Consider the following 460,089-nt stretch of genomic DNA (forward strand, 5'->3'; position numbering starts at 1 on the left):
GATCGAGTCGGCCGACAGGGCGGCGTTGTCCGCGCCATCCCGCTCCTTCTGCCCCGCATACAGCGCCTCGATCTCGGCCAGGCGGGCCTCCAACTCGTAGATCGGGGCCTCGAACGGGAGGCGATACTCATTCGGGCTGGACATGACAGGCCACCGGATCCTTGGGTTCGTTTCGCTGGGTCGATCGAGGCGGGGCGGGGGGCTAGAATCCGTCGCGACTGGCGGGATCGGGGACCGGATCCGTCTGGAAGATGCGGATCTTCGCGAATCGGGCGAGGAACTCGTGGAGGCTCTGGGGGCGGTCCGCCGGCTTCTTGCGGATCATCTCCAGGACCAGGTCGGAGAATTCCTTGGTCACATCCTTGTTGTAGGACGTCGGGGGGTTGGGGGTCTCGCGGATGTGCTTGTTGAGCAGCTCGTTCTCGGAGTTCGCCCGGAACGGCTGCCGGCCGCAGGCGAACTCGTAGCAAGTAATCCCGAAGCTGTAAATATCGGCGGTGGGGGCGGGGGACTCGCAACGAATCTGCTCGGGCGACATGTAGCTCTTGGTCCCCTGGCGCGGGACCTTCATCCCGAGGATCTTGCCGATCCCCGAGATCGGCCGCCGGCTCAGGGTATAGTCGATGACCCGGACCTCGCCCGACTTGTTGGCCATCAGATTCTCGGGCTTCACGTCCCGGTGGATCCACCCCTTGTCGTGCATGTAGGCCAGGCCGCGGGCCGCCTGGGTGATGATCCGGTGCAGGCTCGTCTTGACGATCGGGAAATCCTTCGGCTTGTGCATCGCCAGGCGGAGCTGGAAGCCGGGGAAGTAATCCATCACGAAGTACGGCTGCTCGGGGTCCTTGACGTACTGGTGGACCCGGATCAGGTTCGGGTGCTGGAGTTCCATCCCGAGCTTGGCCTCGAACGCGAACGCCCTGCGTTCGGCCGCGTCCACCCCGCGCGAGGCGAGCAGCTGCTTGACCGCGTAGCGGCGCCCGGTCGGCTCGTGGAGGACCTCCATCACGATCGACGTGGCGCCCGGATAGATCGTGCGGACGAACTTGTACTCGCCGATCCGATCGTCGCTGGTCGCATGCGTCGCCAAGGTCGCACTCCCGGTTGCGAGTCCAAATCCTGGGTCCGGTCGCCGGGGTCGCGGCACGGAGGCGGACGGTCGCGGCCCTCCCCGGGCCAAGCCATCCCGGTCCATGCCCCCGGCGGGCCCCCCCACCCTACCAGATCTCGGCCGGGCGGGGCAACTTAGAGCCCCTCCGCCGCCCGTCCGGTCCCGAATCCTCTCCTTACGGCGCGGCCGCCCCGTCGTGACGGGCCGCGCGTGGCGATCCGGGCCCGGCGGGGGTAGCATCTCCTCATTGGTGTGTCGCGAGCGTTCCGGTCGGAGAGGGACCCGATTCATGATGGCGATGCGAGAAGACCGATTGCGGCGGCCGGGCCTTGGGCCCGCGATCGCGCTGGGGATGTTCGTCCTGGGCCTGTGGGGGGGCATCACGCCCGCGTCCCTCGGGGCCGAGTCCCAGGTCTACAAGACCCGCGACGGAAAGGCGTTGAAGCTCGCCATCACCAAGCCCGACGGGTGGAAGCCGACGGACCGCCGGCCGGCGATCGTCTTCTTCCACGGGGGCGGCTGGGTCGGCGGCAAGCCCTCGCAGTTCGACGAGCAATCGCGCCACCTCGCGGGCCGGGGGATGGTGTGCATCCAGGTCGAGTACCGGCTCCTGGGCCGGGCCGGCAAGGAGCCGCCCCTGGCCTGCGTCCAGGACGCCAAGTCGGCGATGCGCTGGGTGCGCGGCCATGCCGGGGAACTGGGCATCGACCCGGACCGGATCGCGGCCGGCGGGGGGTCGGCGGGGGGCCACCTGGCGGCCTTCGTGGGCATGGTCGAGGGGTCGGACGACCCGGGCGACGACCTGGCCATCTCGCCCCGGGCGAACGCCTTGCTCCTGTGGAACCCCGTCTTCGACAACGGCCCGGACGGCGGCTGGGGGACGGAGCGGGTCGGCGACCGCGTCCGGGAATTCTCGCCCGCCCACAACGTCTCCGGCGACGACCCGCCCGCCATCGTCTTCCTCGGGACCAGGGACCACCTCATCCCGGTTCGGGTCGTCGAACGCTTCGAGGCCGCCATGAAGAAGGCTGGGGTGAGATGCGAGACCGTCTACGCCGAGGGGCAGGGGCACGGCTTCTTCAACAGGGAGCCCTGGAAGTCCCGGACGCTGGAGTCGGCCGATCGATTCCTCGCGTCGCTCGGCTGGCTCGAACCGCCCGCGCCGGGCGCGTCGATCGAGTCAACCCGTTGAGACAGGGAGGGTTCGAGGATCCGGGTCGCGCAAGATGCGCCGGCGTGTCGACCTGGACATCTGGTCCCGGCCGAGTATAATCGGCGCCGCGCCTATCGGTGAGATCGGCATCGCTTGGCATCACCAGGATGGTGCGGATCGAGATTCCTCGCGCGGGAGGCGGGCCGAAGATGGCGAATTCCCTGAAGGACGAGCTGGCATCGCTGAAGATCGACCGCCGGGGCGGCGGCGATTTCGGGCCCAGGCTACCGCGCGAGCGGCCGGCCCGGAAAGCGAGGCGGCCCAGGGGCGGCGGGATCGGGATGACGCTGCTCTCGCTCATGTTGTGGGTGGTCCCCCTGGGGATGCTCGCCGCGGGCGGGACGATCGCCTATCGCCAGTACCAGTCGATCCGCTCCAAGCCCGAGGTCAGCGTCGCGATGGTCCAGGCGATGACCTCGGGCGAGGCCGAGAAGCTGCTCAGCGCCAAGGGCTACCTCAAGTCGCGCAACCAGGCCCAGGTCGGCGCCCGGATCCCCGGCCGGCTCCAGGAGCTGTTCGCCGAGGAGGGGACCAAGGTCAAGCGCGGCCAGACCCTGGCGATCCTGGAGCACAACGACCTCGACGCCTCGCTGGAATCCAAGAAGGCGATGGCCCTGCGGGCCAAGGCCGATGTGGAAGAGGCCCGGTCCGACCTAGAGCTGCGCAAGCTCAAGGCCGAGCGGGCCCGGCGGCTCCAGGAGCGCAACATGTCGGTGTCGGTCGAGGAGATGCAGCAGGCCACCACGTCGGTCGGGATGGGCGAGGCCCACCTGGCATCGCTGGAGGCGTCCTACAAGCTCCAGCTCTCCCAGGTCCGCGAGGCCGAGGAGGCGCTGATCAACATGACCATCCGCGCCCCGTTCGACGGCACGGTGGTCGAGAAGCCGGCCGAGATCGGCGAGATGATCACCGGCGGCGGGATGGGCTCGGGCGTCTCGATCGGCCGGTCGGCGGTGCTGACCATCGCCAACCTGGACGTGATGGACGTGGAGACCGACGTCGCCGAGAACCTCCTGTCGCGGATCGCCATCGGCCAGCCGGCCGAGATCTCCGTGGCGGCCGTGCCGAACAAGCATTATCGCGGCCGGCTCCGCCAGATCATCCCGATCAGCGACCGCGCCCGGGGCACCGTCAAGGTCAAGGTGGAGATCCTCGACGTCGACGATCGGCTGTTCCCCGAGTTGGTCGCCACCGTCCACTTCCTGCCGGACAAGTCCCACCAGGGGCCCGACGTGGGCAAGAGCCACCTGTTCGTCAACAAGGCGGCCCTGTTCGACGAGGACGGCCACTCCCACGTCTGGTCCGTGGACGGCAAGAATACGCTCCACAAGACCCGGGTCGAGGTGGCCGTGACCAACGACGACCTGGCCCGCGTCGAGACCGGGCTGAAGGCCGGCGACATGGTCGTGCTGGCCCCGGGCAAGACCCTCCGCGAAGGCGAGACGGTGAAGCTCGCCGACTGACCGCGGCGCCGGCCCTCGGGCACGCCGCGACCCCCTAGACACTCCGGGAGCTACGGAATGGCCGAGGTCCACTCGATCGCCCTGAAGGGCGTGAACAAGGAATATCGCCGCGATGCGTTCCGCATCCCGGTGCTGGTCGACCTGGACCTCGACGTCGAGGAGGGGGAATTCCTGGCGCTGATGGGCCCGTCGGGCTCGGGCAAGACCACCCTCCTGAACCTGATCGCCGGGCTCGACCGGCCGACCTCGGGCTCGGTGGTCGTCCACGGCCATGAGCTGGCCGACCTCGGCGAATCCCAGCTCACCCGGTGGCGGGCCGACAACGTCGGGTTCGTCTTCCAGATGTACAACCTGATCCCGGTCATGTCGGCGTTCGAGAACGTCGAGCTGCCCCTGCTGCTCACCAACCTGTCCCGCCGCCGACGCCGCGAGAACGTGATGACGGCCCTGCGGATCGTCGGGCTCGAAGGCCGCGAGGACCACTACCCCCGCCAACTCTCCGGCGGGCAGGAGCAGAGGGTCTCGATCGCGCGGGCCATCGTCACCGACCCCTACCTGATCGTCGCCGACGAGCCGACCGGCGACCTGGACCGCACCAGCGCCGACGAGATCTTGCAGCTGCTCTCGCTGCTCAACCGCGAGTTCGGCAAGACCATCGTCATGGTCACGCACGACCCCCAGGCCGCCCGGAGCGCAACCCGGCTGCTCCACCTGGACAAGGGCCAGCTGGTCGGCGACGTGGCCCAGCCGAGGATGGGGGCGGCCTCATGAAGTTCCTGGGCATGGTCCTCCGCAACGTCCGCCGCAACCCGATCCGCACCTTCCTGACCGTGGGCTCGCTCACGATCAGCCTGTTCCTGTCGATGATCCTGATCTCGTTCTCGACCATGGGGGCGGAGTCGGCCCAGTCGGCCCGGGGGTTCAACCGGATCGCCGTGCTGAGTTCTCAGGGGTTCACCTCCCCCGTGCCGATCGCCCTGCGGCGCGAGGTCGACGCGATGCCCGAGGTGGTGGCGACCACCCCGTTCTCGTGGTACGGCGGCAAGTACAACGAGGAGCCGATGCCGTTCGCCATGTTCGGCGTCGACCCCGCGACCTTCTTCGAAGCCTTCGACGAGTTCACGATCCCCGCCGATCAGCTCGCCGCCTGGAAGGTGGACAAGGCCGGGTCGATCATCGGCCGGAAGCTGGCGGAGAGCCGCAATCTCAAGGTCGGGGACCCGCTCCCGCTCAAGGACGGCGTCTACCCGATCAACCTGAACACGACCATCCGGGGGATCTACGACGGGCCGAGCAATCGCGACCTCCGGACCTGCTACTTCCACTGGGAGTACCTCGACGAAGGGCTGCGCAACAACGGCAACGCCGGGATGTCGGGCAACGCCGGGATGCTGTTCGCCCGCTGCAAGGACGCCGGGCAGATGGCGGCGGTCTGCCGCCGGATCGACGCCTCGACGCTCAGCAGCAACAACCCCACCAAGTCGCAGAGCGAAGAAGCATTCGCCAACATGTTCAACGAGATGGCCGGCGACTTCAAATGGATCATCATCGCCATCGGCCTGGCGGTGGGGATCTCCCTGCTCTGCGTGGCCGGCAACGCGATGGCCATGGCCCTCCGCGAGCGGACCACCGAGGTCGCCGTGCTCAAGGCGATCGGCTTCCAGAAGCCTTTGGTGATCGGCCTGATCCTGGCCGAGGCGGTGTCGATCGCCGCGCTGGGCGGGCTGTTCGGGGCGATCGGCTGCAAGCTGCTCTGCGACGTCGTGGACCTGTCCGAATATTCGGGCGGGTTCCTGCCGTTCTTCTACGTCCCGTGGTCGACGGCGCTGATCGGCATGGGCGCCTCGCTGTTCATCGGGCTGGCCAGCGGCCTGGTGCCCGCCATCCGGGCGGCCCAGCTCTCGGTGGTCAATGGCCTGAGAAAGGTGGTCTGACCCCATGGTCCCGATCAAGTACAACGTCCGCAACCTCCGCGCCCGCTGGGTCAACACGAGCCTGACCGTGCTGGGCACGGCGATGATCGTCTGGTCGTCGTGCGCCCTGTTCAGCCTGGTGGAGGGGCTCCAGCACAGCCTCAACGTGTCGGGCGACCCGCTCGACCTGATCGTGCTCCGCAAGGGGGCGGACTCGGAGACCTCCAGCGGATTCGACTCCGACAAGGCCGACAAGATCCCCAACCTCCCCGGGATCGCCCGCGATGATTCCGGCAAGCCCCTGGCGGCCTCGGAACTCGTCAACATCCCGATCGCGGAGCGGGTCGATGGGGGCCGCACCAACCTGATCATCCGGGGCGTCGAACCCGCCTCGCGCAAGCTCCGGCCCGATTTCACGATCGTCCAGGGACGCGACTTCGAGCCGGGCAAGGGGGAGTGCATCGTCAGCCGGAGCCTGTCCCGCCGGTTCAAGGGGGCCGGGCTGGGCGGGACGCTCAAGGTGGGCGAGCGCGAGTCCTACCGCGTGGTCGGCCTGTTCACGGCCGGCGGCAGCGCCGCGGAGAGCGAGGTCTGGGTCGATCGGACGGACCTGGGGCAGAACATCCGCCGCGAGGGGAGCGTCTCCTCGGCCCAGCTCCGGGGGGCGACCGCCGCCGACCGCGACCAGCTCCGCAAGACTCTCCAGGACGACCCCCAGTTCAAGCTGGCGGCCGTATCCGAGGCCGATTTCTACGCCAAGCAGTCGGCGACGGCCACGTTCTACAAGGTGGCCGGGGTGATCATCGCCCTCTTCCTGGGCATCGGTGCGATGTTCTCGGCCGCCAACGTGATGTACGCCGCCGTCGCGTCCCGGACCCGCGAGATCGGCACCATGCGGGCCCTGGGCTTCTCGCGACGGGCGATCCTGGCCTCGTTTTTGGGCGAATCGGTCCTGCTCTGCACCCTGGGCGGGATCGTCGGGCTGCTGGCCACCCTTCCGCTGTCCGCCTTGACGTTCGGGACGAATAACTTCGACACATTCGCCGAGGTGAGCGTCCGGTTCCGGATCGGTCCGCTGGTGGTCGGCGTCGCCCTGCTGATGACCCTGGCCATGGGCTTGCTGGGCGGCCTGTTCCCGGCCGTGCGGGCCGTCCGTATGGACGTGATCTCGGCCCTCCGGGAACTCTAGGCTCCCGGCCCCACCCCCGATCCGGGAGGCCGACCTCGCCGCGGCGGACCTGCCGCGGCGAAGAATCCCCGATCGGCGTGCCGTCGAGCCCACCCCGGCCGAAGGCCATCGGAACCGGTTCCATCGGGCAGGGCGACGATCCTGTGCTCCGACGGGTCCAGACGCGGCCCGCGCCCCGATCTCCCCGCGATCGGAGCACGGTCGTGGATCGACGATCGCCTCGGCAGGCCGGGCGGCCCTCCGGGGATGACCCCACCGGCGAGGCGGCACGCGGATTGCGAGGAACCGATCGTCGAATGTCGATCAACGAACGCCGGGACCGATCCGACCATGTCGAACCTCCGCGTCCTGCTCGCCGACGATCATATCGTGGTGCGCGAGGGGCTCCGGGCCCTGATCGAAGCCCAGCCGGATATCGATGTCATCGGCGAGGCCGGCGATGGCCATGAAGCCTGGAAGTTGTCGATGGACCTCGGGCCCGACGTGGTCGTGATGGACATCTCGATGCCAGAGATGGGCGGGGCGGCGGCCACCCGCCTGATCCGCCGCGACTGCCCGGAGACCCGGGTCCTGGCCCTGACCGTGCATGAAGTCCTGGGATACATCAGGCAGATGCTCGAGGCCGGCGCCTCCGGCTACGTCCTGAAGCGAGCCGCAACCGACGAGCTGGTCCGGGCCATCCGGTCGGTGGCCTCCGGCGAACGCTACATCGACCCCCGGTTGGCCGACCAGCTCCAAAGTGACGGGGCCGGCCGGGAGAATGTCGGCCATCCCGACCCCGTGGTGCTCACCGAGCGCGAGGCCGAGATCGCGCGGCTTCTGTCCCGGGGCCACATCAATCGCGAGATCGCCGACGCGCTGCAGCTGAGCATCAAGACGGTCGAGGTCTACAAGGCCCGCACCCTCGCGAAGCTCGGCCTCCGCAGCCGCGCCGACCTGGTCCGGTACGCGATGGACCGGGGGTGGCTCCACGAGTCGTGAGCCGCCCCCGGGGGCCGACGGTCAGACCGGCGCGGGGTTCCGCTCGGAGAAGCTGACCCGCTGGTGCCAGTAGGGATAGGCGGGCGTGGTGGCGCTGGCGGCGTCGAGCCGGGCAACCTGATCGGCGGTCAATTCCCAGCCGACCGCGCCGAGATTCTGCCTGAGCTGCTCCTCGTTGCGGGCCCCGACGATCACGTTGGCCACGCTGGGCCGGCGGAGCACCCAGTTGAGCGCGACCTGCGGCACCGTCTTGCCCACCTCCCCGGCGACCTCATCCAGGGCGTCGACGACCCGATAGAGATGCTCGTCGGCGACCTGCGGCCCCTTCTCGTTGGAGAGCTTGCCGTGGAGCCGGCTGGTCTCGGGCAGCGGCTGGCCGCGGCGGATCTTGCCCGTCAGCCGGCCCCAGCCCAGGGGGCTCCACACGACCGCCCCGACCTTCTGGTCGAGCGCCAGCGGCATCAGCTCCCACTCGTAGTCGCGGCCGATCAGCGAATAGTACGCCTGATGGGCGACGTAGCGGGCCAGGCCGTACTTCTCCGAGACGGCCAGCGACTTCATCAGGTGCCAGCCCGAGAAGTTGGAGCAGCCGATGTAGCGGATCTTGCCGGCCCGGACCAGGTCGTCGAGCGTGGCCAGCGCCTCCTCCACGGGCGTCGCCGCGTCGAACGCGTGGAGCTGATAAAGGTCGATGTAGTCCGTGCCCAGCCGCCGGAGGCTGGCCTCGACCGCGGCGGTCAGGTGGGCCCGCGACGAGCCGACATCGTTGGGGCCGGTGCCGTTGCGGAACGTCCCCTTGGTGGAGACGATCACCCGGTCGCGCCGGCCCTTGATGGCCTGGCCCAAAATTTCCTCGGCGGCCCCCTGCGAATAGACGTCGGCCGAGTCGAACATCGTGAGGCCGGCGTCCAGGCAGATGTCGACCAGCCGCGTGGCCTCGGCGACGTCGGTCGCCCCCCACGCCTTGAACAACTCCCCGCCTCCCCCGAACGTCCCGGTGCCCAGGCTGAGCACCGGCACCTTGAACCCCGAGGCCCCGAGCTGGCGATAATCCACGGCGATGCACTCCATAAGGATCGGGTCGGATGCTATGATCTGCGATCGAAACCGTTCGCAGGACCGATCATTCGACGTTCGGCGAACATTCTAGGGGGGGCCGGCCCCCGGGCAACTCCGCCGCCCCGAGGTTCGACGGATCGCCACGGCCGTGGCCCTCGGCCCGCCCGGGATGATCGACCATCTCCGGGCGAGGGCGCCGCCGCTTCGCCCCTTCCCGACCCGGAACAAGGCCGATGAAATCATGAGCATCGCATTCGTGTCCGCCTACCTCAACGACCACCTCTCCGGGGCGGTGGCCGCGTTGGAACTCCTGGATCGCCTCGAGACGGCGCACGCCGGCGCCCCGATCGCGACCCTGGCCGCCGGCCTGCGCGAGGACATCGCGGCCGACCGCGGCGTGCTGGAATCCCTGATGGGGCGGCTGGGCATCGCGCAGGCCCCGACGAGCAAGGCGACGGCCTGGCTCGCGGAGCAGGCCGCCCAGCTCAAGCTCTGGCTGGACGACCCATCCGGGGGCGGGCTCCGCCTCCTGGAAACGTTCGAGGCCCTGTCCCTCGGCATCGAGGGGAAGCGGCTGATGTGGCGGTCGCTCAAGGCCGCCGCCGCCGACCGGGTCGAATTCCGCGACCTCGACTTCGCCACCCTGGAGCGCCGGGCCGTCGAGCAGAGGGCCGGCGTCGAAGCCTTCCGCCTGGGCGCCGCCAAGGGTGCGCTCGGCGGTGCCACCCCGCCCACGACCGCCCCCTGAGCCCCGGCCCCGCACCGTCCCCGGCCATCGGCGAGATCCGGAATCCCTGGCATTCGTCAAGCATCGGCATTCCCTTTGCTCATGCCATCCAGGCAGAACCGAGGCCTCCCCGACCGGTTGGCGGGGGGATGCCGATCCGAACCCGACGAGGCGATGACCATGGCCGATTCCATCAAGGACAAGCTCCAGGACGCCGGCAACAAGATCTCCGAGGCGGCCACCAGGGTCGGCCACGCCGTCGGCGAGAAGGTGGAGGAGACCGCCGACTGGGCCAAGGAGACCGCCCACAAGGCCGGGAACCGGATCGAGGAGATGGCCCAGAAGGTCGAGCACTCGACCGGGGCGTCGCTCGGCTCCAGCACCGGGGCCACCGGCTCCACGGCCGACATCAAGGAGCATCAGGACGTCTATGCCTCCTGCGGCACCAAGGTCGGCCGGGTCGACCACGTCGAAGGGTCGAACATCCGCCTGACCCGGGGCGACAGCCCGGACGGCATGCACCACCTGATCCCCCTCTCCTGGGTGGCCAAGGTCCACGATCATATTCATCTGAACAAGGATCACGTCGAGGTCCAGAGCCAGTGGACGCCGGCCTGATCACCGATCCACGCCGGATCGCCGGGCGCCTCGCGGTTCGCCCGGCCCGGCCGCCCGCCCGTCGGGCCCATCCGTCCCGTCGAGGACGACCACCGATCACGCTATTCCCCCGTCAGCCTCGCGTCCCCTCGCATCCCGGGGCCGGCGCGACCGCAGTTCCATGATCTTGGGCGGCCCTCATGACCACGCTCTTCGAACGCTTCCGCTCGATCCTCTACCGGAATCAGCCGGGGGAGCGTTATCGGATCCTGATCGCCGAGGACCATGTCGACCTCTCGAACATCATCGCGATGCTGCTCGAGCACTGCGGCTTCGACGTGAAGCAGGCCCACGACGGCCGCATCGTCCTGGGCCTGGCCAGGGCATTCCGGCCCCATTTCATCCTGCTGGACGTCAAGCTCCCCGGACTCAACGGATACGAGGTCGCCGAGCAGATCCGGGGGGATGAGACCTTCGCCCACACGATCATCATCGGGGTCTCGGCCTACAGCCCCGTCCCCCGCCCGGGCCTCCCCCTCAAGGCCCACTTCGATCATTATCTGACCAAGCCATTCGACCTGGAAACCTTGCTGGGCGTCCTCAACCCCACGTCAGGGCCGTCATCCGGGGTCGCCCGAGGGTAGCCCCCGGGCGGCCCCCCGTTGCAAGACGCCATCGTAGAGTTCCAGCATCAAAGGCAGCGTCCGGTCGAGCGAATATCGCCCGGCGATGAGTTCGACGCCGGCTTCGCCGAGATGCCGGTAGGACGAGGGATCCTCCAGGACCTGGAGAGCCCGGCGGGCGAGCCCGTCCGCGTCGTGGAAATCGGCGAGGATCCCGGTCCGATCCGGATGGATGAGTTCCCGGACGGGAGCGGTGTCCGACGCGAGGACGGTGGCGCCGCACGCCAGGGCGTTGAAGAGCGACCAGGACAGGACGAATGGCACGGTCAGATAGATGTGAAGGTCGCCCAGCGAGATGATCTCGGCGAGTTCGTTCGGCGGCACGCGTCCGGTGAAGATGAACCTGGACAGGTCATAATCGTCGCTCGCCAGCACATGCTCCCGGAAGCTCTGCTCCTTGATGCGCTTGAGGTCGCCGCCGTAGGCAACGCGGTCCTCCCCGACGACGAGGAAGACGACATCCGGACGAGCCTGATAGATCTTCTTCGCCACCTTCATGAAGACGTCGAATCCCCGCATCGACTCGAACCCGCGCGAGACGTAGGTGACGATGCGCGTCCCCGGCTCGATCCGGCGGCCCCCGACTTCCCGAGCCAGGCCCTCGCGGCGACGCCAGATGGAGGTGTCGATCCCATCAAAGATCGTGCGGACCTTCTCGCGGAAGGCCTCGGGCAGGAGGCTCCGCTGCCACCGGGTCGGGGAATAGCCCGCGTCGCAATTCTCCAGGTCGAGGAGGATCATCGCATTGCGAGCATACGACCGGAGCCGATCCTTCTCCTCCGGGGGATGCTCCGGGCGGAAGTCGAGATCGCTCCCACTGGGCCGGTAGAAGTACTCGAAGTAATTGATGATGGGACAGTCAAACAATTCGCGAAGGAACAAGGTCGACCCGAATCCGCTGTGCCCGACGATCAGGTCGGGCGACCGATCCAGCGTCTTGCACGCCTCGTAGACCCCGTGGGCATGGGCCACGGCATTCTCGAAGGTCCGGGTGCAATAATGGTTGGTCGCCTTGGCCCCCCCCATCGGCTCGTAATGGACCCGGCGCACCCCGCCCCCCTCGCCCGCCGGCTGGTGCGTCACGAACGTGCAGGTATCTCCCCGGTGCCGCGCCAGATAGGACGCGATGTGGCCGAACTGGGCGGGGAAATTCTGATGGACGAAGAGGATGTGCATGGACTTTTCCGCGGGGCCACCGGGATGATGGGGCCAATCTACCAGCCGCCAGATACGTTTGCGAGCAGGCCGATCCGTTGCAAGGATCGGCCTGCTCGCGAAAATCCTCCAGGGATCGCCCCCGATCGACACTAACGCGTCGATCGGGGTCTAAGATTGATCAGGAGAACAGGTTGCCGGTGCTCTTGTCCCGCTTGCGGTCCTGGCCCGGGATGAAGTCGACGAGATACGGGGAGACCGCATCGGGATCGGTGGTCGACTCGAACCGGAACTCATCGGACCCGGCACCACCGGTCGTGAAGTCGGTCCCGGTCCCGCCATCCAGGGTGTCGTTACCAGCGGCACCGTTCAGGGTGTCGTTGCCATCGTTACCCTCGAGGAGGTCGTTGCCGCCATTGCCGAGGATCGAATCGTTGCCCAACCCGCCGAACAAGGAGTCGTTGCCGGCCCCGCCGCGGATGATGTCGTTGCCGGCCCCGCCATCCAGATAGGCGACCGTCGCGTTGGTATCGTTGTTGACCCTCAGGAGATCGTTGCCGTCATCGCCGAAGATCCGGTCGTTGCCGTTCCCCGCGAAGATCGTATCGTTGCCGCCGCCACCGTTGATCGTATCATCACCGGTTTCTGCGTCGATATCGTTGTAGGTTTCGTTGGAAAGGTCGGAATTGTCCCCGAAGGTGAGGATGTCGTTGCCGGCGAGGCCGCTGAGTTTGTCCACACCCTGCTGCCCAAGCAGGGTGTCATTCCCATCGGCCCCCGTGAGCGTGTCGTTCCCGGTCCCGCCCTCGATGCGGTAGACGAACCCGTTGGTGAGGCCCGACAGGGTATCATCCCCCCCCATCCCAAGGATGGTGTCGTTGCCGTTGCCGCCGAAGATGATGTTGTTCCCGTCGTTGCCGATCAGGGTGTCGTCTCCTGGATCGGAGTCGGCGAAGAGGTTTTCCGACTCGGTCTGCCCGGCATCGCCAAGGATGACGATATCGTTCCCAAGCCCGCCGGTGAGGCTATCGAACCCGGCATTACCGTTGATCGAATCATTGCCGGCCCCGCCGACGATCGTGTCGTTGCCGTCACCACCGCTGAGGGTGTCGTTGAAGCCCCCGCCGGTGATGCTATCGTTGCCGCCCTGGCCATCGACGATGAAGACGAAGGCATCGCCGGGGTTTGGGCCGTCGACCACCGTGATGACGTCGTTGCCGCCGCCGCCCAGGATGCTGTCGTTGCCGCCGCCGCCGATGATCGTATCATTGCCACCGCCGCCGATCAGGGTGTCATTCCCCGGATCCGTGCCGGCGTTGAGGACTTCGTCATCGGTATCGCCGACGTCGCCGAGGATTTCGAGGTCATTCCCCAGGCCGCCGACCAGGGTATCGACCCCCGCGTTGCCTTCGAGGGTGTCGTTGCCATCGCCGCCGACCAGCGAATCATTGCCGGCGTTGCCCTGGATGGAGTCGTTTCCGGTCCCGCCATCAAGGACGTCGTTGCCCAGGCCGCCGGTGATCGTGTCGACCCCGGACTGGCCGGAGATCGAATCATTGTCCCCGTCGCCGGAGAGCAGGTCGTTGCCCCCGCCACCGAAGATGGTGTCGTTGCCGGCGCCGCCGGAGACCGTGTCGTTGTCGTTCTCGGAGTCGAGGCCGGCGGTGATCGAATCGTTGCCGAGTCCGCCGAGGATGGAATCCGCACCGCCGCCGCCGGTCACGACGTCGTCGCCGTCGCCGGCATCGATGGTGTCGTTGCCCAGGCCGCCGACGATCGTATCGTTGCCCAGGCCAGCGAGGATCGAATCGTTGCCGTCACCGCCATCGATGCTGTCGTCACCCATGCCGTCGATGACCGAATCATCGCCCAAGCCGCCGACGATCGTATCGTTGCCCGAGCCGCCAACGATCGTATCGTTGCCGTCCCCGGCATTGACCGAGTCGTTGTCGGCGCCAGCGCTGATGAAGTCGTTGCCCAGGCCGCCGGTGATCGTATCGTTGCCCGCGCTGCCGAGCAGCGAGTCGTTTCCATCGCCACCGGCGATGTTGTCCGCGCCGTCTCCGCCGTCGATCGTGTCGTTGTCCTGGCCGCCGCTCAGCGAATCGTCGCCCAGGCCGCCGACGATCGAATCGGTGCCGACCCCGCCGTCGATGGTGTCGTTGTCGTCGCCCCCGTTAATGGTATCATTGCCGGACTGGCCGAGGATCGAATCGGTCCCCGCCCCGCCGTCGATGGAATCGTTGCCACCGCCGCCGGTGATGGAATCATTACCGAGCCCGCCGCTGATCGTATCGCCCGAGTCGGTCCCGTCATCCAGCCCGCCGACGATCGTGTCGTTGCCGAGGCCGCCCACGATGCTGTCGGCGTTGGCACCGCCGAAGATCGAATCGTTCCCCTCGCCGCCGATGAGGGTGTCATTCCCGGCGCCGCCGTCGAGGGTTACGGCGAAGGCCCGGGTCCCGGCGAAGAGCGAAGCATCGATGTCGTCGTTGCCGCCGTTGCCGTTGACGGTCACGGAGGTGACGGTCGGGTCGGAGCCCAGGAACACATCATTGATGTAGTACCGGCCGCCCGTCTTGTACACCAGGGCCCGGTCGGCGGCCGCCCCCAAGGTGACATTCACATTCGGGCCGCCAGGATTCGCGACCGACGGCGGGTCCTGGGCGAACGGCGCGAAGTAGTTGACGAAGCCGGTCGCACCGTCGGTATCGATGTCATGATTGATCAGGCCTTCCACCTCGATCAACCGCGACGTCCCGGTGAACGTATTGCCCTGGGCCGACACGTCGAAGGCACGCCCGCGAGGCCCGCCGATCCCATCGACGTTGGTGTTGCGGATCGCGAGGGCACCGGCCGGGACCGTGAAGGTATTGCCGCCAGTGCTGATGCCGAAGAGGGTCACGTCGCTGGTCGGGAAGGCCGCCGATCCAATCTGCCCGGCATCGACCAGGGCGCCGTCGGTCACCTCGAGGGCAACATCGGTATTGCCGATCAGGGTGTTGCCCTGCAGGAAAGCGGTCGCGGAGATGACGCTGACCCCGACGGTCGGATACAGGCCGGCGACGGTCGTCGAATTGTCGATCGTGTTGCCCGTGATCTTGGCACGGCTGGTGTCACCCGGCTGGAAGCCGACGACGATCCCGGTCGTGGCCCTCGTGATCACGTTGTCGGTGATCGTGACGACCGATTGGGCCCCGCCGTTGTTGTAGGAGAGGACGAAAATGCCGGCCGACGAGGAAAGATCGTCGGCGACGGCGGTCGTGTCGGAGATGTTGTTCCTGGAGATCGTGACCGTCGACCCGCCGCTCACCTGGAAGCCGTAGTCGATCCCCTGGACATTACCCTTGCCAACATAGGTGTTGCTGTCGATGAGCCCGGTCGCGCCATTCGCGCTGAATTCGACGCCAATCCGACCGACGTTCTGGAACCGCGAGTTCGTCACGGAGACGTTGCCGGTCCCCGAGCGGACCTCGACCGTCCGGCCTTCATTGGGACCGTATCTCAGGTTCTGGAACAGGGTGTTATCGATGACGCCCGAGCCGTTCTGCTGGATCGTCTGGAGGACCTGGCGACCGGTGCCGTCGAAGGTGACATTCGAGACGTTGAACGTCTGGGCGGGGAGGACGCGAATGAATCCGCCGTTGGAGCTGCGGTCGCCACCGGTGTCGGTCGTGGGCCGGATGACGACGTCGGTGCGGAGGGCCGCCTGGCCGATGATCGAGAACGTCTTGGCGATCTGGATCGGATCTTCCAGGTAGGTCCCGGCGTGGACCTTCGCCGTATTGGAGACCGGCGTGATCCCGTTTGCCTCGGCGATGCTGTAGGCCTCGTTGATCCGCGTGATCGACCCGACCTGGGGGCTATCGTCGTCGACGTTCAGGACGGCGAAACTGCCCTGGAAGCCGTTCGCGGGATCGTTACCCACGTCGGTCGCGACGTCGAGCCAGGGGGTGTAGTCGACCTTGCCCGCGGTCACGCGGGCAGCCACCCCCGCCGGGGTGTTGGTGCCATAATAGTTGCCCGAAGCATTCACGACCCCCGCATAGCCGGCGGCGACGCTGATCGCTGAAGCGGTCCCGGAAAGGTTGTTGTTGAAGATCGGGCCGACCGTGCTCCCGGCGAGGACGCTGATCCCGGCGGACGAGGAATTGCTGATGAAGTTCTCGCGGGCCGACGTCAGGGTGCCGCCGTCGACCAGGACCCCGGTGTTGAGGTTGAAGCTCGCCGCGCTTTCAGTATTGCCGAACTGATTGCGGAAGAGTGTCGCGGACGCGCCCACGCCGATGCGCACGCCCACCCCGGCGGCACCATTGTCCGGCCCCACGAACGCCGACGTCTCGATGTTGGCCAGGCCGCCGGATCCGGGCGAGGCGCCGGTCGTGATCAGGATGCCGGTGTCATTATTGATGAAGTTGCTGTTGATCACCTGGACCGGCAGGAGGCCGGAATCCGCGTATCCCGAGGTTAGGTCGAGGCCGATATGGGCCCGGGTCGACGTGTTATTGTCGAACGTGACGACCCCAACACCCCGGGACAAGGTCGTGGTCCGGTAGGCCGTCTGGCGGTTGTTGGCGGGGAGTGCGGAAGCGTCGGAATTCGTGTAACGATTGTTGCTGATCCTGATCTGACTGCCGTGGGCGCTGCCGTTCTCCCAGATGCCGACGATGGAGGCGGCATCGGGCGCCTGCGCGCCGGTCACGGTGATGGTATTCTGATCGATCAGCAATCCGTTGTAGGCCAAGCCCGTCCCGTAGCTGTCGGACTGGATGCCGACCATCGAAGAACGATTCGTGCCGTTGCTGGCCCCCGAACCGTCCAAGATGATGGTGTTGCCGCCGTTGGCCCCGCCGATGGTCTGATTGGCGCCGAAGGAGAAATAGATCCCGATATTCTGGAAGACATCGGCCGGGGCCACCGAAGCATTGAGGTCGGCGGGGACCCGGATTATGTTCGCAGCGATGGTCGTGTTGTCGAATGCGGCCGGGGTCTGGACCGCACGGAATGCGCCCATGCCGATGGCGAGGTCGAAGTTGTCGATCTCGAGGTTGCTGATCGTCCAGCCGGAGTTCGTCGCGGCGGGCCCGGTCGTCAAGGCGCCGGGTTCGAAGGCGAGGAAGCCTTCGAGGTCCACGGTGGCCACATCGCCGGGGCCCACGATCGTCGCACCGCCTGCCGCGCTACCGCCCAGCAACGGCGAAGTGAATGTCACGTTGTTCAAATTGGGCGGGATCAGGATGTGATAATCATCGAGATCGCCCGCCACGCCGTTGTTGCCGCGGGACCAACTGCTCCGGGCGTTGGGTTCGCTCCAGTCGAACCGGCCGCTCAGGAGGACGGTGTCGCCGGAGGCCACCTCGCCATTGGAGGTCAATCCATCGAACAGGCTGGCAATCCGGGTGTAGTCGTTGTCGGTTGCCGTCGGGGCTAGCGTCGGAGTTACTTCGAACAACGATGCCAGCAGGCGCCGGCCTTCCAGGAGTTCGATGATCGGCATCCGCCGGCTGGCGAACCGGCTCTTGATCCGGGTGGCGGACTCGCCGGTCAGGTATCCCATCGGGCGACGCTTGCGAAAGAAACGGAACGGCATGGGTGCTATCCTCATGAAGGTGGAGAGAGCCACCAGGGCCGATGGGCGCCCCGTCAGCCCGAGATGGTAGGGGGGAAGATCTCTCGAAGCCGCGAGCAGGCCAGCCTGGTCTCGATCGAAGATCGGGACGGGTTGCGCCGGCACGGATCGTGAGTCCGACCAAGGCCTTGAGCTAAATGACATTCACTTCAATGTGAACTCGGTCAGGCAATCATCGCCGTCCCGACGCTCGGACTCGGACCGCTGGAGGAGGGGGAGTCGTCCCCCTGGGGAGGGTTGACCGACATGATGACCGTCCTTGGCGAGGACCTAGCACTTCACGATTCGCGAGGATTTCACCGATCCGCCGGTCGGAACCAATCGAAACTCTCGCGGCCGGATGGATTCCTGGGTTGGTGAGCGATCATCGAGCCTTCGAGACGCATCCGGGACACCCCGAAGGCTCGTGGGAAAGTTTCATACAGGCGGGTTTCAGTCGCCTTTGCGATGCTGCCTGATGCCGAATCCGGCGAGGCCAATCGCGCCCACGGCCACCATAACGATGCTGGAAGGTTCGGGCACGACGGCCTGCGCCCCCTGGAAGCTGATCTGCATGGTGTAGGCGGCCGAATTGCTGGGCTGCGGGTTGTTGTTGACGTAGGTGGAGACGCCGACCGGGACGCTGGTGAGCGAGGAACCGCCGGGAGATCCGTCCGGCCGGAACAGTGTCGTGAACTGGGCGTTGGCAAGGGCCGTCGGGTTGTTGCCGCCGCTGGAAACGGCGATGTAGTAGGTCCCGGGCGAGGTGAGGGTGTAGGTCCCGATGAATGCATCCAGGCCGACCTGCGAGCCGGGGTCAGCCGGGTTGGAGTCTTCGCCGAAAGCCAGCAGGGTGCCCACCGAATTGAACAACGCCAGGTTCGTATCGAAAGTGAAGGGATTGTTGTCGATGTCGATCAGCAGCTGACCCGCCGTCGTCGCCACGAACGAGTAGAAATCGACGTCGCCCGAGCCGCCGCGACCGGTGATCGTCGCCGTGGCGTAGCCGGGAGGATTGAAGACGTTCGCGGGCGTCGGCAGGGTGAAGGCATCGGCCGAGATCGCCTGGGCGGTGGCCAGGGTGTTGTTCGTGCTGGCCCCGTTGGCCTCGTTCTCGACGACGAACGCCGCCCGGGCCGGGAGGCTCAGCACCAGGGGGAGGGCCAGGCCAGACAGCGCCACGAGCAGGGATTTGCGGGCGGGAACCATGCAGTATCTCCGTCTCTTAGATGTCGAATCGGGATGCCAGGACCCCGGCAAGTCGCATCACATGTTCTACTGTGATAGCTCGGGATCCATTTCGATTGAGGTTGCACTATAGGGAAGGTAATAGTTGAATGTCAACGAATGTACCGGCAGGCGTTTCCAAAATTCAACTTCATTCTTAGATAGGTTAGATTCGTCTATTTTGGCATTGAATCAGCATGATCAATGCCGCCAAAATCTTCGTCCGATGCCCCCATAACGATTTAGATAAGCTCACCAGTACGAACACCGAACCGTCGGCACCGTGGGCCAAAATCAGTCTCCCTCCGCCGGACTCATCACCTTCCGACTCACGGCCGCGATCACATATGGGGATGGGCCTTGAAATCATGAGCCCGAGATTGGGGCGGCTTCCGGGCTTGCCTAAAATCGGCGCGACCGGCACAATCGCGAGACTTACAAGCCAGTCCGCCCGGTTTGAGTTCGGCCGGGGCGGATTGGGGCCGGATGCCCCTCGCCGGCAGGATCCCCGACGATCATCTCCGCCAGAGGATTGCATGGTTGGCATCGGAATCGTTGGCATCGGGTTCATGGGGTGGATCCACTACCTGGCCGCCGAGAAGCTCTCGGGCGGCAAGGTGGTGGCCGTTTGCAGCCGCGACCCCAAGAAAAGGGCGGGGGATTGGACCGGCATCCAGGGGAACTTCGGCCCCAAGGGGACGCAGGTCGACCTGTCCGGCCGGGCCGCATACGCCGATCTGGACGAGCTGCTCCGGGACCCGAACGTGGGGCTGGTCGACCTCTGCCTGCCCAACGACCAGCACGCCGACCAGGCGATCCGGTCGCTGGAGGCGGGCAAGCACGTCCTGGTGGAGAAGCCCATCGCCCTGACGGCGAAGGATGCCGACGCCATGCTGGCGGCGGCCCGGGCCAACGGGAAGATGCTGATGGTGGGGCATGTCCTCCCCTTCTTCCCGGAATTCGCCTATGCCCGCGATGCGGTGGCCTCGGGGCGGTTCGGCAAGCTCCGGGCGGCCCACCTGACGCGCGTGATCGCCCGGCCCGACTGGTCGAGCGGGATCGCCGACGCGGACCGGAGCGGCGGGCCGGCGATCGACCTCCACATCCACGACACCCATTACATCGGGCTGCTCTGCGGCGTCCCCCGGGCCGTCCAGTCGCGGGGCGTCGAGGAGGGCGGGGCGATGGCCTACCTCTCGACCCAGTACCTCTACGACGACCCGAACCTGGCCGTGTCGGCGGTGTCCGGCGCCCTGAGCCAGCCGGGCCGGTCGTTCTCGCACGGCTTCGAGATCTACCTGGAGCGGGCGACGCTGGCCTACGGGTTCGCGAGCATGGGCGGGGAAGGGCACCTGGCGACGCCGCTGTCGGTGATGCACGCCGACGGGAGCGTCGAGCGGCCGGAACTGCCGGGCTCGGGCGATCCGATCGACGCCTTCGTGGCCGAGCTGGGGGTGGCCGTCGAGGCGGTGGCCACCGGCGTCCCCGCGCCGGCGCTGGCGGGCGACCTGGCCAGCCGGGCGCTGGCGATCTGCCATGCCGAGGTCGAGAGCGCCCGCACCGGGCGGGCGGTGAACATCTCCTGAAGCTTTCCTTCAAGAAAGCGGATGGACCGGGCCGATGGTAACGATTGGTGGGCAGGATGCCCGCCGGAACCGGCCGACTCAAGGAGGAGCGGGCATGTCGATGATCACTTCGGAGTTGGTCCACCCGACTGCCGTGATCGATCCCCGGGCGGATTTGCCGGACGATGTCCGGGTCGGCCCTTATGCGATCATCGAGGGGGATGTCACGGTCGGCCCCGGCACGGTCATCGAGGCCCACGCGTGCCTCAGCGGGCCCATGACGATGGGCCGCGACAATGTCGTCGGACACGGCGCGGTGCTGGGCAAGGGCCCGCAGCACAAGGGATATCGCGGCGAGCCCACGGCGCTCCGGATCGGCGACGGCAACGCGTTCCGCGAGCACGTCACGATCCACCGGGGCACCGTCGTCGGCGGGGGCGTCACCCGGGTCGGCCACCGGAACCTGTTCATGGTCGGCAGCCATGTCGGCCACGACGGGATCGTCGGCAACGATTGTACCCTGGTCAATGGCGCCCTGGTCGCCGGGCACGTCGAACTCCAGGATGGGTGCATCCTGTCGGGGCATTGTGCCATCCAGCAAAAAGTCCGCGTCGGCCGCCTGGCGATGCTCGGCGGGCTGGGCTCGGTCACCAAGGACATCCCCCCGTTCGTCCTCCAGCAGGGGTACAACTGCGTCTCGGGCCTGAACCTGGTGGGCCTCCGCCGCGCGGGGATCTCGAACGACTCGATCTCGGCCCTCCGGACCGCCTTCCGCATCCTCTACAAGGAGGGGCGGACCCAGACCGGGGCCCTCGCGCAGATCGAGGCCGATCTCGGCGAGGTCCCCGAGGTCGCCGAGTTCATCGCCTTCGTCCGCACCAGCAAGCTGGGCATCAGCCCGGCCCGCGACCCCGGACGCACCCGCCAGACCGCCTGACCGCGCCGGGCCTGGCGCGCCGGTTGCTGATTAGGCAGAGGAAGCACCGATCCCGCCGCGGAATCGGCCCATCCGCTCGCACCGTTGGAACAGCGCCATGATCGGAATCCGACACGCCGCGATGGCCCTGGGCCTCGCGGCCTGGTTCGCCACCCTCGGCCTCGCGGCCGCGCCCGCCCCCGAGGATGTCGTCCCCAAGCTGGCCGGGACCTGGACCTGGAAGTGGAAGGACGCCGCGGGCGAGACCCACAAGCACACGCTCGAACTCGAAGGCGAGAACGACAAGCTCACCGGGCGCGAGCGCTTCGACGACAAGCCCGCCGTCAAGGTGGAGAACCTCAAGCTCGACGGCAAGAACCTGAGCTTCGCCAGCACCCACGGCAAGCGTCGATCCGAGTACAAGGGAAAGCTCGGCGACTCCGACACGATCAACGGCACGGTCTCGGTGTCGATCGAGGGCCAGGCGAGCGAGTTCGGCTGGACGGCCACCCGAGAGGCGGGCAAGGGGAAGTAGCCCCGGCCCACCCCGCCCGTTCAGGCGCCCGGGGCGTCCCACGAAGCCCACTCGTCCACCGGCGGGTGCGGCTTCTTCTTTCCGGCCGTCGCGGGCTGGTCGGCGACCGCCGTCCCCGCGGCCGCCCGGGCCATCTGTTCGCGGATGCGGAGGTACTCCTCCTCGTGCATCAGGCCGGCGTAGTAGGCCTGTTCCAGGGGCCCGTAGACTTCCTTGGGGGTGGTCGGGGTCGAATCCTCCTCCACCTCGCGCCTCAGCCGCATCGAGATGAAGAGGGTGATCGCGAAGCAGGCGACCAGCAGGAACAGGGTCAGATAGAGCGGGTTGAAGGCGGAATTTGACACGGCTCTGACTCCCTGGGGTGCGGCGGTCCGGGCGGTCCGGTCGATTCCTCGCCCGCCCCGCATCGATATTGTCCGGTTCATTCGCCGGGAAGTCCACGGGGATCGCCGGCGCATCGGCCCCGAGACCCGGCCGTGTCGCCCGCGGCGACGCCGATCGGAGCGCGGAGACGGCCGAACCGGAAGGTTCGCTATCTTTCGCCCCAGGGATCCGCTATCTTCCCCTACGCCTTCCCCGGCCGCCTGCGGCATCGGGGGCGGCCGACGACTCACTCATTCGTCGCCTTGCACATCCGGGCGCGGACGAGGATCGTCGCAAGGTCGCGTGCGTCCCCTCTCATCCCCCCCGAGAACGCGCCCATCATGCAAGCGACCCCGTCGGACACGTCGGATCGCCCGCCGGGGCGGGCCGACCAGGACCAACGTCCGGACCTCGGCGACCGCACTCCCGGAGGTCGGATCGGCGGCCTGGTCCCCCCGCTGATCCTCCTCGCGGCGATGGCGTTCTCCGTGATCGCCTCGCGGACGCGCTGGCTCTTCGGTCGCCCACTGTGGCTGGACGAGTTCCACAGCTTGGTCGTGGCCGGCGACCCCAGCCTGGCGCATGCCCTGTCCGCGTTGCGGCGCGGGGCCGACTTCAATCCTCCGGGCCTGTTCCTGCTCCTCAGGGCGTATTCGGCCGCGACCGGGCCGCTCACCGAGGCCTCGTTGCGGGCGTTCGCCTTCGCGGCGGCCTATCTCGGTCTGGTGGGCGTCTATGCCTTGCTCCGAGCATCATTCCGGCCGCCGGTCGCCCTGGCCGGGGCGTTGGCGACCTGGGCCCACCCCCTGCTGATCCATCAGGCCTTCGAAGGGCGGTTCTACGCCCCGTGGTTCGCCGCCCTCGCCTGGCTCGCCTACGCGCTGAATCGGCTCGAACCGGGGCGGAGTCGACCCGGGACGATCGCGGGTATCGCGGCGCTCTCGGCGTTCATCTGCTCGGTGCACTACTTCGGGATCATCTCGCTCGGGCTGCTGGCGGCCTCCTACCTCGCCCTCACGCCCGGATGGCCCGGGCGGATGCGGCAGGCCTGCCTGGGCCTGGCCGCCGGGCCGATGACGCTCGCCATCCTGGTGCCGATCTTCTACGTCGGGCAGCGGTCGGCGATCAGCGTGCCGACCTGGATCACGCCGCCGGATCTCGCCCAGGCCCGCGTGTTCCTGAACGGGGTCTTCCCGGCGGCCCCCTTCGCCGTGGCCGGCGCCGTGGCGGCGACCGCGGCGATGCTCCGGCGCAGGTCGCCCGGCGGGGCCCGGTCGGAGATCGACGAGTCCTCGCTCGCCCCGCTCCTCGGCGTGATGGGGCTGGCCCTGATGCCGGCGGCGATCCTGGCCATCTCCTATCTGCTCCAGCCCTCGGCCATCGACCGGTACGCGGTCGCCTCGGTCCTGTGCGTCGGCCCGGTCGTCGCCACGCTCCTGGAACGATCCGGGCGCGGGGCGGTGGTCCTGGCCTGCGTCGGCTTCCTCGGGCTGGCCACCATCCAGGTCCGGACGGAGGCCCAGGGCGCCTCGTATGCCGACTCGAACGATGCCCTCCGGGCGATCGCGGCCATCCGGGCGGATGGCCCCGGGAGCCGGCCCGTCCTGACCGACCGCAGGGGCCTGGCCTACCAGTTCTGGCGCCATGCCCCGGAGCAGCGGGGCCAGGTCCGTTTGATCGACCTGTCGGGCGAGTATCAGGGCACGGAGTTCAACTTCCACCGCCTGGAGCGCGACGTGGCGGCGCGTCTGGCCCAGCTTTACGACGTCCCCGGAGTCACGACCCTGGCCGAGGGCTCGCGCGCCGAGGTCCTCTACCTGCTCGCCCAGCGGGCGGAGGCCGACCGCCTCGCCGCCCGGTTCCCGGGCCATCGCCGCGAGGACCTGCACGTCGGCCGCGTGGTCGCCATGAAGTTGACCGCCCTCCCCGGCGCCGGTCGGTGATGCGAACGTCCGGCGCCGGGATCGCTTAGGGCTTCGGGGGGGCGGCCGCCGACGCCGGTTCGAGGAACGGCGTGGCCGGCGAGAGCGCATCGGGGATCAGGCATTCGGCCCGCTGGCCGCGGCGGCTCAGGTCGGAGATCCGCGCCTCGATCACCGCCTTGAACTCGTCGAGCGTGAGCGGTGCCTTGCGGTTGAGGCGACGGCCGGGGAAGTCGAGGATCCCCCGGGCGAAGAGGCCCAGGCGATCGACGTCCTGCCGCCCGCTCGGCCCGTCGGTCGAGGCGACGAAGGCGATGACCCCGCGGTTCCTCCAGAGGTCCCGGATCCAGTCCTCCTGGGCATCGCCCCACGGGCCGGGGGACGTTTTGTGCGCCCCGTCCAGCAGCAGGACGACCCGGCAGCCCGCCTCCGCCAGCCGCCCCAGCGGCTCGGCCATCGTCTCGGAGGGGACGGTCTCCTTCAGGCTCCTGGCATCCCCCCCGGCGCCGAGCAGTGCGGTCGACTGGTCGAAAGAGAGCAGGTGGGATTCGATCGCGACGATCAGGGTGTCCCCCGGGCCGTACTGGCCCTTCGATGCGGCCTCGTCCAGGTCGCCGAGCGCCCGGGCCAGGTTCTCGGCCGTCGCCTCCTTGCCGGCGAGGACCGTCGCGGCGGAATCGGCATACTTCGTCCTACCGGCCCTGCCGGCCGCGAAGAAGTCGGCCAGTTCCGCGGCGTCCCGCTCGGCGTAGGGGATCGCCATTTGGGGGTCGGCGAATCCCTCGACCCCCACGGCGAGGATGTCGAGCCGGGGTTGCCGCTCCTTCGTCCCGGGAAGGGCCGTCGACGCCAGGTCCAGCGAGGCGGAATGCTCGCGCCCCCGGTCGTCGGTCGCCAGGACCAGGATCCGGTTCGGCCCGGGCCGGAGCGGTACGACCGCCTCACGCTGCACGGCGACCCGGCTGGGCGGGTTGATCGCGAAGGTCCGGCCCGCCTCGCTGGCCCCGTTCACGGAGATCCGGATCGACCGGATCGCCGCCGCCCCCCCCGGGGTGGCCGATGCCCGCACCGGCACGGTGGCCTGGGCCGTCGCCGCCCCCCCGGGCGTCGGGGCCAGGATGCGGACCCGGGGCAGGGGGTTCGCCTCCACGAACGCCGACGGTTCCGCCGGCGTCTGCGGCCGGGCCCGGTCCAGGGCCGCGAGGGCCCTGCCCAGGTCGGCCGTGGCCACCAGCTCGGCCAGCAACTCCGGACGGCGGAACTCCTTCTCGTAGCGATCGATCGGGAAGTATTCCGATTCTCCCGGCGCCTCCGGGGTGCCGTGGTTCAGATGCCAGCCGAGATGGCGATGGTCGCCGGCCAGCGAGGTGTCATAGAACCCCCGGGGCGTCCAGAACACCCACTGGCCCCCGGGCGTCGCGAACAGGTTGATGAGCGGCTGATCGCGCCGGGTCGTCCCGATGGGGAACTCCTGGCCCCGGACGTGGAATGCGATCGTGACATTGGGCGCGACCCGATCGGGATCGACCTGTTGCAGGAATTCCCCCGGCGGGTAGCGTCGCGAGCCCTGATAGAAGGCATCGATGATGTCCCCTTCCTTCAGGCCGACCCCTTCGGCAAATCCCCGGGGCGTCACCGACTCGGCGCGGGCCGTGCCGTCGGGCAGGAGTCGGAATCTCGCCCCCAGGGGCGGGAGCGTATCGCAGCCGGCCAGGGGCCAGAGCCGGACGGTCTGGTCCATGGAGCCGGTGGCGAGCCACCGCCCGTCGGGGGACGGGGCCAGGGCGTAGGTCGGCCCGACATGCCCGACGTAGAGGCGCGTCCGATTGCCGGTCTCCGGCTCGAAGAAAGCGACCCCCGCCTCGCAGGCGACGGCGACCATCCGCCTGGGATGCCCCTCCTTCGGGTTGCCCGGGATGAAGCTATACGACCACCAGCGGCGATCGAAGCCGCGATCGAGGCTCAGGGTCGACACCCGGAGGCCCGCCGGGTCGAAGACGCCCAGCGCGTACGGGTTGTCCGGGCGGACGGTCCAGCCCCCGTCGGTGCGGATCGCCCGCCGGGCCGGGGGGGCCGGCAGCGGGGTGAATCGCCGAGCCCTGAGGTCGAACCCGTCGTAGACCCCCGCGCCCCCCGGGTCGTCGACCCGCTGCCGCGTGAATCCGACCACGGTCCCCTCCTCGTTGAAGCCCACGTCCCAGATGCTGCTCCCCTCGCCCTGGAGGGTGATCCTCGGCCCTCCCCCCCCGTCGATGTCGAACAGGCGGATCGGCTGGGCATCCCCCCCGGAGATGGCCGCCGTCTTGCTGTCCGGCGAGAACGCCAGGGCATAGGCCAGGTTGTCGGCCACCGCCAGCCGGCGCACCACCCGGCCATCGGGCATGGATCGCAGCTCGATGTCGCACTCGTTCGAGGGACGCCCGGCCTCGTTGGCGAGCAATCGGACGCATGAGGTCAGGAGATGCCGGCCATCGGGGCTGCAGGCGATCCCCTCGATCGCACCTTGCTGGTCGCGGATGATCGGCAGGATCCTCTCCTCGGTCAGGCTCGGCAGGGTGTACCGCTTCAACAAACCGTTCTCGTGGCCGACGAAGACGAAGTGTCCATCGGGGCTGACGGCCGCGCTGTTGACCGTCCGGCCCGACTCCGCCTCGTTCGCGAACCGGGTCCTGACCGTGCCCCGGGCGATGGGCGCCGTCGGCCTGGCCACCTCCCAGACGAGGGGGACGCCATCGTCGCCCCCGCTGACGAGGTGGCGGCCATCGGGGGTGAACGCGACCACGTTGACCGGCCCGGCGTGCCCCAGCAGCACCGCCCGCGGGCGCATCGCGGCCAGGTCCCAGAGGATGACCTTCGAATCCGCGGAGGCCGACGCCAGCATCGCCCCGTCGGGCGAGAACGCCAGGCTCGAAATGGCCTCGACATGGGCGTTGGCGACGTCGATCCGGGGGTCCGGCCTCGGGAGTTGCGCGACGAGGTCCCCCGTCTCATGCCCGGGCCGGCCGGGGTATCGATAGATCAGGATGTTGCTGCCATCGGCATTCGCCCCACGGCCGGCTACCGCCAGCAACCGGCCCCCCGCGGGGTCGGCGGCCGGGGACAGGGCCAGGGCATAGATCCGCCCCTTGTCGCCCCGATGGATCGGCGGCCGGAGCGTCTGCACCAGTTCCGCGGCCCCCGACTGCACATTCCAGACGTTGATCGCCTTGTCGAATCCCCCCGAGAAGAGCCGGCTCCCGTCGGGTGAGAACAGGAGGGACCTGACCGGGGCGGAGTGGCCCCTCGGGTTGATCACGAGGATCGGGGCTTCGAACCGGAACGCCCTGGCATCCTGCCCCGACGCCGGGGCGGTCGGCCGGATCAGGACGAGGGCCAACAGGGTGGCGACGCGGCAAATGCCTCGGAGCGTCGCCCGACGCGGTCGGCAGGGGCGAGGCCCCGGGATGAGCGCCACCCCGTCGAGCCCGGCACGGCAAACATTCGGATCCCGGGGGCCTGTTCCCGCCGACGCCGGCATCGGCGGGAGTTGCGACTCGACGTCACGATTCACGGCCATCCTCCTGCGTCTGGTGGGTGGGCAACTTGACCATGACATCAAGCCCAGAATCGATTTGGACGATAATCGGGGCAGTGAGGATACGAGGTCAATTGCGACTCATGCGAATCTCGTCGTTCATGAAGGCCGATCGCCTCGTTTTCCATCCATCCCCCGGGCAGGATCGCCCGGGTGTCGATACCAGGAGGGTAAGATGGGGAAACGGTTGCTACAAGGATGCAGATTCGCCGCTGTGCTCGCACTTGGGGCCTGCACTTCAAACCTTGCCCATGCGGATTCGACGTATCCGTCCCGGGCAAGTTACGCACTGGGCGAGCCGTTTGGGACGGCCCCCTCGAAGCAAATGGTCGCGCCGGGCGGGGGCGCCCATCCCCTCCAGCCCGACCCGTCCGGCCCGATCGGCACGCCGATTCCCCCGGACGTCTCGGGGGACCCTTCCGGCCTCCCGCCGATGCCCCCTCCCTCGGAGGCGGCCCCGGGGACGATGCCGGGCCCGGCGCCCGGGACCGCCCCGGATGCCCTGCCGGGGGGCGATCCGGGGGCGGCGGCCCCGGACTACGGCAATCCGGCCGAGGCGCCCTACGCCCCGCCCGGGGCTTCTCCGTTCGCGTTCGATGGGGCCGGTGACGCCGGCGCGATCTCGGGGCAGGGCGGCATCCAGAGGGCGGCGGCCGCCCCCAAGTTCATGATCGGCGACCAGGGTCCGTACTTCGCACGCCAGGCCATCCGGTTCCCGTCGATCCCGAGCCCGAACCCGCCCGTGCGGCCGGGCGGCGGCAATTTCGGCCAGCGGTCCGTCGCCGGGATCGTGCCCGCGGTGCGCGGGTTCAAGATCGCCGACAACCAGTCGCCCCGCCCGGTCGACCGCATCTTCGGCACGTTCAACTTCTACGACAACGTCAACAAGAGGCTCAACGACCGGCTGAACTCGCCGATCGAGCGGCAGCAGGTCTACCGCCAGTTGTACGGGTTCGAGAAGACGTTCGCCGAGGGGCAGGGGTCGTTCGGCCTCCGGATGCCCATCAACACCCTGGTCTCGGACAGCAGGACCGCCCGGCTCAACCGCACGACGACTGCGGCGGGGAACCTGGGCGTCTTCGCCAAGTATGTCCTCTACTCCGACGACTCGGGCAACCTGATCTCGGCCGGCCTCAGCGTCGACACCCCGACCGGGCCGGCCGCGTTCGCCGGCTTCCCCGTCACCGGGCGGCTGAAGAACCCCGTCGAGATCCAGCCCTACCTCGGCTACATCTTCCAGCGGGGCAAGGCCTTCGTCCAGGGCTTCGGCGCCGTCGCCGTGCCCACCGACGCGGCCCTGCCCACGATGCTGTTCGTGGACGTCGCCCTCGGCTACAACCTGTACCAGGCCGAGGAGGAGGGCTCGCTGATCTCGTCGTTCACGCCGGTGGTCGAGGCCCACCTGAACACCCCGTTCAACCATCGGGGCTACAGCGACAAGGACATCTACGGCATCCCCGACGTCCTGAACATGACTTTCGGCGCCAATATCGGCATCCTGGACCGGGGCATCCTGACGCTGGGCTACGCCCGCCCGGTGACCGGCCCCCTGCCGTTCGACGGCGAGTTCATCCTCCAGGGCAACATCTTCTTCGGCCGGAGCCGGAGCCAGGCCGCCCGCGGCGGGAGCATCTACAACCCCATCCTCGGGAACTGATCCCCGGGGCTTCGCGATCACAGACGAGGGCCGGCCGGGATGCGTCCCGGCCGGCCCTCGTGTGCTGTCGGGTCAAGGAGTCGGGTCAGCGGGTGCCGCGGGCCGGGCCTTTGGGATGGGCCTGGGACACCTTGACCTTGTGGGCCTTCGCGCGGGCCGCCAGGCTCGCCGCCTGCCGGTGCCTGGCCTGCCTGGCCTTCCGTTGCTGGGCGGCCGACGCCTGGCGAGCCCCCTTCTTGCCCTTGCCGGTCGCCTTGTTGACGTTCTGGGCGGTCGCGACCGACCCGGGGGACGCGGCGGGTGCCACGCCCGGTCCGTCGACGACCCCCGTCTGCCCGGAGTTGTTGGCGATGGTGTTGCTCGCCCCCCCGGTGTTGTTGAAGATGCCGACCGGGAAGCTGTCGCCGTTGGGCAGGGTCGGGGCGTTGTTGGCGTCGAGGCCGATCCGGTTGCTGGCGATCACGTTGCCGACCGAGGTGGCCCCGAACAGCTGAATCCCGGTCGAGAGGTTGCCGGAGATCAGGTTGTTGATGACCCGATTGTTCGGGGAGTTGGCGATGTTGACCCCGTCCGCGCCGTTGGGGATGGCGGCCAGGCCGTCGAAGTCGGTCCCGATGTAGTTGTTCTGGACCAGGTTGTTGGACGAACCCTGCCCGATCGGCCGATCGCCGGCGGTCTCGCGGGCGAGGTAGACCCCGATCTGACGGTGGCCCGAGATCACGTTGCGGTTGGCCGGATCCGGGGAGCCGATCACGTTGCCGCCGGAGTCGTTCGCCAGCACGCCGATCACCGAAGGCGAGCCGCCCGCGAGCGCCCTCCCCGCCGCGGTCGTGCCGATCCGGTTCCGGTCGATCGTCGTCCCGCTCGACCGGTAGAGGTAGACGCCGACGCCGGAATTGTCGTCCGTACCGTTGCCGGTGATGACGTTGTCCCGGATCGTCGTCCCGCTCGCCCCGGCGCCGACGAACACCCCGATCAGGGTATTGCCCAGGTCGCCGTTGCCGTCCCGGTCGACCCCGATGTAGTTGCCCAGGATCGCGTTGTTCCGGGAGCCGACGCCGTCGATGTTGACGCCCGCCCCCTCGCCGTTGGTGCCGTTGCCCGAGAGGATGTTGCGGGCCGACGGATCGGCCCCGCCGATGGTGATCGACGAGCTGTCGTTGATCTGGATGCCGTCCAGCACGTTGCCGATGGCGTTCCGGCCGGTGCGATCGGTGCCGATGTAGTTGCCGACGATCAGGTTGGGGCCGGAGACATCGATCTTGATGCCGCTGCCGCCGTTGCCCGAGATGATGTTCCGATCGGCGGGGCTCGTCCCCCCGACCGTGACGCCGCTCGTGGCATGGAGCCGGATCCCCTGGCCCCCGTTGCCCCGGCGATTCGTGCCGTCGCGATCCACGCCGATCCGGTTCCCGGCGATCACCACGCCGCCATCCGAGCCGTTGCCGCCGGCCTCGCCAGCGACCAGGATGGCCGAGCCCACGAGGTTGTTGATCACCAGCCCGCGGATCGACGTCCCGCCCGACAGGGTCCGGTTGATCGTGAAGGCGTCGAACACCGGGGCGTCGTCCGGGGCCGTGATCACGACGCCGGGCAAGGCGTCGTCGCCATCGGCCAGGGTGTTCGCCCGGGCGCCCGGCTGGCTGAAGCCGTCGATCGCGATCGGGGAGATGATGATGGGCAGGAACGTATTCAGCCGGATCGTCGGATCGGCGAGCCGGAAGTTGATCGTGTCCGGGCCGGGGGACTGGTTCGCGCGGTTGATCGCATCCCGGAGGGTCGTCTTCGAGACGATCACGGAGTAGGTTTGCGGGTTGAGTTCATTCGCGGCGGCCTGATCGGACGTCCGGAACTCGGTGATGAGATCCGGCGCCCCGTCGTTGAGATCGCCGACCGCGATGGATGCGGGGACCGAGTTGGCCGGACGCGTGCCGGGGAGCGTATACGCGGGCTGATTGCCGGCGGCCGGCAAGATCACCACCGACCCGTCGAAGTCGAGGGACACCAGATCGCCGAGGCCGTCGGCGTCGAAATCGCCGGCATTCAGCGCATTCGTGAGGCGGCCGAACGAGGCCGTCCGCTCCCGGGTCGGCGGGAATTGCCCGTTGCCGGGGTTGCGATAGATGGCGGCGACGGTCGTGGAGATCGTCGAGCCCGTGTTGTAGGAGATCGCGAGGTCCAGGGCGTCCGGGCTCCCGGAGGCCTCGAAGCGGCCCAGGGCGACGCCCGAAATCGAGCTCGGCAGCCCCAATTGCCCATCGGGCGACGAGAACGTCGTCGGGCTCCCAAGCTGGACCGAACTGCCCTGCGCCGATGCCGGGTAGACGCCGACGATGTCATAATCGTAGGCATCATCGACGCCCGAATCTTTCAGGATCGCCAGGTCATCCCGCCCGTCTCCATTCACATCCCCGGCCGATAACGAACGGATCTGACCGAAGTTCTCCAGGAAGCCCAGGCTCGGGATGGAGGCCGGGAAGGCCGGGGGCTGGCCCGGGAGGAACGGCGGGATCGTCCCCGGGTTGACGAGGAGCCTCAGCGTCCCGACCTTCGAGGTCGGCGTCGTGAAGGGGTCGAAGGTGGGGTCGGGGATGACGCTGTTCAGGCCCACCGCGATGTCGGCCTTGCCATCGCCGTTGAAATCCCCGGCGGTCGACACCGTCGTGTACTGGGCTCCGGGAGCCGGCGTGATCGCCTCGTAATACACGAGGGAGGCCCTCGGCGAGGCCTGCGAGGTCAGGGCCTCCGACACCGGCCCGAACAGGACGTAAGTCTCGAGGCGGGGCCCCAGGATGTTCAGCAGCGGGCTGGGGTCCGTGTTGTAGATCGACACCGCGATGTCGCCGATCCCGTCGCCGTCGAAATCGCCGATCGCGACCGAGGAATTGAACGCCCGGCTCGAATCGGGCTTGAAGAGCAGTTCGCGAAGCACCTCGCCGACGGGCACCGTCACCTGGGCGTCGAATCGGTCCTGGGGGCTGGCGAAATCGTTCGCATTCGAGTTGACCGTGAACGTCGCCAGCAAGATCCGGCTCTCGACCGACTCAACCCGCGGTTCGGCGGCCCGGCGACGACGGCGTGATCCGAGATTCGACGTGATCGCGCGACGCAGGGACATGGGCAGCTCCCGTGGATGGGGGTCGGCCGCGACCGGCCGCTCGGGGATCGGACCTCGGCCATCGAGGGCCGCCGGTGCATATCTAACAGGTTCGACCCTGTGGATCTTTCCGCTGGCAACGCGGGCGAACCGGAGAATTGAGGCAGTTTAGGATAAAATAACACGGTGCAAAAGGTTTGCAAGAGTTCCCGCGGTCCCAATTCACCGGGATGAAACTCTCGGCACCGGAAATGCGCAGCGATCCGCACGACCGTCGGGTCGGGCGGCGGCGAGGGGCCGGGGCGGGGTTCGTCGGGCGGATCAGGGGGCGATCGGCGGGACGAGTTCGAAGTCGAGATTCTCGCCGAAGATCTGCGGATCCTGCGTCCTCTGGGTCACTTCGAAGAGGGCCGCCACCCGCTGCCGGGCGGCTTCGAACCAGGATCCGACCAGGGTCCCTCCCCGTTCGCCCAGCTTGACGGGCGCGAACCTCTCGGTCAGGACGGGGCGATCATCCAGGGCATTGATGCTGGCCAGGAGGCCGTAGGTCAGGAGGCTGGACTTGATCTGGTCGGCCTCGTAGGCCTTGTCGTCGCCCGACACGGCCGCGATGATCACCCCGCCCCATCCGTGCCGGGACCGTTCCAGGGGCCCGCGTCGGGCGGCGTTGGAGGCGGCCCCGGCGTAGCAGGTGTCCAGGATCAGCAGGACGTTCTTCGCCCGCGCCTTGCCCAGGCGCTCCAGCAGGTCCTCGGCCGGGATGCCGTTGGCCTTGATTTCCTTCCTGAGGTCGTCCGTGCCCAGCGCGCCCTGGCCGGCCCGGGTCACATCGTGCGGGACGTAGTAGTACCGGTCGGTCTCCTCGTCGCGGAACCCGTGCCCGGACAGGAAGACGACGAGCGTATCCTGCGGCTCGGTCCGGTTGGCGGTCGCCGCCAGGCGGGCCAGGATCCTCGCGCGCGTCGCCCCGTTGTTGACCAGGGCGGGGTCGGCGTGCACCTCCTGATAGGCCGAATTCTTGCGCCGGGCGGCGAACACCTTCTGGAAGTTGGCGGCGTTGGCGGACGAGAACTTCAGGTCCAGGTCGTCGTAGGCATAGTCGGCGACGCCGACCGTCATCACATAGAGCTGGGCCTGTCGGAGCTTGGGCTGGTCGTAGGACAGGAGCACGGGCACGGGCTCCGCCTCCCATCCGCGATCGTCGCCGGAGGCCGAGACCCAGAAGGGGTTCTCCCCCTCCTTGAGGAAGGCCGCGAACAGGGCCTTCCGCGACCCGCCGGGGATCTCGTCCACCTTCGCCGGGCTGATCCGCTTGTCGCGCCTCCCGGGCGGGCCTTCGAAGAGGACGATCTCCCCGATCCCGCCCCCCTGGTCGGTCACTTCGACCTCGACCTCGGCGCGGTTGAACGGGTTCACCCCGCTCTTCCTGGTGGAGACGACCCGGACCAGGGGGGGTCGGCGATTGGACAGCCCGGCCAGGGGGGCCCGGGCCCGGGGCCGGTCGCCGCGGAAGATCTCGGCCAGCAGCTCGAAATGGATGAAGCGGCCGAACAGACGCTCGGCGGTCACGGAGTCCACGGCCCCGCCCACGCGGCACGTGATGCGGCGCCGGCCCGCCTCGCTGCCGTCGAACAGCCCATCCGGGGCGAAGGCGACCCAGTCGCGGGCGACCGGCATCGACGACAGGGCGCAGAGCGGCCGGAATTCGCCCGGCCCGACGTCCCAGAGCCGGATCGTGGCGTCGTCCGAGGCGCTGGCCAGGAGCGAACCGTTGGGGTGGACGGCCAGGGCGTTGATCCGCTCGGCGTGGCCATCCCGCCCATCCCATCGGATCCGCCGGGGCTCGGCGTTGAGTTCCCAGATCCCGAGCCGGGAGTCGCGGTCCGATCCGGCGAACAGGCGTTTCCCGTCGGCGGCGAAGGCCAGGGCGTTGATCGCGCCGTCCATCGCGTCGACCCGCGCGGGCTGCGCCGCCCCGGGCGGTCGGAGGAGGACCACGCCGCCGGTCGTCCCGATCGCGATCCGGCCGCCGTCGCGGGGGTCGATCGCCGCCGCCGAGATCGGTTCCGGGGCCGTGATGGCCGGGCCGTCCGGGGCGAGGGCTCCCCGGGCGTCGACCTTCCAGAGCCGCGCCGAGCGATCCCGGCCGGCGGTCAGCAGCCGCTTCGCGTCGGCCGAGAAGGCGACCGCCGTGACGGCCCGCCGGTGGGCATCGCGATCGACGAAGGCGACTTGCCCGGCCGCCGCGTCCCAGACCGCGACCATGCCGTTGGCCCCCCCCGCCGCGAGCCATCGGCCGTCGGGCGAGACGGCCAGGGGGCCGAGCTTCTCTCGCGAGAGGATCGCCCCGCGCGGGTCGGTCGGGCGGGGGAAGGCCAGGGAGATGGGCATCCCCGTCCCGGCCGTGCGGGCGGAGAGGTCGCCGGTCCGGTACTCGCTCAGCACGACGCCCCGCCCCGAGGGGAGGAACGCGCCGGCCGACCACCGGCCCGGCAGCGGGGCCCGGGCCGATCCGTCGGAGAGGTCCCAGATCTGGGCGACGCCCTCGCGATTGATCTGGAGCATCATCCGGACGTCGGGCGACAGCCTCAGGGCCGCGACCTGCCCCCGATCGGCCGCGATCGGGGCCAGCGCCAGGCCGCCGGTCGCGGCGTCGACGAGCCGCAGCGCCCCTTCGAAGTCCCCGATCGCCAGGCGGGCCCCGTCGGGCGAGAAGGCCAGGGCGGTCGGGGCGACCCGGTCGGCCAGCCCGTCGATCGGGATCGAGCGGGGCGGGTCCCCCTCCGGGAGTTCCCACAGCAGCGCCGTCCCGCCCGCGATGGCGGCCAGTCGTCGCGAGTCGGCCGAGACGGCCAGCCGCGTCGCCCCCCCCGGCGCGGGCAGGTCCACGGCGGCCCGGCCCGGCAGGACCAGGCGGATCCTCTCGCCGGAGCACGCGGCGAGCCGGCCATCGGGCAGGAAGAGCATCGCCCCGGGCCGGTTCTCCAGATGATCTTCACCGATCGTCCGGCCGGCCGGGACCGAGACGATGCGCACCGCCCCGGCCTCGTCGGCCATCGCCAGTTCCGCCCCGTCGCCGGACAGGGCGAGCCGCGCCAGGGGCTCGCCGGCCTTGATGGTCCCCCCCGTCGGGCGGCCATCCGCCCCCACCAGGGTCACCGTCCCGTCGGCCCCGCCCAGGGCCAGGGCGACGGGCCCGGCCCGGTCGGCGAGGGCCATGTGCTGGAAGGTCCCCCCCGGCACCAGTTCCGACCAGGTCTCTTCCCGACGCGCCCCGTCCCAGTTCCAGGCGTGGCCCGCCGCGTCCAGGGCGATCAGGCGCTGCGAGTCGGGGAGGAAGCCCAGTTCGACGACCCCTCGGTCGGAGGCGAGTTCGCCGACGATCCGGCGGAAGGCCCGATCCCAGACGCGGACCTTGCCGTCGAGGTCGGCGCTGGCCAGCAGCGTCTGGTCGGGGCTGATGGCGATCCGGGTGATGGCGATCGTGTGGTGGGCCAGCGAGGTCAGCAGCGTCCCGTCCCCGGCCGACCGGATCTGGACCACCGAATCCTCCGACCCGCTGGCGACCTGGGCCCCGTCGGCCGAGAAGGCGATCGAGGCGACCCCCCGGGCATGACCCCGCTGGAGGAGCCACTCGGGCGAGCGGCCCTGCCGAGGGCCGACCCTCGAGGCCCAGAGGGTCAGGTCGGGGGGGATCGTACCCCGGATCCGGAACCCGGAGCGGAGCCGGGCGGGGTCCGTCCCCAGCAGGTGGAGCGCCCCGCCCACCCCCCGGGGCCGATCCGCCTCGCCCAGCGCCGCGAGGAAGGCGTCGGCGAACCCGCCGGCCCGCGCCGACGCCCTCCAGTCCGGGGCCAGGCAGGCGGAGATCACCGGCCGGGATACGCCCCCGGCCCCGCCGTTCGGGCCCAGGACCAGCGCATCGAGCCACCCGCCGAGAGCGGCCTCGGAGGGGGACTCCCGGGATGGGGCGACATCGAGCACGACCAGGACGTTGTTGTCAGCCCGCAAGGTCCGATCGTGGAGCAGGGCCTCGATGGTCGCCGAGGGGGCCCAGCCGGCCCCCGTCTGGCCGCCATCGGCGATCTCGACCGCCACGCCGGCCGGGGAGGACTCGTCGGCCGCGACGATCCGGCTGGCCACATACAGGAGGACGGCGTCCCCGGTCCGGACCCGCTCCTTGAGCCATCCGGTCATGGCCCGGTCCAGGTTCTCCCTCGTCGCCCGGAGGGTGGCCGGCTGCCCCGGGCCGACCGGCGTCGGCGCGCGGGGGTCGTCGGTGAGCAGCAGGACGTTCTTGGCGTCCCACTTGCCCGCCCGGCAGAGCCACGCGCCGACCCTCCGGGCGGCCTCGGCTCCACTCGGCCCGACGGTCGTCCCCGGCCGGCCGTCGACGCCGACGACCACGGCCCAGAGGTTCGGCCGGCCGTTCGGCTGCCCCTGCGCGGGGCAGGTCGTCGGGGACAACGCCAGGACGGCCCAGGCGAGGAGGGGCGACGCCCACGACCGGAGGGGAAGGGAAGCCATGGGCCTGCCGACCTCGGGGGTTGTCGAACGTGGTCCGCGTGGGGAAGGGGCGGCCCCGCGCGTTTCGGTCGCGCGGGGCCGGTGACCGGCCCGATGGCCCGTCACCCCCGGGCGAACAGCGAGGCGACCGGCCGCCCCTCGGCGTTGTCGGTGGCGTAGAACGGGCGCTTCTCGACGTCGAAGCCGATCGCGGGCGAGATCCCCATCGCGGTGAAGATCGTGGCGTGGAGATCCTTGATCGAGACCGGATCCTTGACCGTGATCAAGGGACGCTCGGGCGCGGTCTCGCCGTGGAGGTGGCCCTTCTTGATCCCGCCGCCGAACATCAGCACCGAGCCCGAGCCGGTGAAGTGGCGGTGGAGGCCATACTGCTTCATCTCCACGAACTTGCCGCCCTTGACCCGGGCCTGATCCTTGGCGGTGCTGCCCGGGATCCCCTCGACCATCATGTCGCGGCTGAACTCGCTGGCCAGGACGACCAGCGTGCGGTCCAGCAGGCCGCGTTCTTCGAGGTCGAGGATCAGGCGGGCGATCGGCCGGTCGATCTGGGCCTTCATCTCGGCGGCGGTGGTGTGGCCGTTCTCGTGGGTGTCCCAGCTCACGAACGGGACGTACTCGGTCGTGACCTCGATGTACCGGGCCCCGGCCTCGGTCAGCCGCCGGGCGAGCAGGCAGCCCTGGCCGAAGCGGCCGGTGTTGTAGGCGTCGAAGCTTTCCTTGGGCTCCAGGCTCAGGTCGAAGGCGTCGCGGTCCTTGGAGTTGAGCAGGCGATGGGCGTTCTCCATCGACCGGACCATCGACTCCTGGTGGTAGTCGCTGGCCAGGTCGCCCAGAGGGCTTTGCTTGAGCAACCGCTTGTAGGCCTGCTCGCGCGCGGCGAACCGGCCGGCGTTCATCCCCTTCGGGGGCCGGACGGCGGCGACGGCGTCGAGCGGGAAGGGGAGGTTGAACGGGCCGTACTCGCTGCCGAAGAACCCGGCGGTGGTGAAGGCCTTCAGTTCCTCCGACTCGCCGTGCCCTTCCAGCCTCTGGCCGATGTTCACGAACGCCGGGATGGCCGGGTTCCTCGGCCCCTTCACCCTGGCCACCCACGAGCCGATGTGGGGGGCGGCCACCGTCTGCGGCGGGATGTAGCCGGTGTGCCAGTGGTACTGGTGCCGCGAGTGGAGGATGTTGCCGAGGTCGGCCACGACGTGCGACCGGATCACCGTGCCGCGATCCAGGACCTTGGCGACGTTCTCCAGGCCCTGCGAGATCTTGATGTGGTCGACGGCCGTGTCGATGCTCGGGAAGGTGCAGAGGACATCGCCCGGCTCGCCGCCCACCTCGTAGGGGGTGTATCGCTTGGGGTCGAACGTCTCCGGGGAGGCCATGCCCCCGGCCATCCAGAGGACGATCACCGTGTCGGCCGTGGCCTCCGGGTGCTTGACCGCATCGCGGCCGTCCGATCCCAGGATACGGCGGGGCTCGCCCGAGGCCAGGGCCGCCAGGGTGGCCGCCCCCGTGGCGCGGAGGAATTCGCGGCGCGATCGAGACTCTTCGCTCACCATCGGGACGCCTCCGTCAGCGGATCAACTGGAATTCGGGGAGCATGAACACGGCCCACAGGAGGTCGGCCAGCCCGTCGGCCGAGGCCGGGTCGCCGATCATCTCGCGGGCGATGGCGGCCTCGTCGGCGGTCGGCGACCGGCCCAGGGCCCGGGAATAGACCGCCTCGGCCAGGGCGGAGGCGTCGGCCCCCGGCTTCTCGGCCAGGAGGCGGTCCGCCCCCTTCGCGGCGATCTCGGTGAGCGTCTGGCCGTTGGACAGGTCCAGGGCCTGGAGCGTCGTCAGGACCTCGCCCCGGGTCGTCACCACCTGCTCGCGATTGGGGCGGCCCAGCGACCGCATGAGCGGGTCGCAGAGGACCAGCGAGGCGCGGACGAAGCGATGGGCGGCGGCCTCGGCCTCGGCGGCCGGCTTGATCGGGGCCGCGAGCTTCTTGGGGGCCTCGCCCGTGATCATCCAGACGGCATCCATGAAGTCCTCGGCCGTCATCCGCTTCACCTCGGGGCCGCGGTAGACGTAGCCCTCGCCGTGATCCTCGTCGGGCCAGGCGGCCGACCGGGACTGATACGCCTTCGAGGTTGCGACGTGCTCGATCAGCGCCTTCAGGTCGTAGCCATGCCCGGCCAGGAAGCCGGCCAGGTGGTCCAGCAGCGGCTCGCTCCAGGGCTCGTTGGCCATCACGTCCACGGGCTCGATGATCCCCCGGCCCATCAGCCGGCGCCAGATCCGGTTGCTGATCGTGCGGGGGAAGCGGCCGTTGTCCGGGTGGGTGAGCAGGCCGGCCAGTTGCTTGAGCCGCTCGTCGCGGGGCAGCTTGGCGTCGATCGATCCGAGTTCGGGCCAGAGGAATTTCGGCGTGGCGAACCGGCCGGTCGGGATGTCGCAGCGGGCGATCTCCAGCGGGGCCGAGGCCGTGATGGCGGCCAGCCCGTAGGCATCTTCCAGGGTCCAGCGATCGATGAAGCTGTCGTGGCACGACGCGCACTTCATGTTCACGCCCAGGAACACCTGCGCCACGTTCTGGGAGAACTGGACCTCGGTGACCTGGCTGGCATTCACCCGGCCGCGCCACTTGATCCCGTTGATGAACCCCTCCGACTCCGGGGTCGGGCTGATGAGGTCGCGGACGAAGGCGTCGTAGGGCTTGTTGTCGTAGAGGGCCTGGTAGAGCCACTGGGAGATCTGCTTGCGGCCCCCGTCGATGTAGCCCGTCCCTTTGTAGTCGTTGCGGAGCAGGTCGTTCCAGAACGAGAGCCAGTTGTCGGCGTAGGCCCGGTCATCGCCCAGGACGCGGCGGATCAGGCGATCCCGCTTCCCCGGGTCGGCGTCGGCGAGGAACGCGGCCAGTTCCTCGGGCGGGGGCAGGAGCCCCGTCACGTCGAGGAACAGCCGGCGGGCGAACGCGGCGTCGTCCAGCGGGGCGGGGGTCGGGACCTTCCTCGCGGCCTGGTAGGCGTCGATGATCCGGTCGATGGGGTGGTCGCGGCCGTCGCGGGCCGGGGGGAGTTCGACGGCTTGCAGCTTCGTCGGCGCGACGTAGCCGCGGCTCTTGAAGGTGAAGCCCGGCTCCCAGGTCGCCCCCTGGTCGATCCAGGTCGACAGCCGCAAGACCTCCTCGGGGGTCAGCGGCTTCTCCTTGCCGGTGGGCGGGGGCATGCGGAACTCGGGGTCGTCCGAGGTCAGCCGCTCGATCAGCTCGCTCTCGGATGCCTTGCCGACCACGACGGATTCGGACTTGAGCATCGACTCGCGGGTATCGAGCGAGAAGGCCCCCTTGTACCGGCCGTCGGCGTGGCAGTTGGTGCACCGGGCCTTGAGCAGCGGGGCGACGTCATGGGCGAAGTCGACCTGGGCCTTCTGCGGCGCCGGCTCCTGGCCGAGGGCGGCCCCGGAGGCCGCCCACATCGTCAGGATGGCCGCCCAACCCAACCTCTCGAAGATCATCGATGGCACTCCGCACTCCTTGGGGCGACCCGGGCGTCTGATCTCGCGGGCGGGGGACGCGGGGGCGCCGACGGATCGGCCCTCCCGCGTCTCGGCTCGGATCGGATTCGAAGACAGGCAAGAATCCCATTAGACCCGGGACCGACGATCCCCTTCAACCCCGTGCAGCCGGCGGAGTCGGATTGCCGGGCCGGGCGGGCGGATCGACGGCCTCGGATGGCGATGGGGCGCGGATTTCGGTACGCTGAGGCCCGTTCCGCCCGCGACCATCTCGGATACGCCCACCCATCTCGGCCGGGCCGATCCGGGATCCCGCGCGGGTCGGCCGTTCCCGCCCGAGAGTCGATCGAGGATATCCAGCATGGCCAGGCCCCGCGTCTACTTTGACATCAGCATCGACGGCAAGCCCTCGGGCCGGATCACCATGGAGTTGTTCGACGACGTGGCCCCCAAGACCGCCGAGAACTTCCGCGCCCTCTGCTCGCACGAGAAGGGGTTCGGCTACAAGGGCTCGTCGTTCCACCGCGTGATCCCCCAGTTCATGCTCCAGGGGGGCGACTTCACCAACCACAACGGCACCGGCGGCAAGTCGATCTACGGCAACAAGTTCCCGGACGAGAACTTCCAGCTGAAGCACGACCGGCCGTTCCTGCTGTCGATGGCCAACGCCGGCCCGAACACCAACGGGTCGCAGTTCTTCATCACCACCGTGGTGACCAACTGGCTGGACGGCAAGCACGTCGTCTTCGGCGAGGTGACCGACGGCACCGACCTGGTCAAGCAGATCGAGGCCCTCGGCTCCGGCAGCGGCAAGCCGCGCGCGAAGATCGAGATCGCCGATTGCGGCGTCCTCTGACCTGAAATCGGGCGGCCCGACCCCCGGCCTGGGGATCGGGCCGGCCCCCCGATCATTCGGGATACAGGGCCGTGGACAGGTAGCGTTCGCCGAGGTCGGGCAGGACCACGACGATCAGCTTGCCGGCGTTCTCGGGGCGTCGGGCCACCTGGATGGCGCCGGTGGCGGCGGCACCGCAGGAGATGCCGACCAGCATGCCCTCTTCCTTGGCGAGGCGGCGGGCCATCTCGAACGATTCCTCATCCTTCACCTGGATGATCTCGTCGATGATCTCCGGGTTCATGACGTCGGGGATGAACCCGGCGCCGATGCCCTGGATCTTGTGCGGGCCGGGCTTGAGCGGTTGGTTGTTGTGCCTCTGGGTGAGGACCGGCGAATTGGTCGGCTCGATCGCCACCACCTTCAGGCCGGGCTTGCGGGCCTTGAGCACCTCGCCGCAGCCGGTGATCGTCCCCCCGGTGCCGACGCCGCAGACCAGGATGTCGACGCGACCTTCCGTGTCGTTCCAGATCTCCTCGGCCGTGGTCGCCCGGTGGATCTCGGGGTTGGCCGGGTTCTTGAACTGCTGCGGCATGAAGGCGTTGGGGTTGCCGCCGACGATCTCCTCGGCCTTGCGCACGGCGCCGGGCATCCCCTCGGTGGCCGGGGTCAGGACGATCTCGGCCCCGAACGCCTTGAGCAGCCGGCGCCGTTCCAGGCTCATGCTCTCGGGCATCGTGACCATCAGCTTGTAGCCGCGGGCGGCGCAGGTGAAGGCCAGGGCGATCCCGGTGTTGCCGCTGGTCGGCTCGACGATGATGGTGTCGGGGTTGATCTTGCCGGCGGCCTCGGCCGCGTCGATCATCGCCACGCCGATCCGGTCCTTGACCGACCACAGCGGGTTGAAGTTCTCCAGCTTGGCGACGACCTCGGCCGGGCAGCCCGCCGTGACGCGTCGCAGGCGGATCAACGGCGTGTTGCCGATCGTCTGGGTGATGTCGTCGTAGATCCGACCCCGCGTCCGCTCGGCAGTTGCCATCGTGCTCGTCTCCCGGGCCGAGGGCCGTCGCCCAAGCATCCCGACTCGATAGTTTGAGATCACAAACCCGCGGCGAGCCGATCGCGATGGGACGGCTCGCCGGACCCGGATCGATCATATCGGATCGAACCGGGCTGGTCCAAGGCGATTTGCCCGGCGGCCCGGCCTCAGCCCCGGTCGCGGATCGTCAGGACGGGGCAGGGGGATTCGCGGACGATCCTTTCGGCGACCGAGCCGAGCAGGGCGTGGCGGATGCCGGTGCGGCCGTGGGTGGCGATCACCACGAGGTCGATGGCGTGGGCGGCGGCGTACTCGACGATCCCCTCCACCCCGGCGCCCCAGTGGACCGCCGTGACGACCGAGGGGGGCTCGCCCCAGGCGGGGTCGAGGATCACCCCGAGCGCCTCGCGGGCCCGGACCTCGGACTGGGCGAAGAACTCCGGCGGCATCGCCGGCGCGAGCATCGGGTCGGGGGTGACCGGCACCACATCGGGGAGGATGTGGAGCAGGTGAAGCGCCGACCCCAGCCGCACGGCCAGCTCGCACGCATAGCGCACGGCGACGGCGGCATGGGGGCTGAAGTCGGTCGGGGCCAGGATCGTCCGGATCGCGAGCATCATGCCCCCCGCTCGGGAAGGACGGGGGTCATTCCCCGCTGCGGACCATCTTGTGGAAGCGGTCGAGCAGGTCTTTCGTGATCGGCCCGGGCTTGCCGTCGCCGATCGGGCGGGCGTCGCACTCGACCACGGGGATCACCTCGGCGGCGGTCCCGGTCAGGAAGCACTCGTCGGCGGTGTAGATGTCGTGGCGGTCCATGGTCCGCTCGACGACCTTGAGCCCGGCCTTCTTGCCCAGCTCGATCACCGCGTCGCGGGTGATCCCCTCCAGGATGCCGGCGTCGATCGACGGCGTGTGGAGTTCGCCCCGGCGGACGATGAAGATGTTGTCGCCGGTGCACTCGGCGACCTCGCCCTTGTGGTTGAGCATCAAGGCTTCGAGGCAGCCGGCGTTGGTCCCCTCGATCTTGGCGAGGATCGAGTTCAGGTAGTTCAGCGACTTGACCCGGGGGTTGAGCGCCGCCGGGTGGTTGCGCATCGTGCCGGCGGTGATGATCTTGAGCCCGTGCTCGTACAGCTCGGCCGGGTAGAGGCTGATTGAGTCGGCGATGATGATGATTTGGGGGTCGGTCGTCTTGCGCGGGTCCAGGCCCAGCGAGCCGGCGCCCCGGGTCACGACGAGGCGGACGTAGGCATCGACCAGCTTGTTGACCGCGAGGGTCTCGTTGACCGCATCGGCCATGGCCGCCCGGGAGATGGGGATCTCCAGGTGGATCGCCTTGGCCGAGTCGTACAGGCGGTCGACGTGGTCCTTGAGCCGGAACACGCGGCCGGCGTAGGAGCGGATCCCCTCGAAGACGCCGTCGCCGTAGAGCAGGCCGTGATCGTAGACGCTGATCTTGGCGTCGGCCTTGTCGAAGAACTTGCCGCCGATATAAACCTTGAGGCTCATCCGAGGGGGGCTCCTGGCCGCGTCCCGGTCGGGCCGGCGCCTCATCCTCGGGGCGACGACCTCCGATCGGAACGCGGCGACGCGTTGGCCCCCGCCGGACGGTTCAAGCCAGGGCGGGGGCCCACTCTTCGACGCGACCCTCGGCAAGCCGGACGACCCGATCGGCCTGCTGGGCGATGTGCCCGTCGTGAGTGACCATCATCATAGTGAGATGGCGCTCACGGTTCAAGTCGCGCAACAGCTCCAGGACGCCCTGCCCGGTGGCGGCGTCGAGGTTGCCCGTCGGCTCGTCGGCCAGCAGCACTTCGGGCCCGCCGACCAGCGCCCGGGCGATCGCGGTGCGCTGCATCTCGCCGCCGGAAAGCTCGGCCGGGCGGTGGTCGAGCCGGTGCCCGAGGCCGACCCGCTCCAGCAGGGCGGTGGCGTCCTTGCGGATCCCGGACCGCTTCGACAGGTAGGAGCGGAAGCCGAGCCGGATCATGTGCGGCAGCATCACGTTCTCCAGCGCCGTCAGCTCCGGGAGGAGGTGATAGAACTGGAAGATGAAGCCGAAGGTCTGGTTGCGGAGGAGGTCGCGCCCCTTCTCCGGGCCGTCGTCGATCCTCTTGCCGTCCAGCAGGACCGAGCCGGCGTCGGGGGTGTCCAAAAGCCCGAGCAGGTGGAGCAGGGTGCTCTTGCCCGAGCCGCTGGAGCCGATCACCGCGACGAGTTCGCCGCGCTCCACTTCGAGGTCGACGCCGTGCAGCACCGGCACGGCGAACCGGCCCTTGCGATAGGCTTTGACCAGGCCGACCGCTTCCAGATGATTCTTCGCCATCGCGGAAACCCTCCGTGTTCGTGCGGGGAACGGGAGAAACGCGGCCGGGGATCCGACCCGGCCGCGTCGGACGCCTGGGTTCACTCGAACCGGAGGGCCTGCACCGGGCGGAGCTTCGCGGCCCTCTGGGCGGGCCACACGCTGGCGACGATCGAGATCATCAGCGCCCCGCCGACGATCCAGGCCACGGTGTGGGGCTCGATCCGGGTCGGGATCTCGGAGAAGTAGTAGATCGAGTCATCGAACACCCTACGCCCGGTCACCACGCTCAACCCTTTCTCGATCGGATTGATGTAGCGGACGAACAGCAGGCCGCCGATCATCCCCACGCCGCTGCCCACCAGCCCCAGAGACAGGCCGTAGCCGAGGAAGATCCCCCGCACGCCCGACGTGGAGGCGCCCAGCGCCTTGAGCACGCCGATGTCGCGGGTCTTCTCCACCACGATCATCGAGAAGATCGCCAGGATGCCGAACCCGGCCACGGCGATGATGAAGAACAGGAGGATGTTGAGGATGCTCTGCTCGACGGCCACCGCCGCCAGCAACGGCCCCTGCTTCTGCTCCCAGGTCGAGACCTTGAAGTACATCGGCCGGAGGTCTTCCATGGCCGACTGGAGGTTCGAGGCCAGCACGTCGATGTCCACGCCCTTGCGGACCTTGAGCTGGATCTGGTTCACGGCCCCCTGGCCCTCGCCGTCGCCCAGCAGGCGGAGCATCTGGAGCCGCTTCAGGGGGACGTAGACGTGGGTCGAGTCGTACTCGCTCATCCCGCTCTTGAAGTAGCCCGCCACGGTGAAGGTGTCGGACCCCGGCTCGGGCGACCGCCCGGCCTTGGGGTAATAGAGGTGGACCTTGGTGCCCGGCGGGGCGACGCACAGGTCCTTCCCCTTGTAGTGCATGTGGCCGAGCGAGAAGCCGATGATCGTACCGAAGTCGGGCACGTCGGCATCGATCTGGGCCATGAGGGCGTCCTTGAATGGGCCGTCCTCCTCCTCCTTCAGCAGCTCGCCGGCCGGGTTGTTGAGCCGGACCTTCTCGGTGACGTGGAACGACGGCGGGATCTGCTTGCCCTGCTCGTCGAACAGGAACTCGGCGAAGTCGCCGGTTTTGGCCCGTTCCTCGGGCTCGACGCCCATGATCTGGACCTGGCGGGTGATCGCGTTGCCGTTGACGGTCCACTTCAGGAGGCCGAAGGTCTCCATGGTCGCGGCCATCGCCTCGACGTCCTCGCCCGCCACCTTGCGGATCCGGGCCATGACCTCCTGGGCGTTGCGGAAGCCGTCGAGGTCGTAGGACTCGACGATCACGTCGGCCAGGACCCCGTGCAGGCGGGTCCGCATCTTCTCGGAGAACCCGGCCATGACCGAGTTGACCACGATCATCGTGGCCACGCCCAGCATCACGCTGATGATGCTGGCCAGGGCGATGTAGCGGGTCCGGAGATACCGCCAGCACAGCAGATACTTGTACATGCGAGGATCTCCATCCGTGGAGGGTTCGCGGGCAGGTGGTTCGGTCAGGATTCGGGGCGGAGCAAGGGGAACAGGATCACGTCGCGGATGCTCACCTTGTCCAGCAGCAGCATGCAGAGCCGGTCGATGCCGACGCCCAGGCCTCCGGCCGGGGGCATCGCGTGCTTCAGGGCCCGGACGAAGTCGTCGTCCATCTTGGCCATCGAGTCCTCGTCCTTCTGCCCGGCGAGCTGGCCGCGGAACAGCTCGTCCTGGAGCATCGGGTCGTTCAGTTCGGTGTAGGCGTTGGCCAGCTCGATGCCGTGGACGAACAGCTCGAACCGCTCGGCGACGGCCGGGTCGGACGCCTTCCGCTTGGTCAGCGGGCAGACGGCCGCCGGGTAGTCGATCACGAAGACCGGCCCGTCCAGGCGATCCTCCACGACCTCCTCGAACACCTCGCTCAGGACCACGCTCGGGTCCTTGCCCGCCGTGGCCAGGCCCAGCGACTCCGCCTTGGCGCGGAGGGCGTCGAAGTCCGCCGGGTCGACCCCGGCATGCTCGTGGACGAGTTCGGCATACGTCCGGCGCGGCCAGGGCGGGGTGAAGTCGATCGTGTGCTCGCCCCAGGTCCGCTGGTAATTGCCGTCGATGGCCTCGATGGCGCCGACGATCAGGGCCTCGGTCAGGTCCATCATGGCGTGATAGTCGCCATAGGCCTGATAGGCTTCCAGCATCGTGAATTCGGGGTTGTGCTTGGGGCTGATCCCCTCGTTGCGGTAGACCCGGCCGATCTCGAAGACCCGCTCCATCCCGCCCACCAGCAGCCGCTTGAGGTACAGCTCCGGCGCGATGCGCATGAAGAGGTCGAGGTCGAGCGTGTTGTGGTGGGTGACGAACGGCTTGGCCGCCGCCCCGCCGGCGATCGCCTGCATGGTCGGCGTCTCGACCTCGACGAACCCGCGCCCGGCCAGGACCGCGCGGAAGGCCGCGACGATCTTGGACCGGTTCAGGAACGCCTGCAAGCTCTCGGGGTTATACGCCAGGTCGACGTAGCGCTGGCGGGACCTTTTCTCGATGTCGGTCAGCCCGTGCCACTTCTCGGGCGGGGGCAGGAGGCTCTTGCCCAGGAAGGTCAGCCCGGCGGCGAACACGGTCAGCTCGCCGGTCTTGGTCAGGCCGAGCCCGCCATCGACGCCGATCAGGTCGCCCAGGTCGAACTCCGAGGCCAGCGCCCAGGCCGCCTCGCCCACCTGGTTCTTGCCGATCATGACCTGGATGGTGCCGGTCCAGTCGCGGACCTGGAGGAAGTTGACCTTCCCCTGGCCGCGCTTGAGCACGATCCGCCCGGCGATCCGGACCCGGGGCCGATCGGCGTCGGTCGCCTCCCCCTCGGGCAGGGGGATCGCCCGGACGTCGGCCACCGCCTGATGGTCGTCGAACCGCTGCCCCCAGGGGTCGAGGCCCAGGGCCTCGATCTTGCGGAGCTTCTCGACCCGGACCGCTTCCAGCTGATCGTGCGTTTCTTCCGACATCACCGGGCCTTGCGATTCGTCGTCTCATCGGGAAGGGAACTTGAGCCGAATTGTAAGGAAACCGCCCGCCCGGTCAATCGCAACCCGTTTCTCCGATCGCACGGAGCCATCACCTGATCGACCACAAGACCGACGCTTCCAGGTCAGGCCGCCGCCCAGGTCACCCGGCGTTGGATCGATCACTTCCCCTTCTCACCGGATTTCAGGTCAATCCGCAGGGATTCGAAGAAACCCGACACGAGCGGCCCGACCTCGGCTTCCGACCCGGCAGGATACTCCACCATGAGGGAGAAAAGTCGGTCCGAGCAATTGATGACTCGCGTGTAGATGCCTTGCTTCGGCCCGACGGCCTGGAATTCGACGGCCGGATGGCCCTGGTGTTGGAAGTACCGTTCTCCGGAGAGCTTCGCTTCGCCTTTCGCTCGGATCCCATCGGGGAGCGACTTGAGTGGAGAGTTTGCCTTGCCTTTCTTGGTTTCGATTTCCATGACGGTGAACTTGTAACCTTCGGAACTCGTTGAATTGATCAGATAGCTCCGGGCGGTCGGATCCGCCGGCAACTGGATCGTCCCGTCATTGAAGGGGAACGGCATGCTGACGCGGAAATGACCCTCGGTCGACTTGGCCTCATACCAACCATCATTCCCAGGTTCGCCCGCCCCGAGCCGATGCATTTTGAGGGCCGGTGTTCGATCCGCGGATTTCGCCGATTGATCGCCCGCGACACCCGCTCGCTGCGCCGAGTTGGCGATGGGCACCTGGCCGACCAGGAAAATGTGGGCCGCGGATATCGCCAGGCCAAGCCGCTTTTTGAACTGCATGGGATCACCTTGCGTCGCCGACGACCTCACCCGGAACAATGACGATATCATGGTGATCCCATGGCACGAAACTGATGATTGGGACGGCGACCCGATCCTGATCCGGGCGTCACGGGGAGTTGGGGAAAGGATCGGAACGATGCCGCCGGTCCACCCCAAGCAGGCGAGAGGTTTGATCTTGCTTCCCGCCGAAGCCCTCAGGATCATTTGAAGTCACGGCGATCGCGATCGATTGATGCCATGACCACGCAAAGAACCGGCGATCCTCCCGACCCGAATCCTATCGAGACTCAGGCGCTCGACCGTCCCAACTGCCCGCGTCACAGGCCCTGAGCGGCAGGCGCGAGTCGGACCTCGCCCGTGCCCCGAAACATGAGAGAGCCTGCAGAAAATCTCCGACTCTCAGGAGCCACGACATGACCATCAGTTTTGATATCCCCCAAGACATCGAGCAGCAACTCCGGGTCCCTGACACCGAGCGGAGCGGCAAGGCCCGCGAGGCGTTCCTCGTCGAACTGTATCGCGAACATGAGATTTCGCACCGTCAGCTCGGGGAGGCCCTGGGGCTTGATCGGTACGCGACGGATGGCCTGCTCAAGAGGTACGGCGTTGGGCTCGATGTCAGCGTCTCGGAGATCAAGGCCCAGGTCGGCATCCTCCGCGACGCCAGGCCCCGATGATCGTCGTCTCCGACACGACGCCGCTCAACTATCTCATCCTCATCGGAGAGCAAGAGGTGCTCGCCCGTCTCTTCGGACAGGTGATCATCCCCCCCGCCGTTCTCGAGGAGATGCGAAGGGAGAAAGCCCCCGAACCCGTTCGCGCTTGGGCGAAGAATCTTCCAGACTGGGTCACGGTCCGGGCCCCCGTGCAGATCCTCCCGGGCCTGACGGCAAAACTCCACGAAGGGGAGATCCATGCCATCTCGCTCGCCGCGGAGCTGAATGCCGCCACGGGGCCGCGCCTCGACTGGATCCTCATCGACGATTGGGATGCTCGCAAGGCGGCCAGGGCGCTGAAGTTCCCCCTGCTCGGGACGATCAACATCCTCGAAGAAGCGGCGGTTCGCGGCTTCCTGGACATCCAGGAGGCGGCGACCAGGCTTAGATCGACGAACTATCGGGCCACCGCCGACCAGTATCAGGCGGCCATCGATAACGTGCAATCGCGGCGGGCCGAGCAAGAACAGGCCACCGAAATGCGTCCATGATGCCCCTCGAATCCGGGTGAAAGTGTCCGGCCCTCTCCGGCGCGGGGTTTGCTGAGGCTCCTCGACTCCAACGAGAACATCAGCAAGAACCACCGCGACCGAGAGCCATCCCATGCCCAGGCCATTGAATGAGCAGACGATCGTATTGACCGGGGCCTCCTCGGGGTTCGGCCGCGAGGCGGCCCTGATCTTCGGACGCAGGGGGGCCAACGTGGTGCTGGCCGCCCGCGACGAGGGGGCGCTCGGCGAGGTCGCCCGCGAGATCGAGGTCCACGGCGGGTCCGCCCTCGTCGTGCCGACCGACGTGGCCGACTGGGAGCAGGTCCAGGCCCTGGCGCGGGCCGCCGACGACAAGTTCGGGCGGATCGATACCTGGATCAACGACGCCGGCGTCGGCATCGCCGGGCTGATCGCCGACGTCGACGTGGCGGACTTCCAGAGGCTGGTCCAGGTCAACCTGATGGGGACGATCCACGGCGTGAAGGCCGCGCTCCCCTACATGAGGAAGGTCGGCGGCGGGGCGTTCATCAACATCGGGTCGGTGGCCGGGGTGCGGACCTTCCCGCTCCAGACCGTCTACAGTGCCACCAAGCACGGCGTGAAGTCGTTCACCGAAGGGCTCCGGCTCGAACTGAGGCGGGAGCCGGGCGAGTACCACGTCACCTACATCGCCCCGGCCGCGATCAACACGCCGTTCTTCTCCGACGCCCGGGCCAGGCTGGGCGGGGTGCAGGTGGCGGCGCCCGCTCCGGTGTACGAGCCCCACGTCGTCGCCGAGTCGATCGTCTTCGCCGCCGAGAACCCCCGGCGCGACATCTTCGTGGGCGGCGGCGGCAAGCTGTTCGACGTGATCCAGCGGGTCAGCCCCGGCTTCGCGGACTGGCTGATCACCCGCAACGACATGATCTACAAGGAGCAGATCTCCGACAAGCTCGCGAAGCCCGACAACCTCTACGAGCCCCCGCCCCGCCCCCGCGCCATCGAGGGCGAATACCACGAGAAGGCCTATTCCACCAGCCTCTATACCAAGGTGTTCGAGTGGAACCCCGTGCTCAAGCCGATCGCCCTCGGCGTGGCGGCGCTGGGCGTGGCCGCCCTGATCCGGAACTCCGCTCGGCCGAAGCCGGGCCCGGCGGAGCGTGCCCGGCAGAAGGTCGAGGACTGGTCCTGAGCCCGGGCAATCCGGGTCAGCCGATCTGGTATTCCTTGATCTTGCGGTACAGGGTCCGCTCGCCAATGCCGAGCAGGCGGGCCGCCTCCTCGCGATTGCCCGAGGTGAGCTTCAGGGTCTCGCCGATATAATAGGCTTCCACCTCGTCGAGCGGGCGGCCGACGAGGTTGGGGCCCGAGGCCGCCGCGGTCGAGGCGACGGCCCCGGCCGCATCGGGCTGGGCGATCAGGTCTTCGGTCAGGTCGTCGACGTCGAGGACGCCGTCGAAGTCGACCACGACCATGCTCTCGATCGCGTTTTTCAGTTCGCGGACGTTGCCCGGCCAGGGATAGGCCATCAGGGCCTTGCGGGCGGCCGGGGTGATCGACGTGACCGTCTTGCCGTGCGACGCGGCGAACTGCTTGAGGAACGAGTCGATCAGGAGCGTGATGTCCTCGCGCCGGGCCCGCAACGGCGGGAGGTTGACGCTGACGACCTTGAGGCGATGGTACAGGTCCTGGCGGAACGACCCCGAGGCGATCGCCTCCTTGAGGTCGCGGTTGGTCGCCGAGATCATCCGGACGTTGACCTTGATCGGGTCGTTGGTGCCGACCCGGACGATCTCCCCGGTCTCCAGCACCCGGAGCAGCTTGACCTGGGTGGAGATCGGGATCTCGCCGATCTCGTCCATGAACAGGGTGCCGCCGTTGGCGTGCTCGAACCAGCCCTTGCGCTCGCGGTCGGCCCCGGTGAAAGCCCCCTTGATGTGGCCGAACAGCTCGCTTTCCAGGATGTTCTCGCTGAGCGCCGCGCAGTTCAGGGCGACGAACGGCTTGGTCCGACGCGGGCTGTTGGCGTGCAGCGCCTTGGCCACCAGCTCCTTGCCGGTGCCGCTCTCGCCGGTGATCAGCACGGTGGCCGAGGTCGGGGCGATCTGCCGGAGCCGGCCGATCACCGCGTGCATCAAGGGGGAGTTTCCGATCATCCCCTCGAAGCCGAACCGCTCGTTGAGCTGGCGGCGGAGGTCGAGGTTCGACCGGGCCAGCCGCTGGGCCTGCGAGACCTTGTCGGCGACGGTGCGCAGCTCGCCGATGTCGAGCGGCTTGGTCAGGTAATGGGAGGCCCCGGCCTGCATGGCGGCGACGGCCGCCTTGATCGTGCTGTGCCCGGTCAGGATCACCACCTCGGCGTCGGGCAGCTCGCGCCGGGCCTCGGCCAGGATCTCCATCCCGCCAACCTCGTCCATCACGAGGTCGGTCAGGATGATGTCGAAGTCCTGCTCCTGGATCTGCTTGAGCCCCTGGCGCCCGCTCCCGGCGACGACGCAGTCGTACCCGACGCGTTCCAGGCTCTCCGCCACCGCCTCGGCGTGGCCTTCGTCGTCGTCGACCACCAGGACTCGGATCTGAGGGTCCATCGAGGCCCCATGTGAAGGGATTGCCGGCATCGTGTTCGAGAGGGCCTCCGGGTCGGATCGGTCAGGACAGGGGGAGCCGCACCGTGAACCGCGAGCCCTGGCCGGGCTCGCTCTCGGTGGACAGGGTCCCGCCGTGGGCCTCGACGATCTTGCGGGTGGTGGGCAGGCCCAATCCGCTGCCGCCGGGCCGGGTCGAGTAGAAGGCGTCGAAGATCCGCGCGGCGACCTCCGGCGTCATCCCGACGCCGGTGTCGGTCACGTCCAGCACGGCGAAGTCGCCGTCGCGATGCGTCTGGAGCATCAACTCGCCGCCGTCGGGCATGGCGTGCTGGGCGTTGCGGATCAGGTTCCAGAGCGCCTGCTTGAACAGGCCGACGTCGAGCGGCACGCGCGGGAGCCCGGGCTCGTACTGGGTCCGCATCACCACCCCCTGGGCCAGGGCCTGGGGCTCGGAGAAGTCGCGAAGGTCATCCACCACCGCGTTCAGGTCGGCGGGCTCGGTCTGGAGGTCCTGGACCTTGGCGAACCGGAGGAAGTCGTCAACGATGTCCTGGAGCCGCTCGGTCTCGCGGCGGACCCGCTCCAGCTTCTGGAGCACCCGCCGGTCGCGTGCGGTCTCGGCCCCTCGGAAGTCCTCGACCAGCAGGTCCAGGTTGAGCCCCATCGTCGACAGCGGGTTGCGGATCTCGTGCGCCAGGCCGCCGGCGAGCTGGGCGATCTCCGCATACTGCTCGCGGAGCCGGCGATGGATGGCCGCATCGTCGGGCCGTTCGAGGGTCGCGACGGATCCGGCGGGGGTTTTGCCGACGTCAGGATCGGCCATGAACGAGTCCTCCGAGGCGGGTGTCGGAGCGGGGCGAGCCCGTGCATGAACTCGGGGGCGAATCCCCGGCCGCCCCGCCGTCCGTCATCAAGACGGACGGGGAGGGCGGCCGGGATCGCCGAATCCGCAACGATCAGTCGCGGCGCGGGCCGCGATCGCCGTAGCCACCGCCGCCGCCGGGTCCGCGACGCGGGGGCGGGCCGCCGGGGCCGCGATCGCGATCCCCGAATCCGCCACCGCCGCCGCCCGGGGCGCCGGCCGGGCGGGTGTTGCCGGCGTTGGGGTCGACCTCGCCGCGCTCGGCCAGGGCGGCCTTGCGCGACAGCTTGACGCGATCCTGGTCATCGACGGCGATCGCCTTGACCAGCATCGTGTCGCCGACGCGGCAGATGTCGGTCACGGTCCCGACATAGCCGTCGGACAGCTCGCTGATGTGGACCAAGCCGTCCTTGCCCGGGAGGATCTCGACGAATGCGCCGAAGTCCTTGATCGAGGTGACGCGGCCTTCGTAGATCCGGCCGACCTGGACGCCTTCGGTCATCGCCTGGATCTTGTCGCGGGCGGCCTCGGCCCCCTCGGCGGTGGGGCTGGCCAGGGTGACCACGCCGCTGTCCTCGATGTCAATCTTGGCGCCGGTCTCGTCCTGGAGGCGACGGATCGTCTTGCCGCCGGGGCCGATCAGCAGGCCGATCTTCTCGGGGTTGATCTGGATCTGGATCAGCCGCGGGGCGTTCTCGCTGATCTCCTCGCGGGGCCGCTTGATCGACCGGAGCATGGCCCGGAGGATTTCCAAACGGGCCTCGCGGGCCTGGTCGAGCGTCTCGCGGACGATCGGCCCGGTGATCCCGAGGTTCTTGAGGTCGAGCTGGATGCCCGTCACCCCGCGCTGGGTGCCGGCGACCTTGAAGTCCATGTCGCCGAAGTGGTCCTCGTCGCCGATGATGTCGGTGAGCAGGACGTGGCGGCCGGAGGCTTCATCCTGGACCAGTCCGATCGAGATCCCGCCGACCGGGTCGCTGATCGGCACGCCGGCGTCCATCAGGCTGAGGGTCGCCCCGCAGACCGACGCCATCGAGCTGGACCCGTTGGATTCGAGGATGTCGCTGATCACCCGGATCGTGTAGGGGAACGCCTTGCCTTCCGGCAGGACCGGGGCGACCGAACGCTCGGCCAGGGCGCCGTGCCCGATCTCGCGACGTCCGGGGCCGCGAATCGGCCGGACCTCGCCGACGGCGAACGACGGCATGTTGTAGTCCAGCATGAACTTCTTGCTGTACTCCTCCATGATCCCGTCGACCCGCTGCTCGTCGGCCCCGGTGCCCAGCACCGTGGTGACCAGCGCCTGGGTCTCGCCGCGCTGGAAGACGGCCGAGCCGTGGGCGCGGGGCAGGAGCGAGACTTCGCAGGAGATCGGCCGGAGGTCGCGCGGGCCGCGGCCGTCGGAGCGGTGGCCGTCCAGGATCAGCTCGCGGACGACCTTCTCCTCGACGGCGTGGTACGCCCCCTTGACCTGCATCGGGGTGACCAGGCCGGAGCCGTCGGCGGGGCAGTACTCGGTGATGATCCGCTTGAGCAGGTCCTTGACCGCGTTGTTGCGATCCTGCTTGCCGTGGATCTGCTTGAGCTGGCGGAGTTCGCCGCCGAACCGCTGGTACAGGTGGTCGCGGAGCGGGTCCTGGGGCAGGCCGACCGGCTCGTAGCGGGGCAGGCCCAGGGCCTCGACCAGCTCGTGCTGGAGGGCGATGACCTCCTGGTTGAGCCGGTGGGCCTCCATGATGGCCTCGTACATCTCGGCTTCGGGCAGCTCGCGGCCGAACCCCTCGATCATCACGATCGCGTGTTCGGTGGAGGCGACCACCAGGTCGAGGTCGCTCTTGGCCATCTCCGAGGCGGTGGGCAGGACGACGAAGTTGTCGCCGATGCGGCCCAGGCGGATGCCGCCGATCGGGCCGAGGAACGGGACCTGGGCCAGGATCAGCGACGCCGAGGCCCCGATGATCGACAGGACGTCGGAGTCATTCTCGCGGTCGGCCGAGATCGGCCCGGCCTGGATCTGGACCTCGTCGCGGAAGCTCTCGGGGAAGAGCGGGCGGATCGGGCGGTCGATCAGGCGGGACGTCAAGATTTCCTTGGTCGTCGGCCGGCCTTCGCGCTTGATGAACCCGCCGGGGAACTTGCCGGCCGCGTAGACCTTCTCGCGGTAATCGACGGTCAGCGGGAAGAAGTCGAGCCCCTCGCGGCCGGGGCCGGAGACGGAGGCGACCAGGGTCATCGTGTCGCCCACGCGGACCACCACGGCGCCGCTGGCTTGCTTGGCGAGTCGACCGGACTCGAGCGAGATGGTCTTGCCACCGATCGTTCGTTCGACGGTGGCGGGCCGACGCGTCGCGGATGACGAGCTAGACATTCAGGGATCCTACCTCGGCCGGTGGGAGCTAGGGCCGTCGCAAGTGATGCACGAGATGGGGAGGAGAGGGGCGAGGACGGTCCCGGCGCGGGACGAGGACCGGGCAATCGCGGCGTCCGGATCGATCCCGGCCCGCCCACCGAACAATCCCGCGCGCGAGAAAAGGGCGGTCGCCCCGCAGGACGCCGCCCAACCGGCCCGGATTACTTGCGGATGCCCAGGCGACCAATCACATCAAGGTAGCTCTTGCGGTCGTGGAGCCGGAGATACTTCAGCAGGCTCGACCGCTTCGACACCATCATCAGCAGCCCTCTCCGGCTGGCGTGATCCTTGGCGTGCTCCTTGAAATGGCTGGTCAGGTCGGTGATCCGGGCGGTCAGCAAGGCAATCTGCACCTCGGGCGAACCCGTGTCCTGACCGCCGCGGCCGAACGAGCCCATGATCTCCTGCTTCTTCTCCTTCGTGATCGCCATCGCAAGCCCCACTACCACCGGCCTCATTTTCGAGGGCCGTTTTTTTGAAATCCTTACGCTGGAAGGCATCCACCCTACGCGATCCCGCACCCGAATGCAATCCCCCGGTCCCGAAAGATCGCGCGGGCCGCGCCGGAGCCGGAGGCCCCGGCGGGGACGCATCGGGGATTTCTCTGGCACCGTCGGCCGGTCCCCGCTTTAATCGGCGACACGTCCCACCGACATATTCTTCATTTCTAGCCGGGTCGATCCCCGGCGTCTTCGCGTCCGGGCGACTCCGCCACGGCCGCGGGAAGGGCCCCAACATGGACAGGAAGCGTCGAGGTTTCACGCTCATCGAGCTACTGGTCGTCATCGCCATCATCGCCGTCCTGATCGCGCTGCTCCTCCCGGCCGTGCAGGCCGCACGCGAGGCGGCCCGCCGCAGCCAGTGCGTCAACAACCTCAAGCAGATGGGCCTGGCGATCCAGAACTACAACGACACCTACGGCTGCCTGCCGCCGTCGGGCAACGCCGCCATCTACAACGTCGCCACCGCCAACGCCAACAACTTCGGGATGAAGGTCCGCATGCTCCCGTTCATGGAGCAGGCCAGCCTGTTCAACACCTTCAACCAGTCGCTGCCCTACAACCTCGTCTGGAACGGCACCGCCTCGTCGACCACGGTCAATACCTTCATCTGCCCGTCCGACGTGGTGTCGGTGAGCCGGACGATGACGAATTATCCGGGGTTCAACTTCGGCGACTGCAACTACGGCAACAACATCGGCACCAGCCTGTCGTTCAACGGCGGGCAGTTGGACGGCCCGTCCTACCTCATGGGCTCGACGGCCACCGGGGGCGTCACCTACGGGTCCAACAACGGGGGCACGATCACCCTGGCGTCGATCACCGACGGCACGTCGAACACCGCGATGCACAGCGAGTGGCAGAAGGGCCGGGGCAACGCCAACGGCGACGGCCTCTGGCAGGTCTATCAGGTCAGCGGCAACCTGACCAATACGACCCCGGCCCCGCCGGCCGGCGCCGTCGGCTGGCAGGCGATCCTCAGCCCGACCGCCTCGCTGTGCCAGGCCAGCACCGCCCGCAATTGGCCTACCAAGGGCTATTCCTGGGCCGACGGCGGGTGCGGCGTGGGGGGCGGCTACAGCCACATCCAGCCACCCAACAAGAAGGCCTGCGTCTACGCCAACGAGAATCAGGGCTATCCGGCGAACGTTATCTGGTCGGTCGGCACCCTGATCGGCGCCAGCTCGAACCATCCCGGGGGCGTCAACGTGGGGATGCTCGACGGGTCGGTCAAGTTCGTCAAGGACACGGTGAACCACGGCACCTGGGCGGCCCTGGCCACCAAATCCGGCGGCGAGATTATCAGCTCGGACTCGTTCTGATCGGGCGGGCGGGCCGCGCTCACCGGGAGCCCCGGAGGGACGCCTCCCGGAGGGCGTGGCCGATCGCCCGCGCGGCCTTCTCGGCGTCGGCGTCGGCCCCGTCGATCAGGGTGGGCGGGCCGAGCCGGGTGCCATCGGGCATCCAGGCGGCGACCTGCCCCCGATAGGCCAGGATCATCGCCACCAGCCGCTCGTCCGCGTCGAACAGGGCGATCTGGCCGAAGCGATCGAGGACCGCCGTCAGGTTCGACCGGGCGCAGGCGACGAACCGGCCTCCGATCCGATCCAGGGCCCGGGGCAACGTCATGATCTTCGATGCGGGCACGGTGAGCGGGCCCGCATCGAGCGCGCCGGAGGGCCTCGGCGGCGGATCGGCCTGCGCCCAACCCGGCAAGGCCCAGGAGACCAGCCGGCCGGCCGACCAGGACACGATGGTGGCCCGGCGCCCGACCCGGAGGGCCATCCCCATCGGGCCCAGGGTCAAAGTGAGGCCGGGGTGGGACTTCGCCTGGGGCACCACGAAGGCCGGCTGGCCGGCGCCGACCGTGGGCAGGACCATGAGCCGGGGCCCCTGGATGAGCCGGGCGGCGATCATCGACCCGTCGGCGGATAGGGCGAACCGAGTGCAGCTCGCATGGGGCGAGAACTCGCGGAGTGCCGTCCCCGCAGGGCCCTGGAAGGCCAGGAGCCCGGGGGGCCCATTCGACCGGATGGCCCGGATCACCAGGATGTCGCCCCGGAGCTGGGCCTCCAGGATCAGGCCGCCCTGCAATGAGGGTTGCCCCTGATCCATCGGGGTGAACTCGGACCAGGGCGGGCTGACCCCGTCGAGCTGGATCGAGCCCGATTTCGGCTCCAGGGAGATCGACGCGCCCGCCTTCAGGGTGTCCCCCGAGGCCCGAATCGTCAGGCGATGGGGCGGGCTGGGATAGGCCGACGCGACCCGGATCACCATCGGCCTCGCCGCGCCCCGCCGGTCGCCGCCCGCAGGGCCCGCGCGGTGCACCAGGCCGGTGGATAGTTCGACGGCGATCGTCTCGGTCGGGGTGCGGGCGACGACCGCATGCAGCCGGCGGAGGTAGAACCATTCCCGGGCGGCGTCCGCGGTCGCCGCCAGGTGATAGGACCGGACGGTTCGCGTAGCGTAGTCGTAGTGGACGCCCGCGAGCGAGGCCGACGCGGTCAGGCCGCCCGCGAAGAAGCCATTGGCCACGCCCACCACGTTGGTCACGTCGGCCATCGGCGCCCCCCCGGCCAGGCCCCGGGGCAGGGTCTCGGCGGCCGAGCCGTCCAGGCTCCAGGCGTGCAGCATCCCGCCCAGGCCGGTCAGGGCGAGCCGATGGGCGTCGTGATCGAAGGCGAAGTCCACCGCGCCGCGCTGGTCGTCCAGCCCCATCCGGAATGGGAAGGGGACCGGCTCGATGTCGCCGCTCCAGGCCCTCGGGTCGCCCCGGCGGGGTCCGGCCGGGGCCGGGTCGGGCCGGGGATCGACCCGGAACGCGGCGATCGGGACCTTCGCGCCGTGCCGCCACTCGGCCAGCTCGACCCGCCCCGGCTCGTCGGCGGAGACCGTGAACAGGCGGGTGCCGGGGCCGGCCCGGCGCGACGCGGCGGCGAAGTCGGGGGCGGCCAGGCTCCGGGGGTGGCTCAGCACCACCACGTCGCCCGGCGTCCCGGCCCCGAAGCCCCGCGCCTCCAGCACCGCCTCCAGGGCCGGGGCGGGGTCGGCCGATAGGTCGCTCGCCTCCCAGAACGAGGCCAGGGCGTCGGAGTCGTCGGCGGCCGGGTCGAGCAGGCGGCCGTCGGTGCTGGTGCCGCCGATCCGCCAGGGCCGTCCCTTCCGGTCGGCGTTCCGGCCCAACGCGATGGCCGCCGCCGCCAGGACCAGCCGGACGCGGCCCCAGCATCGGACCCCCTGGTCGAGCAGGATCGTCAGGTCCTCGCCGATCGGCTCGTGCGGCTCCTCGCGGCGGAAGTACAGCAGCTCGTTCTCGGCGAACCGGCGGACGAACTCGTCGGGGTCGACGGCCAGCTGGCCGGGCAGGATCCGGTCGATCGATCCCCGATTGCCGATGTCGGCATATCCGCCCGTCGGCAGGCCGTGATCGGTCCGCCGCCGGGGCGGCAACGCCAGGGCGCCGACCATCTGGGAGACCATGGGGGCGGCCCCGGCCAGCCTTTCGCGGGCCTCCAGGGTCTCCAGCAGCCCGGCCACGGCCGGAGGCTTGCGGGCGATGATCTCCCGGGCGATCTCCGGGCCGGCGTCGCCCGGAGGGGCGGTGCCGTGGCGGAACCAGTGGTCGACTTCTTCGGGCGGGAGCTTGCCGAGTTCCGAGAAGAAGAAGGCCTCGAAAACCACCCCCGACATAGACGGGGTCTCGACCTCGTCTGCGAGCGGCGAGGTCGTGTTGCGGTGCACCGCCATCGCCGCCCGCAACGAGCCGTCGCCGAGGCGGACGATGATCTCGCGCGGGTCGGGCGGATCGACGGTGATCGGCAGCCCTCGACAGATCCGAGCGCAGAGCGCCCCCCCGTTTCGGGCCCGGCGTCCGGCCTCGCGATACTTGCGGGTCCATTCAGCGAAAGGGGCCAGATGCTCTTCGATTTCTCTTGGGGTGTATGGCTCGTCCGGGAACCACTTATTGGATTTCCCCATCACCGAGACCCGCCTCTGCACGTTCCGCCCGTCCAGCAAGAGCATGAGGTTGACGATGTGGGCGAAGTGGATCAGGGGCCCCACCGACGCATAGCCTTCCAGGAACAGGGCCACCTCGTTGGCGAAGCAAAGCGTCGTGCCGTCGCCGTACTCAATTGCGTCGCCGTTAGCCGACCAGCGCGGGTCGAAGGCACAATTGCCGGCATAAGCATACCCGGCCGGGATCCGCAGATACGCCTCGACCCGATTCATGACGCCCCGCCCTCCGGGGCCGATGCCAACGCCAGGCGGATGCCGGCCCGGGTCAGCGGCCGAAATGCGGCGCGGGGGATCCGCTCGACGGTCGCGTCCGGGCCGATCAGGGCTAGTTCGTCGTCGGCGACCTCCAGCGCCAGGCGGAGCCAGGCCTCGGGCCAGCCGGGCCGGGGGGCGAACCCGAGCGGGACCAGGAGGTCCCGGCCCCAGAACCGCTCGGCCCCCTCGATCGGCGGCAGCGACGCCCCCAGCAGCAACGCGGTCGCCCCGGAACGGGCCCCCCGGGCCGACTCGATCTCGGCGGAGGGGGCGGTGTCGGCCCACCGGGCGAGGTCGGCCACACGGCAGCGGAGGGCCGAGGTCGGCCGGGGCCGGTGGTCGCGGGCCAGGGCCAGCCGCGCCGGGGGGGGCAGGTCGGCCGGGGCCGGCTCGGGCACCACCGGCTCGGGGGTGAGGGCGCGGGGCAGGGGGATCGCCCCGTCGAGCGAGTCCGGGGCGTCGAAGCAGGGCAGGGGCGACCCCGGGGGGAACCAATGGCCGTCCTGCTCGATGAACAGGGCCACGCCGGGGAGGGGCAGGAGGCACCGCAGCACCCGGGCGTTGCCGGCCCGCCAGGCGACCCAGGTCACGTCGCCGTCGGCCAGGACCATGACGCCGGGCTCCCTCCGCAAGGACGCCAGCGTGCCCAGGGCCGAGGTCGGCAGGCGGGCCAGGCTCGCTTGTTCCGCCGGGTGGTTCAACGAAGGCGGGACCCGAGGGGACGGTGGGGTGCATCGCGCCCGATGCGTGGATGTTACTGTAGCGATTCCCCGCCGTCCCCGGCAATCGCGGACCATCGGGCAAAGAAAACGGCCCGAGGATCGTCAACACCTATGCGGAACCGGCGTGGCGGGTCGCACGTCCAAGGGGTTGGTCCTCGGGACGGATGTCGGAGGCGAGCGAATCGAAGGAGGGTCGGCCATGAATCCGCGAAGGCTCGGGATGTGCGGGCGAGTCGGGCTGTGGGTCGCGCTGGTCGCGGCCGGCCCGGCGTGGGGGCAGGGGTTCGTGGTCGACCGGGTGATCCGGCCGACGCCGACGCCGTCGAGGCAGGCGTATGAGATCCGGGAGGTGGACGTCGACGCGAAGGTCGTGGACCAGGTGGCCGAGGTCCGGGTGGCCCAGGTCTTCCACAACCCGGGCTCGGCGACGATCGAGGCCGAGTACCTGTTCCCGCTCCCCGACGGCGCGGCGGTCCAGAACCTCGTCCTGATGGTGGACGGTCAGGAAATGCCCGGCAAGGTGATGGGTAAAGACGAGGCCCGGCGGATCTACGAGGAGATCGTCCGGACCAAACGCGACCCGGCCTTGCTCGAATACGTCGGCCGCGGCCTGTTCCGAGCCAGCGTGTTCCCGATCCCCCCGGGGGCCGACCGCAAGGTCACGCTCCGCTACACCCAGCTTTGCCGCCGCGACCGCGACGTGATCGAGTTCCTGTACCCCCTGTCGACCCAGAAGCATACGTCCAAGCCGGTCGGCAAGCTGACCCTGTCGGTCAACCTCAGCGGCCGGGACGCGATCAAGTCGATCTACTGCCCGAGCGACGACGTGACCGTGACGAGGCCGGGGGAGACCGAGGCCCGGGTCACGATGGAGCGTCGCAACATCATCCCGTCCGGCGATTTCCGGCTGGTCGCCACCCTGGCCGAGGGGGCCTTCGGCGCCACCGTCCTGAGCGTCAAGCCGACCGAGGGGGAGGACGGCTACTTCCTCCTGCTGGCCAGCCCCCGGGTCAAGTTCGAGGACAGCAAGCCGCTGCCCAAGACGGTGGTCTTCGTCCTGGACCGCTCCGGGTCGATGGCCGGCAAGAAGATCGAGCAGGCCCGCAATGCCCTCCGGTTCGTCCTCAACAACCTCCGCGACGACGACACGTTCAACATCATCGCCTACGACGACCGGGTCGAGGCGTTCAAGCCGGAGTTGCAACGCTTCTCGCCCCGGACCCGCGAGGAGGCCGAGCGGTTCGTCGACAACATCCGCGAGGGGGGCAGCACCGACATCGACGACGCCCTCAAGGCGGCCATGGCCCAGATCCCCGACGACTCGCGGCCCAACTACGTGATCTTCCTGACCGACGGCCTGCCCACGGCCGGGCAGACCGCCGAGCTGAAGATCGCCGACAACGCCCGGCAGGCCAACAAGGCCCACGCCCGGGTGTTCGCCTTCGGCGTCGGGTTCGACGTCAACGCCCGGCTGCTCGACCGGCTGGGCGCCGACAACGGCGGGACCAGCGAGTACGTCCGGCCCGACGAGGACATCGAGTCCCACGTGGCGGCGTTCTACGGCAAGATGACCCGGCCGGCCCTGTCCGGGCTCTCGATCGAGATGGCCGGCACCGACGTCAACCGCACCTACCCCCGCGACCTGCCCGACCTGTTCGAAGGCGGTCAGCTGGCCTGGGTCGGCCGATACGCGAAGGCGGGCAAGGTCACGGTCCGCCTGGCGGGCAAGGTGGGCGGCGAGCGCCGGTCGTTCGAGTTCCCCGCCGAGCTGGCCCCCGTCGGATCGAGCGCGGGCCGAGACTACGTGGAGACCCTGTGGGCCGTCCGCCGGGTGGGGGCGATCATCGACCAGATCGACCTCCAGGGGCCCAACAAGGAGCTGACCGACGAGCTGGTCGCCCTCAGCACCAGGTACGGCCTGCTCACCCCCTACACGTCGTTCCTGGCCGATGACCGGGTGTCGCTCCACGCCGATGCCGACAATCGCATGCGGGCGACCGAGAACCTCGGCGCCCTCCGCGAGGTCGCGGGCGTCTCGGGCACGTCGCAGCGGGGCATGAAGCAGCTCTACAAGAACGCCGACCGCTATGGCGCGTATGGGATGGGCGGCATGGGCGGGGGGATGGGCATGGGCATGGGCCCGGCCCCCGCCGCGAGCCAGCCCGCGATGGCCCAGGGCAGAGTGACGATGCAATACGGGACGCTGCCAGGCACCCAGGGACAGCAGGGCCAGCAGGGACAGCAGGGACAGGGATCAGGGCAACAAGGCCAGAGTCAGCAGGGCCAGTCGAATCAACCATCGGGCCGATACATGCACGATACGGTCCTGTATGCCAGGCCAGCTCAGGGCGGGAATGCACCCGTGCGATCGGAGCTTGATGCCGCCGATCCCGCCATGAAAGTCCGGCGGGTCGGGTCCAAGACCTTCTTCCGCAAGGACAACCGCTGGGTCGACGCCGAGGTCCGGCCCGAGGACGAGGCGAAGGCCATCCGGATCGAGCAGTTCAGCGAGCCGTTCTTCGCGCTGGCCCGGGACCAGGGGCCGGAGCGGAACCAGTACCTGAGCTTCGACGAGGCCGTGACCGTCCGGCTCGACGACAAGGTCTATCGCATCGACCCGCCGGCCTCGCGCTGAGCCATCGCCAGCGACGATCCGGGGCCCGGGCCCGGATCGCTCGCGGGCAGGCGGACGACGAACCGGGTCCCCTCGGCCACCGTGCTGGTGGCCTCGATGGTGCCGCCCAAGGCGGTGACGATCCGGCGGGCCACGGAGAGGCCGAGGCCAACCCCTTCCGACCCCAGACGCCGGGCGTGGGGGGATCGGTAGAACGGCTCGAAGATCGCGGCGGCCTCGATCCGCGAGAGGCCCAGCCCGCGATCCTGGACGGTGAAGGACACCGCGTCCGGCTCGCGGGCCCAGGACACCGTGACCGGAGTGCCGGGCTGGCTGTACTTGAGGGCGTTGTCGACCAGGTTATTCAGGACCTGGGAGAGCAGGGGGGGCGACGCGTGGAGGTACGCCGGGCCCGCCCCGGGCCGGATGTCGAGGTCGGCGGCCCGGGGGTGGCCGGACCAGGCCCGAAGCTGGTCGGGGATCCAGCCCGAGAGGTCGAGGGGTTGCCCGCCGGGCGGGACGGCCTCGGCCTCGGCGCGGGCCAGGAACAGGAGCGACTCGATGATCTGGCGGAGCCGGGTCGCTTCCAGGTGGACCCGGTCCAGGGTCTCCTCATATTCCTCGATGGGTCGGGGCCGGCGGCGGACCACCTCGATCAGGCTCAGGAGGCCGGCCAGCGGGGTGCGCAGCTGGTGGGACGCGTCGCCGGCGAAGCGTCGCTGGCGCTCCAGGGCCTCGTGGCGCCGGGCGAGCAGCGCGTTGAAGGCGTGGGCCAGCTCCTCCAACTCGTCGCGGGTGCCGGGGTTGGGCAGCTCGGCCATGTCGTGCTCGGACATGCCCCGCGCCGCGTCGGCCATCCGGAGCATCGGCACGAGCGCCCGCCGGGCCATGCGGCGGGCGAATGCGGCGCACAGGCCCCAGAGCACCGCCGACACCCCGGCCGCGGCGAAGGCCAGGCGGCGGAGGCTGGCCTCGACCGGCCCGGGGGACAGCCCGACGGTGAGGATCAGTTCGCCGTATTCGACGTCGTCGTCGGGGCCGTCGTCCTCGTCGTGCCCCTTGCCCAGCCGCAGCAGTTCGGCCAGGCGGAGGTGGCGGCGGCCGAGGCGCCAGCCGGGGAGATCGGCCAGCACGGTGGCGTCGCCGGGCCGCTCGGGCAGGAGGCCGTCGGGGATCGGCGGCGGGAACTCGCCGGGCCGGATGTTGGGGGAACGGTCGATGATCTTCCCCCGGGCGTCCTGCACGACCCAGCGGGTGTGGTCCTCGCCGGGGTCCATGCCCAGCGTCAGCCGGCGTTCGAGCGGCTCCCACTCCAGGCCGTCCGTCTCGACGTCGACCGACGCTTCCAGGGTGTCCAGGGCCTTCTCCAGGTGGACGTCGAGCTGCTGCGTCAGGTAGGAGCGGCCCAGCAGGTAGAGGCTCGCCGAGAACCCGACCAGCACCGCGGCCAGGACCGCGAGGAAGAACAGGGACATCCGGCGGGCCAGGGTCATGGGGCCTCCCCGGCGGGGCCGAGGAGGTAGCCCCGGCCCCGCATCGTCTGGATCACCCGGGCCCCCCGGGCTTCCAGCTTCCGCCTCAGCTCGAAGATGTGGACGTCCAGCGTGTTGGACAGCCCGTCATAGCGCTCGTCCCACACCTGCTCATAGATCCGGGTCCGCGACAGGACCTCGCCGGGGTGGCGGAGGAACAGGATCAGGAGGGCGTACTCCTTGGGGGTCAGGTCCAGGGCCTGCCCGGACCGCTCGACCCTCTGCGTGGCCAGGTCGGCGGTGATGTCCCCGACGGCCAGGGTCGTGCCGGCGCGGCCCTCCCCCCGGCGGAGCCGGGCGCGGACCCGGGCCAGCAGCTCCTCGAAGGCGAACGGCTTGCAGAGGTAGTCGTCGGCGCCGCCGTCGAGGCCCCGGACCCGGTCGGAGACGTCGTCCCGGGCGGTGAGGAAGAGCACCGGCGTGTCGCGGTCGCGCTGGCGGAAGCGGCGGAGCAGCGACAGCCCATCCTGGCCGGGCAGCCACCAGTCCAGGAGGACGAGGTCCCAGCCCCCGGCCTGCAATGATGCCCACGCCGACTCCCCGTCGGCGGCGTGCTCGACGACGAACCCTTCCTCGCGGAGCCCGCGCACCACGGACGAGGCGATCAGCGCGTCGTCCTCGACCATCAGGATGCGTATCCCCATCGCTGGCCCCCGCCGTTGCCGCGGTCGATCGACGCCCCGGGCCCATTGTACCGCCCATCGCCCGCCGCGCATCAGGCCCACCGGGGCCCGGCCGGGCGGCCGCCCCGGTGGGGAGAGGGCGTCGGGCTGGCCTCGGCCGCGCGGGCCGGCCCGCGGTCGGCGGGCCCCCCGGCCGGCTCGCGGAGGGCGGCCTCGGAGAACATGGCGGCGAGCCATTCCAGAGTCCGGCCGACCACCTCGCCCGCCAGCAGGCCGAGGAGCACGGCGCGGCAGGCGGGCTGGACCAGGAGGATCAGGGCGGTTGCATCCATGGGAATTCCCCTTTCGATTCTCGGGTGATGACGCCCGGCGGCGTCGTATCCTCGACCGACAGGGGCAGTCTAGGGACCGGAGATTAAACGGCCGTTATGCCTGGATTAGTTCGACTTAATGTTGAGGGGACCGCCCCGTCCTTACTTAAGCGCCGGGCACCCCGCCGGGGGGTGGCCCGGGGGGGCGTAGTGCCCGGGCCGATCGCCGGGGGGGCCGGCGAACGCGCCGGGCCATCGGGGGCCGCCCGGCGCGGGGCGGGGGAAATCCGCGAATCCCTGCTTGACCCTTTCGGCGGTCCGGGGTAAGACACCGCCTCGTCTTCATCCCGGTGCTCGCGACCGGCCCACCTCGAACCGCACCTCGATTGCTCCGGCCTCGTCCTGACCGGGAAGGAAGCCGCCGCGCCCCGTCCGAGGGCCGGCTCAACGAACGCATTGGTTTCACGTCTCCGCCCCGGGGACTCGCAAGAAGACCGTCGCCAGGGAAGTCGGCGGTCGTGCCCGGAGTCGGCGAAAAGGAGGTCGCGTTGGGAAGGCTCAGAACGCTCACGATCCTCTTGACCCTCGGCGCGTGGGGAGCGACCACGGATGGTGCCCCCGCCGATGCCGTCAATCCATCAACCGGCGCCCCCACCCGCGCCCCGCTCCAGCTGCCGGCGGGCGACTACCTGAAGGCGGCCAACCGCCTGCTCAGCACGGGCCAGAATGACCTGGCCGCCCGCTACCTGAAGGTCGCCAACGACTACCGAGACCAGCTGTCTCCCGCCGATCAGGCCCAGCTCGATGCCCTGAACGCCAAGCGGAACCCCGCCCCCGCCGACCCGGCCGTGATGCCGGCCTCGGCCACGGCCGCCGCCCCGGCCGCCCCCGCCTCGTCCGCCGGTCGGCCTCGCGGCACGATCGACACGAAGCAGGAGGCCCGGTGGAAGCTCCAGGGCGCCCGCGAGCAGCTGCGGCTGGGCAACTATGACGAGGCCTCGCGCATCGTCGCCCAGGTCCGCACGATGGACGTCAAGTGGGGCCTCTTCGACGAGACGCCCGACAAGATGGACGAGGCCATCGCCAAGGCCCGCCCCAAGACGGCCACCACCGCGGCGACCGCCGGCGGGCCCCGCGATCGCCGCACCGCCCAGGCGAAGCTGAAGGAGGCCAAGGAGCTGCTCGAGAAGAGCCAGTTCGAGCAGGCCGAGGCCATCGCCCTGGAGGTCGAGAGCTGGAACCTGAGCTACAGCATGTGGGACGAGAAGCCCTCCAAGGTGGCCGCCCAGGCCCGGGCCCTCCGTCGCCGCGACATGACCCGCTCGATGCCCCTGAAGGCCCAGCCGAGCCAGGGGATCTATGACGTGCTGGTCGGCGAATCCCGCCACCTGCTCGCCTCCGGCCAGTTCGACGAGGCCGAGGCCAAGGCCCGCCAGGCCCTGCGGATGAACGTCGTCCCCACGGCCACGACCGACCGGGCCGAGGCCGTCCTGAACGACATCTCCGTCGCCCGCGGCCGGTCCGTCGCCGCCGCCGGCGCCCCGGTCGCCGAGCTGGCCAGCGTGGCCGCCGAGCGGGCCGCCAACGACCTGCTCGCCAAGGGGGAGCGTGACAAGGCCGCCGCGAAGTTCGTCGAGGCCGAGCAGCTCCGGACCCGCGAGATGGCCCAGCCGCCCGCCGTGGCCTCCGCCGCCGCGGTCGATCCCGCCGTCCGCCGGGTCGACAACGCCCCGCTGACCCTGGAGATGCCCGCCCCGGCCGTCGCCGCCGAGCCCGCCCCTGCCCTGGAGCCCGCCCCTGCCCTGGAGCCCGGCCCCGCCGCGTTGCCCGAGCTGGCCGCCGAGCCCGCCGCCCTCCCTGCCCCGGAGCCCCTCGCCGCCCCGGCCGAGGCCCCGAGCATCAACCTCGATCCCTCCGCGACGGCCCCGGCCGGCAACAAGGGTGAGGAGCTGATGAGCCAGGCCAAGGCCCTCTTCGGCCAGGGCAACTACCCGGCCGCCCGCGAGCTGGCCGAGCAGGCCAAGTCCGGCGGCTTCGGCGTCGAGCCCGCCGCCGACGAGATGCTCGCCCAGATCGCCCTGTCCGAGCAGGGCGGGGCCCTGGCCGCCTACGAGGCCGCCCTGGACGCCGTCCGCCAGAACGACATCCCCAAGGCCCGCCAGCTGCTGACCGAGGTCGCCGCCTCCGGCGCCGCCCTCGACGAGGCGATGATGCAGAAGGTCCAGGACCTGCTGCTGAAGCTGCCCCAGGACAACGCCGCCGGCAAGGCCACGGCCTCCGACGTGCCGACCTCCGACGCCGAGACGCTCCGGGCCCAGAAGCTGAACGCCGAGGTCAGCACCCGGGTCGCCGAGGCCCGCCGCCTGATGGAGACCGACCCCGACGCGGCCATCAAGCTCCTGGAGACGACCCTGGCCTCGGTCAAGGTCGCCGAGATGCCCCAGACCATCGCCCGCACCATGACGCGGCGGCTGGAGGTGGCCATCGAGCTGGCCAAGAAGGACAAGGTCTCCTTCGACATCAAGATGCAGGACAAGAACGCCCGGGCCGAGGTCGAGGCCAAGAAGCTCCGCATCCTGGAGGCCGACAAGGCCAAGAAGGCGGCCGTCGCCGACCTGATGGCCAAGGCCACCGAGGCCCAGGCCCAGGCCCAGTGGGCCAAGGCCGAGGAGCTGTCCAAGCGGGCCATGGAGATCGACCCCGAGAACCTGGCCGCCGTCATGCTCTCCTACAAGGCGAACATGCAGCGGCACTACGAGCAGTACACCCGCGACAAGAAGGCCAAGGAAGACGGGGCGCTGACGGCCCTCCAGGACGTCGACGCGGCGATGATCATCGACCCGACCGTCACGGCCAACGGGATCGGCTACCCGAAGGACTTCCGCGAGCTGAGCGAGCGTCGCCGCAAGGCCGCGCTGAGCCGGGAGTACAAGAAGGACCCCAAGGTCCTGGCCATCGAGAAGAAGCTCAACGAGCCGATCACGGTCAACCTGACCGACGCCACCCTGACCGAGGCGGTCACGTTCATCCAGAACTACACCGGCCTGAACGTCACGCTGGACCCGAAGGCCCTGAACGATGAGGGGCTCAGCCGCGACTCCAAGGTCTCGCTGTCGCTCAACAGCGTGAAGCTGAAGACGGTCCTGAAGTACATGCTCCAGCCGCTCGGCCTGACCTACAAGGTCGACGAAGAAGTGCTCCTGATCACCAGCCCGCTGACGATGCGGGAGCACACCTACGCCTGGACCTACCCGGTGGCCGACCTCGTCGTCTCGCCGGACAAGGCCATGGCCAGCGCCAACGCCGCCAACAAGATGCCGACCAGCGACCTGGTCAACCCCGGCACCACCTCGGCCAACGGCGGGGCCGCCCTGTCGAGCCCCGGCACGCCGACCACGACGATCTCCCGGACCGTCACGGTCGCCGACATGATGCCCCTGGTCCAGCTCATCACCACGACGATCGCCCCCGGGTCGTGGCGGGTGACCGACGTCAACGGCGGGGCCGACGGCTCCTACGGCATGGGCGGTGCCTTCGGCGGCGACGAGGGCGAGGTGGCCCAGCCCGGGTCGATCACCCCGTTCATGCTCAGCATCAGCCTGATCATCCGCCACACCGCCGAGGTCCACGAGGAGATCGCCGAACTGCTCAAGCAGCTCCGCCGGCTCCAGGACCTGCAGGTCTCCATCGAGGTCCGGTTCATCACCGTGAGCGACGACTTCTTCGAGGAGATCGGCGTCGACTTCGACTTCAACATCCAGTCCGACGTGCTCGGGCCCAAGTCCACCTTCGCGGCCCAGAACCCCAACGCGGCCCTGTTCCCGACCAATAGCCTGGGCGGCAGTGCCGGCTTCGGCACCGGCGGCAACACCGGCGGCACCACCGGCGGCACCACCGGCGGCGGCACCACCGGCACCGGCGGCGGCATCGGCGGCAACACCACCACGGGCGGCGGCGGCGGCCTGGGCGGCGGCTCGGGCGGCTTCGCGGGCGGCGGCGGCGGCGTCGGCGGGGCCGGCATCGGCACCGGCGGCGGCGGCACCACCGGCGGCGGCGGCGCCACCACGGTCCCCCCGTACCTGGTCAACCCGTTCCTGGACCACTCGCTCGGCAATCGCCAGCCGCTCGTCGTCGGCACCGGGGCCGGCGGCATCAAGAACTTCACCCCCGACCTGGGCATCCCCTTCCTGCAGGGCGGCGGTGCGGTGACCCAGCAGATCCAGACGTTCAACGCCATCCCCACCGCGGGGGCGACCTTCGGGATCTCGTTCCTCAGCGACCTGGAGATGTACCTGTTCCTGACGGCCGCCCAGGGCGACGCCCGGAACAACATCGTGCAGGCCCCGAAGATCACCACCTTCAACGGGTCCAGCGCCACGATCAGCAACAATGACCTCCGCTACTATGTCGCCCAGACGATCCCGATCGTCGGGCCCAACTCGGTCGCCCTCCAGCCGATCGTCGGCACCCTGCCCGACGGCGTGACCCTGAGCGTGACCCCGGTGGTCTCTTCCGACCGCCGCTACGTCCGCCTCTCGCTCGCCCCGTTCTTCCAGGCGGTCACCGCCCTCACCACCTTCGCCGGCGGGCAGGGTGCGGTCGGCGGCTCCGGCCTCGGCGGCCAGGGCACCTCGGTCCAGGGGAGCATCCAGCTGCCCGAGACCACCACCACCACCCTGAGCACCACCGTCACCGTCCCCGACGGCGGCACGGTCCTCCTGGGCGGCGTCAAGCGGATGCGTGAGCAGCGGCTCGAGTACGGCGTCCCGGTCCTCGCCAAGACGCCCATGATCAACCGCCTGTTCCGCAACATCGGCATCGGTCGCCGGACCGACAGCCTGATGCTCATGGTCACCCCGAGGATCATCATCCTCGAGGAGGAAGAAGAGCGGATCGGCGTCCGGGCGATCAACCCGAACCCCTGATCCCGCCGGGCCGCAAGCCGGCCCAACCCCGACAACTTCCCCACGCGACCGGCCGCCGGAGGACCCAACCTCCGGCGGCCATTTTGCATTTCCCGCCCGGCATGATTACCCTGGAGGCCACCCAACCCGACCCCCACCCGGAGACCCAGGCCATGCCCGCCGCCCTCGCCCTGTTGGCCGCACTCCTGCTGGCCGGGGCCCCGGCGCAGGGCCGCGACGAGCCGGCCCCCCCGGCGGACTCCTTCCGCCCCGACCCCGCCTGGAAGCCGCTGGGCAACGCCATCTGGTTCGACCCCGCCGCCAAGAAGCTGATCCTCCGCGCCCGGGTGTCGCTCACCGAGGGGCCGCTCGAACACCTGCTCTGCCGCAAGGGGACCAAGGAGCACGAGGCGATCCTCAGCACCGAGGCCCCGCCCCGCACGATCCACGCCGGCCTCCTGCTGACCGGGGCCACCCCCGACCACCCCGTCCGGTTCGACCCCAAATACGAGCCCCCCGCCGGCACCCCGCTGGCCATCGAGCTGGAGTGGGAGGACGGCGGCAAGGCCCATCGCATCGACGCCCGCGAGTGGATCAAGGACCAGGCCAACGGCAAGGGCCTGGACCGGGACTGGGTCTTCGCCGGCAGCGAGCTGTTCCAGGACCCGCAGACCAAGGCGATGCTCTACGCCGCCGACGACGGCGACCTGATCACCGTGGCCAACTTCCCGTCGTCGATCATCGACCTGCCGTTCCGCAGCTCGGCCAACGACGCGGACCGCGCCTTCGTCGCGTTCACCGAGCGCATCCCGCCCCGGGGGACCCCCGTCACCATGACCTTCCGCCCCCGCGCCGCGGCCAAGGCCGCCACCCCCAAGCCCGCCGCCCCCAAGCCCGCCCCGGCCCGGTGATCGCGGCCGTTCGGGCCGCGATGTGGCCCCGTGTTTCCATGCCAATCGCCCAAAATTGACTTTGTTGCGTCGGATAGGTAGGATTGGCCGTGACGCCCTCCTCGCAGCGGAGATTGTCGGTCATGGCCTCCGAGACAACGTCCATCGTCGATTGGGTCGAAGCCAACCGCCAGCTGGCGGGCGCCACGCCGCAGGAGATCCTGCGGTGGGCGGCGGAGACGTTCGGTTCGCGGCTGACGATGGCCACGGCGTTCGGGCCCGAAGGGTGTGTGATCCTCCACATGCTGTCCGAGATCGACCCGGGCGTCCGCGTGTTCAACCTGGACACCGGCTACCAGTTCGCCGAGACCCTGGAGCTGCGCGACCGGATCGCCGGCCGCTACGGCATCGAGGTCGAGTTGGTCCGCCCCGAGGAATCGGTCGAGGTCTACGAGCTGAACAACGGCGGCCCGGTCTACGCGACCGATCCCGACCGCTGCTGCCGGGACCGCAAGCTGGTCCCGCTCCGCCGCGCCGTGCAGGGCTACGACGCCTGGATCTCGGCGATCCGCGCCGACCAGTCGGCGCACCGGGCCAAGGCCAGCGTGGTGGGCTGGGACGCCAAGTTCGACCTGGTGAAGATCAACCCGCTGCTGGCCTGGACCAAGCGAGACGTGTGGGCCTTCATCGTGGCCAACGACGTGCCGTACAACCCGATGCACGACCACGGGTACCCGTCGATCGGGTGCTGGCCGTGCACCCGGGCAGTGGGACAGGGGGCCGACGAAAGGGCCGGCCGCTGGGCGGGCCAGGCGAAGACCGAATGCGGCCTGCACTCGCTCGACAGCAGCCAGCTATGAAGATCTCCGCCAAGGCCGAATATGCCTGTTTGGCCATCCTGGCGCTGGCCCAGCCCCGGCCCGACGGGGCCCCGGTCCGGATCCGCGAGATCGCCGACGCCAACGCGATCCCGGAGCGATACCTCGTCCAGATCCTCCTCCAGCTGAAGGGGGCCGGGCTGGTCCACAGCACCCGGGGGGCCTCCGGCGGCTATCGCCTGGCCCGCCCCCCGGAGTCGATCTCGCTCCGCGAGGTCCTCTCCGCCATCGACGGCCCCAACGAGGTCGCGCGCGAGTCGTCCGGCCCGGCCGGCCGGGTGCTCGCCGCCGTCTGGCAGCTGGTCAGCGACGCCGAAAGGGCCGTGCTGGAGAAGACCTCGATCGCCGAGCTGTCGCAGCGGACCGCGCCCCGCGAGTGGACCATCTGAGGAGTTCGAGCCATTCCCGCGACGACCCCACCGGGCCCGGACGGGCTCATCCCCCCGTACGGCGGCACCCTGGTCGACCTCCTCGTCGACGACGCCCGCGCCTCCGAGATGAAGGCTCGGTCCCAGGGCCTCGCAAGCCTGACGCTCGACGAAGCCGCCCTGTGCGACCTGGAGTTGCTGGCCGTCGGCGCCTTCTCCCCGCTCCGGGGGTTCATGGGCGAGGCCGACTACCGCCGCGTCGTCGCCGAGTCGCGGCTGGCCGACGGCACCTTCTGGCCCGTGCCGATCGCCCTGCCGGTGGACCCCGGCGCCGGGGCCGAGGTCGGCAAGCCCCTGGCCCTGCGCGACGTGTACGGCAACCTGCTCGCCTTCCTCCACGTCGAGGAGATCTACCCGGCCGAAACGTCGGGCGACGCCCCGGCGAAGCATCATGCGGCCGGCCGCCTGGAGGTGATCCGGACCCCGCCGCACTACGACTTCGTCGAGCTGCGCCGCACGCCCGGGGAACTCCGCGAGCACCTCGCCGGCCTGGGCTGGACCCGGGTTGTCGCCTTCCACGCCCGCGACCCGATCCGCCGGGTCGACGAAAGGTCGATCCGGGAAGCGATCGCGCAGGTCGGCGGTGGGCTGCTGATCCACGCGGTCGTCGGCGTGCCCCGCCCCGGCGACGCCGACCACTACACCCGCGTCCGCTGCCATCGCGCCCTGGTCGAGGCCGCCGACGAGCCCGCCCCGACGGTCCTGAGCCTCCTGCCGTCGGGCCCGCCGAAGGGGGTCCCGGGCGAGTCCCTGCTGCACGCGATCATCGCCCGCAACTTCGGCTGCACCCACCTGATCGTCGGCCCCGAGATCCCGGGCAACCCGAAGGCCCACCAGCCCGAGATCGGCGTGGGCCTGTACGCCCCGGCGAGCGAGATCACCGCGGGGTCCGAAACGGCCGACCTGTCCGACCGGCAGGTCCTGGACGACTACCTGGCCCGGGGCATCCCGCTGCCGGAGTGGTACATCCACCCGGCGGTCGCCGCGATCCTGGCGGAGGCCCACCCGCCCCGGCATCGCCAGGGGCTGACCATCTGGTTCACCGGGCTGTCGGGGTCGGGCAAGAGCACCGTGGCCCACGGCCTGATCGAGCGTTTGGCCGAGCATGGCCGCAACGTCTCGTTCCTGGACGGCGACGAGATCCGGACCCACCTGTCGCGCGGCCTCTCCTTCAGCAAGGAAGACCGCGACGCCAACATCAACCGCGTAGGCTACGTCGCCGGCCTGATCAACCAGCACGGCGGGACCACCATCTGCTCGGTGATCAGCCCCTATCGCGGCCCTCGGGAGAACGCCCGCAAGGCCTCCCGGGGGAACTTCGTCGAGGTGTTCTGCGACACCCCGATCGACGTCTGCGAACGGCGCGACGTGAAGGGCCTCTATGCCCGGGCCCGCAACGCCGTGGCCGAGGGGAAGGGGCTGGGCTTCACCGGGGTGGACGACCCGTACGAGGCGCCGATCGCCCCCGAGGTCACGCTCGACACCAGCCGGATGGGCGTCCGCGAGTGCGCCGACGCGATCATCGCCCGGCTGATCGAACTCGGCTACCTCCGGCCCCCGGGCCACGCCGCCGGCTGACGGGCGGGCCCGGGCCGCCGTCGGCTCACTTGACCTCTTTGATCTTCACGTCCTTGAACCGGACTTCCATCGGCTTGCCGACGTGGACCTGGAAGGCGATGATCCCGGTCTTGTCGAATTTGGGGTCGATCCGGTCGATGACCTTGGTGCCGTTCAGGTGGATCACGACGTGGTCGCCGGTCGCCTCAATCACGAAGTCATTCCAGTCCCCTTCGTGGACGAGCTTGGCGGCCAGCTCCTTGGGGTACTGCTCCAGGATGCCGCGGCGGCGCTCCTCATAGAGCAGGCCCCAGTAGCCGGCGGCCGCGTCGGCCTGGGGGCCGGCCACCACGCCGTCGGGCTTGCGCTCGCTGCGGAACTGGATGCCCGAGTTGCCGCCCAGCAGCTTGACCTTGGCCTTCAGGACGAAATCGCCGTAGGTCTTCTCGGAGGCCAGGAACTCGTTCTTCTTGAGGTCGCCCTTGGTCCGGCCGACGATCTCGCCGTCCTCGACCGTGAACAGTTCCTTGTTGTCCGGGGTGACCCAGCCGGACAGGTCCTTGCCGTTGAACAGGGCGACGAACCCGGCCTCGTCGTCGCCGAGCAGGGCCGGGGCGGGGGCCAGGGTCGCGAGCCCGAGGGCCAGAAGGAACAGGGTGCGTCGGTTCATCTCGATGCGATCCTCTCGGGGCGGCGTTGCGTCGGTCTTGGGGGAGAGCTTCCGCCGCGATTGTGCCCGGGGCGTCCGGGCCGGTCAATCGGCCGGGCGGGCCGATCGCCGTCATCTGGCCAACCGGGTCGGGGGGCGGTTAGAATCGCAGGCCGCGTGGGCCGGGCGCGAGCCACGGAAAGGACGCCCCGGCCGGCCGACGAGGAAGCCCGCCCCCATGCCGTTTACGGACGATCTCCGCCGGTTCGGCCCCGAGGCCGCCGCGCCCCCGGCGTCGCGCGACGAGGCCCTCGCCTACTGCGCCCGACTTGCCAAAGAGCACTACGAGAACTTCAGCGTCGTCACCTGGCTCACCCCCCGGCCCCTGCGGCCGGCGTTCCGGTCGATCTACGCCTTCTGCCGCTGGTCCGACGACCTCGGCGACGAGGTCGGCGACCCGGCCCGGTCCCGCGAACTCCTGGCCTGGTGGCGGGGCGAGCTTCGGGCCATGTACGACGGGCACGCCACCCACCCGGTGATGGTCGCCCTCCGGGAGACGGTGGACGAGTTCGCCATCCCCCCCGGGCCGTTCGAGGCGCTGATCTCGGCGTTCGAGCAGGACCAGGACGTGGTGGACTATACGACATATTCTCAGCTTGTCGACTATTGTACCCGTTCGGCCGACCCGGTGGGGCATCTGGTCCTGTACCTGGGCCGGGCCTTCGACGGGGAGAACGCCCGGCTGTCGGACCTGACCTGCACCGGGCTCCAGCTGGCGAACTTCTGGCAGGACGTGGCCCGGGACCGGAAGATCGGCCGGACGTACCTGCCTCGCGAGGATCGCGAGCGGTTCGGCGTGGCCGATGCGGACCTGGACGCGCCCCGGGCGACCCCGGAATTCACGAACCTCCTCCGGTTCGAGGTCGACCGCGCCCGGGCCATGCTCCGGGAAGGGCGGGCGTTGATCGGCCGGCTCCCGGGTCCCCTGCGGTTCAGCGTCGACCTGTTCAACCGCGGCGGGCTGGCGATCCTCGACCGGATCGAGCGGCAGGGATATGACGTCCTGGCCCGGAGGCCCGAGGTGGGCAAGCTCGCCAAGGTCGGACTGCTGGCGAGGGCCTGGCTGGCCCCGCCCCGGCGCGAACCCTCCGCCCCGATGCCGACCCCGGCCGGGCGGGCGTCATGAGCCCGGCGCTGTGGGCGAGCTACGACTTCTGCCGCCGGCTGTCGCGCCGGGAGGCCCGCAACTTCTACGGGAGCTTCCTGCTCCTGCCCGCCGATCGCCGCCGGGCGATGTGCGCCCTGTATGCCTTCCTCCGCCGCACCGACGACCTGGCCGACGCCCCGGGCCTGGTGGCCGACCGGGCCGCGTCCTTGATCGCATGGCGGGCCGGCCTGATCGATGCGCTGGCGGGCGGACGCCCCGCCGACGGATGGCCCGGCTGGCCGGCGCTGGCCGACAGCGTGCGGGCCTACGGCATCCCGGCCCGGCACCTGGAGGCGGTGATCGACGGGGTGGAGATGGACCTGGAGCCCCGCCCGTTCGCCACGTTCGCGGACCTCCAGGCGTACTGCGACCGGGTGGCGTCGGCGGTCGGCCTCTGCTGCCTGCACATCTGGGGATTCCGCCCCGACGGCGACCGAGCCGAGAGGCTGGCCGAGGCGTGCGGCCGGGCCCTCCAGCTGACCAACATCCTCCGCGACGTCCGCGAGGACGCCAGGAACGGCCGGATCTACCTGCCCGAGGACGAGCGCGAGCGGTTCGGCGTGTCGGCCGACGAGCTGGCCGGCGAGGCGGTCTCCCCGCCGGCCCGCGCCCTGTTCGCCTTCCAGGCCGAGCGGGCCGAGGGCTTCTACCGCCAGGCCGAGCCCCTGGTCGACCTGGTCGCCCCGGTCGGCCGGCCGGTGCTGCTGGCGATCACCGGGGTCTACCGGGCCTTGCTCGCGGAGATCGTCCGCCGCGACTTCGACGTCCTGGCCGGCCGGGTCTCGATCCCGGGCCGGCGCAAGCTGGGCATCATGGTCGGGTCTTTGGCGGGCCGCTTCATCCGCCCCCGCGCCCGTCACGTGGAGGTCCCCGCCGCCTCGACGCCGATCGGGGAGCCGACCCGATGCGGGTGAACCCGGAGGCCCCCCGGGTCGCGATCGTCGGGGGCGGGCTCGCCGGCCTGGCGACCGCCGTGGCCCTGGCCGACCGGGGGATGCGGATCACGGTCCTGGAGAGCCGCCCCCGCCTGGGCGGCCGCGCCAGCTCGTTCCCCGACCCGGCCACCGGGGAACTCGTGGACAACTGCCAGCACGTCAGCATGACCTGCTGCACCAACCTGGCCGACTTCTGCCGGCGGGTCGGCACCGGGGACCAGTTCCTCCGCGTCCCCCGCATCCGGTTCCTGGACGACGCCGGGACCCTCTCCGACCTGGAGGGGGGCCGCCTCCCCGCGCCGTTCCACCTGAGCGGGAGCTTCCTCCGGGCGAAGTACCTGACCTTCGGCGAGCGTCTGCGGGTGGCCTACGGGCTGGCCCGGCTCAAGTCGACCCGGGGGGACCGGCCCGGCGAGCCGTTCGCCGACTGGCTCCGCCGCCACGGCCAGACCGACCGGACCATCGACCGCTACTGGGGCACGGTCCTGGTCTCGGCGCTCAACGAGCGGCTCGACCGGATGGACGTGGGGCACGCCCGAAAAGTCTTCTTCGATGGGTTCCTCCGCAACCGCGACGGCTACACGATGGAGGTCCCGGCCGTCCCGCTCGGCGACCTCTACGGCGCCCGCCTGGAGCGCTGGCTGGCCGAGAACGGCGTGGCCGTGCGGATGGGCACCGGCGTCCGCGCGGTCGAGGCCGGCCCGGACGGCGCCGCGGCCGGAGTCCGGCTCCGCTCGGGGGAGTTGGTCGAGGCCGACGCGGTGGTGGTCGCCGCCCCGTTCGACCGCGTGGCCAACCTGATCCCGGCCCCGCTGGGGGACCGGATCCCGGCCATCGCCGACCTGGCCAGGCTCGAAGCCTCGCCGATCACGGGTGTTCATCTTTGGTTCGACCGAAAGGTCTGCCCGTTCGACCACGTGGCGGTGGTCGGGCACCTGGTCCAGTGGGTCTTCGACCATTCGGCGCTCCAGGGGCGTGCGGCCGGCGAGGATGGGACAGGGCAGTACCTTCAGGTGGTCATCAGCGCCGCGTATGACCTCCTGCCGCTGGACAAGACGGCGATCCGCGACGCCGTGCTGGCCGACCTGGCGACGATGTGGCCGGCCGTCCGCGAGGCGACGCTGGCCCGCTGGTGGGTGGTCACCGAGCACGGGGCGACCTTCGCCGTCCGGCCGGGGGTGGACGCGCTCCGGCCTCCCCAGCGCACCCCGGTCCCGGGCCTCTACCTGGCCGGCGACTGGACCCGCACCGGCTGGCCCGCCACGATGGAAGGGGCCGTGCGCTCCGGCTACCTCGCCGCCGAGGCCCTGCTCGCCGATCGGGGGACGCCCGCCGCGCTGGTCCGCCCCGACCTGCCCGCCGGCCGGCTGTCACGGTGGCTGCTGGGCCAGCCGATGGCGCACGCCGGCCCCGGCTGATCCCCCGGCCGGTCGTCCGGGGGCCGGTCATTGGCTGCTCTGAAAATCGAACGGGCCACTACTGTCATCACGCAACCCGTTGGGGTGGCTGTGGTTGGCTTGCCAACCACGGCGCCGGCGATCTTGCGACGCGGCCGACCCGGATCAGCACCGGAAATCCTGAATCCCTGGCGCCGTGGTTGGCAAGCCAACCACAGCCACCCGGACGGGCATTGGGTTCGTTTGGGCCGGCGTAGTAGGGGCGGGCAGGTTCGTCTCGACCGGGGCATGGATGGGCGGAGCCGGGGCGGAGGCCCGGGGTCGGGGCAGGGCCGGCACGGCTTTCGGGGCAGGGGCGGGAGGCGGCTCGGCGGCGCGTTGCTCGACCTGGTGGAACTCGCGGAGGGCGCGGAACAGGGTCCGCTCGGCGGCGGCCTCGTACCGGCGGGCCAGTTGCCCCTCCGGGGAGGGGTCGAACAGGGCGCGGTCGCCCGCCTCGGCCCGGTCGGCCGCCTCGCCCTCGTCATCCACCAGCACGCGAAGCTCGCGCAGGGCCTGGACCTCGTCGTCGATCAGCGCAGCCAGCTGCTCGCGGGCCCACCGCTTGCGGGCGTTGCGGGTCAGGCCGGCCCCCTGGTCGGCGGTCAGGCCCGAGAAGTCGCCCCGGATGGCCCGCAGGATCGGGTCGAACGGGGTCGGCGGGTGCATGCCGGCGTGGCGGCCGAGCAGGTGGTCCACGTGCCGGTCGTCGTGATCGTTCCAGACGAGCTTGCCGGGTCGGGCCAGCTTGCCCCGGAGGACGTTCCACGCCTCGATCAGCCCGTCGATCCCCTCGGGGGTCTCCATCAGGCGGGCGACGGCGCGGTCGGGGTCGAGTTCCAGGATGGCGGCGTGTTCGTTGACCTCGGCGCGGCGGGCGGTGTCCCGGTGCTTCTGGGCATCGCGGACGCGCCGGGCGGTGGCCGCCGCCGCGTTGCGTTCGCAGGCGTCGAGCCGGTTGGACATGACGGCGATCCGCCGGACCAGGATCCGGCCCATCTCGCCGGAGGGCTTCAACTCGGCCTCCAGCCGTGCGGCCAGGGCGTCGACCTCGGCGACCTGGCCTTCGGGGACGACGACCCCATCGCCGGCCAGGCCGTGCTTGAGGGCGTTCCGGCGGGATTTCTGCTTGCCTTCGGCCGACCTGGGCCCGGTGCTCAGGGCCGCGTTGCGTCGGTTGGCTTCGAGTCGGGCGGGGCTGCAGGTCATGGGGTGGGTTCCAGGTCGGTCCGGTCGAGCGGGACGCGGTGCTGTCACCCGAATAGATTCTGGATTTTCCGGCCCCAAGAACTGACTATTTCCCCGGATCGTCCATTTCTCTCCGATTTTCCATCGCCCCGGCGCCGGCGCGGGATCGTCCGGGCCGGCGCCGGGGCGTGGGCCCGATCAGAAGGCGATCCCCTTGCGGCGGACCGTGAGGTTGAGGTCGCCCCCGGCCAGCCCATCGCGGTTGCCATCGATGAGCCGCCCCAGCACGTCCCGGAGGCCCCGTCCCTGCGCCCCGTACACCCTCAGTTGCGCCACCCCGGCCAGCTTCAGGGGCCGGGCCAGCTCCAGGGTCACGGTCCGGGTCGCGGCGTCGTAGGCGACCCGCCGGATCCGGTAGGTCCTGGCATTCCGGGCGTCGAACGAGCCCTTCCGGCCGGCCGTCGCCAGGCGGTAGTTGGCCACATCGACGGCCGAGGCCGGGTCGAGATCCTCGCCGAACGAGACGGCGAGCGAGGTGATCGCCTTCTTTCGATTCGTCACCAGCCGGGCCGCCTGCGCCGCCGCGGCCGGGGGCTCGGGCGGGGCCGGGGGGGGTTGCGGGAACGGGTCCACCACGATCGATCGGGGCGTGATCGCGAGCGTGGCGGAGGCCGTGCCGATGTAGTTGGGATCGACGATGGTCGCGGTGACGGTGTAGATCCCCACCTCGACCGGGTCGGCGACCGGCACCCCGTCCCGGGTGTAGGAGAGGGCGACCGCGAGGCCCGGCGGCGTCGTCTCGACGATCGGCGTTCGGTCCGGGGTGCCCACCTCGAATTCCAGGCGGGACAGGAGGATCGACGCGGCCGCCGGGGCGGTCGCGACGGTGGCCGAGGCCGGGATGGCCGCCTCGTAGCCGGCGTCCCCGGCCTGGGTGGCGGTCAGGACCACCGGGGCGGTGCCGCTGGTGGGGGTCACGTCATAGGACCCGTCGCCGATCGGCACCACCAGGGCATTGGTCGCCGCCAGGGTGACGGGCAGGCCGGCATCGCTGGCCGGGCGGACGCGGAAGGTCGAGCCGAAGGCGGAGGCGGCCGGCACCCCGCCCAGGCTCAACGCCTGGGTCCCCCGCCGGATCGCGAGCGTCTTGGACGCATCCGCGGCCGCGAACAGGTTGGCATCGCCGGCGAAGCGGTAGGTGATCGGCAGGGGATTCGACGTCGCGGGGAGCCCGCGCACGTCGATCGTGGCGGAGAAGGTCCCGTCGGGCCGGACCGTCGCCTGCCCGGTCGCCGACCCGATCGCGACGCCGACCCGGCCGCCGGCCGCGCCCGGCAGCCGGCCGGAGACATCCACGGTCGCCCGGCGCCGGTCGATGGCCTGCGACGGCGACAGGTCCTGGAAGGAGGCCGGCCCCTTCACCACGGTCAGCATCCCCTCGCCGTAGCTCGGGGCGAAGCGGCCCGTGCCCGGGAAGTAGGCCCCGACCGTGTACGAGCCGGCCCCGAGGCCCTCGGGCCAGGGCATCGTCGCCTGGGCGATACCGCTGACGATCGGCACCTTGAATGCGGGGGCGACCGCCACCCCGTCCCGGATCAGCAGGAAGGTCACCTCCTCCACGGAAACCCCGCGCACCGCCCCGACATAGGCGAGGAGCGGGATCCCCGGCCCGCCGGGGTTGTAGGCGGAGGAGGCCGCCGGGACCGCGATCGTGGTCTCATCCCGGACGAAGTCGGGATTGATCGTGGTCAGCGTCCCCGGGCGGATGCGACCCGGGGTGAGGAGGCTCGTCTCCGGGAACTCGACGTGGATCGTCTTCGCGCCGGGGACCGAATCGATGAGGACGTTGTAGGTCGCGACCATCCGTCCCTGGGAGAATCTGCCGATGGACCTCCAGGGCATGCGGCCATCGGCATCCGAGACCGAGATGATGACCTCGCCATGGTCCACGATCCCCGACTCGCTGGTGACCGTGGCGGTGATGGTGACCGCCCCGCTATCCCGGCTGATCGTGGCCGTGACGTCGTCCAGCGCGATGTCGACGACCGGGCGGAGGACGTCGACGATCCGGGAGGCGTATCCTGTCTTGTAGTTCGCGGAAGATTCGTATCGGGCCTGGATCTCGACGCCCGGTTGAAACGGGGGCGGGATGTCGATATCGGCCGTGGCCACCCCGTCGCGGACCGGCACGATGACGTCGCGGAACTGCGTGCTCAACCCGCTGTAGAACGTCACGTAGCCTTCATTGACGGCCCCCGAAGGGCCGGAAACCACGGCCCGGACCCGGCGCGTCGAGACCGCGGCGATCGGCGAGATCGGTTCGATCGGGTCCAGCGCCATCGTCACCTCGGCACGCTGGACCACGAGGTTCCCGACCGCACGCGACGGGGTGAAGACCAGGTCGGGCGTCCCGCTATACGCGATGTAGATGGGATAAGACCTCGCGGCGAGCCCGGCGGGGATGGTTAACGTGGCCGTCGCCGTGCCATCGACGACCTCCGCCGTCGCCGGCGAGCCGAACAGTTTCGGGCCATCGGCGATCTGGAACGAGACGGTCCCGCCCTGGACGACGCTCCCGGTGCTGCGCACTCCCGCCGTGACCGCGATGCTCTGCGCGGCCGGATCGTAGGCGGCGTAGAACACGTCCCGGGCGAAAACGATCGCCTGGCGTTCGCCCACGACCAGTTCGGAGTCGTCCGCGACCGAAGGCGTGCTGGCCCAGGATGGCCCCGGGTCCGTCCCGCTGAAGGCCGCGGAGATCGTGTACCGGCCCACGGCCAGCCCGGCCGGGAGCGGATAGGCTACGCTCACCCCCCCGTTGTGGACCGTCCCGGCCACCGGGGCGCCGATCACGGTCGATCCATCGCGGACCGTGAACGTGACCGTCCCGCCCATCTGGCCGTAGAGCTTCCCCGTCGAGTCGGTGATCGTCGCCCGGATGACGGCGGACTGCGGGGCGTCGCTGTAGGCCGCATAGGCCGAATCGAGGATCGTCCGCGTCTCGATGGCCGGGGCGTCCGCCCGGAGCACGGCCCCCCCGCCCGCGCCGGGGGAGGCCTCCCCGATCAGCGCCGAGAGGACGAGCCGGGCTTCCAGCGGCTCGATGCCCCGGAGGGGGTGCCTGCGGCGGCGGGCCGAACCGGATCGATGAGGATGGGGCATGGTGCGTCGTCTTGGGGGGGAGAGGGGAATGCCGGGGGCCGTCATGGCCGCGCCGTCACAACGAGTGTGCATCCACGCTCATATGAAAGCAATCTCGAATCGGGCAGGAAACCCGACATGTTGCGAATTACCTCATGGACCTCGGCGGGAGGGTGGGCCCGGCCCGTCGTCGCCGCGGGCCGGGGCGCGGATCGGGGGTTGGCACGTCGCCGGGGATCGTGATAAATTGAGGGGTCAATGGGGTTGGGCCGGGATGGGCCGATGACGCCCCGGCCGGGAACAACCCCCGCATCAAAACCTTTCGCCCAACGGGGCTGGGTCGGTCGCGCTGTCGTGACGCACCCGCCATCGGTCCGAGGAGACGCGATCATGGTCGGTCCGTTCCATCGCCCTGCCATGATGCTGGCCCTGGGCTTGCTCGCCTCGGCCGGCGTCATCGATCGGGGTGCTTCGGCTCAGGCTCCGGCGACGGGGGAATCGCGCCCCGCGCCGCCCGATTATGCCCTGCCCGGCGAGGAGACCCCGAAGCCGTTCGTCCCGGCCCAACCCCGGACCGTGGCCGAGCAGAAGCGGGTCGAGGCGCTCCGCTTCTACGCCGAGGCCCGGGCCCTGGAAGACCGCCGGCAATTCTCCGACGCCATCAAGGTGCTGGACAAGGCGGCCGAGGCGGACCCCGAGTCCGTGCCGATCCTCCGCCGCCTGGCGCGGCTGAACTTCGCGCTGGGGCGGGACGAGGCGGCGGTCGGGTTCGCCAAAAGGGCCATCGCCGCCGAGCCGTCCGACGATGCGACCCTGGGCCTCCTGATCGCCCACTACAAGAACGACCTCGCCGCCGCCGAGGAGGTGCTCAAGGGGGTGGCCGCCAACCCCAAGCTCGACAAGGACTCCGCCGGGGCCCTGCTGGTCGAGTTCGAGCTGGGCAAGATCCGGGCGGCGACCGGCCGCTTCGACGAGGCGTCCGCCGCGTTCGCCCGCCTGCTGGATGCGCTGGACGAGGCCCCCGGGGTCCGGTTCAGCCCGGCCGAGCGGCGGAAGATCCTGGGCACCGACGAGGGGCAGACCTACCTGGAGTTCGGCAAGGTCTTCCTCGCCGCCAAGAAGCCCGACCTGGCGATCCGCGCCTTCCGCCGGGGCCTGGTCTACGCCCCCGACGACGCGGTGCTGATCCTCCTGCTGGCCAAGACCTACCAGGAGGCGGGGCAGGGGGACGAGGCCCTCGCCTTCATCGAGAAGTTCCTCAAGCGCCAGCCGCGCGGCCGGGAGTCGTATGACCTGTTCATCGACATCCTGGTGATGCTGAAGCGCGAGGCCGAGATCCTCCCGCAGCTGGAGAAGTTCGCCGCCGCCGACCCCAAGAACATCCCGCTCCGCTACCTGCTGGCGGAGCGCTACCGCCTGGCCGGCCGCAACGAGAAGGCCGACGCGGTCTACCGGACCATCCTGGCGGAGCAGCAGGACACCCAGAAGTTCGCCGCCCTGTTCCCGGTCCTGGTCCAGGAGAAGAAGACCGAGGACCTGCTCCGGCTGCTGGTCTCGGCGGTGGCCCGGCTCCGCAGGATCGAGGCGCTGCAGCCCAGCCTGGAGGCCCTGATCGCCGACGCCGAGTACACCGACAAGGTGATCGATACCGGCATCGCCATGATCTCGTCCCGGCCCCCGACCCTGGAGCCCCGCGAGGGCTGGGGCGTGCTGGCCACCCTGGCCATGATGGCCAAGCGGACCGACAAGATGATCGCGCTCCAGCGCTGGCAGGTCGAGCGGGCCCCGAACCCCCAGTCCTATCGCGAGCTGGTCACCACCCTGTTCGAGGCGGCCAAGTACCCCGAGGCGGCCGAGGCCCTGACCGAAATGCTCGGGAAGTTCCCCGAGGAGCGGAACGGGCAGAACCTGATCTACCTGGCCCAGATCCAGGTGCTCGGCGGCAAGGGGGAGGAGGCCCTGCCGGCGATCCGCGAGGCCCTGCGCCGCGAGGCCAACGACCCCGAGATCATGCGCAACGGGGCGCTTTTGCTGAACATGGCCGGACAGCCCGAGGAGGCCATCGACCTGATCCGCTCGGCCCTGCGGAACGAGCCGGCCAGCCCCGACCTCAACGAGTCGCTGGGCCGGATCCTCACCCGGATCGGCCGCAACGACGAGGCGATCGCCTTCTACAAGGAACTGCTGGAGAAGTACCCCAACAGCGACGAGATCGGCCGCATCGCCCACTCCGGGCTGTCGATCGTCTACACCAACCTCGGCGACATGGCCAAGGGGGAGGCGGAGCTGGAACTCCTGTTCGCCCGCGACCCCGACGACCCCGGCCTGAACAACGACCTCGGCTACCTCTACGCCGACCAGGGCAAGAACCTGGAGAAGGCCGAGGCGATGATCCGCAAGGCGATCGCCGAGGAGCCCGAGAACAGCGCCTACCTCGACAGCCTGGGCTGGGTCCTGTTCAAGCGCGGCAAGTACGCCGAGGCCAAGGACCCGCTGGAGAAGGCCGCCGCCATGCCCCGGGGCGAGGACGCCACGATCCAGGACCACCTGGGCGACGTCTACTTCCAGCTCCACGACAACGACAAGGCCCGGTCCGCCTGGGAACGCGCCCAGACGCTCGCCAGCCAGTCCAAGCCCCCGGACAAGCGGCTCCCGGAGATCGTCAAGAAGCTCCAGTCGCTCCGGCAGATCGAGGCGACGCCACGGCCGACCCCGGGCGAGACCCCCTGAGCGGCCCGGCGAGCGACCCCCGAATCCACGAACCGACCCGAGACAGGATGAATCATGGCTGGGCATTCCCATTCGGCGAACATCGCTCATCGGAAAGGGGCCGTCGACGCCAAGCGCGGCAAGCTCTTCAGCAAGCTGTGCCGCGCCATCTTCGTGGCCGCCAAGAGCGGCGGGGCCGACCCCGCCGCCAACCTGAAGCTCCGCTACGCGATCGACAAGGCCCGCTCCTATAGCTGCCCCAAGGACAACATCGAGCGCGCCATCAAGAAGGGGACCGGCGAGCTGGGGGCCGAGAGCTACGAGGAGGTGATCTACGAGGGCTACGGCCCCGGCGGCGTGGCCGTCCTGTGCGAGGTCCTGACCGACAACCGCAACCGGACCGCCGGCGAACTCCGCAAGGCGTTCGAGGTCTGCGGCGGCAACCTCGGGTCGAGCGGGTGCGTCAGCTACCTGTTCGAGTACAAGGGCCTGTTCGTCATCCCGAGCCGGACGATCGCCGAGGACCGCCTGATGGAGGTCGCCCTGGAGGCCGGCGCCGACGACGTGAAGCTCGCGGGGGACTACTACGAGGTCACCTGCGACGCCAAGCTGTTCGAGCCCGTCCGCGCCGCGCTGGAGGCCAACAAGGTCTCCGTGGAGACCGCCGAGGCCAGCTACCTGCCCAACACCTCGGTGGCCCTGGACGCCGAGGTCGGCAAGCGGATGCTCCGGCTCCGCGACATCCTCGACGAGAACGAGGACGTCCAGAACGCGTTCGACAACGCCGAGATCCCCGAGGAACTCGTCGATGCCTGACCGGCCCCTGGGGCCGAGCCCCCGGTTCGAGGCCGCGCTCCGCCTGGCCGCCGCCGCGCACCTGGGGCAGTCCCGGCGCGGCGCCGACGTCCCCTATATCGAGCACCCGTACGCGGTCGCCCTGATCCTCGACCGCGCCGGGTTCGACGAGGACGTGGCGATCGCCGGCCTGCTGCACGACGCCGTGGAGGACACAGCGACCACCCTCGACGCGATCCGCGACCGCTTCGGCGACCGGGTCGCGTCGATCGTCGCGGCCTGCTCCGAGGAGAAGCTCGACGCCTCCGGGGTCAAGCGCCCCTGGGCCGACCGCAAGCGCGACCACCTGGCCGCCGCCGCCTCGGCCCCGGCCGAGGCCCGCGCGGTGATCCTGGCCGACAAGCTCCACAACCTCCTCTGCATCCTGGTCGACCTCCGCGACGGCCGCCCGGTCTGGGACGGCTTCAACGCCGACCGCGCCAGCGTGCTGGCCTACCAGCGGGCCATGATCGACGCCTGCCACGCCGACACCCCCCGCCTGGCCGCCCTGGCCACCGAGTGCCGGACCCTCTACGAGCAGGTCGCGGCCTTCGTGGCCTGATCGATGCGGGCCAGTCCGCCGAAGCCACGGCCACCCACAGGGTGATTCCCATGAAGGACGATCTCCCGGGCGAATGGACCCTGGACGGCTACGCCTTCGTCGAATCGGGGGACCCGATCGATCCGCCCGGCCCTGCAGAAATCGCAAGTTGGCTGCTCGGGGTGACCGGGGTCGGGCAGCCCAGGCTGGAGGCACGCACAGGGCTCGAATTGACGATCCGGCTCGACGGGAGCTATGCCGAGCGGGTCGCGGGCGGCGGGGATCTCATGCTCTGGTACGATAGCGAGGGCGTCCAGACGGCCTCGCCTGGGCCGTCCGAGGGGATCGCCCAAGAGATAGCCGGCACCGCCGCGGTCTCACTGCACCCCCGCGGCGCATTGCCTCCGAGGCCCGATCGTTCGGGGGGCCTCCGCGACGTGCTCCGCTACGATGATGGCGATACGCAGGTCAGCGACATCCTCCAGGTCGCCGGCGGATCGCTCGGCCGGGTCATCTCCGTCGTGACGGACGGGCTCTACCTGAATCGGGTCGTGACGCGCTACCGTCGTCGATCGGGCCCATGAGCCGGGGCGGCCGGGTGCCGGAACCTGTACGAGCAGGTCGCGGCCTTCGTGGACTCACCGAAACGGTGTCTCGCGGCCACCCACGCCATCCACTCGGGAATGTAGGCGTTTTCCCATCTTCATGGGTGGCAGGGGTTTCGGCGCAGCCGACCCCGGCGCTCGAACACCGCCGCTGCCCCGGCCGAGTCGTAGACCGGGATCGGATTCGCCGAAACCCCTACCAAACAGAGGGTTGCGCACACCGACACCGAACCCGAAAAGTTCTCGCGAAAAAGTTGTCCCCGATGGGTTGCCCGGGCGGGGGGTCGTGCCTATAGTGATCCTGTCGGACGGAGAACACACACTCTGCCTGACATCGGGTCGCACAGAACGTGGTGCGACGGGCTAGTGCCCTCCCCCGCCTATGAGGCTGGACTCGGGCGGGGCTGGGAAGGCTTAGCGATAAGGAGGTGATTACGTGTGTAGTGACAACCAGAGGCGGCTCGCCTAAGGGCGGCTGACGGGTTGCCCGTCGGGCAGCCGCATACCGACGATCTTAATGGGTCGCGGAGCCCAGGTCCGACGAACTCGGGCCTGGGCGTTTCTCATTCTCATCAAGCCTTGTCTTCCTTCCTGGATTTCTTTTCACGCATGGCCACCGTCTTCCTGTTTACCGAGTATCGTGGCTGGGCTTGGGTGTTTACCCGGCCCAACTCGTTCGGTCACAGGGTGAGACGCGGATCTTGAAACGTCCGTGAAACTCGTGAAGCTCATCGAGAGCCCCGTGACCTGATCAGGTCCCGGGGCTTTTTTCGTTTCCCACCCGCCCCGTTTTCGCCCCTGACCCCGGAGGTACCGTCGCCGTGATCGTCGTGATGAAGCCCAACGCCACCAAGGATCAGGTCGAGCACATGGTCGAGCACATCCGCACCCTCGGGATGTCGCCCCAGGTCCTCGTCGGCACCCAGCGCACCGTGATCGCCGCGATCGGCGAGGAGCGGCAGGGCCTGACCGAACTCCTGGAGCCCGGCGAGGGGGTGGAGAAGGTCGTGCCGATCCTCGCCCCCTACAAGCGGGCGTCCTCGGAGCTGACCAGCGAACGGACCGTGGTCAAGGCCCTCGGCCTGGAGATCGGCGGGACCAAGATCGGCGTGATCGCCGGCCCGTGCTCGGTCGAGGACGAGGCCCAGCTCGTCGGCCTGGCGTTGAACCTTCGTGACAAGGGGGCCACCGGCCTCCGCGGCGGCGCCTTCAAGCCGCGCACCAGCCCGTACAGCTTCCAGGGCCACAAGGAAGACGGCCTCAAGATGCTGGCCGCCGCCCGCGACGCCTCCGGCCTGGCGATCGTCACCGAGGTCATGGCCCCGGAACACGTCCCGCTGGTGGCCAAGTACGCCGACGTGCTCCAGATCGGCGCCCGCAACATGCAGAACTACCAGCTCCTCCAGGCCATCGGCGACAGCGGCAAGCCGGCCCTCTTGAAGCGGGGCATGGCGGCCACGATCGACGAATTCCTGCTGGCCGCCGAGTACATCCTGGACCGGGGCAACCCCCACGTGATCCTCTGCGAGCGGGGCATCCGCACCTACGAAGAGCACACCCGGTTCACCCTGCCGTTGGCGACCGTCCCCTACCTCCAGGCCAAGAGCCACCTGCCGGTGGTGGTCGACCCGTCGCACGGCACCGGCAAGGCCAGCCTGGTCCTGCCCATGGCCCGCGCCTCGGTGGCCGCCGGCGCCGACGGCCTGATCGTCGAGGTCCACGACGACCCCGAGCACGCCCTCTCCGACGGCTCCCAGACCATCACCCCGGCCGCCTTCGCCGAGATGATGCACCAGTGCCGCCGCGTCGCCGAGGCCGTCGACCGCACGGTCTGATCCGAGTCGCTCGACCCCAGGCCGGTCATCGTCGGGTGGGCACCGCCCACCCGACGAGACTTCGCGACGAGGGGATCGATTCGTTCGACGCGTTGATCGCCGGGTTGCGGCGATGAATGATCCCGGCCGAAGATGAACACAGCCCCGGCACGATGCCTGGTCTGGCTGAACCGGCCTGCCCGCGGGGATGTTCGATCGCCTGACCGAAAATCAGCAAACGTAGGCTGGGTCTGGACCCAGCACCCGGCGGGCTCAGCTCCTGAGTCGACCCCTCCGATCCTGGTCCGGCGCGGGCAAGTCCGAAACGGCCTCGATCTTCAGAGGGCATTTCCCGGTGTGGGTGCGGGGGATCGGTTCCCGCGTCGCAGTCGCAGCAGGGAAGCGGTCGCGAGTGCCATGACCCCGGCGCCGAAGATGCCCCAGGCTCGGCTCCTCCCGGCTGCGTATTCGGAGATCCGGGAGCGGGGCACGTCGACGAACCATTCCTCCGGGCCGCTCCTGGATGCGATCGCTTCGCGCCGGCGCGGGAAGTCGTCGAAGAAATGCGCATCGTCGATCGAGGCCCCGGCCGCGATCTTCGCCGCCTCGAACGCCTGGTACGCTTCCTGGAAACCCTGGCCATACGCCAGTTCGGCGTCGAACTGCGGCTTGAAGCCCGCCACGGTGCGCGGCTCGGCCGCGAACGTCGTCTCGATCTCGGCCTGCCTCCTTCGGCCATGGTCTCGCAGGAAAGCCTGGGTTTCCGGGTCGGCGGCATAGCGATCGGCGAGCCGGATCGCCCGCTCGTAGGCTGCCCAGGCGATGTGACGCTGACCCACGCGGAGCATCGTCTCGCCCAGGGCCAGGGCGAAGTGGGGGTTCGCCCCGCCTCCCTGCCGCCACATGCCGATGATCCCGAGCATCGGCTCGTCGAACGGGGCCCGGGCCCTGTGGGACGGCACCGGGACGTCCTCCCAACCGGTTTCGGCCCCGACCTTGGTGATGTGCCGACGGATCGGCCCGACCTTCGGCCACAGGGAAGGATCGTCGAGGCGGGCGCCGGGGGCGAAGAACGCCGGGACCTCGTCTTCGGCCTGCCCCCGAGCGAATTCCGGGTCGAAGGGCCGCCCGTAACCCGTCTCCACCCAGTTCGCCTCGCGATTCAGGATCTCCGCAAGCCCGAGGTCGAGGCGGTTGCCCAGGCAGTCGAAGGTCTTCAAGAGCGTCGGGCGCTCCATCGCGGCGAGCAGGAACTCGGCGATCGCGGCCTGCCAGCGCTCGCGGCCGAAGTGGGCCCCGGGGTTGACCTCCACCGACTGGCGGATGAAGTCGACGCCCTCCCGGAATCCCTCCCGGGCCGACTCATCGCTGGCCGCGGCCTTTTTGAAGTTGCCGTGGATCAGGAACGTGCCGAGGTTCGCGTCGGTGGTGTACAGTTCGCGGCCGGAGAGCCCCCTCGCCCGCTGGTGGGCCAGCTTGTCCCGCATCACGACGACAGCCTCGTCCGATCGGCCGAGACGATCGAGCGTCACCCCGAGGTCGTCCGCCAGCGCATCGCCCTCGGGGTCACCGTCCGGGAGGGCCCGGATCTTCTCCCGGATGACCCGCTCACGCTCGCGGTAGTGGGCGAGGCCGTGCCGGGCGAACCTTTCGTGGATCACGTCCTGGGCCATGGCGAACCGGAACGAGATCCCGCCCGGGTCTTTCGGGACGTGGTGCGGCATGGGCGATCGCCGGACCAGGAACGGATAGTTCGACGGTATCGGCACGACATTGCCGACCGCCCCGGCCACCCAGCCGACGCACCAGCCGACCATTGCCGCGACCGCCGTCAGGGCCACTCGCCGGGCGATGTGCACGGGTCAAACCCTCGACCGGGCCCGATTCGTGGCCACGGAGAAGGCCCCGATCAGCATGACGGCCCCACCCCCGATCAGGACCTTGGAATCGACGGGATTTTTCCGGGCGGGTTGGTCGCTGACCGAGGACGTCGGGACAGTGGCATACTGTGAGCGGAATTCCCGCTCGTGCCCCTCGAATTCGCGGTCGTTGAGGCAGGCCGAGGCCGAACCGCCGAGGCCGATCAGGGCGACCAGGGGCATGAGAGCATGAAGACGCGTCATCGGAGGGCTCCGGAACACGGGTCCGCGTTGGCCACCACCCGATCGTCCCACATTTGTCATGGGCCGTCAATCATCGAGCGGGTGCCGGTCCCGGGCCGGGGAGATCCCATCGCCGGAGGTCACGCCGGGGCGGGGCCGGCCAGCCCGCGCAGGCGTTCGACGGTCTGGTCGAAGGTCAGGCTGCCCGCGTCGCGGATCTCGTCGCCGAGGTCGCGCCACAGCCAGAGAATCCGGGGTTCCGGGCCGACGTTGCCGTCCAGGATCGCGATCCCGCCGAAGTGCTCCTCGGCCCCGAGGTGGATGAGCCTGGCGGGGTCGCCGAACTCCAACAACGACTCATCTTCCCGGGGACGCTCCCACGGGCCCTCGACCATCGGGATCATCTCGGCCAGCGAGGCGATCCGCAGGCGGGTGCCCCGCACGTAGCCGCCGTCCTGGATCGGGAAGGCGTGGCGCAAGGTCGACGGGAGCGTGACGCCCCGCGTCCGCTCCCAGGCTTCGATCTCCTCCAGGCTCGGGCCGGGACGGGCCGGGGAGATCGTCTTGCGGGTGTGGGCGACGAACGCGTCCGCGAACAGCGGATTGCCGGCATCGCGGTAGGACGCGCCGATCCGGAGCAAGTAAGCTTCGGTCTCCTCAGGGGTCATCCCCGGGATGCGCCCCGGCTCGACCCAGAAGGCTTCATCGTCGACCTCCCTCCGGAGCCGAATCGATCGGATCCCGGCGGCCCTCAGTCCTGGTCGGGATCGCCGGATTCGCCCATCAACTCGGCGCTGAAGGCGGCGAGGGCTTCGAGCTGCCGGCTGACCTCGGCGTCGCAGACGCCGGCCCGGATCAGGCCGACCGGCTCATCGGCCGCGTCGTGGCCGACTTCCCAATCGACGCCATGATCGCGCGAGAGCTGGGAGAGGATGTCCAGGTTGGTCAGGAGCGTCCCCGCGGGGAGGCCGGGCTCGGCAGGCTCGCCGTCGCCCGGGTCGAAGACGACCTTGCTCCCGCCCTGGAGGTGGAACGCGTCGGAGAGTTCATCCTCGGAGTCGCGATAGAACGCGACCGGCTCGCATCGCCCCCAGTCGCGGCCCTCGACGGCGCGATGGGCATCCCGGACGATGGCGTCGGCCTCCGCCCGGGAGACCGGCCGCGCCGTGCGGTAGTTGATGCAGAAGCCCATCTCAGGCCTTGCCGGCGTGGCCGGCGACGCGGATCAGGCCGCGGGCGCGGTCGATGGCGCGGGCGCGCTGGGTTTGTTCGAGCTCGGTCGTGCCGTGGAGGGCGGTGGCCTCGGCCAGCTCGCGCTGGGCGGCGGCGACGTCGATCGAGGCGGCGGGGATGGCGCGGTTGGTGAGGATCGTCACCACGTCGTCGCGGACCTGGGCGAACCCGCCGTCGACGAAGTAGCGCTTGGTGGAGCCGAGGGCGCGGGTCCGCAGCTCGCCGTAGCCCAGGCGGCCGATCAGCGGGGAGCGGCCCGGCAGGATCCCGACCTCGCCGTCGAACAGGGGGATGGCGACGAACTCGACCGCCTCGTCGAACAGGGTGCGTTCCGGCGTGACCACCACGCACTGGATGCGGTCGCCGGACTTCTTGCTCTCGGGGGCGTGGGCGGACGTGCCGAAATCCGCGTCCACGGTGCTGGCGGTGGCCATGAGGGCGAGACCTTAAATCGGGTGTTCCAGGCGATTCGATTCGTTCGGGGGGACGCCCCCCGCCCGCGCCGAGGGGTCGGCGCGGGGCGGGGTCATCCGGTTCAGCGGGCCATCTTCTTGGCCTGTTCCTCGGCCTGGTCGACCGAGCCGACGTAGAGGAACGCACCTTCGGGGAGGTGGTCCCACTTGCCGTCGCAGATTTCCTTGAACGAGCGGATCGTGTCGGGCAGGGTCGTGTACTGGCCTTCCTTGTTGGTGAAGACCTCGGCCACGAAGAACGGCTGCGACATGAACCGCTCGATGCGGCGGGCGCGGTGGACGATGAGCTTGTCCTCTTCGGACAGCTCATCGACGCCGAGGATGGCGATGATGTCCTTGAGTTCCTTGTACCGCTGGAGGATCGTCTGGACGCGGCGGGCGACGTCGTAGTGCTCCTGGCCCACGTACTGCGGGTCGAGGATTCGGGACGACGAGCCGAGCGGGTCGACGGCGGGGAAGATCCCCTTCTCGGCGATCGACCGCTGGAGCACGATGAACGCGTCGAGGAAGCCGAAGGTGGTGGCCGGGGCCGGGTCGGTCAGGTCGTCCGCCGGGACGTACACGGCCTGCACCGAGGTGATGGCGCCCTGGTTGGTCGAGGTGATCCGCTCCTGCAGGCCGCCCATCTCGGTGGCCAGCGTGGGCTGGTAGCCGGCGTTGGACGGCATGCGGCCCAGCAGCGCGGACACTTCCGAGCCGGCCTGGCTGAACCGGAAGATGTTGTCGATGAACAGCAGGGTGTCGGCCCCGGTCGAGTCGCGGAACCACTCGGCGTTGGTCAGCGCCGACAGGGCGACGCGGAGGCGGGCGCCGGGCGGCTCGTTCATCTGGCCGAAGAACATCACCGTGGAGTCGATGACGCTCTTGCCGGTCGAGCCGATCTTGGTGTCCTGCATTTCCAGCCAGAGGTCGTTCCCCTCGCGGGTCCGCTCCCCGACGCCGGCGAACACCGAAAAGCCGCTGTGCACCTTGGCGATGCGGGCGATCAGCTCGGTCAAGATCACGGTCTTGCCCAGCCCGGCGCCGCCGAACAGGCCGATCTTGCCGCCGCGGACGAACGGGGTCAGCAGGTCGACGACCTTGATGCCGGTCTCGAAGACCTCGGTCTTCGGCGACAGGTTATCGAAGGGGGGCGGGTCGCGGTGGATCGGCCAGTGCTCGCTGGCGGGGACGGGGCCCCGGCCGTCGATCGGCTGGCCGAGGAGGTTGAACACCCGGCCCAGGGTCTCCTTGCCGACCGGCACGCTGACCGGGGCGCCGGTGTCGACCACCGCCATCCCGCGGACCAGGCCGTCGGTGGAGCCCAGGGCGACGCAGCGGACGCGGTTGCCGCCGAGGTGCTGCTGGACCTCGCCGGTCAGGTGGATCGAGACGCCCTTTTCTTCGGCGTCGATGGTGATGGCGTTGAAGATCTCGGGCAGGTGACCTTCTTCGAACTCGGCGTCGAACGTCGAGCCGATCACCTGGGCGATATGTCCCGTCGCGGTCGCGGTGGCCATGGACTCGGAACTCCGAAAAGGATCAGGCGCCGGGAGGTTGGGCCGGCCGGACGTCGTGTAGGGGTCTTATTTCAGGGCGGCGGCGGCGCCGATGATCTCGGCCAGCTCGCCGGTGATCTGGGCCTGCCGGGCGCGGTTGTAGAGCATCGTGAGCGACTTCACCATCTCGTCGGCGTTGTCGGTCGCCCCCCGCATCGCCACCATCCGCGCGATCTGCTCGCTCACGGCGGCGTCGAGGAAGCACTTGAACAGCCGGATCTTGAAGGAGACCGGGACGATCTCTTCCAGGATGCTCCGGGCATCGGGCAGGAACTCGTAGGGCACGCGGGCATGGCCGGGCTTGCCGTCGGCCCCCTTGGCCGGCGGCTTCGCGGCGGGCTCCGGCACGGCGGCCGCCTGCGTGGACAGCACGGTCATCGGCAGGAGGGTCTCGACCACGGCCTCTTGCCGCGCCGAGTTGATGAACCGGGTGTAGGCCACGTCGACCCGGTCGATCTCCTTGCGGAGGAACATCCCGATCAGGTTATCGGCCAGGACCTCGACTTCCTCGAACTGCGGCCGGTCCTCGAACTGGAGGTACGACGCGTCGATCGGGAGCTTGCGGAACCGGCAGAAGGCGAGCCCGCGCTTGCCGGCGACTTCCAGGCGGAAGTTGATGTTCTGCGAGGCGTAGTCCTGCAAGGTCCGGTTGGCGACCCGGATCACGTTGCCGTTGTAGCCGCCGGCCAGGCCGCGGTTGCTGGTCAGCATCAGCAGGGCCGATTTCTGGACCGGCTCGCGGACTTCCAGCAGCGGGTGCGACACGTCCTTGGCGGTCTGGCCGAGGTCGGCCACCAGCTCGGCGATCTTGCGCGTGTAGGCTTCCGCCTGGGTGGCGCGGTCCAGCGCCTTCTTGAATCGCGCGGTGGCGATCAGTTCCATCGTCCGCGTGATCTTGCGGATGTTCTGCACCGACTTGCGGCGCTTGACAATCGCTCGGGCCTTGGCCATCGGTGGATTCTCGCTCTCGTCTCGCCGTCAGGAGGGGCGGTCGCCGGGGCCGAGGCCGGCGCGGTGCCGGCCTTCGGCCCCTCTGGCGGGGCGGTGTCGCGGCGGGTCAGGCCGACGCGCCGGCCAGGGCCGCGGTCGTGGCCGGGGCGGGCGAACGATACTGCGACTGGAACTCGCCCAGGGCCGCCTTCAGGCCGGACACCACGGCGTCGGACAGCTTGCGTTCCTTGACCAGGAGGTCGCGGACGTCCTTCTTGCGCTCCCGCATGAAGGCGAGGAACTGCTCCTCCCAGCGGGAGACCTCCTTGACCGGGACGTTGTCCAGGTAGCCTTCCGAGCCGGCGTAGATGCTGAGCACCTCGTCGATCACGTCGAGCGGGCGGTACTGGGGCTGCTTGAGCAGCTCCACCATCCGGTAGCCGCGGTCGAGCTGGAGCTGGGTCGCCTTGTCCAGCTCGGTGCCGAGCTGGGCGAAGGCTTCCAGCTCGCGGAAGGCCGCGAGGTCGAGGCGGAGGCCGCCGGCCACCTTCTTCATCGCGGGGATCTGGGCCTTGCCGCCCACCCGCGAGACGGAGATGCCGACGTCGACCGCCGGGCGGACGCCGGCGAAGAACAGGTCGGGCTGGAGGTAGATCTGGCCGTCGGTGATCGAGATCACGTTGGTCGGGATGTACGCCGACACCTCGCCTTCGAGCGTCTCGATCAGGGGCAGGGCGGTCATCGACCCGCCCGAGGTGGCGGTCTTGACGAACTTGTGCCCGGTCGGGTAGTCCGCCTTCAGCGCCGCCTTGACCTCGTGGAGGCCGGGCTCGCCGATGTAGACCTTGCCGTTGACGGCCGACTGCTCGTTGACGGTCGCCTCGTCGGCCCCTTCGGGGACGATCACGTACTTGTTGGCGAGCTTGGCCGACCGCTCCAGGAGGCGGGAGTGGGCGTAGAACACGTCGCCCGGGTAGGCCTCGCGGCCCGGCGGGCGGCGGAGCAACAGCGACAGCTCGCGGTAGGCGACCGCCTGCTTGGACAGGTCGTCGTACACGCAGAGGGTGGCCTTGCCCTGGCCGTACATGAAGTACTCGGCCATGGCGCACCCGGCGTAGGGGGCCAGGTACTGGAGCGGGGCGGGGTCGCTGGCGCCGGCGGCGACGACGATGGTGTAGTCCATCGCGCCGTTCTTGCGGAGGACCTCGACCAGGCTGGCCGTGGTCGACTCCTTCTGGGCCACGGCGACGTAGACGCAGATGACGCCCGTCCCCTTCTGGCTCAGGATGGCGTCGATGGCGATGGCGGTCTTGCCGGTCTTGCGGTCGCCGATGATCAGCTGGCGCTGGCCGCGGCCGATCGGCGTCATGGCGTCGATCGCCTTGATGCCGGTCTGCATCGGCTCATCGACCGGCTGGCGGTCGGCGATGCCGGGGGCGGGCGACTCGACCAGGCGGGTCTCGCTGGTGAGGATCGGCCCCTTGTTGTCGATCGGCTGGCCGATGGCGTTGACCACGCGGCCGATCATCCCCTCGCCGACCGGGACGCGGAGCAGCTCGCCGGTGGCGGTGACGGACTGGCCCTCGCGGATCTCGGTGTATTCGCCGAGGATGATGACGCCGACCGAGGTTTCTTCGAGGTTGAAGGCGAGGCCCTTGACCCCGTTCTCGAACAACACCATCTCGCCGGTCATCACGCCGGAGAGGCCGTGGACCCGGGCGATGCCGTCGCCGACCTCGAGGACGCGGCCGACTTCGGTCTTGGTGACCGTGGACTGGAACTGCTCGATCTCGCGCTGGATGACCGAGGTGATCTCATCGGCTTGGAATTTCATGGCTCTTTCTTTCGATGAGCCGGTCGCGGAGCCGCCCCAGGCGGTTGCGGACCGAGGCGTCATAGACGTCGTCGCCGACCTGGACGACCAGGCCACCGATCAGGGACGGGTCGACTTCCAGCGTGAGGACGGGCGTCGCCTGGATCAGGGCGGCCAGGCGGTCGCGGACGGCGGCCTGCTGCCCCTCGTCGAGCGGCACCGCCGAGCGGACGGTCACCGGCTTGCGGCCCTGGCGGCGGTCCCAGATGACGCGGGCCTGGCGGACCACCTCGGGGAGGATCGCCAGCCGGCCGTGCCGGTTCATGACGCGGAGGAAGCGGGTGACCGTGGGCATCGCCTTCCCCTCGAAGGCGTCGACCAGGATCCGGTCTTTCTCTTGGGTCGGGGTGGCGGGGGAGGCCAGGATGGCCGCGAACCGGGGGTTGGCCGCCAGCACGTCCCGGCAGATCGACTCCAGCTCTTCGAGCGCGGCGTCGGTCTCGCCGGCCTGTCCGCCGACGTTCAGCAGGGCGTCGGCATAGTTGCGCGACACCTCGGCCGTGTGGTAGTCGAAGACCGTGGCCGGCATGAACTCGGCGGACGATTCCGGCGACTGGGGTCCGGCGGTCATGCCCGGTGCCCCCCGTAGCCATTCCCGTCGCCGTTGGCGGGCAGCTCGCTCAGGGCGACCTCGACCAGGCGGCGCTGGTCATCGGCGTTCAGCTCGCGCGACAGGACGCGGCCGGCCACCGAGACGGCCAGGTCGGCGGTCTTGCCATAGATCTCAGCGAGGGCCTGCTCCTTGGCGCCGGAGATCTCGCGTTCGGCGCGGGCCCGGTTCGCCTCGGCGGCGGCCTGGGCCTCGCGGAGGATTGCCTCGGCGGACGCCTTGGCCTCGCGGCGGGCCTCCTCGATCAGGGCGCGGGCCTGGTCGCCGGCCTGGGCGAGGTGCTTGCGGGTCTCGGCGGCCAGGGCCTCGGCCTCGTTGCGGGCCTTCTCGCTGTCGAGCAGGACGTGTTCGAGGTGGGCCTCGCGCTCGTGCAGGGCGTGGAGCAGGGGCTTCCAGGCGAACTTGGCCAGCACCGCCATCAGCAGGCCGAAGACGATCAGCGTGTAGATCGCCAGCGACGGCTGGGGCTCCATGATGTTCGGGGTGCCGTGGGACGCGGCACCGTCATGGGCGGCGGCGTCCGCGTGGGCGCCGGCGGTGGCGGCGGCATGTGTATCGGTGGCGGCGGCGGACGTCGGGGCCGGCGTCTGGGCGGAGGCCGGCCGGGCGGTCGGGCCGAAGCCGATCGCCAGCGCCAGCAGGGCGAGGGCCGGGATCGAGTTCCGGAGCATGGAAGGAGGACCTCGCGAACCGAAGGATTCGGGGTGGATCGGGCGACGGGCCCGGCCGGGGGCGGCGGGGCGACGCCCGATCCGCCCCGCGTCCGGCCTGCGACATCAGCTGCCGGGGACGATGAAGCCGAGGACGATCAGGGCGAAGAACGTGACGCCCTCGATCAGGGCCGCCGAGATGATCATGGCCGTCTGGATGTTCGCCGCGATCTCGGGCTGGCGGGCCATCGCCTCGACCGCCGAGGCCGTCAGCCGGCCGATGCCCGCGGCGGCGCCGAAGATCACCAGGCCGATGCCGATGGCGTTCAGCTTGAACAGGGTGCCGGCCGTCGTGGCGGCGGGGGCGGCGGCCTCCTGGGCGAACACCGACGCGTCGAGGGCGAAGAAGACGGCGGCGATCAGGGCGGCGAACTTCACGAGTTTCATCTGAAGCCTCAACTCCTAATGGGATCAGTCTGGACGGGGGGAGAGGGCGGGGTCGCGCGGGGGGCGACCACGCCGGGAGGCCGACGCCTCGGGAGAGGACGGCGGCCCGGCCTCGCGGGAGGCCGGGCCGGCATCAGTGCGGGTGCACCGCCGTGCCGATGAACAACGCGGACAGGAAGGTGAAAATGTAGGCCTGGAGGAAGGCCACGAACAATTCGAGGAGGCTCAGGGCGACCACCCCGGCCACGCTCGCCGGCATCACCGCGTACCATGCCACGCCCTGCACCTGGATGATGAAGCCCAGGATCACCGCCAGCACGATGTGCCCGGCCAGCATGTTGGCGAACAATCGCACCGACAGGACGATGTGGCGGATGAACAGGCCGGCGATCTCGATCAGGAACATCAGCCCCCAGAGCGGGGCCTTCATGACCTTGGGCACGTCCAGGGAGGGGACCAGCCCGGTCCAGAAGTGGCCGGGGCCCATCTTCTTCATCCCGGCGCCCACCACCACGAAGAACGTCATCAGGGCGAGCACCGCCGTGACGTTGATGTTGCCGGTGGCCGACGCCCCGCCGGGGATCATCCCCAGCAGGTTGCTGAACAGGACGAACAGGAAGACCGTCCAGAGATAGGGGAGGAAGGCGTCGGCGTCGTGCCCGCCGATGGCCGGCCGGGCCACGCCGTCGCGGATGAACAGTAGGATCGCCTCGAAGGCGTTCAGGAACGCCCCCTTGGTCACCGGCCGGCGGGCCACGTGGCGGGCCAGCGGGACGACGATCAGGATGATCAGCGCCGCCGCCACGAGTTCCATCACCATGAACCGGGTGACCTGGATGTCGGCGAAGCCCAGGGGGATCCTCGGCAGGTGGAACTCGCCCACCATCGGGATGTCCAGGGTGTTGTGATCGACGACGTGTTCGAGCGGGCTGTGTGATTCTGCTGCCATGACGTCCCACGATTCCGTGATGCCGAAGCACGCGGGGCCCACCGCCCGCCATACTCGATCCGCGCCCCGTCAGCGGCCCGGGGGAGGGACGCGGGCGATCTTCACCAGGTGGATCATCCCCACGCCGAAGCCGAGGACCATCCCGAGCAGGAGCAGCGCCGGGCCCGTCCCCAGCTGGCGATCCGCGACATGGCCCGCCACCGGCGGGAGCGAGAACTCGAGCCCCAGGGTCGTGATCCGGGAGGCCCAGTCGATCCCCACGGAGAGGGGAGAGCGGCGATGGTCCTGGTGCACGGGGGACTCCGGCCCTCGCTCGCGAACGTCTTGCCGATTGCGGACGTTCCTCGGGGCGAGCGAGAAGGTCATTTAAACCCGGCCCGCCCCACCTGTCAATCACCCAGGGGAGAAGTTCGAGAATTTTTTCACAATGTCCCGCGCGCGATCGTTAAATCCGCCCCCCAGGCGGGTTCCGGCCTCCGACTCCGCTCCGCCATCGGGGGCACGGCCGGGCCTCCGATGTGACGCCCCGGCGCGAGAAATCCACGACGGGTCCACCGACACCCATTGACATCAAATGTGGGATTTGGTAATCAGTAAGCACCTGCTCCTTGTGCCATAGAATTGCGTTTGTGCCAAGTGGGGACCAGGCATGCCATTGCATCCATGCCCCGAAGCAAATCATCGTCCGGGCGGCCGGGAATCGTGACCCACGATTTCCTGTGCCGCCCGTCGTCGTTTTGGGGCTTTGCGATCCGGTGACAGGCTCCGACTTGGTCCCGCCGTCGAATCCATCCGGATGACAGGGAGTCCCCCGGATCGGCCCACTCACGGATGAACCTCGCGTTCCTTAGTCCCGTCCGGTGGGCCCTTCGCCCCACCATCCCGGGCGGTGACGGAGTGGCCCCGCATGACCATCGATACGCTCAAGGACTGCAACAAGAAAGTTCTCGCGAGGATGGCCAAGGAACAAGGCATCGTCGGCTGGCATGCCATGCGGAAAGACCAGTTGATCCGCGCGTTGGCCCAGCCCGCCGGTGCCCCCAAGAAGGATGGGGCCAAAGCCGCCCCGGAGAAGGTCGCGGCGATCGCCCCGGCCCGTCGCCCCGCACCGATCCCGACTCCTGCAAGGATCGTGCCGGTCGCCCCGCCCCGGGCCCTGGAACATGCCTGCGTCAAGGACCGGATCATCGTGATGGTCCGCGACCCGTACTGGCTCCATGCCCACTGGGAGCTGAGCCGCTCCACCCTGGCGCGGGCCCAGGCCGCGCTGGGCCAGGAATGGCACACCGCCCGGCCGGTCCTGCGGCTGATGGACGTCTCCAGCGAGGACACCACCGCGGCGTCGGAGCGGGCGATCCGCGACATCGACATCCACGGCGGGGTCAACAACTGGTACGTCGACGTCACCTCGCCCCCCCGTTCGTTCCGCATTGATATTGGCTACCTGTCGAAGCGGGGCAAGTTCTTCATCCTGGCCCGGTCCAACGTCGTGAGCACCCCCAAGGCGGGCGTCGCTGACATGATGGACGAGAACTGGTCGAGCGTCCAGGACCAGTTCCATAAAATCTTCATGCAGTCGGGCGGGGCGCAGGGCGCGGCCACCTCGGTCGACCTCCGCGAGATGATGGAAGAACGGCTCCGCCGCCCGATGCACGGCCTGTCGCTCCAGAGCCTCGGCACCGGCGCCCTGCACGGCCTGTCCAACGGCTTCCACTTCGAGATCGACGCCGAGCTGATCGTCTACGGCGCCACCGAGCCCAACGCCAAGGTCACGCTCCAGGGCGAGCCGGTCCAGCTCCGCCCCGACGGCACCTTCACCGTCCGGTTCAGCCTGCCCGATTCCCGCCAGATCATCCCGGCCGTGGCCGCCAGCCCCGACGGCGTCGAGGAACGGACCATCGTCCTGGCCGTCGAACGCAACACCAAAGAGCTTGAGCCGATGATCCACGACGGCAACGAGCTTTGATTTAACCGAATCCTCCCTCTCATGTTTCGCGGCGAAACGCCGCGCGGCCTTCGCCCGTACCCGGGGCGAGGACCGCGCGGCGTCTCCGTTTGGCGGGTCGCCATCGCTCGACCCGCGAAGATCCTGACGGACCGCTCTGACCGGCCAGGGATTCCAGGAATGAATCGCTACTTCCCCGATTTCGACGTGGAGAGGTTCTGGGAGCCGTCCGACTATGCCGTGAGTGACTATCTGGGCAGGCCACCGACCGACGAGGTGGTTGCCGCCGTCGAGCGAGAGCTCGGCTACAGGTTGCCTGCCTCCTACGTCGAGTTGATGCGGTTCCAGAATGGGGGCATCCCCAGGAGAACCAACCACCGGACCAGGGAGCGGACCTCCTGGGCGGAGGATCATATCGCGATCTCCGGCATCTACTCGATCGGCGGCGAGAAGCGCTATTCCCTCTGCGGCCCGGCCGGGAGCAAGTTTTGGGTCGATCATTGGGGGTATCCGGCCATCGGCGTCTATTTCGCCGATTGCCCGTCGGCCGGACATGACATGGTCTGCCTGGACTATCGGGAATGCGGGCCGGCCGGGGAGCCACGGGTCGTCCACATCGACCAGGAGTGGGACTACAAGATTGTGCCCGTCGCGGAGACCTTCGATGCTTTCATCCGCGGCCTGGAGGACGACTCGGCGTTCGGGTGAATCGAGGAATTGGCCATGATCCTACGAATCCGTGAAGCCAAAGCCTGCGGGCCGCACTCGTTGAAGCTGACCTTCAGCGACGGGGTTAGCAAACGGATCGATGTCGGCCCCTTGCTTGACGGTCGGATGTCCGAACCGCTTCGCGATCCGGCCTTCTTTGCACAGGCCGCGCTGGACCCGGTTTGCGGGACGGTCGTCTGGCCCAATGGTGCGGATTTCGCTCCGGAGGCACTCTATCATTTGGAAACCGAAGGACCATATCATTGGGAGGGGATGAGGAGGGATGAACCTGATGCCTGAACCGATTCACACTACAATTCATGAGCCCATGATGCTGCCAGCACCGTCGATCACGTTGCAGGTGACCCCGGAGATGATGGCGACGCTCCAGCAGATGTCACGCGAGTCGAAGCAGCCGCTCGACGTCCTGTTCACTCGGGCGATCGGCCTCTATCAGGCGGCACTCCGTGCGTCTGCCGACGGGAAGTACATCGGCTATGCCGCATCGCCCGACGTCCTGGACGTCGAGTTTACCGGCCTCGACGCTTCCGGGACCCGGTAGGCATGGCGGCATAGAAATTCGACATCGGTGGCCTGCTTCCCGAGGGTTCCAAGGTTGAGGCCATCAGCATCAAGGCCCCCGAAGACCTGGAAGATAAGGCCGCTCGACTCCGCAAAGAGTTCTGGTCATTCCTCGTCAAAGAGCTGGCCGCCTATGCGGTCGCCTTCCTTTTCCTGGTCGTGATCGGTGGCTATTGCTGTTATGTGGTCGTTCGACATGGGGTCGTCTCGCCCGAGGCGCGGGTGGTCTTCCCGCTGATCACCACGCTCTTCGGCGGAGTGGTGGGTATGATTGTCGGCAAGGCTGGCAAGTAGACAATGCGACGCGACCAGGGGTGACGATCGATGAGCAAGGATATCGCCCCGATCCTCCAGGGTTGGGACCACGATCCCGACGAGATCCAGGTGCGGATCATCGCGGGGGACGATGGGCGGGACAAGATCCAGATGAGGCTGGACCTGGGGGTGATCCAGCTCGAACTGGCCGGGAGGCCGGACGGGCTGACGCCTCACGGGAAGGAGTCGTTGCTGGACTGGCACGAGGCCCGCGCCGCCGAGGAGCCGGGCTATCGGATCGAGTCGAGCGACTGCGAGGGGCTGATGCGCGAGGGGGTGCAGTACTACCAGCGCTACCTGGCCTCGTTCCACCTCCACCGCTTCGACCTCGTGGTCCGGGACACGACCCGGAACCTCCGCTTGTTCGCCTTCGTGGTCAAGCACGCCGAGAACCGGCACGACTGGATCCAGTTCGACCGGTTCCGCCCCTACGTCACGATGATGCGGGCCCGGGCCCTGGCCATGCAGGCGCTCGACCGGGAGAAGCACGGTGAGGCCCTCCAGGCGTTCGACGACGGGATCGCCGCGATCCGCGACTTCCTCCGCGAATACGACCAGGAAGAAGAGAGCATCCACAGCCCCGAGTTGAACGTCCTGGTCCGGCTCCGCCGCGAGGTCGAGACGACCCGCCCGGTCGGCCCGGAGGAGCGGCTGGAACAGCAGATGAAGCTGGCCATCTCGCTGGAAGACTTCGAGGAGGCCGCCCGCCTGCGCGACCAGCTGGCGCGGCTCAAGGGGCCCGGGCTGGGCGAGTCGGCCGACTGAACAATTGCACCAATCCATCGGATTGGCCTTGTGGACGGATGGGGGCGAAGCTACCATCAAACCTGTCCGGCTTCGGTCGGTCCGGTTGTCTGCCATGTTCGACACGGGGTGTACTTTTGGCGAACCAATGAGTACCCGAGGGGGGCCGATTCAAGACCGTTCGGCTTGTCCGTCCTGGTCCAAGGCACCCACTTAAACTGCGGGTTCTCAAAAGCACCTCAACGGCATTGCGGTGGATGACTGCCCGGCCCGCACCCGCTTCCTCGCGAAGTGGTTGCGGGCCGTCTTCGTTCCCGGGGGCGTGGTTCACGTGGCATCGATCAAGCGTGAGAAGGCCGAGCTTCGCCGTCGGGTGACCGCCGCGGTCCTGGCGATGGACCCGGCCGAGCGGAAGGCCCAGGAGCAAGGGCTCGCCGATCGGCTCGTCCAACTGCCGGGGATCGCCGGGGCCCGGTCCGTACTGATCTACGCGGGGGTGTTCGGCGACGAGATCGACACCCGGCGGTTCCCGAGGTCGCTGCTGTCGCTGGGCAAGACGGCGGTCTACCCGACCGTCGACCGCGAGGCCCGGCGGCTCCGGCTGTTCGCGGTCGAGGACGAGGGGCGCGACCTCGTCACCAGCCCCTACGGCATCCCCGAGCCCCGCGCCGGGTGCCGCGAGGTCGAGCCGGCCGAGGTCGACTGGGTGCTGGTGCCGGGGGTGGCCTTCGACGATCGCGGGTTCCGGCTGGGGCGGGGAGGGGGGTACTACGACCGCCTGCTGCCTTTGCTGAGGCCCGAGGTCCCCCGCTGGGCCCTGATCCTCACGCCCCAGCGGGTCGACCGCGTCCCGACCGAGCCCCACGACCAGGCGCTCGACGGGATCGCGGACTGGCAACGGACGGTCGCGGCCGCCCGCGCCGGGGTTACTTGATCTCGACCTTCGGCGGATGGGCGTAGCCCTGGAAGGCGCGGCCGAGTTCGGCCGGATCGGTCGCCCCCTTGTGGAGGACGACGCGGTAGCCGAACACGATCGATTCGCCGGGGTTGAGCCGGAACTCGCCCGACTCCTTCTTGCCGAAGTCGTGCCATCCGAATGGGTTGGCGGCGAACAGGCCGTAGTCGCGGACGTGCCAGGTGGTCGGGGCGCGGAAGCTGTCGGGATGGTTCAGGATGGCGATCCCGAAGGTCTCCCCGCCGATCGGACCGGTGTAGTCGACCCACGACGCCGGCTTGCCCCAGGCGGCCTTGTCGGTCAGCCCCTCGGAGGTGACGATCTTGCCCCCCTTCTTGGCGGTCACGTCCATGCTGGTCGCCACCCGGAGGGCAAACGTCCCCTCCTTGGTGTCGCCGAACGTGGCCGGGGCCGGGGCCTTCAGGACCACGTCGAAGTCGAAGACCCGCGCCCCCTTGGTCGCATAGATGCGGACGGTCCGCTCGTCGGTGAGGATGAGCTTGCCGCCGGAGTCGGCCCAGTCGTCGGTCGTCCGGAGCACGCCGAGGGCGGGTCCCTGGACGAGGTCGGCCCGCGACGTCTCCCGGATCGTGCCGTGGTTGGGCAGGATGCTCCAGAAGTCGACGCCGTTGACGTTGCCGTGGGCGTACCACAAAGACTCGTGGTGCGGGTGGTCGGTGGTCTCGCCCGGGACCTTGTCCATCGGGTAGGATCGCGTCATCTTCACGCCGCCCGGCCCGAGCAGCGGGTAGAGGTAGGGCTTGGACCCGCCGTCCGGGACGTACTCGGTGAGCGGCTCGCCCGCGGCGGCGATCTTGACCCGCCGGCCCTCCGGGGTGAGCGTCACGCCCCGATGGCCATTCTCGGCGGGGACGGGGGTCAGGTCGTAGGTTTGTTTGGCCCCGGCGTCGAGGCGGTCCAGGATGAACCCGAGGTGGCGTTTCCCGTCCTGCTCGAAGACCTGGGCGGGGAGCGGCGACCCGCCCGCGCCGGGCGCGGCGAGTTGGTAGGGGCCGACCGGGAGTTCTTTGGACAGGGGGACGATGACCGGGGTCTCGCCCAGGGCGTCGGTGCCCTGGACCTCGACCTTCGTCTGGGACCGGGCGGCCGGGCCCGCCGCGAGCAGCCCGAAGCCGACCAGCAGGGCCCATCGCGCCGACATCCAGGAACGGGAGAATTTCCGCATGGTGGAACTCCGGGGGGTGGCCAGATCATGAGCGAGGACGACTTCGGCGTGCCCATCCCCGGCGCGATCCTGCCGGAAGACCGCTGGGCCCGCACGGCCATCAAGCGGATGCCGCCGCCGGGCCCTCTGGACTGGGCGGCGATCTTCGGGCGCGAGGCGCCGGTCGTCCTGGAACTGGGCTGCGGCAATGGACGGTATACGCTCCAGAGCGCCCTGTCGAGGCCCGAGGTCGACCACTTCGGCAGCGACATCCTGCCGGTGGTGATCCGCTATGCGACCCGTCGCGCCAACCAGCGAGGGCTGCACAACGTCCGGTTCGCGGTCAAGGACGCCCAGACGCTGATGCGGTCCTACGTCCCGCCCGGCTCGGCGGCGGAGGTCCACCTGTATCACCCCCAGCCCTACCACGATCGCCGGTTCGCCCACCTCCGGCTGGTCACGCCCCGGTTCCTGGCCGACGTCCATCGCGGATTGCAGCCCGGCGGCCGGTTCTTCGTGCAGACCGACAACCCGGACTACTGGGACTACATCGGCCGCCTCGCCTCGGTGTTCTTCGCCTTCGAAGAACGCGGCGAGCCCTGGCCCGACGCCCCCGAAGGGCGGTCGCGCCGCGAGATCCTGGCCCGGAGCCGCGGCCTGCGGATCTTCCGGGGCTCGGGCGTCCGCCGCGACGACCTCGCCCCGGCCGACGCCCTCCGGATCGCCGAGTCCCTGCCTCTGCCCACCTTCCGCAGCCGCGGCCCGTGGTGCGACCTCGACGCGCTGGAGTGACGCGACCGGCCCGGCCTACTCGCGGGGGCGCGGGCCGGGCTCGTCGTCGTCGGGGAGGTCGCGGAGCCAGGCGTCGATGTCCGGGGGAGGCTCGGGCCGGGGGTCGTCCAGGAGGGACGGCCGGGGGCGTTTCGGGACGATGTGGCGGCGGGCGGCGAAGAAGGCCCGCAGGCCGATGTAGATCACCGCCATGCCGATTACCACGTAGACGACGTTGACGCCCGAGAGGCCGTAGCGGTCGGCCGACGATCGGCTCGCCGACGGGGCGGGGGCGTCCCACCGGATCCGGCCGACCAGCAAAGGCGCGGCACGGAGCGAGTCGCCGGCCATGTAGCGGAGGAGCTTGAGGAAGTAGCCGTCGAAACTGACCCGGAGGTGGACGTCGGGGCCGATCGGGAAGCCTTTGGGCGGCTCCTCGAAGATCACCACGTAGGGGAAACGGCGGTTCTCGTCGGAGTAGAGCCAGGCCTCGTACAGCCGGCCGCCGGGGGCCAGCTCGGTGTTGGCCTCGTAGGTGAGGACGCGGAGCACCGTCCCTTCCAGGTGGACCGGCACGCCGCGATAGCGCTCGGGGCGCTCCAGGAGGTGGGTGAACAGGACGTCGCGGCGGGCCGATCTGGCCAGGGCGGCGGGGGTGGCCTCGCGGGCGCGGCGGAGGAGGATCTGGTACGCCGGGTTGTCCCGGGGCTGCATCGGCATCTTGTCGACCAGCGCCTCGAACTCGATCCCGCCGTCCGGGACGATCGGCGTCAGCGACGACGCGGTAAGCGGGGGGCGCGGGGCGGGCGCGTCGGTCCCGGGCCGGGCCGACAGGAGGATCACCGGCCAGCCGACCACCACGATCGCGGCGAGCAGGAGCATGGTCCTCAGCTCGGAGCCGCGGAACATCCCCTTCGCCGGCTCACGCTTGCGGGTCACTGCGGGGCCCCCGGGTCGTCGCCCGCCCCCAGCTCGGCGAAGCTGATCTTGGTCAGCGGCTTGGGTTCGAGCGAGTTGAAGACGTTGATCACCTTCATCAGCTCGGCATACTTGAGCCGGGGGTCGACGCGGATCAAGGCCTGGTCGAACGGCAGGGTCGGGTCGTTGACGATCGCCTGGAGTTCCGTCTTGAGCTTGGCGAGGTCGTCGATGTCGTTCTCGCCCAGGACGATCCGGCCGAGCGTGCCGCCGTCGCCGGCGTGGAGGATGGTGGGCAGGGTCCGCAGGGCGGCGGGGACGTCGTTGCTGGGCGAGGTGTCGACGCTGGCCTGCGCCTCCATCTTCGTGGCCGGCTGGGCGGGCAGCAGGTTCATGGAGAACTGCCCCTCGGTCGGCGCCGGCCGGTAGGTCAGCACGAAGAAGGTGAGGAGCTGGAACGCCATGTCGAGCATGGGAGTGATCGGGATCTCGGGCTCGATGCTCCGCATCTTTCTCAAGGCACCACCCCCCAGGATCTCGTGCGTTCGGTCCGGCCCCGGCCCGGGATCGGGCCGCATCGCTCAGGGGCTGTTCATCGCCTTGAGGTCGAACTTCTGGAAGCCGTTGACCTGGCAGGTCGTGATCAGGCTGTACCAGGCGGAGAACGGGGTGTCGCGATCGGCGCGGATCACGACCCGCGTCGGCAGACCGTCGCCGGGTTCCGCCTTGGCCTTCAGGGTCTTCAGGTTGGCCCGGGCGATCTGGGCCTCGAACTTGATCTTCTGGACGGCCTTGTCCTGGTCCAGGGCCTCGCCGTTGAACAGGAGCTTGCCGTCCTTGTCGATGTTCAGGATCAGCCGCTCGTCCGCGGCCCGGGCCGCGTCGTCCTGGGGGCGGGCCGAGCCGGCGACCGGCAGCTTGATCCGTGCATCGTAGTTGTCGTTGCCGAAGTTGATCACCAGCATGAAGAAGGTGATGAGCTGGAACACCACGTCGAGCAGCGGCGTCAGGTCCGGCTCGCCCGACATTTCCTTGCCTGTGGCCGCCATCGATGCTCCCCTCCGAATTGCAACAGGCGCCGCGATGGCTTCGGGTGCGATCGTCCCGGGCGGGCCCGATCAGGCCGGGGTGGTCGCCTTGCTGGACTTGGCGGCGGCGAGCAGCGCGGCGATCGTCCGGTCGGCCACCTTCACGCTTTCCATCGTCAGGATGGCGATCCGGTTGCGGAAGAAGGCGAAGAAGAAGATCGCCGGCACGGCCAAAGACACCCCCTCCAGGGTGATGAACAGGGCCGACGAGATCCCCTCGGCCACCTTGTGGGGCTGGGGCTGCGACCCGGCGGCGTTGGCGATCTCGCGGAAGCTGTCGATCATGCCGGCGATCGTGCCGACCAGCCCGATCATGGGGCCCAGGGTGCCGATGATGGCCAGGTAGCTGATCTTGGCCTCCATCCCGGTGACCACCTCGTCCTGGGTGTCGTGCATCGCCTCCTTGGCCTCGGCGCGGCCGTTGGGCAGGGCGGCCACCCCGCTGCGGACCAGGCGGGCCAGGAACGAATCGTTATCCCGGCAGGCGTCGTAGGCCTCCTGGAACTTCCTTTCCTTGATCGCCGTCTCCAGCTTCTCGACCAGGGCGGGGGGGACCGCCTCGGTCACGCGCAGCTCCATGAAGAGCTTGATGACCAGGGCCGTGAAGTAGATCGACAGGAGGAGCAGGAAGGCGCCGATGATCCCGGAGGCCTCGATCGCCCAGCGGAGCAGAGACCGTTCGGTGCGGGGGGGCGCATCGGCCGAGGCGGCCGGCTCGGCGGGGGCGGCCGCGGGGTCGGCGGCCGGCTCGGCGGGGGCCTCGGCGGCCGGCGCCGGGTCGGCGGCCTTCTTCTCGTCCTGGCCGAACACCGACGGCGTCGGTGCCCAGGCCAGGCAGGCCAGGCATCCCGCGACGAACAGGGCCAGCGACCACGCCCGGCCGGGCGGGCGGGACGATTCCAGCGCGAGACTTGTCATCGACGACTCTCCCGAGGCGGGGCCCCTCCCGGCGCGATGCGGGGACGGCCACGCCCGAACCGGCACGATCGGTCCGCGGGCGAACCCGGTGGCTCCCGCGGCCCCCGCTCGCGTCGCGAGGCGAATATTGGCCCAGATGACTTCAATATCAGCCCGCCAGACGGGTCCTGTCAACTCCCCGGGCCGACTTTTCCCGCCCTATTTCAAAGCCCCCGGCCCCCCCCTCGACCCGGGGCGACGCACGCCGACTTCGCCACGCCGGCCGGGCCCGGTGCGGGCCCTCGAAAATGCCATCATCAATTGAGGCTGGGATCGGCGGGGATCGTCCCCAGCCCGAGGAAATCGGAAAGCTTCTGCGCGTTGACCCGCTTCACGGTGGCGTTCCAGAGGTCATCGGTCCCCGCCCAGAAGATCGTCTCCAGGGTGGCGGGCAGGGTGAGCCAGGAGTCGAGGTCGAACTCCCCTTCGAGCTGGCCCGGCCCCCAGCCGGCGTAGTTGGCCACGACCAGGGACGGGTCGGGCCGGCCGAAGATCGCCTCGCGGACCTTGGACGCCTCCACGGAATTGAAGACCCCCGCGATGATCTCGCGGTCGGCCAGGGACTCATCCTGGTGGATCACCATCAACGGACCCGGCACCGGCCCCCCCAGGAGCAGCGTCTTATCCCAGTCCAGGGCCTCGTCGAACACCTCCTCGGCGATCTCGGCGACGGTGGTCTCGGTCGGCCGATTCAGGACGATCCCGGCCGCCCCGTCCTCATTGTGCTCGAGCATCAGGATGACCGAGCGGGTGAAGAACGGGGCGTTCAAGCCGGGCGTTGCGATCAGCAGCTGGCCTTTGAGCGTTCGCATCACGGATGGGCCTCTAACCCCGGGTCTCGAACCCTCCCTCGGGGGGCTTCGCACCTGCACGCCGTTGCAAGGGCCGGGCCATGGGCGACATTTCTCGCGAAACGCCATCCGCCCGAACGGGTTCGGCCGATCCGCGGGGGGAAATCCGGGAAATCTTTCGAATCCGCGCGCGCCGACCGGGCGATGAAACGTTGTCCCTTGTGCCCGCGGACGATCGTCGTGCGGTCCGGTCGTGGCGGCGACGTGCCGACCGAGCGGCCCGATGCCGGGTCGGCCTAACCCCTTGACAGACGAGAGGCACACGATCGGACGCGGGCGGCGCACCGACTGCCCGCCTTCAGCCGCCTCCCCGCCAGAGTCCCTCGCGATTTCCCCCGCCTCGCCCGCCCGGCCATCGACGTTGATGCGCAGGGCAACTCTCCCCCCCCATTGCTTCCCCGAGGTTCGTTCGTCATGGGTCGATTCGTTGGGAAGATGTTGATCGGTGGCCGTCTGCTCGACGAGATGATCGGCGGGACGATCCGCCATGCCTCCCCGGACTCCGGCCGGGCCTCCGGCCAGGTGGCGCTGCCGCACGCGATCGAGCAGCTGGCCCGGTCGGCGAAGGGGCCGATCCACCTGATCACCGAAGGCGGGCCGATGTTCCGGGTCGACCTGGGCCGCTCCCAGGTGGTCGGCGAGCTCTACGTCCTGTTCGACTTCGTCGGCACGGTGGCCGATTCCCACCACCTGCCGATCTTCTCGATCCTGGCCTATCCCGACCTGCGGGCCGAGGCGGCGGGGGAGCCGGACGCGGGCCCGGCCGACGACGACGCCGACGAGCCGGTCGTCCTTGCGTTCACGCCGGCCGAGCGGACTCGCCGCCGCGCCGGCTCGGAGTAGGGTCGGCCGGATCGGATCGCCCGGGGGTCAGACGCCCCGGGCGTCGGGGCCCCAGATCTGCTTGTGGAGCTGGACCTGGAGCCGGAGCGGCAGCCCGCTCTCCAGGACCCACGCGGCCAGCTCCGCCGGCGTCACCCGCCCGAACACGCCGCCGACCAGCAGCTGCACCCGGCCGGCGAGCCGGTGGGCCCGGATGTGCGCCGCCGACCAGTCGAAGTCGGCGCGATCGGCGACCACATACTTGACCTCGTCGGTCGGCTTGAGGCTCGCGAGGTTGCGGTCGAGGTTCGTCCGGGCCTCGCCCGACCCCGGCGTCTTCACGTCCAGGATCACCACCACGCGCGGGTCCACCGGGCCGATGTCGATCGACCCGCTGGTCTCCAGCAGGACGGCCCGCCCGGCGTCGGCCAGCGCGGCCATCAATGGCAGGACTTCGGGCTGGAGCAGGGGCTCGCCGCCGGTGACCTCGACCACCGCGTCGCCGGTCGCCAGCGCCCGCGCCACGACCTCGCCGACCGGGATCTCCTCGCCGTGGTGGAAGGCGTGGCGGGTGTCGCAGTAGGTGCAGCGGAGGTGGCACGCGGTCAGCCGGATGAAGGTGCAGGGCAGGCCGGCGTAGGTGCTCTCCCCCTGGATGCTCCGGTAGATCTCGTGGACCAGCAGCGTGCCCGGCGTCCGCCCTTCCAGCGACCGGAGCCGGCGCCGGACGACATCGGCCGAGGTGTTGGCGATGGCGGGGAATTCGACCAGGTCCGATGCGGCGGGGGGGTGATCCATCAAAGCCTGCGTGGTGTCGCTGGGGCGAGGTCGGCCCGAGGCCGGGAAGACTTCGATTCTATCCGCCCCCAACCGCCGACGCCTAGCCACGTTCAGGCCGCAACCTCCGGGTGGAGCTTCCGCCAGCGGCGTTTTTGGGCGGCGAAGTAGAGGACGGGCAAAAACACGTCGATCACCTCGTCGGCCACCAGCAGCCCGCCCAGGACCGGGGCGGCCATCGGGCGGATCACCTCGGCCCCCACGCCCGAGGCCCAGAGCATCGGCGCGATCGAGACGATCGCCGCCCCCTCGGTCAGCAGCTTGGGGCGGAGCCGGTGCACGGCCCCTTCCAGGATGGCCTGCCGCAGCTCGGCGATCGAGCCGATCCCCTCCAGCCCGCCGCGCTCCTCGATCGCCTCGCGGAGATAGACCAGCATCACGACGCCGGTCTCCACGGCCATGCCGAAGCAGGCGATGTACCCAACCTGGACCGCCACGCTGAACCGGAACCCGAACAGCCACTGGAAGATCGCCCCGCCCGCCAGCGCGCCCAGCACGCTGGTCATCAGCAACCCGGCGTCGACCCAGCTCTTGTGGGTCAGGTAGAGGATCAGCAGGATCGTGGCGATCACCGCCGGGAAGACCACGCGGAGCGTCTTCTGGGCCCGGGCCTGGTGCTCGAACGTCCCGGCCCACTCGACGTACATGCCGGGCGGAAGCTTGACGCGGTCGCGGACGACCTCGCGGGCCTCCTCGACGAACCCGACCTCGTCGCGGCCCCGGACGTTGAGCTGGACCGACGCCCGGAGCAGGCCGTTCTCGCTCTTGATCATCGACGGCCCCTCGACGACCCGGATGTCGGCCACCTCGGCCAATGGGACCTGGACGGGAGCTGCGGCCCCCGGCTTCGGAGCGGTCGGGGCGCCGCCCATGCCGCCGGGGGCCGGGGCCATGCCCGATCCGCCGCCGCCCATCGTGCCGCCGCCGGTCACCAGGATCCGCTTGAGGGCCTCCACGTCGTCGCGGTAGGCGCGGGCGTAGCGGACCCGGACGGGGTAGCGCTCGCGGCCCTCGACGGTGGTGGTCAGGGTCCGGCCGCCCATCGCGACCTCGACCACGTCCTGCACGTCGCCGACGTTGACCCCGACCCGCGCCGCCTTCGCCCGGTCGATCCGGATCTCGACGTAGCCCTTGCCCGTGACCTGATCCGGGAAGACGTCGGCGGCCCCCCGGACGCCCCGGAGGACGGCGGCGATCTCCTGGGCGACCTTCTGGATCTGCCCGAGGTCCGGGCCGAACACGTTGGCGGCCACCGGCAGGCGGACGCCCGTGGCCAGCATCTCCACCCGGTTGGCGATCGGCTGGGTGAAGCTGTTCCCCCAACCGGGGACCTTGAGCGCCCCGTCCATCTCCTCGATCAGTTCGTTCTTGGTCTTCTGCCAGAGCAGGAGCGACTTCGCCAGAGGCCCTTCCAACCCCTCGCGGAGCGACGCCATCTCCTCGGGCGACGGGCGGCGGTCCAGGAGCTTCTTGCGCGGGGCGAGCTGGAGAAGCTCGTCGATCGCCGCATACGGGGCGTCCTTGACCGCGAGGTCGAATACCTCCCAGTTCATCGCCTTGATCTTCGCCGCGAGCCGGCGGTGGTGCTCGTCGGCCAGGTGGGCGGCGATCCGGTCGATGAGCGTGGACGACGGCAGGCCGAGCAGGTCGCCGGCGGCATCCAAGGCCCGTTCGCCGGGTCCGGGCTTCGGCGCCAGCAGGGCCGGCCCCTCGCGGAGCACGCCCGACGCGACCAGGCTCCGCGATGCCTCGCGGACCAGCGCCGCCACGTCGTCGGGCAGGACGGCGGTCGCGAACCGATCGGCATAGGTCGCGGACAGGGAACCGGCCAGCGCGGACCTTTCGGGCTCGGTCGCCGGCCGGAGGATCGAGCCCGGCTCGACCCGGCCCAGGAACGCGTCGATCGCCTCGGCCACCAGCGCCCGGCCCAGCTCGGGGCGGAAGCGGATCAGCCGGGCGTTGGCGCCCTCGCGCAGGGAACGGTCGATCCGGGTGGCCACGCCCATGGCCGCCTCGTCCTTCAGGGCGGTCCGGTCGTCGGCCGTCCCCGCCGCGCGGAGCAATCCCTTCCGGCCCATGTCATCGAGCGCCCGGCCGACCAGGGTCGACACGTCGTCGAACCGCATCTGCCTTTTGGGCCAGAGGGTGCGATCGCGGAGGTTGATGACCGTCTCGATCATGTCCAGCGGGGCGGGGTCGGTGGCGGTGTCGGCGCGCCCGGCCTTGCCCACGACCTGCCAGACCTCCGGGAACCCGCGCAGGACCCCGTCGCGATAACGGAGGTCGTCGCCCACCTGCGCCACCGACGCCCGGGGCACGGTGGTCGGCATGTCCATGAGCGTCTGCTCGTCGAGGTCGGGCATGAACTCCCGGCCCATCTTCGTCGACGCGACGTATCCCAGGCCGACGATCACCGCGAACAGCCAGCAGACCAGCCCGGTCCGGTCCATCAGCCACGACAGCATCGGCTTGAAGATCGCGATCATCGACCGGACCAGCCAGTTGTCCTCCTCGGACTTGATCCTTCCCTTGAGGAAGATCGGGATCAGGGCCGGGACCAGCGTGATCGACAGCAGGGCCACCCCCAGCAGGGCGAACGTCTTGGTGAACGCCAACGGGTGGAACAGCTTCCCCTCGCGCCCGGAGAGGGCGAACACCGGCAGGAACGAGACGATCGTGATCATCACCGAGAAGAAGATCGGCCGCCCCACGGTCCGGCACGCCGGGATCACCAGCTCGGTGATGTCCCCCCGGATCGGCTCGCGGCCGAAGTGGCGGGTCAGGTGGTGCGAGGCGTTCTCCGCCATCACCACCGCCTGGTCGATCAGGATCCCCACGCTGATCGAGATCCCCGCCAGGCTCATGATGTTCGACGACATCCCCAGCAGGCGCATCAGGAGGAAGCTGAACAGGATCGCCAGGGGCAGGGTGGCCGCCACCACGAAGGCGTTGCCCAGGTGGCCCATGACCAGCAGGATCGCCAGCGTGCAGACGATCAACTCCTCCTGGACCGTCCCGCCCACCGTCTCCAGCGCCTTGTGGATCAGGGGGGTCCGGTCATAGAACGGGACGATCCGGACCCCCTGGGCGTTGAGGCCGTCCTGGAGCGTGGCGATCTTCGCCTTGATCCGCCGGGTCACCTCCAGGGGGTTCTCGCCGACCCGCATCAGGACCACGCCGCCCACCGCCTCCTTGCCGTCCTTCTCCAGGACGCTGCGGCGGAACCCCTGGCCGATCTGCACCGTGGCCAGCTGGCCGACCGTGATCGGCGTGCCGTCGCGGGTGGTGACGACGGTCTCCTCGATGTCGCGGACGCCCCGGATCCAGCCGACCGAGCGGATCAGGTACTCGGCGTTCCCCTGGTGGATCACCCGGCCGCCGACCGCCGCGTTGGACCGCGACACCGCCGCGTCCAGCTCCCCCAGGCCGATCCCGTAGGCGCGGAGCTTGTTGGGGTCGACGTCGATCTGGTACTCCCGCGCCGCCCCGCCCACGCCGGCGACCTCGGCCACGCCGGGCACGCTCGCCAGCTGGTAGCGGACGTACCAGTCCTGGAGCGACCGCAGTTCGGCCAGGTCCTTGCCGTCCCCCTCGATCGTGTACCAGAAGATCTGCCCCAGCGCCGTGGCGTCCGGGGCCATGTAGGGGGTCACGCCGTCCGGCAGGAACGTCGTGGCGATCGCCAGCTTCTCCTGGACCCGTTGGCGGGCGAAGTAGTAGTCGGTCCGATCCTCGAAGATGATCGCGATCATCGAGAAGTTGAACTCGCTCGACGACCGCACCGTCTTCACCCCGGCCAAGCCTTGCAGGCTGACCGAGAGGGGGTAGGTCACCTGGTCCTCGATCTCCTGGGGGCTGCGGCCCATCCAGTCGGTGAAGACGATGACCTGGTTCTCCGACAGGTCCGGGATGGCGTCGACCGGCATCGTGACCATCGCGCGGGCCCCGGCCACCCCGAGCGCCAGGGCGGCCAGGATCACCAGGTAGCGGTTGCGGATCGACCACTCGATGATGGCGCCGATCACCGGTTCACCCGCCCCGAAGTCGCCTCGGCCGCCACCCTCGGGGCGGGGCGATGGTGTTGATGGTCATCGGCCGGCGCGGCCGGCGTTGGGTTCGTTTCGGGCGACCGATCGGCCGGCGTTGGGTTCGTTTCGGGCCGGGTCGACGGGTCGAGCCGGCTCTCGGCGTCGACCAGGAACGCCCCGGCGGCCACCACCGTCTCGCCCGGTTGCAGCCCTTCCAGGACCGGGAACCGGTCGCCGGAGCGCGGGCCGAGCACGACCTTCCGCCCCTCGTAGACGCCGGGCTCGGCCTCGACGTAGACCATCCGCAGGGTCCCGGTGTCGATCACGGCGGACTCGGGCACGCTCAGGACGCCGTCTCGCGGAGGGGGTGCGAGCCGGGCGAGGAACTTGGCGGGCTTCGCCTTGATCTGGGGCGGGCACGACCCGCAGCAGGTCCAGATCGTCCGGCCTTCCACCTCCGTGGGGATCGGCTTGCCCATCGACCCGAGCGCGGCGTTGGTGACCGGGCAGATCTTCTGCGAGGCCACGGTCATCGCCTCCGGCCCGTCGCCGCCCGCCTTCGCGATCCGGCCCCGGAACATCGGCGTCTCGGCGATCGGGGTCCGGAGCGTGACCGTGGCGAAGAAGCCGGGCAGCAGGCGGTGGTCGGCGTTGTCGAGATCATAGCGGACCTCGACGGTCCGCGTGGCGGGGTCGAGGTGCGGCTGGATGAACGCCACTTTCCCGGCGAACACCGACCCCGGATAGGCCGGCACCGTCGCCTCGACCGCCTGCCCGACCCGGACCAGCCCGACCTGATCCTCATAGACCCGGGCCTTGACCCACACGGTCGACAGGTCGGCGACCTCGAACAGCGATTGCCCCTCGCTGACGTACTGCCCCTCGACCACGTCCTTGCGGACCACGTGGCCGCCGATCGGCGCCAGGATCGGCAGGGTGAAGTCGGCCTTGCCGTCGCGGACGATCGCCCGGATCTGCTCGGCGGTCACGCCCATCAGGCCCAGCTTGTCGGCCGCGAGCTTCTCCAGGTCATTCCCCTCGCCGAGCAGCGACCGAGCGGCCGGCGCCTTGGCCCGCTGGTGGGCGAGCAGGAGTTCCCGGACGCCCTGGTACAGCTCGGCCCCGTAGAGTTCGGCCATCGGCGCGCCGGCCGCGACCTCGACCCCGGTGAAGTCGACGTGCAGCTTCTCGACCCGCGCCATGCCCCGGACCTTGGAGGCGATCTGCCGGACCTTCCGCTCGTCGTACTCGACCGTGCCCACGGTGCTGAACGTCTCGGTGATCGGCTCGTAGGCGACCTCGGCGGTGCGGATGCCCGCCTGGTGGATCCGGTGCGGGGCCAGCTGGACCCGCGCCAGGACCCCCGCGGCGAGCGGGGCCTTCTCCCCCTTCTGCCGTTTCGCCAGAGGCATCCCGCACGCCGGGCAGCTCCCCGGCTCGTCGCGGATCACGGCCGGGTGCATGGGGCAGAAGTATTCGATCCCGGACACGGCCGCGACGGCGCCCGTCGCCTTCGGCCGCATCCACTTGTCGTAGCGGTTCGCCAGCGTGTCCCAGTAGGCGAAGCCCAACCCGGTCGCCCCCATCAGGACGATGAACCGGAGCCGAAGCTCGACCACCTTGATCACCATCCGCGCCCGCGCCCACCGCGATCCCGCCCCTTCGGTCGCCATGTCCCACCCCCTCGACGCCCATCGCTGGACGCCCCAGGAACCCCGGACCAATCGTCGTGAATCGACACGCCAACGTCGGGGTGCGGGCTCAGATCAGCAGGCGAACCAGGCGGAGATAGAGCGGCAAGCCCTTGCGAGCGAACAGGATCGGCAAAGCGCCGCCCGCATCGAACTCGGGCGGGACCGATGCGAATTCCGGCACGAGCCGGGACGCCGATTCGGCCCGTTCATCGAGCGAGATCGACGCCGACCGCGGATCGGCGGGCGCCCGCTCGGGCGACTCGCACCGGCACGACGGCACCCTGACGCCATCGACGTGCGTCGGGGCGGCGACCGTTTCCACGCCCGGCCGGGCCGCCGGCTTGCAGCAGCACTCGGCGACCGGGCGGCGATCCCGGCAGCATCCGGGCTTCTGGGACGCAGACGCCTCGCCCGCCGCACCCAACACCATCGCCACCGTCGCCAGCAAGGCGAACCGCAGCAGGTGCCAGGGTCGAGGCGAGGAGGACGGCACGGTCACGACTCCGGGGCGATGATGTTACGGCCTGTTGAAGTATATCAAGATCCCCGATCCCGACAAGTTTGACCGACATCGTCGCGCCTCCGCGTTGCAAGGCCGCCCCGGCCGCCGGGCGGCGTTGGGCGTTCTTTACTATCGAAAAAATCGGCCGCGGCAAACCGGGTTTCTATCGAATCGGGACGATCGCGACGGCTGGGCCGGTTTTGCCCGGCGAGGGGGCCCGAACCGCCCGGGTTGGCTGCCCGGAAAGTGGCACCGCTCCGATATTCGTGGATGGAAGGCCCGGGGAGATCGGGCCGTCGTGTCCATTCCGCAGGAGGCGTGACGATGGATTGGCGTTGGCCACGCCCCCTGGGGGCGGCGGTGGTGCTCGGCCTGGCGGCGGGCTGTTCGCAGGCGGATCGCCGGCCGGTGATCGATCAGGCGATCCGGCCGACGGCGTACCACTCGGCCGAGCGGCCGAAGCCCCGCGCCGAGCCCGAGGCGGTCCGCGTCCCGTCCGATCCGGCGACCCCGGCCGACCTGGCGGGGCCGCAGCCGGTGGATGCCTTCATCCGCCGGGCGCTGGTCGAGAACCAGACCGTGCAGGCGGCGCGGTACAACGTGCTGGCGATGCAGAGCCGGATCCCGCAGGTCACGTCGCTCGACGACCCCACGGTGTCGAACACGATCTACCCGATCCCGGGGGCGGCGCCGCAGTATTCGCTGATGGGCTACAACCCGTACAACCTCATGATCGCCCAGCAGTTCCCCTGGTTCGGCACGCTCCGGCTCCGGGGCGAGGCCGCCGCCAAGGATGCCGAGGTGGCGCTGGCCGAGCTGGCCGCGGCGCAGCTCGACGCGGTCGCGGCCGTGAAACGGGCCTACTATGACCTCTACTTCAACGCCCGCGCCGAGGCGATCCTCGGCGAGAATCGCAAGCTGGCCGTCGACTTCATCGCGATCGCCAGGGAACGGTATCGCACCGGCGGCACCGGCCAGCAGGATGTGCTCCGCGCCGAGGTGGTGGTGGACGACCTCGACCGCGAACTGATCCGGGTCAGGCAAGGGGCGACCTCGGCCCGCGCCGACCTGGCGCAGCAGGTCCACGCCGACCCCGAGGCCGACCTCCAGACCCTGCCCGAACTGCCGACGGCGGGCGTCCCGGCCGAGGTCGACCGCCTCTACCGCCTGGCCCTGGCCAGCCGCCCCGAATTGAAGGGGCGGCTTTCGGCCATCGCCCGCGACAACCGGGCCGTGGAGCTGGCGCGGAAGCGGTACAAGCCTGACGTGACCCTGGGCTTCTCCTACATGGACATGGAGAAGACCAACGCCGAGATGCCCCGCACCGCCAGCGGCGTGCCCAACCTGGGGATGTTCGTCGGCTTCAACCTGCCGGTCTACCGCAAGAAGCTGGCCGCCGGGGTGTGCGAGGCCCAGGCCCGCGCCTCGGCCGATGCCCACCTCTACGGCGCCGAGCGCGACGCCGCCTATCGCGAGATCAAGGACCTGATGGCCCAGGCCCGATCCCAGCGCGACATCCTCGCCCTGTTCCAGTCCAGCATCCTGCCCAAGAGCACCCAGGCCCTGGAGGCCGCCACCGGCGACTACCAGGCCGGCACGGTCGACTACGTCACGCTCCTGTCCGCGTGGCGCGAGGTGCTCCAGATCCAGCTCCAGGCGGCTCAGGTCGAGTCCGAACTCGGCAAGATCATGGCCTCCCTGGAACGCGCCGTGGGCTGCCAGCTCAACGAAAACCCGATCGCCCCGCCGCCCCCGGTCCCGGCACCCGCACCCGCACCATCTCCGCCCCCGGCCAGTGCCCCGGGTCCGTTCCGCCCCGGGGACCGCTGAACATTGCCACCGACCAGGGTGGAATCACGATTGGTCGACGCTTCTCGTCTTTCAAGATTGCGGTGATGCCGATCGCTCGAGATGAGGTCGACCGAGGCGTCCGGGTGGCTGTGGTTGGCTTGCCAACCACAGGGCCGACGAGCCGGGGCGGCCGCGCCGCATCCGGGACGCGGGGTCGGCCCGATCGGTGGCCGAACTCGTCGAGCCATGTCACAGGCACCGTGGTTGGCTTGCTGTGCGATGCAGGGACATGGGTGGCGCCGGGCGCAGGGACATGGGTGGCGCGCCCGGCCGATCGAAGTTTACACCATCGTCTATGCCGTCACGCCGGGCTTCAGCTGCTCCGCGGCGATGACCCGGGCCCGGTGGGTCCCGTAGTACACCTCCACCTGGTGCCCCTGGTCGGCCACCCTCACCCGCTCCCCGGACAGCCCCACGCCCACCTTGATCCGGGCGCGACGCCAGCGGATCGACCCGTCCTGGCCCACCACCCGCACCTCCGCGTCGGCCGGGTAGGTGATCTCGGGCACCGCGTCGGGCCGGCGACGCGGGCTGGGCGCCCAGCGGGTCGCCGGCGGCTCATCCCCCAGCGCCTCGTGCGGCCGGACCGAGTTGTACACCGGCCGCCACGCCTCCAGGTCGGCCCGGAAGTGCTCCGACTCATCGCGCCTGACCTTGGGCCAGACCTCGCGTTCCAGGGTGCCGTGGAACCGCTCGACCTTGCCCTGGGTCTGCGGGTGGTAGGCCCGCCCGTGCAGCGGCCGGATCCCCAGGCGGATCAGCCAGGCGTCGAAGCCCGACAGCCCCACCCCGGTGTTGCGGGCCGAGAAGGCGTTGTCGCAGAGGATCGCCTCGGGCATCCCGACCTCCCCGTACAACCCCCACAGGACCGCCTGGGTGGTGGCATAAGTCATGTCGGCGCAGGGCCTCAGGGCGAGCAGGTAGCGGCTGTGGTCGTCGATGATCGAGAGCGTGACGACCCGGGCGCGGCCGACCTCCAGCGGCCCCTTGAAGTCGAGCTGCCAGAGCTGGTTGGGCCCGGACCTCTCGAACCGCTGGGGGGCCGGGGTGGGCGGCGGGGCGGCGACGGGCGCGGCGACGCGGCCGTGGCGGCGGAGGATCGCGGCGATGGTGCGGATCGGCGGGGCCTGGTGCCCCTGGGCCTTGAGATGGGCGTGGAGCTTGCGGGGCCCCCATCCGAAGCGGTCGCGGGCCTCCAGGACCAACTGCTCCCGCTCGGCGGCGGTGCGGGCGGGGCTGGAGGCCGGGCGTCGCGGGCGGTCGGCCAGGGGGCGGTCGGGCTCGGCGTCGTGGCGGGCCAGCCACTTGAAGGCGGTCTTGCGGCTGACGCCGTAGCGGCGGGCGGCCTCGGCGACGGCGAGCCCGGCGATGCGGACGGCATGGACCAATGCGATGCGCTGCTCGGTCACGGGATCGACTTTCCAGGGCATCTCGGGCCTCCTTTCGAGGCCCGATTCTCCCCTCCAGGCGCCACCCATGTCCCTGCACTCACCGTAACCCATGTCCCTGCATTGAACAGCAAGCCAACCACAGCCACCCGACGGGATGAAATCAGGGTGGTTTCATGGCGTCAGGGGGCGGCGGTGACTGCTCAGGGACCAGGCGCCGCTCATCGGTCGCGGACCTCGCGGACGGATGACGAACTGTCGGGATGGACCCGGTCGGCCAGTTGGGCGCGGATGCGGTCGGCGTGCTGACGCGCAGCCCCCGCGTCGGAGGCGCGGGCGGTGGCCTCCAGGATCAGCCGGATCTCGGCCTGGAGCGAACGGCCGGACGCCTCGGCCCGGCGTTTGAGGACATCGTGGGAGGCGGCGTCCAGGTCGCGGATCAGGACATCGGGCATGGCTCTGCCTCTCCATCCACCCGGTCGGGACAGGGGAATTGCCATCGGATATCACGATGATAGCCCGCGACGGCGCGAGGGCAATTGCCCGGATGGGCCGCCCCAGCGAGTCGACTCACTGCATCCCGGGCCCGCCCATCGACCGGCCGGGCAGGGCGGGGGGCATGCGGAACGGCCAGCCCAGCCCCGGCCCGCGTGTGCCTCGGAGGGGTTGCGTCGCCCCCGTCATCGGCATCCCGACCGGGGTGCCCATCCCCATCCCTCCCGCGATCGGCAACGCCCGGCGCGGCGACCGGGACGCGGCGCCCATGCCCGATCCGCCCGCCATGCCCGGCGATGAAGCCCCGCCGATCGCGGTGTCCGGGCCTCCGCGGGGGATCGGCACCGCCGGCCGCATCGGGGCGACCGGGGGAGCGTAGGCGCCGCCGCCTCCCGCGTAAGGGGCGTAGGCCGAACCCCGCCCCGCGTAATAGGACGAAATCGCCGGGCCGCCGTAGCCGCCCAGGGACCGGCCTCCCCCCATCGAGCCCATCTGCCCGGAGGCCGGGGCCCAGGGGATCAGCAGCCCCAGGGCCATCGCCGCCACGCCTCGCCTTCCGATGCCGATCGTCATGGGATGCCGGCCCCCGTCCCCGCCTTCGCCCGCCGCCACCCGGCCAGGATCGGCCTCCGGCCGGCGATCGGGCCAGGATTTCCCCGGACGCGGCCGAGGAGCGTCCGCCTGGCCGTCTCGGGCATCCGCCCCAGGCAGCGGTCGAAGGTCCCGGCCGCCAGGGCGAACAGCCCCCAGGCCACGGCGAACTTGAACGCCGCGATCACGCCCATCGCGATCCATTCCCCGTTCCCCATGGGACGGGAGCCGTACCGCGTCAGTTCGGTCAATGGCATGATCGAGCCGAAGATCGGGCTGATCGAGACCAGGCGATCCATCAGCCAGTCATCCCATTGCATCAGGATGTCGTACGGCAACCTCTGGTAGTCGATGAGCAGCGACTGGAGAAATCCGATCAGGATCATCCAGATGATCCCGAAGAAGAAGAAGGCGATCACGCCCACGGCCATGGCCCGGCCCAGGCGGGGGATCCAGGTGGCCAGGGCCAGGCCCAGGCTCACGATCGCGGCGCCCGAGGCCAGGAAGTCCGCCCCGGTCAGGGCCACGGCCGCCGCCCGCTCGCCGACCGTCAGGGGCACGAACTTCAACGTGCGGCCGGGCCCCACCGGCACAGCCACGGACCTCGTCTCCATGGTGGCGGCGAACAGCCCGGCGGCGAAGATCGGCAGGATGGCCAGGACCAGGACCCGGCGATACAGGCCCCACCACTTCGCCGCCAGGATCGACCGCGAGGCCAGGGGCGTGGCCATCAGGACGTCCAGGCTCCCGCGCACCCGCTCCTCGGCCAGCGACGCCGGCGCGGCGACGCTCAGCATCAGGAAGCCGAACGCGGCCTGGATCGCGATCGGGATGAGGAAGGTTTCCTCATCCACCGAGTTCAGGCCATCGGCGACGATCGCGTAGAAGCTCAGGCCGACCATCCCCCAGTTGAGGAGGGCCAGCCCGGCCCAGATCCGCCGTTCCCACCGCGACGGCCGGTTGCGGTGCCACTCGCGCCACAGGACCGGCCCGGCGTCCAGGCTCGGGCCGGTCAGCGAGGGGAACAGGATCGAACCCAGGGACCGCCGTGCCGGCCTGGCGGCCTTCTTCGCCGGCCGCAACAACGCCGAGCGGCGGAGCCCCCGCATCGTCAGCCCCAAAAGCATCGCCGAGAGCAGCAGCAAGGCCCCGCAAAACCCGGCCACCGTGCCGGCCGTCCCCAGGGTGCGGTCATGGTACGGGGCGAATGCGATCACGAACGGGTTGGCGGCCTGGAACCAGAGGGGAGGGCCGGGGATGCCGGCACCGGACGCGAAGCCCTGGATGATCCCCTGGGCGATCCACCAGATCGGCAGGGCCATGAGCCAGGCGACCTCGACCGCGTAGACCGCCATCAGGACCTCGCGGGGCCTCTCGGCGCGGACCGAGGCGGCCATCGCCAGGGAGACGCCGAAGACGGCCATCGCCGCCGTCTCCGCGAACAGGGCGAACAGGGCGGGGAAGTCGAGCCCGCCCATCAGGCCGCCGAGGGCCGACACCGGCGCCGCGGCCAGCAGGACGGCCAGCACCGGCAGGAGCCGGGCGCCGAGCTTGCCCAGGACGATCTCCCGGTCGGACAGGTCGGTGACCATCATGTGGGCCAGGGTCCCGCGGGCCCGGTCGCCGCAGATCGACCCCGCCGCCGCGGCCGGGGCCGCCAGCAGGACCAGCGAAACCTGGACGATCGCCAGGGTGGAGAAGACCCCCTCGGAGATGCTCGCCAGGTCGCGGATGGTCAGTTCCCCCCGGGGTCCCCCCGCATCCAGCCAGGCCAGGGCCATCCCCGCCAGCAGGGACAGGACGAACGCCGACCGCGTGGCATAGACCTGCCAGCGGCGGGCCTCCAGGATCGTTTCATGGACGAAGACCGGACCCGGACCCCAGGCACTCGCCATCGTCGCCTCCCTCGGTTCGGACCTCGCATCGGTCGCGGGGCCCGATCATACACCGGGGGTCGATGGCAGGGCGCCGTTGTTCCCCGGACTTCCGGCCGACCCGGCCGGGCGGATGAACGACTCGGCATGCTCGCGGAGGAGGCGGGCGGCGAGCGGGCCGTCCCCGGCCTCCAGGGCGTCGGCGATGGCGTCGTGGCTATGGGCGACCTTCAGGAGGTCGTGGTCCTCGCGCGAGACGGTGAGCCGGATCCTCGCTTCGAAGCCGAGCGAGTCCCAGGCCCGGAGCAGGACGGAGTTGCCCGCCGCCTTCACGATCGAGCGGTGGAAGTCGAGGTTGTGCCGGGAGTAGGCCTCGCGATCCCCGGCCCGGGCCGCCGCGTGGATGCCCTCCAGGGCCTGGCGCATGGGGCCGGGTTCGGCGGAGAGCCGGGCCGCCGCCGGGATCGCCGCCGTCGCCTCCAGGACGCCCCGGACCCGGTACGCCTCGTCGGTCTCCCGGCCGCAGACCTCGCGGACGTAGGTTCCGCGATAGGGGCGGCACTCCACCATCCGCATCATCTCCAGCTCGCGCAGGGCCTCGCGCACCGGCGCCTGGCTGGTCGCGAATTCCGCCGCGATCCGCAGCTCCACCAGCCGCGTGCCCGGCACGATCGCCCCCGAGAGGATCCGCTCGGCGAGCACGCGCCGGATGCGATCGCTCATGCAGTCCCGTTCCATCCCGCCTCCGGCAACGCAGCCGACCCGCCGCCGGTCGATGCGATCTCGGTCGCAAAAGGCACGAAGCTTCGGTCATGGCCCACGCCGGCCATTTCCGATGATTGTCCAATCGTAGGGGAATCGCCAAATCCCCCGGACGGATTTCCGATCGATCATTCGAAGTTGCGAACTTATCTTCTAATCTTCCCGCGAGGCGGAGTCCATGCCCCAGTCCCCGATCCCCGACGGGATGCACGCGGTGACGCCCTATTTAATCGTCCCCCGGGCCGCCGCCCTGATCGCGTTCCTGGCCGAGGCCTTCGGCGCCGTCGAGGCCTTCCGGGTCGAGCGCCCGGACGGGCTCATCCGGCACGCATCGCTGAAGTTGGCCGACTCCACGATCGAGCTGGCCGACGCCAGCGACGCCTACCCGGCCATGCCGTGCGCCCTGCACCTCTACGTCGCCGACGCCGACGCCACCTTCCGCGCCGCCCTGGCCGCCGGCGCCACCGCGACCCAGGAGCCGTACGACGCCTTCTATGGCGATCGCGAGGCCGGCATCATCGACCCGTCCGGCAACCATTGGTTCATCGCCACCCGACAGGAAACCCTCTCCGAGGCGGAGATGGCCGCGCGGGTCGATGCCATGCTGAAGCAGGGACGGCCGGGGGGCTGAGCCGGGGCCTTCCACCGGATGCCGGCCGGGGCGAGGGGCGGGCCTCGGCCGGGGCCCTGCGCAAGGGAAAACCCCGGGGCTGCCGGGGTTTTCGCCCGCTCGCGAGGATCGACCAGGCCCTGTTACTTGGAGTCGGCCTTGGACGATTTCTTCTCGTTCTTCATGACGAACATGAGCTGCTTTTCCTTGGTCTTGAACTCGGTCGGCGTCTCGCCGCCGGGCAGGGCATAGATCAGCTTGACGGTGTCGCCGTCCTTCTCGATCAGCCCCTTGGCCACGGTCTCATCCCCCTTGCCGGTGGTGTAGGGGGTGATCTTGCTCTTCATGACGATCGTCCAGGGCTTCTTGCTGGAGTCGATCTTGTAGGTCTGGGCGTAGACTTCCTTCTTCTCTTTGTCGAGGACCACGATGGCGTCCTCGGCGAATCGGACGGTCGTCCCCTCGATCCGCTCGGCGGGCTCCTTCTCGCCGAACTTCTCGCCGGCCACGATCGTGTAGCCGCCGATCAGCTCGGCCGGGGCGTGGCTGTCGTTCTTGACCACCACCTTCTTCTCGTCGTCCGCGAAGGCCGCCGAGCCGAGCGTCAGCAGGGTGGCGAGGCCCAGAGTCCAGGTCGTCCGCGTCATGGTCGTGCTCTCCCGGGCGGAAGGGGCCGCATGGGTTGCGGCCGACGTGCATCATGAGGCAAGTCTGATGCCATCATCCGTCCGTGCCCACGCCCGGCCGGTCGGCCCGGTTCAGGGCCTCGACGCGGGCCGCGTCGTGGAGGGCCTTGATCTCGGCGTCGCTCAGGGCTCGATCGAACACGGCGAGGCCGCCGAACCGCCCCTTGGTCGCCTCCTTGAGCATCGAGCCGACCGCGTGGCGGGCCCCTACGGTGAAGTCGGACCCGCCCCGAGGCTTGACGGTTGCATGCCGGGCGGGGTCGTAGCGGAAGATCCCCCGGCCGTGGAAGTACGGATTCATGCCCCGGTCGCCGCCGCCGGGGCCTTCGGCGGTGAAGTAGCGGTCGGTACGCTTATCCCTGGCCGGGTCGAGCGGGCGGGGCTCCAGCACGCCGTCGATGTAGGCCCGGATGAACCGGCCATCGTAGGTGAACGCCAGCGTGCACCAGCGTCCCTCGGGGACCTCGGCGCGGGTCGCGGCGTAGTCGGCGCACCAGGGGAGGGGGGAGCCGTCGGCGCGGCGGGTCACGCCCCCTTCGCTGGAGATGTGCGGGGTCAGTTGCCGGGGGCCGCCGTAGGTCGGCATGTTCATCAGCAGGGCATACTGACGCGTGCCCGAGTCGTCGTTCGCCCCTTGCCCCTCGGTCCACATCCCGGCGATGGTCCGGCTCTGCTTGAGGTCCACCACCCGCACCGCCGCGAACATCGACACCTGGGCCTCCGGCCCCGAGATGTCGAGGTCGCCGGCCTCGGCGTAGGGGATGCGGAAGTAGTGCTTGCCGTCCAGCTCGGCCGCGAGCCCGGAGAACGGCCCGCCCTCGACCCGGGGGATCGGCCCGCCGACCTCGACGAGCGGGTGCGCCTCCTTCGTGCCGGACGAGACGCGGGGCTGCCCGGCCTCCTCGCCGAACGCCCAGAACGCCACCAGCCCGGGGGTCCGCTCGACCACCCGGCGGTCGCCGACCGGCTCGGCCCCGGGGCAGGTCCCGAGCCATGCGACGATCAGGGCCGAGGGGACGGCGATGGCTCTTCCGAATCGCGTTCGCATCGATGGATCCTCGATCGGCCCGGCGGTTCGCCGCGAAATTTCCGCGTCCCCATTCGACACGAACCGTGCGGTTTTGCGTAGAGATCACCGGAAGCAACGCGACACGGGGACGTGGACAAGATCGACGGGATCAACATGGCCCGATGGGCCAAGGTCGGACTGCGATGCGACGTTTCCTGCTGGCGGGCGCGGTGATGTTCGGGGCGATCGGCGGCATCGGGGCCCCGGCCCAGGCGCAGTACGGACGGCCGCCCGGCTCCTATCCCGCCCCCTCGTGGAATCATGGCGGGGGCTACGGAGGCGGCTGGAACCACGGCGGCAAGCCTCATGGCGGGGGATACGGCGGCGGGTATCACGGCGGCGGGTATGGCGGGGGATACGGCGGATATCATGGCGGGTCGCAATACGTCGGCCACGGCGGGTATGTGTACAACCGCCCCGGCGACGGCCGGCCCCCGGTCTACAACCGGCCCGGAGACGGGCTTCCGCCGCTGCCGGCCCAGCGACTGCCCAACGGCCAGTACCTCGTCAATCAGCCCGGCGATGGACTCCCCCCGTTCGTGGTCGGACGCCCCCGATATTGAGCCTTGACGGCCAGGACCCCGGCACGCAGCGGGCGGCGGGCCGGGGCCGAGGTTGCCGACCCGGGCGGGATCCTGGTAAGACGGACCCATGAGCGACCCCGCCCCCGACAAGCCCGCCCGCCGCCCGCGCTATCGCGGCCCGAACCCCCGGCAGTTCCGCGAGAAGTACAAGGAACTCCGCCCGGACGCCCACGCCGACGACGTGGCCAGGGTGGTGGCGCGGGGCCAGACGCCCGCCGGCACCCACCGGCCGATCATGGTCGCGGAGATCCTCGCCGGGCTCGCCCCCCGGCCCGGCGAGGTCGCCGTGGACTGCACCCTGGGCCACGCCGGGCACGCCCTGGCGCTGCTCGAAGCCGTGATGCCGGGCGGCAAGCTCCTGGGGATCGACGCCGACCCGATCGAGCTGCCCCGGGCCGAGGCCCGGCTCCGCGCCTCCGGCGTGCCCGACGGGGCGGTCGTCGTCGCCCGGATGAACTACGCCGGCCTGGCGCGGTTCGTCGCGGCCGAGGCCCCCGGCGGGGCCGACGTGATCCTGGCCGACCTCGGCCTCTCGTCGATGCAGATCGACGACCCGGCCCGGGGCTTCACCTTCAAGGCCGACGGCCCGCTCGACATGCGGATGAACCCGGAGAAGGGGGCCTCGGCCGCCGCCCTCCTGTCCCGGCTCGACACCCCCGGCCTCGCCCGGATCCTGTCCGAGAACGCCGACGAGCCCCGCGCCTCCGCGATCGCCTCGGCCATCCTCGCCGCCCGACCGCTGACCACCACCCGCGCCCTGGCCGGCGCCGTCCGGTCTGCCTTCTCCAGGGCGGATGGCCGGCCCGGCGGCCCGGCCGACGACGCCGTGCGCCGGGCCTTCCAGGCGATCCGGATCGCCGTCAACGACGAGTTCGCCGGCCTGGAGACGCTCCTCCGCGTCCTCCCCTCGTGCCTCAAGCCGGGCGGCCGCGTGGCGATCCTCTCGTTCCACTCGGGCGAGGATCGCCGGGTCAAGGCGGCGTTCAAGGAGGGGCTGCAATCCGGCGCCTACGCCTCAATCTCGAAGGAGTTCCTCACGGCTTCGCCTGAGGAGCGCCGGTCCAACCCCCGCTCCTCCTCGGCCAAGCTGCGGTTCGCGACCCGCAGCGGCCTCGGATCCTAGGATCGATCCTGGAAGAACGTGATCTGGTAATCCAGGTCATCGCTCAAGTCTTCATCCTCGGGGAACCAGACGACGACCGCACGGCCGGGAAATTCGGCCCGCAATTTGGTCCCCCACATGGATTGAAGGACCTTGCCCAGGTGCATGATTTGGGCACGAGAGGGGGGGGACTGATCGAAGATGTCCAGGATATGCCGATGATTGATGACGGATTCGACCCGCGTCCGATCCCCGTTCGACGATTCCATGCAGTGTTGATAATTGTCCGGATCGAAGCCATCGGCCAGGAACAGGCAGCCATCGTGCTCGACGAAATCCGGCCAGAATAGCTGAGAGTATGCGATGGCCTGGCCCGCGGTGCCGGCCCACTGGATCCAGTCGAGCGCGGTGTGATCCGGCTCCCAGGTGACGGCTTCGGCCTCCGGGACCAGTTCAAGCAACCGATCCCGATCCCATTGCGCCATGTCGGCCTCCCTCGCTTTTGCCCGGAGTCAAAGGCCCTTGCGGGCCTCGGCGAGGTCGTTGCGGAGTTGTTCGAGGACCTCGGGGTGGTCCTTGGCGACGTTGGTCCGCTCGCCGGGGTCGGCGTCGAGGTCGTAGAGCTGGGGAGCGGGGTCGTTGCCGGTTTCGGTGTTGGTGTTCGCGGTGATCTTGGGGCCATTGCCGGCCGGGATGAACTTCCACTTGCCGCGCCGGACGGACAGGGCATTGCCCTGCTCGATGAGGGTGTCGCGGCCCTTGGGGTCTTCGCCGAGGAGGGCGGGCAGGACGTTGTGGCCGTCGGGGGCGGTGGGGACGGGGTCGGTCTGGCCGACCAAGGCGGCGAAGGACGGGAGGAAATCGATCTGGCAGACCAGGGCATCCGAGACGCCCGGCTTGACCCGGCCCGGCCAGCGGACGATGAACGGGACCCGGGTGCCCCCCTCGAACTTGCTGTACTTGCCGCCGCGATAGGGGCCGGCCGGGCGGTGGTCGCCCAGCTTGGCCACCGCGTCGTCGCGATAGCCGTCGTCGACGACCGGGCCGTTGTCGCTGGTGAACAGGACCAGGGTGTTGTCCGCGAGGCCGTTCTGGTCGAGGGCCTTGAGCACCTCGCCCACTGACCAGTCGAACTCGACGATCGCATCGCCGCGCGGGCCCATCCCACTCTTGCCCGCGAACCGGGGGTGCGGGACCCGGGGGACGTGGACGTCGTGGGTGGCGAAGTAGAGGAAGAACGGCTTCGCCTTGTTCCGGCCGATGAACCCGACCGCCTCGCGGGTGAAGGTGTCGGCCATCTCGGCGTCGGTCCACAGGGCCGACTTGCCCCCCTTCATGTAGCCGATCCGGCTGACCCCGTCGACGATCGCCATGTCGTGCCCGTGGCTGGGGTGGACGCGCAGCAGTTCGGGGTTGGCCTTGCCGGTCGGCTCGCCGGGGATCGGCTTGCCGTACCGGACCTCGATCGGGTCGGCCGGGTCGAGGCCGACGACGCGGCGATCCTTGACGTAGACGCAGGGGACGCGGTCCCCGGTCGCCGCCATGATGAAGCTCTCGTCGAAGCCGACTTCCAGAGGGCCCGGCTTGATCTCGCCGTTCCAGTCGAGCGTGCCGTCGCCCAGCCCCAGGTGCCACTTGCCCACGACGCCGGTGCGGTAGCCGGCCTGGCGCATCACGCCGGCCAGGGTCTTGCGGCCGGGCTCGATGATCAGGCTGGCGTCGCCGGGCAGGATGCCGGTGTTGGGCTTGCGCCAGGGGTACTCCCCGGTCAGCAGGGCGTAGCGGGAGGGGGTGCAGGTGGCCGACGAGGCGTGGGCGTCGGTGAACCGGAGGCCCTGGGCGGCCAGGCGGTCGATGTTCGGGGTCAGGCCGGGCCGGGCCCCCTGGCAACCGATGTCGCCGAAGCCCAGGTCGTCCGCATAGATGATGACGACATTGGGCGTGGCCGCCGGGGCCTCGCAGGCGAGCATCCCCAGCCACCACGCCACCGCCGCGACGCCGAACGATCGAGACATCCGATCACGCTCCGGAACGGACCACCGTCACGCCCCGGGGCGACCTCAGCGCTTCACCAGGCAGACGCGCTGCATGTCCCGCAAGTTCAGGTGGATCCAGGCCTTGTTGAGTTTCAACCGGCGGGCCATCGCGATCAACCCGCGTTGGATGGCCGGCACCTTGGTCATCACGCCGAGGTTATACGCCAGCCGGTCGATGGTCAATGAGCGGCCGACGTAGTCGAGGCGGACCAGGTCGAATCCGGCCTTGGTGTAGGCCTTGCGGAGGCTGTCGGTGGTGAAGAAGTAGATGTGCCCGTCGCAGCTCACGCTCCGCTCGCGGCGGCCGAGGAGCTTGAAGTTGGGGGTGTCGTAGCGGGGCGTCTCCATCACCAGGTGGCCGCCCGGCTTGAGGATCCGGTGGATCTCCGAGAGCGTGCCGACCGGGTCGGGCAGGTGCTCGATCACGTGGAGCATGACCACGACGTCGGCGGACTCGTCGGGGAGGTCGGCCGCCTCCAGGGTGGTCGGGATGGTCGGCAGGCCCAGCCTCTGGGTGGCGACCCGGCAGCCGTCGCGGTCGGGGTCGACGCCCAGGACGTCCCAGCCGTCCTCCTTGAACGCCTGGAGCAGGAACCCCATGCTGCTGCCCAGCTCCACGAACTTCCCGCGATTGGGGTGGAGTTCGTTGAGCAGTTTCCGGCTCCGGGTGAAGTCGCGGATCTGGAGCTGTTCCTTCTCGAAACGCTGCGGCACCTGGGCGGTCAGGTCCCAGTTGAGGTCCTCGGGGCCCGTCTCCAGGCGGACCTGATCGACGTTGACGCGGGGGCTGGCGTACATCAGGCCGCAGTGGTTGCAGCGGACGATGCCGTTGATCTGGGCGACGCCCGGCTCGAACACGACCGTGGCGTCGTCGGCGCCGCAGACGTTGCAGGGGACGTTGCCGGTGAGGGTACTCTTGGCGGGATTCATGTCCGTGGAGATCGTCGTCATGGGTGTGGGGGTCCCGTCCTGATGGTCCGGCGAATCGCCGCGCCTCGCGGGCGGCGCCTGTTTCGAGTCTTCGCGACGATCCCGCCGGCCGGGGCCCGCCCTGCCGGCTCATCCGGGGGATCGGGGCGGGGGCCGGGCGCGGCCGCGGCCGCCTCAGACCGGCAGGCTTTCCTCGGCCGGCTGCATCTGGATCTGGGTCACCATCGGCCGGCCCTGGTTCTTGAGCAGGTTCAGGCCCATCTTGACCTTGTCGCCGATCGTCTTCTGCGACAGGCAGGTGTAGAGGCACAGCTTGTCGCAGGCGATGGTCTCCTTGCGGATCTTCTGCGCCTTCTCGCCGTACCAGATGTCCCGGGCCGACGTGTCCTTGATGTTGCCGATCGAGGGGTAGAAGAAGCAGACCTCGACGTCGCCGTTGGTGCGGATGAAGAAGTCGCGCATCCCGACGCGGCAGGGCATCACCTCGGGCGGGGCGCTCTCCTCGCGGAAGTGGGGGACCAGCAGCGAGATCACCAGCTCCGAGTTCATGATCGGCTCGCCGGCCCGCTTCAGGCGGATCATCTCGTCGGCGACCTTCTGCAGCTCGTCGTGCTCATCCTTCTCGACCCACAGCTCGTCGTAGGTCTCCGGCGTCCAGCGGTCCAGCGGCTGGAAGTTCAGCAGGCTGGCGCCGACCTTCTTGGTCCACTCGACCATCTCGGGCAGGTACTTGTAGTTGTTCTTGCCGACCGTGCTCTTGATGATGATCGGGAAGTCCAGCCCCTTCTTGTCGCGCTCCTCGCGGAGGTACTGGATGCCGTCGCTCAGCTTCTTGAACAGGCCCGGCCAGCCGCGGACGTAGTCGTGGACCTCGGCGTACGGGGCGTCCACCGACACGCACACGTTGAACGGTTGGGCCTCCACCAGGCGGGCGGCGTTCTTGCGGTTCAGGGCCGACCCGTTGGTCGTCACGCCGCTGTGGATGCCGTTCTTGTGGCAGAACATCATCAGGTCGAGGAAGCCCGGCTTGATCATCGGCTCGCCGCCGCTGAAGCTGATCGAGAACGTGCCGACGAAATCCTTGATGCTCAGCAGCGCGTTCTGCCACTGCTCGATCGTCATCTCGTCCTTGTACTTCGGCAGCCTCCAGTACTCGCAATAGCGGCACTTGACGTTGCAGCGCTCGTTCACCAGCCCGTAGAAGGTCACCGGCTTGGTGATGTCCGTGCCGCCCTTCAGGTACAGCTCCTCGGCGAAGTGGCTATAGGTATGCTTCAAGGCCAGCCGCGCCAGGGTCGAGACTTTCATATCGCGAAGCTCCAAGGTCGAGAGGGATGATCGAGGGTGCGATGGAACAGGAGAACATATCTATAATACTATGCGGCAATCCCGGTCAAGGAGACGCGGGAGGGGGCCGGGCCGTCCCAGGTCGCTCGGTTCGGGCGCATCGAAGGGGCCTGCTCCTGGGATCAGACTAGGTTACGGGAGCCGCCTTCGGTCGTGACGATCCCGCAATTACGCCGCCGGATGGGGGAAGGCGGATGGGGCGGGGCCCGCCGAGAAGATGGCGGGGGAGAGCCGGTTGGGCCGGGATCGCCCGGGGGGAACCGGGGCGAGGGCGCCGCGACGGGTCGTGTCCCGCGGGGAAGCGGGCGGGATGGGGCTCATGGATGGGGCAGATCGGGCCAAGTTCGAGGGGCTCCGCCCTGGGGTTCGCATCGAAACGGAACAGGGCCGGAACATCTTTGCCTATTCTTTATGTCTTCATTCCGTTCATCGCGGCCGGCCCGCCCGTACTAGTGGACTGCAAATTCCCGCGTTTTGCAAGGGGTGATCCCGAGGAGTCGGCGGTTTTGGGCCGGCCCCCCGGGTCGAAATCCCGCCGGGATGTTGAGAAATTCAAACAGCGGGGAGACACTCCCCCGGGCTCACTGGGCGGCCGATCCCCGGGCCGCGGCCAGCCGGGTCCAGCCGTAGCGGAACAGGTTTCGGGCGTCGGCGTATCGGGCGTCGGTGGTCGGCGCCCCCAGGATCACGACGATCAGGTGGCCGTCGCCCCGATGGCCGGAGGCGACCAGGCAGTTGCCGGCGGCGGTGGTGGTGCCGGTCTTCACGCCGTCGTAGCCCTCGGTGCCCAGCAGGCGATTGGTGTTGGTCCAGACCACGTTGCGCGTCTTGCCGTCGGCCGAGGTCGGGGCATAGCCGTGCTTCGGGGTGTTGACCACCCGGGCGAAGATCGGGTTGCGCAGGCCGACGCTGGCCAGCTTCGCCAGGTCGCGGGCGCTGGCGTGGTGGTCGGCGACCGGGAGCCCGTGGGGGTTGCCGAAGTGGGTCTCCTTCATCCCCAGCTCGGCGGCGACCCGGTTCATCTCCGCGACGAAGCGGGGCACGGGGTTGGCCTCATCGGGGGCGGATTCCGGCGGGGCGCACCGGGCCCCGAAGTGCTCGGCGAAGGCGGTGGCGGCGTCGTTGCCCGACGGGAGCATCAGTCCGTAGAGCAGCTCGCCCACCGGAAGCTTCTCCCCGGCCTTGATCCCCGAGGTCGAGCCCGGGGTCCGGTCGGCCCGCTCGGAGAAGGTGACGATCTCGTCGAGCACCTTGGAGTCCTTCTCGGCGAACCGGGCGACGATCAGGGCGGTCATCATCTTGGTGGTGCTGGCCATCTCCACCGGCTTGTCGGCGGCGCCGCCCCAGAGCAGCTCGCCGGTCTTGCCGTCGCAGATCGCCCAGGTCGGGGCCAGCACGGCGGGCGGCCCGTCCAGGGGCTCGGCCGGCTTGCGAGGGATGACCTCGGCGTTGACCACCTCCGGGGGGGGCAGGGTGGGCTCGGCTTCCGGCGGGGGCGGCGGCCCGAGCGCCTTGCGGGTCGCGGCGTCGGCCACGCCGGTCGGCGGCAGCCCCCTGGACCTCTGGAACCGGATCACCGCGTTCTTGGTCCCCTCGCCGAAGTCGCCGTCGACGTCGATCCTGGTCGCGCCGGGCTGGGCGTTCAGGGACCGCTGGAGCTTCTCGACTTCATCGCCGTCGTCGCCCGGCTTGAGGGCGGGGGGCGGCTGCTGCGCACGGGCCACGGCCGGCGAGCCGAGGGCGAGCAGGGCGGCGAGGAAGAACCGGGATCGGGCGGCGGAAGATGGGGCGGGTCGAGTCATGCGATTCACTCGGAGGGAAGGAGGCGGGGCTTCGGGCCGCGACGGTCGGGGCGGCCCGGCCCGCGGGGACGGATGGCGGGAAACGCGGGGTTTCCTCCCCCGTTTTACGCGATCGGGGCCGCGGTGGGAATCATCCGGCAGCGGGCGCCCCCCGGCGAATCGGGGCGGGCCATTGCTTCCGGCATCGGCACCGCTACATTCGACGTTCCCAACCCCTCTCCCTCCCGCAAGGACATCCCGATGAGTCGCGGCGCGAGAATCCTGCTCGGCGTTTTCTTCGTGTTCTGCGCGGTCTGCTTCCTGGCCATCGCCGCGGCGATCGGCCCGATGATGATCCCCTTCGCCCTGTTCTGCGGCGTGGCGGCCGTCGCCTGCCTCTCGCCGGGCAGCCATCCGGTCACCATCCGCATCCTCGGGGCGACGGTCTTCCTCCTCTGCCTGCTCTACCTGGGCAGCACCCTCCGCAAGCCGATGGCGCGGGCCGAGCACCGGCCCAACAGCAAGGTCCCGGCGATCGTGTACGGCCTGGCCTGCTTCGTGACCATCGGCCTCCCGGCCGGCTATGCCGCCGCCACCGGCCGATACCCCGGCTGGGGCCGGGGGGCGGAGGCCTTCGGCGCGAAGAAGAAGCGGAAGAAGAAACGGCCGGCGGGCGGCGTCGCCAGCACCTCCCCGGCCTATCCGCGCCGGCCGTGACGCCGGGGCAGGCCCGGAGGGATCACGCGAGTTCTTCGATGGCCCGACTCCGACCCGGCGGGCCGGAGTCGGGCCTCGCTCGCGCGGGGCGTGTCGACCGATCGGTGACGCGGTCAATCCGGCCCGAGAATCATTTCTGTGCGTCAGGAGGCGTGGCTGGAGCGGGGGTGGCCATCGTGGGCGGGGTCGGAAGATCGAGGACATTAGACAACCGCACGTACTTCGAGCCATCCGGTGAATCGATGTTCTCGACGCCCACGGTCAGCCGGTCCTCGGGGCCGACGCTGAACATGGGCACCGCCGGATTGTTCGGGATGTCCAAATCGTAGCGAGTGCCGGCAGCGGCCTCCTCCGTGCTGAACCACCGCACGTAGTAGGAGTTTCCGTTCCGACGGGTCATCAGGAAGTATCCGCCGGATGGGGCGGTCCCCGTCGGTCGCGGCTTACCGTTGGGCTTGATCTCGACGACGGGCCGCCCGTTCGGCAACGGATCTCGCAGGGAAATGTCGAAGACGATGTCGGCCGGCTGCGGGGGGGCTGCGGGCGGCCGGCAGCCGGTTGCGAGGACGGCGAGTGTCAGGATGAATCCTCGGGAGATTGTCGTGCTCAAAGGCCACCTGTGGGGGGGAAAAAGAGAGAACATCGGTCGAGAGGGCCGACCGCGGCGCATGGGCCCGTGATCCAATCAGAGCAGCCCGGTGGTCTCGGGCAATCCCCTCAGGAGGTTGTAGTTCTGGACCGCCACGCCGGACGCCCCTTTGACCAGATTGTCCAGGCAGGCGAGGATCACGACCCGACCGCGCACGACCTTGACGCAGATGTCGCAGAAGTTGGAGAAGGCGGAGTCCTTCACGCTCGGCGGCTGGTCGACCACGCGGACGAACGGGCTGTCGGCGTAGAACGAGCGATAGAGTGCGACGAGGTCGGCCTCGGTGACGGCCACTTTCGGCTTGGCATGGATCGTGGCGTGGATGCCGCGGTCGATGGGGGCGAGGTGGGGGGTGAAGATGACCTCCACCGGGTCGCGGCCGTCGCGGGCATGGCCGACGTCGGAGAGGACCTGGTCGATCTCCGGCGTGTGGCGATGGCGGCCGACGTTGTAGGCGGTGATGTTCTCGTTGGCCTCCGGGAAGTGGAGGTTGGCCTTGGGCACGCGCCCGGCCCCGGAGATCCCGCTGTAGGCGTCGATGATGATGCCCGACCGCTCGACCTTGTCCTCGGCGATCAAGGGGGCCAGGGCCAGGATGCTGGTCGAGGTGTAGCAGCCGGGGTTGGCCACCAAGTTGGTGGACGGGATCACGTTGCGGTACAGCTCGGGCAGGCCGTAGACGGCGGCGTCCATCCCCTCGGCGTCGGTGTGGTCGTGGCCGTACCACTCCTTGTAGACGGCGGCGTCCTTGAGCCGGTAGTCGGCGCTCAGGTCGATGACCCGGACGCCGTTGCGGATCAGGGCCGGCGTGACCGCCAGGCTGGCGGTGTGGGGCAGGGCGAGGAACGCCACCGAGGCCGCCTCGGCCACCCGGTCGGCGTCGAACGGCTCGCAGGCCAGGTCGATCCTCCCGTTCAGGCTGGGATGCAGCGCCGCGACCCGGGGGGCCTCGTCCGACCGCGAGGTGGCCACGGTGATCCTGGCATCCGGGTGGCCGAGCAGGATCCGGATCAGCTCGCGCGACGCATACCCCGACGCACCCACGATCGCAACGCCCGTCTTCACGCCGACCCTCCCACCGCCGGCCCGGGAGATGTCCTCCCCGACCGGGCGAAAACCACGACCCAGCCCAGCCACGCGATCGCCGAGATCAGCAACCCCGCCCGCGCGGCCCTTCCATCATACCGGAGACGCAGCGTCGTCCACCCCGGTTCGCCCGCAGAGGCGACCCATATCCACCCCCCAGGGGCCCGAGATACCGAGGCCGGCCGCTCCCCCGACGGGCCGACCCAGGTCGCTTCCCACTCGGGATCGAAGGTCCGGGCGATCAGGACCGGGCCCGGCGCCCCGTCCAGGTCGACCTCGAACCGCTCGGGCGATTCGGCCCGCGAGGGCAGGGGAGACCCGCCGGAAACCCGTTCGGCCAGCGTCGCCCCCGACAGATCCCCATCTTTGGCCTCGGCCCGGAGCCGCCAGGCCCGCGCCGGCCGGTCGAGCGGGACGTCGATCGCGAACGCCTCCGCATGCGCCGATCGGGCCAGGTCGACCCCGTACAACCAGCCGGCCAGGGCCGGGTCGCGGATCGTCTCGGCGCGGGCGGGGTCGGCCCAGGCGTCGGGCGGGTTGCCCTGCTCGAACGGGCCGAGGACGCGGACCCCGATGCCGGCGGCCCGCAATGCCTCGGGCGACTTGCCGCTCCCGGCCTGAGCCAGGAGGGCGTCGGGCCGGGGCAGGTCGAGCGTCCGATACGACCGGGCCGGGGCTACGCCGACCGCCTGGAACAGGTTCTGGGCCGGGTCCAGCGACAACGTCCCGCGCGGCTCCTTCGCCAGCCGGGCCAGGACCGGGCTCTGCTCGGCCAGCCGCCGGATCGGCCCCAGGTCGAACGGCCGTTGCCGGGACAGCCAGGCCGACTCCGCCCCGGCCAGCACGATGAGCGTCAAGGCCAGGGGACGCGGGCGGCCGGAGACGGCGGCGGCCACCACCAGCAGGGCCCCCAGCAGGACGGCCGTCCCGGCCAGTTCCTGCCGGTAGATCGCCCAGCGCTCCCCCTTCCAGGTCGGCGGCCGTTCCGGCGGGGGGAGGATGCCCTGCCGGGCCAGCGCGGACAGCACCCGGGCATCGGCCTGGGGCCGGTAAGCCTCGGCCACCAGCGCGGTGAAGCCGGGCGTCGCGGGCTCGCCGGCCCAGGGGAGCCGTCCCAGGGCGGCTTCGAACCCGCGGGCCAGCCGTGGGTCGGCCCCGGGCTTCGCGGCGATCAGGGCCAGTTCGAACACCAGCACCACCGCGACGATCAGCCCCGACGACCCCAGCGCGAACCGCGCCAGCGATCGGCCCGGACGGATCCAGCCGGGCAGGGCATCGAACCCCCGGCCCGCCAGCAACGCCAGCGCCAGGGCCGAGGCCAGCCCCCATCGCGCGGGGGCGCGGAAGAACGAGAACCCAGGCAGGCGGATCAGGGCGGAGAACCCGGGGACGTAGGGCCCGAGGCTCAGCACCGTGGTGGCGACGGCCACGACCAGCAACGCCCGCACGGCCGCATCCCCGCGCCAGCCCAGGCGGATCGCCCCGAAGGCCAGGAACAGGGGGATCAGGCCGATCGACGCCAGGTGCTCTTCGGGAGAAGCGTGGAACGGGTCCCAGGCCAAAGGCCTCCAGAGCGGCGATTGATGGAACAGCCCCGGGGCCACGTAGGTGACCAGGTGCAGCGGGCTGGCGGCGAACCCGGACAGGTACTCGAAGCCGCGATCCCCGCCCGAGAGCCTCGCCAGTTGATACGTCGGACCGAGCTGGCACGCCGCCAGCGGCAGCATCGCCGCCAGGGCCAGGAGGACGCCGACGGCGGCCCGACGCTCCCGCCGCAAGGAGGCCAACCCCAGGAGGACCACGCCGACCTCGGTGGTGAACGCCAGCTGGAAGTGCCCCGGCAAGACCTGGACCGCGAGCACCGCCGCCAGCAGGCACGGGGCGCGGCGCGATCGGCCCTCGCCGCGGATCGAGGCCCAGGCCAGGCCCCAGGCCCAGGGCATCCAGCTCCCGGTCGTGTAACCCCACTGGTGGGGCAGGTGGATCAGGAAGAAGCCGCAGGTCGCCCAGGCGAACCCGGAGAGGGCCGCCCCGGCGGTCGATGTGCCGAACCGCCGGGCGGCCCAGGCCGTCCCCATGGCGCCCCAGAGCGTGTGCAGGACCAGGCTGGCGACGTAGGCGTATTCGGTCGGTAACAGGCCATACAGGAGGAGGTGGGGCGGGTAGTAGACCCCCATCTGGCTCTCGGCCAGACCCGGGAAGCCGTAGCCCCACAGGTCATTCCAGAGCGGCCAGCGCCCCAACCGGATCGCGTCGCGGAGGGACGCCATCAGCCCCATCGAGAACTGGGTGGCATCGCCGCCGACCACCATCCGGCCCCCGAAGCCGATCGGCCAGAGCCAGGCGGCGACCCCGGCCAGCATGGCCAGGATCGGCGTGATCCGACGAAGCCGGCCGACTCCCCCAGGTCTCGTCACCGCGACTTCCCCTTTTCGACCACGATCGCCCGATCCTGAAGAGAATTCCTACAAATGGGGCTTCGCGGCCATCATGGCGACCGGGGCCCTCCGCCATCGCGGGGCGTCGGCCAGAATTTTGAAAGCAAGGTGATGTCGATGCTTGCGGCGAGAGGTGGCGGGTTCATCCGGAGTCCGAAGCTCTTTGGCACTCGGGATGCTTATCCCTACTCGCATCGGCCGCCACGGTCGGCCAAGCCCGTCCCTCACTCAGGGAGGAGTGGAACATGTTAGTGCTGAGCCGGAAGCAGGGTCAACGGTTCCAGGTGGGCACCGACATCCGCGTGACGATCGTGAAGATCGACCGCAACTCGATCCGGATCGGGATCGAGGCCCCGGACGACGTGACGATCCGCCGCGAGGAGATCGCCGTCCTCCCGTTCGACCCGCCCGTCCCGTCCGAGGCCGAGGCCGTCGCGACGGCCTGACCCCCCGGGCCCGGCCCATCAAGGCTGGGCGGGATAGGCGGGCCAGTCGAGCGCCTCGCGGATCCGCAGGCAGACGGCGAGCACCGCGCCCAGGTCATCGAGCCGGAGCGCGTTGGGGCCGTCGGACAACGCCTTGTCGGGGTCCGGGTGGACCTCCAGGAACAGGGCATCGCACCCGGCCGCCACGGCCGCCCTGGACAGGTAAGGAACCATCTCCCGCTCGCCGCCCGTGGCCGTGCCGCCCGCGCCGGCGGAGGGCAACTGCACCGAGTGGGTCGCGTCGAACACCACCGGCGCCCCGGTCGCCTGCATCTGAGGGATGGCGCGGAAGTCGTTGACCAGCCGGCCATAGCCGAACGTGGTCCCGCGCTCGGTCAGCATCACCCCGGCTGCGCCGTCGCCGGTCACCTTGGCCACCACGTTGGTCATGTCCCACGGGGCCATGAACTGCCCCTTCTTCACGTTGAGCGGACGGCCCGTCGCGGCGGCGGCCTCCAGCAGGTCGGTCTGGCGCGCCAGGAATGCCGGGATCTGGAGCAGGTCGACCACCTCGGCGATCGGCTTCGCCTGGTGCGACTCGTGGACGTCGGTGGTCACCGGCAGCCCGGTCTCGGCCTTGATCCGCTCGAAGACCCGCAGCCCTTCCTCCAGCCCCGGGCCTCGGAAGCTGCTCTTGCTGGTGCGGTTGGCCTTGTCGAACGAGGCCTTGAAGATCAGGGGGATGTCGAGATCGCCGCAGATTGTGACGAGCCGATCGGCGATCACCCTGGTCAGGTCGTTCGGCTCCATCACGCACGGGCCGCAGATCAGGGCCAGGGGGCGGCCTCGGCCGATCGTGACCGGGCCGACGGAGACGGGGTTCGCGGGGGGCATCGGGACTCCTTTCCGGGACGAGACTTCGGCCGGCCATCCGGACCGGCCCCAGGCTACGGGCCGCCGGCCCCGGCGTCAACCGGGGCCGGGGCGGCCCGCCGGGGCTCAGGCTTGGAACCGCCAGGCCGCGACCTTCGGCGTGAACCAGGGATTGCCGACACGGACGACCGGGGGCAGCGAGCCGGCCTGATCCGTGAGCGGGAGCAGGATCGCATCCTTCCCGGAGATCGCGACGGCCGCCGCCGGGGCGGGGGCGACGGCCACCGCGTCGACCAGCGCCGTGTTGTCCCCCCCACGGCTGTTCAGCCCCTGGAAGGTGATCGTGTGCGAACCGGCACCCACCGTGAACGTCGCCGTCCGGTACGCCTGGAACGACGACGACGACGGCGCGAACACCCCCACCTCCACCCCGTCCACCAGCACCCGGAAGTCCTGGTCGCCCGCGTACGACCGCTTCGCCGCCGCGAACGAGATCGTGTAGCTGCCCGCCGCCCAACCGGCCACCGACTGGCTCATCGAGCCGCCGTTCTGCAGGAACGCGAACTGCGAGCCGTCGGGCGTCGGCGAGCCCGCCGCGATCCCCGAGCCGTTGCGGGCCACCCCGCCGCCGTTGGCGAAGCCCCACGCCGAGCCCGCCGGGCCGTAGGCGTAGCCCGGGCCGCCCAGGGACGCCTGCTCGAAGCCGCCGTCTCCCAACGCCGGCGCCCCCGACGACGGCGGGGCCGCCGAGGCGACGGCCACCGCGTCGACCAACGCCGTGTTGTCCCCACCCCGGCTGTTCAGCCCCTGGAAGGTGATCGTGTGCGAACCGGCACCCACCGTGAACGTCGCCGTCCGGTACGCCTGGAACGACGACGACGACGGCGCGAACACCCCCACCTCCACCCCGTCCACCAGCACCCGGAAGTCCTGGTCGCCCGCGTACGACCGCTTCGCCGCCGCGAACGAGATCGTGTAGCTGCCCGCCGCCCAACCGGCCACCGACTGGCTCATCGAGCCGCCGTTCTGCAGGAACGCGAACTGCGAGCCGTCGGGCGTCGGCGAGCCCGCCGAGATGCCCGAGCCGTTGCGGGCCACCCCCCCGCCGTTGGCGAAGCCCCACGCCGAGCCCGCCGGGCCGTAGGCGTAGCCTGGGCCGCCCAGGGACGCCTGCTCGAAGCCGCCGTCTCCCAACGCCGGCGCCCCCGACGACGGCGGGGCCGCCGAGGCGACGGCCACCGCGTCGACCAACGCCGTGTTGTCCCCACCCCGGCTGTTCAGCCCCTGGAAGGTGATCGTGTGCGAACCGGCACCCACCGTGAACGTCGCCGTCCGGTACGCCTGGAACGACGACGACGACGGCGCGAACACCCCCACCTCCACCCCGTCCACCAGCACCCGGAAGTCCTGGTCGCCCGCGTACGACCGCTTCGCCGCCGCGAACGAGATCGTGTAGCTGCCCGCCGCCCAACCGGCCACCGACTGGCTCATCGAGCCGCCGTTCTGCAGGAACGCGAACTGCGAGCCGTCGGGCGTCGGCGAGCCCGCCGAGATGCCCGAGCCGTTGCGGGCCACCCCCCCGCCGTTGGCGAAGCCCCACGCCGAGCCCGCCGGGCCGTAGGCGTAGCCCGGGCCGCCCAGGGACGCCTGCTCGAAGCCGCCGTCGCCCAACGCCGGCGCCCCGGGCGTGGGGATCGGGGTGCCGGACAGCCCGGCGATGACCAGGTTCGCCTTCGGCGACCCGAGGCCGGTCACGACGTCATACCCGACCTTGGCCGACCCGGCCCCGTTACTCCCGGTGGTGATGTCGTGGAAGCTGCTGCGCGGGAGCTGGTAGAGCATCGGCAGCGTCTGCGACGGCCCGTCGAGCGAGGCGAGGCCATTCAGGGCGCGGCCCTGGTTGGCGATGGCGATCAGCGAGGACCAGATCGGTGCGGAGACGCTGGTGCCGCCCACCGAGGACCAGGGGTTGACCGTGCCGTTGTTGAACGAGTCGTACACCGCGACCCCGGTGGCGGGGTCGGCGACCAGCGAGACGTCCGGGCTCTGCCGGAAGGCCCCGGCGACGTCCGCATTCTGATAGCTCGGCTTCGTCGAATACTGGCTGGTGCCACCGCCGCTGCCCGACCAGCCCGTCTCGCCCAGATAGTTGTTGCTCGCGTCCACGGTGAGCCGCGTCCCGCCGATGCCGAGCACGCGATTCGACGAGGCCGGGTAGCTGATCACGCCGTAGTCGCCCGAGGACGCGACGAAGGTGACGCCCGCGTGGCCGGCCGGCGTGACGAACTTGGCGTCGCCGAACGTGCCGGTCTGCCCGGACCATTCGCCCGAGCCGAAGCTCATGGAGATCACCGAGACCCCGGGCTGGCCGGCCATGTATTGCGCCGTGTCGAACAGGTCCACCACCGAGGCGGAATGGGCCGACGCCAGGATGATGTTGGCGGCCGGGGCCATGGCGTGGGCCCACTGGACGTCGAGCGCGATCTCCAGGGCCCAGTCGCTCGGCGCCGTGGGGGGCGGGGTGCCGTCCACGACCTGCTTGTAGATCGTGAACGAAGGCGGGGCGGGCAGGCCGAAGGCCCGATTGAATTGATCGAGGTCGTTGACGATGTTGGGATTGTCGTAGGCGTTCAGGATCACGATCGTCTGGCCGGCCCCGTCGCCGACGATGCCGCCGGCCAGGTACGCCTGATCGAACCCGTAGGCCTTGGAGATCTGGTCCGGCCGGAACCCCTGCGGGGAGGCCGAGCCCATCGGGCTGACCAGCGTGGTCCCCGACCCGTCGGCCATCGTCGTGGCGCTGGGGGTCGCATACGGGGTCGCGACCTCCGGGCGGGGTGTCGAACCGACCGAGAACTCGACCACGGAGGTCGGGAACGGGGCCCCGACGATCGCCCGGGCCTCGGGCAAGGCCCCCCCGGCCACCGACAGCATCACCCGGTCGTCGAGATGGTCGAAGGCCGGCCGGGCCCGGCGGCGACGCTGAACCTGGACGGCCGGACGGGGGGCCCGCGTGAGGCTGAACATGGGGACGCTCCGGGTGCGATGCTCGGGAAGGGGGACGCAGATCCCGACGATCCGCGCGCAGGGCACCGGCCGGGGCCGGACGAGCCCTGGCGAAACGGTCCCGACCGTCGGACAGCCAACCTAACTCATCGAGGCGAGGGCAGAAGGCGACGGGGAGGAGAGATGGCCCGGCGGGAAGGGTCTTGCCGGGCCGCACCATGATAGTGACGCCGCTCATCCCAGATCAATAAAAGATGCTGCGCGAATCGGCCGAATGCAACAAATCGCGGTGACACCCGCCCCCGCGGGGGCGTCTCCCCGGGCCGCCCGGAGAGCCCCGGCCGGTCGAGGACCGGGCCGCCGACGGGGCCGGGCGGGCGGCGCACGCACGCCGAGCGCGTTGACAGGCCGTTCGGCCGCCCCCTATAATTCGTGCTTTGGCCGCCCGGCCGGCCCCACCCTGTCGTCGGGCCGACGGATCGAGGCGGCCTCCGCGGCGCGTCCCACGCATCGCACAGTCAGCCAGGAGAGCGAACGAATGGCGGTTCGAGTCGGGATCAATGGGTTCGGGCGGATCGGTCGTCTGGTGTTCCGCGTCATGGCGGCCCAGCCGCAAGCCTTCGAGATCGTCGCGATCAACGACCTTTCGGACGCCAAGCACCTGGCCCTGCTCCTGAAGTATGACAGCGTCCACGGCCGCTTCGACGGCACCGTCGAGGTGGGCGAAGGCGGCCTGGTCGTCAACGGCCGGCCGATCAAGATCACCCAGGAGCGGGACCCGGCCAACCTCCCGTGGAAGGCGCTGAACTGCCAGGTCGCCCTGGAGTCGACCGGGTTCTTCACCAACAAGGCGTCGCTCCAGAAGCACATCGACGCCGGCGCCGAGCGGGTGATCCTGAGCGCCCCGGCCAAGGATAAGCTGGACGCCACGATCGTGCTGGGCGTCAACGACGAGACGCTCAAGTCGTCCGACCGCATCATCTCCAACGCCTCGTGCACCACCAACTGCCTGGCCCCCCTGGCCAAGGTGCTGCACGAGCAGTTCGGGATCGAGAAGGGGCTGATGACGACCTGCCACGCCTACACCAACGACCAGCGCGTGGCCGACCAGATCCACTCGGACCCGTACCGGGCCCGCGCCGCGGCGATCAACATCATCCCGTCGTCGACCGGGGCGGCCAAGGCGGTCGGCGAGGTCATCCCCGACCTCAACGGCAAGCTCACCGGCTACGCCCTCCGCGTCCCCGTGCCCGACGGGAGCATCGTCGACCTGACGTCGATCCTGAAGCGCGACGTCACCAAGGACGAGATCAACGCCGCCGTCAAGGCCGCCGCCGACGGACCGCTCAAGGGCATCCTGGAATACGCCACCGACCCGCTGGTCTCCAGCGACATCATCGGCAACCCGCACTCCAGCATCTTCATGGCCGACTGGACCACCGTCATCGGCGGCAACATGGTCAAGACGATCTCCTGGTACGACAACGAGTGGGGCTACTCCTGCCGCACCGCCGAGCTGATCAGCAAGGTCGCCGTGCTGGGCTGAGACTGGCCGAGGGATTCGCGACGGGGGGGCCGGGCCGATCGGCGGCGGCCCCCCGGTCGCATGGTTCGAACGACGCTTAGCTAAAGGGTTCTCTCCTTGCCCAAGCAGACGATTCGCGACCTGGACCTGGACGGCAAGAGGGTGCTGGTCCGGGTGGACTTCAACGTCCCCCAGACCAAAGAGGGGGCGGTCTCCGACGATCGCCGGATCCGCGCCGCGCTGCCGACCCTGAAGTACGCCCTGGATCACGGCGCCTCGCTGGTCTTGGTCAGCCACCTGGGCCGGCCCACCGGCGACCCCGCCCAGGACGCCCCGTTCCGGCTCGACCGCGTCGCCGAACGCCTCGGCGAGCTGCTCGGCAAGCCGGTGAAGAAGGTCAACGACACCGTCGGCCCCGAGGCCCAGGCCGCCGCCAAGGCCCTGAAGCCGGGCGACGTGCTGGTGGTCGAGAACGTCCGGTTCAACAAGGGCGAGAAGAAGGGCGACCCCGCCTTCGCCAAGGAACTGGCCGGCCTGGCCGACCTCTACGTCAACGACGCGTTCGGCACCTGCCACCGCGACGAGGCGTCCATGGTCGCCGTGCCCGAGCAGTTCCCCGAGTCGGGACGCGGGATCGGCTTCCTGGTCGAGAAGGAATTGCAGATCCTCGACCAGCTGCTGGGCCAGCCCAAGGAGCCGATGATCGCGGTCATGGGCGGGGCCAAGGTGTCCGACAAGATCGGCGTGATCGAGAACCTCCTGCCCAAGATCCAGAACCTGCTGGTCGGCGGGGCGATGACCTACACCTTCCTCAAGGCCCAGGGCCATGCCACCGGCAAGAGCCGCGTGGAGGCCGACAAGCTCGACGAGGCGAAGAAGCTCCTCGACCTGGCCGGGTCGAAGCTGGTGCTGCCGCTCGACCACCTGGTCACCGAGTCGCTGGACCCGACCTCGCCCACCCAGGTCGTCGAGGGTTCCGACATCCCCGACGGCTGGATCGGCATCGACATCGGCCCGAAGACGATCGCCGCCTACGGCAAGATGATCCGCGAGGCCGGCACGGTGATCTGGAACGGGCCGATGGGCAAGTTCGAGGACGAGCCGTTCCGCAAGGGGACCGTGGGCGTGGCCGAGGCCTTCGCGGCCTCCCCGGCCGTGACCGTGGTCGGCGGCGGCGAGACCGCCGAGGCCGTCGAGCAGTTCGGCTTCGCCGACAAGGTCTCGCACGTCTCCACCGGCGGCGGCGCCTTCCTGGAGTGCCTGGAAGGGAAATCGTTCAACTCCCTCCGCGTGATTCCCGATCGTTAAGGGGAACGGGGCCGACGCCGGATGTCCGGCCGGCCCCGCCTTCCGCCTCGACTCCACCCCTCGCAACCCGAAAGCGAATCGACGGATGGGAGACGACCCGAAGTCTCCGGCGCCCCGCCAATCCCGGCTTGCCGCCTGGGATGCGTTGCCCCGGCCGTTCGTGACGCCCTCGATGCTCAGCTGCGATTTCTCGCGGCCGGGCGAGGAGCTTGACGCCCTCCGCGACGCGGGGGTCGCGGCGGTCCACCTCGACGTGATGGACGGCCACTTCGTCCCCAACCTCACCTTCGGGGCGCCGGTCATCGCCGACTGGCGGAAGCGGACCGACTTCACGTTCGACGTCCACCTGATGATGACCGACCCCGGACGCTACCTCGACGACTTCGTCAAGGCCGGCTCCGACATCATCATCGTCCAGATCGAGGCGGTGCCCGAGCCCTCGGAGTTGCTCCGCCGGATCCGCGAGGCGGGCTGCCGGGCATCGCTGGCCCTGAACCCCCCGACCCCGCTCTCGGCCATCGAGCCGTTCCTGGACGAGCTCGATGCCGTCCTGGTCATGAGCGTGATGCCGGGCTTCGGCGGCCAGAAGTTCGACCCGAGCGTGCTGGGGAAGGTTCGCGCCCTCCGGGCCGCCCGGCCCGACCTGTGGATCTCGATCGACGGCGGGATCAAGCCGGACACGGCGGTCGAGGCCGTGGCGGCCGGGGTCTCGCAGATGGTCGCCGGGTCGGGCGTGTTCCGCAGTGATGGCAACTACGCGGCGGCCCTGGCCGAGTTGGCCGAGGGGATCCGCCTCGGGAGCGAGCGAGGCCGAGCCCCGAGCCCCCCGGCCGGGCCGCGGTCACACGAATGACCCAGGTCGTCCTGATCCGCCCCGGCGCCACGGTTTACGACGAGCAGAATCGGGTCCAGGGCGTCCTCGACGTCCCCCTGAGCGATCGCGGCTGGGCCGAGGTCGCCCGTCTCGCCGAGATGCTCGCCGAGCCGCTGGCCGGCATCGACCTCGCCGCCCTGTATTGCGGGCCGAGCGAGAACGCCGTCCGCACCGCCGAGGCGATCGGCCGGGCCCTGGGCCTGCGCCCCCGCCGCGTCGAGGAGCTGCGCAACCTTGACCAGGGGCTCTGGCAGGGGCTGCAGGTCGAGGAGATCAAGCGGCGGCACCTCCGGGTCTTCCGCCAGTGGATCGACGACCCCTGCACGGTCTGCCCGCCCCATGGCGAGCCGGTCGACGGGGCCCGCGAGCGGGTCCGCTCGGCGCTCAAGCCCCTGATCAAGCGGCACCGCGACGAGGCGATCGGCCTGGTCGCCTGCGAGCCGATCGCCCAGTTCATCGCCTGCGACCTCCGCCGCAATCCCCGGGTCCAGCTCGCCGAACACGTCCCCACCGGGCAGTACGAGCGAATCGAGGTCGGCCCCGAATGGGGACGCAACGGCGATGGCGGCTGAACACCCTGTCCATATTGGTTGACCGTTCGGAACGAAGGTAGGACGCCGCATGCGGGACGTCGGCGAAGGAGCAACCTCGACCATGGCCGTGAAACGCGGAGGCACCCCGAACGCCTGGCACGGGCATTTCGAGCCCAAACGGGTCCCCGAAGGCGTCTGGATGAAGTGCGACGGCTGCGGCACGACGCTGTTCCGCAAGCAGGTGGTCGAGAATCAGAACGTCTGCCCGGAGTGCGACCACCACTTCCAGATCACCGTGGTCGAGCGGATCAAGCAGGTCCTGGACGCCGACACCTTCGAGGAGTGGTTCGCCGACCTCCGGCCGGGCGACCCCCTGGGCTTCAACGACCGCCGGCCCTATCCCGACCGGGTCAAGGCCGAGCAAGAGCGCACCGGGCTGAATGAGGCGGCCGTGGTCGGCCAGGGGTTCATCAAGGGGATCCGGGTCGTCTTCTGCGGCACCGACAGCGGCTTCATCATGGGGAGCATGGGCTCGGTGGTCGGCGAGAAGCTGACCCGGGCCATCGAGGAGGCGACCCGCCAGAAGCTCCCCCTGATCATCATCTCCGGCTCCGGCGGCGGCGCCCGGATGCACGAGGGGATTTTCTCGCTGATGCAGATGGCCAAGGTGTCGGCCGCGCTGGCCCGGCACGCCGAATCCGGCGGGCTCCACATCAGCGTGATGACCCACCCGACCATGGGCGGCGTGGCCGCCAGCTTCGCGTCCCTGGGCGACATCATCCTGGCCGAGCCCAGGGCCCTGATCGGCTTCGCCGGCCCCAAGGTCATCGCCCAGACGGTGCGGGTCCAGCTGCCCGACGGGTTCCAGACCAGCGAGTTCCTGCTCAAGCACGGGTTCCTGGACCGGATCGTCCACCGCCACGACCTGCGCGGGCTGCTCGCCCAGCTGATCGACTACGTCGCGTCCTGATGCGGACGGGGGATGACGCCGGCCCCGCGAGGCCGGCACACCCCGATCACGGCGACGCGATCACCAGATCGCCGTTGCGCTCCTCCCACCCTTTCCAGAGGGCCGCGGCCTCCGGGTGGTGGGACCGGAGCCACCGGGTCGCCTCGTCGAGCTTGGCGATCCGGGCGTCCCCATCGGACCGGGCCGCGGCATCCAGCAGGGCGGCGAGCCCGCGGGTCGGGGTGTCGGCCTTCGCCGCTTCGGCCAGGGCCTTCGCCGCCGGGGCATCGCCGGCCCCCATGACCGCGCGGGTGTAGGTCGCCCACAGGGCGATCGCCGGATCGGTATGCTCCCGGAGCTGGTCGAGCGGCTCCCAGGCGATCCGATACCCCTCGCCCGCCCCGTAGGCCATCGGCCGGGCCATCAGCAGGCGGAGCCAGTCGGGCCATCCCTCGCTCTTGGCGACCATGAGCGCGTAGGCCCGGGGATCGGTGCGGATCGCCTCGCTGGTCAGCCCCTCGGCAATCACGTAGCGGGCCAGCGTGGGCAGATCCTTGTGGAGGGCCAGGTCGGACCGGATCCGATCGTTCATGCTCGGGTCGTGGGCCAGGCTCCACGCCGCGAGGGTCCGCTCGGCCTCGGGCCGATTGGGATCGCTCAGGACGTAGATCGCCACCCACAGGCCCCTGGTCGTGTAGAGGCCATAGGCGAACCCGGCGACCAGCAGGAGCGAGATCACCAGCCCGGCGATCCCCAGGTAGTACAACCCGCCGTACTTCTGCGCCATCGTCTTGCGGGGCGGGTCGGGCGTGATGATCGGCAGCGAAGGGAAGGACTTCGGAGGCTCGACGATCGGCAGCTTCGGGAAATCGGGCATCGCGCAAGCTCTCCCAGTTCGGGACGGATCCTCCCTACAAATTACCCGATATCCGCGCGCCAGGTCATCCCCGACGGGCGCCGATCCTGGGCAACATCGGGCGATCGATGCTTGCGAGACTCAATCTCATTTGGTTAGACTCCTCAAATCATGGTCAGGACTGCACCCCCACGATCCTCCCGAACACGACCGACCCCGCCACCATTCCTCGCGATCATCATCCAAGGACCTCCGACCATGGGCCGAGCCCCCGAGAAGCCGTCGCGTCGCGGTTTCACCCTGATCGAGTTGCTGGTCGTCATCGCGATCATCGCGGTGCTGATCGCCCTGCTGCTGCCCGCCGTGCAGGCGGCACGCGAGGCCGCCCGCCGATCGCAGTGCACCAACAACCTGAAGCAGATCGGCATCGCCATGCATAACTATGCCGATGCCATGGGAGGGTTCCCGCCGACGGCGTTCGCGGTGACCCGGTCCGGGGGCATGGAGCAGTTCGGCGGCTGGGCCCTCCAGATCCTGGGCTACATGGAGCAGCGGAACGCCTACAACGCTTACAACTTTGACTTCGGGTTCCACTTGCCCCTGAACCAGACGGCGGTCCGCACCGTCATCTCGTCGTACATCTGCCCGTCGTCCCCCCGCCCGCCCGACCCGGTCTTCGGGGTCGTCAAGTTCTCGGGCACCAGCGGCACCCCGGACATGAACCTGGCGGCGGCCCGGGCCGACTACTTCACCGCGAGGTCGTTCGCCTCCCCATGGCTCCCGACGGCGGTCGAGAGCCCCGGCGCCCTGACCGCCGCCGCCCACACGCCGTTCCGCGACATCACCGACGGCCTGTCCAACACGATGCTGACCTACGAGTGCGCGGGGAAGCCCGACTACTACGTCCGGGGCCGCTACATCCACGGCTTCCCCACGCCGACATCGACCCAGTCCGCCGACCGGTGGTGGAGCCACGGCGCCTGGGCTGGCTTCCTGAACATGCGGATCATCAGCTTCTACGGCGGGCAGGACGAGCCGGACGGCCCCTGCGTGATCAACTGCCACAACGGCTGGAACGGCGTTTATTCGTTCCACCCCGGCGGGGTCAACATGCTGGCCTGCGACGGCTCGGTGCGGTTCGTCAAGGAGTCGACGTCCAAGTCGGTCATCCGGTCGTTCGTGTCGCGGGCCGGCGGCGAAGTCCTCAGCGCCGACGCGCTCTGATGCGGGGGTTGGCCGTGCTTCGCTCCCATCTAGTCGGGCTGATGACCCTCCTCCTCGTCGCTGGCTGCGGCGGAGGGGGGCCGGCCGTCCCGCTGCATCCCGCCTCCGGCACGGTCGAGGTCGATGGCAAGCCCGCCGCCGGGGTCATGGTCCGGCTCCACCCGGCCGACGCCCTCGACGACATCGACCGGCCCCAGCCGTTCGCCACGACGGGCGAGGATGGGTCCTTCCGGCTGGGGACGTTCGAGAAGGAAGACGGGGCGCCGGCGGGCTCGTACAAGGTCACCCTGTTCCTGCCCGACCGGCCGCTCGCCGGCCCCGGGACGCCGATCGACCTGCTGGGCGACCGCTACACCCACCCGGCGCGGTCCGGCCTCGACGCGACGATCGTTGAAGGCCCGAATCAGATCCCGCCGTTCCAGGTCCTGAAGGTTCCCAGGCCCCGCCGGGCGCCTCAGCCGCCGAGTTCCAACGGCATCGATTGAGATCCCGCCCAGCCCGACCGGGGACCGCGTCGCGATGAAGCTGCTCGGCATCAAGTCGACCTACAAGATCCACGCCTGGACCGGCCTGATCGGCGGGCTGCTGCTGCTGATCGTCACGGCCAGCGGCTCGGTGGCGGTGTTCAAGGGGGAGATCGACCGCTGGGCCAATCCGGGCCTGCTGACGGTCACGCCTTCGGGCCCGCGACTCCCCTGGGACCGCGTCCTGGAGTCGCTCCGCAAAGCCTGCCCCGACGCGCGGGTGCTGTCGCTCACCCTCCCGAGGTCGCCCGACCAGGCGGCCGGCTTCGACCTGAGGCGCAAGGCCCCGGCGCCCCCCCAGGTCTTCGTCGATCCGTACACGGGCGAGATGCTCGGCGGGCGCCGGCCCCGGGGGACGCTCGCCGACTACGTCCGCCAGTTCCACGTCCGGCTCCTGATCGAGGGGTGGGGTCGGATCTTCGTCGGCGTCCTGGGCCTGGCGCTGCTGGCGTCCACCGTGACAGGCTTCATCATCTATGCCCCGATGAACAAGAAGTCCTGGATCCCCCGCGTCCGCCGCGGCCGGGGCACGCGGTTCCTCCTGGCCGACCTCCACAAGGTGGTGGGGATGGCCGCCCTGGCCTTCAACTTGGTGTTCGCGGCCACCGGGGCGGTGCTCGGCCTGGAAGTCCTTTACGTGCGGATCTATCCGCCGGCCCGCGTCAACTCGAACCCCAACGCCAACACCAACACCAACGCGGCCCGGGCGGACGCGGGCAAGTCGGCGGGCGTCTCGATCGATGATGGGCTCCGGGCGGCCGAGCAGAGCCTGCCGGGGACCACGGCGTTGCGGGTCGTCTTGCAGCCCCGCGACCGCCTCCGGGTCTACCTGGAGCACCCGATCACGGACCTCATCAAGGAGGGCGTCAGCTTCGCCGTCTACGACGGCCCGAGCCGCAGGATCGTCGAGGTCCACGACGGCACGAAGGCCGGGTTCTGGGCGCGGGCGTATTACGCCTGCGAGCCGCTCCACTTCGGCCAGTTCGGCGGTCTCCTGGTCAAAGTCATCTATGGCCTGGCCGGGCTGACGGCCGGCTTCCTGTCGGTGACCGGCTACGTCATCTATGCCATTCGCCGGCGAGGCCGGAGCCGATCGGCCAGACCCGACCGGGATCGCCGCCTCGCGGTGACGGCGGGTTGATCGGTCGACCCACCCCCACCCACGCCGAGGAACCGGCCATGAGCCCGACGCCCGCTCGCATCACCGGGATGATCTTCGCGCTGGCCTTGCTCCTGGCCGGATCGACCGGAATGGCCGGAGATCCGCCGGGCCGGGCCCAACTGGTGGACTACCTGGCCGCGCACCATCAGGCCCCCGAAGCCTACATCATCGGCCAGTTCCGCGACCATGACCTCGTCTTCCTCGGCGAGGCGCACGTCCTCAAGGAATCGCTCGATTTCGTCCAGGGGCTGATCCCGCACCTGTACCGGGCCGGGATCACCCACCTCGGATACGAGTTCGCCCACCACGCCGACCAGGCCGACATCGATCGTTTGATCACGGCGGACGCCTACGACGAGGCCCTGGCCCGCCGTATCCTCCTCCGCTTCAACCCCCTCTGGGGTTATCGCGAGTACGTGGACGTGTTCAAGGCAGCCTGGCAGGTCAACCACGACCGCGCGGCCGGCGCGCCCGCTTTCCGGGTGGTGGCCCTGAATTCCGACTTCGACTGGAGCCGGCTGCCGCCCGGCATGGACCCCGATTCCACGGAGGCCAAGAACCTGATCTTCGGCGGAGGCCGCCACTACCACGACGTGGTCAACGAGAAGTGGGCCGACGTCATCGCCCGCGAGTTCATCACCCCGGGCAAGAAGGCGCTGATCCATTGCGGCTGGGGCCATTCCTCGACGAAGTTCCAGCGCGACCGGAGTCCCAATCTCGCCCACTTCCGCAGCGCGGGGAACCTGGTCTACAACGTGATCGGCGACCGGGCCGTGGAGATCCTGCTCCACCAGCCCCCGGGCTATGCGAAGGATCACGGCCCGTTCCTCGACGCGATCCATGAGGCCGTCTCCGCCCTGCCGCCCGACCTCCAACGCGGCGGCTTCGACACCCGGGGCACGCCGTTCGGCGACCTGCCCGCCTCCTCCAGGGGATATTACCGGGGCAAGGCCGCGGGTTTCTCGATGGCCGACGTCCACGACGGCTACGTCTACCTGGGGCCGCCGGACCGCTTCACGCCGGTCGGCGTCATCGCGGATTTCGTCACCCCGGACAACCTCGACGACGCCAACCGGCAGTTGCGGGTCGAGAAGGGGAAGGCCTACACCCCCGACGAGATCAACGCCATGATCCCGGGCACGCTGAAACGCCGGTTCGATTCCCAGATGCGCCGCTGACGCGACGACGCTCAGTCGAACAGGTCCGCCACCGCGCAGGAGAAGCCGGGGAGGATCTCCGGCGATTCGAGCCTGTCGCCCGCGGCGATGGCCCAGGCCCGCCCATCGGGCAGATGCGCGATGACCTCGCGGGATCGGGGATAGACCACCCAAACCAGGCGTGTCCCGGCCGCGAGGAAATCGCGGACTTTCGCCCGGACGTCCTCGGCGGTCTCGGAGGGGGAAACGACCTCGACGGCGAGGTCGGGGGCGATCTCCCAGAAGCCTTCGGGGATCCCCCGGGCCGGGATGCGATCGGCACGCACGTAGGAGACGTCCGGGCCCCGGACGGTGTCCGGGTCGCGGGCCAGGATGTATCCCGCCTCGACCCCGACGTAGCCCGCCCCTCCTGGCTTCGCCCAGATCCGCAGCAGGGTCGCCAGCGCGACCGCGATGGCCCCGTGAAGCCCGCCCGGCGGCATCGTTTCCCGGACCTCCCCACCGATCAACTCGCGGCGCAGGCCGGTGTCCGGCAGGTGCCACAGGTCGTCGGCGGATAAAAGCTTCGTCGTCGCGGTGCTCATGAATGCCTCCTCGGCCTGGCCCCGATCATACCCTCGGGCCGGTCGGCCGGACAGATTGCCCGGGGCAGGGGATGCGCGACGGCGGATTCGGGTAGGATGGTGGGCCAACGGGCCGCGAGGCCCGCGACCCATCGCCCAGGCCCGCCGGATCGATCCCGAAGATGAAGCTCAAGCGCCAGCCCGAGGACTTTCGCGTCGAGGAACTGCCCCTGGTGTCCGCCGGGGATCGCGGGCGGTTCGGCTTCTATCGCCTGAGCAAGCGCGGGATCGGCACGCTAGAGGCGATCGAGGCGATCCGGAGGCGGTGGAACCTGTCGGGCCGGCAGATCGACTACGGCGGGCTCAAGGACAAGCACGCGGTCACGATCCAGTACCTGACCATCTTCGAAGGGCCCGACCAGGGCCTGCGGGAAACCTCGTTCGACCTGGAGCCTCTGGGGCGGCTGACGCACCCGTACGGCCCGAATGGGTTCCGGGGGAATCGGTTCACGGTGGTCCTCCGCGACCTGTCGGCCGAGGCCGTCGCGAAGGCCCGGGCGGCGGTCGCGCAGTTGCCCACCGACGGACTGCCCAACTACTTCGACGACCAGCGGTTCGGCTCGGTCGGCTTCGATGGCGGGTTCATCGGCCACGCCTGGCTGATCGGCGACCACGAGAAGGCGCTCCGGCTGGCGATCGCCGAGCCCAACGCCTCGGACCGGCCCGACGCGAAGGAGGAGAAGGCGATCCTCCGCGAGACCTGGGGCAACTGGGCCGAGGCCAAGGGCCGGCTCCCCCGGTCGCACGCGCGGAGCCTGGTGACCTACCTGGTGGACCACCCCACCGACTTCCGGGGCGCGTTCGCCCGGCTCCGCCGCGAGCTGCGGTCGCTCTACTTCTCGGCCTTCCAGAGCCACCTCTGGAACCGCCAGCTCGCCCGCCTGATCGAGCGCGAGACCCGCCCCGAGCAAAGGGCGATGATCGACTTCAAGGTCGGCCCGATGCCGATCCATCGCGGACTCGAACCCGCCCAGGCGGCCCTCCTGTCCGCCACCTCGCTGCCGCTCCCGGCCTCGCGAACCCCCTTGCCGCCCGAGGGCCCGGCCCGCGACGTGGCGATCGAGGTCGCCGGGGAGTTCGGCCTGGCCTGGGAAGACCTCCGGGTCAAGCACCTCAAGGACGTGTTCTTCTCCAAGGGCACCCGTCCCGCCCTGTTCTTCGCCAGCAATTTCGCCAGCGACGTCACCGCCGACGAACTCTACCCCGGCCGCCAGAAGCTGTCCCTGAGTTTCGAGTTGCCCAAGGGGGCCTACGCCACCCTGGTCGTCAAGCGAGTGACCGACGCGGCGTGACGGACCGACCACGATCAACGATCAACCATGTAGGCTGGGTCAAGACCCAGCTTCATTCCGCGTCGCGGAACTCATCCCCGAACCAGGCGTCGTCGCCTCCCCAGGTACTCGGATACTCGCCGAGACGGATGTAGCGATGGAACGATGACCAGGGCCAATCGATCACGCGGCCGACCAGGCCATGCTTCACGGGATTGATGTGGATGTAGTCGACGCACCGCTTCAGGTCCAACTCGTCCCGACAGGTGTGCTCGTAGAACCGACGTTGCCAGACCCCGCGTTCGTGCTTCCGGCTTCGACTCGGACTGACCCAGCCCGCGTCGCACTCCGACTCAAGCCAGAGCCGCGTGAATCGGGCCTTGATCAGACGCCACCTCGTCGAATAATCCGTGTCGCGCTCCGGCAACTCCCAGACGGTGTGGAGGTGGTCAGCCAGGAGGACGATGGCGATGATCTGAAAGGGATGATCGGCCCGCACGGCCTGGAATGCGGCGCGGAGTGCCGCTCGTCCGAGATCGGTCGTGAGGATCGCCCGCCGATCCTGGGTCACGACCGTGAAGAAGAAGACTCGACCGAACCTTGATCGAAGGTAACGACGCATGGATCGATGCCCATTGGGTGCTGGGTCCAGACCCAGCCTACGATACTGAACCATTCAGGGTTTGATCCAACGCCGACCGCTGGCGATCGCCGAGCCGGCCGGGGAAGATGGGAGGGCCGGGGAGCGACGACCACGCGGAGAACGCATCGACCATGATTCGCCGATTGTTCCTGATCGCAGGGGCCGTGATCTTCGGGATGGAAGGCCCGACGATGGGGGCGGACGTCCCCAGCCCGGAGGCGCACCTGGGGTATCGGCCGGGGGCCGACTTCCACCTGGCGCCTTGGCCGGCCGTGGCCGACTATTTCCGCAAGGTCGACGCCGCGTCCGACCGCGTGGCGGTGCGCGAGCTGGGGAAGACGACCGAGGGGCGGCCGTACCTGGTCGCCGCCGTCTCCAGCGAGGCGACGATCCGCGACCTGGATCGGTATCAGAAGTTCCAGAAGATGCTGGCCGACCCGGCCTCGGCCGAGCCGGGCGCGGGGGACGCCGACGCGATCAAGGCCAGCAAGCCGGTCGTGCTGATCACCTGCTCGATCCATTCGAGCGAGACGGCGTCGACCCTGACGGCGATGGAACTGCTCCACGAGCTGGCCTCCAAGGATGACCCGGCGACCCGGGAGATCCTGGAGAACGCCATCCTCCTGCTGGTCCCCTCGGCCAACCCCGACGGCGTGGACAAGGTGGCCTCCTGGTACGAGCGGACCAAGGGGAAGCCCTGGGAAGGGGAGGGGATGCCCTGGCTCTACCACGCCTATGCCGGGCACGACACCAACCGCGACTGGTTCATGCTCAACCTCCAGGAGACGCGGCTCCTGACCAATCTGCTCTACAAGGAGTGGTTCCCGACGCTGGCCTATGACGTCCACCAGATGGGCGGCAAGGGGGCCCGCATGTTCGTCCCGCCGTTCTTCGACCCGGTCAACCCGAACCTCGACCCCCGGGTCAGCCAGGGGATCTTCCTGATCGGATCGCACATGGCGGCCGACCTCGCGATCGCGGGCAAGAAGGGGGTATTGACCAATGCCATGTATGACAACTGGTGGAACGGCGGCAACCGGACCACGCCCCAGAGGCACAACATCGTCGCCGTGCTGACCGAGTCCGCCAGCGTCAAGATGGCCACGCCGGTGTTCCTGGAGAAGGACCAGCTGCGGGGCGCGACGCGCGGGTTCAGCAGCCACGACCCCGCCGTGAACTTCATCGACCCCTGGCCGGGCGGCTGGTGGCGGCTGCGCGACATCGTGGATTATCAGCTGATCTGCGCCCGGTCGATCCTGACCCTGGCGGGCCGCTATCGCGAGCAGTTCCAGGCCAATTACATCGACATGGGCCGGGCCTCGATCCGCAAGGGGCGCGACGAGCCGCCCTATGCCTGGGTCGTCCCGGCCGACCAGCACGACCCGGGGACGGCCGCGAAGATGGTTGAGATCCTCCTCGCCTCCGGGATCAAGGTCCGGCGGGCCCCGGCGGACTTCGCCGTCGATGGGGCCTCGTACCCGGCCGGGAGTTGGGTCATGCCGGCCGACCAGCCCTACCGGGCCCAGCTCAAGGACCTGATGGAGCGCCAGGTTTATCCCAACCGGCTCGGGCCCGACGGCAAGGCCGAGCCGCCCTACGACGTGGCCGGCTGGACGCTGCCGCTCCAGATGGGCGTGAAGGCGGTGGCCCTCGGCGGCAAGGTCGAGGGCCTGGACCGGTTCGAGGCGGTCGATCGGGCCGAGCCCCCGGCCGGCTCGATCTCCGGGGCGAAGCCCGCCGAATTCTACTCGATCCGCAACCAGTCCAACGATGACTTCCGGGTGGTCAACGCCCTGCTCGACTCCGGGGTCGAGATCCGGGCCCTGGCCTCGACCGGCCGGTCGGGCAGCGACGAGTTGCCGGCCGGCACCCTGGTCTTCGACGCCGGGGAGAAGGCCGATGCGGCCCTGGAAAAGGCCCTGCCCAAGGCCTCGACCCGGGTGGTGGGCCGCAAGGGTTTCGCCCGCGGCTCGAAGCCGGATCGGGCGATCCGCAAGGCGAGGCTGGCCCTGTACCAGCCCTGGGTGCCGAGCATGGACGAGGGCTGGACCCGGCTGACCCTGGAGCGATTCGACTTCGCCTACACGACGGTCCACGACGCCGACCTGCGGGCGGGCAAGCTCCGCGACCGGTTCGACACGATCCTCCTCCCGTCGACCTCGGCCAAGACGATCCGATCCGGCTACGACCCCGACCAGACCGAGCCGGCCTATGTCGGCGGCCTGGGGGCGGAAGGCTCCGCGGCGCTCCGGGCGTTCGTCCAGGACGGGGGGACGCTGGCCTGCCTGGAAAACTCGTGCGCCTACGCGATCGAGGAGTTCGGCCTGCCCGTGACCAACGTCCTCAAGGGGCTGTCGTCCTCCGCGTTCTACGCGCCCGGGTCGATCCTCCGCTGCGAGGTGGACGACGAGTCGCAGCCGATCGTCCAGGGCATGCCCGGCGAGTTCTCCGCCTACTTCGACCACTCGCTGGCCTTCGACCTGACCGACAAGTCCCGGGGGACCGTCCTGGCCCGCTACGCCCGGGCGAACCCGCTCGAGAGCGGCTGGTTGCTCGGCCCCGAGAAGCTCCAGGGCAAGGCGGCGCTGGTTTCGATGCCCGTGGGGCAGGGCCGGGTCGTCCTGTTCGGCTTCCCCCCGCAGCATCGCGGCCAGCCCCACGGGACGTTCCGCCTGCTGTTCAACGCCCTGTACCTGGCCGACGCGCCGCCCAAATCCTGAGGCGACGGGTCAGGACACTCGGATCTGTGCGAATCTTGACCCGGCGCGGGTTTTGCTTAAAACACACCCGATGTCACGTCCGGATACGCCGCCACGACCAGGAGCCGCACCATGTCTTACGCCACCTCCGACCCGGCCGTCGCCCCGCACGAGCACGGCGAAGGCGAGATCACCAAGGCGATCGAGCGCTACACCAGCCAGGTCCCCTCGGGCACCTACCTGAGCCTGGCCATGGGCTCGCTCGGCCTTTCGCTGGGCCTGCGCCTGCTCGGCCAGAAGCACGCGGCCAACTTCGTCGGCCAGTGGGTCCCGACGATCCTGATCCTCGGGCTGTACAACAAGCTCGTGAAGATCGAAGGCTCCGAGTAATCTCGGGCCCGCCATGAGCGAGACAAAAAACGAGCCGGGGCGGACCAGATGGTCCGCCCCGGCTCGTTGCATTTTCGTCGCGATCGGGCCCGGGTCGGCTCAGCGACGGCCTGGGGTGGTCGGATTCCGCGAGGTGTCGAGCATCTCCATCGCGTCGAACGGGTCGCGGGTGTTGTCGTTCTCGTAGGCCTTGAGCAGGTCCAGGAACGGCGTGTCCTTGGGCAGCTCGACCTGCGACTGCTGGCAGGCCCGGGCATACCGCTTCACGATCAACCCGGTATCCTTCTTGTTCAGGTCGTCATTGCGGTAGTTCGGGTGCCGGTCGAGCAGCTCTTTCCAGAGGTCGAGCCCTTCCTTGAACTTGGCGACGGCCACCGGGAAGTCGGCCGCCTTGTAGGCCTTGGTGCCCTCGTAGAACAGGCGGCGGGCGGCCGTCCCGTTCGGCTCCATCTCGGCCTTGCAGCGGTCCGTCCAGTAGGGATAGTTCATCTGGTCGGCCCAGCGGTTGGTCCAGTACCGCTGGTTCGGGGTCAGCTTGGCGAGCCGCTCGGGATGGATCTCGTCGTCGATGAAGACGTCCTCCCGGGTCGGCACGCCGTCGACCATGACCTCGTTGAAGGTCTTGTAATTGTACCTGCCGAACTTGACCCACTCGTTCAGGGCCCGCTGCCACTCGTTCTGGGCGCGGGGGCCGAAGGTGGCCTCGATCCCCTTGATGCTCTCCTTCTCCAGGCCGGCGGCGTAGCGGGTCTGGGCGTGGGCGGGCATCGACCGGAACGCGAGGTCGCCGGTGCGCCCCTTGCGCTGGGTGGGGGCGTCGACGTAGTCGACGTTGGCCTCGAAGTTGGAGGCCTGGCGTTCCCCCTCGCCGCTGTCGACCAGGTTGACCGAGCGGATGAACCAGTCGCGGCCGAGCTGGAAGTTGTCGTTGTAGATGTTCTTGGCTTCCAGCGGGCTCCGCTTGAAGCCCTCGTCGGTGTCGTCGCGGAACAGGCGTCGGAGGATGATCGCCTCGTCGGCGAAGCCGATCTTGTGATAGTAGTACCAGGCGGTGTCCCAGATCAGGTCCGGGGACTTCTGGTTCTTCTTCACGCCGTCCTCGACGAATTGGATCCCGCGCTTGATCCACTCGTACTTGTCTTCGGGGGCGTCCCACTCGACCGAGACGTTGTAGGTCAGGTTCCAGCTCTGGAAGGTCCAGATCGCCAGGAAGTGGGGCTGGAGCTTGGTGATCATGTCCACCGTGACCTTCAGCCGGTCCCACTCCTGGACCTTCTGGAACTCGATGGCCCGCGTCCAGAGGACGTTGGCCGCCATGCCCCGGAAGCCGCCCAGCAGGAACAGCTTCAGGACGAAGCTGCCGGTGTCGACCTCGCCGATGGTCGCCTCGCCGAGGTCCTTCTCGGTCGCCTCCTTCTTGAGGTAGACCTTGTACTGATACATGCCGCCGAACAGGAGGAGGATGCCGACGGCGTAGACGATCTTGCGTTGCAGGTTCGTGAGGTAACTCATGCCGCCACCTCTCGGTTCTTGAGGATGAAGTATCCGGCGATGGAGAACGGGATCGCGTAGGCCAGGGCGACCTGGGTGTTCTGGAGGATCAGCGGCCAGCCGACCGCGTACCCCTCGGCCACGGTGTTGCTGACGTCCAGCGCCGCCAGGTTGGGGATCAGGTAGACCATCCGGGCCATGACCGGCATGACCAGCGAGTCGAGCGTCTTGCAGACGATCACCGCCGGGGTGGCCGCCATCTCGTTGACCTGGTTGTCGTGCGAGATCAGGCGGATCAACGACTCGAATGGCCCGCCGCCGATGACCGACTGGAGGAAAAAGTCGCGGAGGATCGAGAACGCGGCGTGCCCGGCGACGAAGAAGGCGATCGTCATCAGCAGCGCCACCGGCCAGCTGAGGAACGTCCCGGCGAACACGCCGATGGCCGTCAGCACCATCGCCTGGAGCCAGATGCCGAACAGGCCCCGCATGAAGTTCTGGCCGAAGTTGCCCGAGTCGGCCAGGATGTAGAAGTCGCTCTCGGCCATGCCCAGGTACTGGGTCGGGCTGACGCAGCGGACCTTGCAGGTGAGCGAGCCCAGCGACCCGACCAGGTACGACGACGGGAGGAGCAGGCTGTTGGTGTAGTACTCCCGGATCGGGATGATCTCGCCGAACGGGGGCTGATTGGTCCGGGGGTTGGTCACCTCCAGCTCGGCGAACACCGGCTCGCCGACCCGGCCCTTGGTGGTCCGGTAGATCGTGAAGGTCATCTCCAGCCGGATCGGCGCCGAGTGGAGCGCGGCGAGGTCGCGCCGGGCCTGGTCGGCCTCATCCTTCTTGCCCGCCTTGTCGGCGGCGGCGGCCTTGGCTTCGAACTCGGCCGACCGGGCCTGGAGCGCCTGCGACTCCTTGCGGAGCGCGTCGACCTGGGCCTGGAGCTTGGTCGATTCCGAGGCGAAGCGGGCCGAATCGGCGGCGGAGACCCCGGGCTGGGCGGCCTCGCGCCTCATGGCCTCCAGGCCATATTCGAGGACCGATGCCTGGTTCTCGATCGCCTCGATCGTCCCGGGCTGGAGCAGCGATTCGACCGGGATGCGGCGGTCGAGCATGATCTTGGGGTCGAGCGGGTCGGGGACCACGCCATACTGCCAGATCGCGGTGGCCGGCGTGGCCCCCTCGACGTGGCTGCGGTACTCCAGCTCCTGGCCGACGTCGATCCCCTTGATCTGGGGCGTCCCCTTGGAGTCGATGAAGGTGAGCGAGCCCTTGACCGGCACCCGCGCCGACATCCGCGCCTTGAGCTGCTCGGCCTGGTCGAGCAGGAACCGGGCCCGTTCCGGGTCGGTCTTCTGGACGGCGATCGCCTGGTCCTGGATCGAGCGGATCGTGCCGTTGACGTTGCGATACAGGTAGATCAGCGAGATGGCGCCGAAGACGAGCACCAGGGCCGTCACGATGGTCATGTAGCCGAGGATCCGGCCCCAGATCAGCTCGATGCGGCGGACCGGCTTGGAGACGATCGTGTAGATCGTCTGCATCTGGATGTCCTGCGGCAGGCTCAGCGGCGCCAGCACCGTGACCATGACCGTCAGCAGGAGCATGCACAGCAGCGACAGGGTGCCGACGAACAGCCGCCCCATCTCCGCCGGTCGCTGCTGGCTGATCGGCAGGAACCAGTGGGCGAACGCCAGGATCACGGCGAACGTGACGATCACCACATAGGGCGCCCACATCCTCCGCATCGATTCGAGGATGCTGTGCTTGGCGATCGCGTACAGGCGGCGGAACCGGATGGCGAACAGCTCGGGCGCCAGGGTCCAGAGGACCTTCATCAGGACGACGAAGCCCATGTAGGTCGCGCCCAGGCGGCCGCCCTCGCGGAGGATCGCCGAGAACGGCACCGGGCCCAGCGTGTCCAGGCCCTTCTCACGCGCGACGGACGAGGCCAGCAGGCAGTAGGCCACGCCGAGGCCGAGGCCGATGGCCAGGTGCATGCCCGCCAGGACCAGGACGTCGGACCGGGTGCCGATCTTGCGGATCGACGTCCAGAGGGCCCGCTCGGTCCAGACCAGGATCACCAGCCCGCAGAGCAGGCTGATCGCGGTGGTCAGGGGCACCCCTCCCATGAGGATCGGCGTCTTGAACCCCCGGGTCGACTCCAGCACGTTGAGCACCAGCGGCAGGATGCTGGCGACCAGGGCCACCAGGGCCGCGATGTCGAGCCAGTCGCCCCGCGTCTTCTCGCGCTGGCGGAACGCCGAGGCGACCCACGACAGCAGCCAGGCGATCAGGGCGAAGATGCTGACCACCTTGGCCCAGGTGAGCAGGCTCCCCAGCAGGCCGAGCTTCGACAGGCCCGGCTCGCCCAGCAGGTACAACCATTGCAGGGACGGGACGAACCGGGGCGAGATCCCCGGCATCGGGGTCTGCGCCCAGATGAGATCAGGCAGGCACGGGAACATCGGATGAGGGCTCCTCGAACGCCGGCGCGGGCCACGATCGCCGTACCGGGAGGGCGGATAGGATCGATCGAAAATGATGGGGATGAGGCGGCATCGGCAGGGCGGTATTCCGACGGACCGAGGGCGGGACGTCGAGGTCGGCCCGGAGCGTGATCGACCGTCGACGTCGGCCGCGGATCAGGGCTTGGTGGCGCCGGGGGTGCCGGCGAATTCGGGCTCGACCAGCTTGTCGCCGACGCGGCGACGGCCGGGATGGAGGTCGCTCTCGCGGACGATCCGGAGGAACAGCTCTTCCAGGGTCGTGGTCGGGTGATCCACGGCGACCAGCTCCCCCTTGTGGCGGGCGATCACCTCGCGGATCTCGGCCAGGGCCGCCTCGGACAGGTCGCGGGTCTTGATCTGGGTCACGTCCTGGACGCTGAGCAGGTCGGAGACGGCGCCCATCTCCTTCAGCTCGCCGCGGTGGAGGATCGCGATCCGGTCGCAGATGTCCTGCATGTCCGCCAGCAGGTGGCCGGACAGCACGACCGTCTTGCCCTGGGCCTTGAGGTCGCGGATCAGCTCCTTGATCTCGGCCGTGCCGATCGGGTCCAGGCCCGAGGTCGGCTCGTCGAGCAGGATCAGCTCGGGGTTGTTGATCAGCGCCTGGGCCAGGCCGATGCGGCGCTGCATGCCCTTGGAATATTCGCGGAGCTGGCGATGCTTGGCGGCGTTCAGGCCGACCATGTCGATCAGGCGGCCGACCCGCTTGGTCCGCTCCGCCTTGGAGATCTTGAACAGGCGGCCGTAGAAGTGGAGGGTTTCCTCGGCGTTGAGGAATTTATACAGGTACGACTCTTCGGGCAGGTAGCCGATCCGCTCGTTCTTGGCGACGTTGGTGGTCGGCTCGCCGAAGATGAAGGCATCCCCCTCGGTGGGGAACAGCAGGCCGAGCAGCAGCTTGATCGTCGTGGTCTTGCCCGAGCCGTTGGGCCCGAGCACCCCGAAGATCTCGCCGCGATGGACCTTGAGGTCGAGCGCCTTGAGGGCCTGGACCTTGGGCCGGCCCCAGAAGTCGCGGTAGACCTTGGTGAGGTTCCGAGTCTCGATGATGACTTCGCGGCTCATCTGGAATGCGCCTTGTGTCGTCGTGGTAGGAGGGGAGTCGGCGCGACAAGCTCCAACTCAAGATCGCGAACGAGACGAATCGACGATGCCCCGCCTCGGGCCGGCGCGGCCCCCGGATGCCGGGATGATGGAAAGAAGAAGACGAGGCGAAAAACCGCGAAGATTCCGGCCGAGGCCGGAGGGATGCACCGGGAATGCGGGCATTCGCATGCTACGACCGCGAACATCCGAAGGTTCGAAACCGTTTCATCGGTCAGGCGGATCATCGTCGTCCCGGGGAGGTGGCCGAAACCCCCACCCCGTCCCGCAAGGCGACCATCGTAGCTATCAACGGGCAACCTTGGCAAGCAGGGCAAGCGACTTTCCGCCCCCCGGCGTGGCCTCCGAGCGGCCCGCGAGAGGGGGGGTCGCCCCGGCCGCATCGGCGGGGCCGGGGCGAAGCTTGCGGCATCAGCCCGGGCTCACGGGCGCAGGCCGGTCGTGCCGGGATTGACCGGGGTCGCCTCGACCCGGCCGTTGAACGCGGGCACCTGGGTCCGCATGGTGTTGTTGAGCGTCTCCTGGTAGGGCTGGTAGGGGGTCGCCGCCGACACCATCGGGGGGCCGCTGGCCGGGTGCGGGCCGCCGCATCCCGTGTAGGGGATGAAGCGCTGGCCCCGCGTCAGGTAGGGGTTGTAATAGGAAGGCAGGAACATCTGCGTGGGCGGCTGGGCGAAATAGCGGGGGAAGTAGTAATCCGGGTTGCGCCCGCTGGCGATCGGCAGGGCGGTCCCGTAATCCACCCAGCCGTAGCCGTCCGGGTTGCCGTTGGCGAAGCCCCAACCGAGCCCGGGGCCCGGCGGGAGGGTGTTCTCGGGGTACGTCGAGCGGAACAGGCCGCCCCCGGTGGAACTGATTGCGATCATCAGGGCGATTGAACCGAGCGCGGATGCCATCGGTGAGGGCCTCGCTCCGGGGAATGTCGACAGTCGAACGTCCGTCCTCCAGTCTAGCCGCGCGGATCGGTGCCCGGCGGCATTCGGCGGCCGAATCCCTTCCGACCGCGCGGCCGAGCGGGTAAAATCGGACCATCGCGGCCGTGCCGGGGTCGTCGTCCTCCGAAGAATTCGCCGTCCCACCCCAGGCCGCCGGGCGGGGCCCCTATGATCGTCCTCATCGACAACTATGACTCGTTCACCTACAACCTGGTCCAGCGGCTCGGCGAGATCGACCCGAGCCTGGAGGTGCTGGTCGTCCGCAACGACGAGATCAGCCCCGACGAGATCGAGGCCAAGGGCCCCTCGCGCCTGATCGTCTCGCCCGGCCCCTGCACGCCCCGAGAGGCCGGCATCTCCAACGCCGTGATCGAGCGGTTCGCCCCGCGCATCCCGGTGCTCGGCGTCTGCCTGGGGCACCAGTGCATCGGCCACACCTTCGGGGCCGAGGTCGTCCGCGCCGACCGGATCATGCACGGCAAGACCTCGATGATCTTCCACGACGGCCAGGGCGTCTACAAAGGGCTGAGCAACCCGTTCCAGGCGACCCGCTACCACAGCCTGGTCATCAAGCCCGGGACCTTGCCCGAATCGCTCCGCGTGGTGGCCCGGACCGACCAGGACGAGATCATGGGCGTCCGCCACGCGACGTATCAACTGGAGGGGGTCCAGTACCACCCCGAGAGCTTCCTGACCCTGGAAGGGACGCAGTTGCTCAAGAACTTCGTCACCTCATGACGCCCCAGGCGGGGCCGATCCCGGTGGCCGAGGCCCTGTCGCTGGTGTTGGCCCGCGCGGCGGTGCTCCCCCCCCAGCCGGCGGCGCTCGACCGGGCCCTCGGGCTGATCCTGGCGGAAGACATCCGGGCCGACCTCGACCTCCCGCCGTTCCGCAAGGCGCTGGTCGACGGGTTCGCCTTCCGCACGGCCGACGCCGAAGGCCCCGGCGAGCACACCCTCCGCGTCGGCGAGACGATCCTGGCCGGGCAGACGCCGTCCCGCCCCCTCGAACCCGGCGAGGCCTTCGGCATCATGACCGGCGCCCCTCTGCCCGACGGGGCCGACGCCGTGGCGATGGTCGAGCGGGTCCGCGTCCTCCCCGACGGTTCGATCGTCCTGCCCGGCCCCCTGGCCCCCGGCGCCAACTGGATGGAGCGGGGCCAGGAGATGAAGGCGGGGGACATCGTGATCGCGGCCGGGTCCCGCCTCGGCCCGGCCCGCCTGGGCGTGCTGGCGTCGGTCGGCCGGGCGACGGTCCTCGCCCGGCCCCGCCCGGTGGTGTCGGTCCTCTCGACCGGCGACGAACTGGTGCCGGCCGACAGGCAACCCGGCCCCGGCCAGATCCGCGACTCGAACTCCCCGACCCTGCGGGCCCTGGCCCGGGGCTGGGGCGCCTCGGTCCGGGCCAACCCGATCGCCCCGGACGACCCGGACGGCCTCCGCCGCTCGATCGGGGAGGCCCTGCGGTGGACGGCCACCGACCCGGACGATCCGGGCGACGCCGACGTGCTCCTGATCTCCGGCGGCGTCTCGGCCGGGCAGAAGGACCTGGTCCCGAGCACCCTGGCCGCCCTCGGGGTCGAGCCGGTGTTCCACCACGTCCGCGTCAAGCCGGGCAAGCCGCTCTGGTTCGGCGTCGGACCGGCCCGGGGGGATCGGCCCGGGACGCTGGTCTTCGGCCTGCCCGGCAATCCGGCGAGCGGGGTCGTCAACTTCCTCCTGTTCGTCCGGCCGGCCCTGGACGCCCTGTCGGGCCGGTCGCCCGATCGTCCCTACGAGACGACCGGCCGGCTGGCGGCCCCGTTCCGCCACCGGGGCGACCGGCCGACCTACCATCCCGCCACGATCGACGGCGACCGGATCGCCCCGCTCGCCTGGGCCGGGTCGGCCGACCTCCGATCGATCGGCCTCGCCGACGGTTTCGCCGCATTCCCTTCCGGCGACCGCTCTTATGAGGAAGGGGACGCGGTCGGGTTCCTCCGCTTCTGAAGGTCCGCCCCGGCCGGGATCTCGGCCCCGACCCGCCGGGCCCAGTCCAGCCAGGCCTGCGTCATCGCCGCGACGCGGTCGGGATGCTGGGCCGCGAGGTTCCTCGTTTCGGTGGCATCCTCGGAGACGTGGTACAGCTCCCAGGCTCGCCCTTTCCCCCGCTGGGCCACCAGCTTCCAGTCGCCGTCGATGACCGCCCGGCCCCCTTCGTGTTCGAAGTAGAGGGCCCGATCGCCGTCGAGCTTGCCTCCCCGGAACGTCGCCGAAAGGCTCTTGCCCTCCAAAGGCCTGATCGGGTGGCCGGCGTACTCGGGCGGATAGGAGACGCCCGAAACGTCCAGGCACGTCGGCATCAGGTCGACGACGTGGCCGAGCTGGCCGGTAGTCGAGCCCGGGGCGGCGGAGACGCCGGCCGGCCAGCGGACGATCATCGGGGTGCGGCAGCCGCCGTCGAAGGCCTCGACCTTCCAGAACCGGAACGGGGTATTGGCCGCGTTGGCCCAGTAGGACCCGATGTAGCCCCAGGTCGTCTCGGACCCCGGCTCGAACCGCCCGGCGTACCGGATCGGCCGCCCTTCGCGGGTCTGGGACGACCGATCGAAGCCAACCCGCATGTACCGCTCGGGGGAAGCGCCGTTGTCGGCCAGGACCATCAGCAAGGTGTTGTCGAGCCGGCCCGTCTCCCGGAGGGCGTCCACGATCTGGCCGATCCCCTGATCGACGCGGTCGACCATCGCGGCGTGGACCGCCATCAGGGCCGACTCGTGGGCCCGGCCGGCGTCGTCGAGCTGGTCCCAATCCGGGCCGTTGCCCATGAGCGGGGGCAGGGGGGCCTTGGCCGGGTCGACCAGCCCGAGCGCGACCTGCCGGCGGTAGCGTTCCTCGCGGAGCGCGTGCCACCCTTTGTCGTACCGGCCGCGATAGCGGGCGATGTCCTCGGGCCGGGCGTGGAGCGGCCAGTGGGGGGCGTTGTGGGCCACATAGAGGAAGAACGGGCGATTTTGGGCCGCCATCGCCCGGATCGACTCGACCGACTTCGCCGTGATGGCATCGGTCATGTAGAAGTCGTCGGGCACGTCGCGGACAGGCGTGACGCCGTCGACCAGCGAGAATGGGTCGAAGTGGTCGATCACCCCCCAGATCGAGCCGTAGTGGCGATCGAACCCGCGGTTGATGGGATAGGTGGCCGGGTCGGCGAACGGGCGGTCGAAGTCGGCCTGATGGTTGAGCCAGGCGAGGTGCTCGGGGCCGTCGTCCTTGCCCCCGGCGGGCCGGGTTTCGGAGAGGTGCCACTTGCCGGCCATCGCGGTCTGGTAGCCGCCGGCCCGGAGCAGCTCGGCGATCGTGGCGCCGTCGCGCGACAGGTCGCGGCCGTTGCGGGCCAGGCCGACCTGGTGGGGATACAGGCCGGTGAGCATCGCCGCCCGGGTGGGGCAGCAGCGGGACGCGTTGTAGAACCGGGAGAAGCGGACCCCCTCGGCAGCGATCCGGTCGACGTTGGGCGTGCGGATCTCGCCGCCATAGCAGCCGAAATCGCTGTAGCCCAGGTCGTCGAGCATGATCACGACGATGTCGGGCCGGCCCCCGGCGGGCGGTTCGGCCCGGGCGGCGCCCGCCCCGAGCGTGGCCGCGGCGAGCAGGAGGGCGAGGCGCCTCGGCAAGGCCCGCGTCTTCATGGTGGGGACTCCGGCGGTGGTTCGGGCGGGGCGACGTCGCGACGACCCGGCATTGTAAAGGAGCCGGCCGGAAAGAGAATCGGCGGAGTCGGCATAGGCCGCCCCGACGCCGTCCGGTAGGATTCAGGCGGGTCGAGGGCGGGGTGCGGACAATGTTCCGGTCCGATCGACGAATCCACTCCCCTGCGGTCGGGTCGCATCGCGGGCCGGGAATCGAGCGCGAATTCCATGATGATGAGCCAACTGGTCTCGGCGAACGACCCGGACGGATCCCGGCCGACGCCCCCGCAGTCGGCCCGGTCGGGGATGCACCCGGCCAAGCTCGCCGTCGGGGCCGCCGTCCTGCTCTGGGCCTCGTTCCCCCCCGCCGAATGGAACTGGCTGGCCTGGTTCGCCCTGGCCCCGCTGTTCCTGCTGGTCGGGTCGGATCGCCCGGCCCGGCCGCTCTACCTCGGCAGTTGGCTGGGCGGGTTCGCCTTCTGGCTCCTGGCCGTCCACTGGGTCTGGTGGACCGACCCATCGGCCTGGCTGGGCTGGATCGTGATGGCGGGGGTGCTGTCGCTCTGGTGGCCGGGGTTCCTGTTCCTGGCCCGGTACGGCACCCGGAAGCTCGACCTCCCGCTGATGATCGCGGCGCCGGTGGCCTGGGTCGCGCTGGAACAGCTCCGCGCGCACATCCTGGGCGGGTTCCCCTGGTATTACCTGGCCCATGGCCAGTACCGGATGCTCTACCTGACGCAGATCGCCGACTTCTCCGGCGCCCTGGGGCTGAGCTTCGTGATGGCGGTGGTCAACGCCTTCTGGGTCGACCTGCTGACCCGGCCGTTGTTCCGCGCCGGGGCGTCGGGCGGATCGGCCTGGTCGCGGATGACCCGCGACTTCCGGGTCCGGTCGGCGGTGGTCCTGGTGATGGTGGCGGGGACGGTCGGCTACGGGGCGTTCCGGGTCCACACGGCCCGGTTTCGCGAGGGGCCGAGGCTGGGGATGCTCCAGTCGAGCGAGGTCCAGCGGTACAACTCCCACGAGACCAAGGACCGGCCGACCCTGCTGGCCCTGTACGAAAGCCTGATGCTCCGCGCCACCCGCGCCAACCCGGCCCCGGATCTCCTGGTCTGGCCCGAGACGGCCTATCCTTACAGCTATGCCGACATCGACCCGAAGCTCGACCCCAAGGCCCTGGAAACGCAGGTCAAGGAGATCGATCCGGACTTCATCGGCGACGACTGGCGGAAGATCGAGCGGAGGACCAAGGACCTGTTCGCCCGCTGGATGGCCAACCCCGGCATCCCGATGATGGTCGGCTCGTCGACCTACCACTTCCGGCCGGAGGGGTACGAGCGGTACAACTCGGCGGTTCTGCTCCAGCCGGGCGGCCTGGCGCCCCAGTTCTACCACAAGATCCGCCTGGTGCCCTTCGGCGAGTACGTCCCGCTGGTCGACGTCTTCCCCTGGCTGATGGCACTGACCCCGTATCGCGGCCAGAAGGTCCACTTCCTCGGCTCGGGGAAGGACCCCGCCTGGTTCCGGTTCGGCAGGCTCAAGATGGCCGCCGCCATCTGCTTCGAGGACACCCTGCCGGCGATCGTCCGCCGCTTCTTCTCCGAGGTCACCGACGGCCACGAGCCCGACATCCTGGTCAATCTCTCCAACGACGGGTGGTTCCACCAGACGTCGGAGCACGAGATGCACCTGGCCATCAGCGTCTTCCGGTGCATCGAGAACCGCGTCCCGCTGGCCCGCGCGGTCAACACCGGGATCTCGGCGGTCGTCGACGGCAACGGCCGGATCGTGGCCTCCCTGGGCAAGCTCAAGGAAGGCGTGCTGATCGCGTCGGTCCCGCTGGATGACCGGGTCGCCCTGTATTCGCGGTGGGGAGACTGGGTGGGCCTGTCCTGCCTGGCCGCCACCATCGGGATGATCCCCCTGGGTTACGCCCGGCCCCGCCTGCGCCGCGCCCGGGCCTGATGGGTGCCGCAGAGGCGCGATGTTTTCCATGTTCTCCATCCCTCCAGGCTTGTCCAGGGCCCGACCGTGGTGTAAGTTTACGGCGATGTCAGGCGAAGGCATGGCCATGATCCGGTCGTGGGGTCTCCACGCCAGGGGGCTGGGTGGCTTGCCTGGACGCCTCTCCCGAAGCTATCCTGGTATGGACGTCACGGCGCGGCGTTCGCCGCCGACCGTAGTCAAGCCACTTCACCCGGACCCGCACGGCCCGAACCACTCCCTTCCTCCCGACCCGTGACGTCGTCGGGGGACGCGATGCCGGACCGTCTTACTTTGATTGGTGGGATGGGACCATGACGTTCGTCGGCAAGATTCTCGTCATCCTGATCATGGCGTTCTCGCTCGTCTTCCTGGGCGTGTCGATCGTGACGTTCACGACCGCCGTCAACTGGAAGGCCGAGACCGATAAGCAAAAGCAGGCCGTCCAGAAGCTCCAGACCCAGCTGGCGAGCGCCAAGGAGCAGGCCAAGGACGCCGACACCAAGCTGCAGGTCGCCACCAAGGAGCACACCGACGCGGTGGCCGCCAAGGAGGCCCGGATCGCCGACCTCGATCGCCAGATCAAGGCCGCCTCCGAGGAGACCCTCCGGGCCCAGACCGCCCTGGAGACCGCCCAGACCAACGCCAAGAAGGCGCTGGATGACGCGGCGGCCCGCAAGTCCCAGATCGACGTCCTCAACGCGACGATCGCCAAGGCCCAGGAGCAGGCCAACGCGTTCAGCGCCCAGAACATCGAGCTCACCGACCAGATCCGCATCCTGGAGCGCGAGAAGGCCACCGCCGAGCAGAATGCCGCCGACCTCCGCAACGTCAACGCGAAATTGACCGCCTACGTCGTCAAGACCGGCGGCTCGCCGGATCGGCTGCCCCAGATCGACGGATCGACCGTCCTGACCCACCACGTCGAGGGGAAAGTCTCCGCCCTGGATCGCACCAAGAAGTCGATGGAACTTTCGATCGGCTCCGACGACGGTCTCGCCCCCGGGCAAGAGCTGTTCGTCTTCCGCGTCCAACCCCGGGCCGAATACATCGGCAAGGTGAAGATCGTCTCGGTCCTGCCCGACAAGGCCGTCGCCGAGCTCATCGGCCGCACGGTCGCCGGCAAGCAGATCCTGGAGGGTGACATTGTCTCGTCCACGTTCAACGCGCACTAGTTCGCCCGCTCGCGGCGCCGCCCGCGGTGGCCGCCCCGGCGTCTTCGTCACCACCCCCAAGAGCGACGTCTACGTCGCGATGCTCGGCATCTCGCTCGGGGCCATGGTGCTCGCCTCGCTCCTGCTGACCTTGATCCTCAACAACTACGAGTTCAAGGTCAGCGTCTGAGGCCATCCGAACAGTAAGTGGAAGAATTTCCACTGAACACTTGTCACCACCCCTCTGATCCGTTACAATCCAACCATCTGCCCGACTGATGGCCTTCGAGCCACGCGGGCGGGTGGCTTCGCACTCAGGTGCGAGGGATTGTGTCGCGGACGGAGGGGTGGCTTCGTTTTTTCGCGAGCCGCGCCCCTGGCCTCCGAGTCTTCGCCATCGATTGCTCGAACACCGAGGGGATGCGATCATGACTCAGTTTCCCGATCTCTTCGCGGCGCTGGCCGCCCCGTTCGAGGCCCAGGAAGTCCGCGCCCGGTCGCAGGCCGGCCGCCAGCTCCACTACATCACCGCCCGGACCGCGATGAACCGGCTGGACACGGTGCTCGGGCCGGAGAACTGGTGGGATGAGTACACCCCCGGCGAGAACTCGGTGCTGTGCAAGCTGACGATCCGCCTGCCGGACGGGACCACCCTGACCAAGGCCGACGCCGGCGGCTATGCCGGGATGCCCGACCAGGGCGACGACGACAAGAGCGGCTTCTCGGACGCGTTCAAGCGGGCCGCCGTGAAGATGGGCGTGGGCCGCTACCTCTACCGCGACGGCGTCCCCGCCTTCGTCCGCGAGCGTGAGCCGGCCGTGGCCGCCCCGGTCGCCGTCGAGGTCGCCGCCTCGGCTCCGTCCCCGGCCCCCGCGCCGGCCCAGGCCCAGGAGCCGGCCCCGCTGCGGTCGGCCGGCCACGGCAACACCCCCCGCACCGGCCGGGCCCTGTTCGCCTGGACCAAGGAGCAGGAGCAGCGGCACGAGGTCGGCCTGCTCCGCTACCTGAACGGCTGGGCCAAGCTCCAGGAATTCCCCGGCCGGATGGTCGACTGGGACGCCGACCAGGTCCAGCAGGCCCACGGCGAGGCGCTCCGCAAGCTCCAGGCCGTGTCCTCCGGCCATACCGAGGCGTACGAAGAAGCCCTGGCGAACTGAGGATGGGCGGCACGGTCCGGCCTTTCCGACGAGCCCATCCCGGACGCGGGGTGGGCTCGTTTCGCGCGCGAAGTCCGGGGCGGTGAGGATTTGCGGGGGGGCCGAATCGGGTATGATGGCCCGAGATTGGACCCGGCGCCGGGCCGGGATCGCCGCTCCTCCCTGGAGTCCCCGATGCCCGAACTCCGCAAAGACCCGATCGTGGGCCGCTGGGTCATCATCGCCATCGAGCGGGCCAAACGCCCGCACGACTTCCGCCACCAGGATCAGTCGTTCGCCGAGGCCGGCTCGTGCCCGTTCTGCGAGGGGAACGAGGACAAGACCCCGCCCGAGATCCTGGCCCGCCGCGAGCGGGGTTCCGGGCCCGGAGGCCCCGGCTGGCGGGTCCGGGTCGTCCCCAACAAGTATCCCGCCCTGATGGTCGAAGGCTCGCTCAACAAGAGGGGCGAGGGGATCTATGACCGGATGACCGGCATCGGCGCCCACGAGGTCATCATCGAGAGCCCGGAGCACAAGGTCAGCCTGACCGAGCTGCCCCAGGAGACCATCATCGAGGTCTTCGAGGTCTACCGCGACCGCCTGGTCGACCTCCGCAAGGACCCGCGCCTGGTCCACGGCATCATCTTCAAGAACGTAGGGCCGGCCGCCGGCGCCAGCCTGGAGCACACCCACAGCCAGCTCATCGTCACCCCCACCGTCCCCATCACCGTCCAAGAAGAGATCAACGGCGGGCTGGAGTTCTTCCGGTACCGGGGCCGATGCATCTATTGCGACATGGTGCAGCAGGAGCAGTCCACCAAGTCGCGGGTGGTGCTGGAGACCGAGCACTTCACCGCCTTCTGCCCGTATGCCAGCCGGTTCCCGTTCGAAACCTGGATCGTCCCCAACCTCCACGCCAGCCATTATGAGACCATCGCCGGCCCGGACATCGCGGACGTGGGCCGGACCCTGGACACGGTGCTCAAGAAGCTGGAAAAAGCATTGGACAGCCCCCCCTATAACTACATCATCCACACGGCCCCCTTCGACCAGCCCGAGCTGGCGCATTATCATTGGCATATCGAGATCATCCCCCGGCTGACCCGGGTGGCCGGATTCGAGTGGGGCTCCGGCTTCTACATCAACCCGGTCCCCCCCGAAGACGCCGCCCGCTTCCTCCGCGAAGCCTGATCCTCCCGTCCGCATCCCGCCTCCCGACCGACCCGAGGGTCTCTCCATGCCCGGCGTCCGACTGATCCTGGCCTTGCACAACCACCAGCCGGTCGGCAACTTCGACGGCGTGTTCGCCGCGGCGTACCGGGAGAGCTACCTCCCGTTCCTGGAGGTCATGGAGGATTACCCCGGCCTCCCGTTCGTGCTCCACACCTCCGGGCCGCTCCTGGAGTGGCTGGTCGAGCACCAGCCCGGCTACATCAAGCGGATGAAGGCCCTGGTCGATTCCGGCCGGGTGGAGATCCTGGGCGGCGGGTTCTTCGAGCCGATCCTGACGATGATCCCCCACCGCGACCGGGTCGGGCAGATCCGCGCGTTCGGCGACTACCTGGAAGAGGTCTTCGGCGTCCGCCCGCGCGGGATGTGGATCGCCGAAAGGGTCTGGGAGCAGCACCTCGTCTCGGCCCTGGCCGAGGCGGGCATCGAATACACGGTGCTGGACGACTTCCACTTCCAGAGGGCCGGGGTCGACGAGTCCGAGATGCGCGGGTTCTTCCTGACCGAGGAAGACGGCCACCTGCTCAAGGTCTTCCCGATCTCCGAGAGGCTCCGCTACCTGATCCCGTTCAGCGAGCCCCATGCCTGCTACGAGCACCTCCGCCGGATCGCCGCCGAGCGGCCCGATTCCGTGGTCGTCTTCGCCGACGACGGCGAGAAGTTCGGCGTCTGGCCGGAGACCCACCAGCACGTCTACAGCAACGGCTGGCTGCGCCGGTTCTGCGACATGATCGCCGGCAACCGCGACTGGCTGGAACCGACCACCTTCGCCCAGGCGGTGGAGACCACCCTGCCCATGGGCAAGGTCTACCTGCCCGACTCGTCCTACCGCGAGATGACCGAGTGGGTCCTGCCGGCCCTCCGGCAATCCGCCCACCAGGACGCGGTGAAGCGGGCCACCGATCACCCCTCGGCCGAGCAGGTCCTCCCGTTCCTCCGGGCCGGCGGGTTCTGGCGGAACTTCAAGGCCAAGTATGCCGAGAGCGACGAGATGTACGCCCGGATGCTCGGCCTATCGGCCCGCCTCGAACAGCTGACGAAGCAGGGGGAGGCCGACCCGGACTTCCTCGACGTGGCCCGCCAGGAGCTGTATCGCGGCCAGTGCAACTGCACCTACTGGCACGGGGCGTTCGGCGGCCTGTATCTGCCCCACCTCCGCAACGCGATCTATCGCCACCTGATCGCCGCCCACAACGCGCTCGATGAGGCCGAGGGGAAGGCCGGGCCCCGCGTCTCGCTGGACGTGGCCGACTTCAACCTCGACGCCCGCCAGGAGGTCCGCCTGGAGAACGACCGCCTGGTCGCCTTCGTCCGCCCGGCGCAGGGAGGGCACATCTACGAGCTGGACGTCCGCCAGGCCACGACCAACGTCCTGGCCACCCTGGAGCGCCGGCCCGAGGTCTACCACGGCACGATCGCCGCCGCCGCCACCGCCGCCACCGACGACTACGACGGCCCGCCCAGCATCCTCAAGAAGGTGGTCCTGAAGCAGGAAGGCCTCGACCGGCTCCTGGTCTACGATCGCCAGCCCCGCAAGGCCCTGGTGGACCACGTCTACCCGCTCGACGTCACGCTGGACGACCTCGTCGCCTGCCGCGACGTCGAGCGCGGGGACTTCGCCGCCGGCACCCACTCGGCCCGGGTCCACCGCTCGGCCGATCAGGTCTCCGTGGTCATGGAGCGGCCGGGCCGCGCCGACGGGCACCCGATCCGGATCCGCAAGACGCTGGCGCTCAAGGCCGGCGAATCGGCGATCGACGTCCACTACGCCCTGGAAGACCTCCCCGAAGGGGTGCCGATCCGCTTCGCCGTGGAGATCAACCTGGCGGCGATGGCCGGCCACGCCCACGACCGCTACTACTCCGACCCGTCCGGCCAGCGGCTGGGAATGCTCGACGCCCGGCTCGACCTCGCGGACCAGGACGGCGTGGCGCTAACCGACGAGTGGCTCGACATCGACGTCGGCCTCAACTGGTCGAAGCCGGGCGGCCTGTGGTGCTTCCCGATCGAGACGGTCAGCCAGAGCGAGTCGGGGTTCGAGGGGGTCTACCAGAGCTCGGCGGTCATCCCCCACTGGGTGGTCACGGCCGACGCCGACCGCCGCTGGGAGGTCCGGATCCGCTGGACCCTGGACACGCCCCGGGTCGTGGCCTTAGCTTCGGGGGCCTCGGCCTCGGGCCGTGACCAATCCATCTCCCAGGGAGCAGCATCATGATTTCGGCGACTCGTGGCCTCTCGGCCCTGCTGGGCCTGCTCGTCATCGCGTCCTTCGCCGGCGGGACCGCGTCCGCCGCCGCCCCCAAGGTCGGCGACAAGGCCCCCGACTTCACGCTCCAGGGCTCCGACGGCAAGACCTATACCCTGGCCGACTTCAAGGGCAAGCAGGCCGTCGTCATCAACTGGTTCCCCAAGGCGTTCACCAACGGCTGCACCGCCCAGTGCAAGTCGCTCAAGGCCAACAGCGACAAGCTCAAGCCGCTGGGCGTCGCCTATTTCACCGCCAGCGTCGATCAGCCCGAGGAGAACGCCAAGTTCGCCAAGTCGCTCGACCTCGACTACCCGATCCTCAGCGATCCCGACAAGGCGACCGCCACCGCCTACGGCGTGCTCGGCCCCCGGAACGTCGCCCAGCGATGGACCTTCTACATCGACAAGGACGGCGTGATCAAGGCGATCGACAAGCAGATCAAGACCGTCAACGCGGGCGAAGACGTCGCCGCCAAGGTCAAGGAACTCGGCCTCGCCGGCTGATCCTTCCCCTCGGCCCGGGCGGGCGCCCCTCGCCCGGGCCTCAGGCCCTCCGCTGGAGGTCGGCCCACCGGCCCTTCAGCTCGCCGAGGATTCGCCAGAACAGCTGGCTGTGCATCCGCCCCGGCACCCGGCCGCATTCGCGGGCGTGGAAGGTGTCCGGCTCGGTGTATTCGAGGTGGTGGGCCACTTCGTGGAGGAAGGTGTCGAACAGCTCCTCCAGCGGCCTCCGGCCGGTCGCCCGGTCGTGGGAATAGACGCGGACCAGCCGCCTCGCCTTGTAATACCCGCCCAGGACCCGGTGGGTCGGCCGGGTGTTGATGTCCACCGTGAAGGCGACCTGGCAGGACAGGATCCGGCCGAGGCGGCCGAGGAATAGGGGCCCGAGCGCCGAGATCGGCGGCTCGAACGGGCGGAACGCCGGCCCGGGCGCGGCCGGGATCGCGGCCGGCGCGTCCTCCACGACCAGCCGTCCCCCGACCCGTCGAGCCTGCTCGGACACGACGGCGAGGTCGAACGACCGGGGGTCGATGAGCTGCCGGCCCCCGTTGGCATGGACCAGCCAGATACGCTCGGCCATGAAAGCAATCCCGTCCCGGCCCCGAACTCGCGGGCGGCGTCGCTCGCCGCCCCGACCGTCCTATCATACCTCCATCGGCGATCCGCGGTCGCGGCCGGAATCGGGCCGGGCGGGAACCGGGATTCAGGTCGCGAACCGCCCCAGCACCGGCCGGTCGGTCGAGGCGCCGAGCAGGACGATCTGGGTGGTCAGGTTCGATGACCTCTGGATCCGGAAGCTCCCGGCGCCCGGCCGGAACACGGCGAAGTCCGCCTTGCCGTCGCCGTCGTAGTCGCCCGGCACCGGGATGTCGCCGATCGCCCCCCAGGGCTGGGCCACGCCGCCTCCCCCCGAAAGGAGGGCGTAGAACGCCCCGTTCGAGGGCCGGAACACCGCGAAATCCAGTCGGCCGTCGCCGTCGTAGTCGGCCGGCGCGGCGATGTCCCCGGCGATGCCCCACTGCTGCATGACCCCGCCGCCGTCGCTCGACCGGATCACGAAGAAGGTCGCGTTGCCGGGCCGGAACACCGCGAAGTCCGCCTTGCCGTCGCCGTCGAAATCGCCCGACACCGGGCGGTCGCCGTTGATGCCCCACGACTGGGCCAGGCCCCCGCCCGCCGAGAGCAGGGCGTAGAACGTCCCGTTCGAGGGGCGGAACACGGCGAAGTCCGCCTTGCCGTCGCCGTCGTAGTCGCCCGGCGCGGCGATGTCCCCGGCGATGCCCCACTGCTGCATGACGCCTCCGCCATCCCTCGACCGGATCACGAAGAAGGTCGCATTGCCGGGGCGGAACACGGCGAAGTCCGCCTTGCCGTCGCCGTCGAAATCGCCCGGCACGGGGATGTCGCCGCCGATGCCCCACGACTGGACCTGGGTGCCCCCCGCCCCCGACCGGGCGACGTAGAAGGTCCCGTTGCCGGGGCGATACACGGCCGGATCGGAGAGCCCGTCGCCGTCGAAGTCGCCCGCCGGGGCGCGGATGGTCAGGAGGAACGCCGGGCCGATCGCCCCCGCGTTGCCGGCGACGTCGGTCGCCCGGACCCGGACGGTATAAGTCCCGTAGGGCAGGGCGGCCGGCGGCGTGATCAGGTAGGACCCATTGGTCGCGGCGATCGCCGAGGCCACGACCGAGCCGTCGGCGTTGACCCAGGAGATCAGGGCATTGGCCTCGGCCGTCCCGGTGATCCGGGTGGCGCGGATGGCCGTGACGCCGTCCCCGGCCACGCCCGTGTCGTCGGCGGCCAGCAGCGACGGGGCGGCCGGCGCGGCCGGCGCCGTGCCGTCGATCGTCACCGACGTGGCCGACCCCGCCACCCCCGCGATCCCATCGGCGGTGACCTCGATGGCCGTGTACGCGTAGATCCCATCGGCGACCGGGCCGGGGTCGGCCACCGGCCCCGACCCGACCCGCGATGCGACCACCACGCCCCCCCGAAGCAGCCGGATCGTGTTCCCGGGGGCCGACGCCACCACGTCGAACCGGGGCGACCGGGCCGAGGTGATCCGGTCGGTCGAACTCCGGCCGGTGTCGCTGCCCGCCTGAAGCGTGGGGGCGGCCGGCGCCGGGGGCGGCGTGCCCTCCGCCCGGAGCCGGGCCATGAAGATCGATCGGACCCCGACCGCCGGCGCGGTGATCGGCCCGAACGCCGTCTGGCCCGCATACGACCCGGCGATCGACGCGAATCCCGAGGCGTCTACCGCCACGCCCATCGCCACGGTCGAGCCCGACTGCCCGGCCCGCAGGGCATAGGCATAGGACCCGTCCGGGTTGTAGCCGGCCACGAAGGCGTCGGCATAGCCCACGCTCGCCAGCGATGCGACGCCCGGGCCGGGGTCGAAGTCGACCACCCCCTGGAACGTCCCGGCCACGTGGATCCGGCCGGACGCGGCCACCGCGATCCCCAGGCCCTTCGAGGCCGAGGCGCCGGCCCCCGCCAGGCCCCGCGCCCAGACTTCGGCGCCGTTCGGGCCATACTTGGCCACGAAGATGTCGGAGGCCCCGCCCGCCGTCAGGACGCCAGGGTTCGCCGCGGTCCCGAAGTTGACCGACGTCGAGAACGTCCCGGTCACGTACAGGTTCCCGGCCGCATCGCCGGCCAGGGCCGTCGCCTGATCGTTGTCGGGCCCGCCGATCCCCCGGGCCCAGAGGAGTTGCCCGGACGGGGACAGCTTCCAGAGCGCCGCGTCGAACGAACCGTTGGAAGTCACCGAGGCGACGCCGACGCCGGGATCGAAGTCCACCGTGCCCGCGACGATGCCGGCCGCCGCGACGTTGCCCGACCCGTCCACGGCCAGCCCGTGGGCCTCGGCGTTCGACGCCCCCGCCCCCCGGGTGGCGACGGCCCACAGGGCCTGCCCGTTCGCGTCGAACCGGGCGACGAAGGCGTCGGACAGCGCGTCCGAGGTCAGCGTGGTCGCCCCGACCGTCAGCCGTTCCTGGAACGATCCGGCCGCATAAACGCCCCCCGACCCGTCCGGGGCGACGGCGTGGGCGTTGGCCACGTCGCCGGCCGCGCCGACCAGCCCGCGGGCCCAGAGGAGGTTACCCGAGGCGTCCAGCTTGAGGACGAAGGCGTCGGACCGACCCGGGCTGGCCAGCGTCACGACGTTCGGCCCCGGGTCGAAGTCCACCGTGCCCGCGAACGTCCCCGACACCAGCAGGTTCCCCGACCCGTCCACGGCCAGCGCCGAGCCCTGGGCGGTGGACGAGGTTGTGATCCCGTTGGCCGTGGTCGATTGCCCGGGGAAGGTCCGCACCCAGGACAACGACCCCGCCGGGGTGTACCGGGCCACGAACAGGTCGCGGGCGCCACCGGCCGTCGACAGGGCGGATCGGGCGTCGGGATCGAAGCCCGCCGAGACGGCGTAGGAACCCGTGACCAGGACGTGGCCCGCCGCGTCGTTGGCGACGGCGTTGGCCCGGATGTCCGAGAACTGGCCCGCGGACCCGACGCCGAGGGCCATGCCGAAATCCACGCCCGCCGGCACCGCCCGCCGTTCCAGGGATTCGATCCCCGGCCTCGACCCGATCCGCCGCGTCCGACGCCCGTTCGCTCGCCACATCCCTGGAGCCCCCATCCGCGATCCACACATGGTCACGAGCGTAACCGTAGGTCGGGACGGGGCGGGTGGCAAATCCGGGGGGCGGGATTCAGGCGGGCTCGGCGGCCAGGCGGTCGAGTTCGTCCTCGTCGATGACCGGGATGCCCAGGGCGCGGGCCTTGTCGACCTTGCTGCCGGGCTTCTCGCCGGCCACGACCAGGTTGGTCGACTTGGAGACCGAGCCCGTGACCTTGCCGCCCAGGCTCTTGATCAGGGCCTCGGCCTCGGGGCGGGTCCGGCGGGGCAGGGTGCCGGTCAGCACCAGGGTCTTCCCCGACAGGGGCAGCCGCCCGGACGCGGCCGGAGCCGCGACCACCGGGGCGGGCTCGACCCCGACCGAGCGGAGGTCGGCGACCTGGGCCTGATTGACCGGGTCCTGGAAGAAGTCGTACACGCTGGCGGCCACCACCGGGCCGATCTCGGGCACTCCTTCCAGGTCGGCCAAAGAGGCCGCCATCAGGGCATCCAGGGTGCCGAACCGGAGGGCCAGCACCTCGGCCCCGCGTGTGCCGACGTGGCGGATCGTCAGCCCGGTGAGGAACCGATCCAGGGGCCGATCCTTGCTGCCGGCCAGGGCGGCCACCAGGTTGTGGGCCGACTTCTTGCCCATCCGATCCAGGTCGGCCAGGGTCGCCTCCTCCAACCGGAACAGGTCGGCCAGGCTTTTGACCTTCCCGACATCCACCAGTTGGCCGATCAGCTTCTCGCCCAGCCCCTCGACGTCCATCGCGTCGCGGTGGGCGAACCAGCGGATCGCCTCCTTGAGCTGCTCCGGGCAGAGCGACGGCGGGTTCGAGCACCGGACGTCCACGCCGTCGGGCTCGCGCTCGACCGGGCCGCCGCAGCTCGGGCAAGTGGTCGGGAAGACGTAGGGGACCTCGGAGCCGTCGCGGGCGGACAGCTCGACGCGGACCACCTGGGGGATGATCTCGCCCGCCTTCTGGATCACCACCGTGTCGCCGACCCGCACGTCCTTGCGGGCGATCTCGTCGGCGTTGTGCAGGCTGGCCCGGCGCACCGTCGTGCCGGCCAGGAGGACCGGGGCGAGGTCGGCCACCGGGGTGAGCTTGCCGGTCTTGCCCACCTGGACGCCGATGTTCAAGACCTTCGTCTCGGCCTGCTCGGCGGCGTACTTGTAGGCGATCACCCAGCGGGGGCTCTTGCTCCGCATCCCCAGCCGCTCGCGCTGGCCGAGGTCGTCCACCTTGACCACCAGCCCGTCGGTCTGGAAGTCCAGGTCGTGCCGCCTGGTCTGCCAGGCCTCGGCGTGGGCGATCACGGCGTCGATGTCGTCATACGTCGCGTTGTGCGGGCTGACCGGGATGCCCCAGGCGTCCAGTTGCTTGAGGATCTCGGTGTACGACCGGAAGGCGAGCCCCTTCGTTTCGCCGAGGCCATGGGCCACGAACCGGAGCCGCCGCTTGGCGCAGAGCTTGGGGTCGAGCAGCTTGAGGGAGCCGGCCGTGGAGTTGCGCGGGTTGGCGAACGGCGGCTCCTCGTTGGCGGCCCGGAGTTCGTTGAGCCGGATCAGCTCGGCGTCGGTCATGTAGACCTCGCCGCGTACTTCCAGGACCTCGGGCGCCCCCTCGGGCAGGGCCTTGGGGATGGTCCGCACGGTGCGGAGGTTGGCGGTCACGTCGTCGCCGCGCGAGCCGTCGCCCCGGGTCGCCCCCAGCACGAACCGGCCCGACTCGTAGCGAAGCGACACCGCCACGCCGTCGACCTTGAGTTCCGTGGCAAACCGCACCGCCTCGCCGGGGGCGAGCCCCTTGCGGACGCGGGCCTCCCACTCGCGGACCTCGTCGAAGTTGTAGGTGTTGTCGATCGAGAGCATCGGCACGGCATGGGTCACCGTGGCGAATTCGGCCAGGGGCTGGCCGCCGACCCTTTGGGTCGGGCTGTCGGGGGTGGCGAACTCGGGGAACTCGGCCTCGAGCGCCTCCAGTTGCTTCAGGAGGTGGTCGAACTCGACGTCGCCGATCTCGGGGGCGGCATCGACGTAGTAGAGCCGGTTATGCCGCTCGATCTCGGCGCGGAGCGCGGCGATCTCGCGTCCCTTCTCCTCGCGATCCATCGCGGCCCCTTTCCCGAAGGCGATGCCGAGTCCGGGACGATGGGCGTTCCGGCCCCTTCGTCCCGGCGCCTGCGGCCGAAGCTCAGAACCCGGCGAACACCCAGTCGGAGCCGGCGATCGTGTAGTCGACGATCTCCTCGGGCTTGAACCAGAGGGCGATCTCGCGGTCGGCCGACTCGGGGCTGTCCGAGCCGTGCAGGAGGTTGTTCTGCTTGCTGATCGAGAAGTCGCCGCGGATCGTGCCGGGGGCGGCGGCCGGGCCGGCGGTGGCGCCCAGCATCGAGCGGACGACCGGGATCGCCTCGTTCCCTTCCAGGACGCCGACCACCACCGGGCCGCCGGTGATGAAGTCGATCAGCCCGCCAAAGAACGGCTTGCCCGCGTGCTCGCCGTAGTGCTTCTCGCCCAGGGCGCGGTCGACCTGGATCAGCTTGAGGGCGGCGATCCGCAGCCCCTTGGCCTCGAACCGCTGGAGGATCTGGCCGACCAATCGGCGCTGGACGGCATCGGGCTTGAAGATGATCAGCGTGCGTTGCATGGGTTCTCTACCTGGCGAGGCGGCGGACCGAAACGGACGACCAGTGTAGTCGCCCCCCGGCGTCGGTTCAATGGGTCCTCCGCATCGCGCCCCCGTCGATGACCGAGAACGACGCGGTGAAGGCCTGCTTCAATGGATCGATGACGTACCGACCACGACAGGGTGGCCAGGCAATCACATAACTAGGGGTGGCCAATTGGCAAGCCAGCGGATCACCATCGCGAAACTGGGCGGGCTCGCGGCCGAGGTAGCCCTGCGGCGGTTGCGGGCCTGGGCCGAAGCCCGCCGGACCACCGATCCCCACGAATGGTCGGGCGACCAGTGGCCTCCGCAAGCACGCATCGAAGCGGACGCATTCGCCGAGCGACTGCGGGCCAACGCGCCCTTCCCGCCGGTCCTCCATTTCGTCGAGTGGGCGGACCTGTGGTCGATGGGCGATCTGTTCGGCCGCTGGCTCAGTCCTCCAGGCGGACCGTCCCCGCTCATCATCCACGCCGACCGGGTCGAACTCTACGGATACGCCCTGCCCGATGATGGCCGTCTGCTCCGTCATCTGAAGAAAGCCGGCCCGCAGCAGTTCGACGAGTGCGATCAGTTCATCGGCCGACTCCGGGAAGCCCTGCTGGCCTGGCAGGACCTGGCCGAACAGGCCGTCATCATCGTGATCCGGGAAGTTGTGGGCGGGCTCGTCACCGACGAAGACCTCGCCGAGTCTCTCTCCATCGTGCCGTCATGGCTTGATGACAATCCGTCATCGTAGGCGGTGTCGAGACCCAGCTTGTGGACATTGCTGGGTCTCGACACAGCCTTGGCGACTCACGAGCCCGGAATTCCCGGGATCGGCGATGGAGAGCGGGAGGGTGCGGGGGCAGGAGCGGCGGGTAAGGCGTCGAGGACCTTGGGGAGGTGGACCTCGGCGCCGCCGGGGCCGAAGACGACCGGGACGCCGACCTTGAGGATGTGGAGGTCCAGGTCGATCGTATCCGGGAACAGGTACTTGTGGGCCGGCTGGGCCAGGTTGAGCTGGAACCGGAACAGGGCGACGCCGGCCTTGGTGAAGATGCTGGCGTCGTCGTCCACGGACAGGGACTCGGATCCGACGATGATCCGCCAGCGGTCCTGGCGGCGGATCGTCTGCTGGCTGACGAGGTCGGTGAGGTCGGGCATCTCCATGAACCCGTACTGGATGATCGCGCAGAGGATCTTGGGGTGCGGGTGCTTGATCGCCAGCCGGTCGGATTCCTCGGAGTCGGGGGAGTTCAGCGACCGGATGTGGAGGAAGGTCAGGTCCTCGGGGACGACCATCTCGTTGGAGATGTAGGCGCTGGCCACCAGGGGCAGGGAGTCCCCCTCGCTCATGACCGGGCTGCTGGTCAGGACGAACGCGCCGATGTCGTTGAGCCGGAGCTTGCCGTGGGTGGTCCGGACCTCGCGGCCGTCGGCCTCCAGCTTGCGGCGGAGGTCCAGCAGCCAGCTCAGTTGCTTGGTCGAATACCGGCTATAAGCGTTGCGGACCTGGAGCCGGCCCCAGACCCAGTTCCTCATGACCGTGAACAGCACGGCCGCGATGATCACCGGGATATATCCCCCCTGGAAGAACTTCAGCACGTTGGCGCCGAAGAACGACAGGTCGATGGTCAGCATCAGCCCGCTGATCGGCGCCGCGATCAGGGCCGGCCAGCCCCACAAGTAGCGGGCGATCATGTAGAAGCCGATCGAGGTCACCGCCATGCAACCGGTCACGGCGATCCCGTAGGCCGCCGCCAGGTTCCCGCTGCTCCGGAACGAGATCGTCAGGGTTAAACATGCCGCCAGCAGGAGCCAGTTCACGGCCGGCATGTAGATCTGCCCCTGCATCGCCGCATTCGTGTGGACGATGCTCAGCCGGGGGAACACCCCCAGCGCGATCGCCTGCTGGGTCAGCGAGAACGCCCCGAAGATCAGCGCGATGCTGGCGATGATCGTCGCCGTGGTCGCCAGAAGCACCATCGGCAAGAGCGCCCACGACGGGACCAGGGCATAGAACAGGTTGTCCTCGGGGATCGGCGAGGGGTCCAGCAGCCGCGCCCCCTGGCCGAAGTAGTTGAGGATCAGCGCCGGATAGACCAGCCCGAACCAGGCGACGGCGATCGGCCGGTGGCCGAAGTGCCCCCGGTCGGCGAACAGGGCCTCCCCGCCGGTGATGCACAGGACCACCGCCCCCAGCACCCACACCGTGTCCGGCCCGTGGAGCCAGAACAGCCGGATCCCGTGCCGGGGGTCGACCGCCCAGAACACCTCGGGATGGTGCATCAACTGCGGGATCGCCAGCGCGATCAGGGACAGGAACCAGGCGACCATGAACAGCCCCAGCGCCGAGCCGATCCGGTCGGGCCCGAACCGCGACGCCGCGAACAGGCCGATCAGGATCAGCACGGCGATCGGCACCGTGTAGGGCTTGAACCCGGACGTGTAGACCTCCAGCCCCTCGATGGCGCTGAGCACCGAGATCGCCGGGGTGATGCCGGCCTCGCCGTAGAGCAGGGCGGCCCCCACCAGCAGCAGCACGCCCACGCCCGCCGCCATGCCCTTGGGATAATGGGACGGGTATTTGCGCAGCAGGCCGAGGAAAGCGAACGTCCCCCCCTCGCCGTGGTTGTTCACCCGCAGGACCAGCCCGACGTACTTGATCGAGATGACCAGGGTGATGGCCCAGAAGAAGAGGCTGCACGCCCCCAGGACGTTCTCATGGCTCCGTTCCAGCGGATGGTGCCCGTAGAACGTCTCCTTCATCGCATAGAGCACCGACGTGCCGATATCCCCGAAGACGATGGCGATCGCCTGGTAGGCCAGGACCCAGCGAAACTTCTCGACGTGTTGCCCCGACATTGCCGTCCTTCTCCGGTTTCGCGTGGTTCGTAACGACGACGCTACCCGCTGGACGCACCGAAGTCTATCGGTGCCCCTCGACCTCGATCGCCCCCCGCTGGCGTCGGCCTCGGGTGGACGCTATGATCCGGCATCCCGACACCCGTCAGACCCCGAGATCCGGCCGCCCATGTCGACGTTCTCGCTCGCCGCGTTCCGCGACCGCCTCGCCGCGCTCCCCCCGGACGGCCCGCGCGCGGCCGTGGATCGGGTCGACGCGATCCTGGAAGGGGCCCGCCAGGCGGGGGCGAGCGACGTCCACCTGCTGCCCACGCCGGCCGGGCTGGAGATGCGCTGGCGGGTCGACGGCGTGCTGCTCGACGCCGGGGTCATGCCCCGGTCGCTGGCGGGCAACGTGGTGGCCCGGCTCAAGGTGATGGCCGAGCTGCTGACCTACCGGAGCGACGTGCCCCAGGAGGGGCGGATCCGGGGCGACGGCGACGGCGGGGCGGGGGGGGAAGTCCGGGTCAGCACCTTCCCCAGCCTCCACGGCGAGAAGGCGGTGATCCGCCTGTTCGCGGCCTCGGGCCGGTTCCTCCGCCTGGCCGACCTCGGGCTGCCCGTCGAGGTCCGCGACGCCCTGGCCGGGGCGCTGGGGGGGACCTCGGGCGCGATCCTCCTGACCGGGCCGGCGGGCTCGGGCAAGACCACCACCATCTATGCCTGCCTCCGCGACCTGGCGGCGACCTCCCGGGGGGAGCGGAGCCTGGCGACTTTGGAAGATCCGATCGAGGTGGCCCTGGACGGCGTGAGCCAGTCGCAGGTCAACCCGTCGGCCGGGTTCGACCTGGCGTCGGGGCTCCGGTCCCTGCTCCGGCAGGATCCCGAGGTGATCGCCGTGGGGGAGATCCGCGACCGAGAGACCGCCGACGTGGCGTTCCAGGCATCCTTGACCGGCCACCTCGTCCTGAGCACGTTCCACGCCGGCAACGCCGCCGGGGCGCTGGGCCGGCTCGCGGACATGGGGATCGAGCCCTACCTGCTCCGCTCGGGGCTGGCGGCCGTCGTGTCCCAGCGCCTGGTCCGGACCCTCTGCCCGGACTGCTCGGCCGAGGGGGACGACCCCCGGACCCGGCTCGGCCTGGCGGTGGCGCGCGACCGGGTCGCGGTCGGCTGCGACGCCTGCCGGGCATCCGGCTATCGCGGCCGGATGGTTTTGGCCGAACTGCTCGAACCGGAGCCGCTCGGCCTCGGCCCGGCGATCCTCGCCCGCTCCGACGTCCGCGCCCTGGAACAGCAGGCCCGCGAGGCCGGGATGGTCGGCCTCCGGGATCGCGCCCTCGCGGCGATCGAGGCCGGGCAGACCTCCGCCGCCGAGGTCCGACGCGTCCTCGGTTTCGGCGATCGGGCAGATTCGAGTCGGCCGGGGCTGGACAGCTCCTGACAGTTGTCTTAGAATCCCACGACAGACGTCAAAGAGGTCTATCGAGGGAGGGCTGACCTTGGCCACGGGGGAGATTCCCACACCGGGGCGGGTGTCGCTGGAGCACCTGATCGCCCTGAACGACGAGATCGCGGCCCTGATCCGGGCGGGCATCCCCCTGGAGCGGGGGCTGGTCGAGGCCGGGGGGGACGTCGGAGGGCGGCTGGGCGCCCTGGAGCGGGCGATCGGCGAGCGGGCCGGGCGGGGCGAGGCGTTGCCGGAGGCCCTGGCGGCCGCGGGCGGCGGGATGCCCGACCTGTACCGGGCGATCGTCACGGCCGGGTTGCGGTCGGGGCACCTGGCCCGGGCCCTGGAGGGCCTGGCCACGCACGCCCGGGGGGTGGCGGAGGCCCGCCGCCTGGTCGGCCAGGCGATGCTCTATCCCTTGATGATCCTGGGGCTGGCCTACGCCCTGTTCCTCGGGTTCGTGTGGCAGATCGCCCCCCGGTTCGTGGCGGCCTTCACGGCGTTGGGGTTGCCGCCGTTCGCCCCTCTGCTCTGGTTCGAGCGGATCGGCCGGTCGGTGGCCCTCTGGGGGCCGATCCTGCCGGCGGCCTTCGTCGTGCTGGGCCTGGCCTGGCTGGCGTCGGGGCGGTCGAGGTCGCTCGACCCGGGCCGGGGCGTGGCGTTCGCCCGCCGGATCCCCGGAGTCGGGCCGATGCTGGCCCAGGCCCGCAACGCCAATTTCGCCGACCTGCTCGCCTTGCTGGTGGAGCACGACGTCCCTCTGGTCGAGGGGATCCCCCTGGCGGCCGACGCCTCGGGCGACCCCGCCCTCCGCCGCGAGGCGCGGGCCCTGGCCGATCGCCTGGCGGCGGGCGACGTGGCGGCGGGCCGGGGAGGCCGGGGCGGGGCGATCCCGCCTTTGCTGGACTGGATGCTCCGGGCCGGCACCCGCCAGGCGACCCTGGCCCCGGCGCTGCGGCACGCGGCCGTCTCGTATCGACGCAAGGCGATGTGGCGGGCCGGCCTGCTGCGGACGGCCCTGCCGGTCGTCCTGCTGCTGGGGATCGGGGCGGTGGCGGTGCTGGTGTATGGCCTTCTGATGTTCATCCCCCTGAGCACGATGCTCCGAGAACTCGGGCAGCCGACGAACTGACGGGAGGCGAGGCCGTGGCGGACAAGGCGGAGGAAGGGCAGGGCGATCGCGGGTCGGCCTCGACGCGCGACGCCGTGGAGCTGGCCGAGCACCTGGCGACGCTGGCCCGGTCGGGGCTGCCATTGCCGGCGGGGCTCCGGGCGGTCGGGGACGAGATCGACGCCGGTCCCCTGCGGACGATCCTCCGGGGCACGGCCGACCGGCTCGACCGGGGGGAAGGCCTGGGCGAGGCGCTGGCCATCGAGGGGACCCGGTTCCCGAAGCCGGTGCGGGCGCTGGTCGAGGCCGGCGTCCGGTCGGGGCGGCTGGCCGACCTGCTGGCGGAGTTCGTCCGCCACGCCAACCTCGGCCGGGAGCTGCGCCAGGAGACCTGGGCGGCGGTGGCCTATCCCCTGTTCCTGCTGGCCGCCCTGATGGCCATCCTGGGCGTGGCCTGCCGGCTGTCGTCCGCGGCCCTGGGCGGGCTGGTCAACATGGTCCGGGATTTCGGCCTGCAGATGCCGGCCCAGAATGTGTTGGTCCTGGGGATCGCCCGCTGGGTGTCCGAGTGGGGGCCGACCGCCCTCATCATTGCCATCGGGCTGCTCACTTCGGGGGGGATCGCGATCCGCCTGGTGATGCCCCCGGCCGCACGAAGGCAGTGGACCACCCGGATTCCTTTGATCGGGCCGGTGCTCCGTTTCTCGGCCGTGGCCGAATTCTGCCACATGCTGGCCCTGCTGGTCGACGCCGGGGTGCCGTTGCCCGAGGCCCTGCGGATGGCCGGGGCGAGCGTCCACGACGCCGACCTCGCCGACCACTGCGGCCGGATGGCCCGCGAGGTCGAGTCCGGGCGTCCCCTGGCCGATGCGGTCCGGGTCTGGCCGGCGATCCCGGCCGGGCTGGGCCAGGTGTTCCGCTGGGGGGAAGGGCGGGGGGCCTTGCCCGAGGCGCTCCACCTGGCCGGGGACCTGTTCGAGGCCCGGGCCCGGTCCCAGGCGTCCTACGCCAACGGGGCATTCCTGGCGATCCTGCTCCTGCTGATCGCCAACGGGCTGGGGTTCGCGGTCCTGCTCCTGTTCCACCCGATCCAGTTGATTTCCCGGCTGTCCGGCGGGATCACCCTGCTTTTCTGAGGAGGCCGCGACCCCGATGGGATGGCACCCTGACCAACCTCCGAAGCCGGGCGACGCCGGGCCTATGCCGGGCGATCTGGCCGGCCCGGTGCCCGCCGGCCGCCGGTTCGGGCTCCGGCACCTGATGATCCTGATCATCGGGTTCGCCGCGGTGTTCCTGCTGGCCCGGAACTACGCCGCGTCGATGAACGCGACCGACGGGGTGCTCCTGGCGCTCGGGAGCGCGGCGTTGTTCGCGGCGATGGGCGCGTGGATCGTGGCCAGCTTCGAGGGGATGGCGATCTGGGGCTGGGGCCTGGTCGTCATCGCCTACATGATCGGGACGTTCGCGATCTTCAGCGTCTTCGCCATCCTGTCCTGGCCGATCCTGATCGGGGTGATCATCTCGATCGCGGCCCGGAAAAGGGCGACCGAGCAGGACGCGCTGGCCGGGGTGATGGCGATCGCCGCCGGGCGGGGCATGCCGCTGTCGCCGGGGGTCGCCGCCTTCGCCGAGCAATCGTCGGGGGCGTCGCGGCGCTGGGCCCGGGCGCTGACGACCCTGCTGGACCAGGGGTGGCCCGTGGCCGAGGCGGTCGAGGCCCTGCCCAACACCGTATCGAGGCCGGCTGCCGTCCTGATCCGGGTCGGCTCCGAGGTCGGCGCCCTGGGCCCGGCGTTGCGCACGGCCGTCGAGCTGCGCGGCGTGCGGCTCCCGATCCTCCGGGTGGTGGGGGGCCGGCTCGCCTACCTCGCCTGGCTCGGCGCGATCGGCCAGTCGGTCGTCGCCTTCCTCCTCTATTTCATCACGCCCAAGCTCGAAGCGATCTTCAAGGACTTCGGGATCGCCCTGCCCGAGACCACGACCTTCGTGCTCCGTGCCGGGCATTTCCTGGGCACTTACAGCCTCGTCATCCTGCTGGCGGAGTTGCTGATCGGTGCCTTCCTGATCTCGGAGATCACCGGCCGGGGACCGGGGATCGGCTCGCCGATCGCCCGGCTGTCGAGGCGACGGCATGCGGCGCTGATCCTCCGGGCGTTGGCCCTGGCCGTCGACGCCGGGCAGCCGCTGGAGCCGACCCTGGCCACGCTGGCCGGGACCTATCCGTCGCGGCCGATCCGCAAGCGGCTGGCCGCCGCGAACCGGGACATGGCCGGGGGCGAGCCCTGGACCGACGCCCTGCGCGACCGGGGCCTGATCACCGGGTCCGAGGCCGGCGTGCTGGCCGCGGCCGGGCGGGCGGGCAACCTCGGCTGGGCGCTCCGCGAGATGGCCACCATCGGCGAACGGCGATGGGCCCAACGCATCCAGGCCTGGACACAGGTCGCCTTCTTCTTCGCGCTGCTCGGGGCGGGCGGCGTGGTCCTCCTGATCGCCCTGGCGTACTTCTTCCCCCTGATCCAACTGATTTCGAGGATGGGCGGATGATCGCGGGACCATCAAGACTCCCGGACCGAAGGCGCCGGGGGTTCGGCCTGGTGGAGATGACGGCCACCGCCGTCATGCTCGTGGCGGCCATGACCATCACCGTGCAACTGGTCGGCTGGGTGGCCGCCGAACGGCGGTCGGTCGCCCGCCGGGAGCGGGCGCTGCTGGAGGCCGCCAACCTCCTGGAACGGCTCGCCGCCCGGCCGTGGGACGACCTGACCCCCGACGCGGCGAAGGCCCTCACCCTGTCCGACGCCACCCGGGCCGCGCTGCCGGGGGCCGCGCTCTCGATCGAGGTCGCCCCGGCCGGGGCGCCCGAGGCGAAACGGATCACCGTGGCGATCACCTGGCGGGACCGGTCGGGGTCGGCCGAGGCGCCGGCCCGGCTGGTCGGCTGGGCCCACCGACGCGGGGGGGCGAAATGACGACGAGAACGAAACCGAAGGGCGGCTATGCCCTGGTCGAGCTGCTGGTCGTGATGACCCTGCTGGCCATCCTGCTCGGCCTGTGCGTCGGGACCCTCCACCTCCTGATGCGGCTGGATCGGTCGGGGCAGGACGCCGGCGCCGAGGCGTCCGACCTGTTCCGCCTGGCCCGCGCCTTCCGGGCCGACGCCCACGCGGCCCGGGATCCCGAGCCCCCCGCCGCCTCGGCCGAGCGGTTCGCGTTCGCCACGGCGGACGGCCGCTCGGTCGAGTACGCGGCCCGGCCCGGGGACATCCTGCGGACGGCCCGGCAAGGGGACCGCATCGTCGGCCGCGACACCTTCCGCCGGCCGCCCGGCGGGCCGGTCGCCTTCGCGGTCGATCGGCCCGAAGGCTCGGCGCCGATCGTGGTCCTCCGGATCGGCCGGCCGCCCGGCGGGCCGGGCTGGGGGCAGGCCATCGAGGCCGAATATGGCAAGGACCGCCGCCGGTCCGGGAGCGCCCAATGACCGCCCATCGATCGAGACGCGGCCTGGTGTCGGCGGTCGTCCTGGTCACCCTGCTGGTGATCGGCATCATCGGCGCCGGCCTGCTCCGGGCCGCCCTGTCCCGGAGGGGCGAGGCGATGGCCGAGGAGCGGAAGCTCCAGGCCGAGTCGCTGGCCGAGGCGGGCCTGGGCCGGGCCGCCGCCCGGCTGGACGCCGACCCCAACTTCGCGGGCGAGACCTGGGATGTCCCCGCCTCCGACCTCGGGGGCCGGGGCGCCGGCCGGGTCGCGATCCGGGTCGAGCCGATCGCCGACGCGCCCAACCGCCGCACCGTCTCGGTGCAGGCCGAATATCCCGCCGGATCGACGTACCGGGCCCGCCGGTCGCGATCCGCCGCCATCGAACTCCGTCCCACCCCAGCCGCCGAGGAGACCCGGCCATGACCCGTCCCCCGCGACCGTCGCGCGGTTTCACCCTGATCGAGCTGCTGGTGGTGATCGCGATCATCGCCGTCCTGATCGCCCTGCTGTTGCCCGCCGTGCAGGCGGCGCGCGAGGCGGCCCGCCGCGCTCAGTGCGTCAACAACCTGATGCAGATCGGCATCGCCGCCAAGGGCTACGAGACCGCCCATGAGGTCCTGCCCTCCGGCGTGGTCAACCCGACCGGGCCGATCAGCAACACCCCGGCCGGCTACCATTTCTCGTGGGTCACCCAGCTCTTGCCCTACCTGGACGCCCGGCCCGTCGATCGCAACCTGAACCGGTCGGTGGGGGTCTACCAGGCCGAGAACGCCACGGCCCGCGCCGTGATGCTGGCGGTCCTGCTCTGCCCGTCGGATCCCGGCCCGAGCCGGTTCGTCCCGGCCAACCCCGGGGCGACGGATTCCGCCGACCCGGCCCTGAACAACTACGTCGGCGTCCACCACGACCGCGAGGCCCCGATCGACGCGAACAACAACGGCGTCTTCTTCCTCAACAGCCACGTCCGCTACGAGGATATCGAGGACGGGATGTCGCACACCCTGTTCTTCGGCGAGGCGGCCCGCGAGGCGTCGGCGCTGGGCTGGGCGTCGGGCACCCGGGCCACGCTCCGCAACGCCGGGTGGGCGATCAACGGGCGGAAAGGGGCCTTCGGCACGACGGGCGGCCCGCTGCCGGGGATGTTCCCCGCCGACATCGACGCGGGCGCCCCCGCGCCGGCCAATCCCCCCGCCGCGCCGACGGACCCGGTGGGCGGGTTCGCCAGCCCGCACCCGGGCGGGTCGAACTTCGGCTTCGGCGACGGCTCGGTCCGGTTCCTCAAGAACACGGTCAAGCCCTCCGTCTTCCGGTCGCTGGCCAATCGCTCCGACGGCGGGCTCGTGAGCTCCGACGCCTACTGATCCGGGAGGACGCCCGCCATGTGCCCGAAGCCCCACCGCCGCGCCTTCACCCTGATCGAGCTGATGGTGGTCATCGCCGTGATCGCCGTCCTGATCTCGCTGCTGCTGCCCGCCGTCCAGGCCTCCCGCGAGCAGGCCCGCCGGGTCCAGTGCATCAACAATCTGGTCCAGCTCGGGCTGGCGATCCATGCTTATGAGGACACCCATCGGGTCCTGCCCCTGGGGACCACCTCCGCGACCGGGGCGATCGACGAGGGGAAGGCCGGCGACCACTTCGGCTGGGCCGTGCGGATCCTCCCCTTCATGGAGGAGAAGGCCGTCTATCAGAACCTCAACTTCCACCTCCTCGTCGAGTCCCCGGGCAACGACACCGCGCGGGAGGTCCGCATGAACGCCTTCGCCTGCCCCTCGGAGAGCTACGGCTGGGGGCCGGGATTCGGGATCGCCCCGGCGACGAACAACGCCCTGAGCAGCTACGCCGCCTGCCACAACGACGAGGAGGCCCCGTTCTCCGCCGCCAACCGGGGCTCCTTCGTCCTCAACGCCCCGATCCGCTACGACGACATCGAGGACGGGCTGGGCTCGACGATCTTCCTGGGGGAGAAGAAGCTCATCGCCAATGAGAGGGGCTGGGCGTCGGGCACCTCGGCCACGCTCCGCAACACCGGGTCGCCGCTCAACGCCCCGTCGCCCGAGCTGACCCTCGCCGAGGTCGAGGAACCGGCCGAGGCCGCCCCCGGCCCCGAGACCGATCCCGACCCCAACATCGACACCGCCCCCCGATTCCCCGAACCGTTGTTCCGGCCCGCGAAGATCGGCGGGTTCAGCGGCTGGCACCCGAACGGGGCGAACTTCGGCTTCGGCGACGGCTCGGTGCGGTACATCAAGAACTCGATCGACGCGAGGGTGTACCGCGCCCTCGGAGGCCGCGCCGACGGCCATCTCCTGGGCTCGGACCAGTTCTGATCGCGGGGGTTTCTCATCAGATCCGGAGGGGCCTCCCGCCCCCCGGGACGCCGCCCGCCCCCCATTCCGGCCGCCGCCCCTCCCGGCGCGCATCGGGAGGACGCCGATCGGGCCGGGATTTCGCCCCGGGCCGGGCGGACGGCCCCGGATCGGGCCTCCGATGGCGTGCCGACGGCGCGGGCAAGTCGGCCTCGGGGAGCCCGTCGGGGCCGGGGAAATTCGGACCCACCGCCGCCGGGTCGACCGCCGGGGCCTCCGCCTCGGCGGCCCCAACCTCCTGCATCGCCTTGAGTTCCTTCAACGCCCGATAGAGCCCGCGCTCGGCGGCCGCCTCGTACTTGCGGGCCAGGGTCGCCTGCGGCGAGGGGTCGAACAGGGCGCGGCGGCCGGCGTCGGCGCGGTCGGCGGCGATCCGGTCGAGGGGCAGTCCGGGCCGGAGGGCTTCCAGGGCGGCCACCTGCGCGTCGATCCATTCCGCGAGCCGGTCGCGGGCCCAGGCCTGGCGGGCGTCGGGGTCCAGGCCGGCCCCCTCATGCTCGGCCAACGCGCCCAGGCTGCCCCAGCAGGCGTGGACCAGGGGCTCGACCTCGTGCGCCGGGATGGCCCCGGGGCGACGGCCCATCAGGTTTTCGATCCTGTGCCAGTGGCCGCCGTTCCAGCGGACCCGGGCCGGGTCCTGGAGGTCGGCCTTGATCCCGTTCCAGGCCGCGACCAGCCAGTCGACCCCCTCGGGCACCGCCTTGAGCCGCCGGACCACGGTGGCGGGCGCCTCGCGGAGGTCGTCGGCCAGCTCGTCGACGTAGGTGCGCCGTTCCTCGTCGTGGACCTCCTCGGCCACCCGGATCTTGCGGGCGAGCATCGCCGCCTCGTGCTCCGCCGCGCGATCCAGCCGCACCGCCATCACCGCCGCCCGCCGGGCCAGGTCGCGCCCGACCTCCCCCTCGGCCTTCAGCTCCCGCTCGTACGCCGCGAACTTCCCCGCGACGGCCGCCTCATCCTCCACCGGCAGCACGATCCCCCGCCCGGTCAGCCCATGCTTGAGCGCCGCCCGGCGACAGATCGCCTTCCCCTCCTCCGTCTTCGGCCCCGTACTCCTGGCCGCATTCCTCCGGTTCGCTTCGATCTTGGCGGGGCTGCACGGCATCTCGGGTCGACCTCGGCACGATGAACGTCAAGGATGGCCCCTCGCCGCCCATCGCGCCGCCGGACCATCTGATAGATTCCGTTTTGCGAGGCCCCGTTAGCACACTTTCTGCCGAAGCCGCCCATTTTCCCCGATCGACCCACGCCAAGAGGACCGGGTGGCCCCCTCTAAATCGATCTGTCCCCTTTGATTTGTTGCGGGAGGTGAGGAGCAGGACCAGGCGAAAGATCGCCAAATCGTTATCGGAAGAGCATATAAAATATTCCGGTATTTTTATTGACAGCTGAAATCTCCGGCTTTATTTTGAATTCTCTTCAAACAAATAAACTGTTATCGAGGAAAGGCGATCATGAATCGTCAGGGAAACTCCACGCAAACCCCTATAATAACGATGCTATCAACGGTATTGGCTATTGGCTTCGGTTCCGGATGCGAGACGAAAAGCAATCTCTATGCAAGATATCATGATGCAGGAATATTGATTGCGGACACACACGGCGTCGTCTTTCATAACTTCAGACTGAGAAATGACAGCGACGACGCAATAACAATCAACAATATCAACAAATCATGCGGATGCACAGAAGCCATCCTCGACAAGATGGAGATACCTCCCGGCGAGGTGGCTACGCTAAGAGTGAGTGTGTCCGCGGCGAATCCAAAGGAAGAGACGTTGCAAGTCATGCTGGACACCAGCGATCCGAAAGAAAAGCAAAAGAGATTCGCTTTAAAGTACAAAGTGATTTCAAAACACATAATCACGCCGAACAAAATTGAAATTTCCGAAGATGATTTTAATGGCAAGGAAGCTTGCACAAGAAAAATCAAAATACGAACAAACTACCTTGCTAACGAAGTAAGCAATGACGATGGAAGGCTGATACTAACAGAAGAATCGGGTGAGAGTTGTACCATCGACGGTATTGAGGAGCTTCCGAGCGAGTTTGATGGAAAATTCACAACAAGGGTTCAAGAAGTCACTATCCGAATCGGGAAAGTCGCACTCGATAAAGACCATTTACGCCAATTCCCCCTTGCATTGAGCAGGGATAGTTCGCCACTGGGAATTTTGGTCATGGAACTTGCAATAAGCGATAGATACCAACTCACCCCGAGTGCGATCAACTTCGAAACAATGGATGTTCGGCATGATATCGATTCGGACGAGAAAAAATTCGTCCTGAGAATCAGCAAGGGTAACGCAAGTCTTATCGAACTGGAAGAGGCTCGAGGTTTACTTGAAATCAAGGAGATCTCAAGAGACGTATCGGATAATGGCAGTACCATTATTAAATATTCGGCGAAATTGCCGGCCAAGTCCATTAGAAAGCTGAGGACAAAGGGACCGACAACGGGACATATACGGATCAAACAAATGGGCGACACAGGGCCAAAATTGCGATGGGCATGTTACATCGGGGAGGGAGATGAGAAGGCAAGCGAATAACAGGTCGCATCCCTTACTAAACCGAAGCAAAATAATAGCATCGGATTATAGCAGAAGCTCAGCTTTGAGAGATAGGAGCTGATCTTCTGCCACAACCCGACCGCCGCAAATGGCGAGAAAGAGAGGTTAGGAATGCGTATTCGGAGCATTGCAGCTGCGTGCAGTCTGACTCTGGTGATTCTGGCGACTTTGGCTACCGCAGTACCGGCACAATGGACTGGATATCCTGATTTCCAGTGTTTGTACGGGTATCCAGGATGTTCAGACGATGGAATATGCCAGACCGTTTCGGGTCAGTGCACGGACCAACAAGGAAAAGTATGGAATTACCAACGCAAAAGAAACACTTCGTTCTACACGGGAGGTTGCATGGTCAACGACGGTTATTCTTGCCAGCAGGCCTCTAAGAATGGATGTATCACTGCGTATTACCCTGGACCCACCTGCACGGGGGCAGCGGTATGCATGATACCAGGTCCGCCCAGCACGGAATGTAAAATCGGCGTACCCTGATTCACTCAGCAGACCAAGCCAATAACCGATTTCGAGTTGAACACTCGATGTTCAACCATCAAGGGCCGATAGACGGGCTACCCGCATCGGCCCTGATATCCTGTTAAGTTGTTGAAAATCAGTCGACCCCTCAGAAGTCCAACCAGGAGGATTATAGGATGTTACAAATCGTTGGCTTGCAGGTTATTATGTACCTGGTTGCTCAGCAGGGACCCAATAAGGATGCAAATTACCTGGAAACCGTATTTAAATCCAATTTTGATCTCGTTGAACGAGGAGCATTCAAATTTTCTGCATTGTACGGGATAGCTGAATCCTATGATGACGCAGCGAGGGCCAAGTTAGATCGCGAGGTTAAAGGATCGGGATTTTATGCCTTCGATGAAAAAAACGTGGTTTATAAAATTCATTATGAAAAAGACGATGTTTTATCAACAACGGGTTCTCTTCCTGGTTTGCAAACCTCAGTTGAACTAGTTAACGCGCAAATCTTGACCGACAGGACAGGAACTTGCCTGGATTTAGCCACGACTGTCGACAAGGAGAAGAATCTCGTGAGAAGCTCGGTGGAGATTTTCGAAGATAAAGACCAGCAACTATTCCTGACTTGGCTGAACTTCTTGATGCCTTACGGTTTCAATGGATCAAGCACGGAACTCTTATGCGACTTGCAAAGTGTTAACAATGGGGCAGCATCGATAATTGAATCCAGCATCAAGGCTGATCAATCTGGGGCTGGCAATAAAACGATAGCAATTCGATATGACGGCGGATTTCAAAGGGACTTCATGATCGATTTATTGAAGGGCGGAATCCCTATTTTCATGGAGGAGAAAGACGTTACCGGGCAAATCATCAACATGGTCGCTTTTGACGATATCAGGAAGGTGCAAGATAGGGTTTGGATTCCCTTCAAGAAGATTTCGTATAATCCAATCAAGAAAACCGCCCGAATACTTGTCCTGGAGGAAATCGACATAGAAAAGAACCCCAAACAAGAAGTCTTCAGCCTCCATTTCGACGAAAAATACAATATTCCAAATAGAACAAAGAGCGTCGTTTACTACGGCTTAGATAATTTTTCCTTTAAGAATAATTTCTCTACTCCTGTATCAACGAGACCCTTGAACATAAAACAGAATCAGCCCTCATCATCGGCCGGCCCGATCATGCCTGGCGAGATGAAAACCACACGATGGACTTCGACGTTAGTTGCCGCGACTATTGGGATTATCTGCCTGGTGGCGTTCGCTTTTCATCGATGGAACAGGAGAAGAGCATGAGGCACGGCCGAGGCTTTACCCTGATCGAATTGGTTGTAACATGCGGCGTTATTTCCATTCTGATTGCTCTCCTCCTTCCCGCCGTCAGTGCATCCAGAGAAGTGGGAAGGAGAATGGCATGCATGAACAACCTAAGGCAGTTAGGGCTGGCGTTATCCGGATACTCCTCGCTGAACGATTATTATCCACCAATTAATTGTGATACGGATTTGGTTGGGAAGTCATCCGGCAGGAAGCCTTCCGCCCACATTTTCAGCGTATTCGCCAGGATTCTGCCACAGCTTGAGCAAGGATCGTTACACAATACCTTGAATTTTAGTCCCGTCCCAGACATGCCTGACGGATTACACCAAAATTTAACATGCATGATGCAATCGGTGGGTTTATTCCTATGCCCTTCAGACCCGCAAGCTTCAGTCAATGGTTATGGAAGGGTCAATTACAGAGCTAACATTGGTCCGACAGTCAGATTTGCACCGTCGTCATCACAACCGATTACATACAGTGGCCCGACTTCCTCCCACCGAGTGTACCGAGCGGCTGACTTCACGGACGGACTTTCCAATACCGTCGGCATTTCTGAACGGGTGCAAGGAGACTGGGACCCGTCTGCTTTCACAGCAAAGGGGGATTATTTGCTTCTTGGAGTTGCGCATCCGGTTCAGGAACCTCCCATTCAATCTATCTTGTCGATGTGCGGAAGCCAATCGCCATCCTCAGATATGGAATCGAGAGGGGGCGAAAGCTGGTTCTTATCTGGATACCATTTTAGCAACTACAATCACATCACTCCCCCAAACTCGACAACGAAAGCGTGCACTTTTGACGATAGCAAAGAGCCACTTCATGCTCGGACAATCCATTCTGGAAATTTCCCTGCAACAAGTTATCATGCGGGGGGGGTTAATGTCTCCGCAATGGATGGTTCTGTGCATTTCGTCAAGGACAATGTCAAATTAGAGGTATGGAAGGCCCTAGCAACGAAAAACATGAATGACAGCGCATACTACGAATGGTGACAACTTAAACGTATTCCACGCATATAATTATCGCCGGGTGTCAGGGGTTTCCGCGAAGCGGATCCCGGTCGGTGGATCGTCATAAGGAGCGATCGGTAGTGGGGCGCCTGGGTCGGCTGCGCCGAAACCCCTGCCACCCGGGGGCGACGATGGCGGTCGAAGGCCGGGGTTGCGGTTGCGCCGCAATGCCCCGGCCACCCGACGGATCGTCCCCGGCTCGATCCCCATCCCGCCACTCGGCACGAGGCAGGAAGGCCACCCCGACGGCGGGCCTCAGCGGGGAGGGGGGACGTCGCCCACCCTGAGCCTGTAGATCGCATAATCCTTGTTTTCATGGACGACCTGGAGGCCCTCCGCGGGGGGCTTCCGCGAGTCCGGGGCGGCCCGCTCGACGACGATCAGCAGCGTCTTCCCCGACCAGGCCTCCAGCAGCTTTCCTTCGCCGAGGAATGCGGCGACTTCCTGCTTTCGCGTGCCGACGTCGGGCGTGTTGTATTGATGCCCGACCCACGACCGCAACGGGGTATAGACCGTGCCGAGGTAGCCGAGGTCGGGATCGCTCGTCAGCAGGATCGAGCCCCGATTCTCCCCGCGGCGGAGATACGCGAAGACATCCTTCTGGGTTTCCGTCACGGTGAACCCCTGGGCCTTCGCGCCGGTCATGGCCGCATACGGGAACTGGGCCAGCCACAGGGCATTGTCGAGGACCAGCGTCGCCATCACCAGGCCGGTCGCCGCGACCCGGACGAAAGGCCGCCGGAGTTGCAGATAGGCCAGGAGGTCGACCAGCGGGGTCGCCCCCATGAAAAAGAGCGCCGTCCAGATATATCCCCGCTCGAAGTGCAGCGGCTGGATCGAGCGGATGGCGAACTCGTGATTCGCCAGGGTGAACGCCACGACGAACCAGGTGAGGAAAAGGCGATTGCGGGGATGCGAGAAGAACCGCAACGCGATGTCGCTGCGGCGGAAAGACCAGAAGGCCAGGCTCCCGACCAGGGCATAAGCGGGAAGGAAATTCACCGCCTGCAGTTCCCAGGCGATCTTCCAGGTTTCCATCAACTGGCGATGTTCGGCGAAGCGGGTCAGATAGATCAGGTAATAGCCGAAGTGGACGCCCAGGAGCCCCAGGATTGCGATCAGGAAGCGCAACGGGACCGCCTTGCTCCGGACGTAGAAGAGTTCCAGGGCCGCCCAGGAGGCCAGGATCAGGAGCAGTTCCACCCCCGTGAAGGGGTGGCTGAGCGAGGTGAGGAAGGCCAGGGCAGCCCCCGCCATGAACCGCTGGCGGAGGAGGCACAGGATGCTACCGAAGAAGAACGCGTGGTAGAGCGATTCGGTCGGGTAGATCAGATTCCGGCCGAAGTTGAGGAACCACCAGCCGTTCTCGGGGTCGAACCGGAAGATATCCGTGATCGTGCGCTGCCTCGCCAGGGAATAGCCGATCCCGGCCAGCGCGAGCAGGCCGCCGCCCCAGAAGAAGGCCAGGAGCCCCAGCCGTCGGGGCCAGTCGCCGAGCCCGACGATCTCCGCATACAGGGCGAGGGCCACCCGGGCGCAGGCCCAGGCCGCCAGGATCTCGAAGCCGATGATCAGGAAGCCGGGGTCCGCGCCGGTCGCGTGGAGGATCATCCCCAGCATCAGGCTCATCGGCTGGACGTAGATGGCCGGCGCCTCGTATCGCGGGTCGAACGGGTTGCTGTAGAAGAACTGGAACCGGCCGTTGTCGAAATGCTCCCGCGCATTCGCCATGTAATACGGCATGTCGTACTGGATGAACCCGGTCGGCAGCCGGCCGGGGGCGGTCATGAAGTGCGAGGCATACGGCAGGAAAAACGGGGCCGCCAGCAACAGGCTGGCCAGCCAGAGCCGCGGTTCGCGGGACGGCATCCGGGGCGCGGGCGATCCATCTTCCGGCGTGATCTTGTTGTCCAGCATCGAATCCCATCAATCCCAGGAGTGCCGACGACCCGCCCGAACCTCGGGCCCAGGCCGAATGCGGCCCCATGATAAATCCTCATATTGGGGGGCGATACCGGGCACCGCCCGGAGAAACCGCGAGCCGGCCCGACGCCATCCACGACGCGGCGGACGATCGCGAGTCGCCCATCGGGATCCTCGCCGACTTCCCGGTGGTCGGACACCGAGACCCCCGACATTCGGACGCAAGGGTTCTGACGAACGGAAGTTTCGCGCGAAGGCGGGGGATCTGCACCCTCCCGGGATGATGGTATGGCCTGCCACCCGGGTCGGGACGTCCGAGGAGGGGTTCCTGATCCCGCTGAGAGGCGACGGAACCCAGCAGTCCCCGACCACGTTGGAGGATCCGTCGGTCCTGTCGACGCTGGCCGAGGTGTTCAACGCCGGTCAGGACGATGAAGCGATCGACCCGGAACGCGAGAAGCTCAAGGTGTGGGACGGCCAGTTCCCCCGGTTCTACTTGGGCGGCGGCCCGGGCGGGCGGATCAGGCCAGATCCTCCAGGGCCGCGGCCCGCTCGTCGTCGCCGTGGTTGCGGAAGATCTTCGCGGCCCGCTCGACGCAGCAGCGGCAGTGATAGGCCGACGGGTCGACGTCCCGGAGGAGGTCGTAGGCCTCGCGGCCGTTGCCGAGGTCGTGGTGGAGGCAGGCCAGGGTGATCCGGTAGAGGGCGACCTCGGGCGCGATCTCGTGGGCGCGGGCGACCATCGGCAGCATGGCGCGGGGTGGCCGCCCCATCCGTCGCAGGTAGAACGCCACGCCATAATGGGCCTGGTGGTAGTTCGGGTCGCGGCGGAGGAGTTCCAGGCAGGTGTTCAGCGCCTCCTCATCCTCGCCCATGCTCCCCAGGCCCGAGGCGATGTTGGGCAGGAGGTCGGTCGGGCACGCCCGGTCGCGCGAAAGGGCGCAGTAGATTTCGCAGGCGAGCCCGTCGTGGCCGGACCGGGCATAGCACTCGGCCAGGGCGCAGCGCGAGGCCGGCGCCAGCGGGACCAGGGCGCTGGCGGTCTCCAGGGCCTCCAGGGCGCCGGGCATCCGGCCCAGCTTGTGTCGCAACAGCCCGCAGAGCTGCCAGAGCTGGCCGTCCGACGGCTCGTCCAGGACCGCCACCCCGGCCAGGTCGGCCGCATCCTCATAGCGCCCATGACGGGCCAGTTCCAGGCATCGATCCAGCTGGCTGTGGTGGGAGAGCATCGGACATCCCTACAATTTGAAATTGAGATTCAATCTCAAAACAGATTGGCAATTCCTCGACCTGGTGTCAAGACGGCCGGCACCCGGGGTGGTCGATGCTCGGCGGGACTTGCGGGGGCGGGCGACGGGACGTACAGTGATTCCGAGGCATGCGGCCGAACCATCGGCCGGGTAACGGCCTGCGCCCATCCATCATTCTTCGATCCGGATCTCCTCTGCATGGCTCATGATACGGTGATCGCCGACGCGACGGTGGTCGGCCCCGACGGCCCGCGCGTCCGGGACGTTGGGATCCGGGGCGAGGTGATCGCCGAGGTCGGCGAGGGGTTGGATCGGAAGGGGGCCGGGGAGGTCGTCGACGGGTCGGGGCTCTTGCTGATCCCGGGCGGGGTGGACGTCCATGTCCACCTGGAACTGCCGTTCTGCGGCACCGTGTCCAGCGACGATTGGCGGTCCGGCACCCGCGCCGCGGCGAGGGGGGGCGTGACCACCGTGATCGACTTTGCCATCCCCTATGGCGAGGAATCGCTGGCCGACGCCTTCCGCAACTGGTCGGACCGGGCCGGGCCCAAGGCGTGCATCGACTACGCCTTCCACATGGCCATCACCGACTGGGACCGCCACGGCCCCGAGATGGCCGCGATGGTCGCGCAGGGCTGCCCGACCTTCAAGGAGTTCATGATCTACGCGGCCGAAGGCTGGCAGTCCGACGACCGCGCGATCTTCAACACCCTGGAACGGTGCAAGGAGTTGGGGGCCATGCTCCTGGTCCACGCCGAGTCCAGCCGCGTGCTCGACGGGCTGATCGCCCGCCACCACACCCCCGAGCTGATGGCCGAGCACGGGGCGAAGCTGCACGCGATCACTCGCCCGAACTTCATCGAGGCCGAGGCGATCCAGAGGGCCATCGCCTGGTCCGAGGCGACCGGGGGCCGGCTCTACATCGTCCACATGTCCACCGCCGAGGGGGCGGATCTCGTCAAGCAGGCGCAGGCCCGGGGCGTGCCCGTGGTGGCCGAAACCTGCGCCCAGTACCTCGTTTTGGACGACTCCGCGTTCGAAGGACCCGACGGCCACCTGTTCGCCTGCTGCCCGCAGGTCAAGACGAAGGCCGACCAGGAACGCCTCTGGCGGGGTCTGGTCGACGGCGAGGTGTCGGCGGTATCCACCGACACCTGCACGTTCACCCGCGAGCAGAAGGGGATGTGGGGCGGCGACTGGACCAGGATCCCGATGGGGATGCCCGGCCTGGAGACCCTCCTGCCGATCGTCTACACCCACGGCGTCCGCGCCGGGCGGCTCCACCTGGAGGAGTTCGTCGAGGTGTGTTGCACGAACCCGGCGAAGCTGATGGGCCTCTATCCCCGCAAGGGGGTCATCGCCCCCGGCAGCGACGCCGACCTGGTGCTGATCGACCCGGAAAAGACCATCACGGTCGACCACGCCAAAATGGCCACCAACGCCGACTGGAGCCCCTACCAGGGCTGGGAGCTGGGCGGGTTCGCCCGCACCACCTGGAGCCGGGGCCGCAAGGTCGTCGACGACTATGCGTTCGTCGGCGAGGACGGCAGGGGCCGGTGGCTCCCTCGGCGGTTGGATGCCCCGGCCTCTTCGTGATCGGAGACGACGCATGCCCCGCGCCGGCGAGTGGTCCAGCCCCGAAGCGCTCGCCGAGCGGTTCCGCGAGATCCAGCCCCCTCTGGGCGTGGACGAGGCGATGGCCGAGGCGGCCCGCTGCCTGTACTGCTTCGACGCCCCGTGCACCCGCGCCTGCCCGACGGCGATCGACGTGCCCCGGTTCATCCGCCAGATCCTCCACCGCGACGAGGCCGGCGCCGGGCGGACGATCCTCGATCGCAACATCCTCGGCGGCAGCTGCGCCCGCGCCTGCCCGACCGAGGTCCTGTGCGAAGGGGCCTGCGTCGACCTCGCCCTGATGGCCGCCCCGATCCCGATCGGCCGCTTGCAGCGGTTCGCCTGCGACGCCCTGATGGGCGAGATCGGCGATGCCCCCATCTTCGAGCCCGGACCGCCCACCGGGCGGCGGGTCGCCATCGTCGGCTCGGGCCCGGCCGGCCTGAGCTGCGCCCACGAGTTGCGGAGGCTGGGGCACGACGTGGTCGTGTTCGAGGCCCGATCCGTCCCCGGCGGGTTGGATAGCCTGGGGATCGCCTCCTACAAGATCTCGACCGACTATGCCCTCAACGAGATCGACCGGATCCGCCGGATCGGCATCGACATTCATCTGGATTCGCCGGTGTCGGCCGAGGGGGTCCGCGACCTGCTGGCCGGGTACGACGCGGTGTTCCTGGGCATCGGCCTGGGCCGGACCCGGGCGCTGGGCGTCGAGGGGGAAGGGCTGGACGGCGTCTGGGAGGCGCTCGACTTCATCTTCCAGACCCATGAGAAGGCCCTGAGCGACTGCACGATCGGCCGGCACGTCCTGGTTTTGGGGGCGGGCAACACGGCGATCGACGTGGCCACCGCCACCCGCCGCCTGGGGGCCGAGACGGTGACGATCGCCTATCGCCGCGACGAATCGACCATGCCGGCGTTCGCCTTCGAGTACGACCTGGCCAAACGCGACGGCGTCCGGTTCGCCTGGAACGTCCGGCCGGTCCGGTTCGTGGGGGAAGGGGGGTCGGTGCGCGGGGTCGAGTTCGCCTCGCCCGATGGATCAACCTCCATCCTCCCGGCCGACCTGGTGGTCAAGGCGTTCGGCCAGGAGCCGTTGCGGGATCTGGTCGCCGCGTTGCCGGGCCTGGCCCACCGGGAAGGGCGGATCGTGGCCGCCCCCGCCACCGGGCAGACCTCGATCCCCGGCCTGTTCGCCGGGGGCGACTGCCTGCGCCGGGGGGGCGAGGTGGTCGACGCGGTGCGCGACGGCCGCGACGCCGCCCTCGGCATCGATGCTTACGTCGGGTCATTCCCCTTGCGTGCCCGAGGTTGAACCGTGCCCGACCTGTCCTCGCGGTTCTGCGGGATCGCGTCCCCCAACCCGTTCTGGCTCGCCTCGGCACCGCCGACCAACTCCGAGTACCAGGTCCGCCGCGCCTTCGACGCCGGGTGGGGCGGCGCGGTCTGGAAGACGCTGGGGCACGAGCCGATCGTCAACGTCTCGTCGCGCTACGGGGCGATCGACCACGAGGGCCGCAAGGTCATCGGCCTGAACAACATCGAGCTGATCACCGACCGCCCGCTCGCGGTCAACCTCGCGGAGATCGCCCGCACCAAGAAGGCCCACCCCAGGCACGCCCTGATCGTCTCCTTGATGGTCGAGTCCAACCGCGAGGCGTGGCACGACATCACCAAGCAAACCCAGGACGCCGGCGCCGACGGGATCGAATTGAACTTCGGCTGCCCCCACGGCATGAGCGAGCGCGGGATGGGATCGGCGGTCGGCCAGGTGCCCGAGTATGCCGAGATGATCACCGGATGGGTCAAGGAGGTGGCCACCATCCCGGTCATCGTCAAGCTGACGCCCAACGTGGCCGACGTCCGGCCCGTCGCCCGCGCGGCGGTGCGGGGCGGGGCCGATGGGCTGTCCCTGATCAACACGATCAATTCGGTCATGGGCGTGGACCTGGAAACGCTGGCCCCCAAGCCCTCGGTGGGCGGCCTGGGCACCCACGGCGGCTACTGCGGCCCGGCCGTGCGGCCGATCGCCCTGAACATGGTCGCGGCGCTGGCCAACGACCCCGCCATCACCGTCCCGATCAGCGGCATCGGCGGCGTCGGCACCTGGCAGGACGCCGCCGAGTTCTTCCTGCTGGGGGCCTCGTCGGTGCAGGCCTGCACGGCGGTCATGCACCACGGCTTCCGGATCATCGACGGGCTGGTGGACGGCCTCTCCGCCTGGATGCGCCGGAAAGGCTTCGACCGCCTCGACGACTTCATCGGCCTGTCCTCCCCCCGGCTCCGGACCTGGGGCGACCTCGACCTCAACCACAAGGTCGTCGCCGAGATCGACCAGGCCAAATGCATCCACTGCGGCCTCTGCTACATCGCCTGCGAGGACGGCTGCCACCAGTCGATCCGCTGGGACAAGCAGCCCTTCGCCGACTTCGTGGCCGCCACCGGCGTTTCACCGACCGTCTCGGGCGGCATGACGACCATGCCCGGCGCCGGCGGGGGCATGGTCAATCTCTTCACCATCAAGCCGGACACCTGCGTCGGCTGCAACATGTGCAGCCTGGTCTGCCCGGTCTCCGGCTGCATCACCATGAAGCCCGTCGACACCGGCCGCCCGCCGATGTCCTGGAACCAGTACCAGGCCCGCCTCGCCGCCGGCACCGTCGAGCCGATCCGCCCGCCCGAGCACGCGTGACCTGTGAGGCCAGCCGTCCTGGAATGCGAGGTCGGACGCAGATCCGCGGGCCGGCCGGGCCGGGTTCAGATCGACGAATCCACACAGTACGGAGGCTTCCCATGCGTCGGTTTTCGCGAAACATGCCCCCGGCCCTTTCGAGGCCGATGACCTGGCCTGGCGTTGTCGTGCTGTCGTGCTTCGGGGCGGCCCTACTCACCGCAATCGTCGTCTACTGCCCGCTCATCCTGGCACTCTTCGGCGTGGTCGCCCTCGTGAGCTTCGGCATCAACTCGGGTCAGGATCAACGCCTGGCGACGCTCGCCGCGAGCCGGCGAGGGGAGTCGATCTGCACGTTCGCCCGATCGTTCGACCGTCGCGCGACCGACCCCTGGATCATCCGCGCCGTCTTCGAGGAGTTGCAGCCCTACTGTCGGTTCGGGCGGGGGGTCCTGCCGTTGAGGGCCACCGACGAGTTGGGCGGCCTCCTCGGCGTCGACTGCGAGGATCTGGATTGGTTGGTGTACGATATGGCCTTTCGCGCGGGGCGCTCTCTGGATGGTTATGAGCACAACCCCCAGTGCGGGCGGATCGAGACCGTCGCGGATCTGGTCCGGTTCCTGATGCATCAACCGAAGCGGTCGGCCGCCTGACTCCGGGGCCGGGTTCGCGGCCGACCTTGGTTCTTCACTTCGCCGGCAGAGGGCGGACGGTGACTTCCTTGAAGTAGACGACCGAGTCCTTGTCGTGGTTCTGGAGGCCGATGTAGCCCGAGGTGGGCCGTGGGCCGCGGGCGGGGTCGCCCTCGCCGGACTTGTCGGGGGCGTCGGCCTTGAGTTCGGAGGCGTCGAAGTCGGCGACCGGGGTGCCGTTGATCGCGGTGGAGATGCGCTGGCCCTTGAGGGTGACTTCCAGGGTGTTCCACTCGCCGGGCTTGGCGGGCTGGGCCTTGGCGTCGGCGAAGGTGTAGACCGAGCCGGTGCCCCGGGCCGACTTGCCGCCGTCGGCGATCTGGACCTCGAAGCCGTGGTGGACGGCGTACCAGGGCTCAGTCGGCTTCTCGGCGATCCGGACGTAGAGGCCCGAGTTCGACCGGGGCGTGCCGAGCTTGTAGACGACCCGGATCACGCAGTCCGCCATCTTCTCGCCCGAGAAGAACAGCAGGCCGAGCCCGCCCTCGGTCTTGAGCTGGCCATCCTCGACCACGAACCGCCCCGGGCCGACGTGCTCCCAACCGCTCAGGGTCTTGCCGTCGAACAGGGCCTTCCCCTCGGACGGGGCCTGTGCGGAGGCCGTCGCCCCGCAGGCGATCAGGAGGGACAGGGCGGCGGCGACGTTCCGGGCTCGACGAATCATCACGAGGGCCTCGCTCAATCGGTGGGGTAGGCGTTCGGCCCGAGCCTAACGCGCGAGGGCGGGGCGATCAACCGGCGGGCGGCGTCCGCATTCACCGGGCTGTGCCGGGGTAGAAGAACGGAGGATCGGGGCTGACGGACGCCCAGGGACGCCACATCGCCCGGCGATATTTCCGGGCCAGCCTCGCATACTCTTCCACGATCTGGGGGCCATAGTTCGCCGCGATGCTTCGCGGGTCGCCGCGATGCCTGGCCGCCATCTCCCGCCATCGACGCTCGTCCGCCTCGTAGGTCCTCGCGAGACGGGAGTAGTTGAACCATCGGAGCGCCATCGGCGCACCGCCGAACAGCAACGCCACGACTCCCACCGCGATCATCAGCGTCCGGACGCGAAATCGGGGCAGTCGCATGGGCCGAGGCATGAGCGTGACCTTGATGGATTCGTCAGTTCAATGTTGCCTTCACATCAAGCGTCGCACGCCGATCGACACCGTGGCGAGACCTCAGTAATTTTCGGCATTGGCCAGGCACGCACCATCCGGCCGCAGCGAACAATCCTCGGGCAAGCCGCATCTCATCGATTTGGCCATCAACCAAGAAATGCAGGCAATCACGCCAGTTGGGCCGCATACGCGAGGACGGCCAGCAGGTCATCCCGCTCCAGATCCTCGTCATCGGCGAGGATCTCCTCGTGCGTCATCCCGGAACTGAGGAAGTCGAGCCGCATCCCGACCGGATAGCGTAGGCCGCGGACGCAAGGCTTTCCGTGGCAGAGGGCCGGGTCGATGGTGATGCGGGCGAGGAGAGGATTCACAACAGTGCCTCCTATCGTATGCGGCGTCACGCGATCCTCTCGGCAACGCCGGTGCCGGCGGTCGGCGCGGGCAGCGGCCTCCCGTCCCTGCGGGCGATCTCGACCCATTCCTCGACGATCTCGCAGAGCTCGCGATAAACCTCGACCTCGTCGGGGCCGTGGCAGCACGGGCCGATGATGCCGGGGCACTGTCCCACGAAAGCCCCATCCTCCTCCGACCATTCGACCACTTTCACATACTTCGCGGCGTCGGTCATGACTGGGCCTCCTCGATCGCCCGCCGGACTTCCCGCTCCTGATACGGCCTGGCGTGGTCACCGGCCTTTCCGGAGAGCGTCTCTCGGCCCCCTCGCGGATGGGTGAAATTGCGATGACTTCCTTGCCACCCCGATCGATGAAGCCTGCCCGCTCCAGGTCGCCGATCAACTCGCGTACCTTTCGTGGCATGGACGCTCACCTATTTCGGATCATCGGACGAATTCCATCGCGGGACGCCTGAACAGATCTGCTCCGCATGGTCCTTGCCCGGCGGCTTGGGGAAGCCGGCATCGGCATAGTGCTCTCTCATCAAAGAAAGAATCGCCGGGCTGTAAACCAGCTTCAACCGAAAATTCTCAAGGTGCCTTGCCGGCATGTGAAGGCAGACGTAACGATGGGTTTTGCGTTGCTGGCCGACGACCGTCACCGTATCACAATTACCCCAGAACGCATCGATGACATAGACCTTGGCCCCGCCACGGAAATGCTTCGCCCCATTGCGTTGCTCGGCCCCGCCCGGCCCCTTGCGGCAGGTTTCCTTGACGTTGGCGACGGCCGCCCAGAGTTCCACGGGTGGGATGGCTTCGCCATCGTTCGCGACGCCCGGCGATGAACCACCCCATCGCTTGATGTGCCACTTGATGCCGAGCAAGGCGGCAAGCACACGCCGGGCCTTGATCATGGGCCATGCCCTCACGCCGGCACCGCGAACAGGCCGATCACGCCGTCCGGCACGGCCTCGCCGTGTTCGACCCGGTCGGCGAGGGCTCGGAGCCCGAGGGCCTGCACGCGGGCGATCGCCTCGGCCGTCGTGTCGCCATACGCCATGACGCCGGGGAGGTCGGGGATCTCGGCCAGCCAGCGGCCATCGTCTTCCTGCTCGACCTCGATGGGGAAAGGCAAGGGCATGGATGGCCTCCGGTTTCAAGGTTCGCATCCGGAAGGGATCACAACGCGACCAGCGGCCCATACGTCTCGGGGCGGCGGTCGCGGAAGAACTGCCAGGTGTTGCGGACCTCGCGGATGAGGTCGAGGTCGAGGTCGGCGATGATGACGGCGTCGGCGTCGCGGGGGCCGACGGCGAGCATCTGGCCGCGGGGGTCGCAGAAGTAGGACTGGCCGTAGAACTCGCCGATCCGCCAGGGGTCTTCCCAGCCGGGGCGGTTGATCGCGCCCACGAAGTAGCCGTTGGCCACGGCGTGGGCGGGCTGCTCCAGCTTCCAGAGGTATTCCGACAGCCCGGCGACCGTGGCCGAGGGGTTGAACACGATCTCGGCGCCCGCCAGCCCGAGGGCGCGGGCCCCCTCGGGGAAGTGGCGGTCATAGCAGAGGTAGACGCCCACCTTGCCCACCCGGGTGTCGAACACCGGGTAGCCCAGGTTGCCGGGGCGGAAGTAGAACTTCTCCCAGAAGCCGGGGTGGCAGTGGGGCAGGTGCATCTTGCGGAACTTGCCGAGGTAGCGGCCGTCCGCGTCGATCACGGCGGCGGTGTTGTAGTAGACGCCCGCCTGCTCCTCCTCGTAGATCGGCACGACGAGGACGATCTCGTGCTTCTTCGCCACCTCGCACATCAGGCGGATCGTCGGGCCGTCGGGGATCGGCTCGACCATCTCGTACCACCGCATCTCCTGCTCGGCGCAGAAGTAGGGGCCGTAGAACAGCTCCTGGAGGCAGACGATCTGGGCCCCCTTGGCGGCGGCGTCGGCGATCAGGCCGAGGTGCTTCTCGACCATCGCCGCCTTGATCCGGGCGGGGGGCGAGGTCGCCGGCTCGCACAGGGTGGCCTGGATCAACCCGCCGCGGACGATGCGCGCCATGGAACCCTCATCAGCAGGACGTGGACGGTCGCCGAGATCCCGAAGCTCAGGAACCAGGCGTAATGATACAGCGAGGTCCAGATCGGGGCGACCTTCACCACGCCGATCGTCCCCAGGAAGCCCGGCACGCACGGGGCGATCCCCAGGAGGAGGGCGACGAGGGCGATCGGGTTGAAGCCGTCGCGGTACCAGTAGGGGCCGCTCGGGTCGTACAGCCCCTTGAGGTCGAGCACCGTGCGGCGGAGGAGGTAGTAGTCGGCGATCAGGATCCCGCCCACCGCCCCCAGCAGCGACGAGTAGGCGACCAGCCAGGTGAAGATGTAGCCGGTGGGGTCGGCCACCAGCTTCCAGGGCTGGATCAGGATGCCGATCACGCCGGTGATCAGCCCGCCGACGCGGAACGAGATCCGCCGGGGCCAGAGATGGGCGAAGTCGTTGGCCGGGCCCACCACGTTGGCCGCGATGTTGGTGGCCAGGGTCGCCAGGCAGAGCGCCAGCATGGCCACGACCAGCACGGCCGGGTTGCGGAACTTCGCCAGCAGGACCACCGGGTCCCAGATCGTCTCGCCGTAGATCCTCGCCGTGGCCGAGGTGACTGCCACGCCGATGAACGAGAACAGTCCCATCGTGGTCGGCAGGCCCAGGGCCTGGCCCACCGCCTGATCGCGCTGGGTGTGGGCGAACCGGGTGAAGTCGGGGATGTTCAGCGAGAGCGTCGCCCAGAAGCCGATCATCCCGGTCAGCGCCGGGGCGAAGAAGACCCAGAACCGCCCCGCCTTCGGCCCGCCCGGCACGAACGCCGACGGCTGGTCCAGCATCGGCCCGAATCCGTCGGCCGCGCGGTAAGCCCAGGCCAGCAGGGCCAGCCCGAGCGCGATCAGCAGCGGCGCCTTGATGTTCAGCAGCACGCGGATCGAGTCGACCCCGAGGTAGACGACCAGCATGTTGATCGCCCAGAACCCGAGGAAGCACCCCAGTTGCGCCGGGTTGATGTCCAGGCGGGGGATCCGTGCCATCGTCTCCCAGCCCGGGAGGTACACGGTGAGGATCTTGTAGATGGCCCAGCCGCCGATCCACGCCTGGATGCCGAACCAGCCGCAGGCGACCAGCGCCCGCATCAGGGCCGGGACGTTGGCCCCCCGCAGCCCGAACGCGGCGCGGCAGTAGACGGGGAAGGGGATGCCGTACCTGGTCCCGGCGTGGGCGTTGAGGATCATCGGGACCAGGACGATGGCGTTGCCCAAGGTGATGGTCAGCACCGCCTGCCACCAGTTCATCCCCTCGGCGATCAGGGACGAGGCGAGCATGTAGGTGGGGATGCACGCCGACATCGAGATCCAGAGCGCCGCGATGTCCCGCGCCCCCCACTTCCGGGCCGAGAGCGGCGTCGGGTCGAGGTCGGGGCTGCGGTAGGCGGAGGGAGATGCGGCGAACTCGGCCCATCCTCCCGCGATCGACGGGGGGGCGACGGCCTCGACACTGCCACTTCCCATACCCGAATCCTCCGCGTCATCGACCGGCCAATCCGCTTCAGCGGACCAGGAACTGGATCTTCGAGCGTTCGCCGCCGACGGTCGCCTCCAGGACCCCTTCGACCTCGGAGTCTCCATATCGCCCGACCGCCGAGGCGAACCTCGCGGCGCCCCGGGCGTCGTCGGCCTGCGGCTCGGCCACCAGTTTGACCGCCTTCGGCCTCCCGGTCGAGATCAGGGTGGCGGAGACGTCGGTCGGCGCCGGGGCCAGGGAGGCAACGCCGTCGGGCGAGAGGAAATAAACGACGAGCCGCGAGTCGGCGGGCCGGCCCTCCCCCTTCACCTCGTTGAGGAACTCGACCATCCCCCGGCCGCCGTCGAGGCTGAACAAGGCCCCCCCATGGGGCGGGGCCATGTTGGTGCCGACCTGCGGGATGGACTGCCCCCCGCAGCCCGGGAAGGACGTGGCCAGGGTCGCCAGGGCGAGGGCTATCGCGAGAGATCGGCGCATGGGGATCCGGATCGGGGGTTGGGTCGAAAAGGACGCGGGCGATGGGGTCGCGACCCGCGCCCCCATCGCCGAGGATCGACGCCGGTCGATCCGGTTCAGAAGGCGTCGGCGCTGGTGATCTCGCCGAACGCGCGGGTCGAGAGCGCCTGGTAGACGCCCAGCTTCGTGCCCGGGGCGATCGTGTAGACGAAGTTGCTGTAGGTCACGCCGACCGGATAGTTGCCGTTGAACGCCCACGAATCGATCGTGCTTTTGATGAACCGGACCGAGCCGTCGCAGAAGGCGAAGTTCGCCCCGCCGGGATGCTGGCTCGACGCGACGTTGGGGTAGTTGGTCGAGGTCGTCGCCAGCCCGCTCCGGCTGCCGGTGTAGGCGTTGGGCGGGAACATGGTCACGAACAGGGTGTCGTAGTGCTGGCCCGTGTTCCAGGCGAAGTCGGAATACGCATACGCGGCGTTGATCCGCTGGAGGCCGCTGACGGTGTGCTCGCCGAAGATCATCGTGTTGCTGGTGCCGTCGGTGACGTCGGTGATCCGGACGGCGCTATCGCCGTAGATGACCCCGTTGAGCTGGGTGTACTGGGCGACCTTGGCCGGATCGAGGCGGTATTTCTCGACCCACGAGCAATTGAACGTCCCCTCGTTGGCCGCGTAGCTGCTGAACTGCTGCTTCCAGACGCCGGAGCCGACGCTGGAGTTGTAGGGCGTGTCTGGCAATAGTGCCTTCAGCAACCGTTCAAGCATCGCCAGCTTGACCATCGCCTCGAAGTTCTCCGCCAGCTTCTCGAACCGCGTCGCAACCCGCCGCCGATCCTTCAGCCACCCGATGCAACGCTCCACCACGTTGCGACGGCGATACGACGCCTTGTCGAACCCCCGGACCCGCCTCTCATTGGACTTGGTCGGGATCACCGAGGCGATCCCCCGGCGACGGTTGGATCGGCGGATCTTCCGCGAGCTATAGCCCTTGTCGCCGGCCAACTTCCTGGGCCGGCTCCGGGGTCGGCCCCTCCGGCCGGGCACGCGTACCCGGCCCATTACCGCCTCGAACTGGGTCGCCTCGTGCCGCTGGCCGGCGGTCACCGTCACCGCCATCGGGAGGCCCTTGCCGTCGCAGATCAGGTGGATCTTCGAACCGAAGCCGCCGCGAGAGCGGCCCAACGCGTGGTCGGCCGGCTCGGCGGCCGTCCCGTGGGTCGGCGAGGCACCGGCGGCGTCGCGGCTCGCCCGGATCGAGGAGCCGTCGATGCAGAACAGGTCCCAGTCGATCTTGCCGGCGGCGTCGAGCCGCACATGCAGGGCCTCGAGCAGCCGGGCCCAGGTCCCGTCCTTGGCCCAGCGGTTGAACCGCTCGTAGACGGTCTGCCATGGGCCGTAGGTTGGCCTGGGCAGGTCACGCCAGGGGGAGCCGGTGTGGAGGATCCAGAGGATGCCGTCGATCACCCGGCGGTGCCCCTTCCAGGGGTGGCCGGGCCGGGCGTTGGTGGGCAGGAGCGGCTCGATGGCGGCGTAATGCTCGTCGGAGAGGGCGTGTCGGAGTTGAGCCAAGGTCGTGAGGGTGCTGGTGGGGTGATCCGTCCACTCCAATCGTATGGGCCGAGGCTATTGCCAGACACGCCCTAATTGTAGCTGTACTGGCCATTGACCTTGGGGAAGCGGATGACCTGCTCCGTCCAGGGGTCGCTGGGGCAGGCCAGCGCGGCGACCTTGACGCCCGCGATGGTGATGTTGGGCGGGTCGTACTGGGTGCCCGCGAAGTTGATCGCGTTGAACATCGCCTGCTGCTCGAACATCGGCAGCATCCGGACGAAGCAGCTGAAGTTGACGAACGAGGTGTTGAAGGGCGACGTGGCCACGGGCGAGGTGTAGGAGTTGCCCGGGAAGCACCCGCCGAGGTCGTGGTAATTCTGCGCGGCCAGGCCCAGCTGCTTGAGGTTGTTGACGCACTGGGCGCGGCGGGCGGCCTCGCGCGCCGCCTGGACGGCCGGCAGCAGCAGCGCGATCAGCACGGCGATGATGGCGATGACGACCAGCAGTTCGATCAGGGTGAAGGCGCGGGGTTTGCGCCGGGCGCATCGGACGATCATGAAAATGGATCCTCTCCCGGGAGGCCGAAGACATGGGCGGATGGGGGACCGGCCCGGGGCGGGGCCAGGTCGGGCGGGTGGGCGGCAGGCGGATCTGCCGGAGGCCATCTCGACGGATGCCGGGGGGAGAGAACCCGGACGGGTGGTCGAGCTCCATGCTCCGGTCGCGATGCGGAGGGTCGCGCCCGGGGCAATGAAATATATCGCGGCACGCCTCGTTTCGACAAGGACCCGCGTCGGGATGCCACGCATGTCCGAATCGGTTCGGACCCGGGGCGGCGTCGTCCGCCCCGCGGTCCCTCAGCGGGACCGGCCCAGCCCCGCGTCCTTCCACTCCCGGAACAGGCGGGCGCATTCCTCGCGGAGCAGGCCGCTTTCGACCCTGAGCGGGTTCTCGCCCATCGCCGCGAGTTCCCGGGCGTCGACGCACATCCCGGCGAGTCCGGCGTCGACCGCGTCGGCGGTCGTGGCTCCGAAGACGACGCGGTCGATCCTGGCCCAGAGGATCGCCGACAGGCACATCGGGCACGGCTCGCACGTCGAATAGAGCGTGCAACCCGACAGGTCGATGGTCGCCAGCGCTTTGGCGGCGGCCCTCACGCAGTTGACCTCGGCGTGCGCCGTGGGGTCGGTGTCCCGCCACACCGTGTTGTGCGCGGTCGCGATCACCTCCCCGCCCCGGACGATGATCGACCCGAACGGCGACTGCCCCGCCCGGATCCCCTCGCGCGTCTCCTCGATGGCCAGCGTCATGAAGTCGGCATCGGTCATGGGCCGAATTCCTCGGGGCGATGCGTCGTCAACCGGCGGTGCGGGCGTCGCCGTCCTGGAGTGGAGGATGGAACGGCTGGACAGCATACACACCGAGACTTTTAGATCGCTTCACAAAGAAGCGCATTGAATTTACCTACAATATTATTATTGCTTCTTACGCTCGTTCTCCTCGTTCAATACTTAGATTCAATCCTCAGGATAAGGCTTGAATGGCAGTAGAGAATAATCGGGGCGTTCTTTTCTTTTCAACTTTGGTTTTGCCTTCGGAGCCGCCTTGAAAGTTTTCTCTTCTGACCAGGGTGGGCACTCGATCTGAGCACCATCCAGTAGCTCTTGGATGGTAATGATTTGGAGACGAGGATACTTCTTACCCCCCCCCCACAGTGATTCGTAGAACTTACCAGATGCCTCTTTGATCATATCTTTGGTAGGCGGGTTCAACGTCAAATAGACGCCCATGGCGGCTCCCTCTCGATCCACGACGCCGCTTAGATCACGTAGCTCGCTGATCGTCGGTTTCCCAGATTTGACCGAGATGATCACTTCCTGCGACGGCGAACCGGCTCGTCCATCGTGAAAGTAGAAACGTCCATCGATCCCCTTGTCCTTACCGCGTTTTGGATCTTCGACTGGACGGGCAGTCAGGCGTCCAACAGCCCAAGCTTGGAATTTGAGCTTATCCTCATCGGCCAATGCTCTTGCGCCACCCATATCGACAGGTTCGCCCACGACCTCATAATCCTTTTTCGGCTGAACCCCGTAGGACTTCTTAAGGCGATATTTGATCAAACTGGTTGCAATATGAGTCACATCAATCCCGATCCATCGACGACCGAGGGCTTGGGCGGCATCGATCGTGGTCCCGCACCCACAAAATGGATCGAGCACGGTTTGACCAGGAAGGCTGGCCATTCCGATGATTCGCTCCAACAATCTCAGAGGCTTCTGAGTTGGATACCCAAGATCTCGAAGGCCAGATTCCGGGGGAATGTCGTCCCAAATATCTTGCAACGGAATTCCGGGCATTTTATCTGCATAGAGCATGAGGCGTGGGACGCCGGTCTTGCGATGATGTAGAAGGCCATCCTTGGCGAATTGGATCATTTTATCCTTTGAATATGCCCAATATCTACCCGTGTAAGGCAGAACAGATTTATACTCGAAATTTGACTTGGGGTTGCGGAACTCTTCTTCCAAGTCTGCCACCCACGGTCCACCGTTAACGACATCACGCTTCACATGCCACAAATATTGCGTGTCGCCTCCTGGCTTTGCAGCAGTCAAATTCGACTCCGCATAGCGGTTGCCATTTGCATCAATCCGCTTAAACTCGGACTCCAAATACTCATTTGTATAACTCGTATAAGTATCCACCCAAGTATATTCTGAGGACTTCGCATAAGCCAAAATCACGTCATGGATTCTCCCACAGCGTTTCATACCTTGCTTCGCATCACTGTGGGCACTAGAACGCTTCCAGATAATTTCGTTGAGAAATCGTCTCGGGTCGAAGATAGAATCGAGGAGCAGTTTGAGATAATGGCTCGCGGTGGGATCACAATGAAGATATAGACTACCCGTAGGCTTTAGGACCCTGTGCAGTTCGATCAACCGAGGGGCCATCATCGACAAATAGGCAAGCAGATCGCTCCCAGGCATCAAGAGCTGGAAGCCTCTCATCGCCTGAGCGACCCTCTCAGGCCCATTTGAGACGACGTCATCAAAAGAAACCGCAGCTTCACGCCCCCATTTCCAGGTATCCTGAAATGCCTTGATCATCGCCGCCGATCGCGACGAATCTCGCTCCATGAAAAACGCGTTATAATCACGCTTACTATTAAATGGAGGGTCCAGGTATACCAGGTCAACAGACTCTTTGGGCAGCCGATCACGGTCACGCAAAACGCTGAGATTGTCACCAAATATCAATAAATTTTTATCCACAACTCCGCCCCATTCGTCTTCATTGCCGGATCCATCCAGACTGGGTGCAAACGCGGCGGTAGCATGGATAGTTTAACACGAGCTATCATCTCGTCCAGGCGAAACTCAAAGGCCCAAATTCGCAAACAAGCAAAATCGTCATTTTTGTCAAAAACTACCTGTTTTTCCGCAGCCTATTCTACCTCTGATTCAAGGCTTGCTGGCCCGCAGCAAACGACCGGGGCCTCGGCCTTGGGGGCGGCCGCCGCCTTGACCGTCGCGGGCGGGAGGTTGGGGACCAGGGCCGGGTCGTACCTGGCGCCGGCGGAGACCTGGATCATGGTGATCCGCACCTTGGTCGGGAAGAACTTCTCGTGGTCGGGCCGCTTGTGGGCATGGCCGTTGCCGCCGGAGTTGTCCTTGATGACCAGGTCCATCTGCTTGATGCCTTTGGTCCAGTCGATGGCGTCGTTCTGCCAGAACTTCGTCATCGAGACGTCCTTCTCGTAGACGCCTTTTTCGCGGTAGACGTCGGTGCCGGTGCAGCCGTAGCTGTGGCCCCCCCGGCCCTTGTTGGCGATGTAGCAGAGCGACCAGGTGGTCGGCTCGGAGCCGGCCGGCTTCTCGATGACCTCGGTGCGGATGTGGACCGTGCCGTTGCGATAGTCGACCGGCGCGGTCCAGTCGCGGGGGCGGTCCTTGTTGATCAGGCCGTCCTTGACGTAATAGTGCGACTTGCTCGGCTTCGCGTTGTCGGCGTCCTCCTTGGTGTAGGTGAACGTGGCGTCGAACAGGACGAACTGGTCGGCGCGGGCCGGCGATGCCATCGCCAGGCCGGCCAGGAGCGCGAAGGATCGGCATGCTTTCAATCGGGTCATGCGATGTCTCCCGGGGCCAAAGGCCCCCCCGCCGCCAGGACCAGGCCCCGGACGACGTCGGTGATGTTGGAACTCTGCCACCCCTCGACGAGCTTCCCGCCGCGGATCACGAGCCAGGAGATCCCCTGGATCTCGACCGGCTGACGGGTGGCCCGGCACCCCAGCCCCTCGCCGTCGTGCGTGCCCGTGGCCTTCCAGCGGATCGCCACCTGGTCCCCCTGAACAAGTTCCCCCAGGATCTCGACGCGGGTGTCGGGCAGGGCCGAGACGAACGGGTGGTACATTCGCTGCTTGAACTCCTCCGGGCCCCGGATCGGGCCGTCGTCGACGAAGCAGACGCTGTCGGGCGTGAGCAGCTCGTCGACCGTCTCCAGCCGTCGCTGATTCCAGATGTCATCGAACCAGCGGCGGGCGATCGCGAGGTTCTCGGCCGACATGGGGGTGCTCCTGGACGGGCCGCTCGGGGGGGGTCTCATGGCCCGGTCATCCTGCCACTCATCGAATCGTCGGTCAAGCGCCGGGGAAACCGCCGTAAGAAAAGCCCGGCCCTAGCGACACTCCTCCTGTCGGCCATCCCGAAAAGCACGAGAGGGCGAGCAGAATGCCCGACTGGGACGAGATCATGAAGGAGCACGGCCCGCTGGTGTGGCGGACCGCCTATCGGCTCCTGGGCAACCATGCCGACGCCTCCGACTGCTTCCAGGAGACTTTCGTCTCGGCCCTGTCGGCGGCCCGCCGCCAGAGGGTCGAGAACTGGGGTGGCTTCCTCCAGAGGCTGGCCACCGCGCGGTCCCTGGACCGGCTGCGGCAGCGGAAACGCCGATCCGGGCGCGGCGGATCGTTCGACGACGGCCCGGACGTCGCCAGCCCGGCCCCCGGCCCCGAGCGGGTGGCCGAGAACCACGAACTGGACGGGCAGATCCGCCGGGCCCTGGCGGACCTGCCCCCCAAGCAGGCCGAGGCCTTCTGCCTCCATTACCTGGATCAGTCGAGCTACGACGAGGTCGGCAAGCACCTGGGGATCGCCGCCAACGCCGTGGGGAGCCTGCTCCACCGGGCCCGCGCCGGCCTGCGGCGGGCCCTGAGCCCGGTGGCCTCGGGACGAGATAGCGGAGGTGCCCCGTGATGCCCGACGAACGCTTCGACCGGATCCTCGCCGAGTTCCGCGACCGCGACACCCCCGACGGCCCGCCCGCCGACGTGGTCGCCCGGACCCTGGCCGCGCTGCGAAACGAACCCGACCGACGACCGAAGCCGACCCTCGCCGAAAGGATCAGGACCATGCCCCCGTTCCTCCGCATCGCCGCCGGCCTGCTGGCCGCCGCCGCCATCACCGGCCTCGTGGCCATCGAGACCTCCAGCCGAGGTCCCCGCGCCGCCTTCGCCCAGGCCATCGAACAGGTTCGTGCCGCACGCACGATGACCTACACCATGCGGATCGGCGACCTCGAACCAATACGTGTTTCCCGGATGGAACCGGGGCTGATCCGGACCGAGATGCCGGGCGGCGGCGCCTCGATCATCGATCGGGCATCGATGAAGACCCTGGTGCTTGAACCGACCGGCAAGACCGCGACGGTCGTCGCGTTCAATGGCCCGGGCAAGCCCGGAGGCTGGGGCGAGGACCAAATCGATCAATTGCGGGAATTCAAGGGCAAGCCCGAGGACGACCTCGGGGAGAAGTTGATCGACGGCCGCCCGGCCCGGGGCTTTCGCGTGGCGGCCGGCGGCTGGACGTCGCAGGTCTGGGTCGACGCCGCGACCAACCTGCCGACTCGGGTGGAATCCCAGGTGGCTTACGACGGCACCGGCCCGAAGACGGTCGTCTGCGACCAGTTCGCCTTCGACCCGCCCCTGGACCCGGAACTCTTCCGGATGACCCCCCCGGAAGGGTACACCATCCAGAAGCTCTCGACCGACATCGGCAAGGCCGCGCCGGTCGAGCAGGACCTGGTCGACGTCCTGGGCGACTACGCCAAACGCTCGGGCGGCCGGTTCCCCAACGACCTCCAGATGCCTTCGCTCATCGACGTCCTGGGCAAGATCGAACTCGGCAAGGATGGGTTTGACGAGGCGACGAATGCCTGGATCGTCAAGATCGGCCGCGGGGTGGGGCTGGTCTGGGCCATGCCCCCGACCGCCGACGCCGTCTACACCGGCAAGGACGTCCGGCTCGGCCGGGCCGACGCCCCGATCTTCCGCTACCGCCCCCAGGGCTCGCCGACCTATCGGGTCATCTACGGCGACCTCTCCGTGAAGGATGTCGATCCCGCCCGGTTCGCCAAGTGATCCGCCGATGATCCGACGCCCGCCCCCATCCCGGGGCGGGCGTCTCGCCGTTTCGAAGCGGATCCGGGGAAAAGTTGTATCCGCCCGGCCTCGCGGGGACATTATCGGGAGGGACTCGGCCACGCGGGGGGCGACGACATGGGACGCGGGCAATTCGGGCCGGCCGTGACGGAGTTGGCCCACCTCGTGGGCGGGCATTCGGTCGTCGGGATGTCGGAGCGGGACCTGCTCCGGCGCTACCTCGACCGCCGCGACGAGGCGGCCTTCGGGGCGATCGTCGAAAGGCACGGGCCGATGGTCCTGGGCGTCTGCCGGCGGATCCTGGCCGATCGCCGCGACGTCGAGGAGGCGTTCCAGGCCACGTTCCTCGTCCTGGCCCGCAAGGGGGGATCGCTCGGCGAGAAGGACCCGGTCGGGCACTGGCTGTACGGGGTCGCCCGCCGGGTCGCCCTCCGGGCCCGGTCCGCGGCGCACCGGCGCCGGGCCCGCGAGTGTCCGGGCGAGGCCCCCGAGGTCGCGGCCATCGACGACCCGCCGGACCTCGAACTCGGCCCGGTGCTCGACGAGGAACTGGCGCGGTTGCCGGCCAGGTATCGGGCGCCGGTCGTCCTGTGCTACTTCGAAGGGCTGACCCACGACGAGGCTGCCCGGCAGCTCGGCTGGCCGATCGGCAGCGTCAAGGGGCGGCTGTCCCGGGCCCGCGACCTTCTCAAAACGCGGCTCGCGCGGCGTGGGTACGCCCCGGCCGGAAACCTGGGCATCCTCGCGGGCGGGGCCCCGCCGGTCGTCCCCCCATCTCTCCTGTCATCCACCATCAGGGCCGCGATGGCGGGCCCGGCGTCCGGGGTGGTCCCGGCCGGCGTGGCCTCGCTGGCGGCCGGGAGTCTCGCGACCATGTTCCTCTCCAAATCGAAGCTGGCCGGGGCGATCTTGCTGGTGCTCGGCACCGGCGCGGCGGTCATGGCCTACCAGGGGATGGGCCGGGGGCCCGACGCCTCCGCGAAGCGGGGACGACCCCAGGCCGGGGCCGAAGACCGTGCGCCCCGGGCCGACGTCCCCGACTGGGCGGCCGGCTGGCCGTCGGTGATCACGCCCCCGGACGACCAGAGCCCCGGCACCAGGTCGATCCAGGCGGCCCTCCAGAAACCGATCAACATGAAATTCCCCAACGAGACCCCGCTCTCGGATGTCCTTAAATATATCCAGCAGGTCACCCAGGACGAGGGGGCCGGCTTGCCCAAGGGCATCCAGATTTATGCGGACCCCATCGGGTTGCAGAATGCCGATGTGACCCTGGATTCGCCCGTGTCGATCGACCTGGAGGACATCCCGCTCAAGACCACGCTGCGGCTCATCCTCGAGCAGTTGGGGCTGGTCTACCAGGTACGCGAGGGGGTCCTGAGCATCATGTCCGCGAACCCCGACGACCAGGTCACGCTCCTGGGAACCCTCCTCGAAAAATCCGAGAAGGGCGAACTCTCCCGGGAGCAGTACCAGCAGCTGATCGAGATGCTCAAGCTTCGCAAGGAAGTGAAGCAGCTTGGCCTCACCGATTGATCGGGAAGCTCAATCCGGGCACCGAGATCAAGCACCCTTCCGTGGCACCGACACTGCCCGATGAGGGCGGGGGCATGAACTCCCCACGTCGAGCCTCGCGTACCCGGCCCGACGGGCGATCGTCGGGCCCGGCGACCATGATCATCGTCCTCACCCGGCCACGGACATGATCCGGATGCCGTCCATCAGGCGTTCGACGGTGACCGGCTCGCGCGCCGGGAACAGGCAGAAGGCGGGATAGGGGTCGGTGCCGTCGACGATGACCTGCCTGTGGTTGGCCTGGCGGAAGCCTTCCTCGCACGGCTGGTGGCCGGTGACGAACCAGTCGGCGTCGACGATCGCGGCGAAGCGGTCGACGTTCTCGGGTTCGGTGTTCCGGCCCCAGGTGATCGCGTAGACCGGGCCGCCTCGCTTCATGGCGTCGTGGGGCCAGTTCTCCTCGGCGAAGATCGATGCGTCGAAGCGTTCGACGTCGAGCGGGTCGGGGATCGTGTGGCAGAGGAACACGCGGTTGGGCGTCCGCACCGCCAGCGGGAGCGTGGCGAACAGGGCGAGGTAGGCTTTGTAGACCTCATCGGCCGACTCGCCGTAGGCCGTGCCGATCCCCTGGCGGAACAGGGCGTTGAGCGGCACGCCCCCCTTGGCGATCGGCCGCCCGGTCAGCTCCGACAGCTCGTGGTTGCCCAGGATCAGGTGGACCCGCTCGGGGTGCTGGCACTTCAGGGCGCACACCAGGTCCACCAGTTGGTGCGACCGGTCCCCGGCGTCGTCGGGGTAGAACCTCGGCCCGTGGATCAGTTCCTGGAGGACCAGGTGCCGGTTCGGGTTCCTGGCCAGGTCGGCGGCCAGCAGGACCTGGCGGAACGCGGGGATGTTGCCGTGGAGGTCGCCCACGACCATCACGTCGGACACGTTCCCATCCAGCGTGACCACGGACCCCGAACGCCCCGGCGTGGCGCGGTTCAGGTCGGCGGCCTTGCGGATGATGGCCAGGAGTTTCCGGGGGTCGGGCATGGCATTCGGCCTGGTGGACGACGTCGTCGGCGAGCGATCGGTTTCAGGATACTCGATTCTTCGCGGGCCGGGGAGGGCGGGGCGGCGAATCAACACCGGGCGCCCCGGCCCATCCGCACGCAAGCCCGGCTCAATTCAACTCCACCGCCTCTTCCCAGTGCTCGTAGAGCGTGGCGAGCTTGCCCTTGAGGTCCTCGTGCCGCTCCTGCGTGCCCCGGGCCTTGACGGGATCGCGCCAGGTGTCGGGCAGGCCCAGGGCCTCTTCGAGCGTGGCGACCTCGGCCTCGACCTCGGCGATCTCGCGCTCCAGGTCGGGCGTCTTGCGGTAGGGGAACTTCCGCCGCTTCTTCTCGGACTTGCCGTCGGACTTGGGGGCGGCCTGATTGTTCGAGGAGGAAGATGAGGCGGCCTTGGCGGCGGCCTGGGCCTCGGCCTCGGCCTGCTTGGCGGCGAACCGTTGGTATTCCTCGTAGTTGCCCTCGATCAGGCGGGCCTTGCCGTCGGCGACCACGATGATCCGGTCGGCCACCTGGTTGAGGAAGAAGCGGTCGTGCGAGACGACCAGGACCGTCCCCTCGAAGTCGCGGATCGACCGCTCCAGGGAGTCGCACGCCCAGATGTCGAGGTGGTTGGTCGGCTCGTCCATGACCAGCAGGTTGGCCGAGGTCGCCGCTAGCCGGGCCAGGGCGGCCTTGCCCTTCTCGCCGCCGGAGAGCTGGCCGACCTGATGCATCACGATCTCCCCCGACAGCCCGAACCGCGCGAGGATGTCGCGGACGTCCTCCTGCCCCCATCCCGCCTCGGCGTCGGGCCACACGGCGCGGAGGACGGTGGTCGATGGCGGGAGCGATTCGAGCCCCTGGTCGTGGTAGCCGATCAGCACCTTGGCCCCGATCTTGATCTCGCCGGAGGTCGGCTTCTCGCGGCCGATCAGCGTCTTGATCAGGGTCGTCTTGCCGGCCCCATTGGGCCCGAGGATGCCGACGCACTGGCCGCGATTGACCATCAGGTTGAAGTCGCTGAACAACGGCTTGTCGAACGCCTTGGTCAGCTTGCGGGCATCGATCACGATGTCGCCGGAACGATCGACCTCGCCGAAGCCCATCGGCGGGCCGTGGATCTCGCGCATCGTCTCGACGCGCTCGACCCGCGCCAGCTTCTTCTCGCGGTCGTGGGCCTGCTTGGCCCTCTGGCCCGCGCCGTACTTGCGGATGTAGGCTTCCTGCTCGGCGATGTAGTCCTGCTGCTTCTCGTACTGCTTCTGGAGCGCCTTGGCCTTCTCGGTGCGGAGCTTCCAGTACTGGGAATAGTTGCCGGGGTAGACGTCGATGTTACCGTCGAACAGCTCCCAGATCCGGGTCACGACCTTGTCGAGGAAGTAGCGGTCGTGGCTGACGATGATCATCCCCACGGCCTGGCGGGCCAGGTAGTTCTCCAGCCAGGTGGTGGTCTGGATGTCGAGGTGGTTGGACGGCTCGTCCAGGAGCATCAGGTCGGGGCTTTCCAACAGGAGCTTGGCCAGCATCATCCGCGACTGCTGCCCGCCCGAGAACGTCCGCGCCGACCGGTTGAAGTCCGCCGTGGCGAACCCCAGCCCGCCCAGGATCTCCTCGACCCGGTGGTCGATCGAATAGGCGTCCTGATGCGCCAGGCGGTCGCTCAGCTCGTCGTAGCGACGCGAGGCGCGGGCGGCGTCGGCCTCGTCCTCGGCCTCGGCCATCTCCCGGGCCGCCTCCTCCAGTTCCTCCTGGAGGTCGAGCAAGGACGCCAGCCCCGACCGGGCGACCGACATCAACGTCTCGTCGCTGGCGAACTCCGGGTGCTGCTTGAGCAGGCTCACGCGGACGCCCGGGCGGCGATACAAGCTCCCGTAGTCGGGCTGTTCGAGCCCGGCGACCAGCTTCATCAGCGTGGTCTTGCCGGCGCCGTTGGGGCCGACCAGGCCGATCCTCTCGCCGGCGCGGACCTCGAACTTGAGGTCCTGGAAGATCGGGTCGCCGGAATATTGTCGGCCCAGGCCGCTGGCGGAAACGAGGATCATGGGGGTGCCGGCACTGTGAAGGAGGTTCGGGTCGACCGGGGCATCGGGCTCGGGCGCGGATCGGCCCCGACCCAGGATACCAGCGGGCGAATCTCTTGCAAACTTGCCCCGCGCGACGGGCCACCCCGCCGACGCGATCTCCCCCCGAAAACCCCGCCCGGACGGCCCCGGGTCGATGAGGCGCGATCACCCCTCAGTCATGAGAACCCATTCACCCGACCCGACCCTCAAAATCGCCCCATTCGGCACCGTCGGATTCGCCATGTCGGTCGACACAACCGGAAACTTCAGCGAAACTTCCGCACGCGGCGGGTCGCGAACCGCTTGTAAAATCGTCTCGTTTGTAAGTCTGAAACGTCATCTCCGGGAGTCATGACGGAGGTCCCTCCGAGATCGCCCTTGACGCCCCGGGCGACGAGGAATATTCCTGGGGCCATCAACCGGCCGTCTTCCACGAAGTTAAGGCGATTGCGCCGCGATGGGGCGGGCATCCCGAGGTTTCTGGCATGGTGATTGCTTTTTGGTCTTGACGCTGAAACGGGGCGTTGAACCGAGTAAAGAAAGATTCTTTCAAGTTCAAAGCCCCCACGAACAGACACGCTCCGACGTTGGAGCGGTCGCCCTTCGGCCGTCGCCCCGGTGGCGGATCACGATAGACAAGGAGGTCGCATGACCCGGCCATCCCTGCGTCGGACTCCGATGATGGAGCGTCTCGAGACGCGTCAGGTGCTCAGCAGCGTCGGCGGGCCCACCGCCGACAAGCAATATGCCCTCGAACTCATCAATCTGGTCCGGACCAACCCCGGAGCCGCCGCGGAGCGGTTCACCTCCAACCTGAGCGCCAACGTCGAGGCCACGCTCGACAAGTTCCACCTCAACGTCGGCGACCTGAAGCGCCAGATCGGGTCGGCGGCCGCCAAGCCCCCGCTCGCCTACAACGGCGACCTAGATGCCGCCGCCCAAGGGCAGAGCCAGGCCCAGGCCGACATGGGCCGCCAGACCCACACGGGCAAGGACGGCTCCGGGATCAACCAGCGGATCGAGGCGTCCGGCTACGGCCGCCCCGCCACGGCCGGCGAGAATGCCTACGCCTATGCCGATAATACCGACACCGCCCTCCAGGCCTTCCTGTTCGACTGGGGCGTGGCCGACAAGGGCCACTTCCGCAACCTGCTCCAGCCCGACCAGACCCCCGAGGGCTCGTTCACCGATGTCGGCATCGGCATGGTCAAGACCAACAACAACGGCCTCGGCCCGGTCGTGATCACCCAGAGCTTCGCCTCCCGGGCCGATTCCCAGCCCCAGATCCTCGGCGTGGTCTACACGGACAAGAATCGCGACAACTTCTACTCCCCCGGCGAGGGCAACGGCGGGGTGACCATCCAGGCCACCAACCTCTCCACCGGCGCGACCGCCTCGACCCAGACCTGGGACTCGGGCGGCTACCAGATCCCGGTCGACCCCAACGCCACCTACCGCGTCAGCGACGTGGTGGACGGCAAGGTCGTCAAGAGCCAGGATGTCCAGGTCAGCACGGTCAACGAGAAGGTCGACTTCGTCCTGACCGACGCCGATCTCGCCGCCGCGAAGCCGGCCCCGACCCCGGCCCCGGCCCCCGCGCCCGCCCCGGCCCCCGCGCCGGAACCGGAGGCGGCCCCCGCCCCCGAGGTCACCACCGCCATCGCCATGACGACCACCGCGGCCGTCGCCGAGCAGGAGGCCGCACCGGCCGCCCCCGAGGCCGGCAACCCACTCCCGCAGCCCTCGTGGCTCGGCAAGTGGTCGCAGTGGCGCGAGATCAAGGCGTCCTGATCGGGCATCGCCCGCCCAGGCCAACGATCGCCGGACCGGCCCGCGCCGAGGGGATCTCCCCGCGGCCCGGGCCGGTTTTCTTTGGCGGAGTGGCCGGATCCAGGATCGTAACCTAGGGTTGGTCGTGCCGGTGGACGCATCATCCCCGCCAGGATCGACACTCATCATGTGCCGCGTCATCCCCGTCTACCTTCGCGACGAAGTGACCCAAGAGTATCGCGCCCAGGTCCCCAACCAGCCGGGCCGCGTGGTCCGGGCCTCCACGCTCCACGACCTCCGGCGCAAGCTCCGCGCCTTCGAGGCCGACTCCGACGAGATCACCCTGGATCGATCCGGCCTCCGGCCGTCGACGCCCTGGGCCTGGGAGCAGCCCTTCGACCCGAACGCCGACACCGTCCTCTACGTGAAGGTGTAACCCGGGCCTTCAGGCCGGGTCGAGCGTCCGGAGGATCGCCATCGCCTCGGCGACGTGCTTCGCCGGGCGGAACTGGGACGAGAAGGAATGCCGGACCCGCCCGGACCGGTCGATCACGAAGGTCATCCGGCCCGGGATCAGCCCCAGCGTCTTCGGGACGCCGTACCGGGCGCGGACTTCCCCCCCGGGGTCGCTCAGGATCGGGAACGGCAGCCGGTGGCGATCGGCGAAGCCGCGATGCGAACCGACCGTATCGGCGCTGATGCCGATCACCTCGGCCCCGGCGTCGCGGAACGCCTCGTACTGGTCGCGGAACGTGCACGCCTCGGCGGTGCAGCCCGGCGTGTCGTCCTTGGGGTAGAAGAACAGGACGACGTTGGACCGATCGCGGTAATCGGCCAGGGAGACGGGCTTGCCGTCGGCATCGTGCAGGCTGAAGTCGGGCGCAAGATCGCCGACGCGGGTGCTCATGGCGCTGATCTCGCGGTGCGGAGGAGGGCCGGGTCATGGGGGGCGACGGGCGCCCCCCGATCGCGGCTCAACGATAGGGCGTGAGATACCGCGTCTGGTAGACCGGCTCCGGCATGTAGGTCCGGGTCTCGACCACCGGGGCCGGCTGGACCCAGCGACGTTCGAGGACCGGGGCCGGCTGCACGTACCGGCTCTCCAGGATCGGGGCCGGCTGCACGACCCGCCGCTCGACGACCGGCGCCGGCTGCACGAAGCGGGTCTCGCGGACCACCGGGGGCGTCCTGGTGACGACGGCCGTCGGCCGCCGCTTGATCACCGTCTTGCGGGGCTTCTCCTTGACGAGGTACGACTCGCCCAGCGTGACCGTCCGCGTGCCCGGCGCCACGGTCTCATAGACCACCGTCTCGCCCGGGTACTGGGCGTGGGACACGCCCCCGGCGGCGGACCAGGCGGCGACCGTCATGGCACCCAGGAGACTCCATCCCATCCACGTCCGTTGCATGATCATCCTGCTCCTCACTCTGGCGGAAACACAAAGGCCGAGGTGCTCCTCCGCTGCAAACTACGGGCCGAGGGGCCATCTCCGTTGGAATCAGCCCGGCGTTGGCGGCCCGGCCGGCCCCGTTTAGAATACCCGGTCGACGGGCCAGGATCGAGCACAGCCAGGCGAGCCGGCCGTTGCCGTGGATCGCGCGAACGATCCCGATGGGGGGTGGAATGACGGTGGTTTTTCGGTGGGCGGTGGCGTGCGGGATGGCGAGCGGGATGGTCGCGATCGGGGCCTCGGGCCAGGCCCCGCCGCCTCAGTCCGGCGCGGACCCGGTGGCGGCCGTCCGGGACTTCGGGGCCTCGGTCCGAGACCCCCTCGAAGGGGAGGCGGCCATCGCCAGGAAGAAGGAGCATTGCTCGGCCGACGCGCCCCGGCTCGCCTCGATCGGCCGGGCCGTGGGCCAGCAGGTCCGGATCACTCGCCGGGGGGGCGAGAGCGGCCTGTTCACCGTGGCCCAGGCCCATGAGGGGGGGCCGGAGGCCGTCGTCGGCATCGGCCGGCTGGGCCGGCTGCGGATCGGCCCGGGCGAGGGCTTCGAGGCCACGGTCTCGCCCGACGTCACCCACTCGCACCTGACCGACGCCGAGGCCAAGGCGCAGGGCGACTTCGTCGAACGCCTGGACGACGACGGCACCAACACCGGCCTCCTGATCATGGCCCCCCACGGCGGCGAGATGGAGGTGCCCACCGACCTCCAGGCCGAGCGGGTCGCCGAACTCCTGGGCGGCAAGCGGACCTCGGTCTGGCGGTGCCGGGGCTACGGCGTGCGCGGCGGCAAGAGCGCCTTCGCCCGCTGGCACATCACCTCGACCGAGACCAGCGAGGCCAGCTTCCCGCTCCTGGCGAAGGTCTCCGGCCGCAAGTTCGAGCATGCGGTCTCGTTCCACGGGATGGTCAACAAGCGGATCCTGGTGGGCGGGACCGGGCCGACCCGGCTCAAGGTGGAGATCCGCGACGCCATCCGCGACGCGATCGCCGACCCCTCGATCCCGGTCGACCTGGCATTGCCGGGCGAGACCAACGGCGGCACGACCCCCACCAACATCGTCAACCGCTACACGCAGGCCGGGGGGATCCAGATCGAGCAAGCCCCCGAGGCCCGCCGCAAGTACTGGAAGCAGATCGCCGAGGCGGTGGCCAACGTCTACCGCGACAAGCTCTGACCCGGGACCGCCGGGGCGATCGCCCCGATCAGCTCCCGGGCCGCGATCCGGGAATGGTCGTTGGGGGCGTTCGCCTCGGCCCGCTTCGCGGCGGCCAGGGCCTCGTCGGCGTGGCCGGCGTCCTGCTCCAGGACGGCCAGCCCGAAGTGGGCTTCGAACAATTTCGGATCCGCCGCCAGGGCCTCGGCATAGGCCCGGCGGGCGGCCTCGAAATCGTCCTCCACCAGGTAGGTCATGGCGACCCGCGCCGATCGGACGGCGGCGGGCGCCGACTCCCCCACGGCCAGCCAGGCGGCGCGGGCCCGGTCGGGCCGGCCGAGGTGGAGCCGGAGGATCGCCAGGCGGTCGGCCCATTCCCAGGACCGGGCCTCGGGCTTGTAGGCGTTCTCCATCACGTCGGCGGCGGTCTCCGCCCAGCCGGTCGCCAGGAGGGCGGAGACCACGCGTTCGAGGTCGCCGAGGTTCGACCATGTCGTCGCCGGCTTCGCCCCGAGGTCGGCCCGGATCCTGGCGATCATGTCGGGGGCCTGGGCGCTGTAGCGCTTCTGGTACTCGTTGCGGGCCGGCAGCCCGGCGAACCGCTCGATCAGGGGCAGGGCCGGCTCGTTCATCCCGCGCAAGACGAAGGAGTTGCCCAGCGACAGGAGCGGCAGCCCGTCGTCGGGGGCGGCCTCGACGGTGCGGCGCAGGGCGTAGGTCGACCGCGCCAGGGAGATGTCGAACGTCGGGTCGAACGGGAGCCGGAACCGGGGGATCACCCCCTCGGTGCCGAGCGGATCGCGGAGCAGTTCCAGCACGCCGGCCCGCTTCCAACCTTCCAGGTCGCCCGGCGCGACCGCCCGGAGGCGGCGGGAATAGTCCAGGCCGAGCAGGACCATCGAGCGGGCCAGGGCATCGTTGCCGGGTCGGCTCCGGAGCTGGGCGGCCACGTTGTACATCGACTTGGCCATCGCGGCCAGGGCGGCCGGATCGGCGGGGGCGGCGCCGGCCTCGCGTCGGTAATGGCGTGCGAGGAAGTCCACGCCGTGCTCGCGGATCACCGAAGAATACGAGTCGTGGACGAAGACGGCGACGATCGGGTCGAACCAGACGCAGTGCCAGCGGCGGGCGGCCAGCAGGGTCGCGACCTTGCCGGCGATCCGGGCGTCGATGGTGTCCAGCATCACGGCCGGCCGGCCCATCCCCACCAGTTCCTCGGACCAGCCGGGCAGGTTCCCGCCGATCCGGTCCCCCAGGGCGATGTACTGCGAATACACCTCCGGCCCCATCACCTCCAGCCGGGCGTCGGTGTAGACCTTGCGTTCCGGGCCGAAGTAATACTCGTAGAGCGAGGGCAGGCCGTTGTGATAGGCGACCAGGCGGTCGGGCATGTCGGGACGGCCGGCGAACCTGGTCGCCTCGTGGGGGAACCAGAGCTTCTCCTCCCCCAGCCCGACGATCCGCCCTTCGCCCGCCCAGGCGTAGAACTGGCCGCTGGCGACCAGGCCGATCGCAGCGCCGACCACGCCGAGCACCGCCAGGCGGCGGCCGACCGGCCACGACGGGGCGTCCGGACGGAGCCGGAGCCGGCGGGCCCGGATCGCGGCGGCCCACTCGCCGAAGTTCCAGGCCGTCACCGTCCCGACCACGGCCGCGAACTGGTGGCTGTTCCGCGACGCCGCCAGGCTCAGGGCGCTGAAGCTGGCGTAGAGGAAGAACCGGAACGGGCTGACGCCCCACGACGCCGGGGGCTCGGCGGGCGCCTGCTGTTTCCCCTTCTTGCCCCTTGGCTTCGTCTGGGCGTCCCCTTTCTTGCCCCTCTTCTTCGGCGGAGGCTCCGGGGCGGGGGCGGGTTCGAGGGCGGCCCGGCGATCGGCCAAACGAACCCAACCGCTCCAGAGCAGGGGGATGACGAAGCTCGCCGCGCCCAGGACCATCGCGAACAGGTGGATGCAGAGCGGCAGGCTGGTCAGCCCCGACCGGCCGATGAACGACGGGATCGGCTCCAGCTCGGCGATCGTGGTCTTGAAGATCGGCGTGCTCATCGTGCCGGCGAGTTGGAGCGGGTACAAAGCCCCGGCCAGGCCGTAGGGATTCACCAGGCACGCCACCCCGACCAGCGCCGTGGCGATCCCGACGGTCCGCCACCACGGCCGACGCTCCGGGCTCAGCGCCCCCCGGCGGATCGCCGCATCGACGAGGGCGAATCCCATCAGGATCGGCCCGAGCAGGAACAGGCCCTGGGTGTTGACCCACAGCACCTGCACGGCCGGCAGCACGAACGCCAGGGCCGGCCACCGCTCCCAGCGGAACAGGACGGCCAGGTAGGCCGACAGGTAGAGGAGCGTCAGCGTCTCGGGCCGGATGTACATCCGGCCGCCCAGGACGAACAGGGCCGGCACCCAGGCCAGCACCATCGCCCAGACCGGCCAGTCCTTGCGCCGGGCCGAGATCAGCAGCGCCACGGCCGCCGTGGTGATCGCACACTTGGCCAGGGTCAGCCCCGGCACACCGAAGCGGCCGAAGCCCCAGCTGATCAGGACCTGGAACAGCCAGTGGAGGTCGACCCACGGGTGCCCCTCGGCCCCGTAGGTCAGGGTGTCCACCCGGGGGACCTCGCCGGTCTGGCGGATCATGTCCCCGGCCTTCAGGTGCCACCAGAAGTCGGTGTCCTTGAGCGGGAACGCCCCGAGCAGGAACGCGAGCCCGAGGAACGCCGCGACGAGGAAGGCGTCGACCAGTCGGGAGGCGGACGTCGCCCCGGACGCGGGGGTTTCAGCGGGCATCGCGGGGCGGCTCCAGGATCGGGGGCGCGAGGGGCTCGGGCAGGCGTTCGGTTGGAGTAAGCTGGGTCTCGACCCAGCCTAAGACAAAAGGCCGGCATCCGCTCCGTCGCGGGGTCAGGAACCGGCCCGGGCCTGCCTGAATCGATCATACCAATCCAGCCACGTGCGGAACCCGGCCATCTCCGAATCGGACGCCAAAAGCGCGAGGTGGAAAGATCGGACCACCAATCGCTCGGGATTGAAATGATCGGCGACCCATTCCTCAAACTCATCGGCGGGAAAGCCGCCGAGTCGCTTCTCCATCGGCAAGTCGTGGAGGACCTCGGCCATCTGGATGCCGTAGAGGAAATGAGAGAGGGCCGATACGGACGCAGAGCCGAGCCACATGCCCGGGCACTTCCGGATCTGTTCGATCAGGCTCGGCCAGTCGGTGATCCGGAGGAAGGGCGAATCGGGCGGGAGGAGGGATCGGTCGAGGCCACTGTTCACGCCATCGCCTCCCACGCGTCCCGCCCGGCCCCGGGTCGCTCAGCCATCGACGGCCTTGTTCTGCTCGTAGTTCGCCAGCCAGGCGCGGGCGGCGAGCAGGTCGTCCTCGCGGACCCAGACGCGGGGAGTGGCGCTCATGCCGCCGAGGGCGCCGTGCATGTCGTGGGTGTCGGACACCGCCGGGATGCCGGCCTCGGAAAGCTGATCGGCCAGGAACTTGGCCTCCATCAGGTCGAACGCCGAGTAGCACTCGACCAGCTCGCCCTGGGCGGGGCCGGGCAGTTCATCGGCGAGGGCCGGGGCGGCGTCGACGTTGAGTTCCGGGGTCACGGGCGGATCCTCGATCGGCCCGGCCTGATCGGCCGGCACGAAGTTCGGGTCGGGGATGCCGTCGGGCGACGTCCCGCAATTCCAGCAGACCTCGAACGCGGGGTCGATCTTCGAGGCGCACTTCGGGCAGGTCCACATCGCGGCGGTTCCTCGGGCGGAGAGGGGGAAATGCGGGTCGGATCACAGCCGGACGGCGTCGAGCAGCTCGACCGGGGGCAGGATGAAACCGAAGTAGAAGGGGCCGAACAGGGCATACTTCGCCGAACTCTCGTCGAACCGCATCGAGTAGACGATGTCCTTGAGGTAGGACGGGTTGCGCCCCCAGAGGGTGACGCCCCACTCCCAGTCGTCGAGCCCCGTCGACGCCGTGATCACCTGCATCACCTTTCCCGCGAACTTCATGCCGCTCTTGCCGTGCTGGGCCATCATCTCGGTCCGGTGCTCGAACGGCTGGAGATACCAGTTCTGGTCCCCCTGGCGCATCTTGCTCATCGGGTAGAAGCAGAGGCAGGGCCAATCGGGAAACTCGGGATAGAGCCTCTGCTTGTTCATCGGCCCGAGGCGGTCGGCATACGCCTTGACCTTGGTGGCGTAGGTCGGGCTCTCCGGGTCCACCCCCTCGCGATCGCGGAGGATCTTGCCGTAGGCCTCGGCGTCCGGGACGTACTCGGAGATCTCGGTGATCGAGTAGAACGAGTAGGTCGGCACCAGCGCCGGGCCGAGCTTCGACGCCTGGAGCGCCACCTCGACGTTGTGGACGGCGCGGAGGTCGGGGCCGGCCATCATCACGCCGAAATCGGCCTTGTGGCCGGGGATGGCGAAGGCGTGGATCTGGTCCGGGGCCCCCTCGCGATCCTTGCCCAGGATCTCGACGATCTGCCGGCGGCCCTCCTCCTGCTCCATCTCGGGGATCGCCGCCAGGGCGGCGCGGTCGATCCGGTAGAACAGGTGGAGGAAGTGCCAGCCCGCCTCGGGGACCAGCGTGGCCGGGACCGCCGACATCGCCGGCCGGTGGCCGTGCTGGGCCGGCGGCCCGGGCCGGGCGGTCGGGGGCGTGGCCGTGGTCGGGGATTCGGGGGCCTGGGACATCGTCGGACGCTCCGGGGGAAGTCGCTTCGGGATCGGGTTCGTCCCCGGATTGTAAGCCACCCCACCGGCGCGGGACAAGGCGGGCGAAGGGCCCGCCCGTCCCCGGCCACCCCGGCGCTCAGCCCAACGCGCGCCGGCCGAAGCGGAAGACGTGATCGCCCCCGGCGCGGCCGTCGCCGTCGCCGTCCAGCAGGTTCAACGCCCGGTCGACCAGCGCGGCGGAGCCGGCCACGAGTTGGTACGACTGCCCGGCCGCCAGCGGCTTCTTCGCGACCAGCGTGACCCGGCCCCCGCCGGCATCCGCCGCCGCCGAGGCCAGCGCGACCCTCCGGTCATCCCGCGTCCCGAACCGGCGATCCTTGCCCGCGGCGCTCAGCCGGTAAGCCCCCAGGTTCGCGGCCCGCGCCGCATCGACCGGCTCGCTGAGCACCAGCACCAGCGCGTCCTGGACCTTGCGTCGCCTCCCGGTCCCGGTGCGGATCTTGACCCGTTCGACCCGGACGACGCGGGGAGGGGTCGTATCCGTCGGGATCACCACGGGCGGATCGACCGGCGGATCGACGGGCGGATCGACGGGCGGATCGACCGGGGGGGTGATGGCCGTGACGGTGACCTGGAACGTCGCGGAGGTCGACTGGCCCGACTCGTCCTCGACGCGGACCGTGATCGTCGCCGAGCCCACGGCCCCGGCGGTCGGGACGATCTGGAGGGTCCGGGTGCGGCCGACGCCCGTGATCGCGATCGCCCCGGCCGGCACCAGTTCAGGATTCGACGACGAGGCCGTGACGATCAGCGCATCGGATGGGGTCTCGGCGTCGGAGACCGTGATCGTCAGCGGGTCGATCGCCGTGCCCACCGTGACCGACCGATCGCCGGGCACGATGACCGCGGGGGGCGCGAAAGACGACTCGATCTCGACGAAGCTGACATCGGCGAAGCCGGGACGGGACACCGTCGTGGTCCCGCCCGAGAACCGGGGCTGGCCGGGCCCCCGGTAGATCAGCTGGTCGGCCCCGGCCCCGCCGTCGACCACGATGCGGGTGGCGGGATGGGCGGAGAGGTCGAACCGATCGGCCCCGGCCATCCCCATCGCATAGACCGTCCCCAGCGGCTGGGACACCTGCCGGATCACCCGGCCGTCGATCTGCAGCACGACCGCGTCGCTCGCGTCGGACTCGATCCGGAAGTCATCGGCGACGGAGGTCCCCCGGGCCATCGCCACCCGGCCGTCCTCGAGCTCGGCGCCGGGCGGTGTGACGGTCACCGTCGTGGTGGCGTACTCCCGCGCGATCTCGAACCCGGCGCGGCCCATCGCGGTCTCCGCCAGGTCGGCGTCGGGAGCCTCGTCCACGAACATCGCGTAGAAGACGACCCGGCCGTCGGAGAAGGTGATCCGGCCCGCCTCGGACCTCTGGAAGTGGTTGCCGATGGTGGGGTCGTCGGTGAACGTCCCCGGGCTGCCGGACCAGGTGTTCGAGCCCCCTTTGTTGGCCACGTCGAGCGCCGCCCCCCACGATACGCCCGGCCCGGTGAACACGGCGCCGGCGTACTCGCGGGTGAGGTAGCCCGAGCCGTTCAGTTCCATGATGTCCCAGAAGGCGTCCCGCGAGGAGGCCGTCAGCAGGCCATCGTTCTCGTGGACCAGCCGGAGCAGCGTGGTGAGCTGGATCGGGGTCGACTCGTTGTCGTGCCCGGCGCGATAGTCGCGCGTCGGTCCGGGCAGGCCGGTCGACGAGCCCAGCCCGTGCATGCTGGGAGACCCGGTGCCGGTGTTGTAGCGGTCGATCCGCGTCGAATTCAGCCCGAGGTTGCGAAACTCCGCGTTGATCGTCGCCACCCCGAGGTAGTCCATCAGGCGGTTGGTCGCCCAGTTGTTGCTGTTGTCGATCATCGTCTCGGCCAGCCGCCGCAGGGTGTACGACGTGTTGGCCGTCAAGGTCTCCCCCTGGTTGGTGCCGTACTGCGCCCCGACGTTGAGCGTCGTCGACAGCGAGACCGACGGGTCGCTGTCGACCCGCCGCATCAAGGCGTAGAGGACGCCGAGCTTGATGGTGCTCGACGTGCCGAAGACCGAGGTGCCCCGCAGGCTGCCCCCGCCGCCATCCTCGGCGTTCGTCACGCTGAATCCGGCCCGGCCGATCGTCGCGGACGACATGTGGTCCAGCATCCGCGTCGCCAGCGACGAGGTGGCCGTGGCCATGAGGGTGCGCAGCTCCAGCGGCTCCCAGGTCAGGGAGCGGATCATTCGTCGCTTCATGGTCGCCTGGTCCGTCTGGGGAGGTAGGGAACCGGGGTCACGCCATCGTGGCCGCCGCGACTATGAATCTATTCGTCGCCCCGCGCCCACGCAAGCAGCATCAAGATCGTTGATGAAAACGCACATCGATAATCGACGAGGGCGCCGCCACCCCGGGGCCGGTGGCTCGCGACCTTCCGGCCCAAGGGGCGGCCTCCGATTATGCCGGGGGGATCGGCTGGGGGGCGGGGCCGGGTGGGCGAAGCGGGATTGGCGTCAAATCGGGGGGCGATGCGGTCCGAAACCAAGGGGTGTCGATCGACGGCGATCGATGGGCCAGGTTCCAGGGAAGGAGGGTCAGTGCCGATGTCGCGATCCCGAACAGCCGCCGCCACGATGGCCCTCGGCCTCGGACTCTTGCTGAACGCGTCGGCCGCCCCCGGCCAGGCAACCCTGCCGCCCGACGCGGCGATCGGGCCGCCGGTGGCCGACGTCGGCCCGGTGCCGATCCCCGAATCCGGCCCGCTCCGGTCGGCCCCTCGGGTCGACGGGACGGTCTCGCCGGGGCTGCGGGTCAACCTCGACGGCACGGCCTCGTCCGGGGGCAAGCTCTGGTACAAGTGGCTCCAGACCCAGGGGCCGAAGGTCACGCTGATCAACCCGGGCAACGCGGTGGCCCGGTTCACCGTGCCGGCCGACGCCGCCCGGCTGGGGTTCGTCCTGGTGGTGGGCAACGACTCGGGGGTCGATGCCCGGCCGGTGACGGTCGAGGTCGAGAACCCCGGGCACGTCGAGGAGGACCTGACCCTCCGCGCCGACGCCGGGGACGACCAGGCGGGCAAGGTCGGCCGCCGGGTCACGCTCAACGGCGTCCGCAGCGAGCCGAGGGGGAAGCTCCGCTACCGCTGGATCCAGACCGGCGGCCCCAAAGTCACGCTGCCGGCCACCGACGGGCCGACCTGCTCGTTCGTCCCGCCGGCGGCCGGGCAGTACCGGTTCTCGCTGGTGGTGGCCACGCCCAGCGGCCACCTGAGCGAGCCCAGCACGGTATCCGTGGCCGTGGGGGGAACGGCGCGGGTCTCCGCCACCGACCCGGACGGCGGGCCGCCCATGGCCATCGACGAGCTGGCGCGGGTCGCCCTGTCGTCGATCGACGGCGGGACGATGTACGCCGACGACCTGTCGAAGATCTTCGACGCCGTGGCCGACCGCATGGAAACCTACCGGAGCTACACCGACGCCGCCAACGAGATGACCCGCCGGCTCGACGTGGTGGTCCCCCGCGACAAGGACCGCCGCGCCGTGTGGGTGGAGAACCTGTTCGCGCCGGTCATGGCCCGGGTCGTTGCCGGGATGAAGGACGAGGGGATCGACCTGACCCGGCCGGAGGCCCAGACCAAGCCGCTGAACAGCGACCAGAGGGCCCGCCTGGCCGAGCAGTTCCGGTTCACCGCGGCCGGGCTCCGGTCGACCCAGGCCCTACGCTGAGCCCGGCGGCTCCGGGCTCCGCAACGGCAGGGTGACGGTGAAGGTCGTCCCCCGCCCGGGTTCGGTGGCCAGCTCGATCCGGCCGCCGTGGTCGGCGACGATGTTGTAGGTGATCCACAGCCCCAGGCCGGTGCCGACCCCCTGGGGCTTGGTGGTGAAGAACGGGTCGAAGATCTTGCCCCGGATCGACCCCGGGATGCCCGGCCCGTCGTCGGCCACCGCGAAGATCACCTCGTCGCGCGCCGGAGAGGCCCCCACGCTCAGGCCGATGGTCGCCCCGGTGCCGACCGCCTGGAGGGCGTTCATCAGGAGGTTGAGCAGCACCTGGTTGATCTCGCCGGGGTTGCACCAGAGCATCGGCGCGTCGCCGGTCGCCAGGTCCAGCGCCACCCCCTTCTGGCGGGCGTGGAAACCGACCATCGCCACGGTGACCCGGGCCGCCTCGTTGGGGTCGATCTCCTTCCACTCCCCCTCGTCGAGCCGGGAGAAGTCGCGGAGGTTGGCCACGATCTCGCCGACCCGGTGCAGCCCCTGGCGGGTGCTGGCCAGGAGCCGGGCCAGGTTGGGCAGGGTGTAGTCGAGGTCGAGCTGCTCCTCCTCCTCGCGAAGCGCGGGGGGGAGGTCGTCGCCGAGGTGGGCGCGATACAGGGCCACCAGGCCGGCCACCTTGCGCACGTCGCGGTCGAGCACGGCGAGGTTGTTGGCGGCGTAGGCCAGGGGATTGTTGATCTCGTGGGTCACGCCCGCGACGAGCTGCCCCAGGCTGGCCATCTTTTCCGCCTGGATCAGGTGGGCCTGCGCCCTCTGGAGTTGCCGGAGCGCCGCCTCCAGCTCGTCCTTGCGGAGCCGCAGCTCCTCCTCGGCCCGCTTGCGGTCGCGGTCGAGCCGCTGGCGTTCCAGGGCGAACCGGACCGCCGAGGCGACCCGGGGCGTGTGCAGCTCCTCCTTGGTCACGTAGTCCGAGGCCCCCTTCTTCAGGAGGTCCACGGCCACGCTCTCGCTCCCCCCGCCGGTCACGACCACCACCGGGACCTGGGCGAAGGCGGGATCTCCGCCGCGGATCCGGGCCAGGACCTCGTCGCCGTTCATCTTCGGCAGGTTGTAGTCGAGCACGACGAGGTCGAACGGCTCGCCGGCCGCCAGCCGGGCCAGCCCGGCCTCGCCCGAGTCGGCGAACTGGAGCGAGAAGGCGTGCAAGGTCCTTTTGTAGGCCGCCCGATCGGCCGCGTTGTCCTCGATCACCAGGACGCGCGGCGTCCCGCCGGCACTCCCGTCGCCCATGTGCCGCCTCCGCTCGCGACGCCGTCGGGGGTCGCGGGCGGATCGCTCCGCCCTGGTCGTTGGCCCGGTCGTTCGGTGGATTGGGAACGGCCGCCAGCCTACCCCGTCCGCCCCGTCATGGGAACGTGAGATCCGATCCGTCGCGGAAAAGTTGCCCCTTCGCCACTCGACCGGGGCTACCTCGGGATCGGGTCCCGGGACGGCGGCGACCGGCGGGCCTGCCCCCATCCCGGCCGCGGGGGGCGCTTTCGTGGTCCGGCACCGGGTACCGAAGGGGCCGTTTCGTCGCTAGTCTCTCCATGATTCGGGGCCGCAACATCCTCCCTCCCCAGGAACCGGGCACCATGATCGCATCGCGTCTCCTGCTCTCGATGGCCGTGCTCGGATTGGCCTCGGCCTGCGGCCGCAGCGCCTCCGCCCAGGACCCGAAGCCGGACCCCGGGCCCCCCGGGGCGGCCAAGGGCCAGGCCCCGAAGGAGGGGGGGCGGGGCGGTCCTCGCGGGCCCCGTCCGGTGCCGAAGCCGGGGCCGACCCCGCTGCCGATCCTGCCGGCGCTCCCCACGCTCGACGACCCCTCGTTCTACGCCGAAGCGAACGTGCCCCACGGCAAGGTCGAACGGGCCACCTACAGGAACCACGAGGGCAAAGAGAAGCGGATGCACGTCTACCTGCCGCCGGGCTACGAGGCGGATGCGGACGCCCGATACCCCGTGCTCTACCTGAACCACGGCGGCGGCGAGGACGATGCGAAGTGGACGAGCACCGCCCGGCAGGGAGGCCACGCCCAGTTCATCCTCGACAACCTGATCGCGGCCGGGAAGGCGAAGCCGATGATCGTGGTGATGCCCAACACGGGGGGCATCGCCTCGCCCAACCCGCCGAAGCCCGGCGAGGACGACGCCTGCTCCCTCGAATTCCTCAAGGGCATCATCCCCCATGTCGAGTCGCACTACCGGGCGAAGCCGGGCCGGGAGAACCGGGCGTTGGCGGGCCTCTCGATGGGCGGGTTCGTCGTGATGAACACCGGCCTGGCGCACCTCGACACCTTCGGCGAGCTGTATGTGTACAGCTCGGGCTACTTCCCCGACCGGGTGGCCGCCTTCGAGGAGAATTTCGAGGCGGTCCTGGACGACCCCAGGACCAACGAGGAGTTGCTGAGGGTCCCGTTCTATATGGCCCAGGGCGAGACCGACATCGCGCTGAAGAATGGCCAGGCGGTGATGGCGGTCATCAACAAGCACGGCGTCCGCAACTTCTGGGTCCTGAGCACCGGCGGGCACGAGTGGGCCAACTGGCGGCGCTATCTCCACCAGACGGCGCAGGTCATGTTCCCCGAAGACCGGAAGCGGTGAGCCATCCCGCCCGCTTGTGGCGGGGCGTCCCGAGAGAAGGTAGCCTCTCCCCACCGACCCTGTTCCCATCACCGAGGTCCGACATGATGCATACGCCGAGGTTTTGCGCGTGGTTGCTGGTCGCCTGCACGGGTCTCCCGCTCGCCGCGGAGGCGCAGGGACCGAATGGGAATCGGCCTCCGGAATTCGCGTCGACGGAGGTCTCGCCCGAGCGCAAGGTCAAGTTCCGGATCCACGCGCCCCGGGCCGAGGCCGTGCGGCTGTCCGGCGGCGACCTGCCGGGCCTGGGCCCGGCGGCCGAGATGAAGAAGGGGGACAACGGCGTGTGGGAGACGACCGTCGGCCCCGTCCCGGCGGGCGCCTATCGCTACAAATTCCAGGTGGACGGGCTGTCCGTCGTCGACCCGCGCAACCCCGCCACCAGCGAGTCGAACGCCACCACCTGGAGCCTGGCCCTCGTCCCGGGCTCGGACCTCTTCGACCTGAAGGACGTGCCCCACGGGGCGGTCGCGGAGGTCACCTACCAATCCTCGACGCTGAAGAGGCCGCGTCGGATGCACGTCTACACGCCGCCGGGCTACGAGAAGGGCCAGGGCGAGTACCCGGTGTTCTACCTGCTGCACGGGGCGAGCGACAGCGACGACTCGTGGGCCTCGGTCGGCCGCGCCGGCGTGATCCTCGACAACCTGATCGCGGCGGGCAAGGCCCGGCCGATGCTGGTGGTCATGCCCGCCGGCCACACGGGCCCGTCCCGCCCCCCCGGCGGGGGCGGCGGGAATCCCATGGACGAGTTCGGCCGGGACTTCTCCGAAGACCTCCGCCCCTACATCGAGAAGAACTACCGCGTCAAGGCCGACCGGGCCAGCCGGGCGATCGCCGGCCTCTCGATGGGCGGGGCCCAGACGCTGAGCGTCGCGTTCGACAAGCTGGGCGACTACGGCTACATCGGCGTCTTCAGCTCCGGCATCTTCGGCATCGCCGGGGGCCGCAACGGCGGCGCGCCCAGCACCCAGTGGGAAGACGCCCATCGGGCGACGCTCGACGACGCCTCCCTCAAGGAGGGCCTGAAGCTCGTCTGGTTCGGCTGCGGCAAGGACGACTTCCTCGTCCAGACCTCGAAGGCGACCGTCGACATGCTCGGCAAGCACAAGTTCCAGGTCACCTCGAAGGAGACCGACGGGGGCCACACCTGGCTCAACTGGCGCGACTACCTGGCCGAGTTCGCGCCGATGCTGTTCCAGGAGAAGTGAGTCGGAGGAGGGGCGATGGGTGGCCGGCCGCCGGCCAGCCCATCCCGTCCGCACCGGCCCGCCGCGTCCATCCGGGCCGGCCGGATCGGCCGAGGAAACCCGAGGCAGCGGCCCACGCATCGCGGGCCGCTGCCCAGGAATCTCGGGGAAAGCGGATCAGGTGCCCGCGGTGGCCAGGCCCGGGGCCTTTTTCGCCGATTTGAATTCTTCGGCGGTCAACTTCTGGACCGTCTGACCATCCTGCATGAGGACATAGCCGCCCGAGGCCGGGGCCTGCTTCTCGCAGGCGAGGATCGTATCGGCGGCCCCCTCCTGGATCGGCGCGCCCCAGGCGATGAGGACCTCCCCCTCCTTCGAGCGGAGATAGCCGACCTGGAAGCCGACCTCGAAGGTCGCGAGATCGGCCACCTTCGCGGGAGGCTTGCCCTTGCTCGCTTTGTAGAGCGTCAGCATCTCGCCGACCTCGCGAAGGGTGCTTTTCCTGAGATCTTCCTGGGCGTCGGCGGGCGCCAACGAACCGTCACCCCGGCCGCAACCGCTCGCGAGGAGCAAAGGCAAGGCGAAAACCAGGGCGAAAAACGCTCGATCGCGGCGGGGCATGATGCTCTCCTTGGCAGTGATGATTTCCATCAATATGCGTCGGCACTGATGATCTCACCGCCGGCGCGGGTGCCCAGCGCCCGCCAGGTGAGGAGATTGATCGTGCTCTTGATGAACTTCACCGAGCCGTCGGCGAACGCGGTATTGACCCCGCCCGGGTGGTAGCTCCGGGAGGAGATGTGGGCGGCCACGATCGAGGCGTCGCCGCAGTCGACCTTCGGGTTGTTGGGGGGGACGGTGTGGCTGTAATTGTACGTTTCGGGGATCTGGCGGTAATACTGGTTGCCGCGATAGCCGATCCGGCTGGTGATGGTGACGCAATCGGCCGATGGCGTCTGGAGGGTGAAGCCGGCATTCGGCGCGAGCTGCACCGGGTCGATCTGATTGGCCTGATCGATGGCCGGCAGGGCCGAATTGTTGAAGCGTGACATCTTCACCTCCGAGAACATCGCGGTGTTGGAGGTCCCGTCGGTGATCTCGGAGAGCTTCGTGCCGATGACGGCCTGGTACTGCGGATTGGGCTGGCTGTTGGTGGGGGGATCGAGATATTGCTGCTGCGACGAATCATAGCGCACGTGGAACAGGCCGAAGTTCGCCGGATTGGTCTCCTGGAGCGATGTCCCGCCCCCGGGGATGTATTGCGAGGCCGTGTTCCCGGTGCTCGCGAAATAGCTGTTGTGAGCGCAGGGCAGCCCGCTGCCGGACGCGTCCAGCACGATTCCCGTGTTCGGATCCGACGGGCAGAGGTAGGTGGAGACCTGCATGATGCGAGCCGTCAGATTGAACTTGCCGCAGCAGGCCGAGCCGCCATTGGAGTCGACCTGGAAATTCCAGATATTGTAGAGATTCCCCTGCTCCAGGTTCTGCAACATGAAGGCGAGGACGTTCACCCGACTGCCCCCCCCGCTGGCGCCGGGGTAGGGGGACCAGCTCGGCGGCAGGGTCTGGTTCGTCGATTCGAAGTTGAGGGCCGCCAGCCCCATCTGCTTGAGGTTGTTGGTGCATTGGGAACGGCGGGCGGCCTCGCGTGCCGCCTGCACGGCGGGCAGCAGCAGGGCGATCAGCACGGCGATGATCGCGATGACCACCAGCAGCTCGATCAAGGTGAAGGCGCGTCGGGAACAGTGTCGGGTCATTGAATGGATCTCACATCACCCAGCGATGATTGCTGGGAAGGCCAAAAGGGATCGTGGGAGAGGATCGCCCGGCGGATCATCCAGGCTCGATGAATCAATGGCAATGAGAGAACTAATTATCGCACATTGTTCCAGAACGAGGAAATCCGGATTCGCCCCATTTCCACCAGACTCTCCGTTGAATCACGTCATCCGGGCTCCGCCGTGGCATCCAACTTGACCCTGACTCCAATCATCCCCTCACGCCGCGAAGCAGCCTCCCACGTCCCGAAAGGACGAACGAGAAGACCGATCGGATCGCGGGGCCTCGGACATTCCATCCGGAGGAGCCTCCGGGCATGTGCCGATCCCGGTGGAGTCGGTCATCCCCGGCGGCTTCGATTGCGGTCGCGCGGCTGGCGGGGTCGGCGGGGAATCGGTATCCTGGGCGGGGCGTCCTCCGCCCCGGATCGGCGGGCCCGCGAACCGTCGGCGGGCCGTTTTTGTCGATGGGCCGGGGAGGTGCCGTCCCCGATACCGATCACGCCCCGAGCCGAGCCCGACCCCACCATGCCCGCCTATCATCCCCAGCGCATCGAGCCGAAGTGGCAAGCCTTCTGGGAGCAGAACAAGACGTTCCGCGCCGGGGAGCCGAAGGCGGGTCAGCCCAAGTATTACGTCCTGGACATGTTCCCGTATCCCAGCGGGGACGGGCTCCACGTCGGCCACCCGGAAGGGTACACCGCCACCGACATCCTCTGCCGATACAAGCGGATGCTCGGCTACAACGTCCTCCACCCGATGGGCTGGGATGCGTTCGGCCTGCCCGCCGAGCAGTACGCGATCAAGCACGGGGTCCAGCCCCGGGTGACCACGCGGAAGAACATCGACAACTTCCGCCGCCAGATCAAGTCGCTGGGCTTCTCCTACGACTGGGACCGCGAGGTCGACACCACCGACCCGGGCTACTATCGCTGGACCCAGTGGATCTTCCTCCAGCTGTTCGACACCTGGTACGACCCCGACCACGAGTGGACCGACCCCCAGGGCCGGCAACGGGTCGGGAAAGGGAGGCCGATCGCCGAGCTGCCGATCCCCGAGGGGACGGTCGATCCCGCCGCGTATCGCGATGCCCGCCGCCTCGCCTATCGCGCCGAGGTGCCGGTGAACTGGTGCCCGGGGCTGGGGACCGTGCTGGCCAACGAGGAGGTGGTCGACGGCAAGAGCGAGGTCGGCGGCTTCCCGGTCGTGCGGATGCCGCTCAAGCAGTGGATGCTGCGGATCACCGCCTATGCCGACCGGCTGGTCGAGGACCTGGACCTGGTCGACTGGCCCAAGCCGATCCGGGACATGCAGCGCAACTGGATCGGCCGGAGCGAGGGGGCCGAGGTCGACTTCATCATCGCCGCCGACCCGGACGCCTGGACCGCCGCGCGGTCGAAAACCGGTTTCCCGGAGAAACCGGGCGACGACGCGATCCGCGTCTTCACCACCCGGCCCGACACCCTGTTCGGGGCGACCTACATGGTCCTGGCCCCCGAGCATCCGCTCGTCGATCGCCTGACCACCCCCGAGCAGAAAGGCTTCGTGGACGCCTATCGCCAGGGCGTGGCGTCCAAGAGCGACCTGGACCGCACCGACCTGGCCAAGGTCAAGACCGGCGTGGCCACCGGCGGATTCGCCATCAACCCGGTCGACGGCCGCAAGGTGCCGGTCTGGATCGCCGACTACGTCCTGATGGGCTACGGCACCGGGGCCATCATGGCGGTGCCGGGGCACGACGAGCGCGACTTCGAGTTCGCCCGCGCCTTCGCCCTGCCGATCGTCCGGGTGGTCGCCCCCACGGTCGAGGAGGCCGACGCCCCGCTGGATGAAGCCGACACGGCGCAGGGCGTCGCGGTCCATTCCGGCAACGACTCGATCTCGCTGGACGGCCTGCCCACGGCCGAGGCCAAGGCCGCCATGATCGCCTGGCTGGAGCAGACGGGCCGGGGCCGCAAGACGGTGACGACCCGGCTCCGCGACTGGCTGTTCAGCCGCCAGCGCTACTGGGGCGAGCCGTTCCCGATCCTGATCGACGGGGAAGACCGCGTCTCCGCCGTGCCCGAGGCCGAGTTGCCGGTGCTCCTGCCCGAGCTGGACGACTTCAAGCCGTCGGGCCGCCCCGAGCCGCCCCTGGGCAAGGCCACCGATTGGGTTCGTTATTCCGAGAAGTACCGCCGGGAAACCAACACGATGCCCCAGTGGGCTGGGTCGTGCTGGTACTACCTCCGCTACCTCGACCCGAAGAACGACCAGGCCCCCTGGGGCTCCGACCTGGAGCATTACTGGATGCCGGTGGACCTGTACGTCGGCGGGGCCGAACACGCGGTGCTGCACCTGCTGTATAGCCGGTTCTGGCACAAGGTGATGTTCGACCACGGCCGCGTCTCCACGCCCGAGCCGTTCCACAGGCTGGTCAACCAGGGGATGATCCTGGGGGAGACCGAGTACACCGGCTACCAGGACGAGCGGGGGGGCTGGATCCCGCCCGCCGAGGCCACGCGCGACGAGGAGGGCAAGGCCCGCCCGGTCAAGCTGGCCGAGGACCAGGTCGTCAAGAAGGGGGATGGGTTCGTCCTGGCGGCGGACCCGACCGTGAAGATCGACGCCCGCGCCCACAAGATGAGCAAGAGCCGGGGCAACGTCATCAGCCCCGACGAGGTGGTCCGGGACTACGGAGCCGACAGCCTCCGGCTCTATGAGATGTTCATGGGCCCGCTGGAGGCGGTCAAGCCCTGGAACATGCGCGGGGTGGAGGGGGTGCATCGGTTCCTAGGCCGGGCCTGGCGGATGATCGTGGCCTTCGAGGAGGACGAGATCGCCCTGGACCCGAGGGTCCAGGACGCCGAGCCCACGCCCGAGCAGGCCAAGGTGATCGCCCGGACCGTGGCCGCCGTGACCGACGACCTGGAGGCGATGCGGTTCAACACCGCGATCAGCCGCCTGATGGAGTTCGTCAACGTCTTCACCGGCCAGGAAGTCCGCCCCCGGGCGGCGATGGAGACCTTCGCCCTGCTGCTGGCGCCGATGGCCCCGCACCTGGCCGAGGAGCTGTGGCAGATCCTCGGCCACGCCGACACCCTGGCCTATGCCCCCTGGCCGACGTTCGACCCCGCCCTCCTGAAGGACGACGAGATCGAGGTGCCGGTGCAGGTCAACGGCAAGCGGAAGGCGGTCATCCTGGTGGCCGCCGACGCCGTGCCCGAGGAGATCGAGGCGACGGCCCGGTCCAGCGAGAAGATCATCCCGCTGCTCCAGGGCAAGGCGATCCGCAAGGTGATCGTGGTGCCGGGCAAGCTGGTCAACTTCGTCCTGTAACCGCCTCGAGCTCGCGGGCCGGGGCGGGGCGATCGGCCCCGCGCCCGCCCCGCTTGACCAGGGTGATCTGGTTGCCGGCCTCGTTGAAGACGACGTCGTCCATGAAGGTGCGGATCAGGAGCAGCCCCCGGCCCCCGACCCGCATCAGGTCCTCGGGGTCGATCGGCCGGTCGATCCGCGAGGTGTCGAAGCCGGGCCCCTCGTCGGTGATCGTGTACCGGGCCTCGTCGGGCCGGAACCGGGCGTGGATGTGGATGCGGCGGTCGCGGAACGGGGCCTGCCCCCGCCGGTCGTCGGCCAGCCCGTAGAACTCGCGCTCGTCGGCCTGCCTCAGGTCGGAGCTGACTTCGAGATTGCCGTGGTACAGGGCGTTGCTCAGGGCCTCCTGGAGGGCGACGCCGACGCGCATCCGGGCCGTCTCGTCGCAGACCTCCATGCCGCTCAGGTCCTCCTGGAGCAGCTCGATCAGCGACGAGATCAGGTCGGGGTCGTTCTCCAGGAGGAAGTTCGACTCGCGACGGTCCAGCGCCCCCAGGATCCGGCGGCGGCGGCGGTCGACGGCCGAGACCTTCAGGACCTGGCGCAGGGTCTCGCCCAGTTCCTTGGCCAGCGCCTTCTTGGGGACGTAGTTGGCCGCCCCGGCGCGGAGGGCCTGGATGGCGACCTCCTCGCTGCCGTAGGCGGTCATCAGGATGACCGGCAGGCGGGGGTGATTGGCCCGGATCTCCTGGACCAGGGCGAAGCCGTCCATCTCGGGCATCTGGAGGTCGGTCAGGACGGCGATGGGGCTCTCGCGGCCGATCATCTCCAGGGCCTCGCGGCCGTCCGATGCGTAGATCGCCCGGAGGCCCGGCGATTTCTCGACGATCGCGCCGGCCAGGCGGCGGTCGATCGGCGAGTCGTCGACCACCAGGACGGCGCCAATCGCCGGTCCCTCCGGGTCGCCCGCCCTTCGCCTCGGCATGCTCTCGGTCTGGCTAGACATCTGGGGTCTGCTTTCCTCTGGGGGCATTCTTGGGGAGTGTCGAGGGGGAGGGAGCCCGCCCCGCCATCCCGTCAAACCCGGTGAGCCGCGAGTCGTTCCAGGTGGGGCCGGGCCCGATCCAGGGCGGATCGGAGCCGGCCCAGGGCCGGCGGGATCCCGTCCCACTGGCCGGCCAGGCCCAGGGTTTCCAGCTCCTGGGCCACCTCGGTCACCCGGTGGACGGCGAAGTTGCTGGCGGCCCCGCGGAGGGTGTGGGCCAGGCGTCGGAGCGTCGGGCCGTCGGCCCGCGCCGCCGCATCATCCAGGGAGGCCATGAGGTTCGGGCAATCGTCCAGGAACAGGCCGACCACCTCGCCCAGCAGGTCCTCGTCGCCGCCGGCGCATTCCAGCGCCGCGGCGTGGTCGAATTCGGGGGGCCCGGGCAGGTCGGCCGGCGGGGCGTCGCGATCCAGGCCCAGCCCATCGATGACGGCGCGGAGCTTCGGGCCCCGGATCGGCTTGGTCAGGTAGTCGTCGAAGCCGCCGGCCAGGCATCGCTCGCGGTCCCCCTTCATGGCGTGCGCGGTGAGTGCCACGATCGGGATCCGGCCGCCCTCGGCCTCCTCCCGGGCGCGGATCGCGGCGACGGCCTCGAAGCCGTCCATCTCGGGCATCTGGACGTCCATCAGGATCATGTCGAAGGGCCCCTGGTCGCGGAGGGCCGCCAGGGCGGACCGCCCGTCGCCGACGACGACGGCCCGGTGGCCCGCCCCCTGGAGCATGCAGACGGCGACCTTCTGGTTGACGAGGTTGTCCTCGGCCACCAGGATCCGGAGCGGCCGGCCCCGGGGCGCCGGGGCAGCGTCGGCCGCCGGCGCGGCGGGGGATGCCGCGGGCCCGCCGGGCTCCAGCCGGGTGAGCAGGTTCATGATCGTGTTGAAGAGTTCCGACTGCCGGACCGGCTTGGTCAGGCAGCCGGCGACGCCCAGGGCGCGGCAGCGCGGCGAGTTGTCGTCCGCGGCGCTGGAGGTGAGCATCAGGAGCAGGGGCCGCGCCGATCGGGGCAGTTCCCGGACCCGCGCGGCCAGCTCGAAGCCGTCCATCTCGGGCATCATGCCGTCGATCAGGGCCATGGCGAACGGCTCGCCGGCCCGCTCCGCCCGGCGGATAGCGGCCAGGGCCTCCGCCGCGGAGGCGACGGCCACGGGCCGGGCCTGCCAGTTGCTCAGGATCTCCACCAGGATTCGCCGGTTGGTCTGGTTATCGTCGACGATCAGGATCGGCAGGCCGATGATGATGCCCGCCTGGGGCGGGGGCGGGGCGGGGCGGGCCGCCTCGTCCACGCCGAACTGCCCGGTGAAGGCGAAGGTGCTGCCCCAGCCCGGCTGCCCCTCCACCCAGATCCGCCCGCCCATCATCTCGACCAGCTTGGAGGAGATGGCCAGGCCCAGGCCGGTCCCCCCGTACTTGCGAGTGGTCGACCCGTCGGCCTGCTCGAACGGCGCGAAGATGGACTGCCGCTTCTCGTGGGGGATGCCGATGCCCGTGTCGACGACGGTGAACCGGAGGATCGCTCCGCCGGGGCCGGCCTCCTCGCCGGGCTCGACCTCGACGGACACCAGGACCTCGCCGCGCTCGGTGAACTTGATGGCGTTGCCGACCAGGTTGACGATGATCTGGCGGAGCCGCCCGGGATCCCCGATCACCGCGTCGGGCACGGACGACGGGATCCGGCAGGCGAGTTCCAGCCCCTTGGCGTGGGCCCGCTGGGCCAGGATCCTCATGGTGTCGTCCAGGACCTCGCGGAGGTCGAAGGAGACCGGGTCGAGGTCGAGCTTGCCGGCCTCGATCTTGCTGAAGTCGAGGATGTCGTTGATCAGCGTCAGCAGGGCGTCGGCCGACGACCTGACCAGGCCCAGGTACTCGCGCTGGCGGGGCGACAGCTCGGTGTCCAGCGCCAGCTCGGTCATGCCGATCACGCCGTTCATCGGGGTGCGGATCTCGTGGCTCATGTTGGCCAGGAATTCGCTCTTGGCCCGGTTGGCCGCCTCGGCGATCTCCCGGGCGCCCTTCATGTCGGTGACGTCCAGGCAGCTGCCGACGAAGCCGAGCAGCGTGCCGTCGGCGAGCCGGCGGGGCACGCCCTGGGTCAGGATCCACCGCCACTCGCCGTCGCGGCGCAGGAGCCGGAACTCGGCCTTGTAGGTCAGGTGGTCCGCCCGGGCCCGGGCCAGGATCGCCCGGAGGGGCTCCAGGTCGTCGGGGTGGATCAGCTCGGCCCAGCCCTGGTGGAGGGCCTGGGCCATGTCTCCGCCGGTGAAGTCGAACCAGACCTTGTTGAACCAGGTCGCGTTCAGGTCGGCGTCGGCCAGCCAGATCATCATCGGGACGTTGTCGGCCAGGGTGCGGAACCGCTCCTCGCTCTCGCGGACCTCGGCCTCCCCCTTCTTCCGGTCGATGAACTGGCCGACCTGATGGCCCAGCGAGCTCAGCACCCGGAGCAGGACGGGGTCGGCCGGCAGGACGTCGCGGGCGAACATGACGATCACCCCGGCGACGCCGCCCTTGCCGGCCACCGGGAAGCCGAACCCGTGGACCAGCCCGGCGCGGCGGGCGGCCTCCTGGCGGACGAAGGCCTCGTCCTGGCCGAGGTCGGCGACCCACGCCGGCTCCACCGATTCCCAGATCCGCCCCGGCAGGCCGACCCCCGGCGCGAAGGTGACGCCGTCGGGCCCATCGGCATACATCGATTCCGCACGCCGCGACGCGGACCAGTGCCCGGCCAGCCGCAGGAGGCCCGCGGCGGCATCCACCTTCCAGTACTCGACCGCGTCGATGCCCAGGCTCCGCCCGATCCCCTCCAGCAGGGGCGGGATGGCGTCTTCCAGGGCCGACGACGCGGCCAGGATCCGGGTGGCGGCGTGCTGCACCGCCAGGCGCTCCTCGGAGCGACGGCGGTCCGTCACGTCGTTCAAGATCATCAGGTAATGCACCAGCACGCCCTCAGCGTCGAAGATCGGCTGGACCTCCACGTCGGCCCAGAACTTGCGCATCCCCCGGGCATAGTGGAGCAGCTCGGCGCGGAACGGCCGGCCGGCCTGGACCGCGGCCTCCAGCCTCCTCAGGGCCTCCCAGTCGGAATCCGGTCCGTGGAGCAGGTCGAAGGGGGTCCGGCCGAGGATCTCCGAGGCCTCGTAGCCGCTGATCCGCGAGAAGCCATCGTTGACCCATTCGACGCGGCCCTCCCGGTCGCAGATCAGGACGGCGTTGCTGGTGCGGCTGGCGACCAGCGACAGCTTGGTCGCCTCCGCCTCGCTCTTGCGCAACGCCGCCTCGGCCCGGCCCCGGCGGGCGATCTCGCGGCCGATCAGGCGGAAGACCAGGATCAGGATCAGCAGGGACGCCGCCGAGCCCAGCACCACCACGAAGAACAGCTTCCGCGTGCTGGCCTCGGCCCGGGGCACCCGGATCGTCAGGAGGCGGTTCTCCTCGGCGGCCATCCGCTCCAGCACCCCCTGGATCGAGGCCGTCAGCCCCAGGCCCTGGCCGTCCAGGATCGAGGACCGGGCCGCCTCGAACCCTCCCTCGGACCGGAGCGCGTTGACGGCGGCGAGCCGCTTCAGACGGCGGTCGACCAGGGGCTCCAGCTCGTCCAGGCACGCCCTTTGGATGGGGTTGTCGCCGGTCTCGGCCCGCAGCCAGGCCAGCACCCGATCGAATCGCGGCAGGGTCGCGCGATACTGGGCCAGGAACCGCTCATCCCCGGCGATGACATACCCCCGATTGCCGCTCTCCGCGTTGGCGACCAGCGAGGCCAGCAGGTCCAGCCGGCGGAGGACCTGGTGGGTATGCTCGACCCACCGATCGTCGTTCGCGCACTCCTCGACGATCCGGTAGGTCATCGCCCCCACGACGATCGTGATCGCCGCCACCATCACGAACAGGAGGCCAACTTTGTGCTCGAGTGAAAATCTCACGTGGCCGTGTCTCGGGGTGGAGAAGGATGGGACCGCGTCGTCTCGCTGTTCCTCCGGCCATGCCGGGACCACCGACGGGAGACGTTCCTGGCCGAACCACCAATCGGGATCTCCACTGCAACCGTAGGACACGAGGATCGGGCCGGTGAACGAATGCGGCGATTTCTCCGCGGATCGAGCCCGCGACGCCGCCGGCCGGCCCGGCCCGATCGGGCGAGAAACCCATCGCCGGGCTCGAACGGCCCCACCGGCGTCGTTACGATGGCCTGCTCCGACCGGCCGACCGGCCGGGCGCCCCCGCCTTCGCTTCCCAGGGAGACACGCCAGCCATGACCCTCGACCGCCGCCGGATGATGCTCGCCGCGGGTGCGGCCCTGTTCGCCCCCGCCCCGCTCAACCGCCTGTTCGCCGCCCAGAAGGGGGGGCCGACCAGGAAGGTCCTCTTCTTCACCAAGAGCTCCGGCTTCCCGCACTCGGTGGTCAACACCGAGGACGGCAGCCCCGCCCACGCCGAGAAGATCCTGACCGAGCTGGGCAAGGAGCACGGCTTCGAGGTCGTCGCCTCCAAGGACGGCCGGATGTTCGACCCCGACAAGATCGGCCAGTGGGACGCCTTCGCCTTCGAGACCACCGGCGACCTCACCAAGGAGGGCACCGACAAGACCCCGCCCATCTCCGCCGACGGCGAGAAGGCGTTCTACGACGCGATCCTCTCCGGCAAGGGCTTCGTCGGCATCCATTGCGCCACGGACACCTTCGGCCACCACCGAAAGCGCGGCGCCGACGATCCCTACATACAGATGATCGGCGGCGAGTTCGCCGGCCACGGCTCGCAGCAGAAGAGCAAGATCCGCGTCGCCTCGCCGGACTTCCCCGGCGCCAAGGCGTTCGGGTCGGACACGTTCGAGATCATGGACGAGTGGTATACCCAGAAGAACTGGGCCGATGACCTCCACGTGATTCTGACCCAGGTCACCGAGGGGATGAAGAAGACCGGGAACGACTTCTACTATTCCCGGCCCGACTTCCCCGAGACCTGGGCCCGGATGCACGGCAAGGGCCGCGTCTTCTACACGTCGATGGGCCACCGCGAGGACGTTTGGGCCAACCCCATGTTCCAGGGGCTGCTCCTGGGCGCCCTGGGCTGGGCCACCGGCCGGGTGGATGCCGACGTCACCCCCAACCTGGACAAGGTCACCCCCGGCTACAAGGAACAGCCCTCCCTGCCCAAGCCCGACGCCAAGAAGAAGTCGGCTTGAGGGTAGGGCGGTTAACGATTAGCTTTCGGCGGGCGGCCGAAGCCGGCTCGCCCGTTCTGCGTTGGGGAGACCGGGGCGGGTTCACGCAGCGCGGCGGTGGGTGCCCATTCCCCATTTTCCCGGGTGATGACTCACCTCACCCTTAGCGGCGGCAGGGGGACCAGGAGATGAAACGCCTCATCGTGTGCCTGGTCCTACTGTCGGCCTTCGGTTGCGATCAGAATATGTGCCGGATGGAAGTCCGGCACATCGATCAGAAGACCGGGAAGTGGATCAAAGGTTCTCCACCCCCCACGCCGGAGGTTCCGCCTCACGGCCGAGACGCCTCGTAGAGCACCTCACCCTCCACGATCGTCATCCGCGCCTTGGCGTTGCGGATCTCCGCCGGGTCGATCCGGGCGAGGTCGCGGTCGAACACCGACACGTCGGCGCGATAGCCGACCTTGATCGTGCCGAGCCGATCCTCGGCAAACGCCGCCCGCGCGGCGCCCGAGGTGAAGGCGGCCAGGGCCTGGTCGATGGTCAGGCGTTGCTCGGGGTTCCAGCCCCCGGGCGGGTTGCCGCCGGGCTCGCGCCGGGTCACGGCGGCGTAGATCCCGTAGAGTGGGTCGACCAGTGCGACCGGGAAGTCGCTGCCGAAGGCCAGGGGCACGCCGGCATCGGCGAACCACTTCCAGGCATAGGCCCCCTTGGCCCGCTCGGGGCCGAGCCGGACCTCGGCCCAGCGGATCTCGTCGGAGCAGTGCGACGGCTGCATCGAGGCCGTCGTGCCGGTCGCCTTGAACCGGGCCACGTCGGCGAACCGGACGTCCTGCGCATGCTCGATCCTCGGCCGGGGGTCGCGGGCCTCGGGCACGGCGCGGCGGGCGGCCTCGTAGGCGTCCAGGACCATGGCGTTGCCCTTGTCGCCGATCGCGTGGGTGCAGACCTGCCAGCCGTGCCGCAGGGCTTCGGTGGCGATCTCCTCCAGAAGCTTCGGCTCGATCAGCGCCAGTCCCTTGTTGCGGGGGTCGTCGGCATACGGCTCGAACAGCAGGGCCCCGCGCGACCCCATCGCGCCGTCGGCGAACAGCTTGATCGCCCGGAGCCGGAACCGGGCGTTGGGTTCGTCCGGCGCGGGGGGCTGCCTGACGAACTCGACCTCGCGGCCGGTCGGCGGGTTGGCCATCCCGTAGACCCGGATCTTGAGCTTCCCGGCCCGGTCGAGCGCCCGGAACGCGGCCGCATCGGCCCGGGGCGAGACGCTGGCGTCGTGGATGCCGGTCAGCCCATTCTTGAGGACGATCTCCTGGCCGACCAGGATGCGGCGGGCCAGGTCGGCGTCGGTCCCGCGCGGGATCGCCGAGGCGACCAGCCCCATCGCCCCGTCGACGAAGATGCCGGTCGGCTCATTCTTGTCGTCACGGATGATCTGGCCGTCGGGCGGGGCCTGCGAGGCGGCGGTCACCTTGGCCCGGCGCATCGCCTCGGCGTTGGCCCATCCGCAGTGGCCGTCGACCCGGCGGAGCCAGACCGGGCGGCCGGGCGCGACGGCGTCCAGCACGGCCGCGGTCGGGAACGCCCCGCCCGGCCAGAGGCTCTGGTCCCAGTTGGCGCCGATGATCCAGCCGTCGCCGGGCGTGGCGTCGAGCCTCGCCTTGACCCGCCGGGCCACCTCGTCGGCGCTCTCGGCCCCGCGCAGGTCGATCTCCTCCTGGTTGGCCCCCAGCTCGATCAGGTGGGCATGGGCATCGACCAGGCCGGGCGTGGCGAAGCCGTCGGGCGACTCCACGACGCGGGTGCTCGGCCCCCGGAACGGCTCGACGTCGGCCATCGAGCCGACCGCGACGATCTCGCCGCCGCGTGCGGCCAGGGCCTCGGCCTCGGGTTGATCCGGGTTGCCGGTCCAGATCCGGCCGACCTTGAGGATCAGGTCGGCGGGCCCGTCCTTCTTGAGCCGGAGGGCGCGGCCGGGCAGGGCGGGGCGGGGCTCCCCGTCGGCGATTGCAGCGACGCCGTTGACGAACAGGAACTTGACGCCGGGGGCGTATCGGGTCGAGTCGTCGAAGGTGGCCGCGTCGCGGAACGTGTCGGGGTCGAAGGCCACGACGTCGGCATACGCGCCGGGCTTCAGGATCCCGCGATCGGGCAGGCCCAGGATCGTCGCCGGCAGGCCCGAGCACGAGCGGATCGCCTGCTCCAGGGTGATGACCTTGTCGTCCAGGGCGTAGCGGATCTTGCGCGGGAAGGTGCCGTAGGAACGCGGGTGCGGCTTATCCGTCCCGCCCGGGCGATGGGCCGAGCCGTCCGAGGCGGTGGCGACGAAGTCGTGGGCCATCACCGACCGGACGTCGGCCTCGCTCATGCCGAAGCTGATGGCCTGAGCCCCGCCGTTGCGCTCGATGTCGATCACCACGTCGATCGGGGTCGAGCCTTCCTCCTTCGCGATTTGATTCAGGTCCTTGCCGACCCGGGACGGCTTCTTCGCGTAGCGGGCGATCCGCACCGATCCGCCGCCGTCGCGGGCGTCCAGGTCGCGCTGGATCTCGCGGCGGAGCTTCGGCCCCTGCACGGGGTCGTCGGCGATCCGGGCGAACTCGGCGGCGTTCCCTTGCCGGGCCCAGGGGGGCACGACCATCGCCGCGAGTTGGGTGCTGGACGCAATATAAGGATATTGGTCGGCGCTGATGACCCGGCCGTCCTTCCTCGCCTCCATGATCCGGGCGCAGGCGGCGTCGGTCAGGCCCCAGTTCCTCTTGCCGCTCGCCTTGAGGTGCGAGACGTGGACCGGGATGCCGGCCTCGCGGTTGATGGTCAGGATCTCGTCGATCGACCGCAGCAGGCCGGATCCCTCGTCGCGGACGTGGCTGGCATAAAGGCCGCCCCGCTTCTGGACCACGCGGGACAGCTCGACCAATTCGGCGGTCTTGCTGTACCGGCCCGGCAGGTAGATCAGCCCGGTGGACATCCCCCAGGCGCCGTCGGCCATGCCGCGATCGACCAGGGCGCGCATCCGGTCGAGTTCCGCCGCGTCGGGCTCGCGATCGACGTTGCCCATCACCTTCCTGCGGGCCGCCCCGTGGGGGATCAGGTGGATGACGTTGGTCCCGGCCCCGGCCTCATCGATGGCCCGGAAATACTCCGCCACGTCCAGCGCCCCGCCGCCGCAGTTGCCGGTGACGACGGTCGTCACCCCCTGCGCCTGGAAGTTGCGGTTGGACCGGGTCTCCGGCCTCACGATCGGGCCGTCGGAGTGCGAGTGGAGGTCGATGAACCCGGGGGCGACCACCCATTTCGATGCGTCGACGATCCGGTCGCCGGGCCGGGGCTGATACGCCCCCACGGCGATGATCCGATCCCCGCGGATCGCCACGTCGCCCCGATATCGGTCCTTGCCGGTCCCGTCGACGATCCAGCCGCCCCGCAACACCACCACCCCGGGCGCGGCCTCCTCGGCCGCCGCCGCGCCCACCATCAGGCCGACCAGGACCCAAGCCATCCCCGCAATCCGCCGCGTCGAAGTCACGTCATCCTCTCCTCTGTCAGGTGGCCGTCTCCCTCCCCCCATCATGCCAGGGCGGCCCGCCCGCCGCATCGGCCAAGCTTGGGCACCCCGGGGGATTGGTGTACGATATGGGAGAGATCCAACCCTTCGGAGGACAGGACGATGATCCTCGAACTCGGCCCCGAACTGACCGCTGCCCTCATCGAACGCGGCAAGGCGCTGGGCATTTCCCCCGAACAACTGGCGTTGGCGGTCCTGGAACACCGCTTCCTGGCCCCGACGCCCGAACTCGAACCGCCGCGTGACGAGTGGGAACGCAAGCTGCGCGGCATCGCGACCAATTGCGGCGTTTCTCCGTCGGACTGGGCTTTGAGTCGCGAAGCGATGTACGACTGATGGCGTATCTGCTCGATACAAACGTCCTCGTCCGGATGGCGAATACGCTGGGGGAAGGCTATGCGGTCACCCACCGAGCGATCATCCGCCTGCATCGGCAAGGCGAATCGCTCCACGTCACGCCGCAGAACCTCATCGAATTCCGCAACGTGGCGACCCGCCCCGCTTCGGTCAACGGCCTGGATCTGCCGCCCATCGAAGCGGCGTTGATGGCGGATGGTTTCGAAGCCACATTTCCCCTGCTGCCCGATACCGAGGCCATCTACCCGGCGTGGAAGGCCCTGGTCGAGGGGATGGGGATCGTGGGCAAGCAGGTCCATGACGCCCGGCTGGTGGCGGTGTGCCATGCCCACGGGATCGACCACCTGCTGACATTCAACGCGCGTCATTTCGCCCGCATGGCCCGGTTCGGGCCGGGGCTGAATGTCGTCGAGCCGGCCGGGGTGTAGGGCGGGCCTTACGAGGTGGCGGTCAATTCGGGGATGGCCCGACCGTTGGCCACGATCGGGATCGGCCGCCCCAGGCGGTCGGGGATCGTCACCTCCTGGTAGTTGATCCCGAGGTGGTGGTAGATGGTCGCCATGAAGTCGTGGGGTCCGACTCGGCGGTCGACCACGTCCTCGCCCCGGCGATCGGTCGCGCCGATGACCTGCCCGCCGGCGATCCCGCCGCCCGACCAGATCATCGAGTTGGCCCGGTTCCAGTGGTCCCGGCCGGGCTGGGTCGTGCCCGCCGGTGCGCTGGCCACGCCGCCCCCGCTGCTGGCGACGTAGGAGATGCGGGGGGTGCGTCCGAACTCGCCCGTGACGACGACCAGCACCCGCCGCTGGAGGCCCCGGTCGTGGATGTCCTGGATCAGCGCGGAGACCGCCTGGTCGAAGTAGGGGGCGCGATGCTTCAGGGCGTCGAAGACGTGGTGGTTGACGGCGTGGTCGTCCCAGTTCGCCACCCGTCCGCAGAGCGGGCCGTCGAAGGTCGTGGTCACCAGGTCGACCCCCGACTCGACCAGACGGCGGGCCATCAGGCATTGCTGCCCCCAGGCGTGGCGGCCGTAGCGGTCGCGGAGCGCAGGGTCTTCGCGGGCGAGGTCGAAGGCCACGGCCGCCTCCGGGCTGGTCATCAGCTCCAGGGCCCGGGCCTGGAAGCCGTCCATCGATCGCTCGATCTCGGAGCGGTCGAGCGTCCGGCGCACCTCGTCCAGGGATTGCCGCAGCCGGGACCGCCTCAGGAGGCGATCCCCCGACCCGGCGTCGCCCAGGTTGACGCGGAAGTTCGGGGCCGACGGGTCGCCCGTCACCGCGAACGGCTCGAACGACGATCCCAGGAACGCCGGGCCGGCGATGCGGAACCCGTCATAGCCGTGGATCGGGTTGACCCCGACGAAGCGGGGCAGGGCCCCGTCGCCGCGAGGTCCGAGGTAGTTGGCCACCGACATCACGTCGGGGAACGCCGGCCCGGCCTTGTCGACCGGGTCGGGGTCGCCCGAGAGCAGTTGCAGCGAGCCGGCCGGGTGGCCCCCGCCGGTGTGCGCCATCGATCGGAGGACCGAGAACTTGTCGGAGATCGCCGCCTGGAGCGGCAGCAGTTCGGACATGCGAAGCCCGGCGGTCCGCGTGTCCAGGGTGCCGAACGGCCCCCGGAACTCCGACGGCGCGTCCGGCTTGGGGTCGTAGGTATCCAGGTGGCTGCAGCCGCCCCGGAGCCAGACCAGGATCACCGCCTTCCGCTCGGCCGCCGGGGCGGCCTGCGCCCTCAATTGGAGCAGCCCCGGCAGGGACAGGGAGCCCATGCCCGCCAGCCCAGCCCTCAGGAATTCCCGGCGCGATCCCGACCCGGTCCCACCATTCATGCGATGGCTCCCATCCCGCCCGGACCCGGGCTTCGATGCCCCCAGCCTATCCCATCGGCGGCCCCGCTCCCAGGGGATTCGTCGCCTTTCGGCGGGATGGCCCCGGGAAGGGAGCGTTGGTGCCGGCCCGATCAGCGGATGACGCTGGAGTCGGTGACGACGCCGGTGGGCACGGCCGCAGCGGAGACCGCGTCGATGGTGCGGGCGGACGGGCGGACGGCCAGCTCGTCGACGACCTTCTCCACGCCCCGGGTCTCGCGGGCGAGGACGACCGCCTGGTCCTTGTGATCGTCGTCGGGCACGATCCCCTTGAGGACGGCGGTGCCGTCGGCCTCGACCTCGACGATGATCCCCTCGGCGGCCAGCCGCTTGTCCTGCCACAGGCGGGTCTGGATCTGCTGGCCCAGCCCGATCCGTCGGACCGAGGAGGGCTCCGACGCCACGCAGTCCTGGATCGTCGCCGACAGGTAATCGAAGCCGCGGGACAGGGTCCGGCCGGCGCCCCGGAGGCCGCCCGCGACCCCCTCGGGTTCGCCATAACGATCCGGGCCCCCGCCGATCCAGGCCCCGGCGACCAGGCCGAAGGCGAGCCCTCCGACCGCCCATCGGGGACGGATCAGCAGAGGCTTCTTCGCCCGGGGCCTGGGGACGGCCACCCGATCGACCGGCACTTGCTCGCTCACAGACCACCTCCATCCGAGTCCAGGAAGATGATGCATCGCATGGGCTCGGCCCGAGGCGCTCCCCCTCCATGACCGATCGAGAAGGCGTGGAAACGGAGGCCGATCGGCCCGCCCGCCATCCTGGGCGAGGGCCGATCGGCGGCGTGACGGCGTTCGCGGCGGGCCATTCAGCGCGGGTTGGCCCGATCGGCGTCGCGGCGAGAGCCGACTCGATCGGCATCCCGGCTCGGCTCGTCGCGTTCGCCGTCGGGGCGGGCGCGTCGGGCGACGGGCGTGACGCTCGGCTTGAGGTGGGGCTTGAGGACGCGATGCGTGAGCGACGTCCCCCGCGTGTAGGTCAGCGTGACGTCGCCGTCGCCCATGTAGGCCTCCGCGAGCACGGCCCGGAGATGGTCGAGGCTGCGGATCACGTCGCCGTCCACCATGACGATCACATCATGGGCCCGGAGTTGGTCCTCGTCGGCGGGCGAACCGGCCGCCACGGTCTCGATGTGGAACCCGTGATGGACGCCGATCGCCTGGATGCGGCCGCCCAGCCCGTATCGCTCCAGGGCGGTCGCATGATGGCCCTCGCCCCGGGCGGGGGCGGTCCAGCTCGCCGAGGCCAGGATCAGCCCGGCGACGATCGTCGATCGGATCAGATGGAATGTCATGACGCTCCCTCGTCGGGGGACCCGGAAAATCGGTATGGCTGTCCGGCGGGGCGGGCTCGCGTGGTCGCCGGCCCGTCGGCACCCCCCTAAGATCGCCCCGCCCCCCTCGGATGTGCAGCAAATGTCGGCGAAGCCCTGGCTCTCCCGGCCAGCCCCGAGGGCGGTGCCGGTTGCGCCGATCGGCCGGGCCGCGATCGATCTGGACCGTCCGGGGGAAATCTGGCATGATCCGCCCGATTTCCTCGAAATGGGAAGGGGTCTACGCCGCCTGCCTCGCAACGATGTCCGCCCCGGTTCTCGACTGGCCGATTCCTTGTTCACGAGGTGGCGGATCATGAAGCGAGCCATTTTCCGGTCATGCCTGGGCGTCCTGGCGGTCTCCGCCGGGTGCAGTACCCCGAGCAAGCAGGCCGGCCCGGCCAAGCCCCCCGAAGACCCCACGGCCTGGTCGGCGCCCGCGGTCACCCGCGAAGACTCGGGCGGCGGCTCGATGGGCGGTGGCGGGGGCGGCGGATTCTTCAAGAGCACCCGGCTCCGGGGCGCGATGAGCTCCGAAGGGGCGGACATCGAACGCTCCCTGGGCGTGAACTGAGCCCCGGGCCGATGAACCCTCCCCCCCGGCCGCCGGGCCGCAGGCTCTGGAACCTCTGGTTCGGCGACCGCGGCGAGCGCGAGGCCGCCCGCTTCCTGCGGAAACGCGGCCTCCGCATCCTCAAGCGCGGCTACCGGACCGCCCAGGGGGAGATCGACCTGATCGCCCGCGACGGCGACACCCTGGTCTTCGTCGAGGTCAAGTCGCGGCGGGCCGGCGAGCCGGCCGAGGCCGTGACCCCGGAGAAGCAGCGGCGGATCACCCTCGCCGCGCTCCACTTCCTCCGGCGCCACGGCCTGCTCGAGACGCCCTGCCGCTTCGACGTCGTGGCCATCGTCTGGCCCGAGGGCCGCCACCCCTCCTCGATCGAGCACCTGGCCCACGCCTTCGAGGCGGTAGGCCGGGGACAGATGTTCCGTTGATGCCGATTTGCGGGCCGATTTGCCGGCGCGGAAGCCAATTGCTCGGCGGTTCACCCATGCTCTGCGCGAACTTGAATCTGTTTTGTCGAAATCATCTCGAATCTCATGCCGACTGGACAACCCAGGCAGTCCAGGCAAGTAAATCCGTCGAAATCGCCTAAAAAACCAGATCTCTCGGCCCTGGCATCCATGTTGCGTTATGACCCCATCGAAGTCGGCGGGCCGATGGAGCGGGAGTGGCCGCGTGAGCCCGTCCTCGCCGACATATCCGCTTGAAGAAGATTTGATTCATTGGAGACTGCAATGCAGACGCAACACTGGACTCGTGGGTTGAAGGCCGCTGGGCTCGGTTTGGTGACCTTGATGGGCACCGCCTCCGCCCAGGAAGCTGCCGTGGACGTCCCGGGCCCGATCGACAGCCTCCAGGACCTGCAGGACTCGGGCAGGATGCTGTTCAAGTCGATCGACGCGAACAACGACGGCCAGATCTCGCAGCAAGAGGCCATCGATGCCGCCAATGTTGCGGTGGGCGGGTTCTTCTTCACGGCCGACCTCGACGGCAACGGCACCCTGTCCAAGGAAGAGGCCCAGCAGGCCCGCGACAAGGTCCTGGCCGCCAAGCCGATGGCCCGGTTCCTGATCTCCCGCGTCAAGTCGGCCACCCCGCCGCCCGCCGGCGGCAGCCCGAACCCGGCCGCCGCTTTCATGTCGGTGGTGGACGCCAACGGTGACGGCCAGCTCCAGGCCACCGAGGTCCGCCAGGCCGTCCAGACCGCCGTCCAGGGCCTGTTCGCCGCCGCCGACACCAATCGCGACGGCCAGATGAGCCCGGTCGAGGTCAACGCCGCCATCGCGGGCGCCGTCAAGGCCGCCGGCCAGGCCTCGTTCCAGGCCGCCGACGCCGACAACAACGGCCAGCTCAGCCGCCAGGAGTTCGATAAGGCGATCATCGACCCGGCCAACGCCGTCTTCGCCGTCCTGGACGCCAACGGCGACGGCCAGCTCTCGCCGCAGGAGCTCCAGTCGGCCCAGAAGATCATCGGCCAGCAGATCCAGCGGTCGATCCTGCCCGAGGCTCCGAACTCGGCCCGCAACCTGATCCAGAGCGGCCAGAAGCCCGCCCAAGTCGCCCCGGTCCCGACGTTCAACCCGAACGCCCCCGCCGCCACGACGGCCCCCGCCCCTCGCTAAGCGACCGCTCGACCGGCCCCGACGGGCCGGATCGCCTCGCGGATGAGTGACCCACGCGACCCTCGGACTGGCCCCACGGCCGATCCGGGGGTCGCTTTCATGCCGGGGTCGATGCCGCCTTGGGCGAGCCGATCACCCGTCTGGGATTTGACTCGGTCCTATGATACTCTGTGACTGGACCGGCAGACGAAATCCGACACGACCACTCCGGGCGAGGAGCGAAATCATGGGCGTTTCCCTGAGCGAGACGGCGGCCAACGAGGTCAAGAAGATCATCACCGAGCAGAGCCTCCCCGAGGACACCGTCTTGCGGGTGGGCGTCCAGGGCGGCGGCTGCTCCGGCTTCGCTTATAGCCTCAACTTCGACACCGCGACCAGCGAGCGCGACCGCATCCACGAGTTCTTCGGCGTGAAGCTCGCCGTGGACAAGAAGTTCGACCCGTACCTCGACGGCACCGTGGTCGACTTCTACGACGGCCTGGAGAAGCGCGGGTTCGTCTTCAACAACCCCAACGTCACCAAGAGCTGCGGCTGCGGCAGCTCGTTCCAGGTCTGAGCCAGGCCTGCGGACGACCCGGTGAGACCGATGGAGGGTGGACTTGATCGTCCACCCTCACGTCGTTTGATGGGCCTCACCCCGGCAGGGTGTAGTCGAACACGTAGGTGTGGCCCCCGCCCTCGAAGACGATGTCCATCGTCCCGGCCAGCCCGGCCAGCTCGCCGGTGGCGGAGTCGGGCAACACCGTGATCGTCAGGGACTTGGCCCCGCGATCCATCAGCCCCGAGTGCTGGAGCGAGAAGCTCCCGCTGCGGCCGTGCAGGGTCGCTGTGACGCGTTCCAGGGCGACATATCCGGCCGAACCCTCGACGTCGGTGCGGGTGGCCAGCATCTCGCCCCGGCTGGTCCCGTCCAGGTCGCCGTGGAATCGTTTGCGGATCGCCATCCGGGCCACGCTCGGGTCGCCCACCCCTTCGGCCTGGGGCTGAGGGGTCAGGTCCACCTCGAATGGTCCGGTTGCGTGCATGGCACCTGCTCCTGGGTCGCTGGGCCGATGATCTCGGCCCAGTCCGACCCGAGGATACCACCCCGCCGCCCCCGGGGGGATGGCGGGGCGGCGGCGTTCGTCAGGCCATACTCGGGCGGGTGCCGGGGGGGATGATCCCGGTCAGGGCCTCGGGGACCGTGCCGCCGAGGTCCTGGCCTTGGACGGCGGGGCCGTCGGAGACCTCGCCCCGGGGCAGGGCCAGGTTGATCAGGCTCATCGCCTCGGCATTCCACTCGGGGAAGAAGTCGTGGGCCAGGATCGCCAGCCGGGCGTTCCAGCCGACGATGACCTCGGGATCACCGTCCTGGACCGCCTTCCAGAGCGATCGGGCCGCGTAATCCGCCGAGGTCGAGACCCCGGGCACGGTATCGGACAGGGCGAACCAGGTGTATTCGGCATCGCGATTCCCCTTGAACCAGGCGTGGGCGTGCCCGCCGGTACGGATCGTGCCGGGATAGATCCCGGTGACCAGGATCCCGTCGCGGGCCAGCTCGGCGCGGAGCCCCTCGGTCAGGCCGGCTAGGGCGAACTTGCTGGCGGTGTAGGGGAGCAGGTGCGGCACGGCGACCTTGCCCCCCACCGACACCACGTTGGCGATCCGGCCGAAGCCCTGGGCCCGCATCGCCGGCAGGACGGCCAGGGTCGGGTAGAGCTGGCCCCAGAAGTTGGTGTCCATGACCTGCTGGAAGTCTTCCACGGTCATCGCCTGGGCCGGGCCGACCCGGATCGTGCCGACGTTGTTGACCAGGATGTCCACCCGTCCGAACCGCTCCAGGGTGCGGGCGACCAGAACCTGGACCTGGGCCTCGTCGGTCAGGTCGGTGGGCACGGCGAGGACTTCGGCCCCGAGGGGGCGCAATTCCTCGGCGGCGGCGGCCAGGTCGTCCTCGCTGCGGGCGGTCAGGACGAGCTTCGCCCCCTGCTCGGCGGCGTGGCGGGCGATCAGGAGGCCGAGGCCGCTGCTGGCCCCGGTCACGATGATGACGCGTCCGCCCAGCTCGATCCGGCGGCTGCGGCGGAGCAGGGCCCGGGCCCCCAGGGCCAGGCCGGCGGCGCCGGCAAGCCCCAACATGATCTGATGACGTCGCTTCATGGGGTGTCCTCCATCTGGCTCGTGGTCGCCCCACGGCCCGCGTGTCGGGGCGGATTCGGATGCGAGGAATCGGACGCATTCCCCGTGCCGCGGACGGGCCGGGCGAATCCGCCGAGATCGTCTCTGGCGACGGGTTTGAGTCGCCGGTATGCTGTCTTGAAATTGCGTCCCTGGCGACGCCAAAATCCTATCTCGAAGAGGTCCCCTCCGTTGCCGGGACGCGTCCTCATCACTCGCCCGATCCCCGAGCCCGGCCCGACCCTGGTCGCCGGCGTCGCCGACCACGTCGAGGCCAACCGCGAGGATCGTCCGCTCACCGCCGACGAGTTCCGGGAGAAGGTCCGCGGCCGGGATGCGGTGCTCTGCCAGCTCAACGATCGGGTCGACTCCGCCGTGTTCGACGCCGCCGAGGGGTGCCGGATCTTCGCCAACATGGCGGTCGGATTCAACAACATCGACATCGCCGAGGCCACCCGCCGCGGCATCCTGGTGACCAACACCCCGGGCGTGCTGACCGACGCGACCGCCGACCTCGCCTGGGCCCTGATCCTGGGCGTGGCCCGGCGGGTCATCGAGGGGGACGCCACGATGCGGGCCGGCCGGTTCCCCGGCATGGGGCCGATGTACATGCTCGGCGGCGACGTGTCGGGCCGGACCCTCGGGCTGATCGGCCCGGGGCGGATCGCCCTGGCGGTCGCCCGGCGGGCCGTCGGCTTCAACATGACGCTGCTCTACCACGGGCGGCGGCCCAGCCCGGACTTCGACGCCCTGGGGGCCCGCCGGGTGGGCCTGGACGACCTGCTGCGCGACAGCGACTTCGTCAGCATCCACACGCCGCTGTCGGCCGAGACCACCCACCTGATCGACGCCCGTGCCCTTGCCCTGATGAAGCCGACCGCCTATCTCATCAATACGTCGCGCGGGCCGGTCGTCGACGAGGCGGCGCTGGTCGGGGCGCTGCGGGCCGGGCGGATCGCCGGGGCCGGGCTCGACGTGTACGAGCGCGAGCCGGCGATGGCCGAGGGGCTCGCCGATTGCCCGAACACGGTGCTGCTCCCGCACGTCGGCAGCGCCACCCACGCCACCCGGGCGGCGATGTCCCGGATGGCCGCGGAGAACCTGGTCGCCGCCCTTCGAGGGCGGAGGCCGGCCAATCTGGTCAACCCCGACGCCTGGCGCGACCCTTCGTGAGCGGGCTCCGACCTGCCTGTCCCCATCGTTCCACGACATGCCAGACGGGGCGAGGTCCCACCCATGGGTAGCTTCCGATTCCGCCTCGGTCCCTCGTTGCCGGAGCCCCGCCAGGCCGACCTCCGGCGGGCCTACGTCACCGGGCTGGACCGCACCCCCAGCCGCGTCGGCGTCGACATCCGCAAGGACGTGCTGACCGTCCAGAAGGGGACGACCGAGAGCGGCCGGCTCTACGTCCCCTGGCCGGTCCCCGGCTCGGGCGTCCCCCTGATCGGCACGGCCACGCTGGGGGATCGCAACGAGCCCTACAACCTGGCCGTGGAACTGGCCCGGGGGCGGCTCAACGACGTCCGCAACCAGCTCTCCGACTGGCGGCAGATGGGCCTGAAGGTCGGCCCCGACCTGGAACGGCTGGTGGCCGCGTCCATGGAGTCGTTCACCCGGGCGGCGACCTCGCGGGACCGGCCCGACGTCGCCTTCGCGGCCGCCCAGGAGTGCCTGTCCCGGGCCTCCGCGGCCGGCGACGCCCTGGTGGCCGCCTACGTCGACCAGGTGCTCCAGATCCGCCTGGCGGCGGGCAAGCTCCCGACCCTGCTCGCCCTCGGCCTCGACGGCGACCCGGCGGCGGCCCCCTGGGCGTCGAAGATGGGGGCGACCTTCGGCGTGGCCCAGCTCCACTGCCCGTGGAAGGCGCTGGCCCCCCACGAGGGGCGGTTCCGGTTCGAGGACATGGACGCCCAGGTCGTCTGGGCGACCCGCCAGAAGATGGCCCTCCACGCCGGCCCCCTGATCGACCTCCGGCCGGGTGCCATGCCCGACTGGATCTGGCTCTGGCAGGGGGACTTCGACGCCATCCTGGGCATGGCCATCGACGTCGTCCGCCAGACGGTGGCCCGCTTCAAGGGGAAGATTACCACCTGGCACCTGGTCAACCGCCCCGGCACCACCGACATCCTGGGCATGACCGAGGAGGACCAGATCCGCCTCACCGCCCGGCTGCTCCAGGTCGCCCGCCAGGCCGACCCCGCGGCGCAGTTCCTGGTCGGCTTCGACCGGCCGTGGTCGGAGTGGATGGGCTCCAGCTCGTTCCAGCTCGGCCCGCTCCACCTGGCCGACTACCTCGCCCGCGCCGAGCTGGGCATGGCCGGGCTCGTCCTGGAGGTCGCACCGGGATACTCCGCCCCCGGCAGCCACTATCGCGAGCTGCTCGACTTCTCGCGGATGCTCGACCTGTACGCTTTGCTGAACTACCCGCTCCACCTCTCGTTCGCCTTCCCGTCGTCCTCCGCGCCGGACCCCAAGGCCGAGGCCAACGTGGCCGTCGAGAAGGACCAGTGGCCCTCGCCGCCCGACGAGGCGATGCAGGCCTCGGTCGCCGCCCGCTGGATCTCCCTGGCGGTCGCCAAGCCGTTCGTCCGCTCGGTCACCTGGCGGCAGGCCTACGACGGCGCCCCCCACCTCTATCCCCACGCCGGCCTGATCCGCCCCGATCAGACCCCCAAGCCGGTCCTCGAATGGATCAAAGCATTCCGCGCCGACTTCCTGCCCTGAGCGACGATCCGCGAAAGTGAGCGGCCGGCGGGGCCCGGCCCGCCCCGGCCCGATGCCGCCCCCGCCGGGGCGTCGAGGGTCCACGCCGCGTGATATAATACACCACCGCATAATTAACGTGACGAGGCGACCACCCATCGAAGAAGATCGGTCGCCAGGGTCGTCCCCGGCGGGGCCGCCGCCGGGCCGCCCCACGCGCGGGTCGCCCGAGGCATCGGGCCGATCGGGCGGGTGCCCGCCGATCGTGCAAATTCCTGATCGGGGGGTCGTGCTCCCATGGCCGGATCGAGACGCCAGGTAGTCCTGAACTACGCGGCGGCCGTGATGGCCGTGCCCGCGGTCGTCGTGCTGCTGGCGACCCGGATCTTCGGCCAGACGCCCAACACCCCGGTCCTGATCATCGTCCTGGCCATCGTCCTGGTCTCGTGGCGGGGCGGGGCGGGTCCCGGCCTGCTGACCACCGGGCTGATCGCCCTGATCGCCTTCCCCGGGGAGCTGGCGGCCGAGCAGGTCGTGCGGCACCTCGTGTTCTTCGCCACCGGCTCGGCGATCAGCCTGCTCGTCGGGTCGCTCCACCGGGCCCGCGGCCGGGCCGAGGCGGCCAGTCGGGATCGGGATCGCTTCCTGGCCTCCCTGTCCCACGAATTGCGCACGCCGCTGACCCCGGTCCTGGCGAGCGTCACCGCCCTGCTGGACGAGCCCGGGCCCTGGCCGGAGGGAGAGATCCGCGCGGCCCTGGATCTCATCCGCATCGGCGTCGAGATGGAGACCCGACTCATCGACGACCTGCTCGACGTCTCCCGCGCGATCCACGGCAAGCTGCTCCTGAGCCCGGGATGCGTCGACGTCCACGCCCTGATCCGGCAGACCCTGGACCTCTGCCGGGCCGAGCTGGGCGGCGGGGGCCTGCGGCTGGAACTCGACCTGGGGGCGCCCCGGCCGCACGTCGAGGCCGACCGGGGGCGGTTGCAGCAGGTGATCTGGAACCTGATCCGGAACGCGATCAAGTTCACGCCCGCCGGGGGCCTCGTGACGATCCGCACCCGCGAGCGGCCCCCGGGGCGGCTCGCGCTGGAGGTGGCCGACACCGGCATCGGAATCGACCCCAGGGCGCTGGGGAAGATTTTCGACCCGTTCGAGCAGGAGAACAAGGGCGAGCGGAAGACCGGCGGCCTCGGCCTCGGCCTGGCGATCAGCCGCGCGATCGCGGAGGCCCACGGCGCCCAGCTCTCGGCGTCCAGCGACGGTCGCGGGAGGGGCTCGGCCTTCACGCTCGAGATGGCGACCATCGACCCGGGCCCCGATGCCGGATGCCCGCCCGCCGAGCCGGCCCCCCGGCCCCGGCGGCCGCTGCGGATCCTGCTGGTGGAGGACGACCCCGCGTCGCTGCGGGTCCTGAGCCGGCTGCTCCGCCAGAAGGAACACGCGGTGACGACGGCCGATTCCGTGGCCTCGGCCCTGGAAGCGGGCCTGTCCGGGCACTTCGACCTGGTGGTCAGCGACCTCGGACTGCCCGACGGCACCGGCTGGGACCTGATGCGGCAACTCCGCGACGGCCGCGCCATCCGGGGCATCGCCATGAGCGGGCTCGGCCAGGACGAGGACCTCCGCAAGAGCCAGGAGGCAGGCTTCCTGGCCCACCTGACCAAGCCGGTCGACTTCCCCCGGCTGGAGGCGACCATCCAGGAGATGGCGTCCGGCCCCTGAGTCTGGATATCATCCACCCGAGACTCCATCGACCGCGGCGTCTGGACATCGCGAGGCCGAGTTCATGGCCGATTTCGCCGACATGCTCCGATCGATCGCGAAGCAGCCGGGCATGTACGTCGGCCGGGCTTCGATCCGCGCCGTGAGTCATTATCTGGACGGGTATGGCCACAGCCTCAAGGACGCCGGGCACGCCGTCGGGCCTCTCGATGGATGGATGAGATGGATCGAGCGACGTTTCCTCATCTCTCATCCCGGGTGGCATTGGTCGCGCATCCTCCTGCACGCCTACCGCAGCGACATGGCGGCGATCGAGGCGCTGCCCGGGCTTTACGAGGAATTCCTCGCGGATCGCGCCCGGCTCGGGGTCGATGGGATCGAAGAGGATGGCAATCGGCGGATCATCGCCGAGCATGGCCAGGAGTGGTTCGAGCCCTCGGAGACCATGACCCGTGCCTTGGGCGATGAATCGGATACGATCGACGGCCTCCTGACCGCGCTGGATTCGCCCGATCCGAGACGTCGCGGCGACGCCTGCTTCCTCGTCCGAGATCTCGCGGAAACGATCGTCGCTTCCCTCTTCCTCCAGATCGCCCGTCCCGAGAACCGCAACCATCGCGGTTCGCTCGTCTACACGCTGAAATCCTTCCATTGCGAGGGCCGATTCGTCCAGTTGTTCGACCTGGCTTTGAATGGCAATTACGAGGTTCAATGCCACGCCCTGTCGATCCTCGAAGGACAATCGTTCTCCGTCACCCGCGAGCAACTTGGCGAGGCCGCCGAGGCATTGGGCCGGCTCCGGGAGCGGGAGAATCTCCCCGCCGAGGATGTCGGATTACTCCGGGTCCAACTACATCGAGTGCTCTCGCGACTCGAAGAGTCCGCGAACGATGCCGACGAGGACGATTGACGGTCGACGTCAGCCCGGCTCGGCCTGGCGGGCGGGGGAGGGCAGGCCCACGGCCAGGGCGTAGGCCGTGGCGTAGGTGCGGCAGTGGGCGATGGTCACGAGGATGTCGCCGACCTTGCGGCGGATGGCGGCCTCCTTGGCGGCGCCGCAGACGTGGACGCGGGGCTGGCCATCGTCGCCCGAGCGGATCTCGATCTCGGTCCAGCCCACCCCCCGGGTCCAGCCGGTGCCCAGCGCCTTGAGCACCGCCTCCTTGGCCGCCCACCGGCCGGCGAAGTGCTCGATGGCGTGCTTGCGGGCCTGGCAGAAGCGGATCTCGCGGTCGGTGTACACCCGCCGGAGGAACAGCTCGCCGTGGTTCTCGACCATCCGGCCGATCCGGGGGCACTCGATGATTTCGTTCCCGATCCCGAGGATGTCCATGCGCGATCCGTCCAAGCAAGAAGGGCCCCGGGCCGGCCTCCGGGGGCCGCGCGGGCGAAGCATCCCAGTGTAATGGGGGATCGTCCCCCCCGCCAACCGCGGCGAACCGGCATTCGCCGGGAAACCGGGCATGGGCTATACTCGGAGGCCGACCGGGACGCCGGGAAGATTTCAGGGATGGAGCGCCTCATGGACCTGTTCGCCGACCTCACCCCCGCCCAGCGCGAGGCCGTCAGCCACATCGACGGGCCTTTGCTGGTGCTCGCCGGAGCCGGATCGGGCAAGACCCGCGTCATCACGCGGCGGGTGGCCCACATGCTCCAGAAAGGGATCGCCGGCGGCAACATCCTGGCGCTGACGTTCACCAACAAGGCCGCCGGCGAGATGAAGGCCCGCATCGAGGCCCTGGCCCCCAAGTCCACGGTCACCGTCGGCACCTTCCACAGCCTCTGCGCCCGGCTGCTCCGGCAATACGCGCCTTTGGTCGGGATCGACCGGGGGTTCACCATCTACGACCAGGGGGACCGCCTCCGCGCCGTCAAGGACGCGATGGAAAGGCTGGACCTGGAGGACGCGGCGGTCACGCCCGAGCGGATCGACGCCGCGATCAGCCGGGCCAAGAATGATCTGGTCGACCCCAAGATGCTGGCCAGCCGCGCCGGGGACCACGTCCAGGCGGTCGCCGCCAAGGTCTATGCCAAGTACCAGGAGAAGCTCCGGCTGGCCTCGGCCGTCGACTTCGACGACCTGCTGGTCCACATCGTCACGATCCTCAAGAACAACCCCAACGTCCGCGCCGACCTCGACGCCCGATTCCGCTACGTGCTGGTCGACGAGTACCAGGACACCAACCTCGCCCAGTACGCGATCGTCCGGGGCCTGTCGGTCGACCGGCCCAACCTGTGCGTGACCGGCGACCCGGACCAGTCGATCTACGGCTGGCGCGGGGCGAACCTGAACAACATCCTCGAATTCGAACACGACTACCCCGGCTGCAAGGTCGTGAAGCTGGAGCGGAACTACCGGAGCACCAAGAACGTCCTCCGCGTGGCCGACACCCTGATCCGCCACAACCGCAAGCGCAAGCCCAAGGCCCTGACCACCGAGAACGGCGAGGGCCAGCCGGTCGAGCTGGTCATCTACGGGACCGAGACCGAGGAGGCCCACGGCGTCGCCTCCAAGATCGTCGAGCTGGTCCGCGAGGGGGGGGAATACTCCTATCGCGACGTGGCCGTGTTCTGCCGCGTGACCGCCCTGACCCGAGGGCTGGAGCAGGCGTTCCGCCTGGCGCGGATCCCCTACCAGGTCGTCGGCGGGCTGTCGTTCTACGAGCGCCAGGAGATCAAGGATGTCCTGGCCTATTTGAACTTGATGGCCAACCCCAAGGACAATGTCTCGTTCAGCCGGGTGGTCAACGTCCCGCCCCGGGGGATCGGCAAGACGACCCTGGAGAAGCTCACCGGCCGGGCCGAGACCCTGGGCATCCCCTGGCTGGCGATGGCCCGGCAGGCGACCGCCGTGCCCGGCCTGAAGGACAAGGCGGCCCGGTCTTTGCGCGACTTCGGGATGCTCATGGACGAGCTGGTGGCCCTGCGCGACCACGCCGCCGAGGAGGTCATCCGCAAGCTCCTGACCCTGACCGGCTATCGCGCGGCCCTGGCGGCCGAGGGGACCGCCGGCGAGGACCGGCTGGCCAACCTCGACGAATTGATCTCGGCGGCCCGCGAGTTCGACCGCGAGAACCCCGGCGGGTCGGTGGTCGACTTCCTGGAGAACGTCAGCCTGTCGTCGGCCGTCGACCGCTGGAAGGACGACGGCGGCTCCGTGACCCTGATGACCCTGCACGCGGCCAAGGGGCTGGAATTCCCGGTCGCCTTCATCGTCGGCCTGGAGCAGGGGCTCCTGCCGCATTCGCGGGCCAGCAACGACGACGGGGAGCTGGAGGAGGAACGCCGCCTCCTGTTCGTGGGCATCACCCGCGCCGAGCGCGAGCTGTACCTCAGCCATTGCCGGATCAGGGAATTCCGGGGGCAGAGGCAGGCCACCATCCCGTCGTGCTTCCTGTCCGAGCTTCCCGACGACGCGATGACCGTCCGCGACCGGACCGGCGGCGACATGGCCGCGCCATCGTCCTCGACCTGGCGGCGGTTCGACCCGCCCCGGGCGACCTCGGCCCCGCGCTCCGAGTTCCGGCTGATGACCGCCGCCGACCTGGCCGGGCCCCGGTTGCCGCCGGCACTCCCCAGCGACGACGCCCTGGCCGGGTTCCGGCCGGGCTCGTCGGTCATGCATCCGCAATACGGGATCGGCCGGATCGTGTCGGTCGACGGCGCGGGCCCGAACCGCAAGGGGCGGATCGCCTTCACCGTGGGCGGCGAGAAGACGTTCATCCTGGCCAAGGCCCCGCTCAAGCTGGTCAAGGGGGGCTGATCGCCCGGCGCGGACGCAGGATGTCCCCAGTCGCGGGCCGGCTCCACCTGAGATCGACCTGGGGAAAATCCCTACAAGGAAAGGCCTTTTCGGGGGCGGCCCCGCCTTGCGTTTCATGGGCCCGTCACTATCTTAAGTGACGGTATGGGTTATAATTCCCCGGAATCGATCCGAGTGACCCCGGGATGGGCCCGAGCCGCGTCAAGGCCCCCGGCCCGAGCCGAATCCGATCCAGTCAGGAAGGTTGGAGAATGCCTCGTCTGGGTGTGAACATCGACCACGTCGCCACGCTCCGCCAGGCCCGGGGCGGGGTCGAGCCCGATCCGGTCTGGGCGGCGGTCGAGGCGGAGCTGGGCGGGGCCGATGGGATCACCGTCCATCTCCGCGAGGACCGGCGGCATATCCAGGATCGCGACCTCCGGCTGCTGCGCGAGACCACCCAGACCCGGCTCAACCTGGAGATGGCCGCCGAGCCCGCGATCGTGGAGATCGCCGTCCGGACCCGGCCCGACCAGGTGACGCTGGTGCCCGAGCGCCGGGCGGAGCTGACCACCGAGGGGGGGCTCGACGTGATCGGCCAGCGCGACCGGGTCGCCCGGGCGATCGCGGCCTGCCACGACGCCGGGATCGGCGTCAGCCTGTTCATCGACCCGGACCTCGCCCAGGTCCGCGCCTCCGCCGAGCTCGGCGTGATGGCCGTCGAACTGCACACCGGACGCTACGCCGACGCCCGCCAGGCGGCCGACGTGGCCCGCGAGCTGTCAGCCCTGGTTGACGCCTCCGCCTGCGTCCGGGACCTGGGGCTGGCCCTCCACGCCGGGCACGGGTTGAATTATGCGAACGTCGCCGACGTCGCCCGGATCGCCGGGATGGCCGAGCTGAACATCGGCCACTCCATCGTGTCCCGATCCGTGTTCGTCGGGCTGCGGGAGGCGGTCCGCTCCATGAAGGCCGCTTTCGGGACGACGTGAGTGGTCCGGCGACCACATCCTCCCAGAAACGTGTCGTTTCCGAGCCTCGGGGACTCGTCCCCCGACCGAACAATCGATAATCTATATCAGGGCAACGAACCACGAGGTTGAGGAATGGCATCGAAGGGTCGAATGTTCGCGGGCTGCACCGTCGCGCTGATCACGCCGTTCCGGGACGGCGAGGTCGATTACGACACGCTCCGGTCCCTGGTGGACTGGCAGATCGCGCAGGGGACGCCGGTCCTCAGCCCGGTCGGCACCACGGGCGAATCCCCCACCCTGTCGCACGACGAGCACGAGCGGGTGATCGCCACGGTGGTGGAGCAGTCCGCGGGGCGGGCCAAGGTCTTGCCGGGCACCGGCTCGAATTCGACCGCCGAGGCGATCCGCCTCACGAAGTTCGCGGCGAAGGCCGGGGCCGATGGCGCCCTGCTAGTGGCCCCTTATTATAACCGGCCGACCCAGGAGGGGCTGTACGCCCACTTCGCCAAGATCGCCGACGCCTGCGACCTGCCCCAGGTCCTCTACAATATCCCCTCGCGGACCGGGCGGAACGTCGAGGTCGACACGGTCGCCCGCCTGGCGGAGATGGCCCCGATCGTCGCGATCAAGGAGGCGAGCGGGTCGCTGGACCAGGTCAGCGACCTCGCGGCCCGGACCGACCTGACGATCCTCTCGGGCGACGACAGCCTGACTTTGCCCATGATGGCGGTGGGGGGAGAGGGGGTGATCTCCGTGGTCGCCAACCTCATCCCCAAGGATGTGATGGGGCTGGTCTCCGCGTTCCAGTCGGGCGACATCGCCTCCGCCCGGGAGCGTCACCAGCGGCTCTTCCCCCTCTGCCGGGACCTCCTCTCCGTCGCCACCAACCCCATCGCCCTGAAGACGGCCATGGCCCTGCTGGGCCGGGGCAATGGCGAGCTGCGGCTGCCCCTGTGCCCACCCGACGAGTCCGGCATCGCCGCGTTGAGGCGGAGCCTGGCCCGCTACGGGCTGCTCGAAGGCGTCGCGTGAGGGCCCGGATGACCTCGATGGCACAATCAAGTCTGCTGGATTGGCATGCGAAATGCGATTCGACCGAGACGACCAATTCGCTTGCGTGCAAGTGAGATGGGTGTTGTGATAATCGCCCCATCGACCGGCCCCCCATCGCCCCCCAGGTCGGGAAAGAGTCGCCCCCCCCGCCCGCGACCCATTCCCTTTTTTGATATTCGGATGCGTGCTGCATATCATTGGATATCACTTCGCATCGCATCTACCACCCCGGTGGCGCACGCGACATCCGGGGAAAACCCTTACTAGGCGGGAGCAGATTCATGGCCAAGAAGGCATCAAAGAAGTCCGAAGATTCGGCCGAGACGACCCTGGAGGTGATGCCGCAGGTCTCCGAGCAGGCCGTGCGCGACCTGGCGCAGGTCTTCAAGCTCCTGAGCGACGAGACCCGCCTGCGGATCCTGCTTTATCTGGCGCAGAACAGCGAACTGCACGTGACCGACCTGTGCACCCGGCTCGGCCAGAGCCAGCCGGCCGTCAGCCATCACCTGGCGCTGCTCCGGGTGTCGGGCCTGATCGAGTCGCGCCGCGAGGGGAAGCACAACTTCTACAGCGTCCGCGCCGATCACTTCGGCGAGCTGCTGGTGAGCCTGTTCTCGGCCACCGGCGAGATGCCCAAGAAGATCCGCTTCAACGACTTCACGCTGACCTACGGCGGCAACTGAGCGTCGCCCCGAGGTCGCGGCGGGGCCCGGGCGGCGGATCCTCCCCGACGCCGGCCCGCCCCCGGGCGGGCCGGGCGAGATGATCGGGCGGTTCGCCTTGACCCCCACGCCGTCTCGTTGCAGAATGCCGGCCTATCGCCGACCCTCCGGCCTCGCCTCGGACCTCCGAGGGGCCACGGGTTGGCTTTTCGCGCCCGCCGACGGATCGGCGGGGCGAGCGGCCCGACGCCTCCCCGCGCGGTGCCGGTGTGCCGGTCCCGGGCCGCCCGATGATGGGGGGCCTCAACACGGAGGTTGGTATCCGATGACCCGATCGACTCGCGTGGCGTTGGTGGTGGGCCTGGGCCTGGTTGGCGCGGCGGGCCTGGTGGGCCGCTCGGTCGCCCAGCAGCCGCAGCAAGATCCCAAGCTCCGCCAGGCGGCCACGACCGCCCCGGCCGGCCCGGCGTCCGTCTCGATCGGGACGATCGACATGGATAGCGTCCTGAAGAACTACGACAAGTTCAAAGTCGCCACCCAGACGCTGCAGGCCGAGGCGATGGCCCGCCAGAACGAGCTGATGAAGATCATGGCGGAGGCCAAGTCCACCCAGGAGATGTACCAGAAGCTGACGCCGGGCAGCCCGGATGCTAAGAAGTGCGAAGATAAGATCACGATGCTGGAAGGCCAGTTCGAGGCCGGGCGCAAGAACGCCGAGCGCGAGTTCACCCAGAAAGAATCCGAGACGATGGCCGGGATCTACAACGAGATCCAGAAGTTCGCCCGCTACATCGCCCAGCAGCGCGGGATGACCTTCGTGATCAAGTTCACCGACCAGGAGGCCAAGGGCAGCGAGCCCAACTCGGTGATGGCGGTCATGTCGCGGACGGTCCTCTACGCCGACGCCCGCGTGGACATCACCGCCCAGGTCACCAACACGCTCAACGAGGCCTATCGCAAGGCCGGCGGGGTCGCCCCCAAGCCCGAGCCCGCCGCCGCCGGTGCCGCCGCACCGGGCGCCGCCGCCCGCCCGGCCCCCGCCGCCGGTGCCGCCCCGGCCCCCGCCGCCGCGGCCGCCCGCCCGGCCCCCGCCCGGAATTGAACCGACCGCATGTGACGCCGGGGGATCCGAGGTCCCCCGGCCGATCGACGCATCGCGACCACTGATCACCACCGAGGTTGGAGCCGGCCGGGCATGCCCATCGCCAGACGTCCGCAACGCACGATCGCCCGAGAGGCCGAGGTCCGGGGCGTCAGCTTCCTGGGCGGCCTCGACGTCCGGCTCCGATTCCGGCCGGCCGGCGCCAACGAGGGGATCACCTTCGTCCGGGCCGACCTGCCCGATCGCCCCTCCGTCCCGGCCCACGTCCGGCACGTGATCCCCCGCCAGCGGCGGACCACCATCGAACGCGGTCCGGCGATCGTCGAGATGGTCGAGCACGTGATGGCGGCCCTGGCCGGGCTCCGCATCGACAACGCCGTGGTCGAGATCGACGGGCCCGAGACGCCCGGCTGCGACGGATCCAGCCGCGCCTTCTCCGACGCGCTGGCCGATGCCGGGATCGTCGAGCAATCGGCCTCCCGAGACGTCCTGGTGATCGACGCGCCGATCACAGTCCGCGAGGGGGACTCGATCCTCACCGCCCACCCCGGCGACCCGTCCCGCCTGGTCCTGGGCTACAACCTGGACTACGGCCCGGACACCCCGATCGGCCGCCAGAGCCTGTTCGTGGACGTCGACCCGGACAGCTTCCGCGCGGAATTGGCCCCGAGCCGGACCTTCCTGCTCCAGGCCGAGGCCGACGCCCTGCGGGCCTCCGGCATCGGGTCGCGGACCACCGAGAAGGACCTGCTGATCTTCGGCCGCGACGGCGTGATCGGCAACGAGCTGCGGTATCGCGACGAGTGCGTCCGGCACAAGATCCTCGACCTGCTGGGCGACCTGGCCCTGATCGGGATGGACCTGGCCGGGCACGTCGTTGCCCACCGCTCGGGCCACTCGCTCAACGCCGAGCTGGCCCGCAAGCTGCTCCAGTCGATTTGCTCGCAGGCCGCCGAGGCGGCCCCGACGCCGAGCCCGGCGACCATGGACATCAACGAGATCCTCAAGGTCCTGCCGCACCGCTACCCGTTCCTGCTGATCGACCGCGTGGTCGAGTTCGAGCCGGGCCACCGGGTCTCGGCGCTGAAGAACGTGTCGATCAACGAGCCGTTCTTCCAGGGGCACTGGCCGGGGCGGCCGATCATGCCGGGCGTCCTGATCATCGAGGCCCTGGCCCAGGCGGCGGGCATCCTGATCGGCCACGGCCACGCCCGAGGCAAGGCGGCCCTGCTGGCGTCGATCGACAAGGTCAAGCTCCGCCGCCAGGTCATCCCCGGCGACCAGCTCCGCCTGGACGTCGACGGCCTCCGCCTCAAGGGGAAGGCCGCCCAGGTCCGGGCCGTCGCCCGCGTCGGCGATCGGATCGCCGCGGAGGCCAAGATCCGGTTCGTGGTGATCGAAAACGAACGCGCGGCCTGATTCCGGCCGATAATGACTCATGATACCTCCTCCCCCTCGTGCGGGGGCCTTCGCGAGAAGGACGTCGGGCCGGGCCAGGATGCCCGCCGGACGCGAGGCCCGATGATCCCGGCCCATGGATGGCGCCGGTCCCCAACCTCATGGATGCGAGGTGTCTCATGGCCACTTTGATCGCGGACAGTGCCGCAGTCGACCCCCGGGCGGAGATCGCCGAAGGGGCCGAGATCGGCCCGTACTGCGTCGTCGGCCCCGACGTCAAGATCGGCCGCGGCACCCGCCTGATCGCCCACGTCTGCGTGCTCGGCGTCGTCGAGATCGGCGAGGATAACGTCATCAGCCCGTTCTCGGTGATCGGGGGCGACCCCCAGGACGTCTCCTATCACGGGGCGCCGACCAAGGTCATCATCGGCGACCGCAACATCATCCGCGAGAACGTGACGATCAACCGGGCGACCGAGAAGGAAGACGGGATCACCCGCCTGGGCAACCAGTGCTTCCTGATGGCCGGCGCCCACATCGCCCACGACTGCAAGCTCGCCGACCGGATCACCATCGCCAACGGCTCGATGCTCGGCGGCCACGTCCACGTCGAGTCGTTCGCCAGCATCTCCGGCGGCGTCGCGGTCCACCACTACGCCACCATCGGCGGCTACAGCTTCGTCGGCGGCCAGTCGCGGATCATCCACGACGTGCCCCGCTACATGCTGGTCGACGGCAACCCCTCCAAGGTCCGCTGCATCAACGTGGTCGGGCTCAAGCGGAACGGGATCTCCGCCGAGTCGATCGACGCCCTGCACGAGGCCCACCGCCTCATGTACCGGGCCAAGATGAACGCCCGGCACGCGGCCGAGATCCTCGAATCCCACGACCACATGCTCCCGGAAGTCAAGCGGCTCCTCGAATTCGTCCAGGAGCAGCACGAAGGCAAGCACGGACGCGCCCGCGAGCGCTGGAGGAAGTCATGAACCGCCTGAAGGTCGGAGTCGTCGGCGTCGGTCACCTGGGCCGCCACCACGCTCGCATCCTCGCGTCCCTGCCCGACGTCGAGCTGGTCGGCGTCTCGGACTATCGGCCCGAGCAGGCCGCCGCCGTCGCCGAGGCCTGCAAGACCTCCGTGATCGCCGACTGGCGCGACATGATCGGCCAGGTCGACGCGGTCTCGGTCGCCGTCCCGACCAAGGCCCACCGCGAGGTCGCCGGCGCCTTCCTCGAACGGGGCATCCCGGCCCTGGTCGAGAAGCCCCTGGCCGCCACGCTCTCCGAGGCCGAGGAACTGGTCGCGCTGGCCGACCGGAACGCGACCACCCTGATGGTCGGGCACATCGAGCGGTTCAACCCGGCGCTGTCGACCCTGGACGGCCTGGCGATCCGCCCCAAGTACATCGCCGCCGAGCGGATGGGGGTCTACACCTTCCGCTCGACCGACATCGGCGTGGTGCTGGACCTGATGATCCACGACATCGACCTCGTCCTGTCGATGGTCCACTCGCCCGTCAAGTCGGTCTCGGCGGTGGGCGTCGGCGTCTTCGGCGTCGGCGGCGAGGACGTGGCCAACGCCCGGATCGAGTTCGAGGACGGCTGCATCGCCAACCTCACCGCCAGCCGCGCCAGCTTCCAGGCGGTGCGGAAGATGCGGCTCTGGGCGGCCGAGGGCTACGTCACGCTCGACTTCGCCACCAAGCTCGGCACGATCGTCCGGCCGTCCGACCGGCTCCGCCGCGGCGAGGTCGACCTCGACGGGCTCGACCTCACCAAACCGGCCGACGTGAAGGAACGGATCTTCGGCAAGATCCTCCGCGTCGACCAGGTCCAGGGCGAAGGCCGCGAGCCGTTGGCCCTGGAGCTGGAAGACTTCGTCCACGCGGTCCGCTCCGGCTCCCGGCCCCGGGTCACCGGCGCCGACGCCCTGCGGTCGATCCGCCTGGCCGACCAGATCCTCCGCAGCCTGAACGCCCACGGCTGGGAAGGCCAGCTCGACGGCCCCCACGGCCCGAGCGAGCTGCCCGAGCCGATGGCCGAGCCGATCGTCGGACTGCCCGCCCCCAAGTCGTGGCGATACCGCAACCTCCGGTCGGAAGTCCGCCCCGGCGGAGACGCCTGACCAGTCGACTCGACACGCGGCCCGCACTCCGGTAAACTGTCCCGATTCCGGCGAGCGGGCCGCGCCCTCCGGCCCTTTTGACGAATCGCGACGCACGTCGCCTTCCCAACAGCCACCAAGGTCGATCCGATGCCTCCCGAAGCCCCCGCCACCGAAGCCGAAGCCACGCAGGCACCGGCCGACCCCCGCAACAAGTTCTACAAGAAGTTCCACGGCAAGTTCCTGCCCAAGGGCGTCCTCCGCGACCGCCACAAGGCCATCGTCGCCCGCTGGGATTCCAACGACGACCACGGCGGCGTGACCGTCGAGGAACTCAAGGCCCTCCTCTCCGACTGGCGCGGCACCCGCGAGAAGCCCCCGCGCAAGCCCACCGCCTGAGGCCGACCGCAACACCGCCGATCCGAATCATCGCGACGCCGATGCCTTCCGTGGCATCGTCCCGTCGCGATTTTTCGTTTCCCCCGCATCGACCGCCCGCGATCCCCCGCCCGGCCGGGCGGGGCAGGTACGGCCCCGGGGCAAGCCCCGAGAACGGACGATTCCTATGACCCGGGGAGACACCGGGCCGGGATCCGTGGCCCGGCGGGCGGCCCGGTCAGGGGACGAGCTTGACCGAGGGGGCGGCCTTGCCATTGACCTTACCCTTCGGGGGAGGGGGCGGCGGGTCCTCGAGGACCACGGGCCCCGGGGGAGGCGCCTGACTCTCGCACCCGATGATGATCGAGAAAACGAGCGGGGCGATCAGGATCGAGCAACACTTGCGCATCTCTGGGGTTTCCCGGACGAAGGCCGAGATCAGGCCACCATCGGCTCGGGCTCGATCTCGGCGGGGTCGGATGGAGCGGGCAAGTCGGGGCCGCGAGGAGGGGCGGGGCGACGGGGATCGCCCCTCGATCAATAGGCGTCCGCGCTGATGATCTCGCCGCCGGAGCGGGTCCCGAGCGCGCGATAGGTCTTGATGTTGACCGTGTTATTGATGAACTTCACCGACCCGTCGGCGAAGCAGAAGTTGACCCCGCCCGGGTGGTTGCTCCGGAAGCCCCACTGGCCGAGTTCCTGGAACTGGGTCGCATAGGGTTCCTCGGCCCAGTCGGGCGGGAGGGACAGGCCGGCGAGCGCGTTGATCAGGGTCCCGGTCTTGTCGGGCGGGGCGTTCGGCCTGGGGATCACGAAGGCCCCGGAGGTCGGCCGCATATCCCCCGGCCAAACTCGCGTGGTCTCCCAGTTCGGGCCGTTGAAGCAGCCGGTGACGTTGCCGAAATTGAAGACCGACGTCGACGGCTCATCCCGAAATCGCGAGGTCTCGCCGAACAGGAACGTATTGCTCGTCCCGTCGGTCACGTCGGCGACCTTGACGACCGAATTGGGCATGAACATGCCGTCGCCCCCGCCGTAATTGCAGGTGTCGGCATACAACCCCTTGGGATCGGGCAGGGTGCCCGAGGGGGACCAGTTGTACCAGATATTTTCATGCTGCCCGCGCGACATCGAATACGACGTCTGGGTCGTGACGATGTATCCCGACGGCGCGACCGCCGCGATCGAGTCCGACGGGCAGAGCATGCTGGCGACCTTGCTGCCCGAGGCCGTGAACTGGACCACGCTGTTGTACGGCCGCGAGAAGTTGTAGGACGCGCCGGCGGCCGACTGTTCGAGGTACGGCAGCATGAAGTTGAACGCCGAGTGCGCGAAATTGGTCGCGCAATTATCCTTCATGTTCCGGGCGACATTGCCCATGGGGTACGAGTTGGACGTACTCTCGTAATTGGCGGCGGCCAGGCCGAGTTGCTTCAGGTTGTTGACGCACTGGGCGCGGCGGGCGGCCTCTCGCGCCGCCTGCACGGCCGGCAATAGCAAGGCGATCAGCACGGCGATGATGGCGATCACCACCAGCAGTTCGATCAGGGTGAAGCCGCGGGACGGGGCGCGATGACACGCGACGCATCATGGGTGAGGCCTCAATCGTTGGCGGATCCCGGGGTGTGGAAGGACGCGAGGTCGCCCGAGGGGATGAAGCGATTTTGCCCCATCCCCAAGGCGCTCCGAGGAGACTGACCGCGACACGCGTCAGCGAATACAAGCAGCAAGATTGCTCGATGTTTGGGCGGACGGGAGGATTGGCCATCCATCGGACGGCCGACATTTTCGCCCGAAGCCCGAGAATCGAGCCATTTCAGAGGTGAATCGGCCCGGCGAAGGGAGAGTCGGCCGGGCGGAGAGAGAATCGATCGGAATTTCTAAGCAGGATTCATGCCAAATCGATGGATTCACAGATTCGCTTGAGCTTTTGTTTCGACCGTCAAACGTCATCACATCCGCTATCCATGCGCTGATTTCGCGTCATCCCGGAAGGAGCCTGTCCCGCCCCGATGGCATGGTCGTTCGAATCACGTCGCATCGCTCGGCGATCCGGGCCTCGCGCCCATCAGATCATCCCCGCATGATGGAATGGCCTCGGCCATTTCAAACCCGCCCGATGTCGGCCCGCCTCCGACGGCATGAGCCCGGGCAACCGGGCCGGCCCCATCGCGCCCACGGGCCCGATCCGCGGCGGATGTCGGCCGCGCCTTCGAAACGGCGAGGGGTCCGCCCTGGCCGAGCGGACCCCTCGCCGGGAGTCATCACCGGGGATCTTGCCGGGATCGGATCAGTCGACGGGCTTCTGCTGGGTCCCCGCGGGGGCCGGGGCGGCCGGCGCCCTGCCGCCGGGGGCCTTCGGCGCATCCGCCGGGGCCGGGGCCGGCGTCGTGGGGGTTTCCGCCTCGCCGCAACCCGAGACGAGGGCGATCACGCAGGGGGCCGCGAGGAAAAATCGAATGTTCATGGTGCGATACCTCGGAGTCGAGTGCGGGCCGGTCGGGGCGGCGCCCGGCGGCTTCAATAGGCGTCGGAGCTGATCACCTCTTCCCCGGCCCGGGTGCCCAGGGCCTGGTAGGTCGTCCAGTTGATGGTCTCCTTCAGGAACTTGACCGACCCATCGCAGAAGACGAAATTGGCCCCGCCGGGGTGATTCGATCGGAAGCCGAACTGCCCGAGGTCCTGGCAGCCCGAATTCGGCCGGCCCCAGCCGATGGAATTCCCGTATTGCGGGGACGAGAACGGCCCGCCGCAAGCATTGATGGCGCTCGCCGACCCATCGGTCTTGCTCGGCTTGGCGTTGATCTTCGGGACCGTGTAGGCCCCGCCGCTGATGCGGGTGTCGTTGGTATAACCCGGGGTCCCCGGGCCGCCCCAGTAATTCAAGACATTGCCGATGTTGAAGGGGCCGGCGACCTCGTCGCGGAACCGCGAGGTCTCGCCGATGGCGAGCGTGTTGCTGGTCCCGTCGCTGATGTCCCTGATCTTGTAGGAGATGCTCTCGCCGAAGACCCCCTCGCCGTCGATCGCCCCGCACCGATCCGAGTTCGGCGCGGCGGCCCCGGAGCCCCAGGAGAAGACGATATTCTCGGTGCCGCCGCGCACCGGCGCATACGAGGTCTGGACGTACTGGACGTAGCCGGGGTCGGACTGCTTGGCGGGCGTGTCGGAAGGGCAGGTGTAGGCCGCGATCTGGGTGCTCCACGCCGTGTTCTGGAACGAGGAATTCCAGCCCCGGGTGAAGTTGATCGATGAATAGACAGATCCCTGTTCTAAATACGACATGATAAAGCTATTGAATGTGTGGCGATATTGGAAGACGCAGTTGTCGGCCCGAGAGGCCTTGAAGCTGCCCATCGGGAAAGCATTGTTCATGCTCTCGTAATTATGAATCGCCAGGCCGAGTTGTTTCAGATTGTTGGTGCACTGGGCGCGGCGGGCGGCCTCTCGCGCCGCCTGCACGGCCGGCAGCAGCAGCGCGATCAGGACCGCGATGATGGCGATCACCACCAGAAGTTCGATCAGGGTGAAGCCGCGGACGGGGCGCGGTGACACGCGACGCATCATGGGTTGAGCCTCAATCGTTGGCGGATTCCGGGGCGTGGAAGGACGCGAGGTCGCCTGACGGGCCGGGGCGATCCGCCCCATCCCGATCGAAGCGCTCCGAGGAGCACGGCACGCGACGCAGCTTGTCTAGACCGTTCGCAAGGCTGCTCAGCATCCGGGCAGGCGAGAGGATGAGCCATCGGGCGGATGAGGGCCCTGACTCGACTGGAGCCCGAAAAATGAGCCGTTTCCGGAGGTGAATCGGCCCGGACCGGGGAGAGTGGCCGGGCGCATCTTCGTCACGCAACAGTGCCATGCAGCCACCGTACCAATTCAATGAATTCAACCCAATTCGCTCATGCTATGTGTCACCTGCCAGCGTTCTATTGCTATCATCCACACGCGCATCGCCTCCCCATCCGCCCGACTGCGATCGCATGCATGGTGGTTGCACGCGAGCCGTCAGCCAAGTCATGCCCATCGCCGCGCACAATATATGACATCCGAATATATGGAATTTACTCATTTCCGGCTCCTCCGAAGTCTCCCCTGCGAGGGGGGCATTCCCGGCGGGCCCTTGCAGAGGCCGGGCATCCCCATTGAGATGGAGCCGGAGAACGGGCCCTAATGGGACGGGAGGACGACGATGCAAGATCCGAGAACGAGGCGGGCCTTCATGGCCGAGGGGACGATCGGGGCGGCGGCGTTGGCGGCGATCGGGGCGGGCCCCGACGAGGGGTCCGGGGGCAAGACGGCGTACCTCTGCGTGACCTGCGGGACGCAGTTCGCCGAGACGGCCAGGCCCCCGGAACGCTGCCCGATCTGCGACGACGAGCGGCAGTACGTCCCGCCCGAGGGGCAGCAGTGGACGACCATGGAGGCGTACCGCCGGACGCACAAGGTCATCATCAAGCCCGAGGAGCCGGGCCTCCACTCGATCAACGCCGAGCCCAAGGCCGGGATCGGCCAGCGGGCGTTCCTGATCCAGACCGCCGAAGGCAACGTCCTGTGGGACTGCATCCCCCCGCTCGACCCGCCGACGGTGGCCCGGATCAAGGAGCTGGGCGGGATCGCCGAGATCGCCATCTCGCACCCGCACTACTACACCTCGATGGTCGAGTGGAGCCGCGCCTTCGGCGGGGCGCCGATCCACATCCACGAGGCCGAACGCCCCTGGGTGATGCGTCCCGACCCGGCGGTCCAATTCTGGGGCGGCGAGACGAAGCCCCTGCGGGGTGGCCTGAAGCTGGTCCGCACCGGGGGCCACTTCACCGGCTACCAGGTGCTCCACTGGCCGGCGGGCGCGGAGGGCCGGGGCGTCCTGATGGCCGGGGACCAGCCGCAGGTCTGCATGGACCCGTCCCAGGTCTCGTTCATGTACAGCTATCCCAACTACATCCCGCTCGACGGCCCGACGATCCGCCACGTCATGTCGTGCCTGGAGCCGTTGCGGTACGACCGGCTCTACGGGGCGTTCTTCGTCCGGGGCAAGGGCATCATCCCGACCGGGGCGCAGGCCGTGGTCGCGCGGTCGGCCGGGCGCTACCTGAAGGCGATCGGGGCCTGAGGGGAGTCGATCGGAGTTAAGCACGGGCCCTCCGGAGCGCGGACATGAAGACGGCCCCGGGGTTCCGGGCGCCGGGGGCCGAGGCCAGGCGGTAGGCCTCGGCCAGTTCCTCGGGAGAGCGGCGGCCGTCCCAAGCCTCCTGGCACCGGGCCAGGAAGCCGGGCCAGCTCTTGCGGTCGGCGAACTCGCGGGCCAGCAGTTCGGCCGCCGCCGCCGGGTGCTGCGGCGCCTCGCGGAGCCGGGTCAGCAGTTCGGCCGTGGAGGCCGGGGCCGGCTTCGCGATCTGTTGCGGGGCGGGGTTGGCCCGCCGGGCCACTTCCCGGGCCAGGATCGGGTCGGCCGTCCGGTCGGCCGCGATGGCCAGTTCCGGAGAGGCCGCCCACCGGGGACGCCTGCGGGTGGAAGCGGGAGCCGGGGTCGGGACCGGGACAGCAACCGGCTCGGGGACCTGGGCCTCCGGGATCGGGGGGGCTGCGGGGGCGGACGGCTCCGGGATCGGGGCGGGTTCCGGGCGTGGGCGTGAAACGGTCCTGGCCCTGGCCGGCTCTCGGTCCTTGAGTCTTGTTACGGGCACGTCTCGTTCGGGCGCCGGGGCTTGCGCCGGGGGGGGCGCCATCGAGGGCGCCTCCCCCGCGCCGAGGGTTGCGCCCCCGTCGCGACGCCAGGTCAGGACCAGGACGCGGCCGGTCGGGTTGCCGGCCGGCTCGGCGGCGATCCAGCCGGCCCCTTCGAGGCGTCGGAGGGCGAACTGGACGGTCCGCCGCGTCCGGCCGACCTGCCGGGCCAGGGTGGCGACCGACGGCCAGGCGTGGTCGTCGGCCCGGGCGTGCTTGAGGATCGCCCGCGCCACGGCCAGGTCGATCGGCTTGAGCCGGGCGTCCTCGGCCAGGGCGTGCGGGACGGCGGCGAACGGCAGGGGGTTCCGCTGGGGACGGCGGGGGGCGGTCGTCGCGGGGAGGGCTTGGGTCATGGGGCGTGGGCTCCGCATCGGCCTGGGACGTTCGGCGACCACTCGCCCGGCGCGTACAGCGAACCCGGCCCGGACGGCGGCGATTGCGCCCCCGGGCCTGCGATTCCCGCTCGCGGGCGAGGCACGCAATGATACAACGTCCAGAAACGAATGAAGGCTAACGCTCTCTTACGCTCAACTTGGGCGTCGGTTATTTGGTCGCATCATTTGTTCGTCGGCCCTCGGGGGGTGGCGACGGCCTTGACGGCGGATTGCGCCCTACGTCACGCCCCGGTCGGGCCGCCCGCGAGATTGCGGCTCGTTGCGCCGGGCGCGATCGTTCGGCGGCCGTGCTGCGCGATTGCGCCCGGCATCGCGGCCTGATCGCGTCCCGAGGATCTCAGCGGTCCGCGCGATCGGCCAAGGCCCGCCGGTGGCTCCGTCCTTCCGGCGGCCAGTTTCAAAACGGAGGGTGAGCGTCTGCGTTGCGTAAAGATCTTTCGCGGCCAGAGGGCAGGGTTGCGCGTCCGGGATGTCCGCCCGGCGCGTCCAGGCCGGACGCGGCGCGTCCGGCCCCTTCGGTTCGTCGCGTCAAGCCGGCCGCACGGCGACCTGGCCGGACCGGAAGGCGCGGTTGCCCAGGTGGGCCGACATCGCCGCGACGACACCCGCCTCGGCCGGGCAGCTCGGCTTGCGGCGGGCGCGGATCGCCTCGACCCAGTCGGTCAGGTGGAGGAGTTCGCCGTCCGGCTTGTCGTAGAAATCGGCCCCGCGTTTGGGGTTGGTCCCCAGGATGATCGACTCGGCGGCCGTCTTGCTCCCCTCGGGCGTCAGGATCGCCGCCCCCCGGTCGACGTAGATCGTGCCGTCCGGCCCCATGAATTCGATCCGGGCCGCATGGCGGGCGTTGGAGAACGTCCCTTCGAAATGGACGTCGACACCCCCGGCGTAGGACAGGAGGCACTGGATGGCGTCGGGCGTCTCCCAAACTTCGGGGGCGGCCAGGTGCTCGCCGAAGGCCGCCGCCTTGAGAGGGGCGTCGAGTTCGAGGATCCAGTGGGCCACGTCGATCCAGTGGACCATCAAGTCGGTGAGGATGCCCCCGCCGAAATCCCAGAACCACCGCCAGTTGCGGAACTTGTATTCATCGAATGGCTGCTTGGGGGCCGAACCGAGGAAGTCGTCCCAGGCGACCGACGCGGGGTTGATCCCCAAAGGCGATCGCTGGAACCGGCTGCCGGTGTTGCGGTTCCAACTCGCGGCGACCTTGAACACCCGGCCGATCCGCCCGGCCTTGATCCAGTCCCGGGCGGCCTGGATGTGGGGCATGCTCCGTTGCTGCTGGCCGACCTGCACCACCCGGCCGGTCCGGTCTTGGGCGGCGATGATGATCGGCCCCTCGGCTGGGTCGTGGGTGAGCGGCTTCTCGACGTAGACATCCTTGCCCGCGTCGCAGGCGGCCACCGCGATCGGGACGTGCCAGTGGTCGGGCGTGCCGATCAGGACGGCGTCGACGTCCTTGCGGTCGAGGATCTCCCGGTAAGACTTGGTGACGAACGCCGCCGGGTCCGCGAGCTTCTTCCCCTGCTCCAGGGCACTATCCCAGACGTCGCAGACTGCCACCATCCGGACATTCGGCACTTTCGCCAGGCTCGCCATCAAGGTCCGGCATCGCCCCCCAGTGCCGATGCACGCGACCGACAGGGTGCCGTTGCGGGCGAACCCCCGCGCCGTCTCCGCCGACCCCGCCAGCACCGCCCCCACGCCGGCCATGCCCATCGATTCCATGAACGCCCGCCGCGTCGTCGCCATCGCGCCGCCCCCTCGCCCGGTTGTTTGATTTTCGTGGATGATGCCCCGGCCCGCACTGTGCCGGAATCGGATCGGTGTTGCCAGAAGAATTGACCTTGTCGGTTTTGCGGATCGCGTTCATAATCGGTGAACAAAAGGCCAGAAAGCGACGAGTCGGACGCGAGGGGGGATTCGCTTGATTACGATGATCCGGGGGATCCTCCGCTCGGTGGGGGAAGAGGAGCTGACGCTGGCGGTCGACCCGGTCGAGATCGCGGTCCTGATCCCGGAGTCGACGCGGAGGCAGCTCCAGGGGAAGCTCGGCGAGATGATCGGGCTGCACACCCTGTTCTACATCGAGGGGAACCAGATGGGTGGCCGGATGACGCCCCGGCTGGTCGGGTTCACCTCGGACATCGAACGCGAGTTCTTCGAGATCTTCTGCTCGGTCGACGGCGTGGGCGTCCGCAAGGCGCTGCGGGCGATGGTCCGGCCGGTCCGGGAGCTGGCCCGGACGATCCAGGACCAGGACGTGAAGATGCTGGCCACCCACCCCGGCATCGGCGAGGCGACCGCCGAACGGATCGTGGCCAAGCTCCGCCGCAAGGTCGGCAAGTTCGCCCTGATCCTGGGGGCCGATGCCGGCGACGCGAAGGCCCAGGCCAACGGCGTCCCGGACAATGCCGAGCCCGACGTGATCCGCGACACCTTCGCCGCCCTGATGTCGGTCGGCCACTCCGAGAGCCAGGCCCGGCAGGCGATCGACCGGGTCCTGATGACCAAGAAGAAGTACAAGAGCGTCGCCGACATGATCGACGCGATTTATCAGCAGCAACGGCCGGCCACCTGACGATGAGATGAATTGAGGATGGATCGGGAGGGAACCCGGGCTTCCAGGACGAGGGCAGGCATCATGCGCGAGGCGATCATCACGGGGGCGCCCGGCGGCGGGGGCGATGGCGACGACGAACGGCCGGTCCGCAACGCCGGGGGGCCGCCCCCCGAGACCGAAGAAGAGAAGCTGCGCCCGCAAAAGTTGTCCGAGGTCGTCGGCCAGCGCTCGGTCGCCGACCGGCTGTCGATCGCGCTGTCGGCGTCCAAGAAGCGGGGCGAGCCGCTGCCGCACATCCTGTTCGATGGCCCCCCCGGGCTGGGCAAGACCACGTTCGCGACCGTGCTCCACAACGAGCTGGGCGTCGAGCTGAACATGACCAGCGGGCCGGCCCTGGACAAGAAGATGGACGTGATGCCCTACCTGACCAATGCGTCGGAAGGGTCGATCCTGTTCATCGACGAGATCCACCGCCTGCCCAAGACGGTCGAGGAGTTCATCTATCCGGTGATGGAGGACTTCCGCGTCGACGTCGTGCTCGGCGAGGGGATGTCGGCCCGGACGATCAACCTCCCGCTCAAGAAGTTCACGATCATCGGCGCGACCACGCGGAGCGGGATGCTGTCCGGCCCGTTGCGCGACCGCTTCCACATGCACGAGCACCTCGAATACTACGACGTCGATGACCTGGCCCGGATCGTCTCGATCAACGCCACCAAGCTGAAGACCACGATCACCCCCGACGCCGCCTGGGAGCTGGCCCGCCGCAGCCGAGGCACCCCGCGCCTGGCCAACGCCCGGCTCCGCTGGGTCCGCGACTTCGCCACCGCCCGCGCCGACGGCAACATCACCCTGCCGATCGCCGAAGACGCCCTGGCCATGCAGGACATCGACGTCGAGGGGATGGACAAGCAGGACCGCCGCTACCTGGAGACCCTGATCCGCGTCTTCCGCGGCGGCCCCACCGGCGCCGAGGCCCTGGCCGCCACCATGAGCGTGGCGGCCGACACCCTGGAAGACGAGGTCGAGCCCTACCTCCTGCGTCGCCACTACATCGTCCGCACCTCGCGCGGCCGCAAGGCGACCGCCAAGGCCTACCGCCACCTCGGCATGGTCGAGCCCGAACCCGAGGACACCGACCTCAATCTGTTCGATCAGCGTCGCCTGTTCGAGTGACATCGGCCTCTTCGGGTCGGCCGGGGTGCGGGAGGATCGATCATGGATTGTCCCGCTCCCTTGCTCGCCGGATTCCCCCCGTCGCCGGACCTTCTGTTCGAAGTCGTGCGGCGTAGCGTTGATGACATGATGCTATGGGAGATCGTCGACTTCGGCGCCCGCCGTAGCCTCGATCGCTCGAAGGTGATGGCGGAATTGCGGCTCCTCCGCGATGCTGGGGCCGGCCTGGCCCCGATCTCGCTTGATACTTGCGAGGCTCTTGAGTCGACCCGCAATTGCGACCCGGATCGGCCCAACCCGCCTCCTTGCGAGCCTCGCCCGACCGGCCGGAGGGGCCATCAGGCCCGCCTGTTTGCCTGCGCGTTACTCCTCCACCCCGATTCCGGCGAACTCAATCCGGATGTGACGCTGGTTCGGAGCCTGGAAAGCGCCCGGGTTCTGGGCGATGAGGCCGGGGAAGCCCTGGCCCGGTTCCTGACCTGGCGACTGGATCAGGGCGGGCCGATCTGGCCCGAACCGTTGCTCGTCCCACTCTCGCTGCTCATCTTGGCGACCCGCCTGCGTGTCGGCCGGTTCGATGACTCGGCGCTCGGGGCGATTTCCGGCTGGTTCCTCGAAACCGAAGCATGCGAGCATCGGGAATTCGCCCTCTGGCCGCCGATGAGTTTTTTGCAGGGCCTCTGGCGGCCGTTCGCCGCGGAATTGACCGAAGCTGCGTCGTCGGTCGATTCCGCCTGCCTCCGCGACGACCTGATGTTGTGCGCCATCCCGATGGATCCGGATCCCTGAGCGGACGAGCCCGCGTCGGAGCGGCGGTCAGGGCAGGGGGGCCCGGCCGTCCCAGGGGCGGGTGGCCCTCCGCACCCGGTCGCGGATCGCCCGCCACTCGGGGAGGTCGGGCGGCATGACGATCAGGAGGAATGTTGGCTTCGTTCGGTCGACGTCGTGGAGCAGGCGATAGAGCATCTCGGCCGCCTGCCCCGGGTCGGATAATCCGACGTGCTCACTTTCGCGGGTCGGGTCGGCCGGCCAGCGGCGGTCGGGCGGGCCGATCGAGATCCGTTGGTACGATCCCGAGCCCGGCGGGAGCCGGTCGAATCGCTCGCCCTCGACCCGGAACGCCGGCGTGCGCGGGGCGTAGTGGACGTCCATCTGGCCGGGGCTGGACATCGGCGACGAGGCGTCGGCGGCGTGCGAGGCCGAGGAAACCGGCCTTCCCAGCGCCTCGGCGATCTGCTCGGCGGTGATCGAGCCGGGGCGGAGCACGCGGGGGGAGGGGCCGGAGAGGTCGAGCACGGTGGACTCGATCCCGACCGCCGTCGGCCCGCTGTCCAGGATCAGGTCGACCTTGCCGGCGAGGTCGCCCCACACATGCTCGGCCCGCGTCGGGGAAACGCCCGTCGAGCGGTTGGCGCTGGGGGCGGCGATCGGGCACCCGGCCCGCTCGATCAGCGTCCGGGCGACGAGGTGTCGGGGGACCCGGAGGCCGACCGTCCCCTGCCCGGCGGTCACGTTGTCGGGGATCAACCCCGACCGGGGCAGGACCAGCGACAACGGGCCGGGCCAGAACCGATCGGCCAGGAGGTCGGCCTCCGCCGTCCAGCGGGCGACCAGCGGGAAGGCCGTTTCCTTGCGGTCGACGTGGACGATCAGCGGGTTGGTCGCCGGCCGCCCCTTGGCGGCGAAGATCCGGGCGACCGCCTCGGGATTGGTCGCGTCCGCCCCGAGCCCGTAGACCGTCTCGGTGGCGAAGGCGACCAGGCCGCCCGATCGGAGGGTCGCGGCGGCCTCGGCCAACGGCCCCGACTCGGGAGGGTCGGGGTCGATGCGGACGACCCGGGTGGCGACCGCGCCCCGGCTCAAGGGTGCGGGCCGGGACCGGCCGACGTCTCGGCCTCGCGGGCGAGGTAGGCGTCGCGGAGGATGTTGTAGTTGGCCTCGCGTCGGTCGTAGAGGCGGCGGAGGGGCCGGGCCGGGTGGCGGGCCAGGGCGTAGGCGGTGAGCAGCGGCAGGGCGATGGTCGAGTCGGTGTAGCAGGTGACCGAGTCGGGCAGCTTCTCGGGGTCGACCTTGCCCCAGGTCATCGCCTCGGTGGCGGTGGCGCCGGAGAGTCCGCCGGTGTCGGGGCGGGCGTCGGTGATCTGGAGGAAATAGTCGTGCCCGGCCTCGCTCAGGCCCAGGACTTCCTGGATCTGGGGCTCGGTCTGCAAGATGAAGTTCTTGGGGCTGCCGCCGCCCAGGATCAGCACGCCGGACTTGCCGTCGTTCTGCTTGGCCTGGTAGACGATCGACGCCGTCTCGTTGACGTCGCGGAGGGGGTCGATCTGGAGCTTGGAGTCCAGGAACGTCAAAGCCGCCAGGTTCATCCCGATCGAGCTGTCGCCGGGGCTTGACGTGTAGATCGGCACGCCGGCCTCGTAGGCGGCGGCTAGCAGGCTGTTCGCCGGCCGACCCAGGGCCTCGGCGCGGGCGTGGAGGTAGCGGCCGACCTCGTAGTGGAACTCGGCCGTGCCCATCGGACGGGCGAAGGCCTCGCCGCGGATCAGTTCGCGGTAGAAGCTGTCGGTGTCCAGCAGCGTCTTGTAGTCGAAGACGATGTCGTAGATCCGGATGATCGCGTTCTCGCGGAGCGCGTAGTCGTCCAGGTTGGGGCGGCTCTGGTGCAGGGGCAGGTCCAGCGCGTAGTGGGTGTCGTGGTACAGGTTCGCCCCGGTGGAGACGATCCAGTCGACGAACCCGGCGCGGATGAGCGGGATCAGGGTGCTCATCCCCAGGCCGGCGGGGGTGAGCGCCCCGGAGATCGACAGCCCGACCGTGCAGTCGGGCTCGAGCATCTTGCGGGTGAAGACCTGGCAGACCTCGCGGAGCCGCCCGGCGTTGTAGCTCAGGAAGGCGCCATCGATGAGGTCGGCCGCCGACACGTCCCCGCGGACGGCGGGGGGGGCGATCCGGTGCTGGGAGACCTTCTGGAGGTACTTCCCTTCCGAGGCATCGGCCTCGGGGGGATCGGGCATCTCGCCGTGGGGACGGTGCGGCATCGCGGTTCTCTTCTCTTTCTCTTCGCTTACGGGAGGAGGACCGCGGCGGCGATCACGGTGGTCCAGAGCCCATCCTTGTTGCCGATGGCCGTCTGGGTGACTTCCTTGGTCTGGAAGATCACGTCGGCGATCCGCCAGATCTCGCGCTTCTCGTCCCACGAGCTGTTGGGGTTGAACTCGACCCCCAGCACCGTGGCGAGCATCTCGGCGGCGAGGTCCTCGGCGTAGTCGGCGGCGACCTTGGCGGTCTGGCCGTAGGCGTGGTGCTCGGACAGGTAGCCGAAGGTGCTCTTGTCGCGGGGCTTGGCCACGCCGACGCTGGCCGCGATCAGGCGGTTGGGCTCGGCGGTGGCGCACTCGCTGATCACGACGTGGACGATCTGGCCGGGCGACAGCTGCGGCAGGCCCTGCTCGATCGGGATGTCCTCGCAGTTGGGCGGGTAGATGCTCGACACCCGGACCAGGTTGTAGCACGCGATGCCGGCGTCGCGCAGGGCCATCTCGAAGCTGGTGAGCTTCTCGCGGTGGACGCCCACGCCTTTGGTGAAGAAGAGCTGTTTCGGTACGTACATCGGCTTCGCTGTCACCTCCCCGACCGATCGCCCCGGCACCCGGGCCGACCGGCGAACTCCACCCTGAACACCCGCGCCTCGTCCCCGCCCGCCCGTCGGTCGCGCCCGGGACCCCAAATGAAGCCGCCCGGCCGCGTCGGGGCCGGGCTGATCCGGGGCTCGCTCGTCGATCGGCCATGCGTCGGGACCGACGGTCCCGCCCGGCACGACTCGCCCCCGGGTCTGGCTATCATATCCAATCGACCACCCCAAGAAAAGTGCCGCGTCCTCGATCCCGGGAGGGTTCATCCATCCTTCACGAATGAGCGGGCGACTCGCCCCGTTCAGCCGGGCAGGCGGACGATGGCGAGGCTCTCCACGACCTCGTCGGGCCCGCCGGGGAACCGGGCGTCCACGGCCGCCTTGACCCGGAAGGTGTCGCGGTCGAAGTAGTCGTGGAAGGCGACGAGGCCGCCGGGGGCGACCACGCGGGAGACCAGGTCGATGTAGCGATGGGTCTCGGCCTCGTCGTGCCAGCCGTCCACGAAGGCGAAGTCGAAGGCCCCGTCGCGGAGGACCGGGCCGACCTCCTGGGCCCGGCCGACGTGGGGGATGACCTGGTCGCGGACGCCGTGGCGGTCGAGGTTGGCCAGGAAGGTGGCCAGGGTGTCCTTGAAGCCCGCGTGGGGGTCGCCGCGGTGCCAGTCGATCGCGTGGACGACCCGCGCGGTCGCCGCCATCGCGATCGTGGAGCGGCCGGCCTGGCTGCCGATCTCCAGGACGGCGCGGCCGGCGGCCAGATCGGCGAGCCTGCGGCATTCGGCCGGCGTGACGGCGCCGGGGATCTCGTCGAGCGCGACCGACTCCCGCCAGGCGCCGGGGGCGACCCGGTGGTTGCCCGCCCAGTGCTTGACGTGGTGGCGCTCGGCATACCAGGACGGGGGGCGGTGGCGGGGGTCCTGGACGCTGGTCTCCATGCCGATGTTCTGGCACCGGGAGAGTTCCGGGTGGACCTCGACCCGGCCCCGGGCGGCGATCCCGCCGAGCCGGCAATGGATGTCCCAGCCCGGGTCGGCGCAGTCGTCGGCGATCGGGGGCAAGGATTCCCAGCGGTCGCGCCACATCCCCGCCCCCCAGGGGTGGAACCAGGGCCGGCGGCCGACCGCGTGGTGGCGGTCGGGGGGGCAGGGGCCCGGGCGCTGGTGGTAGGCGGTGGCGGAGAAGACCGCAGCGTCGTCGCGGTAGCGGTCGCGGGCCCAGCGGTGGAAGTCCAGGCCGTCGCGGGCGTAGACGATGTCCTCCTCGCAGATCGCCACGTAGTCGGCCAGCTCGAACCCCCTGCGCCACGCCCTTCGGATGTTGGCGTGGGCCCCCAGCCGGGCCGGGTTGAACCAGGGCCGGCACTCGGCGAAGTCGATCCCCTCCACCAGCGCCCAGATCGCGTCGATCTGGCCGGGGACCGGGTCGACGCACGGGACGATGATCGCGTCGCCGACCCCGTCGCACGCCCGGAGCCCGTCGATGGCCCGTCGGGCGTACTTCGGGCGGGCGGCCAGGGTGAGGATCACCACCAGAGGGTCGGCGGGCATCGGGGGGCCTCCCTCCCGGATCAGCGGGCGGGCGCCGGGCCCGGTTCGAGCACCTGGCAGGCGATCCCGGAGGGGCCGCCCGGGCTCTCCCAGGCGGCGACCACCGGGCCGACCCCGCCGGGGCCGGAGACGACCACCGGGTCGTTGGCCCGCTCGGCCAGGGGGACCGGGTCCGGGGCCGACGGGAGCAGGGCCAGGAGCATGCCGGGGCGGCGGTCGAGCCACACCGAGACCGGGCCGGACGGGCCGGCGGCGGTCCAGGCCTGGACGCCGGGGCCGAGCGGGCGCTCGGGCTCGCCGGGCGAGGCGGTGAAGACCGACCCGGCCCGCATCCAGGCCGAGGCGATCCGGCCCGAGGCGTCGAAGGCGATCGACCCGCCGTCCATCGGGCAGGCGTTGTGCTTCCAGGCGCGATGGCCCAGCTTCTCGGCCGGGGCGAAGGTCCGCCCGCCGTCGGCCGAGCGGGCGTAGTAGAGGTCGCGGTCGCCGCCGAGGTTGTTCCGCCACATCACCGCCAGCGACCCGTCGGGGCCGAACGCGGCCGAGGGGTGGCAGCAGGTGCAGACCGCCCCGTCGGGCGAGCGGTAGACTCGGGCGTCGGGCTCCCAGGTCCGGCCGCCGTCGGCCGACCGGGCCCCGTAGATCTCCATCGCCCCGGAGCGGAGGTCGAGCCAGGTGCAGAAGACCCGGCCGTCGGGGGCGGCGGCCATCCCGTGCAGCCCCTCGCGGGCGGCGCCGTCGACCCGGCTCACCCGGGTCGGCCCCGACCAGTTCCGGCCGCCGTCGGCCGACCGCCAGGCCACGAGGTCGCCGTCCTTCCCCTTGCCCTGGGACCCGACGATGGCCGTGACCACGACCACCCCGTCGCCGGCCGCCGCGACCCGGGGCCCGCGCCTCATCCCCAACGCCAGCGTCCCGGCCGAGCCGACCGTGGTGGTCGCGAACGTCTTGCCGCCGTCCCTCGACGCCGCGCACCGGACCAGGTCATCGCGGCCGAAGGCGACGTAGATCGTCCCCTTCGCATCCACGGCCACCTGCGGCTGCCTCGCCCCCTTGTCCTCCCCCTCGGCCGCCGTCACCCCGACCGGCCCCCCGGCCCGCGCGCCCGGCGCGATCGCCGCCATCAGGCCGGAGCCAAGGAGCACCCATCGGATCATCGTGCGTCGCATCGTCGGTCCCCCAGGAACGGCCCGGTCCAGTTCGAGGTCGCATCATAACCCGGCCGGGCCGGGGTGGCATCGGCCCACCCCGAGGGGCTCCCCTGCCACATGGCCCGACTCCCGTCAGGATGATGGACGGTCCCTCATGCCCATCATGCCGGGTGCGAGGGGTTTCGGCACGCGGAGCAGGGCGACCAGCCCGGCCGCCGCCGTGAGGGCCGTCACTGCACCGAGGAACTGGAAGGGGAGGATGATCCTCGTCGGGCTCGTCTCGTTGTGGCGATGGGTCCGGTAGACCACCTCGATGAGTTTCCGGTCCCGCAGCTCGTCCGGACCCAGGATCGCATCGACGCTCCCCGCCTGGTAGGCCGGGATCAGGGCGGGGGAGAACAGGAGGCCGACCACATTCAAGGCCAGCACGACGATCAACGAAAGCTGCACTCGATCCCGGGCCTTGCGATCGGTCATGGCGTCGTCGTCCTCTCGCGATGGTCGTGATTCGGGCCGGATGCCCGTGGCTGTCGGCCGGGGCGCAGTTCGAATGGGCATCGCCTTTCGGTGTCGGGACTTGAAGGTGGTCGGTGCCCCCACGCCGACAACGCATCCTTGCTTCGGGCCGCGTCGGGCTCAATGGGGCTTCCAGCCGTGATCGACATCATCGACGACGATCCGGGCCGGCATGACGTCGAAGAGGACTTTCCCGATACGAATCTGGAACCTGCCCGGCAGGATCGTCGGGTCGAAGAACTCGACCTCGCACCCCGGGACGTCCAGGCGCTCCGAGCGGAGGACCGCGACCCGAGGGGTCTCGATGGGGATGTCGATGGGGAACTCCGGGGAGACGAGTCCCCGGTCGGGTTGGCTGAACTGGACGACCGCCCGGCCGTCGGCGTTCCGCAGCATCATTTGATACGGCTCGCCCTGGATCGATTCGACCACGATCCGGGCGACGAACACGAATCCGGCGCAGCACCCGAACAGGCCGATGAAGAGCAGGAGAATCGCCTTTTGCCGTGGCATGGATGCGATGTCCGATTGTTTCGAGGGGCTGGTTCGATGGGCACCGCCCGCCGGGTTCGGGACTCGACCCTGGATCGTCGCGGATGGGCCGGGTTGTCAGCCCTCGCGGGCGGGCCCGCGGGCTCGTTCGTGGCAGGACATGATGTCGCGCTCGATCCTCTTGGACCGGATGATGTCGGCATAGGATTGCCCGTTGGCCGCATGCGGGACGCTCCCCGAAATCCGATCGAATTGCTTCGTCAGGTCTTCGATGTCGGCGGCCCCAGTCCGCATCGATTCGGCGACGAACGCCGCCCGATCGACCGGCCGGCCCGAGCCGGCGAGCGTCCGGATCATCCGGTAGACTTGCCGATATTGCTCGACGTAAAAGTCATCGTCGTCGAGGGCGGGGAAGATCTCCGCCAGCAACCGGTCGTCCAGCAACAGGCAGCCGAGGAAGGCCTGCTCGGCCTCCGTGTTGTGGGCGGGATGATCCTCGAGGGCCATGACGATCTCCTCTCTCGGGGCCATCCTGTCGGGGATGGGCCGGTGGGGTGGTGCCTTCCAACGGGATCGGGAGATGTACGTGGTCGGGGTGTTGCTCAACGGTTCGCTTTTCATGGGGCGCGGGATGGTTCTCCCGTGGTTGGGCGTGGCCCGGCCCTACGTCATGGCGTGCTGCGGCGACGCCGCAGGAGTCCATCGCAAGCCGCCTTCGTGGCGTAGAGCGCGACGAGCAGGCAGGCTCCGTCCAGGATCAGGGCCAATCCTTCCATGCCGGTGGGATGGAACGTCATGCCGCGAGTCGGGCAGATCATGAAAGGGGCGAGGGGCCAACCGCGATAGAACATCGCTTTCGTGATCGGGTCCAACCCTTCGGGGGCGTCCACGTTCAAATCGGCCTGCCATCCGGGATCCCGGAGATTCGCCCAGAGCCAGGCCCCCGTCAGCAGGGTCAGGAGGATGGCCGTGGTCGGCCTCGTCGCGATCCGGGGGAGTCGCATGGCGTGGCCTTTCAGATCCCGTTGCGGATTTACACGTTCCAGGAAAACCAGGAGAACGGGATGGTGGCCATCCAGTACCATCCGAGGGCACGACCCAGCCGGTCGATCCCGTTCGGCTTCGGCTTCCATCGCCCGCTCGCCGCCTGGACGATCCAGGTCGCCGCGACCGCACAGCCGACCATCGATGGGATGAGCGGCGGTTCCTTCCGGAAATCGTACACAAACCAATCGCCAATCCATCCTTCCGTGTCGGTGTCGTAGTCCAGGGGTCCCAACCAGGCGTAACGGAAACCGAACGACGCGGCGAAGTTGGCCAGTTGGATGGCCAGGACGACCACCGTCGCGAGGGCCGCCGTCATGCCCGGCTGGCGGGTGACGACCCCGAATCTTGGCCGAGGCTGGCGGATCCCCAGCCATAGGACGGCCAACGACCAGGCCGCGGGGAAGAAGGAGATCGAGAACAGGAGATCCCTGAAGACGAACATGGTATCGGGAAAGGGGAATCGATAGGCGTCCCCTCCCGGCTTGAAGAACTCGAAGTAGAAGGCCCAGGAATGGCGTGTCGCGCCCAGCGCCGCCGCCGTGGCCGCGACGAGGATGATGGCGTCGGAAATGGTGATCCGTCGATGGGAAGATTTGCGCAATGGATCAGCATCCGATGAAAACGTCCACTGTCGCGGTTTCGAAGACTGTCGGAGAACTCCAGTTGATATGAGCCGCCCAACCTCGTCAACGGCCGAGGCGACGGATCGACCGGCAAGGGTGTGCCCTTGATTTTGGCCTTTGGTTCGGCGGTCCTGGGTGGCTGTGGTTGGCTTGCCAACCACGGCGCCGGTGACGCGATCGCGGGGTGATGGCCATCGCGGCACCGGGCCAGGGATCATCGACGCCGGCCATCGATCGCCGGGCGGGCACGTCGGCGCCGTGGTTGGCAAGCCAACCACAGCCACCCGGAGGCCAGAATGCGAAATCGAAAGGCTCACCCGACCGGCAACGGATGGGTGACCGGCCCGGGGTGCGTGCGGGGTCTCGGGCCGGCGGATGATGCCGGGGATGGCGGCGGGGTGACCCCGAGATCCGGTCGGGATGGTCGGTCAGCGGGCCCGGCCGATCGTGATCGGGATGTCGCAATGGTCGGGCAGGGCGGCCGGGCGGGCCTTCGGGGGCGTCGGGCGGGGCAGGGCGGGGGCCGGCGTCGTCAGGGCGGAGGGGGCGATCGGCCGCGAGGGGGCGGGGAAAATCGAAGCCAATTCGGCCGGCGGGGCCGACGCCTCGGCGGGCATCGGCGCGACGGCGGGGGCCTCCTCGGCGTCCCGCAGGGACTCGGCCCGCATCCGCCGCAACTCCTTGAGGCACCGATGGAAGCCGCGTTCCGAGGCGGCCTCATACTTGCGGGCCAGGATCGCCTCCTTCGAGGCGTCGAACAACGCCCGGTTGGCCGCCTCGTTGCGGAGCGTCCGGGCGTTGTCGACGTAGCGGTCCGACGAGGCCATGAAGGCTTCCTTCGCCTCGCGGACGTGGGTGGACAGCGCGGCGGATTCCTGCACGACCGCGCGGTCCATGCGGACGACGTGCACCGCCATCCGGCGGACCAGGGCCTCGCCCACCTCCCCCTCGGGCTTGAGTTCGGCGCGGAAGGCGTCGGCGAGGCGTTCGACCTCGGCGGCGTCCTCCTTGGGCAGGACGACCCCGGCGCCGGTCATGCCGTGCTTCAGGCTGTTGGCCCGCGAGCGGGCCTTCCCCTCCTCGGAGGCCGGCCCGGTGCTCTTGAGGGCGTTCTTGCGGTTGGCCTCGATCTGCGCGGGGGTGGCGGGCATCGGCGTCGTCCTGGTGCGATGGGGGCGGGATCGGATGGAGGCCTCGCCGGACATATTCAGGATCGAGGGAGGGGCTTCAGCATAGTTTTTCCTCGGGTCGGCAAATTTTGTTCCAAAACGATCCGGGGAAGGTCGGTTGCACGAGGGGGCCGGCTCCTTCTCAGGGGAGGGGGGGCGTCGTAAGATGGGGCCGGGGCGAGAGGCTGGCCGGGGGGATTGGGCATGGCGACGGCGGGCGACCAGAAGCGGGCGATCGTGTTGCGCGACGGGGACGACGTCGCGGTCGCCGCGCGGCCGATGCCGGCGGGGTTCGCGTTCGACGGGGGGGCCGGGCCGGTCGTCGTCCGCGAGCCGATCGCGGCGGGGCACAAGGTGGCCATCCGCGACGTGGCCCCGGGCGAGCCGGTGCGGAAGTACGGCCAGGTGATCGGCTTCGCCGCCCGGGCGATCGCGGCCGGGGAGTGGGTCCACGTCCACAACCTGGGGGCCGACGCCTTCCGGCGCGACCACGCCTTCGGGTCGGAGCCCGTGGCCGCGCCCCCCGAGGTCGCGCCCCGGACCTTCATGGGCTACCTCCGCCCCGACGGGAGGGTGGGGACGCGGAACTACGTCGCGGTGGTGAGCACGGTGAACTGCTCGGCCAGCACGTCGCGGGCGATCTCGGATCGGTTCCGCGACGGGGCGTGGCGCGAGGAGTTCCCCAACGTCGACGGCGTGTTCGCGATCACCCACAAGGGGGGCTGCGGCATCCCCACCGGCGGTTCCGACCACCTCGGCCTGGAGCGGGTGCTGGCGGGGTTCGCCAACCACCCCAACGTGGCCGCGTGCGTGGTGGTCGGGCTGGGGTGCGAGGTGAGCCAGGCCGGGGCGTTCGTGGAGTCGAGCGACCTCCGGATGCGCGGGCAGGAGAAGGAGAAGGCGCCCGGCCGACCCCGGGTGCTGACGATCCAGGATCAGGGGGGGATCGCCCGCACCGTCGAGGCCGCCGTGGAGGCCGTCCGCGCCCTGTTGCCGGAGGCCAACCGCTGCGTCCGCACCGAGCAGCCGGCGTCCAAGCTGTGCGTGGCCCTGGAGTGCGGCGGTTCGGACGGCAACTCGGGCGTCACCGCCAACCCGGCCCTGGGGTTCGCCGCCGACCTCGTGGTCGCCTCGGGCGGGACGGCCGTGCTGGGGGAGACCACCGAGATCTACGGCGCCGAGCACCTGCTCACCCGCCGCGCCGTGAGTCCGGAGGTCGGGGAGAAGCTCGTCGAGCGGATCAGGTGGTGGGAGTGGTACGCCAACGTCTTCGGCGGCGACCTGAACAACAACCCGTCGCCGGGCAACAAGGCGGGCGGGCTGACCACCATCTATGAGAAGTCGCTGGGGGCGCTGGCCAAGGCGGGGTCAAGCCCCCTGGTGGACGTGGTGGGCTTCGCCGAGTCGATCCGCCGGCCGGGGCTGTTCTTCATGGACACGCCGGGGTTCGACCCGGTCTGCACGACGGGGCTGGTGGCGTCCGGGGCCAACGTCCTGGTCTTCACCACCGGCCGGGGCAGCGTGCTGGGGCTGAAGCCGACCCCGTGCATCAAGCTGGCGACCAACACCCCGATGTATGAGCGGATGATCGACGACATGGACATGGACGCCGGGACGATCCTGGACGGCGAGTCCGTGGAGGCCGTGGGCCGGCGGCTGTTCGACCTGATCCTGGACGTGGCCGACGGCCGGCGGACCCGGAGCGAGGCGGCCGGCATCGGCGAGGAGGAGTTCGCCCCGTGGTTCATCGGCCCCCTGCTGTGATGCGCGACCACCGCCGGGCGACCTGGATTGCCATCGCCATCATCGCCGCGCTGGAACTGGCCTGGCTCGGCTGGTTCCTCCACGAGCCGCTGCCCAACGCGGCGAACGTGGGCGGGCGCAACGCCACCCGGGCCAACATCCTGTGGCGGGCGTTCCCCGGGGTCGTGCCGGGGGTCCGCCTGCGCGAGTCCTACCTCGGGCTGGCCCTCGACGAACTGGGCCACGTCGAGAACCTGCCCCAGAGGGTGCCGATCCTGCTGGTGGCCGGGCTGATCGGCGCGGCGGCCGTGGCGGCGGGCGGGCTGATCCTCCGCGGTTTGCGGCTCCGGGCGAAGCTCGACGGCTGGGAGCGCCTGGCCCTGGCCTACGGGCTGGGCACGACCACCCTGGGATGCGTCACCTTGATCGCCGGGCGGTGGGGGCTGCTCCACCCCATCTCGGCGTGGGCGGGGCTGGTCGCCGTGATCGCGGCGGGGGTGGCGGTCCGGCTGCGCGAGGGGTTCAAGGCGGGGCCGATGGCCCGGCCGCGGATCGGGCCGGCGCTGGGGATGGCGGCCGTCGTGGGGCCGTTCCTGGCGCTCATGGCGCTGGCGGCGATGCTGCCGACGATCGACTTCGACGCGATCGAGTACCACCTCCAGGGGCCCAAGGAGTATTACCAGGCCGGGCGGATCCGCTTCCTGCCGCACAACGTCTATACGTCGATGCCGTTCGGGATCGAGATGCTCCACCTTCTGGGGATGGAGGTCTTCGACGACTGGTGGCGGGGGGCCCTGGCCGGGCAACTCATGATCGCGGCGTTCGCGCCGGCCTCGGCGATCCTGATCTACGCGACGGCGAGTCGGCTGGGGTCGCCCCGGGCGGGGTGGGTGGCGGCGGTCGCCTACCTGACGGCGCCCTGGGTCTATCGCCTGGCGGTGCTGCCCTACGTCGAGGGGCCGTTGTGCTTCTTCCACGCCGCGCTGGCCTGGGCGGTCGCCCGGTCGTGGGACGATCGCGAGGACGGGGCGGATGCGCGGTGGGGCTGGCTGCTCGGCCTCCTGGCGGGCGGGGCGATGGCGATCAAGTATCCGGCCCTCCTGTCGGCGGTCGCCCCGTTCGGCCTGGCGGCGCTGGCTCGGTCGTGGCGGGACCGCTCGCCCCGGTTCGCCCTCCGGTTCGCGGCGGGGACGGCGATCGTGATGGCCCCTTGGCTGATCAAGAACGTGGTCGACACCGGCAACCCGGTCTACCCGCTGGGCTACGGCGTGTTCGGCGGGTCGCACTGGGACCCCGCCGCCGACGCCAAGTGGCGGGCCGTGCACGGGCCGAGGCCGATCGTCGCGGCCGAGTTCTTCCGATCGATCGTGGACGTGGCGGGGCGGTCGGACTGGCAGACGCCGTTGTTCGCGGCCCTGGCCCCTCTGGCGTTCCTCCGCCGGGACCGGTGGCGGGGGGCGGGCTGGTTGGCGGCGTATGCGGCCTACCTGTTCCTGTCGTGGTGGTTGCTGACCCACCGGCTCGACCGGTTCTGGCTGCCCATGCTGCCGGCGCTGGCGGTGCTGGCCGGGTTGGGGGCGGACTGGACCCGGGGCCGGATCTGGACGGCCGGGCTCGCCGCGCTCCTGTCCGTGGCGATCGTGGCCAACCTGGCCTACACCTCGACCGCCCTGGCCGGGCTGAACGAGTGGACCGGCGACCTCCAGACGCTCCGCCGCACCGTGCCCGAGATGACCAATCCCGGCCTGGCGGAACTCGACGCCCGCCTGCCGCCGGGGGCGAAGCCGTTGCTGGTGGGGCAGGCGGCGGTGTTCCACTTCAATCGGCCGGTGGTCTACAACACGGTATTCGACGACGAGACCATCGAGACGCTGGCCAAGGGCAAGACGCCCGAGGAGGTCCGGCGGGGCCTGGAACGCCTGGGCGTGACCCACGTCTACGTGGACTGGTCGGAGATCGGGCGCTACCGGTCGCCGGGCAACTACGGGTTCACCCCGTTCGTCACGCCCGAACTGTTCGCCGGGCTGGTCCGGGCCGGGGTGCTCGGGCCGCCGAGCCCGGTCGGCGGGCCGAAGCACGAACTGTACGAAGTGAGGAAGGGGACGCCTTGAGCATCGACGTGGTGACCGGGGGCGCCGGGTTCATCGGAGGCCACCTGGTCGATCTGCTGCACGCCCGGGGTCGGGCCGTTCGGGTGGTGGAACGTCCGGGGGCCGAGGCGGGGCACCTGCCCGCCGGGGTCGAGGTGGTCCGGGCCGACATCCGCGACCGCGACGCGACCCGCCGGGCCATGCAGGGGGCGACGCGGGTCTACCACCTGGCGGCCAACCCCAACCTGTGGGCCCGGGATCGGGGGGAATTCGACGCGGTTAACCACCGAGGTACGCTGCACGTCCTGGACGCTGCCCTGGACGCCGGTGCTGAGCGGATCCTCCACGTCAGCACGGAGAGCATCCTGACCCGGGCCCGGTCGACCGGGCCGATCGCCGAGGATGTGAAGATCACCCTGGCCGACGCGGTCGGCCCGTATTGCCGGTCCAAGCTCCGGGCCGAGGACGAGGCGATGGCCCGCGCCCGGGCCGGGGCGCCGGTCGTCGTGGTCAACCCCACCATGCCGGTCGGCCCCGGGGATCGCGGGGTCTCCCCGCCCACCCGGCTGATCCGGGACTTCTGCCTGGGCAGGCTCCCGGCGCGGATGGATTGCACCCTGAACCTGATCGACGTCCGCGACGCCGCCGACGGCATGGTCCGGGCCATGGAACGGGGCGAGCCCGGCCGCCGCTACATCCTCGGGGGCGAGAATCTCACCCTGCTCGGCATCCTGCAAATCCTCTCCGGCCTCTCCGGCGTGCCGGTCCCGCGCTGGAGCGTGCCCTACCCGGTGGGGCTGGCCGTGGCGGTGGCCAGCGAGTTCTGGGCCGACCGCGTCTCCGGCAAGCCCCCCAAGGCCACGATCACCGGGGTCCGGCTCACCCGGCGGACGATGCACTTCGACGCCCGCAACAGCCTGGAGGCCCTGGGCCTCTCGCCCCGCCCCGTCCGCGAATCGCTGGCCGACGCGGTGGCCTGGCTCCGCGCGGCCGGGATGCTGGATCGGCCGGGTTCCTAGCCGGCGGCCCCCGCGAAGGGGGGCCGCCCGTCGGGTCAGGGCTTGGCCGCCTTGCCCTTCACTTCGAAGTCGAAGACGTTGGCTTCGGCCTTGACCTCGGCCTGGAACTCGCCGCCGGGCCTGCCCTCCTTGGCCGCCTGCTTGAGCGGGTCGATCCCGAGCGACGCCAGGGCCATCCGGCGCTGCTCTTCGTCCTCATACTGCCCGCCCTCGGGGGCGTTGGGGGTGACCACGACCCGGTACTTGCCGGCCGAGAGGCCGGATTTCTCCGAGGTGATGGCGTAGTTCCCCTCCGCGTCGGTCGCGCCGACGCCGGCGGTGATGGCCGCGTTGTCGGGCTCCGGGACGAACGCGACGTTCGCATCGGGGTATGGCTTGCCGTTGAACGTGATCGTCCCCTTGACCGGGTAGAAGGGCACGCTGCCGCCGCCGCAGCCGGCCGACGACAGGGCCAGGAGGCCGACGAGGGCCGTCCGAATCGCAATCATGGGGCATCTCATCGGGTTCGAGTCGGGTGGGGGACGGCCCCCGCGCATGGGGCGAGGGCCGTCGTGCGAATGGCCTGGGGTCGGCGGGTCAGAAGGCGTCGGCGCTGACGATCTCGCCGCCGGAGATGGTGTTGATCGACCACCAGGTGGACGGGTTGATCGTGTCCTTGATGAACCGGACGCTGCCGTCGCCGAACAGCATGTTCATGCCGCCGGGGTGCTTGCTGCCCATGGTCCAGGCGTAGGGGAGCTTCCGGGTGTTGGCGGCGTTGGTGTACTTGCCGTTGGGCAGGTACTGGGGATAGGACGCGTTGGTCGGGGGGAGGGCCATGCCATGCACGGAGGTGTGGGTGCCGGTGCCCCACCAGGTGCCCCAGTTGTCGCTGTAGGTCCTCTGGAACGACTCGCCGACGCAGGTGGTGTTGCTGGAGCCGTCCTGGATGTCCTTCAGGCCCGTCGAGAGGTCGGAGAAGAACATCGCCCGGATGGCGCTGTTGGGGGCCCCCGCCGTCGCGGCGCAGTTGGAGTCCGAGTACTGGCCGACGCAGAACTTGTAGTTGCTCCGGCGGCCGTTGAACCGCCAGTTCGCCCCGGCGGTGTTCACGGTGTCCACCGGCATCTCCTCGTCGGAGGGGCACTGGAAGGTGGCGATCTTCGACCCGCAGACGGTGGTGTTGGCCATGGCCGAGCCGATCAGCACGTTGTTGACGGTGTTGTTGGCGTTGACCGATTCCGACGACGGCAGGCTGAAGTTGTAGGCGTTGGCCATCGCCGTCTGCTCCATCTGCGCCAGGATCATCGCGAAGCCGGTGGTGTTGAGCACCCGGCCGGGGCCGACGGCGTTGATCGTGGTGCAGCTGCCCGTCAGCAGCCGGGGCGGCGGGAAGGCGCCGTTGATGTCGTGGTAATTGTGCAGGGCGATGCCCATCTGCTTCATGTTGTTGGTGCACTGGGCCCGGCGGCCGGCCTCGCGCGCCGCCTGGACGGCGGGCAGCAGCAGTGCGATCAGCACCGCGATGATCGCGATGACCACCAGGAGTTCGATCAGGGTGAAGCCGCGGGGGCGAGGGCGGCGGGCGAGGCCCGGGGCGGGGGCGTGGACCGACATGGAGGATCTCTCGGGATGGAGGACCGGCAGAAAATGAGGAGGGGCCATCCGGGAGAGTGATGGCGGGCCATCCGGGAGAGGGATGGCGGCGGGTTGCCGGAAGCAGGTTATACCGGCGAGGGGAGGGCAGTGCGAGCGTTTTATGCCGAACTTGTCGCGGGGGGGGGTAAGATTTAAGCATGCTTGTGTCTGGAGTGATCCCCGGGGGGCGGCCGTCGCGGGCCGGGATCCCCCGGGGGCCGCGATCAGGGGGCCGGGACGAGCAGGGTGCGGTTGCTGGTGTCCCGGGCGTCGTCGGTCCGGGGATAGTCGCGCCAGGTCCAGCGGAGCATCTCGGGCATGATCGCCCCGCCCTGCTTGCTGGAGTGGGTGCCGATGCCCCAGGTGTAGTTGACGTCGTACCCCTTCTCGGTCAGGGCGGCGACCATCCGGATGTTCTGCGCGTGCCAGTCGCGGGTGGCGTCGTACCCGCCGTTGGGCCGCAGGCCCCGGTTGTCGTTGACGCCGTCCTGGAGGAAGATCCGGATCGGCTTGCGGTCGGCCGCGCGGATCATGTCGGGGTAGGCGTGGCCGCCCATGATGTTGGTGAAGCTGCCGATGGTGCTGACGACCTTGCGGAACTGGTCGGGCCGGTGCCAGGCCACCGTCCACGCGCAGATCGCCCCGGAGCTGGCCCCGGCGATGGCCCGCATCTCGGGGTCGTCGGAGATGTTGTAGCCCTTCTTGATGGCGGGCAGGAGTTCGTCGACGATCAGCTTCGAGTAGGTGTCATTCAGGGCGTTGTATTCGACCCGGCGGTTGTTGGTGCGGTCGCCCCACTCCTTGCTGGTCGCCTCGGACTGCTCGGGGGTGTGGCCGGGGTTGATGAACACGGCGATGGTCACCGGCATCTCGCGGCGGTAGATCAGGTTGTCGAAGACGAACGGGATCCGGTAATCCCCCTTCGGCCCGGTGAAGGCGTGGCCGTCCTGGAAGATCATCAGGGCGGCCGGCTTCGCCGCGTCGTACTGGGCGGGGACGTAGACCCAGTAGTTGCGCGTCGTGTTGGGATAGACGTTGCTGGGCAGCACGGCCGGGCCGATCAGCTTGCCCTGGGGCACGCCGTCGTGCGGCTCCGAATCGGGCCCGAGGCGATAGGCATCGTCGGGCCCCGCCCCGATGCACAAAACGGCGGCGCAGCAGGCGAGAAACATCCTCATGGCGTGGCTCCGGGGAGGGAGGTCGAAATCTCGGTCGCCCGAGGATAGACCAGCCCCCGCGCCGATTCTACTTCCAGATCGCGAATGATTCCTCCGGCGAGGACGCCCGGCCGACCCAAACCCCGTGCTCCTCCGCCTGCTGGCTCCCCTCGACGCTGTACTCCGCCTTCAGTTTCAGGGTTCGCGATCGGTTCTTCCCCGGCAGGGATAGGCCTTGCCAGATCGCCTCGTCGAACGTCACTTCCAGGACCATGTGGTCGCCGGGGGGGACGATGGTCGCGTCGGGATAGTTCTTGTCCCATCCCCTGGGCTTCTTCCGCACGACGACCGGTTCGCCGTCCTCGCCCGTGGCGACGAACGAGAGGTTGAAGTAGCCGTTACTGCACCACTCGCGCCACAACTTGACCGGCCGATCGGAGACATTGGTGATCACGACGGCGAAATGATCCGAGGGCTGCCGGAGGACGATCGAACGCCCGGTCTTCTCGTGATACGAGGTCGGGACGATCCGCACGGAGAGGGGCGTTGATGCCTGGGGCTCGATCGCCCGGCCCCCGGCCGTCAGGATCAGCAGGACGGCGCAGGCTACCCATGTGAATCGCTTCATGAACCATGCCTCCCGGATGCCAGGCCGGCGGTCGTCCCGCCGTCATCGATGCAGCCCACGGTCGCGACCTCGGGGCGAGGCCGAGGCCGACCGACTGGGCCTTTCATGCTTCATCTGTGGCGGATTCCCGTGAGGAAATCTTCAAGCGGCGATCCCTCCTGGAATTCTGCCGCACGAACACGATCAACGGGCCGGCGACCGGGATCAACGCGATCGCCAGGAACACCCTCCCGTGGAGGCGGATCGTTTCCCAGGAACGGTAATTACCCTCGCTCTCCAGGAGGATCGAATAGAGCACCATGTTCAACATCAGGCCGATACCCAGGGCGAAAACCGTCCAGGCGATCCGGTCGGAGACGGACCGGGCGGGGACATCAGGCGGGACGGGCCTCCAGATACGCAACGCCAGGATGGCCAGGATCGGGAGCGTGGGACAGCAAAAGATTCGAAAGAAACCGCCCATGACCACCCCCGATCTCGGGACAGGATCGTCGGCCGAGTCGTGATCCGGCGAAGGTTCCGATCCTGGCTCTCGACCCGGCCAACGACTACTTTGACGCCGGCGCGTCCGCGACGAGCGTGGCGACGAGGACGTCGCTGTGGCTGTTGTTTCGGATGACCTCCTCGATCGATAGGCCGCTGCGTTGGACGGCTCGGCCTCCCTCGTCGGGGCGAATGTCCAGGATCATGTAGAAGAGCGGGGCCTCGTTCGCGGAGCCTGCGGCCGGGCGAAATGGCTGGAAGCCGGAGCTATTCAGGCGGCCCCCGAACACGTCCTTGGGCACGTCCGAGGAGCCCGATGAGATGAGCTCGCCGAGGTCCAGGGTCAGCAACATCCGGCAATGCCCCTTCTTCATCCCGCCCAGCGGCAGATAATCCAGGTCGATCACCTGGACCGAGAATCGCGCCCGGGTCGTGGCCTGAACCGGGAGGAGTCCCGCGCTTTGGGAGCGGGAATCCACCTTCTTGCCATCGCGGTAGAGGTCGATCTTCAAGCTCGCCGAAGCGACCTTCTCCCTCAACTCCACGGTGCCGGACGCCTTCCGGATGTGGAGGGCGTCTTCGATCGACCCCGCCTCGGGCTTCTCGGCATGGACCGATCGGGCGAGGGGTGGGACCGGCGTCGGTTCATCGGCGCCGATCGATGCGACCGCCGACAGGGCCGCGGCGGCGAACACTCCGAGGCCCATCCGGGGAAATCGGTTCAACGTCATCTTTCGACCTTTGGCTGTGGCTGGGTCGTCGGCCGGATCCCGGTCGACCGAGGATAGCCGGCGCCCGGGGCCCTCGCAACGCCGAGGATGCCCGGCCCCTCCTCAAGCCCATCGCCCACGACCGGCCGCCCCCGCCTCGCCCGGGATCCGGGCCATGTCGCGTGCCGGCGGATGGCCCGCTTCCTCCACGCGCCGAGACAGATTATTCTATGGATACGACCGATTCTTCCCCCCTCGCCCGGAATCCGAGCCATGCCCAGCATCCAGTGCCCGTCGTGCAACGCGAAGGGTTCGGTGCCCGATTCATTCCCGGGCGGATGGGTCAAGTGCCCCAAATGCAAGCAACGGTTCGAAGTGGCCGGGCAGGCCAAGGCGTCCCCGCCGATCCCGAAACCTGCGGCGGAAGGGCCGCCCCCGAGCATCTTCGACACCGACCTGGGCGACATCAACTTCGACCAGCCGGAGCCCCGCGAGGTCTACCAGGCCGGCGCCGTGCTCGTCGTGGCGGGCGAGTCGAAGTCGTCGCCGATCCTGTATGGGGCCATCGCCCTGGGCGGCCTCGCCTCGGTGCTGCTGATCGTCGTGGTCGTCCTGCTGCTGAAGGGCGGCGGCCCGGCCGTGAAGCCGCCTGAGCCCGAGATCGTCGCCGTCCCCCGGCCGGAGCCGGTCGCGGCGAAGCCGGCGCCGGTCGCGGTCGCGCCGCCGAAGGTCGCGGCGAAGGCCGCCGACGCTTTCCCGGACGCCCCGAAGGCCGTCGCCCCGGACCCGTCGTCGATCATCGAGCGGCTCAAGGAGGCGACCGCGTTCATCAAGCTGAGGGCCGACGGCCGGGTGATCTCGACCGGCAGCGGATTCGTGGTCGACGTGCAGGGGGATACGGCCCTGATCGCGACCAACCGGCATGTCGCCCTGCCGGACGGCCCATCGCGGCCGGGCGCCCCGGCCCAGGTCGAGGTCGTCTTCCGCAGCGGCCAGGGGGCCCGGAACGAACAGGCCCTGATCGCCGAGGTCGTCGGGGCCGACCTGTCGGCCGAGCTGGACCGGGACCTGGCGTTCCTCAGCGTCCGCGTCCCGGGCCGGCCGCCCCGGCCGCTCGACGTGGGGCCGGGCCCGGAGCCGACCGAGGGGATGCGATACACGGCCGCCGGCTTCCCTTTGGGGAGCATCGTCAACGAGACGATCGGCAACCAGGGCAACCCCTCGATCACGATCACGCGCGGGTCCGTCTCGGCCATGCGGCGGGATGAGCACGGCCAGCTCGGGATGATCCAGCTGGACGGGTCGCTCCAGCCGGGCAACAGCGGCGGGCCGATCGTCGACGAGGCGACGGGGGGCCTGATCGGCGTGGCCGTCGCCAAGTCGGCCATGGCCGACACGATCGGGTTCGTGATCCCGGCCCGCCGGCTCCGGGAAGCCCTGGACGGCCGGGTCGGGGCGCTGGCCATCGAGTATGTCGCCGGCTCGGGGGGGATGGCCGAGCTGGACGTGAAGGCCCAGACCGTCGACCCGAAGCACCGGCTCCGGGGCGTCATGGCCGTCGCCGTGGCCGCGGACAACCTCGGGTCGTTCGGCCCGAACCCGGACGGGACGTGGCCGCCGTTGCCCGACGCCAGCCCGATCGACCTGACGCTCTCCCCCCGGGCCTCCGAGGCGACCGGCCGGCTCCGCGTCGCGGTCGGGGACCGGCGGAGGGTGCTGGTCCAGACGGCCCACCGCGACGACCGGGGGACGATCGCCTACGACCAGCCCCGGCCCATCGACCTGCCGGCCAGGCCCGGGACGGTCGCCGACGGCGGGCGGCCCGACGACCGGCTGCGGGACCTGCGCCTCGGCAGCCTCGAACGCCTCGGGACCCTGATCGACCCGGACAAGGAGTGCCGCCTCGCGGTGGACAGGGCCGGCTTCAAGGTGGAGATCGCCGTCCCGGGCAAGAAGGTGTATTCGCTCTCGCCGGACTTCCGCAACCGGGCGAACCGGCCCCTGCACAACGCGCCGATGACTTTGGCCGAGGTCGACGGCGATTTCGCGGCGATGGTCCGGGTCGGCGGGGACCTCAACCCCGGCTCCGAGCTGATCAAGGGGCCGAATGGCAAGACGATGCCGATGGCCTTCCGGGGGGCCGGGCTGGTGCTCTACCAGGACAAGGACAACTTCCTCCGCCTGGAGCGCTGCGGCGGCACGGTCAACGGCGCGGTGCTGGTCCACCGCCTGCTGGTCGAGTTCATCCGGAACGGTCGCCACGCGATGCCGCCCATCTACCTCGACCTGCCGGAAGTCGAACTCAACCTGGTGATGCTCCGCCGCAAGGGGCGGCTCCAATGCCTGTTCGGACCCGCGTTGAACGACCTCGTCGCCTTCCGCGAGTTCGCCATCGACTTCCCCGCCAAGGTCAAGGTCGGCCTGTCCGCGTCCAACATCTCGAAGGGCCCGTTCGACGTGACCTTCGAGGATTTCGTCGTCGTGGACGATGCGAAGACGCTGGACCAGGCCTTCGGCCGGTGAACGCGATCGGCCGATGACGGGCGGCCGGCGCGGTTCCCGGGGCGATGGCCCGCCCCGCGCCGTCCGGAAATCGACTTTTGTTCACGGCCGAGCAAAATCGCCACGACTCAACTCCGGCGATTCGCCACCGATCCACCGTTCGAGCAATTCGTCGAAGGTATAATCCTCGGGATAATACTCCCCCTCGTGGAGTGTGATCATCGAAAAGTTGTCATCGCAATCGATGATCGAGACCTGGGCACACCCCCAATCAATGATCGGGAGCCAGTCCTCTTCCCACTCCTCATCGTCCTTCAAGGCGGCCCAAGTTGCCAGGAGATCGCCCCAGGAAGACTCCTGGCCTCCGGGCAGCCCGATGATGTGGTAGCCGGGCCCGAAGCCGCCGTTGCTGATTGACAGGTAGGAATGCCTCAGGATATCCGGTAGCGCGAAGCCGAAGACGTCCTCTGCATGCTCGATACCCGCTTTTGATACGACATCGAACCATTCCGTCCGCGGATCTTCGCGCGCGGCCCGTTGCAATCGACGTAAGAGATTCGTCATGGGAGGTCAGTGTGGTAGGCTGGGCCGAGACCCAGCAAAGATCATGAAGCTGGGTCTCGACCCAGCCTACGACGACTATGCTACGCGTCGGGGCCGACCCTCTCGTCTTCGCAGCGATGGTAAACCACCAGGCGCAAGTGCGACATCTTTTCGGGAGTCGGCACGACGAGATATTGCTCATCGATGGACCACCCATCGGAATAATTGGCGATGATCTCCCCCGCCGCGCAGGACGCGGCGTCGCGTTCCGAGTGGCTCGGCTCCCGGGCGAAGATGAATCGAACTTGGACGAGTCGCCGTCCCGGTTCGATGTCCGCGGAGACGCTCCGCAACTCGGGTGTGACGTGGGTCAGCAGCGCCAGTTGGGCGCCGATTCGAAGCCGGGTGTCATCCTCGCTGCCCATGAGAAGTGCCGCCTGTGGCCAGATCCTGAATTCTCGGCGGTTGGCCGATCCCCGCCACCCGGTCGGGATCGGCCGATATCACCCGGACTGCGAATCAGGGGAGTTCGCGGATGCGGATCTGCTTGAACTCGATCGGCGAGCCCTCGGATTCGAGGCAGAGGTAGCCGGTGCGGGGCTCGCAGCCGGTGCCGCCGGAGACTTCCTCGCCGTTCACCCAGAGGCGGACCTCTCCATTGATGGCGCGGACGTAGTAGTGGTTCCACTCGCCCACGCCCTTGCTGAGCTTCTTGCGGGGGAAGCTCCGCTCGCCGTTGGGGGAGGTCGGCGGGAACGGGGTCATCTTCGAGGTGCCGACCGGGAAGATGTCGCCGTCGGTGGAGAACCAGTCCCCCTTCTTGCCGGTCTGCTTCTCGTATTGCTCGCGATAGCCGTGGTCGAGGATCTGGATCTCGATGCCGCCCCGGGGCAGGGTGCCGGGCTTGATGCCGGCCAGGGCCTCGTCGCTGGCCCAGGCGAAGAAGCCGGAGTTGCCGCCCGGCTTGAGGTGCCGCCAGCGGGCGGACAGCTCGAAGTTGGTCAGGGGCTTGCGGGTGCGGGTCACGCCCACGGGCAGGCCCGAGCAGGTGACGCCGTCGTCCTTCCAGGTCCAGGTCGAGGGGTCGCCGTTGACCGGGGCGAAGTCGGCCTCGCCCAGGGTCCGCCAGCCGGGGCCGGTGCCGTCGATGAAGGCCCGGGGCGCGGGGGACTCGGCGGGGGCCGCCGCGGCGTCGTCGCCGGTCGCGTGGGCGTAGACGGCCGCCGAGATGGCGGCGATCAGGGCCTTGGCGTGGTCGGCCTCGTCCAGCCCCCGGGTCAGGATCGCCAGGGCATAGGGGGGGCGGCCGGCCGGGTAGATGATGCCGGCGTCGTGGTTGATCCTGGTGATCGACCCGGTCTTGTGGGCCACCTCCGTCCCGGCGGGGAGGCCGGCGGGCAGGCCGTTGCGGAAGTTCTGCCCCTTGAGCACGGCGACCATCGCGTCGGACGACTCGGGGGAGACCGCCTTGCGCCCGGCCAGCAGGGTCAGCAGGCGGAGCAGGGCGGGGGCCGTCGTGGTGTTGTTCAGCCCCTGCTTGAAGGCCGGGTCGTCCTGGACCCCCCGGCGGATCACCAGGCCGGTGGCGCCCAGGTCGGCCATGAAGGCGTTGGTCGCCTCGGCGCCGACCCGGTCGATCAGGAGGTTGGTGGCCAGGTTGCTGCTGGAGACGATCATCAGGCGGGCCAGCTCGGCGATGGTCTCTTCCTGGCCGATCCGGTCGTAGAGGGTGAACTCCGAGTCGTCGTCCCGGGCCAGCGAATAGGTGCTGCCGTCGACGATGCTGCGAAATTCGTTGCCGATCTTCAGGCGGTCGTCGAGCTTGAGCTTGCCCTCGTGGGCCAGGCGATAGGTTTGCATCAGCACGCCCAGCTTCATCGTGCTGGCGGCGTGGAACGTCTCGTCGGGCAGGATCCGCAGGCTCGCGCCGGTGGACGGGTCGTCGTAGGCCACGGCCACGGCCTCCGCCCCGGAGTCGCGGATGATCGCCTCCACCCTGGCCTTCAGGGCGTCCGTAGAGGGGGGCGAGGTCAGGGCGGCGAATGCGATGAGGATGCCGAGTTGCATGAGATTTCCCCGGGACAGTTCAGGTCTGGGGCGATCCTAGCGGGCCGCCCCGCCCCCGTCCACGCCCCGGGGCCGGCACCGCGCGGGGCGGGGCCGGATCGGGCGGGGAAAATCCGCGAAGTCGACCTGGCATGTCGCTTGCTCAGCGTGTACGTTGTAGTGTGGATGTGCAGGTGGAGGCGCGGCGCGAGGCAGGATTCGGCGGTTGGTCGTCGGACACCGATCGGGACGGGGCTCGCCCTATGTCAATACGCCTGGTGGCGCTGGACGAAGGAAGCGACATCGCCCTGGATCGCGCGACGGTGGTCGTGGGGCGGCACCCGCTCTGCGATGTCCGGCTCGACTCGTTGCGGATCTCCCGCCATCACTGCTGCATGACCCCGGAATCGGAAGAACTCCTGGTCCGCGACCTGGGCAGCACCAACGGCATCCGGATCAACGGCGAGCGGGTCGATCGCGGGCGGCTCAAGATCGGCGACGAGCTGTCGATCGGCCACATCCGCTATCGGTTCGAGGGGGATTCCGGCCAGGAGATGACGGTGGCCGAGTCCTCGATCAACCGGTCGTCCGGGGCCCGCGTCCCCGCCGCGTCCGCGCCCCGTCCCGGCGCCCCGCCGGCCGAGGTGGGGATGCTGGACAGGCACCTGGCGCAGGTGGTGCGCAACGCCCTGGGCGTCGGGGCCGACCAGTGCCACATCCAGGTGATCGTCCAGCCCCGCAAGGCCGAGGACGGATCCGGATCGTCGTGACCCCGCCGGCGGGAGGTTGATCGCTCATGGCCCGACTGGTCCCCCTGGAGCCCGGCTCCGCCCCCGAGGTCGAGCTGCAACGGCCCGTGCTCCTGTTCGGCCGCCACGCGGAATGCGACATCCGCATCGATTCCCCGCAGATCTCCCGGCGCCACTGCTGCGTGGCCATCGCCTACGACCGGATCGTGATCCGCGACCTCGGCAGCCGCAACGGCGTCCGCGTCAACGGCCGGGTCGTGGACGAGCAGGGCCTCCGGCCCGGGGATGAGGTCGCCATCGGCCACGTCATCTACAGGCTGGACGCGTCCGAGGCGGCGCCGGCGCGGCCCGCGGGCTTGAAGCCGGCCCCCTGACCCGGCCCATCCACCGATCCGGGTCGGTGGATCTCACGGATCGATGGGATGGCCACGCTCGCCGATCGGGGCCGCCCCCGTAAATCCTTCAAGCATGGCCCGCCGAGTCCGCTTGTGGCGTGAGAATCGCGTATAATCCGATCCGGGGGCGGTGCTTCCCCGAGGGGCATCGCCGCGATTCGCACCTTCGATCGAGATCCTGGACGGCCGGTCGACTTGATCCAGCACCCGTGGAGGATGACATGCTTCGAGGACTACGGTTCTTCGCCGGCCTGACGGCCACCTTGATCGCGTCCGGGGGGGTCGCCCACTCCCAGTATTACGGAGGCTACGGCGGCTACGGAGGCTACGGCGGCTGGGGGATGGGCGGGGCCACCATCGGCGGCGACTACGCCCGCGGCCTGGGGATGTATGCCGAGGGGCTGGGCATCTACAACCAGCAGACCGCCGTCGCCAATTCGATCAATGCCGACACCATCATGAGGTACAACCAGTACCTCTACGAGGCGAACAAGGAAGGCCGGCGCCGCTACGGGGCCTACCTCGCCCGCAAGAACAACGTCAGCAACAAGGATTATGAGAAGCGGATGGCCCAGCTCCACGACCAGCCCACCGAGCGGGACATCCGCAGCGGCGATGCGCTGAACGTGCTGCTGGACGAGATGACCAACCCGCAGATCTCCAGCGGATCGTCGCTGCGCCTGGCCACCTCCCCGGTCAGCTCCAAGCTGATCCGGCAGATCCCGTTCAACGACGACACCGACGCCATCACGATCTCGCTCGCCCAGCTGACCGAGACGAACAACTGGCCCGAGGTGCTCCAGGGCGACGAGTTCAAGCCCGAGCGCGAGGCCTACCGCCAGGCCGTCAACGACGCGTTGGAGGAGGACAAGGAGGATGGGACGCTCAAGCCGGAGACGATCCGCCGCGTCCGCGACACCGTCTCGAAGCTTTACGCCAAGGCCGACAAGACCTACACCGACCACACCAAGCCGGAGCACCTCCGGGCCATCAACTACCTGAAGGGCCTGTCGGGGATGTCCCGGGCCCTGGAGCGGCCGAATCTGGCCAAGGTGATCAGCGAGCTGGAGAAGGTCGAGAACACGACGGTCGGCAACCTCGTCGCCTTCATGACCTCGTACAGCCTGCGGTTCGGCGCCCCCACGAAGCCCGAGCAGGAGGAGGCCTACCAGGCCCTCTACCCGATCATGGTCGCCGAGCGCAACAAGCTCGTCGGCAACAGCAACCAGAACGCCGGGGCCAACGGCAACGTGGCCAAGTCGAACAAGGTGACCGACCCGACCAGCATCTTCTACGGCCTCGATCCCAAGCACCTGCACGACGCCCCCGCCGCGCCGGCCCCGGATGCGCCGGCCCCCGACGGGGCGACCCCGCCCCCGCCGCCGGCCCCGGCCGCCCCGGCCGCCCCGGACGGGGCCAAGCCGGCGCCGCTGGTCGCGCCGCCCCTGGCCCCGCCGGCCAATAATCCCTGATCGGGCTCCGACGCCCCGCCTCCGACCCTGATCGACCCCGGGCCCGTCCCGGGGTCGTTCGTTTTCGAAGGGCCCGGCCGCGGCGATCACCGGCCGAACCGGGCCGATCCCGGGTCCGGTGTCACGGGCGGCCCGACGGGCCTCCGCCCCTTTTCTCGACGCTGAGCCGGCGGTTGTTGGCGACCTTCGCCGCCAGGTCGGGGGGCAGGGTGCCGCGCGCCAGGAGGCGGTCGGCGACGGCGATCGCCTCGTCGTGGCCGCCGGTGTAGTACAGGGTCACGCCGTACTCCAGCTCCAGCAGGTAGTCGTAGATCGTCCGCCAGACGAACAGCCGACGTGGGTCGGGCGGGGGCACGTCGAGGGCCCGGCGGAAGAACATCTGCGCCGTGTGGAACTCGCGCAGGGCCTGGTAGTGCATGCCGATCTTGTAGAGCGGCTCGGCGCGGTCGGGCGAGCGTTCGAAGGCCACCAGGTAGGCCGCCAGCACCTCCGGCCAGGGGTCGCCCCGGCGTTCCTGGAGGGCCGCAATCTGGAAGGACGCGTACCAGAGTTCCTCGGCCCAGCCGCCCATCGCGGCCCGGCGCCGGTAGTTGCGGATGGCGAGGTCCAGGTCTCCGGCGTCTCGGTAGCTCTGGGCGAGGTAGAAGACGTTGCGCGGGTCGTCGGGCTCGTCGAGCAGGGCCCTCTCCAGCAGGAGGGCGTCGCGGCGGTAGGTCAGGGGGTCGTGGGCCCGGGCCCCGTCGTGGGTGACGATCGTGCGGAGGCCGGGCAGGTGCGCCTCGGTGCGGGCCTCGGGGCAGGTCAGGTACTCGTGCAGCACCCCCTTGTACTTCCAGGGCAGGGCGCTGCGGACGAGCTGCTTGCGATGGTAGCAGGTCGAGCCGTAGTGGACGGTCAGGTCGTAGGAGTCGGCGACCAGGGGCGGCCTGCGGAAGCCCCGGTCGATCTCCAGGGTCTCGTCGGCGTCGATGGTGAAGGTGTACGAGCCGAAGGGGCGGGCGGCGTCGAGCACCTCGTTGCGGTTGTGGGCGAAGTCGACCCAGGGGCGTTGGAGGAGCACCCCCGGCAGGTCGCCGAGCGCATCGCGGACCAGGTCCTGGGTGCCGTCGGTCGATCCGGTGTCGGCGATCACCCACGAGTCGATGTGGGGACGCACCGATTCCAGGCAGCGGCGGATCACCGGGGCCTCGTCCTTCACGATCATGCCGAGGCAGATGGTCGAATCCTGGGCGTTCATCGTCCTCTCCGGTCGTTCCCCGGGCTCGCATCGGGCGCGTCCCGCCCGTGCCCCGTCGGGCCGCTCGGACGTCCTCGTGAGAACATAAGATGTCCCCCGTCCCGGGAGGAACGGGGCCCCCGGATTTCCGCCGGGGGGGCATCGCCCCTGATCCGGCAATAATCGACGACCTAAAGTCGCTCGCTCGATGACGTTCTATGGTTCTCAGCAGTCCATCCCGCCCTGGGCTGGGAGACCCTGCACGACTGGAACTTCGAGGACCGCTACGATGAAGAAGCGACCCAACGTCAAGTATCGCGCGAATTTCCAGGGCCTCCTCGAACCGCGTCTGGTTCTGAACGCGTCGAATCCGCTGGTGAAGTCGGGGCTGCTCGCGGCCGAGGTCCGCCCGTGGGAGGCGCGGCATGCCCAGGCCCAGGGCCTGCTGTCCGCCTCGGCGGCCGCCCAGGGGGATCCCGCGGCCTCGACGACCATCCCGGTCGTCTCATTCCGGGGCCGGGTCACCGGCGTGGCCAACGGCCAGATCACGCTGACGTTCCGGGTCTACGACCGCGGCCGGACCAACATCCTCTTCGAGGAGACGCAGACGGTGGTGGTCAGCCGCCGGACGTTCAAGGTCACGCTGGGCGCGGTCACGCCGGGCGGCGTCCCGCCGGATGTCTACACGACCGGCGCGGCCCGCTTCGTCACCTACACCCGCGAGGGCTCCGCTCGCATCCGGGGGACCGGGCGCCTCCAGCCGATCGGCCGGACGTACATGAACATCCCCGGCCCGAAGGGCGATCCGGGAGCCCCCGGGGCCCCCGGCGCGACGGGTGCGCAGGGCATGCCGGGGGCCACCGGCGCGACGGGTGCGCAGGGCGAGCCGGGCATCCCGGGCGCCACCGGTGCCACGGGAGCCGACGGAGCCACCGGTGCGGCGGGCGATCCGGGGGCCACCGGCGCGACGGGTGCGCAGGGCGAGACGGGCGAGCCGGGGGCCACCGGAGCCACCGGGGCCACCGGGGCGGCGGGCGAGCCGGGGGCCACGGGCGCTACGGGTGTGCAGGGAGAGCCGGGGGCCACCGGAGCCACCGGAGCCACCGGAGCCACCGGAGCAGGTGGGCTCAATGCCGGCAACGTGAAGTTCACATCGGACTCGAATACGGCCTATACGGGGATCGTGTCCGCATATACCCCCGTGGACGATGACGCTTACGCCGACACGGTCTTCACCATCCAATCGGCAGGCGACAAGATCTTCCTCATGGGCGACATCAACAACATCACGCTCACCGGCCTCGCCAGTTCGCAGTCTCTCGGCCTGGCCTTCGTCGTCGAGGTCAACGGCATCCTCCAGACGGCTCCCAACGGCATCCAGACGACCGTCGCTCTCACGAATATCGGCTCATACCAGGTTTCGTTGAGCGGCGTGATCGACGGCTTCGCGCCAGGCGACATCGTCAGGGTCTACATGGCCAATACCACGGCGATGTCGTTGGTCGGATCGACGATCAGCTTCGGGAACAGCATGTCCACGGCGATTTACATCCCTGTCCAGTCGGTATAAATCGTCCGGGCGGGATCGCGAAGGCCGAATCTCGGCCTGCTTGATGCGAGGACGCCGAGCCACGAGGGTCGGGTCGGGGGCGAATCCATCGCCCCCGACCCGATGTCTCCTTGCGCTCGCCGGATGGTGGGCGGCGTGACGGGCCTGGCACCGGGGCCTTCCGGCCTCCGGCGCTTGCGGATCGGGTGACGGGCGTCCATCATCGGTTCCCTCCGCAAGCCTTCCCGTCTCCGGACGATCCGACCCGAGATGTCGCTGATACCACTGGCCCCTCGCGTCGTCCACCCGGGCCCCTCCCCCTCCGGAGGCGGCCGCCGTCCGCACCCACCTCGAACGAGCCGACTCATGATGAGATCCGCATCCCTGGCCCTGCTCCTGTGCCTGGCCTCCGCCGGGCCGGCCCTCGCGCGCGAGGCGAAGCTCGCCCGCTACCCGCACTATCACGACGGCCAGGTCGTGTTCAGCTACCTGGGCGACCTCTGGACCGCCCGCGAGGACGGCACCGGGATCAGCCGGCTCACCGCCAACAAGGCCCGCGACGCCTACCCCCGGTTCTCGCCCGACGGCAAGTGGGTCGCCTTCTCCAGCGACCGCGAGGGGGGGCTCGACGTCCACCTGATCCCCGCCTCCGGCGGCCCGGTGAAGCGGCTGACCGTCCACTCCGCCGACGACGTGGTGCTGGGCTGGAGCCCCGACGGCAAGTCGGTCCTGTTCAGCAGCCAGCGCGGCGAGGACTTCATGGGCAAGCTCTACCTCGTGCCGGTCGAGGGCGGGATGGCCCGCAACGCCGGCCCGGACATGGGCGTGAGCGGCGGGTTCTCCCCCGACGGCACGAAGCTGGCCATCAATCGCAAGGCGCAATCCTACTGGCGCAAGTATTACCGGGGCGCCTACCAGAGCGACGTCACGGTGATGGACCTGGCCACCAAAACATTCCGGGACCTGACCGACTTCGACGGCATGGATTCGTGGCCGATGTGGGGCCGCGACGGCCGGATCTACTTCGTGTCCGACCGCGACCCCGGCGCCCAGGCCAATCTCTGGGCCGTGCCCGAAGGGGGCGGCGAGGCCGCCAAGGTCACGCAATTCACGGACGGCGACGTCCGATTCCCGTCGATCTCGTCGGACGGCAAGACGATCGTCTTCGAGCGCGACTTCGGCATCAGCAAGCTCGACGTGGCCACCGGCGCGGTCACGCCGCTCCACTTCGACATCGCCGCCGAGACCCAGGAAAGCCTCACGGAGGTGATGACCTTCGACTCCGCGGCCGACGACTACGACCTCGCCCCCAACGGCCGGCGGGTCGCCTTCGTCGTCCACGGCGAGATCTTCACCGCCCCGACCGAGGAGGGGGGCGAACTCCGCCAGATCACCGACGACGAGGCCCGCGACCAGGAAGTCGGCTACTCCCCCGACGGCAAGTGGATCACCTACATCCAGATCACCGACGACGAGGCCCGCGACCAGGAAGTCGGCTACTCCCCCGACGGCAAGTGGATCACCTACATCAGCGATCGGGACGGCCGCGAGGAGATCTACGTCGTCGCCTCCGACGGCGCCGGGGAGCCCAAACGGCTGACCGACATCGACGCCCTCAAATCTTCCTACGCCTGGTCGCCCGACGGCAAGACCCTGGCCTTCACCACCGCCGACGGCAAGCTCTACACGATGACCGCCGAGGGCAAGGACCTCAAGGAGCTGGCCGCGTCGCGGTTCGGCCCGTTCGGCCGCCCGGCCTGGTCGCCCGACGGCCGGTGGCTGGCCTACACCCGCAACGACGTGACCCGGTCCACCGACGTCTACCTGCTGCCGGCCTCGGGTGGCGAGGAGCACAAGGTCACCTACGACGCCTCCAACGAGCAGAACCCCCGGTTCTCGTCCGACGGCAAGAAGCTGTACTTCACCCGGTTCGACGGCGACGCGGGCGGCTCGGAGCGGCCCTCCGCCCAGATCTTCTGCATCCCCCTGGAGCGGATCGACAAGGATCCCGACGAGGTCGAGTCGGCGGCCACGCCCGACGCCCCGGCCGACGCCATGAACGCGGTGCGCCGCGAGCTGGCCGCCCGCAACGCCCCGCCCAGGGAGCCGAAGATCGACTGGGCCGGCCTCAAGAGGCGCACCCGCCAGGTGACCCGGGCGGGCTCGGTCCGCACCTACATCCCGGGCAACGACGGCAAGACCCTGATCTTCGTCGGCACCGAGTCGGGCGGCGGATCGATGGGCGGGCCCCCATCGATCTACACGATCCAGGACGACGGCAAGAAGCTGAACCGCGTCACGCAGGGGTCGGCCCTCACGCCCACTTCCGAGGGGGAAGGCGCCCCGCGCGGCGGGCGTCGCGGCCCGGGCGGCGGGGGGATCTCCAACCTCGCGCTGACCCGCGACGGCCGGACGCTGTTCTACCTGGAAGGCTCGACGATCAGCAGCACGCCGATCTCGGGCGGGGGTGGCTCGGCCTCGGCCGTGATCGCGATGCTCCGCCCGGGCGGGTCGGGCGGCGGGCCCGGCGCGGCGACCCCGGCCCCCGTCACCTCGTCGGGCGGCGGGCCGCGGCGGCGGATCAGCTTCAACGTGGCCGTCGAGGTCGAGAAGCCCAGGGAATGGGCCGAGATGTTCGACGACGCCTGGCGGACCATGAAGTACCGCTTCTATGACGCGAAGATGCACGGCAAGGACTGGGACGCGATGCGCGCCCGGTATCGCCCCCTGGTCGAGTCCGTCGGCGATCGCCACGAGCTGATGAACCTGATCAACGAGATGATCGGCGAGCTGAACGCCTCGCACACCGGCGCCTCGGCGGCGGGCGGCGGCAACCAGGGCGCGACGACCCGGCACCTCGGCCTGGAACTGGACGCCGACGACGCGGCCGGCCGCTACAAGGTCGCCCACGTCTACGAGGACGGCCCGGCCGACAAGGACTGGATCAAGCTCCGGGCGGGGGACTACCTCATCGCCATCGACGGGAAGCCGCTCCGGGCGGGCGACAATTACTGGAAGGCCCTGGGCCGCCGGCTCAACCCCAGGGTCGAGCTGACCGTCAATGATCGGCCCGACGAGGCCGGCGCCTGGAAGGTCAAGTACGAGCCGGTGTCGATGTCCGCCTACGCCACGCTCCGCTACGAGCGCTGGGTCAAGGGCTGCCGGGCCAAGGTCGACGAATTGTCGGGCGGCCGGGTCGGCTACCTCCACATCAAGGCGATGGACCAGCCGTCGCTGGCCCGGTTCCGCCGGGACCTGAACGAGTACCGCCACAAGGAAGCCCTGGTCATCGACCAGCGCTGGAACGGCGGCGGCAACATCGAGCAGGAACTTTTGGCGATCCTGGTCCAGCGGCCGTATCAGGTCTGGCACCCGCGCGGCACCGAGCCGACCTCGCGGCCGTCCAGCGGGTTCTTCGGGCCGAAGGTGGTGCTCCAGAACTGGCGGAGCGCCTCCAACGCCGAGATGTTCCCGGCCGGCTTCCGGGCCCTGGGCCTGGGCCGGGTGGTCGGCACCCCGACCATGGGGGCGGTGATCGGCACGGGCAGCTACACCCTGATGGACGGGTCGACGATCCGCACGCCCGGCGTGGGCGTCTACCTGGCCGACGAGGGGCACACCAACATGGAGAACGCCGGCGTGAAGCCGGACGTCTTCGTGGAGAACACCCCGGAGGACAACCTCGCCGGCCGCGACCGCCAGCTGGAGGCCGGCGTCCGCGAGGTCATGAAGGATCTCAAGGAGCCGGCATCCCCCATGATCGGCGATGAATGAACCACCCGGGCCGCCCTCCGGGTCGCGTCCGGTCGATCTCCCATGGGAGGAGGGAAACTCCCGTGGGAGGGGCGGAGACGTTGCTTCCGCGCCGGGCGATCGCTAGTCTCGTCGCGGCGGCCGGCGTGCCGGGGCGGGCCCGACCGGGTCGGATTCCGGGTTCGGTCGCATGCTGGCGTGACGATCCGCGTCGTGGAAGCGTGGCAGCGAATTGGAGCCGTGCCGTGTTCGCCGATTCGTATCGCGAGACGTTCGCATCATTCGGGATTCCGCTCGGCCGCGAAGACGCCTGCACGGAGGCCGAGATCGCGGAGGCCGAGGGCCGCCTCGCCATGAGGCTTCCTCGGTCGTTGAGGGAATATCACCTCGTCGCGGGCCGCGAGCAACGCATCAACCAATACCATAACCGATTTCTGCCGCCCGAGAAGATGTTCGCGGATTCGGGACACCTGGTGTTCATGGAAGAGAATCAACGGGTCGTCTACTGGGGGATCCCGGCCGATCGGGAGGCGAAGCCCGACGCCGCCGTCTTCCAGGGCGTGAACCGCCGGGGAGAGGCGATCGATTGGTATGAAGAGCACGAATCCTGCGCTTCATTCCTGAACGTGATGGCGATCTGGAATGCCTCGTTCGGCGGCGCCGCGGCGAACATCGCCGCGGGGCAGGTGGACGAGGCCGCGACGCGGGCGATGCTCGACGGGCACTGGAAGTTTTCGGGCGAGGTCAATGCGATGCGGGCCTACACGCAGCCCGGCCGCGCGGTCTGCTTCCTCAGGTATCACGTCGGCTTTCCCGGATCCCGAACCCCGCCGCCGTGGTGGGTGTTTGCGGCCGCCGCGAGCGCCGGGGAGTTGGATCGTCTCAAGGCTTCGCTGCCGGCGCAGTGGGAGCCGTGGGGAAACGGATGACTCGCTGCGCCCGGCATGGCCGGCCGACCCGATCGTCCGGGATCTTCGCCCGGAGCCCCGGGCCCGGCCGGCGCTCCGGGGCACCCGCCCCGGGCGTCGGGCCGCCTATGGGGTCAGCCCGTCTCTTCCTCGCCCCCTTGCCGGCGTTCGGAGTTCTTGTGGCTCTCGCCGCCCGCATTGCCGCCGCCGCTGCTGTAGCCCTGCTCGGCCACGACCCGGCGGAGGGATTCCTCCTCGGCCTGGTCCTGGCCCATGCCCTGCTTCTCCAGCTTGTCCTTGACGTGCTCGGCCCGGCGTTCCTGCTTGGGCGAGATCTTGTTGACGTTGATGTCGTCGCTCATGGCTGGCCTCCTCGCGGGATTCCGACCCGTGGCGGATCGGGATCGGCCCGCGAGGGGGCCCCAGGACAGCAAATCGAATACCGCCAACGAGCTTGCCCGCCCGGCCGCGATCACCGGCCGCGGCGGTCCTGCCAGGCCTTGAGGTACTTCGCGGCCTTGGGGTTCGAGGCGTCCCACTTCGGCTCATCCGGGTCGTCGGCGATGGCCAGCAGGGCGCGGGCGACCATGCGGTCGATCCGGGCCATGTTGGCGTAGTCGATCTTGTCCCAGTGGTCGGCGGGGCCGTGGTAGTCGGCGTACTGGTAGGCGACGCAGAGGGTGTGCGCCGGGACGCCGAGGTCGGCCAACGCCTGGTTGTCGCTGGCGCCGAAGTAGGCGTCGCTGTTGGTCGGGTGCTTGTAGACCCTGATCCCCTCGGCCTGCCCGGCGTCGGCGAGGATGGTCGAAACCTCGGAGAAGCCGAACCCGGTGAGGCTGGCCGTGGCGACCTGCGGCCCCTCGCTGCTGTCGGTGCGCCCGACCTGCTCCAGGTTCACGTCGGCGACCGTCTTGTCGACCGGGACGACCGGGTTCCGCCCGTAGTAGCGCGAGCCGAGCAGCCCCTTCTCCTCGCCGAAGAAGGTGACGAAGACCAGGCTCCGCTTGGGCCTTTCCTTGAGGGTGGCCAGGGCCGAGGCGATCTCGATCACCGAGACCGTGCCCGAGCCGTCGTCGTTGGCCCCGTTGTAGATCCGGTCGGTCCCGGCCGGGCCCCGCACGCCGACGTGGTCGTAGTGGGCGGTGACCATCACGTAGGTCTCCTTCATCGCCGGGTCCGACCCCCGGAGCAGGCCCACCACGTTGCGGATCACGACCGGACGCCGGGTCGTGGGGGCCAGCCGGATCGTGGCCGTGGCGGCCTCCGGGGCCGGGCCGGCGGGCATCGCGTCGAACAGCCGGCTCACGTCGTTGTCGTGGACGGTGGCCGACGGGACGGCCCCCCCGGGCGGAACCGGCGGGGGGGACTGGGGGTCGATCAGCCGGCCGGGGCCCAGCCCGGTGGCGGCCTCGGCGTCGCGGCCCACGTTGAGGATGAAGGCGGCGCCGGCCGCGGCCATCTTCGCCTGGAACTCGCCGATCGCCCGGATCGTCGGCCCGCGTTTGTCCCGGTCGATCCTGCGGGGGTCGGGCATCTCCACCAGGACGACCTTGCCGGCGACCTCCTCGGGCTTGAGCGCGGCCGCCGCGGCGAAGTCGACCTTCACCAGCGGGGCCCCCTTGAGATCGACCCCGGCGAACCGCGCCTGGCTGATCCGATCCTCGCGGACCCGGGCCCGGTCGGCGTCCGTCCCGACCTGGAGCACGAAGCTCGACGGGTCGGACTCCTCGATCTCCCAGCGGGCGGTCTGGAAGTAGCCGTCGTCGCCGATCGGCTCCAGGCCGGCCCGGCGGAACTGGGCGGCGATGTACTCGGCGGCCAGGTCGAGCCCGCGCGAGGGCGTGTCGCGCCCCTCCAGCAGGTCCGAGGACAGGAACGAGAGGTGCCCCTTGAGCGAGTCGGCCGAGATCCGGTCGAGCGCGGCCGACCGGGCCGGCGGCAAGGGGGCCGGGGGCGCCCCCTGGGCGACGGCCGCCCGCGGCCCCGCGACGGCGAGCAGGGCCAGGGCCGCGGCGGCCCCGGATCGGAGGCGTCCCGTTCTTCTCATGAGTCGCATCATCCCCCCATGCGGCGATTGGAATCCGGGGCGACGAGGAAGTCCCGCGCCTCGCCGAGGATTCTAACCCGGCCCGCCGTCCCGGTCGCGGCCGTAATGCCCGCCGAGGACGCGCCGGGGCAGACGGTGGACGCCGCGACGTCCTTGTCGGGCAGACTCCAGGGGATGGCCAGGCCTCCGTGATCCCAGGGTCGAACCGGCAATGGGCCAGGTCGACGGCCGGGCGGTGGCCGGCATACCGTCGGATCTCCTTGCCGGTCCGGGCGTGCCGGAGGGGGTGCGGAACCCTCAGCAGAATAGCTGCTCCTGGTAATATAGTGACGCCTGGGAGGTTCGGGTGTTTCTTGTTGACTTTGCCGTTGAATCTCCCCGAAAATACCGCGACGCGGGTCGGTCGCGTGATCGATTCGTCCCTTGAGTCCGACACTGCGGGGGAATGATGATGACAGCGAAGTACTTGTTGGTGGCGGGGTTGCTCGGCACGATCGGCTCCATCAATACGGCCCGGGTCCAGGCCCAGGTCCCGTCCAAGCAGATCCCGGCCGTCCCGACCAAGCAGACCCCGGCCCCGGTGCCGCCCCCGGTCCCGACCAAGCAGACCCCGGCCCCGGTCCCTGTGCCGGCCCCGGCCCCGGTCGTCCCGACCAAGCAGGCCCCGGTGCCGGCCCCGGCCCCGGTCCCGACCAAGCAGACTCCTTGATCCGTCGCGGCGAGGCGTTCGGGCCCCGCCGGATGATCGCGACCATCGAGGCCCGACCGGGAACCATCCCGATCGGGCTTTCGTGTTTCCCCGCGGGCGACGCGGATGAGCCCGAACGGGATGGGGATCATGCCCGGCATCTCGGCCGCCGACGCCGGCCCGACCCCTTGGATCGCGCCGGCCGGGCCGGACATCCGACGGGATCGAGATGCATCCAAGGGGCCGGCCGCCCGGCGCGGCGTCTTCACCGACGGCGTGGGCGTCATCACGGCCACCTTCCATGCCGAAGATGCCGGCGGCATGGACCCCTGGGCGGCGGCGAAGGCGTGAAAGAGGCGGCGGGAGTGCTCGACGAGCGCGCCCATCCCCGGCCCCGCTCGCGTCCCCGGCCGATCGGCCCCGATCAGGCGAGGAGCTTGGGCACGACCGCGCCGTGGACGTCGGTGAGGCGGAAGTCGCGGCCCTGGAACTTGTAGGTGAGCCGGGTGTGGTCGATCCCCATCAGGTGGAGGATCGTGGCCTGGAGGTCGTGGACGTGGACCCGGTCCTCGACCACCCGATAGCCCAGCTCGTCGGTCGTGCCCACGGTGGTGCCGGGCTTGATGCCGCCGCCGGCCATCCAGAAGCTGAAGGCGTGGGGGTGGTGGTCCCGGCCCAGGAAGACCGAGCCGTTGCGGGCCTCGTTCATCGGGGTCCGGCCGAACTCCCCGCCCCAGATCACCAGGGTCTCGTCCAGCAGCCCGGTCCGCTTGAGGTCGGCGACCAGCGCGGCGGCAGGCCGGTCCACCTCCTTGCACCGGGCGGGCAGGCCGGTCAGGATGTCGTTGTCCTGGCTGTTGCCGTGGTTGTCCCAGCCCCGGTGGTAGAGCTGGACGAACCGCACCCCGCGCTCGACCAGCCGCCGGGCGAGCAGGCAGTTGTTGGCGAAGCTGGCCTTGCCCGGCTCGGTGCCGTACATGGCGTGGACCGAGGCCGGCTCCCGGGCGATGTCGATCAGGTCCGGGGCGCTGGACTGCATCCGGAAGGCCATCTCGAAGGCGGCGATCCGGGTCGAGATCTCGGGGTCGCCGGCGTCGGCCAGGTGGTGCCGGTTCAGGTCGTTGAGGGCGTCCAAAGACCGCCGCCGGCCGGGGGCATCCATCCCCTTCGGGTTGGACAGGAACAGGACGGGGTCCCCCTGGGACCGGAACGGGACGCCCTGGAACCGGGTCGGCAGGAAGCCGCTGCTCCAGCACGACGTGCCGCCGTCGGGCTGGCCGCCCCCGGACTGGAGCACGACGAAGCCGGGCAGGTCCTCGGATTCGGACCCCAGGCCGTAGGTCAGCCAGGCCCCCATGCTGGGCCGGCCGATCTGGGTCGACCCGGTGTTCAGGAAGATCTGCGCCGGGGCATGGTTGAAGGCGTCGGTCACGCCCGACCGGACTATGGCGATGTCGTCGGCGATCTTGGCCAGGTGCGGCAGGAGCGCCGAGATCTCGGCCCCGGACTGGCCGTGCTTTTCGTACTTGTGAGGCGAGCCGAGGAGCTTGGGCGTCCCCTTGATGAACGCGAACCGCTCCCCCTTGGTGAACTCGTCGGGGATCGGCTGGCCGTTGTGCTCGACGAGCTTGGGCTTGTTGTCGAGCAGGTCGAGGTGGCTGGGCGCCCCGGCCATGAACAGGTAGATCACCCGCTTGGCCTTGGGGGCGAAGTGGGTGCCGATCGGCCCCGCCGCGTCCCCGGCGAACAGGCCCCGGTTCATCAAGGAAGCCAGGGCCAGGCCGCCGATCCCGGAGGCGGAGCGGCTGAAGAAGTGGCGCCGGGTGGTCGCCAGCAACGGGTCGCGTGCGGGTTCCATCGCGGTCACTCCTTGGAGATCGTTTCATCCAGATTCAAGAGGACGTTGGCCACCACGGTCCACGCCGCCAACTCGGGGGCCTGGGCCGGGTCGGGCTTGCTGGCGGCCGGCTCGTCGGGGGCGCCGGCCGCCATCGCCAGGGCCGCGTCGGCGTCGGCCCGGTAGTGGTCGCGCTCCCCCTCGTAGAGGGCGACGATCCGATCGACCTCGGCGGCGTCGGGCATGCGGGCCACGCAGAGGCGGAAGCCCCGCGCGGCCCTGGACCGAGGGTCGTCCCCGCCCTCGGCGACGACCCGCCGCGCCAGGGCGCGAGCGGCCTCGACGAAGGCCGGGTCGTTGAGCGTGGCCAGCGCCTGGATCGGGGTGTTGCTCCGGGGCCTCCGGGCGCACGACGCCTCGCGGCTGGGGGCGTCGAAGGCCATGAAGGTGGGGTAGGGGGCCGTCCGACGCCAGAAGGTGTACAGGCCCCGGCGGTAGCGGTCCTCGCCGGTGCTGGTCACCCATCGGTCGCTGCTGTAGATCATGGTCCAGACCCCCTCGGGCTGCGGGGGGAAGACGCTGGGGCCGCCGACCTTATGGCTCAAGAGGCCGGAGGCCGCCAGGGCGATGTCGCGGACCCCCTCGGCATCGACGCGGCCCCTCGGCCCGCGCCCCAGGAGGCGGTTGTCCGGGTCGCGGGCGATCCGCTCGGCCGACGCCTTCGAGCTTTGCCGGTAGGCGGCGCTGGTGACGATCAGGCGGTGGATCGCCTTCAGGCTCCAGCCCTGCCGGGGCAGCTCGGTCGCCAGCCAGTCGAGCAGTTCGGGGTGGGTCGGCGGTTCCCCCTGGGTGCCGAAGTCCTCGACCGTGCCGACCAGCCCCCGGCCCCAGTACTGCTCCCAGATCCGGTTGACCGCCACGCGGGCCGTCAGCGGGTGGTCGGGACGGGTGAGCCACCGGGCCAGCCCGAGCCGGTTGGTGGGCTCGCCCTCGGCCATCGCCGGGAGGATCTCCGGCACGCCCGGCGCGACCACATCCCCCGGCGACCGGAAGCTGCCCCGGACGTGGAGTCGGGTCTCGCGGGGCTTCGCCGCCTCCTGCATCACCATGGCCTGGGGGAACGACGGCTCCCGCTTCGCCAGCTCGGCGACGACCGCCTGGCGCTGCGTCAGGCCCTCGTCGGACTCGCGGTAGGCGGCGGCGATTGCCTTGGTCCTGGCCTCGTCCCGATCCGCCGCCGGGGTGTCGAGGGCGGCCCTCGCCTCGGGCTTGAGGGCGGACCTGGCCTCGGGGGTCAGCGCGGCCTCCCAGGCCTTGATGCGGCCGGCCTCGCCCTTGCGGTACTCCTTCAACTCCTGGCGCAACGCCGCCACCTGGGCCCGGATCGCGTCGCGGCGGGCGATCTCGGCGGGCGTCCCCAGGTCGATCGTCGGCTCCTCGGCCGAGTTGAAGAAGGCGTAGAAGCGGTAGAAATCCTTCTGGGGGAACGGGTCGAACTTGTGGGCGTGGCACTGGGCGCAGGCCAGGGTGGTGCCCATCCAGGCGGTGGCGGTGGTGCCCACGCGGTCGACCAGCACGGCGTCGCGGGCCTCCTCGGGGTCCACGCCCCCCTCGGTGTTGACCATCGTGTTGCGGTGGAATCCGCTGGCGATCTTCTGGGCCAGGGTCGCCCCCGGCAGGAGGTCCCCGGCCAGCTGCTCGACCGTGAACTGGTCGAAGGGCATGTCCCGGTTCAGGGCGTTGATCACCCAGTCCCGATACGGCCACATGGTCCGGATCGGGTCCTTCTCGTAGCCGTGGGTGTCCGCGTACCGGGCCAGGTCGAGCCACGGCCGCGCCCAGCGCTCGCCGAAGTGGGGCGACGCGAGCAGGCGGTCGACGACCTTCTCGTAGGCGTCCGGATTGGTATCGGCGATGAAGGCGTCGACCTCCTCGACGGTCGGCGGCAGGCCGGTCAGGTCGAGCGAGACCCGGCGGATCAGCCGGGCGCGGTCCGCCTCGGGCGAAGGCGCCAGCCCCTCGGCCTCCAGCCGTTTGGCGACGAAGGCGTCGATCGGGTTCCTCACCCACGACGGGTCGGCCACGGCGGGCGGCTCGGGCCGGACGGGTTTCTGGTAAGCCCAGTGGGTGCTGCCCGGCTCGGCCGTCGCCGGGTCGTCGGGCCAGGCGGCCCCCTGCTCGATCCAGAGGCGGATCAGGCCGATCTGCTCATCCGGCAGCCTCGGCCCCTTGGGCGGCATGGCCTTCTTGCCGTCGCGGCCTTCCAGGTGGGCCAGGATCGGGCTTTCGGCCACCTTGCCCGGCACGATCGCCTCGCCCGACAGCCCGCCTTCCAGGGCGCGCACCTTCAGGTCGAGCCGGAGGTCCCCCTCCTGCTTGTCCGGCCCGTGGCACTTCAGGCAGGCGGCGGCGAGCACCGGCCGGATCTCGGAGGCGTAGTCGACCGCGCGGCCGGCGTCGGCCGGCAGGCCCAGCAGCATCAGGCTAACGACCAGCATCGGGCGGGCCCTCGGGGCAGGGCGAGGCGGGGGATCGAGGCACGGCGGGATCGGGTGCTAATGTATCAAGCCGACGTCCGGAGCGGCAAGCCGTCACGCGGCACGGGCGGCTGAAAACAGGGCTGAAGAAAGGCGGGCATCATCATGACCTCCGAAACACGCACGCCCTACACGGATCGCTATCTCGACCTCCAGTCCGAAGTCCCGCTCCGCCCCCTCCGATCGGAGGGCGACCTGGACCGGGCGATCCGGATGGTCGACTCGCTCGTCGATCGCGAAGATCACGACCGGGACCAAAGCGACTATCTGGCGGTTCTCACCCGGCTTATCGAGGGCTACGAGGCCGAGGAGCACCCGATCCCCGCCGCGACGGATGCTGAGTTGCTACGCCACCTGATCGATGCCAAGGGGTGACCCAGGCCCAGGTGGCGAGCGGGACCAAGATGGCGGTATCTACCGTCTCCGAGATTATGGGCGGGAAGCGGGCGTTCGGCATCAAGCACGTCGCGGCCCTCTCGCGTGCCTCTTCCGCGTCAGCCCTGCGGTGTTCATCAAGGTTTGAACGGGCGTACTTCATGCGATCTTGGATATCGGCGAGCGTTTATCGGAGATTGTCGTAGACCGGCAGGGCGATGAGGCGACCGGCCGGGAGGGCCCAGAGCGAGACGTCCATGCCGAACTGGATGTCGAGTTCGTCCTGGACCAGGATCAGCGTGCAATCGGGCAGGGTCCATCCCGCGAACGAGTAGTCCCAATCGACCTGGTGATAGTGGCCGGACTGGGATGATTCGCCCAGGATGCTGGTCAGGCTTTCGTACGGGATCCGAAACATCTCGTCGAACGGTCCTCGCTCGACTTCATAATCCTCGAACCAAGCCAATGTGACGTAGGCGAATGGCGGATGTTCGCCCCCATTTACCATGACCGAGAGCGGGCACCCCTCGTCCGATTCGGCCGTCATCCTCCTGTCGAAACGCACATAACCCAACCCCGGCTCGTCATCGCGCAAGTCCCAGCCGGCGGCCTCGGCCAACGCCTTGGTCGGGGCGTAGGAGAAGCCGGAGCGGGCGATATCCCGCAGCACCGAGAGGGCGGCGTGTGATGGCGGGACGCCTTGCATGACCAAACTCCTCGGCTTTGCCGCCGGGTTGCACGATCGATCTCCCACGCGACGACCGTACCGTCACGCCCCCTCCACGATCCGGCCGTCGCGGAGGCGGACCTCGCGGTCGGCGGCGGCGGCGACCTCGTGGCTGTGGGTGACGACGACCAGGGTCAGGGAGCGTTCGCGGCGGAGCCGGGCCAGGAGGGCGAGGATGTCGGCCTGGGAGCGGCTATCGAGGTTGCCGGTCGGCTCGTCGGCCAGGATCAGGTTGGGCCCGTTGGCCAGGGCCCGCGCGATCGCCACCCTCTGGCGCTCGCCGACCGACAGCCGGCCCGGCCGGTGGTGCTTGCGGTGGCCCAGGCCGACCTCCTCCAGGAGGGCCTCGGCGCGGGCGGCGCGTTCGCGGCGAGGATAGGGGCCCTCGAACATCGGGACCTGGACGTTCTCGGCGGCCGACAGCGTGCCCAGGAGGTGGAACGACTGGAACACGAAGCCCAGCCGCAGGGCGCGGAAGGCGTCCAGGTCGAGGCTCGCCAGGGGACGGCCCTCGAAGAAGACCTCGCCGGAGGTCGGGCGATCCAGCCCGCCGAGCATCTGGAGCAGGGTCGTCTTGCCGCACCCGCTCGGGCCGGTGATCGCCACCGACTCGCCCGGGGCGATCGACAGCGACACCCCGCGCAGGGCCCGGACGTCGCCGTCGGGATAGGTCTTGGTCAGCCCCTCGGCGCGGAGCAGCGGTTCACTCATGGCGGAGGGCCTCGGTCGGGTCCAGGCTCGCGGCGCGGAGGGCCGGGTAGAGGCCGCCCAGCAGGCTCAGGCCGATCCCCATCGCGGCGCCGATGGCCAGCACCGCCGGGGGCAGGTTGGGGTCGATGAACGCCGTCGAGGTCGGCTCCTTGCTCAGGGCGAACACCCCCAGGTAGGCCAGCACCGTCCCGGCCGCCGCCCCCAAAAGGCCCAGCACCAGGGCCTCGCCCAAAATCAGCATCAGGACCCGCCGCCGCCGCCACCCCAGGGCGCGGAGCAGGCCGACCTCGCCGGTCCTTTCGAAGACCGCCATGACCATCGTGTTCAAGAGGCCGATCGAGCCCAGGATCAGGGCGACCGCCGTGGTGGCCCAGGCCATCGTCTTGGTCAGGCGGATCTGGATGTCGGCCTGGACGAAGTCGCGGGCCGGCACCGCCGCCACGCCGGGGATCGCCTTCTCGATCCGATGGGTCAGGTCGGCCACGGCGGCCGTGTCGCTGTCCGTGGAGGCCACCACGAAGCCGGTCGCCTGCCCCTGCCGGCCCATCATCCGCTGGAGTTCGGAGAGCGGCATGACGAGGCCGCCGTTCTCGAACAGGCTATCGCTCTCGAAGATGCCCGCCACCCGGAACGGCTCGCCGGCGATGGAGAGCTCGTCCCCCACGTTCTTTCCCAGGTTGAGCCGGAGGATCCGGCCCAGCAGGACCACCCGGCCGGCATCGGGCCCGAACACCTTCCCGTCGAGGACGCGGATCCCCCGGAACAGGCGGCTCCCGGCCTCCCAGCCGTTGGCCAGGACCGAGACCAGGTTCTTGTCCTCGAAGGCGACCGTATCCATCACGCTGGCGGAGACGTCGGCCACGCCCGGCACGGCGGCGATCTGCTCACGCAGGCCCATGTCGAGGTTGCTGGATAGCTGGTTGCTGATCCCGGCGCGGACCACGACGAGGTCGATCCCCTTGGCCTGGTAGATCGCCAGGAACGAGCGTTCGAACCCCCAGGCGATCCCGGTCAGGGCCATCACGGCGGCGATCCCCACCGACAGGCCCAGCACCGTGAGCGCGGTGCGGACCCGACGGTTGATCATGTTTCGGAGGATCAAGGTCGAGAAGCGCATCGGATTATCCCGGGACCTGGCCCACGAAGACGTAGCCCACGCCCATCCAGATTTTTTCGTAGCGGCAGCCGGGGAGGACCCGCTCGGCGATGGCCGGGATGTCCATCGTGCGGTAGCGCTCGACCATCTCGGTGAAGTCGTCGCCGAGGTGCATGACCCTGGAGACGATCCACCGGTCCAGGCCGGGCAGGCCGATCTTGCGGCCGATCATCCGGTCGGTCAGGTTGGGCACCTCGTCGGACACCACGATGGTCCCGCCCGGCTTCACAGCCCGGGCCATCTCGCGGAGGGCTTTCTCGGGGTCGTTGAAGTAGTTGAACGCCCCGATGCTGAGCGCCGCGTCGAACCGGCGGTCGTGCACCGGCAGGTCCTCGGCCTCGCCGAGGATGAGCGTGACGTCGCGGCCGGCCGCCCGTTTCTTGCAGGCGTCGAGCTGGGATTGGGACACGTCGATGCCGACGATCGACCAGTCCTGCGGGAGCCAGGGGAGGTAGACGCCGTCGCCGATGGCCACGTCCAGGAGCTTCAGGCCCGGGTCCTTGGGCAGGTGCCGGAGGACCTTGTTGCGCGACCGGCGCTCGCCGCCGTTGCAGGCGAAGGTGAACCACTCCCAGAACCGGAACTTGGGCCAGAGCGGGCTGTTGTAGAAGTCGCTGGCGACCTTGTTGTTGGCCGAGACGACGGGGTGCGAGGCCACGACCCCGTCGGAAATCGCATAGGCGTGGCCGCACGCCCCGCAAAGCAGTTGGGAGGCGTTCCCCTCGGCGTGCATGGTCCCGTTGCAGCGGATGCACCGCCACAGGTCGGGGTCGTGGAGCCGGTCGGTCGAGGGTCGGGGCTCGGTCGCCATCATCGGGGGTCTCCCGCAAGAAGAGGGTCGTTGATCCGGACGAAGCAGTACCCCAGCCCGCCCCAGATCCGGTGCCGGGCCGCATCCGGCCAGGCCTCGCGGATCGTGGCGTCCGGGTCGAGTCGGCAGTCGAGCACCATCGCGGCGAAGTCGCGGTCCAGCCCCAGCCGGCGGAGCCACCAGGCGTCCACGGCCGGAACGCCCAGCAGGTGGCCGATCCCGTACCGCTGGAGGGTCGGGATCTCGTCGGCCACCACCATCACCCCGCCGGGTTTGGTGACGCGGGCCATCTCGCGGAGGGCGGCCGAATGGTCGCGGAAGTAGTTGAACCCGCCCAGCGTCCAGCAGGCGTCGAAGGAAGCGTCCGCGAACGGAAGGTCCTCGCTTTCGGCCAGGGCGAGCCGCCCGGACGTTCCGGGGTGGCGTCGGAGGCAGTCGCCAAGTTGCACGCGGGAGATGTCGACGCCGAAGGCGGTCCAGTCCCCCGGGATCAGCCTGAGGTTCGCGCCGTCGCCGATGCCTACCTCCAGCACGCGGCCCCCCGCCGGGGCGGCCAGGTGCCGGAGGATCTGCCGGCGCGCCCGCGCCTCGCCCCCCTGGACCCGGAGGAACATCCGCTCCCAGAACCGGAAGCGGGCCCAGCCCGGCCCGTCGTAGAAGCTGGCCGCGACCCGGTTCCGACCCGACAACGGCCCCATCGCCTCGACGATCCCGCCCCGCTCCGGGAAGGAGCGGCCGGGGAGCGCCACGGCGGCGAAATCGGATAAGGGCGTGTGCTGGGTCATCATCGGGCCGCCCTCAGAAGTCGGTGGTGAGGGCCCGGGGGCCGGCGCGGTCCATCATCCAGTCGAACCAGCGGTCGGGGACGTGCTTGAGGAACGCCATGCCGACCGCCGTGCTCATGGGGAAGACGCAGTTGCGCGGCCTTTTGAAGACGGCGCGGGCCAGGTGGCGGCCGGCCTGCTCGGGCTCCATCATCGCCACCGGTTTGCGGAACGGGGTGTCCTGGGTGATCGCCGTGCGGACGAACCCCGGGCAGGCGGTGGTGATGGTGACGCCCCGCCGTCGCAGGGCCGGCCGCAGGCCTTCGAGGTAGGCGGACAGCGCCGCCTTGGACGCCGAATACGCCACCATCCAGGGGAGCCCGCGATAGCCGGCCACGCTGGAGACGCCGACGATGTGGCCCCGCTTCCGTTCGATCATCCCGGGCAGGACCGCCTCCATGGCGTTGGCCACGCCCACCACGTTGACGTCGAGCATCGCCCGCAGCCCGGCCACGTCGAGGTCGGGCGGCAGCGGGGACAGCCCGCCGATCCCGGCGCAGGCCAGCAGGGCATCGATCGGGCCGACGAGCCGTTCCAGGTCGACCACGGCCGCCTTCACCGCCGGGCCGTCGGTCACGTCCACGGCGATCTCGGCCACGGTCGCCCCGGTTTCGCGGAGCTGCGCGGCGGTCTCGGCGAGGGGGCCTTCGATGCGGTCGAGCAGGGCGAGCCGGCAGCCTTTGGCGGCCAGGGCGAGCGCGGCCCCCTTGCCGATGCCCCGGGCCGCTCCGGTGATGAGGACGGTCGGCGGGGTGGTCATCGGGCGGGCTCCGCCGGGGTGGGGGCTTCCAGGAACTCCCGCAGGGCCTGGAGGAATCCCTCGGGGTTCTCCTCCGGGGCGCGATGCTGGGCGTCGGGCACCAGGACCGAGCGGCAGTTCGGCAGGTGCTCGACCAGGTACTGGGCCGTGGACAGGAACGGGGAGTGCTCGCCGTAGAGGGCCAGGGTCGGCTGGCGGACGCCCCGGATCAGGTCTTCGGTCAAGCCGGCCTCGACCTTGGAGTCATCCCCGCAGGTGGTCCCGCCCAGGCGCAGCAGTCGGTTCATGGCGGGCAGGCCGACCGCCTGGCGGAACTGGAGCAGCCGGTCGCCGTCCAGCCCCTGGACCTGATCGAAGAACTTGCCCAGGTCGTACCAGTGCTCGCTGGACAGGTTCACCCCGGCGTCGGCCGCCTCCTTGTGGAACGCCTGCCAGTGGCCCCACCGGCTCAGGTCTTCCAGGTGCCGCAGCGCGGGGAAATACGGGTCGGACACGACCAGGGACTCGACCCGGTCGGGTGCCAGGACCGTGGTGTGCAACGCCACCACGGCGCCGAAGCTGTGGCCGACGAGCTTGGCCCGGTCGATCCCGTAGTGGTCCATGATCGCCAGGACGTCGGCGGCGTGGTCGGCCGAGGTGTAGCCGGTCTTGGGGGCGTCGCTGTAGCCGTGGCCGCGGAGGTCGAAGGCGGTGACGCGGTGGGTCTTCGCCAGCTCCTGCATGGCCCGGCAGAGGAACCAGATCGACAGGTCGCCGGTCACGCCGTGGATCAGGACGACGTCCGGCCCGGCGTCGCCGGCCCTCTGGACGTGGAGCGTCAGTCCGTTGACCGCGATCTTGGGCATGAAATCCGGGCTCCGGTTTCGGTCAAAGGTGCTTGTGGAGGAAGTCGGCCAGCTCGCCGATCCGGAGGTCGCGGTCGGCCCTCTGGCCGAGGTCGGCCATCAGGTCGCCGAACGGGAGGGGCTTGCCGTAGCGGTCCTGCAAGGTCTCGGCCAGGACCACGGCGTCGATCGACGCCAGGCCGAGGTCGGCGAAGAACCGGGTGTTGCGGTCGATCGTCCCGGAGTACTCGCGGCCCTCGAAGTCGCCCAGGATGCGGGCGAGCTCGGCCATGATCGCGGATTCGTCGGGCGGGTCGGTGGTCATGCTCGGTCCCCCTCGCACCGGGTCCAGGCCCAGGCGTACTCGTCCCGCCTTATCGTGTGGACGACCAGCGACATCCCGGCCAAATCCGGGCACGCCGCCGCCAGCCCGCCCCGGAGCGCGACGCGGATCACTCCATCATCATCGGCCGGGACGGCCACGACCTCGACTCCCGATGGCCCGTCCACCAGGCCGAGCCCGGTCGCCTTGGCCGTCGCCTCCTTGGCGCACCAGAACCGCGCGACCCATTCCGCCCGGTCGTCGCCGTCCCACCGGGCCAGGATCGCCCGCTCCCCCTCGGAGAACGCGACCGCCTCGAACCCGGCCGACCGGGCGGCGATCCGCTCGACGTCGATGCCGAGATGGGCCCCCGGGTCGTCCGAGGCGATCGCCACGGCCACCCCCTCGGTGTGGGCGATCGAGATGGCGGGCAGGTCGTCGCGGCCCGGCTCGGCCCGGGACCGGAGGATCGGCCGGCCGAGCGGGTTGGGTTCGATCCGGAGGTCGGCGGGATAGACCGGCGGGTGCCCGGCGCGGGCCCAGATCCGCCGGGCCGCCTCCTTGGCCGCGATCCGCCCCCAGAGCCGATCGGTGCGGCGGGCGTCCGGGCCGGGCAGGGCGAGGTAGGCCGCCCGCTCGTCGGGGCCGAGCTGGACGTGCTCCAGCACGTCGCGCCAGACCGGCCGCCCCATGTCGCCGGGCGGCTCCAGCCAGACCGCGGCGATGTTGGGTTCGTTTGGGCGATCGGCGTTGGGTTCGTTTTTCCTGCTCGGGTCCGGGGCCGCGTTGGGTTCGTTCGGGAGCAGGGGCACGCCCAAAAACGTGCAATCGGGCATGCGGAAGCCGTCGCGGTAGCGGCCCGGCCAGTGGAACCGCCAGTCTTCCCAGCCCCGGATCGCGATCCAGACGGTGCCGTCGTCGCGGACGATGTCGGCCTCGGCGCCGATCCGGTGGCGCTCGCGCTCGGTGACGGCGATCCGGCAGGAGAGGTCGTCCCCCTCGGCCGGGTCGGGGCCGAACAGGGAGATCCGGGCGACGCGGAGCGGGAAGATCACGTCGCCGTCGTCGGCCAACTCGTCCAGGCCCCAGGCGCCGAGGAGGTGGGTGAAGTTGTCGACGATGATCGGGTCGGTCAAGAGGCCGCCGGCGCGGTCGGGGTCGCGGAGCAGCGGGCCCAGCGGGCGCTTGCGGAGGGTGCCCTCGATCCCGCCCGGCGCGATCGGGCCGAAGCCGACCACCGCCTGCAAGGCCGGGCCGTGGAACAGCCATTGCTCGTCGTAGATCGACGCGGCGGTGAACCGGCACGGGCGGGGGCGGTCGAGCCGGAACGGGCCGGCGTCGGGGGCGTCGGGCCGGGCCGGGGCGAACTGGACGACCCCTTCGAAGACGGGCGTCTCGGCCAGGCGCGGGTCGCGGGCCGGGCCCCGGTTGTGGAGCGACACCGCCACGGCGTCGGGCCGGTCGGGCAGGACCCGGGCGCGGATCTCGACCAGGATCGGCTCGTCCTCGTAGCGGATCCAGCGGTGGGCCCGGACGTCTTCGAGGGCCTCCAGGGCCAGCCCCGGCACGAGCCGGGCCGCGGCCTGCGCCAGGATCTCGGCCATGACCGCGAACGGGAGCACCGGCAGCCCGCGCCAGTCGGGGCGGAGGGCCGAGACCCGCCGCCCGCCCAGGGTGTGATGCTCGGCCACCGGGTCGCCGACGGCGTCCAGGATCAGGGCCGAGACCGCCTCCCGGCCGGGGTCGAAGCTCAGCAGATCCCCGGACCACGGCCCGGCCTCGATCGCCCTCGGCGGAGCCGTGGGCTGGCCGAGGTAGGCGTCCATGACGTGCTGCTGGGTCTCCAGGAACGAGGCCATCGTCGCCTGGAAGGCGAGCATCGCGGCCTCCTGCTCGCTCGGCTCGGCCGCGAAATCCGCCGTTTCCGGGTGGTCGAGGTCGTCGCCGGACGTCTGGGTGGCAGGGGTTTCGGCGCCAGCCGACCCAGGCGCCCAGCCACCGATCACGCCTTCTGACGACTCACCCACCGGGGACGGCTGGCGCCGAAACCCCTGCCACCCGACAGCGACCTCCGAGGCATCCGGGTGGTGCCCGTTTCGGGCCTCGATCCGCTCGAAGCCGTCGATCGGGGTTTCAGCCCGGCCCGCCGATCGGAGCCGCGTGGCAAGCGCCTCGGACAGCCGCATCTCCGGGAAGCCGACCCGCAGGCTCGGCGGGGTTGGCTTCGTTTGGATGGGATGGTCGAGGTCGAGCCGGACCGGCCGGCGGCGGGCGTAGAGGTGGGCGGGGTCGAGGTCGATGCCCCGGGCGAACAGCGACGCGACGAGGTGGTTGAGCTGGGCCAGGCCCGACCGGCGCGGGAGGTTGGCCGCGACCGCCAGGGCCTGCCGGCCGCGCAGGGTGTCGTCCACGAATCCCGCGAGGTTGCCCCGGGCCCCCACGTCCACGAAGGTCTTGAGCCCGTCGGCGTGCATCGCCGCGACCGTCTCGCGGAACCGGACCGGCCGGACCCACTGGTCGACGGCCAGCCGCCGCACGGCGTCGGCGTCGTCGGGCATTTTCTCGGCCGAGGCACACGAGTAGATCGGCACCCCGGGGCGTCGGACGTCGAGGCCGTCGAAGAACGCTTCGAGCGGCCCCAGCGCCGGGGCGAACCCCTCGGTGTGATAGGCCCGGCCGAACGGCAGGTCGGCCGCCATGATCCCCCGGGCCTTGAGCCGGGCGACCACCGCATCCACATCATCGGGCGGGCCGGCGACGACGACCTGGTGCGGGCAGTTGTCCATCGCCACCACGACCGGCGTCCCTTCGCACGCGGCGTCGACCTTCGCCCGGTCGGTGGCCGCCGCGACCAGCCGGGCCTGCGGCAGCCGGCCCGAGGTCTCCAGGTCGCCGAACAGGGCGCCGAGGTCGCCGAGCTTGCGCTCGAAGTCGCGGTCCACGGCCAGCACGCCCGACGCCGCCAGCGCCAGCAGCTCCCCGCTGCTGTGCCCGACCACCGCGTCGGGCCGCAGCCCGAGGTTCCGCAGCAGTTGGTAGAGCGCCCACTGGGCGGACAGCACCACGTTGACCGCCACCCCGGCCGCCCATAGCGCGGGGTCTTCCCCCTCGGTCGCGCCGAACAGGTGCTCGCTGGGCCAGGAGGAGGCCCCGGCCTCGCGGGCGATCCGGTCCGAGGTGTCGAACAGGGCCCGGACCTCGGGGAAGTGCGGGCAGAGGTCGGCCAGCATCCCGGGGTACTGCGACCCCTCTCCCGGGAAGCAGAACGCCAGGCCCCCGGGCGGCTCCCCTTCGGGTCGATCCTGGAAGAAGGCCCCCCGCGCGTCGCGGATCGACCGGCAGGCCGGGTCGGCCAATTTGATCAGCACGCCGTCGAGCCGTTCGGCCAGGTCGGGCAGCGACCCTGCCACCAGGCCCAGGCGGCACGGGCCGACGATCCCATCCGACGCGTTGAGCGTGAACGCCAGGTCCTTCGGGGAAACGTCGGGCCCCTGGCGGAGCCAGTCCCGGAGCCGGCGGGCCCGGTCGATCAGCCCGGCGCGGTCGTCGGCCGCGAGCAAAAACGCCTCGCTGTCCCAGTCCGGCATCGCCCCCGGCGCCGTGGCCAGGTCGGACGACGGGTGCGATTCCAGCACCGCGTGGGCGTTGATCCCGGCGAAGCCGAAGGCGTTCACCCCGGCCCGCCGGGGCGAGGCGGCATCGCCATGAACCCAGGGCCGGGGGCGATCGATGAGGGAGCACGCGGCGTCGGGGCGATCGAGCAACGGGTGGGGCGTCGCGGCGTGGAGGGTCGGCGGCAGGGTGCGGTGGTGGAGGGCCAGGGCCGCCTTGATGAACCCGGCGATCCCGGCGGCCGGCATGGCGTGGCCGATCATCGACGACACCGCCCCCAGCACCCGGCGACCTTTCGGCGCGGGGGGGAAGGTCGCGTTGATGGCCCGAAGCTCGGCGCGGTCAGCGGCCGGGACGCCGAGTCCGTGCCCCTCGATCAGCCCGACCGAGGCAGGGTCCACGCCCGCCGCGCGATGGGCCCGGCGGATGGCGCGGGCGTGCCCCTTGGCGCTCGGGGCGGCCAGCCCGGGCCCGCGGCCGTCGGAGGCGATGCCGACCCCCTGGAGGACGGCATAGATCCGGTCGCCGTCGCGCTCGGCGTCGGCCCGGCGCCTGAGGACGACCACGCCGACGCCCTCGCCCGACAGGGTGCCGTCGGCGTCGGCGGCGAACGGGCGGCAGGTGCCGGAGCGGGACAGGGCCCCCAGTTGGCGGAACACCAGGGGGAAGTCGACGTCGGCCTCCAGGTAGACCCCGCCCGCCAGGGCGAGGTCGGCCCGCCCCTCGGCCAGCGATCGCGCCGCGAGGTCGAGCGCCACCAGGCTCGATGCGCTGGCGGCGTCGACCACGAAGCTGGCGCCCGAGAGGTCGAGCCGGTTGGCCGTGCGTCCGGCCGTGGCGTTGGTCATCTGTCCGGGGATGGTGGCCGGGCCGAACGGGGGGAGGCTCGCCTTGAGGTCGGACCGGACGGCTTCGCGGTCGGCCTCGGACCAGTCCGGGTGGAGCGCGTCCAGGATCGCCAGGGTCTGGGCCACGATCCGGCCGTGCTGGAGCCGGGTGAGGTTCCCCCGGTTGAAGTAGTTGCCCCGGCCGATCACCACCTCGACCTTCCGGCCGTCGGGCACGCCATCGGCCATCCCGGCGTCGAGAAGGGCCGCGCGGGCGGCGTCCAGGACCAGGAATTGCTCCGGCTCGCCCCCGTCCACGGCGTGGGGCATGATCCCGTGCGCGGCGGGATCGAACGGGATCGGCTCGGCCAGGTAGCCACCGCGACGACAGGGGACGCGGTCGTTGGCCGGGGAAACGGGGTCGAAGAAGACGGCCGGGTCCCAGCGGCCGGGCGGGACGTCGCCGATCGCGTCATGCCCGGCGAGGATGTTCCGCCAGAACGCGGCGAGATCGGTCGCGCCCGGGAACCGGCAGGCCATGCCGACGACGGCGATGTCGAGCGGACGACGCCGGCTCATGGATACATCCCCCTTCCCTGGGGTGCCGACGAGTTGGAGCAGTCGGCCGCCGATCCAGATCGTCCGGAGGGCAAAGTCACTGGCGCCGTGGTTGGCAAGCCAACCACAGCCACCCGGGGAGTTGGCTTCGTTTCGGCGCTCGGCATTGGTTTCGTTTTGGCGATCGGACTTCTGGGTGGCTGTGGTTGGCTTGCCAACCACGGCGCCGGCGAGCCCGCCTCGAAGGGGATGCTCGCCGGTCGGATAAGCCCCGCGTCGCGAAGGATCGGGTCGACGACACCATGACGGCTCGGTGGCAAGCCAGCCACGCCTACCCGATCGAGGGAGGCCCGAGAATCGGCGGGCAGGCCCCGGGTCATCGGCCCGCCCTGGCCGGCTTCTTGCCGGGGCCGGGCCGGACCACCTCGATCGGGGCATCCAGCGTCCCCAGGTCGCCGGCGGCGACGATCTCGACCTCGCCCTTGCGGCCCCGCCGCAGCTCGTCGAGCAGGAGGCCCCGGCCAACCTCGGGCGCGATCATCCCCAGGCCCCGGCCGCCGAGGTGGGCTTCCAGGTCGGAGACCATCCCCACGCCCGACCACGGCCCCCAGTTCATCGACACCACCCGCCCCGGCCAGCGGCGGTCGAGCCAGATGGCCAGCTTGTTCAGGACCTCGTTGGCCGCCGCGTAGTCGGCCTGGCCGGCGTTGCCGAACCGGCCGGCGATCGACGAGAACAGGGCCGCGAACCGGATCGCCTCGGGGCGGAGGAGCCGGGCCAGGTTCAACGCCCCGTCCAGCTTCGTGCCCAGGACGTGGTCGAAGACGTCGGGCGTCTTGTCTTTAATCAGCTTGTCCTTGATGACCCCCGCCCCGTGGATCAGCCCGACCGGGTCGCCGAAGCGGCGCCGCCAGCCGTCCAGCACCGGCCCGAGCGCGGCGGCGTCGCGAACATCCGCGTCGGCATAGGCGACGGTCGCCCCGGCGCGGCGGAGGGCATCGATGTTGGCCCGGATCTCGCGGGCCCGCATCACGCCCGAGAACGCCCGGTCGAGGTCGGCCGCCGAGGGCTGGCGCCCCTCCGACCGGAGCCGGGCCAGCAGGGCCGCCTTGAGTTCGGCCGGGGCGGTGATGCCGGCCGTGGCGGGATCCTCGTCGGTGGGGGGCAGGGGGCTGCGGCCGAGCAGCAGCAGGGTCGGCCGCCAGAGCCGGGCCGCCTCGGCGGCGATCGTCGCGGTGATCCCGCGCGCCCCGCCGGTCAGGACGATCGGCTCGCCGGGCCGGACCTCGACCCCGGCGATCGGCCGGCCGGCCAGGGATTCGTCCACGGCCCGGAGCCGGACCCGCTCGCCCGCGACGTAGCCGACCTCGGTCCAGCCGCTCTCGGACCAGAACTCTTCCAGCAGCCGCCCGGCCAGCGCGTCCGACCCGTCGCGCGGGTCGAGGTCGACCACCCGCGAGCGGATGGAAGGCCACTCGCGGGCCAGCGTCTTGACCAGGCCCGAGACGCCTCCGTGGCCGGGGAAGAAGTCCACCGCCGGCGCCGCCGAGCCCGAGGCCCCGCCCATCGCCGTGGCCGCCAGCAGGGCCCCGCCGCCGCGCTTCGCGGCGCGTTCGAGGTCGCCGGCCGCCGCCTTGGCCAGCAGGAACAGCCCCTTGACCTCCGGCCCCATCCGCGAGGCCCAGGCCGACGGGTCGAGCCCGGCCGGGGGCAGGTCGCGCAGGGGCAGGGCGTGGACGATCGCGGCGACCTCCCCTTCTCCCCGCGCCCGGGCCAGCAGGGCATCGACCGACGCGGGCGAGGCGAGGTCGACCGCATCCGGGCCCGCCAGCTCGACCGGGTGGCCGTCGGCCTCCAGGCTCGCGGCGATGGCGCGGGCCACGCCCCGGCCGTCGTCCGTCACCACCACCACGCAGCCCGGCGGCAGCCCGGCGCGGCCCGCCGTCGGCCCGGCCGGCACGGCCTCCAGCACCATCCGCCGGACCGGGCTATCCTCCGCCGGATGGGTCGGTTCTTCGGCCTTCCTTGCCTTCGTGGGGGCCGGGGCGGACGCCTTGCGGGCGACCTGCTCGACCCGGTCGACGATCGCGCCGAGGGTCTTGGCCCGCGACAGGGCGTCCATGGTCGCGGAGTCGGTCGCGTCGCCCAGGGTCGGGATGGCGTCGCGGAGCGTGCCCAGGATCTCGACCCGCTTGATCGAGTCGATCCCCAGGTCCGCCTCCATGTCGAGTTCGAGCCCGAGCATCTCCACCGGGTAGCCGGTCCGGTCGCGGACGATCTCCTGCAGCTTCGCGGCGATCTGGTCGCGGCCGAATCGTGCGGGGGTCGCCTCGACGATGGGCTTCGGCTCCGGGGAGGCAGGGGTCTCCGCGGAGCGGACCCCGGTCGATGAGCCGTTCGCGGACTCGGCCTTGATGGGAGAAGGCATCGGCGTGTGGGCAGCCGGACCGGGATCCGCTTCGCGGAGACCCCTGCCACCCGAGAGGATCGGCGCGGCGGGCGGCATCGGCGCGGCAGGCGGCATCGGTGCGGCGGGCGGGATCGGGGCCGGTGCCATCGCGGCGACCGGGGCGCCGGGGCGGGCCTGGAGATAGGCGAGCATGGTCGAGCGCTGGACGTCCAGGAAGGCCCGCATGGTCTCCTGGAAGGCGGCCATCACCCGGTCGTCGCCGGGGCCGGCGGCGGGCGGGATCGGTGCGGCGGGTCGGGGCGGGGTCGGTGTCATTCCGGTGCCATTTCGCGCGACGTCGGTGGGGATGGGTTGGGGACGGGGCGTACCGTTCATCGACCCGTTTGCGTGCGTGGGGGGGTGGAAGCCGTTGGTCGCGGGCGGGGCGACGGCGACCGTTGTCGGGGATGCGGCCGGGATCGGCAACGCCGGGCCCTGGCCGAGCCGGCGGGGCTCGGGCTGGCCGAGGGGCCGCGAGCGCGAGCCGTTGACCATCCAGGTCGTGGGGGACGGGGCGGGCAGGCCGTCGCCGGCCGGGAGCCGGGCCGGGTCGACGGGCCGATCCGAGCGGCCCAGGGCCAGGCGGTCGGGCCGGACCGCGACGCCGGCCGCCAGAAGCCGGGCCAGGGCGTGGAGCAGGGCGGGCACGCCGGGCTTGCCGGGGGCGTCGCAGGCGACGGCCAGGTGGGGGCGGTCGGCCAAAATCGAGCCGACCAGAGAAGTCAGCACCGCGCCGGGGCCGACCTCGACGAACACCCGGGCGCCGTCGTCGTGCATCGCCTGGACCATCGCGGCGAACCGGACCGGCCGCGCGACGTGATCCCCGAGCCGCCCAGCGATCGCCCGAGGGTCGGCCGGGTGGGGGGCGGCGTCCAGGTTCGAGAAGCTCGGCCGGTCGGGCGCCGCGACCAGGAGGGCCGAGGCCAGGTCGGCCAGGGGCCGCGACGCGGCGGCCAGGACCGGGGTGTGGAACGCCCCGGCGACGGCCAGGGGCCGGGCCCGCAGCCCCTTCGCCTCGGCCCGACGGATCGCCTGCTCGATCCCCGCGCGGGGGCCGGCGATCACGGTCTGCCTCGGCCCGTTCTCGTTGACCGCCAGGACGCCGGGCAGGCCGTCGAGCAGGGAGGTAACGTCCTTCGCCCCGGCGGCGACGGCGGCCATCGTCCCGGGATCGGACCCCAGGGCACCGACCATCAGGCGGCCCCGGGCCTCCGACAGCGCCGCCAGCCCATCGACGGTCAGCGACCCGGCGGCGTGCAGGGCGACGAGTTCCCCGTAGCTGTGCCCGGCCACCGCGTCGGGCTCGATCCCCAGCGACGCCAGCAGCCGCAGCACGCCGACCGAGGCCGCACCCAGCGCCGGCTGGGCCAGCTCCGACGGCGTCAGCCCATCGGGGGCGGGATCCGCGACGGGAAAGACCCGGGGGGCGATCGGCGTCCGGCCCAGCTTGCGGAGGGCGGCGTCGACGTCGTCGAAGCCCGAGCGGACCTCGGGGAAGGCCATCGCCAGGTCCGCGAGCATCCCGACCGACTGCGACCCCTGCCCCGGGAACAGGAACGCCACTTTGTGGCCGGCGAACCGGGGTTTGGCCTCGAAGTGGACGCCCCGGGGATCGTTCAGGTTTTCATCCGATCCGGCGATTGCGACGCGGGCCGACCGGAGCTTGCCCCGGAGGTCTTCGAGCGAGCCGGCCACGATCGCCAGGGTCGGGCCGTCGTGGGGCCGGAGGGCGGCATTGACCGACCGGGCCAGGTCGCGGAGGGCGGGCAGGGCCCCCCGGTCGAGCCCGCCGGACAGCGCGTCGATTTGCCCGAGCAGCCCGGCGCGGTCAACGTCCCGCCAGGCGAACAGCTCGGCCGGCCACTCGCGGTCCGGGGCGGTTGGGGTGATCGCCCCCCGGTCGTATTCCTCCAGCACGGCGTGGAAGTTGGTCCCGCCGAAGCCGAAGGCGCTCACCCCGGCGCGCCGGGGGGCGTCGGGGTCGGCGTGGATCCAGGGCCGGGGCCGGATGTTGACCCGGAACGGCCCGTCGGCGAGGTCGGCCTTGGGGTTGGGCGTCTCGACGTGGATGGTCGGCGGCAGCACCTTGTGATGCAGGGCCAGCGACGCGTTGATCAGCCCGGCCAGCCCGGCGGCGCACTTGGTGTGGCCGATCATCGACTTGACGGAGCCGATGGCGCAGGCGCCGGGTGCGGCCCCGGCCTCGCGGAACACCCCGGCGATGGCGTTGACCTCGACCACGTCCCCGACCGCCGTGCCGGTGCCGTGGGCCTCCACGTAGCCCACGCTCGCCGGGTCCACGCCCGCCTTGGCGTAGGCCCGCCTCACCGCGCGGACCTGGCCGTCCGGGCTGGGGGCGGTCAGGCCCCGGGCCCGGCCGTCGCTGGAGGCGCCGGTCCCCTTTATCACGGCGTAGATCCGGTCGCCGTCGCGCTCGGCGTCGGCCAGGCGCTTGAGGATCAGGACGGAGACGCCTTCGGAGATCACGATCCCGTCGGCCGAGGCGTCGAACGGGCGGCACCGGCCCCGGGGGGAGAACGCCTGGGTCTTGCTGAAGGCCAGGTAGGTGAACGGGTTCTGGACCGTGTCCGCCCCGCCCAGCACCACCACGTCGGCGGCGCCCGTCTCCAGCTCGCGCACGGCCAGCGCCGCCGCCGCCAAAGACGACCCGCACGCGGCGTCCACGGTGTAGTTGGACCCGCCGAGGTCGAACCGGTTGGCGACCCGGCCGGCGGCCACGTTCAGGAGGAACCCGGGGAACGAATCCTCGGTCCACTCGGGCAGCAGGCCGTCGCAGGCGCGGAGGGCGTCCGCGCCGGCCCCGGGCTTCACCGTGTCGAGCATCGGCAGGTACGACCGGAAGGCGTAGCCCATGGCCAGCTGCGCCGCACCGCCGCCCATGCCCAGGACCACGGCCGTCCTTTCCCGGGGAAATAGCCGGTCGCCATAACCGGCGTCGTCGATCGCGGCGCGGGTGGCCTCCAGCAGGAGGAGTTGCACCGGCTCGATCGACGGCAGGCTGGCGGGCGGCATCCCGTAGCGCAGGGGGTCGAAGGGCACGTCCGGGACGAACCCGCCCCACTTGCTCACGATCTTGTCCGGCGCCTTGGGATTGGCGTCGTAGTAGAGCCGCCAGTCCCAGCGGTCGGCGGGGATCTCGGCGATGGCGTCGTGGCCGGCGAGGGTGTTCTCCCAGAACGTCCGGACGTCGCCCGCGCCGGGCAGGATCGCCGACATCCCCACGATCGCCACGTCCGACGGCCGGCTCGCCGACGGGGCCGGGGCGTGGTCGATCCGCTCCAGCCACCGCGCCGAGCCGTCGGCGATCGATCGGTGGAGGGCGTCGATGGTCGTCGTCCCGTCCCGCAGGGCGGCGGCCTGGCCGATCATGTAGGTCCCGCGCTCGAACTGGTCGGCGTCGGCCACCTGGATCAGGGCCGAGCCCCTCCCGTTGGCGCGATCGACCCCCTTGGCGGCCACCCGCAGCCGGCCGGCGTTCAGCGTCTCCAGCGCCTCGCGGACCGCTTCCGGCTTCGCCCCGGAGGCGACCAATCGGCGGCGCTCGGCCTCGAACGCGGCGACGAACGGCGACGGCCCGACGCGGACCTCGTGGCCGGGGCCGGTCTCCAGCAGGACGGTGGAGCCGCAGCGGAGCGCCTCATCCTGATAACGGGCGACGATCGCGCCGGTGCGGACGGCCTCCTCGGTGAACAGGTAGGCCGTGCCGATCAGGGTGCCGACCTTCACGCCCAGCGCCGCCAGCGGGGCCGCGATCGCCGCGACGGCCGCCGCCGAGCGGGCGTCGTGGATCCCCCCGGCGAAGGCGACGTGCAACTCCTCGGCCGGTGTCCCCTTGGCGATCGCTTCCAGGAGGACCCCGACGGATTGCTCCCAGAGGACGAAGCTGGACCGGGGGCCGACGTGCCCGCCGCACTCGCGCCCTTCCAGGACGAACCGGCGGGCGCCGTCGCGGAGGAACTGGGTCAGCAACCCGGGCGACGGGGCGTGGAGATAGGTCGCGATCCCGGCGCGTTCCAGCTCGCGGGCCTGGTCGGGGCGGCCCCCGGCCAGCAGGGCGAACGGCGGTCGGGCCTCGATGACTTCGGCCATCTGCTCGCGGCGGAGGTCCGGCGCGGCGAATCCCAGCAGGCCGACGCCCCAGGGCCGGTCCCGGAGCCGCGCCGAGGCGTCGCGGAGCAGGCCGGAGAGGGCCTCGCCCCGGAGCATGGCCAGGGCCAGGAAGGGCAGGGCCCCGCCGTCGGCGACCGCCCGGGCGAACGGGGCCACGTCGCTGACCCGCGTCATCGGCCCCTGGAGGATCGGGTAGCGCGTGCCGTGGGATCGGGCCATCGCCGACCCCTCGGCCAAGGGCCGATGGTCCCGCGCCGCCGCGATGCCCTCGTCGATGGCGCGTTCGACCTCGCGGATGATCCCGCCGGTCGACCCGCACCGGCGGGCGAGGTCGGCGGCCAGCGCGGCATCCTGACCGGCCGGCCAGGCCTGGTGCTCGCCCCAGCCGATGCCCGACGCGTCCACCGCGCTGCCTTCCGAAGTCGCGGCGCGGAGCCGGTGGAGGGCCGCCGAGCCGGGCGCCGCGAACAATCGGACGCGATCCCCGCCCGCCGGGCCGAAGACCGCCGTCTCGCCGCCGTCCCAGCGAGCGATCCGCTCGCGGATCGGGGCGGGTAGGGGAGATTCGCGGGCCAGCAGGAGGGCGCCGTCCAGGACCACGCCGGCCGCGCCGGCCGCGATGCAGCCCGCCGCCGCCCGGGGGCCGATCCCGCCCCGGGCGTAGACCGGGAGGTCCCCATGCCGGGCCAGGACCCCCTGGAGGAGGATGAACGTCGACTCGTCCGAGCCCCGGCCGCCCGCCTCGTGGCCGGCGACGATCAGCCCCGCGGCCCCCTCGTCGGCGGCCCGGTCGGCCTCGTCGCGCGAGATGACCTCGCGCCAGGCGGCCCGGCCCGAGCGGCGGACGCGATCGATGGCGCCGGCCGATTCCCCCACGATCACCACGACCGACAGGTTCGCCGGGGCGCCGGTGAGCCAGCCGTCGGCGACGTCCTCGGCCCGGACCCGCGAGGCGAACGGGCCGCCGGCGCGGCGGGCCAGGAGTCCGAGCGCGTCGGCGGCATCGCGGGCGATCCCGGCATGGGCCAGGTCGAGCACGCCCAGGGCCCCGGCGCGGCAGGCGGAGGCGGCGAGCCCGAGGCCGGGCAGGCCCGACGGGGCGAGTGCGAGGATGCGGGGCTGCTGGAGATCGATCATGTGGCGCACTTGCTCCCAAGGGCGGGCCCGGCGACGTCGCGGTCACCGTCCCGCACCGATCGATCATGCCATCCCCCGGGCGGGGGGGAGGTCCGGGACGGGCCGGTCTCGCCCCACCGGAATCCTCCCCTCAATCGGACGGGTCGATCGGCGTCTCCCTCCCAAGATAGCACTTCTCGCCGTCCGGGAGGGTCAAGATGGGGGATTTCCGCCATTGACAGAGATCCGGAAAGATCTCCGGGCCAAGCCGTTCCTTCGTCACTTCGGCCGGTTTTGTTCGATCTCCCGGCGGAGGCGGCGGATCTGGTCCTGGGCGACGACGGAGATCTTGCTCCGGAGGATCGGCGCCCCCTGGAACCAGCCGTGGGGCTCGAAGAAGACCAGGTGGGCCTCCACGAGCAGGGCGCCGGGCTCGGCGGCGAGCTTGCTGATCTTGACATAGCTCGCGCCTCCGGCGTACTCGCGGGGCGGGCCCATCTCCTCGGCCGCCCCCTTGCGGGCGACGGTCGCCCACATGTTCGAATATCGGCCATCGCGGCCGAAAGCGTGATCGGTCCTGGCCGCGACCACCACCGAGGCCGGCGTGCGGGTCGCCACCACGCGGTCGGTCGCCCGCACCGAGATCCGATCCAGCAAACGCCCATCCAGGTGGGTGAACCACTCCGTCCGGCCGTCCCGGGGCGGGAGCAGTTCGACCTTCCCCTCACGCAAGTCGTCTTCCTTCAACCGCTTGGTGATGAACTTCATGTTGCCGGCCTCGACCGCCTGGTCGTCGGCCTGGCCGGAGATCTTGCCGAGGTCGATCCGGTCGAGGTCGGCGTGGACCACGAACCACAGGTCGGCGGCGCGGACGTGGTCGTCGCCGGATCGGGCGTCGCGGGTCTTGAGGATGAACGGGGCCGTGACCGAGTCCCGCATCAGCTCGCGGGCCGCCGCCTTGCTGCCGGCGACCTTCTCCAGGGCCTCGTTGATCGCCTCCGGCGTGGCGTCGTCGGGGAAGGTCGGGGCGGGGAGCTTGAACGCCTCGGACCCGGCATTTCCCCGGATCCCCTCGGCGATCAGGGAGTGGTAGACGGGGTTGGCCTCGTCGTGGGCAGCGATCTGTCCCAGCAGGATCAGGGCGAACAGGGCGTGCGGCATGTGCGGGTCCTCCGGATTTCGCGGGCCGTGCGGGCAAGTTTCACCGCCGATCGGCCGATAGACGCTACGGTATGGGATCGGCTTTCGCCGCGTGAAGATGGGGAGATCGAGGCCGTATGGAACCGACGATCCGCAAGGCGTGGGCCGTCGTCCTGGCGTGCCTGGGGCTGGGCATGGGGGGCGGCTGCAGCGCATTCCCGTTCTTCGGCACGTTCCGGGGGCAGGTCAAGGCCGACGCCGACGCCCGGGTGGTGGCCGACGCCTCGATCCGGGGGGGGATCGAGGTCAAGCTCGCCACCGCTCCGGATCCCGGCCCGATGGCGGCGATCGTGGTGCGCGAGTCCCACTCCGGCCCGGGGGCGGCCCGGATCGCCCTGATCGACGTGGACGGCCTGCTGCTCAACCAGAACCTCACCGGGTTATACTCGGTCGGCGAGAACCCGGTGGCCGCGTTCCGCGAGAAGCTGGAGGCCGCCGCCAACGACCCCCGCGTCCGCGCGGTGGTGGTGCGGATCAACAGCCCCGGCGGCGGCGTGACGGCCTGCGACATCATGGCCGATGAGCTGCGGCGGTTCCGCACCGAGGCCGGCAAGCCGGTGGTCTCCTGCCTGATGGACGTGGCGACCTCGGGGGCCCTGTACCTGGCGGTCGGCGCCGACCGGGTGGTGGCCCTGCCCACCGGGCTGACCGGCGGGCTGGGGTCGATCATCAACCACTACAACCTCCAGGACGCCATGGCGCAGCTCAACCTGACGTCCGACCCGGTGAAGGCCGGGCCGTTGATCGACATGGGCAGCGTGACGGCCCCGCTCGACGACGGCCCCCGGGCGCTCTTGCAGGAGCTGGCCGACGGCTACCGCGACCGCTTCCGCGACCGCATCGCCGATCGCCGGCCCACGATGACCGAGGCCGACCGCGCCGCGATCGCCGACGGCCGGGTCGTGGGGGCGAGCAAGGCCCGGGATCTGCACCTGGTGGACACGCTGGGCTACGTCCACGAGGCGATCGCCGAGGCCGAGGCGCTGGGCGGCGCGACGGGCTCGGAGGTGGTGATCTTCCAGAGGTCGGGCTACCCCACCCACTCGATCTACGCGATCACCCCCAACGCCCCGGTGCAGGGGGAGATCGTCCCGTTCAGCTATCCGGGCCTGGACCGCAACAAGGCCCCGACCTTCCTCTACCTGTGGCAGCCCGACCCGACCATCTTCCGCCAGGCCGGCCGCTGATGGGCGGAGAGATCACCCCGGCGGACTGGCCGATTTTGGTGACGGGGGCCTCGGGCTTCGTGGGCGGTCACGTCGCGCGCGACCTCGCCCGATCCGGCTTCCCGGTCCGGGGCCTGACCCGACGACCGCCCGACATCCGGCCCGGCGACCCGGCCATCGACTGGCACGTCGGCGACCTCCGCGACCCCGCCCACCGCCGCCGGGCCCTCCGGGGGGCTCGGGGGGTGGTCCACGCGGCCTCGTGGGTCAGCCTGGGCGTCGACCCCCGGGGGCATGCGACCGAGATCAACGTCCGGGCCACCCGCGACCTCCTGTGCGACGCCGCATCGGAGGGGGTGGAGCGGCTGGTCTACACCTCGACCCTGCACACCCTGGCGGCCGGCACCGCCGACGCCCCGGCCGACGAGTCGACCCCCTGGAACCTGGACCGCGTCCGCTCCCCCTATTCCGAGAGCAAGCGCGAGGCCGAGCGGATCGTCCTGGACGGCCCCGTGCCCGCCATCGCCCTCTGCCCCGGCATGGTGGTGGGCGACCGCGACCCCAAGCCGACCTCGACGCGCGTCCTGATCCTGATGGCCCGGGGCCGGACGGCGATCCTGCCCCGCGGCGGCATCCCGATTTTGGACGCCTCGGTGGCCGCCCTGGCCCACCGCCGCGCCCTCTCCCTGGGCGACCCCGGCACCCGCTACGCGGTGGTCGGCCCCTACCTCTCCTACCTCGACCTCGCCACGCTGGTCGCGCGCCTCACCGGCAACCCCCGCCGGATCATCACCCTGCCCGACCCCCTCGGCCCCCCCCTCGCGGCCCTGGCGGGCCTCCTCGACCGCCTCTCCCGAGGCCGCTTCCCCGACGTCTCCTCCGCCGCCGTCGCCGGCGGCTTCCTCCGCCTCCACGTCACCGGCGCCCGCGCCGACGCCGCCTTTGGGCTCAGCCATCCAGCGGCGATGGATTCGATCCGGTCGGCATGTAAAACGTCCGCCGCTCCGGCCTAGTTTTAGATACATCCTTCCAAGAATCGGCCGAAGATAATAAGGCTTGATTCTGAAAATAGATGGAATTTAGTAAGCTTCCATATCATTTGTTGAATTGAATCAGAATGGTGCAAATTTAATTCATACGGCCTGCATAATATGAATGCAAATGCAAGTCATCTATTTGTATAGAGCCTTAATCTCAACTCTACATATTTTTTACCTTTTGGTTCAAACATTTTCGTTTGGCCTATTGTTTTCCAGCGAGGGCCGTATTTTTTATAAAACTCTTCTACTGCTTGCTCTAAGGTCATCCCATGGGCAAGTTTTTTAAAAATACCAAAGCATCCATTTAAGCTTGTTCTAAATGATTCATTGCCATCGTATAGCCAGTACTCTAACTGCCTAATCTGCTCACCTGTAGGGATTTCGATGAAATTGGCTTTGCTGACGACCTGGACTAACAGATAGGAAAATTTTGTACCCCATGCTAATCGTACACATGCAAATAAAGTGTCCGTGTCGCGTTCTATGATATGTAATGTGTCTGATGATTCCTGTGTTTTGGCCATTAAATGGCTAGCTACGCGGGGATTGACTTCGAGAGTTTTTGACCAATTTGAGCCAAACTCGTTGTCGATGAATTCAATAAGGCCTGCGTTCGCTAATCCTAATTCTTCATAATGATCTGCTATTCGTCTTGCAGCTACAATTTCGGAAACATTCGCAGTTTGGGCGATTTTTTGAATCACATATAAATCGACAGGGGCTCGACCGACCATGTGAAGTAGTCGATTGCCTGGTAGCAAAAGTTCAGAGGCTAGCGAATTGATAGCCTTTTCGCTGTTCCTGCGACTGCTAAGCGGGCCTAATGGATTTACATCTGGAGTGATACCTAAGATTAAATGTGCGATTTCATGGGCCAAAGTAAACCTTTGCCTGACAGGGGCGTCATTGCTGTTAATGGTGATTATTGATTTGTTGCCTCTTCGGATGCACCAGCCGGTAGAATTCCCCAACGGCAGAAAGACGAGGTCAGCACCGATCATCTCCGAGATAAACTCGGGCCCTTTTGGAAAATGCTTATTGGCCAAAAACAAACCTTGGGAGATGTCAATCATCTTGGGTTAATGTCAAGGAGGGTGCGAATTTGAGATAGCAAATGTCGTTTTGCATCATCTTCCATCTCGGAGAATTCGGTCGTCCTAAAATCAACTCGAATATCCGGATGTGCATCAAGAAGCCTGTGGATTGTGTCGTTTAAATCGTTGCCAGTACGCTTGGAGCCCGCAGCACGGAGTTTCGCAAGCCTACGGGATGTATCATTACTGCCCGCGGAAGGCATGCCTTCACCAGGGTTGTCCCAGCCTGTCGCATGATCGCTCATGATATTAATCCCCGAGACCTTAATGCTCTCAAAGCTGCGTGTTTCGGAAGCTCAAGATCAACAAGTTCTCCAGCTTCAGCTAATGGGGCAGTCTGGATGAAACCCCTGTCTAAGTACCACTGTATTGCGGATGACAATGCAGACACCCTGATCCGGCCCTCCCAACCCTGAAGATAACTTTGCCAGCATGCCCATGCCAGCATCGATTTCCCTATTCCTTCATATAATGGATCTTTTGCATATCGTGCACGGTTCCAGGGAGCGGCGGCGATCCGATCAATTTCAGCCGCCCCTTTGCCAGCTTCAATTTGCGATTCGCCTGAGAGATCAAGGATCATTGCGCCTTGTACATCGCCATCCGACGTCGTGATCGCTACACACTCAATCGTGCGATACTCCCCTAAATTTAAAACATCCTCCATCCACACCCAGTGGTCATCATGCAAGGGGTCGGCGTCATCCCGACATGGAATAGGCTTCCACCATCGAAAATCGATGGAATCACGTGCCATTCCAGAGGTTAATCGCACAATGCTAGCACTCACTTCAATATCTTCTTGCACATTCTTGAGAGTTATCGGGAAAGGGAGTTCTATCACGCAGAACTCCTCGATTTGGTTCTCACCCGCGGTATCGTTCTTGCGGGCATTCTCGATTTTACCCTTCTTATCAGAATAGTCAAAATCATTCCGCCTCTCGAGTGGTGTAATCGCTTCAGCTCAACTTCGTCTTGTTTCAAAATTATAACCCAAGACGGACAACCGCTCGAAGTACTGCTACTTTTCACCTGGAAAATCGTCAAGTCGAGTAGGGCGGGCACCACCTGCTACATATCCCTGATGAGCTGGGCGTTGCTCACCTTATCTCGACTGGCCGGGCAGGCCCTGGTCGGGCTCGTCCATCGCCTGGGCCCGCTCGGCCGGGGAGTAGGCGGGGGCGGCGCCCGTGGCGCGGTAGACACGCATCTTTCCCGACATGGCGGCCATCGAGGCCCGGGTGCCGGTCGCGGTGGCGCCATAGGTGAGGGAGTCGGCCGGGGCGATGCCGATGTGGCCGGCGGCCTCGATCGCGTCCTGGTTGGCGCCCAGGAACTCGAAGTGCCAGGAGTAGACGTCGCGCTGGTGCGAGATCATCCGGAAGATCCGCTCGCGGGTGAAATCCTGGCTGGCGTTCTCGTGGCCGTCGGTGATGATCACGAAGATGACCCGGTCGGGGCGGTCGGGCTCGGCCAGCGCGGCCAGGCGTTGGCCGGTCTCGAGGATGGTCCGGCCGATGGCGTCCAGGAGGGCCGTCGTGCCGCGGGGCTGGAAGGTCTCGGTCGTCAGCCTCGGGACGGTCGCCAGGGGGACCGCGACGTGGACCGGGGTGTACTCGTTGTCGAACAGGACCAGGGAGAGCTGCGCGTCGCCGGGCTCCTTCCGCTGGTCGGCGACGAAGGCGTTGAACGACCCGATGGTATCGTCGGCGATCGATTCCATCGAGCCGGAGCGGTCGAGGACGATCGAGATGTCGGTGAACCTGGATCGGGGCATGCCTACCTCGGTGGGATCGATGCGTCGGGATCTGGATGGAGTTTCTCCGACCGTATCTCCAAACCGCCCGGGCCGCAAGCGGCGGGTCATCCGAGGACGATCCTCCTTCCCGGCTCCGCCGATCGGTAGACCCGGATCTCATGCTCCTCGTATTGCGACCGGATGCCGAGCGAGGCCGCCAGGGCCAGGACGTGATCCAACTCGTCGTCGAAACGGGCCGCCTCCGCGGGGAGCGGGTCGCCGACATCCACCTCGACGACCAGGCCTCGGAGGTCGGAGACGGCGTATTTCCTGGCCAGGCGACCGCCCCGGTAGTAGGCGAAGTCGTAGGAGCGGTCGTCTTCCCCGACCGAACCGGCGAAGACGTCGATCGTCCGGCCGAGTTCGGCGATGGTCGCCCAGGTCGTCGGCCGGTACCACAAGGTGTAGCCCCAGTCGTCGGCGAGCATGGTCCACTCGCCGTCGTCGGCCACGACGGCATAGTGGGAGCCCCGGGCGTCGGCCGAGTCGGTGTAGTCCCCGATCCCGAAGGTCGCGAGCAGGTCGGCGTCGGCCATCCGGGTGCGTAGGAAGATGTAGAACGGGGCGTACAACCGGCCGCGGACGAGATAGGGGGGCGGCATCGCTCGCTCCTGATGGTGGGATCCCGCCGGGCGCCCGCGGCGGACCCGGCTCGTGCCCCCGCCGGGCTCGCCCACGCTCGGCATGGGTCCGCGCCCGTTCCTGGGGCGATGAGGGGCGTTGCCCCGGGCGGTCGGGGGCGGATCGGGCACGGAAGGGGTCGATAGCGGGCGATCAGGCGGTGGGCTCGCGATCGTCGCGGGCCTCGCGGGCGCCGCGGCGCTCGGCCAGGTCGCGGGCCCGCTCCTCGGCCTTGCGCCTCGCCTTCTCGATCTGGATCGGCCTGCGCTCGCTCGGCCGCCGCTTCAGCGGGTTGTTGTTCGCCATGAGATCCTCCCCGTCGGCCCCGGGACATCCGCCTCCGGGCGATGGCCGCTCCTCCCACTCTGACCGGCCCGGCGGGCGGTGTCGATGGCCCGTCCCCCGTCAAATGCAAAGGCCCTCAATTGATCGGGGGGGAATTTCTTTGATGGGCCGGAGGTCATCTGTTATTCCGGTGAGTCCCGCCGTGGCGACCGGGATCTGGCCCCGGCTGGATCGCTCTTTCCCCCCATCCGACGTTCGCCCACGAGGCACAAGGAGCCTGAGATGGCACATGGTCCGGTCAAAATCATCCGAGATCAGCAGGGGAACCCGCTCAGGGCCTTCTTCGTCCTGATCATGAGGAAGAAGGGGGTTACCGATTTCATCGAGGATGATGAAAAGACGTGGATCGTCCTGCCATCGGGCGTCAAGCGGCAATTCAAGAACATCACGATCGTGGACAACTGGCCGGTGCCGAACCGGCCGAATCTCAGGGTCGTCCTGTGCCGGGGGCGGATCGGGGACATCATCCCCGCCAAGGCGGGAGACCCGGTCGTCCCCACCAAGGCGGGGGTCCCGGTGGTCACCGCGGGCGAGGTCGTGGTGACGCTCACGAACGACCCGCCGGGCTCAGATCCGATCATGACGGATACGATCACCATGGATGTGGCGCAAGACGACGAGGAACCCGAGTAAGGCCCGATCCGACGCGGGCATCACCGGGGCCCGGGCAGGCGGGCCAGGGCCTCCCGGTGTTCGGCGAGGGCCAGCCGATCGGCGGGGCTGGCGGGGTTCGCCCCCAGGGCGATGGCCTGGAGGGCGGCGGCCTGCGCCAGCAGGGACCGGGCCTCGTCGGACGCGTCGCGGGCGATCGCGAGGCGGCCCAGCTGGCCGAGGATGCGGCCCATGAGGCCGGAATGGACGGGGTGCCGCTCCGCCTTCGCGAGGAGCGGCCCGACGACCTCGCGGGCGCGCTCGGCATCGGCGCGGGCCTCCTCGGTACGCCCGCCGTCGGCCCGGGATCGGGACCGGGCCAGAAGCGCCTCGGCCCATCGGCCCTGGTAGTGGACGATGTCGCGGGAATCGGCGGCCAGCCGGGCGAGCTGGTCGACGGCCTCGTCCAGGTTCGCGACGGCCTCGAGATGCCCCGACCCCGCCCGGGCCCGGCCCAGTTCGAGATGGGCCACGGCCCGGGTGTAGAGCAGGTCGCGATCCTGGGGGGCCTGGGCCAGGAGGGCATCCGCCCGGCGGATGGCCTCGGTCAACGCCCGCTCGGCGTCGGTGGGCCGGCCCGCGGCCCGCAGCGCGGACCCGAGTTCCTCCAGGGTCATGGCCAGTTCCATCGGGTCGGTCCGCCCGGGCTTCGCCCCGTCGGCCAGCGCGGTGAGCAGGACCACGGCCTTCTCGCCGTCGCGGATCGCCCCGGCGTGATCGCCGATGTCGCGGCGGTAGGCGGCCCCGTTGTAGAGGGCCCGGGCCAGGGTCCGCCGATGGCCCTGGACGCCGGGATGCGCGGCGACGAGCCGCTCGGCCGCCTCGCGCGACCTCCGATAGAGGGGCCCGGCCTCGTCGAACGCCCCCGCCATCCGATGGCGTTCGGCCCCGTCCAGGCACGTCTCGGCCAGGTAGGTGAGGAGGCGCGGCTCCCCGGGATAGCGGGCGACGAGCCCATCCAGGAGTTTGATGGCGGTCGCGTAGATGGGGGCGGCCTCCTCGCGGCCGGTGAGCCGGAAGAGGTTGCCGAGCTCCCGGTAGGATTTGGCCAGCCCGAACCGCACGGCGGGGTCTTCGCCTTGCTGGTCGAGGAGCTTCCTGAGCAGGTCGCTCGCCTTGCCGGCGATCCGGAGCCGCATCGCCTCGGTCCCCGGCAGCTTCGGGAGGTCGGCGGCGGCGACCATGCGTAGGAGCCCGCCGTCGGGGCCGTCGTCGCCGATCGCGGCGATGGCCAGCTTCAGGCTGGCGTCGGCCTTCGACCGTTCGGACTGGGCCGACCCCCGGGCCGCGTCGGCCTGCCGCTTCGCGGCGATCAGCAGGCCGTTGGCCATCTCCGCCCGGCGTTTCTCCCGGTCGATCAGCGCGGCGGCGACGAGGGCGGTCGCCGAGGTCGCCATCAGCAGGGCGACGGCGACGGCGGCGGCCGTGCGATGATGCCGGAGCCAGCGGCCGGCGCGGACGAGCATCGATTCCGGGTGCGCCGAGACGGGCTCGTCGGCCAGCCAGCGTTCCACGTCCTCGCCCAGCGCGAGCGCCGATCCATAGCGGCCCTCCGGGCGCAGGGCCATGGCCTTCAGGCAGATCGATTCCAACGCCGGATCGACCCCCGGGCGGACCTGCCGGGGGGGCGGGAATCGCCCCTCGCGGACGATCGCGATGGCCTCGGCCTTCTTGCCGGAGGTCGGGACGCGGCCGGTCAGGAGGTAATAGAAGGTCGCGCCCAAGCCGTAGATGTCGCTGGGCCGGCCGATCGCCTCGACGTCGCCGGCCGCCTGCTCGGGCGACATGAAGGCCGGCGTCCCGCGGAGATCCCCGTCGGCGGTCGCCTCCACCTCGTCGCCCCACGCGGGGTGCGGCCACGCCGGGCCGGCCGGATCCGGCGAGGCCCCGCCGTCGACCCGCTTCGCCAGGCCCCAATCCAGGAGGATCGTCTCGCCGAACGGCCCGAGCTTGATGTTGCGCGGCTTGATGTCCCGGTGGATCACGCCCCGGCTGTGCGCGAAGGCCACGGCGTTGCAGACGTCGACGAAGTGCCGGAGCAGGCCGCGGAAGGCCAGGGCGTTGGCGCCGGGGCGGGCCGAACCCGCCGCGCGATGGTGATCGTCGATGGCCTCCTCGAACGTCGGGCCTTCGATGAACCGCATCGCATAGAACGGTCGGCCGTCCGAATAGCGGCCGAAGCCGTGCACCGAGATGATCCCCGGGTGCTCCAGCCCCCCGGTGATCAGGGCCTCGCGGACGAAATAGCCCCGGCTGATCGGGTCGTCGGCGCGATCGGCCTGGATCTCCTTCAGGGCGACCTGCCGGTCGAGCTCGGCATCCTGAGCCAAGTAGATCACGCCCAGCCCCCCCCTGGCGTGCTGGCGCAGGACGCGGAACCGCCTCCGGCCCGAGGCATGGCCCGGGCCGGGGTCCCGGTCGCCGGGGTCCGACCCCAGGACGGTGGAGGTCTCGCCGCCCCGGGGGAGGTCCCGGGTGGTCGAGTCGGACGGCTCGCCGGGGTCGGTCGCGGCCTCGCCGAAGGCGGCGAGGACGAGGTCCTCGTGCCCCGGGAAGCGGGCCCGATAGGTCTCCGGGTCGGGGCTCTCGTTGGCGGACCTGCGCAGCTCGATCTCGACCGACAGGAGGGCCCGGAGCAGCGCAGGGCGACGCTCCGGGGTCGCGTCCGCGAGGATCTGCTCGATCGAGGGGCGTCGCCCCGCGTGCCACGAGGCTTCGAAATCGTCGCAGATCGACACGACCTGCCTCAGGGTGGAGAGGTCGAGCCGTGCGGTCGGATCGGACGACTCGCGGCCCGTCATGCCGACGACTCCTGCTCCCACAGCTTGCGGATCATCTCCAGCTTGTAGGCGACGGTGCGGGGCGAACGTCCCAGACGCTCGCCGATCTGCTCGTTGGTGTAGCCCTCGAACTTCCAGATCGCGACCTGCCGCAATGACTCGTCCCCCAGGAGGTCGAGCAAGCGCCGGCATTGCTCCGCGACCTGCGCCGCGAACTCCGGGGTCGGCCCGTCGCCGATCATCGCGTCCAGGCCCGCCGCCCCGGGATCGCCCCCGTCCAGGGCCGCCTCGTCGAGCACCCGGCCCCCGCCGCGCTTCCCCCGGGCGGCGTGCTTGCGCAGGTTGATCGCCTTGCGCGCGGTCAGGGAGACGAGGAGCTTCCAGAGGTCATCGCGATCCGCCAGGATCGGGAACCGACCCTGCGACGCGGCGCGGCAGAAGCTGTCGAAGGCGCTCAACGCCACGTCTTCCTCGTCGGCCGCCAGCCCCCGGCCCCCGGCCAACTTGCCTCGCGCCAGGCGCACCAGGCGATCGAAATACTTCTCCCACAAGGGTTGCACGGCCGCATGGTCCCCCTCCTTGAGGTTGCCGAGCCAGAGGGAGACGGAGCCCAGCGGGTCGGAATCCATTCGATCGGCGCTCCCCGGGTTGATCTCGACCATATCCACCGCTCATTCGGGACCAGATTAGTCCACCCCAGGGCGCGGTGAAAGTCGACGGCCTCGAAGAAAAAGCCCGGCGGTCGTTGCACGCCCGACGCGCCGATGTTGGTGGTCTGATTGGAGGGTGGCATCAGTCGAGCCATCCGCAAGCCGAAGCGACCGCTGGCAAGGGGTTTTCTCTCATGTTCACCCACCGGAAGAAGGCGATCCAGGGGACGACCGCTGCCATCCGCAAGATGACCATTCGGCTGCTTGGCATGGCCGCGGCGGCCGGGGCGCTGGGCTGCCTGATGCCCGGAGAGGCCAGGGCCCAGTATCCCTATGGCGGGTTCGGCGGGCGGGGTGGGTATGGCGGCGGCTACGGGGGAGGCTACGGAGGCTACGGCGGTGGATACGGCGGCGGCTACGGGGGAGGATACGGCCGCCCGGTCTGGGGCGGCGGGACGATCTACAACCGGCCCGGCGACGGCCGCCCCCCGATCTACAACCGGCCCGGCGACGGCCTGCCCCCGATGCCGGCCCAGCGGCTGCCCAACGGCCAGTACATCGTCAACCGGCCCGGCGATGGTCGACCCCCGATGATCGTCGGTCGCCCCTGGTGAGGCCCCGGATCTCCCCGGCCCGACGGCTCCGACCCCTCGGACCGTCCTCGCGTCGGCATCCGTCGCGGGCCGGGGGAATGATCCGGCTCGCCAGCACGAAACAGGCCAGGTCCCGGGGCATTCACCCCCCCGATGCTCCGGGACCTCAAGCCTCGTCCATCGGCCTGGGCCACAGGGCCGTCCCCCCGGGCTCGGAGCGCTCCGGGTTCGGGCGGCGGCCCGATGGCCCAGGCCGATCGGGACACGCATCGGGGTCGACGTTGCCCCCGATGCGTGTCGTTTCTTTCGAATCGCCGGGATGGGATCCGCACCCGGCGGGGCCTCGCATCCCCCACGCCTGCAGCGTCCGGGCGGAGATCTTGACCTTCGCCGTCGGATCGATGAAAGTTCTCCGCAGAGGCGCTTTCGACCGCCCGATCGCGTCGCCCCCGTCCCACGACCAGCCCGCGAGGACCCGGCATGAAGCCGCGATTGAGCGTGATTACCCTCGCCGTGGACGACCTGGAGCGGGCCCTGCGGTTCTATCGCGACGGCCTCGGGCTCCGGACGCCGGGGATCATCGGGCAGGAGTTCGAGTCCGGGGCGGTGGCCTTCTTCGACCTCCAGCCCGGCCTGAAGCTGGCGATCTGGCCTCGGGAGAGCCTGGCCCGCGACTCGGGCCTGCCGCCGGCCGGGCCCGGCTCCGGGTTCACGCTCGGCCACAACGTCGCCTCGCCGGGGGAGGTCGACGCCGTCATGGCGCAAGCGGAGGGGGCCGGAGGGGTCGTCGTCAAGGCCGCCCGGGAGACGTTCTGGGGCGGCTACGCCGGCTATTTCCGGGACCCGGACGGGCACCTGTGGGAAGTCGTCTGGAATCCGGCGATGATGCCGGAGGAGTGACCCCGGCCGGGGGGATCGGGCCGAGGCCGGGCCCCGCCAACCGCCCCATCCCGGGGCCATCCCGGCCCACGCGGGGCGCACCATGTCGGCCACCGGACCACCGGGGAGGACGCGATGACCGGATCGGGCGACGAGACCTTCTACCGCCGCTACATCGGCCGCCTGAACGACCGCCGCATCGGAGAACTCGGCGAGTTCGTCCACGAGGAGCTGACCTACAACGGTCGGCCGATGACCCGGGTCGACTATCAGGCCCTGATCGCCGACAGCATCGCCGCGATCCCCGACCTCTTCTTCGACATCCGCCTGCTGGTCGTCGAAGGGGACCGGATCGCCTGCCGGCTGCACTTCGATTGCACGCCCCGGGGCGAGTTCCTCGGCCTGCGTCCCACCGGCAAGCCGGTCTCGTTCGCGGAGCACGTCTTCTACCGGCTCCGGGACGGCAAGATCTGCGAGGTGTGGTCCCTGATCGACCGGGCCGCCATCGAGCGCCAGTTGGCCACCTGATCGCCGGCCGGCCCGACAGGACCGCGCGGGTGGGGCACGCCGCGCCATCGGCATCCCATTTGCTATCGCTCATGGGTAGGTCATCCACCAACGTCGGCACCGATCCGGGAGGCTTCCCATGCCCCGCGGCGACAAGTCTGCGTACACCGACAAGCAGAAACGCAAGGCCGAGCACATCGCCGAGAGCTACGAGCAGAGGGGCACCCCGGAGAAGGAGGCCGAGGCCCGCGCCTGGGCCACGGTCAACAAGGAGTCCGGCGGCGGCAACAAGTCCGGCAGCGGCCGGGGCAAGCCGGACACCCACGTTTCCAGCGAGAAGGGCGGGGCAAAGGGGGGCAAGGCCTCGGCGGCACGCACCCCGGAGCAGCGCTCCGCCTCCGCGAAGAAGGCCGCCGCGACCCGCGCCCGGAACAAGGCCGCCAAGGGCTGAGGGCCGATCCCCCGACCGCTTCCGCCCCGCACCGCGAACCACGATGAGGCAGGCATGAACGACGCACCGAAGGCCGACGGCACCCGCCGCGAATTCCTGGCGGCCGGGGCCGCGCTGGCCCTGGCGGGGCAGTCCCCCGACCGGCCGCCGGCCCCGGTCGAACTGCCGACCATGAAGGCGAAGACCGAGCCGTCGTCCGGCCCGCCGCCGGCCCCGGTCTCGCCCGACAAGCGGCTGGGTTTCGCCATCGTCGGCCTCGGAGAGTTGGCGCTGGGCGAGGTCCTGCCGGCGTTCGGCCAGTGCAAGTATGCCCGGCCGACGGCCCTGGTCAGCGGCGACCGCTCCAAGGCGGAGAAGGTCGCCGACCAGTACGGCATCGGCCGCGACCACCTCTACGACTACCAGTCGTTCGACCGCCTGGCCGACGACCCGTCGGTGGACGTGGTCTACATCATCCTGCCCAACAGCATGCACCTGGAGTACACCGTCCGATCGGCCAAGGCCGGCAAGCACGTCCTGTGCGAGAAGCCGATGGCCAACACCGTGGGCGAGTGCGAGGCGATGATCGCCGCCTGCGACCAGGCCAAGAAACTGCTGATGATCGCCTATCGCTGCCAGTACGACCCGTTCAACCGCGAGGCGATCCGCCTGGCCCGCTCGGGCGAGTTCGGCCCGATCCGGCTGATCGAGGCGTCCAACGGCCAGAACCAGGGGCCGGTCGACCAGTGGCGGCACAAGAAGGCTTTGGCCGGCGGCGGGTCGCTGCCCGACGTCGGGATCTACTGCCTGAACGCGGCCCGCTACCTCACCGGCGAGGAACCGGTGCAGGTCACCGCCCAGATCGTCTCCGACCCCTCCGACCCCCGGTTCAAGGAGGTCGAGGACCGGGTCAGCTTCCAGCTCAAGTTCCCCTCGGGCGTCCTGGCGACCTGCCAGACGTTCTACTCGGCCCACGAGTCCCGCCGCTGCCGCATCCTGGCCGAGCGGGGCTGGATCGACCTCGACCCCGCCTTCGCCTACCACGGCCTCAAGCTCAAGACCTCATCGGTCCGCGACAAGGTCGAGCAGACCACCGAGATCAAGCTGCCCGAGAAGAACCAGTTCGCCCTGGAGATGGACCACATGGCCCGCCGGGTCGCCCAGGGCATCACCCCCCACACCCCGGGCCAGGAGGGCCTCCAGGACATGCGGATCATCGAGGCCATCTACCGCGCCGCCGGCCACGGTCACCCCGTCAATCTCCCCCCCGTCCCCGGCAAGGACACCACCCGGGGGCCGGCCCCCGAATGAGATGCTGAATTCAGGATCGGCGGCGAAATAACTTCCCCGGCTTCTTGCTGAAACGTCACAATCCTGAGTTGGGCAAACCGGGAGTTTTCGGCCATGAGACTGGCGACAGAGGAGAGTCTAGCCGAGAAGGCATCGGCATTAAATGCCGCAATTTCCCCTCTGCCTCGGCATTACAACTTGGCTCTGCTCGACGAGCCGGTCTCTGGCCGAGCGCTGAAGTTCTACCTCGTGTTGACCGAATTGCCCCTGCTGATCACAGACCTGGGACTCACGGCCGAGGAGGTGTTCTGGAGCAGATACTATTGGTTCCGGCGGTTCGCCAGGCTGCGAGAGGCAATCAACGGTCGGGATGTCGGTCTAGAGCAGCAGGCATTTCAGATTCTTGAGCACCCCGACCCGCCCTGCGACCCGGACTGGTTGGAGTTGGAGTCCATCGAGGCCATGGCAGAGCGAGACGTGGCGGCCCAACTCGGCACCATGCCGGACGGGACGACTGGCCTGCTTTGATCCCTCCCGTATTGCCAATATCGGCAGGGTGGCAGGTGTTGACCGTAACCCGGCCACTCCGGATGCTCGATCCGGCCATCGTCGGAGGATCAGCCAAGCCCCGGAGTTGCCGGGTTATGGTCAACACCTGCCACCCTCGGAGGCGTCGGGTCTTGTCGGCAAGTCGGGCCACGAAGTGACCGGGTGCCGATGGCTCAAAAGCCTTGGAACCAAGAGCTTGAACTCGATCAGGGCCGGCCCGGCTAGAAGTCGATCGCCGCATAGGGGACGAGGGCCATGCCGTCGACGGTGCGGCGGGGGGTGGTCCAGTCGTCGTCGTCGTGGCGGCGTGAGAGGGTGAGCAGGCCGGCGCGGAGCTTGGCCTCCAGGGCGGCGAGGGCGAGGGGATCGGCGGAGCGGAGGTCGCCCCCGGCGCGGCCGAGCAGGCTGTCGGGGCGGGCCGGGGGGAGTTCCTGGCGGCGGCGGAGGTGGTCGGCCGGGGAGACGCGGCCCCGGTCGGCGTCCAGGAACGAGGTCTCGCCGGTCGCGGCGGCGGTGCCGATCGGCAGGAGGTCGGACAGCCCACGGGCGTAGCCGGTGGCCGCCTGCTGGAGCCGGGCCAGCTCGTCGATCAGGGCGGTCAGCTCGTCGCGGGTCATGAGCATCCCGACCTCGACCAGGGGCCGGCCGCCGGCCTTCTCGGCGATCCAGCCGCGACGGACCGACGGGGCCTTGCGGCCGTCGTGGCGGGGGTCGGGTCGGGCGGGGGCCCGGGGCTCGTCGGCGCGGTGGAGGTCGACCAGGATCGGGGCGACCCGGTCGAGCGTCAGCCCTCGCGAGTCGACGTACTCGCGCAACCGCCCCTCGGCCTCCGCCTCCGCCATCGCGGCGAGCGTCCGAGCCCGGTCGATCCGGTCGTCGATCAGGGTCTGAAGGCGATCGACCAGGAGGTTCCCGCCATCGCTCAACTCCAACGTCAGAGGGGGAATCGGCCCGGCGTACCCGGTGGCCTTGTCCAGGGGGCGATACGACTCGTCGGCCAGGGTTTGCCACTGGGCGCGGTAGCGGGCCACCTCGTCGCGCGACAGGGTGCCGGGTCGGTCGATGGCCACGGTGGCGATCGAGATCCCGGCCGCCTTGGCCCGCGCGGCCAGGGCCCTGGCCCGGTCGAGGTCGCGGGCGTGGTCGGGGGCGTCCCCCAGGAGGACCAGCAGCTTGGTCGCGAACTGGCCCATCCTCCCGCCCGGCCAGTCGACATGCCCATCGCCGGGCAGGGCCAGGTCGACCCCGTCCAGCACGGATTCCGAAACGGACCCATCCCCCCGGGTGGCGGCGTTGATCCGGCCCAGGGCTTCCAGGAACCCCCGAGGGTCCATGAACCGGCTGGCCACCCGGGCCCGGAAGCCATAGCGGGGGTCGGCGTCGCGATACTCGACCAGGGCCAGCCGGAGCTGGATGTCGCCGTGGCGTTCGCTCGCGGATCGGGCCAGGTCGCCGGCCAGGCGGCGGGCGGCGTCGATCGTCGCCTGCATGGATTTGGTGGTGTCGATGGCGAAGGCGACGTAGACCGACCGCAGCGCCGGGCGGAGGTCGGGCGGGGGCTCGGCGGCCCTCTGGGGCGGCGGGGCCTGGTCGCGGACCAGGCTGGCGACCTCGAACAGGGTGTGGCCCCCGTCGGCCTGCGTTTCCAGGATCGGGAAGCCCAGGGTCGGCCCGACGCCGTCGCCCGGCGATCCGGCCCCGTCGGACTCCTCCCCCTCGGTCGGGCAGCCGCCCGGGTGGCGGGGGCAGGGGCGATTTGCCAGGGAGACGGCCAGGCAGTCCCGCTCCCGGTAGATCACCAGGGCCGGCCGCCCGGCGCGGGGCGTGGGCCGGGCCATCAAGCGGGTGTCCCACTCCAGGGCCGACCCCGCCGGGATCCACCCCTGGGGGCCCCCGTCGCGGGTGCCGACCCGGAACGACCCGGCTTTCTCCCCGAACACGTACCGGATCGCGAAGTAGTCCAGCGGCGGCCCGACGGCCGGCCCGGTCCCGCCCGGATCGGCCCGGCAGGTGACCGCCAGATCCTTGACCAGCACCTTGCGCCGCAGCCCCCCCGGCGTGCGGAGGATGCCGTCATCGGGAGGGGGAGGCACCTCGGGAGGACGGGCCGGGGCGGCCGCGACCACGGCCGGCGCAGGGGCTTCCGGAGTCGTCCGCCCCCGGCCCAGCCCGAAGGCGACGGCCCCGACCATCAGGGCCAGGTAGAAGACCGGCATCCGGTAGAGTGCGGGCATCGGATCCGGCCCCTCCCGCCCGCTCGCGAGTCGCGCCCCATGACATCCCCCCTCCCATGCTATGCGACCGGCGATGGGATCGACAACGCGGGCCTGCACGCCTCGCCGGGAAGGCCGCGGCGTGGCCGACGGATCAGGGCGTCTCGGACCAGCCCTGCTCGCCGATCAGCTTGACGAAGCGGCAGGACATCTCGCGCCGCTCGACCGGCTGGCCGGCCTGCTTGCGGATCACCGAGAGATGCTGGACCTCGTCGCCGCCGAGGGGGGCGACCAGGATGCCCCCCTCGGCGAGCTGGTCGAACAGGGGGCGGGGCAGGGCCGGGGCGCCGGCGGTGACCAGGATGCGGTCGTAGGGGGCATGCTCGGGCCAGCCCAGGGTCCCGTCCCCCATCAGGTAGCGGACGTTGGTCACGCCGAAGCCTTCCAGCACCCCACGGGCCCGGAGCGACAGGTCCCGCTGGCGTTCGACCGTGTAGACCATCCGGGCCATGAGGGACAGGATGGCCGTCTGGTAGCCGCTGCCCGTGCCGATCTCCAGCACGCGGTCTTCCGGGCGGACATCCAGCAGCGCGGTCATCGCGGCGACCATGTACGGCTGGCTGATCGTCTGCCCCTGGCCGATCGGGACGGCGGCGTCTTCCAGGGCCTGGGAGCGGACTTCTGGCGGGAGGAATCGGGGGCGGGGGACCCTGCGGATGGCGGCCAGGGTCCGGGCGTCGTCGATCCCTTTCTCCTGCACCTGGCGTGCGATGAACTCGCCGGATGGCTCACGCGGACTGGGCATGCTCGGCACCGTCGACCCGGAAATCCTTCAGCTCGAGCTGGACCTCGCGGCGGCCATTCCACTCGTTCACCGAAGGATGGAATGCAATCGCACAGGGTGTGCCATTCCGGAGGACCTTGGCCCGCTCGGCCATCCGCCAGCCGATCGCCCCCAGGGTCGTGTTGCCCTGGGCGATGCGGATCCGGACGTGGTCCTGCCGCTCCCCCATCGTCCGGGGCTCGCCGATCACCTTGACGTTGTTGGCCACCAGCAGCGGCCGGGGATTGCCGATCCCGTGCGGCTCCAGGGCCTCGATCGACTCGACCACCTTGAGCGTCAGCGTCCCCAGGGGGACCTCGGCGTCGATGTTCAGCGTCTTCTGCAACTGCTCGGCCGACAGGGCCTGGCGGCAATGGGCTTCGAATTGCTCGGCGAAAGCCTCGAAATGGGCAATGGGCAGCTTGATGCCCGCCGCAGCGGAATGGCCGCCGAACCCGGTCAGCCGTTCGGAGCAGGCGTGGATGGCGTCGTAGAGGTTGAACCCGGAGACCGACCGCGCCGAGCCCTGTCCCATCTCCGGCCCCAGGGCCACGATGATGGCGGGGCGGTGGTAGGCCTCGGCCAGCCGGCTGGCGACGATGCCGATCACCCCGGGGTGCCAGGTCGGTCGGCCCAGGACGATGGCGCCCCGGCCGTTGAGCCCGCCCTGGGCGTCGATGATCGCGTGGGCCTCCTCGACGATCGCCCGCTCGACCTGCTGGCGGCGGGCGTTGCACTCGTCGAGAGCCACGGCCAGCTCGCGGGCGCGGTCGGCGTCGTCGGTGGTCAGCATCTCGACGGCGTGCATGGCCCGTTCCAGGCGGCCGGCGGCGTTGATCCTCGGGGCCAGGCCGAAGCCGATCGTCGAGGTGGTCAGGGCCTTCTTGCCCACCACGCCGGAGATCTCCATCAGGGCCTTCAGCCCCTCGCTGGCCGTCTTGGCCAGGCCGGAGAGGCCGTGGTGGATCAGGATCCGGTTCTCGCCGTGGACCGGCATCACGTCGGCGACCGTGGCCATCGCCACCAGGCCGATCGAGCGGATGAGGAAGTCGCGGAGGTGCGGCGACGCCTTCTTGCCGTCGCCGAACCCCTTGCAGATCTGCCACGCCAGCTTGAACGCCACGGCGCAGCCGCACAGCTCGCCGAACGGATACGACCCGCCCGGCAGGCGGGGATGGACCAGCACGTCGGGCTCGGGCAGGGCGGGGCCGATCGTGTGGTGGTCGGTGATGATCAGGCCCAGCCCAAGCTCCCGCGCCAGCCGGGTTTCGGCCACGGCCGAGATCCCGCAGTCGACGGTCACCACCAGCGCGCCCGGGGACATCTCGGCGATCTTCCGGAGGGCGTCGGCGTTGATGCCGTACCCCTCCTCGACCCGGTGCGGGATGTAGTAGCGGACGTCGTGCGACCCCGCCAGGCGGAGGCAGTCCCAGAGGATGCTCGTGCCGCAGACGCCGTCGACGTCGTAGTCCCCGTAGATCACGATCCGCCGCCGGTCCCGCACCGCCTTGACGATCGCGTCGGCGGCCTCGACCACGCCGGGGAGGCTTTCCGGGTCGTGGAGCCCGACCAGCCGGGTGTCGAAGAACGAGGCCGCCCCGGCGCCGTCGGCGACGCCCCGGTTCAGGAGGAGCTGCGCGATCAGGGGGGGGATGGACGCCTCCCGGCTCAGCGAGGCGACGCGATCGGCGTCGAACGGCCGCAACCTCCATCGGGTCGTCATGGTGGTCATGCCTCGGGCGGCGACAGCGGGAGCGATCTGTATCATCTTATCCCATCAGAACCAGCCGCGTCGCCTGGCGATCAGTGCGATCCCGAACGGCGTGGCGAGCATGATCGCCATGGTGCCCCAGAACAACATCGCCCTGGGCAGCGGGGGGGAGGTGAACTCCAGGGTCTGCCCGAAGAAGTTCATCCCGAAGAACCCCACCAGGAACGTCATCGGCAGGAACATGACCGTGACCAGAGTCAAAGCCTTCATGACGTCGTTGGTCCGGTTGGAGACCACCGACAGGTAGGTGTCCAGCGCCCCGGAGATCAGGTCGCGCAGGTTCTCGGCGATGTCGTGGATCCGCACCAGGTGATCATACACGTCCCGGAAATAGACCCGGTTCTCGCCGGGGATCACCGCGTAGGTGTCGCGGGCCAGGCGGTTGATCGCCTCGCGGAACGGCAGGAGGATCCGCTGGACCCGCAGGGCCCCGCGCTTGATCTCCTGGATCTTCTGGAGGGTGGAGGAGTCCGGGTCGTCGAAGATCTCGTCCTGGATGTCGTCGATGGCGGTGTCCAGGTGCTCCATCGCGAACAGGAAGTCGTCGACGATCACGTCCAGCAGCCGGTAGAGCAGGTGCGAGACGCCGTGGCGGAGCCGCCCGTCGGGCTCGCGCTCGATGTTCTGGCGCTGGCGGTCCAGGACCGGGGCCGGCTCGTTGTGGTAGGTGACCAGGTAGTTCGGGCCGAGGAAGATGTCCAGTTCGTGGAGCCGGAGCGAGTCGTCCTCGGGGTCGAAGTCGATGGTGCCGGCGACCAGGTAGAGGTACTGGCCCCAGTCGTCGACCCGGGGGACGTGGGTGTCCTTGAGGGCGTCCTCGATGGCCAGCGGGTGGAACCGGAACACGTCCCGGAGCATCGCCTCGACATGGACCGCGCAGCCCGAGTCCAGCCCCTCGATGTCGATCCAGGCCGTCCCGCCGGCATCGGCCACCGCCTGGGCCACCTTCGCCGTCGGCCAGTCGAGGTGGATCGTCCCCGCCCCGTCGCGATAGATGATCCGGATGGTCGGCTCGACCCCGCCGGAGGGGGGCTCGGATCCCCCGTCCGGGGCCGTCCCGGCCGATCCGCCCTGGCCCGACCGCTTCCGCCTCCGCCCGGCCCGGCGCCGGCCGGCCGCGCGGATCGACTCCTCGAACAGGTCGATCCGGACCGGCGGGCCGGGTACGGCCGGGATCGTCCGGCGGACCGGCGAGTTGTAGGTGCGGAACAGGGCCGGGTCCACCACGCCCGGGGCGATCCGGGCCCCCCGCAGGTCGAGCCGCTCGAACCGGATCAGGACCCGGCCGACCGGGACCTTCTCGGCCACGAACGTCCCATCGCCGGCCAGGCGGGCAACACGGGGGTTGCCCGGCGTCCCCTCGACCGGCAGGAACTCGATCCAGCCGCCGGCCACCGGGCTCGGCCCGGCCACGACCACGCCGCGGACGGTGGTCGTCGGCAGCCGCTCCGGGCCCAGCTCCTCGCGGCATCCGGCCAGGGCCAACCCGAGCACCGCGGCCAGGGCCGGCATCAGACGCGCTCGCGCGAGCATCCATCCTCCTCGTCTCGTCGCCCGATCAACCGTCCGAGGCCGCCGGGCCGGGCCACTCCGGGGCCAGGTCCAGCACCTCATCCCACGCGGCCCGATCCTCCGGGCCGGCCCCCGCATCCAGGGGCAGTTCGATCCGCCGGCCGCCCCGCTGGCCGCGCCCGGCATGGGGCCCGACCCGGCCGCCGACGAGGAACAGCCGACCTCCCGACTGGCGTTCGCCGGCCAGGCGTCCGACCGGCCCCAGGGCGGCGAACGTCCCGCCCGCCTGATCCAGCCCGGCGCGATGGCCGATCGGGCCGAGGATGACCAGCAGGCCGCCCCCCTGCCCGTACCCGGCCGAGTCGCCGGCCCCGTCCCGGAACAGGACCCGGCCGGCCTTCAGGCCCCGCCCGGCCCCGTCGGCGGCGCGGCCGGAGCAGCGGACGACCAGCCCCGGGGCGTCGAGGTCGGCGGCGCACTCCGGGCCGGGCCGGCCATCCAGCTCGACCACGGCCTCCCAGGATCCGACCAGCCCCGCGATCAGGAGACGCTGGCCTTCCACCCCTTCGAGGCGGACGCGCCGATGCCCGGCGTCGAGCAGTCCGACCAGCTCGGCGTTGATCCGCTGGTAATCGCGGATCTCCGGGATCAGCAGGACGGGGACGGCCGGAGGGGTTCGGTCCCCCCCGGGCCGGTCAAGGTGCCTTGGCACCGGCCACTTGAGCGGGGGGGGCGGGGAATTCCGGGCCGTCCGGCGGGACGAGCCTGCGATCCTTGGGCGGCTTGGTCGCGAGGAACTCGCGGAGTTCCTTGACCCGCTCGGCCAGCTTGTCCCGCTGCCCCTTCTGGTCGGCGCCGCCGGACCGGAGCAGGTCGACGGCCTGCTTGGCTTCCGCCTGGATCCGGTCGCTCAGCTCCTTGAAATAGGAAGACTGGGCCCGGGCGTCGGGGTGGGTCATCTGGGGCAATCCGGCCTCCTTGACGCCGGGCTCGCCGCCGATCGCGCCGAAGGTCTGGAACAGGAGGAAGCCGGTCAGCAGGGCGGCCTCGTCGGAGCGGTTGGTGAAGTCGTCCGCGTTGCGGTCGTACTCGGCGACGATCCGGTCGCCGAGGTCGGCGGCCAGCCGGCCGATGGCGTCGCCCAGCAGGGCGAAGTTGTAGCCCCGGACGGTCGTCGGGACCGTCATCCAGCCCAGCGCCCGGGCGGCCCAGGCCCGGACCTCGGGGCGCCCCTCGGGGTCGATCAGGTAGGGCATCACGACCGAGGCGGCGTCGATCCGGCCCCGGGAGGTGGTGCTGACGGCGGTCCGCAGCGAGGCCATCGCCTCCAACGCCCGCATCTGGACCGGCCAGGGCATCGTCTTGGCGTCGCCGGCCAGGAACTTGGTCAACGCCTCGACGGCCTGGGTCGTCTTGGTGGCGTCCAGGACCGCCTTGCCATCCTTGGTGGCGGCGGTCAGGCCGCGGGCGGCCCACTGCTTGACCCACATCACCTGATCCGGGTTGTTGATCTGGTTGATGTAGAGGTCCAGATCTTTGGGCACGCTGCTGCCGACCATCCCCAGGACGATCACCGCCTCGATGCGGGCGATCAGGTTGTTGTCCAGCAGCTTGATGAACGACGAGTCGAAGAGCTGGCGGGCGTAGATCCCCAGGAAGTTGCCGGGGTTGTTGTTCGCCTGGGCGACGGTGATCGGCGTGATCAGGTCGGTGACCGCCCGGTCGATGGCGCGGACCGCGTTGGCCGGGGTGTTGGGCTGCGGGTTGATGAACGCGTTCAGGTTGTCCTTCTTGGACAGCTCGGCCGCGAAGTACTCGACATACCGCTTGATCAGGTCGGGGTTGGGGGCGATGGAGCCGGCCGCCATGTTCCTGATGGTGTCGCGATCGTTGGGATTGCCCATGACCCTGAGCGAGGGCGAGGGATAGGGCAGGGGGTTGAAGATGGCCAGCGCCTGCTTCGACCTGGGATCCTGGAAGATCTCCTGCGGCGGCCGGGCCGGCTTGTCGCCGTTCGCCGCGGGAGGCGCCTCGTCGGGCGGCTTCGCGTCGGCCGCGGCCTTGGCGGCATCGGGGTTCGGCACGGGTCGCCCGTCCTGCGCGGGGACGGACGAGGTCATCGCGGTGGCCAAGGCGAGCCAGAGCCACACCAACGACCATCCCCGCGGCATCTTCGGGGCGAGCACCTGGATCATGTTCGCTGACCTTTTGGTTTGATCCCCGACGCCGGAATCCAAGGCGGACGGATTGATCGTGGGTCGAGTCGGCCGGCTCGGGCGGACGCCCGGGGCCGTGATCGAAAGACAAGACGAGACTCGGGTTCCGATGACGCCCGACCGATCGTCCCCGTGGCTCGCGAGGTCCCGACGATGGCGTCGATGCCCCCGGCCAGGACCGGGGAGAATCCCTGTTCAAGTTAACCCGTGCCCGGACCCCTGTCAAGTTTGCGGGCCAATTGCCAGGCCCCCTCAGCTTCGCCAGGTTGAAGTGGTTGCGCGCGGGCGACCCTCCTCCTCCCGGCGGGCCTTGGGTTCGTTTTGGACGCCCGGAGCCGGCCTGCGGTTCCCGGAACCTGCGAGATCCCGGGAATGCGTCCGACCCTCATTTCCCCGGCGTCGGCATGAGCTTCTGGTGGCGGAGCCATTCTTCGCACCGTCGCGGCCAGGACGAGCTGGGATCGTCCCTGGGACGCAGGCCGTAGCCGTGGCCCCCGGTGGCATAGATGTGAAGTTCGGCGGGGACCTTGGACCGCTTCAGGGCCAGGTAGAGATGGGCCGCGTTCTCGGGCCCGACCGGGTCGTCGTTGGACATGGCGATGAACATCGGCGGGGTCGCTTCCGTGACGGCGATCTCCCGGGCAATCTCGGTCTCCCCGCGCTTGTAGATCCCGCCCGGGTAGATCACCACGGCGAAGTCGGGCCGGCAGCTCGCCCGGTCGGAGTCGTCCACGGCCTCGTAGGCGCGATGGTCGGGCTGGGTGGAGGCCCAGGCCGCCAGGTGGCCGCCCGCCGAGAAGCCGAGGATGCCGATCCGCTTGGCATCGATCCCCCACTCGGCCGCATGGGCGCGGGTCAGGCTCAGGGCCCTCTGGGCGTCCATCAGGGCCTGGACCGGCTGCTCCCCCTTCGGGGTGCCGGGGCGGCGGGGCACCCGGTACTTGAGCAGCACGGCGGTCACCCCGATCTCGTTGAGCCAGCGGGCGACCTGCTCGCCTTCGTGGTCCCAGGCCAGGTTGTTGTAGCCCCCGCCGGGGCAGATCACCATCGCCAGTTCGTTGGCCTTGTCGGGCCCGGGCCGGCGGACCGTGATCGTCGGCTTGCTGACGTTGGTCAGCGATGTGATGGTGCCGTCGGCCCGGGTCGTGGCCTTCTCCGGGTCGATCGGGGCGTCATCGCCGGGGGGCGACTTGGGCCAGATCTCCATCGTCGTCGGCGCCGGGGGCTCGGCGGCCGGCGCGGGGATCGCGGGGGCGGTCGCCAGCAGGATTCCCAGCGCGATCGCGGCGGACGTCCGCATGGTCGGCAATCTCCTCGGTGCGGGTGGATCGGATGGCGGAGCATACGACACCGGCGAAGGTGCTGTCGATCGGGTCCCCGCCTCCCGTCGAGGGATCGGTCCGATCGAAACCCGGTTCGGCGTCAACATCCGGGGCGGAAGCGTCGATCTTAGACAACGTCCCGCCAGACCCGCGGCGCGCGGAGCGTCCCGCCCAGGAGGGATCGTCGGAAGGAGTCCCGCTCGATGGAACGATCCCGCCGGTTGCGGATCGCCGCTGCGATCTGGCTGATCCCGCTCGCCATCACGTGTCCGGGGCGGGCCGCCGACGTGCCCGCCGGGCCCGCCACGAGGCTGCCCGCGCTCGCCGTGACCGGGCGGGACGAGGGGGCGAAGCTGGCCCCGGCCCCGCTGGAGCCGGACGACGTCCCGCTGCCGATCAACCTGGCCACGGCCCTGCGGCTGTCCGACGCCCGGCCCCTGATGGTGGCGGCCGCCGAGGCGAGCGTGTGGGTGGCCGAGGCCCAGCTCAAGCGGGCCCGCGTCCTGTGGGTGCCCCGGCTCAACATCGGGGCCGACTACATCCGCCACGACGGCGGCGGGCCGGACTTCAACAAGGGCATCCTCACCGCCCCCAGCGTCAACTTCTTCTACGCCGGCGCGGGGATGTGGCAGAACGTCGCCCTGACCGACGCGATCTTCGAGCCGCTCGCGGCCCGGCAGACGCTCAAGGCCCGCCACGCCGACGTCCAGGCGTCCAAGAACAACGCCCTGATGGACACCGCCGACGCCTACTTCCGGGTCCACATGGCGCGGGGGTCGTATGCCGGTGCGTTGTACGCGGCCAACCGGGGGCGCGACCTGGTGGACCGGGTCGACCGGCTGGCCGGCGACCTCGCCCCGGCCGACGAGGCGCAGCGGGCCCGCAACATGCTGGCCACCCTGGAGCAGCAGGCGACCTCGGCTCGCGAGGCGTGGCGGGTGGGCAGCGCGGACCTGACGCAGGTCTTGCGGCTGGACCCGCGGGCGGTGGTGGTGCCGCTGGAGGACGACCACCTGCAGGTGACGCTGATCGACCCGGCCAAGTCGCTGGACGAGCTGATCCCGATCGGCCTGACCAATCGACCGGAACTGGCCGCCAACCAGGCGCTGGTGCAGGCCACCCTGGCCCGCCTGCGGCGCGAGAAGATGCGGCCGCTGTTGCCGAGCGTCCTGATCAACGGGTTCCAGACCCCGGGCGAGCAGATCCAGGCGGGCATCTTCGGCATCGGCCCGAATAGCAGCATGAACCAGTGGTCGGGCCGCGTCGACCTCAGCTATCAGGCGATCTGGGAGCTGGAGGCGTTCGGCATCGGCAACGCCGCCCGGATCAAGGAGCAGCGGGGCGAGCAGTCGCGGGCGATCATCGAACTGTTCATGGTCCAGGACCGGGTCGCGGCGGACGTGACCCGCAACCAGGCGCGGCTCCAGTCGGCGGCGGCGCGGGTGGGCCAGGCCGACCGGGCCCTGCGGGCGGCGGTGACGACCTTCGAGGGGAACTTCGCCGGTCTCCAGCAGACGCAGCGGTTCGGCGACGTGCTGGTGCTGGTCAACCGGCCCCAGGAGGCGGTTTTCGCCCTGATGCAGCTGAAGACGGCCCTGGACAACTACTTCATGACCGTGGGCGAGTACAACCGGGCCCAGTTCCGCACCTTCCACGCGCTGGGCTACCCGGCCGGGGAGCTGGCCAACCTCCGCCCGCCCGGCGAGGTGGGGCCGGTGGACGTGTCGCGCCCGGCCTACCTGCCGCCGGTCGGGAATGGACCTCCTCCCGCGACCCGCTGAGCCGGGGATCGACTTTCCCGGGCAAGGGCACCCGCCCCGGAATCGTGGTGTAAGGTTGGGCGGGCCGTTCGCGTCGGCGGGCGGCCCGCCCCACCGTGACCACTCCGCGATCTCGGGACGTCATCATGATCTCCAGGAAATGGGCCGTCGGCGGCCTGGTGCTGGCCTTCATGGGCTGCAATGAGGCCCCGGCGGGCGACCACGGGGTCCGTTATCCGGCCGAAGGCCACGGCAACTGGGGCCAGTATGGCCACGGCCCCCACCTCCGCAACCGGGGCCCGATGGCGACCGACTTCGGGCCGCCGTTCTTCACCCACGGCGGATGCTGGGGCGTGCCCTACGTCCCGCCCCAGGTTCCGCTCTACACAGCGGGCGGGGCCAGCGGCAGCAACGCCGGCGGGTTCGGATCGGCCGGCTTCGGCGCCTACGCCGGGGCCCCGGCGTTCCCGGACACGATCGCCCCGCACCTCCGGTCCCTGGACGGTGGCAACGGCCCCGCCCCCAGGGCCCGCTGACACTTTCCCTGCGGGCCGGGGCCGTGAGATGTCGATCCCTGATGGGTGATGATGGAGCGGATCGACCGATCAACCCCCGACCCAGGATGGGAATGCCATGCGTCCACGGCCGGCCCTCACCTTTCGCCCCGGCCTGGAGCGGTTCGAGGCGAAGCTGATGCTCACCGCGGCGCCCGCGGTGCCGGGGGTCGTGATCGCCCTGGACTCGCCGCCCGCGCCGGCCGCCGACGACGGGGGCGTGGAACTGTTCGACGCGGCGGCCCCGGCGGCCCGGAATCCGAAGTTGCAGCTCTCCCGGATCACGGTGCCGAAGAACGGCATCGCCCGCCTGGTCCCCCCGCTCCAGCAGATCAAGGTCCAGGGCAAGGTGCCGGTGCCCGGCCAGATGTACAACATCCTCTCGGTGAGCGTGAGGAACAGCACGCAGCGGACCTTCGACGCGTCCAACGACTTCCGCGTCCGGATCACCGGCCAACGCCAGTCGTTCCCGGCGATCGCCGAGGGGGATCAATGGAAGCCGGGCGAGTTCCGGGTCTTCTACATCTTCACCAAGCAGTATTACCCGCTGAAGCCCGTGACCTCGGCCGGATTCGAGTTCGACTTCGGCGGTTCTCGGGGCGTGGCCATCCCGGGGCCCTCGGGGATCTTCCAGCGCGTCCGCTACCGGCCGGCGAAGTTCGCCGACACCCTCGACTGGATCGTCACCAGGGGGCCCGGCGCCAAGGGGACCGCGCTGGGGCTGCCCAACACGGCGATCTGGGAAGTCCTCCCCGCGAGCGCCCCGATCGTCCCGCTTTGAGGCCGGCCGGGGAATTCCCCGCCATTCCGGTCATCCCCGAGGCCGTTGTGGGCCGATGAACCACCCGAGGCCGGCCAGGATCGCCAAGGATCGGCGATCACGCATGCGGAGCATGGAAATGGTTCGAAGGGCGATCGTCGGCCGAATCGAGGGGAATCCCGGCACCGCCGCCTGGGATCGATCCGCCCCAGGCGTCCGATTCCTGCTCCTGTCCCTGGCCCTCGGCGGGATCGCGCCGGCCCCCGGATGGGCCCAGGTATCCGCACCGCCCGCCGCCGCCCACCGGAGGGGGGCGGGGCTGTTCCGGGCGGCGGGCCCCGCCATCCCGCCCCGGCCCCACGCCGGGACCGCCTCCGCGAAGCCCGCCGCGCCCAAATCCGATCCGGCGATCGCCCCGGCCCAGGACCTGCCGGCCAACACCCTGCCGCCGGCCCTGACCGACCCCCCGCCGACGGCCCCCGCGCCGGTGGCCCGGCCCGCCGACGGCAACGCCGTGGACCTGCGGTTCCAGCCCGCCCCGCTGGAGCCGGACGACGTCCCGCTGCCGATCAACCTGGCCACGGCCCTGCGGCTGTCCGACGCCCGCCCCCTGATGATCGCCGCGACCCAGGCCAGCGTGTGGGTGGCGGAGGCCCAACTCAAAAGGGCCCGCGTCCTCTGGGTGCCGAAGCTGGTGTTCGGGGCCGACTATGTCCGCCACGACGGCGGCGGGCCGGACTTCAACAAGGGCATCCTCACCGCCCCCAGCGTCAACTTCTTCTACGCCGGCGGCGGCATCCACCAGATCCTCAACCTGACCGACGCGATCTTCGAGCCCCTGGCCGCCCGCCAGGCACTGAAGGCCCGCCACGCCGACGTCCAGGCATCCAAGAACGACGCCTTGCTGGCGACCGCCGAGGCGTATTTCGCCGTCCATGAGGCGCGGGGCTCCTACGCCGGTGCGCTGTACGCGGCCAACCGGGGCCGCGACCTGGTGGAGCGGGTCGACCGGCTGGCCGGCGACCTGGCGCCGGCCGACGAGGCGCAAAGGGCCCGCAACATGCTGGCGATGCTGGAGCAGCAGGCGACCTCGGCGCGGGAGGCGTGGCGGGTGGGCAGCGCGGATCTGACGCAGGTGCTGCGGCTGGACCCGCGTGCGGTGGTGGTGCCGTTGGAGGACGACCACCTGCAGGTGACGCTGATCGACCCGGCCAAGGGCCTGGATGAACTGATGCCGATCGCGCTGGCGACCCGGCCCGAACTGGCGTCCAACCAGGCCAGCGTCGAGGCGGCCGAGGCGCGGGTCCGCCGCGAGAAGATGCGGCCGGTGCTGCCGGAAGTGCGGATCAACGGCTTCCAGGCCCCCGGCGGCATGTACCTCCAGGCGGGCGTCTTCGGCATCGGGCCCAACAGCAGCCTCAACCAGTTCACCGGCCGCTTCGACATGAGCTATCAGCTCGTCTGGCAGCTCGAAGCGTTCGGCATCGGCAACGTCGCCCGGATCAAGAGGCAACGGGGCGACCAGTCGCGGGCCATCGTCGAGCTGACCCGGTGGCAGGACCGGGTCGGGGCCGAGGTCACCGCGGCCCACGCCGCGCTCCAGTCGGCGGCGGCGCGGGTGGGGCAGGCCGACCGGGCTCTCAAGGCCGCCTCGGAGACCTTCAACGGCAACTTCGCCGGTCTCCAGCAGACGCAGCGGTTCGGCGACGTGCTGGTGCTGGTCAACCGGCCCCAGGAAGTCGTCTTCTCCCTGACCCAGCTCAAGGTGTCGCTGGATAATTACTTCTTCACCGTGGGCGAGTACAACCGGGCCCAGTTCCGGATGTTCCACGCGCTGGGCTACCCGGCCGGGGAGCTGGCCAACCTCCGCCCGCCCGGCGAGGTGGGGCCGGTGGACATCTCGCGCCCGGCCTACCTGCCGCCGGTCGGCACCGGCCCGCCCCCCGCGAGCCGGTGACCATCCGGGTCAACGCGGGGACGCGTCGGCCACCTTCGCCTCGGGCTTGTCCGGGGCGATCTTGACCGGGGCGTCGTCGGTCAGGATCGCCAGGTCGCCGAGGATGACCTGCTCCGAGCCGTCGACCGCGGTCCAGGGGCGGTCGCCCTCGGGGGCGCCGGCCGGGACGACGGGTCGGTGGTTGGTGATCTCGACAGAGGAGCCGTCGCCGATGCCGGTCTCGACCTCGGTCCGCACCGCCTTGCCGTCGCGGTGCATCCAGCAATAAACATTGTCGCCGCTGTAGACCAGGGCCTCGACGGGCACGGTCCGGACGTCGGGGCGTTCGATGATGACCTTGCCGTAGGCGTACATCCCGGGCAAAAGCTGGCCGTCGGAGTTCTTGAGGTCGATCTCGGCGCGGAGGGTCCGGCTCTTGACGTTGAGCGCCCACGAGGTCCGGGTGACGGAGGCGGGAATCTCCTCGTCGCGGTAGGCCTTGGCCAGCACCGTCGCCTTGGTGCCGATGGAGACGTAGTTGGCGTCCTGCTCGGGGATGTCCACGAAGATCCGGACGATGTCGGTGCGATCGACCACGTAGACCGGGGCGGCCCCCTCGGGCGATTTGTAGGGGGACATGTCGCGGGCGGTGGGGTCGCCGGTGGCGGGGGTGACGAAGTCGCCGGTGTTGGCGTTGCGGCCCACGATCACGCCGTCGAACGGGGCGGGCAGGGTGAGGTAGCCTTCCAGGGCGGCCAGCCTTTTCTCCTCGCTCTGGGCCACGGCCAGCTGGGCGCGGGCCACGGCCACGTCGACGTCGGCCTTGGCGTCCGCGGATTGCTTGCTGACGAGGTCGGCCTCGGCCGCCGCGATGGTCGACTTCGCGGCCTCGCGGGCGGCGGTGTTCGACTTGAGCTGATTCTCCGACTCCAGGAGGATCTGCGGGGCGACGACCCCCTTGGACACCTCGGCGCTGAGCCGCTTCACTTCCGAGTCCCAGCGGTCGACCTCGGCCTGGAACTTGGCGAGGATCGACTTCGCCTCGGACACCCGGGCCTTGGCGGCGTCGACGTCGGCCTTCGCCACGTCCTGGAGCTTCACCGCGCGGTCGATCATCCGCTCGGCCAGCACCACGTCGGCCTGCTTGGTCCGGCGCTCCTCGACGAGTTCGGGCATGAACAGGGTGGCCATCACCTGGTCCTTCTTGACCCGGTCGCCGATGTCCACGTTCCACTTCTCGATGTACGAGGGGAGCTTGGCGTAGATCGACGTATGCTCGTAGGCCTGGATGAAGCTGGGCTGCTTGACGACGCGGGTGATCGTCTCGACCTTGGGGCTGACCAGGCGGACGGTTTGCGGCTCGGACACGCTCCTGGTGGCCGCCTTCTTCTCGCCGCCGCCGCAGCCCGACGCCGCCAGCAGGCCCAGGAGCCACGCCCGGCGGAGCAGGTCGCCGGCGGGCCGATTCGTGAGGGAGGGGCGCATCAGAGGTCTCCGGTCTGGGGGGAATCCTTCGCGGGCGCGGCCGGAGGGGAGTTCGTGTCGACGGTCGTGGTGCCCTGGATCGCGTGTTCGATCGCCTCCTCGCGCGACGGGGCCGACCCGGCGTGGCCGTCGAGGGCGAAGACGTCGGGGTCGTAGTGCGGGCTCTCGCGGTCGTCCGGGTAGAGCGACGGCGACTTCGGCGTGCTGCTCCCCATCAGGACCGTGAAGATCGACGGGAGGATCAAGAGGGTGGCGACCGTGGACATCAGCAGCCCGCCGATCACCGCCCGGCCCAGCGGGGCCTGCATCTGGCTGCCGCGCTCCAGGGCCAGGGCCATGGGCACCATGCCGATGGTCATGGCGCAGGCCGTCATGAGGATCGGCCGGAGCCGGTCGCTGGCGCCGAAGATGGCGGCCTCGCGCGACGGCATCCCTTCCTTCCAGTGGTCGTGCATGAACGTGACCAGCATGACCGAGTTGGACACCGACACGCCCAGGCACATGATCGAGCCCATGAACGACTCGATGTTCAGCGTGGTGCCGGTCAGGTAGAGCATGGTCGCGATCCCGGAGAACACCCCCGGCACCGCGCCGATCGAGATCAGGGCCAGCCGGGGGGACTGGAAGTACGCGGTCAGCAGCACCACGATCACGAACACCGCGACCCCGATGCCGACGCCCAGCGCCCGGAACATCTCGTTCATCGGCGGGAGCTGGCCCATCGGGATCACGCGGACGCCCCGGGGCGGGTCGCCGGCCGCGGCCACGGCATCGAGGACGTGCCGCGAGGCCCGGCCCATGTCCTCCCCCTCGACGTTGGCCGTCAGGGTCAGGTAGCGCTGGGACATCGAGCGGTCGTACTGGCCCGGCTGGGACCCCGGGCGGACCGTCGCCACGTCCCGCACCATCAGGTTCACCAGGCTGTTGACCGGCGCGATGGGGAGGTCTTCCACGTCGGATGCCTCGGTCATCTTGGTGGTCGGCAGGAGCACCTCGACGAGGTAGTCGAACCCGGTCTTGCGGTCGATCCAGTAGTTGGTCGCGGTGAACCGGGTGGACGAGGTCCCCGGCACCAGCGCCTTGCCCACGTCCTCGACCGTGACCCCGCTGAGCCCCGCCTTCTCGCGGTCGATCTCGACCTCGATGGTCGGGTAGTCCAGGGTCTGCTCGAAGCCGACGTCGCGGAGCGAGGGGATCTTCCGCATCGCGTCGGCGATCTTGGTGGCGTGCTGGCGGACCGCCCCGAGGTCGGTGCCGACGACCCGGATCGCGATCGGCGTGAGCGAGCCGAAGCTCATCACCTCGGTGACGATGTCCCCCGGCTCGAAGCCGAACGTCGATTGCTCGGCCTGCCGCCTCGCCTTGTCCGGGGCCACGCCGCCCTGTTCGAGCCGCTTCGCCATCCACGGCCTGATCTGCTCGGGAAGGGCCTTGCGGAGCCGTTCGCGGAACGCGGCGAGCTTGATGCCGCTCTTCTCCGTCAGGGCGATCCGCAACTGTCCGTCGTCGGGCCCGCGCATGAACAGGAGCATGTTGTTGATGCCGAAGTTGGGGGCGACCTGCCCGACGAAGCCCATCGTGATCTCGATGTTCTCCGCCCCGGCCTCCTTCTCGATCACCCCCAGGCACTGCTGGGCCATCTCGCGGGTCAGCTCGAAGTTCGACCCCGGCGGGGGCCGGAACCGGAGCACGAACTCGCCCGAGTCCACCTGCGGGAACAGCTCGGTCCCCAGCCGTCCCCCGGCCTGCCACAGCACCAGCCCGCACGCGATCAGATAGATGCCGACCACCGCCCATCGCCACGCCACCAGGCGCTCGGCCACCGCCCGGAACCCGGCCTGGATCCGGTCGAACAGCCCCGGTTTCTCCTCGGCGTGCCCCTCGTGCTTCAGCAGGTAGACGCACATGATCGGCACGAACGTGCTGGACAGCAGGTACGACGAGATCATGGCGAAGCCGACCGCCAGCGTCAGCGGCATGAACAGCGACCGCAACGGGTCGCTCATGATGAACGCCGGGATGAATACCGACAGGATGCAGAGCAGGGCCAGCAATCGCGGGACGGCCGTGATGTTGTTGCCGTGGAGCACGGCCGAGGCCAGCTTCGACGTCCGCTTCAACTGGGCGTGGACGTTCTCCACCTCCACGGTCGCCTCGTCCACCAGGATGCCGATGGCCAGCGCCAGCCCGCCCAGGGACATGATGTTGATCGTGTTGCCGGTCAGCCAGAGGCCGAACAGCGACCCGAGCAGGGCGAGCGGGATGTTGGCCACGACGACCACCACGCTCCGGGCGTCGCGGAGGAAGATCATGATCATCAGCCCGGTCAGGCAGGCGCCGATCAGCCCCTCGGAGGCCACGCTCTTGACCGCCGCGACCACGGTGGGGGACTCGTCGAACTCGAAGTCGACCTTGACGTCCCTGGGCACCACGTCGCGGAACATCTGCATCGACTTGTGGATGTCGGCCACCACGGTCAGGGCGGATGCGGTGTCCTTCTTGATGATCGGCAGGTAGACCGACTTCTTGCCGTTGACCAGGGCGTAGCCGTAGGTGATGTCGGTGTCGTCGGAGATCTTCGCCACGTCGCGGAGGTAGACGTTCTCCCCCAGCCGGAGCGGGATCTTGCCGATGTCCTGGATGTTGTCGACCGTGGAGTTGGTGGGCACCATCGGCATCGTGTCCTTGACGTACACGTTGCCGGCCGGGATGACCGTGTTCCCCCTGGCCATGGCGTCGACCACGTCCTGCGGGCTGAGGTTGTAGGCCCGCAGTTTCTCCGGGTCGACGTTGATGATGATCGACCGCATGTTCGGGCCGAACGGGGAGATGGCCACCGTGCCCGGGACGTACTTCTGCACCAGGGGCCGGATGATGTTCTGGGCCAGGTCGCCCATCCGCCCCAGCGACGTGACCTCGCTCTCCATGACCAGGTAGCCGACCGGCACGCTGCCGGCGTCCATGCGCATGATCATGGGGGGCAGGGTGCCCTTGGGCATCCACGACATCGCCCGGTCGGACATCGCCACGACCTGCGCCATCGCCTGGCCCATGTCGGTGCCCGGGAAGAACGACAGCTCGCACATCGAGACTTGCTGGATGTTCTGGGTGTTGATGTCCTCGATGCCGTCCACGTACTGGAAGTAGAGTTCCAACTGGTTGACGATGAACCCCTCCATCTGGGCGGGGCTCATGCCGACGTAGTCGAGGTAGACGTAGACCTTCGGGGTGTTCAGCGACGGGAAGATGTCCACGCGCATCCGGGTGAGGGCGAGCACGCCGCCGCTGATCAGGGCCACGACCAGCATGAGGGTCGTGATCGGGTGGCGCATCGCGAAGACGATCGGATTCATGGACCAGACCCCGGCCGACCCGAGTCCTCCCGAATCGCACCTTCGCGAATCTTCGGTCGGACGGAATGAGACCGCCGAGGGGCGTCGTGGGGACCCCGCGCGGCCGCAACACTATGGCCTCGCCGGGCCGCCGCTGTCCAAGGAAAAAGCGGCCCGGTTCCGCCATCCCCCCGCATTCAACGTAGGCGATCCCGGGGCGAATGGCGCCTGCACGCCGATTGCCTTATCCGGCCCGATCGGGGAAGATCCAGCCGGGATGGCCCGACGCCTCCCGATGGTCCGGAGGGGTTCGCGCCGGTGCTCGATCAACTGTCCCACAGCACGCACACCCTGGTCGTCTCCTACCTGGGGATCCGGCGGGCGATCGGGGTGATCGGCCTGCTCCTGCCGGTGATGCTGGGGCCGGTCGGCTTGCTGGCGTTCGGCATCCCGATCCAGGACAACATGAGCAGCTACTACCACACCCCGATGCGGGACGTGTTCGTCGGCTCCATGTGCGCCATCGGGATCTTCCTGTTCTGCTACCGGGGCTACGACTGGATCGAGAACTGGACGGCCAACTTCGGCTTCCTGTCGGCGCTGGGGGTCGCCCTCTGCCCGCTCGATCCCGGCAGCAACCCGCTCCAGCAGAGGTCGGTCCTGGGCTATCTCCACACGGCCAGCGGCGGGGTGTTCTTCCTGACCCTGGCCTTCTATTCCCTCTACCACTTCCCCGACGCCGACAAGGGCCGCCCCGAGGTCGCGCCCCACGAGGCCCAGCGCAACTTCATCTATCGCGCCAGCGGCGTCGTGATCCTGCTCGGCATGGTCGCGATGGGCGCCTACCTGTTCCTGATCCCGGAGCCGTGGCAGCGGCGGCTCAACGACGTCAACTTCCTGTTCTGGATGGAGTGGGTGGCGGTCTGGGCGTTCGCGGCCGCGTGGCTCACCAAGGGGCGGGCCATCTTCGCCGACATCGCCGTCGACCTGCTGGCGTTGCCGGTCCAGATCCTCCACAAGAAGAAGCGTGATTGAAGCGGAGCCCCCCATGCCCGACGACCCCCACGACCTCGGCCGCTTCGTCCATGCCCAGCGCGACGACTACGACCGGGCGCTCGCCGAGGTCCGGGCCGGCGAAAAGCGGTCCCACTGGATGTGGTACATCTTCCCCCAGGTCGACGGCCTGGGATCCAGCCCGATGGCCCGGCGCTACGCGATCAAGTCCGCGGATGAGGCGCGGGCCTACCTCGACCACCCCGTCCTCGGCCCTCGCCTGCGGGAGATCGCCGAGGCGGCCCTGGCCGTGCCGGAACGCTCGGCCCTGGACATCTTCGGATCGCCGGACGACATGAAGCTGAAGTCTTGCGCGACCCTGTTCGCCAGCGTGTCGCCCCCGGGCTCGGCCTTCGCCCGGCTGATCGACCGCTTCTTCGGCGGGGAGCCCGACGCGAAGACGCTCGAACTGATCCGGGCGGATGCATGAGCGAGGCCAATACGCCCAGATTCGGCGCCCTCGGGGCGACGATCGCCCTCGCCGTGTTGGCCCTGGCGCTGGCGATCTCCCTGGCGTATCGCTGGCTGCACCACCACAACGCCTTCGTCGCGATCGGGCCGATCTCGATCCGGTTCTAACCCGGGCGGCACGCTCGCCGCCGGCATCGGCCAAGGGAAGGGGAAGACGACCGTGTCCACACCGACGACTCGCCGATCGCTCCGGTTCGACGGCATCGAGCCGATGCTGGTCGACGTCGAGGCCCTGGCCGCGGCCGAGCGGGAGGGTACGCTCAGGTCCTTCGGCAACTGGACCCTGGGCCAGTCGCTGAACCACCTGGCCTCCTGGGTCGATTTCGCCTACACCGGGCTGCCGATCAAGCTCCCGTTCTTCGTCCGCTGGCTGGTGCGGCCCCTGAAGAAGAAGATGCTGGCCGGGCCGCTCAGGCCAGGCGTGAAGCTCCCGAAGACGCCGGGGGGGACTCTGGCGACCGAGGTCGTCCCCACCGACGAGGGCCTTGCGCACCTCCGCCAGTCGTTCGCCCGCCTCGCCGCCGAGCCGCCCACCCTGCCGCACCCGCTGTTCGGGCGTTTGACGCATGACGAGTGGATGGCGTTGCACCTCCGGCACGCGGAGTTGCACCTGTCGTTCCTGCATCCCGACACCCGCTGATCGGCGTGGAGGACCCATGATCGCGCTCAGGCCCTATCGACCGGACGACGCGCCGGCCCTGCTGGCCCTGTTCCGGGACACCATCCGCCGGGTCAATTGCCGCGACTACGACCCGGAGCAGGTCGCGGCCTGGGCGTCCGACGAGATCGATCCCGCCGCGTGGGCGGCCCGATTCCAGGGCCGTTTCGTCGTGGTGGCCGAGGGGCCGGCCGGATTCGCCGAGTTGGAGCCGGACGGCCACATCGACCGCTTCTTCGTCTCGGCCGACCACCAGAGGCGGGGTGTGGGCGCCTCGCTGCTGGATGCCGTGGAGGCGGAGGCCCGGCGACGCGGCATCGGCCGGCTCTTCCTCGAATCCAGCCTCACGGCCCGGCCGTTCTTCGAAGCGAGGGGCTTCACGCACCTGGCCCGCCAGGTGGTGACGTGCCGCGGCGTCGCGATGGTCAACGACCGGATGGAACGGCGTCTCGATTGAGCCACCTCTCGACCGATGGATGACACCCCTGGTTAACGCGTGTTGACAAACTCAATCGAATTAGTAGGATTTCCTCCGCAGTCATCGGAGCGACCCGACAACGGGAGCAACCCGACGCCGTGAATGCCGGCCCGACCTTCGGGTCCCGGCGATTCTGATGTCCGGAGTTGACGAGTTGGCCGGGGTGACTCCGATCGCCATGTCGGGCGATCGAGGATCTCGCGCCACTCCTTCCCAGGGGTCGCACGATGAAAGATCGAATCCGACGCGGTTTCACGCTGATCGAATTGCTGGTGGTGATCGCGATCATCGCCGTCCTGATCGCCCTGCTGCTTCCCGCCGTGCAGGCCGCCCGGGGCGCGGCCCGGCGGATCCAGTGCACCAACAATCTCAAGCAGTTGGGGCTGGCCCTGCACAACTACCACGACGTCCACGGTTCATTCCCGCCGGCCGGGCTGCCGGTCTCGTCGGGGACGACGGCCGCCACGCTGGACAACGCCAGCTTCAGCGCCCAGGCCCGGTTGCTGCAATTCATCGAGCAGGGCAACGTCTTCAACGCGATGAATTTCAGCTTCGGGTGCTTCAACTCGATCGATTCGTACGGCAACGCGGCCAACGCGACGGCCACCGACAAGAGGCTTTCCGTCTTCCTCTGCCCGTCGGACACCCCGCCCTCCTACCCGGTGGTGCGCGTGTTGGGGCAGAGCTTCACGGCGCCCGGGACCAGCTACTTCACCTCGACCGGATCGACGCTCGAGCATGATAGCCGGCAGGCCGGCGGGCCGCCCAACGGGATCTTCGCCTACGGCACGGTCTTCCGGATCGCGGACGTGACCGACGGGACCAGCAACACGATCGCCTTCGGCGAGTGGAAGATGGGGTCGGGCAACGTGAATCGGCTCTCGATCCCGTCGGACATCGTCTGGATGACCTCATTCCCTTCCGGCGTGACCCGCAACACCCAGACCATGAGCCTGCCCCAGGCCAACGCCAATAATGCCCTGATCGCCTGGCTCGACGATTGCCGCAAGAACGGCAACCCCGGCGCACCGACCCGCAACAACGGGACGGCGAACCTCGGGCAGGCGTGGGCGTTCAACCTTCCGGCCTACAGCATCGGCAACACGGTCCTGCCGCCGAATCCCCAGTACCCCACCTGCATGACGGCCAAGCCCGGCACCCAGAATTCGCCCGGGGCCTACGGGCTGGCCAGCTACCACCCCGGCGGGGCCAACGTCGTGATCTCCGACGGCTCGGTCCGGTTCATCAAGGACACCACCAACTACAACGCCTTCTGGGCGCTCGGATCGCGGAACGGCGGCGAAATCATCTCGGCGGATTCGTTCTGACCCGGAAAGAGGCCCGCCCGGGAACCAACCCACCCCGCCCGGGCGGCCGCCGCGAACGGGCGATCCGCGCACGCCGCAGGGCCTTGACCGGCCGGGCCGGGCGGGCGAAAGTCCCCTGGCGGCCGAGGCCCTGCCGTCGAAGGGTCGCCCTCCCCCCATTCTGCCCGCCAGCCGGGTCGCGGAGATCCCAGATGATCCGCAGAGCCGTGATGATCGCCGCCTTGGGCGTGCTCGCCGCGTCGACGACGCGGGCCGCGGACGCCCCCCGTCCCAATATCCTCCTGGTGATCGCCGACGACTGGTCGTTCGGCCACGCGGGGGCCTATGGCTGCCGATGGATCCGGACGCCGAACTTCGACCGGGTGGCCCGGGAAGGGGTGCTGTTCTCCAACGCCTTCACCAACAACCCCAAGTGCAGCCCCTGCCGGGCCAGCCTCCTGACCGGCCGGAACACCTGGCAGCTCGACGAGGCGATGTGCCACAACGGCCTGTTCCCGGCCCGGTGGCCGGTCTATCCCGATCTGCTGGAAGCGGCCGGCTACCACGTCGGATTCACCGGCAAGGGGTGGGGCCCGGGCGACTTCAAGGCCGGGGGGTTCCGGCGCAACCCGGCCGGCCCGGCCTATCAGCAGGCCAAGCAGGCCCCGCCGCTGCGGGGGATGGCCAACACCGACCTCGCCGGCAACTTCTCGGCCTTCCTGGACGCCCGGAAGCCCGGCCAGCCGTTCTGCTTCTGGGTCGGCGGCCAGGAGCCCCACCGGCCCTACGAAGACGGATCGGGCCGGCGCGCCGGCCGGGACCCGGCCTCGGTCGTCCTCCCCTCGTACTATCCCGACTCGCCCATCATCCGGGACGACCTGCTCGACTACGCGATGGAGGTCGAGCGGTTCGACGCCCAGCTCGGCCGGGTCCTGGAACGGCTCGAACGCACCGGGGAACTGGACAACACGCTCGTTCTGATCACGTCCGACCACGGCATGCCCTTCCCGCGCGTGAAGGGGCAGATCTACGAGGCTGGCTTCCACATCCCGCTGGCCGTCCGGTGGGGGCGGAACAAAGGCATGGGTCGCCTGGTCGAAGACTTCATCAACGTTCGCGACATCGCCCCGACGTTCCTGGCCGCGGCCGGGTGCGAGGCGCCCGCCTCGGTGACCGGCAAAAGCTTCCTGGACGTGCTGAAGAGCGAGGCGTCCGGCCGGATCGACCCGGCCCGCGACCGGATGGTGATCGGCAAGGAACGCCACGACCTCGGCCGGCCCGACGACCAGGGCTACCCGGTCCGGGCGATCCGGACGCCCGACTATCTCTACGTCGTCAACTACGAGCCCGACCGCTGGCCGGTGGGGAACCCCGAGACGGGCTACCCCAACTGCGACGACGGGCCGACCAAGACCCTGATCACGTCCCGATTCGACGAGTCGTATCGGCTCTGCTTCGGCAAGCGGCCCGCCGAGGAGTTGTACCGGATCCGCAAGGACCCGGACTGCGTCGCCAACCTGGCGGGGGACCCTGCGCTCCTGGACCTCAGGCGGCAACTCCGGGCGGAGATGGAAGCCCTCCTGCGCAGCGACGGGGATCCCCGGATGTTCGGGCGCGGCGGGGTCTTCGAAGCCTATCGTTATCTCGGGCCGAGGGGCCATGCCTACGACGAGTGGCTGAAGTTCAGCCGGCCCGCTCGTTGATCCGGCCACGCGCCCGGCGCCGACGCCCCGGACGGATCGACGCGGCATGAAATGTGGGTCGGTGGGGCATCCGGATATTCTGGTGCTTATCGTTTGCTTCGGCGTGGCCGCCCGATAAACTGGTCCCGGCCGCTCGGCGGGTGTCCCGCCGACGCATCGATCGAAATCCCGCCCCCACGAAGTCTCGCGCGTCGAGGTCACCGATGCCCAAGGCGAAGAAGCCCGACGAGGTCGTCGCGCTGTCCGAGAGGATGATCGAAGCCCTGGCCTCGCTCCGCTCGCGAGCGGGCGGGGACGACCCCCCGACCCTGGCCCGCCTGGCCGAACAATGCGGCATCCCGCCCGGCGACGACCGCGTGCTCAAGGCGGCCGGCAAGAAGCCGTTCACCGCCCGGGCCACGGCCCTCAAGCGGGGCGGCAAGGTCGGGCTCGACTCGCCCGTCTACTTCAAGGAGGACGTGCCGAGCAAGGTCGAACTGGAACGGCGCGAGGTCGCCGACCTGGCCGGCCGGATGCTCCGGGTCCTCGAATCGCAGAGGGATCTGGGCGAAGGGGCGTATCCGCCGACCCTCTCCCGGCTTGCGGATTTGAGCGGCGTGAAGCCCTCCAACCCGCTGATCCCCAAGGCCATCAAACACGAGACGATGGCCGAGCAGGTGGTTATCGCGAACACCGGCAAGCCGGCCGCGGACGCCCTCATCTTCCTGGTCGCCGACCTCGTCGGCAACCCGGGCGGTTGGGGCACAGCGATGCTCGACTACGCCTTCGCGAAGCTGCGGAAGTCCGATGCGCTGGGCTTTACGCCTGATCAGCTCGCGAAGAAGCTCCAGAAATCTCTCCGGAAGCCATTCCTCGATGAGCTGACGTCCCGGCTCCGGCGGGAAGACCTGCCCGAGTCCTACGCCTGGCTGCCCAGCAAGAAGCCCCTGATCTTCCGCAGGGACGACATCCGGCCGGGCGAGCCGTTCCGCGTCCAGGAAACCGCCCCGGCCGAGGTCGCCGCGGCCCCGCCGCCGGCCCACGTCCAACACGACCGCGAGGCGGCCCCCGCCCGCGACTTCGAATCGGCCTTCCGCGAGGCGTTCGAGCGGATCGACCAGGGCCGGGGCCGGACCAACAACGTGAAGTTGAGCGACCTCCGGCGCGAGCTGGCCGGGTTCGACCGCCCGCAGTTCGACGCCGGGCTGAGGCGGCTGCGGGAGCGGCTGGAGTTCTCGCTGGACAGCCACGAGGGGCTCGTCAGGCCCCTGACCGCCGAGGAGCGCGAGGCGGGCATTTCCGAGTCGGGTTCGCTTCTCGTCTACGTCTCCCGGAGGTGACCATGAGGATCGATGCCCGCACGCAGGCCCCCTCGCCGCCGCCCACCCTGGACGCCCTGGGCCTGGAGTCCTATCTCGACGCGGTGCGCGACTCCAACCCGTTCTCCGCCGTCCGGGTCAACGAGCCGTCCCGCTACGACGTCGACGTGCCGTCGATCCACGCCGACAGCTTCGATCGCCTGGTCGCCCTGGCCGCCCGGGCCCACCGCGACCGCGCGGGCGTGGGCGCGGTGCTGTACGGAGGGGCGGGCGTCGGCAAGAGCCACCTGCTGTCGCGGCTGTTCCGCTGGGCGATCAAGGAGGACCGCGCCTCCTACGTCTTCCTCCACAACATCCAGGCCGACCCGGAACGGTTGCCGCGCTACCTGTTGAAGTGCGTGGTCAGCCTGCTCAGCCAGGGGGGACGCAGGCCGCACGGCAAGACGCCGCTGTTCCGGCTGGTGCACGACGCCCTGGCCCTGTTCCTCAAGGAGCAGAACATCTCCGCGGCCGACTGGAAAAGGTGCGAGGACCAGTTCGCCCGGCTGGTCGAGCGGTCGGCCGAGGAGTGGCGGGTCCGCGACCCGGCGTTCAACCGGAGGGTCCACGCCGTCCTGTTCCAGTTCCTCCGCCTGGCCTACCCGAGGAAGGCGGCCGACCCGGCCGCCGAGAGGCTGGCCGACGCGGCGCTGGCCTGGCTGTCGGGCGAGGAGATCGAGCCCGCCGCCGCCCGGGCGCTCGGCCTGCCGGTCTCCGGCGACGAGCCCGTGGCCCTGCGCGGGGACGACGAGGTCGAGCAGGCCCTGCTCGCCCTGGCCCAGCTGGCGCAGGTCTGCGGCCGGCCGTTCGTGCTCTGCATCGACCAGGTCGACAACCTGAACCCCGAACAGTTGAAGGCCCTGTGCCGCTGCCTCCACGCCCTGCTCGACCACGCGGTGAACCTGCTGGTCGTCATCTCGGGCGTGAAGAGCAGCCTCCTGGAACTCCGCGAGGAGGTCATCCCCGAGGCGGCCTGGGACCGGATCGCCGAGTACAAGGTCGAGCCGAAGCGGATCGGCCCCGACGACGCCCGCCGGATCCTCGAAGCCCGGTTGGAGAAGTTCCACGACGCCTTCCTCGGCCTGGGGCCCGTCAAACGGCACCTCCAGGAAGACACCCTGTTCCCGCTCGGGCGGGCCTGGCTCGCGGCGCAGCTCGGCGACGGCCTGGAGTTCCGGCCCCGCCAGGTCCTGATGTGGGCCCGCGACGCCTGGGAAGACCAGCAGGCGGCGCTCGCCCGGCTCGGCGGACCGGCGTGGCTGGACGGCTGGGCGAAGGCGTCGCCGGACCCGGTGCGGCCGGAACCGCCGGACAAGGTGACCACGAAGGAGGACATCGAGGCCGCGATCGACGACGCAGTGGATCGCAAGATCGAGGAGGCGATCGCCCAGAGGCGGCTCCACCGGGGGAGCCTGCCGCCCGACGCCGGCAACCTCGCCGGGCTGGTGCAGGATCTCCTGGGCCAGTGCCGGGGCAGCGGGTTCCCCTACACCTTCCGGGGCGTCGAGCGCAAGGCCAAGGTGAAGGCGAAGCTCCCGCCGTTCGACCTGCTGGTCCGCGAGCAGCGCGAGGCGGACGGCCGGGAGATCACCTCGGGCGTCCTGTTCGTCACCAACGACGGGATCTCGGCGACGGCCTCGCTCCGCCGCCTGCTGGAGGACGACGACGCGCCCGACCATCGCATCCTCGTCACCGACGAGGAGCGGAAGCCCCTCAGGATGAAGTCGGGCTCGCAGGCCGCGGCCTACTACAGCGATCTGGCGAGGCTCGGCCCCGCGCGGTTCGAGCACATCAAGCTCGACTTCGAGCAGTATGCGGCCCTCGACGCCCTGGAAGGGGTGGTCAACCTGGCCCGCGTGGGCGACCTGGACATCGAGATCCCCCGGGGGACCATCCGCCCGGTCTCCGCCGAGGAGGTCGTCGCCTCGCACCACCGCCGCGACCGCTATCGCCGCCATCCGCTGCTCCGGCCGATGCTGACCGAGGAGCCGCCCGACGCTGAGGTGGCGCCCCCGCCCGAGTCCCTGGACGAGAAGGACGTCCGGTCGCACATCATGGCCCAGCTGTCCTGGCGGCTCGGGATGACGGCGTTCGAGGCCGCCAAGGGCTATCTCCAGGTCCTCCCGGCCGCGCCGATCAAGCTCGACGAGGCCCGGGCCCAGATCAAGGCGATCGCCGGGCGGATGCACGCGGAACACCTGATCCACGCGACCCCGCACGACGACGACCTGTTCCTCCAGAGGAGGGCGTAGGCCGACATGCCCCCCGTCTCCTTCACCGTCTCCGAGGTCCGGGTCGCGGCCACCTGCCCGCGGATCCTCTACTTCGACGCCGAGCACGCCCGCCGCGACGGCCTGAAGGCGCGGCCGGTGACCCGGATCTGGAAGGCGGGCGACGGCGAGGCGACGGCCTGCGGGTCGCTGTTCCACCACGCCGTCGAGCGGTTCAACCGCCTGGCGGCCGACGCCGCCGAGGTGCGGGCGGCCCTGGCGGGGTCGCCCGACCCGCCGGAGATCATGCGCGGGCTGCTGGCGTTCCTCAACGGCCGGTGCGTCGACCTCGACGCGCTGGCCGCGAAGCCGGTCCCCCAGCGGCTCGCCTTCATCGAGGCCTTGCAGGTCTACGTCAAGGAACTGGCCGACATCGTGGCCGACGCCCTGCGCCGGGGCAAGCCGGCCGACGAGGTGATCGGCCAGATGTTCGGCGACAAGCGGAGGCGGGTGGACGTCACCTTCCCGGTCGGGCCCGAGGGGGAGCCGGTCCACGTCTGCGGGATCCTCGACTACGTCTTCTTCGACTGGAGGGCCGGCGGCCACCGGATCATCGACTATAAGCTGACCCCGGCGCGCGAGCCGACCGGCGACCTGTTCCAGGTCGGCCTGTACGCCCTGATGCACAACCTCCAGCACCGCACCGAGGCCGGCGTCGGCGTCCTCTACCTCCATCCCCGGCGGCTCATGGCCGAGATGGCCTGGGGGCAGGTCCACGAGTCGCGGCACAAGGTGTTCGACCTCCTGGCGTCGATGGCCGCCTGGGTCCGGTACGACGAGGCGAGCGGGTCGGGCCTCAAGCCGCCCGGCGAGCCGAACGCCTGCGGCCATTGCAAATGGGACCGGGGCGGCCAGTGCGCCCGACGCCTCGGCCCCAAGCACGAAGGCCGTCGCCTGCACCACTGGGCCGACGCCGACGCCGGCGCGGCCGAGCCGAAGGTCGTGGTCCGGGCGGGCGACGGGGGGGACGCCGGCCTGGCCGACCTGGTCGTCCACGTCGTCGCGACGGCGGCGCCCGCGCGGGATCCTGCATCTCGCCCCTCGCCTGTTCCATCTCCCGAACCTCCCGGGATGACGCCCGAGGTGGCCGCACCCGCCGCCGATGCCCTGCGGATCGGCTCGATCGGAGATCAGCCGGTCGGCCTGCCGCTGTCCGCGCTGCCGACGCACGTCGCGGTGGTCGGCGCGGCCGGGAGCGGCAAGACCTGGATGGCCAAGGTCGTGGCCGAGGAGGCGGTGCGGCAGGGGGTGCCGGTGCTGGCCATCGACCCCCAGGGGGACCTGGTCCAGTTCCTCCGGCCGTCGGCCCGGGTCGACGGGCTGACCGAGGCGGAGGAGGCGCAGCGCCGGGAGTTCCTGGCCCGGGTCGAGCCGAGGGCCTGGACCCCGGGCACGTCGCACGCCCGACGGCTGGGGCTGGAGCCGATCCGCCTGCCCGGCCGGGCCGAGTGGGCCAGGGTCGACGAGGAGGGGCGAGACGGCCTGCTCGTCGGCGCCGCGGCCCACCTGGTCGGCCTGGCGGCGATGGGCGGCGAGGTCGACTCGCAGCAAACCTTCGTCCTCCAGATCCTCCGGGCCCTGATGGACCGAGCCTCGGACGCCGGGGTGGGCCTCGACGCCATCGCCGCGGCGATCGCCGATCCCGAGGGGTTCGGGGTCGACGCCCCGGATCGGTTCATCCGCAAATCGGAGCGCGAGCGGCTGGTCCGCAAGCTCAACGGCCTCCGCTTCGGCCCCTCCTCGTCGCTCTACACCGGCGGGACCCCGCTCGACCTCGACGCGATGCGCCGGCCCGACGTGCCGGGCAAGACGCCCCTGAACGTGATCTACCTCAACGCCCTGGGGGACGACGCCCGCAAGCAGGCGTTCGTGGCCTCGCTGGCGGCGGAGATCTACCGCTGGATGGTCTCGTCGCTCGACGCCGGGGCGGGCCGGCCCAACCTGCTGGTCTACCTGGACGAGGCCCGCGACTACATCCCCGCCGGCGCGGCGCGGCCGCCGGCCAAGGACCCGTTGATCCGCCTGTTCGCCCAGGGCCGGAAGTACGGCGTGGCCTGCCTGCTCTGCACCCAGAGCCCGCGCTCGGTGGACTACAACGTCTTCGGCAATTGCAGCACCAAGCTGATCGGCCGGCTGGAGGCCGCGCAGGACGTGGACCGCGTCGCCGAATGGTTCGGCCGGGAAGGCCCGACGCCCCCCTGGCTCGCCGGCCGGAAGGGGGCCGAGGCCGGCAGCTTCGTGGGGCGCTGGCCGGGCATGACGCCCCAACTGGAGGGCCGGCCGTTCCGGAGCCGACCCCTGTTCTCGCTCCACGAAGGGGCCTGGTCGCCCGACCGCCTGGCCCGCGAGGCGTCCGCGACGCCCGATGGACCGCCCCCGACGGCGTGATCGGCGGGAAGGGGCCGGGATCCCGCCCGGACCTTCAGGCTACCCGGGCGGGCGTGGGGACGGTATGTTTGTTGGAGCCATGTTTGACAATCGGAACGGGTGCGTCTCCGAGGGGGTTGGCATGAGCCGGATCATCCGAGTCCTGGCCGTGGTCGCGTGGGCGAGCGCTTGCGGGCCGGCCGCCCGGGCCGGGGGCGAGGACGCCTCCTCCGAGGCGTTCTTCGAACTCAAGGTCCGCCCGGTGCTGGCCCGGTCGTGCGTGAAGTGCCACGGCGAGCGGAAGGGCAGCGGCGGCCTCCGGCTCGATTCCCGAGAGGCGATCCTGGCCGGCGGGGACTCGGGGCCGGCGGTGCTGCCCGGAGATCCCGGCTCCAGCCTCCTGATCCGGGCGATCGGCCACCGGGACGACGACCTCAAGATGCCGCCCGACACGCCCCTGTCGCGCGCCCAGCAGGACGACCTGGCGGCCTGGGTCGCCGCCGGGGCCCCCTGGCCGAAGGGCCTGGCAGCCCGGCCCATCGAGGGGGCCGGCCACTGGGCCTTCGAGCCGTTGCGGGGCATCCTGCCGCCCGAAGATCCGTCCGGATGGGCCACGCAGCCGATCGACCGGCTGATCGCCGCCGAGCAGAGGAGCCAGGGGCTCCGCCCGGTCGCGCCGGCCGACCGGCGCACCCTGATCCGCCGGGCGACCTTCGACCTGATCGGCCTGCCGCCCGAGCCGGCCCGGATCGAGGCCTTCGCCGCCGACGATCGCCCGGAGGCCTTCGCCCTGCTGGTCGACGAGCTGCTGGCCTCGCCGCGCTATGGGGAGCGCTGGGGCCGCTACTGGCTCGACCTGGCCCGCTACGCCGACACGGCCGGGGACAACTCGGACTACCCGATCCCGCAGGCCCATCTCTATCGCGACTACGTCATCGATGCCTTCAACGCCGACCTGCCCTACGACAGGTTCCTTCACGAGCAGCTGGCCGGCGACATCCTCGCCGCCGAGGGCCCCCGGGAGGACTACGCCCGCCGGGTGATCGCCACCGGATTCGTCGCCCAGGCCAAGCGATTCGGCACGGTGCTGCTCGAAGATCCCCACCAGATCATCGAGGACAGCCTGAACACGACCGGTCAGGTGGTGCTCGGGCTTTCCCTCCGCTGTGCCCGCTGCCACGACCACAAGTTCGACCCGATCGGCGCCCGGGATTATTACGCCCTCTACGGCTTCTTCGCCGGGACGAAGTATCCCTTCCCGGGGGCGGAGGAGGTCCGCCGGCAGAGCGAGATGGCGCCCCTGATCCCGCCCGCCGAGCAGGCCGAGGTCAGGGCCCGGCATGCCGGGGCGATCGCCGACCTCCGCGCGGGACTGAAGGACCTCGAAACGCAGGGCGAGGCGGCGGCCCGGGTGCGGGACCTGGGCCTGGAAGTCGCGACCCTGGAATTCCTAGCGGCCACCGCCGGGGATGGCCCGCCGTCCGGCCCCCTGGAAGCGGCAAAGGCCGCGCTGGCGGGGGCGATCCGGGAGCGGGACGGGCAGATCAAGCGGCGCCAGGGCGAGATCCAGCGGATGGAAAAAGCCGGGCTGCTCGCCACGGTCCCCCACGCCTATGCGGTCCGCGACGGGGACCCCACCGACGTCAAGCTCCACATCGGGGGCGACCCCACCAAGCTCGGCGAACTCGTCCCGCGCGGGGTCCTCCGGGCCCTGGAACCGGACGGCACGATCGACCTGCCCCCGACCGGCAGCGGGCGCCTGGCCCTGGCCCGGTGGCTGACCGACGGCCCGCCCCGCCCCTTGACGGCCCGGGTGATGGCCAACCGGATCTGGCAGCACCACTTCGGCAAGCCGATCGTGCCGACCCCCTCGGACTTCGGCCTGCGGGGGCTCCCCCCGTCGCATCCGGACCTGCTCGAATGGCTGGCCGGGGAGTTCGTGGCCTCCGGCTGGTCGGTCAAGGCCATGCACCGGCGGATCATGCTCTCGGAGACCTACCGGCTGGCCTCCGACCACGACTCCGGCAACGCGGCCCTCGACACCGGGAACGCCCGGTACTGGAGGTTCGACCGCCGACCCCTCGATGCCGAGGCCCTGCGCGACGGCCTGCTGGCCCTGGGGGGGAACCTCGACCTCTCCCGGCCCGGCCCGCACCCGTTCCCGGCCCCGGAGTCGTGGACCTTCACGGCCCACCACCAGTTCAAGGCGGTCTACCCGTCGGACCATCGCAGCGTCTACCTGATGGTGCAGCGGCTGCACCCCCACCCTTACCTGTCGCTGTTCAACGGCCCGGACACCAGCGTGACGACCGCCACCCGCGACGGGTCCACGGTCGCCTCGCAGGCCCTCTACCTGCTCAACAACCCGTTCGTCCACGACCAGTCGCGCCGCCTGGCCAGCCGGCTCATCGCGGACGAGGCGGACCCGGCCGCCCGCCTGGGCCTGGCCTATCTCCGGGCCTTCGGCCGGGGGCCGACGGCGGCCGAACGGTCCCGCGCGATGGCCTTCCTGTCGGGCTACGAATCCCGCCTGGAGGCGGAAGGCGTGGCCGCCGAACGCCGGGCCGAGGAGTGCTGGGCCGCGCTGGCCCGCGCCCTCTTGGCCTCCAACGAATTCCTCTACGTGGACTGACGGGTGGACCGTCGAGGAGCCTTTCCCATGGCCGGCACGCCGATCGATCGTCGGTCCCTGCTCCGCCGGGCCTCCGGCTTCGCCGCGGCCGGGGGGCTGGGGCTTTATCGCCAGCTTTCCGTCGCCGCGGCCGCCAACGAGGGGCACCCGCTCGCCCCCAGGCCGGGGCATTTCCCCGCCCGGGCCAAGAATCTGATCATCTTCTTCATGACGGGCGGGATCTCGCACCTCGACACGTTCGACTTCAAGCCGAAGCTCCAGGCTGCCCACGACAAGCCGTTTTCCGGGCGCAAGCTCCTGGCCTCCCCCTATGCGTTCCGCCCGCGCGGCGAATCCGGCAAGATGGTCAGCGAGCTATTCGAGCACGTCGGCGGCGTGGTCGATGAACTCTGCTTCTTGCACACGGTCCACGGCGACTCGGCCGGGCACTCGGCGGCGACCCTGGGCATGCACACCGGCTCGGTCACGATCCCGATGCCCAGCCTGGGCTCCTGGATCAGCCACGGCCTGGGGACGCTGAACACCAACCTGCCCTCGTTCATCGTGCTCGCCGCCAAGGAGCCGTATAACGGCTTCCAGGCCTGGGATTCGAACTTCCTGCCGGGCTACCACAAGGGCGTTCGCGTGATTCCCGGCCCGTCGCCCCTGCCCGACGTGCAGAGCCCGGTGGCCTCCGTCTCCCGCCGCGAGTTGGAGGGTTTGATGCTCCGCGACCTGAACGCGGCGCACCTCTCGGCCCGCGACGGCGACCACGCCCTCGCCTCCCGCATGGCCACCTTCGAAACGGCGTATGGCCTGATGCGCGAGGCCCCCGAGGCCTTCGACCTCGGCCGCGAAGACCGCCCGACCCTCGATCTCTACGGGGCCGACGCCGCGGATCCGGCCTCGTTCGCGTCGCAGTGCCTGGTCGCCCGCCGCCTGGTCGAGCGCGGCGTGCGGGTGGTGGAACTCTTCGACGTCGGCTCGAACACCAATTGGGACAGCCACGGCGACATCGGCGACCACAAGAAGCTGGCCAGGAACATCGACCGGCCCATCGCCGCCCTGATCGCCGACCTCAAGCAGCGCGGCATGCTCGACGAGACCCTGATCGTCGGCTGCTCCGAGTTCGGCCGGACCCCCTGGCAGGACCTCACCCCGCGCGGGCGGGGCCACCACAGCCGCTGCTTCACCTGCTTCTTCGCCGGCGGCGGGGCGAAGCGGGCCTTCAGCTACGGGGTCTCGGACGAGTATGGCGATTCCCCCGCGGAGAACCCGGTCCACGTCCACGACTTCCACGCCACCATCCTCCACCTGATGGGGCTGGACCACACCCGGCTGACCTATCGCTACTCGGGCCGCGACTTCCGGCTCACCGACGTCCACGGGAACGTCATCAAGGAGGTCATCGCCTGAGCGATCCTCCGCCCGCGTTCAGGGCAGGATCTCGCGGATCACGTGGCCGTGGACGTCGGTGAGGCGGCGGTCGATGCCGTCGTGGCGGACCGAGAGGCGCTCGTGGTCGATGCCGAGGAGGTGGAGGATCGTGGCGTGGAGGTCGTAGCCGGTGGAGGCGCCGGAGGCGGCCCGCCAGGACCAGGGGTCGCTCTCCCCGTGGGCGACGCCGGCCTTGACGCCGGCGCCGGCGAGCCAGGCGACCGAGGTGCCGCCGTTGTGGTCGCGGCCGGTGGCCCCCTGGGTGAACGGCATCCGGCCGAACTCGGTGGACCAGATCACCAGGGTATCGTCGAGCAGGCCCCGGGCCTTGAGGTCGGCCAGCAGGCCGGCGGTGGGGCGGTCGACGGTGCGGGCGATCGCCGGGAGTTCCTTGGGGATGTCGGTGTGGTTGTCCCAGTTGTCCTTGGGCCCCCCGGCACCGCTCCAGACCTGGACGAACCGGACGCCCCGCTCCAGCATCCGCCGGCCCAGCAGGCAGCGGCGGCCGAAGTCGGCGGTCGTCGGGTCGTCGAGCCCGTAGAGGTCGCGGGTGGCGGCCGATTCGCCCTTCAGGTCGAGCGCCTCGGGGGCCGCCAGCTGCATCCGGGCGGCCAACTCATAGGAGGCGATCCGGGTTTCGAGCCGGGAGTCCCCCGGGCGGTCCCCGGCGTGGCGGCGATTCATCGCGGCCAGCCGGCGCAGTCCCTCGGACTCGGCGTCGGGCGGGGCGGATCGGGCCGAGACCCCGGGCGGGAACAGGTCGGGGATCGGGTCCGGTGCAGAGGCGTTGATGGTCGTCCCCTGGTGCGCCATGGGGAGGAAGCCCGCCGAGAAATTCCCCTTGGCGTTGTAGGGCAACCCCTTGGGGTCGGGCAGGACCACGAACGTGGGCAGGTTGTCCCCCAGCGCCCCGAGGCCGTACGAGATCCAGGCCCCCAGGCAGGGGAAGCCGGGGGTGAGGAACCCCGAGTTCATGAGGTAGCTGGCCGGCCCGTGGACGTTGGTGCGTGAGGTCAGGGCCATCACGAAGGCCAGGTCGTCCACGCGGGTCGCCAGGTGGGGGAAGACGTCGCTGACCCAGCGGCCCGATTCCCCGTATTGCCGGAAAGGGAATGGCGACTTCATGAGCCGGCCGGGGGCGCTGGTGACCCCCTCGACGTGCTCGCCGGGGTCGAACACCTCGCCGTGGCGCCGGTCGAGTTCCGGCTTGCGGTCGAAGGTGTCCATCTGGCTGACGCCGCCGTTGAGGAAGATCTGGATCACCCGGCGGGCCTTCGCCGGGTGGTGGAGCCCGCCGTTGAGGTCGGCGCGGGGGCGATCTTCCCCGGCTCGGGCCTCACCGCGACCGAGCAGGTCGGCCAGGGCGATGCCGCCGAGCCCGCCGCCCACCCCCCAGAGCCAGTCGCGTCGCGATGACCGTCCCAGCATGGTCCCGAACCTCCGGCGATCAATCCACGAACAGGAATTCGCTGCTGTTGAGGAGCATCCGGCAGAAGCTCGCCAGGCAGTGCCGGGCGGCATAGTCCGCCCATTCCCGGACCTCGTCGGGCCCCGGGTCGCGGCCGACCGCGAGGGCGAACCCGGCGCGGATGCGGCCCTCGGGGTCCGCGGCCATCCCTTCCAGGCGGCGGGCGAAGTGGTCGCAATGGCGGATCACGAACGGGTCGTTGAGCAGCGCCAGCGCCTGCAACGGCGTGACCGAGGCGTTCCGCGTCGGCGTGAGTTGCGAGGCGTCGGCGGCGTCGAACAGGTCCATGAACGGGTCGGGCAGGGTCCGGAACGAGAATCGGTAGACGCTCCGCCGGCCGGAGCCGGGGGCGTCCCAGTCGTACGAGGCATAGTCGACCGTGGGCGTGACGTGCACCCCGGGCCCAAGCGTGAAGTGCCGCGCCGACGGCCCGCCCATCATCGTGTCGAGCCGGCCCGACGCGGACAGGATCGCGTCGCGGATCTGGTCGGCGTCGAGCCGGCCCCGGTTCATCCGCCAGAGCAGGCGGTTGTCGGCGTCGATCTCCGCCTTTGCCGCGTCGTGCGCCGACGCCTGGCGGTAGGCGGCCGAGGTAACGATCATCCGGTCGAGGGCCTTGAGCGACCCGCCCCCGTCGCGGAACGTGCGGGCCAGCCAGTCGAGCAGTTCGGGGTGGCTGGGCGGGCTGCCCATCCGGCCGAAGTCGTTGGGGGTGTCGACGATCCCCCGGCCGAAGTGGGCCTGCCAGGCCCGATTGACGATCGACCGCCAGGTCAGGGGGTTGCCGGGGTCGGACAGCCACCCGGCCAGGGCGATGCGGCGGTCGGCCTCGCCCGGCACGTCGAACCGGGCGGGCAGGCCGGCCACGCACGCCAGGGCCCCCGGCACGGCCGCCGCGCCGGGCTGGCGGATCTCGCCCCGCTTGAGGACGAAGACCGGGCGGGGGGCGGCGGTCGGCCTGTGGCTGGCGTCCGGGACGAAGTCGGGGGCCGCCGCGTAGACCATCGGCCGGGGGGGCAGGGCGGCGATGCGGCGATCCAGGTCCTCGAGCCGGTAGATCGCCGCGAGTTCTCGCCGCTGCTCGGGCGTGCGGCCCTCCGCCGGGATCGCCACGAGCGCGGCGAGCGGCCCCGGGAGCGACCCCGCCCGCGCCGGCCGGGGGGCGGCGGTGACCGACAGGCGGAACCGGCCGATGGTGTGCCCGACCGGGAAGGTCTGGCGGAGCACGAACCGGAGCGTGGTGCCCCCGGCCGATCCGACATCCTCGCGGAACTCGAAGACGCCTTCATGCGGCTTGCCGACCTCGGGGTGGATCCCCCAGGCGGTCTGCCCGTTGCCGTCGATCGATGCGGCGATCCCCCATCCGGCCTGATCGAAGTCCGCCACGGCCCTCGCGATCGGCGTGATGTTCCATTCGCCATCAGTCGATGAATGGGAGACGGCGATCTCGGTCAGGTGGAGGTTGCCGTTGTCGTTCCGCCCGGGCCCCCGGGACGGCAGGCGGTCGTCGGGCAGGAGTTCGAGGCGGGCGGCGGTGATCCCGGCCAGGTCGGCCCGGGCGGTGATCGTGTAGGTTTCCTCGGCCGGTTTGGGGCCTTCGGCCAGCACCGATCGGTCGGGCTGCACGGTCAGGGTCGTGCCGGACGCGGCCTCCAGTTGGGAGGGTTCGAGGACCGTCCAGGGGGTGCGGGATTCGGCCAGGTTCTTGGCCCACAAGGCGACCTCGGACTGGGTCGCGTCGTCCATCAGCGATGCCAGCGCCGCCGGGTCGCGATCGGCGAGCGCCTTGCGGCGGGCGGCGAGGTCGCGGCGGAGGCGGTGGACCTCGGGCTCGGGGTCGTAGGGGCGGTCGCCCCGGCCCACGCCGGCGAACACGGCCTGGAGTCCGTAGTATTCGGCCTGGGAGATCGGGTCGAACTTGTGGTCGTGGCACCGGGCGCAGTGGACCGTGCTGCTGACGAAGGTGGACATCACGGTGGCCACCATGTCGTCGCGGTCGAGGTAATGGCCGACTTGCCGGTCGATGCTGTCCTCGCGGATGTCGCGGAGCGAACTCTCGTCCCACGGCCCGGCCGCCAGGAAGCCCAGGGCCGGGGCCAGCCCGGGCTCGTCGGGGTAGAGGGCGTCGGCGGCCACCTGCTCGCGGACGAACCGGGCATAGGGCTTGTCGGCGTTGAACGAGCCGATCAGGTAGTCGCGATAGGGCCAGGCGTTGGGCCGGATCCGATCCTGGTCGTGTCCGTGGGTCTCGGCGAAGTGGGCCAGGTCCATCCAGCGGCGGGCCCAGCGCTCGCCATAGTGCGGGCTGGCCAGCAAGCGGTCGACCAGCCGTTCATAGGCGTCGGGCGCCGGGTCGGCGAGGAACGCGTCGACCTCGGCCGGGGTGGGGGGCAGGCCGAGCAGGTCGAAGGTGACGCGGCGGATCAGGGTCCGGCGGTCGGCCTCGGGCGAAGGCGTGAGCTTGTCGCGGCGGAGCCGATCCAGCAGGAAGGCGTCGATCGGACCCCGGGCCCACCGCCTCCCCGCGTCATCCAGGCCCGGCACCGCCGAGTCGCCGATGGGCCGGAGCGCCCAGCGATCGGCCTCCGACTCGGGCTTCGCCCCGGCGTCGCGCGTGTCGACCGCCCCGTCCTCCACCCAGCGGCGGAGGTCGGCGACCACCGCGTCGGGGAGCTTCCCCTTAGGCGGCATCGGCGCAACCTCGCCGCCCCGCCCGATGGCCTGGATCATGAGGCTCTCGTCGGGCCGGCCCGGCACGACGGCCGGCCCCGACTCGCCCCCGGTGCGGGCGGCCTCGCGGTCGTCGAGCCGCAATCCCCCCTTCGCCTTGCCCGACCCGGCCGAATGGCAGGGATAGCAATGCTCGATCAGGGCCGGGCGGACCTTCGCCTCGAAGTAGTCGCGCCTCGGCCCGTCGTCCGCCCCCAGCCCCGCCGCGGCCAGGCAGAAGGCCGCCGCGATCCGGCGGACGGCGGCCCGTCGTCCCGATCCTTGCCTCATGGTTGGGTCACGCCTCGCCCCCGAGGATCTCGATCGGACCCATCCTAACGCCGCCCCGCCCCCGAGGGTAAGGCCATCCCGGCGGCCCGCCCCGTCAAGATGGGGCGGCCACGGCCGGGATGTGGTCATCAATAGCTGTCGGAGCTCACGACCTCGCCCCCGGCCCGGGTCCCCAGGGCCCACCAGGTCGACTGGTTCACCGTGGACTTCACGAACCGGACGCTCCCGTCGCCGAACAGGACGTTCGCCCCGCCCGGGTGGTAGCTGCCGGCGTTGTTGAAGGCCGCCGTGCCGACGTTGCTCTGCGAGCAGGCGCTCCACGTATGCTTGGTGGAACTGGGCACGGCGACGGTGTTGAAGAGCGTGTGGCCCTGCGCCCCCTTGCTCCAGAGGCCCCCCCGCGTGTTGTCGATCTTGGCGGAGCGGGCGTTGTAGACCGCATCGCAGGCGGACATCCCCGACTCGATGGAGGCCGGATCCTGGGAGGCGCTCAGCACGATGGCCGTGCTCGGGATCGAGGAGACCGCCGTGAGGGAGATGGCCTTGGTGAAGGTTTCCTGCGCGGGGCCGGCGGTCGCCTCGGCGAACGCGACGGTGGACGACGAGCCGTCGGTGGTGTCGCGGATCCCGTAGGACAACTGGTAGGTGAACAGACCATCGCTGCCGCGGTTGCCGCCCAGGGTGGTCGTGCCGAGGCTGGCGTGGTAGTTGTTCGTGTTCGGATTCCCGGCGTGAGGGTCGGACGGGCAGAGGAAGGTGTTGACCTTGCTGAGGATCACCGTGCTGTTGACGATCCAGCAGATGAACGTGTTGTTGGATTCCCCGACTACCCCCCAGTTGAAGTTGATCGCGTTGTACATGGCGGCCTGTTCGAGGTGGTTCAGCATCAGCCCCTGCGCGCTCCAGTTATTCCCCGTGGCGTAGCTGCCGACGCTCTTGCCCATGTTGTAGGACGAGCCGAGCGGGAACGCATCGTGGGTGGAGTGGTAGTTGTGGAGGCCGAGCCCGATCTGCTTCAGATTATTCGTGCACTGCATCCTCCGGGCGGCCTCGCGCGCCGCCTGCACGGCCGGGAGGAGCAGGGCGATCAGCACGGCGATGATCGCGATCACCACCAGCAACTCGATCAGCGTGAAACCGCGACGCGCCGACGTCCTCATGAGTGCGCCCTCGTCCTATGGGAGATGGATCTTCGCCCCGGATCCGTGCCGGATTCTCGCCGGTCGAACGTGGGGCCATCACGCCCGCGCCGATGCGGGGCGGCAACATCCAGGCAAGCAGAAAGGATCAACGAGATGAAAACTACCTCATTCGATGGCAGCCCGCAAGCGGAGGACAGCCGTCCGATCGAATCGGCCCGCGCGGGGTTGATGGGGACGGGCGGCACGTCCCGGGCCGTGGATTGATGCATCGACCTGTGGGCGGGCGTTGCCCGGGTTGCCCGGTCGGGCGAGAATCGTGTGGATCCCGATCGAATCGGCCCGGACCGCATCGAGGAGCCCCATCGAATGGCCCACTTCGCCCTCGCCGCCCTCATCTGTCTCGCGACCGCGGGCGAGACCCACACCGTCTCCGCCTCGACCTACTACCGGACGTTCTCGCGTGCCCACCCGGTCCTGCTCCGGGTCAGGCCGGGCGACACCGTGGCGACCAGGACGCTCGACTCGGCCGGCATGGACGAGAAGGGGGAGAAGCGGAGCGAGCCGTTCAACCCGCTGACCGGCCCGTTCTTCGTCGAGGGGGCCGAGCCCGGCGACGCGCTGGTGGTCAGGATCAGGTCGCTGCGGATGAACCGGGACTGGGGCTGGAGCGCCTTCCGGCTCGGCCTGTTCGCGCTGACGCCGGAGGATGTCGAGACCGTCTTCTCGAACCAGGACAAGCCCGACCTCGTGTTCAAGGGGCGATCGAGCCTGGTCCCCTGGGACCTGGATCTGGAGAAGAAGACGGTCCGGCTCCGCGAGCCGAAGAGTGCCCGGCTGGCGATGGAGTTCCCCGCCAGCCCGATGCTCGGCTGCATCGGCGTGGCCCCGCCGGGCGATTTCGCCCCCACCTCGGGACCCTCGGGGGCCTATGGCGGCAACCTCGATTACAACCGGATCGGCGAAGGGTCGACGGTCATCCTGCCGATCTATCATCCGGGAGCCCTCCTGTTCGTCGGCGACGGCCACGCCCTGCAAGGGGACGGCGAGTCGACCGGCACCGGGATCGAGACCTCGATGGACCTGGAGTTCGCCGTCGAGCTGAAGAAGAAGGCCGCCCCCGCCGGCCCCCGGGTCGAGACGGACGACGCGATCATCGCGATCGGCTCGCAGCCCGAATTCGCCAGCGCCCTGGACAACGGCCTGAAGATGGCCACCTCCGACATGGTGAAGTGGCTCGTCTCCGACTATGGCCTGGAGCCCTGGGCCGCCCACCTCCTGGTCGGCTATCATGGCCGGTACGACGTCGTCACCGTCGCCGGGTCGATGGCCCTGCGGATCCCGAAGTCCGTCCTTCCCGCCCCGGCCCCCGAGGTCCCGAGGGCCGCCGAAACGAAGCCAACGGCGGTTCCCGGGCCGATCGCCGAGCGGACCGCGAAGCTCGCGAAGGTGGACGGCCTCTTCCCGCTCTACTGGGACGAGGCGGCCGGCAAGGTCTGGATGGAGGTCGCCCGGCCCGGCCGCGAGTTCCTCTATCAGGTGACGCTGGCCACCGGGGTGGGCTCGAACCCGATCGGGCTCGACCGGGGCCAACTCGGCGACACCAAGGTCGTCGCGTTCCACAAGGTCGGGCCGAAGCTACTGCTGGAGGAGCCCAACTACCGCTTCCGCGCCCTCAGCGACAACGCCGACGAGCGGCGGTCCGTGGCCGACTCGTTCGCCCGGTCGGTGATCGCGGGCTTCAAGGTCGAGGCCGAGGAGGATGGACGCCTCCTGGTCGATGCCACCTCGTTCTTCCTCCGCGACGCCCACGGGGTGGCCGAACGGCTGGCCGCGAGGAAACAGGGGAAGTACAGGGCGGACGAGTCGCGGGGCGGCCTGGACCGGGCCGGCCTGAAGTCGTTCCCGAAGAACACCGAGGTCGAGGCCACGCTCACCTTCGCCACCGACGACGAGCCCGGCCCGCTGGTCTCCTCGACCACGCCCACGCCCCGATCGGTGACCGTGCGCCAGCGGCATTCGCTGGTCGAACTCCCCGAGCTGGGGCCGGGCTACACGCCCCGCAAGCTCGACCCGCGCGTGGGCCTGTTCGCGGTCGAGTTCGCCGACTTCGCCACGCCGACGGGGACCCCGATCGAGACCCGCTGGATCTCGCGGCATCGCCTGGCCAAGAAGGACCCGAGCCTCGCCGTCTCCGAGCCGGTCGCGCCGCTGGTCTATTACGTCGACCGGGGCGCCCCGGAGCCGATCCGCTCGGCACTGGTCGAGGGGGCGTCGTGGTGGGCCAAGGCGTTCGAGGCGGCCGGGTTCAAGGACGCCTTCCGGGTCGAGGTCCTGCCCGAGGGGGCCGACCCGATGGACCTCCGGTACAACGTGATCCACTGGGTCCACCGGTCGACGCGGGGCTGGTCGTACGGCTCGACCGTCACCGACCCGAGGACCGGCGAGATCCTCAAGGGGACGGTCTCGCTCGACTCGCAGAGGGCGCGGCAGGACGCCCTGATCGGCGCCGGCCTGGTCCCCACGGCGTCCGGGTGCGGGATGGCGATGCCCCCCGCGCCGGAGTATCTCGCCGCGGCCGACCCGGCGAGCGACCTGGGGGCGATGACCCTGGCCCGGATCCGCCAGCTCTCGGCGCACGAGGTCGGCCACACCCTGGGCTTCGCCCACAACTTCGCCGCCAGCAGCTACGAACGCGGCTCGGTGATGGACTACCCGGCCCCGAGGGTCAAGGTCGTCGACGGCCGGCTCGACCTCTCCGACGCCTATGGGCGGGGGATCGGACCCTACGACGAGTTCGCCGCCCGGTTCGCCTACGCCCAGTTCCCGCCGGGGGCGGACGAGGCCAAGGAACTGGGCCGGATCGTCGCCGAGGGGGTCGCCGCCGGGATGCGGTTCCTGTCCGACGATGATGCCCGTCCCCTCGGCGGCGCCCACCCGCTGGCGAGCCTCTGGGACGACGGCCCCGACCCCATCGCCTCGCTCCGCCACGAGATGAGCGTCCGGCGGGTCGGGCTGGCCGGCTTCGGCCCGGGAAATCTCCCCGAAGGGGCCCCCCTGTCGGACCTGGAGTCGAAGCTGCTGCCGCTCTACCTCCACCACCGCTATCAGCTCCAGGCCGCGGCCAAGACCCTGGGCGGGGTCGATTACAGCTTCGCCGTGAAGACGGCCGCCGGGCCCAATCCGCCGAAGGTCGCCGAGGTCGTCCCGGCCGCCCGCCAGCGCGAGGCGCTGGCCGCGGTGCTCGACGCGATCGACGCCAAGGAGTTGCTCCTCCCGCCGGCGGTCCTCGCGCTGATCCCCCCGACCGCCTTCGGCCACGAGGGGGGCACGGCCGAGTTGTTCCCGAAGCGGACCGGCCCGACGTTCGACCCGATCGCCGCGGCGACCATCGCCGCCGACCTCGCGGCCTCCGCCCTCCTGCAACCCGAGCGGGCCGCCCGGCTCGTCGAGTTCCACGCCCGCGACCAGGACAACCCCGGCTTCGGCGAGGTCGTCGACGCCCTGATTGCCCGGTCCTTCGCCCCCCGCGACCCGGACCCCCGAACCGCCGCGATCCAGTCCGCCGTCCGCCACCTCGTCGTCGGCCGGCTGATGGAGCTCGCGTCCGACGAGGCCGCCACGCCCCAGGTCCGGGCACTCGCGTCGAACGGCCTGCGCTACTCGGTCTCGGAACGGCTCACGCCCCTGATCCGGGACGAAGACAGCAGTGCCGATGCCCTGGCGATCCAGTCCGAGATCGCCCGGTTCCTGGCCCGCCCCGATGCCACCCATCGCCGGACCGAGCCCCTGGCCGCGCCCCCCGGCGACCCGATCGGCTCGCGGGGCCGGTGAGGCCGGGGGGCTCGATGCGGAGAACCCCCCGGAGCGGCCCTCGGAGCCCCATCATTCGAGCCGAGGGCCGTCTCCTACTTCGTCCACATCTCCCCCAACAACCGGACCATGTCGGGGTCTTGCTGCTCCAGTTCGCCGAGGTTGAAGGGGTAGAAATCGTTGCCCGAGAAGTACGCCTCGCTCGTCTCCGCGAAGTACTCCATCGGGTTCGTCATCGCGTAAGCCTTCTCGCGGGTGTTCGGCCGGCCGTCGCCGTGGTGCCTCTCGACCCGGTCGTATTTTCCCGACTCCCGGGCGCGGGCGAACGCGGCCCGGATCTCCGCGTTGGCGAATCCCTCCGGCACGAAGCGGTCGTGGTAGCCGTGGGCGAGTTCGTGCAGCGTGACGTTCGGCATCCGCTTCGCCTCGGCCTCGAAGATGCGGACGTTGTGGAACTCGACGGCTTTCGCCATCGCGGGGTCGCGAGCGTTCTTGCGAAGCCAATCCTCGCCCGGGTGGTACTCGGCAGAGGGGCGGACCCCGGGATACTCGGGGTTGAAATACAGCGGCACCCGTTGCAGCCGGGCCACCGCCTCCTTCGGCGCGACTCGCGTGATCTCCCCCAGTTGCTCGTCGAGGATGTCGATGGCCTTCGCCGTGAGCTTCGGTTCGGTCGCGAGCAGTTCGCGGTTCACGTGCACCGTCCAACCGCGAACGGCTCGCGTCTCGTAGACCGCCTCGGGGGCGGGGGCGTGGGGCGATCGCAGGTTGTCGTGCAGGTATCGGGTCATCGTGGACCACAGGTGCTGTTCGGTGTTCTTCCCCTCGCTCACCCCGTGCGACCGGTTGGGATAGGGGAGGACGGCGAACCGCTTGCCCTTCGCCACCAACTCATCCATGAGCCGTTCGGTCCCCTGGTAGTGGCAATTGTCGTCGCCGGTGCCGTGGATGATCAGCAAGTTGCCGCGGAGCTTGCCGGCGTGCGTGAGCGGCGATCCGTCCCGATAACCGGCCGCGTTGTCGGCCGGAAGCCCCATGTATCGTTCCTGGTAGATCGTGTCATAGAGCCGTTGATCGGCGACGGGGGCGATCGCGATCGCCGTGCGGTAGACCTGCGGATACCGGAACACGGCGTTCAGGCTCATGCTCCCGCCGCCGCTCCACCCCCACGACCCGACCCGTGTCGGGTCGATCGCGGGATGGCGTTCGAGCAACTTGCCCACCGCCTCCGCCTGCTCGCGCGAGGCGAGGATGCCGATCTGGCGATGGACGGATTTTCGCCACGCCCGGCCGCGCGGCGAGTCCGTCCCGCGATTATCGACGCTGGCCACGACGAACCCTTGCTGGGCGAGCATCCAGTGCCACAGGCCGCGCGGGCCGGGCCACGCATCACGCACGGTCTGGCCGTGCGGCTCGCCGTACACGTGCATCAGCAGCGGAACCCTGGCATCCGGGTCGAGTTCGGCCGGTTGGATGACCCATCCGTCGAGCGTCACGCCGCCGCCGATCTCCACCCGGGTGAACTCGATCCGGGGTCGTGCCAAAGTCGCGAGCTTGTCGCGCAGTTTCCGGTTGTCGGCCAGGGTGCGGACGACCGAATGATCGCGGAGCCGGACGATTTCCACCACGGGCGGCGTCGTGAAGTCCGACCGGGTGTGGACCGCCCACCGGGCGTCCGGCGAGATCTCGTAACCGTGCGTGCCCGGTTGCGTCGCCGGAGAGAGCTGTTCGGTGGCGGTGCCGTCGAGCTTCGCGCGAAACAGGTATCGTTGGGTGGGATTCGTCGGGGAGGCCGAGTAATAGAGCCAACCGCCCGCCTCATCGACCGCATCGACCTCGATGAGATCGAATTCTCCCCTGGTGATCGGCGTCGGAGGCGAGCCATCGACATTCGCGCGATAGGCCTGCCGCCAGCCCGAGCGTTCGCTCACCCACAGGAAGCCCTGGCCGCCATCCAGCCAGCGCACGGGGTTGTCGTTCTCCAGCCAGGCCTCGTCGGTTTCGGTCATGACCTTGCGAACTCCGCCGCCGTGCGGGTCCGCCAGCCACACGCGGAGTTCCGACTGCAACCGGTTGAACTGCTGGACCAGGACCTTCGACCCGTCGGGCGACCATTCCGCGCGCGGCAGGTAATGATCGCGCGGGTCGCCCGGGATATCGAGCCAGCGGACCGCCCCGCCGCCCGCCGGGACGACGCCCAGCCGGGTGGCCGAGTTCGCCTGGCCGACCTTCGGATAAGCGAACGAGGTGATTCGCGGGGAGTCGCTGACGACGTTGTTGACGAGGTGGAACTCCGAGACGCCGGCGGTGTCGAACTGCCAGAACAGGATGCTCCGGCCGTCCGGGCTCCAGCGGAAGCCATCGCGCAGGTCGAGTTCCTCCTCGTTGACCCAATCGCCGGTCCCATTGATGAGCGTCTTCGCGCCGTCGGTCGTCAGTGCCGAGATGCCGAGGGTCTGCAGGTCTTGCACATACAGGTTGTTTTCGCGCACGTAGGCCACACGCGAGCTGTCCGGCGAGAACTTCGCGAACATCATCGTGGATTCGGGGATCTCGCCGCCGAGCTTCCGGAGTTTGCGGGTTGCCACATCGAGCAGCCAGTAGTCGCCGCGCGTGTTGCGGCGCCAGACCTTCCGGCTGTTCGTAGAGATGAGCAGTTGCTTCTCATCGGGCGAGAAAGCGAATCCCTCGATGCCCAGCGGCTCCCTGGCGTCCTCGGGGATGAATGCGGCCGCCGGAATCAGGACCTCTTCCTTCCCCGTCGCGGGATCGTGTCGGACCAGTTCGACCCCTTTGCCGTTGGGCGACCTGTCGAGCGTGGTGTACGTCGATGACCTCTCGCTCCACCGCAGCTCCGGGACGGCCTCGGCGTCGAATTCGTGCGCACCGAACAGGCGATCGACCGTGAGTTGCGAGGCGTCGGGGCGAAGGTCCTGGGCGCCGAGCGTACCGCTCGTGCCGAGCAACACCAGCCAGCAGAGCGGCCACGGGGTCGGGATGAGATGACGCATCGGGGCTTATTTCTCGGATGTTTCGAGGGGTATGATCCGGGCTGATCAGGATACCTCAACGGCACGAGGGCCGAGGCCGAATGGAAGCGGCGCGATGCCCTCCCTCGTGCTCGGCAGGTGGTGCAGCCCGGCCGCTCGTGCCGACCCCATGTTCAGGGTGATGGATCGCCCACGGTCAGATAGAGATCGTTCGTCCGCCCCTCGCCGAGGCCGGAGTCGGCCGCGAAGGTCAGGTGGCAGGTGAACTGGCCCGGGGCCAGCGGGCCGAACCAGTCGGCGAGGTCGAGCTGCATCGCGTCGAACGACTCGGCCGGGGCCAGGGACCGCGAGTCTTCGCCCGGGTCGAAACGGGCCGTCCGGGTCATGGGCCGCTCGACACCTTTCCTGGGGTCGCCGAACCCCTGGTTGTCCGGCCTCTTGGGGATCTCCTTGAGCACGATCGAGACCCCGCGCCGGAGCGCCGGTTTCCCGTCGGTGCCCTGTCGGAGGAACTCCGTCGCCACCTTCTGGTCGACGCCCTTGTCGTTGCGGAGCCGGAGCGTCGCCACGATCGGCCGGCCCGGCGGGATGGGGGCACGCGTCATGTCGGGGATGGCGAGGTGGGCCTCCAGCCCGCTCGTGAGCATCAGGGGCCGGTAGGGGGCGGAGGGGAACTCGATCTCCGCCGCCGGCACCCGGGCGATCGTCGCATGGCCGACGAAGCCATAGAACCGCTCCCAGCGGCCCCCCTTCTTGACCTCCTCGGCCTGCCACACCCAGCCGTCGCGGAGGTAATCCCGGCGCATCTCGGTGTGGGTGCCCTTCTCGTCGACGAAGGAGACCTGCTGATCGATGGGGAAGGCCGTGAGCGTCGTCCATCGGGCCCGGAGCGGGAATCCCGACGGCGCCGCCGCGACCCGGACCTCGCCCTCGCCCTCGCCCTCCAGCGAGAAGATCGCGCGGGCCTCGCGAACATCCTCGGCCGAGGCCGGCCGCCCGAGCGGGGGGAAGCGGAGGTGCGCCTGCGCATGGGGGAAGTCGCGATCGCCGGGCGGGGCCTCGGCCGAGAAGCGGCGGCCGTATCGGCGGATGAACTCGGCGGCGGCGGCAACGGCGGCGTCGCGCCTGGCCTCGGGCCAGAACGGCATGCATTCCGGGGCCCCCTCCATCGCCGAGAGCTTCCAGGCCGCCCAGTCGCAGGCCCGGAACCTCCGCTCGGTCGTGGGCCGGTCCTCGGGCGCGACCACCCGCACCGGGCTCCCGCCGAAGCTGCTGGACATCCCCCAGTCCATCCGGAACGGGATCGAATCCTTCTCGGAGGGCAGGGCGGTGCCGACCTCGGCCTTGTCGGCCAGAGTCGCCAGCACCGCCTCGCGGAACCACGGCAGGACGATCAGCGGCGAGCCGATCGGATCTTGGAAGCTGAAGTAGTGCTGCGACTGCTCGCGGCTGACCAGGGGGAGCCATGGGGATTTCGGGTCGGTGAACATCGATCGGGTCGCCGCGTCGATCGACGGATCGTCGGGGGAGGCCCAGAGCGGCGTCAGCGTCTCCATCGGAGAATGTTCGATGGATTTCGGATCGATTTCCTTGACCCACGCCGCATATTCGCCCAACGCCGCCCGGTCGCCGGCGCGGGCTCGCAGGAGGGTGAAGTCGGCGATCGAGCGGCCGAGTCGCTGGTCGGACCCGCCTCCGCGGCGGTCGAGCGATCCCTCGCGGCAGGCGTCCATCAGGGCCTTGATCGTCGGCATCGCCGCGGCCTCGTCCCAGCGGGCGAACGACTCGGCCAGCGAGCAAGCCCGGCCCAGCCCGATGTCGGGGCTCGTGTTCGGGGTCCCCCGCGCGATCTCGGCGATCCGGCGGGCCATCAGTTCGGAGACGCTCGGGTCGCGCCGCGATCGGTAGGGCTCCCCCGCCATCGCGGGCTTGCCGTCCGGCCCCGGAGGCCGTCGGACGAGCACATTCATGCCGTCGGCCGTCCGCTGAATGGTCGAGTTCGAGGCCAGGCCGCCGATCGCCTCCGCCCACCGGTCCGGTCCGGCCTTGTCGTCGCCGAGGTCGCGAAACCATCGCTCCGGCGGCGGCGTGGCCCGGTTCTTCTCCCAGTAGGCCCGCATCGCCCCGGCCAGCTTCTTCCGGCCCTCGGGCGTGGCCTGGGCGGAATAGTCTTCGTTGCCATCGGCGAGGAACCGGCTAGTCTTGAGGAGCTGGACCAGCGCCGAATGGATGGCTTCGGTCACGGGGTGGATATGGCCGACCGAGCCGCCGCGGCCCTCGGACATCGACCGGGTGAGCCTGGTGTCGGAGGTGTAGGCGTCCAGGAGCGGGCCGATGGCGGCGTCCCCTTCCTGGATGAGGAGGTGGACCGCCTCGCCGCTGCCCGGGTGGGCCGAGCCGGGGACCGACATCTGGACGACGTGGATCTGGTCGAAGCTCCGGATCAGGGCCGCGACCCGGGACGACGGGTCGCCCCCCCGCGGCGGGATCGGGCCGCGCGGCGGTTCCTGGGCCCGGCGCTCCTGGTCGGCGAGGAACAGGGGCAATTCGCCCAGCGAATGGAGGTAGGAGGTCGGGATCGGCCGCCCGCCGGGGTTCGCCCCGTTGAGCTGGAAGCCCATCGCCTCCGCCTTCGCGTCGACCGCCTTCTGGAAGGCGGCGAGCCGCCGGGCCCCGTCGAGGGCCGCGGCGTCGTCGCCCCGGACGTGGGCCGAGGTCAGTCGGGAGAACATCCGCGATGACCACTCGTTCGCCAGGGTGACGAATGAGATGTGGTAGTCGGTCAGGTCGGGCCGGGGCCGGTCGGGGGTCCAGGTCGTCCCGGCGGCGAACAGGGACTCGGCCAGGTCGGCGCGGCCGAGGCGGAGCAGGAGGCAGACCTTCAGCGGCGACCGCGACTCGACGCCCTCCGGCCCGCCCTCGCCGAAGAACCGCAGGCCGAACCGACTCCCGGCGACGAACCCGCCCGCGTGGCCAAATCGGTCCGGACCCGGCGTCGACTCGCGGCCCTTCCGAACGGCCTCGGCCAGCGTGCGCATGTCGGCATCCAGGTCGGCCGCCGCGCCGACGGCGAGGGCGGGATAGACCACCCCGTCCCAGCCGACGGCGAATCGGCCGGCGTCGCCCGGCCGCTCGGGGAGGACGAACCCGCGGGCCTTGACCAGGCCGGCGTCGCCGATCTCGACCTCTCGGTATTCGCACCCGCGAGGGTCGGCCAGGCCGGCGTCGCAAAGCGCTTCGGTGGCCCGGACCAGGAACCGCGGGAGCTTCGTCTCGGGCGGCGTCCACGGGTCGCGCTGCCGGGGCGGGTCGGGGATCGTCTTGCCCTCGAACTTCGGCGTCGGCCGGAATTCGTCGGCGCCACATCCGACGAGGACCAGGAAGCCGAGTCCGATCGCCCGCGCGGCCTGGTGAACACGTCCGATCATCGTCCCACCTCCTTCGGGATTGGTCCCATTCTTTCGATTCGGTTTGGACCCGTCGCCCGGGTGCCGGGGGCTCGTCCCCGAACCCCTGGCACTCGCCGCCCATCGCCCTGGGGACATCGCGTCGTCCAGGGCCTAACGCGACTCGGGCCCGACCTGGATGCCGGAAAACGCGAACCTCAACGCCGCGCGGCGACGCTCCTCGGGGGGACGGCCGAGGGCCTCGGCCGCGGCGAGACGGGCGAGGGCCTCCGATGAGACGATCGTCCAGCCGTCCCGGACGCGCTCGGTCTTCCGGGCCGCCGCGGGCAGGGCCCGGATCAGCGACTCGACGATGCGGACATCTTGGGCGGCCAGCAGGCCGAAGAGCTGGGTGTCGTTCCCGCCGAAATGGCTCGTCCGGTCGAGCAGGGCCGGCAGCCGGTCGAGGGCGGGCGCGACGATCGCCGCGGCCATCGCGGGGTCGTACCGCGAGACGAGCAGGGCGAGGGCCGCCATCCTGGAGACGTCGTGGAGTTGGATTTCCTGCGGCCGGGGCGTCCGGCATGACGCGGCCAGCCAGAGCCGCTCGGGCAGCCGTTCGGGATCGAGCCGCTCGACCGCCGGCAGGAGCGACGCCATGAGGGCCGACTCCCCCGGGCCCGAATGGCTGTTGCCGCGGCGGGCGATCGCGACGAGCCCGGCGAACGCCTCGTCGAGCATCGCCCGGGCTCCGGCCGGGTCGACGTCCGCCCGCCTCGCGGCGATCAGGCCGAGCCCGTAGGGGGCGAGGCCGGGCCGGGAGAAGACCGGATCCCGCTTCGGATCCTTGCCGACCGCCCCCAGGAGCCGCTTCGCCCGCTCCGGGTCGGCGCGGCCCATCGCGACGGCGACCCGGAACGTCAGATCGTCATGATCGTCGAGGTTCGGCCCGCCCGACGCCTCGGGGAGGAGCCGCTCGGCCTCGGCCGGGTCGACCGCCGCGATCCGCGTCAGGGCCTTGCCCAGGTGGCGGCGGACCTCATCCTTGCTCGGTGGGCTGACGTTGGGCTGACCCTTCCGCTCGAAGATCGCCCGGGCCGCCGGCAGGTCGACGGCGGCCAGGACCTCGGCGAAGGTCTCGTCCTGGTACGAAAAACGGTTTCCGGGGGTCGCGGCGATGGCCGCCTGGCCATCGCGGAGGACCGGCGTGGCCCGGGCGACGTCGCCGAGGTCGAGCCACCGGTCGGCGATCTGGCCGAGGAGTTCGGCCTTGGCCCCGCCCGCGTCGGCGCGTCGGGCCTCGGCTAGGGCGCGGTCGAGGAACTCGCGGCGGCGGGCATCCGAGGCCGGCACGGCATCGGCCAGGGCGAGGAAGCCGAAGCCTCGCGACGCGGGGTCGCCGTCGGCCTCGATCGTGGCGACCGCCCGGCCGGGGTCATCTTCGAACCGGGCGAGCATGACCGCCGCCAGGGCCGCCGCCGGCTGGCCGACGACGCGGTCCTCGATCATCTCCTCCACGCGGTCGGGGTCGAGCCTCGCCAGGGCGGGGATGACCTGCGCGACGGCGTTCTCGAGCGTGCCGTGGCGGGCCTCGGCCAGCACCGGCTCGATCAGTTCGCGGCCCAGGGCCCGCTCCTCGGCCCGGGTCATCGTCGGCGGCAGCGTCTTCAGGGCGACGATCGGCGGCTCGCCGACGCGGGCGAGTCGGACTTCGACCGGCCCCTCACCGACGACGGCGCCGCCGAATCGGAAGCCCTCCGCCTCGGCGAAGACCAGGGCCGGGCCGGCGTAGATGCCGGCCAGCCGGAACCCGCCGCCGTCGTCGGTCGTCGCCTGCGTCCGCCTCGGCCCGTCCCAGGCATGGAACACGGTCGCGCCGGCCACGGGCTTGTTCTCGCGGTCCACGACCCGGCCGGTGACGATCCGGGTCGCGAGGATGCGGCGGAGCGTCACGTCGGGGAAGGTCAGGACGTCCCCCTCGCCCGCCTCGATCATGGCCGTCCGCCCCGACTCGTAGCCGGGGGCGTTGATGTCGACCTGATAGGCGCGGTGCTCGCGATCCAACTCCTGGGCGCTGCGGAACGCCCCGTCCGGTCCGGTCCGGAGCTGGCCCATCCCCGACGAGTACACCTGGCGGGGGGCGGCGGTGAGGCCCGGCCGGACCTCCCTCTCGGTAATCCGGACATTCGCCCCCGCGATCGGGACCCCGCCCGGCCCGAGCACCCGGCCGGCGACCGCGACCATCGGCCTCGGCAGGACCGTGACGACGACCGGGCCGGCCGCCCCCACGTCGGCGACGGTCGGCTCGTTGGTCGCGAGGCCCCGGCCGCGGGCGGTGATCTCGACCCGCGCCTTCGGGGCGAGCCCGGCCAGCGTGAAGGCGCCCCGGTCGTCGGACGTGGCCTGGGCCGAATACGACAGCTTGCCGATCGCGCTCGACGCCGACCACCGGGCCTGGACCGCGGCGCCGGCCACCGGCCGGCCGGCTTCGTCCCGGACCTCCCCCTTGAGCGGGGCCGCGGCCCGCAGCAACTCGTACGTCCCCGCCTCGACCCGGGCCCCGCCCTCCGGCACGGGGATGTCGTCGTTCTTGATCCCGCCCGCCGAGACATATCCTTCCGGGACAGTCGGCCCCCAGATCCGGGCCTTGCCAGCGAGGCTCAGGAAGCTGAAATGCCCGTCCGCGTCGGTCGTGGAGTCGGCCCCCTGCGAGGCTCCGGGTCGGAAGAGGTGGACCTGCATCCCCGAGACCGGCTTCCCCGTGCCGTGCTCGACGACCTTGCCAACGATCCTGGAGGCGCGGCGGATCGGGATCTCCAGCGTGTTCTCCTTGTCGGGATGAACGACCGGGGCCCTCGGGATCTCGGGGAGGGCGTCGAGGCCGTCCGGCGTGATGAGGGAAAGGCTGAGCGAACCGGGGACCAGTTCGGGCAGGTCGAACCGGCCGTCGTCGCCGATGTTGGTCTCGCCGTATCCGACCATCCGCCGGGCCCCGGGGGCATCGCCATCCTCGTAGGTCCAGGCTCGGACCTTCCAACCCCTGGAAAGCGAAGCGTCGCCGCCGTCGGGGACGAGCCGCCCCTTCAGGCCCGCGGGCTTGATGAGCACGACCCGCCTCGGCCCGGCCGGGGCATCGTCGAACCGGCGGGGCTGGGTCCCGTAGCCCTTGGCGATCACGTCGACGTAGACCGCGTCGTCGAACGCCTCGATGGTCGCGACGCCATCGGGCCCGGTCGTCCGCTCGGCGAGGTCGGAGATCGCCTCCGGCATGGTCGGGGCCCCCTTGATCCCCTGGACGTTCACCCTCGCCCCGGCGACGGGCTTGCCGTCGGGCCCCTCGACGCGGAACTCGGACTTCGCCGGGGCGCCCAGGACGACCCGCACGGCCTCGTCGGCGCCCGGGAGGGCCCCGGGATACTTCATCACGGCGGCGCGGCGGCCTGGGACGTAGGCCCATAGCGTCGGGACGACGTACGGATTCGTCGCCGACAGGTCGGCCGGGCGGTCGAGCCGGAATCGCCCCCCCTCGCCCGACTGCACCCGCGCCACCACAGGCGCCGCGCCGATCTTCGATCCGGTCAGGATCAGCTCGGCCCCGACGACCGGGGCCCCGGCGTCATCGACCACCGCGCCCACCAGCGGGGCCGTCGGCCCTGCCTGGAGGACGATCGCGATCAGCGTCATGCAGACCATCGGTCTTGACTCCGCGAGCGGTTTCGAACAGAGAGTCACGCCTGGCAGAGAGCTATTCCTTGATGGATGGTATCGGGTCCCTGCTCATCGCTCCAGGGGATAGGCCGAACCCATCGGATTGGTGCCAGAGCACACGCAGGGTGCCGAGTTCGAGACGGAGGCTCTTGACGGTAGGCCGACGGGAGAGCGTGCGTCGACAGGCCCCTGGATGGCCCGGTGGTCGAGGGCGTCGACGGTGAACTCCTCGCCGAAACGGGCCAGGAGGTACCGGCGGTGGGTCCGTTCGGATTCGCGAGTGGTGGCCTCGTTCGCCCCCGAGGTCAGCTCTCGCTCGCGGGGGTCGAAAAGCTCTTTCAGGGTCGCCTGATGCCGTTTCGACACATCCGGGGCGGCGGGCATGGCCGCCAAATGGCCGCCGGAGAGGCGGAACGGTCCGACCTCGGCGCCGGGCGGCAACTCCGGTCGTCCGCGTCTCAGATCCTTGATCGCCTCTTCGGTGGTGCCGCCGACCTGCTCCGCCTCGCGGTCGTCGGAAAGCGGGAGGGACCTTTGGAATGGCTGGCCGCCGAAGCGGAGGCGCGAATGGTAGCGCTCGAAGGCGGGATCTCGGTCGAAGGATTCTATCCGGGGTGACTCTGGTGGTTGCCCGTGAGTACCCCGCAGGTCATGTCAGGTGTCAGAAATTCACCCGGCGCATGCAAAAGGGGTCGCGGTTTTAGCCGCAACCCCTTATGCTGCTTTCAGTACCCCCACGGGGATTCGAACCCCGGTCCCTAGGCTGAGAACCTAGTATCCTGGGCCTCTAGACGATGGGGGCCGCGGGACACGCATATAATGCCCTGCCCACGGTCCAATGTCAAGGTCGAGTCGAGAGGATTTGCCGATGCCCGAAGTCGCCGTGGAACGAGGCCGCATTTTCTATGACGAGCAGGGGGAGGGGGAGCCGCTGGTCTTCCTGAGCGGGCTGGGGGGGGATCACCGTGCCTTCGGGGTGACGACGCGCCATTTCGCCGGGAAATATCGGGCGCTGGCGCCCGACTCGCGCGACGTCGGGCGGAGCTACCGGGCGACGGGGCCCTATTCGACGGCGGACATGGCCGACGAGGTCGCCGGCTGGATGGGGGCGCTGGGCCTGGGGGCGGCCCGGGTGGTGGGGCATTCCCTGGGCGGGCTGGTCGCCCAGGAGCTGGCGCTCCGCCACCCGTCGCGGGTGCGGAGCCTGGTCCTGGCCTCGACCCATTCCGGCTCCAACGCCTGGAGGAAGGCGGTCGTCGAGTCGTGGATCGCGGCCCGATCCCTCTGCGACCCGGGGACCTTCGCCCGGATCACGCTGCCCTGGCTGGCGGCGCCGGCGTTCTTCCGATCGAAGCCACAGGTCGAGGGGATGGTCCGCTTCGCCCAAAAGAACGAATGGCCCCAGGATCCGGACGCCTTCGGCCGCCAGGCCCGGGCGGCCATCGAGCACGACGCCCGCGAACGGATCGGCGCGATCGGCGTGCCCTGCCTGGTCCTGTCCGGCGCCCTGGACCTGGTCAACCCTCCGCCCATCGCGGCCGAGCTGGCCGGGTCGCTGCCCGACGCCCGCCTGGTGATCCTGCCCGACGTGGGCCACCTGCCCCACATCGAGGACGGGCCCCGGTTCCGTGCCGCGATCGAGGCCTTCCTGGACGAGACCGGGTGAGGTCCGGCTTGCCAGGGGCGGGCCGATCTTCTACGCTCGGCGGTCCTGGATCGACGTCGGATCGCGCAGCCGGAGATCGTCCGTCATGGCCACCGAAGAGGAACAGAAGAGGGCCTACAAGGCGTTCAAGAAGCGGCTGAAGCTCGCCCGCCTCGACGACGAGTCGGGCTTGAGCCCCGGCAGCAAGAAGTCGGGCATCGCGGGCATCACCCCCCCGGTCGGCCACCCGCCCGGGGTCTGGGAAGAACTGGTGGCCCAGGGCAAGCTCCGCCGCGAGGGGAGCGGGACCTACTCCCTGACCGCCCCGTTGTGAACGCCCCCGAGAAGCCGATCGTCCCCCCGAACGAGGTGGATCGCGACTTCGCCCGATTCCGGGCGATCGCGTGCGGGGCGACCCTGGCGATGATCGCCGCCTCGTGGCCGCTGTGGGCGGACCGGGGCGGGTTCCCCCGGGTCCCGTTCGTCGCGGGCCTGCCCGGCCTGCCGGCCCGGTGGCCCCTGGCCGTCGCGCTCGGGGCGGCGATGCTGGGGAGGGCCTGGCGGCCGATGCTCGCCATCGCGCCGGCGTTGCTCGTCGTCGCGATCCTCGGCGATCAGAACCGCTTCCAGCCCTGGGCGTATCAGTTCGCCCTTTATGCCCTGGTCATGGGCCTGGCTTCGAAGGCCCGGGCGCTGGCGCTGTCCCGCCTCCTGGTGGCGTCGCTCTACTTCTATTCCGGCCTGTCCAAGCTGGATGCCTCGTTCGTGGCCGAGACCGGGTCGACGTTCCTGGACGCGGGGCTGGTGCCGCTGGGGATCGACCCCGGGCGCTGGCCGACGCCCCTGCGGGTGCTCGCGATCCTGGCGATGCCGGCGTGGGAGATGGCCGTGGCCATTGGCCTGATGCGCGCCGGCACCCGCCGCCTGGCCCTGGCCGGTGCGATCGGACAGCACCTGGCCCTGCTCGGCCTCCTCGGCCCCTGGGCGCTCGGGCACAGCCTCAACGTGCTGATCTGGAACGCGGCGATGATCGCCGAGGATGTCGTGCTGTTCGCCCGGCCCCCGGCGCCCGCGGCCGCGTGGTGGCGCTCGCCCCGCGACCTCCTGGCGACGCCGGTGGTCGGGGCGGCGATCCTCCTGCCCCTGGGCGAGCCGTTCGGATGGTCTGATGCCTGGCCATCCCACGCGCTCTACGCCAGCCACTGCGAGCGGATCGAGATCCTGATCCACGAGGAGGATGCCGACCGGTATCCGGCCCCGGTCCGGACGCGGCTCGGGCCGGCCGACGTCGGCGGGTGGAGGCGGCTCGACCTGACGGGGTGGAGCCGGGACCTGCGCGGGACGCCGGTCTATCCCCAGAACCGGGTCGGGCTGGGGATCGCCGGGCGGTTGGCCGAGACGCCGGGCGGGATCCGCCCGATCCGGGTGATCGAGTGGGGCCGCGCCGGTCGGTTCGACGGCCATCGCGACCGCGTCGAGAGCGTCGGCCTGCGGGCGATCCGGAAGCGGGCCGAGCGCCACGGATTCGGCGCGCAGGCCGCTCCGGGCTGAACCCGACGTCCCCCTCCGGCCCGGGTCGCGCGGAGGGCCGCCGCGCCCTGCGCGGGGGTTTTGCCAACTTCTCGCGTCGAATTGACAACGCGTCATTCGCGACCCACCTTTTCAATAGGACCCGCCGATGATGAGTCGAGGCATCCTCGACCGGGCCCCCTGTCCGACCCACACCAGGAAGAAATCCCCGACATCCCGTGCGGCAACGATCCCGATCCAAGAATGGAGTGGCATTGCGATGGCACGTTTCATGAAGAGCCTGCTGGCCGAGGAAGACGGCGCGACGATGGTCGAGTATGCGTTGATGGTCGCCCTGATCGCCGCGGCCGCCATCACCGTGGTCGGCGCCCTGTCCACCGCCCTGAATGGCAAGTTCACCAGCGTCACCACCTCGCTCGGCGGTTGACCACCCATCGGCCCCATGACGGGCGGAAGGCCCGGCCTTCCCCTAGCCCGACAATCAACATATCCGCCCCCCGTCCCATCCGGTTTCGTCCCCACCAATTCACCGATCGAGAGGCATTGCGATGGCACGTTTCATGAAGAGCCTGCTGGCCGAGGAAGACGGCGCGACGATGGTCGAGTATGCGTTGATGGTCGCCCTGATCGCCGCGGCCGCCATCACCGTGGTCGGCGCCCTGTCCACCGCCCTGAACAACAAGTTCACCTCCACCACGACCGCCCTGGGCGGCTGAGCGGAAGGGGGGCCGGATCCCCCGAATCCCCCGCGGATCGGGCCGGCCGCCCGCCCGGCCGGCCCACGAACGAGGAACCGTCCGCATGATCCGGCCCGAATCCCTGCCGCTGTTCGCCGTGGCCGCGGCCACGATCGTCGCCGCGGCGACCGACCTGCGGCGGTTCAAGGTCTACAACGTGCTCACCCTGCCGATGCTGGCCGCCGGGCTGGTCGCCTCGGGCTGGTCCGGCGGCCTCGGCGGGCTGGGGTCCAGCCTGCTGGGGGCGATGGTCGGCCTGTCCGTCCTGGCGGCGTTCTTCGCGATGGGCGGGGTGGGGGCCGGCGACGTGAAGCTGTTCGCCGCGATGGGGGCCTGGCTGGGGGCCTGGCCCACGCTGCAGGTGTTCGCGGCCTCGGCCCTCGCGGCCGGGGCCTACGCGCTGGCTTTGACGGCGATCGGGCAGGGGGCGGGCGCGGCCTCGGTGGAACTGGCCGACCTCGGCCGCCGGATGATCTCGCCGGGCCGGTGGTCGCGGCCGACCGCGCGGGTCGCGGACGAGGCCCTCCGCCCCGACCGCCGGAGGAGGCTGGTGCCGTTCGCGGCGGCGACCTGCCTGGGCTTCTTCGCCATGATCGCCGTCTGGCACCACGACGGGTCGAGGGTCGCGACCCCGTCGGGCCCCGCGCCGACCTCGGCCCTGGTCGCCTGGGGGGACGCGCGATGAGGGGCCGGACGATCCTGGTCGCGATCCTGGCCCTGGCCTGCGGGCTCGCCGCCTTCGTGGGCATCAGCATGATGGGCACGGGCACGCCGGCCGCGGTGGCGACCCGCCCGGTGATCTTCGCGATCGCGGAGATCCGCCGGGGAGCCCCGATCGAGAAGGAGATGATCGAGATCCGGCGGATCCCCGAGGCCGTCCTGCCGCCCGCGGCGCTCGGCAAGCCGGAGGATGTGCTCGGCCGGATCGCCGCGATGAAGATGATCCCGGGCGATGCCGTGACCGACGGCAAGCTCGAACCCAAGGGGGCGCGGGCCCGCATCGTGCCCCGGGGGAAGCTCGCCTTCACCGTGGCTCGGGCGGACATGCCGCCGCTGGAGGTGGACGACCATGTGGACGTCTATTTCGCCGCCAACGGGCAGGCGCCGGCCATCCCCCCGCTCCAGGACATCCTGGTCTGGGACGTGCCGGCGGCCGACAAGAAGCCCGGCGCCAACGCCCAGGGGCCCGTCACCCTGCTGGTCGACCCCCGCCAGGCCAACGACCTGAACCAGGGGATGAACCAGGGGGGCCTGCGGCTGGTCCGCCGCAATCCCGACGCGCCGATCGAGCCGGCGCAGACCCCGACGGCGCCGGTCGCCGCCGCGCCGGCGGAGGATGCCCCGGTGGAGTGCGGCATGGGCATGCGGCAGTACGCCCTGGAGAACACGCCGCCGACGGTGACGATCGGCGGGCTCCTCCGGGCGGGCGACTTCGTGGACGTCATCCTGACCCGGAAGGGGAAGGGGGACGCCAGGTCCGTCTCCCGGACCTTGCAGGACATCCGCGTCAGCTGGGCGAAGTCGGGCGCCGGCGCGAACCCCGCCCAGACCCCTTCGGTCATCCTGTGCGTCACGCCCGACGAGGCGGCGACGCTCGACCGGGCCGCCTCCGACGGGACGGTCCACCTCGCCCGCCGCGATCCCCAGGACCGGGCCCGGGTGCCCCTCCAGGTCGAGGAGGCCGCCGCCAACCTGAGGGCCTACATCAGCCCCCGGATGAGGGCCTTCACCTTCGACGCCATCAACCCCTCGGTCACGCTCGGGGGCCGGGTCCGCCCGCAGGATCGCGTCGACGTCATCACGATCACCAAGCCGGCGAAGGCCGATGCAATGGTCGCCCGGACCGTGCCCAACGTCGAGGTCCTGTCCATCACCTCCTCCGGCGACGACTACGGCGAGGAGAAGCAGTCGGTGACCCTGCTGGTCACGCCCGAGGAGGTGGAGGTGCTGGCCCTGGCGCAGATGACCGGGACGCTGTACCTGTCGCTCCGCAAGCCGGGGGACGACGAAATCCCCCCGGAGCCGGCCCAGGACCGCGAGGTCTCCTTCACGACGAAGACCCTGCGCGGGACGTCGATCGGCGCCGATCGCCTCACCTATCGCGTGCCCGCCGACGCCCGCAAGAAGGCGCCGGTCGCGGCGCCAGTCCCCGCCGCTCCCCCGCTCCCCCGGCCCGACCGGTCGGCGGGCCTCATGCCCTCCGCCCCGGGGCCCTGACGCCAACCCCCACATACCGATCGCGAAGGAATGCCCCCGATGCCCGCCTTCATCGTGGCCGACAGCGAATCGACCGGCTCGCGGATCCGCGACGTCCTGGGTTTCAAGGGGCTGGAATGCCCGTCATCGCACGTGATGTCGTCGGCCGACGCCGCCATCCGGCTCGGTCGGGAGACGGGGGTGGACCTGATCGTCCTGGCCCTGCCCGCCGATCGCCAGCGCGGGCTGGCGCTCCTGCCCACCCTGGCGCGGATCGCCCCGGGCAACGTCCTGGCCGTGGGGCCGGCCGACGACGCCCGGGTCGTGCTCCAGGCCCTGCGCTCGGGCGCGGCCGACTTCGTGGACTCGGCCGACCTGGAGGTCGAGCTGGAGGCCGCCCTGGGCCGGCTGTCCCAATCCAAGGCCCCGGTCGCCCCCGGCCGGCTGATCGCCGTGCTCGGCCCGTGCGGGGGGTGCGGGGCGAGCACCCTGGCGGTCAACCTGGCCGTCTGCCTGGCGAAGTCCCACAACGACGTCGGCCTGATCGACATGAAGCTCGAATCGGGCGACTTGGCCTCGCTGATGGACCTGCGGGCGAACTTCACGCTGGCCGACCTGTGCCACAACGCGGCCCGGCTCGACCGCGTCATGTTCGAGAAGTCGATGGTCAAGCACGACTCGGGCGTCCACCTGCTCGTCTCCCCCCATCGCCCCGCGGACGTCCAGCACGTCAAGCCCGACTGCGTCGGCATGGCGCTGACGCTGGCCCGGACCGCCTATCCGCGGGTCGTGGTGGACGTGGACCATACCTTCCGCGAGGAGCAGGCGGTCGTCCTCCGCCAGGCCGACATCGTCCTGGTCGTGCTCCGGCTCGACTTCGCGGCGCTGCGCAACGCGCGCAAGACGCTCGAATACCTGGACGGGATCGAGGTGGCCCGCGACAAGGTCCGGCTGGTGGTTAATCGCCTGGGGCAGCCGCAGGAGGTCCCCCTGGCCAAGGCCGAGGAGGCCCTGGGGCGGAAGATCGCCCACCAGGTCCCCGACGAGCCCAAGACGATCAACCGTGCGGGCAACCTCGGCATCCCGGCGGTGATCCACGCACCCTCGGCCAAGGTCTCCCGGAGCCTGTCCGCACTGGCCGCCGCGATCGAGGCCCCGGCCCGGAAAACGTGATCTATCCTGGCATCGGGGGGAGCCCCGATCCGCCGCGGGGCCGCCTCCCCGCGCGATCGGGCCGGACCGCATCCGTATTGCCGTAGGAGGAAGCGACCGCCATGATCCGCACCGCGAATGGATCCGCAACGTCGGCACCGGCCACGGCCGAGGACCGGATGCTCCGGATCAAGAAGGAGCTGCATCAGAAGCTGATCTCCGAGATGGACCTGTCGGCGATCGGCTCGATGGACGACGAGGAGCTGAAGTCGGAGGTGCGCCGGGGGGCCGAGCAGCTCTGCCGCCAGAGCCAGGATCTGCTCAGCTTCGCCGAGCGCGAGCGTCTGATCGGCGAGGTGCTCGACGAGACCTTCGGCATCGGGCCGCTGGAGGCCCTGATGCGCGACCCGGCCGTGTCGGACATCCTGGTCAACGGGCCCAAGTGCGTTTACGTCGAGAAGAGGGGGCGGCTGAGCCGCTCCGACGTGGTCTTCCACGACGAGAAGCACCTGATCGAGATCGTCCGAAGGATCGTCGGCCGGGTCGGCCGGCGGATCGACGAGACGTCCCCCCTGTGCGACGCCCGCCTGCCGGACGGCTCGCGCGTCAACGCGGTGATCCCGCCGCTGGCCCTGGACGGGACCCTGCTTTCGATCCGGCGTTCCAGCAAGTCGCCGCTCCAGTTCAAGGACCTGGTCGAGAAGAAGGCCATCACCCAGGAGATGGTCGACTTCCTCTCGGCGGCGACCCGCGCGCGGGCCAACATGATCGTCTCCGGCGGCACCGGCTCGGGCAAGACGACGCTGATGAACGCGCTGTCGGCGTTCATCCCCGACGACGAGCGGGTGGCGACCATCGAGGACGCCGCCGAGCTGCGGCTCCAGCAGTCGCACGTGGTCCGCATGGAGACCCGGCCCCCGAACATCGAGGGCAACGGCGCCATCTCGACCCGCGACCTCGTCAAGAACGCGCTGCGGATGCGGCCCGACCGGATCATCGTCGGCGAGTGCCGCGGCGGGGAGACCCTGGACATGCTCCAGGCGATGAACACCGGCCACGACGGCAGCATGACCACGATCCACGCCAACGACACCCGCGACGCCGTGGGCCGCATCGAGATGATGGTGGGCATGGCCGGCTTCGACCTGCCGATCTGGATCATCCGCCGCCAGATCGCCTCGGCCGTGCAGATCATCGTCCAGGCGGCCCGGCTCTCCGGCGGCGTCCGCAAGATCATCAAGATCTCGGAGATCGTCGGCATGGAGGGGGACGTGGTCAGCATGCAGGACCTGTTCGTCTTCAAGCAGACCGGCATCGACGAGGATCGCGCCGCCCAGGGCTACTTCTTCTGCACCGGGATCCGGCCCAAGTGCATGGACCTGTTCGAGGCGGCCGGCATCAAGCTGCCGCCGGACACCTTCGAGCGGCGGATCCTGAGCGGCCAGGCCAAGGGGGAGTCGCCCCGATGAGCCCCGCGATGGTCTCGACGCTGGCGGCCATGACGGCGATGGTCGGGGTGTTCGCGGCCTACCAGATCGCCGCGGACCTGTTCCTCCGCGACCGGTCGCGGCTCAACGACCGGGTCGACGAGGAGTTCCTCCAGAAGAGCAAGGCCCTGGTCAAGAAGTCCAACCTGTTCAAGAACCTGGGGGCCGTGGCCGCCGAGGCGATGGACGGCGTGGAGGCCAAGCCCGGCCTGCGCCAGCGGCTGGAGGCGATGGTCGAGCAGTCGGGGCTGGACGTCACGGCCGGGCGGCTCGCCGCCATCGCCGGGGGGATGTCCGGCGGCCTGATGCTCATGGCGTTCATCGTCCGCTGGAGCCCGATCGACGCGGCGGTCGCCGCGGCCCTGGGGTTCGTCGCGCCGTTCTGGTACGTCCGCAAGAAGCGCGACGCCCGGATCGAGAAGCTCCGGTCGCAGCTGCCCGAGGCGTTCGACCTCATGGCCCGCGTGGTCCGATCCGGGCAGACCCTGGGCCAGTCCCTGCTGTCGGTCGCCGAGGAGTTCCCGCAGCCGATCTCGGCCGAGTTCTCGCTCTGCCACGAGCAGCAGAACCTGGGCCTGGCCGCCGAGGTCGCCTTCCGCGACCTGGCCCGGCGCTCCGGGGTGATCGAGCTGCGGATCTTCGTCCTGGCCGTCCTGGTCCAGCAGCAGACCGGCGGCAACCTCGCCGAGATCCTGATCAAGCTGGCCGACGTGGTCCGCGAGCGCTACCAGATCCGGGGCACGATCAGCACCCTGACCGCCGAGGGCCGGATGCAGGGCTGGATCCTCGCGGCGATGCCCCCGCTGATGCTGTTGCTCCTGCTCGTCCTCAACCCGAACTATGCCATGACGCTGTTCGACCACCCGGGCGTGCTGCTGGGCACCTTCGGGTTCGAGGCGATCGGGGCTTTGTGGATCCGCAAGATCGTGAACTTCGATTTCTGAGGGACCAACCCATGCCCGCGTCGATGGCCCCGGCCCTGCTGATCTGCGCCGCGGTCGGGCTGTTCGCCCTGGTCCTCGGCCTCCTGCTCGGCGGCGGGAACGCGCGGCTGGATGCGCGGCTGGACGCCCTGGCCGGCAAGCGGAGGGTCGGCGACCGGCCCGAGAGCGTCGCGTCGATGGCCCGCACGGCCTTGCCCCGGATGGGCAAGGTCATCGTCCCGGAGGACGAGGCCGAGCGGACCCGGCTCCGCGCCCGGTTGGTCTACGCCGGGATGTACGATCGCCAGGCGTTGCACATCTTCCTGGGCGTGAAGCTCATCCTGCTGCTGCTGGCCACGTTCGTCGGCCTGGGGCTCACCCTGACGCGGGTCCTGCCCACCACCAAGGCGCTGCCGGTCTCGATGGCGCTGTTCCTGACCGGGATGCTCGGCCCGAGCATGTGGCTCGACCGCCGCAAGGCCGCCCGCCAGCAGGAACTCCGCCGCGGACTGCCCGACGCCCTGGACGTCCTGACCATCTGCCTGGAGGGGGGGCTGAGCCTCCAGGCATCGCTGAAGCGCGTGTCCGATGAACTCCGGGCGGCGCACCCGGTCCTGGGGGACGAGCTGAAGATCGTGGACCGGGAGGTCCAGCTCGGCCGGTCGCCCGGCGAGGCCCTGGGCAACTTCGCCCGCCGCACCGACCTGGAGGAGGCGGTCAGCCTGGCGTCGGTCATCGGCCAGTCGGAGAAGTTCGGGGCCAGCCTGGTGAAGAGCCTGCGGAGCTTCTCCGAGACGCTGCGCCAGAAGCGGAAGCAGAAGGCCGAGGAGAAGGCCCAGAAGGCGGCCACCAAGATCCTCTTCCCGACCCTCCTGTTCATCTTCCCGGCCATCTTCGTGATCCTGCTGGCCCCGGCGGCGTTCCAGGTCGCCAAGGCGTTCGACGAGTCGGAGTCGGTGGCCCCGTGATCGGCCCGATCACTCGACCAGGGCCGGCTTGGAGACGGTGCCGCCCAGGCTCACCGGCGTGTTGATGGTCAGGAGCATGCCGTTGGAGATGGTCAGGGACCGGACGATGAACTGGGAGCCGAGCTGGGCGCCGATCGCCCCGCCGGCGATCGTCATCGGGGAACTCGGGGCGTAGATCGTCCCGATCATCGCGGTGACCGCGCCGTTGGCGATGTTGTTCAACGCCGAGGCGTTGGCCCGATCCTGGAAGTAGAGGATGCCCGGGATGCCCCCGCCGGCCGTCGTCGTCGGCGCCGTCAGCGCGACGGTCGCCCCCCCCTGGAAGTTCAGGGATCCGCCGCCGGAGTCGGTATAGATCGTCACCCCGGTGCCGATCACCTTCACGCCGTTGGCCACCGTGAAGCTGCCCCCCTTCATGTAGTACAGGCCGGGGTTCATGGTCACGATCAGGCCATTGCCCAGGGTCAGCCCGCCGTTGTAGACGCCGGGATTGACCGTGGCGATCAGGCCCAGCAAGGGGTTGGGGGCACTCCGGCTGACGAGCCCGGCCGTGGTCGGCGCGGGCATCGACGCGTAGGGGTCGCTCGTCCCGGGGTGGCCGATCAGCGGGCCGATGTTGAGGAAGGTGGACAGGCTGGCCCAGCCCGGGATGTTGAAGTTGCCCGCGACCTTGGTCAGCGCCGTCCCCGTGTCGATGAACGCCCCGTTGGAGATGTTGATGGCGCCGCCCAGGGGGTTGGTTGCGACGTTGTAGAGCGAATCCGAGTTGACGATGATGTCCGAGTTGGTGACGAGCTTCGCCCCGCCGGTCAGCGTCAGGGCCCCGGCCAGGTGGATGTCGGTCACGATGAGCGACGGATTCGATGAGGATTTGACCTGGGCCACGGCCCGGGCCCGGACCGGGATCTTCCCCGTCCCGAACACCGAGCCGAAATAGCGGGGCTGATAGATCGTGATGATCGCCTCGGCGCAGCCCGCCTTGCCGGCGAATTTCGCCGATCCGGCCGAGGGGGGCACGTTGATCGTCACCGACGCGGTCGTCCCGTCATTGGGGAACCCGTTGGCGGCGGCGATCGCCAGGCCCGCCGCCGACGCCTTGCCCAGCGGGTCGAGCCCGGTGTCCAGCGTATAGCGCGAATAGAGCGAGCAGGCGGCGGCCCTCGCGCCGGCATCGGCGACGGCCTGGGCCTGCCGCTTTCGGCCCATCAGCAGCCCGCCGTCCAGGACGAGGGCCATCACGAAGATCATCGGCACCAGGCAGATGGTGAACAGGATCAGGACCGTGCCGTGCCGCATCCGGCGCACATGGTGAATCATTCGCCGTTCCCATGAAGATTGCCCGGGCCGTCCGGGATCCGGGATGCCCCGCGACGGGGCCGTCGACGTTCGGATACCGCCCGGCCGATACACCTGCCGCGCCGGCCCCCGCGGGGCCCCCTCGTCAACGTGGCGTCGTGGAGTCGCGACGAATCTTCATGGAAGCGGCCTCGGGACGGACGGATCCATGATTGGGACAAGGGAGAGAAATCGAGGCATTATAACTAATCAATAGTGCGCCGATTCGGAAATGTCACGCAGCGGCAACATGTGAGAGATATGGCTCTCGGCGATGCGGCCGGGCATGCCCGGATTTTGGGAGGCAGGGGGCGGAGTGCGCGCGGGGATGCCGGCCCGCCGGCCGGCGATCGGATGGGGCCGCGTCGGCGTGGTGTGGCGTGGGGATGGGCCGGGGCATGCATCCCGGCGAACGAACGAAGGCCGGCCGACCCCGCCGGGGGGATCGCGCCGGCCTTCGCCGTGGCCTCGTGGGGTGGGCGGGCGTTACTCGGCGATGATCGGCCGGGAGACGCCGCTGCCGGCGTTCGCGGGGGTGTTGATGTTGATGTTGACGTTGTTGGAGAGGTTCAGCGACTTGACGATGTACTGCGAGCCGTAGGAGGCGCCGTAGGCCCCGCCGGCGATCGTCATGGCGGCGTTGGGCGCGTAGATCGTCCCGGTCATCTTCACGTTGGAGCCGTTCGCGATGTTGTTCAGCGGCGTGGAGTTGGCGCGGTCCTGGAACAGGACGATCCCGGGGATGCCCCCGGAGGCCGTGGTGGTCGGGGCCGACATGGTCACGGTGGTGCCGCCCTGGAGGTTGATCGAGGACCCGGCGGCGTCCAGGAAGATCGTCACGCCCGTGCCGGTCAGCGTCACGCCGTTGGCCACCGTGAAGCTGCCCCCCTTCATGTAATACAGGCCGGGGTTCATGGTGATGGTCATGCCGCCCCCCAGGGTGAGCCCGCCGTTGTAGATGCCCGGGTTGATGGTGGCGCTGCCGTAGGGCGGGTTGGGCGCGGATCGTGCGATGAGGCCGGCGGTGGTGGGGGTGGCGACGGAGGCGTAGGGATCGCTCATGGCCGCCTGGTTCCTCTCCGGTTCCTTGCTGAAGAAGGTGCCCCACGTGGCCCAGTTCGGGATGTTGTAGTTGCCGACGATCTTCAGGCCGCCTCCGGGCGACATGTATGCCCCGTTGGAGGCGTTGACCGCCCCGCCGTTGGGGCTGAACGTGGGGTGGTACACCGAGCCGGAGTTGACCTGGACCCCCGCGGTGGTGGTCAGCCTCGCCCCGCCGGTCAGCGTCAGGGCGCCGGGCATGGTGGGGTCGGTCAGCAGGATCGACGCGGTCGGCGTCGCCTTCACCTGGGCGACCGCGCGGGCCTTGATGGCGACCTTGCTCGCGCCGAAGATCCGGCTGAAATAGCGGGGCTGGTAGGAGGTGATGATCGCCTCGGCGCAGCCCGACTTGCCGGCGAAGCTCGCCGAGGCCGAGGACGGCGGCACGTTGATCGTCACCACCGAATCCGTCCCGTCGTTGGCGAAGCCGTTGGCCGCGGCCAGCGCCAGGCCGGCGGCGAGGGCATTGCCCTGCGGGTCCAGCCCCGAATCCGAGGAATATCGCGAATACAGGGAGCAGGCGGCGGCCCGGGCGGCGGCATCGGCCCCCGCCTGGGACTGCCGCTTCTTCGCCAGCAAGAGGCCGCCGTCCAGGGCCAGCCCCATCACGCAGATCATCGGCACCAGGCAGATCGTGACGAGGACCAGGGCCGACCCTCGGCGCGGGCGGGCCTCCGTTCTCGGGCGCATCGCGGGCTCCTCATCTTCAGGGGGCTATCGGCTGCCGGGATGTGCTGGTGAATGTCACCGGGGACAGGGCGGTCGGGAAGGCCTCGGGCGTCCATCGGTAGGTGAGCGTGACGCTGATGTACTCGACCGAGTTGATCGTCGGCCGGGCGACCGTCGCCGTCAGCCGGTTCCGGGGGATCATGATCGGCGTGATGCCGCCGGCCAGGACCTGGGCGGGGGTCGGGGTGCCGGACTGGACCGAGGCCCAGCGGGCCGCCTGCCGGGCCTGGAAGGCGACCTCCTGGTAGCGGAACACCCCGAGACCCGCGACCATCATGCCCAGGACCAGCAGGATCGTGACCGAGTAGACGGCCCCCGCCTCGGCCATGATGATCCCCCGCCGTCGCCTCGCCCTGCCCAGTTGCCGCATCGGGGTATGCCTCGCCGGACGCCGGTCCGATCTCATGGGGGGGTGACCATCATGACGACCTTGCGGGACAGGTTCGTCTCGCGCGGGACGCCCGGGTAGTTGAACAGCGTCGTGAACCGGTAGTTCACCGTGACCTGCACCGTCGTGTAGCCGGCGCCGCTGGTCGTCGGCCCGGAGGTGGCGACCGTCGGGGCCGGGTTGGTCAGGTTGACCGCATCGGCGAGCGCCGCCTGCTGGATGCTGGAGGCGGGGGCGGTCGGATGATTGGCGAAATAGAGCGCGCCGTCTCGCGCGCAGTCGGTGATCGTGGACAGCGCGTAGAAGAGGCGCGAATAGTCGATCGTGATCACCATGATCAGGCAGAGGACCGGCAGCATCAGGGCCAGCTCCGTCATGGCCGCGCCCCGCCGCCTCGATCGTCCCCGCCCGCTGGACATGGCGTCCGCCCCGATCCCCTGCATGGCATGAGCCTCCCTTCGGGAAGCCTAGCTCACGGTTCCCGGATCGGGTGGATCAGGGCAGGGGGGGGAGGTCCGCCGAGGCCCGGCGGATGGCGTCGTCGACGCGGGGCCGGGCGGCGACCGCCCCGGCGCGGGGGGCGGTCCGGGCGGCGACGACCGCGTGATGGCCGTCCCGGGCGGCGATCGAGGTGGGCTTCTCGGCCATCGCTCCGGCGTAGGCCCGCTCGGCCTCGGAGAGCTGGCCCTCGGAGGCGAGGATCAGGCCGAGGTTGGCCCGGGCGTCGGACGGGTCGAGCCCGGCGCGGGCGAACTCGGCCAGGGCGGCCTCGTCGTCGCCCCGATGCGCCAGGACCATCCCCAGGTTGTTGTGGGCCCGCGCGTGGTTCCTGTCCAGGTCGATCGCCTCGCGCAGCCCCTTCTCGGCCTCGGCCCAGCGGCGCTGGATGGCGAAGTGGTAGCCCAGGTCGCAGCGCCATTCCGGGTTCTTGGGCTCCAGCCGCGCCGCCTCGGCGAAATGCTTGGCCCCGCCCGGGAAGTCCCCCTTGAGATCGAGCAGGACCGCCAGGCGGGCATGGGCATCGGCCCGCCTGGGGTCGTTCTCCAGGGCCCGGCGATAGGCGTCCTCGGCCCCGGCCGCCTGGCCCTGCTCCTCCAGGGAGCGGCCCAGCGCGACCTGGACGTCGGCGGCCTGGCGATGGGAGACCTTGGCCTTGTCGCTCGGCGTGCCCAGGAGCTGGGCCGAGGCGTGCTCCGCCGGCTTCTTGGCGGCCTGATGGCACCCGGCCGAAACCAGGGCCAGCGGCGCGAGGAGGGACAGGGCGCGGAGGGCAGATTCACGCATGGGTCGTCCCCTGGTGGCTCATTGCGAGTTGGTCACGCCGCTCGGGCTGTTCACGCCGTTGCTGTTGATCGGGATCGGCGGTCCATATTGCTCGGTCCGGTTCAAGGCGTTGTCGTTGATGATGTGGGCCTCGATCCCCGCCAGGCCGTGCGCGATCGGCTGGCCCACGAGCACCCGATCCGAAGGGACGGGCATGGGCCCGGAGGCCAGCGCGGCCAGCACGGTCAGGCGCCTCCGCTCCGCCAGGCCGGGGTGGTCCGGGTCGCGTTCGATCAGGAGCGGGTAGGGGCTGCTGGCGAGCTGGACCGAGGCCCGGGCCAGCTGGTCGATGCCCCGGTCGTTCAGCTCGCTGGACCCGTCGACGAAGTCGTAGCGGAGCAGGATCAGCCGGGCCGCCGCGCCGTTGGCGACCATCGCCCTGCCGTGATCGTAGAGGGACGCCCCGAGCGGGCGGGGGCAGTATTCCTCGGGATAGCCCCAGAACTTCCCCTGCGTCCTCCGCCAGCGCCACGACCGGGCCTTGGCGTCGACGTGCTTGGGCGGGTGCCTGTAGAGGGCGGGCGGGTCGATCGGCGGCGGGGCCCAGGTCGGGGCCGGGCCGCCCGGCGGGACCTGGACGGGCGGGGAGGTGGTGATCATCCGGGGCGCGGCCTCGACGGCCAGCACCGGGCCGGCGCCCGGGGGCAGGGGGGGCAGCGGGTCGGGCAGCCCCTGGCCGGCCGCCAGGCCCGGGGGCAGCAGCAGGCCCAGCGCCAGGCCGACGCCGCGCCGGCCTCGAATCGAGATCAGGTCCATCTCCGCCTCCGACGGGGTTTATTTGGAGAAGCCCGAGGGCCCCAGGAGATATTTCCGCTCGACCAGCGAGTGGCGGATCAAGTGCAGGGGGTCGTCATAGCTGGTGGTCGAGCGCCCATCGATCCCGGTCCGCCCCTCGATCCGGTTCAGGAAGTAGAATTCGAGGTCGTTGGGCTGCGTCACCTCGTCGCCCGGGGTGGGCGGCACCTGGCCCGGGGCCATCGGCTCGATCAGGTAGGGGGTGACCAGCACGATCAGCTCCTTCTCCAGCCGGTTGCTCGTCGTGTTGCTGAAGAATCCGCCGATGTACGGCAGGTCGCCCAGCCCGGGGAGCTTCTGGGTCGCGCCGTCCAGGGACAGCTGCATCAGCCCGGCGATGGCCAGCGTCTCCCCCTGCTTCAGCTCGACGGTCGTGTGCGAGCTGCGCTTGGTCAGGCCGGGGACCGGCGAGCCGCCCGGGACCAGGGTCGTCGCGACGGAGAAGTCGACGGCGCTGACCTCGGGGTCCACGGTCAGGCGGATCGTGTTGCCGTCCAGGACGATGGGCAGGAACGAGAGCCGGACGCCGAATTCCTTGAACTGGGTGCTGGATGCCCCCCCGCCCCCGGGCGCCCCGGCCCCGATCCCCGAGAACGACGGGACCGGGAACTCGCCGCCGGCCAGGAAGTTGGCCTGATGGCCGTTCAACGCCACCAGGTTCGGCTCGGCCAGGATCTTGAGGAGGCTGTTCCTCCGCAGCGCGGTCAGCACGGCGTTGAACTGGCCCCGGGAGAAGGTGCCGTAGACCGTCCCCTCCGTGCCGATGTTCAGCGATCGGATGTCCCCGTTGAACGTCGAGGCCCCGACGCGACCTGCCGCGAACCCGGTCCCGGTGGCGGGGTTGATGATCTGCGTGCCGAACAGCGTGCCGAACTCGGGGATAGCCGCCAGCAGGTCGGCCCCGATCTCGCGGAACCCGGATCGGTTCAGCTCGGCGACCCGCACCTTCAGCAGCACCTGCTGGGACGACGGCACGCGGATGAGGTTGATGACCTGGATCGTGTTGTTCACGTACTTGCCCAGGGTGATCTCCCCCGCCCGGGTCTGGGACGTCGCGTCGCCCCCGGTCGGCAGGCTGCCCCCCAGGCCCGGGGCGCCCTGGAAGGTCCCCCCGCCGATGCCCGGGAACGGCGACCCGGGCAGCCCGGGGTCGGCCGGCGCGGCCGGTATGGCGTTGTTGCCGGCCTGGAAGTTGTTGACCTGGCCCTGGACGCGGATCGTCTGCACGGACAGGGCGTAAGTCTCGATCGTGTTGATGATCCGGCCCACCTGCGCGGCGTCCCGCGCCTCCCCCTCCACCACGATCTTCTCGCGGAGCTGGGCGAGCTTCAGCGACGCGTCCGGGAACAGGGCCCGCAACTGCTCGCGGAGGACGTCGAGGTCGGCCACCACGCGGACCTCGAACTCGAACGTCTTGCCCTCGCGGTTGGTCACCATCAGGTCGGTCGTCCCGAGCTTCTTGCCGACCACCCGGATCTGCCTCGGGGTGATCTGGAAGAAGTCGGCGACGTTGGGGTCGCCCACCGCCAGGAATTGCGGGGGCTGGTCGGCGGGCCCCGCCGCGTCGGCGGCCACCGGCTGGTCGAGCGTCAGGAACCGGCCCTGCCCGAGCTTGACCTCGAACACGCCGGTCGTCCCGACCAGCTTCTCGACGAATTGCGCGGCCGGCGGGGCGGCCGGGTCGGGCTCCAGCAGCGGACGGGCCGGCCCGGCGGGGATCCCCCCGATCGGCCCGGTACCCCCGTCCTGCCCCCAGGCCGGTGCGGCGACCAGGACGACCAGCGCCAACCACGCCCCAAATGTCGTGGCGGCGTCGCTCCGCCCGCGATTCGGATCGTGTCGTCGCCCCATGGTCTAGCCCCACCTGCCCGGAAAATCGGAGAAATCGTCGCAATCCGACCTTGCCTCTATCGGCCGGCCCGGCCCGATTCTTCACCCGGCCCTCCGATTGCCCCGGCGCCGGGCCCGGACTGGTCCCTTGACAGGATCGGGGCGCCCCCCGAAGATTTCGGACTATCCGATCTCAACTCGGCCCGGGGAGTCGATCCGGCATCTCGCCGGCCCGCATCGCCATCCCCCCGCGACGCTGTCCCGGGAGCCGGCCCATGGCCATGACCGCATCACATCGCACCGCCACGTTCGTCCCCGTCCCGTGCCGATGCGGGAGGCTCCTGAGGGCGAAGTCCGAGCTGATCGGGTCCGAGATCCAGTGCTGGGACTGCCATCAGATGGTGGTCGTCCCCTGCCCGCGCCAGCCCGGGCAGTCCGGCCGCGCCTTCTCCGAGGGGCTGAGGTCCGCCTTCCGGCCGGATTCCCTGGCGCGCATCCTGCTGGCCTCGGCGGCGATCGCCCTGGCGATGACGATCCCCCGGATCGGGCTCCTCGCGGGCGGCGTGGCCCTGGCCGTCGCCGGCGTGGCCCTGGTGGGGCGCACCCTGGAACGGTCCAGCCGGGGCGAGGTGCCCCCGGAGCCGGTCGGCGGCCGGGCGGCGGCCGTCGCCCTCGCGGCCCAGGCGGCGACCGCCGCCGCGATGGCGGCCGGCACGGTCGTTTCGCTGTGGGGGATGGGCGTCCTGCTCCATCGCGGCCAACGCTGGGATTGGGCCAACTACGCCGTGTTCGCGGCCACCTGGACCATCGGGCCGATCGCCTCGCTGATGGCCTTCGGCCGCGCCCGGCGGGGCTGGCTCGGCGTCCGCAACGGCCTGATGGTCGCCATCCGCCACCCCATGATGACCTTCCTCTCGCTGGCGATCGTCCCGATGGCCCTGGTCGCCTCGGAATTCCTGGTGGCGATCGGGACGATGCTGGGTGGGGCCTTCGCCTTCTTCACGCTCGACCTGCTGCCCTGCCTGGCCGGGTCGCAGATCATCAACGGGCTCCCGCATTACAACGGCGTCGATTTCCGCAGCCTGACGATCGACTCCTACCTCCGCCTCTACTGGGAGAGCCTGGGTCGGGGCTATACGTTCTCCGGGGCGCTGCCGGCGTCGCTGTCGCTGCCGACGACCAATGGCCTGAGCAGCCAGGGCCTCTACGTGCAGTCGTCCACCTACCTGGCGATCCGGGCCCTGCTGACCTTCCTGGTCGTCTCCGTCATGATGACGGCGGCCACCCTGCAGGCCGCCTGGCTGGGCGCCCTGGACGCGGTCGACTATCGCCGCGTCGTCTGAGCGTCGAATCCCCCGAAGGGACCTCCGAATGATGCGAATCCGCGTGCGGCGTCCGGGCCGACTGGCGTATGCGATGTTGCTCGTCGGCGCGGCCATGGCCCGGGCCGGGGAGATGCCGGCCGTCGAGGGGCCCATGCCGCTCTGGCCCGACGGACCCCCCGGCGTGGCCAAGGATGACAAGCGGACCTTGCCGACCCTGACCCTGTATCGCCCCGACCCCGACAAGGCCACCGGGGCGGCGATCGTCATCTGCCCGGGGGGCGGCTACGGCGGCCTCGCCGACCACGAAGGCAAGCCGATCGCCGAGTGGGCCCGGGGCCTGGGCCTCACCGCGGTCGTGCTCAAGTACCGGCTCGGCCCGGCGTTCCGCCACCCGGCGATGCTCGAAGACGCCGCCCGCGCCATCCGCACGGTCCGGTCGCACGCCGAGGACTGGAAGATCGACCCCAAACGCGTGGCCGTGCTCGGCTTCTCGGCGGGCGGCCACCTGGCCTCGACGATCGCCACCCACTTCGACGCCGGCCGCCCCGACTCCCCCGACCCGGTCGAGCGGCTCAGCTCCCGGCCCGACCGCGCCATCCTGGTCTACCCGGTCATCGCCATGGCGACCCCCTACGGCCACGCCGGGTCGAAGAAGAATCTCCTGGGCGACAACCCGCCCGCCGACCTGGTCGCCTCCCTGTCCAACGAACTCCAGGTGACCAGGGACACGCCGCCGACCTTCATGGCCCACACCGACCAGGACACCGCCGTCCCGCCCGAGAATGCCCTCCTGTTCGCCCTCGCCCTGCGCAAAGCCAGGGTCCCGCTCGAACTCCATATCTTCGAGCAGGGCCGACACGGCCTCGGCCTCGGCCCCAAGGAGATGCCTTTCTCCGAGTGGCCCGGCCTCTGCGCCCGCTGGCTCGACGCCCAGGGGTTCCTCAAGCCGGCGAAGTGAGCGATCTCGCGGCGATCGATCCCAAATCAGGTCCTTTTGAGGTCTTCGACGGCCATGGGTGTGCAAGAAATCGAAGCGGCCATCGCCCGACTGCCGGCCCAGGAGTTCGCCGAGTTGATGTCATGGCTCGACGAATATGCCGCGCAACGGTGGGACAAACAGATTGAGGATGACCTGGATTCGGGCCGCCTCGATAATCTGCTGGACGAGGTGGACCGTGAGCACGATGCCGGTTTAAGTCGGCCTCTATGAACCATTTCACGCTGCCCCGCTTCTGGCAATACCACCGGTTGTTGCCGGACGAGGTCAGAGCGCTGGCGGACAAGAACTTCGAGTTGCTCAAGGCCGATCCGCATCACCCGTCGTTGCACCTCAAGAAGGTCGGCAGGACGCGGCAACTCTGGTCGGTCCGCGTCGGGTCTCACCACCGCGCCCTGGGCGTCGACAAACCACAAGGGATCGTCTGGTTCTGGATCGGGCCGCATTCCGAGTACGACACGCTGATCGGGTGATGCTCGCAGGCGTGATGATGCCCGGAGGATCACTCATCGGCCCGTGGCCCCTTGGAGTCGGTATTGACCATGCCGGGCAAACGCACAGTCGAGGAAATGGTCGCACGCATGATGTCGCTGGATAAACGCGGCGTCTTCTGTCGCGGGGAGCTAGCCTACGAGATCGCGGCCCTGGCGCCCTGGCCCGGCTTCCTCGAATGTCTGGCCGGTCTCCCGGCCGATCTGGTCGAAGAGGTGCGGGAGATCGCGTCGAAGCCCCACGCCCACCCGGAGGACGTGATCAACGGGACGGCCTTGTATGGTCCCATGACCGAGGAAGAATTCGAGGAGATGCAGCGCAGGAACCAGCTTCATGCCTACTGGTTGATGAGGATCCTGCACGGACTCTTCTACCCCGAGCGACCCATGCCGGTGTTCGAACCGATCACGCGAGTCGGCATCGTGAGCGAGTCGGCAGTCGTCGATGGATCCGTCGTCCTGTTCGGCGTCTTGAATTCTTTCATCATCCGGAAGCATCCCGTCCGGTGCGTCCCGCCCTCGGGCGAAGTGATCATCACCTCGGCCCTCCCCAGGACCTATGCGAAAGAGTTGGATCGGTATGGCGTGTTCCTCGACGCGACCGTCCGATCGCCGGCCGAGGTCCCGCCCGGGACCGAAGTCTGGGTCGACCGGACGGCCGCGAGCGACATCCCACCCTTGACGGCGTCGGAACTCATGGGCTCGAACTGACCGGGTGCAGGCCGATTCGGCCGCACCGAGAGCATCCCCGCAACTTGGCGATCCTGGTGGGACGACGGGCGGGGGGCCGCGTTCGGCAAAGCAATCGCGGCCGTTCTCGCGTCGAAATACACCGACGACGGGCCGAAGTTCACCCCGCGAAGCGTTCGCGGGCGAGCAGGGCGGCGCCGAGGATGCCGGCGTCGTCGCCGAGGGCGGCCAGCTCGATGCGGATCGTCTGATCCGGGTCGACCAGGATCTGCTCGCGGGCGGACTCGCGGACCAAGTCCAGGAACGGCTGGCCCAGCGCCTCGGTGACGCCGCCGCCCAGGACGACGATCTCGGGGCCGATCAGGTTGACCAGGCCGCCCAGGGCCAGGCCGAGATAGAAGGCGGCCCGGTGGATCTCCTTGGTCGCGACGTGGTCGCCGGCGGCGAGGGCGTCGGCCAGGTCGCCGCTCTTGAGCTTGCTGGTCTTCTTGTCGACCTTGCCGGCCAGGCAGGACTCGACCCCCTTCTTGATCTCCTTGCTGATCCGCCGGGCCATCGCGTTGCGGCTGGCCAGGGCCTCCAGGCAGCCGTGGCGGCCGCATCCGCAGAGGGGGCCCTTGGCCTTGACCACGATGTGGCCGATCTCGCCGGCGTTGCCGGTCGCCCCTTCGACGACCCGGCCGTCCATGATCAGGCAGCCGCCGATCCCGGTGCCGACGAACGCGGCGAGCATGCTCTTGTGCTCGCGGCCGGCCCCCAGGCGGTATTCGCCATACCCGCCCACCCGGACGTCGTTCTGGAGCAGCACCGGCTTGCCGATCGCCTTCGACAGGTCGGGCGCCAGGGGCCAGTTGCTCACGTTCATGTTGGCGCTGAAGGCGATCACCCCGGTCTTGGGGTCGAGCGGGCCGGGCGAGCCGATCCCGATCCCGGCCAACTCGTCGCGCGACACGCCAGCCTCGGCCAGCGCCTGATCCAGGCACTCGACGATCGCGGCGAGGATCGCATCGTTGCCGTCCCCGGCGGGCGTCGACCGCTTGGCGCGGCCGAAGAGCCGATTGTTCGCGCCCACGACCCCGGCCAGGACCTTGGTCCCGCCCAGGTCGATGCCGACCACCGGAGGCCCGCCGCCCAGTTGCGTCATGAATCTCCAACCTCTCCGGGATCGTTCTCGGCCGGGATGATGCGACGGACGCCCGCGCGGGGTCCCGGCGAATTCTAATCGGCCCGGCGACCGCTTGTCATCGCCCCGAATCGCCGATTTCGGGACTTCGGCGATCGGGTCGGGACGATTGGGTCGGGCGGGTTCGCCGCGACGATCAGGGCTCCCTCGGCGGGCGGTCACGGGGCCGTGCCGACTCGCGGGCCTCGCGCAGCAGGGTCGCGAGTTCCCGCTTCAGGTCGCCGACCAGCCGCATCCGGCCGATCCGGTCCGCGTCGCCCACCTCGGCCAGCCCGTCCAGCTCCTCGGCCCACCGGCCCAGGCGATCGAGGTCGCGGACCCCGGCGCGCTCCAGCCACCTCGCCAGCGGCTCGACCGCGATCGCGTCGTCGTCCAGCCCCAGGATCACCCGCGCCGCGAACCGATGGCGGTCCGGGTCCGGCACGGCGGCCAGGGCCTCGTTCAGGCCCCGGTCCTGGGTCCAGCCCCGGACGATCTGGCCGCGAGTCGCGGCGTCGTAGCCCGATCGGGCGAACCCGGAGAGCGTCTCCAGGCACTTCCACCGCATCGAACCGAACGCCGACAGCCCGTCCCCGACCCATGCTTTCAGAGCCGGCAACGCCTCTCCGGGCAAAGGGGCGAGCGGGGCCGTCCGGGCGAAGCCGTCGCGGATGTCGTCGCGGGCCTCGGGGTAATCGGCATGGGACCACCAGGGCAGGGGGGGCAATGATCGGAGGTCCGCCACCCGCGCCGCGACCACGCGGGCCAGCCTCGGGCCGTCGCAGGCGTTGAGCATCAGTTCGAAGAACCGCTCGGGACGCGGTTGCACCAGGGCCCGGTCCCAGGCGGCGACCACCCCCGGCGCGGCGTCGGCCGCACCGGCGCGGCGGAGTTCGCCCCGGGCGTCGGCCGCCAGCGCCCGCCAGGCCCGGTCGTCGCGGAGCATCCGCTGGCGCACCGGCCACCGCCCGTCGATCGGGAGGCGGGCCGACGAGGCGGCGACCATCTCGGCCACCACGCCGTCGGGCTCCCACCCCCAACCGTCCCCGGCGTCGGGCGGCCGGAGCCGGGCGACGATCGCGCCCGCCCGTCCCAGCCAGTCGTCGGGCCGGGCCCGGAGCGGGTCGAGGGGGCGCGACAGCGCATCGCCGATCGGCCCGAGCCCCGGGGCCCCGGCGTCGAACCCACCCGGCCAGGCCTCCCGGACGGCGTCCAGGATCGGCCCCAGTCCCGCCCCCGCCGCGTCGCGGAGCCGGCCTTGCAGGGCCAGGAGCAGCGCCCCCCGCTCCTCGGGCGGGACCCCCGGCAGCCGCAGGCCGAGCAGGCCGGCCGGGTCGCCCGAACGGAGCAGCCGGCCGAAGTCCAGGGCGTCGTCGACCCGCCTCGCCTGCTCGTCGGACACCTCGCCGCGTCCCCGGGCCTCCGCGATCCAGTCCGGGACTCCCCGCTTGCGGAACTCGGGGGTGATCAGCCGGCGGATCAGGTCGAGGCCCGACGGCATCCGCGCCAGGTAGGTTTCGGCCCAGGCCGGATCGGCGGGCCGGGGGGACATCGGCAGGAGCATCTCCTCGACGCCCCAGCGGAACGCGTCATCGGGCAGTCCGGGGTCGCTCGCCAGCGCCAGCCAGGCCCGCGCCAGCGCGGGGCGATCCGCCTCGGGGGTGCGGTCGCGGAGGGCTCGCCAGTCCCCGGCCCGGTCGGCGTCCGAGAGGAACGGGCGGAGGGCCGGGCCAATCCACCCCGGGGCGTCGGCCCCCCGGCCCAGGGCCCAGGCCATCCCGGCCCGGCCCTGGCCCGGGGCGTCGGGGTCGAAGGCCGGGGCCACGGCCCGGGCCAGGAGGGCCACGGCCTCCGGACGATCGGCGACGGCGCCCGCCGCGGCGTCGAGCACCGCCGCCAGCACGCCGGACCGGCCCCGCGCCGCCTCGACCAGCGATCGCAGCGGGGACGGGTCGCCGCCGTCGCGCACTCGGGCCGCCGCCGCGCCCGCTTCGAGGGGGATCAGCATCCCCCGGTCGCACGACGGGTCGGATCGGAGCCGCCGCAGCACCGCCCCGGCGGCGTCGGGCGCCAGGCCCCCGATCAGGGCGCGGGCGAAGGCCGGGCGGGCCTCCCGGGGCGCGGCGCGGAGCGTGTCCGCGATCGCCCCATCCCGCTCCCCGGCCTCGATCCCCCCGAACCAGCCGGCGAACGCCTCGCCCCAGCCCCGCGCCTCGGCGGCATCGGCCCAGGCCTCCCGGAGCCCGAGGTGGGCCAGCAGCGCAGCGCGGGCCTCGGGCCGATCTTTCTCGTCGACCGCCGACCACCACGACGGGCCCCGGCCCCGGATCCATTCGCCCCCCGCCCCGGCCCGCGCCGACCACTCGGCGAACGACCGGAGCCGCGCCCACCCCTCGGCCGATTCGGGGACGCCCCGGTCGCGGCACGCCTCGGGGAAGCCGATCAGGTGGTCGAGCCAGTCGTCGGACCAGGCGTCGTCGGGCCGATCCGCCCGGCGGGCGAGGTCGTCGGCGGTCGACCAGTCCGCCTCGGCGACCGGGCCGGGATGGATGAACCAGCCGGCCAGGGTCCGGGCCCAACGGGGCGGGTCGATCGGGGGTTCGCAGGTCCCGGCGTCGAGGTCGGCGACGATCCCCAGCGACGCCAGAGCCGGGCGGTTCGGGCGGGCGATCGGGCTGGTCCCCTGGATCCGGAAGCCGGGCAGTTCCTCGGGGCGGTCGTGGAACGTCGAGAACGTCAGCGCCCCGCGCATCGCCTCCGGGAACGCGAACGTGAGCAGGGCGACCATCGGCCCCAGCCGGCCCGGGTCGGCCACCAGGAACAGGGTCCTCCCCTCGCGGGCCGCGATCGCCACCCCGGCCAGCAGCCGGGCCAGCCTTTCCGGGCCTTCCCCCCCGGCCAGCCTCGCCACGGACCCGAACTCGGGGCGGATCGACAACGCCCCCTCCGCCAGGTCGAACTCGGAGGGCGGCTGGCCCCGGCTCGGCTCGGGGTCGCTCCGCCGCCACGCCGGGGCGTCCCACAACCCCGCCGGCCAAGACCGGATCGCGGCGAGATCCGAGGCGGCCAATCGGACCCCATGCGCGAACAGCCCGCCCGGGCGGCCCCACAACCCCCGCTCGGTCTCGTATTCGTGGGCGCGCGGCGTCAGCCAGGCGACCTCGACCACGTCGCCATCGCGGCGATACCGCAGCGCGGGCGGGGCCAGCGACCGCCCCCCGCCCGGGAACGCCTTCATCCCCAGGTGGCGGAAGTCGCCCGACACCGGGTAGCCGGGCGTCATCCGCTTGATCTGGAACCCGTTGCTCGCCCCCAGGCCGTAGCCGACCGGGCACTGGGTGTAATAGATCTGCTCCATCGCCGCTCGTCCTCGCCGGGCCCGGCCGCCCATGATATGCCAACGCCGCGGCGCAAGCCAATTCGATCGCGCCTCGGAGGATCGCCGAGGAAGATTCGCAATGATCAGTAATACTCATGATTTTGATGGCCGATGGCCCGCCCCGCACGGCCCCGCACCCAGCATCGGCAGTCACGCCAAAGGATTGGGCACCGCCGAAAGTTCGCATCGGGCGATGCAGGGCGAGGCGTGTCCCGGCCGGATCCGCCAGGGCACGGCCTCCGGGGTCGCATCCCTCACTTGAACCGAGGTTTACGGGGTCCTGGGCGTATCAAGGATTCACCATGAGAGTCCGCGCGGCCGAATTGCGGGATTTCTCTTGAAGATTTGGCTCCCTGATTGCTTAAACTGTCTTTGGCATCCTGTTCTCATATGGGCCAAGCGCCGCGGACATTTTCAACGAAGATACATTAGGATCCGAACCGAGGTGCTCGAATGCGATCGGTTGAATCGACGCCCCTGGAATCAGGTGGCACCATCCCGGCCCCACGGCCCGCCGTCCCGCCTCGGGGATTCACGCTGATCGAGCTTCTGGTGGTGATCGCGATCATCGCCGTTTTGATCGCCCTGCTCCTGCCCGCCGTTCAGGCGGCGCGCGAGGCCGCCCGCCGCAGCCAGTGCGTGAACAACCTGAAGCAGATCGGCCTAGCGATGCACAACTACGAGTCGGCGATCGGGCGGTTGCCGATCGGCGCGGTGACCGCTAACAGCAACCAGACGGGGACGCCATCCTGCCCGACCGACGGGTCGAACTGGTTGACCCGCAAGAAGCACACGATGTGGGCCCTGCTCCTCCCCTATGTCGAGCAGACGGCGGCCTTCAACGCGATCAACTTCAACTTCGCGGCCAAGGACATGCAGGGATCGGACAATGCCGGCGCCATCAACTACACGGGCCTGAATACCCGCGTGGCCGTCTATGTCTGCCCGTCGGACCTGCGGGCAACCCCCATCACCGGGACGAACCCCTACTCCCAGGGTTCCTACGCCGGGATGTTCGGGACCATCGACATCATCCGCTACACCAGCTGCCCCAATGAGGTCGAGCCCGACGGCATGTTCGGCCGCAACCGGAATTATGGCCTATCCGACATCCGCGACGGGTCGAGCAACACGATCCTGGCCGGCGAGTATTCGAATTTCCTCCGGCCCCTGCTGAGCTACGGCAACTACTGGAGCATCTTCGACTGGATCGGCCCGTCCGCCTTCCCCGGCGTGACGACCATCCAGGGGGGACTCGCCTCCTCCGTGCCCCGCATCAACGCGAACGTCGTCACACCCGACGTACCCACGACCGGCTCGGCGGAATGGCGCAACGTGCCCGCCGCCCTGGAGATGGGGCAGTGGGGCTTCCGCAGCCTCCACCCGGGCGGGGCGAACTTCCTGTTCGGCGACGGTTCGGTCCGGTTCCTCAAGAATTCGACCAACGCGGTCGTCTACCGCGCCCTCAGCACCCGCGGCGGCGGCGAGGTCGTCAGCTCCGACGCGTTCTGATGGATATCCGGCCCCGCCCGCCCGACGGCCGCCGTCGCCCCGGGCGGATGTCGGGGCCGCCTCCCACGATCCACCCAGCGACCGCAGAGGGATCCGATGAGAGTGCCGAAGCCCGTGGGCCTGCTTGCCATCTGCCTCGCGACGTGCGCCGGTTGTCAGCAGGATCCGCTGCCCACCGCCCCGCCCCCCGTCGTGGATCGATTCTCCGGGAAGAAGCCGGAGAGCCCCGAAGTGCCCCTGTCGCCGAGCGACCAGAATCGGAAGTACAAGGGGGAAGCCGGCCCGTCGGCCTCCGAGGATTGACCGGGAAACCGTGCCGGCGGATCCCCGCCAATCGCCCGGGGCCCCTTTGATCTGCCGGCCCGGCCGGTGCGGGTCGCCGGGGCCGGGCTCGGCCACGGTTGCCGGCCGGGGACCGCGCCGCCTTTCCGGAGGAGGGGGCGATGTCGCGGCGGGCCGGCGGGAACCGGGGGCCGGCTCGCCCCGGAGGGGTTCGGCCCCGCTCCGGTCGGGCAGTCCGGGTCGCGGATGGTGAACGGGCGTCGTATAATGGGGGTCGCTCCGACCTGAACGACCCGGGACCGCCCGCCCATGAGCATGGCCGACGTCGCCGCCGACCTGGAACGCCCGTTGCGCGATCGCTTCGGACTGGAGCGATTCCGGCCCGGCCAGCGCGAGGTGATCGAGAACGTCCTGGGCGGCCGCGACGTCCTGTGCGTGATGCCGACCGGCGGCGGCAAGAGCCTCTGCTATCAGCTCCCGGCCGTCCTCCTGCGCGGGCCGACGCTGGTGGTCAGCCCCCTGATCGCGCTGATGAAGGACCAGGTCGACGCCCTCCAGGCCCGGGGCCTGCGGGCGACGCTGCTCAACAGCACGCTCGACCCGGCCGAGCAGAAGGCGCGGCTGGCCGAGATCGAGGCCGGGCTCCATGACCTCGTCTACGTCGCCCCGGAGCGGTTCCGCAGCCCCCGGTTCGTCGAGACCATGGCCCGTGTCAAGCCGGCCCTTCTGGCGGTCGACGAGGCGCACTGCATCAGCGAGTGGGGCCACGACTTCCGGCCCGATTATGCCCGGATCGGCTACGCCCGCCGCCAGATCGGGTCGCCCCCGTGCATCGCCCTGACCGCCACCGCCACGGATCTGGTCCGCCGCGACATCGCCGACCAGCTCGACCTCCGCGACCCGGCGCAGTTCGTCACCGGGTTCGACCGGCCCAACCTGACCTACGCCGTGGTCAAGGCGACCAAGGACGCCGACAAGCTCGCCGTCCTGGCCAGCACCCTCCAGAGGATGCCCGGCCCGGCCGTCGTCTACGCCTCCAGCCGCGCCCGGTGCGAGACCGTGGGGCAGTACCTGGAGCGCGAGCTGCGGCGGCCGACCGTGGTCTACCACGCCGGGCTGAGCCGGGAAGAACGCGCCTCCGCCCAGGACCGGTTCATGTCCGGCGAGGTCGAGACGGTGGTGGCCACCAACGCCTTCGGCATGGGCGTGGACAAGGCGGACATCCGCTCGGTGGTCCACTTCAACCTGCCGGGGACGCTGGAGGCGTATTACCAGGAGGCCGGCCGCGCCGGTCGCGACGGCAACCGGGCCCGGTGCGTCCTGCTGTATGCCCCGCAGGACCGCTTCCTCCAGGAGATGTTCATCGAGAACGAGTACCCGCCGCCGGACGCGGTGTACCGGGTCTACGATTTCCTCCGGGGGCTGGACGCCGACCCGATCGAGCTGACCCACGCCGAGATCAAGGAGTCGTCGCGGGTCGACCTCAACGAGTCGGCCATCGGCACGGCCCTGAAGATCCTCGAAGGGGCGGGGGCGGTGGAGCGGTTCCGGCCCCGCGAGAACATGGCCATCGTCCGGATCAACGCCGAGCCCGACGAGCCCAGCCTGATCGGCCGGGTCAGCCCGTCGGCCACGGTGCAGTTGCTGGCCCTGCGGGGGATCGAGGGGATCGTCAACCGCCGGTTCGGCGAGGCGGTCTACTTCAACCCCGACGAGTTCGCCGGCAAGCTCGGCATCGAGCGCTCGGCCCTGACCCGCGCCATCAAGAACCTGGCGGCCGACCTGCCCATCGATTACGTCCCGCCGTTCCGGGGCAACGCCGTCCGGGTCAACGACCGCAACAAGCGGTCGCGCGACCTCGTAATCGACTTCAAGGCGCTGGACCAGCGCAAGAAGCGCGAATACGACAAGCTCGAACGGATGCTCCGGTACGCCCAGACCAACGCGTGCCGGCGGGCCTACATCCTGGGGTACTTCGGCGACGCCGAGGCGTCGACCTGCGGGAGCTGCGACAACTGCGGGACCTCGGGCGACGACGACCATCCCGACGTCCCGACCTCGCGGCAAATCGATACCGAATCCGGCCGGGAGATCATCCTCAAGGCCCTCTCGGGCGTGGCCCGGGCCCGGGGCCGGTTCGGCAAGATCATGGTGGCCCAGATGCTCACCGGGTCGTCGTCCGAGAAGATGACCAGGGCGGGACTCGCCTCGCTGACCACGTTCGGGATCCTGGGGGCCTTCCGCCAGCCGGAGGTCGTCGCCCTGCTCGACGCCCTCGCCGGCTCCGGCCTGGTCCAGTTCGAGGAGTTCGAGCGTTTCCGCGCCACCATCAGCCTGACCCCGGAAGGCCGCGACTACCTCAAGGGCCCTGACCGCCCGCCGGTCTCCCTGACGCTGCCCGACGACCTTTTCGCGAAGGTCCAGGGCGGGGGGATGGGCCGCACGGCATCGTCCCGCCCTTCCTCGTCATCCGGGTCGAAGCCCGGCGAGCCCGACATCGAAGCCGCCCCGTCGGAGTATGCCTCCGACCCCCTGTGGACGGTGCTCCGCGAGATGCGGAACCGGTGGGCCGCCGAGGTCAAGCAGCCCCGCTACACGATCTTCTCGGACATGACCCTGGAGGCGATGGTCCGGGCCCGCCCCCGCACGCCCCACGAGCTGGCCGCCATCAAGGGGATGGGCCCCTACAAGCTCGAACGCTATGGGGCCGCCCTGATCGCGGCGATCACCGGCGAGGCCGAGTCCGCCACGCCCCCGCCGGCCTCGCCCCAAACGAAGCCAACGCCGGCCCCCGCCCCGATCCCGATCGACGACCTCCCCTCCATCGGACCCGACGATCTCGAATCGGAGGAGCGGGGCGAAACGAAGCCAACGCCGGCCCCGGCGGCTCGCGCCGAAACGAAGCCGAAGCCGGCCCGCAAAGCGACCACCCCCGGCCGTCCCCAGGTCTCGACCGAGGAATGGACCTGGCGGCTGCTCGACCGCGGGTTCGCCCCGGACGAGGTGGCGGCGATCCGTGGCCTGGACTTCTCGGACGTCGTCCGCCACGCCACCAGGGTCGCCCGCCTGGGCAAGCCCGTCGCCATCACCGCCTTCCTCACCCCCGAGGTGATCGCCCACTGGGACGAGGCCGTGCGCGGCGGGGCCGCGCGCGGCCCCGAGCCGTCGCCGGGCCTCTGGGCGTTGTACATGGCCTGCCGGGGGGAGGCGGGCTGAGCCCCGCCGCGCCGGATCCCGCCCGAGGAGCATCTCGGCTATACGGGAAATCACGTGTTGCTTAGGATGCCGCCCCACGGCCCCGATCCTTGAGCAAGGAGCGTGGCGATCCATCGACGACGATGAGGGGGCTCGGCACGATGACGGCGCGGACACGCGGGGTGGTCAGGCAGGCGCATCGGGCTTGGATCAGCCGACGGCTCCGGCGCGGCGACGAGGCCCGCACCGCCGGGATCTCCGCCGGCACGATCGCGCTCGGGGTCGCGGTCGGACTGCAATCGATGCTCGCGGCCATGCTGCTCGTCGCCCGCACCCTGGAGCCGGCGGCGTTCGCGGAACTGACCGCGCGGGGCCGAGACCTCTTCCGGCCCGAGTACGACCTGCCCCTCTACGCGGCCGGCTGCCTCGCCGGCCTCGCGCTCGCCTTCGGCCTGGCACGCTTCAGGAGGGACGCCGGGAACGCCCGGCCGGCCCTGCTGGCGGTCCTCGCGACGGCCGCCTTCCTCGCAAGCCTCTCCCGGGTCCCGCCCACCCCCGACCCGATGTCGCCCTGGCGGGCCGCCTCGCTGGTCGCCCCGGGCGCCCTGGCCGTGGCCGCCTTCCTGGCGGGCGGGCGGAGGGGGCCGGCGGCCCGCGGACTGTTCCACGGCCGGGCGAGGCGGTGGAGGGACCAGGGGGTCGAGCCATCCGGCGATGGCGGGCCGGCCCCCCTCGCTCCGTGGCGGAGGGTCGTCGCCGACGCCTCGGCGGTGGGGCTGATCATCCTGCTGGTGGCGGTCCCCTCGTCCTCGCGGCTCGCCGGCCGGATCGCCGCCCTGGAGAGCATCCCGTTCCACCATTGGGACTTCTTCGTCATGGGGCCGACCCTGCGCTATCTCCACGGGGGGGCGCTCGGCACCGAGGTCTACTCGCAGTACGGGGTCGCCTGGCCGGTCCTCTTCGCCGGCCTCTCGCCGTGGCTGCCCGTCACCTACGGGAACGTCCTGGCGGTCACGCTGTCCTGCGGGATCCTGTACTTCGTCGGGGTCTTCCTCGGGTTGCGGCTGTTCCTGAAGAACACCGCATGGGCGGCGGCCGGGGCCGTCCTGGCGATCTACGTGCAGATGCACATCGGGGTCTTCCCCCGGATGACGATCTGGCTGACCCCGTCGTCGTCCGTGCTCCGGGCGCCGATGGACGTCTGGTTCTTCCTCGCCCTCGGGCTGCACCTCGATTCGGGCCGGAGGCGCTGGATCGCCCTGGCGGGGATGCTCGTCGGCCTGTCGATCCTGTTCGAGACCGACACGGGCCTCTATCTCGCGGCGACCCTCGGCCTCGCGCTGGCCTGCCTGCCGGGTTGCCCTTCCGCCTTTCCGGAGATCGGGTCGCGGGTCGGGGCGGTGCGTGCGTTCTTCGGGCGGTGCGTGCTCGCCGGGGGCGCAATGGCGGCCACCTTGCTCGCGGGGCTGGCCATCGCCAGCCGGGGGACGCTGCTCCGACGCGAGTTCTGGATGGGCTGGCTGGAGCCGTTGCGGCTTTACGGCGGCGGGGTGTCGGCCCTGCCGATCCGGGCCATCGATGGCCTGACCGGGCCGATCGTGTTCCTGGCGATGGCCGGCACCTACCTGACGCTGGTCGGCCTGATGCTTGCCGCGCTGCCCGGCCGGCGGGCCTCGCGCGGGCTGGTGCTGGGGGGCTGCGTGTCGGCCTACGGGCTCTGCCAGTTGCTCCAGTACGTCAACCGCAGCCACCCATTCAACCTTTATCATGCGGGCGTGCCGTTCTGCGTGATCGCGGTTGGCCTGGTCGCCCTGGCCGTCGGGCGATGGTCCGGGCGGGCCTCGATTGCGGCGTGGTCCCCCCGCCTGGCCCTGGGGCTGGCGCTCCTGGTGCTGGTGACGGGATCCGGATTCCGGGCGTATCCCCACCCCTGGGATCGCCTGGTCGATAAGCCTCAAGCCCGGGGCCTGACGCTGATGGCGGACGTCAAGGGACTGCCCGACGCCCGTCGCGGCGAGGTCGATGAGTTCCGCGCGGTGGTCCGCCGGATGAAGCGGATGCGGGCGCAGGGGACCACCGTGGCCGTGCTCGACCCGGCCGATACCCGGTTCTACCTCGCGTCGGGCTGCCCGCCCTGGGACCGCTACACGTCCCTGGTGACCCAGGTCCTCCGCAAGGATCAGCTGGCCGAGGCCGAGGAGCGGCTGTCCGCCGCGGGCGTCGATGTCTGGATCGCCCGCGAGCCCAGGCCGAAGCCGGCCAACTGGAACGACGCCCACCTCGCCTTGCTCGCCCGGATCGGGCGCGACTATGTCCTGGAGGAGAAGGTCGGCCGTTACGGCATCTGGCGGGCTCGCCGGCCTCCCTCCACCCGCACCGCCGACGCCGCCGGCAGGACCGCGTCCCTCACGCGGTAGCCCCCACGCGGCGGGGAGTGACCGGGCGGATTCGGCGTAACTCCCGCGGGCGATGCGGCCTGCCATCCGCCCGGGGCCGATCTTCGCGAGCGGCCCCGGCACGGAAGATGGCGTCGCCTCACTCCCCGGCATCCACCCCCAACCGGGCGGCGATCCGCCTGGCCGTCTCGGTCCGCGCCGCCTTGAGCGTGCGGGTCTCGGCCCGGACCGCCTCCAAAACCTCCGGCGGGGCGGTCTTCGGGGTGCCGCTCTGGAACGGCGGCTCCGGGGCGTATTCGATGCCGAGCTGGATGGCCTGGGCCGCCCGATCGCCCCGGAGCAGCGCGGCCAGCCGCAACGCCCCGTCGATGCCGGCGGTCACTCCCGCGGCGCTCAGGATCTTGCCGTCCAGCACGACCCTTTCTTCGACCGGGATCGCCCCGAAGTACCGGAGAAGGTCGAACGACCCCCAGTGCGTCGTCGCCCGGACCCCCTTGAGCAGCCCGGCCGCCCCGCAGACCAGCGCCCCGGTGCAGACCGAGTAGACGTAGCGGGCCTTCGCCGCGCGGTCCCGGAGGATGGCCAGCACGGCCTCATCCTCCATCAACGCCTGCTGCCCCGGCCCTCCGGGCACCACCAGCACGTCGAGCGGCGGGGCCTCGGCCAGCGTCACCTCCGGGGTCAGGATCAGCCCCTTGATGTCCCGGATCGGGGCCTTCTCCTTCGCCATGACGTGGACAGCGGCGTCCGGCACCCGCGACAACACCTCGAACGGCCCGGTGAAGTCGATCTGGTCCATGCGGGGGAAGATGAGGATGCCGATGCTCAGCCGGCTGTCGGCGTCCGGCGGCGCGGCCTCCGGCGAGGGGTCGGCCCCCTCGGCCGCGATCCCCCGGACGGCGGTCAGGCCGATGGCCCCGCCCGCCAGGCCATTTTGGAGGAAGGTTCTACGCGTTGCCATTCCGTCTTCTCCCTGGGAAAATTCACCGAACTTCAGCGAGTCCGCTCCGATAGGTCGAGGGCTTCGAATCATTGACTCCGATGCGGTCCGTTGGTTCGGGGATCAGCTGCGACCCATGCCCGTGCCACCTCTATCCGAAGCCTCAGCCCTTCGCATCCCCGCGGCGAGAAA

375 protein-coding genes, 1 tRNA gene and 1 pseudogene (1 of these 377 only partly in view) are annotated in these 460,089 nt (G+C 69.9%); 178 read left to right on the top strand and 199 right to left on the bottom strand.

From position 1 onward, the window contains the following. Together TA3x_RS17630 and TA3x_RS17635 are read right to left on the bottom strand one after the other, a co-directional pair. Positions 1–144 carry the beginning of an acetyl-CoA carboxylase carboxyltransferase subunit alpha gene (locus tag TA3x_RS17630; RefSeq protein WP_435015968.1) on the bottom strand. Its footprint begins 876 nt before the window's first position, so 144 of the gene's 1,020 nt are visible here — the first part of the coding sequence; its start codon is at positions 142–144; its stop codon lies beyond the left edge, outside the window. Between the two features lie 58 nt (positions 145–202). Further along, positions 203–1,090 carry a serine/threonine protein kinase gene (locus TA3x_RS17635; RefSeq protein WP_435015969.1) on the bottom strand — a complete coding sequence of 296 codons (888 nt, stop codon included), beginning with the start codon at positions 1,088–1,090 and terminating at the stop codon, positions 203–205. A 310-nt stretch (positions 1,091–1,400) separates the two neighbouring features. Here TA3x_RS17635 and TA3x_RS17640 point away from each other — a divergent pair, with 310 nt between their 5' ends. From TA3x_RS17640 to TA3x_RS17665, 6 genes are all read left to right on the top strand, one after another. After that, positions 1,401–2,303, top strand: coding sequence for an alpha/beta hydrolase (locus tag TA3x_RS17640; RefSeq protein WP_435015970.1), 903 nt, complete (start codon positions 1,401–1,403; stop codon positions 2,301–2,303). A 170-nt stretch (positions 2,304–2,473) separates the two neighbouring features. Beyond that, positions 2,474–3,787 carry an efflux RND transporter periplasmic adaptor subunit gene (locus TA3x_RS17645; RefSeq protein WP_435015971.1) on the top strand — a complete coding sequence of 438 codons (1,314 nt, stop codon included), beginning with the start codon at positions 2,474–2,476 and terminating at the stop codon, positions 3,785–3,787. 57 nt (positions 3,788–3,844) lie between these two features. Next, complete coding sequence (locus TA3x_RS17650) at positions 3,845–4,558, top strand: ABC transporter ATP-binding protein (RefSeq protein WP_435015972.1); 714 nt, start codon at positions 3,845–3,847, stop codon at positions 4,556–4,558. Further along, entirely contained in the window at positions 4,555–5,721 is a 1,167-nt protein-coding gene (locus TA3x_RS17655; RefSeq protein ID WP_435015973.1) for an ABC transporter permease, read from the top strand. Before TA3x_RS17650 ends, TA3x_RS17655 begins: the two co-directional genes overlap by 4 nt. A gap of 4 nt (positions 5,722–5,725) precedes the next feature. Then, positions 5,726–6,889: an ABC transporter permease gene (locus tag TA3x_RS17660; RefSeq protein WP_435015974.1), complete on the top strand. Its 1,164-nt coding sequence runs from the start codon at positions 5,726–5,728 to the stop codon at positions 6,887–6,889. Between the two features lie 330 nt (positions 6,890–7,219). Continuing rightward, the gene (locus TA3x_RS17665; RefSeq protein ID WP_435015975.1) at positions 7,220–7,870 is read left to right on the top strand and encodes a response regulator; all 651 of its coding nucleotides are present in this window, start codon (positions 7,220–7,222) and stop codon (positions 7,868–7,870) included. A gap of 21 nt (positions 7,871–7,891) precedes the next feature. On the opposite strand, the gene TA3x_RS17670 is transcribed toward TA3x_RS17665, so the two are convergent. After that, the gene (locus TA3x_RS17670; RefSeq protein ID WP_435015976.1) at positions 7,892–8,926 is read right to left on the bottom strand and encodes an aldo/keto reductase; all 1,035 of its coding nucleotides are present in this window, start codon (positions 8,924–8,926) and stop codon (positions 7,892–7,894) included. Positions 8,927–9,170: 244 nt separating this feature from the next. Here TA3x_RS17670 and TA3x_RS17675 point away from each other — a divergent pair, with 244 nt between their 5' ends. The 3 genes from TA3x_RS17675 (at position 9,171) to TA3x_RS17685 (ending at position 10,897) form a co-directional block, all read left to right on the top strand. Next, positions 9,171–9,677 carry a hypothetical protein gene (locus TA3x_RS17675; RefSeq protein ID WP_435015977.1) on the top strand — a complete coding sequence of 169 codons (507 nt, stop codon included), beginning with the start codon at positions 9,171–9,173 and terminating at the stop codon, positions 9,675–9,677. Between the two features lie 159 nt (positions 9,678–9,836). Then, positions 9,837–10,274 carry a DUF2171 domain-containing protein gene (locus tag TA3x_RS17680; RefSeq protein ID WP_435015978.1) on the top strand — a complete coding sequence of 146 codons (438 nt, stop codon included), beginning with the start codon at positions 9,837–9,839 and terminating at the stop codon, positions 10,272–10,274. Between the two features lie 179 nt (positions 10,275–10,453). Further along, positions 10,454–10,897, top strand: a complete 444-nt coding sequence (locus TA3x_RS17685; protein WP_435015979.1) for a response regulator — start codon at positions 10,454–10,456, stop codon at positions 10,895–10,897. On the opposite strand, the gene TA3x_RS17690 is transcribed toward TA3x_RS17685, so the two are convergent. The 3 genes from TA3x_RS17690 to TA3x_RS17700 form a co-directional block, all read right to left on the bottom strand. Next, positions 10,874–12,112 carry a glycosyltransferase gene (locus TA3x_RS17690; protein ID WP_435015980.1) on the bottom strand — a complete coding sequence of 413 codons (1,239 nt, stop codon included), beginning with the start codon at positions 12,110–12,112 and terminating at the stop codon, positions 10,874–10,876. The two genes, TA3x_RS17685 and TA3x_RS17690, sit on opposite strands and share 24 nt — an antisense overlap. A 160-nt stretch (positions 12,113–12,272) precedes the next feature. Next, positions 12,273–17,681, bottom strand: a complete 5,409-nt coding sequence (locus TA3x_RS17695; RefSeq protein WP_435015981.1) for a beta strand repeat-containing protein — start codon at positions 17,679–17,681, stop codon at positions 12,273–12,275. Positions 17,682–18,152: 471 nt separating this feature from the next. Next, the gene (locus TA3x_RS17700; RefSeq protein ID WP_435015982.1) at positions 18,153–18,908 is read right to left on the bottom strand and encodes a PPC domain-containing protein; all 756 of its coding nucleotides are present in this window, start codon (positions 18,906–18,908) and stop codon (positions 18,153–18,155) included. A 554-nt stretch (positions 18,909–19,462) separates the two neighbouring features. Between TA3x_RS17700 and TA3x_RS17705 the strand changes: the two genes are divergently transcribed. The 3 genes from TA3x_RS17705 to TA3x_RS17715 all read left to right on the top strand — a co-directional run bounded on the left by TA3x_RS17705 (position 19,463) and on the right by TA3x_RS17715 (position 21,942). Beyond that, positions 19,463–20,512 carry a Gfo/Idh/MocA family protein gene (locus TA3x_RS17705; protein WP_435015983.1) on the top strand — a complete coding sequence of 350 codons (1,050 nt, stop codon included), beginning with the start codon at positions 19,463–19,465 and terminating at the stop codon, positions 20,510–20,512. Between the two features lie 94 nt (positions 20,513–20,606). Then, entirely contained in the window at positions 20,607–21,428 is an 822-nt protein-coding gene (gene lpxA, locus TA3x_RS17710) for an acyl-ACP--UDP-N-acetylglucosamine O-acyltransferase (protein WP_435015984.1), read from the top strand. A gap of 97 nt (positions 21,429–21,525) precedes the next feature. Continuing rightward, positions 21,526–21,942, top strand: a complete 417-nt coding sequence (locus tag TA3x_RS17715) for a hypothetical protein (protein ID WP_435015985.1) — start codon at positions 21,526–21,528, stop codon at positions 21,940–21,942. A 20-nt stretch (positions 21,943–21,962) separates the two neighbouring features. Here TA3x_RS17715 and TA3x_RS17720 read toward each other — a convergent pair whose 3' ends face one another. Next, complete coding sequence (locus TA3x_RS17720) at positions 21,963–22,286, bottom strand: hypothetical protein (protein ID WP_435015986.1); 324 nt, start codon at positions 22,284–22,286, stop codon at positions 21,963–21,965. A 360-nt stretch (positions 22,287–22,646) separates the two neighbouring features. Between TA3x_RS17720 and TA3x_RS17725 the strand changes: the two genes are divergently transcribed. Then, positions 22,647–24,248 (top strand): hypothetical protein, encoded by a 1,602-nt coding sequence (locus TA3x_RS17725; RefSeq protein ID WP_435015987.1) that lies wholly within the window; start codon positions 22,647–22,649, stop codon positions 24,246–24,248. 25 nt (positions 24,249–24,273) lie between these two features. Here TA3x_RS17725 and TA3x_RS17730 read toward each other — a convergent pair whose 3' ends face one another. Continuing rightward, the gene (locus tag TA3x_RS17730; protein ID WP_435015988.1) at positions 24,274–27,603 is read right to left on the bottom strand and encodes a WD40 repeat domain-containing protein; all 3,330 of its coding nucleotides are present in this window, start codon (positions 27,601–27,603) and stop codon (positions 24,274–24,276) included. A 631-nt stretch (positions 27,604–28,234) separates the two neighbouring features. On the opposite strand from TA3x_RS17730, the gene TA3x_RS17735 reads away from it, so the two are divergent. After that, a complete protein-coding gene (locus TA3x_RS17735) occupies positions 28,235–29,458 on the top strand; it encodes a hypothetical protein (RefSeq protein ID WP_435015989.1) in 1,224 nt (407 codons plus the stop codon). A gap of 85 nt (positions 29,459–29,543) precedes the next feature. Here the strand turns inward: TA3x_RS17735 and TA3x_RS17740 are convergent, their stop codons facing one another. From TA3x_RS17740 to TA3x_RS17755, 4 genes are all read right to left on the bottom strand, one after another. Beyond that, positions 29,544–32,576, bottom strand: coding sequence for a hypothetical protein (locus TA3x_RS17740; RefSeq protein WP_435015990.1), 3,033 nt, complete (start codon positions 32,574–32,576; stop codon positions 29,544–29,546). A gap of 300 nt (positions 32,577–32,876) precedes the next feature. Then, positions 32,877–37,082, bottom strand: a complete 4,206-nt coding sequence (locus TA3x_RS17745) for a hypothetical protein (protein WP_435015991.1) — start codon at positions 37,080–37,082, stop codon at positions 32,877–32,879. 101 nt (positions 37,083–37,183) lie between these two features. After that, complete coding sequence (locus TA3x_RS17750) at positions 37,184–38,632, bottom strand: DUF1501 domain-containing protein (RefSeq protein ID WP_435015992.1); 1,449 nt, start codon at positions 38,630–38,632, stop codon at positions 37,184–37,186. Positions 38,633–38,645: 13 nt separating this feature from the next. Then, positions 38,646–40,574, bottom strand: a complete 1,929-nt coding sequence (locus TA3x_RS17755; RefSeq protein WP_435015993.1) for a PSD1 and planctomycete cytochrome C domain-containing protein — start codon at positions 40,572–40,574, stop codon at positions 38,646–38,648. A 361-nt stretch (positions 40,575–40,935) separates the two neighbouring features. Here TA3x_RS17755 and TA3x_RS17760 point away from each other — a divergent pair, with 361 nt between their 5' ends. Beyond that, positions 40,936–41,430, top strand: a complete 495-nt coding sequence (locus TA3x_RS17760; protein ID WP_435015994.1) for a peptidylprolyl isomerase — start codon at positions 40,936–40,938, stop codon at positions 41,428–41,430. Between the two features lie 52 nt (positions 41,431–41,482). On the opposite strand, the gene cysK is transcribed toward TA3x_RS17760, so the two are convergent. From cysK to TA3x_RS17795, 7 genes are all read right to left on the bottom strand, one after another. Next, a complete protein-coding gene (gene cysK, locus TA3x_RS17765; protein WP_435015995.1) occupies positions 41,483–42,448 on the bottom strand; it encodes a cysteine synthase A in 966 nt (321 codons plus the stop codon). Positions 42,449–42,615: 167 nt separating this feature from the next. Continuing rightward, positions 42,616–43,068, bottom strand: a complete 453-nt coding sequence (locus TA3x_RS17770) for a universal stress protein (protein WP_435015996.1) — start codon at positions 43,066–43,068, stop codon at positions 42,616–42,618. A 25-nt stretch (positions 43,069–43,093) separates the two neighbouring features. Continuing rightward, positions 43,094–43,957 carry a branched-chain-amino-acid transaminase gene (gene ilvE / locus TA3x_RS17775; RefSeq protein ID WP_435015997.1) on the bottom strand — a complete coding sequence of 288 codons (864 nt, stop codon included), beginning with the start codon at positions 43,955–43,957 and terminating at the stop codon, positions 43,094–43,096. A 103-nt stretch (positions 43,958–44,060) separates the two neighbouring features. Further along, positions 44,061–44,774: an ABC transporter ATP-binding protein gene (locus TA3x_RS17780; protein ID WP_435015998.1), complete on the bottom strand. Its 714-nt coding sequence runs from the start codon at positions 44,772–44,774 to the stop codon at positions 44,061–44,063. Positions 44,775–44,854: 80 nt separating this feature from the next. Beyond that, the gene (locus TA3x_RS17785; RefSeq protein WP_435015999.1) at positions 44,855–46,246 is read right to left on the bottom strand and encodes an ABC transporter permease; all 1,392 of its coding nucleotides are present in this window, start codon (positions 46,244–46,246) and stop codon (positions 44,855–44,857) included. A gap of 44 nt (positions 46,247–46,290) precedes the next feature. Further along, positions 46,291–47,760 carry a lysine--tRNA ligase gene (gene lysS / locus TA3x_RS17790; protein ID WP_435016000.1) on the bottom strand — a complete coding sequence of 490 codons (1,470 nt, stop codon included), beginning with the start codon at positions 47,758–47,760 and terminating at the stop codon, positions 46,291–46,293. Between the two features lie 179 nt (positions 47,761–47,939). After that, positions 47,940–48,581 (bottom strand): hypothetical protein, encoded by a 642-nt coding sequence (locus tag TA3x_RS17795; RefSeq protein ID WP_435016001.1) that lies wholly within the window; start codon positions 48,579–48,581, stop codon positions 47,940–47,942. A 416-nt stretch (positions 48,582–48,997) separates the two neighbouring features. Here TA3x_RS17795 and TA3x_RS17800 point away from each other — a divergent pair, with 416 nt between their 5' ends. The 3 genes from TA3x_RS17800 to TA3x_RS17810 all read left to right on the top strand — a co-directional run bounded on the left by TA3x_RS17800 (position 48,998) and on the right by TA3x_RS17810 (position 50,962). Then, positions 48,998–49,261, top strand: a complete 264-nt coding sequence (locus TA3x_RS17800; protein WP_435016002.1) for a UPF0175 family protein — start codon at positions 48,998–49,000, stop codon at positions 49,259–49,261. Next, a complete protein-coding gene (locus TA3x_RS17805; protein WP_435016003.1) occupies positions 49,258–49,791 on the top strand; it encodes a DUF3368 domain-containing protein in 534 nt (177 codons plus the stop codon). The genes TA3x_RS17800 and TA3x_RS17805 overlap by 4 nt, the downstream gene beginning before the upstream one ends. A gap of 112 nt (positions 49,792–49,903) precedes the next feature. Further along, positions 49,904–50,962: an SDR family oxidoreductase gene (locus TA3x_RS17810; protein WP_435016004.1), complete on the top strand. Its 1,059-nt coding sequence runs from the start codon at positions 49,904–49,906 to the stop codon at positions 50,960–50,962. Positions 50,963–50,978: 16 nt separating this feature from the next. Here TA3x_RS17810 and TA3x_RS17815 read toward each other — a convergent pair whose 3' ends face one another. The 4 genes from TA3x_RS17815 to rpsO all read right to left on the bottom strand — a co-directional run bounded on the left by TA3x_RS17815 (position 50,979) and on the right by rpsO (position 56,061). Continuing rightward, the gene (locus TA3x_RS17815) at positions 50,979–52,358 is read right to left on the bottom strand and encodes a sigma-54-dependent transcriptional regulator (protein ID WP_435016005.1); all 1,380 of its coding nucleotides are present in this window, start codon (positions 52,356–52,358) and stop codon (positions 50,979–50,981) included. Positions 52,359–52,419: 61 nt separating this feature from the next. Beyond that, complete coding sequence (locus TA3x_RS17820) at positions 52,420–53,181, bottom strand: sensor histidine kinase (RefSeq protein WP_435016006.1); 762 nt, start codon at positions 53,179–53,181, stop codon at positions 52,420–52,422. Positions 53,182–53,314: 133 nt separating this feature from the next. Further along, a complete protein-coding gene (gene pnp, locus TA3x_RS17825; RefSeq protein ID WP_435016007.1) occupies positions 53,315–55,588 on the bottom strand; it encodes a polyribonucleotide nucleotidyltransferase in 2,274 nt (757 codons plus the stop codon). A gap of 203 nt (positions 55,589–55,791) precedes the next feature. Further along, positions 55,792–56,061 carry a 30S ribosomal protein S15 gene (rpsO, locus tag TA3x_RS17830; RefSeq protein WP_435016008.1) on the bottom strand — a complete coding sequence of 90 codons (270 nt, stop codon included), beginning with the start codon at positions 56,059–56,061 and terminating at the stop codon, positions 55,792–55,794. 305 nt (positions 56,062–56,366) lie between these two features. Here rpsO and TA3x_RS17835 point away from each other — a divergent pair, with 305 nt between their 5' ends. Further along, positions 56,367–57,452, top strand: coding sequence for a DUF1559 domain-containing protein (locus tag TA3x_RS17835; RefSeq protein WP_435016009.1), 1,086 nt, complete (start codon positions 56,367–56,369; stop codon positions 57,450–57,452). Between the two features lie 19 nt (positions 57,453–57,471). On the opposite strand, the gene TA3x_RS17840 is transcribed toward TA3x_RS17835, so the two are convergent. After that, positions 57,472–60,360: a hypothetical protein gene (locus tag TA3x_RS17840; RefSeq protein WP_435016010.1), complete on the bottom strand. Its 2,889-nt coding sequence runs from the start codon at positions 60,358–60,360 to the stop codon at positions 57,472–57,474. After that, complete coding sequence (locus TA3x_RS17845; RefSeq protein ID WP_435016011.1) at positions 60,357–61,103, bottom strand: hypothetical protein; 747 nt, start codon at positions 61,101–61,103, stop codon at positions 60,357–60,359. Before TA3x_RS17845 ends, TA3x_RS17840 begins: the two co-directional genes overlap by 4 nt. A 220-nt stretch (positions 61,104–61,323) precedes the next feature. Between TA3x_RS17845 and TA3x_RS17850 the strand changes: the two genes are divergently transcribed. After that, positions 61,324–63,759, top strand: coding sequence for a VIT domain-containing protein (locus tag TA3x_RS17850; protein ID WP_435016012.1), 2,436 nt, complete (start codon positions 61,324–61,326; stop codon positions 63,757–63,759). On the opposite strand, the gene TA3x_RS17855 is transcribed toward TA3x_RS17850, so the two are convergent. The 3 genes from TA3x_RS17855 to TA3x_RS17865 all read right to left on the bottom strand — a co-directional run bounded on the left by TA3x_RS17855 (position 63,729) and on the right by TA3x_RS17865 (position 66,225). Further along, entirely contained in the window at positions 63,729–65,231 is a 1,503-nt protein-coding gene (locus TA3x_RS17855; protein ID WP_435016013.1) for a HAMP domain-containing sensor histidine kinase, read from the bottom strand. The two genes, TA3x_RS17850 and TA3x_RS17855, sit on opposite strands and share 31 nt — an antisense overlap. Continuing rightward, positions 65,228–65,914 carry a response regulator transcription factor gene (locus TA3x_RS17860; RefSeq protein ID WP_435016014.1) on the bottom strand — a complete coding sequence of 229 codons (687 nt, stop codon included), beginning with the start codon at positions 65,912–65,914 and terminating at the stop codon, positions 65,228–65,230. The genes TA3x_RS17855 and TA3x_RS17860 overlap by 4 nt, the downstream gene beginning before the upstream one ends. Positions 65,915–65,985: 71 nt before the next feature. Beyond that, a complete protein-coding gene (locus TA3x_RS17865; protein WP_435016015.1) occupies positions 65,986–66,225 on the bottom strand; it encodes a hypothetical protein in 240 nt (79 codons plus the stop codon). 527 nt (positions 66,226–66,752) lie between these two features. Between TA3x_RS17865 and TA3x_RS17870 the strand changes: the two genes are divergently transcribed. The 5 genes from TA3x_RS17870 to cysC all read left to right on the top strand — a co-directional run bounded on the left by TA3x_RS17870 (position 66,753) and on the right by cysC (position 74,882). Next, on the top strand, positions 66,753–71,129 hold the full coding sequence (locus TA3x_RS17870) for a type II secretion system protein GspD (RefSeq protein WP_435016016.1): 4,377 nt from the start codon (positions 66,753–66,755) through the stop codon (positions 71,127–71,129). A gap of 152 nt (positions 71,130–71,281) precedes the next feature. After that, positions 71,282–72,019 carry a YdjY domain-containing protein gene (locus tag TA3x_RS17875; RefSeq protein ID WP_435016017.1) on the top strand — a complete coding sequence of 246 codons (738 nt, stop codon included), beginning with the start codon at positions 71,282–71,284 and terminating at the stop codon, positions 72,017–72,019. A 122-nt stretch (positions 72,020–72,141) separates the two neighbouring features. Continuing rightward, the gene (locus tag TA3x_RS17880; RefSeq protein WP_435016018.1) at positions 72,142–72,858 is read left to right on the top strand and encodes a phosphoadenylyl-sulfate reductase; all 717 of its coding nucleotides are present in this window, start codon (positions 72,142–72,144) and stop codon (positions 72,856–72,858) included. Further along, the gene (locus tag TA3x_RS17885) at positions 72,855–73,265 is read left to right on the top strand and encodes an RrF2 family transcriptional regulator (RefSeq protein WP_435016019.1); all 411 of its coding nucleotides are present in this window, start codon (positions 72,855–72,857) and stop codon (positions 73,263–73,265) included. Before TA3x_RS17880 ends, TA3x_RS17885 begins: the two co-directional genes overlap by 4 nt. Positions 73,266–73,313: 48 nt before the next feature. Further along, complete coding sequence (gene cysC, locus TA3x_RS17890; protein ID WP_435022389.1) at positions 73,314–74,882, top strand: adenylyl-sulfate kinase; 1,569 nt, start codon at positions 73,314–73,316, stop codon at positions 74,880–74,882. A 25-nt stretch (positions 74,883–74,907) separates the two neighbouring features. Here cysC and TA3x_RS17895 read toward each other — a convergent pair whose 3' ends face one another. Next, positions 74,908–75,531, bottom strand: coding sequence for a 3-keto-disaccharide hydrolase (locus tag TA3x_RS17895; RefSeq protein WP_435016020.1), 624 nt, complete (start codon positions 75,529–75,531; stop codon positions 74,908–74,910). 217 nt (positions 75,532–75,748) lie between these two features. Here TA3x_RS17895 and hpnC point away from each other — a divergent pair, with 217 nt between their 5' ends. The 3 genes from hpnC to hpnE are packed head-to-tail and all read left to right on the top strand — an operon-like array spanning position 75,749 to position 79,070. Continuing rightward, positions 75,749–76,696: a squalene synthase HpnC gene (hpnC, locus tag TA3x_RS17900; protein ID WP_435016021.1), complete on the top strand. Its 948-nt coding sequence runs from the start codon at positions 75,749–75,751 to the stop codon at positions 76,694–76,696. After that, positions 76,693–77,631, top strand: a complete 939-nt coding sequence (locus TA3x_RS17905) for a phytoene/squalene synthase family protein (protein ID WP_435016022.1) — start codon at positions 76,693–76,695, stop codon at positions 77,629–77,631. The genes hpnC and TA3x_RS17905 overlap by 4 nt, the downstream gene beginning before the upstream one ends. After that, positions 77,622–79,070 (top strand): hydroxysqualene dehydroxylase HpnE, encoded by a 1,449-nt coding sequence (gene hpnE / locus TA3x_RS17910; protein WP_435016023.1) that lies wholly within the window; start codon positions 77,622–77,624, stop codon positions 79,068–79,070. Before TA3x_RS17905 ends, hpnE begins: the two co-directional genes overlap by 10 nt. A 144-nt stretch (positions 79,071–79,214) precedes the next feature. On the opposite strand, the gene TA3x_RS17915 is transcribed toward hpnE, so the two are convergent. Together TA3x_RS17915 and TA3x_RS17920 are read right to left on the bottom strand one after the other, a co-directional pair. Then, positions 79,215–80,297, bottom strand: a complete 1,083-nt coding sequence (locus TA3x_RS17915; RefSeq protein ID WP_435016024.1) for a hypothetical protein — start codon at positions 80,295–80,297, stop codon at positions 79,215–79,217. A gap of 177 nt (positions 80,298–80,474) precedes the next feature. Beyond that, positions 80,475–83,438, bottom strand: coding sequence for an MBG domain-containing protein (locus TA3x_RS17920; RefSeq protein ID WP_435016025.1), 2,964 nt, complete (start codon positions 83,436–83,438; stop codon positions 80,475–80,477). Between the two features lie 369 nt (positions 83,439–83,807). Here TA3x_RS17920 and TA3x_RS17925 point away from each other — a divergent pair, with 369 nt between their 5' ends. The 5 genes from TA3x_RS17925 (at position 83,808) to aroF (ending at position 89,941) form a co-directional block, all read left to right on the top strand. Beyond that, positions 83,808–86,147, top strand: coding sequence for a tetratricopeptide repeat protein (locus TA3x_RS17925; RefSeq protein ID WP_435016026.1), 2,340 nt, complete (start codon positions 83,808–83,810; stop codon positions 86,145–86,147). Between the two features lie 54 nt (positions 86,148–86,201). Further along, positions 86,202–86,942, top strand: a complete 741-nt coding sequence (locus tag TA3x_RS17930; protein ID WP_435016027.1) for a YebC/PmpR family DNA-binding transcriptional regulator — start codon at positions 86,202–86,204, stop codon at positions 86,940–86,942. Continuing rightward, a complete protein-coding gene (locus tag TA3x_RS17935) occupies positions 86,935–87,522 on the top strand; it encodes an HD domain-containing protein (RefSeq protein ID WP_435016028.1) in 588 nt (195 codons plus the stop codon). The genes TA3x_RS17930 and TA3x_RS17935 overlap by 8 nt, the downstream gene beginning before the upstream one ends. Before the next feature lie 50 nt (positions 87,523–87,572). Beyond that, a complete protein-coding gene (locus TA3x_RS17940; protein ID WP_435016029.1) occupies positions 87,573–88,085 on the top strand; it encodes a hypothetical protein in 513 nt (170 codons plus the stop codon). Between the two features lie 842 nt (positions 88,086–88,927). Continuing rightward, positions 88,928–89,941 (top strand): 3-deoxy-7-phosphoheptulonate synthase, encoded by a 1,014-nt coding sequence (gene aroF, locus TA3x_RS17945; RefSeq protein ID WP_435016030.1) that lies wholly within the window; start codon positions 88,928–88,930, stop codon positions 89,939–89,941. A gap of 317 nt (positions 89,942–90,258) precedes the next feature. Here aroF and TA3x_RS17950 read toward each other — a convergent pair whose 3' ends face one another. From TA3x_RS17950 to TA3x_RS18010, 13 genes are all read right to left on the bottom strand, one after another. Then, positions 90,259–91,779, bottom strand: a complete 1,521-nt coding sequence (locus TA3x_RS17950; protein WP_435016031.1) for a hypothetical protein — start codon at positions 91,777–91,779, stop codon at positions 90,259–90,261. 3 nt (positions 91,780–91,782) lie between these two features. After that, positions 91,783–92,043, bottom strand: coding sequence for a hypothetical protein (locus TA3x_RS17955; protein WP_435016032.1), 261 nt, complete (start codon positions 92,041–92,043; stop codon positions 91,783–91,785). Between the two features lie 119 nt (positions 92,044–92,162). Beyond that, entirely contained in the window at positions 92,163–92,690 is a 528-nt protein-coding gene (locus TA3x_RS17960) for an SMI1/KNR4 family protein (protein ID WP_435016033.1), read from the bottom strand. A gap of 83 nt (positions 92,691–92,773) precedes the next feature. Continuing rightward, on the bottom strand, positions 92,774–93,214 hold the full coding sequence (locus TA3x_RS17965; protein WP_435016034.1) for a hypothetical protein: 441 nt from the start codon (positions 93,212–93,214) through the stop codon (positions 92,774–92,776). Position 93,215: 1 nt separating this feature from the next. Then, positions 93,216–93,689, bottom strand: coding sequence for an ATP synthase F1 subunit epsilon (atpC, locus tag TA3x_RS17970; protein ID WP_435016035.1), 474 nt, complete (start codon positions 93,687–93,689; stop codon positions 93,216–93,218). Between the two features lie 101 nt (positions 93,690–93,790). Beyond that, positions 93,791–95,227, bottom strand: coding sequence for a F0F1 ATP synthase subunit beta (gene atpD, locus TA3x_RS17975; protein WP_435016036.1), 1,437 nt, complete (start codon positions 95,225–95,227; stop codon positions 93,791–93,793). Positions 95,228–95,293: 66 nt separating this feature from the next. Next, the gene (gene atpG / locus TA3x_RS17980; RefSeq protein WP_435016037.1) at positions 95,294–96,217 is read right to left on the bottom strand and encodes an ATP synthase F1 subunit gamma; all 924 of its coding nucleotides are present in this window, start codon (positions 96,215–96,217) and stop codon (positions 95,294–95,296) included. A gap of 106 nt (positions 96,218–96,323) precedes the next feature. Next, complete coding sequence (gene atpA / locus TA3x_RS17985; protein ID WP_435016038.1) at positions 96,324–98,030, bottom strand: F0F1 ATP synthase subunit alpha; 1,707 nt, start codon at positions 98,028–98,030, stop codon at positions 96,324–96,326. Further along, entirely contained in the window at positions 98,011–98,640 is a 630-nt protein-coding gene (atpH, locus tag TA3x_RS17990) for an ATP synthase F1 subunit delta (RefSeq protein ID WP_435016039.1), read from the bottom strand. The genes atpA and atpH overlap by 20 nt, the downstream gene beginning before the upstream one ends. Beyond that, positions 98,637–99,350, bottom strand: a complete 714-nt coding sequence (gene atpF / locus TA3x_RS17995) for a F0F1 ATP synthase subunit B (RefSeq protein ID WP_435016040.1) — start codon at positions 99,348–99,350, stop codon at positions 98,637–98,639. Before atpF ends, atpH begins: the two co-directional genes overlap by 4 nt. A gap of 105 nt (positions 99,351–99,455) precedes the next feature. Continuing rightward, the gene (locus tag TA3x_RS18000) at positions 99,456–99,776 is read right to left on the bottom strand and encodes an ATP synthase F0 subunit C (RefSeq protein ID WP_435016041.1); all 321 of its coding nucleotides are present in this window, start codon (positions 99,774–99,776) and stop codon (positions 99,456–99,458) included. Positions 99,777–99,909: 133 nt separating this feature from the next. Then, complete coding sequence (gene atpB / locus TA3x_RS18005; protein ID WP_435016042.1) at positions 99,910–100,725, bottom strand: F0F1 ATP synthase subunit A; 816 nt, start codon at positions 100,723–100,725, stop codon at positions 99,910–99,912. A gap of 69 nt (positions 100,726–100,794) precedes the next feature. Next, positions 100,795–101,019 carry a hypothetical protein gene (locus TA3x_RS18010; RefSeq protein WP_435016043.1) on the bottom strand — a complete coding sequence of 75 codons (225 nt, stop codon included), beginning with the start codon at positions 101,017–101,019 and terminating at the stop codon, positions 100,795–100,797. Between the two features lie 613 nt (positions 101,020–101,632). On the opposite strand from TA3x_RS18010, the gene TA3x_RS18015 reads away from it, so the two are divergent. The 6 genes from TA3x_RS18015 (at position 101,633) to TA3x_RS18040 (ending at position 105,953) form a co-directional block, all read left to right on the top strand. Next, a complete protein-coding gene (locus tag TA3x_RS18015; protein ID WP_435016044.1) occupies positions 101,633–102,691 on the top strand; it encodes a DUF4912 domain-containing protein in 1,059 nt (352 codons plus the stop codon). 159 nt (positions 102,692–102,850) lie between these two features. Next, positions 102,851–103,378: an SMI1/KNR4 family protein gene (locus TA3x_RS18020; protein WP_435016045.1), complete on the top strand. Its 528-nt coding sequence runs from the start codon at positions 102,851–102,853 to the stop codon at positions 103,376–103,378. A gap of 15 nt (positions 103,379–103,393) precedes the next feature. Next, positions 103,394–103,678, top strand: coding sequence for a DUF2442 domain-containing protein (locus TA3x_RS18025; protein WP_435016046.1), 285 nt, complete (start codon positions 103,394–103,396; stop codon positions 103,676–103,678). 28 nt (positions 103,679–103,706) lie between these two features. Further along, positions 103,707–103,940 (top strand): hypothetical protein, encoded by a 234-nt coding sequence (locus tag TA3x_RS18030; protein ID WP_435016047.1) that lies wholly within the window; start codon positions 103,707–103,709, stop codon positions 103,938–103,940. A 344-nt stretch (positions 103,941–104,284) separates the two neighbouring features. Beyond that, complete coding sequence (locus tag TA3x_RS18035; RefSeq protein ID WP_435016048.1) at positions 104,285–105,040, top strand: UvrB/UvrC motif-containing protein; 756 nt, start codon at positions 104,285–104,287, stop codon at positions 105,038–105,040. 310 nt (positions 105,041–105,350) lie between these two features. Then, on the top strand, positions 105,351–105,953 hold the full coding sequence (locus TA3x_RS18040) for a 5-formyltetrahydrofolate cyclo-ligase (RefSeq protein WP_435016049.1): 603 nt from the start codon (positions 105,351–105,353) through the stop codon (positions 105,951–105,953). Here the strand turns inward: TA3x_RS18040 and TA3x_RS18045 are convergent. Further along, a complete protein-coding gene (locus TA3x_RS18045) occupies positions 105,946–107,160 on the bottom strand; it encodes a PmoA family protein (RefSeq protein WP_435016050.1) in 1,215 nt (404 codons plus the stop codon). The genes TA3x_RS18040 and TA3x_RS18045 overlap by 8 nt on opposite strands. A gap of 27 nt (positions 107,161–107,187) precedes the next feature. Here TA3x_RS18045 and trmB point away from each other — a divergent pair, with 27 nt between their 5' ends. Then, entirely contained in the window at positions 107,188–107,931 is a 744-nt protein-coding gene (gene trmB / locus TA3x_RS18050) for a tRNA (guanine(46)-N(7))-methyltransferase TrmB (RefSeq protein WP_435016051.1), read from the top strand. A 15-nt stretch (positions 107,932–107,946) separates the two neighbouring features. Here the strand turns inward: trmB and TA3x_RS18055 are convergent, their stop codons facing one another. The 5 genes from TA3x_RS18055 to TA3x_RS18075 form a co-directional block, all read right to left on the bottom strand. Next, a complete protein-coding gene (locus tag TA3x_RS18055; RefSeq protein ID WP_435016052.1) occupies positions 107,947–108,849 on the bottom strand; it encodes a hypothetical protein in 903 nt (300 codons plus the stop codon). Next, positions 108,846–109,337: an ExbD/TolR family protein gene (locus TA3x_RS18060; RefSeq protein ID WP_435022391.1), complete on the bottom strand. Its 492-nt coding sequence runs from the start codon at positions 109,335–109,337 to the stop codon at positions 108,846–108,848. The genes TA3x_RS18055 and TA3x_RS18060 overlap by 4 nt, the downstream gene beginning before the upstream one ends. Before the next feature lie 72 nt (positions 109,338–109,409). Then, a complete protein-coding gene (locus tag TA3x_RS18065; RefSeq protein WP_435016053.1) occupies positions 109,410–109,877 on the bottom strand; it encodes an ExbD/TolR family protein in 468 nt (155 codons plus the stop codon). Positions 109,878–109,946: 69 nt separating this feature from the next. Then, positions 109,947–110,834 carry a MotA/TolQ/ExbB proton channel family protein gene (locus TA3x_RS18070; protein ID WP_435016054.1) on the bottom strand — a complete coding sequence of 296 codons (888 nt, stop codon included), beginning with the start codon at positions 110,832–110,834 and terminating at the stop codon, positions 109,947–109,949. 296 nt (positions 110,835–111,130) lie between these two features. After that, positions 111,131–111,685, bottom strand: a complete 555-nt coding sequence (locus TA3x_RS18075; RefSeq protein ID WP_435016055.1) for a YqgE/AlgH family protein — start codon at positions 111,683–111,685, stop codon at positions 111,131–111,133. A gap of 453 nt (positions 111,686–112,138) precedes the next feature. Between TA3x_RS18075 and TA3x_RS18080 the strand changes: the two genes are divergently transcribed. After that, a complete protein-coding gene (locus TA3x_RS18080; RefSeq protein ID WP_435016056.1) occupies positions 112,139–112,567 on the top strand; it encodes a hypothetical protein in 429 nt (142 codons plus the stop codon). 27 nt (positions 112,568–112,594) lie between these two features. Here the strand turns inward: TA3x_RS18080 and TA3x_RS18085 are convergent, their stop codons facing one another. From TA3x_RS18085 to TA3x_RS18100, 4 genes are all read right to left on the bottom strand, one after another. Continuing rightward, entirely contained in the window at positions 112,595–113,344 is a 750-nt protein-coding gene (locus tag TA3x_RS18085; protein ID WP_435016057.1) for a radical SAM protein, read from the bottom strand. Between the two features lie 92 nt (positions 113,345–113,436). After that, entirely contained in the window at positions 113,437–117,408 is a 3,972-nt protein-coding gene (locus TA3x_RS18090) for an efflux RND transporter permease subunit (RefSeq protein ID WP_435016058.1), read from the bottom strand. Further along, positions 117,405–119,084 (bottom strand): efflux RND transporter periplasmic adaptor subunit, encoded by a 1,680-nt coding sequence (locus tag TA3x_RS18095; protein WP_435016059.1) that lies wholly within the window; start codon positions 119,082–119,084, stop codon positions 117,405–117,407. Before TA3x_RS18095 ends, TA3x_RS18090 begins: the two co-directional genes overlap by 4 nt. An 88-nt stretch (positions 119,085–119,172) precedes the next feature. Beyond that, positions 119,173–119,598: a hypothetical protein gene (locus TA3x_RS18100; RefSeq protein ID WP_435016060.1), complete on the bottom strand. Its 426-nt coding sequence runs from the start codon at positions 119,596–119,598 to the stop codon at positions 119,173–119,175. A gap of 333 nt (positions 119,599–119,931) precedes the next feature. On the opposite strand from TA3x_RS18100, the gene TA3x_RS18105 reads away from it, so the two are divergent. Beyond that, the gene (locus TA3x_RS18105; protein WP_435016061.1) at positions 119,932–121,437 is read left to right on the top strand and encodes a TolC family protein; all 1,506 of its coding nucleotides are present in this window, start codon (positions 119,932–119,934) and stop codon (positions 121,435–121,437) included. Between the two features lie 314 nt (positions 121,438–121,751). Here the strand turns inward: TA3x_RS18105 and TA3x_RS18110 are convergent, their stop codons facing one another. From TA3x_RS18110 to TA3x_RS18130, 5 genes are all read right to left on the bottom strand, one after another. After that, complete coding sequence (locus tag TA3x_RS18110; protein WP_435016062.1) at positions 121,752–122,888, bottom strand: IS481 family transposase; 1,137 nt, start codon at positions 122,886–122,888, stop codon at positions 121,752–121,754. A 179-nt stretch (positions 122,889–123,067) separates the two neighbouring features. Next, on the bottom strand, positions 123,068–123,301 hold the full coding sequence (locus TA3x_RS18115; RefSeq protein ID WP_435016063.1) for a FitA-like ribbon-helix-helix domain-containing protein: 234 nt from the start codon (positions 123,299–123,301) through the stop codon (positions 123,068–123,070). A gap of 115 nt (positions 123,302–123,416) precedes the next feature. After that, complete coding sequence (locus TA3x_RS18120; protein ID WP_435016064.1) at positions 123,417–123,914, bottom strand: hypothetical protein; 498 nt, start codon at positions 123,912–123,914, stop codon at positions 123,417–123,419. After that, positions 123,911–125,827, bottom strand: a complete 1,917-nt coding sequence (locus tag TA3x_RS18125) for an ABC transporter permease (RefSeq protein WP_435016065.1) — start codon at positions 125,825–125,827, stop codon at positions 123,911–123,913. The genes TA3x_RS18120 and TA3x_RS18125 overlap by 4 nt, the downstream gene beginning before the upstream one ends. Positions 125,828–125,872: 45 nt before the next feature. After that, the gene (locus TA3x_RS18130) at positions 125,873–126,529 is read right to left on the bottom strand and encodes a GntR family transcriptional regulator (RefSeq protein ID WP_435016066.1); all 657 of its coding nucleotides are present in this window, start codon (positions 126,527–126,529) and stop codon (positions 125,873–125,875) included. 217 nt (positions 126,530–126,746) lie between these two features. Here TA3x_RS18130 and TA3x_RS18135 point away from each other — a divergent pair, with 217 nt between their 5' ends. Beyond that, the gene (locus TA3x_RS18135) at positions 126,747–127,199 is read left to right on the top strand and encodes a VOC family protein (protein ID WP_435016067.1); all 453 of its coding nucleotides are present in this window, start codon (positions 126,747–126,749) and stop codon (positions 127,197–127,199) included. 122 nt (positions 127,200–127,321) lie between these two features. Here TA3x_RS18135 and TA3x_RS18140 read toward each other — a convergent pair whose 3' ends face one another. Both TA3x_RS18140 and TA3x_RS18145 read right to left on the bottom strand, forming a co-directional pair. Next, positions 127,322–127,825 carry a TIGR03067 domain-containing protein gene (locus tag TA3x_RS18140; RefSeq protein ID WP_435016068.1) on the bottom strand — a complete coding sequence of 168 codons (504 nt, stop codon included), beginning with the start codon at positions 127,823–127,825 and terminating at the stop codon, positions 127,322–127,324. A gap of 73 nt (positions 127,826–127,898) precedes the next feature. Continuing rightward, positions 127,899–128,912, bottom strand: a complete 1,014-nt coding sequence (locus tag TA3x_RS18145) for a hypothetical protein (RefSeq protein ID WP_435016069.1) — start codon at positions 128,910–128,912, stop codon at positions 127,899–127,901. 164 nt (positions 128,913–129,076) lie between these two features. Here TA3x_RS18145 and TA3x_RS18150 point away from each other — a divergent pair, with 164 nt between their 5' ends. Beyond that, positions 129,077–129,496, top strand: a complete 420-nt coding sequence (locus TA3x_RS18150; protein WP_435016070.1) for a hypothetical protein — start codon at positions 129,077–129,079, stop codon at positions 129,494–129,496. Positions 129,497–129,584: 88 nt separating this feature from the next. After that, on the top strand, positions 129,585–130,640 hold the full coding sequence (gene rsmH / locus TA3x_RS18155) for a 16S rRNA (cytosine(1402)-N(4))-methyltransferase RsmH (protein ID WP_435016071.1): 1,056 nt from the start codon (positions 129,585–129,587) through the stop codon (positions 130,638–130,640). Here the strand turns inward: rsmH and TA3x_RS18160 are convergent. The 5 genes from TA3x_RS18160 to TA3x_RS18180 form a co-directional block, all read right to left on the bottom strand. Next, a complete protein-coding gene (locus TA3x_RS18160; protein ID WP_435016072.1) occupies positions 130,637–131,104 on the bottom strand; it encodes a hypothetical protein in 468 nt (155 codons plus the stop codon). The genes rsmH and TA3x_RS18160 overlap by 4 nt on opposite strands. Before the next feature lie 27 nt (positions 131,105–131,131). Next, positions 131,132–132,634, bottom strand: a complete 1,503-nt coding sequence (locus TA3x_RS18165; protein WP_435016073.1) for a sulfatase family protein — start codon at positions 132,632–132,634, stop codon at positions 131,132–131,134. Between the two features lie 45 nt (positions 132,635–132,679). Beyond that, complete coding sequence (locus tag TA3x_RS18170) at positions 132,680–133,606, bottom strand: class I SAM-dependent methyltransferase (RefSeq protein WP_435016074.1); 927 nt, start codon at positions 133,604–133,606, stop codon at positions 132,680–132,682. A gap of 153 nt (positions 133,607–133,759) precedes the next feature. Next, positions 133,760–134,893, bottom strand: a complete 1,134-nt coding sequence (locus TA3x_RS18175; RefSeq protein ID WP_435016075.1) for a radical SAM/SPASM domain-containing protein — start codon at positions 134,891–134,893, stop codon at positions 133,760–133,762. 620 nt (positions 134,894–135,513) lie between these two features. Beyond that, the gene (locus TA3x_RS18180) at positions 135,514–136,734 is read right to left on the bottom strand and encodes a peptidoglycan-binding protein (protein ID WP_435016076.1); all 1,221 of its coding nucleotides are present in this window, start codon (positions 136,732–136,734) and stop codon (positions 135,514–135,516) included. Between the two features lie 240 nt (positions 136,735–136,974). On the opposite strand from TA3x_RS18180, the gene TA3x_RS18185 reads away from it, so the two are divergent. Beyond that, positions 136,975–137,430, top strand: a complete 456-nt coding sequence (locus tag TA3x_RS18185; protein WP_435016077.1) for a hypothetical protein — start codon at positions 136,975–136,977, stop codon at positions 137,428–137,430. Positions 137,431–137,560: 130 nt separating this feature from the next. Here the strand turns inward: TA3x_RS18185 and TA3x_RS18190 are convergent, their stop codons facing one another. From TA3x_RS18190 to TA3x_RS18200, 3 genes are all read right to left on the bottom strand, one after another. Continuing rightward, positions 137,561–138,040 (bottom strand): hypothetical protein, encoded by a 480-nt coding sequence (locus TA3x_RS18190; RefSeq protein WP_435016078.1) that lies wholly within the window; start codon positions 138,038–138,040, stop codon positions 137,561–137,563. A gap of 75 nt (positions 138,041–138,115) precedes the next feature. Then, on the bottom strand, positions 138,116–139,144 hold the full coding sequence (argC, locus tag TA3x_RS18195) for an N-acetyl-gamma-glutamyl-phosphate reductase (RefSeq protein ID WP_435016079.1): 1,029 nt from the start codon (positions 139,142–139,144) through the stop codon (positions 138,116–138,118). After that, positions 139,141–141,582 (bottom strand): hypothetical protein, encoded by a 2,442-nt coding sequence (locus TA3x_RS18200; protein WP_435016080.1) that lies wholly within the window; start codon positions 141,580–141,582, stop codon positions 139,141–139,143. Before TA3x_RS18200 ends, argC begins: the two co-directional genes overlap by 4 nt. A gap of 266 nt (positions 141,583–141,848) precedes the next feature. Between TA3x_RS18200 and TA3x_RS18205 the strand changes: the two genes are divergently transcribed. Further along, a complete protein-coding gene (locus TA3x_RS18205) occupies positions 141,849–142,049 on the top strand; it encodes a carbon storage regulator (protein WP_435016081.1) in 201 nt (66 codons plus the stop codon). Positions 142,050–142,067: 18 nt separating this feature from the next. On the opposite strand, the gene kdsA is transcribed toward TA3x_RS18205, so the two are convergent. Continuing rightward, complete coding sequence (gene kdsA / locus TA3x_RS18210; protein ID WP_435016082.1) at positions 142,068–142,922, bottom strand: 3-deoxy-8-phosphooctulonate synthase; 855 nt, start codon at positions 142,920–142,922, stop codon at positions 142,068–142,070. A gap of 105 nt (positions 142,923–143,027) precedes the next feature. Next, on the bottom strand, positions 143,028–145,928 hold the full coding sequence (locus tag TA3x_RS18215) for a hypothetical protein (RefSeq protein WP_435016083.1): 2,901 nt from the start codon (positions 145,926–145,928) through the stop codon (positions 143,028–143,030). A 517-nt stretch (positions 145,929–146,445) separates the two neighbouring features. On the opposite strand from TA3x_RS18215, the gene gap reads away from it, so the two are divergent. The 5 genes from gap to accD all read left to right on the top strand — a co-directional run bounded on the left by gap (position 146,446) and on the right by accD (position 151,117). After that, a complete protein-coding gene (gene gap, locus TA3x_RS18220) occupies positions 146,446–147,453 on the top strand; it encodes a type I glyceraldehyde-3-phosphate dehydrogenase (protein ID WP_435016084.1) in 1,008 nt (335 codons plus the stop codon). 96 nt (positions 147,454–147,549) lie between these two features. Continuing rightward, positions 147,550–148,740 (top strand): phosphoglycerate kinase, encoded by a 1,191-nt coding sequence (locus TA3x_RS18225; protein WP_435016085.1) that lies wholly within the window; start codon positions 147,550–147,552, stop codon positions 148,738–148,740. Between the two features lie 85 nt (positions 148,741–148,825). Continuing rightward, positions 148,826–149,593 (top strand): ribulose-phosphate 3-epimerase, encoded by a 768-nt coding sequence (gene rpe, locus TA3x_RS18230; RefSeq protein ID WP_435016086.1) that lies wholly within the window; start codon positions 148,826–148,828, stop codon positions 149,591–149,593. After that, positions 149,590–150,186, top strand: coding sequence for a histidine phosphatase family protein (locus TA3x_RS18235; protein ID WP_435016087.1), 597 nt, complete (start codon positions 149,590–149,592; stop codon positions 150,184–150,186). The genes rpe and TA3x_RS18235 overlap by 4 nt, the downstream gene beginning before the upstream one ends. 82 nt (positions 150,187–150,268) lie before the next feature. Further along, positions 150,269–151,117, top strand: a complete 849-nt coding sequence (accD, locus tag TA3x_RS18240) for an acetyl-CoA carboxylase, carboxyltransferase subunit beta (RefSeq protein WP_435016088.1) — start codon at positions 150,269–150,271, stop codon at positions 151,115–151,117. A gap of 46 nt (positions 151,118–151,163) precedes the next feature. On the opposite strand, the gene TA3x_RS18245 is transcribed toward accD, so the two are convergent. Further along, positions 151,164–151,973 (bottom strand): hypothetical protein, encoded by an 810-nt coding sequence (locus tag TA3x_RS18245; protein WP_435016089.1) that lies wholly within the window; start codon positions 151,971–151,973, stop codon positions 151,164–151,166. A gap of 237 nt (positions 151,974–152,210) precedes the next feature. Here TA3x_RS18245 and TA3x_RS18250 point away from each other — a divergent pair, with 237 nt between their 5' ends. Genes TA3x_RS18250 through TA3x_RS18265 form a run of 4 tightly spaced genes read left to right on the top strand, consistent with a single transcriptional unit; the run spans position 152,211 to position 156,040 of the window. Continuing rightward, positions 152,211–153,176, top strand: coding sequence for a DUF1559 domain-containing protein (locus TA3x_RS18250; protein WP_435016090.1), 966 nt, complete (start codon positions 152,211–152,213; stop codon positions 153,174–153,176). A gap of 14 nt (positions 153,177–153,190) precedes the next feature. Beyond that, on the top strand, positions 153,191–153,661 hold the full coding sequence (locus tag TA3x_RS18255) for a hypothetical protein (protein ID WP_435016091.1): 471 nt from the start codon (positions 153,191–153,193) through the stop codon (positions 153,659–153,661). 34 nt (positions 153,662–153,695) lie between these two features. Then, the gene (locus tag TA3x_RS18260) at positions 153,696–154,841 is read left to right on the top strand and encodes a PepSY-associated TM helix domain-containing protein (protein WP_435016092.1); all 1,146 of its coding nucleotides are present in this window, start codon (positions 153,696–153,698) and stop codon (positions 154,839–154,841) included. Between the two features lie 38 nt (positions 154,842–154,879). Further along, a complete protein-coding gene (locus TA3x_RS18265; RefSeq protein WP_435016093.1) occupies positions 154,880–156,040 on the top strand; it encodes a hypothetical protein in 1,161 nt (386 codons plus the stop codon). A gap of 11 nt (positions 156,041–156,051) precedes the next feature. Here TA3x_RS18265 and TA3x_RS18270 read toward each other — a convergent pair whose 3' ends face one another. Further along, entirely contained in the window at positions 156,052–156,603 is a 552-nt protein-coding gene (locus TA3x_RS18270) for a Uma2 family endonuclease (RefSeq protein WP_435016094.1), read from the bottom strand. Between the two features lie 161 nt (positions 156,604–156,764). Here TA3x_RS18270 and truD point away from each other — a divergent pair, with 161 nt between their 5' ends. Then, positions 156,765–157,934, top strand: a complete 1,170-nt coding sequence (truD, locus tag TA3x_RS18275) for a tRNA pseudouridine(13) synthase TruD (RefSeq protein WP_435016095.1) — start codon at positions 156,765–156,767, stop codon at positions 157,932–157,934. A gap of 52 nt (positions 157,935–157,986) precedes the next feature. Here the strand turns inward: truD and TA3x_RS18280 are convergent, their stop codons facing one another. Continuing rightward, complete coding sequence (locus TA3x_RS18280; RefSeq protein ID WP_435016096.1) at positions 157,987–158,535, bottom strand: REP-associated tyrosine transposase; 549 nt, start codon at positions 158,533–158,535, stop codon at positions 157,987–157,989. Positions 158,536–158,687: 152 nt separating this feature from the next. On the opposite strand from TA3x_RS18280, the gene TA3x_RS18285 reads away from it, so the two are divergent. Both TA3x_RS18285 and TA3x_RS18290 read left to right on the top strand, forming a co-directional pair. Then, a complete protein-coding gene (locus TA3x_RS18285; protein ID WP_435016097.1) occupies positions 158,688–161,276 on the top strand; it encodes a M14 family zinc carboxypeptidase in 2,589 nt (862 codons plus the stop codon). A 111-nt stretch (positions 161,277–161,387) separates the two neighbouring features. Then, complete coding sequence (locus tag TA3x_RS18290) at positions 161,388–161,645, top strand: hypothetical protein (RefSeq protein ID WP_435016098.1); 258 nt, start codon at positions 161,388–161,390, stop codon at positions 161,643–161,645. Between the two features lie 99 nt (positions 161,646–161,744). Here TA3x_RS18290 and TA3x_RS18295 read toward each other — a convergent pair whose 3' ends face one another. From TA3x_RS18295 to TA3x_RS18310, 4 genes are all read right to left on the bottom strand, one after another. Beyond that, on the bottom strand, positions 161,745–163,157 hold the full coding sequence (locus TA3x_RS18295; protein WP_435016099.1) for a hypothetical protein: 1,413 nt from the start codon (positions 163,155–163,157) through the stop codon (positions 161,745–161,747). Then, the gene (locus tag TA3x_RS18300) at positions 163,154–165,601 is read right to left on the bottom strand and encodes a hypothetical protein (RefSeq protein ID WP_435016100.1); all 2,448 of its coding nucleotides are present in this window, start codon (positions 165,599–165,601) and stop codon (positions 163,154–163,156) included. Before TA3x_RS18300 ends, TA3x_RS18295 begins: the two co-directional genes overlap by 4 nt. Before the next feature lie 177 nt (positions 165,602–165,778). After that, on the bottom strand, positions 165,779–166,708 hold the full coding sequence (locus TA3x_RS18305) for an ABC transporter ATP-binding protein (protein ID WP_435016101.1): 930 nt from the start codon (positions 166,706–166,708) through the stop codon (positions 165,779–165,781). A 461-nt stretch (positions 166,709–167,169) separates the two neighbouring features. Next, the gene (locus TA3x_RS18310) at positions 167,170–167,643 is read right to left on the bottom strand and encodes a hypothetical protein (protein ID WP_435016102.1); all 474 of its coding nucleotides are present in this window, start codon (positions 167,641–167,643) and stop codon (positions 167,170–167,172) included. Between the two features lie 207 nt (positions 167,644–167,850). On the opposite strand from TA3x_RS18310, the gene TA3x_RS18315 reads away from it, so the two are divergent. Together TA3x_RS18315 and TA3x_RS18320 are read left to right on the top strand one after the other, a co-directional pair. Continuing rightward, positions 167,851–168,420, top strand: a complete 570-nt coding sequence (locus TA3x_RS18315) for an anthranilate synthase component II (RefSeq protein WP_435016103.1) — start codon at positions 167,851–167,853, stop codon at positions 168,418–168,420. Beyond that, the gene (locus TA3x_RS18320) at positions 168,417–169,670 is read left to right on the top strand and encodes a molybdopterin molybdotransferase MoeA (protein ID WP_435016104.1); all 1,254 of its coding nucleotides are present in this window, start codon (positions 168,417–168,419) and stop codon (positions 169,668–169,670) included. Before TA3x_RS18315 ends, TA3x_RS18320 begins: the two co-directional genes overlap by 4 nt. Here TA3x_RS18320 and TA3x_RS18325 read toward each other — a convergent pair. Then, positions 169,631–171,346 (bottom strand): arylsulfatase, encoded by a 1,716-nt coding sequence (locus tag TA3x_RS18325; protein WP_435016105.1) that lies wholly within the window; start codon positions 171,344–171,346, stop codon positions 169,631–169,633. The genes TA3x_RS18320 and TA3x_RS18325 overlap by 40 nt on opposite strands. 228 nt (positions 171,347–171,574) lie before the next feature. Here TA3x_RS18325 and lnt point away from each other — a divergent pair, with 228 nt between their 5' ends. From lnt to TA3x_RS18355, 6 genes are all read left to right on the top strand, one after another. Then, positions 171,575–173,311: an apolipoprotein N-acyltransferase gene (gene lnt, locus TA3x_RS18330; protein ID WP_435016106.1), complete on the top strand. Its 1,737-nt coding sequence runs from the start codon at positions 171,575–171,577 to the stop codon at positions 173,309–173,311. 332 nt (positions 173,312–173,643) lie between these two features. Continuing rightward, positions 173,644–174,504 (top strand): hypothetical protein, encoded by an 861-nt coding sequence (locus tag TA3x_RS18335; RefSeq protein ID WP_435016107.1) that lies wholly within the window; start codon positions 173,644–173,646, stop codon positions 174,502–174,504. Between the two features lie 407 nt (positions 174,505–174,911). Continuing rightward, entirely contained in the window at positions 174,912–175,640 is a 729-nt protein-coding gene (locus tag TA3x_RS18340; RefSeq protein WP_435016108.1) for a Rad52/Rad22 family DNA repair protein, read from the top strand. A 174-nt stretch (positions 175,641–175,814) separates the two neighbouring features. Beyond that, the gene (galT, locus tag TA3x_RS18345; protein ID WP_435016109.1) at positions 175,815–176,810 is read left to right on the top strand and encodes a galactose-1-phosphate uridylyltransferase; all 996 of its coding nucleotides are present in this window, start codon (positions 175,815–175,817) and stop codon (positions 176,808–176,810) included. A 46-nt stretch (positions 176,811–176,856) separates the two neighbouring features. Further along, positions 176,857–179,064, top strand: a complete 2,208-nt coding sequence (locus TA3x_RS18350) for an alpha-amylase/4-alpha-glucanotransferase domain-containing protein (protein WP_435016110.1) — start codon at positions 176,857–176,859, stop codon at positions 179,062–179,064. Beyond that, on the top strand, positions 179,061–179,600 hold the full coding sequence (locus TA3x_RS18355) for a peroxiredoxin family protein (protein ID WP_435016111.1): 540 nt from the start codon (positions 179,061–179,063) through the stop codon (positions 179,598–179,600). The genes TA3x_RS18350 and TA3x_RS18355 overlap by 4 nt, the downstream gene beginning before the upstream one ends. A 40-nt stretch (positions 179,601–179,640) precedes the next feature. Here TA3x_RS18355 and TA3x_RS18360 read toward each other — a convergent pair whose 3' ends face one another. The 4 genes from TA3x_RS18360 to ndk form a co-directional block, all read right to left on the bottom strand. Next, complete coding sequence (locus tag TA3x_RS18360) at positions 179,641–180,177, bottom strand: hypothetical protein (RefSeq protein WP_435016112.1); 537 nt, start codon at positions 180,175–180,177, stop codon at positions 179,641–179,643. Between the two features lie 123 nt (positions 180,178–180,300). Beyond that, positions 180,301–183,219, bottom strand: a complete 2,919-nt coding sequence (locus TA3x_RS18365) for an Ig-like domain-containing protein (protein WP_435016113.1) — start codon at positions 183,217–183,219, stop codon at positions 180,301–180,303. An 88-nt stretch (positions 183,220–183,307) separates the two neighbouring features. After that, positions 183,308–185,332 (bottom strand): NAD-dependent DNA ligase LigA, encoded by a 2,025-nt coding sequence (gene ligA, locus TA3x_RS18370; protein WP_435016114.1) that lies wholly within the window; start codon positions 185,330–185,332, stop codon positions 183,308–183,310. 82 nt (positions 185,333–185,414) lie between these two features. Then, positions 185,415–185,870: a nucleoside-diphosphate kinase gene (gene ndk, locus TA3x_RS18375; protein WP_435016115.1), complete on the bottom strand. Its 456-nt coding sequence runs from the start codon at positions 185,868–185,870 to the stop codon at positions 185,415–185,417. A gap of 196 nt (positions 185,871–186,066) precedes the next feature. Between ndk and TA3x_RS18380 the strand changes: the two genes are divergently transcribed. Then, positions 186,067–186,630 (top strand): hypothetical protein, encoded by a 564-nt coding sequence (locus TA3x_RS18380; RefSeq protein ID WP_435016116.1) that lies wholly within the window; start codon positions 186,067–186,069, stop codon positions 186,628–186,630. Positions 186,631–186,686: 56 nt separating this feature from the next. On the opposite strand, the gene TA3x_RS18385 is transcribed toward TA3x_RS18380, so the two are convergent. Further along, the gene (locus TA3x_RS18385; protein ID WP_435016117.1) at positions 186,687–188,738 is read right to left on the bottom strand and encodes a KUP/HAK/KT family potassium transporter; all 2,052 of its coding nucleotides are present in this window, start codon (positions 188,736–188,738) and stop codon (positions 186,687–186,689) included. Positions 188,739–188,907: 169 nt separating this feature from the next. On the opposite strand from TA3x_RS18385, the gene TA3x_RS18390 reads away from it, so the two are divergent. From TA3x_RS18390 to TA3x_RS18430, 9 genes are read left to right on the top strand one after another with little or no spacing between them, the layout of a single operon-like run. Further along, positions 188,908–190,161, top strand: coding sequence for a GspE/PulE family protein (locus TA3x_RS18390; protein WP_435016118.1), 1,254 nt, complete (start codon positions 188,908–188,910; stop codon positions 190,159–190,161). 58 nt (positions 190,162–190,219) lie between these two features. After that, complete coding sequence (locus tag TA3x_RS18395; protein ID WP_435016119.1) at positions 190,220–191,299, top strand: type II secretion system F family protein; 1,080 nt, start codon at positions 190,220–190,222, stop codon at positions 191,297–191,299. 14 nt (positions 191,300–191,313) lie between these two features. After that, positions 191,314–192,414: a type II secretion system F family protein gene (locus TA3x_RS18400; RefSeq protein WP_435016120.1), complete on the top strand. Its 1,101-nt coding sequence runs from the start codon at positions 191,314–191,316 to the stop codon at positions 192,412–192,414. 16 nt (positions 192,415–192,430) lie between these two features. Further along, positions 192,431–193,822, top strand: coding sequence for a type II secretion system F family protein (locus tag TA3x_RS18405; RefSeq protein WP_435016121.1), 1,392 nt, complete (start codon positions 192,431–192,433; stop codon positions 193,820–193,822). Further along, positions 193,819–194,247 carry a type IV pilus modification PilV family protein gene (locus TA3x_RS18410; RefSeq protein ID WP_435016122.1) on the top strand — a complete coding sequence of 143 codons (429 nt, stop codon included), beginning with the start codon at positions 193,819–193,821 and terminating at the stop codon, positions 194,245–194,247. Before TA3x_RS18405 ends, TA3x_RS18410 begins: the two co-directional genes overlap by 4 nt. After that, a complete protein-coding gene (locus TA3x_RS18415; protein WP_435016123.1) occupies positions 194,244–194,756 on the top strand; it encodes a pilus assembly FimT family protein in 513 nt (170 codons plus the stop codon). The genes TA3x_RS18410 and TA3x_RS18415 overlap by 4 nt, the downstream gene beginning before the upstream one ends. Beyond that, positions 194,753–195,178, top strand: coding sequence for a hypothetical protein (locus TA3x_RS18420; protein WP_435016124.1), 426 nt, complete (start codon positions 194,753–194,755; stop codon positions 195,176–195,178). Before TA3x_RS18415 ends, TA3x_RS18420 begins: the two co-directional genes overlap by 4 nt. Then, positions 195,175–196,116, top strand: coding sequence for a DUF1559 domain-containing protein (locus TA3x_RS18425; RefSeq protein ID WP_435016125.1), 942 nt, complete (start codon positions 195,175–195,177; stop codon positions 196,114–196,116). Before TA3x_RS18420 ends, TA3x_RS18425 begins: the two co-directional genes overlap by 4 nt. A gap of 18 nt (positions 196,117–196,134) precedes the next feature. Further along, positions 196,135–197,082 (top strand): DUF1559 domain-containing protein, encoded by a 948-nt coding sequence (locus TA3x_RS18430; RefSeq protein ID WP_435016126.1) that lies wholly within the window; start codon positions 196,135–196,137, stop codon positions 197,080–197,082. Between the two features lie 16 nt (positions 197,083–197,098). Here the strand turns inward: TA3x_RS18430 and TA3x_RS18435 are convergent, their stop codons facing one another. Continuing rightward, entirely contained in the window at positions 197,099–198,226 is a 1,128-nt protein-coding gene (locus tag TA3x_RS18435) for a hypothetical protein (protein ID WP_435016127.1), read from the bottom strand. A gap of 349 nt (positions 198,227–198,575) precedes the next feature. Between TA3x_RS18435 and TA3x_RS18440 the strand changes: the two genes are divergently transcribed. The 3 genes from TA3x_RS18440 (at position 198,576) to TA3x_RS18450 (ending at position 202,488) form a co-directional block, all read left to right on the top strand. Beyond that, on the top strand, positions 198,576–199,673 hold the full coding sequence (locus tag TA3x_RS18440) for a DUF1573 domain-containing protein (RefSeq protein WP_435016128.1): 1,098 nt from the start codon (positions 198,576–198,578) through the stop codon (positions 199,671–199,673). A 671-nt stretch (positions 199,674–200,344) separates the two neighbouring features. After that, the gene (locus tag TA3x_RS18445) at positions 200,345–201,469 is read left to right on the top strand and encodes a hypothetical protein (RefSeq protein ID WP_435016129.1); all 1,125 of its coding nucleotides are present in this window, start codon (positions 200,345–200,347) and stop codon (positions 201,467–201,469) included. Continuing rightward, positions 201,466–202,488, top strand: a complete 1,023-nt coding sequence (locus TA3x_RS18450; protein ID WP_435016130.1) for a DUF1559 domain-containing protein — start codon at positions 201,466–201,468, stop codon at positions 202,486–202,488. The genes TA3x_RS18445 and TA3x_RS18450 overlap by 4 nt, the downstream gene beginning before the upstream one ends. Positions 202,489–202,761: 273 nt before the next feature. Here TA3x_RS18450 and TA3x_RS18455 read toward each other — a convergent pair whose 3' ends face one another. Further along, on the bottom strand, positions 202,762–204,423 hold the full coding sequence (locus TA3x_RS18455; protein ID WP_435016131.1) for a hypothetical protein: 1,662 nt from the start codon (positions 204,421–204,423) through the stop codon (positions 202,762–202,764). A gap of 527 nt (positions 204,424–204,950) precedes the next feature. After that, positions 204,951–205,658: a tetratricopeptide repeat protein gene (locus TA3x_RS18460; RefSeq protein ID WP_435016132.1), complete on the bottom strand. Its 708-nt coding sequence runs from the start codon at positions 205,656–205,658 to the stop codon at positions 204,951–204,953. Positions 205,659–205,877: 219 nt separating this feature from the next. Between TA3x_RS18460 and hydA the strand changes: the two genes are divergently transcribed. From hydA to TA3x_RS18480, 4 genes are all read left to right on the top strand, one after another. Next, positions 205,878–207,275: a dihydropyrimidinase gene (gene hydA, locus TA3x_RS18465; RefSeq protein ID WP_435016133.1), complete on the top strand. Its 1,398-nt coding sequence runs from the start codon at positions 205,878–205,880 to the stop codon at positions 207,273–207,275. A 13-nt stretch (positions 207,276–207,288) separates the two neighbouring features. Then, complete coding sequence (locus TA3x_RS18470; RefSeq protein WP_435016134.1) at positions 207,289–208,608, top strand: NAD(P)-dependent oxidoreductase; 1,320 nt, start codon at positions 207,289–207,291, stop codon at positions 208,606–208,608. 3 nt (positions 208,609–208,611) lie between these two features. Continuing rightward, entirely contained in the window at positions 208,612–209,985 is a 1,374-nt protein-coding gene (preA, locus tag TA3x_RS18475) for an NAD-dependent dihydropyrimidine dehydrogenase subunit PreA (protein WP_435016135.1), read from the top strand. Between the two features lie 146 nt (positions 209,986–210,131). Next, positions 210,132–210,617 (top strand): hypothetical protein, encoded by a 486-nt coding sequence (locus TA3x_RS18480; protein WP_435016136.1) that lies wholly within the window; start codon positions 210,132–210,134, stop codon positions 210,615–210,617. 34 nt (positions 210,618–210,651) lie between these two features. Here TA3x_RS18480 and TA3x_RS18485 read toward each other — a convergent pair whose 3' ends face one another. From TA3x_RS18485 to TA3x_RS18560, 16 genes and pseudogenes are all read right to left on the bottom strand, one after another. Beyond that, complete coding sequence (locus TA3x_RS18485; RefSeq protein WP_435016137.1) at positions 210,652–211,320, bottom strand: 3-keto-disaccharide hydrolase; 669 nt, start codon at positions 211,318–211,320, stop codon at positions 210,652–210,654. Between the two features lie 91 nt (positions 211,321–211,411). After that, the gene (locus tag TA3x_RS18490) at positions 211,412–211,741 is read right to left on the bottom strand and encodes a hypothetical protein (protein ID WP_435016138.1); all 330 of its coding nucleotides are present in this window, start codon (positions 211,739–211,741) and stop codon (positions 211,412–211,414) included. 188 nt (positions 211,742–211,929) lie between these two features. Next, positions 211,930–212,133, bottom strand: coding sequence for a DUF433 domain-containing protein (locus TA3x_RS18495; protein ID WP_435016139.1), 204 nt, complete (start codon positions 212,131–212,133; stop codon positions 211,930–211,932). A gap of 26 nt (positions 212,134–212,159) precedes the next feature. Beyond that, positions 212,160–212,390, bottom strand: coding sequence for a hypothetical protein (locus tag TA3x_RS18500; RefSeq protein WP_435016140.1), 231 nt, complete (start codon positions 212,388–212,390; stop codon positions 212,160–212,162). A 200-nt stretch (positions 212,391–212,590) separates the two neighbouring features. Next, positions 212,591–213,073: a hypothetical protein gene (locus TA3x_RS18505; RefSeq protein ID WP_435016141.1), complete on the bottom strand. Its 483-nt coding sequence runs from the start codon at positions 213,071–213,073 to the stop codon at positions 212,591–212,593. Between the two features lie 11 nt (positions 213,074–213,084). After that, positions 213,085–213,300, bottom strand: coding sequence for a type II toxin-antitoxin system HicB family antitoxin (locus TA3x_RS18510; protein WP_435016142.1), 216 nt, complete (start codon positions 213,298–213,300; stop codon positions 213,085–213,087). Positions 213,301–213,338: 38 nt separating this feature from the next. Next, positions 213,339–214,208 carry a nitrilase-related carbon-nitrogen hydrolase gene (locus TA3x_RS18515; protein ID WP_435016143.1) on the bottom strand — a complete coding sequence of 290 codons (870 nt, stop codon included), beginning with the start codon at positions 214,206–214,208 and terminating at the stop codon, positions 213,339–213,341. Beyond that, positions 214,181–215,701 (bottom strand): NCS1 family nucleobase:cation symporter-1, encoded by a 1,521-nt coding sequence (locus TA3x_RS18520; protein WP_435016144.1) that lies wholly within the window; start codon positions 215,699–215,701, stop codon positions 214,181–214,183. The genes TA3x_RS18515 and TA3x_RS18520 overlap by 28 nt, the downstream gene beginning before the upstream one ends. Positions 215,702–215,738: 37 nt before the next feature. Beyond that, the gene (locus TA3x_RS18525) at positions 215,739–216,191 is read right to left on the bottom strand and encodes a hypothetical protein (RefSeq protein ID WP_435016145.1); all 453 of its coding nucleotides are present in this window, start codon (positions 216,189–216,191) and stop codon (positions 215,739–215,741) included. 95 nt (positions 216,192–216,286) lie between these two features. Continuing rightward, positions 216,287–216,922, bottom strand: a complete 636-nt coding sequence (locus TA3x_RS18530) for a DUF1559 domain-containing protein (RefSeq protein ID WP_435022393.1) — start codon at positions 216,920–216,922, stop codon at positions 216,287–216,289. Beyond that, a pseudogene (locus TA3x_RS18535) lies at positions 216,899–217,738 on the bottom strand (IS5 family transposase); the annotation flags it as partial. The gene TA3x_RS18530 and the pseudogene TA3x_RS18535, both read right to left, overlap by 24 nt. Positions 217,739–217,809: 71 nt before the next feature. Then, on the bottom strand, positions 217,810–218,277 hold the full coding sequence (locus TA3x_RS18540; protein ID WP_435016146.1) for a DUF1559 domain-containing protein: 468 nt from the start codon (positions 218,275–218,277) through the stop codon (positions 217,810–217,812). A 300-nt stretch (positions 218,278–218,577) separates the two neighbouring features. Next, positions 218,578–219,048, bottom strand: coding sequence for a nucleoside deaminase (locus TA3x_RS18545; protein ID WP_435016147.1), 471 nt, complete (start codon positions 219,046–219,048; stop codon positions 218,578–218,580). A gap of 189 nt (positions 219,049–219,237) precedes the next feature. Further along, positions 219,238–220,995 carry a DNA methyltransferase gene (locus TA3x_RS18550; protein ID WP_435016148.1) on the bottom strand — a complete coding sequence of 586 codons (1,758 nt, stop codon included), beginning with the start codon at positions 220,993–220,995 and terminating at the stop codon, positions 219,238–219,240. 173 nt (positions 220,996–221,168) lie between these two features. Then, entirely contained in the window at positions 221,169–221,852 is a 684-nt protein-coding gene (locus tag TA3x_RS18555; protein WP_435016149.1) for a hypothetical protein, read from the bottom strand. Next, positions 221,849–222,328, bottom strand: coding sequence for an ester cyclase (locus TA3x_RS18560; protein ID WP_435016150.1), 480 nt, complete (start codon positions 222,326–222,328; stop codon positions 221,849–221,851). The genes TA3x_RS18555 and TA3x_RS18560 overlap by 4 nt, the downstream gene beginning before the upstream one ends. Before the next feature lie 125 nt (positions 222,329–222,453). On the opposite strand from TA3x_RS18560, the gene TA3x_RS18565 reads away from it, so the two are divergent. From TA3x_RS18565 to TA3x_RS18575, 3 genes are all read left to right on the top strand, one after another. After that, positions 222,454–222,978, top strand: coding sequence for an RNA polymerase sigma factor (locus TA3x_RS18565; protein WP_435016151.1), 525 nt, complete (start codon positions 222,454–222,456; stop codon positions 222,976–222,978). Beyond that, on the top strand, positions 222,978–224,141 hold the full coding sequence (locus TA3x_RS18570) for a LolA family protein (protein ID WP_435016152.1): 1,164 nt from the start codon (positions 222,978–222,980) through the stop codon (positions 224,139–224,141). The genes TA3x_RS18565 and TA3x_RS18570 overlap by 1 nt, the downstream gene beginning before the upstream one ends. Before the next feature lie 138 nt (positions 224,142–224,279). After that, complete coding sequence (locus TA3x_RS18575) at positions 224,280–225,698, top strand: sigma-70 family RNA polymerase sigma factor (RefSeq protein ID WP_435016153.1); 1,419 nt, start codon at positions 224,280–224,282, stop codon at positions 225,696–225,698. A 150-nt stretch (positions 225,699–225,848) separates the two neighbouring features. On the opposite strand, the gene TA3x_RS18580 is transcribed toward TA3x_RS18575, so the two are convergent. Both TA3x_RS18580 and TA3x_RS18585 read right to left on the bottom strand, forming a co-directional pair. Then, a complete protein-coding gene (locus tag TA3x_RS18580) occupies positions 225,849–226,712 on the bottom strand; it encodes a metallophosphoesterase (protein ID WP_435016154.1) in 864 nt (287 codons plus the stop codon). Positions 226,713–226,842: 130 nt separating this feature from the next. Next, positions 226,843–228,753, bottom strand: coding sequence for an ABC-F family ATP-binding cassette domain-containing protein (locus TA3x_RS18585; protein ID WP_435016155.1), 1,911 nt, complete (start codon positions 228,751–228,753; stop codon positions 226,843–226,845). Positions 228,754–229,422: 669 nt separating this feature from the next. Here TA3x_RS18585 and TA3x_RS18590 point away from each other — a divergent pair. After that, positions 229,423–230,565 (top strand): CAP domain-containing protein, encoded by a 1,143-nt coding sequence (locus TA3x_RS18590; protein WP_435016156.1) that lies wholly within the window; start codon positions 229,423–229,425, stop codon positions 230,563–230,565. A gap of 166 nt (positions 230,566–230,731) precedes the next feature. Then, entirely contained in the window at positions 230,732–230,980 is a 249-nt protein-coding gene (locus TA3x_RS18595; RefSeq protein ID WP_435016157.1) for a hypothetical protein, read from the top strand. Between the two features lie 9 nt (positions 230,981–230,989). On the opposite strand, the gene TA3x_RS18600 is transcribed toward TA3x_RS18595, so the two are convergent. After that, a complete protein-coding gene (locus TA3x_RS18600) occupies positions 230,990–231,451 on the bottom strand; it encodes a peroxiredoxin (RefSeq protein WP_435016158.1) in 462 nt (153 codons plus the stop codon). A 67-nt stretch (positions 231,452–231,518) separates the two neighbouring features. After that, positions 231,519–231,953, bottom strand: coding sequence for a hypothetical protein (locus tag TA3x_RS18605; protein ID WP_435016159.1), 435 nt, complete (start codon positions 231,951–231,953; stop codon positions 231,519–231,521). Between the two features lie 215 nt (positions 231,954–232,168). Between TA3x_RS18605 and TA3x_RS18610 the strand changes: the two genes are divergently transcribed. After that, on the top strand, positions 232,169–233,164 hold the full coding sequence (locus tag TA3x_RS18610) for a poly-gamma-glutamate hydrolase family protein (RefSeq protein WP_435016160.1): 996 nt from the start codon (positions 232,169–232,171) through the stop codon (positions 233,162–233,164). Here TA3x_RS18610 and TA3x_RS18615 read toward each other — a convergent pair. From TA3x_RS18615 to TA3x_RS18635, 5 genes are all read right to left on the bottom strand, one after another. After that, complete coding sequence (locus TA3x_RS18615; RefSeq protein WP_435016161.1) at positions 233,146–235,929, bottom strand: tetratricopeptide repeat protein; 2,784 nt, start codon at positions 235,927–235,929, stop codon at positions 233,146–233,148. The genes TA3x_RS18610 and TA3x_RS18615 overlap by 19 nt on opposite strands. A gap of 114 nt (positions 235,930–236,043) precedes the next feature. Further along, positions 236,044–236,418 (bottom strand): hypothetical protein, encoded by a 375-nt coding sequence (locus TA3x_RS18620; RefSeq protein ID WP_435016162.1) that lies wholly within the window; start codon positions 236,416–236,418, stop codon positions 236,044–236,046. Between the two features lie 39 nt (positions 236,419–236,457). After that, positions 236,458–236,886: a DUF2007 domain-containing protein gene (locus TA3x_RS18625; protein ID WP_435016163.1), complete on the bottom strand. Its 429-nt coding sequence runs from the start codon at positions 236,884–236,886 to the stop codon at positions 236,458–236,460. A gap of 42 nt (positions 236,887–236,928) precedes the next feature. Beyond that, the gene (hemQ, locus tag TA3x_RS18630; protein WP_435016164.1) at positions 236,929–237,837 is read right to left on the bottom strand and encodes a hydrogen peroxide-dependent heme synthase; all 909 of its coding nucleotides are present in this window, start codon (positions 237,835–237,837) and stop codon (positions 236,929–236,931) included. Between the two features lie 118 nt (positions 237,838–237,955). Further along, positions 237,956–240,094, bottom strand: a complete 2,139-nt coding sequence (locus TA3x_RS18635) for a serine hydrolase (RefSeq protein ID WP_435016165.1) — start codon at positions 240,092–240,094, stop codon at positions 237,956–237,958. A gap of 345 nt (positions 240,095–240,439) precedes the next feature. Between TA3x_RS18635 and TA3x_RS18640 the strand changes: the two genes are divergently transcribed. Then, complete coding sequence (locus TA3x_RS18640) at positions 240,440–241,561, top strand: PKD domain-containing protein (RefSeq protein WP_435016166.1); 1,122 nt, start codon at positions 240,440–240,442, stop codon at positions 241,559–241,561. Here TA3x_RS18640 and TA3x_RS18645 read toward each other — a convergent pair. Beyond that, positions 241,553–242,842 carry a sensor histidine kinase gene (locus TA3x_RS18645; protein ID WP_435016167.1) on the bottom strand — a complete coding sequence of 430 codons (1,290 nt, stop codon included), beginning with the start codon at positions 242,840–242,842 and terminating at the stop codon, positions 241,553–241,555. The genes TA3x_RS18640 and TA3x_RS18645 overlap by 9 nt on opposite strands. Positions 242,843–243,186: 344 nt before the next feature. On the opposite strand from TA3x_RS18645, the gene TA3x_RS18650 reads away from it, so the two are divergent. Both TA3x_RS18650 and TA3x_RS18655 read left to right on the top strand, forming a co-directional pair. Beyond that, a complete protein-coding gene (locus TA3x_RS18650) occupies positions 243,187–244,194 on the top strand; it encodes an alpha/beta hydrolase (protein ID WP_435016168.1) in 1,008 nt (335 codons plus the stop codon). Between the two features lie 83 nt (positions 244,195–244,277). Further along, a complete protein-coding gene (locus TA3x_RS18655) occupies positions 244,278–245,444 on the top strand; it encodes an esterase (RefSeq protein ID WP_435016169.1) in 1,167 nt (388 codons plus the stop codon). Between the two features lie 156 nt (positions 245,445–245,600). Here the strand turns inward: TA3x_RS18655 and TA3x_RS18660 are convergent, their stop codons facing one another. Continuing rightward, positions 245,601–246,074: a hypothetical protein gene (locus tag TA3x_RS18660; protein ID WP_435016170.1), complete on the bottom strand. Its 474-nt coding sequence runs from the start codon at positions 246,072–246,074 to the stop codon at positions 245,601–245,603. Then, positions 246,074–247,180 (bottom strand): DUF1559 domain-containing protein, encoded by a 1,107-nt coding sequence (locus tag TA3x_RS18665; RefSeq protein WP_435016171.1) that lies wholly within the window; start codon positions 247,178–247,180, stop codon positions 246,074–246,076. Before TA3x_RS18665 ends, TA3x_RS18660 begins: the two co-directional genes overlap by 1 nt. Positions 247,181–247,729: 549 nt before the next feature. On the opposite strand from TA3x_RS18665, the gene leuS reads away from it, so the two are divergent. After that, entirely contained in the window at positions 247,730–250,519 is a 2,790-nt protein-coding gene (gene leuS / locus TA3x_RS18670) for a leucine--tRNA ligase (protein ID WP_435016172.1), read from the top strand. Here the strand turns inward: leuS and TA3x_RS18675 are convergent. Both TA3x_RS18675 and TA3x_RS18680 read right to left on the bottom strand, forming a co-directional pair. After that, positions 250,503–251,504: a response regulator gene (locus TA3x_RS18675; RefSeq protein WP_435016173.1), complete on the bottom strand. Its 1,002-nt coding sequence runs from the start codon at positions 251,502–251,504 to the stop codon at positions 250,503–250,505. The genes leuS and TA3x_RS18675 overlap by 17 nt on opposite strands. A 71-nt stretch (positions 251,505–251,575) precedes the next feature. Then, on the bottom strand, positions 251,576–255,460 hold the full coding sequence (locus tag TA3x_RS18680; protein ID WP_435016174.1) for a response regulator: 3,885 nt from the start codon (positions 255,458–255,460) through the stop codon (positions 251,576–251,578). Positions 255,461–255,789: 329 nt separating this feature from the next. On the opposite strand from TA3x_RS18680, the gene TA3x_RS18685 reads away from it, so the two are divergent. Then, on the top strand, positions 255,790–256,719 hold the full coding sequence (locus TA3x_RS18685) for a ThuA domain-containing protein (protein ID WP_435016175.1): 930 nt from the start codon (positions 255,790–255,792) through the stop codon (positions 256,717–256,719). A 310-nt stretch (positions 256,720–257,029) separates the two neighbouring features. On the opposite strand, the gene TA3x_RS18690 is transcribed toward TA3x_RS18685, so the two are convergent. Further along, complete coding sequence (locus TA3x_RS18690) at positions 257,030–260,197, bottom strand: amidohydrolase family protein (RefSeq protein WP_435016176.1); 3,168 nt, start codon at positions 260,195–260,197, stop codon at positions 257,030–257,032. A gap of 168 nt (positions 260,198–260,365) precedes the next feature. On the opposite strand from TA3x_RS18690, the gene TA3x_RS18695 reads away from it, so the two are divergent. After that, entirely contained in the window at positions 260,366–260,599 is a 234-nt protein-coding gene (locus TA3x_RS18695; RefSeq protein WP_435016177.1) for a hypothetical protein, read from the top strand. After that, positions 260,599–261,048: a type II toxin-antitoxin system VapC family toxin gene (locus TA3x_RS18700; RefSeq protein ID WP_435016178.1), complete on the top strand. Its 450-nt coding sequence runs from the start codon at positions 260,599–260,601 to the stop codon at positions 261,046–261,048. The genes TA3x_RS18695 and TA3x_RS18700 overlap by 1 nt, the downstream gene beginning before the upstream one ends. Positions 261,049–261,056: 8 nt before the next feature. Here the strand turns inward: TA3x_RS18700 and TA3x_RS18705 are convergent, their stop codons facing one another. The 3 genes from TA3x_RS18705 to TA3x_RS18715 all read right to left on the bottom strand — a co-directional run bounded on the left by TA3x_RS18705 (position 261,057) and on the right by TA3x_RS18715 (position 263,784). Further along, entirely contained in the window at positions 261,057–262,448 is a 1,392-nt protein-coding gene (locus TA3x_RS18705; protein ID WP_435016179.1) for a DUF1501 domain-containing protein, read from the bottom strand. A 131-nt stretch (positions 262,449–262,579) separates the two neighbouring features. Beyond that, entirely contained in the window at positions 262,580–263,131 is a 552-nt protein-coding gene (locus tag TA3x_RS18710) for a BON domain-containing protein (protein WP_435016180.1), read from the bottom strand. A 167-nt stretch (positions 263,132–263,298) separates the two neighbouring features. Then, positions 263,299–263,784, bottom strand: a complete 486-nt coding sequence (locus TA3x_RS18715; RefSeq protein ID WP_435016181.1) for a PDZ domain-containing protein — start codon at positions 263,782–263,784, stop codon at positions 263,299–263,301. Between the two features lie 334 nt (positions 263,785–264,118). Here TA3x_RS18715 and TA3x_RS18720 point away from each other — a divergent pair, with 334 nt between their 5' ends. The 4 genes from TA3x_RS18720 to TA3x_RS18735 all read left to right on the top strand — a co-directional run bounded on the left by TA3x_RS18720 (position 264,119) and on the right by TA3x_RS18735 (position 266,545). Continuing rightward, positions 264,119–264,376 (top strand): hypothetical protein, encoded by a 258-nt coding sequence (locus TA3x_RS18720; RefSeq protein ID WP_435016182.1) that lies wholly within the window; start codon positions 264,119–264,121, stop codon positions 264,374–264,376. 11 nt (positions 264,377–264,387) lie between these two features. After that, positions 264,388–264,798 carry a YraN family protein gene (locus TA3x_RS18725; RefSeq protein WP_435016183.1) on the top strand — a complete coding sequence of 137 codons (411 nt, stop codon included), beginning with the start codon at positions 264,388–264,390 and terminating at the stop codon, positions 264,796–264,798. Between the two features lie 303 nt (positions 264,799–265,101). Then, a complete protein-coding gene (locus tag TA3x_RS18730; protein ID WP_435016184.1) occupies positions 265,102–265,989 on the top strand; it encodes an EF-hand domain-containing protein in 888 nt (295 codons plus the stop codon). 226 nt (positions 265,990–266,215) lie between these two features. After that, positions 266,216–266,545 carry a HesB/IscA family protein gene (locus tag TA3x_RS18735; RefSeq protein ID WP_435016185.1) on the top strand — a complete coding sequence of 110 codons (330 nt, stop codon included), beginning with the start codon at positions 266,216–266,218 and terminating at the stop codon, positions 266,543–266,545. A gap of 76 nt (positions 266,546–266,621) precedes the next feature. On the opposite strand, the gene TA3x_RS18740 is transcribed toward TA3x_RS18735, so the two are convergent. Together TA3x_RS18740 and TA3x_RS18745 are read right to left on the bottom strand one after the other, a co-directional pair. Further along, positions 266,622–267,014: a DUF3224 domain-containing protein gene (locus tag TA3x_RS18740; RefSeq protein ID WP_435016186.1), complete on the bottom strand. Its 393-nt coding sequence runs from the start codon at positions 267,012–267,014 to the stop codon at positions 266,622–266,624. Positions 267,015–267,114: 100 nt separating this feature from the next. After that, on the bottom strand, positions 267,115–268,128 hold the full coding sequence (locus tag TA3x_RS18745) for an SDR family NAD(P)-dependent oxidoreductase (RefSeq protein ID WP_435016187.1): 1,014 nt from the start codon (positions 268,126–268,128) through the stop codon (positions 267,115–267,117). Between the two features lie 210 nt (positions 268,129–268,338). Here TA3x_RS18745 and TA3x_RS18750 point away from each other — a divergent pair, with 210 nt between their 5' ends. The 4 genes from TA3x_RS18750 to TA3x_RS18765 all read left to right on the top strand — a co-directional run bounded on the left by TA3x_RS18750 (position 268,339) and on the right by TA3x_RS18765 (position 273,487). Continuing rightward, complete coding sequence (locus TA3x_RS18750; RefSeq protein ID WP_435016188.1) at positions 268,339–269,319, top strand: 2-hydroxyacid dehydrogenase; 981 nt, start codon at positions 268,339–268,341, stop codon at positions 269,317–269,319. A gap of 63 nt (positions 269,320–269,382) precedes the next feature. Then, the gene (locus TA3x_RS18755) at positions 269,383–270,870 is read left to right on the top strand and encodes an endo-1,4-beta-xylanase (RefSeq protein ID WP_435016189.1); all 1,488 of its coding nucleotides are present in this window, start codon (positions 269,383–269,385) and stop codon (positions 270,868–270,870) included. 276 nt (positions 270,871–271,146) lie between these two features. After that, entirely contained in the window at positions 271,147–272,577 is a 1,431-nt protein-coding gene (locus TA3x_RS18760; RefSeq protein WP_435016190.1) for an ATP-binding protein, read from the top strand. Between the two features lie 64 nt (positions 272,578–272,641). After that, the gene (locus TA3x_RS18765) at positions 272,642–273,487 is read left to right on the top strand and encodes a hypothetical protein (RefSeq protein ID WP_435016191.1); all 846 of its coding nucleotides are present in this window, start codon (positions 272,642–272,644) and stop codon (positions 273,485–273,487) included. Positions 273,488–273,496: 9 nt separating this feature from the next. On the opposite strand, the gene acpS is transcribed toward TA3x_RS18765, so the two are convergent. After that, complete coding sequence (gene acpS / locus TA3x_RS18770) at positions 273,497–273,910, bottom strand: holo-ACP synthase (protein WP_435016192.1); 414 nt, start codon at positions 273,908–273,910, stop codon at positions 273,497–273,499. Between the two features lie 177 nt (positions 273,911–274,087). Here acpS and TA3x_RS18775 point away from each other — a divergent pair, with 177 nt between their 5' ends. The 9 genes from TA3x_RS18775 (at position 274,088) to TA3x_RS18815 (ending at position 284,008) form a co-directional block, all read left to right on the top strand. Continuing rightward, entirely contained in the window at positions 274,088–276,340 is a 2,253-nt protein-coding gene (locus tag TA3x_RS18775) for an ATP-dependent helicase (RefSeq protein ID WP_435016193.1), read from the top strand. A gap of 251 nt (positions 276,341–276,591) precedes the next feature. Next, the gene (locus tag TA3x_RS18780; RefSeq protein ID WP_435016194.1) at positions 276,592–277,311 is read left to right on the top strand and encodes a pyridoxine 5'-phosphate synthase; all 720 of its coding nucleotides are present in this window, start codon (positions 276,592–276,594) and stop codon (positions 277,309–277,311) included. Between the two features lie 114 nt (positions 277,312–277,425). Continuing rightward, positions 277,426–278,325, top strand: coding sequence for a 4-hydroxy-tetrahydrodipicolinate synthase (gene dapA / locus TA3x_RS18785; protein WP_435016195.1), 900 nt, complete (start codon positions 277,426–277,428; stop codon positions 278,323–278,325). Positions 278,326–278,627: 302 nt separating this feature from the next. Continuing rightward, the gene (locus TA3x_RS18790; RefSeq protein ID WP_435016196.1) at positions 278,628–279,029 is read left to right on the top strand and encodes an ArsR/SmtB family transcription factor; all 402 of its coding nucleotides are present in this window, start codon (positions 278,628–278,630) and stop codon (positions 279,027–279,029) included. A gap of 304 nt (positions 279,030–279,333) precedes the next feature. Beyond that, the gene (locus TA3x_RS18795; RefSeq protein WP_435016197.1) at positions 279,334–280,110 is read left to right on the top strand and encodes an OmpH family outer membrane protein; all 777 of its coding nucleotides are present in this window, start codon (positions 279,334–279,336) and stop codon (positions 280,108–280,110) included. A gap of 93 nt (positions 280,111–280,203) precedes the next feature. After that, positions 280,204–281,529, top strand: coding sequence for a UDP-3-O-acyl-N-acetylglucosamine deacetylase (gene lpxC / locus TA3x_RS18800; protein ID WP_435016198.1), 1,326 nt, complete (start codon positions 280,204–280,206; stop codon positions 281,527–281,529). A 158-nt stretch (positions 281,530–281,687) separates the two neighbouring features. After that, positions 281,688–282,494, top strand: coding sequence for an acyl-ACP--UDP-N-acetylglucosamine O-acyltransferase (gene lpxA / locus TA3x_RS18805; RefSeq protein WP_435016199.1), 807 nt, complete (start codon positions 281,688–281,690; stop codon positions 282,492–282,494). Further along, positions 282,491–283,630, top strand: a complete 1,140-nt coding sequence (locus TA3x_RS18810) for a Gfo/Idh/MocA family oxidoreductase (protein WP_435016200.1) — start codon at positions 282,491–282,493, stop codon at positions 283,628–283,630. The genes lpxA (TA3x_RS18805) and TA3x_RS18810 overlap by 4 nt, the downstream gene beginning before the upstream one ends. A gap of 129 nt (positions 283,631–283,759) precedes the next feature. Beyond that, the gene (locus TA3x_RS18815; RefSeq protein WP_435016201.1) at positions 283,760–284,008 is read left to right on the top strand and encodes a hypothetical protein; all 249 of its coding nucleotides are present in this window, start codon (positions 283,760–283,762) and stop codon (positions 284,006–284,008) included. Positions 284,009–284,524: 516 nt separating this feature from the next. Here TA3x_RS18815 and TA3x_RS18820 read toward each other — a convergent pair. The 3 genes from TA3x_RS18820 to TA3x_RS18830 form a co-directional block, all read right to left on the bottom strand. Continuing rightward, positions 284,525–285,520 carry a DUF1559 domain-containing protein gene (locus TA3x_RS18820; RefSeq protein WP_435016202.1) on the bottom strand — a complete coding sequence of 332 codons (996 nt, stop codon included), beginning with the start codon at positions 285,518–285,520 and terminating at the stop codon, positions 284,525–284,527. Positions 285,521–286,277: 757 nt separating this feature from the next. Then, on the bottom strand, positions 286,278–286,454 hold the full coding sequence (locus TA3x_RS18825; RefSeq protein WP_435016203.1) for a hypothetical protein: 177 nt from the start codon (positions 286,452–286,454) through the stop codon (positions 286,278–286,280). 53 nt (positions 286,455–286,507) lie between these two features. Then, entirely contained in the window at positions 286,508–287,551 is a 1,044-nt protein-coding gene (locus tag TA3x_RS18830; protein WP_435022395.1) for a DUF1559 domain-containing protein, read from the bottom strand. Between the two features lie 628 nt (positions 287,552–288,179). On the opposite strand from TA3x_RS18830, the gene TA3x_RS18835 reads away from it, so the two are divergent. After that, entirely contained in the window at positions 288,180–289,100 is a 921-nt protein-coding gene (locus TA3x_RS18835; RefSeq protein ID WP_435016204.1) for an MBL fold metallo-hydrolase, read from the top strand. Positions 289,101–289,116: 16 nt separating this feature from the next. Here the strand turns inward: TA3x_RS18835 and TA3x_RS18840 are convergent, their stop codons facing one another. After that, on the bottom strand, positions 289,117–290,070 hold the full coding sequence (locus TA3x_RS18840; protein ID WP_435016205.1) for a helix-turn-helix domain-containing protein: 954 nt from the start codon (positions 290,068–290,070) through the stop codon (positions 289,117–289,119). Positions 290,071–290,640: 570 nt separating this feature from the next. Further along, a complete protein-coding gene (locus TA3x_RS18845; protein WP_435016206.1) occupies positions 290,641–291,861 on the bottom strand; it encodes a Gfo/Idh/MocA family protein in 1,221 nt (406 codons plus the stop codon). A 175-nt stretch (positions 291,862–292,036) separates the two neighbouring features. Between TA3x_RS18845 and ruvA the strand changes: the two genes are divergently transcribed. The 3 genes from ruvA (at position 292,037) to TA3x_RS18860 (ending at position 294,637) form a co-directional block, all read left to right on the top strand. Further along, positions 292,037–292,690 carry a Holliday junction branch migration protein RuvA gene (gene ruvA / locus TA3x_RS18850; protein WP_435016207.1) on the top strand — a complete coding sequence of 218 codons (654 nt, stop codon included), beginning with the start codon at positions 292,037–292,039 and terminating at the stop codon, positions 292,688–292,690. A gap of 63 nt (positions 292,691–292,753) precedes the next feature. Beyond that, entirely contained in the window at positions 292,754–293,848 is a 1,095-nt protein-coding gene (gene ruvB, locus TA3x_RS18855) for a Holliday junction branch migration DNA helicase RuvB (protein ID WP_435016208.1), read from the top strand. Between the two features lie 42 nt (positions 293,849–293,890). Next, positions 293,891–294,637, top strand: a complete 747-nt coding sequence (locus TA3x_RS18860) for a hypothetical protein (protein ID WP_435016209.1) — start codon at positions 293,891–293,893, stop codon at positions 294,635–294,637. 27 nt (positions 294,638–294,664) lie between these two features. Here the strand turns inward: TA3x_RS18860 and TA3x_RS18865 are convergent, their stop codons facing one another. The 11 genes from TA3x_RS18865 to TA3x_RS18915 all read right to left on the bottom strand — a co-directional run bounded on the left by TA3x_RS18865 (position 294,665) and on the right by TA3x_RS18915 (position 304,006). Then, entirely contained in the window at positions 294,665–295,711 is a 1,047-nt protein-coding gene (locus TA3x_RS18865) for an L-threonylcarbamoyladenylate synthase (protein ID WP_435016210.1), read from the bottom strand. Next, positions 295,708–296,862 (bottom strand): homospermidine biosynthesis protein, encoded by a 1,155-nt coding sequence (locus TA3x_RS18870; RefSeq protein WP_435022397.1) that lies wholly within the window; start codon positions 296,860–296,862, stop codon positions 295,708–295,710. The genes TA3x_RS18865 and TA3x_RS18870 overlap by 4 nt, the downstream gene beginning before the upstream one ends. A 50-nt stretch (positions 296,863–296,912) precedes the next feature. Then, complete coding sequence (locus TA3x_RS18875; RefSeq protein ID WP_435016211.1) at positions 296,913–297,458, bottom strand: pyruvoyl-dependent arginine decarboxylase; 546 nt, start codon at positions 297,456–297,458, stop codon at positions 296,913–296,915. Between the two features lie 323 nt (positions 297,459–297,781). Next, positions 297,782–299,026 (bottom strand): O-methyltransferase, encoded by a 1,245-nt coding sequence (locus TA3x_RS18880; RefSeq protein ID WP_435016212.1) that lies wholly within the window; start codon positions 299,024–299,026, stop codon positions 297,782–297,784. A gap of 20 nt (positions 299,027–299,046) precedes the next feature. Next, complete coding sequence (locus tag TA3x_RS18885; RefSeq protein WP_435016213.1) at positions 299,047–300,195, bottom strand: sialidase family protein; 1,149 nt, start codon at positions 300,193–300,195, stop codon at positions 299,047–299,049. Positions 300,196–300,309: 114 nt separating this feature from the next. Continuing rightward, positions 300,310–300,654 (bottom strand): hypothetical protein, encoded by a 345-nt coding sequence (locus tag TA3x_RS18890; RefSeq protein ID WP_435016214.1) that lies wholly within the window; start codon positions 300,652–300,654, stop codon positions 300,310–300,312. A gap of 159 nt (positions 300,655–300,813) precedes the next feature. Continuing rightward, positions 300,814–301,206, bottom strand: a complete 393-nt coding sequence (locus TA3x_RS18895) for a hypothetical protein (RefSeq protein WP_435016215.1) — start codon at positions 301,204–301,206, stop codon at positions 300,814–300,816. Between the two features lie 96 nt (positions 301,207–301,302). After that, the gene (locus TA3x_RS18900; protein ID WP_435016216.1) at positions 301,303–301,692 is read right to left on the bottom strand and encodes a DnaB-like helicase N-terminal domain-containing protein; all 390 of its coding nucleotides are present in this window, start codon (positions 301,690–301,692) and stop codon (positions 301,303–301,305) included. A 161-nt stretch (positions 301,693–301,853) separates the two neighbouring features. Further along, on the bottom strand, positions 301,854–302,189 hold the full coding sequence (locus tag TA3x_RS18905; RefSeq protein ID WP_435016217.1) for a hypothetical protein: 336 nt from the start codon (positions 302,187–302,189) through the stop codon (positions 301,854–301,856). 29 nt (positions 302,190–302,218) lie between these two features. Continuing rightward, on the bottom strand, positions 302,219–302,833 hold the full coding sequence (locus tag TA3x_RS18910) for a hypothetical protein (RefSeq protein WP_435016218.1): 615 nt from the start codon (positions 302,831–302,833) through the stop codon (positions 302,219–302,221). A 450-nt stretch (positions 302,834–303,283) separates the two neighbouring features. Then, positions 303,284–304,006: a hypothetical protein gene (locus TA3x_RS18915; protein ID WP_435016219.1), complete on the bottom strand. Its 723-nt coding sequence runs from the start codon at positions 304,004–304,006 to the stop codon at positions 303,284–303,286. A 222-nt stretch (positions 304,007–304,228) separates the two neighbouring features. Here TA3x_RS18915 and TA3x_RS18920 point away from each other — a divergent pair, with 222 nt between their 5' ends. Genes TA3x_RS18920 through TA3x_RS18930 form a run of 3 tightly spaced genes read left to right on the top strand, consistent with a single transcriptional unit; the run spans position 304,229 to position 308,876 of the window. Beyond that, the gene (locus tag TA3x_RS18920; protein WP_435016220.1) at positions 304,229–305,788 is read left to right on the top strand and encodes a UxaA family hydrolase; all 1,560 of its coding nucleotides are present in this window, start codon (positions 304,229–304,231) and stop codon (positions 305,786–305,788) included. After that, a complete protein-coding gene (locus TA3x_RS18925) occupies positions 305,764–307,878 on the top strand; it encodes an ArnT family glycosyltransferase (RefSeq protein WP_435016221.1) in 2,115 nt (704 codons plus the stop codon). Before TA3x_RS18920 ends, TA3x_RS18925 begins: the two co-directional genes overlap by 25 nt. After that, positions 307,875–308,876 (top strand): NAD-dependent epimerase/dehydratase family protein, encoded by a 1,002-nt coding sequence (locus TA3x_RS18930; RefSeq protein ID WP_435016222.1) that lies wholly within the window; start codon positions 307,875–307,877, stop codon positions 308,874–308,876. Before TA3x_RS18925 ends, TA3x_RS18930 begins: the two co-directional genes overlap by 4 nt. 35 nt (positions 308,877–308,911) lie before the next feature. On the opposite strand, the gene TA3x_RS18935 is transcribed toward TA3x_RS18930, so the two are convergent. The 6 genes from TA3x_RS18935 to TA3x_RS18960 all read right to left on the bottom strand — a co-directional run bounded on the left by TA3x_RS18935 (position 308,912) and on the right by TA3x_RS18960 (position 313,468). Beyond that, positions 308,912–309,364, bottom strand: coding sequence for a carboxypeptidase-like regulatory domain-containing protein (locus tag TA3x_RS18935; RefSeq protein ID WP_435016223.1), 453 nt, complete (start codon positions 309,362–309,364; stop codon positions 308,912–308,914). Positions 309,365–309,452: 88 nt separating this feature from the next. Beyond that, positions 309,453–310,472, bottom strand: a complete 1,020-nt coding sequence (locus TA3x_RS18940; protein WP_435016224.1) for a DUF1559 domain-containing protein — start codon at positions 310,470–310,472, stop codon at positions 309,453–309,455. Positions 310,473–310,717: 245 nt separating this feature from the next. After that, positions 310,718–311,671 (bottom strand): alpha/beta hydrolase, encoded by a 954-nt coding sequence (locus TA3x_RS18945; RefSeq protein WP_435016225.1) that lies wholly within the window; start codon positions 311,669–311,671, stop codon positions 310,718–310,720. A gap of 67 nt (positions 311,672–311,738) precedes the next feature. Further along, the gene (locus TA3x_RS18950; RefSeq protein WP_435016226.1) at positions 311,739–312,278 is read right to left on the bottom strand and encodes a hypothetical protein; all 540 of its coding nucleotides are present in this window, start codon (positions 312,276–312,278) and stop codon (positions 311,739–311,741) included. Positions 312,279–312,381: 103 nt separating this feature from the next. Continuing rightward, positions 312,382–312,741, bottom strand: coding sequence for a hypothetical protein (locus TA3x_RS18955; protein WP_435016227.1), 360 nt, complete (start codon positions 312,739–312,741; stop codon positions 312,382–312,384). Positions 312,742–312,826: 85 nt separating this feature from the next. After that, on the bottom strand, positions 312,827–313,468 hold the full coding sequence (locus TA3x_RS18960; protein ID WP_435016228.1) for a hypothetical protein: 642 nt from the start codon (positions 313,466–313,468) through the stop codon (positions 312,827–312,829). A gap of 276 nt (positions 313,469–313,744) precedes the next feature. Here TA3x_RS18960 and TA3x_RS18965 point away from each other — a divergent pair, with 276 nt between their 5' ends. Next, positions 313,745–315,994 (top strand): trypsin-like peptidase domain-containing protein, encoded by a 2,250-nt coding sequence (locus TA3x_RS18965; RefSeq protein ID WP_435016229.1) that lies wholly within the window; start codon positions 313,745–313,747, stop codon positions 315,992–315,994. 81 nt (positions 315,995–316,075) lie between these two features. On the opposite strand, the gene TA3x_RS18970 is transcribed toward TA3x_RS18965, so the two are convergent. From TA3x_RS18970 to TA3x_RS18980, 3 genes are all read right to left on the bottom strand, one after another. Continuing rightward, entirely contained in the window at positions 316,076–316,537 is a 462-nt protein-coding gene (locus TA3x_RS18970; RefSeq protein ID WP_435016230.1) for an SMI1/KNR4 family protein, read from the bottom strand. Positions 316,538–316,617: 80 nt separating this feature from the next. Next, entirely contained in the window at positions 316,618–316,941 is a 324-nt protein-coding gene (locus TA3x_RS18975) for a hypothetical protein (RefSeq protein WP_435016231.1), read from the bottom strand. 94 nt (positions 316,942–317,035) lie between these two features. Then, positions 317,036–318,583, bottom strand: a complete 1,548-nt coding sequence (locus TA3x_RS18980) for a serine hydrolase (protein ID WP_435016232.1) — start codon at positions 318,581–318,583, stop codon at positions 317,036–317,038. A 242-nt stretch (positions 318,584–318,825) separates the two neighbouring features. Between TA3x_RS18980 and TA3x_RS18985 the strand changes: the two genes are divergently transcribed. From TA3x_RS18985 to TA3x_RS18995, 3 genes are all read left to right on the top strand, one after another. Further along, positions 318,826–319,332 carry an FHA domain-containing protein gene (locus tag TA3x_RS18985; RefSeq protein WP_435016233.1) on the top strand — a complete coding sequence of 169 codons (507 nt, stop codon included), beginning with the start codon at positions 318,826–318,828 and terminating at the stop codon, positions 319,330–319,332. A 26-nt stretch (positions 319,333–319,358) separates the two neighbouring features. Further along, complete coding sequence (locus TA3x_RS18990; protein ID WP_435016234.1) at positions 319,359–319,685, top strand: FHA domain-containing protein; 327 nt, start codon at positions 319,359–319,361, stop codon at positions 319,683–319,685. A 242-nt stretch (positions 319,686–319,927) separates the two neighbouring features. Next, positions 319,928–321,178 (top strand): hypothetical protein, encoded by a 1,251-nt coding sequence (locus TA3x_RS18995; RefSeq protein ID WP_435016235.1) that lies wholly within the window; start codon positions 319,928–319,930, stop codon positions 321,176–321,178. A 121-nt stretch (positions 321,179–321,299) separates the two neighbouring features. Here TA3x_RS18995 and TA3x_RS19000 read toward each other — a convergent pair whose 3' ends face one another. Then, positions 321,300–322,415 carry a glycosyltransferase gene (locus tag TA3x_RS19000; RefSeq protein ID WP_435016236.1) on the bottom strand — a complete coding sequence of 372 codons (1,116 nt, stop codon included), beginning with the start codon at positions 322,413–322,415 and terminating at the stop codon, positions 321,300–321,302. Between the two features lie 268 nt (positions 322,416–322,683). Between TA3x_RS19000 and TA3x_RS19005 the strand changes: the two genes are divergently transcribed. From TA3x_RS19005 to TA3x_RS19015, 3 genes are all read left to right on the top strand, one after another. Then, positions 322,684–323,964, top strand: a complete 1,281-nt coding sequence (locus tag TA3x_RS19005) for a collagen-like triple helix repeat-containing protein (protein ID WP_435016237.1) — start codon at positions 322,684–322,686, stop codon at positions 323,962–323,964. Between the two features lie 345 nt (positions 323,965–324,309). Continuing rightward, on the top strand, positions 324,310–327,717 hold the full coding sequence (locus TA3x_RS19010) for a S41 family peptidase (RefSeq protein ID WP_435016238.1): 3,408 nt from the start codon (positions 324,310–324,312) through the stop codon (positions 327,715–327,717). Positions 327,718–327,941: 224 nt separating this feature from the next. Continuing rightward, on the top strand, positions 327,942–328,625 hold the full coding sequence (locus tag TA3x_RS19015) for a hypothetical protein (protein WP_435016239.1): 684 nt from the start codon (positions 327,942–327,944) through the stop codon (positions 328,623–328,625). Positions 328,626–328,738: 113 nt separating this feature from the next. On the opposite strand, the gene TA3x_RS19020 is transcribed toward TA3x_RS19015, so the two are convergent. Beyond that, positions 328,739–328,966, bottom strand: a complete 228-nt coding sequence (locus TA3x_RS19020; protein WP_435016240.1) for a hypothetical protein — start codon at positions 328,964–328,966, stop codon at positions 328,739–328,741. Between the two features lie 110 nt (positions 328,967–329,076). Beyond that, positions 329,077–330,651 carry a M28 family peptidase gene (locus TA3x_RS19025; protein ID WP_435016241.1) on the bottom strand — a complete coding sequence of 525 codons (1,575 nt, stop codon included), beginning with the start codon at positions 330,649–330,651 and terminating at the stop codon, positions 329,077–329,079. 451 nt (positions 330,652–331,102) lie between these two features. Between TA3x_RS19025 and TA3x_RS19030 the strand changes: the two genes are divergently transcribed. Then, the gene (locus tag TA3x_RS19030) at positions 331,103–331,360 is read left to right on the top strand and encodes a hypothetical protein (RefSeq protein ID WP_435016242.1); all 258 of its coding nucleotides are present in this window, start codon (positions 331,103–331,105) and stop codon (positions 331,358–331,360) included. Positions 331,361–331,489: 129 nt separating this feature from the next. Beyond that, positions 331,490–331,690, top strand: a complete 201-nt coding sequence (locus TA3x_RS19035) for a hypothetical protein (protein WP_435016243.1) — start codon at positions 331,490–331,492, stop codon at positions 331,688–331,690. 73 nt (positions 331,691–331,763) lie between these two features. Here TA3x_RS19035 and TA3x_RS19040 read toward each other — a convergent pair whose 3' ends face one another. Together TA3x_RS19040 and TA3x_RS19045 are read right to left on the bottom strand one after the other, a co-directional pair. Then, positions 331,764–333,197 (bottom strand): DUF1501 domain-containing protein, encoded by a 1,434-nt coding sequence (locus tag TA3x_RS19040; RefSeq protein WP_435016244.1) that lies wholly within the window; start codon positions 333,195–333,197, stop codon positions 331,764–331,766. A 5-nt stretch (positions 333,198–333,202) separates the two neighbouring features. Continuing rightward, positions 333,203–335,674, bottom strand: coding sequence for a PSD1 and planctomycete cytochrome C domain-containing protein (locus TA3x_RS19045; RefSeq protein WP_435016245.1), 2,472 nt, complete (start codon positions 335,672–335,674; stop codon positions 333,203–333,205). A 144-nt stretch (positions 335,675–335,818) separates the two neighbouring features. Between TA3x_RS19045 and TA3x_RS19050 the strand changes: the two genes are divergently transcribed. Further along, positions 335,819–336,088 (top strand): helix-turn-helix domain-containing protein, encoded by a 270-nt coding sequence (locus TA3x_RS19050; protein ID WP_435016246.1) that lies wholly within the window; start codon positions 335,819–335,821, stop codon positions 336,086–336,088. A 187-nt stretch (positions 336,089–336,275) separates the two neighbouring features. On the opposite strand, the gene TA3x_RS19055 is transcribed toward TA3x_RS19050, so the two are convergent. The 11 genes from TA3x_RS19055 to TA3x_RS19105 form a co-directional block, all read right to left on the bottom strand. Further along, on the bottom strand, positions 336,276–336,794 hold the full coding sequence (locus TA3x_RS19055) for a hypothetical protein (protein WP_435016247.1): 519 nt from the start codon (positions 336,792–336,794) through the stop codon (positions 336,276–336,278). A gap of 63 nt (positions 336,795–336,857) precedes the next feature. Then, the gene (locus tag TA3x_RS19060) at positions 336,858–337,526 is read right to left on the bottom strand and encodes an ABC transporter ATP-binding protein (protein ID WP_435016248.1); all 669 of its coding nucleotides are present in this window, start codon (positions 337,524–337,526) and stop codon (positions 336,858–336,860) included. Next, the gene (locus tag TA3x_RS19065; protein ID WP_435016249.1) at positions 337,519–338,643 is read right to left on the bottom strand and encodes an ABC transporter permease; all 1,125 of its coding nucleotides are present in this window, start codon (positions 338,641–338,643) and stop codon (positions 337,519–337,521) included. Before TA3x_RS19065 ends, TA3x_RS19060 begins: the two co-directional genes overlap by 8 nt. Before the next feature lie 4 nt (positions 338,644–338,647). Next, positions 338,648–339,496 carry a class I SAM-dependent methyltransferase gene (locus tag TA3x_RS19070; RefSeq protein ID WP_435016250.1) on the bottom strand — a complete coding sequence of 283 codons (849 nt, stop codon included), beginning with the start codon at positions 339,494–339,496 and terminating at the stop codon, positions 338,648–338,650. Continuing rightward, positions 339,493–340,281, bottom strand: coding sequence for a class I SAM-dependent methyltransferase (locus tag TA3x_RS19075; RefSeq protein WP_435016251.1), 789 nt, complete (start codon positions 340,279–340,281; stop codon positions 339,493–339,495). Before TA3x_RS19075 ends, TA3x_RS19070 begins: the two co-directional genes overlap by 4 nt. A 10-nt stretch (positions 340,282–340,291) precedes the next feature. After that, a complete protein-coding gene (locus TA3x_RS19080; RefSeq protein ID WP_435016252.1) occupies positions 340,292–341,077 on the bottom strand; it encodes an SDR family NAD(P)-dependent oxidoreductase in 786 nt (261 codons plus the stop codon). Next, positions 341,074–341,922: an alpha/beta fold hydrolase gene (locus TA3x_RS19085; protein ID WP_435016253.1), complete on the bottom strand. Its 849-nt coding sequence runs from the start codon at positions 341,920–341,922 to the stop codon at positions 341,074–341,076. Before TA3x_RS19085 ends, TA3x_RS19080 begins: the two co-directional genes overlap by 4 nt. A gap of 22 nt (positions 341,923–341,944) precedes the next feature. Beyond that, positions 341,945–342,226, bottom strand: coding sequence for an acyl carrier protein (locus TA3x_RS19090; protein WP_435016254.1), 282 nt, complete (start codon positions 342,224–342,226; stop codon positions 341,945–341,947). Beyond that, on the bottom strand, positions 342,223–347,241 hold the full coding sequence (locus TA3x_RS19095) for a beta-ketoacyl synthase N-terminal-like domain-containing protein (RefSeq protein WP_435016255.1): 5,019 nt from the start codon (positions 347,239–347,241) through the stop codon (positions 342,223–342,225). The genes TA3x_RS19090 and TA3x_RS19095 overlap by 4 nt, the downstream gene beginning before the upstream one ends. A 355-nt stretch (positions 347,242–347,596) precedes the next feature. Then, positions 347,597–354,937, bottom strand: coding sequence for an SDR family NAD(P)-dependent oxidoreductase (locus tag TA3x_RS19100; protein WP_435016256.1), 7,341 nt, complete (start codon positions 354,935–354,937; stop codon positions 347,597–347,599). A gap of 258 nt (positions 354,938–355,195) precedes the next feature. Then, a complete protein-coding gene (locus TA3x_RS19105) occupies positions 355,196–356,077 on the bottom strand; it encodes a hypothetical protein (RefSeq protein ID WP_435016257.1) in 882 nt (293 codons plus the stop codon). A 116-nt stretch (positions 356,078–356,193) separates the two neighbouring features. Between TA3x_RS19105 and TA3x_RS19110 the strand changes: the two genes are divergently transcribed. After that, on the top strand, positions 356,194–357,303 hold the full coding sequence (locus TA3x_RS19110) for a S49 family peptidase (RefSeq protein ID WP_435016258.1): 1,110 nt from the start codon (positions 356,194–356,196) through the stop codon (positions 357,301–357,303). After that, positions 357,303–358,295 carry an NAD-dependent epimerase/dehydratase family protein gene (locus tag TA3x_RS19115; RefSeq protein ID WP_435016259.1) on the top strand — a complete coding sequence of 331 codons (993 nt, stop codon included), beginning with the start codon at positions 357,303–357,305 and terminating at the stop codon, positions 358,293–358,295. The genes TA3x_RS19110 and TA3x_RS19115 overlap by 1 nt, the downstream gene beginning before the upstream one ends. A 155-nt stretch (positions 358,296–358,450) precedes the next feature. Here the strand turns inward: TA3x_RS19115 and TA3x_RS19120 are convergent, their stop codons facing one another. The 6 genes from TA3x_RS19120 to TA3x_RS19145 form a co-directional block, all read right to left on the bottom strand. Then, on the bottom strand, positions 358,451–359,395 hold the full coding sequence (locus TA3x_RS19120) for an ImmA/IrrE family metallo-endopeptidase (protein ID WP_435016260.1): 945 nt from the start codon (positions 359,393–359,395) through the stop codon (positions 358,451–358,453). After that, entirely contained in the window at positions 359,392–359,661 is a 270-nt protein-coding gene (locus TA3x_RS19125; protein ID WP_435016261.1) for a hypothetical protein, read from the bottom strand. The genes TA3x_RS19120 and TA3x_RS19125 overlap by 4 nt, the downstream gene beginning before the upstream one ends. Further along, a complete protein-coding gene (locus TA3x_RS19130) occupies positions 359,658–360,260 on the bottom strand; it encodes a hypothetical protein (protein ID WP_435016262.1) in 603 nt (200 codons plus the stop codon). Before TA3x_RS19130 ends, TA3x_RS19125 begins: the two co-directional genes overlap by 4 nt. Positions 360,261–360,521: 261 nt before the next feature. Next, positions 360,522–361,193, bottom strand: a complete 672-nt coding sequence (locus TA3x_RS19135) for a vWA domain-containing protein (RefSeq protein ID WP_435016263.1) — start codon at positions 361,191–361,193, stop codon at positions 360,522–360,524. Between the two features lie 86 nt (positions 361,194–361,279). Then, positions 361,280–361,816: a hypothetical protein gene (locus tag TA3x_RS19140; protein WP_435016264.1), complete on the bottom strand. Its 537-nt coding sequence runs from the start codon at positions 361,814–361,816 to the stop codon at positions 361,280–361,282. A 172-nt stretch (positions 361,817–361,988) separates the two neighbouring features. Continuing rightward, positions 361,989–362,141: a hypothetical protein gene (locus tag TA3x_RS19145; protein ID WP_435016265.1), complete on the bottom strand. Its 153-nt coding sequence runs from the start codon at positions 362,139–362,141 to the stop codon at positions 361,989–361,991. Between the two features lie 261 nt (positions 362,142–362,402). On the opposite strand from TA3x_RS19145, the gene TA3x_RS19150 reads away from it, so the two are divergent. After that, positions 362,403–362,813: a hypothetical protein gene (locus tag TA3x_RS19150; RefSeq protein WP_435016266.1), complete on the top strand. Its 411-nt coding sequence runs from the start codon at positions 362,403–362,405 to the stop codon at positions 362,811–362,813. A 20-nt stretch (positions 362,814–362,833) separates the two neighbouring features. On the opposite strand, the gene TA3x_RS19155 is transcribed toward TA3x_RS19150, so the two are convergent. Beyond that, positions 362,834–365,632, bottom strand: coding sequence for a protein kinase domain-containing protein (locus TA3x_RS19155; RefSeq protein ID WP_435016267.1), 2,799 nt, complete (start codon positions 365,630–365,632; stop codon positions 362,834–362,836). Next, the gene (locus TA3x_RS19160; RefSeq protein ID WP_435016268.1) at positions 365,629–366,240 is read right to left on the bottom strand and encodes an ECF-type sigma factor; all 612 of its coding nucleotides are present in this window, start codon (positions 366,238–366,240) and stop codon (positions 365,629–365,631) included. The genes TA3x_RS19155 and TA3x_RS19160 overlap by 4 nt, the downstream gene beginning before the upstream one ends. A 215-nt stretch (positions 366,241–366,455) precedes the next feature. Here TA3x_RS19160 and TA3x_RS19165 point away from each other — a divergent pair, with 215 nt between their 5' ends. The 6 genes from TA3x_RS19165 (at position 366,456) to TA3x_RS19190 (ending at position 370,488) form a co-directional block, all read left to right on the top strand. Then, positions 366,456–366,875 carry a hypothetical protein gene (locus TA3x_RS19165; protein ID WP_435016269.1) on the top strand — a complete coding sequence of 140 codons (420 nt, stop codon included), beginning with the start codon at positions 366,456–366,458 and terminating at the stop codon, positions 366,873–366,875. A gap of 459 nt (positions 366,876–367,334) precedes the next feature. Further along, a complete protein-coding gene (locus TA3x_RS19170; protein ID WP_435016270.1) occupies positions 367,335–367,754 on the top strand; it encodes a VOC family protein in 420 nt (139 codons plus the stop codon). Between the two features lie 114 nt (positions 367,755–367,868). Further along, positions 367,869–368,261 (top strand): ester cyclase, encoded by a 393-nt coding sequence (locus TA3x_RS19175; protein ID WP_435016271.1) that lies wholly within the window; start codon positions 367,869–367,871, stop codon positions 368,259–368,261. A 118-nt stretch (positions 368,262–368,379) separates the two neighbouring features. Then, positions 368,380–368,691, top strand: a complete 312-nt coding sequence (locus tag TA3x_RS19180) for a plasmid stabilization protein (protein ID WP_435016272.1) — start codon at positions 368,380–368,382, stop codon at positions 368,689–368,691. Between the two features lie 54 nt (positions 368,692–368,745). After that, a complete protein-coding gene (locus TA3x_RS19185; protein ID WP_435016273.1) occupies positions 368,746–369,981 on the top strand; it encodes a Gfo/Idh/MocA family protein in 1,236 nt (411 codons plus the stop codon). A 93-nt stretch (positions 369,982–370,074) separates the two neighbouring features. After that, positions 370,075–370,488, top strand: coding sequence for a hypothetical protein (locus tag TA3x_RS19190; RefSeq protein WP_435016274.1), 414 nt, complete (start codon positions 370,075–370,077; stop codon positions 370,486–370,488). Positions 370,489–370,730: 242 nt separating this feature from the next. Here the strand turns inward: TA3x_RS19190 and TA3x_RS19195 are convergent, their stop codons facing one another. From TA3x_RS19195 to TA3x_RS19225, 7 genes are all read right to left on the bottom strand, one after another. Then, a complete protein-coding gene (locus TA3x_RS19195) occupies positions 370,731–372,743 on the bottom strand; it encodes a vWA domain-containing protein (protein WP_435016275.1) in 2,013 nt (670 codons plus the stop codon). A 133-nt stretch (positions 372,744–372,876) separates the two neighbouring features. Further along, on the bottom strand, positions 372,877–373,527 hold the full coding sequence (locus TA3x_RS19200; protein WP_435016276.1) for a protein-L-isoaspartate(D-aspartate) O-methyltransferase: 651 nt from the start codon (positions 373,525–373,527) through the stop codon (positions 372,877–372,879). Next, positions 373,511–375,268 carry a single-stranded-DNA-specific exonuclease RecJ gene (recJ, locus tag TA3x_RS19205; protein WP_435016277.1) on the bottom strand — a complete coding sequence of 586 codons (1,758 nt, stop codon included), beginning with the start codon at positions 375,266–375,268 and terminating at the stop codon, positions 373,511–373,513. Before recJ ends, TA3x_RS19200 begins: the two co-directional genes overlap by 17 nt. 54 nt (positions 375,269–375,322) lie before the next feature. Next, on the bottom strand, positions 375,323–376,849 hold the full coding sequence (gene corA, locus TA3x_RS19210; RefSeq protein ID WP_435016278.1) for a magnesium/cobalt transporter CorA: 1,527 nt from the start codon (positions 376,847–376,849) through the stop codon (positions 375,323–375,325). A 25-nt stretch (positions 376,850–376,874) separates the two neighbouring features. Continuing rightward, positions 376,875–377,540, bottom strand: coding sequence for a glutamate synthase (locus TA3x_RS19215; RefSeq protein ID WP_435016279.1), 666 nt, complete (start codon positions 377,538–377,540; stop codon positions 376,875–376,877). After that, positions 377,524–379,023, bottom strand: coding sequence for a hypothetical protein (locus TA3x_RS19220; RefSeq protein ID WP_435016280.1), 1,500 nt, complete (start codon positions 379,021–379,023; stop codon positions 377,524–377,526). The genes TA3x_RS19215 and TA3x_RS19220 overlap by 17 nt, the downstream gene beginning before the upstream one ends. Before the next feature lie 406 nt (positions 379,024–379,429). Next, the gene (locus tag TA3x_RS19225; protein WP_435016281.1) at positions 379,430–380,344 is read right to left on the bottom strand and encodes an alpha/beta hydrolase; all 915 of its coding nucleotides are present in this window, start codon (positions 380,342–380,344) and stop codon (positions 379,430–379,432) included. A 225-nt stretch (positions 380,345–380,569) separates the two neighbouring features. Between TA3x_RS19225 and TA3x_RS19230 the strand changes: the two genes are divergently transcribed. From TA3x_RS19230 to TA3x_RS19245, 4 genes are all read left to right on the top strand, one after another. Further along, positions 380,570–382,147: a hypothetical protein gene (locus TA3x_RS19230; RefSeq protein ID WP_435016282.1), complete on the top strand. Its 1,578-nt coding sequence runs from the start codon at positions 380,570–380,572 to the stop codon at positions 382,145–382,147. 125 nt (positions 382,148–382,272) lie between these two features. Then, positions 382,273–382,662 (top strand): hypothetical protein, encoded by a 390-nt coding sequence (locus TA3x_RS19235; RefSeq protein WP_435016283.1) that lies wholly within the window; start codon positions 382,273–382,275, stop codon positions 382,660–382,662. A gap of 97 nt (positions 382,663–382,759) precedes the next feature. Then, positions 382,760–383,461 carry a hypothetical protein gene (locus TA3x_RS19240; RefSeq protein ID WP_435016284.1) on the top strand — a complete coding sequence of 234 codons (702 nt, stop codon included), beginning with the start codon at positions 382,760–382,762 and terminating at the stop codon, positions 383,459–383,461. A 103-nt stretch (positions 383,462–383,564) separates the two neighbouring features. Continuing rightward, positions 383,565–385,397, top strand: a complete 1,833-nt coding sequence (locus tag TA3x_RS19245; RefSeq protein WP_435016285.1) for a TolC family protein — start codon at positions 383,565–383,567, stop codon at positions 385,395–385,397. A 9-nt stretch (positions 385,398–385,406) separates the two neighbouring features. On the opposite strand, the gene TA3x_RS19250 is transcribed toward TA3x_RS19245, so the two are convergent. Then, positions 385,407–386,861, bottom strand: coding sequence for an efflux RND transporter periplasmic adaptor subunit (locus TA3x_RS19250; RefSeq protein ID WP_435016286.1), 1,455 nt, complete (start codon positions 386,859–386,861; stop codon positions 385,407–385,409). After that, positions 386,861–390,214, bottom strand: a complete 3,354-nt coding sequence (locus TA3x_RS19255) for an efflux RND transporter permease subunit (protein WP_435016287.1) — start codon at positions 390,212–390,214, stop codon at positions 386,861–386,863. Before TA3x_RS19255 ends, TA3x_RS19250 begins: the two co-directional genes overlap by 1 nt. Positions 390,215–390,511: 297 nt before the next feature. Between TA3x_RS19255 and TA3x_RS19260 the strand changes: the two genes are divergently transcribed. The 12 genes from TA3x_RS19260 (at position 390,512) to TA3x_RS19315 (ending at position 405,864) form a co-directional block, all read left to right on the top strand. Further along, the gene (locus tag TA3x_RS19260; RefSeq protein ID WP_435016288.1) at positions 390,512–391,228 is read left to right on the top strand and encodes a hypothetical protein; all 717 of its coding nucleotides are present in this window, start codon (positions 390,512–390,514) and stop codon (positions 391,226–391,228) included. A 13-nt stretch (positions 391,229–391,241) separates the two neighbouring features. Next, positions 391,242–391,676, top strand: a complete 435-nt coding sequence (locus TA3x_RS19265; RefSeq protein WP_435016289.1) for a DUF1810 domain-containing protein — start codon at positions 391,242–391,244, stop codon at positions 391,674–391,676. Continuing rightward, positions 391,673–391,825 carry a hypothetical protein gene (locus TA3x_RS19270; protein ID WP_435016290.1) on the top strand — a complete coding sequence of 51 codons (153 nt, stop codon included), beginning with the start codon at positions 391,673–391,675 and terminating at the stop codon, positions 391,823–391,825. Before TA3x_RS19265 ends, TA3x_RS19270 begins: the two co-directional genes overlap by 4 nt. 52 nt (positions 391,826–391,877) lie before the next feature. Next, positions 391,878–392,357, top strand: a complete 480-nt coding sequence (locus tag TA3x_RS19275; RefSeq protein WP_435016291.1) for a DUF1569 domain-containing protein — start codon at positions 391,878–391,880, stop codon at positions 392,355–392,357. 16 nt (positions 392,358–392,373) lie between these two features. Next, complete coding sequence (locus TA3x_RS19280; RefSeq protein WP_435016292.1) at positions 392,374–392,832, top strand: GNAT family N-acetyltransferase; 459 nt, start codon at positions 392,374–392,376, stop codon at positions 392,830–392,832. Positions 392,833–393,080: 248 nt separating this feature from the next. Further along, positions 393,081–394,181 carry a DUF1559 domain-containing protein gene (locus TA3x_RS19285; RefSeq protein ID WP_435016293.1) on the top strand — a complete coding sequence of 367 codons (1,101 nt, stop codon included), beginning with the start codon at positions 393,081–393,083 and terminating at the stop codon, positions 394,179–394,181. 191 nt (positions 394,182–394,372) lie between these two features. Continuing rightward, positions 394,373–395,863 (top strand): sulfatase family protein, encoded by a 1,491-nt coding sequence (locus TA3x_RS19290; RefSeq protein WP_435016294.1) that lies wholly within the window; start codon positions 394,373–394,375, stop codon positions 395,861–395,863. A 203-nt stretch (positions 395,864–396,066) separates the two neighbouring features. Continuing rightward, positions 396,067–397,182: a hypothetical protein gene (locus TA3x_RS19295; RefSeq protein WP_435016295.1), complete on the top strand. Its 1,116-nt coding sequence runs from the start codon at positions 396,067–396,069 to the stop codon at positions 397,180–397,182. A 2-nt stretch (positions 397,183–397,184) separates the two neighbouring features. Next, positions 397,185–399,452 carry a hypothetical protein gene (locus TA3x_RS19300; RefSeq protein ID WP_435016296.1) on the top strand — a complete coding sequence of 756 codons (2,268 nt, stop codon included), beginning with the start codon at positions 397,185–397,187 and terminating at the stop codon, positions 399,450–399,452. Positions 399,453–399,458: 6 nt separating this feature from the next. Then, entirely contained in the window at positions 399,459–401,858 is a 2,400-nt protein-coding gene (locus TA3x_RS19305; protein ID WP_435016297.1) for a helicase HerA-like domain-containing protein, read from the top strand. A gap of 121 nt (positions 401,859–401,979) precedes the next feature. Further along, positions 401,980–404,469: a PSD1 and planctomycete cytochrome C domain-containing protein gene (locus TA3x_RS19310; protein WP_435016298.1), complete on the top strand. Its 2,490-nt coding sequence runs from the start codon at positions 401,980–401,982 to the stop codon at positions 404,467–404,469. Positions 404,470–404,496: 27 nt separating this feature from the next. Continuing rightward, the gene (locus TA3x_RS19315) at positions 404,497–405,864 is read left to right on the top strand and encodes a DUF1501 domain-containing protein (protein WP_435016299.1); all 1,368 of its coding nucleotides are present in this window, start codon (positions 404,497–404,499) and stop codon (positions 405,862–405,864) included. Positions 405,865–405,882: 18 nt separating this feature from the next. Here TA3x_RS19315 and TA3x_RS19320 read toward each other — a convergent pair whose 3' ends face one another. From TA3x_RS19320 to TA3x_RS19330, 3 genes are all read right to left on the bottom strand, one after another. Continuing rightward, positions 405,883–407,313 (bottom strand): DUF1501 domain-containing protein, encoded by a 1,431-nt coding sequence (locus TA3x_RS19320; protein WP_435016300.1) that lies wholly within the window; start codon positions 407,311–407,313, stop codon positions 405,883–405,885. A 19-nt stretch (positions 407,314–407,332) separates the two neighbouring features. After that, entirely contained in the window at positions 407,333–410,353 is a 3,021-nt protein-coding gene (locus tag TA3x_RS19325) for a PSD1 and planctomycete cytochrome C domain-containing protein (RefSeq protein ID WP_435016301.1), read from the bottom strand. Between the two features lie 128 nt (positions 410,354–410,481). Beyond that, positions 410,482–411,513, bottom strand: a complete 1,032-nt coding sequence (locus TA3x_RS19330) for a DUF1559 domain-containing protein (protein ID WP_435016302.1) — start codon at positions 411,511–411,513, stop codon at positions 410,482–410,484. A 348-nt stretch (positions 411,514–411,861) separates the two neighbouring features. Between TA3x_RS19330 and TA3x_RS19335 the strand changes: the two genes are divergently transcribed. Then, positions 411,862–415,326 (top strand): zinc-dependent metalloprotease, encoded by a 3,465-nt coding sequence (locus tag TA3x_RS19335; protein WP_435016303.1) that lies wholly within the window; start codon positions 411,862–411,864, stop codon positions 415,324–415,326. A 74-nt stretch (positions 415,327–415,400) separates the two neighbouring features. Here TA3x_RS19335 and TA3x_RS19340 read toward each other — a convergent pair whose 3' ends face one another. The 3 genes from TA3x_RS19340 to TA3x_RS19350 form a co-directional block, all read right to left on the bottom strand. Beyond that, positions 415,401–418,316 (bottom strand): DPP IV N-terminal domain-containing protein, encoded by a 2,916-nt coding sequence (locus tag TA3x_RS19340; protein WP_435016304.1) that lies wholly within the window; start codon positions 418,314–418,316, stop codon positions 415,401–415,403. Between the two features lie 152 nt (positions 418,317–418,468). Next, positions 418,469–421,723, bottom strand: a complete 3,255-nt coding sequence (locus tag TA3x_RS19345; protein ID WP_435016305.1) for a hypothetical protein — start codon at positions 421,721–421,723, stop codon at positions 418,469–418,471. 132 nt (positions 421,724–421,855) lie between these two features. Then, positions 421,856–425,374 (bottom strand): MSCRAMM family protein, encoded by a 3,519-nt coding sequence (locus TA3x_RS19350; protein ID WP_435016306.1) that lies wholly within the window; start codon positions 425,372–425,374, stop codon positions 421,856–421,858. 216 nt (positions 425,375–425,590) lie between these two features. On the opposite strand from TA3x_RS19350, the gene TA3x_RS19355 reads away from it, so the two are divergent. Beyond that, a complete protein-coding gene (locus tag TA3x_RS19355; protein WP_435016307.1) occupies positions 425,591–426,007 on the top strand; it encodes a hypothetical protein in 417 nt (138 codons plus the stop codon). A 111-nt stretch (positions 426,008–426,118) separates the two neighbouring features. On the opposite strand, the gene TA3x_RS19360 is transcribed toward TA3x_RS19355, so the two are convergent. Next, positions 426,119–426,191 (bottom strand) — tRNA-Glu (locus tag TA3x_RS19360). 66 nt (positions 426,192–426,257) lie between these two features. Here TA3x_RS19360 and TA3x_RS19365 point away from each other — a divergent pair. From TA3x_RS19365 to TA3x_RS19415, 11 genes are all read left to right on the top strand, one after another. Then, positions 426,258–427,055 carry an alpha/beta fold hydrolase gene (locus TA3x_RS19365; protein ID WP_435016308.1) on the top strand — a complete coding sequence of 266 codons (798 nt, stop codon included), beginning with the start codon at positions 426,258–426,260 and terminating at the stop codon, positions 427,053–427,055. Between the two features lie 85 nt (positions 427,056–427,140). Next, on the top strand, positions 427,141–427,368 hold the full coding sequence (locus TA3x_RS19370; RefSeq protein ID WP_435016309.1) for a hypothetical protein: 228 nt from the start codon (positions 427,141–427,143) through the stop codon (positions 427,366–427,368). Next, the gene (locus tag TA3x_RS19375; RefSeq protein WP_435016310.1) at positions 427,365–428,585 is read left to right on the top strand and encodes a MauE/DoxX family redox-associated membrane protein; all 1,221 of its coding nucleotides are present in this window, start codon (positions 427,365–427,367) and stop codon (positions 428,583–428,585) included. Before TA3x_RS19370 ends, TA3x_RS19375 begins: the two co-directional genes overlap by 4 nt. A gap of 238 nt (positions 428,586–428,823) precedes the next feature. After that, positions 428,824–428,991: a Flp family type IVb pilin gene (locus TA3x_RS19380; protein WP_435016311.1), complete on the top strand. Its 168-nt coding sequence runs from the start codon at positions 428,824–428,826 to the stop codon at positions 428,989–428,991. A 121-nt stretch (positions 428,992–429,112) separates the two neighbouring features. Beyond that, positions 429,113–429,280, top strand: a complete 168-nt coding sequence (locus tag TA3x_RS19385) for a Flp family type IVb pilin (RefSeq protein WP_435016312.1) — start codon at positions 429,113–429,115, stop codon at positions 429,278–429,280. Positions 429,281–429,365: 85 nt separating this feature from the next. Further along, positions 429,366–429,986, top strand: a complete 621-nt coding sequence (locus TA3x_RS19390) for an A24 family peptidase (protein WP_435016313.1) — start codon at positions 429,366–429,368, stop codon at positions 429,984–429,986. Then, positions 429,983–431,518 carry a Flp pilus assembly protein CpaB gene (gene cpaB / locus TA3x_RS19395; protein ID WP_435016314.1) on the top strand — a complete coding sequence of 512 codons (1,536 nt, stop codon included), beginning with the start codon at positions 429,983–429,985 and terminating at the stop codon, positions 431,516–431,518. Before TA3x_RS19390 ends, cpaB begins: the two co-directional genes overlap by 4 nt. 39 nt (positions 431,519–431,557) lie before the next feature. After that, positions 431,558–432,670: an AAA family ATPase gene (locus TA3x_RS19400; protein WP_435016315.1), complete on the top strand. Its 1,113-nt coding sequence runs from the start codon at positions 431,558–431,560 to the stop codon at positions 432,668–432,670. A 101-nt stretch (positions 432,671–432,771) separates the two neighbouring features. Further along, entirely contained in the window at positions 432,772–434,118 is a 1,347-nt protein-coding gene (locus TA3x_RS19405; protein ID WP_435016316.1) for a CpaF family protein, read from the top strand. Continuing rightward, the gene (locus tag TA3x_RS19410) at positions 434,115–435,080 is read left to right on the top strand and encodes a type II secretion system F family protein (protein WP_435016317.1); all 966 of its coding nucleotides are present in this window, start codon (positions 434,115–434,117) and stop codon (positions 435,078–435,080) included. The genes TA3x_RS19405 and TA3x_RS19410 overlap by 4 nt, the downstream gene beginning before the upstream one ends. A gap of 11 nt (positions 435,081–435,091) precedes the next feature. Beyond that, positions 435,092–436,027 carry a type II secretion system F family protein gene (locus TA3x_RS19415; RefSeq protein ID WP_435016318.1) on the top strand — a complete coding sequence of 312 codons (936 nt, stop codon included), beginning with the start codon at positions 435,092–435,094 and terminating at the stop codon, positions 436,025–436,027. Positions 436,028–436,036: 9 nt separating this feature from the next. On the opposite strand, the gene TA3x_RS19420 is transcribed toward TA3x_RS19415, so the two are convergent. The 7 genes from TA3x_RS19420 to TA3x_RS19450 form a co-directional block, all read right to left on the bottom strand. Continuing rightward, positions 436,037–437,344: a pilus assembly protein TadG-related protein gene (locus TA3x_RS19420; RefSeq protein WP_435016319.1), complete on the bottom strand. Its 1,308-nt coding sequence runs from the start codon at positions 437,342–437,344 to the stop codon at positions 436,037–436,039. Positions 437,345–437,848: 504 nt separating this feature from the next. Beyond that, entirely contained in the window at positions 437,849–439,153 is a 1,305-nt protein-coding gene (locus TA3x_RS19425) for a pilus assembly protein TadG-related protein (RefSeq protein ID WP_435016320.1), read from the bottom strand. A gap of 16 nt (positions 439,154–439,169) precedes the next feature. Beyond that, positions 439,170–439,562: a hypothetical protein gene (locus TA3x_RS19430; protein ID WP_435016321.1), complete on the bottom strand. Its 393-nt coding sequence runs from the start codon at positions 439,560–439,562 to the stop codon at positions 439,170–439,172. Between the two features lie 32 nt (positions 439,563–439,594). Beyond that, a complete protein-coding gene (locus tag TA3x_RS19435) occupies positions 439,595–439,957 on the bottom strand; it encodes a TadE/TadG family type IV pilus assembly protein (RefSeq protein WP_435016322.1) in 363 nt (120 codons plus the stop codon). A gap of 118 nt (positions 439,958–440,075) precedes the next feature. Continuing rightward, the gene (locus TA3x_RS19440) at positions 440,076–440,864 is read right to left on the bottom strand and encodes a tetratricopeptide repeat protein (protein WP_435016323.1); all 789 of its coding nucleotides are present in this window, start codon (positions 440,862–440,864) and stop codon (positions 440,076–440,078) included. 18 nt (positions 440,865–440,882) lie between these two features. Next, on the bottom strand, positions 440,883–441,659 hold the full coding sequence (locus tag TA3x_RS19445) for a hypothetical protein (RefSeq protein WP_435016324.1): 777 nt from the start codon (positions 441,657–441,659) through the stop codon (positions 440,883–440,885). An 18-nt stretch (positions 441,660–441,677) separates the two neighbouring features. Continuing rightward, the gene (locus tag TA3x_RS19450; protein ID WP_435016325.1) at positions 441,678–443,549 is read right to left on the bottom strand and encodes a type II and III secretion system protein family protein; all 1,872 of its coding nucleotides are present in this window, start codon (positions 443,547–443,549) and stop codon (positions 441,678–441,680) included. 254 nt (positions 443,550–443,803) lie between these two features. Between TA3x_RS19450 and TA3x_RS19455 the strand changes: the two genes are divergently transcribed. The 5 genes from TA3x_RS19455 (at position 443,804) to TA3x_RS19475 (ending at position 447,052) form a co-directional block, all read left to right on the top strand. After that, positions 443,804–444,871, top strand: a complete 1,068-nt coding sequence (locus TA3x_RS19455) for a hypothetical protein (RefSeq protein ID WP_435016326.1) — start codon at positions 443,804–443,806, stop codon at positions 444,869–444,871. 28 nt (positions 444,872–444,899) lie between these two features. Further along, positions 444,900–445,811 carry an alpha/beta hydrolase gene (locus tag TA3x_RS19460; protein ID WP_435016327.1) on the top strand — a complete coding sequence of 304 codons (912 nt, stop codon included), beginning with the start codon at positions 444,900–444,902 and terminating at the stop codon, positions 445,809–445,811. A gap of 54 nt (positions 445,812–445,865) precedes the next feature. Continuing rightward, complete coding sequence (locus TA3x_RS19465; protein ID WP_435016328.1) at positions 445,866–446,063, top strand: hypothetical protein; 198 nt, start codon at positions 445,866–445,868, stop codon at positions 446,061–446,063. Next, positions 446,060–446,323: a ParE family toxin-like protein gene (locus tag TA3x_RS19470; protein ID WP_435016329.1), complete on the top strand. Its 264-nt coding sequence runs from the start codon at positions 446,060–446,062 to the stop codon at positions 446,321–446,323. The genes TA3x_RS19465 and TA3x_RS19470 overlap by 4 nt, the downstream gene beginning before the upstream one ends. A 108-nt stretch (positions 446,324–446,431) precedes the next feature. Next, positions 446,432–447,052, top strand: a complete 621-nt coding sequence (locus tag TA3x_RS19475) for a hypothetical protein (protein WP_435016330.1) — start codon at positions 446,432–446,434, stop codon at positions 447,050–447,052. Between the two features lie 139 nt (positions 447,053–447,191). Here the strand turns inward: TA3x_RS19475 and TA3x_RS19480 are convergent, their stop codons facing one another. Both TA3x_RS19480 and TA3x_RS19485 read right to left on the bottom strand, forming a co-directional pair. After that, on the bottom strand, positions 447,192–448,175 hold the full coding sequence (locus TA3x_RS19480; protein WP_435016331.1) for an ROK family protein: 984 nt from the start codon (positions 448,173–448,175) through the stop codon (positions 447,192–447,194). A 175-nt stretch (positions 448,176–448,350) separates the two neighbouring features. After that, the gene (locus TA3x_RS19485; protein WP_435016332.1) at positions 448,351–451,551 is read right to left on the bottom strand and encodes a hypothetical protein; all 3,201 of its coding nucleotides are present in this window, start codon (positions 451,549–451,551) and stop codon (positions 448,351–448,353) included. Positions 451,552–452,025: 474 nt separating this feature from the next. On the opposite strand from TA3x_RS19485, the gene TA3x_RS19490 reads away from it, so the two are divergent. The 4 genes from TA3x_RS19490 to TA3x_RS19505 all read left to right on the top strand — a co-directional run bounded on the left by TA3x_RS19490 (position 452,026) and on the right by TA3x_RS19505 (position 458,978). Then, positions 452,026–453,084: a DUF1559 domain-containing protein gene (locus tag TA3x_RS19490; RefSeq protein WP_435016333.1), complete on the top strand. Its 1,059-nt coding sequence runs from the start codon at positions 452,026–452,028 to the stop codon at positions 453,082–453,084. Between the two features lie 102 nt (positions 453,085–453,186). After that, entirely contained in the window at positions 453,187–453,387 is a 201-nt protein-coding gene (locus tag TA3x_RS19495) for a hypothetical protein (RefSeq protein ID WP_435016334.1), read from the top strand. Between the two features lie 288 nt (positions 453,388–453,675). Beyond that, positions 453,676–456,582 (top strand): RecQ family ATP-dependent DNA helicase, encoded by a 2,907-nt coding sequence (locus TA3x_RS19500; protein ID WP_435016335.1) that lies wholly within the window; start codon positions 453,676–453,678, stop codon positions 456,580–456,582. A 140-nt stretch (positions 456,583–456,722) separates the two neighbouring features. Then, positions 456,723–458,978: a hypothetical protein gene (locus tag TA3x_RS19505; RefSeq protein ID WP_435016336.1), complete on the top strand. Its 2,256-nt coding sequence runs from the start codon at positions 456,723–456,725 to the stop codon at positions 458,976–458,978. 118 nt (positions 458,979–459,096) lie between these two features. Here TA3x_RS19505 and TA3x_RS19510 read toward each other — a convergent pair whose 3' ends face one another. Then, a complete protein-coding gene (locus tag TA3x_RS19510) occupies positions 459,097–459,918 on the bottom strand; it encodes a DJ-1/PfpI family protein (RefSeq protein ID WP_435016337.1) in 822 nt (273 codons plus the stop codon). Positions 459,919–460,089 lie beyond the last annotated feature (171 nt).

Source organism: Tundrisphaera macrotermitis (assembly GCF_051175315.1).
In the GTDB taxonomy this organism is placed as follows: domain Bacteria; phylum Planctomycetota; class Planctomycetia; order Isosphaerales; family Isosphaeraceae; genus Tundrisphaera.

What these genes read in the sequence shown, in the direction of transcription:
- ruvB (WP_435016208.1), top strand. Translation starts at nt 292,754, where the DNA reads ATGCGCGAGGCGATCATCACGGGGGCGCCCGGCGGCGGGGGCGATGGC.
- TA3x_RS18860 (WP_435016209.1), top strand. Translation starts at nt 293,891, where the DNA reads ATGGATTGTCCCGCTCCCTTGCTCGCCGGATTCCCCCCGTCGCCGGAC.
- TA3x_RS18885 (WP_435016213.1), bottom strand. Translation starts at nt 300,195, where the DNA reads ATGCGACGCACGATGATCCGATGGGTGCTCCTTGGCTCCGGCCTGATG.
- TA3x_RS18505 (WP_435016141.1), bottom strand. Translation starts at nt 213,073, where the DNA reads ATGATCAAGGCCCGGCGTGTGCTTGCCGCCTTGCTCGGCATCAAGTGG.
- TA3x_RS18655 (WP_435016169.1), top strand. Translation starts at nt 244,278, where the DNA reads ATGATGCATACGCCGAGGTTTTGCGCGTGGTTGCTGGTCGCCTGCACG.
- TA3x_RS19235 (WP_435016283.1), top strand. Translation starts at nt 382,273, where the DNA reads ATGATCTCCAGGAAATGGGCCGTCGGCGGCCTGGTGCTGGCCTTCATG.
- TA3x_RS18695 (WP_435016177.1), top strand. Translation starts at nt 260,366, where the DNA reads ATGATCCTCGAACTCGGCCCCGAACTGACCGCTGCCCTCATCGAACGC.
- TA3x_RS18745 (WP_435016187.1), bottom strand. Translation starts at nt 268,128, where the DNA reads ATGAAGCGACGTCATCAGATCATGTTGGGGCTTGCCGGCGCCGCCGGC.
- TA3x_RS18440 (WP_435016128.1), top strand. Translation starts at nt 198,576, where the DNA reads ATGAATCGTCAGGGAAACTCCACGCAAACCCCTATAATAACGATGCTA.
- TA3x_RS19505 (WP_435016336.1), top strand. Translation starts at nt 456,723, where the DNA reads ATGACGGCGCGGACACGCGGGGTGGTCAGGCAGGCGCATCGGGCTTGG.
- TA3x_RS18995 (WP_435016235.1), top strand. Translation starts at nt 319,928, where the DNA reads ATGCTTCGAGGACTACGGTTCTTCGCCGGCCTGACGGCCACCTTGATC.
- rpe (WP_435016086.1), top strand. Translation starts at nt 148,826, where the DNA reads ATGGGAGACGACCCGAAGTCTCCGGCGCCCCGCCAATCCCGGCTTGCC.
- rsmH (WP_435016071.1), top strand. Translation starts at nt 129,585, where the DNA reads ATGAGCGACCCCGCCCCCGACAAGCCCGCCCGCCGCCCGCGCTATCGC.
- TA3x_RS18905 (WP_435016217.1), bottom strand. Translation starts at nt 302,189, where the DNA reads ATGCGACTCCCCCGGATCGCGACGAGGCCGACCACGGCCATCCTCCTG.
- TA3x_RS19295 (WP_435016295.1), top strand. Translation starts at nt 396,067, where the DNA reads ATGCCCAAGGCGAAGAAGCCCGACGAGGTCGTCGCGCTGTCCGAGAGG.
- TA3x_RS18875 (WP_435016211.1), bottom strand. Translation starts at nt 297,458, where the DNA reads ATGTACGTACCGAAACAGCTCTTCTTCACCAAAGGCGTGGGCGTCCAC.
- TA3x_RS17915 (WP_435016024.1), bottom strand. Translation starts at nt 80,297, where the DNA reads ATGACCTGCAGCCCCGCCCGACTCGAAGCCAACCGACGCAACGCGGCC.
- TA3x_RS18245 (WP_435016089.1), bottom strand. Translation starts at nt 151,973, where the DNA reads ATGCCCGATTTCCCGAAGCTGCCGATCGTCGAGCCTCCGAAGTCCTTC.
- TA3x_RS18835 (WP_435016204.1), top strand. Translation starts at nt 288,180, where the DNA reads ATGCAAGATCCGAGAACGAGGCGGGCCTTCATGGCCGAGGGGACGATC.
- TA3x_RS18945 (WP_435016225.1), bottom strand. Translation starts at nt 311,671, where the DNA reads ATGAGGATGTTTCTCGCCTGCTGCGCCGCCGTTTTGTGCATCGGGGCG.
- TA3x_RS18900 (WP_435016216.1), bottom strand. Translation starts at nt 301,692, where the DNA reads ATGGCCCTCGAGGATCATCCCGCCCACAACACGGAGGCCGAGCAGGCC.
- TA3x_RS18385 (WP_435016117.1), bottom strand. Translation starts at nt 188,738, where the DNA reads ATGTCGGGGCAACACGTCGAGAAGTTTCGCTGGGTCCTGGCCTACCAG.
- hpnE (WP_435016023.1), top strand. Translation starts at nt 77,622, where the DNA reads ATGCGGGTGAACCCGGAGGCCCCCCGGGTCGCGATCGTCGGGGGCGGG.
- TA3x_RS19490 (WP_435016333.1), top strand. Translation starts at nt 452,026, where the DNA reads ATGCGATCGGTTGAATCGACGCCCCTGGAATCAGGTGGCACCATCCCG.
- TA3x_RS18975 (WP_435016231.1), bottom strand. Translation starts at nt 316,941, where the DNA reads ATGGGCAGCGAGGATGACACCCGGCTTCGAATCGGCGCCCAACTGGCG.
- TA3x_RS19400 (WP_435016315.1), top strand. Translation starts at nt 431,558, where the DNA reads ATGCCCGCCTTCATCGTGGCCGACAGCGAATCGACCGGCTCGCGGATC.
- TA3x_RS17855 (WP_435016013.1), bottom strand. Translation starts at nt 65,231, where the DNA reads ATGACCCTGGCCCGCCGGATGTCCCTGTTCTTCCTCGCGGTCCTGGCC.
- TA3x_RS18740 (WP_435016186.1), bottom strand. Translation starts at nt 267,014, where the DNA reads ATGCACGCAACCGGACCATTCGAGGTGGACCTGACCCCTCAGCCCCAG.
- TA3x_RS17760 (WP_435015994.1), top strand. Translation starts at nt 40,936, where the DNA reads ATGGCCAGGCCCCGCGTCTACTTTGACATCAGCATCGACGGCAAGCCC.
- TA3x_RS18360 (WP_435016112.1), bottom strand. Translation starts at nt 180,177, where the DNA reads ATGGCCGAGCGTATCTGGCTGGTCCATGCCAACGGGGGCCGGCAGCTC.
- TA3x_RS18130 (WP_435016066.1), bottom strand. Translation starts at nt 126,529, where the DNA reads ATGAGCGATCGCATCCGGCGCGTGCTCGCCGAGCGGATCCTCTCGGGG.
- TA3x_RS17750 (WP_435015992.1), bottom strand. Translation starts at nt 38,632, where the DNA reads ATGGTGAGCGAAGAGTCTCGATCGCGCCGCGAATTCCTCCGCGCCACG.
- TA3x_RS18445 (WP_435016129.1), top strand. Translation starts at nt 200,345, where the DNA reads ATGTTACAAATCGTTGGCTTGCAGGTTATTATGTACCTGGTTGCTCAG.
- atpF (WP_435016040.1), bottom strand. Translation starts at nt 99,350, where the DNA reads ATGCTCCGGAACTCGATCCCGGCCCTCGCCCTGCTGGCGCTGGCGATC.
- TA3x_RS19065 (WP_435016249.1), bottom strand. Translation starts at nt 338,643, where the DNA reads ATGCGCTTCTCGACCTTGATCCTCCGAAACATGATCAACCGTCGGGTC.
- TA3x_RS18515 (WP_435016143.1), bottom strand. Translation starts at nt 214,208, where the DNA reads ATGGCGCGCATCGTCCGCGGCGGGTTGATCCAGGCCACCCTGTGCGAG.
- TA3x_RS18160 (WP_435016072.1), bottom strand. Translation starts at nt 131,104, where the DNA reads ATGGCGCAATGGGATCGGGATCGGTTGCTTGAACTGGTCCCGGAGGCC.
- TA3x_RS18185 (WP_435016077.1), top strand. Translation starts at nt 136,975, where the DNA reads ATGAGTCGCGGCGCGAGAATCCTGCTCGGCGTTTTCTTCGTGTTCTGC.
- TA3x_RS19080 (WP_435016252.1), bottom strand. Translation starts at nt 341,077, where the DNA reads ATGACCACCCCGCCGACCGTCCTCATCACCGGAGCGGCCCGGGGCATC.
- TA3x_RS18640 (WP_435016166.1), top strand. Translation starts at nt 240,440, where the DNA reads ATGTCGCGATCCCGAACAGCCGCCGCCACGATGGCCCTCGGCCTCGGA.
- TA3x_RS19095 (WP_435016255.1), bottom strand. Translation starts at nt 347,241, where the DNA reads ATGAGCCGGCGTCGTCCGCTCGACATCGCCGTCGTCGGCATGGCCTGC.
- cpaB (WP_435016314.1), top strand. Translation starts at nt 429,983, where the DNA reads ATGAGGGGCCGGACGATCCTGGTCGCGATCCTGGCCCTGGCCTGCGGG.
- TA3x_RS17700 (WP_435015982.1), bottom strand. Translation starts at nt 18,908, where the DNA reads ATGGTTCCCGCCCGCAAATCCCTGCTCGTGGCGCTGTCTGGCCTGGCC.
- TA3x_RS19010 (WP_435016238.1), top strand. Translation starts at nt 324,310, where the DNA reads ATGATGAGATCCGCATCCCTGGCCCTGCTCCTGTGCCTGGCCTCCGCC.
- TA3x_RS18960 (WP_435016228.1), bottom strand. Translation starts at nt 313,468, where the DNA reads ATGGGCCTCGGAGTGTTCGCCGCCGCGGCCCTGTCGGCGGTCGCATCG.
- TA3x_RS19425 (WP_435016320.1), bottom strand. Translation starts at nt 439,153, where the DNA reads ATGCGCCCGAGAACGGAGGCCCGCCCGCGCCGAGGGTCGGCCCTGGTC.
- TA3x_RS19045 (WP_435016245.1), bottom strand. Translation starts at nt 335,674, where the DNA reads ATGCTGGTCGTTAGCCTGATGCTGCTGGGCCTGCCGGCCGACGCCGGC.
- TA3x_RS17905 (WP_435016022.1), top strand. Translation starts at nt 76,693, where the DNA reads ATGAGCCCGGCGCTGTGGGCGAGCTACGACTTCTGCCGCCGGCTGTCG.
- TA3x_RS19175 (WP_435016271.1), top strand. Translation starts at nt 367,869, where the DNA reads ATGACCGGATCGGGCGACGAGACCTTCTACCGCCGCTACATCGGCCGC.
- TA3x_RS18485 (WP_435016137.1), bottom strand. Translation starts at nt 211,320, where the DNA reads ATGATTCGTCGAGCCCGGAACGTCGCCGCCGCCCTGTCCCTCCTGATC.
- TA3x_RS18880 (WP_435016212.1), bottom strand. Translation starts at nt 299,026, where the DNA reads ATGCCCGCCGACCCTCTGGTGGTGATCCTCACCCTGGCCGCCCGCCCG.
- TA3x_RS18705 (WP_435016179.1), bottom strand. Translation starts at nt 262,448, where the DNA reads ATGAATGGTGGGACCGGGTCGGGATCGCGCCGGGAATTCCTGAGGGCT.
- TA3x_RS17875 (WP_435016017.1), top strand. Translation starts at nt 71,282, where the DNA reads ATGCCCGCCGCCCTCGCCCTGTTGGCCGCACTCCTGCTGGCCGGGGCC.
- TA3x_RS18065 (WP_435016053.1), bottom strand. Translation starts at nt 109,877, where the DNA reads ATGGCGGCCACAGGCAAGGAAATGTCGGGCGAGCCGGACCTGACGCCG.
- TA3x_RS19440 (WP_435016323.1), bottom strand. Translation starts at nt 440,864, where the DNA reads ATGCGTGAATCTGCCCTCCGCGCCCTGTCCCTCCTCGCGCCGCTGGCC.
- TA3x_RS18675 (WP_435016173.1), bottom strand. Translation starts at nt 251,504, where the DNA reads ATGTCTAGCCAGACCGAGAGCATGCCGAGGCGAAGGGCGGGCGACCCG.
- TA3x_RS19480 (WP_435016331.1), bottom strand. Translation starts at nt 448,175, where the DNA reads ATGACGCAACTGGGCGGCGGGCCTCCGGTGGTCGGCATCGACCTGGGC.
- TA3x_RS18890 (WP_435016214.1), bottom strand. Translation starts at nt 300,654, where the DNA reads ATGACCGATCGCAAGGCCCGGGATCGAGTGCAGCTTTCGTTGATCGTC.
- TA3x_RS18015 (WP_435016044.1), top strand. Translation starts at nt 101,633, where the DNA reads ATGACCATCGATACGCTCAAGGACTGCAACAAGAAAGTTCTCGCGAGG.
- TA3x_RS17865 (WP_435016015.1), bottom strand. Translation starts at nt 66,225, where the DNA reads ATGGATGCAACCGCCCTGATCCTCCTGGTCCAGCCCGCCTGCCGCGCC.
- TA3x_RS18335 (WP_435016107.1), top strand. Translation starts at nt 173,644, where the DNA reads ATGACGTTCGTCGGCAAGATTCTCGTCATCCTGATCATGGCGTTCTCG.
- TA3x_RS18435 (WP_435016127.1), bottom strand. Translation starts at nt 198,226, where the DNA reads ATGCCGTGCAGCCCCGCCAAGATCGAAGCGAACCGGAGGAATGCGGCC.
- TA3x_RS19000 (WP_435016236.1), bottom strand. Translation starts at nt 322,415, where the DNA reads ATGAACGCCCAGGATTCGACCATCTGCCTCGGCATGATCGTGAAGGAC.
- TA3x_RS18610 (WP_435016160.1), top strand. Translation starts at nt 232,169, where the DNA reads ATGACGGTGGTTTTTCGGTGGGCGGTGGCGTGCGGGATGGCGAGCGGG.
- TA3x_RS19025 (WP_435016241.1), bottom strand. Translation starts at nt 330,651, where the DNA reads ATGAGAAGAACGGGACGCCTCCGATCCGGGGCCGCCGCGGCCCTGGCC.
- TA3x_RS17735 (WP_435015989.1), top strand. Translation starts at nt 28,235, where the DNA reads ATGCCCCCTCCCTCGGAGGCGGCCCCGGGGACGATGCCGGGCCCGGCG.
- TA3x_RS19415 (WP_435016318.1), top strand. Translation starts at nt 435,092, where the DNA reads ATGCCCGCGTCGATGGCCCCGGCCCTGCTGATCTGCGCCGCGGTCGGG.
- TA3x_RS19225 (WP_435016281.1), bottom strand. Translation starts at nt 380,344, where the DNA reads ATGCGGACGTCCGCCGCGATCGCGCTGGGAATCCTGCTGGCGACCGCC.
- TA3x_RS18140 (WP_435016068.1), bottom strand. Translation starts at nt 127,825, where the DNA reads ATGACGCGGACGACCTGGACTCTGGGCCTCGCCACCCTGCTGACGCTC.
- TA3x_RS19250 (WP_435016286.1), bottom strand. Translation starts at nt 386,861, where the DNA reads ATGCGCCCCTCCCTCACGAATCGGCCCGCCGGCGACCTGCTCCGCCGG.
- TA3x_RS17955 (WP_435016032.1), bottom strand. Translation starts at nt 92,043, where the DNA reads ATGACGCGTCTTCATGCTCTCATGCCCCTGGTCGCCCTGATCGGCCTC.
- TA3x_RS18915 (WP_435016219.1), bottom strand. Translation starts at nt 304,006, where the DNA reads ATGCCCGCCACCCCCGCGCAGATCGAGGCCAACCGCAAGAACGCCCTC.
- TA3x_RS17665 (WP_435015975.1), top strand. Translation starts at nt 7,220, where the DNA reads ATGTCGAACCTCCGCGTCCTGCTCGCCGACGATCATATCGTGGTGCGC.
- TA3x_RS19075 (WP_435016251.1), bottom strand. Translation starts at nt 340,281, where the DNA reads ATGATGACCCAGCACACGCCCTTATCCGATTTCGCCGCCGTGGCGCTC.
- atpH (WP_435016039.1), bottom strand. Translation starts at nt 98,640, where the DNA reads ATGACCGCCGGACCCCAGTCGCCGGAATCGTCCGCCGAGTTCATGCCG.
- TA3x_RS18025 (WP_435016046.1), top strand. Translation starts at nt 103,394, where the DNA reads ATGATCCTACGAATCCGTGAAGCCAAAGCCTGCGGGCCGCACTCGTTG.
- TA3x_RS19150 (WP_435016266.1), top strand. Translation starts at nt 362,403, where the DNA reads ATGGCACATGGTCCGGTCAAAATCATCCGAGATCAGCAGGGGAACCCG.
- trmB (WP_435016051.1), top strand. Translation starts at nt 107,188, where the DNA reads ATGAGCGAGGACGACTTCGGCGTGCCCATCCCCGGCGCGATCCTGCCG.
- TA3x_RS18955 (WP_435016227.1), bottom strand. Translation starts at nt 312,741, where the DNA reads ATGGGCGGTTTCTTTCGAATCTTTTGCTGTCCCACGCTCCCGATCCTG.
- TA3x_RS17755 (WP_435015993.1), bottom strand. Translation starts at nt 40,574, where the DNA reads ATGATCTTCGAGAGGTTGGGTTGGGCGGCCATCCTGACGATGTGGGCG.
- TA3x_RS19445 (WP_435016324.1), bottom strand. Translation starts at nt 441,659, where the DNA reads ATGGACCTGATCTCGATTCGAGGCCGGCGCGGCGTCGGCCTGGCGCTG.
- TA3x_RS19405 (WP_435016316.1), top strand. Translation starts at nt 432,772, where the DNA reads ATGATCCGCACCGCGAATGGATCCGCAACGTCGGCACCGGCCACGGCC.
- TA3x_RS19305 (WP_435016297.1), top strand. Translation starts at nt 399,459, where the DNA reads ATGCCCCCCGTCTCCTTCACCGTCTCCGAGGTCCGGGTCGCGGCCACC.
- TA3x_RS19365 (WP_435016308.1), top strand. Translation starts at nt 426,258, where the DNA reads ATGCCCGAAGTCGCCGTGGAACGAGGCCGCATTTTCTATGACGAGCAG.
- TA3x_RS18145 (WP_435016069.1), bottom strand. Translation starts at nt 128,912, where the DNA reads ATGCGAACGCGATTCGGAAGAGCCATCGCCGTCCCCTCGGCCCTGATC.
- TA3x_RS18165 (WP_435016073.1), bottom strand. Translation starts at nt 132,634, where the DNA reads ATGTCTCGATCGTTCGGCGTCGCGGCGGTGGCGTGGTGGCTGGGGATG.
- TA3x_RS18600 (WP_435016158.1), bottom strand. Translation starts at nt 231,451, where the DNA reads ATGAGCACCCGCGTCGGCGATCTTGCGCCCGACTTCAGCCTGCACGAT.
- TA3x_RS19115 (WP_435016259.1), top strand. Translation starts at nt 357,303, where the DNA reads ATGGGCGGAGAGATCACCCCGGCGGACTGGCCGATTTTGGTGACGGGG.
- TA3x_RS19170 (WP_435016270.1), top strand. Translation starts at nt 367,335, where the DNA reads ATGAAGCCGCGATTGAGCGTGATTACCCTCGCCGTGGACGACCTGGAG.
- TA3x_RS18310 (WP_435016102.1), bottom strand. Translation starts at nt 167,643, where the DNA reads ATGGCATCCGCGCTCGGTTCAATCGCCCTGATGATCGCAATCAGTTCC.
- TA3x_RS19185 (WP_435016273.1), top strand. Translation starts at nt 368,746, where the DNA reads ATGAACGACGCACCGAAGGCCGACGGCACCCGCCGCGAATTCCTGGCG.
- TA3x_RS19310 (WP_435016298.1), top strand. Translation starts at nt 401,980, where the DNA reads ATGAGCCGGATCATCCGAGTCCTGGCCGTGGTCGCGTGGGCGAGCGCT.
- TA3x_RS17780 (WP_435015998.1), bottom strand. Translation starts at nt 44,774, where the DNA reads ATGGCGAAGAATCATCTGGAAGCGGTCGGCCTGGTCAAAGCCTATCGC.
- lpxA (WP_435015984.1), top strand. Translation starts at nt 20,607, where the DNA reads ATGTCGATGATCACTTCGGAGTTGGTCCACCCGACTGCCGTGATCGAT.
- TA3x_RS19050 (WP_435016246.1), top strand. Translation starts at nt 335,819, where the DNA reads ATGACCTCCGAAACACGCACGCCCTACACGGATCGCTATCTCGACCTC.
- TA3x_RS19240 (WP_435016284.1), top strand. Translation starts at nt 382,760, where the DNA reads ATGCGTCCACGGCCGGCCCTCACCTTTCGCCCCGGCCTGGAGCGGTTC.
- TA3x_RS18150 (WP_435016070.1), top strand. Translation starts at nt 129,077, where the DNA reads ATGCGACGTTTCCTGCTGGCGGGCGCGGTGATGTTCGGGGCGATCGGC.
- TA3x_RS18480 (WP_435016136.1), top strand. Translation starts at nt 210,132, where the DNA reads ATGACCTGGCCTGGCGTTGTCGTGCTGTCGTGCTTCGGGGCGGCCCTA.
- TA3x_RS17840 (WP_435016010.1), bottom strand. Translation starts at nt 60,360, where the DNA reads ATGAATCGGGTCGAGGCGTATCTGCGGATCCCGGCCGGGTATGCTTAT.
- TA3x_RS19465 (WP_435016328.1), top strand. Translation starts at nt 445,866, where the DNA reads ATGGGTGTGCAAGAAATCGAAGCGGCCATCGCCCGACTGCCGGCCCAG.
- TA3x_RS19290 (WP_435016294.1), top strand. Translation starts at nt 394,373, where the DNA reads ATGATCCGCAGAGCCGTGATGATCGCCGCCTTGGGCGTGCTCGCCGCG.
- TA3x_RS18205 (WP_435016081.1), top strand. Translation starts at nt 141,849, where the DNA reads ATGTTAGTGCTGAGCCGGAAGCAGGGTCAACGGTTCCAGGTGGGCACC.
- truD (WP_435016095.1), top strand. Translation starts at nt 156,765, where the DNA reads ATGAAGCTCAAGCGCCAGCCCGAGGACTTTCGCGTCGAGGAACTGCCC.
- hpnC (WP_435016021.1), top strand. Translation starts at nt 75,749, where the DNA reads ATGCCGTTTACGGACGATCTCCGCCGGTTCGGCCCCGAGGCCGCCGCG.
- TA3x_RS18280 (WP_435016096.1), bottom strand. Translation starts at nt 158,535, where the DNA reads ATGCGTCGTTACCTTCGATCAAGGTTCGGTCGAGTCTTCTTCTTCACG.
- TA3x_RS18765 (WP_435016191.1), top strand. Translation starts at nt 272,642, where the DNA reads ATGGCCGATTTCGCCGACATGCTCCGATCGATCGCGAAGCAGCCGGGC.
- TA3x_RS18980 (WP_435016232.1), bottom strand. Translation starts at nt 318,583, where the DNA reads ATGCAACTCGGCATCCTCATCGCATTCGCCGCCCTGACCTCGCCCCCC.
- TA3x_RS19035 (WP_435016243.1), top strand. Translation starts at nt 331,490, where the DNA reads ATGCCCGGCATCTCGGCCGCCGACGCCGGCCCGACCCCTTGGATCGCG.
- TA3x_RS18840 (WP_435016205.1), bottom strand. Translation starts at nt 290,070, where the DNA reads ATGACCCAAGCCCTCCCCGCGACGACCGCCCCCCGCCGTCCCCAGCGG.
- TA3x_RS18500 (WP_435016140.1), bottom strand. Translation starts at nt 212,390, where the DNA reads ATGACCGACGCCGCGAAGTATGTGAAAGTGGTCGAATGGTCGGAGGAG.
- gap (WP_435016084.1), top strand. Translation starts at nt 146,446, where the DNA reads ATGGCGGTTCGAGTCGGGATCAATGGGTTCGGGCGGATCGGTCGTCTG.
- TA3x_RS18720 (WP_435016182.1), top strand. Translation starts at nt 264,119, where the DNA reads ATGAAGCGAGCCATTTTCCGGTCATGCCTGGGCGTCCTGGCGGTCTCC.
- cysK (WP_435015995.1), bottom strand. Translation starts at nt 42,448, where the DNA reads ATGGCAACTGCCGAGCGGACGCGGGGTCGGATCTACGACGACATCACC.
- lpxC (WP_435016198.1), top strand. Translation starts at nt 280,204, where the DNA reads ATGCCCATCGCCAGACGTCCGCAACGCACGATCGCCCGAGAGGCCGAG.
- TA3x_RS19085 (WP_435016253.1), bottom strand. Translation starts at nt 341,922, where the DNA reads ATGCCCAAGATCGCGGTCAACGGACTGACGCTCCACGTCCAGAGGGCC.
- lnt (WP_435016106.1), top strand. Translation starts at nt 171,575, where the DNA reads ATGATGATGAGCCAACTGGTCTCGGCGAACGACCCGGACGGATCCCGG.
- TA3x_RS17725 (WP_435015987.1), top strand. Translation starts at nt 22,647, where the DNA reads ATGCAAGCGACCCCGTCGGACACGTCGGATCGCCCGCCGGGGCGGGCC.
- TA3x_RS18455 (WP_435016131.1), bottom strand. Translation starts at nt 204,423, where the DNA reads ATGCTGGACAACAAGATCACGCCGGAAGATGGATCGCCCGCGCCCCGG.
- TA3x_RS18300 (WP_435016100.1), bottom strand. Translation starts at nt 165,601, where the DNA reads ATGTTCCCGTGCCTGCCTGATCTCATCTGGGCGCAGACCCCGATGCCG.
- TA3x_RS18815 (WP_435016201.1), top strand. Translation starts at nt 283,760, where the DNA reads ATGCCTCCCGAAGCCCCCGCCACCGAAGCCGAAGCCACGCAGGCACCG.
- TA3x_RS18690 (WP_435016176.1), bottom strand. Translation starts at nt 260,197, where the DNA reads ATGGCTTGGGTCCTGGTCGGCCTGATGGTGGGCGCGGCGGCGGCCGAG.
- TA3x_RS19280 (WP_435016292.1), top strand. Translation starts at nt 392,374, where the DNA reads ATGATCGCGCTCAGGCCCTATCGACCGGACGACGCGCCGGCCCTGCTG.
- TA3x_RS18725 (WP_435016183.1), top strand. Translation starts at nt 264,388, where the DNA reads ATGAACCCTCCCCCCCGGCCGCCGGGCCGCAGGCTCTGGAACCTCTGG.
- TA3x_RS17895 (WP_435016020.1), bottom strand. Translation starts at nt 75,531, where the DNA reads ATGAACCGACGCACCCTGTTCCTTCTGGCCCTCGGGCTCGCGACCCTG.
- TA3x_RS19330 (WP_435016302.1), bottom strand. Translation starts at nt 411,513, where the DNA reads ATGAGGACGTCGGCGCGTCGCGGTTTCACGCTGATCGAGTTGCTGGTG.
- TA3x_RS17695 (WP_435015981.1), bottom strand. Translation starts at nt 17,681, where the DNA reads ATGCCGTTCCGTTTCTTTCGCAAGCGTCGCCCGATGGGATACCTGACC.
- atpD (WP_435016036.1), bottom strand. Translation starts at nt 95,227, where the DNA reads ATGGCCACCGCGACCGCGACGGGACATATCGCCCAGGTGATCGGCTCG.
- TA3x_RS18825 (WP_435016203.1), bottom strand. Translation starts at nt 286,454, where the DNA reads ATGAACATTCGATTTTTCCTCGCGGCCCCCTGCGTGATCGCCCTCGTC.
- TA3x_RS17800 (WP_435016002.1), top strand. Translation starts at nt 48,998, where the DNA reads ATGACCATCAGTTTTGATATCCCCCAAGACATCGAGCAGCAACTCCGG.
- rpsO (WP_435016008.1), bottom strand. Translation starts at nt 56,061, where the DNA reads ATGGCGATCACGAAGGAGAAGAAGCAGGAGATCATGGGCTCGTTCGGC.
- TA3x_RS18735 (WP_435016185.1), top strand. Translation starts at nt 266,216, where the DNA reads ATGGGCGTTTCCCTGAGCGAGACGGCGGCCAACGAGGTCAAGAAGATC.
- TA3x_RS17920 (WP_435016025.1), bottom strand. Translation starts at nt 83,438, where the DNA reads ATGCCCCATCCTCATCGATCCGGTTCGGCCCGCCGCCGCAGGCACCCC.
- TA3x_RS18430 (WP_435016126.1), top strand. Translation starts at nt 196,135, where the DNA reads ATGTGCCCGAAGCCCCACCGCCGCGCCTTCACCCTGATCGAGCTGATG.
- TA3x_RS17770 (WP_435015996.1), bottom strand. Translation starts at nt 43,068, where the DNA reads ATGATGCTCGCGATCCGGACGATCCTGGCCCCGACCGACTTCAGCCCC.
- TA3x_RS18460 (WP_435016132.1), bottom strand. Translation starts at nt 205,658, where the DNA reads ATGCTCTCCCACCACAGCCAGCTGGATCGATGCCTGGAACTGGCCCGT.
- TA3x_RS19120 (WP_435016260.1), bottom strand. Translation starts at nt 359,395, where the DNA reads ATGATTGACATCTCCCAAGGTTTGTTTTTGGCCAATAAGCATTTTCCA.
- TA3x_RS18215 (WP_435016083.1), bottom strand. Translation starts at nt 145,928, where the DNA reads ATGTTCAGCCTCACGCGGGCCCCCCGTCCGGCCGTCCAGGTTCAGCGT.
- TA3x_RS18790 (WP_435016196.1), top strand. Translation starts at nt 278,628, where the DNA reads ATGGCCAAGAAGGCATCAAAGAAGTCCGAAGATTCGGCCGAGACGACC.
- TA3x_RS19100 (WP_435016256.1), bottom strand. Translation starts at nt 354,937, where the DNA reads ATGATCGATCTCCAGCAGCCCCGCATCCTCGCACTCGCCCCGTCGGGC.
- TA3x_RS19475 (WP_435016330.1), top strand. Translation starts at nt 446,432, where the DNA reads ATGATGTCGCTGGATAAACGCGGCGTCTTCTGTCGCGGGGAGCTAGCC.
- TA3x_RS18290 (WP_435016098.1), top strand. Translation starts at nt 161,388, where the DNA reads ATGTCTTACGCCACCTCCGACCCGGCCGTCGCCCCGCACGAGCACGGC.
- TA3x_RS18950 (WP_435016226.1), bottom strand. Translation starts at nt 312,278, where the DNA reads ATGAAGCGATTCACATGGGTAGCCTGCGCCGTCCTGCTGATCCTGACG.
- TA3x_RS19450 (WP_435016325.1), bottom strand. Translation starts at nt 443,549, where the DNA reads ATGGGGCGACGACACGATCCGAATCGCGGGCGGAGCGACGCCGCCACG.
- TA3x_RS18555 (WP_435016149.1), bottom strand. Translation starts at nt 221,852, where the DNA reads ATGACCCGATTGAAAGCATGCCGATCCTTCGCGCTCCTGGCCGGCCTG.
- TA3x_RS18520 (WP_435016144.1), bottom strand. Translation starts at nt 215,701, where the DNA reads ATGGGAAGTGGCAGTGTCGAGGCCGTCGCCCCCCCGTCGATCGCGGGA.
- TA3x_RS19485 (WP_435016332.1), bottom strand. Translation starts at nt 451,551, where the DNA reads ATGGAGCAGATCTATTACACCCAGTGCCCGGTCGGCTACGGCCTGGGG.
- TA3x_RS18070 (WP_435016054.1), bottom strand. Translation starts at nt 110,834, where the DNA reads ATGACAAGTCTCGCGCTGGAATCGTCCCGCCCGCCCGGCCGGGCGTGG.
- hemQ (WP_435016164.1), bottom strand. Translation starts at nt 237,837, where the DNA reads ATGTCCCAGGCCCCCGAATCCCCGACCACGGCCACGCCCCCGACCGCC.
- TA3x_RS18660 (WP_435016170.1), bottom strand. Translation starts at nt 246,074, where the DNA reads ATGGAAATCATCACTGCCAAGGAGAGCATCATGCCCCGCCGCGATCGA.
- TA3x_RS18795 (WP_435016197.1), top strand. Translation starts at nt 279,334, where the DNA reads ATGACCCGATCGACTCGCGTGGCGTTGGTGGTGGGCCTGGGCCTGGTT.
- TA3x_RS18780 (WP_435016194.1), top strand. Translation starts at nt 276,592, where the DNA reads ATGCCTCGTCTGGGTGTGAACATCGACCACGTCGCCACGCTCCGCCAG.
- TA3x_RS17715 (WP_435015985.1), top strand. Translation starts at nt 21,526, where the DNA reads ATGATCGGAATCCGACACGCCGCGATGGCCCTGGGCCTCGCGGCCTGG.
- ilvE (WP_435015997.1), bottom strand. Translation starts at nt 43,957, where the DNA reads ATGAGCCTCAAGGTTTATATCGGCGGCAAGTTCTTCGACAAGGCCGAC.
- TA3x_RS18320 (WP_435016104.1), top strand. Translation starts at nt 168,417, where the DNA reads ATGACGCCCCAGGCGGGGCCGATCCCGGTGGCCGAGGCCCTGTCGCTG.
- TA3x_RS17795 (WP_435016001.1), bottom strand. Translation starts at nt 48,581, where the DNA reads ATGCAGTTCAAAAAGCGGCTTGGCCTGGCGATATCCGCGGCCCACATT.
- TA3x_RS18415 (WP_435016123.1), top strand. Translation starts at nt 194,244, where the DNA reads ATGACGACGAGAACGAAACCGAAGGGCGGCTATGCCCTGGTCGAGCTG.
- TA3x_RS18940 (WP_435016224.1), bottom strand. Translation starts at nt 310,472, where the DNA reads ATGTCGGTCCACGCCCCCGCCCCGGGCCTCGCCCGCCGCCCTCGCCCC.
- TA3x_RS18390 (WP_435016118.1), top strand. Translation starts at nt 188,908, where the DNA reads ATGTCGACGTTCTCGCTCGCCGCGTTCCGCGACCGCCTCGCCGCGCTC.
- TA3x_RS18405 (WP_435016121.1), top strand. Translation starts at nt 192,431, where the DNA reads ATGGGATGGCACCCTGACCAACCTCCGAAGCCGGGCGACGCCGGGCCT.
- TA3x_RS19420 (WP_435016319.1), bottom strand. Translation starts at nt 437,344, where the DNA reads ATGATTCACCATGTGCGCCGGATGCGGCACGGCACGGTCCTGATCCTG.
- TA3x_RS18580 (WP_435016154.1), bottom strand. Translation starts at nt 226,712, where the DNA reads ATGCCCGACCCCCGGAAACTCCTGGCCATCATCCGCAAGGCCGCCGAC.
- TA3x_RS18935 (WP_435016223.1), bottom strand. Translation starts at nt 309,364, where the DNA reads ATGATTGCGATTCGGACGGCCCTCGTCGGCCTCCTGGCCCTGTCGTCG.
- leuS (WP_435016172.1), top strand. Translation starts at nt 247,730, where the DNA reads ATGCCCGCCTATCATCCCCAGCGCATCGAGCCGAAGTGGCAAGCCTTC.
- TA3x_RS18250 (WP_435016090.1), top strand. Translation starts at nt 152,211, where the DNA reads ATGGGCCGAGCCCCCGAGAAGCCGTCGCGTCGCGGTTTCACCCTGATC.
- TA3x_RS19315 (WP_435016299.1), top strand. Translation starts at nt 404,497, where the DNA reads ATGGCCGGCACGCCGATCGATCGTCGGTCCCTGCTCCGCCGGGCCTCC.
- TA3x_RS18175 (WP_435016075.1), bottom strand. Translation starts at nt 134,893, where the DNA reads ATGAAAGTCTCGACCCTGGCGCGGCTGGCCTTGAAGCATACCTATAGC.
- TA3x_RS18605 (WP_435016159.1), bottom strand. Translation starts at nt 231,953, where the DNA reads ATGCAACGGACGTGGATGGGATGGAGTCTCCTGGGTGCCATGACGGTC.
- TA3x_RS19500 (WP_435016335.1), top strand. Translation starts at nt 453,676, where the DNA reads ATGAGCATGGCCGACGTCGCCGCCGACCTGGAACGCCCGTTGCGCGAT.
- TA3x_RS18590 (WP_435016156.1), top strand. Translation starts at nt 229,423, where the DNA reads ATGACCCGGCCATCCCTGCGTCGGACTCCGATGATGGAGCGTCTCGAG.
- TA3x_RS19270 (WP_435016290.1), top strand. Translation starts at nt 391,673, where the DNA reads ATGAGCGAGGCCAATACGCCCAGATTCGGCGCCCTCGGGGCGACGATC.
- TA3x_RS18305 (WP_435016101.1), bottom strand. Translation starts at nt 166,708, where the DNA reads ATGAGCCGCGAAGTCATCATCGAGACTCGGAACCTCACCAAGGTCTAC.
- TA3x_RS18970 (WP_435016230.1), bottom strand. Translation starts at nt 316,537, where the DNA reads ATGACGAATCTCTTACGTCGATTGCAACGGGCCGCGCGCGAAGATCCG.
- TA3x_RS17885 (WP_435016019.1), top strand. Translation starts at nt 72,855, where the DNA reads ATGAAGATCTCCGCCAAGGCCGAATATGCCTGTTTGGCCATCCTGGCG.
- TA3x_RS19370 (WP_435016309.1), top strand. Translation starts at nt 427,141, where the DNA reads ATGGCCACCGAAGAGGAACAGAAGAGGGCCTACAAGGCGTTCAAGAAG.
- TA3x_RS19020 (WP_435016240.1), bottom strand. Translation starts at nt 328,966, where the DNA reads ATGAGCGACGACATCAACGTCAACAAGATCTCGCCCAAGCAGGAACGC.
- TA3x_RS18570 (WP_435016152.1), top strand. Translation starts at nt 222,978, where the DNA reads ATGCCCGACGAACGCTTCGACCGGATCCTCGCCGAGTTCCGCGACCGC.
- atpA (WP_435016038.1), bottom strand. Translation starts at nt 98,030, where the DNA reads ATGAAATTCCAAGCCGATGAGATCACCTCGGTCATCCAGCGCGAGATC.
- TA3x_RS18035 (WP_435016048.1), top strand. Translation starts at nt 104,285, where the DNA reads ATGAGCAAGGATATCGCCCCGATCCTCCAGGGTTGGGACCACGATCCC.
- TA3x_RS18115 (WP_435016063.1), bottom strand. Translation starts at nt 123,301, where the DNA reads ATGCCCGATGTCCTGATCCGCGACCTGGACGCCGCCTCCCACGATGTC.
- TA3x_RS19470 (WP_435016329.1), top strand. Translation starts at nt 446,060, where the DNA reads ATGAACCATTTCACGCTGCCCCGCTTCTGGCAATACCACCGGTTGTTG.
- TA3x_RS19220 (WP_435016280.1), bottom strand. Translation starts at nt 379,023, where the DNA reads ATGATCCAGGTGCTCGCCCCGAAGATGCCGCGGGGATGGTCGTTGGTG.
- TA3x_RS18775 (WP_435016193.1), top strand. Translation starts at nt 274,088, where the DNA reads ATGGAGCGCCTCATGGACCTGTTCGCCGACCTCACCCCCGCCCAGCGC.
- TA3x_RS18135 (WP_435016067.1), top strand. Translation starts at nt 126,747, where the DNA reads ATGCCCCAGTCCCCGATCCCCGACGGGATGCACGCGGTGACGCCCTAT.
- TA3x_RS18895 (WP_435016215.1), bottom strand. Translation starts at nt 301,206, where the DNA reads ATGCCACGGCAAAAGGCGATTCTCCTGCTCTTCATCGGCCTGTTCGGG.
- kdsA (WP_435016082.1), bottom strand. Translation starts at nt 142,922, where the DNA reads ATGCCCCCCGCGAACCCCGTCTCCGTCGGCCCGGTCACGATCGGCCGA.
- TA3x_RS19325 (WP_435016301.1), bottom strand. Translation starts at nt 410,353, where the DNA reads ATGAGGCAAGGATCGGGACGACGGGCCGCCGTCCGCCGGATCGCGGCG.
- TA3x_RS18615 (WP_435016161.1), bottom strand. Translation starts at nt 235,929, where the DNA reads ATGCCCGCTGAAACCCCCGCGTCCGGGGCGACGTCCGCCTCCCGACTG.
- TA3x_RS19435 (WP_435016322.1), bottom strand. Translation starts at nt 439,957, where the DNA reads ATGACGGAGCTGGCCCTGATGCTGCCGGTCCTCTGCCTGATCATGGTG.
- TA3x_RS19300 (WP_435016296.1), top strand. Translation starts at nt 397,185, where the DNA reads ATGAGGATCGATGCCCGCACGCAGGCCCCCTCGCCGCCGCCCACCCTG.
- TA3x_RS19385 (WP_435016312.1), top strand. Translation starts at nt 429,113, where the DNA reads ATGGCACGTTTCATGAAGAGCCTGCTGGCCGAGGAAGACGGCGCGACG.
- galT (WP_435016109.1), top strand. Translation starts at nt 175,815, where the DNA reads ATGCCCGAACTCCGCAAAGACCCGATCGTGGGCCGCTGGGTCATCATC.
- TA3x_RS18730 (WP_435016184.1), top strand. Translation starts at nt 265,102, where the DNA reads ATGCAGACGCAACACTGGACTCGTGGGTTGAAGGCCGCTGGGCTCGGT.
- TA3x_RS19105 (WP_435016257.1), bottom strand. Translation starts at nt 356,077, where the DNA reads ATGCCGCACGCCCTGTTCGCCCTGATCCTGCTGGGACAGATCGCTGCC.
- TA3x_RS18420 (WP_435016124.1), top strand. Translation starts at nt 194,753, where the DNA reads ATGACCGCCCATCGATCGAGACGCGGCCTGGTGTCGGCGGTCGTCCTG.
- TA3x_RS19140 (WP_435016264.1), bottom strand. Translation starts at nt 361,816, where the DNA reads ATGCCGCCCCCCTATCTCGTCCGCGGCCGGTTGTACGCCCCGTTCTAC.
- TA3x_RS18990 (WP_435016234.1), top strand. Translation starts at nt 319,359, where the DNA reads ATGGCCCGACTGGTCCCCCTGGAGCCCGGCTCCGCCCCCGAGGTCGAG.
- TA3x_RS19390 (WP_435016313.1), top strand. Translation starts at nt 429,366, where the DNA reads ATGATCCGGCCCGAATCCCTGCCGCTGTTCGCCGTGGCCGCGGCCACG.
- TA3x_RS18665 (WP_435016171.1), bottom strand. Translation starts at nt 247,180, where the DNA reads ATGACCCGACACTGTTCCCGACGCGCCTTCACCTTGATCGAGCTGCTG.
- TA3x_RS19195 (WP_435016275.1), bottom strand. Translation starts at nt 372,743, where the DNA reads ATGCCCGCACTCTACCGGATGCCGGTCTTCTACCTGGCCCTGATGGTC.
- TA3x_RS17805 (WP_435016003.1), top strand. Translation starts at nt 49,258, where the DNA reads ATGATCGTCGTCTCCGACACGACGCCGCTCAACTATCTCATCCTCATC.
- TA3x_RS19255 (WP_435016287.1), bottom strand. Translation starts at nt 390,214, where the DNA reads ATGAATCCGATCGTCTTCGCGATGCGCCACCCGATCACGACCCTCATG.
- TA3x_RS18075 (WP_435016055.1), bottom strand. Translation starts at nt 111,685, where the DNA reads ATGCGAACGCTCAAAGGCCAGCTGCTGATCGCAACGCCCGGCTTGAAC.
- ligA (WP_435016114.1), bottom strand. Translation starts at nt 185,332, where the DNA reads ATGGATCGCGAGGAGAAGGGACGCGAGATCGCCGCGCTCCGCGCCGAG.
- TA3x_RS18045 (WP_435016050.1), bottom strand. Translation starts at nt 107,160, where the DNA reads ATGCGGAAATTCTCCCGTTCCTGGATGTCGGCGCGATGGGCCCTGCTG.
- TA3x_RS19155 (WP_435016267.1), bottom strand. Translation starts at nt 365,632, where the DNA reads ATGACGGGCCGCGAGTCGTCCGATCCGACCGCACGGCTCGACCTCTCC.
- TA3x_RS17940 (WP_435016029.1), top strand. Translation starts at nt 87,573, where the DNA reads ATGAAGGACGATCTCCCGGGCGAATGGACCCTGGACGGCTACGCCTTC.
- TA3x_RS19285 (WP_435016293.1), top strand. Translation starts at nt 393,081, where the DNA reads ATGAAAGATCGAATCCGACGCGGTTTCACGCTGATCGAATTGCTGGTG.
- TA3x_RS18965 (WP_435016229.1), top strand. Translation starts at nt 313,745, where the DNA reads ATGCCCAGCATCCAGTGCCCGTCGTGCAACGCGAAGGGTTCGGTGCCC.
- lysS (WP_435016000.1), bottom strand. Translation starts at nt 47,760, where the DNA reads ATGTCGGAAGAAACGCACGATCAGCTGGAAGCGGTCCGGGTCGAGAAG.
- TA3x_RS19460 (WP_435016327.1), top strand. Translation starts at nt 444,900, where the DNA reads ATGATGCGAATCCGCGTGCGGCGTCCGGGCCGACTGGCGTATGCGATG.
- TA3x_RS18095 (WP_435016059.1), bottom strand. Translation starts at nt 119,084, where the DNA reads ATGGCGACCGAAGGGGCGGGATCGCGGTGGGCGCGGGCGCGGATGGTG.
- TA3x_RS18595 (WP_435016157.1), top strand. Translation starts at nt 230,732, where the DNA reads ATGTGCCGCGTCATCCCCGTCTACCTTCGCGACGAAGTGACCCAAGAG.
- TA3x_RS19030 (WP_435016242.1), top strand. Translation starts at nt 331,103, where the DNA reads ATGACAGCGAAGTACTTGTTGGTGGCGGGGTTGCTCGGCACGATCGGC.
- TA3x_RS18365 (WP_435016113.1), bottom strand. Translation starts at nt 183,219, where the DNA reads ATGTGGCGAGCGAACGGGCGTCGGACGCGGCGGATCGGGTCGAGGCCG.
- TA3x_RS19090 (WP_435016254.1), bottom strand. Translation starts at nt 342,226, where the DNA reads ATGACCACCGACCCGCCCGACGAATCCGCGATCATGGCCGAGCTCGCC.
- TA3x_RS18105 (WP_435016061.1), top strand. Translation starts at nt 119,932, where the DNA reads ATGGATTGGCGTTGGCCACGCCCCCTGGGGGCGGCGGTGGTGCTCGGC.
- TA3x_RS17745 (WP_435015991.1), bottom strand. Translation starts at nt 37,082, where the DNA reads ATGGCTTCCCTTCCCCTCCGGTCGTGGGCGTCGCCCCTCCTCGCCTGG.
- TA3x_RS18110 (WP_435016062.1), bottom strand. Translation starts at nt 122,888, where the DNA reads ATGCCCTGGAAAGTCGATCCCGTGACCGAGCAGCGCATCGCATTGGTC.
- TA3x_RS17660 (WP_435015974.1), top strand. Translation starts at nt 5,726, where the DNA reads ATGGTCCCGATCAAGTACAACGTCCGCAACCTCCGCGCCCGCTGGGTC.
- TA3x_RS19230 (WP_435016282.1), top strand. Translation starts at nt 380,570, where the DNA reads ATGGAACGATCCCGCCGGTTGCGGATCGCCGCTGCGATCTGGCTGATC.
- TA3x_RS17930 (WP_435016027.1), top strand. Translation starts at nt 86,202, where the DNA reads ATGGCTGGGCATTCCCATTCGGCGAACATCGCTCATCGGAAAGGGGCC.
- TA3x_RS19265 (WP_435016289.1), top strand. Translation starts at nt 391,242, where the DNA reads ATGCCCGACGACCCCCACGACCTCGGCCGCTTCGTCCATGCCCAGCGC.
- TA3x_RS19145 (WP_435016265.1), bottom strand. Translation starts at nt 362,141, where the DNA reads ATGGCGAACAACAACCCGCTGAAGCGGCGGCCGAGCGAGCGCAGGCCG.
- TA3x_RS17860 (WP_435016014.1), bottom strand. Translation starts at nt 65,914, where the DNA reads ATGGGGATACGCATCCTGATGGTCGAGGACGACGCGCTGATCGCCTCG.
- TA3x_RS18085 (WP_435016057.1), bottom strand. Translation starts at nt 113,344, where the DNA reads ATGGATCACCCCCCCGCCGCATCGGACCTGGTCGAATTCCCCGCCATC.
- TA3x_RS17810 (WP_435016004.1), top strand. Translation starts at nt 49,904, where the DNA reads ATGCCCAGGCCATTGAATGAGCAGACGATCGTATTGACCGGGGCCTCC.
- TA3x_RS17935 (WP_435016028.1), top strand. Translation starts at nt 86,935, where the DNA reads ATGCCTGACCGGCCCCTGGGGCCGAGCCCCCGGTTCGAGGCCGCGCTC.
- TA3x_RS19110 (WP_435016258.1), top strand. Translation starts at nt 356,194, where the DNA reads ATGGAACCGACGATCCGCAAGGCGTGGGCCGTCGTCCTGGCGTGCCTG.
- TA3x_RS18920 (WP_435016220.1), top strand. Translation starts at nt 304,229, where the DNA reads ATGGCGACGGCGGGCGACCAGAAGCGGGCGATCGTGTTGCGCGACGGG.
- TA3x_RS18350 (WP_435016110.1), top strand. Translation starts at nt 176,857, where the DNA reads ATGCCCGGCGTCCGACTGATCCTGGCCTTGCACAACCACCAGCCGGTC.
- TA3x_RS18355 (WP_435016111.1), top strand. Translation starts at nt 179,061, where the DNA reads ATGATTTCGGCGACTCGTGGCCTCTCGGCCCTGCTGGGCCTGCTCGTC.
- TA3x_RS19430 (WP_435016321.1), bottom strand. Translation starts at nt 439,562, where the DNA reads ATGCGGCAACTGGGCAGGGCGAGGCGACGGCGGGGGATCATCATGGCC.
- hydA (WP_435016133.1), top strand. Translation starts at nt 205,878, where the DNA reads ATGGCTCATGATACGGTGATCGCCGACGCGACGGTGGTCGGCCCCGAC.
- TA3x_RS17675 (WP_435015977.1), top strand. Translation starts at nt 9,171, where the DNA reads ATGAGCATCGCATTCGTGTCCGCCTACCTCAACGACCACCTCTCCGGG.
- TA3x_RS18120 (WP_435016064.1), bottom strand. Translation starts at nt 123,914, where the DNA reads ATGACGATCGGCATCGGAAGGCGAGGCGTGGCGGCGATGGCCCTGGGG.
- TA3x_RS19180 (WP_435016272.1), top strand. Translation starts at nt 368,380, where the DNA reads ATGCCCCGCGGCGACAAGTCTGCGTACACCGACAAGCAGAAACGCAAG.
- TA3x_RS18340 (WP_435016108.1), top strand. Translation starts at nt 174,912, where the DNA reads ATGACTCAGTTTCCCGATCTCTTCGCGGCGCTGGCCGCCCCGTTCGAG.
- TA3x_RS17645 (WP_435015971.1), top strand. Translation starts at nt 2,474, where the DNA reads ATGGCGAATTCCCTGAAGGACGAGCTGGCATCGCTGAAGATCGACCGC.
- acpS (WP_435016192.1), bottom strand. Translation starts at nt 273,910, where the DNA reads ATGGACATCCTCGGGATCGGGAACGAAATCATCGAGTGCCCCCGGATC.
- TA3x_RS17690 (WP_435015980.1), bottom strand. Translation starts at nt 12,112, where the DNA reads ATGCACATCCTCTTCGTCCATCAGAATTTCCCCGCCCAGTTCGGCCAC.
- lpxA (WP_435016199.1), top strand. Translation starts at nt 281,688, where the DNA reads ATGGCCACTTTGATCGCGGACAGTGCCGCAGTCGACCCCCGGGCGGAG.
- TA3x_RS18080 (WP_435016056.1), top strand. Translation starts at nt 112,139, where the DNA reads ATGGGTCGATTCGTTGGGAAGATGTTGATCGGTGGCCGTCTGCTCGAC.
- TA3x_RS18845 (WP_435016206.1), bottom strand. Translation starts at nt 291,861, where the DNA reads ATGGCGACGACGCGGCGGGCGTTCATGGAATCGATGGGCATGGCCGGC.
- TA3x_RS19135 (WP_435016263.1), bottom strand. Translation starts at nt 361,193, where the DNA reads ATGCCCCGATCCAGGTTCACCGACATCTCGATCGTCCTCGACCGCTCC.
- TA3x_RS18510 (WP_435016142.1), bottom strand. Translation starts at nt 213,300, where the DNA reads ATGCCCTTGCCTTTCCCCATCGAGGTCGAGCAGGAAGACGATGGCCGC.
- TA3x_RS19125 (WP_435016261.1), bottom strand. Translation starts at nt 359,661, where the DNA reads ATGAGCGATCATGCGACAGGCTGGGACAACCCTGGTGAAGGCATGCCT.
- TA3x_RS19245 (WP_435016285.1), top strand. Translation starts at nt 383,565, where the DNA reads ATGCGGAGCATGGAAATGGTTCGAAGGGCGATCGTCGGCCGAATCGAG.
- TA3x_RS19320 (WP_435016300.1), bottom strand. Translation starts at nt 407,313, where the DNA reads ATGCTGGGACGGTCATCGCGACGCGACTGGCTCTGGGGGGTGGGCGGC.
- TA3x_RS18235 (WP_435016087.1), top strand. Translation starts at nt 149,590, where the DNA reads ATGACCCAGGTCGTCCTGATCCGCCCCGGCGCCACGGTTTACGACGAG.
- TA3x_RS18635 (WP_435016165.1), bottom strand. Translation starts at nt 240,094, where the DNA reads ATGAAGCGACGAATGATCCGCTCCCTGACCTGGGAGCCGCTGGAGCTG.
- TA3x_RS17925 (WP_435016026.1), top strand. Translation starts at nt 83,808, where the DNA reads ATGGTCGGTCCGTTCCATCGCCCTGCCATGATGCTGGCCCTGGGCTTG.
- TA3x_RS18625 (WP_435016163.1), bottom strand. Translation starts at nt 236,886, where the DNA reads ATGTGGACCTGCCCGAAGTGCGCCTCGAAGATCGACCCCGCGTTCGAG.
- TA3x_RS18540 (WP_435016146.1), bottom strand. Translation starts at nt 218,277, where the DNA reads ATGATCGTCCGATGCGCCCGGCGCAAACCCCGCGCCTTCACCCTGATC.
- ndk (WP_435016115.1), bottom strand. Translation starts at nt 185,870, where the DNA reads ATGCAACGCACGCTGATCATCTTCAAGCCCGATGCCGTCCAGCGCCGA.
- TA3x_RS18830 (WP_435022395.1), bottom strand. Translation starts at nt 287,551, where the DNA reads ATGCGTCGCGTGTCACCGCGCCCCGTCCGCGGCTTCACCCTGATCGAA.
- TA3x_RS19070 (WP_435016250.1), bottom strand. Translation starts at nt 339,496, where the DNA reads ATGATGGCGACCGAGCCCCGACCCTCGACCGACCGGCTCCACGACCCC.
- TA3x_RS18985 (WP_435016233.1), top strand. Translation starts at nt 318,826, where the DNA reads ATGTCAATACGCCTGGTGGCGCTGGACGAAGGAAGCGACATCGCCCTG.
- TA3x_RS19340 (WP_435016304.1), bottom strand. Translation starts at nt 418,316, where the DNA reads ATGCGTCATCTCATCCCGACCCCGTGGCCGCTCTGCTGGCTGGTGTTG.
- TA3x_RS17685 (WP_435015979.1), top strand. Translation starts at nt 10,454, where the DNA reads ATGACCACGCTCTTCGAACGCTTCCGCTCGATCCTCTACCGGAATCAG.
- TA3x_RS17835 (WP_435016009.1), top strand. Translation starts at nt 56,367, where the DNA reads ATGGACAGGAAGCGTCGAGGTTTCACGCTCATCGAGCTACTGGTCGTC.
- TA3x_RS18020 (WP_435016045.1), top strand. Translation starts at nt 102,851, where the DNA reads ATGAATCGCTACTTCCCCGATTTCGACGTGGAGAGGTTCTGGGAGCCG.
- TA3x_RS17850 (WP_435016012.1), top strand. Translation starts at nt 61,324, where the DNA reads ATGAATCCGCGAAGGCTCGGGATGTGCGGGCGAGTCGGGCTGTGGGTC.
- corA (WP_435016278.1), bottom strand. Translation starts at nt 376,849, where the DNA reads ATGCTCGCGCGAGCGCGTCTGATGCCGGCCCTGGCCGCGGTGCTCGGG.
- TA3x_RS18425 (WP_435016125.1), top strand. Translation starts at nt 195,175, where the DNA reads ATGACCCGTCCCCCGCGACCGTCGCGCGGTTTCACCCTGATCGAGCTG.
- TA3x_RS17965 (WP_435016034.1), bottom strand. Translation starts at nt 93,214, where the DNA reads ATGGGCTTCTGCATCAACTACCGCACGGCGCGGCCGGTCTCCCGGGCG.
- TA3x_RS17785 (WP_435015999.1), bottom strand. Translation starts at nt 46,246, where the DNA reads ATGTACAAGTATCTGCTGTGCTGGCGGTATCTCCGGACCCGCTACATC.
- TA3x_RS18810 (WP_435016200.1), top strand. Translation starts at nt 282,491, where the DNA reads ATGAACCGCCTGAAGGTCGGAGTCGTCGGCGTCGGTCACCTGGGCCGC.
- TA3x_RS19160 (WP_435016268.1), bottom strand. Translation starts at nt 366,240, where the DNA reads ATGGATTCCGACCCGCTGGGCTCCGTCTCCCTCTGGCTCGGCAACCTC.
- TA3x_RS18560 (WP_435016150.1), bottom strand. Translation starts at nt 222,328, where the DNA reads ATGAGACCCCCCCCGAGCGGCCCGTCCAGGAGCACCCCCATGTCGGCC.
- atpC (WP_435016035.1), bottom strand. Translation starts at nt 93,689, where the DNA reads ATGGCCACCGCCAGCACCGTGGACGCGGATTTCGGCACGTCCGCCCAC.
- TA3x_RS18870 (WP_435022397.1), bottom strand. Translation starts at nt 296,862, where the DNA reads ATGCCCGATCCCCCCGAGGCCGATGCCTCGGAAGGGAAGTACCTCCAG.
- TA3x_RS19345 (WP_435016305.1), bottom strand. Translation starts at nt 421,723, where the DNA reads ATGATCGGACGTGTTCACCAGGCCGCGCGGGCGATCGGACTCGGCTTC.
- TA3x_RS18715 (WP_435016181.1), bottom strand. Translation starts at nt 263,784, where the DNA reads ATGACATTCCATCTGATCCGATCGACGATCGTCGCCGGGCTGATCCTG.
- TA3x_RS18525 (WP_435016145.1), bottom strand. Translation starts at nt 216,191, where the DNA reads ATGCGCCGATCTCTCGCGATAGCCCTCGCCCTGGCGACCCTGGCCACG.
- pnp (WP_435016007.1), bottom strand. Translation starts at nt 55,588, where the DNA reads ATGTCTAGCTCGTCATCCGCGACGCGTCGGCCCGCCACCGTCGAACGA.
- TA3x_RS18180 (WP_435016076.1), bottom strand. Translation starts at nt 136,734, where the DNA reads ATGACTCGACCCGCCCCATCTTCCGCCGCCCGATCCCGGTTCTTCCTC.
- TA3x_RS19335 (WP_435016303.1), top strand. Translation starts at nt 411,862, where the DNA reads ATGGCCCACTTCGCCCTCGCCGCCCTCATCTGTCTCGCGACCGCGGGC.
- TA3x_RS18685 (WP_435016175.1), top strand. Translation starts at nt 255,790, where the DNA reads ATGACCCTCGACCGCCGCCGGATGATGCTCGCCGCGGGTGCGGCCCTG.
- TA3x_RS19055 (WP_435016247.1), bottom strand. Translation starts at nt 336,794, where the DNA reads ATGCAAGGCGTCCCGCCATCACACGCCGCCCTCTCGGTGCTGCGGGAT.
- TA3x_RS19380 (WP_435016311.1), top strand. Translation starts at nt 428,824, where the DNA reads ATGGCACGTTTCATGAAGAGCCTGCTGGCCGAGGAAGACGGCGCGACG.
- TA3x_RS18760 (WP_435016190.1), top strand. Translation starts at nt 271,147, where the DNA reads ATGGCCGGATCGAGACGCCAGGTAGTCCTGAACTACGCGGCGGCCGTG.
- TA3x_RS18270 (WP_435016094.1), bottom strand. Translation starts at nt 156,603, where the DNA reads ATGAGCACCGCGACGACGAAGCTTTTATCCGCCGACGACCTGTGGCAC.
- TA3x_RS18755 (WP_435016189.1), top strand. Translation starts at nt 269,383, where the DNA reads ATGGGTAGCTTCCGATTCCGCCTCGGTCCCTCGTTGCCGGAGCCCCGC.
- TA3x_RS18585 (WP_435016155.1), bottom strand. Translation starts at nt 228,753, where the DNA reads ATGATCCTCGTTTCCGCCAGCGGCCTGGGCCGACAATATTCCGGCGAC.
- recJ (WP_435016277.1), bottom strand. Translation starts at nt 375,268, where the DNA reads ATGACGACCCGATGGAGGTTGCGGCCGTTCGACGCCGATCGCGTCGCC.
- TA3x_RS19060 (WP_435016248.1), bottom strand. Translation starts at nt 337,526, where the DNA reads ATGAGTGAACCGCTGCTCCGCGCCGAGGGGCTGACCAAGACCTATCCC.
- atpG (WP_435016037.1), bottom strand. Translation starts at nt 96,217, where the DNA reads ATGGCCAAGGCCCGAGCGATTGTCAAGCGCCGCAAGTCGGTGCAGAAC.
- TA3x_RS17640 (WP_435015970.1), top strand. Translation starts at nt 1,401, where the DNA reads ATGATGGCGATGCGAGAAGACCGATTGCGGCGGCCGGGCCTTGGGCCC.
- TA3x_RS18490 (WP_435016138.1), bottom strand. Translation starts at nt 211,741, where the DNA reads ATGCCTCGGCCCATGCGACTGCCCCGATTTCGCGTCCGGACGCTGATG.
- TA3x_RS18260 (WP_435016092.1), top strand. Translation starts at nt 153,696, where the DNA reads ATGAAGCTGCTCGGCATCAAGTCGACCTACAAGATCCACGCCTGGACC.
- TA3x_RS18285 (WP_435016097.1), top strand. Translation starts at nt 158,688, where the DNA reads ATGATTCGCCGATTGTTCCTGATCGCAGGGGCCGTGATCTTCGGGATG.
- TA3x_RS18000 (WP_435016041.1), bottom strand. Translation starts at nt 99,776, where the DNA reads ATGAAACTCGTGAAGTTCGCCGCCCTGATCGCCGCCGTCTTCTTCGCC.
- TA3x_RS17880 (WP_435016018.1), top strand. Translation starts at nt 72,142, where the DNA reads ATGGCCTCCGAGACAACGTCCATCGTCGATTGGGTCGAAGCCAACCGC.
- TA3x_RS18170 (WP_435016074.1), bottom strand. Translation starts at nt 133,606, where the DNA reads ATGACGACGATCTCCACGGACATGAATCCCGCCAAGAGTACCCTCACC.
- TA3x_RS18315 (WP_435016103.1), top strand. Translation starts at nt 167,851, where the DNA reads ATGATCGTCCTCATCGACAACTATGACTCGTTCACCTACAACCTGGTC.
- TA3x_RS17960 (WP_435016033.1), bottom strand. Translation starts at nt 92,690, where the DNA reads ATGACCCCTGAGGAGACCGAAGCTTACTTGCTCCGGATCGGCGCGTCC.
- TA3x_RS19410 (WP_435016317.1), top strand. Translation starts at nt 434,115, where the DNA reads ATGAGCCCCGCGATGGTCTCGACGCTGGCGGCCATGACGGCGATGGTC.
- TA3x_RS17740 (WP_435015990.1), bottom strand. Translation starts at nt 32,576, where the DNA reads ATGTCCCTGCGTCGCGCGATCACGTCGAATCTCGGATCACGCCGTCGT.
- TA3x_RS18410 (WP_435016122.1), top strand. Translation starts at nt 193,819, where the DNA reads ATGATCGCGGGACCATCAAGACTCCCGGACCGAAGGCGCCGGGGGTTC.
- TA3x_RS18470 (WP_435016134.1), top strand. Translation starts at nt 207,289, where the DNA reads ATGCCCCGCGCCGGCGAGTGGTCCAGCCCCGAAGCGCTCGCCGAGCGG.
- TA3x_RS17650 (WP_435015972.1), top strand. Translation starts at nt 3,845, where the DNA reads ATGGCCGAGGTCCACTCGATCGCCCTGAAGGGCGTGAACAAGGAATAT.
- TA3x_RS18265 (WP_435016093.1), top strand. Translation starts at nt 154,880, where the DNA reads ATGAGCCCGACGCCCGCTCGCATCACCGGGATGATCTTCGCGCTGGCC.
- TA3x_RS18450 (WP_435016130.1), top strand. Translation starts at nt 201,466, where the DNA reads ATGAGGCACGGCCGAGGCTTTACCCTGATCGAATTGGTTGTAACATGC.
- TA3x_RS17820 (WP_435016006.1), bottom strand. Translation starts at nt 53,181, where the DNA reads ATGGCCGATCCTGACGTCGGCAAAACCCCCGCCGGATCCGTCGCGACC.
- TA3x_RS18650 (WP_435016168.1), top strand. Translation starts at nt 243,187, where the DNA reads ATGATCGCATCGCGTCTCCTGCTCTCGATGGCCGTGCTCGGATTGGCC.
- TA3x_RS17815 (WP_435016005.1), bottom strand. Translation starts at nt 52,358, where the DNA reads ATGGACCCTCAGATCCGAGTCCTGGTGGTCGACGACGACGAAGGCCAC.
- TA3x_RS19005 (WP_435016237.1), top strand. Translation starts at nt 322,684, where the DNA reads ATGAAGAAGCGACCCAACGTCAAGTATCGCGCGAATTTCCAGGGCCTC.
- TA3x_RS17655 (WP_435015973.1), top strand. Translation starts at nt 4,555, where the DNA reads ATGAAGTTCCTGGGCATGGTCCTCCGCAACGTCCGCCGCAACCCGATC.
- TA3x_RS19455 (WP_435016326.1), top strand. Translation starts at nt 443,804, where the DNA reads ATGGCCATGACCGCATCACATCGCACCGCCACGTTCGTCCCCGTCCCG.
- TA3x_RS18030 (WP_435016047.1), top strand. Translation starts at nt 103,707, where the DNA reads ATGATGCTGCCAGCACCGTCGATCACGTTGCAGGTGACCCCGGAGATG.
- dapA (WP_435016195.1), top strand. Translation starts at nt 277,426, where the DNA reads ATGGCATCGAAGGGTCGAATGTTCGCGGGCTGCACCGTCGCGCTGATC.
- TA3x_RS18060 (WP_435022391.1), bottom strand. Translation starts at nt 109,337, where the DNA reads ATGCGGAGCATCGAGCCCGAGATCCCGATCACTCCCATGCTCGACATG.
- TA3x_RS18575 (WP_435016153.1), top strand. Translation starts at nt 224,280, where the DNA reads ATGGGACGCGGGCAATTCGGGCCGGCCGTGACGGAGTTGGCCCACCTC.
- TA3x_RS19190 (WP_435016274.1), top strand. Translation starts at nt 370,075, where the DNA reads ATGAGACTGGCGACAGAGGAGAGTCTAGCCGAGAAGGCATCGGCATTA.
- atpB (WP_435016042.1), bottom strand. Translation starts at nt 100,725, where the DNA reads ATGGCAGCAGAATCACACAGCCCGCTCGAACACGTCGTCGATCACAAC.
- accD (WP_435016088.1), top strand. Translation starts at nt 150,269, where the DNA reads ATGGCCGTGAAACGCGGAGGCACCCCGAACGCCTGGCACGGGCATTTC.
- TA3x_RS18295 (WP_435016099.1), bottom strand. Translation starts at nt 163,157, where the DNA reads ATGAGTTACCTCACGAACCTGCAACGCAAGATCGTCTACGCCGTCGGC.
- TA3x_RS18565 (WP_435016151.1), top strand. Translation starts at nt 222,454, where the DNA reads ATGCCCGACTGGGACGAGATCATGAAGGAGCACGGCCCGCTGGTGTGG.
- TA3x_RS18545 (WP_435016147.1), bottom strand. Translation starts at nt 219,048, where the DNA reads ATGACCGATGCCGACTTCATGACGCTGGCCATCGAGGAGACGCGCGAG.
- TA3x_RS18645 (WP_435016167.1), bottom strand. Translation starts at nt 242,842, where the DNA reads ATGGGCGACGGGAGTGCCGGCGGGACGCCGCGCGTCCTGGTGATCGAG.
- TA3x_RS18325 (WP_435016105.1), bottom strand. Translation starts at nt 171,346, where the DNA reads ATGAAGACGCGGGCCTTGCCGAGGCGCCTCGCCCTCCTGCTCGCCGCG.
- TA3x_RS19040 (WP_435016244.1), bottom strand. Translation starts at nt 333,197, where the DNA reads ATGGAACCCGCACGCGACCCGTTGCTGGCGACCACCCGGCGCCACTTC.
- TA3x_RS19200 (WP_435016276.1), bottom strand. Translation starts at nt 373,527, where the DNA reads ATGCCCAGTCCGCGTGAGCCATCCGGCGAGTTCATCGCACGCCAGGTG.
- TA3x_RS18125 (WP_435016065.1), bottom strand. Translation starts at nt 125,827, where the DNA reads ATGGCGAGTGCCTGGGGTCCGGGTCCGGTCTTCGTCCATGAAACGATC.
- TA3x_RS19350 (WP_435016306.1), bottom strand. Translation starts at nt 425,374, where the DNA reads ATGGTCTGCATGACGCTGATCGCGATCGTCCTCCAGGCAGGGCCGACG.
- TA3x_RS17680 (WP_435015978.1), top strand. Translation starts at nt 9,837, where the DNA reads ATGGCCGATTCCATCAAGGACAAGCTCCAGGACGCCGGCAACAAGATC.
- TA3x_RS17705 (WP_435015983.1), top strand. Translation starts at nt 19,463, where the DNA reads ATGGTTGGCATCGGAATCGTTGGCATCGGGTTCATGGGGTGGATCCAC.
- TA3x_RS19510 (WP_435016337.1), bottom strand. Translation starts at nt 459,918, where the DNA reads ATGGCAACGCGTAGAACCTTCCTCCAAAATGGCCTGGCGGGCGGGGCC.
- TA3x_RS18700 (WP_435016178.1), top strand. Translation starts at nt 260,599, where the DNA reads ATGGCGTATCTGCTCGATACAAACGTCCTCGTCCGGATGGCGAATACG.
- TA3x_RS19165 (WP_435016269.1), top strand. Translation starts at nt 366,456, where the DNA reads ATGTTCACCCACCGGAAGAAGGCGATCCAGGGGACGACCGCTGCCATC.